Source organism: Rhizobium sp. KDH_Rht_773_N (assembly GCF_052946295.1).
In genome coordinates, this window is record NZ_CM129525.1 from 3,666,325 (window position 1) to 4,110,642 (window position 444,318).

The following is a 444,318-nucleotide window of genomic DNA, read 5'->3' on the forward strand; positions in this document are numbered from 1 at the left end:
TGACCCATATGCATATGGACCATGTCGGCGGGCTGCTGGTCGAAGGGGTGAAGCAACGCCTGCGCAAGGACCTGCGGATCCACGTCGCGGCCGCCGAGGTCAAGTTCTGGGAAGCGCCCGATTTCTCCCATGTTGCCATGCCGCCGGGCTTCCCGGATGCGCTTCGGGCTGCCGCCAAGCGCTTCCGCGCGGAATATGAGGGCCAACTGCGGACGTTCGACGAGGAGCACGAAGTGGCGCCGGGCGTCGTCGTCTCCCGCACCGGCGGGCATACGCCCGGCCATAGCGTGGTCCGCGTGGCCTCCGGCGGCGACAAGCTGATGTTTGCCGGCGACGCCATATTCGCCGTCGGGTTCGAGCATCCCGACTGGTTCAACGGTTTCGAGCACGACCCGGAAGAGGCGGCCCGCGTGCGCGTCCGGCTTCTGCGCGAACTGGCGGCGACGGGCGAACTGCTGGTGGCGACCCACCTGCCGTTTCCCTCCATCGGCCATGTGGCCGTCGACGGCGACGCCTTTCGCTGGGTGCCGATCTTCTGGGATTACTGACCGCTGTCGGGTCGCCGCAGCAGGCCGTCATGGCGGGGTGCGGCGCATATCCTTCTCGATCTGCGAGGTCCGGCAAATGCCGGGCCTCGTTCCGCTTCGGGCATCCGTTGCGGTTTCCTGCCGATGCCGCAGCTCAGGCCCAGCGCTCGCAGAAGGCCTCGATATCGCTGGACTGAAACTCGGCAAGCCGCTCCATGATGGTCTCGAACGGCCAGTCCCACCAGGCGATGGCGGCAAGTTTTTCCGCAACCTTGCGCGAAAAGCGCTCGCGGATGAATTTGGCGGGAACGCCGCCGACGATCGTATAGGGTTCGACATCCCTGGTGACGACGGCACCGGCCGCCAGAACCGCGCCGTCCCCGACCGTGACGCCGGGCAGCACGATGACGCCGTGGCCGATCCAGACATCGTTGCCGATGACGGCGCGGGCCGCCTTGCGCCCGGCGAAGAAGGCATGGTCGCGCACAGCGTCGGCCGAATAATATTCCGGGCAATAGGTGAAGCGGTGCATGGAGGGGCGGTCCATCGGGTGGTTGGGCGCGCCGATCCTGACTTCGGCGGCAATGGCGCAGAACCTGCCGACCGTCGCGTCGGCGAGAATGCAGCGCTGGCCGAGATAGGAATAATCCCCGAGGTCGACCGTGTGCAGGGCGGTATCTTGCAGGATCTCGCAGCATCTGCCGATGCTGGAATCGCGAATGCTCGCCGTCGGGTGGATGACGGTTTCGGCAATCTTGGGGCGGTTTGGCTGGGCGGTCTTATCCATGGGCAATCTCCGGATTCCGGCCTGCCTAGCCGGGGAGGATGAAGGATATGTGACGCCAAGGAGCGGCGAGGGGAAGGCGCATTTATCACAAAGGCTATCGCGGTCAGCGTGCGATTGCCGCTCCGCGCCAGAGATGGACTTGACGCCGGTGGAGCAGAGCCCCTAGCAACATCTCAAGAACGACAGCTGATTTCGAGGAAGATGGACAGGATCGTGGTTTGGATCGCACTCGGCGGTGGATTGCTGATCGCTTATCTGCTCGGCTCGATACCGACTGGCTATATTGCCGGAAAGACGCTTCGCGGCATCGACATCCGGGAACACGGGTCGAAATCCACTGGCGCGACGAATGTGTTGCGTACCCTTGGCAAGGGACCGGCACTTTGCGTTCTTGTTATCGATATCCTCAAAGGGGCGACGGCGATACTCTTGGCCTCCCGCTACTATTCCTGGGTGGTTTTACAGCCTGCTTTCGTGCCATCGCCGACCATTGACTCCCGGTACCTTGTGCCTTGGCTCGTCTGCCTCTCGGGGCTGGCGGTCTTGCTCGGGCATGGGCGTTCGGTATGGCTGAAATTCACCGGGGGGAAGTCAGCCGCCACAGGCCTTGGCGTCCTGCTGGCGATATCATTCCCTGTCGGACTAGGTGCGGCAGCGGTCTGGGCGTTGACACTTGCTGCTTTTCGTATCGTGTCCCTTAGCTCGATCCTTGCCGCGTTGGCGGCTGTTATCCTTGTCTTCGGCTTTGAGCATCCGACACCCTATCGATTGCTGGTCGTTGTCGGGGCGTTCTATGTGATCGTTCGTCACCGCGCGAACATTCAACGGCTGATCTCGGGCGTCGAGCCACGGTTGGGGCAGGGCAAAATGGACCGAAGCTGATTCTCCGGCAACGCAGCGATTATCCGCCGGTGGCCGGAAGCGATAATTCCTCACCGGGCGATCATGGTCGGTCCGGCGCCACTACGTGTTGCGCTGGCTCTCCGGATTCCGGCCTGCCTAGCCGGGGAGGATGAAGGATATGTGACGCGGACCTGATCGCCTGAGATTCGAGCGTCTCACCGGCTTTCGACACCCTTTGAAGCCAGCCAGTCGTGAAAGGCGGCCACTTCGGACCGGCGCAGGGCCTTGGCGGACGCGGCGGCGAAATAGGCCCATTTCACGGGCCAGCGGATCTCGGGCAGGAGATGGACGAGGCGGCCGCCTTCCAGTTCCTGCGCCACCAGCGCCTTTCTCACGAGGGCGATGCCGCGCGCGGCGATGGCGGCCTGGATGACGGCCGCGGTCGAGTTGATCTTCAGGCCGCCGTCTTCCGGCGGCTGGTTTGCCCCGGCGCGGGCGAGCCAGTCGCGCCATGCCGGGAAATCGCCGTCGGGGTGGGGCGTGCCGTCGTGGATCAGGGTCTGTTCGGAAATCCAGCCGGCCGTTGCCGGGCGATCCCGCGGCAGCAGCGACCTGTTGCAGACCGCGATGATTTCCTCGCCCATCAGGAAGGTGGATTTCACGCCCTTCCAGTTGCCGAGGCCGCAGCGGATGCCGATATCGGCCTCGCCCTGCGCGAGATCGATGATCCGGTCCGAGACGTCGAGCCGGACGTCGATATTGGGGTGGCGGGCGGCAAAATCGTCGAGACGGCCGAGCAGCCAGTTGGCAACCAGCGCCTGCGACGCGGTGACGACGACGACCGAGCGGGCCTTGCGGCCGCGCAGCTTGTTGAGGCCGGATTCCAGCAGATCGAGGCCCTGCGAAATATCCTCCAGCGCGTCGGAGGCTTCGTCGACCGGGGTCAGGCGTTCGGCGCCCGAGCGCGTCCGGCGAAAGAGCGGGTAGCCGACCCAGTCCTCCAGCGAGCGGACAAGCTGGCCGACGGCGGGCGGGGTGACGTCAAGCTCGCCTGCCGCGCCGACAAAGCTGCCGTGCCTGGCCGAAGCTTCGAGCGCCTGCAGGGATTTGAGCCTTGTGAGGTTCCTCATGCGCAACCCGTCTCCCGATCTTGCCCGACAAAGATTTTCTTTCTTTCCGGTATCGTCCGTTTGCCTCGCCCTTGCAACCGAAAACCTTCATCCGTGGTCTTCCGGAAAGAGGTGCGGCTATGACGTTTGACGGCAGGACAGCGCTGGTGACGGGCGGATCGAGCGGGATCGGCCTGGCGACGGCAAGGATGCTCAGGGACCAGGGCGCGCGGGTCGCGATCACGGGCCGGTCGGCGGAGCGGCTTGCGGCCGCCCGGCGCGAACTCGGCGAGGAGGTCCTGGCGATCCGCGCCGACGTATCGTCGCTCGCCGACCTGGCGAGGATGCGGGCCGCTCTCGAAGGCGCGTTTGCGCCGATCGACATCGTGTTTGCCAATGCCGGCGTGGCCTTGGGCACGCCGCTCGCCACCGCCGACGAGGCGACCTACAATGCGATCATGGACACGAATGTGAAAGGCGTGTTCTTCACCGTGCAGGCGGTGCTGCCGCTCATGCGCGACGGCGGTTCGATCATCCTCAACACGTCCTGGCTCAACCAGGTCGGCACGCCCGGACGCGCCATCCTGTCCGCCTCGAAGGCGGCCGTGCGATCCTTCGCGAGGACCATGTCGGCAGAGCTGCTCGACCGGAAGATCAGGGTCAATGCCGTCAGCCCCGGCTCGATCGAAACGCCGATCCACCGCGGGAGGGGCCAGACGGAGGAAGACTTCAGGGCCTATGCGGCGCGGGTCGGCAGCCAGGTGCCGGCCGGGCGCATGGGCCGGCCCGAGGAGGTGGCGGCCGCCGTGCTCTTCCTCGCAAGCGATGCTTCCGCCTACATGCTGGGCGCGGAAATCGTCATCGACGGCGGCAGATCGGAGCTGTGAGATGTTGATCAACGGAGACTTCAGCCGGCGTGCGCTTGTCCATGCCGAGCGCATCGACTGGATAGCGAGCCCCGCCAGGGGCGTGGACCGGCGCATGCTGTTTCGCATCGGCGCGGAGAAGGCGCGCGCCACATCGATCGTGCGTTATGCCGCCGGCAGCCGTTTTGCCCGTCACGAACATCCGGGCGGCGAGGAATTCCTGGTTCTCGACGGCACGTTCCAGGACGAGAGCGGCGACTTTCCGGCAGGAAGCTACGTGCGCAATCCTCCCGGAACCGGCCATGCGCCGGGCAGCGACGGCGGCTGCGTCATCTTTGTGAAACTGTGGCAGTTCAGGCAGGGCGACGGCGAGAGGATCGTAAGGCTTCCGGGAGAGGGAAGGTCTTGGCGCCTTCGCCCCGGCGCGGCGTCGTCGAAAGTGCTGTTCGACGCAGACGGCGAGCGCGTGCTGCTGGAGGACTGGCAGGCCGGCGGGACGGTCGAGGTGGAAAATCCCGACGGCCTCGAACTGCTGGTTCTGTCCGGCGATTTCACGGAGAGCGGCGATGTGCTCGACCGGTGGACGTGGCTGCGCCTGCCGGCCGGCCAACCGCTTCACGCGACGGCCGGAGAGGGCGGCGCCCGCGTCTGGATGAAGGCCGGCAGGCTGCTGCATGACGATGTCTGCCCGTTCGAGGGCGCGGCGGAGGCGGAGGAGAAATCCCGATGAAGTCCCATGAGGTTGTCGTCGTCGGTGCGGGGCTTGCGGGCCTCTACGCGGCAAGGGGCCTGCACGCTGCCGGCATCGACGTCCTCGTCATCGAGGCGCGCGAGCGCATCGGCGGGCGCATCCTGACGGCGGACGGCTCGGGACTGCCGAGCGAGGACGGTTTCGATCTCGGCCCGTCCTGGTACTGGCCGCAGGTGCAGCCGGCCATGGCCGAGCTGGTATCGGAAGCCGGTCTTGCCGCCTTTGCGCAAAACAGCGAGGGCGACGTCGTCTTCGAGCGGATGTCGCGGGAGAGGCCGCAACGATACCGGCCGACGGTGCAGGAGCAGCAATCCATGCGGATCTCGGGCGGGACGGCCGCCGGCCTGCGCGCCATCGCGCGCGAGCTGCCGCCGGAGCGGGTGCTGCTGGGGCGCGGGGCGACAGCGATGGAACTGACGGAGCGCGGCGTGCGGATCACCATCCGGGGCGGGGAGGCGGCGCAACAGGCGATCGAGGCCGGCCATGTCATCGCCGCCCTGCCGCCGCGACTGCTGGAGGCTTCCGTATCCTTCACGCCGGCGCAGGACAGCGCGACCGCGAAGCGCTGGCGGGATACGCCGACCTGGATGGCGCCGCACGCCAAGTTCTTCGCGATCTACGATCAGCCGTTCTGGCGGCGTGCCGGTCTTTCCGGGACCGCCCAGAGCATGGTCGGGCCGATGGTGGAAATCCACGATGCGACGACGGCTTCCGGCAAGGCGGCCCTGTTCGGCTTTCTCGGCGTGGCGGCGCAGCAGCGCGCCGAAATCGGCGAGGAGGCGTTGAAGGCCGCCTGCCTTGCGCAGCTCGAACGCTTGTTCGGCGCTGCGGCTCGACATGCGCGGGCGACTCTGCTCAAGGATTGGGCGGCCGATCCGCTGACCGCGACACGGCAGGACCTCGTGGCCGCCGGCCATCCCGTCGTCCGGGACGGGGCCTGGGTGACGGGGCCGTGGCGGCAGCGCCTTAGCCTCGCCGGCAGCGAAACGAGCGATTCCGAGCCCGGCTACCTGTCGGGTGCGGTGACGGCGGCCAGGCGGGCGATCGCCGACTATCTTTCGCAACAGGTCAGGACTTTCGAATGACAGCCGAATATTCCTTCCGCCAGCCGGTCCTCGACGACGCGGCGCGGTGCTTCGAGATCGAAACCTCCGCCTATGAAGGGGAGGAGGCCGCGACCCTGGACAAGATCAGGACCCGGATCGCGGAATATCCGCAGGGCTTCCTTCTGCTTGAGGCGGGCGGGAGGATCGCAGGCTTCATCAACAGCGGCTGCGCCCACGATGTCGTCATGTCGGACGAGGCGTTCAAGGAACTGGTCGGGCACGATCCGCAGGCCCTGAATGTCGTCATCATGTCGGTCGTGGTCGATCCGGCCGAACAGGGCAAGGGATATGCGAAACTGCTGATGAACCGCTTCGTCGCGCAGATGAAGGACATGGGCAAGGCGAGCATCCATCTCATGTGCAAGGGGCAGCACGTGCCGCTCTACGAGAAGATGGGCTATCGCTATATCAGGCCTTCCGCATCGGAACACGGCGGCATGGCCTGGCACGAGATGGTGATGGACCTCTAGCAGGCTGCCGCCGTAAGCGCGGCGTTCACCAGTTCCCGCATCGCCGGCAGCGGATGCCGCTCGGGAACACGCGCCTCCAGATCCACATACGAAAACAATGATCCCGTCCGATCGTCCCCACCGCGCATCCAAATCAATCCCTTCTCTTGCTGCCCGAAGGGAATCATGTCTTCAGGCCAAAAGCCGGGGGGGCAGCAGCCTGCTAGTGCAGTTTTAAACCTACGAGAAATATTGATGACAAGAATTCTTACAGCGATGGATGTGGCAGAGAAAGTTTATGGTGAATGGAAAGAGACATCCATACATTGAGAATTGATAGAGAGACTTGTGAACTCGCCATCGCGGATCTGGCACGAGGTCGCACGCTCAGCCCGGATTGCACGGCAGATAAAGTTTTGGATACGGTGCGAAGAGCGATCGCATCAGGCGGTGCCAATTTTTTGCGCTTGAGAGCATTGCCGACAGCGGCCGGCGGAGCAAAAGCGCCGGCCTAAGCCGTCTACGGGTATTGTCGGCATGTCTTCCGGAATTTTCGTATCGTGGATCCGTCCTCCCATTTAGTCCGTGCATTTCTCGTCGCAAATATCCGCCACTTAACTTCCAATCTGCCGGCTATTGACTTCCAAATAGCCGAATACGACAGTCCCGATCAGCGGAGATTCGGAGTGCTGAATGTTTGGTCGGTTTGTAGAGCGGCGGGCAGATGAGGCGCTGTCCGACACGCCCGTCGTTTTGATAATTGGACCACGCCGGGCAGGCAAAACAACGCTCGTCAAAAAGATGGGCACTTCGGAGCGCGCCTAGCCGCAGATACGGCTTACGACAGCGACGCCTTGCGCAGCTTCCTGATAATACGCGGCACGGAACCAGTCATTCCCAATAATCCAACCCGAAAGAGGATCCGACCGTTCGACCCGGTCGCCTACCGAAGACGGAATATCATCGAGCGGACATTCTGCCGTCTCAAGGACTGGAGGCGTGTCGCAACCCGATACGACAAGCTCATGATAAACTTCGCCGCAACGTGCTACATCGCAGCTATCGTCACATGGTGGATCAATTGAGTCTGGAGCCTAGAGCATTTGCGGCGAAAACGGGCGCACCTTCAATGCTCTAGCTTATTGTTTTTGCTGCAATTCCTGACGCAAAACCGGTTCCCGCTCTTGCCGGAATCGCTTCCGGGCCGCGCCGCGGCGCCGGCAGGGCCGCTCAGGCGACGAGGGCGGAGCTTCCGGCCTCGAAGACCGACTGGTCCTCCAGGATGTTGGCCGTCAGCATCGCCCCTTCCAGCGCGGCGAGAACCCTGATGGCGGCGGCCCGTTCCAGCCCGCCCTGCCGCAGCGTCTCGATGCCAAGCTCGAAGAACCGCTTCACCTCGGCCCTGATTTCCTCGGCAAGTTCGTGAGACGCGGCGGCCAGGGCGCCGCAGAGGCACATGCGCCCGTCGCGCTGCAGGGCCTCGCGAAAGACGCGGCGCCACGCCTCCACGACATCGGTCCCTTCTGCGACCTGCGCATTCACGGCCTCGACGAGACGGTCGGTGTAACGGCGCGCGACGGCGGCGGCGAGCTTTTCCTTGGCGGGGAAATGGTAGTGGACGGAGGATGCCTTCACGCCGACATCGGCGGCGACATCGCGAAAACTGAAGCCGTGATAGCCGGCGCCGCGAATTCGCTCTTCGGCGGCATCCAGGATTGCCGTGACGGTATCGGTCATGATCCTTCCTCTCTATCTAATGTTAGATAGGTCTTGCCATTTAAAAACGCAATCCCTATGTTCCCCCAATCTATCTAACGTTAGATAGACAAAAGGAGATCGAACATGCGTTTTGAAGGTAAGGTCGTTGCGGTGACAGGCGGAGGCTCCGGCATCGGAAAGGAAGCGGCAGCCCGCTTCGTCGCCGAGGGAGCGAAGGTCGCGATCAACGGGCGCGACCGGGCAAAGCTGGAGGCAGCGGCCAGGGAGATCGATCCGGGCGGCAGGAACGTCGTCGTCTCGGCCGGCGATATTGCCAGCCCGCAGACCGGGGCCGCTCTGGTCGAGGCGGCGGTGAAACATTTCGGCGGTCTGGATATTCTCGTCAACAATGCCGGGGTCTTCAACCCCAAGCCGTTCATCGAGCTGACGGAGGCCGATTACGACTGGTATCTGGATACGATCCTCAAGGGCAAGTTCTTCACCGCGCAGGCGGCAGCCAAGGCGATGAAGGACAAGGGCGGCGCAATCGTCCAGACCGGCTCGATGTGGGCGATCCAGGCAATCGGCGCGACGCCGTCGGCGGCCTATTCGGCGGCCAATGCGGGCGTCCATGCCATGGTCCGCAACCTGGCGATCGAACTTGCGCCGTACAATATCCGCATCAACGCGGTCGCGCCGGCCGTCGTCGAAACGCCCGTCTACAACACCTTCCTCTCCGACGAGCAGGTGCGGGACGTTCTCCCGACCTTCAACGCCTTCCACCCGCTCGGCCGCAACGGCCAGCCGCGCGATGTCGCCGAAGCGATCCTCTTCCTGGCATCCGAGCAGGCCTCGTGGATCACCGGCACGATCCTTCCCGTCGACGGCGGCGTGACCGCCGGCCGCCAGTAGGGGGCGGCATGAAAACCAAGCAGGACTGGAACGCCTGCCGCGACGCGCTGCTGGCGGGCTGAGGCGGACAGGCCGGCGGGACCACCGCGTCCCGCCGGCCGTTTTCGGGAGCGGCGCTCTGGAGGCGGGGCTTCGGGCCTGGAGCCGTCAGGCGCCCTGTGCGTTGGCGCCTGGCGCCATGCGATCGCCTCTCGTGCTCACCAGCACCAGCGGCACGGCGACCGCGTAAAGCGCGATCACCGAAAGCCAGATGCCGCCCGGCCAGTTTTCCCGCACCACGAAATAGAGCGAGGAGAAGCCGAGCGGAGCGATGACGGAGGCGAGGCTGATGGTGGAGGCGATGAGGCCCTGCAGCTCGCCCTGCCGGCCGGCTTCCACCTTTTTCGTGGCAAGCGCCTGGAAGGCGGGGTTGCCGATGCCGACAAGGGTGAAGACCGGCATGATGGCGAAGATCATCCAGCCCCGGCTCGCGAAGGCCATGACGAGGAGGGCGAGGCAGGCAGAAGCGATGCCTGTCAGCACCGACCAGCGCTCGCCGAGCAGGCGGGTGGCGGGGCCGGGCAGGAGGGCCTGGCAGAGGGTCTGGCAGATGCCGAAGGCGCCGAGCGACAGGCCGATCCGCAGGCCGTTCCAGCCGAACGTATCGAAGCCCCAGAGCGCCCAGCAGGTGCCGTAGGATTCGCCGGCGGCGCTGAAGACGAAATAGACGAGCACGACGGGCAGGAGCGCCTTCATCGAGACGAGCCGCTTGAAGGGGCCGAGCGGATTGAGGGCGGAAAGTTCGATCCTCCGGCGGGAGGGCGCGCGGGATTCGGGAAGGAGGAAGAGGGCGAGCAGCAGGTTGGCGCCGTTCAGCACGGCCGCGACGATGAAGGGCAGGCGCAGCCAGTGATCGCCAAGCAGGCCGCCGAGGACGGGGCCGACGATGAAGCCGGCGCCGAACATGGCGTTGAACAGGCCGAAGCGGCGGGCGCGCTGATCTTCCGGCGAAATATCGGTGATATAGGCCGAGGCGACCGACATGTTGGCGCTGGTGAGGCCGGCGACGGCGCGGCCGGCGAGCAGCAGCGGGAGGGAGGGCGCAAAGGCCATGATCGCATAATTGACGGCGGCACCGGCAAGCGAAAGCAGCAGGACCGGGCGCCGGCCGATACTGTCGCTCAGTGCCCCGAGCACGGGCGCGAAGACGAATTGCATGGCGGCATAGAGCGCCGTCATGATGCCGACGGCAAAGGCGATATCCGGCGTGCGCATCACCTCCTGGAGAAGGCGCGGCAGGATGGGAAAGATCAGCCCGATGCCGACGGCATCGAGGCAGATGGCGGTGAAGATGACGAGCAGGGGCTTGTTGACGGCGGGAGCCATTGGCTTCTCCTTAACTGGGAGGGGGCGGACGGGGCAAAGCCATCCCGTTCGCGGCCGGTGCGCAGGCAGCCCGGTTCCGCGATGGCGATGTCTGTTTTGATATCGGGTATTAATATGTACTGAGTACAGAAATAGGCGAGCGGGAGCCGCCTGTCAATATCGATGTACTCAGTACATGAATCCTGTTATTGAGAGCGCCATGTCGAAGCCGTCAGACGAAACAGCCGCGAAGCAAACATCCCTGCATGCCGCTCCTTCGGAAGCGGAAGGCCCGGATTCGGGGCTGCTCGACAGGCGCGCCCGCAAGCGCCTCGCCACACGGCGCGCCATTGCGCTTGCCGCCGACCGGCTGTTTTTCGAGCGGGGTTTCGAGAATGTGACGGTGGACGAAATCGCGACCGCCGCCGATGTCGGGCGCATGACGGTGTTCAACCATTTTCCGCGCAAGGAAGACATGTTCTTCGACCGCGACGAGGAGGCGCGCGAGAGGCTGCGCGCGGCGCTGCGGCAGCGCGATGCCGGGGTTTCGCCGATCGAGGCGCTGCGGCTGCTGGCCCATCGGCTGGCTGGCGAGCCGGCGCCTTACCTGCAGTTTTCGCCGGCGAGCCAGGGTTTCATCGAGACGGTGGAAAACAGCGAGACGCTGAAGGCGAGGGCACGCGCGATCCGCGACGAGATTGCCGGCGAACTGGCGGCGGCCCTTGCCGGAAGCGCCGGCCGGCCGGCGGACGATCCCCTTGCGAAACTTGCCGGCGCCATGCTGCTTGCCACCTGGAGCGTCGCCTTCATCGAGGCGCACCGGACTTTCCGGCAGGAGCGGGATGGCGAGAAGGCGAAGGCTGCCTTTCTCGCGCTTGTCGACCAGGGCAGCCTCGGCGTGGCGGCGGCGATGGCGGGCACGGCTTACGCGTGACGGTGCCGGAATCAAAAGGGCGCTCGACCCTTGCGGGGAGCGCCCTTTACCTGTGAACTCGAACGCGGCTCGACCAACGTCGATACCAAGCGCAAGTCCGTTTTCAGGTGAAGCCGGGATATGATGTGTGCCGGGCCGGATTGCAAGAGGCGGGGGCGGAGATTCTTCGATATTCTTGCATCCGTGCCCCGCGATCGGCGGTCGGGCTCAGGGCCAGAGGCTTTCGCGCAGCCAGCCGGGCTTTTCCCGCCTGTACAGGAGCCGGTGATGCAGCCGGTCTTCGGCGCCCTGCCAGAACTCCACCTCATGCGGCATGACGATGAAGAGCTGCCAGTTCGGCGCGACGAGATCGGGCTCGGCTTCGAGGCGCCGGGTCTGTGTGGCGATTGCCGCATGGAGGTCGGGGCGCGCGCAGAGCGGCTGGCTCTGCCGGCCGGCAAGGGCTGCGGCGCGTGCGGCCGGCGAGCGGGCGCGGAAATCGGCGGCGCGTTCCGGTTCGCCGGCCGGAAAGGCGATGCCGCGCAGGCGCACCTGCCGGCCGAGCGCGGCCCAGTAGAAGGTGAGCGCGACATAGGGATTGGCGGCGATCTGACTGCCCTTGGGGCCGTTGCCTGACGTTGCGAAATGCCAGCCCCTGGCATCGAGGTTCTTGAGGATGAGGACGCGGGCGTCGGGCGCGCCGTTTTCGTCGGTTGTCGAGAGCACCATGGCATGCGGCTCCCTGATGCCCGAGACGATCGCCTCGCGCAGCCAGGAGGAGAAGAGATCGCGCGGATCGTCGGGCGCGGCCTCCGCATCGAATGGCGGGTAGGGGCCGGCGAGCGAGGCCAGCGCGCGCAGTTCGTTCTTCATAAGGTCACTCCCGGATCGTGTGGGAACGGACGGGCGCGCGGGCGCGGCCCCGCCGGGGCCGGCCGCGTCACCCTGCCGTTGTTGCCTGATGGAAAATCATCGTCTCTGCGGGAGGATGAAACACGATCCCGGATAATGTGGAAACCGATATGATCGAACAGTCGATGTTCAGAAAACGCACATGGCTGGCGCATCAGCCGCAGCAGGCGGCGGCCGGGGCGCAGCAGGGGTCCGGCTCGCTCCGTTGCGTGAGCCACCGGTCGCGCGGCTTGCAGCTTGCCGGGCGGGGCGAAAGCTCGACATGGACGGCGCCGCCGCGCAGTATCGGCATGGAGGCGCAATAAAGCCGCATCGGCTGGATGCCGTCGCTGACTTCGAAGGTCAGCCTGGCGGTATCGTCGAGCCGCACATGCTCGGTGACCTTGCGGATAATGGCCGCGAACTTGCCGGCCGGCATATGGGTGCGATCGTCCTCTTCGATATCCCAAAGCTGAATGAAGATTTCGCTCCAGGCTTCCGGGTTGGCGCCGCAGTCCAGCGCCGAAAACTGCCCGGCCTTGACTTCGGTGACGTGATAGCCGGGCTTCACCGGCTGCGCGCCGTAATAGAATACCAGCGGCAAATCCCTGGCGCCTGAAAGGGCGCGCATCAGCTCGCCGAGGGCGATGTCCTGCTTCTGCATTTTTCCGTTGTCGATGGCGTTCATTTGCGCTAATCCTCGTTTCAATTATTCAAGGATTGTTGAAATATGGACGAACGTCAAGCCCTCGCGTCATTCGCAGCGCTGTCTCAGGAAACCCGCCTGCAGGTCATCCGAATGCTTGTTGTCGCCGGCCCTGACGGCATGGCCGCCGGCGCGATTGCCGAGAGGCTGGAGGTCTCGCCGTCGAACGTGTCCTTCCACCTGAAGGAACTGGATCGCGCCGGCCTTATCAGCCAGCAGCGCGAATCCCGCTCGATCATCTACACGGCCAATTACGATGCCTTGAGCGGCCTCGTGCGTTTCCTGATGGAAGACTGCTGCGCCGGCCATCCGGAAATCTGCGCGCCGGCCGTGGCGGTCGCGGCCTGCTGCGCGCCGGCCGGCGACAAGGTGCAATGATGGGCTTTCCCTTCTCGCGGCGCGTGGCCGCCGAAGCGCTTGGCACGGCCCTTCTGGTCGCGACCGTCGTCGGTTCCGGTATCATGGCCGACAGGCTGACGGGCGATACCGCGCTGGCGCTCCTCGCCAATGCGCTGGTGACGGGGGCCATGCTGGCGGTGCTGATTACGACGCTCGGGCCGATTTCCGGGGCGCATTTCAATCCCGTTGTCTCGCTGGTTTTTGCCGTCAGGCGCGAACTGGCCGGCTCCTCGCTTCCCGCTTACGTCGGCGCGCAGATAGCCGGCGGCATCGCCGGCACCGTGCTCGCGCATGGCATGTTTGCACTGCCCCTGCTGCAGGTTTCGGAAACGGTCAGGACGGGCGGGGCGCAATGGCTGTCGGAAGTCGCCGCAACATTCGGCCTCGTCTTCGTCGTCCTGACGGGCATCCGCTTCCGCGCCGATGCCGTGGCATGGCTGGCCGGCCTCTATATTGCCGGTGCCTACTGGTTTACCGCATCCACCTCATTCGCCAATCCGGCCGTCGCGATCGCCCGGTCGCTGACGAATACGTTTTCCGGCATCCGGCCGGCCGACCTGCCGGGTTTCATCGTCGCCGAACTGGCCGGCGCCCTGCTGGCGGCGATATTTGCCGGATGGCTGCTGATGGAAACCCGCGCTCCCCAAACCCTCACCGAGACGGAAACCGCCCCATGAACGTCACCATCTATCACAATCCCGCTTGCGGCACCTCGCGCAACGCGCTGGCGATGATCCGCAACGCCGGCATCGAGCCCGAGGTCGTCGAATACCTGAAGAACCCGCCGTCGCGCGAACAGCTGGTGAAGATGATCGCCGATGCCGGGCTGACGGTGCGCGGCGCGATCCGCGAAAAGGGCACGCCCTATGCTGAACTCGGCCTCGACAATCCCGATCTCTCCGACGAAGAGCTGCTGGAGGCGATGCTGAAGGACCCGATCCTGATCAACCGGCCGTTCGTCGTCACGCCGATGGGCACGCGCCTTGCGCGGCCTTCCGAACTCGTGCTCGACATCCTGCCGGATACGCATAAAGGCCCGTTCGCCAAGGAGGACGGCGAACAGGTTCTGGACAGCGACGGCAAGCGCCTTGTCTGAGCGCATTCCGCTTGCGGCCGTCGCCGCGCTCGGGCTCACCCAGATCATCGGCTACGGCACGCTCTATTACAGTTTCAGCATTCTCGCGCCGGCCATGGCGCGGGACCTGAACTGGCCGTCGGAATGGATATTCGGGGCGCTGTCGCTCGCCCTGCTGATCGGCGGCCTGGCCGCCCCGGCGATGGGAAAATGGATCGATCGTTTCGGCGCCGGCCGGGTGATGGCGGCGGGCTCGGCAATCGCATCGGCAGCGCTTGCCGCCTGCGCGCTCTCGTCGGGCAAGATCGCCTTCGTCGTCACCCTGATCGCCATCGAGGCGGCATCCAATCTGGTGCAATATGGCGCGGCCTTCGCCCTGCTGGTCCAGATCCGGCCGAAGGTGGCACAGCGCAGCATCACCTACCTGACGCTGATCGCCGGCTTTGCCTCCACCATCTTCTGGCCGATCACCACGGCGCTGCAGGCGCATATGCCGTGGCAATCCGTCTACCTCTGCTTTGCCGCCCTCAACCTCTGTGTCTGCCTGCCCATCCATGCATGGCTGGCCCTCAACGCCGGCAGGAGCCGAAAGGAGGCTTCCGGCGGCGCGGCCAGGCGTGTCGAGCCCGGCCTTGCGCCATCGATCCGCACGCCCGCCTTCGCGCTGATGGTCACAGGCTTTGCGCTGGAAAGCTTCGTCAACGCCGCGCTGCTGGTGCATATGGTGCCGGTACTGTCGGGACTCGGGCTCGGCGCAATGGCGGTGATGGTCGGCACGCTCTTCGGCCCCTCGCAGGTCTTGAGCCGCTTTGCCAACATGATTTTCGGCGGCGGCCTTTCGCAACTGACCCTGGCGCTCGTTTCGGCCGCGCTTCTGCCGTCCGCGCTGGTCATCCTGATTGCCACCGCGCCGGCAGTGCCGGGCGCCCTGGTCTTCGCGGTCGTGTTCGGTCTCGGCTCGGGCTTGAGCAGCATCGTGCAGGGGACCTTGCCGCTCGCGCTCTTCGGCAGCGAAGGCTACGGGAAACGGCAGGGGCAGATATTGGCGATCCGGCTTGTCGTCACATCGACGGCACCCTTTGTCCTGGCTTTCCTGATGGCTGGGATCGGCGTGCAATGGTCGCTGGCCGTCGCTGCGGGCGTGGGGGTCGCCGGCGCCCTTGCCTTCATCGCGATCGGCCGGCTGGCGCGCATGCCCGATCGGCCGCGTGGCGCCCTCGGCCGTGCCGAGACCTGACCGGCAGAGGCCTTCGGCATCAACGGCGGCCGGCGGCGGGCTGCCGCTTTCGTGAGCGGCGAAAGCCCGGTTTTGCCGCTATGTTTTGGCATGGGGCGCGATGGCCTGCTATTGTCGCCTGCCATGCGCCGACCGGCCATCCGGGCCGGCATCCGACCGACGGGACCATTGCATGACCGAACGGACCGCAACTGTTCCACCCGCGCGCCGATGGATCGGCTTTCTGGCCATGTGCCTCGGCATGTTCATGGCCATTCTCGACGTCCAGGTCGTGGCGACCTCGCTGCCGACCATCCAGTCGGCGCTCGATATCCATCCGGACCAGATGAGCTGGGTGCAGACCGCCTATCTGATCGCCGAGGTGGTGGCGATACCGCTGACGGGGTTCTTCACCCGGCTCTTGACGATGCGCTGGCTGTTTTCGGCCTCGCTGTCGCTGTTCGTGATCGCTTCGGCCGGCTGCGCGGCGAGCGATACGTTCGGCGAGCTGGTCTTCTTTCGGGTCGTGCAGGGTTTTTCCGGCGGCACGCTGATCCCTTCGGTGTTTTCGGCCGTCTTCATCCTGTTTGCCGACGAGCGGCAGGCGCTGGCGACGACGATTGCCGGCGTTCTTGCGGTTCTGGCGCCCACGATCGGGCCTGTCGTCGGCGGCTGGCTGACGGAGACCTATTCCTGGCACTGGCTGTTCCTGATCAACATCCTGCCGGGCATCGTGGCCGCGTTCGTCGCCATGCGCGCGCTGCCGCGCGAGGACCTCAACATGGCCGAGCTGCGGCATCTCGACGTCCTGTCGCTGATCCTGATGGCGGCGAGCCTTTCGGCGCTGGAACTCGGGCTGAAGGAGGCGCCGACGAGCGGCTGGACCTCGCTCTACGTTTCCGGCCTCATCGGCCTTTCGGTGGTTTCGGGATGGGTCTTTGCGTGGCGCACGCTCGGCAGGCGCATGCCGGTGGTCGAGCTCGGCAATTTCGGCGACCGGAATTTTCTGGCGGGCTCGGCCATGAGCTTCATTCTCGGCATCGGCCTGTTCGGCTCGGTCTATCTCATGCCGGTCTTTCTTGCCTTCGTGCGCGGGCATAACGCGCTCGAAATCGGCATGACGATGCTGGTGACGGGCATTGCCCAGCTCGTAACGGCGCCGATTGCGGTGGCGCTCGAAAAACGCATGGATGCGCGGCTGCTCTCCGCGCTCGGTTTTGCGCTCTTTGCCGTCGGCATCGGCATGAGCGCCTTTCAGGACCCGCAGACCGATTTCGACGCGATGTTCTGGCCGCAGGTCGTGCGCGGCGTCGCCATCATGTTCTGCCTGCTGCCGCCGACACGGCTCGCCCTCGGCACGCTGCCGCCGGAGCGCATTCCCGATGCCAGCGGCCTGTTCAACCTGATGCGCAATCTCGGCGGTGCCATCGGCATCGCGCTGATCGACACCATCGTCTACACCCGCTCAGGCCCGCTCGGCGACGGCATCTGGGACCGGCTGCAGGCGGGGGACGCGGATGTCGCGGCCTTCGTCGGCGCGCCGCTTGCGGCAATTGCCGGGCACAGGGGAGAGTTCGATGCCGACACGGCCTCCATGCTCGACCCGCTGGTGCAGACGGCCGCGACCGTTCAGGCGCTCAACGAGGCGTGGATGGTGGTCGCGGTCCTGACGGCCAGCGCGCTGCTGTGGGTGCCGTTCGCGCGGAAGGTGGCAGTGGCGGCCGGCTGACGTCAGCGCCGCCCGTCGTTTTGTTGTGACATGTCCGGTACGGCAAGCGTTGCCGTCTGGCCGGCAAGGTCGGCGCGCAGCCGGTTGAGCTGGTCGAGGCTTGCCGTGGTTTGTGCCGGCGCCAGCGTGCCGAGGCCGACGAGAAGGGTTTCGAGGAAGGCGAGCGTGGCGCTGTGCATGCTGAAGGCGTCGGCGCGGCCCCTGGGCACGGTGACGATGCGGGTGACGCGCGCCTCCAGCGCCTCGCGCAGGCTGTCGGTGACGAGCACGGTTTCGGCGCCGATGCCCCTGCAATGGTCGAGCAGAACCGAAAGCTCGGTATAGACGCGGCCATAGGCCATGATGACGACGAAGCTGGCCGATTTCAATTGCAGCAGGTCGTCGGCGAAGAGCAGGCCGGTTCTGGTCAGCGGCCGCGCGGCAAAGCCCAGCCTGCGCAGCTGGATGCAGAAATAATCCGCCATCGATGCGGAGGGGCCGATGCCGAAGACGGCGATCTCGCCGGCTCCGGCCAGCGCCTGCACGATGGCCCGGTAACTTTCGGCATCGATGCTGTCGCGAAGCGTGGCGATCGCTTCGGCCTGGGCGGCCAGCGTCTTTTCCAGTGCAAGCTCCAGGCTGCCGGCGTTTTCGGCTGCCGTGCGCGACATCCTGCCCGCCGGCGTCGGGCCGGCATCGAATTCCCCGGCAATCGCCTTGCGCAGGCCGTCCAGCCCGTCAAAGCCCAGCGCGCGGGCCGTGCGGATGATCGTGGCGTCGCTGGTGCCGGTCGACTGGGCGAGCTCGATTGCGGACTGAACGAGCACCTGATGCCGGTTGTCGGCGAAATAGCGGGCGACGCGATGTTCTGTGCGGCTGAGACCGGGGCTCTTTTCGGTCACGAGGTCGGCGAAGTGCGACGACATTTCACGGTTTCCTGTGTTGACTTGTTGTGTTTACTACACGATTAATCATTATGTTGTCATTACTACGGAGACACGAAATGGACGGCGTTACCTGGAATGTCGCCGCATCGGCCATCGGGGCGGCCTTCCTGGCTTCCGTCGTGGAAGTCGTCGAAGCCTTCACGATCATCCTGGCGGTCGGCACGCTGCGCGGCTGGCGCCCGGCTGCGGCCGGCACGGCGGCGGGCCTGGCGGTGCTTGCCCTTGTCGTCACCGTGCTCGGGCCGCTGCTCGACCGGGTGCCGCTGCATGCGCTGCAGCTCGTCATCGGCGTGCTGCTGCTGCTGTTCGGCCTCGGCTGGCTGCGCAAGGCGATCCTGCGCTCGGCGGGCGTCATTGCGCTGCATGACGAGATCGCCGCCTTCGCCAGGGAGCGCCTGAGCCTCGAAGAGGCGGCCCGGCGCCATGCGGCTTCGGCCAACTGGCTTGCCGGCATGGCGGCCTTCAAGGCGATGCTGCTGGAAGGGCTCGAAGTCATCTTCATCGTCATTGCCGTCGGTTCCGGCCGGGGGCTGGTGGGGGCGGCCTCCATCGGGGCGGCGGCCGCCTGCGTGCTCGTGCTGCTGATCGGCGCGGCCCTCCACAAGCCGCTTTCGCGCGTGCCCGAGAATATACTGAAATTCGCCGTGGCGATCATGCTTTCGAGCTTCGGCGTGTTCTGGACGGGCGAGGGGCTCGGCATCGACTGGGCCGGCGAAGACCTGATGCTCTTCGTCTTCGCCGCACTCTTCCTGCTCACCGGGCTTGCGATGGCGCAGATCCTCGCTGTCAGGCCGAAAGGGCGCACGCAATGACCGTCCTGTCGGATGTCCTGAAAGAACTGTTTGGCATGTTCGTTTCCGATGCGCGGCTGAGCGTGGCGGTGCTGGCGCTGGTCGGCCTTGTCGCGCTCTGGCTGAAGGCCGCGCCCGGCATCGATCCTCAGATACCCGGTGTTGCGCTGCTTCTGGGCTGCATCGCAATCATCGTCACCATCACCAGCCTGCATGCGAGGCGAATGAAATGAAGCGTTCGGCAGTGTTGACCGGGCTGAAACGAAGCGGCGCGGGCCTTGGCGTCGCGCTTCTGCTGGCCGGCGCCTTTCTCGGCTACCGGCAGCTTTCGGGCAATTTCCACCCGGTCGTCCCCGGCGTCGTCTACCGCTCGGCCCAGCCTTCGGCCGACCAGCTTACCGCCTATGTGCGCGAGCACGGCATCCGCTCGATCATCGACCTGCGCGGCGCGCCGAAACCGGGCTCGCCCCGCTACGAGGCCGAATATGTGACGGCGCAGAAGCTCGACGTCGTCCATTACGAATTCCGCATGTCGGCCAGTACCGAGCTCAACCAGCAGGAGGCGGCGCAGCTGATCGACCTGATGCGCCGCGCCGAAAAACCCGTGCTCATCCATTGCCAGGCCGGCGCCGACCGCAGCGGGCTTGCTTCGGCCCTCTATCTGGCGGCCATTGCCGACAAGGGCGAGGAGGCGGCGGAGAGGCAGATATCCTTCTGGTACGGCCATATTTCCCTGCCGGTCTCGGCCGCCTTTGCGATGGACCGGACATGGGAGAAGCTGGAGCCGTGGCTGGGTTTTCCCAATTCGTGACGGTCAGGGCGGCCAGCCGATCCCGCGGTGAATGCTAGTCGATCCCGCGGTCGACGTTAGTCGATCCGCCTCAGATCCCGCGCGAAACGCTGCCAGTTGCCGACATATTTCCTGGCGGATTCGGCGATCCCTGCGGCGGCCGCCTCGTCGAGCACGCGGATCGCCTTGGCGGGGGCGCCGACGATCAGGGAATTGTCGGGGAATTCCTTGCCTTCGGTGACGAGCGCATTGGCGCCGACGAGGCAATTGTTGCCGATCCTTGCGCCGTTGAGGATGGTGGCGCCCATGCCGACGAGCGAATTGTTGCCGATCGTGCAGCCGTGAATGATGGCGTGGTGGCCGATGGTGCAGTTTTCGCCGATCGTGGCGGGAAAGCCGGGGTCGGTGTGGACCATGACGCCTTCCTGCAGGTTGGTGGCCCTGCCGATGACAACAGGTTCGTTGTCGCCGCGCAGCACCGCGCCGAACCAGATGCCGACCTCTTCGGCAAGTTCGACACGGCCGATCACATGCGCGTCGGGGGCGATCCAGAAAGTGCCTGATGGCGGCAGTTTCGGCTGCAGGCCGCCGAGCGCATAGAGTGCCATTCTCGCCTCCTCAGACCACTTTCAGCGACAGCGTCGAAATGCCGTCCACGCCGCAGGAGATGCTGTCGCCTCTCGTAATGGCGGCGACGCCGGCCGGGGTGCCGGTCATGATGACATCGCCCGGCGCGAGCACGAAGAGTTTCGAAAGCTCCGCAATGATTTCCGGCACTTTCCAGATCATCTGGTTCAAGTCGCCATCCTGCTTCCTGACGCCATTGACCTCCAGCCAGACGCGGCCGGCGGCGGGGTGGCCGATGCGGCTCGCCGGAACGATGGGCGAGACGGGCGCGGAATGTTCGAAAGCCTTGGCGATTTCCCACGGGCGGCCGAGCTTCTTGGCTTCGGCCTGCAGGTCGCGGCGGGTGAAATCGATGCCGACGCCGTAGCCATAGATGCAGTCGAGCGCCTTTTCGGCGGCAATATCGGCGCCGCCGGCCTTCAGCGCCAGCACGCATTCGACCTCGAAATGCACGTCCGACGACAGCGGCGGATAGGGGAAATCCCGCCCGGAAAACAGGTTGTCGGCATTCTTCTGGAAGAAGAAGGGCGGCTCGCGGTTCGGGTCATGGCCCATTTCGATGGCGTGGTCGGCATAGTTGCGGCCGACGCAATAGACGCGGCGCACCGGAAAGGCCTCGGCGCTGCCTTCGACGGGCAGGAGAACGGGCTGCGGCAGCGGGATGACGGTGGCGGGAAGGGACATGGCGGGACTTCTTGGCTGATTGATCTGGCGAGTCTGGTTTCCATCCTAGACGCAAAAGGAGGCGGGGGGAAAGTGCGCCGTCCCTCCGTTCGGTACGATCGGGCGGCGAACCGCCGCGCGTCAAGGGGCGGCTTTGTCCTGCGCCAGGGCCGCGCGCATGAGGGCATAATAGGGCGCGAGTTCCGGGATGGCCTTCGGCAGGGCCTCGAAGGCCGGGTCGGAGATCGTCAGCCGGCCGGCATATCTGGCTTCCAGGAAGGCGTTGTGGTCCGGCAGGGCGGCGCGGTGCGAGCCGTAGAGCACGGTGAAGACGGGCGAGGGCACGGTGCGGCCCTTGACGATGATGCGGTCGAGTTCGACCACGGCGTAGCGCTCGGAGACGAGCCGGGCGGTCTCTTCGCCGAGGAGGAGGGCGACGCCGTAATTCTTCGAGGCGCCTTCGAGGCGGGAGGCGAGGTTGACGCTGTCGCCGAGGCAGGAATAGTCGAAGCGGCGGGTGGAGCCCATGTTGCCGACGATGCATTCGCCCGTGTTGATGCCGACACCCATTTTCAGGACATGCAGCGGCCGGCCCGAGGCGGCGGCCTCGCGCTCCAGCTCGCGGTTCAGCGTGCCGATCGCATCCTGCATGGCGATGGAGGCCTTGACCGCATGCAGCGCGTGATCGGGGTCGTCGAGCGGCGCGTTCCAGAAGGCCATGATGCAATCGCCCATATATTTGTCGATCGTGCCGCCGTGATCCATGACCACGTCGGAAAGCGGCGTCAGCAGCCGGTTGATGAGCGTCGTCAGCTGCTCGGGATCGTCCTTCATCGTTTCGGCGATGGTGGTGAAGCCGCGCACGTCCGAAAACAGGACCGTGAGCGTGCGCCGCTCGCCGCCGAGCTTCAGCTGCGAGGGATCGTTGGACAGGCGGCGCACGAGATCGGGCGAGATATATTGGGCGAAGGCGCGGGTAATCTGGCGCTTCTGGTGGCGCTCCTGGGCATAGTCGAAAGCCGCCTGGCCGAAGGCGACGGCGACGAAGGCGACCGTCGGCCCGAGCGGCGAGACGAAGACGTGGCTTGCGCGGATGCCGGCATAACTTGCCGCGGCAAAGGCGGCGACGGCCGCGGCAGTGGCGACCAGCGTGCGCCAGCTCGTGGCTTTCCAGACGGTGGCGGCGGCAAGGACGACGGCGACGAGGATCGAAAGCGCCACGGCAGGCAGGCCGGCTTCCGTAATGGCAAGGCCGTGGACGATATTGTCGTAGATGGTGGCCTGCACCTCCACGCCCGAGATCAGCTTGCCGGTATGGACGGTATAGGGCGTGGCATAGGCATCGACGCCGCCCTGATCGATCTCCGGCGCGTTCTGCAGGCTCAGGCCCACCAGCACGACGCGATCCTTGAACATGTCGGGCGGCAGGAAATTCTTCGGGTCGAGCGCCTGATAGTAGGAGACGGTGGGGTAGGAGCGGGCCGGGCCGAAGGACTGGATGAGGGCGCCTGCCAGCGGATGCTGCGGCTTGTGGCCGGCGGCGCGCGCCAGCTCCATGGCAAAACCGTCGTCATAGGCCGGGACGTTGCGGAAGATGCCGTCGCCGTTCAGCGTGATGGAGGCGATGCCGGTGCGCGCGCCGGCCTCGCTCATCTGCGGCAGCGGCGTGGTGCGCACCAGCTGGTCGGCCTGCGGCGTCTTGATCAGCGTTTCGTCGCCGGCAAGCACGATATCCGGGCCGACGGCGGCGGTGATCGCCTCGTCGTTTTCGGCCGTGGAAGGCTCGGCCATGATGATGTCGAGCGCGATCGCTTTGGCGCCGGCGGCGCGCAGCTGCTTGACCAGCTCGGCATGGAGGCTGCGCGGCCAGGGCCATTGCGCGTTGATATCGGCCAGCGCCGGCTCGTCGATCGCCACGATGATCGGCCCGCCCTCCGGCGGCGTGGGGTCGTCGACGGTGGAGAGGTAATCGAAGGTGCGCAGCTCCGTCAGCGTCCAGGCCGGCAGGCGCGAGAGGAAGGAAATGGTAATCAGCGTAACCAGCGCCAGCACGAGAAGGCGGATGCCGCGGCTGGAAAAGGGCCAGCCCGGCAGGCGCGGCCCTTCGCGGCGCGTATCGATGGCGCGCTCTGCCTGAAGCCGTTGCAGGGCGGCCGGGCGCGCCATCGTCAGAAACGGATCTTCAGGCTGCCCTTGAAGGCGCGGCCCCAGCCGGGCGTGCCGGTCAGAACTTCGAAATCTTCGTCGAGCAGATTGTAGGCGGCGGCTTCGAGGGCGATGCGCTTGTCGAAAGGTTCCCAGATGAGATGGGCGTCCAGGCTCCAGTAATCGTCGAGTTTCGTGCCGGCCAGGTCGCCGACGCGCTCGCCGATATAGTTTGCGGCGATGGTGGTCTTGACCTTCGCTTCGTTCACCCAGATCAGTGCGATCTGGCCGGAGTTTTGCGGAATGAAAGGCAGGTCGCCATGATAATCGAAGGCTGCCGGGTCCTTATTCTCGGAATCCATATAGGCGTATGTGGCCGAGAGGCCGAGGCCGTTGCCGAGCGCGACGTTGGTGGTGACGGCGGCGCGGTCGATGCTGCCTCGCTCGTAGGTCAGGCTGTCGATTCTTCCGAGGCCGGTGATCGGCAGACCGATCGAGAAATCATGCAATTCCTGATGCTGGTATTCAACCGACGTAAACAGACGCTCCGTCCATTCGGCGTCCCATTGCAGGGCAACCGTATCGGCGTAGCCTTCTGCACCGACCGAGAACTGGTTCGCCTGCAGGCCAAGAATGCCGACCGGCGCCAGCGACGGTACGCCCGTGTCGAGGCCTCCTCGCATGAAAGCGGCGCGCAGCCATTGGCCTTGCGCGGGTTCCCAGGCGAGGCCGAAACGCGGTTCAAGCCGGCTGACATCGGTACCGTCGCCTTCCAGTCGTGTGGCGAACAACGCATACTCGCCCTTCAGGTCAGGCGTGATCTCATGAAGGAGGTCGATATAGGCTCGGCCGATGTTGACGCGGCTGCTCTCGTCGTCCGGACCAATCGTCTCCTCGTCCACGAGCACGAGGCCCGGCACGAGGGGATCGAAATGAGTTATTGACTTGCCGCTGCTGTCGATCCATCCGCCTTCGATACCGTATCGCCAGGTCAGCGTGTCGTCGCCGATGCTATGGCTGACAGCGGCGATATAGGTCTTGTAAGCACTCTCCACGCTCATTTCCATGAACGGGACAAGATCTGGAGTCGAACCCGCAGGTGCGATGTCAAACGTATAATCGAAGAGGCTTTTCGCCTTGCCCTCGGAATAGAGGAGCGCGGTATTGAGCACGTTCCGATACCCGAAAGTGTGGCTCCAGCCGATGCCGCCAATCGTCGTCTCACCCTCATCATATCTGGTCTGGTAGAGGGGTAGATTCAACGTCGGTATTACAAGGCCGAGCGGCAGAAAGAATTCTTCATTCAGGCGGTCGGTGAATGCCGTGCTCTTCGTCAGACCATTGAGCGGCCCGTAGCTCTTGCCGTGATTGATGAAGCTGACGATACGGTCATCCGGCGTCAGCGTGGCCGTCAGGTAGGCATTGCCTGTGAGGAGTTTTTTGTCCAGCCCGAATCCGCCGAAGTCGCTGAAGTCGCCGTCGAGCGCCAGTTCCTCCCAGGTGAGGTTACCGTAGAAGCTGATCGGAATCGTGGAATTCGAATAGCCCTGGATTTCGGCCTCGCCGGTACGGCGCGTATGGCCGTCGACGCTGTTGATGCCGCCGCCGAGCGAGCCTTCGATGAAGGGCACGTCGAACAGCGTCGCAGCGCGCGAACGACCGGACAGCATGTGCGGCGAGAGCAACAGGCCCTGGATGAAGGACGAGTAGCTCGACGCATTGCCCCGGTTCTGGATGACGTTGTCATCGCTAAAGGTCGTCGCGTTGACGAAGGGGAAGATACTGCCTTTGATCGACTGGTCGATATAGCTGCTGCCTCTGAACGGATCGAAGACGGCATCGCCGTAGTAGCGGCCCCAGGCATCCAGCCCCTGCAGGCGGAAGGCGTTGTTCAGCGTCGAGCCGGCGCTCGCATTGGCGCCGAGTCCGCTGTAATCGCCTCCGCGGGCGCGCGAGCGGCGCAGGAATTCCTGCGCGTTGGCGATGGCGCCATCGGCATCGTAATCGTCGATCGCGACCGCAGTGCGGAAGGCAGAGATTTCGGGGGAGTTTTTGTCGAGCCGATCAGCATTATCGAGCGCCTGTTCTGAAGCTATGCGATCGCCTTTCTCGTAGTGAGCGGCCGCAAGCATCACCTGCGATCCCACATAGGCCGGATTGGCCGTGCTGGCGGCAAGCAGGTCTTCCAGCGCCTTGTCGCGCTCGCCGGTCTGCAGATAGTAGCGGCCGCGGGCGAGCAGTGCGATATTGAAGTCTGGTTCGAGGGCGAGGGCCGCATCGATCTCGCGCTTGGCTTCCTTCATGCGCGCCTGATCGAGATAGAGGATGGCGAGGTTGGCATGCGCTACCGGATCTTGCGGATCGAGCGCGATTGCCTTGAGGAAGGCCTCTTCCGCCTCGCCGTTGGCATCACGCGAGCTCTGCAGAATGCCGATCCAATTCAGCGCGCTCGATGCGCCGGGGGCAAGCTCGATGGTGCGGTTCAGGTCCGCAAGTGCGCCGTTGATATCACTTTCATAGGCTGCCTTGTATTCGGCGCGGGCTGAGAGCGCCATCGGATGATCCGGGTCGAGCGCCAGCGAGCGTTCTATCGCTTCCTTCATCTGCTCGCGGTCATCGATGAGCTGCGAGAAGGAGGCGCGGACAGCCGGCAGGGTCGGATCATCAGGGTAGCGCCGTTCCGCATTCCGGAGGACGTCGATCGCTGCGCGCGGGTTTTGCAGAAAGCCTGCCGTATAGGCCTGCATGAGCGCGCCATAAGGGCCGGTTGTGGTGGCCGGTGGCGATTCGACATGGGAGGGGTCGGCGAGCGAGCGGGCGAAATAGCCGCCATATTGGGCCATGTTGCGGCGCGTGGGGTCGAGATGCGGCAGCGCTTTCTGGAAGAGCCTGGCGGCGTCGCCGTAGCGCTTTTCGGAGCCGGCGATGGTGGCGTCGAGCAGATCGACGCGGGCCTGCTGGGCTGTTGTCAGTTTGCGGCCGCGAATATTCTGCAACGTTGCAGCTGCAGCCTGGCGGCCGTCGAAGGCGCTCTGCACTTCGGCAAGCGCCAGCCAATCTTCCGTTGTGCGGCGCTCCGGAGGCAGAGCCAGCAGGCGGCGGCGCTCCGCTGCCATGCGATCGGCCCGCAACGGCGAAGTCGGCACACTCAAGCCGTCACGCAGGTCCAGATAGAAGAGCATCTGCTCGCGGTCGTCAGGGTTGACGCTGATGAGCTTGTGCGGCGCCTGGCCGATGGTGGCCACGGCCCCTTCGCCCTGGTTGACATCGACGCTGCCCTGCGCGTTGGAGAGCGAGACGCGGCCTTCCAGCACGATCATCGAGGTCTTGGCGCCGTCGACCGTCATCGTCCAGTCCGTGCCGCGGATGGCGGCTGCGGCGGCGGGCGTTTCGACCGTCAGGCCCTGGCCGCCGCGCTGGGCGCGCGCCCAGATCGTGCCGGACTGCAGGTTGAGGACCGTGTCGCCGGTCGCGGACATCTTCTTGACCTGCAGGGCGGAGTTGCGGCCGAGGCGGATCTGCGTGTGGTCGGAAAAGAGGATGGCGAGCTGGCCGGTGGCGTTGGTGCGCAGCACGTCGCCATCCAGCAGGTCCTGGTTGAGATCGACGACGCGCCAGTTGCTGACATCGACGAAACGCACTTCCTCGCCAGTCTTGCGGGCAATGACGGAACCTGCAACCGGGGTCGGGCGCTGAACAGGCTCGGCTGCAACCGGTAGTGCAAGTATAAAAGATGTGAGCGCAAGAGATGTACTCGCGCACAGATAAGATTTAAGCCCCGACATTCCAGACACCCCCCGCATCTTTTTCCCCTTTGGCCAAGCGCAGTGTAAAAGTCAAGCTGGATGCACACGTGTTCTTGCTTTAAGGCCCAAGTGTAATATTGGGGAAACACTATTTCAGCAGGGGGTATTTTAGTGAGTGAATTCGAAAGTTATGCGGAACTGCCTTCCGCTTCTCCATCGAGCGAGGACATTGGCGCGGAGTATTTCGACCATATCAAGAAAATCAACGACGTATTCTACGACCAGATCAAGATATCGGACCAGAAGGCCGCCTATATCTTTACCTTCATGCTCGCCTTTCTTGTCAGCTCCAGCGAGGTGAGGGCGGTCTTCACCTTCACGCGCTACGCGCAGGGCACGCCGCAGGCCATTCTCTTTTCCGGGCTGCTGGCGGCAGCCTCGGTGTTTTCGATTCTTTCGGCCATTCTCGTTGTGCTGCCGCGCCGGCTCGACCGGTCCACATCCATGTTCTGGGGCGCGTGGCCGAAGCATCGCGAGACGTTTTTCGAGGCGGCCGTTCGCCGCGACGAGCGCTATCTCTTCGACCAATATGTGGAGAATGCCGATATTCTCTCGCTTATCGCGCGCAGCAAATACCGCTTCGTGACGATCGCCTTTCGCGGGCTGATGGTGACGGTCGTGGCTTATGTGCTGCTGCTCGTGGCGGCGTGAGGGGGCGGGACGCTGCCGCATGTGCGGTCAGCCCTTGGCGAAATCCGCCGCGGTGAGGGGAACGGGCCGGTAGCCGTTGACATCGGCAATGTCATACTGGCGGGCGAGTTCGGCTGCGACCAGGACCTGCCCGGATTTCGACATCAGCGCCGGATCGCGCCAGAGGCCGGCGATGACGTGGCCGATGAAGCGGGGCGATTCGGAATTGGAGAGGTCGAAATAGCCGGCATTCTGCATGACGGCTTCGGTGCGCACGAGGCCGGGATAGAGCGCGACGGCGGCGACATCGTGCGGGCGCAGGTCATGGGCGAAATCGGCGGCCATCTTGTCGGCGGCGGCCTTGGCCATGCCGTAGATCGCGTTGCCGTCGTAAAATTGCGCCGCCCAGAAGGAAATGTTGACGATCAGGCCGCGCCTTGCCGAAACCATTACCGGCGCCAGGGCGCGCGAGGTCAGGAAGGCCGCGCGCAGCGCCGTGCCCATCATGGCCTCCCAGCGCCAGACGGGCTGCTCCCAGAAGGGGCGGGGCCAGGTGAAATCGCCGTCCTCGACCATGTTTTCATAGCCGGGCCAGGCGTTGTTGACCAGGATGTCCAGCCTGTTGCCGGCCCTGACCGCTTCGGCGACGCGCGCGGTCTCGGCATCGTCGCTGTGGTCGCAGGGGTGGACGACAAGCCGGCCGGGCAGTGCTGCGGCCTCCTGCTCCAGCCCCTCCAGCGAGCCCCGGCTGGCGCCTTCCAGCCCGGCCTGCGCTTCCGAACGCGTCCTGCCGGTCACATGCACCGTGGCGCCCTCGGCAAGCAGGGCGAGCGCAATGCCGCGGCCGACACCGCGGCTTGCGCCTGTCACCAAAGCGACGACATCTTTCATGCTGGTTGCCTCCCCCCATAAAGGCCGCCCTGAGGCGCGGCCGGCGAGCCTGGCTTCAGGCCGCGGCAGGGAAAGTAGAGCGCCGCCTCCCGGTTGTGAAGGGCTGCGGGCGTTCGTCGTGGCGACGATCGGGCGGGCGAACCGCCATTGCCGCTCTCCCGGCCCGCTTCGTCAGAGGGCGAGAGCCATGGCGACGCGCCTTTCCGGGTCGAGGCCCTTGTCCGCCTCGGACGTGAGGATCGCCTGCAGGCGCGGGGCGCATTCCTGCCTTTCGAGGAGGCGGAAGCCGAGCGACGCATAGAAAGGCGCGTTGAAGGGGGCGAAACGATCCGTCGTCAGCGTCGCCTCGGCGAGCTTCCTGCGGCGGCCCTCGTCCAGCAGCGTCAGCATGAGGCGCCGGCCGAGGCCCTTTTTCTGCCAGCGCGGATGCACGTCCATCTCGCCGATATGGAGCGCGCCGTCTTCGACGCAGGCGCCGGCATAACCGACGGGGACGCCGGCCGCATCGCAGGCGGCGTAGAGGAGCGCGTGGTCGAGATAGCGTTGCAGCTCTTCATCCGTGCTGGCCGCCGGATCGCCGCTGACGGCGCCGGCGGCGCGCAGCGTTTCGAAGGAGGCGAGCTCTATGGCGCGCAGCGCGGCGAAATCGTTCCGGGTGGCGTGTCTGATCGGCATGTCTTGTCCAGTCTGATGTGGCGCATCGCCCCGGCGAAGGCAGCTTCCCTCCTCCCTTTCCGCAGCCCGGCCTTTCATTGCGAGGCAATCGCCCTAATTACAGCCTCATCGGTCCCGAAACACAACGGTGGAGGCCGCTTGGGAGATCATACGTGCTCTTGCCGCAACGGGAGGAACCACGATGTCCCTCATCAACCTGCTTTCGTTACAAGACGACGAAATCGATATCGCCACGACCGCCGTGCGCGACTGGTGTTCCACGCACAAGACCTCGATCGACAGCTTGCATGGACGCGCCGCCATGACGGAGGTCGTGCGCCTGATCATGGCCGGGGAACGGCAGCCCGCGCTTCTGGCCGATGCGCTCGCCCGCCACATGAGGCTGGAGCAATTCAAGCACCCCGGCGACTGAGCGCCGGCAGCCGGTCCGACATGCTGCTGGATTTGGCCGCGCAGGCAAGGATCGCTCAGGCGCTGACGGCCTGCGCGGCGCCGGAGAAATCGACGGCGGCGAAGGCTGCGGCGATCACGTCCGGGCCGGCATTCGGCTTTGCGGCGTCGGTGGAGAGGATCTGGCGGTAGCGGCGCGCGCCCGGCAGGCCGGTGAAGAGGCCGACCATGTGGCGGGCAATGTGCTGCAGGCGGCCGCCGGCGGCGATATGGCCGGCGGCATAGGCCATCATGCGGTCGCGCAGCCCGTTCCAGTCCGGCTCGGAGGCCGGGGCGCCGTAGAAGCGGTGATCGACCTCGGCCAGGATCGCCGCATTCTGATAGGCGGCGCGGCCGAGCATGACGCCATCGACATGGGCGAGGTGGGCCTCTGCCTCGTTCAGCGTCTGCACGCCGCCGTTGATGCCGATGAAGACATCGGGGAAGCGCGCCTTCATGCGGTAGACGATCTCGTAATCGAGCGGCGGGATCTCGCGGTTTTCCTTGGGGCTGAGGCCCTTCAGCCAGGCCTTGCGGGCGTGGATCCAGAGCGCGTCGGCGCCGGCATCGAGCACGCGGGTCATCAGCGCGGGCAGGGCCGTTTCCGGGTCCTGCTCGTCGACGCCGATGCGGCATTTGACGGTGACGGGAACGGTGGCGACCTTCTTCATGGCGGCCACGCAGTCCGCCACCGTGTCCGGCGTCAGCATCAGGCAGGCGCCGAAGGTGCCCGACTGGACGCGATCGGAGGGGCAGCCGACATTGAGGTTGATCTCGTCGTAACCGTAGGGTTGCGCAATGCGCACGGCCTCGGCAAGCTTGGCCGGATCGGAACCGCCGAGCTGCAGGGCGACGGGGTGTTCCTCGCCGTTAAAGGAGAGCAGGCGCTGGCGCGGGCCGTGGATGATGGCGTCGGCGACGACCATTTCCGTATAGAGCACGGCGTTGCGGCTGATCTGGCGGTGGAAATAGCGGCAATGGGTATCGGTCCAGTCGATCATCGGCGCGACCGCAAAGACCGGCGCCTTGAAATAGCGCTGGTCTGCCTCTGTCGCTGCCGTCTTTGCCGTGGTCATGATCTCAAATCTTCTTTCGTCCGGTCCCGTCGTCTCATGTCGTGGCCGAGGCCCGATCCTGCAAGGCCCGATCCTGCAAGGCCCGGCGGGACGAGGGCTTATACATGAGGCCCGGCGAGAAAGCGAGACGGGCGCGTGCGGGCGGCGGCTCCTGCCTGCCGGGGCGATCTCGCGCCCTTGACCGGCGGGCGGTTTTGCCCGATGGCAGCGGCGGACGATCCCGGCATTTTCCGGCCGGGCGCGAAGGAGTATCCGCTTCATGGCCGAGGACGGCGCAGGCATCAAGGCGTTGCTGGCAATGCCCCGGCGCGACAACAGCGCCTATCTGGAAACGCTGCGGCTGGTGAAGGATGCCTTCGCCGAAGCCGAGGCGGAATTCGACGGCAAGGTGATCGCCACGACGGACAGCGCCCGCGACGAGGCCGGCAATATCGTTATCATGACGGTGATCCGGCCGGCATAGAAGAAACGGCCGCCCGGACGATGCCGGAACCGAACCAAAATCCTCCTGCCGCGTTTCTGCCGCAAACAGGAGGATTTCGATGGACAAGCTGCTTCTGATCGCCACGCTGTGCGGCCTCATGTCTTTCGCCATGATCTGGCTGCAGACGAAAGAATAGTTTTATCGCGCCAGAGACTTGGCGCTTCCTCACTTCGCCGGCGGCAGCGCTCTTTTCGCGCCGGATCTCCCCACGTGCATTGCCCTGAAACGACCGCTCTTGACTTCGCCGAAAATGAGAACAAAATAAGAACAAATAAACGTTCTCATGTTCTGATGGAGAGTTCGATGGCAGCCAGCCCGAGTTATTCAGGAGCAGCAGACAAGGCCATGGCCTTTGCCGCGCAGCTGCGCGCAGACCGCGAGCGCCACGAGGCGCGCCGGCGGGAAGAACAGCGCCGTATCGAGGCGATGCGGCCGATCAACAAACATGTGCTGAAGGTGTTCGGCGGGCAGCAACTGGCGCTGAAGCTGGATAGCTGACGGGCCGACAGGGTCCCGGCAACTGCCGGGCGGGCGCAACCGGTTTGCCGCCCGGCACATGAGGGGCGGGGCGCGCGTTCCTCCGGTTTTTTTTTACCGTCTATCCTGACGGTCGTGGACAGCCTGAAAGTTCACACCTAGAGCAATTCCAGCAAAAGTGGGAACCGGTTTGCGTCCGGAATTGCGGGGAAAACAATAAGCTAGAGCATTGAAGGCGACTCCGTTTTCGCCGGAAATGCTCTAGAAGAATTGCAATCGTTCGGGGTGTATGCGTGAGAAAAAGCGTTTGGATTGCGACTGCTGTCGCGGTTGCCATATATTGGGGGTAGGTTTCGTGAAAAGATTATTGTCGCTGCTGGCTGCCGTCTCGTTTCTCGCATCCGGCGCAATCGCGCAGGATGCCGAGGAAGATACTCTGGATACGGTCATCCGGTTGACCGGACTGATGGACCCTTATCTGCAGGCCATCTATCAGGATCACAGGGATGTCGCACTGTACGTCCATGCGCAATCGTCGCGTCAGAAATCGCCCGAACAGAGGAAAACCATTGCGGCGGTCATCGCCACCTATGGCACTCCCGCCCTCACGCGCGCGGGCGACAGCGCCGTCATCGCCGTCATGAACGAGACGGCCGCGCTTGCCGAGATCGTGGCCGACAAATATCCCGAGGGTTGCGAGTATTTTTTCACCGGCAATATGCCTGATTGGTATTCCATTGTCGAAGTCCGCAACGGTCGCATGGATGACCGGCGTGCGAAAGCCAATGCCTATCACGACGGGAAATTGCGCAGCCCGGTGCCCTTGATGTCCGACGACGCCGCATACGCCCTCATGACGCAATATCTGGGGATAACGCCGGAGGACGTGCGAAAGGCGCTAGCAGCGCCCAATGGCGTGAGCGACGAAGACATGTGCTCGATCGCAAAGAAACTCTATAACGTCGGCGCTGTGCCGACGAATCTGCAGGGCGATTGGGGCAGGACATTGCTCTCGCTCGGTCCTGTTCCGGAGAGGCAAAGGCCTGCCGCGGCTGCGAAGGCCGCATCGGGCGCGGCCGCCCAGCAAGCGCAGGCCGACGGCTTCGAACAGGAGATGCGGATTCTCGCCGGCATCAATCCCTTTGTTCATGCGATCTTCATGGATCACGAGGATGAAGCGCGGCAGTTGTTTGCCTCAAGAGATCAGGTCGATCCGCGCCAACAGACGGCTGCGATCGTGGCGAAATACGGCAATGCCGCCTTGGCGCGGGCAAGCGATGCCGCGGCGATCGACGTCCAGATGAAGATGGCTGCGCTCGTCGAGGCTGTTGCGCGCTACTATCCGCAGGGCTGCAAGGATCTTGTCGCTATGCAGTCGCCGAAGGCACAGGCCATTCCGCAGGTCAAGGAGCGCGTGTGGCAATATCTGGAAAGCAAGCGCCTGGCCTATGAGGACGGGAAGGCGCGCGCGCCTCAGACCGTCAGGCTGGCCGCCGAGGACATCGTGCAGATCGCCACGCAGCGTCTGGGTGTGACCCAGGAGGAGATGCGCAAGGTTTCGAACCCCGCCCAGCTTAGCGATGAAGAGGCCTGCTCGATAACGATGAAGCTGAACAGGATCGATCTCATACCGGAGGCGCAGCGCGGCATGTGGGCGAGAGCCGCCATGGGGGGCAGTTGAGGCGGCCCGGGTTTTACGGGTTGTCTGCGCAGGCGGGCGCTGCAGGCTGTCAACGCGGCCGCGTGCCGGTCCTGCCGGCCGGATGCGGGCGTTCCACCGAAAGCCGAGAGGTTTTTACGGTCCCGTTCGGGTTGTCGTACTGCAAACGGGTGATGCGCGCCGCATAGGGATCGATAAGGATTTCCCCGCAATCGAAGATTGAGGGGGAGTTTATGCAGACATACGTGAATTCTATTGGGAAGACCGGACTGGCGGCCTGTGCCGCCATGCTGGTTTTTGTCGCCGGGGCTGCTGCGCAGGAGGGCAAGGAGGAGGTCGACATAGAGATCGACAAGATGTCGATCCCGATCCACACCAAGGATCCGGCGAGCGGAACGTGGCGAATTCCGACCATCCTGACATCGGGCACATGCAACGGAAACGGCACCAACGTTATCGTGCCGCAAAGCGCAAAGCCCGTGAACATCGTGATGTGCCGCATCACGAAGTCTCCGGGCGGAGAGACCCGGGAGTTCCTCGACCGGACCATTCCGGGCGGCGACGGCTTCTTCACCGTTGGCTGCTCGCGCGACGGGGCCAATATTTACGGCTACGAGGTTCACTGGTGGGATACGGATACCAACTATTTCCCGAAGATTACCGAGGGATCGACGGCCCTGACCTGGTCCTCGCACGTTCTGGAAAACGGCAACCAGTTCAAGGCGGTGATGGTCGAGGTCGCAAAGCCCAACGGGCAGATGGAGACCATCAGGATCGATCCGAAGGATGCCGAGCCGGTGCCGAAAAGCTGGTCGATCATGAAGGCCTGGTACAGCTACCCTTACGAGCCGACCATGTGCAATGACGGCAGGGGATGAGGCAAGACCTGCTCCCGCCTGAAGGGAGCAGGCATATTGCCGGAATGCGCGCAGCTTGCGCAGGATCGGCCGCTTTGGCGGAGCCTTGGCGGAAGGGCGCGAAACGAAGGCAGCCGCGACAGGCGAAGGCGCCCGGCTGCGACAGGACCGGATATCCGGTCGGTATTATCGCGCTTTCATTGTTGCGCGGAAACGATCCGGTACGCCTCGGCCCGCTGCTTCTGGCGCAGCGCCTTGACCGCCAGAATAACGGCCAGGGCAAGCCCGGCCAGCATCAGCCCGCCCAGCACCACCAGATTGGGCTGCGCCGGCAGAACCGCGCCCGTTCCCGCGCCGCCCGAGGCCGAGACCGCAATCGCCGCGCCGGCCTTGCGCAGCGTGCCGGCCGTCTTTTCCGCCTTGCCGGCCTCGTCCGCCAGCGCGGCCTTCACATCCGTTCCCGGCCGGGTGCGCAGCGCCATTGCCACGGCCTTGGCCTCGACCTTCGCCACGCGCGCCGACCAGCCCTTGCCGTAGGTCTTCCAGATCGCGAGGCTGCGCATGAAGCTCAGGCGTTTTGCACAAAGGGCCTTGATTTCCCCGACGCCGGCGGTTGCCGCCTTCGCGCGGGTGGCCGGGCCGAATTTGCCGTCGGCCGGGGTGCCGATCACGGTCTGGGCGTCGCGCAGCGCCCGGACGGGGCCGGAATTGACGGCGTAGTCGAAGACGGCGAGGTCGAAGCCCGAGGGCAGGGTGTCGCCGCCGGTTTCGTCCCAGTATCTGGCCTTGTAGATGGGCCTGACGTCGTCAAGCGTCAGGTTGGCGATGTCGAGTGCGGGGAAGGCGGCGGCGGAGATGCCGTATTTCGTGCCTTTCAGCGTGCCCTTGCCGACCTTGCCGCCGGTCCAGTTGCCGGGGTCGGTGCGCTCCAGCGAGAGGCCGCCTTCGGAGGCGAGCGTGATTGCGAGGCATTCGGGGAAATTGGCGCTGGTCATGCCGCGGTCCTTTGTCGATGGCGTGGCGGCCAGTTTTCGGCGGCAAAGGTTGCGGCCGTGGCATGGCGGGCCTGGGGGCAATCAGAACACGTCGGCATAGGTCGCGCCGGCAGCCGTGCTGTCCTTCAGCACCACGCCCTGGGCCACCATGCCCTCGGAAAAGCGCACCAGATGCACGTTGGGCATGGATTTCAGGCGCTGGGAGAAGGTGTTGACGGGCGGCAGGAAGCTTTCGCGGTAGCCCTGGTCGATCGCCCAGCGGCGGAAATCCTCGAAGAGTTTTGCGGTGCGCAGCCAGCCGCCGGCCGGCCTTTCCGGGGCGGGCTCGACGCGGATATCGAACCATTCGTTGACCGGGTCGAGCAGCAGCCAGGCGTTCAGCGCCTCCCTGGAGCTTTCGGGAATGGTGTAGCCGCCGTTGCGCTTCAGCCGCTGGGCGCCGGAAACGGCAAGGCCGAGCAGCAGTTCCAGCTCTTCTCTGGCAATGCGCTCGGCAATATCGGGGATGACCTCGTTTTCGGGAATGCTGCGGTTGAACTGGACGACGACGAGGCGGCGGCGCAGGCCCCGGTCTATGCCACCGTTGAAGCGCGGCAGGGTGTTGGTGGTGAAGCAGTGCAGCGCCCGCGGAACGAAGCTTTCGACATCCTTGTAGAGGCTGCGGCCCTCGATCGGGTTGCCGGTCACGGCCGCCTTGAACTCCTCTCCGGCAATGGCGCCGGCGCTCAGCTCGTCGGCGACGTTTGCCGCCTTGCCGGCGAGATTGATGATGCGCTTCTCGTCGCTGAAGAAGGCCGGCGCGATGGAGGAGACGGCGCCTTCCGGCAGCAGCGCGCGAAAGAGCGCGGCGATGGTGGATTTGCCGTTGCTGGCGCTTTCGCCGAGCAGGATGAAGGCCTTCGGCTGGCGCAGGCGCGTGGCAAGGCCGAAGGCGGCCGCGCCCAGCATTTCGGCCACGAGGTTGATCTTGTCCCTGGCGTCGGGATCGTCCTGGAAGGCGCCGTAGAGCAGCTTGCGCAGCAGCGAGCCCTCGGGCGGGCGGCTTTCGGTGTGCAGGTTGTATTCGGCCGATATGGTGAAGCGGAAGCGGTCGGCCGGGTCGTGCGGGCGGCAGATCACCCGGCCGAACTCGTCAAGCGTGATGGTGCAGTTCAGCGCGTTGACGCCGATGGCGGGATTGCTGAAGAAGCCGGCATCGGCAACACGCGTGCCGAGTTCGTTGACGATGCCGTCGATCATGTGGCGGCCGAGCTTCAGCGGCTTTTCCTTGGGGCCGATGCCGATCGCATCGAAGGCATGCACGGCAAGGCGGATCTTCTGCTCGGGAATGGGCCGCCAGGCGGAGGGGCCATAGGCCCAGAACTTGCCGTCGGCGCGCACGATCCGCCCGCCGCAGGCTTTCTCCAGATGTTCGTTGAAGATGCGCGCCAGCCAGACTTCGGAGCCGAAGGGCTGGTTCGGAAACCATTCCGGCATGAGGTCGATGCCGTCGGCGCCTGCCGGCGGCGCGTCCGGCGCGGGCGTTTCCTTCTGCGGCGGGGCCGGCGGCGGCGCGGCCGGGGCGGGGCCGTGGTCGCGCATGGTGGCGCGCATGAAGGCATCGAGCTGCGGGCGGGTCCAGCCGCAATCGACCGCATCGGCGCTGTCCCAGCCGCGGCGGGGCCGGCGGCCGGCCTGCCAGTCGGCATGGGTGAATTGCGCGAGATCGGAGGCGGCGCCCGCTTCCGCAAGGCCCGTCAGCCGCACATTAGCGCCGAGCGAGGCCAGGATGGCGGCGATCTCTTGCGCCGCCGAAAGGCCGGGCGGATCGAAATCCGGCCAGATCACCACGTCGCGGCCGGAGAGCGGCGACCAGTCCGTGTGCTTGACGCCCTGCGTGCCGCCGGCCCAGGAAAGCACCGTGCGGCGGCTTCTGGCCGCCAGCCGGTCGCGGCATTTTTCGCCCTCGACGACGATGACCTGCTGCGTCCTGCCGAGCGTTTCCAGCCCGTAGAGCGGGCGCGGCTTGGGAAAGGGGTAGCGGCACCAGGTCTCCTTGCCGTCGGGCAGCCGGGCATACATGACCATCGGCGTTTCCTTGGACCCGCCGGAGAGATCGTGGCGCAGCACATAGCCGGTCAGGGCGCCGTCGGCCTGCCGGTAGGGAAAGACCATGGAGGGCGAAAACGCGCCCCATTCGCTGCGGTCGCCCCGGCGCTTGGGATTGTAGAGGCGGATGCGGGCGCCGGCCTGGATCGGCTCCGGCGGCGGGGCCAGAAGCGTGATGCCCTCGTAGGGATCGCGGGCCTGGGGGGCGCGCGGGGCGATATTCGGCCGGTCGCCGCCGCCGCCGAGAAGGAGGATGGCTTCGGCAAGATCGACGCCCTTGATCTGGCAGACGAAATCCAGGACGTCGCCGCCGGCGCCGCAGCCGAAGCAATGGAAGCGCTCGATGCCGTCCTGCCCGGCGAAGATGGTGAACGAGGGTGTATCCTCGGTATGGAAGGGGCAGAGGGCGACATGTTCATGCCCGCTCTTCTGCAGCCGGCAGCCGAAACGTGCGGCTGTTTCCGGCAGCGACACATCGCGGCGAAGCCGTTCGACGTCTGAAGGCATGTTGCGGCTCTTGCAAGGAATGGTGTCGGGATCGCAGCATGGCCGGCGCGGACGGGGCGGCGGCCATGGGGGTCGCGCCTGCGGCGGCTAGCGCGCGGCGGAATCGGGAAACTTGCCTTCCAGCACCAGCCGGTAGCCGCGGCGGTAGCCGACATTGGCAATGCCGATGCCGGAGCCTTCCAGCTTCTGGCGCAGGTGGCAAAGGGCCACCTTGAAGGCGAGATACATCCTGTCCGGCGAGGGGCCGCCATCGGGATCGTCGATATACATGGCGGTGAAGATGCGCTCGGTGACGACGGGCAGGCCCTTGCCCTTCCAGACGGCGGTGAAGATGCGGCCCTCCATCGGCGTCAGGCCGTAGTGATCGATGACGATTTCGGGCTGGGGCGCGCTCACGGGCTGCTTGCAGCAGGGGCAGAGCAGCGGCTTGCTGACGGCGAGCGGGGCGGGCGCGGCTGCCGCGCCGGGGCGGGAGGTAATGGTCTGCATGTCAATCCTCGCTGGATCTGAAATTGCGGTGACGTTGCGAACTGGTTTGCCGGCGCGGCCGATGCCTATTGGCGGGCCGTCACCATGGCGCGGATGCGGTCTTCGAAAAGGGCAAGGCGGCGCAGCCGGTTGGAAAGCTGCAGGAGGTCGTCCAGGGTTTGGCCGTCGATGACGAGCATCGCCTCGCCGGCGGGCGCCCCGCCATGCATGACGCAGCGCCCGATCAGCGTGTCGAGCAGGTCCGATTGCGCCAGCATGGAGAGCGGCTCCCTACGCATCGTCGGCCTCCGGCAGCATGTCGGCGGGGGCGAGCGCGATGCCGCGGCGCCTTGCGGCCTGCAGCAGCGCCAGCTGGTCGCGGCCATTGATCAGGCCGCGCTCGTCTCTCAGCGCCCGGCAGATCCTGGAGCGGTGGCGCTTGAGCTCGGCCGCCAGCCCGGACGGCGTCAGCGCGAATCTGGCGGCGACTTTCTGCCAGGGCGTTTTGGCCTCAGCCATGCCGATCTTCCCCCGTGTCATGCTCTCTTGTCGTTGGTGTGGAGATTATGTTGTCGAAATCGCAACGTCAATCCAAAATAGGAAAAAATACCTATCTTTTCCCCGTCGCTGCCGGGAGGGGCGTTTTCCGGCGGAAGGGCGGGCTGCGTTGCAACTTCAGGAGATCAACCATGTCAAAGGTTGAGGCGAAAAAGCCCGGTGCGGTTGCTTGCGTCTCGTTGCGTTTTTTGCAACAAATAAGCAACGCCGCATATGCACGGACAGGGGATGGGGAAAGGCGATGGCTGAGATCGACGGCGACTGGTTTCACCGCCAGCTTGACGAGAGGGGGCAATCGCTGCGCGCGCTCGCCCGCCATCTCGGCAAGGATGCCTCCGCCGTTTCCCGCACCTTTTCGGGCCGGCGGCGCATGACGATGGAGGAGGCGGGTGCGATCGCCGCCTTCCTCGGCGTGGCCGTGACCGAGGTCATGCACCATGCGGGGATCGCCGGGCATGGCGGTGCGCCGGGCGAGGGCGCGGGGGCGACGATCCTGCTTTCGGCGACGATCGGCGAGGATGGCGCGCTTGGCGCGCTTTGCGCGCCGCAGCCGCTGCCGCAGCCGGTGCTCGACAGGGCGCGGCTGGCGCTTGCCGGCAGGTGCGAGCGCCCGATCGCCGCCGCCCAGGTGCGCGCTCGCGCCGGCGCGCTCAGCATGTGGGACGATACGGTGCTGCTCTTCGCACCCGCCGAAGGCATCGAGCCCGGCGCGATCGGCGCGCTGTCGATCTGCGGCCTCGCCGACGGCCGCCAGCTGCTTGCCAGGCTCGACCGCGCCCGCAAGACGGGCGAGGCGAGCCTGGTCTTGCCGGACGGCGCGATCAGGGATGTGGTGCTGGCGACGGCGGCGCCGGTGCTGCTGGTGTTGCCGTGAGGGTGGAGGGCGAACTATCGCCTTTGCATGCATCTTCCTGAGAAGATTAGTTTTGTGTTATGGCGTTTTCAACAACCTATGAGGCAATAAGACGATTTCGATTGCTCGCCTGGCATGCGAATGCAATCGGAAGAGAAGGATAGTGGAATGCCGACGGGAGGCCCTCGCCCTTATTTCAACCACCGCATTGATTTGTTGGAGGCCTTGTTTGAAAAGAGCCAATTAGATGCGGCAATCCTTGGCGCTTTGGAACGTGAACTGAAGCAGAGATCAACAGATCGAGCTGCCAAACTGCGTCTACGGGTTGCTGAAGCCCTGAAGACAATTTCTGCGCGGCAGCCGACTTCGGCCATGGCGGGGCATAGTGCTTCGCCAACCATGCCGACAATATCCAGCAATGCCAACCAAAGTGGTGGCGCCGCGCGGGCGCGTTCATCTGGCATTGCAGCAGCGTCGCGCCGGAATGGGCCGTTGTCGGAAAAGATAGAACTGGGCGAACTTCCCTCTGCGCGGCCCCCCAAGAGTACGAATGAGCCGCAGGCGATCCTTGCGGCATGGACGGCTCTTGAAGCGCTTTCGCCTCAAACCTATCGGCGTCCGGAGGACATGGCCGGGGGAGAGCGCAGACGCATCGCAGAACTTAAGATGTCACCGCTTCCTTGGGTGCGAGGTGAACGCTCAAAGCCGAATTATCAGCTCTACTATCAGATCATCCTCGGTGCCATCCCCATGGACAAGGCGACCGAAGAACTGGTCAAGGCGTTTGGTCAGGATGAGGAACTCGGTGCGCGGCTACGAGAAAAGGCTGCGATCGCAGCCATTCTCGTCGACCGCAAAGGTATACTCGTCGAGGAAAATGGCATCGCTGTCTCAAGTTTTGCCTGGGCGCTGCCGCTTGCCCTGAAGCTGAAACTATCGAGCCTTGGCGCCTGGCCCAGCATTGAACACAAGATCGTGGGAAAACTCGACGAGATGGTCCGCCGGCAGGACGACGACGGCGCACCTATCCCTCTCGACCTTGCAACCATCGACCGGACGTATCGCTGGCTGGTGGAACAGTTCGGTTTGTCCGACAACCTTGTTGAGCCGCCGTCTTTTGCGTTGCGTGTCTACCATCATATCAGAGCCAAAAATGCCCCCGAGGCTTCAATTCTGAATTCCTTTTTCCTCGGTGATCTGTCCCGTACTGGTTCTCTTATTAATAGCGGCTCCGCGCCTGATGGCGTGCGGCGCTATCTGGGCATGGAAAGGCCGAATGATGCGCCAGATCTGCTAACCAACAGACAGGCGCTGGAAAGGGCAGTTGCTCCTGCAATGATGCCGGCAGCGCGCTGGCCGAGCCCCGGCGGGCATCCGCTTGTCTTGTTGCAGCAAGCCGCCGTGAACCTCGCCCGAGCGGAGCTCGCCAAGGGGGAGGGCATGATTGCCGTCAACGGCCCTCCCGGCACAGGTAAGACAACGCTTCTTCGCGATATCGTCGCCGCCAATGTGCTTGATCGTGCCCTGGCAATGTCCGCCTTCGATGATCCCGAGGCTGCATTTTCTCCCTCGGGCGAGAAGGTGAAAGCCGGGGATAGCGGCTTCTTCCACCTCTACACTCTTGCTCCGAGCCTCAAGGGCTATGAGATGCTCGTAGCCTCAAGCAACAACAAGGCGGTCGAAAACGTCAGCAGTGAGTTGCCGGCGGCGAAAGCCGTGGGGCGGAGGGTCGAGGAATTGAGCTATTTCCGGTCGATCTCGGATGTCGTTCATGGGCCGCGGATGTTCGACGCCGATGACGACGACGATCGCGCCGATCCAGTCGAGACGTGGGGCCTGATTGCGGCAGTGCTTGGCAATGCGGGGAACCGATTCAATTTCCAGCAGTCGTTCTGGTGGCATAAGGAATACGGCTTCCGTCTCTATCTGAAGGCAGTGAAAGGCGATCCCGTGGTGCGCGAGGTTAAGCACCCCGAGACTGGGGAGGTCATAGAGCGACGCACGCCTGCCGTCATCCTGTCGGAAAAGCCGCCGACGCCGCAGGTTGTCAAAATCAGGTGGCGGAGCGCCAGAGACACTCTGCTGAGGCTGAAGCGCGAAATCGATGTGGAACTGAAGGCGCTGGAAGCTGTTCGCCAGCTCTGCTTGAAATTGACGGTGATGCGGGATGAGCTATTCGGGAAGGAGAGTGCGCTCAAGCAATCTTTCTCCCGCCTTGCCGCTGCCCAAGCAGATAAGTTCAAGCTCGAAACGCATCTGGCAGATATGCAAGCTACCAGGGACCAGTCTGAGCGAAACGTCTTTGATCATCTGACGTTGCGTCCCGGCTTTTTCTCTCGCCTTTTCCACACGCGGCGCTGGAAAGACTGGTCCGATGCACATGCACCCCTGATGCAGGCGGCATTGCAGGCGAGGGGCGCATTTTCGGCGGCCAAACAGGCGTTGGAGAAGGCAAACGCAACCTTCAGTGCGCTGACAGCCGATATTCGCCGGCTGGAAGGCGCGGTCGCTTCACTGCGGCAAAACGTTGACGAGGCATCGCGCAGCGTCGAGCAACACAGGGCGGAGCTTGGTGACCGTGTGGTCGATGCTACTTTCTTCGCTAAGGGACACGAGGCATCGAACCTTGCCGCCCCGTGGCTACCGGATAGCCTGCATCGCAAGCGCGAGGAGCTCTTCATTGCCGCTGTTGCCGTCCATCGCGCATTCATCGATGCAGCGGCGCAGAAGGTGCTCCATAATCTCAGCATTCTCATGGACATTTTTTCGGGCGGGCCGCCTCAGGATGACACGAAGCGCAAACTCCTGGGGGAACTCTGGCCGACCTTGTTCATGGTCGTTCCTGTCCTTTCGACGACCTTCGCATCGGTCGAGCGTATGCTAGGCGATATGCCCGCCGGCAGCATCGGCTGGTTGCTGATAGATGAGGCAGGGCAAGCGCCTCCGCAGGCGGCAATTGGTGCTGTGATGCGCGCGCGCCGCACGGTCGTTGTTGGCGATCCGCTTCAGATTCCGCCCGTTGTCACCCTACCGGAGCGCTTGAACGCGGAGATCTGCAGGTTCTTCAAAATCGACAAGCCACTTTGGGCAGCACCCGAAGCTTCAGTGCAAACGCTTGCCGACCGTGCCTCTGCATTTCAGGGTGTTTTCCGGTCCGATCAGGAGCCCCGCAAGGTCGGCATTCCATTGCTGGTTCATCGCCGTTGCCAAGAGCCGATGTTTGGGATCTCCAATCGAATTGCCTACGACGGGCAGATGGTTCATGCGCCCTCGGCCCGTAATCCCGGTACCGTCGGTGCGGCGATAGGCCCATCGGCCTGGTTCGATATTGACGGCGAAGCAGACTCCAAGTGGTGTCCTGCAGAAGGTGAATTTGTGGTGAGGCTACTGAAACAGATTGCTGAGGCTGGCGCAGCAGATCCGGACCTTTTCATCATTACGCCATTTCGTATCGTCGCTCAGGAATTGAGGCGTCGCCTCGAGCGTGAGACGGCACTGTTTGCTGCGCTGAAGATTGATATCCGAAAGTGGGCCGAAGATCGGATCGGCACCGTACACACGGTTCAGGGGCGGGAGGCTGAGAGTGTGATGCTTGTTCTCGGTGCTCCAAAAGCATCGCAAAATGGTGCCAGAGCTTGGGCTGCAGGCTCGCCGAACATTTTCAACGTCGCGGTTTCGCGCGCTAAGCAGAACCTATATGTGATCGGCTCTTACGGAGCTTGGTCGGGTGTCGGATGTGCGCGCGAGCTTGCCGAAATGGATCGGCGGAGGGTTTAGCCGCTGCCACTTTTTCTCACGATCTCGCTCTTCGGAGTTCCTGTATAGGCGCCAACGATTGCGGTCAGGCGGCAGCAGCAAACGACATCAGCGGATTCGTCTGTATTTCACAGCTATGTAATTTCAGCGCGACCATCGACGTCTGTCTCTGGCGCCGCGATGCGCTTGACCGGCCGCTCATGAACGTTCCGGTCCAAAATTTTCGCAGCTAATCCAGAAAACGCTAATCTGCGTATCAAGCGCCTGATATCATGGCCGGGCGCCGGTTGCGGATCGTCTTCGCGCCGGGGCGGCGGCGGTTTTGCGGGTGCGTGGAAGATTGCATGGATTTCGATACTGAGGGCTCGGGTCGGGCAAGGGCAGGCGGGGACGCCGGCGGTCATTACCGCGTTCTCTTCGATTCCATCGACGAGGGCGCCTGCATCATCGAGCGGCTGCCCTCGGGGCAGGACGGGCGGTGCGACTATCTCTATGTCGCCATGAACCGGGCCATGCAGGCGATGTTTTCCATCGCCGATCTCAGCGGCCGGACGATCCGCGAAGCCTTTCCGGACGTTGGGGAAGACTGGTTCGACATTTGCGACCGGGTGCTGGCGACAGGCGAGTCCGAACGGTTCCAGCGGGAATCGGCGGCGCGGGCCATGATGCTGGAAATGTTCGTCACCCGGCTTTCCGAGGAGCCGCCGCGCCTGCTCGCCGTCATGCAGAACATCACCACGCGCCGGCGCGCGGAAGAGGCGCTGCGGCGCAGCGAGGAGCGGATGCGGGCGCTGATCAACGCCAGTTCCGACGTGATCTTCCGCATGAGCCCGGACTGGCAGGAGATGCGCCGGCTCGACGGGCACGGGCATCCGGCCGACGAGGCGGGGCCGGCGGAGCGCTGGATGGAGGAATATATCTTTCCCGAGGACCGCCAGCAGGTGCGCATGGCGATTGCGCATGCCATCCGCGAGCGGCGGCCGCTGGAGCTGGAACATCGCGTGCGGCGCGGCGACGGCAAGGCGGGCTGGACCTTTACCCGCGCCGTTCCGATCTTCGATGCCGGCGGCACGATCGTCGAATGGTTCGGCATGGCCGCCGACGTGACCGAGCGGGCAAGCGCGCGCGAGCGCCAGAAGCTGCTCAACCACGAACTCGGCCACCGGCTGAAAAACGTTCTCAGCCTCGTGCAATCGATCGCCAACCAGACCTTCCGCCAGACCGGCAACCTTGCGGAAGCCGCCGAAATCTACAATGCCCGCCTCGTCTCGCTCGGCCGCGCCACCGACATATTGACGGAGACCGCCTGGGCGGATGCCGGCCTGCACAGCCTGGTGCAGGCGGGCCTCGTCTCCGTCGGCGATTTCAGCGAGCGCATCCGCATTTCCGGCCCCGATCTCGACCTTGCGCCGCAGCAGGCGCTGATGCTGACGCTGACGCTGCACGAGCTTGCGACCAACAGCCTGAAATACGGGGCGCTGAGCCGGCAGGCCGGCGTCGTGCGGCTCGGCTGGAGCGTGGAGCGCGAGGCCGGCCAGCGGCGGTTCGTGCTGGAATGGAAGGAGCGCGACGGGCCCGAGACCGGCGCGCCGGCGCGCGAAGGTTTCGGATCGCGCATGATCGGCAGGCTGCTGCCGGCGGCGTTTCAGGGCAGGGCGGAGATCAGCTACGGGGCGGAGGGCTTCGAGTTTCGGCTGGAGGCGCCGCTCGGCGAAGGGGTGAAGGTGCGGGAGTGAGCGGCGGCGGAGGCGGCAAATGTCCGCTTCGGCCGTCTCTTCTGGTTCAGGGCCGGATCTTCCGGCAGGAGAGGAAGCGCGCATGTGCGGACGGGTCTTCGTCAAAAGCGATTTTGAAACCTTGCTGCGGAACTTTTCGTTTGCGAGGCGGGCAGACAGCCTCAATCTCGGCAACCAGTTTCCCCGCTACAACGGCGCGCCGTCGCTGGATTATCCCGTCATCGTCAAGGAGGAGGACCGCGCCGGCAAGGTCGGCCCGGTCTTCGTCTCGGCCAGATGGGGCCTGATCCCCGGCTGGGCGAAGCCGCCGTTTCGCCCGATGGTCAACGCCCGCGCCGATACGCTGAGCAGCAAGGCCACCTTCCGCGCCGCCTACCGCTCGCGCCGCTGCCTCGTTCCGATCGACGGCTATTTCGAATGGAAGGGGCTGGACCCGGCGGGCAAGAACAAGCTGCCATACGCCATCGCCATGAAATCGCGCGAGCCTTTCGCGCTTGCCGGCATCTGGGAGATGTGGCGAAACCCCGAAACCGACGAGCGCATCCGCACCTTCGCGATCGTCACCTGCGAGGCCAACGCGATGATGGCGGAAATCCACGACCGCATGCCGGTCATCCTCAACCGCAAGGATTACGACAGGTGGCTCTCCGACGAGCCCGACCCGGCCGATCTGATGGTGCCCTATCCTTCGGAGGAAATGGTGATGTGGCCGGTGCGGCCGGGCAAATCGGGGGTGGGGAGCTACAAGAACAATTCGCCTGACATTCTCGACGAGGTCGATCCGGATGCGGAGCCGAGCTTGATCTAGGGGGGGGCGGGAGTGGATGCTTGCCCGGCGGCGCTTGGGGAATGATTTGCGAAAGAGAAGGCGCGGTGCACATTTGCGGAGGCCTACTCCAGCCTCAATGTCGATCTCGCATCGCAACAAGTGCTATGATGCCGCATGAGTTCGTACGAGCAGCCTGAAATACGGGGCGGAGCCGGCAGGCCGGCGTGGTGCGGCTCGGCTGGAGCGTGGAGCGCGAGGCCGGCCAGCGGCGGTTCGTGTTGGAATGGAAGGAACGCGGCGGGCCTGAGACCGGCGCGCCGGCGCGCGAAGGTTTCGGATCGCGCATGATCGGCAGGCTGCTGCCGGCGGCGTTTCAGGGCAGGGCGGAGATCAGCTACGGGGCGGAGGGCTTCGAGTTTCGGCTGGAGGCGCCGCTCGGCGAAGGGGTGAAGGTGCGGGAGTGAATGGCTGTCGATATGGAGCGACAAGCTTCGTGTGAGCCTGAGCGTTCAGACTGTGCATAAGTTCGCCTAAGCTTATCTGGCGAAATTGAGTGGTCGCCATTCTGAATGAGATGCTAAGATCGGGGCTGGACTCTAAATCTACGGACTGGTAAGGCCGTCGCAAATACCTTATTTGTTCACTCTTTGTTCTGATGAGTGTTCACCGCTATGGAGGTCTTGGATGCTTGTATATCGGCGTACAGACTTGTTTTCGTCACCGGCTCAAACGCTGGTCAATACGGTAAACTGCGTCGGGATCATGGGCAAAGGGATCGCGAAGGAATTCAAGAATCGCGAGCCTGAGATGTTCCGAGCCTACCAGAAGATATGCGACGAAAAGCTCTTGGAGCCCGGCAAATTGTGGCTTTGGCGGGGCAAGGACTATCTCACCCTGAATTTCCCGACAAAGATACATTGGCGAAATCCTTCTCGTATCGAGTGGATAGAGATGGGCCTGCAAAAGTTCGTAGCAACCTATCAGGCGGTCGGTATCAGAGAGATCTCGTTCCCGCGGCTTGGTTGCGGCAATGGCGGACTGGATTGGGCGGATGTCCGACCTCTCATGGAAAAGTATTTGTCCGAGCTTCCGATAGATATCTACATTCACGATTTTACCAAGGATATCGGATTGCCCGAACATCTTGAGCATGTCGCCGAGCAGATCAAATCCGGTAGACACAAGCCGCTATCTTTTGACGCGTTTTGGTTGGATCTCAATCGGGCAGTTGATCTTTCTGAAAACGTGCTGGTCGATATTGTGACGAGAAAGCCGATCCGTGCGCGCATCAAGGAAGACGGCCTCGAACTTGAGATCGACCACAATTCTTGGGTCCTTCAACGCGACGACCTGCGTGCGGTTTGGTTGACGCTACAGAAGGGTCTCCTCACGAAGGATAGGGTTGCCTCTATCGACGCCGAGGGGGGGATGCCGTTGCTGTCGCTGGTAAGTTTGCTCCCACAGGTGCGGCCTATCGAAATACTTCGCGCGGATGGAGATGAGGCCGAACTGGCTGTAGAACTTGCGCCTTCGAGTCGCGGAAGCGCGATAGTGCCGCCTCCATCTGCTCAGACCGAGATGTCATGGCACTAAGCGTCGGTTTCGCTCGCGCTCATATAATGGGCTGGCAGCAAACTTTATCGCTGCAATATTATCGATACAGGAGCAATTGGCCGCGGTATTTGTTTCATCATAGTCCGCTGCAAAATGCGGTGTCGATTTTGCGGTCCGGGCAATTGTGCTCGCGCAACGATCCGACCAACCCACATCCAATCGATGTTGCTGCGGCGGGCGTCATAGACGCTAGTCACGCTGCCCATGATTTTGTCAGGATTTACTTTCGCCCCTGCACACCGACGCAATACCATATCGAGGGGATAAGAAAACCCGGAGAGGGCCGATACGGCGATGCGTCACACGCTCCCGTGCTGGTCATGTTTGTCCTTGATGCAGAAGCTATTCTCACCCGCGCAGGCACGCAATTTAGCGATAGGAATATGCAAATACCCGGGACGGTGTACAACCCAACCGAAGCGCATTTTTCTACTATCCCGTTTGAAAAAGTTTATCACATAGGCGGTATTGGCGGCGATCATTCGATCGTCCAGCATCGATGCGCGGAAGTTCTTGCGGTGTCGCCGTTGCGGCTCGATGAAGCCTTGCAATGGGTATATTGCCGTTCTGAAGCGGAGCGGGAGCTGCTTCTCTTTGAACTACGCGGAGCGCCTGTAAATTGGGCTGACCGGATAAAGGTTTCGGATGACCTCAAGGTTTTTCAGAGAGAGTATACTTTTGTTGAAGAGGTCCGCCTCAGCTCCGACGGGGTGATATTCCAATTGAACCCGAGATTGGATGGCAGGAATGTCTCAATAGATCTTCGTATCACAGCGATGAATGGTAGAGTTGTCGCCTCTCTGGTCAATTCTGACTTCGCTCCCCGGCCCCCAACCGTTCTGCAATGGTGACCTTGCCCCCAAGTTTTATCCGGTTTTGAGTTCGCTCCAGCGGTTTTGGGTTGCTGTGTTTGGGGCGGTAGCGGCGGGTTGCGGTGCGGAGCCATTGCGGCTGCGCAGCACCGCATCACGTCGCGGGTTGATGGTCTGAGCGAACTCGGCAGGTGTCAGCCAGCCGAGGCCGGAATGCGGTCGATGATCGTTGTAATCGCTGCGCCAGTTTGAAAGCGCTGATCGAGCGTGCGTCAGTGACGAGAAGAGGGTCTCATTCAAGAGTTCATCTCGCAGCCGCCCATTGAAGCTTTCGATGAAGGCGTTCTGGATCGGCTTGCCGGGCGCGATATAGTGCCATTCCACCTTGGTCCGGTCCGTCCATTGCAGGATCGCGTTGCTGGTGAACTCGCTGCCATTGTCGCTGACGATCATCTTTGGCTTGCCACGCGCCTCGATGATCCGGTCAAGCTCACGGGCAACCCGCAGACCGGAAAGTGAGGTATCGGCGATGAGTGCCAGGCACTCCCTGGTGCAATCGTCCACGACCGTAAGCACTCGGAACCTGCGTCCGTCAGTGAGTTGATCCGAGACGAAGTCCAGCGACCAACGATCATTGAGGGCAAGCGGGATCAGCATCGGTGCGCGTGTGCCGATCGCTCGCTTGCGGCCACCGCGCTTGCGCACCGTCAGCTTCTCCTCCCGATAGAGCCGGAAGAGCCGCTTGTGGTTCACAAGGTGACCCTCGCGCCTGAGCAGCACATGAAGGCGTCGATATCCAAAGCGGCGGCGTTCATGCGCCAGCGCCTTCATCCGCTCGCGAAGGTCATAGTCATCGCTGCGCCTGGTTTCGTAACGGATCGTCATCCGGCAAAAGCCGATGGCTTTACACGCCCGCCGTTCGCTCATCTCGTGGTAACCCATCATATGCGCGACAGCTTTCCGCCTTGCTGCGGGCGTCACCACTTCTTTCCCAAAAGGTCTTTCAAAGCAGCATTGTCGAGCATCGCATCCGCCAGAAGCCGCTTCAGCTTTGTGTTCTCGTCCTCCAGCGTCTTCAGTCGCTTGGCTTCCGACACATCCATGCCGCCAAACTTGGCCTTCCATTTATAGATGCTGGCATCGCTGACTCCGTGCTTGCGGCAAAGCTCCGAGACCGGCGTGCCAGCCTCGTGCTCCTTCAGAATCCCGATGATCTGTTCGTCTGTGAAACGGTTGCGCTTCATTCCCTGGTCCTCTCAATGGGCCAGAGCTTACTTCAAAATGGATTATTTCAACGGGGCAAGGTCAATGGCGTCATCCGTGTGTCCTTACACCCGGGTTGTACCATGTTCAAATTTCTCTGGAGGGGCATTTGGCCTACAAGAATATATTAGAGTTGAACGATCCCTTGATGTGACGCTCGACATTTCGACAACCACCGTTGCATCCCCACCAATTGCCGATGCCACACCACCCATTCGCATGGATCTGTCCGACGACAATCCATGGCCGCAAACGCATGCGCCGGGCACGACACGCGCACCCGGCACAATCGTCTTGCGCCGGCGCCTCAGGCCGCAGGTGTCGCAACGGCCGGTGCTGCCGACAGTGCGGTGCGCAGCCTTGCTTCCTGCTCGGGCGAGAGCGAGGTGCGCAGGAGGGTGGCGTGTTCGCCCTTGAATTCGGCCAGCACCTTTTCCGGCTGCACCTTGCGGATCAGCAGGAAGAGGGCGGAGCTGTTGATGGGGATGGTGTCGGCGAGTTTCTGGATGAGGTCGTCGTCGATGCCGTAATCGGTCATCGAGCCGGCAAGCGCGCCCGAGCCGGCGCCGACGGCGCCGCCGACGACCATGCCGGCGAGCGGGTTGAGGAAGAGGAGGCCGACGAGCGAGCCCCAGATCGCCCCCGAGAGGCCGCCGCTTGCCGCGCCCGCCGCCGTCAGGTTGACGCTCTGCTTGAGGCGCACCTTGCCCTGCGCATCGCGCACGGCGATGACGGCGTCTTCGAGATCGACCAGATATTCCTTTTCGAGCTGGACCAGCCGGTTCAGCACGGCATCCGCCCTGTCGGCGGTATCGAAACCAAGCACTACGAGTTCTGACATCGCTTTCCCTCCAGTTGGATTTCTACAGAAGCGGCAGATAGGCGCCGGCGGCGCGCTGTCCATACGGCGGCCGTCGTTTGCCGGCGCCGCCAGCGCCGGCACCGCGATGGGAGGGCGATGAAGGAGCGCCTGCCGGTCATTGGTCATTGGCCAGTGGTCAGCGGTCAGTGGAACGGGCGCACCTCCACCGGCGCGCGGCAGGCCAGCGCGGCCTTGCGGCCCCAGGCGAGCGCTTCCTGCCTATCGGCGCATTCCAGCACCCAGAAACCGCCGATATGTTCCTTGGTTTCCAGATAGGGGCCGTCGGTGACGAGCAGCCCGCCGTCCGGCTGCCTGCGCACGGAGATTGCCTTGCCGACCGGCTGCAGGCCGCCGACGAAGATGCGGATTCCGGCGGCGACCATGTCGTCGTTCAGCGCGTCGATGGCGCGGTGCATCGCCTCGTCCTCCCGGCTGGCGTCGTAATCGTCGGCGTGGTGGATGGCGACCAGGTAATGCGGCATGGGTTCCTCCTGTTGCGAATGGCGGGCGGGCTTGCCTTCATTCTACAGACGAACGGGCCGGGTGGAATTCGACCGGGCGCACGATATTTTGGCTCCTGCCGGCGGATCGGCTATAGGGGCAGGTGCCGGCCTCAGTCCGGCTGCGGCGCCCTGGCGCGGCAAACCCCTTGCGGAGGTGCTTTCATGCCGCTTCTCGATGCGAACCTTGCCTTTCCCGTCACCCATCCGGACGGGCGGGTTTCGAAGACGACGATGTACCTGAAGAACGTCATCGACCATCCGCGCATGGAGATCGGCGACTACAGCTATTTCACCCATTACGGAAGGCTGGAGGACACGGCCGAGATCCTGGCGCCCTATCTCTGGCCGGAGAGCCGCGAAAAGCTCGTCATCGGCAAGTTCGTGCAGATCGCGCGCGGCGCCTATTTCATGACCAGTTCGGGCAACCACCCGATGGGCGGCATCACCACCTATCCGTTCCGCATCTTCAAGCCGGAAACCTTCGGCTACAAGGACCTGCCGGTGAAGGATACGGTGGTGGGGCACGATGTCTGGATCGGCCACGGCGCCGTCGTCATGCCGGGGGTGACGATCGGCGCCGGCGCCATCGTCGCGGCCGCCTCGGTCGTCACGCGCGACGTGCCGCCCTATGCGGTGGTCGGCGGAAACCCGGCCGGCATCATCCGCATGCGCTATCCGGTCGAGGTCATCGGCGAGATCCTGGCGCTTGCCTGGTGGGACTGGCCGATCGACAGGATCGAGGCCAATCTGGCGGCGCTGGAAAGCGGCGACCTGGCGGCGCTGAAACGGGCCTGAGCCGGGGGCGGGCGGCGGCGGCGCCCGGCGCCCTTCCAATTGGCCGGGATGGCGCTATCCTGCGGCGCAGCAGCCTATTGCAAATCCTTCGATATGATGAGATCAGGTCGAACCATGCTTATGTCCGACCGGGCGCCACCGGCCGAGAGTGGCCGCACCAGCAACCGTCCCCAGCCTCGGCGCGACAGCGGGACGCGCGCATGCTGATGCGCGATCCCTCCCGCCGGCGCCTTTTGCTTGCCGCCGCCGCCTGCCTTGCCGGTCTTGCCGTGACCTGGCTGACATCGTCGCCGCTCGGGCTGCTCGGCCCGGTGGCGGCCGCCTTTCTGTGGGCGCGCGGGCGGGCCGTCAGGCTGATCTGCGCCGTTCTGGCCGTGGCTTTCCTTGCCGCGCTGCTGGCGGCGCTCGATGCCGGCTGGCGCGAGCCTGCCCTTGCCTGGGCGGCGTTTTTTGCGCTGTCGCTGTCTGTCGGCCCGCTGGTTTCGATGGGCGCGCCCGACCGGGCCGAAGGCGACGCGGTGCGGGCGGCGAAAGCCGTGGAGCAGGTCACGGGCGTCGGCTGGGCCACGGATGCCGCCGGCGCCTTCCTTTACGTCACGCCCGACGTGCTGGCCTTTCTCGGGCTCACCCTTGCGGATTTCAACCGGCCGCTGGCGGACGGCGAATTCGGATGGAAGCGGGCCATCCATGCCGACGATTACGAGGGGGCGGCCGCGCTCTGGCGCCGCTGCCTGCAGACGGGCGAATATTACAGCATGGACAACCGCATGCTGCGGCAATCCGGCGGCTACGGCTGGACGCGAACCACCGGGCAGCCGCTGCGCGACGACAGCGGCGCGATCACCGGCTGGTACGGCACCGTCATCGATGTCGACAGCGGCAGGGACGGCGCCGTTGCGCCCGGCAGCGAATTCGCCTCCGGCCTGCCGCCGATGGCGGAGGTTCATCCGCACGACCGGGCGACGGTGGAGCAGGCGCGGGCGCGCGCCTTCTTCCACGGCATTCCCCAGGTCAGCAGCTACCGCAGGCTTCAGGCCGACGGCAGCTACCGCTGGGTGGAATTCCGCGTGGAGCCGCAATACGGGGCCAGCGTCGATATCGACCCGGCGGTGGCGCGGCAGGACGAGCGCTGGACGACGGCCAGTTCGCTTGGCGAGACCGGCGAGGCGGTGCGCACGGCGCTTGCCATCGAAAACCTCTATGGCGGCGCCTGGGCGATGGATGCGGCCGGCCAGTTCACCTACGCGACGCCGACGGCGCAGACCTCGATCGCCATGGTGCTGGAGGACCTGAACCTGCTTCTCGACGGCCGGCCCTTCGTCGAGGGCGGGCGGCAGGGCTGGCAGCGGGGCGTGCATCCCGACGACGCGGAGGAGGCCGGCGAGACGCTGCGCCATGCGCTGAGGACCGGCGAGCACTGGAATTTCGAATACCGGGTGCTGCGCGCCAACGGCGCCTATGTCTGGCACCGGGCGGCGGCGCGGCCGACGCGCGACGGGCAGGGGCGCATCACCGGCTGGTACGGCGTGACCGTCGATATCGACGCCTACAAGCGCACCGAGGCGGCGCTGCGCGAACGCGAGCGGCAGCTGCAGCAGATGATCGACACGGTGCCGGCGCTGATCTGGAGCACGACGGCCGAGGGGCGGCCGACCTATATCAACAAGCGCTTTACCGAGGTGACGGGCGCCGGGCTCGAAGACATGATCGCGCCCGACGGAACGCCCTCGCTCGGCGTCGTGCATCCGGATGACCGGCAAGCGGCCATCCGGGCGGCGCGCCATGCCTTTGCGACCGGGGAACCCTATTTCCAGCGATACCGGCAGATCCGCGCCGACGGCAGCTACCGCTGGACGGAAACGCGGGCCGAACCGCTGCGCGACGAGGCCGGCACGATCCTGCGGTGGTATGGCGTCAGTTCCGATGTCCACGATCTCGTCACCACGCAGGAGGCGCTGCGCGAGCGGGAGCGCTTCCTGCGCGAACTGGTGGAAACGCTGCCGGCGATGATCGATTGCGCCACGCCGGACGGCGAGCCGATCTTCCGCAGCCAGAGACTGCGGGATTTCCTGGGCTACGATCTCGAAGCGCTGGACGGGACGGGCAAATCCCGCCTTGCCGGCACGCTGGATGCCGGGGTCCACCCCGACGACCTTGCCGGCGTGAAGGAGAAATACGCCCATTCGCTGAAGACCGGCGAACCCTATGCCCGCCGCCATCGGCTGCGGCGTTACGACGGCGAATATCGCTGGGTGGAAACGCGCGCCGCGCCCATGCGCGACGAGCAGGGGGCGATCGTGCAATGGAACGTGGTCTGCCTCGACATAGACGGCGAGGTGCGGGTGCAGGAAAAGCTGCTTGCGGCGCAGGAAAGCCTTGCCCGCGCCAGCCAGGCGGCCAGCCTTGCCGAGCTTTCGGCCTCCATCGCCCACGAGGTCAACCAGCCGCTGTCTGCGGTGATGAGCTCTTCGGACGCCTGCCGGCGCTGGCTGATGACGGACCCGCCGAATATCGAGCGGGCGCAGAAGACGCTGGAGCGCATCATCGTCAGCGCCCATTCGGCCAGCGATGTCGTGACCCGCGTGCGCGCGCTGTTCAAGCAGGCCGAGGACAAGCGCGATTGCGTCACCCTTGGCCGCGTCGTCGCCGAGGCGCGCGACCTGCTGGCCGAAGAGGCGGCGCGGCACGGCCTGCGCATCGACCTCGCCGGCGAGGATATGGTGCTCGCCACGCCCTTCGACCGGGTGCAGATCCAGCAGGTCGTCATCAACCTCATGCGCAACGGCATGGACGCGATGGCCGACCTTGCCGGCGGCCGGCTGCTTGAGGTGCGCCAGAGCCGGGCAGACGGCATGGCGCGCGTCGAGGTCAGCGACCGGGGCGCCGGCATCGCATTTCCCGACAAGATCTTCGAGCCGTTCTTTTCCACCAAGGAACAGGGCATGGGCATGGGGCTTGCCATCTGCCGCTCGATCGTCGAGGCGCATGGGGGGCAGCTCTGGGCGGAGGCGAACGAGCCGCGCGGGGCGAGGTTTATCTTTACCCTGCCGGACGCGGCGGCCTGACCCTCTCGACCCGGTCGAGCGATCGTGGGGCGCATGCCGAGAGGTCCGGGACCGCCGAAGCGCCGGTCAGGTCGCTCGGCGGCCGGCGGCCCGCCCGGTGCGGCAGGGCATCGGCACGCGGTCTCGATATGCGCGGCGCCGTGTGTGGCGCCATGTGTGGCGCCATGGGTGGCGCAGGCGGGCCGGGCCTTACTTCTTCTTCTCGGCGGTCGCGGTGCCGGCCATTTTGACCTGCGCGCCGGGCGCGGGTGCGGCGGGCGCGGGCGTGCGGTCCTTCTTCGGCTTGCGGGCCTCCTTGTTGCTGCGCAATTGCCCCTTGGCCATGGTGTCCTCCTCGATGTCGTGACGCGAACGGGTCTATGCGGCGCGTCTTTCGCGCTGCGGCGAGGGCTTGCGGCCGGAAGCGGCCGCGCCCCTGAAACGGCGCCGACGCCACAAGCCTGCGCCCATTCCCGGCCCGGCGCAACGGATTTTCGCGGCCGCCGCCCCGGCAGGCAGCCAAACCCTGGTGATATTGCATCGATGGCGAAAGCCGGTAGTTTGCAGGCGGTTTTTCAAGGAAAGAAGACGATCGATGACGACAGCTGTTTTGACGACCTATGTTCTTGTCGTGCTCGGCCTGATGGTCATTCCGGGGCCGGCGACGCTGCTCGTGCTGGCGCGCTCGATCAGCGGCGGCCGGCAGGCCGGCATTGCGACCGGGCTCGGCATTGCGGCGGGCGACCTCATCCATTCCACCATGGCGACCTTCGGCCTTTCGGCCCTGCTTGCCACTTCGGCGCTCGCCTTCGAGATCGTCAAATATGTGGGCGTCGCCTATCTCGTCTATCTCGGCTACCGCGCCTTCGTGGAAAAGTCCGGCAATCTCGATGTCGGCGCGGCGGCGCCGCCAATCAGCCCGGCAAAGGCCTTCCGCCAGGGCGTGTTCACCGAAATCCTGAACCCGAAGACGGCGCTGTTTTTCCTCGCCTTCCTGCCGCAGTTCATCCATCCCGAAAGCGGGTCGGTGATCGGCCAGTTCGCGCTGCTCGGCGTCATCTTCGTGGCGCTCAGCATCTGCGTGACCTCGGCGCTTGCCTTCGGCGCCGGCTCGGTGCGCGGCTGGCTGGCGAAGAACCGGACGATCGGCCGCTGGCAGGGCAAGGTGGTCGGCTCGATCTATATGGCGCTCGGCGTGCGGCTGGCCTTCCAGCAGCAATAGGCCGGCCAGAATGTCTCTCGCCAGCCTGGCGATGTATGTGACGCCGCCGCCGCTCGGGCAGGCCACGCAGGAGCTGTGGTCCTTTCTGCGCGCGCATCTGGCAGATGCCGGGCTTGCCGGGCTGCCGGAGCGCCTCGATACGGGCATCGCGCATGACGAGGCCTGGCTGCGCCCGGACCTCATGCTGTCGCAGACCTGCGGATATCCCTATGTGAAGACCTTGCGGGGCAGGGTGCGGCTTGTGGCGACGCCGGTCTATTCGCATCCGGGCTGCGACGGGCCGCTGATGCGCAGCTTCGTCATCGTCAGCAGGGACAGCGGCGCGCGATCGCTGGCGGATCTGCGCGGCACCGTTGCCGCCATCAACAGTCCCGACAGCAATTCCGGCAGCAATCTCTTTCGGGCGGCGATCGCGCCGCTTGCCGAAAACGGCCGCTTCTTTGCCGGCGTTATCGAGACCGGCAGCCATGGGGCGAGCATCGATGCGGTTTCCGCGGGGCGGGCCGGCTGCGCGGCGATCGACTGTATCACCTTCGGCAATATCCGGCGTTTCGATCCGCAGCGGCTCGGCGGCGTGCGCGTCCTTGCCGAGACGGCCTGCGGGCCGGGCCTGCCCTTCATCACCGCGGCGGACGCATCCGACGAGCGGGTGGCGCTGCTGCGGCAGGCGCTTGCCGCCGCCATTGCCGCGCCGGCGCTCGCCGGGGCGCGCGACACGCTCGGCCTTGTCCGCTTCGACGTGCTTTCTGATGGTGATTACGAACCGCTCGCCAGGCTTGCGGAAGAGGCGATTGCCGGCGGCTACGGCGAATTCGGAGCCTGGACGTGAAGGCTCATTCCGTTTCACGTCTGGACATGGACGCTCCACGCGTTTAGGAAATGCCCCGCTAACCGGTCGCAGCCCACCCGGTTCAACAAAACAAGGGATCCTGACATGAAAGTACTTGTCGTCTGCTCCGGCGGACTCGACTCCGTTTCGCTCGCCTATGCCATGGCGGCGCAACACCGGCTCATCGGCCTCATTTCCTTCAATTACGGCCAGCGGCACGTCAAGGAGCTGGAATTTGCCGCGCTCTGCGCCCGCAGGCTGAACGTGCCGCACGATATCATCGACATTTCCGGCGTCGGCAAACACCTGACCGGCTCGGCGCTGACGGACGACATCCAGGTGCCGGACGGGCATTACGCCGAGGAGACGATGAAGGCGACGGTGGTGCCGAACCGCAACGCCATCATGCTGTCGATCGCCTTCGGGCTTGCCGCCGCGCGCCAGGCCGATGCCGTGGCGATTGCCGTGCATGGCGGCGACCATTTCATCTATCCCGACTGCCGGCCGGGCTTCATCGCGGCCTTCGGGACGATGCAGCGCCATGCGCTCGACGGTTATGCCGACGTGACGCTGCTTGCGCCCTATGTGAACGCGACCAAGGCCGACATCGTCGCCGACGGTTTTCGGCACCGGACGCCGTTCGGCGAGACCTGGTCCTGCTACAAGGGCGGCAGCGCCCATTGCGGGCGGTGCGGAACATGCGTCGAGCGCCGCGAGGCCTTCCATCTCGCCGGTGTCGCGGACCCGACCGTCTACGAGGACCCGGATTTCTGGGCGGCCGCCACGGCCGGCTTCAGGGACGGCGGCTTCAAGGCAGAGGAGGTGAAGTGATGTACCGCATCACCAAGGAATTCCACTTCTCCGCCTCCCACCAGCTTTCGCATCTTCCCGCGGGGCATCAGTGCGCGCGCCTGCACGGGCACAACTATATCGTCGTCGTCGAGCTTGCCGCGGCCGACCTCAACGCGGACGGGTTCGTGCGCGACTATCACGAGCTTGCGCCGCTCAAGCGCTATATCGACGACAATTTCGACCACCGGCACCTGAACGAGGCGCTCGGCCACGACAGGGTGACATCGGAATGGCTCGCCCGGCATTTCTACGACTGGTGCAAGCAGCGCCTGCCGGAAACGTCCGCCGTCAGGGTCAGCGAGACGCCGAAGACCTGGGCGGAGTACCGGCCGTGAGCGGCGCGCAGATGCGCGAGCAGAAGATCCGCGTCAGCGAGATCTTCGGGCCGACGATCCAGGGCGAGGGGCCGCTTTGCGGGCTTCCGACCGTCTTCGTGCGCACCGGCGGCTGCGACTATCGCTGTTCGTGGTGCGACACGCTGCATGCCGTCGACAGCGCCTATCGCGACGAATGGGCGCCGATGGGGGCGGACGAGATCTGGGCGAAGGTGGAGGCGCTGTCGGGGCGCCGTCCGCTGACGGTTTCGCTGTCCGGCGGCAACCCGGCCATCCAGCCGCTCGCGCCGCTGATCGGGCGGGGCAAGCGCGACGGCTACCGGTTTGCGCTGGAAACGCAGGGCTCCATCGCGCAGGACTGGTTCTCGGCGCTCGACCATCTCATCCTCAGCCCGAAACCGCCCTCCAGCGGCATGGGCTTCGATGAGGCGGCGTTGAGAGACTGCGTGAAGGCGGCCGGCGACGGCCCTGAAATCGCAATGAAAATCGTCATCTTCGACGAGGACGATTATGCCTTTGCGAAATCCGTCGCCCGGTCGTTCGAGACGCTGCCGGTCTTCCTGCAACCCGGCAACCATACGCCGCCGGTCAACGATGACGACAGGATCGATCTCGACGGCATCCTGAACCGCATGCGCTGGCTGGTCGACAGGGTCACGTCGGACCGCTGGTTCGGCGCCAGGGTGCTGCCGCAGCTGCATGTGCTCATGTGGGGAAACATGCGCGGGGTGTGAGGAGCGGGCTTGGACTGCCGGTGAAGCGGCCGCTCAACGGCATCATGCATTCGGAGGGTGGGCGCAGCCGATAGGCGAGCTTGGCGGCGTCTTTTGCCTTGGGTTTTTTGTGGGCGGGTTCTTTCGGGATGGGGCCGGAGGGGAGCGCCGTGGACAGGGAAACAGCCGCCAGAAACGGCGAGGAAGCCTACAGGCTGCTCGCGGCCGGCCGATACGAGCAGGCGCTGGCGATCTATCTCGAACTTGCGCAGAACGGCTACGGGCCGGTCTCCGCCCAGCTCGGCTATATCTAAGATTTTCCTTATAAGGGCTTGCCATGCCTTCGATACCACGTCAATTCGTCATTGCCCTTCTCCTTGACCTTAAATATGAGTATTATAATCAAGTTAAAATTTGCGTTGGTGGTTTCCTACCGATACGGTCACGCATCAATCGATTTCCGGGGGGCATAGGGTTTGGGTCGTTCGACATGTAAGAACGCGCTTGCATTCGCATCAAGCGCAAAATTTCTAATTTCGGGCCTACTCATATTACTTACACCTACCGCTTTTCACGCGGCGGAAGCTGAGTCCGCGCCGTTCAAGAAAACTGTTAAGCTGATTTCCGAACGAGCGATTTCCGATGATGTCTATCAGTTTCAGATGGACGGCTATGTTTTTCGCGTACCGGTCAGACATCTGGCGACGATTCTGGAAAATTCCGAAGCTGCCCCGGATGAGCTACAAAGCGGATTTTCATTCATCGCACTTTGGCCCGGACTGACGGCGAAAACGCGAGATAATAGACGGCAATTTTTGGAGCTTCCCTCAACGTCCAACCTCATAAGGGTGGCGATAAACCGTAACTGTACTGCTGTGACAGTGAGGCCCGCCCGACCAGAAAAGTGCTTGGCGAAAGGCACAATGGACCGTCTTTACAAGGGATACGGGCTTGACGCTGGCATTGGTTTTATCCCCGCTTCGGCAAGCGATGCACGCCAAGGATTTATCGCAGATATTCCCAGTATGACCTATGAAGGCTTTTCATTTCTTAAAAAATCATCATTCCTGCCGACTGAAGTCTACCGTCTTGTTTATCGCGGTCAGAACGATCTTGGCCAAACAGAATTCGCAACCTGCTCCCCACAAATCAAACCCTACGTGCATCGTTGCGTGATGCGGATCGCGTGGAAGGACCGCTTCTACCTGGAGGTCCATCTTCGAGGTGGTCTGCTGCCGGAATGGCCCGCAGTCAGGGCCGCGGTCCTCGGCAAGCTTGAAAGCTTCGTCATAGACGAAGGCACCCCGCCTCCGGGCGGCGTCGCAATCAGATATTTTCCTTAAAGTCTAAACATTGGGGGTCAGCGATGGCCGGGCAAGTTCTTTCCCAAGCCGATATTCTGCTGCATGTGCTCATGTGGGGAAACATGCGCGGGGTGTGAGGAGCGGGCCTGGCCTGCCAGCGAAGCGGCCGGCCACGAGCATCATGCATTCGGAGGGTGGGCGCAGCCGATAGGCGAGCTTGGCGGCGTCTTTTGCCTTGGGTATTTTGTGGGCGGGTTCTTTCGGGATGGGGCCGGAGGGGAGCGCCGTGGACAGGGAGACAGCCGCCAGAAACGGCGAGGAAGCCTACAGGCTGCTCGCGGCCGGCCGATACGAGCAGGCGCTGGCGATCTATCTCGAACTTGCGCAGAACGGCTACGGGCCGGTCTCCGCCCAGCTCGGCTATATCTACGATCACATGCGGCCGCGCGACGTGGAAAGGGCCAAGCACCACTATGCCGCCGCCGTGGAGCAGGGCGACGTCTACGCCATGTATGCGCTGGGCGGACTGACGGCGGCGGAGGGCAACCTGGCCGGCGCCGTCTTCTACTATGACCGGGCGATCCGGGCCGGCGATACGCAGTGCTACTATCCGCTCTACCTGGCCCTGAAGAAGCTCGGGGCGATCCGGGAGGCCAATGCGGCGCTTGATTCCGCGGCCGCGCACGGAAACCCGTTCGCGATCCGCAACCAGAGCCTGCGCCGGCTTTCCGGCAAGGAGGGGCTGGCCAACGTCTTTTACGGCGCGGCCCAATATATCCGCAACCTTCCGGCGCTGATGCGGGCTCAGCGGGAGACCTACCCGGAGCGCGGCCGGCGCGGGTGAGCGGAGGCGGGTGCGGGTATCCTGCGCGCGCCCTGGAATATGGGGCAAAGGCAAGCCCGAGATGACGGAAGGCGGGGCGGCGGCGCCCGGCTTGCCCTCAATGCCCGGTCAGCACCAGCGTCTGGACCGGCAGCAATATGGCCTGCATGCGCAGGATCATGGCGTGGACGACGCCGACCGTGTCGATGACGTGCAGGCCGATCGACCGGAACAGGCCGATATCGGGGTCGGCCAGCGCATCGTGGTTGTTGGTATAGGCGTTGGCGATGCAGCTGCTGCCGGGCGGCACGTCGTCCAGCCCGCCGGGGTAGAGGGGTTGCAGGAAGACCGTCAGCGTGCCGGGACTTGCGAGCTGCGCGACGTCGAGCAGCTGGTCGGTCGGGCGCAGCTGGCCGGCGGCGATCACGTCCTGCACCTCGGTGACGACGAGCGGGATGATGGTGAAGGGCTTGCCGACGCAGGTGGCCTCGGCCACCATGCCGGGCTTCATCACCTGCGCCTCGATCTGGCCGAAGCCGGCGATCAGCGTGCCGCGGCCGGCTTCGGCCGGAACCAGGATGCCGGCCGGGCGCAGCATGGTGTTCAGCACATCGCCCTTGCGCAGCGTGAACTGCTGGACGGTGCCGGAAACGCCGGCCCTGACCAGCGTCTTGTCGAGCTCGACCTGGGCGGCGGCAAGGGCCGCCTCGGCGCTCGCCTTCTGCGCCGGCAGGAGAATGTTGAGCTTGGTCTGCAGCGTTTCCTTGTTGGCATAGGCGGCGCTGACCATGCCGCGCTGGCTTTCGACCGTGTTGGTCAGCCGGTCGACCTCGCGGCGGGCCACCGCGTCGTTCTTCAGAAGCTGGGTCTTCATCTGCAATTCGTCGATCGAGACCTGCAGCGCGCCTTCCGCCTGCCGGATCTGGCCGTCGGCGCTGGCAAGCTCGCTCTCGGCCACCTTGGTCTGGGCCTCGACCTCGGCGATCTGCTTGCGCGCCACGTCGAGGGCCGCCTTCTGGGCGGAATCGTCGAGCCGGAAGAGCGGCGCGCCGGCCTCCACCTTCTGGTTGAGGCCGACATAGACCTCGTCCACGCGGCCGATGGTTTCCGGCAGGATGGTGACGGTGCGGAAGACGGCGGTCACGCTTTTCGTCGAGGGGTGGAAATAGAAGATCATCGTGATCAGCGAGATGGTGAGGATCAGGCAGGCCGAAATGCCCCAGCGCAGCTCGTACCACATGCTGTAGAGCGTGATTTCGCGGCCGATGCGCTTGTCCTGCACGTAGCGCCGGTAGAGATAATCGGGAAGGATGGTCAGCATCGAGCAGAGCATGAGTTCGAGCATGGTCAGATACCTTCCCCGCGCGGCCCGCTCTTGACGGCCGGCTGGACCGCCTGCGGGCCGGGATGCGACGCGGCCGGACGCGGCGGCTGCGGGTGGACGGCGGCCGCCGGCACCGGCGCGATCGGCGCGCCGGCGACCGGTGCATGAGTGACCGGCGCATGAGTGACCGGCGCATGGCTGGGCGGCGCATGAGTGGCCGGGGCATGAGTGGCCGACCTGTTGGCGGGTGGCGTATTGGCCGCCGGGATATGGGCTGCCGGGGCATGGGCCGCCGGAGGATGGGCGGCGGGCGTGCCTGCGGGCGGGGCGGCGATGTCAGGCTCGCCGGCCGTGGTGCCGGGGGCGGCTGCCGTGCCGGCGGGCTGGCCCGGCTCGGGGGCGCCGCTGGCAAGCCGGGCGACGGAGCGAGCGATCGAATAGAGCGGCGTGGCGAAATCGGGAATGCGCACGAGCGCCAGCAGCAGGCCGATGATCCAGTAGATATGGTTATGGGTGAAGAGCGAGATCAGCGCCAGCACGGCGACGATTTCCAGCTGCCCCTTGTTGGCCCGGTGGGCGATGCGCTCGGGAACGGCGTGGAGCTGGAAGTAGAAATTGCCGATGGCGAGAACGATGACCAGCAGCATCACGATGACGATGACGAACAGGATGTCGGTCTCGCCCGGCGCGGTGATGAAACCCGGCACATGGCTGGTCAGGGCGGCGTGAGTGGGCTGCGTCGCCGCCTCGTCGGCCGCCGCTGCCGCCCCCGCGGCAAGGGCCGCCGCACCGGCTACGCCCGCCGCCATCCACCGGCGGCTGCCCCGCCTCATCGTCCTGCCGTCCTGCCCCATGCCCGCGCTCCCCCGATGGCATTTTAGTCTGGGCTTAAGTTTATGCTCTTTATCTGCGGCACGATAGTAGGCAACGATACGTAAGGTAAACGCGGGGCGGGGCGCGCTTTGCGCGAGCGCAAGACCCGTCGGCAATATCGACGGGTCCTTTGGCGGCCTTGCCCGGGCTGACGGCGGCGGTGCCGTCAGTTCGACTTTCCGGCGTCGACTTCCTTATAGGCGGCGTCGAGGAAGCTGGTGTCGATCCACTTGCCGTAATCGACCGAACCCTTGAGCAGCTTGGCGTCTGCCATGAACTGCTCTTCGCTCTTCAGCGAATCCAGCGCTTCGGGCGTGATCTTCGGGTCCTGGTAGAAGACATTGTCCTTATAGGTTTCGCGCACCGATTTTTCGGAGGACTTGGTTTCGTCGACGAAGATCTTGATCGTCTCTTCCGGATGGGCATCGGCCCAGCGGGCGGTCTCGATATCGACCTTCAGCAGGCGCTTGACGAGATCGGGATATTTGCGGACGAACGCGCCATTGGCCGAGATGACGAAGGGGGCGGACCATTCCGGATGCGAGGAGGCATCGAGGATGACGCGGGCCTGGCCGGTCTCGACCAGCTTGGCGGCGACATCGCCGCTTTCGACGACGGCATCGACATCGCCGCGCACCAGCGCCGGGCCGGAGGCATCGAAGGCGAGGTTGAGCGATTCCACGTCATTGAGCGACAGGCCGACGGATTTCAGCGCCTTGGCGAAGGTGGAATGGCGCACCGTGCCGGCGAGATAGGCGACCTTCTTGCCCTTGAGATCGGCGAGCGACCTGATCGGGGAATCCGCCTTCACGATGATTGCCGAGCCGTTGGCCTTCACGAAGCTCGAAAGGCCGATCGCCTTGACGTCGGCGCCGGCGGCTGCAACGCGCAGGGCCGGGTTGTTGCCGGTATAGATGAACTCGACGGCGCCGGTCGCAAGCGCGGTCGTGGCTTCCGAGCCGCCATTCGTGAAGGCGATGAACTCCACCTTGATGCCGTCCTTTTCAAATTCCCTGGCGAGCGAGCCGCTGTGGCGTTCGAGGATGAATTTCAGGTGGCCCGGCGCCGTGCTGCCGATGCGGATGATTTCGGGCTTGTCTTCGGCCAGGGCTGGCGCGCAAAGCGCCGCGCTGGCGAGGGCGAGGGCCGCAAGGCCCGACAGGAGCGTGCGGCGCAGGAGGAATGGGTTGAGGCTTGTCATGTCGTGTTCCCTTCAGAAACGTGGAATTCAGGTGTGGGAGATTTCGGAACTGCCCTTCCAGGCGGTGGCCCAGCGCTCGAACCAGACGAGCAGGTAGTTCACGATGAGGCCGATCGCGGTCATGGTGACGATGCCGGCATACATGTCTGCCGTTTCCATCATCAGCTGCGATTGCTGGATCAGGAATCCGAGGCCGGATTTGGCGGCCAGCATTTCGGCGCCGATGACGGCGAAGATCGAGGATTTGACGGCAAGGCGCATGCCCGAGACGATCGACGGGATGCTTGCCGGCAGGATGACCTTGCGGAACATGTCGAGGTCCGACGTGCCCATGGAGCGGGCGGCCTTGAGCAGCAGCGGATCGACCGACTTGACGCCCGAGATCGTGTTGATGAGCAGGAAGAAGATCGAGGAATAGAAGCAGATGGCGATCTTCGAGGCCTCGCCGATGCCGAGCAGCAGGATGAAGACCGGCAGCAGGGCGAATTGCGAGGTGTTGCGCAGCGTCTGGACGAGCAGGTCGGAGACCTTTTCGAACAGCGTGTAGCGCCCCATGAGGAAACCGAGCGGCACGGCCACCACGACGGCGAGCAGGAAGCCGATGGCGGCGCGCTCGAGGCTGATGCCGATATTGGCCGACAGCGTGCCGTCGAGCAGCATCGCATACCAGGCTTCCAGCACTTCGCTGAGCGGCGGGAAGAAGATGCGGTTCAGCCAGCCGAGGCGCGGGGCGATTTCCCAGAGCGCCAGGAAGGCCGCTATCAGCGGCAGGCCATAGGTGAAGGCGCCGAATTCGAGGCGGCGTCTTGCGCGCGCGGGCCTTTCCTTGCGGGAAGCGAGGCTGGCGCCGAAGGCGGGTTTATCGGTAACATAGGCCATGGGCGGTCCTCCCTTCAGTGGGCATAGGCGGGCGAGAGCGCCCAGTCTTTCTGCGCCTTGTTCACTTCGTCGCGCAGCGCCTCCCAGACGCGGCCGCGATGGGCGTTGAACTCGGTGCTGGCTCTGATGTCGCCGTCGCGCGGGCGCGGCAGGTCGATCTCGATGATTTCCTTCACCGTGCCGGGGCGCGCCGTCATGACGACGATGCGGTCGGCGAGGTAGATCGCCTCGTCGATCGAGTGGGTGACGAAGACGACGGTCGTGTTGATCTTTTCCCAGATGCGCAGCAGCTCGGTCTGCAGGATCTCGCGGGTCTGGGCGTCGAGCGCTGCGAAGGGCTCGTCCATCAGCAGGACTTCCGGGTCGGTCGCGAGCGCGCGCGCAATCGCCACGCGCTGCTGCATGCCGCCGGAGAGCTGGTTGGGGAAACGATCCTCGAAGCCCGAGAGGCCGAAGAGGGAGAGGAAGTAGCGTGCCTTTTCGGTGCGCTCGCGCTTGGGCGTGCCGTGGACTTCAAGCGCATATTCGATATTGGCGAGCGCCGTGCGCCAGGGAAACAGCGCATATTGCTGGAAGACATAGCCGGTCTTCGGGTCCGGCCTGACGATGCGCTTGCCGTCGATGCTGACGGCGCCATCGGAGGCTTCGGTGAGCCCGCCGATAATGTCGAGCAGCACGGATTTGCCGCTGCCGCTCGGGCCGACCAGGGTGATGAACTCGCCCTTGCGGATGGAAAGATCGACGCCGTTCAAGACCGTGACGCGATCTGAGGGGCGCCCGTCGATCGTAACCGTCTGGCCGGGCTTCAGCTGGAAGGTCTTTCTGATATCGGTGACGGTGATGCGGTCCATGGGCTTCTCCAATTCAGACTTGCGCGACGCGGATGCGGTGGGTCGGATCGAATTGCGATCCGCCGGGCTTGCCGCGTTTCCAGCCGAGCGCGCGGGAATAGCTGCCGAAGAGATTGCGCTCTTCCACTTCCGCTTCGGTGATGGCGAGCGGGCCGTCGGCGCGCTCGGCGACATAGAGCGCGTCGGTCGGACAGTAGATCTCGCAGAGGAAGCAGGTCTGGCAGTCATCCTGGCGGGCAATGACCGGCACGCCGTCGGTCGCGTCGAAGACATTGGCGGGGCAGACCTTCACGCAGATATCGCATTCGACGCAGCGGCTTTCGGAGACGAGTTCGATCATGATGCGATCTCCCGGCGGGCTTCGGGCTGCGCCTCGACGACGATCTCGTCGACGCCGCGCAGGGCGATGGAATGGGCGAAGGCCGGGTCGCTGCCCTTGAAATCCGAGCGGCGGTGCATGCCGCGGCTTTCCTTGCGGGCGAGTGCCGCGGCCAGCGACCAGCGGCCGTGGGCGGCAATGGCGGCCGCCTCGCGCGCCTTCAGCCTGTCGAGGCCGGTGCCGGAGAGATGGCTTCTGACATCGGCCCAGAGGGCATCGAGCTTGTCCCGGCTTGCCTGCAGGCGGCTGCCCTCGCGAAAATAGTTCTTCTCCAGCGGCGTGACTTCGGCGCGCACGGTGTCGATGACGTCCTTCGGCGTCAGCGAGGATTTCGTCGTGCCGCCGGGGCGCAGGCCCGCCTGGCCGAGCGGGCTGGAATTGGCGCGGAAGGCCTTGTCGCCGCGGCGCTTGCTGTGGGCGGCCGCACCCTGGCCGGACCACCAGCCGCTGGCGATGGCCCAGGAGGAATTGGGTCCGCCACCGCCTGACGTGGCGCCCGCGAGCGGCTCGCGGCTTGCGGCATCGCCGGCGACATAGAGGCCGGGCACGTCGGTTCCGCAATCCGACGTGGCGATGCGGATGCCGCCGGTGCCGCGCACCGTGCCTTCGGCGCGGAAGGTGACGCGGAACATTTGGGCGAAAGGATCGACCGGCGTGCGGTCATAGGGCACGAAACAGTTCGGCTGGCCGCGGCGCAGCCAGTCCTGCAGGGCGGGCTCGGCCTGATCGAGCACGGCATAGACCGGGGCTTCGATCATGGCTCTGGCGATTTCCCTTTCGCGCTCGCCGATGCCGTTCCGCAGGTGGTTGCCGTCGCTGTCGAGGATCGGCGTGCCGTCCTCGCGAAAGAAGGAGGCCCAGCGGAAGGGCAGGCCCTTGTTGAGCGAGGAGCCGTAGGGGGCGAGCGTATATTTGCCGGTGAATTCCATGCCGGAGAGGCCGGCGCCGGCTTCCGCCGCCATCAGGTGGCCGTCGCCGGTCAGCGCCGCAGCACCCAGGATGCGTTCATGGAAGGCGCAGCCGCCCGTTGCCAGCACCACGGCGCCGGCCTCCACGCGCCAGTCGCGCTCGCGCTGGCGGTCGATGCCGGCAGCACCGGTGACGGCCTCGCCATCGAAATAAAGTTCGAGGGCAGGGTGGTGATCGAGAACGGTGACGCCGGCTTTCAGCACCCGGCGGCGCATGAAGGCCATGTAATCGGGGCCGCGCAGGTTGGCGATATAGAGCTTGCCATCCTCGTCATCGGGGAAGGGGTAGCCCCATTCGGCAAGCTTGACGAGGTTCTCATAGGCCTGGTCGACCGTGCGCAGCATCCAGCGCTGGTCGGCGAGATTGGCAGTGCGCTGCCAGCGGCGCTCGACGATCTGGGCGCGGTTTTCGCCCGGCGGCACCAGCCATGTGCCGGTGTTGGACGGGGCCGTCGCGCCGCTCGTGCCGAGATAACCCTTGTCGGCGAGGATGACGCGGGCGCCGTTCTGCGCCGCTGCGAGAGCCGCCCAGGCGCCGGCCGGCCCGCCGCCAAGGACGAGCACGTCCGTCTGCAGATGCAACGGGCCGCTGCCCGCCAGGTCCTTACGCTTCAGCGACATCGGAAAATCTCTAGGTGATGGTAAAAGAGCACGGCAGCAGGAGGGCTGCCGTGCCAAGTGATGCGAAATAGCGCGGCAGCCGAAGGGCTGCTGCGCGACCGCATCAGGCAGCGTTTGAGAACCAGGAGGGTTCGTTGCCTGCGGTCCACTTGATGTTGCAGCCGATCGACGGGGTCTGTTCCGGCGCGGGTTTCGCGCCGGCAAGCACGGCGTCAGCGGCAGCGCGCAGATCCCTGCCGGTGACAGGCTTGCCGTTGCCGGGGCGGGCATCGTCGAACTGGCCGTGATAGGCGAGCCTGCGGGCGCCATCGAAGAGGAAAAGGTCAGGCGTGCAGGCCGCGCCATAGGCCTTTGCGACGGACTGCGCCTCGTCCTTCAGATAGGGGAAAGTGTAGCCGATCGCCTCGGCTTCCTGGCCGACGGCCGCAAGGCTTTCTTCCGGATGCGCCTCGGCATCGTTGCTGTTGATGGCGATGACGCGCAGGCCCCTGGATTCATATTCGCGGGCGAAGGCGGCGAGTTCGGTGCGGATCAACTGCACGAAGGGGCACCGGTTGGAAATGAAGGCCACGAGCAGGGCCGGCGTGCCGTCGAAATCGGAGAGCTTGTGCAGCACGCCCTTCGCATCCGGCAGAATGAAATCCGCAGCACGGGTGCCGAGCTCGACGGGATTGGAACTGGTCTTGGGCATCATAACCTCCTGATGGCTTCAAATTATATAATCTATAAATTTTATGAAGTTTAAACCGGAGGATATTTGCTTCGGAGAGCCTTTGAGGAAATAGGTTTCTGCGAGGCGGGATGATTGTGGAAGATTTTTGAGCTGGAGGCGGAGTGGTGGGGGCAGGCGCGGGGCGAATGCAGAGGAGTCGGAATCTCCTCGGCTCAAGAATGAGGAACAGGCACAAGGGTTCTCTTCGTAAACGGTCGCAGACTTCTCTTTCAATCAGCCCGCCGACAGCATTACCGTCCGGCACCCTCCAGCCTGTGGCGCATCCAGATGTTCGGCTCCTCGTACAGCCCGATATCGGCTTCGCGGTCCGCCATCAGCGGCGCCAGCCCGCCTTCCACATGATACGGGCCGGAGACGGGAAAGCGCAGGCCGGTCCAGACGGTCCATTGTTCCAGCGACGCGCTGACGCGCATCGAACGCGGGGCGATCTTCACGATCCGGGCGCCGAGCTGCCAATGTTTGCGCATCCAGGGATCGAAGGGCGTGCCGTCCGGCGTGGTCCAGCCGACATAATCCGCAAAGGATGCCAGCGGATAGGCGGATTTCCTGGTGGGGCGCACGGGGGCGACGAGGGCATCAAGGCAGGCGTCTCGCGCGTGCTTCTTCATGTTTTCGATCAGGCGCTCGGCGAGATCCGAACCGCGCACCTTCGGTGTTACGACGACGGCGAGCGCGCAGAGGGCATTCGGCCTTTGCCCCGATGCGGCGCCTTCGACGCCGCGGGCGAGAACCGCATCCCATCCATCGTCGGGCAGGGTGGTTTCGTCATCGATATCGGGCCAGTGGAAGGGAACGCTGTTCGACGTGGCAAGGACGCGTTCGGCGCCATGCCCGTCCGGGCCGAGGATGAGGAACTGGTGGCGGCGCAGCGCGCCCGAAAACAGGCTGTCCCAGTGGCTGGCGATCGCCGCGTCGCCGCCGATGAACTTCGGCCAGACGGCCGCGCCCAGTTCGTCGAAAGCGGGGATGAGGTCCGGCCGCTCCTCGGCGCAGACAAGGGCGATCTCGTTGAAGGCTTCCTTCGTCATGGGCAAATATTCCCGAATCCATCGATGCGAACAGACGCAATCGGCCTCAAGAGAGTGTTGTGCGCAACCTTTTGTTCGATTGCCGAACGCAGGGTCCGCCCATGACTTATACGCCGCCCGGAGGCCGGGACAAATGGGCTGTGACCGTCATTTCGCCCGCAGACGGAACCGGTCTGGCGTAAGCGCCGGCATTTCGCTTCCGAACCGGCCTGGCTCCGTCGCGGTGACGATGGCAAGGCCGGCCGAAGGCTGGGCTACCCGCCATTCGACGGCAGCATCCACGAGAACCCGCAGGCTGCCGAGGCGCGAAGGGAATTTTCCGGCATTACGGGTATAATCGGTGTTGCGCTCCGACGCTGTCCCAATGCAATCGGTCGTTCCGGCGACAGTTTCGAGCAATATTGGATTTTGGATTGGTCAAACCTTGGAAGTGCGGAGCCTGCCTGCTCGCACGGCCTCTGCCAGGCGCTTTCTCATTTCCAGGAAGAAATCTTTGGGAACGTTTCCGTAGTCACAGCGAGAGGGATCGTTTGGCAATGGCCTGATACGGTCCGAAGGCCACTCAAATCGGTTGACCTCGCTCAGTCGAACGTAATTGATGTCCTCATCCAAACCCATTGCTTTGCAGACATCTTCGGGTATCTGCAACGATTGCTCTTCTTCCCCGATATCCGGGTACGAATGTGTAATCGGAACAACCGTGACCATACCTGTCTGACTTGAGGCCAGGACGATGGCACACGGGCGTTCTTTCTTGAAGCGGTCGTTGTGCCAGGTGTAATCGAACCGGATCACCAGACCCGGAGCAGGGTCCGGCAGTTTCACCTGGAGATCACGCCATATTCCGCGTTCTCAATCTCAGCGAGTAGCTCGTCATCGATCTCGCTTACATGAAGCACCTGCACCTCACGTCGCTTGAGACGGTTAAAATGTTCAAGCTCGTCTGCGCTGATGTAGGCGCCCACGACTCGGTTATGCGACGTGACTTCAATCACTCCGGCCTTATGCACCGCTTCGCGAATTCGTCCAAAGTGACGAGAGAAATCCGATGCGGGGATTCGAAGCACTCCCATAACCTATCTCCTTCATTGAAGCGCAAATTACGTATTTTACGTAAATTGTCAATGCGGAAGACCACACGACGGTTCCCAGGTTGCCGGATTTATGGAGCAGGGGCCATCGAACCGCAACAAGGCTTGGGGCAAGTGCTCCATAATGCCGGTATTCTTGGGGCGCGGCACGGCGAGCGATCAGGGCCGGCAGCTTGGCTGCCTTGCGCCGAAGGCGGGCGTTCTCGCATCTTTCGCAAGAGGTGTCAGGAGAGCGCCTGGCTCCGGCCGAAGGCGTTTCGCAAGGTCACCGGAGGAATTCGGCCCCCAACCCAGCGCTCTCCTGACGGGAGGATGATGGCAGGCAATGGTTGAGGCGGTGTCCTGCTATTCGCAACGCAATTCCGGACGCAAGACCGCTGCACACTTTTGCTGGAATTGCCTATCTTTTCAGCCGCCGCGCCAGCAGCGCGCCGGCATCGCCGATGACGATGGCGGGGATCAGGACCAGCGCCATGTCGTTGATGCGCGGCGGCACGTCGATGACGACGAGGGAAAGGCCGAACCAGGGATTGAGGATCTGCACCATGTAGATCGCCGCCCACCAGAGGCCGAAGGGGATGACGATGAGAAGGCGGCCGAGGCGGGTGGCGCTCCAGCGGTCGGCGGCTTCGGCAACAGCGATATCGCGGGCGGCCTCGATGCCCTTGATGGCCTCGTCGGCGGCGAGCCTCTCGCTGTCGGTCTCGGCGGCCAGTTTCGCCTGATAGGCCGAGAGCAGCGGGGCGGTGAATTTCTCGACGATGCCGCCGAGAAGAAGGTCGGCCAGCCACTTCATTTCGCCCATCCGCAGCGGTGGGCGAGATAGTACCAGCCTTCGGCGATGGCGGCGAGGAGGGCGCCCGCGGCGACCTGAAGCGCCATGGCGACATCGGGATCGCGCGCGATCATCTCGCCGAGATCGGGCGCGATCAGCCCGCGGGTGACGAGGATGGCGGCGAGGTAACGCAGGAGAATGCGGATGAAGACGAGGGTCATGTCTGCTGCCCGTGATGGTGATGGAGGGCGGCAGGATGGCCTCTGGATGGTTGGCGGGGTGTAGTCGGGACAAGTGCGGAACTGGCCGGCACATGCCACCAGTCTCCGTTTCGGCGCAAGTGCGCCATCGCGCAAGCTCATCGACGGTTCGGGCTTGGGAAGCGTGTCGCCGTTGGTGCCGCCTGGTGCCGCGCGCGAAGGAGATATGAGTGCCCTGAGTCCTGACCGCCTATTTCTTCCTCGCCCATGCTGTCGTTTGGGGTCGTGGCGGCGGTGGTGCCTTGGCCAGTTCCTCGACAAAGAGCGCAAGCGGCCGGATATTCTCGTTCTGGCTGGCCTCCTCAAGACATGACATGTACCTTTCGCGTCGATCGACAGGCACGACCGTCCACGGCAGTCCGGCTTCAGCCAGCAGCGCATTCATGAGAAAGCGACCGGAGCGTCCGTTTCCGTCCGGAAAGGGATGAATGTAGGTGAAGAGAAAAGGGGCGACGATAGCCTTGGCCCGTGGGTCGGGTTCATCCTCAATGCATTCGAACAGGGCGTCCATTGCATCCGCTATCGCATGTGGTGGCAGGGGCACATGGGAAGAACCTCGCAGATACACGTTGTGACTCCTGTACCCCGCGAGCTTGTGGGCCTCTGTGATGCCAGCCTGCACCGATGGTTGGAACATCGCTCTGAACCAGTCCTGATGACGACGAGACAGAAGAGGCCCCGATGTTTCTCCCTCAAGGATCGACCGGATATCCTTTCCCACCTCTTCGAACGCGAGGCGGTAGCCCTTGGCAGCCAAGGCGTTCCGGGCATCGGCATCTCCCGCATGTTCCTCGGGATTCCAGGCACCCGACTGAACCCTCTCAATCAGTTCCTCCGACACCTGATAGCCTTCGATCGAAAGCGAGTTTAGAGCATCCGCGACATATCGCTCTTCGATCTCCTCCATGTAGGCGTCGATATCGTTGAAACGCGTGCCTTCCATATCGATGCTATCCAGAGCATCCCGACTCATTTTCGCCCACAGGTTCTTGATGCGGGTGGCCGCAGGTGTCGCTGCTCTTCGTTCATCGAGCAGAGCGTGGCCACTGTCATCGAACGGGTCGTCTTCACGTACGAGATATCCGGCCGCGCTCATCGTCGACAGGATGTTATCGGCATCGCGGCTCCTTCCAAGATGGCGCAGGGCACCGGCTATCCTTCCGGCCATGGTGCTTCTTGCGCCGGAAAGGAGAACGCGAAGCAGCGATGCGGAACCGCGAATGGAACCAATGACGGCGATCATGTCGGTCGGTCTTGTGGTCCAGCTATTCTTTGCGCTGTTGATGATTGCCTCTTCCTTGGCGAGCACTCGGACGCCATTGTGAACGACGGATTGATCGACTTGCGGAACCCGCAACAAGAAAAGGGACGTGCCGCCCGGCATTGGAAGAACCTGATTGTTGGCTGCGGGACTGCGAACGACAATCTGAGGCACAACGGACCAGTTTTCGGCCCACAAAGTCACCGAGGTTTCCGGCGAGAAGCACCAGTCGCTTCCAAAGCGATCGTCCAGATAGCACCGTACGAATTCCCAGTAGACAGTGCTCCACTCGGAGTCGATCCGGCGCCTGTCGGAAGGTCGGGAATTAACTGCGAGCCAGCCGCGCATTATCTCTTCCACAAATCCCGCATTGGCGAGACGCTCGCGATGAACCCTGCTCAATCGGTCGCTCTTCAGAGCCGATCGAGTCCCTTGTTCGGTTGCCCCTCGAAGCTCCCGAAGCGATGAGGCAAGTCGCTCGTTTGGCGGGCGTCCTGACATTTAATAAATCCTGCAGATGCGACGACGGCACTAATCCAGTGCCTTGCTTCAACACTAATTAGGTGTATCTATATCGCACTAATTTGCTGCATTCGCAACGCACTAATCAGATGCTGGCGTCACGCAAGGCGCAATAACCGCGTACCGATTGAAGCTATGTTGCCGAAGACCGATCTCTTCCTGCTTTTTCGGCTGCGGGAGATCTGGTGGCACTTGCTACCTCATTGCGGACAGTTGCGCAGGCGGAATGGCGATTGGCTTTGCGGGGCGGCGCTTGAGGCCGTTGCCTTCGCGCTCGCGCGCGCCTTTCGATTGCGGGTGCCGCTCAAAGAAACCGCGCCAGCGCGCCGGAGGCGATCGCCTTGATCAGCAGGCCGGCCAGCGGCGTCAGCACGATGGCGATGACGGCCCAGAGGGCCTTGCCGATGCGGTTTGCGAGTTTTTCGACGCTGCCTTCGATGCGCACCAGGGCGGCGTTGATATGCGGCTGCTGGGCTTCCAGCGAAACGACGCGTTCCTTCAAGTCGCTGATCCTGCCGTGGAGTTTGTCGAGTTCGTTGCGGGTGGTTTCATCCATGATGCCGATCCTTTTCGGCATCATGGATAAGGCGGGGATGGTTGAGGGCGAAAATCACGCTCCTGCGATCTGCGCAAGGCCGGCGGCCACCTTGCGCGGGATCTCGCCTGCGGGGGATTGCGCCGTGAGGCCGCTGGCGGCGAGGATGGCGTCAATATGCTCCTCGCCGATGCCGAGATCGCCGCGCGGCGGGCGGACGGCCTTTGCCAGCGCGGCCGGCCCGCCGCCGGCGGGCGGGGTTTTCGCGTCGCGGATCGCGGGCAGGCAGGCCATGACGGAATAGGCGGTCTGCCGCGCCAGCCGCGCGGCGTCGCCATCGCCATCGCCGGTGCCGGTGCCGATTGCGGCGGCAAACACCGCGTCCACCATGGCGAGCGCCGTCAGATCCATGGCGAGCGAAGCGCCCTGCCGCGCGGCGCGCGCCGCATCCGCATTGCCGTCAGCGGCTGCGGCCTCGAATTTGCCGGCAAGGTGGGCGGTGAGCGCCTTGAAGAGCCGCAGGATTTCGCTTCTTTCGGCCCCTCGCGGGCGCAGGCCCGATGTCGCCTGCCGGATGCCGGCATCGGCATCGGCAATGGCGCGCGCCTGGTCGGCGCCGGGCTGGCGCTCGGCCTTGTCATAACAGGCGAGCCACAGGGGCATTTCGACGAGAAGGAATTGCAGCGTTTCGCCAAGCCAGAGCGCCGTCGTCTCCCATGCCGTGCCGCGATCGCCGGGAACGCTGCGCCGGCCGATTTCGGGCGAGCGGCCGGCGAGCCTTCCCGGAAGCTCGGGATCGAAGCCGTTGCGCAGCCCGGCCAGGAAATCGGCCCGGCCGGCGGCGGCGATCATGTCGGCGAGCGGATAGCGGCTGCAGAGCGTTGCGGCGAGTTCCTGCGCCAGGCCTGCCGCGACGGCGTTGTCTTTCGCCAGCCGGGCCGAGCGGCCGACGAGGCCGGCAGCCGTGAGCGCACCGGCGCCGATATCGTTCATCCAGCCGTTCAGGATGGAGCCTTCGAAGAGGCGACCGGCGCGCGCCATGGCGTCCTTCAGCTCCTCGTGCTCCAGCAGGCGCCGCGCATTGGCCAGCGGCTCGCAGAGTTCCAGGTCATGGATGAGATGGTTGACGTGGCGGTGCAGCACGGCAATGTCCGCCGCAAGCGGGCGGCCGGCGCGGGAGCGGCCGTGGCCGGCTGCCGTCGCGGATTTGACGCAGCGGCCGCGGAGCAGCGCCTGCGAAAGCTCCTCCGCCGTCTCGGCGCCGTCATAGGCCAGCGGATAAAAGCCGCCCTTCAGCGCCTTGCCGGCGATGGTGACGGGGGTCGGCGCCACCCATTGCGGCGTTATACCGGTGAGGCGCTTTTCGCGGGCGGCGATATCGGGCTCGAAGCTTGCCAGATAATCCCAGACGGATTGCGCGAAGGCGGCGTCGCGCGCATCGAGGAGGCCAAGCACGGCATCGAGCCCGGCCTCGTCGAATGCGCCTTCGATGCGGGCATCCGTCAGGCGGCGGCGGTTCACCTCGTTGCCGGTATTGAGCGCAACGGCGATGGCTTCCCATTTCGACAGGGACTGGCCGAGGGCCGGCAGGTAGCGGGGCTCGCCCATCTGGCGGCGCTCCTGCGGCGAATAGACATCGTAGAGCGCCTGCAGATCGGCGCCGGCCTTCTGCCTGCGCTGCGCCAGCCTTTCCGCGGCGGCCGCAAACGGCGCCTTGAACGCCTGCCAGGCGATGCCGGCGTCCATATCCGTGAGGGCGGCATCGGCCGCGCGGGCGCGGTGGAAGGGGCGCAGCGGCTCGTCGGTTGCCGGTTTGCGGCTTTTCAGGCCGCGCACCAGGCTGGAAACGGTCTCAGCGAGTTCGGCCTTGCGATCGGCATCGACGAGTTTTCCGGCGCGCCGGGCGGCATGCTGGATATTGCCAAGGGCGGCGGCGACGGCGCGCAGGCGTTCGAGCGTGATCTCCTTGTAGGACTGGCGGCCGGAGCCGATCAGCACGCTGTCGGGAATGGCGAGCTCGTTTTCCCGGCCCTCGTCCTTCATGGCCTGCATATAGTCTCTGAGCGCGACGCGCGGATCGCCCCGGCCTCGCGCCGCGTCTTTCCGCTCGCCGGCGAAGCCGTAGCGGTCGAGCAGGGCATCGACGGCGCCGGCATAATCGATGCGGCCGCCGTCGCGAAGGACGGCCTGCGCGAGCCTTTCGCGGGCGGGGCCGCCTGCGAGGCTTGCCGCCTCGGCCTCGATCTTTTCCACCTCGCCGGCGATTTCGAGGCTTTCGGCATAGATCGCGTGGTTGAGAAGCTGCCGGCGCCTGGCGGTGATCAGCTTGCCGATGCGCTCGTCTTCCCCGGCCCGCGGGGAAGTCTTTCCATCGCCGGTGCCGGGCTTGCGGCTTGCCCTTTCGCGCCACGCCGCATCCTCGGCCAGTTCCTCGCCAAGCCGCACGGCCTCCACGCCGGTGCGCCGGCCGGCGGCGAGGAAACGCGCGCCGTCCATGGCGTCGGCCACTTCCATGCCGGCGGTGGCCGAGCGCGCATAGGCCCTGGCTTCGGCCAGCGTCATGATTTCGCCGCTGCCGGCGACGTCTGCGATCGCCTGCAGTTCGGCCGCCAGCCATTCGGCCCGCCGGTCGTTATGCAGGGCGGCAATCGCCCGCTCTTCGGCCGAGCCGTCGATCAGCATGTCGCCGTGGCGCTCCAGCATCACGCGCTCGACTTCGAAGGCGATCGCATCGGCGCGGGCGGGCGCCAGCGTCATGGCCGCCACCAGCTCGTCGCCGGAGCCGAGGCCGAAGAGATCGGCGACGATATCGGGGTCCAGCCCGCCGCGATCGGCATGGAGCGGCTGCCTGCCGCGGGGCAGGGCATCGAGAATGCCGGCGCCGTAGCGCGTCTCCAGGGCTGCCCTGTCGAAGCGGATGTCGCCGGACGGGGCGGGTGTTTGCGCATCCAGCCAGCGCCCGTTCGCCATCCATTCGATGGCGCGGTAGAGGCCGGTGGCGTCGATTTGCTTTTCGACCTCGCGCCGCACGGCCGCCTTTTCCGCCTTGTAGTCCTCCTGTTCCTCGCGCCGCACCGGCTCCATCATCTGCCGCAGCAGGCGGGATTTGGCTTCTTGAGCGGCCAGTGCGCGCAGTTTCAGCAGGCGGTCGTAGCGCGGCTGGGCGAGACCGGCGGCCTCGGCGCTGGCAAAGACGGGCTCTTCGCCGCCGAGATCGGCCTGCGCCATGTCGATCGCGGTGTCGCAGGCCAGCAGGCGGAAGAAGATGGCGCCGACGTCGGGGGCGAGGGGGATATCGAGGGCGACGAGGCGGCGGTAGATCGAGGTCAGCCAGTCGCGGAACTGCTCGAAGACGCCACGCATCTGCGGCGAGGGCGCCGTGGCTTCGATGAGGTAGGTTTCGGCGGTGCTTGCAAAGAGGGATTGCATGGCGGCGTCGATGGCCGCGTCTTTGAGGGGATTGCCGGTGGAACCGTGGTCGAGGACGGCGAGCACGTCCTTTGCGGTGATCTTGATGTCGGATGCGGTACGGGTGGCATCGGCGGCGATGGCACGGGCGTTTTCGCGCCACCAGTTTTGAAGATGGGTGAAATCTTCGGTCACGATGGGGATGTCGTGTGCCGCCATATCCTGCATGGTTTGAAGGAAATAGCGGCTTGCTCCACGCAGCACGGCGGAGAAATCGGGCTTGCGGAAAATGTCGAGGATCGCCACGCCGTCGGCGCCGTTCGGAATGCGGGGTGCGGAATGCGGATTGCGATCCGAATGGGTAAAGAGAGCGCCGGTTGCGGTGGGAATATATGCTTGCGCTGCTTCGCCATCGGGTAAAGGCTGAGCGGACAGAACTTCGCTTGGGGATGAAACGTTGGTCAGATAGTTCAACGGGAAACCTCTCGGCAGATCGACTAGCGGTTAAGGGTTTGGCGGAGGCTTTTGATGCTCAGCCCGCTGGGGTCACGGTGCGTGTTTCCGGAGTTTGCAGGGCGTGCCATCGTCTTCTCGAGATAAGAGCCCGGCGCCCCCTCGCCGAGCCTTCGGTCGCCAGGGAATATCGGTTTGAAGTTGGAATCGCTGCGTTTTCCCGTCGGGGCGGGAGGGCGCACCGGCGCAGCCATGAGCGAGGCAAGGGCTGTCGAACTGTTCAAGGCGTCGGCGTCAAGGCGCATAGTGTCTTTGAAGTCCACATTCGCCTTGGAGCCGGTGGAAGGAGGACGGTCGTCGGCCATTGGGATTTTCAGGTCGCTGCCGGTATCTTTCGCCACCGGCGCGTCGTGCGTGCCGATTTTTCCGGACGGATCCTTGCCTGTCGCGTTGCTATGTTTTCCCATCGGGGCGGGAGGGCGCGCCGGCGCAGCCACGTGCGAGGCAAGGGCTTCGGAACTGTTCAAGGCGTCGGCGCCAAAGCGCATACTGTCCCTGAAGTCCACATCCGCCTTGGAGCCTGTGGAATGAGGCAGGTAGGCGGCCATTGGGATTTTCAGGTCGCTGCCGGTATCTTTCGCCACCTGCGCGTCGTGCGTGCCGATTTTTCCGGACGGATCCCTGCCTGTCGCGTTGCTATATTTCTCGACGGCTTCGTGCGACGCGTAGGCATGTTCGGCGGGAGTGTCCTTCAGCACGTTTGCGGTGAAATCTCGATGGCCTTCCGGGTCACGTGCGCGATATTTCGACGCCTCCACCGTCGCTGCGATGTCGTCGAGGTCCTGGCGGGCCTTGATGGCCGCTTCAGGCCGGGACATGGACAAGCGCAGGGAACCGCGGCCACGCGTGAGCATCCGCAAAGATACAGTGGCGGCATCCTGGATGATTTCCTTACCGATGCCGGCAATGCCGCCCGTCACAAAGGTGTCTGCAACTTTATCGAACGCCTCCTGCTTGGGGTCGATAAGATGATGCTCGATCAAATTCTGCGCGAAGAGCTGCGTCGCCTGTGCCGAACTTTCCTTGAAGCCTATGCCTGCCCATTTTTCGAGAGATGAATTCAGGTGAAGGCGCGTCAGCACCGGCGATGACAGCCGGTCAAAGGGGAATTTGTCGATGAATGCGGTCGGGGCATAGGTCCATGCCGCCAAGCTTTGATCAGATTCGCTGCGATTGGCTTTTCTCGCTGCAGCGGCGCCATCTCCAGCAGCGCGCAAGAATTCCACTCCGGTGCCAGCCCAACCTCCAACCGCTACGGTCGCCAGGACGCCGGGAAGAGCGGCGCCGACCATTTCACCCGTCAGACGACCCAAGCTATTCTCATAGCCGGGTGCGGCGGGGAAAAGATTTTCGCCGTAGTCTCCCACGCTTGCACCCGAGCTCTGGAGGAAGCGGGAGAAATTTTGGAATGTGGAATAGAACTCCGCCTTCGCCTGCTCAGGCGTCAGTGCCCCCGCTCGAACTTGCCGCAAGACTCGTCTCGAAAATGCCGCTTCGCTTTCCGGCAATTTGCCAAGTTCCGTGTCCAGCAGCGCATAGTCCCTGTCAGACAGGCCCGCAGCCTTGGAAATATTTTCAATGCGGGCCAGTTCCTGTTCCGATTTGGGTATTGCCATAAGCTGGCCTGCCCCCTCGATGATCCGGCCCGTTCCGGTAACGGCGGCGCTGGCGACGCCTTTGGGAACCTCCACGAGGTTCTGTCCGAATTCTTCGGTCCTTTTGACGGCCGGGCTGGACGAATGCGCCAGGTACTTGAAGACATCCTCCCGGGTAGCCGCATTTGTCCGCACGGCATCCAGATAGAATTTCGCGTTAAAAGAATCGAGCGCATCCTGGGAGAGGATTTTCTGCAAGAGAGCGTAGGCCTGCTCATCGGTCAATTTTGCCGCATCGGCGATTTCTTCGATGAGGGCATCTCTTGCCTTGGTTTCATCGCTGCGAGTGTCTTGAACGACTGCGGGAGCCTCACCTGTGGCTGGTGCGGCGGGGCTCGCTGGCGGAACGCCAGGCTGCGCTGCGAGCGGATCGGAAAGGGAGCCGTTCGAACCGGCCGGGTCGGCGGGCGGAGTTGCGGGTTGTGGGAGCGAGCCGGCATCCTCACCTGCCGGACCGGGAGGCTGAGTGCCTGGTGCAACGGGATTTGGGGCCGGCGCCTGCTGCGGCACGGCTCGGCCTGCGGGGCTCTCAGACAGGGGAGTTTCAGGATTTGCAGGTGGGCTGGCCTGCGTCCGTTCTGGCAGCTTTACATCCCCGAAAGCTTGGGGCACCTGACCGAACCGCTGTACCATCTCTTCGAAGGAACACAGGTTGTAGACATCATCCTTCGCCAGAAGGATGGCCATGGGGTTTTCGCCGTACCAGGTCGCCGTTTTCCTTGCGGTGGAGAGCAGCACCTTGTCACGCGTCTCGTCCATAAGACGTTGAAACATCGGGCGATACTCCTTCACCATCTGCAGGGTCGGGAGAGGATTTCCTGTTCTTTGCGCATACTCGCGCGCGAAATTAAGGTTATCCGCAACCTCGTCTGGATTTTCATCCGAGGATTGAATATAGCTGGCGGCAGCAGCGGCCTGCTGCCGTCGTTTCAGGTCGTCGTAAGGTTGCATGTTATCCATGTCTGTCTCCCGTTCGGCCGAGAGACAGGGGTAGGTGCGCAAGAGTTGTTTTATAAATCGGGGGAGGAATGCCGATGGCAGACGGGACGAATGTGCGCGGGGCGCCGGCCGGCGGTAAAGGTGGCACCGGAGCGGCAATCGCGATCCTGGCGGCGGTCGCGCTGGTCTGCGCTATGGCGCGCCGTATCGCTGCGGCAACGGCCTATCCGGCGGCGGAGGGAGGGCGCCTTGTCGGCGAGATAGTCGGCGGAGCCCTGCCGCCGTTCGTCGTGGGCCTGATCGTTTTCTTCATCGTTCGCCTGGTCCGGCGCAAAAACGGTGATCGCTTTGCCTGCGTGCTGTCCGGCCTGATCGTCGTGCTCGCGCTTGCGGGCCTTGGTTATGTGAGCGACCTCAACCATCTGAACGAATTTCAATAAGGACCTGATGCGCCATCGCGGCAGAAGCGGGACACGGCAGGGCGCGCGCTTGATGGGGGGAGCCGGTGACGTGCGGCGGGCAAGGCGCCTGCCGCTCCGTTGACGGAGTTCAGAAAGCCTCGCGGCTGTCGCTTCTCGGATCGCCGTCGATCTGGTGCGGCCGGTAGAGATCGCCGCGCGCGGTGCGGCGCCAGGGGCGGGCGAGATTGGCCGGGTCGGTTTCGATTTCGGCGAATGCTATCCCTGGCGAACCGTCATTCGGGCAACGGGCCGCCCATTGGCCCCTGGGACCGGCGATGCCGCAGGGCGTGACGACGCTTTGCGGCGCATGGGTGGCGTAGCTCACCCAGAATGTGTTGCTGGCCGCGAGCCCGAGTACCTCGGCAGCGAAGGGAGGTGCGGCCGAAGGGACTTCTCCCGATGTCGAAAACAGCACGCAATCCACGTCCAGCCGCTCATATTCGGTGAAGATCTCATGGTAATGCGACTCCATGCCGGCCGCGCAGCCGAAGCGCATGCCCTCCACCTCGAAGGTGACGGGAATCCTGCCCGGCGAATACAGGAAGGAAAATTTCGTGTGGGAGAGAAGGCGCTCGTCATAACGCGTCACCAGCTCGCCCCGGTCGGAGAGGATATAGAGGCTGTTATGCGGCCGGTGCGGCGGGGTGAGCCGATGAGGTGCGCCGAAGACCGTCCAGATTTTCAGCTCCCTTGCGCATGAGCGTATCGCATCCAGCTCTTCGCGAAGAACCTCCCATCGATAGCGGCTCCAATCGGCCGCGCCGATCTCGGCCGGGCCGGTTTCGGAGAGGATCCGCTTGTTGGGAAAGCAGATCGTGCCTTCGCAGAAGTGGATGAGGCGGGCACCGGCGTCGCGCGCCTGGCGCATAAGGCGGCGCATTTCCGCGCCGTTGGCGCGGAAGGCATCGGCATCGCGCGGGTCGAGGCATACCGTGGTCTGAGCGACGGCGAGCCGGAGCGACTTGCCGGCGGGCTCGCCCGCTTGCGGTTCGGGCCGGGGCTCGCGGATATGGCTGAGGGCCGAGGTGTAGGATTCGCCGGTCTTTGCGGCGCGGGCGCGCACCCGGCGCTTGAAGTTTCCGTTTCGGGTCATTGTCTGGCCTTTCCGTCACGGACGTCTGTTCCCCGGCAACCACGCCCGCACGATCGGACCTTGGTTGATGGACCCGAGACGGAAGTCCCTTTGCCTCCGCTTGAGAGACCCTGCCGGGGAGGATCGCTGGAGGTTGGGCGCAGGCCACGCCTGGACGTGAAGATGTCGATGCCGGCGTGATTCGTCAATCTGCGGGCGCGGCGGGTGGCCGCCGCGCCTGGCGCCTCACGTTGGGCGATGTTTCTTACGCTGCGGCAATGCCGTTGAGTTGCGCCATCGCATCGTCCGGCAGCTCGATATCGGCGACGGCGAGGTTTTCCCTGAGATGGCCGCGCGAGGATGTGCCGGGGATCAGCAGGATGTTCGGGGCGCGTTTCAGCAGCCAGGCGAGCGCGACCTGCAGCGGCGTGGCGCCCAGGCGGGCGGCGACATCCGAAAGCGTCGAGGATTGCAGCGGCGAGAAGCCGCCGAGCGGGAAGAAGGGCACATAGGCCGTGCCTTCCGCGGCGAGCTTGTCGATCAGCGCGTCGTCGCCGCGGTTGGCGAGGTTATACTGGTTCTGAACGCAGACGATCTGCGTGATCCTGCGGCCGTCGTCCACCTGTTTTGCCGTCGCGTTGGAGAGGCCGATATGTTTGACCAGGCCCTGCTGCTGCAGCTCGGCCAGAACCGTCAGCGGCGCTTCGAGCGCGCCTTCGGCCGGGCCGTGCACATCGAACATGGCGCGCAGGTTCACCACCTCGATCACGTCGAGGCCGAGGTTTTTCAGGTTGCTGTGGATGGCGGCGGTCAGCTCTTCCCTGGAAAAGGCCGGGTTCCAGGAGGCGTCGGCGCCGCGCAGAGCGCCGACCTTGGTGACGATCGTAAGATCGTCGGGATAGGGATGCAGCGCTTCCCTGATGATCTCGTTGGTCACGTAAGGGCCGTAGAAATCGCTGGTATCGATATGGTCGACGCCGCTTTCGACCGCTTCGCGCAGCACGGCGATCGCCTCGGCCCGATCGCGCGGCGGGCCGAAGACGCCCTTGCCGGCAAGCTGCATGGCGCCGTAGCCAAGGCGCTTGACCGTGCGGTCGCCGAGCCTGAATGTTCCCGATTTTTCGACAGTGGACATGAAATCTCTTCTCCGGTTGAGGGCAGGAGAGCAGATAGGCCGGTATCATTGCCGCGACAACGGGCTATAATGCGGACGGGCTGTCCTGATTTAAGGACAATGGCAGGGGCCGGAACATGAAGCAGGGTGTGCCTGATATCGGCGACGTCGCCGCCTTTCTCGCCGTCGCACGGGCCGGCGGTTTCCGCGAGGCGGAGCGGGCGGGGCATATGAGCTCGTCGGCGCTGAGCGAGGCGGTGCGCCGGCTGGAGGCGGAGCTTGGCGTCCGGCTGCTGAACCGGACGACGCGCAGCGTGGTGCCGACGGAGGCCGGGCGCGGGCTGCTGGAGCGGCTGGGGCCGGCCTTCGGCGAGATCGATGCGGCGCTCGACCATGCGAAGGATTTCCGTGACCGGCCGGCGGGCCGGCTGAAGCTCAACGTGCCGGTCAGCGCGGCCCGGCTGGTGCTGCCGGCCATCGTGCCGGCCTTTCTCAGGGCCTATCCGGAGATCCGGCTCGAGATCGTCACCGAGGAGAATTTCGTCGATATCCTGGCGGCCGGCTGCGATGCCGGCATCCGTTACGACGAGCGGCTGGAGCGGGACATGATCGCCGTGCCGATCGGCCCGCGCATCCAGCGTTACGCCGGGGGCGCTTCGCCCGCCTATCTGGCGCAACGCGGGCGGCCGCAGCATCCGCGCGACCTGCTGGGGCACGCCTGTATCCGCGGGCGTTTTGCCGGGCGCGCCATGCCTGTCTGGGAGTTCGAGCGCAACGGCGAGGTGGTGCGGGTCGATCCGCCGGGGCCGCTGATCGTCGAGAACGGCGGCGGCACGGATCTCGCCGTTGCGGCGGCCGTTGCCGGAACGGGCGTGGTCTTCACCTTCGAGGACTGGCTGAAACCCTATTTCGGCAGCGGCGCGCTGGAGCCGGTGCTGGAGGACTGGTGGGAGAGCTTTTCCGGCCCCTTCCTCTATTATCCCGGCCGTCGTCTGGTGCCGGCGCCGCTGCGCGCCTTCATCGATTTCATAAAGGCGATGCCGCGGCAGGCGTGAAAGGAGATCACCGGCCCGCAACGTGGTAGAGTGGGGCGGGCGATGCATTCGCCGCATCGCCATCACCATCATCAACACCATCGTCGTGACGATGGGAGGGGGAAGATCATGAGCGACGCAAGCAGCAAGGCCGGCAACGGCACAAGCGAGATGAAGCTGGAGATCATCGTCGTGCCCGTTTCGGATGTCGACCGGGCCAAGGCCTTCTATGGCGGGCTCGGCTGGCGCCTCGATGCGGACTATTCCTCGGGTGAAGACTATCGGGTGATCCAGTTCACCCCGCCGGGCTCGAACGCCTCCGTCATCTTCGGGAAAAACGTCACACCGGCGGCGCCGGGCTCCGCCCAGGGGCTCTATCTCATCGTCTCCGATATCGAGGCCGCCCGAAAGGAGCTGCGCGAGCGCGGCGTGGCGGTCAGCGAGGCCTTCCATCCCGAGGGAGACGTCTATGGCGGGCCGGACGTGCCCTATCTCTTCGGCCGGCGGCGCGTGAGCGGCCCCGATCCCGACCGCGGCAGCTACCGCTCCTTCGCCGCCTTCAGCGATCCGGACGGCAACGGCTGGCTCTTCCAGGAAATCACCGCCCGGCTGCCGGGGCGCATTACGTCGGACCTTGCCGCCTTCGCTACGGTGAAGGATCTGGCCGCGGGGCTGCGAAGGGCGGCTGCGGCGCATGGCGAACACGAGAAGCGCAATGGCGGAAAACACGACGAGAACTGGCCGGACTGGTATGCGGCCTATATGATGGCCGAGCAGACCGGCCGGCCGCTGCCGCAATGAGGTGACTGCCGGGCGGGACCGGCCGGTCCCGCCCGGCGTTACGGAGTCCGCCGTTATCAGGGCCGATCGTTACAGGGGGCGGAACTCGGCCGCCCATTTCCACAGGTCGTCCATCTGGTTCGGCGGAATGCCCATGGCGATTGCGAGCAGATCCATTCGCGGATCCTCGCGGGAATATTCCTGCGCCTCCTCGACCATGATGCGCACCGTTTCCCTCTCCCTGGCCGAGAGCCCGGCCATGCCGCCGATGACGGAGAGGACATCGGCCTTGAAGATCGGCGGCTCGAGCTCAAGCGCGGCGAGCCAGAGCTGCCATTTCCGGAGGATCGGGAAACGGTCTTCGAGGCCATGGGGATCGCGGAGGTATTTCGCGATGGCGGGTTCCTGGTCGTCGTGTGCGGTGAGATCCAGGTTGGGCTGATCGCGGGAGAATATTTCGAGGATCGTTCCGCCGCTGTCGTAGCGAACATACACAGTCGTCATGCAAATAACCTCTTGCAGGTGTAATCATGCCAGCCGCAAACAGAAAAGGAGGCTGAGCAGGCCGTGCTTGTCACAGCGACGAACCTCCAGAGCTGACCGTTGGCATTGCTTCGCGCCTTGCCTGCTGCGAGGCTCTGGTCGGGATAGTCGTTGCCCGAACGCGACCGGCACCGGATCTGGTGGGCGGCGCCGGTGGTGTAGCTGGCTGCTGCGGCGTCTGAGATGATCCCGATGCAGTCCTGGCTCGCGTTTGCTACAAAAGTATCAATCAGCACCCAGATGTCGACACTCAGTCCCACAGGGACATTGCCGGGTATGGCGAGGCCCTGGACGTTGCTGTTGGCGGTGAACCACGGATAGGTGTCGGTGTTGACTTCGTTGCCGGTTTGCCAGAATGGAACAATGTTTCCCGATGAGTTGGTGATGATGAGACCCACGCGGCTCCCGGACAAGCACTCCCATCCGATCGGTTTTACGACGCCTGCCTCTGATCCCGACAGCGACATGACGAAATCTGTAGAGCCATCCGATAGCTTCCTGATGGCATAGAGGAAGTAGGTTTTTGACGCCTGGACCGATCCTGTGTCGAGCAGCTGGGCAAGTGTTTTGGCCGTCGCAAGGCTGGTCTGATGCTTCTTCCCGCCAAACCAGCCAACGCCCGGGCCGATGGTCAGAGACGTGGCGCCGACATAAGCGGGGATGAACCCCGTAAAGAAATCCAGACCGGTAGCAACACAGACATATTTGACAATACCACCCGCCAGGACCTTCTTCAGCCCCCAGCCTGCGGCGCTGTCGGCAATGGCGAACTCGTCGCTGTCCACGATGTCGGTCTTTGCCGCGGCGCCGTGCAGCCAGCCGGCCAGGGTGTTGGTGATGTCGTTGTAGATCGCCAGCGTCTTGCGATACCAGTGAAAGGCGGAAAACAGGCCGTCCGAGCCGGGAATTTCGCTGTCTTCCGGGTTCGCCGCGTAGGCGGTCGCGAGGCTCGCGCCGGCGCCTGCGTCGGTTGCCGACTGGGCGGCTTCGGCGGCTTTCTGCTTGACGATCTGCGTCAGGCCGGCAACCTCGGGAATGTCGTCGGCAAGGCCTGCCACTGTCTCCAGATATTGCGAGACGGCGGCAACGGCTTCCAGCACCTCGCCCTTGTTGCTGAGCGCCAGCACGTCGGCGATGAGCTTGTCGATCGTGGCCGGATCGAAGGAGGGCGGAATGGTGACGGCGCGGGCGGCTCGTTCCTTGAGCTGCTGCAGCCGCATCACGACGAGGTCGAGCGCCTGCTCGACGGTCTCGGCATAATAGGCGCCCTGGTTTTCCAGGTCGGTCTCCTGGGTGAAGGGCACGTCCAGCAGCAGGGTTATCCTGGTGCCGGCGGCCGGGGCGGGGAGGATGATCGCGCTTCCGCCGCCATCGTTGCCGGTGCCGGTCACGGTGTAATCGGCGTCGAGCACCAGGATCGAATCCGTGCCCGACGCATCCGTCCGGATCACCTGCAGATGCTCGGGCGCGAGGATCTTGAACTTGTATTCGAAATGTGTGGTGACGCCGTCCCCGCTATAGGGGCCGGACCGGTTTATCTCGCTTGAAATGGTCATGGATCACGCCTCTGGTTTTGCCGACCATAGGCGCGGGAAGGTTGTCGGCATGACAGGGCCGGAAGATCAGCGCGACGAGCCCGCCATGTCCCCATGACGCGGCCGAAGGCAGCTTGCGGAGGAACAGGCGCCGGTGGTGCGGTCATGTCTCTGCCCCGTGACGTGGTCGAGCCGGCACAACGCTTCTGGATTGTATGCGGAACCTGTCATAAAACAGGGGGATGCAACATTTGCGGGCTGGAAAGATGTTCACGCGGCATTCCAAGTCAGGTTTGGTCAGGCCTCTTTCCTATCCGGCGCTGTTTTTCGCGCTGGTCGGCTTCTGCCTGTCGCTGACGCCGAGCCTCATGCCGCGCGCCTGGTTCGTGCAGGGCGCGCTTTCAGGCACCTGCGCGGCGGCCGGCTATGGCTGCGGCGTCTTGCTGCAATGGCTCCGGACCTATCTCGAGATCCCCCGGCTGCTGCCGGCGGCCGGGCGCATGGCGCGCTCCGCGGCACTGACGGGCGGTGCCGCGATCGCCGCGTATTTCGTCTGGCAATCGTCGTCGTGGCAGAATTCCGTGCGCGCATTGATGCAGCTTGCCCCGGTCACGACGGCAGAACCCTTGCTGCTGGTGCTGACGGCTGCGACCGTCTTCGTCCTGGTCGTCGCCATCGGCCGGTTGTTCGGGCTGATGGTGCTCGCCTTCTATGGCAAAAGCCGCCGGTTCATTCCGCGCCGGCTCGCAGCCGTTGCCGGAACCCTGCTGGCGGTCCTGGTCTTTTCGACCGTCGCCGATGGCCTGCTGTTCCATCTGGCGCTGCGCGTGGTCGATTCCTCGTTCCGCGAGGCCGATGCATTGATCGATGACGACACGTCCGTTCCCACCGATCCGGCCCGAACCGGAAGCGCCGCATCGCTGGTCAACTGGGACGAGCTTGGCCGGCAAGGCCGCCATTTCGTGACGTCAGGCCCGACCGCGGAAGAGATCGGCGCCTTCCTGCGGTCGTCCGCCCAGTCGCCGATCCGGGTCTATGTCGGCCTGAACAGCGCCGACGACGCCGAGGCCCGCGCAAGCCTGGCGCTGGCCGAACTCAAGCGTCAGGGCGCCTTCGGGCGCTCCAACCTCGTCGTGATCGTGCCGACGGGCACCGGCTGGGTCGATCCGGAGGCGACGGATACGCTGGAATATCTGCTGCATGGCGATGTGGCCGAAGTCGCGGTGCAATATTCCTATCTCGCCAGCTGGCTGTCGCTGATGGTCGAGCCGGAATACGGGGCCGATACGGCGCGCGCCTTGTTCAGGGAAATCTATGCCTATTGGCGCACGCTGCCGCGCGATCGTCGCCCCAGGCTCTATCTGCATGGGCTCAGCCTCGGGGCGCTGAATTCGCAGCTCTCCGTCAATCTCTACGATGTCTTCGCCGATCCCTTCCAGGGGGCGCTGTGGAGCGGGCCGCCTTTTGCCAGCGCCACCTGGGCCTATGTGACGGCAAACCGCAATCCCGGCTCGCCCGCCTGGCTGCCGCAATTCCGCGACGGCAGCATGATCCGCTTTGCCAACCAGCAGACCTCGGCCAACCGGCCCGACAGGCCCTGGAGCCCGGTGCGCATCGTCTTCCTGCAATATGCGAGCGACCCCATCACCTTCTTCGACTGGCGCGCGCTCTACCGCGAACCGGACTGGATGAAAGGGGAGAGAGGCCCCGACGTTTCGCCGGCCTTCCGCTGGTATCCCGTCGTCACTGCCTTGCAGCTCGGCTTCGACGCGATGATCGCCACGACCTCGCCGATGGGCTACGGCCATGTCTATGCGCCGCAACACTATATCGACGCATGGCTTGCGGTGACGGACCCGCCGGGGTGGACGGCGGAAGAGGTGGAGCGCCTGAAGGCTCGGTTCGAGAAGGCTTCGACAGGGAAGTGAGGCGTCGGCCGGGCGTTGGCGCGATGCCGGGCCGCCTGGTTTTCCCTGATGCGCCCTGTCAACGATCGAGCATGAAGAGCTCGTATTCCCTGGCGATTTCGTCCTGCGACGGCTTCCTGCCGTTTTTCTTCGTCAGGTCCGCCGCGATCGCCAGCCTGAGATCGCGCGGAATATCCTGATAGTCCACGGCGATATCGTAGCTCTCGTCGTCGGCAAGCCTGTTTGCCTGATAGAGGTAGCCGTGGGATTTTCCAGGATCCCAGCCGCCATAGACAGGGTTCGGCGAGGTGATGACGATCGGGAGCAGCAGACGATTGATCATTTTCTGAATGTCGCTCTGGCTCGGGTTCTGGCCGTTGTTCTTCTCCTTGAACGCATCCATCTGGTCGAGCAGCGTCGTGCGGAACAGGGCAACGCGGGTGGGCACGCTGCTGGCGGTCAAGAAGCCGGAATCGTCCTTGAAGAAACCAAGGGCTTCGAGCTGGGGTCTGGCGAGTTCGAAGGCGGTATTGATATCGAGGCCTTCGAGCCGGGCCTTGCGCAGATCCGTGAGCGCCGTCTGCCGCCAGCCGCTGGCCTTTTCCCAATCCTTGTCTGAGAGCCTGGAGCGGTACGGGAGGAGATCGATCTGCGCGAAGGCGGCCGGATCGGTGGCGAATTCGGTCTGCAGGTCGTAAAGCGTCTGGAGATCGGTCACGGGCTGGCCGTAGGCGCGGACTTTTTCCTTGTAGTCGCGCAGCGCAAGCAGGCCGGCGGGGCCGATGGCCTGCTGGATGTGGACGGGCAGCTTCGTCGGGTCGAAGGCCGGGTCCGCGATGACCTGGTTGTTGGCCCATTCCTGCACCTGCTGGCGCTGGGCGTCGATCGCCTTCTTCTGCGAGATCATGTAGCCGCTCAGCTGCTGCTCGGTGGCGGCGCGCAGTGCCGGGCTGGTGATGCCGTTCAGGCTCTCCTCGATCCTGCGCAAGCTTTCGGGATTGTAGTTCGGCAGGGTCGTCGTCTTCTCGTCGACGATGCCGGACGTGCGGAAGGCGACGACCTCGTTTGCGGGGCGGGCCGTCAGCGCCATGTCGCCCGCGCGCCTGGGGTCGGGCACGCGCACGAGGACGTTGCCGTCGGCATCGTAGCCGCCGAAGAGGCCGATCTGGCCCTTGTCGTTGCTGCTGCCGCTTCCGGCGCCTTTCCTTTGCTACGGGCCGAGGACGACGATGTCGCCGGGGCGGGGTGTCTGCGTCGGCAGGCCGAAATGGCGGAAGCTTGCGGCATCGGCGGTGAGGAGGGAGCCTGTCACATCGGCGAGCCAGGGTTGGAGCGAGGGGTCGACCGTGGTGCCGGCGGCATTTTTCACGAAGGCTGCCAGTGCCAGATCGTCCTTTGCCTTGCCGGGAAAGGCGAGCGCGGCGGCAACGGTGCGGAAATCCTCCGGGCCGCTCGGCTGGCGGGGTGGCGTGCGAGGGGCGGCCGGCATCTGCGGGCCTGCGGCTTGGGAGCCGGCAGCTTGGGGACCTGCCGTTCGGGGGGCGGCGGTTCGGTTGCCCGCGGTTTGCAGGGCTTCGGTCCTGCCCGCCGAAGGCTGCGCGCCAAGCGTGCGTACTGCCCCGGTTCGGCTGCCGCTGCCATCCGTTTGCGGGCCATTGCCTGCCGTGACGGCCGGTTGCCGCTCGCCTGTTCCGGCATCGACAGCCGCGGGCGAGGGGGCGCCGTTGGCATCAGGCGCGCCGGTATAGGTCGGCGGCAGGCCGGCGATGATGTCGGTGGCGTTCTGCCGGGCCTTCTCGTCGGTCACGGCGGTCTGCAGCGTTTTCAGGATATCGGTGCGGGCCGCCGGCAACAGGCCGGGGGCGGTTCTGGCATATTCCTCGGCCTTGATGGCGCTGTCTTCGGCCATCCGCAGTGCGACCTTTTTCTGCGTGTCGGAAATATATTGGGTGCGCTGCCGGTCGAGCTCTTGCGGGCTCCAGCCCTGCATGCGGCCCTGATGTTCGATGCCGGCGACGCCCTTGCCGATGGCGGCATCGACCCTGGCCGGATCGTTGTAGACGGCAACGGCATCATCGCTGGCCGACTGGATGCTCTTTTGGGACGTCTCGGCAAACCAGGCCTTGCGCTGATCGGCCTGGTGGCGGATCGTGACGTCCAGCAGGCTGTTCATGCTGGCGCGGCTGGTTTCCTCATAGGTGCGGGCGGCCCCCGGCGACAGGCCCTTGCCAAATTCGGCGCGCTTCTGCTCGGCCAGTTTTTCGAAGGCGGCGCGGCCTTCCACGGCGGCGCGGCCGGTCAGGGTCAGATAACCGCCCTTGCCATAGCTTGCCTCGCGCTTCCAGTCTTCGAATTTCGTCAGCGAATCCTTGGCGGCATTGGCATTGTCCAGCTGCTCCACCTGCACGATGGCCTCGCCGAGCGCGCCCATGCCGGTCGCGAGCCCCTGCATGCCCTTGCCGATGGCCGAGCCGAAAGCTTCGGCATCGGCCTTGACGGTAAAGCCCTCGCTATATTCCGGGCGAAGGGCGACATGCGCCTGGGTGTCCTGATAGGTCGGAACGGTCGGCATTCTTCACCTCACTTCTTTTTCACCGCAATTCCGGACGCAAGGCCGCGGCAGGCTTTCGCCGGAACTGCCTAGATGTAGCGCAGGCTTTTCGCCTGGGTGTAAACCTTGCCCGAGCCGCCGAGGATCGTGCCGAAGGCATCGAGATAACCGCCCTTGACGGCGGCGTCGGCGCGCATGCGGTCCAGTTTGGCGCTCGCCAGCTGGTTGGCGCCCTGCATCTTGTAGCCATAGGCTTCGCGATAGGCGTTGGTGCGCAGGTTGAGCGCATCGATCTCGCCCATCCTGGCGGTGTCGACGATCGTATCGAGCGGCGAGCCGAAGGAAAGGTCGATGCCGTTGGCGGCCATGGCCGCGCGCTGGCGGCCCTCCAGCTGCGCCGTCTGCAGGCGCTTCTGCTGCTCTTCCTGCTTGCCGCGCTCGATGGCGTCCTTTGCCTGCTTGTCGGCGATCTGCGCGTTCATTTCGGCGACCTGGGCGTTGTATTTGTTCGCCTCCGCCGTCGCTTTTGCCTGCTGCACCTGGCCGGCGGCGCCGAGAAGCGTCGAGCCCAGCGTCAGCGCAAGACCAAGATCACACATCTGTCTCTCCCAGTTTCAGGGGCTCGCCCATTTCGAACAGGCGGAAGGCATGGCCGTTGATCTGCACCGGCTCGAACAGGCGGAAACCCAGCCATTCGAGCCAGCGCAGCGACACGGCGTTGCGCGCATCCACGACGTTTCTGAGCAAGCGATAGCGGCCCAACAGTTGAGCCGGCCAATGTTTGGAGATCCGCAGGAAGCCGCGGAAATTCGTCTCCACCGCATCGGTGCCGAGCAGCCAGGGCGCGCCGATGCCGGTGAGGATATCGAGGTCGCCGACACCCCACATCACCTCCGGCCGCCCGTCGAAGAGGGCGGTCCATGCCTGGCAGGAGTGGCGGTAGGAGAAGGAGAGGGCCGAGAGCGGCGAGCGCCCGGAGGCGGCGAAAACTTCCTCGCGGTCGGCCGCCCGCATGCGTGCGGCAATCGCGCGGATATGGCCCGGCCGCGCCGCGACGACGGTGATTTCAGCGGCCAAGGGTGACATCCGGCATGATGGAAAGGATCGTCATCGGCAGCGGGTCGAACTGCTTGACCCACATGGCGCCGCTCGTGCCCCAGTCCCAGTAGGGGGTGACGGTCAGGTCGCCGGTATAAAGGCCGATCGCCTCGTCCCAGTTTTCGTTGCGGCGCTGCTTGTATTCCACCAGCGTGCCGCCGTCGCGGCTGCCGTCCTCCGGCCCGGTGAAGATGCCGCGGGTATTCTCCACGCGGAAGGTCACTTCGGAGACGGATTTCGAGCGGCCCTGCACGGTGCCGAGGCCCTGCACCTGGCCGACGTCGAGATCGAGCGTTTCGATCGCCGCCGTCACCGGCAGGCCGATATGGATCTTCGAGGCCGCGTTCTGCAGCCGCACGGCGCCGTCGGTCACGGTCAGGTTGCGCACGACATTGCCGTCGGCCAGCGCCACGAGCGTCTGGCCCTCGAGATGGGAAAGGCCCGATATGGTCGTGGCCGGCGGGCCGGCATAGGTCAGGCCGCAATCGACGAAAAAGGCGTCCCGCACGTCGTCGAAGGCGCGGCTGTGCAGCCGCTCGATATAGCGCCTCTGCTGGCCGCCGATCGTGCGGCGCACGATGAAATAGGGCACGTCCTCGCCATCCTCCTCGATGACGGTGACATCCTCGAAGACGGCGCCGGCGCCGCTTTCGTGCCGCGTCCAGGCCCAGACATCCTGTTCCTTCATGTAGGTCAGCGAAACCAGGGCGCCGTCGTCCAGCACCACCCAGACGACGGAATCGGGCGCCTGCGCATAGTCCCAGGCGGCGATCTCGCGGCCCTTGAAGAGGTGGCGGGCAAGGATGGTCAGGTCCTTTCCCACATAGCTGTCCTGCGTGTAGTCGTAGGAGAAATCGCGCACCACGCCGCCGAGCCGCTGGGCGAAGAGCACGGTATTGCCGACGACGATCGGCTGCACGCGGGCGGCCCCGCGATAGCCCTGGTTGTCGAGCTTGATGGCGGAAGGCGAGATCGCGTCGGCCGCCGAGCCGCCGGTGACGATCCATTCCGAGCCTGACGTGAGCAGCAGCAGGCCGCGCACGGAAATCATCGCGCGGATCTCGTTGACCTGCCTTGCGCGGATGCGGAAGGTCACGGCGTCGCTCGCCTTGGCGGGCGAGGAGACGCCGAAATTCTCGTAATTGGCGGATTGGCTGAGCCACACGGCCTGCGGGTCGTTGAGCGTGGCGGCAAAGGCCAGCCGCTGCTCGATGAAGGTCACGCAGCGCGGATAGTTGCCGGCGCCGCTGAACGGGTTGCGGCCGGCCTGCGGCGTGTCGGACAGGTCGGGCGTGATGTTCTCGTCGTCGAAAGTCAGGCCCGTCGTGCCGCCGACATAGCCGAAAATGCCGTTGTCGTCGCGGTAGACGATGTAGCGCGCAGCCCCCGCCACCGCCGCCCAGGCGATACGGTTGACGCCGCCCTGGAGGGCGAGGTCGTTGACCACGGAGCCGGCATTGGAGGGAAGGCTTTCCTCGCCGCTGTCGGCGACGGCGGAGACACGGTAGCGGTATGTGGTTGCCACATAGCCGGGCTTGGTGACGACGGGCGTGCCTGCCGGCGGGCCGATCAGCGGCTTGAACTCGACCGTCGTCAGCGTCCAGTTGTCGTCGGCCAGGCGCCCGAGTTTGCGCACGGGATGGTTGACGTGGCAGAGATAGAGCACATCGGCTTCCTGCACGAAAACCAGGTCCTGCACGTCCTCGGCGGCATAGGCGCTCGCCACTTCGTAAGGGGCGCCGCCGGAAAGAATGAGGCCGCCATCGCGGAAGATGCGGATATAGCGGTCGCCGAATTCGAGAATATAGGTCTGCTCGGTATTGAACTGGAAGCGGATCAGCCGCGCGCGCTTGGCGCTGTCCTTGATCTCGTGGACGAATTGCAGCCCGGCCCGGTTCGAAACGCCGCCATGGGGATGGACGAAGACGTTGAGCGCCGTGCGCAACCCGCTCTGGTATTTGGTGAGATCGACGCGGGCGCCGAGCGCCGGCGAAAGCTCGCCTGCGGTGAAGGAGGGCTGGTAGGCGCGAAAATCAGCCATGGGCGCGCACCGCGATCAGTTCGCTCACGAAATTCTCGCTCGTGTGCCTTGCCTGATTGGCCTCGGCCTGCTCGGCCGCCCGCTGGCTGTTTTGCGCAAGGGCCAATGCGTCGGCGCGGATCTTGGGGTCGCGCGTCAGCGGCATGGCAAGGCGCACGGACAGATGCCAGCAAAGAGATCGGTGCCTTTAACCTCCCAAAGCGCATCAATTTTACTGGATGCGTCAATCTCCTTGCTGAAGAATTCTCGTTTGAGCCGAAGGAAGGCCCGATCATACTCTCGCCAGGAATCGACGGGTAAAGCTACGCCGGCAAGTGTAAATAGGGGAGTTATTCCGGGCTTGAGAGGAATGGAATGGGGATCTGTGGTGCCGGTTTCATCGAGATAAAGTGCCCATGCGACCAAATTCAGTCCCCCAAAAAACAGACGGCCCTCCCGAAGAAGAGCCGCCTTGGTCGCTCACTTAGATCATCAGATCGAACGCCCCGTACGGGCGTTGAAGTGAGCACTTATTGGTTTAATATTCCCGCCTCGCACAGTCAACAGGATGTGCGAAAGTCATTGTAAGAATGAAATTAGCGGCGAATGGTTGCGCGAGGCTTAAAATAAGTCGAGCCAACAATGGGAATATATGGTGTTGCAAAACGCTCAATCAATATTTAATCATTTTCATTCCTCCGGGGAATATCGAGCCCCACCCACGGAGCCCCGACATTGGACAGACTCGCCGCCATGGAAACCTTCGTCCGCGTCGTCGAAACCGGCTCCTTCTCGGAAGCGGCCCGCCAGCTGCATGTCGGCCAGCCGGCGGTTTCCAAGACCGTCGCCCAGCTGGAATCCCATCTCGGCGTCCAGCTCCTGCTGCGCTCCACCCGCGGCCTGACCCCCACCGAAGCCGGCGAGAGCTATTACGAGCGGGCGCGGCGCGCCATCGAAGAGGCGGACGAGGCCGAACATGCCGCGCGCGGAGCCGGCGCCAGCCTGTCGGGGCGCTTGCGCGTCAGTGCGGCGCCGGCCTTTGCCAGCCTGCATGTCATCCCGCATCTCGGCCAGTTCCTTGAGCGCCATCCCGGCCTCGACATGGAGGTCGTGCTCGACGACGAGCGCATCGATCTGATCGAGGAAGGCATCGACGTCGCGCTCAGGATGGGCGATCTGCCGGATTCGGCGCTCACCGTGCGCAGGATCGGCCAGTCGCCGCGCATCGTGGTGGCCGCGCCCGCCTATCTCGCCCGCCACGGCGAACCGGCCCATCCCGGCGATCTTGCCGCCCACCAGGGCATCGTCTATGCCAAGGGTTTCGGCCGCGATGCCTGGCTCTTCCGCAAGGACGGCGCCGAGGCGCCCGTCACCATGCGGGGACGCCTGCGCGTCTCGGCGGCCGAGGGCGTGCGCTCGGCCGTGCTTGCGGGCATCGGCCTTGCGGTGGCTTCCGAATGGATGTTCGCGCCCGAGCTTGCCGACGGGCGGGTCAAACTGCTGCTTGCGGAGTGGAGCCTCGCGCCCCTCGATCTGTGGGCGGCCTTTCCGGCCGGGCGCGGCGTCAGCGCCAAGGCGCGCGCTTTCGTCGCCTTCGTCGAGGAAAAGCTTGGTTCTGCCGCCCATTCCTGACGGGAATAGGTCATAGTCGCGCCAGCTTCCTACTTCGCCCGCCCGGAAGCCCATAATTTCTGCCTCGTGTTCAACGGGCGCCGGCAAGAACCGGCGCGATGCAGAAGGAATGGAACCATGAGCAGGAAGCTGGAAAACAAGGTCGCCGTCATCACCGGCGGCAGCGCCGGCATCGGCTTCGGCGCGGCAAAACGCTTCGTCGAAGAGGGCGCCAAAGTGTTCATCACCGGCCGGCGACAGGGCGAACTGGACAGGGCGGTGGCCGAGATCGGCGGCGATATCGAGGCGATCCAGGCCGATGCCGCAAGCCTTGCGGATATCGACCGGGTCTATGAGATCGTGAAGGAAAAGGCCGGCCGCATCGACGTGCTCTTCGCCAATGCCGGCTTCTACGAGTTCGGCACGTTCGGCGAAATCACCGAGGAGCATTTCGACAAGACCTTCGACACCAATGTGCGCGGCCTGCTCTTTGCCGTGCAGAAGGCGCTGCCGCTGCTGTCGAAGGGGTCGTCGGTGATCCTGACGGGCTCGATCGCCTCGATCAAGGGCTTCCCGTCCTTCTCCGTCTACGATGCCACGAAGGCTGCGATCCGCTCGTTTGCGCGCGGCTGGATCGTCGATCTCAAGGGCCGCGACATCCGCATCAACGTGCTGAGCCCCGGCCATACGGAAACGCCCGGCCTTTCCACGCTTGCCGACCAGAACGTGCGCGACATGATGAAGGCAAACGTGCCGCTCGGCCGCATGGGCACGTCGGACGATCTCGCCAGGGCCGCGGTTTTCCTGGCCAGCGAGGACAGCAGCTACATTACCGGGATCGAACTCTTCGTGGACGGGGGCGTGGCGCAGTTTTGACGTGTCACCGACAGGAGACGGGCGCGCGGCGCCCGCCTTCCTTTCCGGCGGGAGGGTGCCCGGCGCAAACCCCGGCTGCCGGCACGGTTGCCGCGGGCAGGCGCAGCTGCTAGGTCACGCATCGGCGGCCGGCCGGCCCGGAAGGAGACAGCGTGAAGAAACCGATCTTTCTCGTACTCATGAGCCTCTGCATCCTGACGGCAATCGCCGGTCTTGCCATCAGCTCGGCGCGGCTGATCGGGCTGTTCTAGGGTTTGCCCACTCGGCGCAGTCTCTCCAGACAAGGTGTCGGCCGCTGTCACCAGCCAATAGAGCGCATGGGTATCCGGCAAAACGCCCGGCACGGATCAGTTTTTCATTTGCGGGGTTCGGAGGGAGTACCCTTGAGGGCCTGCTTTGCGATCGGCTTGGTCAGGTCCAGGCCCTTTTTAAGCGGAAGCTTGGCCGACTTCAGCGAGTTGGCGCCGCGCACTTCAAGGAAGCGGCCGCTCGTTGAATCGCGCACCACCCATTTGCCTGTCGGTTCCTGCTTCAGTTCCGCTTTCGTCATGAGAACCGTATAGCGGCAAATCGTTTTCGGCGCGAGCGCCGCCTCGGCCGCCGGTTTCGCCTCACAGCCGCCCGGCCAGCGCCAGATAGGCGGAGATCGTCAGCACCGAAAGCACGGTCGAGGCCAGCACGACGCGGCTCGTCAGGCTGGCCTCGCGGCCGTAGAATTCCGCCAGCATGAAGGGGCCGGTGCCGGTCGGCAGGGCGGCCAGCAGCACGGCGGTATGGGTGGCGGCGGGCGGCAGGTTCATGAGCGGGGCGGCGATGAGCCAGGTGACGACGGGCTGGGCGATCAGTTTCAGGCCGACGAGGATGCCGGCCGTGCCTGTCCGGGCGCTGTTCTCGCCGGCCCTGGAGCCGGCCAGGAACAGGCCGAGCGCGATCAGCGCGCAAGGGGAGGCGGCGGCGCCGAGCAGCTTCAGGAAGGCATGGACGGGGGCGGGCAGGGCCGCGCCCGAGACCATGACGAGAGCGCCGAGAAAGGGGGCGACGAGCAGCGGGTTTCTGGCCAGCGAACGGCCCGTCTTCAGCGCGATGTCGCGTCGTCGTGTTTGAGCCTGCAGCCCGCCCTCGATGAGGACGATGGCGACGGCAAAGAGCACGCAGACGGTCAGGATGGTGGAGATCAGGGTCGGGGCCATGCCGCTGTCGCCGACCAGTGACAGGACGAGCGGAAAGCCGATGAAGCCGGTATTGGCGTAGGACGCGTTCAGCCCGTCGATCGCCGCGTCGGCGAGGGGCCGGCCCCCGGACAGGCGCCAGGCCAGGGTGGCGGCGAAGATGACGGCGCAACCGGCCGTGAAGGCGACGATGAAGCCCGGCTGCCAGATGTCGGCCGGCCTGGCATTGGCCATGATATCGAAGAGCAGGGCGGGCAGGGCGAGGTAGACGACCAGCCGGTTGACCTCGCGCGTGGCATTTTCGCCGAGCGCGCCGGTCTTGCGGGCGGTCCAGCCGGCCAGGATAAGGGCAAAGATCGGCAGGACGATGGAAAGGTTGGTCAGCATGGGCAACTCGGGCGGGGCGTGCTTGGGGCGATCATTGCCTAGCGCCTGATATCGAGATAATCCAATATCATCTTGAACGTCGATTGATGCTTTTGAGGTATCGAATGGACACGCGCCATATGCGCTATTTCGTGGCGCTTGCCGAAACCCTGCATTTCGGCCATGCGGCGGCGCGCATGAACATGAGCCAGCCGCCCTTCAGCCGGCAGATCGCCGCGATCGAAAAGACGCTCGGCGTGCGCCTTGTGGAGCGCAATTCGCGCAACGTGGCGCTGACGCCGGCCGGCCAGCATTTCCTTGCCGATTGCCGCGCCGTGCTCGAAGGGTTCGACGCCGCCTGCCGCGACGTGCGCCTCGTCGCCGGCGGCATGAAGGGCGAGCTGAAGCTCGGTTTCATGATGCATGCCGCCCATAGCGTCATCCCGGCGCTGGTGCGGCTTTATTCCGAGGCGCGGCCGGATGTGCGGCTGATCCTGGAAGAGCGCATCCCGACCGATATAGAGGAGATGCTGGCCGAGGGCCGGCTGGATGCCGCCGTCACCTTCGGCGCCGGCCCGGCGCCGCATCTGCGCACGCAGCTGATTGCCCGCGACAGGCTGTGCCTGATCGTGCCGGCCGGCCACCGGCTGGCGGCCGGCGAACCGGCCGGGCCGCAATCGCTTGCCGGCGAAAGGCTGATCGCGGCCCCCGCGACGGTGGCGCCGACGCTGCGCACGGCCATTGCCACCTATTGCGCTTCCGGCGGCGTCATCCCGCATTTCGCCTTCGAGCCGCGCCTGCAGCACACGATCATCCGGCTGGTGCAGGAAGGGCTCGGCGTGGCGCTGATCCCGCAATCGCTCTGCGGCGATCTGGCGGAGGGGGTGGTGGCGCGGCTGCTCGTCGATGCGCCCGAATTCGATGTGGTTCTGTGCGCGCCGCGGGCGGGGCGGAACCCGGCGGTGCCGGAACTGTTTGCGGTGGCGGGCAGGGCCTGAGCGGCGGGCGAAGCGGAAAACGGCGGACGGCTGTCGGATCGTGCGCGCCCTGAACGTCCTTCGGCGGACGAGGCCGGATCTCGTCGAGCCGAACGACAGCCTGGAGATTGGAAACATGGCGCTCAAGCGAATGGACAATGTTGGAATCGTCGTCGAGGACCTCACGGCGGCGATCGATTTTTTTGGCGAACTCGGGCTTGCGCTCGAAGGGCGGGCGATGATCGAAGGCGAATGGGCCGGGCGCGTCACCGGCCTCGGCAACCAGCATGTCGAGATCGCCATGATGCGCACGCCTGACGGCCACAGCCGGCTGGAACTTTCCCGCTTCCTCGCGCCCGATGTCGTTGCCGATCACCGGAAGGCCCCGGTCAACGCCCTCGGCTACCTGCGCGTCATGTTCGCCGTCGACGATATCGACGAGACGCTCGAGAGGCTTTGCGCGCACGGCGCGGCGCTTGTGGGGGAGGTCGTGCAGTATCGGGATACGTATCGGCTCTGCTATATCCGCGGGCCGGAAGGCATTCTCATCGGCCTTGCGCAGGAACTCGGGTGAGGGCGTGCGTGCGGGGTTGATTGGGGGGCGTGGCTGTCTGACCCCATTGCAAGCTGTACCGTGTGGTACGCCCCTCTGTCCTGCCGGGTCCTTCGGCCCCCCACAAGGGGGGGAGATCGACTCGTGGCTTGACCTTCGCACCTCACTGACGTTGTGCAGTTTGCAAACGTTGATTGTTTGGGGAAGCCGGCGCCCCCAGCCAATCTCCCCACCTGTGGGGGAGATGTCCGGCAGGACAGAGGGGGGTACCCCACGGTACAACATTAGCGGCTTGGAGCGATATCCCACGACACAACCCCAACCCGGTCGTCTCAACGCCGCCGCGATCCCCCCTGCCGGCCCCGCGCTACCCTAATAGCCCCAGCCGGCGCCCTTCGGCGGCGGCCTGGCCTCTCGATCTGGCGTTCAGCTTTGCCAGGATCGCGGAAATATGGTGGTCCACCGTTTTGGCGGAGACGAAGAGCAGCGCGCCGATTTCGGCGTTCGAGCGGCCCTCGTCGATCAGGCGCAGCACGTCCATTTCGCGGATCGTCAGGCCGGCGGCGTTGGCCTGGGTGGTGGGGCGCGGGCCGCGGGCGGGGAGGCGGCCGCCGCGTTTGCGGATCGTCTCCTTCACATGGGCGATGACGGTCGTGGCGCCGAGCGCTTCCAGCGCGGCGAGCGCGCGGTAGAGCGCGTCGCTGTCGCCGTCGAGCAGGGCAAGGGCGGCATAGTAGGGGGCGCGGCGGCCGGTCCAGATATCGGCGGCCTCCTGCCAGCGGCCGCGGCGCATGGCGGCGACGGCGGCGTCGGCGTTTTCGCCGCCCTGCGCAAGGCCGGCCTCGCCCGTCATATGCGCCCAGAAGCCGAGCATCGAGCCGGCGGCGTCGTCGCGGCAGAGCGCGGCGGCCTGCCGCAGGGCGGCAAGCGCCTGCTCGCGGCCGGCAAGGCCGAGCCAGGCGCGTTCGGCGACAAGCGCCGCATGGGCGGCGAGGCGCGGGAATTCGAACGTGTTCTGAAGGAAGGCCGCCATTTCCTGCATGAGTTCGTCGGCGTTGCCGCCGCGCCGCGTTCGCAGCGTCGCCAGCGCCACGAGCGAGGGATAGCGGCAGAGCGCGGGCGAATTGCGGTTGTCGACCACGGCTTCGGCGGCGGCTTCGGCCTCGTCCCAGCGGCCGAGCTCGGTCAGCAGTTCGGCGAGCTCGCCGCGCATATAGTCGCGCCAGGTATCGAGGTCGTGCTCGATGCAATAGGCGATGCCGCGCGCCAGCACCGCTTCGGCGGCATCTGCCGCATGCAGGCGGATTTCCACCCAGGCGCGGTTGGTAAAGGCGCGGGCGGCATGTTCCTGGAAGCCGTGTTCGCGGGCGATTGCCAGCGCCCGGTCGAGCGTCTGGCGGGCGCGCTGCGGCTGGCGCCAGCAGATGGCGGTGCCGACATTGTTGAGCGCGTGGCAGAGCACTTCGGGCCTTGCGATATCCTGCCTCGCGACGAGCGCGATGGCGCGCTCGCCATGGCGCGTCGCGGTTTCGGCGTCGCCCGCCAGCATGGCAAGCTGCGAGAGGTTGGAATAGGCCATTGCCAGTTCGGCATGAGCCGGTTCAGAGGGGGCCGGTTCTGCGGGGCCAGGTTCGGCGGGGCCAGGTTCTGCGGGATTGGCCGCCTGTTCCAGGAGGTCCACGGCCTGGCGGCCGAAGGCATCGGCGCCCTTGCGGTCGCCGGCAAGGTAGCTCAGCCGCGACAGCCAGCGCATGTTGTCGCCGACATGCCTGATATCCCCGAGCGCCCGGTAGAGCGCAAGCGCGCTCGTCTGGGCGGCGATGGCGCGTTCCATCTGGCCGGTCAGGTGGCATTCGAAGGCATAACCCTCGTAGAGGCCGGCGCGCTCGGCATCGCAAAGGCTTGCGGCATGGGCGAGCGCCAGCTCGTAATGGCGCATGGCCTGCCGGTGGGCGCCGAGCCTTCCGGCCTCGGCCGCCGCCTTCGGCGCAAGCTCCAGGATCGCGGCCACGTCCTGCGCCTCGTGGGCATGGTGGACCATGCGCGCCATCGAGGCATCGCCGCTGCGGCGGAAATAGGCGAGCGCCTTTTCGTTCATCGCCCGGCGGCCGAGCGGCGGCAGCGATTGCTCGATCGCCTGCCGGGCGATCTCGTGGCGGAAGGCGAAGAGTTCGCCGGCCGGCACGAGAAGGCCGCTGGCCGCGCAGGCCTCCAGCGCCGGCCGCGCCGGCCTGCCGCAGATCGCCTCGATCAGCTCCGGCTCGAAGGCATCGGGCGAGGTGGAGGCGGCCCGCAGCGCCTGCCGCTCCGGCTCGGAAAGCGCATCGGCGCGCGCCAGCACCGCATCGCGGATGGTAGCCGGCAGGCGCCCGCCATCGGCTGCCGGCTGGCGGCCGCGGCCGGCGGCCTCGACAAGCTCGCTGACGAAATAGGCGTTGCCGCCGGTGGCCGAAAAGATCGCCTCGCCGTCGAGGCCGGCGCTTCCGGCAAGTTCCAGCACCGCCGCTTTCGACAGCGGCGGCACGTCGAGCCGCAGCCAGTGGGCCGGCGGGATATCGGCAAACAGCCGCCGCAGCCGCGTCTGGCCGGCCGTATCGTCGTTGCGCGCGGTCACGAGGAGGAGCAGGCAGGCGGAGCGGATGCGCCGGCCGATATAGCGGATCAGGTTCAGCGTGGCGTCGTCGGCCCAGTGAATATCCTCGATGAGGAGCAGCGTCGGCCGGCGCCCGGCGGTCAGAAGGTCGAGCATTTCGGAAAAGAGCGAAATCCAGTTGCGGCCGGAGGCCGGCGCGAGCGCCATCGCCCAGCGCGCCTCGCGCGCGATGTCGCGCCAGGGGCCGAGCGGCTCGGCCGTGCCGAAATTCTCGCAGGCGCCGGACAGGACCCGCGTATCGGCAGGCACGGCGCGGGCAAAGGCGGCCGCAAGCGAGGACTTGCCGGCGCCGGCTTCCCCTTCGAGAAGGACGAGGCGACCCTGGCCGTCGGCGGCTTCGCGCAGCAACGACTGCAGGTGATCGAGAGTGGGCTCGCGCTCGACTAGTCGCATGGCGGATTATTGCCAGCAACGGGAGCGGGTGGGAATAGGCGGTGCGTGAAAATCGCGGGCCCGGCGCCGATATTCCCGGCCGGCCCTGATTGCGGATTTGACGCGGTATCGCAGACAATCTATGGTGTTTGTATTACAAACGGAGAGAAAAACGATGTCGCAGCGTGGATTGTCTGATCCGATTACCATGCGGCTGCCGACGGATGTGCTGGCAGAGATCGAGCAGATCGCCGGAATCTGCAACCGGACGAGAAGCTGGGTGTTCGTGCGGGCCTTGAAATCATATCTGGCGGCGGAGGGCCGCGAGATCATCGAATTGGCCGAGGCCAGACGGGATATCGAAAACGGATTGGGGCAGGACCTTGATGCGGTCATCGACGACGTCGATGCGATCGTCAAGGGAGCGGCGCCGCGCAAAATCGGGACAGGCGGGGCGCAAAATGGGGAATAGTCCCGATGTGGCGGCCGGCGGCGGGGCATAGGCTCGTGTTCCGTCAATCAGGCGCAAACAGGAGGCCGCCATGCCGAAATATCTCATCGAACGCAACATTCCCGGCGCATCCAAGCTCACGGCCGAGCAGCTCAGGGAGATTTCCGCCACGTCCAACAAGGTCGTCGCCGGCCTCGACCGGCCGTATACCTGGATCACCAGCTATGTCGCCGGCGACAAGATCTATTGCGTGCACGAGGCCGACAGCGCCGAAACCGTCTACCGCCACGCCCGCGAGGGCGGCTTCCCGGCCGATCTCGTCAGCGAGATCGCCTCGGAAATCGGCCCGAAAACGGCGCGCATGTGAGCCGCCGCGCCCGGCCGCCTGCGAGGGGCAGCGCGCCGGCGCACACCCCGTTCCCTCTCCCGGTCGTCTACGGGGAGGGGATGGGGCCGCGAGCGCGGCCGGCGATCTTCACGCCGCGAGCGCTGCGACCATCCTGCGCAGCTCGGGCATCATCGGCGGATTGTCGGGCTCGACGATTTCGCGGCCGATATCCATGAGGATGGACTTGATCAGCGTCGTCTTCTTCAACGCGCTCTTCTTGACCAGTTCATCAAACTCCTCGCTCGTGCGGGAGGTGACTTTCATCGAAAGGCGCTTTGCCGGGGCATGCTTCCAGCTTTGCCACTTGGCCTTGTGGATTTCCGCATTCCTGCGCAGCCGCTTCACCAGCGCTTCGTCGTTCACCGACCGGTGCACAAAGTAGGCGATCAGCGATTTTCGAAGGGTCGAGCCGGCGGAAGGATCGATGCGATAGGCCGCAAGGTCCAGCATTTCCAGGAACGGGGCAGCCACAACCACCTCCAGCGACCTGGAGGCAATGTCGCGAGCGGTGCGGATCGCCGGGGTGGATTGCGGCGGAATGGCCACGACGGTGCCGCACTCGTCGCAGGTGGCGGCCATGATTTCCCGGGCCACGGCAATGCCGCTTTCGAACGGCACGTCGTGGTAGCCGAAAGTCGTCGTAACGACCTTCCGGCACGTTTCGCAGAGCGCCTTGCTCCTGTCTCCCGCATACCAGATTTTCATGCTCGCCTACCTTGACCGATGCACGCTGATGAAGATCGTGTCCGGATCAACAAAATAGAATTTTATGTACCATCCGTCCCGCTTGAGGATGTGGACTTCGACGCCCTTGAACGCATGGAAAGGCGGCTGGGTGAAAAAGATTCCAGGCCATGACTTTGGCTATACCGGAATGCGTTTTTAAAACTTTAATGAGAAGGATTTATCGCTGATCGCGCCAGGGATGCAGATGTGCGTGAGGGAAAATCATGGCAGATGCGCCGCTTGCGGCCTCATCCCCTCCGGAAAAACCGTGTGCCCGCGACGGGTAGGACCGATCCGCCGGGACTGGTTCCCGGCGGATCGCGCAGCCGCTATTGGGCTGTCACTGTCATCGGGGCGGGTTGTGACAGTGATTCACGGATCTCGTCGATCTTGCCGTCGGCCTCTCCGACGCCGAGGATGGTCCTGGCGCTCGCAAGCGCGGCGGGGCTGAGCTTGCCGGTGCGCGTTGCGGATGCCAGCGCTTCCTCCAGCGCGGCGTCGCCGAGCAGCGGGTCGTCGGCCGCCGGCTCCATGCCGTTGTCGATCTCGTATTGGGCATAGGCCATGGCATAGGCGGCGATCGCGCTCATGCGCGGATCGGACGTGTGCATATAGGCCTTGTAGCTGCGGTTGAGGGAGTTCAGGCCGGCAAGTTCGGAGGCCGCATTCTTCGCCTTGGCCCCGGTTGCGGATTTTTTGGCGGAGAGCGATTTCGCCTTCGCCTCGCCGGATTTGCCCTTGCCGGCGCTGCCGGATGTCGAGCCGTCGCGCAGCGACTTGCCGCCCTGGGCGCCGCCGCCCTGGCTGCCGTGGTTTTCGTGGCTGCCGCCATTTCCGCCACCATTGCCGCCACCGTTTCCGCCGCCGTTACCGCCGCCATTGCCGCCACCGTTGCCGCCGCCCTTGGCCATCGCGGCCGTGTCGAAGCCGGCAATGGCCAGCGGGCTCGACGCCAGGGCGATGGAAAGTGCTGCCATCGATGCCAGAGTTGCGATCCGCATCCGTTTTTCCTCCGCAAGAAAAGCTTCCTCGAACGTCCCGGCACCGCCTGCCGGGCAGGGCGGGGCCGGGACGAGGCGGATGTTAGGTGCGATTCGCGCCGCCTGCATCGGACCGAGGTCCGGCATGCGTCGGACCATGGTCCTAGAGAGCGGGGCATGGTTAACGGCTTCCGTCCGTTGACGAATTGCGGGCGGCATGCCCGGCGGCCGATCGGGAATCGGGTGGCTGCCGCCCGCCGGATCTCCTACCCATGCCCTATCGCAACAGGAGGTACGGATATGGAACTCGACGGCAAGGTTATCGTCATTTCAGGGGCAAGCAGCGGCATCGGGGCGGCGGCGGCGCGGCTGTTTGCGGCCGAGGGCGCAAGGTTGGTACTCGGCGCGCGGCGGGCGCAGATGCTCGATGCGCTGACGTCGGAGATCGGCGAGAGCGGCGGCACGGCCGTGTCCCTTGCCGGTGACGTGCGGGAGGAGGCCTATGCGCAGGCGCTGGTCGGCCGGGCGCTCGATGCCTATGGCCGGCTCGACGGCGCCTTCAACAATGCCGGCATCGTCGGCGAGATGGGCGCCCTGGCGCAGATGAGCCTTTCCAACTGGGAGGCGGTGATGTCCACCAACCTGACGAGCGCCTTCTTCGCGCTCAAGGCGCAATTGCCGGTCATGACGGCGCAGGGCGGCGGCTCGATCGTCTTCACCTCGTCCTTCGTGGGCTACAGCAATGGCGGCCTGCCGGGCATGGGGGCCTATGCCGCCTCCAAGGCGGGCCTGATCGGCCTCGTGCAATCGGCCGCCGCCGACCATGCGGCCGACGGTGTGCGGATCAACAGCCTGCTTCCGGGCGGCACGGTCACGCCGGCGGGCGGGCAGGACAATCCCGAATTCCTGCAATACATTTCCGGCCTGCATCCGATGAAGCGCATGGCGGCGGCCGGGGAGATCGCGCAGGCGGCGATGTTCCTGCTGTCGGACCGGGCAAGCTTCATGACCGGCAGCCCGATGATCGCCGATGGCGGCATGTCGGTGCGGCTGCTTTAGCGGCGGGGCGCGAACTTATCGCGCGACGGGGCGTTTCCACCCTGCCGCACATGCCGAGAGGAGGACGGCCATGACCACGATCAAGAGCCACGGATTCAGGACGAGGGCCGAGCTGGACGAGCATCTGGCCGATGCCGAGGATGCCGCCGCCGACGGGTTCGGCGCAGCCCCCGGCGAGGAGGCGTCAGCGGTGAGGGCGCGGGAGGAGCTGACGCTGGCGCGCCGGCAACTCGCCCTTCTCGGCCACCGGGTTTCGGCCCTGCGCGAGGAGGCGGATGCCGTCCTGTCCCGGCGCGGGCGGACGGACGAGGCCGGCGGGCAGAGGCCGCGCGGCTTGCTGGCGCTTGCCGGCGCGGTGACGCTTGCGCTGGCGGCGGGCGGCCTGCTGCGCTCGCTTGCGGTTGCGGGCAGGGCGGATGCCGCCCTTCGCTCCGGGCGGCGGTGAAGATGGCGAGTGCCGTCATGGTCGGTGACAGGCGAGGTTGAGACCGCAGCCCCTCATCCGACCCTTCGGGCCACCTGACCGGGGTTGAGCCACGGGTCTCAACCCGTCCTTCGGACCCCCCAGGGGAGAAGGGGAGTCCGGGGCACTCTTTGCGAGAGAATAAGACGTTCCGATTGGGACAGGACGTTGCGGCGACTCCCCTTCTCCCCCGGCGGGGAGAAGGTGGCCCGAAGGGTCGGATGAGGGGGCTCCGGGCGCCGACCCCTCCATTTCCTCACGCCAGGATGCGCTTTTAGCGGCGGCGGGCGCGAACTTATCGCGCGACGGGGCGTTTCCACCCTGCCGCACATGAGGATGGGTGATTGCCGGCATGGTCGGCAAGAGGCGAGGTTGAGCCCGGAGCCCCCTCATCCGCCCTTCGGGCACCTTCTCCCCGCCGGGGAGAAGGGGAGTGCGGGGCACTCTTTGCGAGAGAATAAGACGTTCCGATTGGGACAGGACGTTGCGGCGACTCCCCCTTCTCCCCTGGGGGAGAAGGTGCCCGAAGGGCGGATGAGGGGGCTGCGGGCGCCGACCTCTCCATTTCGGCACGCCAGGATGCGCTTCACGCCGCGCCCGATTGCTGACATAGTTGCAGGCAGACAGCCAACGATCGCGGATGTTGCGTCATGACCTCGCAGATACGTGAAAAAAGCAGCTTGCGCGCACCGACCGGGTCCGTCACGGGCCTGTGCTCCGCCTCCGCCACCATGTTTGCGGTGGGAATGGCCTTTCTGGGCTATTGGGGCGTGTATGAACAGGGCAGCTGGCGCGCCGTCGATTATCTTGTGATGGCCATCGCCATCGTCGGATTTGCCTCTCTCGGCTGCGTGCCCTGGATCGTGACGACACCCGTTTCGGAGGAAGAGGCGGACAAGGTTGCCGTTGCCCGGCGGGCGATGGCGCTGGGGACGGCGTTGATCTGGATGGCCGTCTGCATCACCGTATTCGCCTGAGCGGCGCTGCGCGAACCGGGGGCGAACCGGGGGCGAGCCGAGGGCGGGGCCGGGTGGCCCCGCACGCAGAGCAGGGATGTCACGCCTTGCCCGGGGCGCGTTCGAAGCGGCCGGCAAAAACCAGCGCCATTGCCGCGGCCGTCATGGCGGCGGCAAGCAGGAAGGTCGCGCGCATCCCGGCGGTGATCGCGGCCGCGTCGGCATGGGCGAAATCCTGCGTGCCGACGCCGGCGGCGAAGACGGCGCCCATCAGCGAGGCGCCGGCGATCAGCCCGATATTGCGCGACAGGCCGAGCAGGCCGGAGGCGAGGCCGCGCCGGTCCTTCGCCACGTCGGCAAGGGCGGCCGTGTTGTTGGCGGCCTGGAAGAGCTGGTAGCCGGGGGTGAGCACGGCAATGGCGGCGACATAGCCGGCAACGCCCGCAAACCCCGGCAGGACCGCCAGCAGGAAGGCGCCGGCCGCCAGCAGGGCAAGGCCGAGAGAGAGCACGCGGGCGGCCCCCCAGCCGTCGACCAGCCGGCCGGAGGGAACGCCCCCGAGGATGGAGATCACCGGGCCGACCGACATGACGAGGCCGACCCAGGCGGGTGTCAGCCCGAGCGCCAGGCCGAGATAGAAGGGGCCGACCACCAGCGTCGTCATCATCACGGCGGCAACCACGATATTGACGAGCAGGTTCGGCAGGAGGCGCCGTTCCAGCACGGCCAGCAGGCCGGCCCCGCGCCTTGCCCCTCTGGCGCCGTCGGCCGGCAGCGTGGCGAAGGCGAGCGCCAGCGCCGCAAGGGCAAGCGGCACCTGCACCCAGAAGATGCCGCGCCAGCCGGCAAGCGGGATCAGCGCGCCGCCGAGCGAGGGGCCGAGCGCCGTGCCGAGTGCGGAGACGGTGCCGAGCAGGCCCATGGCGCGGCCGATGCGCGCCTCGCCTGCGGTCTCGCGCATCAGCGCCATCGAGATCGTCATCAGGAAGGCCGCGCCCGCCCCTTGCGCGGCGCGCGCCGCCATCAGCAGCGTCAGGTCCGGGGCGATGGCCGAAAGCAGCGAGGCGACGGCAAAAAGGGCAAGGCCCGAAAGCTGCATGCGCTTCAGCCCGTAGAGATCGCCGAGCCGGCCGGCCAGCACGACGCAGACCGTGAGTGCGGCGAGATAGGCGACGACGACGCCCTGCACCCTGGCGAAAGGCGCGGAAAAATCCTCGGCCAGCCGGGGCAGGGCAATGTTGGCGATGCTGGTGCCGAGCGAGGCGAGCAGCATGGAAAGCGACAGCGTCAGCGTGGCGCCGCGCCTCCTTCCTGTCCCTGCCGGCCTATCTTCCATCTGTTCCATATGAATTTCCTCTTGCTTGAATTGGCTTGCGGGAGCAGGGTACGAATTCAAGCCGACTTGAGGTCAAGCATGAAATTTCTGGATATTGGAGAAGTCTCGGCGCGAAGCGGAATCAAGCCCTCGGCCCTGCGCTATTACGAGGAGATCGGGCTCATCGCCTCCGTCTTCCGCCACGGGCTGCGCCGGCAGTTCTCGCCGGACGTGCTCCTGCAGCTGAAGCTGATTACGATGGGCAAGACGGCCGGTTTTTCGCTGGAGGAAATTGCGGGCATGTTCGGCACGAACGGCGCCCCGGACCTGCCGCGCGCCGTGCTGCACCGCAAGGCCGACGAGATCGACCGCCAGATCCGCGAACTCAGCGCGCTCAGCGACACGCTGCGCCACGTCGCCGAATGCCCGGCCCCCTCGCATATGGAATGCCCGACCTTCCGCCGGCTGCTCGACGTGGCGGGCAAGCGGGCGGGCGCCGGCAAGGGCGCGCAGGCGGCCCGGCGCGGCGGCGGCGTGTAGCGGCGATCGCCCGCCGCACGGGCGAGGGGTATGGCGAGGAGGGCGGCAGGGCAGGCGCGCAAACGCGCGCCTGGCAAGCCGGGGAGTATCCGCTATCTGTCCAGCCGCCCGGTTGGGGAGACCCGGTCGAGCTGCAGGCCCTGAATGCTCTGCTGGTTCTGCCTGATGATCGATTGCGGAACCGGGGAGGGGCCTTTCTGTTCTGCCGGCCCCGTGGCCGGGCCTTGCCCCGGAACGATCGTTTCCAGTTGCCGGGGCGTTTTCACATCGACGATCACCACCTCGACCGGTTTTTCTTCCAGCCTCTGCGCGAAGGCGAAGTCCACTGTCTTGACGGTTTCCCTGTTGCGGGAAACCGCGCCGATCGCGGTCCATTTGCCATCCTCGAATTCGGACCCGATACCGAGTTTCGTCGTCACCTGCACGCGAACCGAGTAGCTGAACTTGTCGATCCGGCCGTAATTTTCGCCGTGGGAAATTCTTTCTACCCATTCGCTCAGCCTGAAATCCCTGGGCTCGACCCTTATGTTCTTGTAGCTGCCGACCCTTTCGCAGGCTTGCGATTTATCGTCGACGACCGGCACGCTATATTCCACCTTGCCGTTCCGGTAAGCCTCCCGCTCGCGTTTTGCGTTGGAGGCGTAGAGAAGCTTGGTAACGCCTGCCGGCGCCAGCCATGTCAGCGGATCGACGTGAGCGTTGTCTGTCTCGGTCGTATTCTGGGTGATGACGTAGGTTGCTCCCCACTTGCTGAAATCCAGCTTTGTTTTCTCTTTCGCCTGCTTGAAGGTCGTCAGGATTTCGCACTGAACGATATCCGCCAGCTGGATAATGCTTTGGGCATCGTCCCCGTCAGGCATGGCGGGCAATGTCGTGCATCCGGAGAGAAGCAAGACTGCCGCGCAGTATATATATCGATGTTTCATTTATTTCCCCCGCGCCCATAAGATGTAATCCGGCGAGCATAACGTGCATTTCTGTCGTTGCTACACGCGCAATGTTGCCGGACGAAATATTGCTGTGGACAGGATCTTTGACGTGCCGGCCCGCCGCACGGGCGAGGGGGGACCAAAAAAATTCCGCCGCGCTGTCGGATCGGCGAAGGCGGCTTCGTCTTTTCTGTATTGCAAAAGCCCAATCCGAAGGAGGATCGTCATGCCGAGCACAATCAGACTGCACCGCGTCCTGGCAACCACGCCGGACAAGGTCTACCGCGCCTTCCTGGAGGCCGATGCCGTGGCCAAATGGCTGCCGCCGAACGGCTTTGCCTGCACGGTTCACCATCTGGAGCCCGCCGTCGGCGGCACGCACCGGATGTCGTTCCGCAACTTCACGACCGGCCACAGCCATTCCTTCGGCGGCGAGTATCTGGAACTCGTGCCGGGCGAGAGGCTGCGTTACACCGACAGGTTCGACGACGCCAACCTGCCGGGCCAGATGGACGTGACCGTCACCCTGACCAGGGTTTCCGTCGGCACCGAAATCAATATCGTGCAGGCCGGCATTCCCGATCTCATCCCGCCGGAGGCCTGCTATCTCGGCTGGCAGGAATCGCTGCGCAACCTGGCGCGGCTGGTCGAGCCCGATATCCAGCAATGAGCGGCGGGCGGCGGGCGGCTCAGGCCACCCGCCCGGCCGCGCCGCTGCCGTCGAGGCAATCGCCGGCGGCCGTTCGTGAGCGGCGCCGGCAATATCCATATTTCCGTTCCGTGATATAATCGCCCTTCGCCCGGCAATATCGGCCGTGGGGTTGCGTGCGGAGGCTTGCGGGATGAGCGAAGTGGAGGGGCTTTTTGCGGCCCTGCGGCAGGCGGCCGACCCTGAGACGGCCGAGCGGATCGAACATGTCGTGCGGCACGGCGGCGACCGCGAGCTCAACCGCATCAACGCGCTCGCTTTTGCGGCCGCCCACCGTCTCGACGAGGAGAAGGTGATCGCCGCCTTCCTCCATGCCGCCCGCATCGGCGCCTTCGAGATGACCTGGAACGTGCTCTGCCCCGGCTGCGGCGGCGTGCTCGATACGGGCGCGACGCTGAAAATGGTCGACCGGGAGGCCTATCATTGCGCGCTCTGCGCGGCCGGCTACGAGCCGACGCTGGACGAGATGGTGGAGGTGACGTTCACCGTCAGCCCGCGCGTGCGCAGGATCGCCGCCCACGAGCCGGACCGGCTGCCGGCGCTCGAATATTACCGGCAGATCTTCTTTTCCTCCGGCGTCGACCTGCCCGACGACCTCGAGGAGCGGTTTTCGCGCATCCTGCTCGAAATGGTCGAGCTCGATCCCGGCGAGCGGGCCTTCGTTTCGCTGCAGCTGCCGCCGCAATTCGTCATCATCTTCGACGCGGTGACGCATTCGGCGCAGTTCATCGACGTGCAGGGCGAGCCGACGGGCGAGCGCCAGGCGCTGTCGATGGTCATCAGCCACGGCCATTCGCCGAACGAAACGCTGGTGCTGCGCCCCGGCTCGCTGCGGCTGACGCTGGAAAACCATACCGACCGGCGCGTGCTGCCCAACGTCTGCATCGCCGGCGACGAGCTGCACGACATTCTCGGCCACAGGCGGCCGTTCCTGACGGCCAAGCGGCTGCTCACCAACCAGAGTTTTCGCGATATCTACCGCACCGATACGCTGGACGTGGACCAGCGGCTGAAGATCACCAGCCTGACCTTCCTCTTCACCGACCTGCGCGGCTCGACGGCGCTTTACGAGCGCGTCGGCGACCTTGCCGCCTTCGACCTGGTGCGCACGCATTTCCGGGTGCTGAACGAGATCGTGGCCTCGGAAGCGGGCGCCGTGGTCAAGACCATCGGCGACGCCGTGATGGCGACCTTCCCGAGCCCGGACCGGGCGGTGGCGGCGGCGCTGCGGATGCGCGAGGCCATGCTGCGGCTGAACGCCGAACGCGGCAGCGAGGACCTGCTCTTGAAGATCGGCATCCACGAGGGGCCGTGCCTTGCCGTCAGCATGAACGACCGGCAGGACTATTTCGGCCAGACCGTCAACATCGCCTCGCGCGTGCAGGGCCTTGCCGAGCCGCAGGTGATCCTGACGACGGAAGCCGTCGTCGGCAACGAGCAGGTGTCCGACATGCTGCGGCAGGGCGGCATCAGCCAGGTCTCGCGCATGGAGGAGCTGCAGGGCATCAGCCGGGAAGTGCGGATTTTCGCGCTGTCGTGAGGCGGCCGGCAGCGGCTGGCGGTCAGCCGAAGCGCAGGTCGAGCCAGGAATGGGCGTTGTCGCCGTAGACGCTCTGGCTGGGCACGAGATCGGAACTCTCCTCGAAACAGCCGAGCGCGATCGCCACCAGCCCCGGCCGGAATTGCGGCTGCCAGTACACGGTCGAGCCGCAGGACGGGCAGAAATGGAAGGTCAGCTCCTTGCCGCTGTCGCCCGTTCTGACATAGGTGCTGGCCTCGCCCGAGACCGCGACATCGGACGCGGCGTAGAAGACGGCAACGCCGAAGGCGGAGCCGGTGCGGCGCTGGCACGACCGGCAATGGCAGGCCGATATTTTCAGCGGCGATCCGCCGGCCGTGGCCGACAGCCTGCCGCAGGAGCATCTCGCCAGGCGCTGCATCGTGTCCCTCCCGTGGAAAGCCTCGCCAATTCGCAAGGCAGGATAATCGACCGGGCGCGATCATGCCAAGGCCGGGCCGGTCCCTGCCGGGCCTGCCGTTTCAAGATCGTGCGCACGATCACGCGACGGATCGGATACGGGGATGCGGTGAAGCCAGGGGAGGAAATGCTGTTCCTGAACGCGTTCTACCGGGCGCAGCGCGAGCATCTGGAGAGTTTGAAACTGTTCGGCAAGCTGCGCGAGGACAAGTATCACGCGCATGCGAAGACAGAGGCGAAGAAGCTGGTTTGAGAGCGGAAGAGGCCGTTTGCCGGCCCTTCAAAGGATGATGTTTGTGGGGGGCTTCGGTTTGGATGCTCGAAAGCCCGCCAGACTGGGGGAAACCGATGACGAAAATCTGTGCCGCGCTGGTCCGGCTGGTGTTGCTTCTGACGCTGTTGCCGATGGCGACAGGACCTGCCGTTCCGGCCCATGCGCAAAGCGCCGATCGCGCGGCCGATTTGCGGCGCGCCCAGGCGGTGCGCCACTCCATCCAGCAACATTGGGTCGTGAACGCGGACCCCAAACTTGACGGTATGCGCGGAACAGCGAGTTTTGAGGTCGATACCGAAGGGCGCCTTGTCGGCAGGCCGGAGGTGAAGCTGACAGGCGGGACCGCAGCCCAGCGTGCTCTGGTCGCACGGAACGTGCAGGCGATCATTCAGAGAGCCTCGCCCTTTGCCGGGCCGTCTGGCATCACCTTTCCCGAGGTGACGAAGTTCAAGTTTTCTTTCCAATTCGATGGGGATGCCAACCGCAACATTTTGCGCAAAGGGAAGTGATCGCGCCTTGCTCTAGCTCTCTCCCGTAAGCTCCCAGATATCCACCTTCTCGGCGCGGCCCTTGACCTGCACCAGCCCGAGCGGGCGGAAGGCGAAGCGGTTTCCCACCGCCGCGCGGATGGCCGCGCTTGCGAGGATCGTGGTGCCGAACTGCTTGTTCAGCCCTTCCAGCCGGGAGGCGACGTTGATCGTGTCGCCCATGGCCGTATATTGCTGGCGCGAGATCGCGCCGAAGCTGCCGACGACGGCGGGGCCGGTGTGCAGGCCGAAGCGGGTGACGAGGGCGGGGCGGCCGGTGCGGCCGTTTTCCGCGTTCAGCGCGTCGACCGCCGCCTTCATGGCAAGCGCGCAGCGGCAGCCGTTTTCGGCGTGCCTCTCATCCTCCACCGGGGCGTTCCACATGACGAAGATGGAATCGCCGAGATATTGCACAACCGTGCCGCCGTGGCGCTCGGCAATCGTGTTGAGGATCTCGAAATAGGCCGAGAGCGTATCGACCACGTCTTCGGGCGAATTGCGTTCGGAGAATGTGGTGAAATCGCGGATATCGGTGAAAAGCGCCGTCACGTCGCGGCGCGAGGCCCTGACGATCGCGCGCCCTTCGGGATTGACGATGCGGCGCACCACTTCGCGCGGCACGTAGAGCGCGAACTGGCGGATGGCGTGGCGGCTGGCGGCAAGGGCGGTCGCCAGCGTGTTGATCTCGGTAATCAGGGAGTGCGAGACGGGCTTTTCGCTGACGTCGAGATCGCCGATCCTGCGCGCCTCGTCGGCCAGCCGGTAGAGGGAGCGGCTGACCCGGCGCGACAGGAGCACGGAGGCGGCCAGCCCCGCGGCCAGGAAGGCGGCGGCGATCAGGAGGTTGTGCAGCAGCAGCCGGTCGGCCTCCGCCACCAGGTCTTCCAGCGGCACGACGATGGCCGCCACGCTGTCGCCGAACAGGCCGGAGACGCCGACGGGGGCGACCTGCACCAGCTGGCGCTCGCCGTCGATTTCGACGCGCGCCACGCCGCCGTTTATAAAGGCCGGGTCGCGGCGCAGCCGTGCCACCGTTTCCAGGCTCGTGTCGAACCCGTCGGTGGTGGTATCGACCGCGACGGCGCCCGCCTCGGCGCTCTTGGCCCAGATGGCGAGCAGGCGCTGCATGGTGGCCGGGTCGGAATGCACGATCAGGTCGTCGTTGCCGTCGACGATATAGGCGCGCGCCCGCGGCGAGATCGCCCGCGCGTTGAGGAGCTGGCTGACGGTGAGCAGGTGGATGTTGAGGCCGACGACGACGGCGGCGTCCTCGCGCAGCGGCGCGGCGATGGTCAGCGTCGGCAGCTGCAGCGTCCCGGCAATATAGGGGCCGACGGAGAGCAGGCCGCCATGCTGCACGGTCTGCCGGTACCAGGGCCGCTCGCGCGGATCGAAGGAGGATTCGACGCTGCGCTCCTCGATCGGCGTAGCTGCGGCGTCGAGGAAACGCAGCGTCGAAACCGGGGCGGGGCCATGGCGGGCGGCGATGGTGCGGATGGCGAAGGCGGCGCCGTCGGGGGCGGCGAGGATGCGGCGCACGTCGCGGCGCTGCGTGTTGATGACCTGCAGGTAGGCGCCGTCGGGATAGCCGGTATAGATGCTGGTGGCGGCGGGCAGGTTGCGCAGCGCTTCCAGGAAGAATTCCAGCTTCGCGTCCATGTCCTGCGGCGGCGGGGAGGCGAGCTGCGGCAGGGTGGCGGCCAGCGTCACCGCCTCGGTGCCGCCCTGCAGCGTGTTGCGGTAGCCCTCGATCAGCCGCAGGCTCATCTCGCGCATCTGCAACATGCCGGCGCTGACGGCGGCCTCGCTGCCGCGGCTGAAGGCCAGCCAGATGATCGGCATGGAGGTGCACAGCAGCGACGCCACGACCAGAACGCCGAGATGCAGCCTTAGAGGTTTGGACCAGCGCACGACATTCCCCCCGAAATGCGGACATGTGCCAGCAGCGAGGCCAGCTAACCGCTTTTTGCCGGGTTAGACAAGCCGCCGATGGGAGTACGCCCTCCGGGCGGCACGCCTTTGCGCGCCCCAAAGGCGCCCCGCCGCCACGGCGAGCGGCCCGAACCGGCCTTTCCCGGCGCAAATGGCGGGCATCGGACTTTGGTCCGATGGAAGCGGGGGCGGGGTCTGTTACATTGATCGCCGCCGGGCGTCGAACCCCGGCACGAAAGGGGTGGCCGACCCTGATCCGGCACGCCCTTTTCATCTTTCTCCAAGGAAACCGCCGATACCCCTCGGCGGCTTCCTGGGCCTTCCCGCAAAGGCGCCGTCACGGCCCGGCAAGCGCGGCGGCAAGTCTGTGTCACACACTTTTCACGCGACTTTTGCCGCTATTCATGTTTATTTCACGCGCCTTACGCGTTCTGGCGGACTGAGCAGATATCAGGGCTCGCGATTGGTATTGTGTGGCGAGCCCTCATAGCTGACCTGAAATCCCGGCCCTCGCGGCCGCTGCCGCCCGCCCGCGTTCCGCACCCGCACCCCGGATGAAGATTGGACAGGGATAGACGCCGCCCGGCGCGGCGAAGCTGCCTGCGGCCTTGATGGCAGACGGACGGATGCGGATCGGGAAGCGGCGGCCGGCGGTGGCGGAGATCAGGCCGCAAGGAATTGAGGGGCTCCCACTCAATACTCGGCAAGCCCCCCGCATCGGTTTCGGTCCTGATAATCCTACTACCGCCGCATAGCTACTTTCGTCGCGTCGAGGCCGATTCGCAATTCATCCAAAAGGGTTAGGCACCAAACGGGCTACGCCTTAAGGCGGAAGGGGCGCGGCGGGGGGCGGGCGGCGCTGCGGCAGGCCCGGTCCGGATCGGCAAAGCGGCGGCGCGGCAGCCGTTGCGCAACGTAAATGCCGGCAGGCGTTTACGGTTGCGTACTTCCCCCGGCCGGGCGCCCGGCTATCGTATGGCCGGACCGGGCCAGGCCAGGCGGGTCAGGAGAAGGCAGGCCAGGGGAGGCAGGCCAAGGGAGAGGGGCCAAGGGAGACGGGCCAAGGGGGACGGGCCAAGGGAGAGGGGCCAAGGGGGAGGGGAATGAGCGGCATCGACCTATTCGCCTGGATCGTGCTGGTTGCCAGCACGGTCTTCGTCGTCGTCTTCATGGCGATGCTTCCCGGCATGATCGCCAGACGGCGCGACCATCCCTGGAAGGAGGCCGCCACCGTCGGCGGCTGGGTGACGCTCTTCCTCGGCTTTGCGCTCTGGCCGCTCGTTCTCATCTGGGCCTATGTCGATATTCCGCGCAGGCACGCGCCGGAGCGCGCGCCATGATCGTCGTCCTGCTCAACGTCTATCTCGCCATCCTCTTCCTGCTGGTGAAGCTGCATATCGTGCGCTTCAACCTGTTCTGGAAGATCTCGCCCGTCATCGTCTTCCTGCTGCTGCTCGTTGGCCTGTTCATTCCCATGGGCTGGGGCGCGCCGCAGGGCCAGGCGCTGGTGGTGCGCAATTCGGTGGCGATCGTGCCCAATGTCGCCGGCGAAGTGACCGAGGTGCCGGTCAAGGCCAATATGGCGCTGAAGGCCGGCGACATATTGTTCCGGATCGATCCGCAGCCCTATCAGGCCAGGCTCGATGCCCTGAAGGCGCAGCTCGGCCTCAACCGGCAGCGGCTGGAAGAGACCACGCGGCTGCAGGCGACGGGGGCGGGGCGCGCCTACGATGTCGAGCAGCGGCAGGCGGAGGTGGAGCAGCTGACGGCCGAGATCGCCGGCGCGCAATGGGATCTCGACAAGACGGTGGTGCGCGCGCCGGCCGACGGCTATGTCACCAATCTGGCGCTGCGGCCGGGCGCGCGCGTCGCCAGCCTGCCGCTTGCGCCGGTCATGGCCTTCATCGATACGTCGGATACGCTGGTTGGCGTGGAGATCGCCCAGATCAACGCCCGCTATGTCGAGCCCGGCCAGCCGGTGGAAATCACCTTCAAGTTCGCGCCGGGCCGCATCCTCACCGGCAAGGTGGAAACGCTCATCCAGGCCGTCGCCGCCGGCCAGGTGCAGACCTCGGGCAGCGCGGTCGCTCCGTCGACGATCCTGACGGCGCCGCTCGTCGTGCGCGTGCGCCTCGACGACCAGGCCTTTTCCGCCAGCCTGCCGGCAGGCGCCACCGGCACGGCGGCGATCTTCACCGGCCATATGAAAGCCCCCCACATCATCCGCCGGGTGGTGCTGCGGCAGGTGGCGATCATGAATTACGTCAATCCGCTGTGAGGGGGGCACTGCGAGGCGGGCCACCGTGAGGCGGGCCACTGCGCGGGCCGGCTTGCGGGGCGGGTGCGCCGAATGGCGGGGCCGGCGGCGGAAAGGCCGCCCGCCGCACGCGATAATTCTCCTGTGGTTGTTTCTCCCCATTACTCGCGCCAGGCGGGCGGCAATGCTAGAAATCGGCCGCTAACTGGGGTTACATCATGAAAAAATTCATTCTCGCCGCGGCCCTTGCCGCGGCCCTCGCGTCCTGCGCGAAACGGCCCGACGCCATCGTGCAGGCCGACATCCCGATGCAGGCCTATACCAATCTCAGCTGCCCGCAGCTGGCCCAGCTCCACACGACGGAAAAGAAGAAGCTCGACGATCTCTCGAAACAGCAGATCTCGGCGGCCAATGGGGACGCGTTCGGCGTGTTCCTGGTCGGCGTGCCGATCGGCAGCGTGGCCGGCGGGGACAAGGAGGGCGAGGTTGCCGTGTCGAAGGGCAAGGTTTCGGCGATGGAGAGTGCGGCGCTGTCGAAGGGGTGCAAGTTGTAGGTGAGGGGTGTGGGGATGCGGAGTGGGGTGGCGCCGGCGGAGTGTCGAGGCGGCAACCCTCTCCACCCTCATCTCTGTGCTTGTTGTAAAGCCCGGAAACATACCTGACAGATGTTCGGAGACATACCTGACAGTCAGTCCTGGCTTTTGAGGTTGATTTTTGCGACCTGCGTTGCGCCGAAGAAGACGCCGTAGAGACCGTCTTGCTGGAGCGGTCGGATGGCGAGGGGTTCGGATCTGAAGGCGTTGGGCACGCGCCAGAAGCGTCCCTTGAAGCTGACATAGCCCTTGGTCGCTCCGACGCGGCGCACGATGTCCGAGCTGTCATAGACCGGTTCGGGCAGGCGGTCGGGAAAGGGGCGCGGCGACGGCCTGTAGCGGCTGGCCGGCACGGCCATGTCGATGCCCTGATGGGGACGGCGATGGTTGTAGATGTCGCGCCAGCGGTCGAAGGCGCGCTGCGCCTGGGCGTGGCTGGCGAGGGCTGCAAAGTCGAAGACCTCGGCCTTGAGGCTGCGGTGGAAGCGCTCGTTCTTGCCGCGGCCCTGGGGATGGTAGGGCCTGGCATGGATGACGTCGATGCCGAGCTTGAGCAGCCAGATGCGCAACCGTGTCCATTGATTGGGCACGCCGGTGCCCCATGGCGGGCCGTTGTCGGTATAGATGGCCATCGGCAGGCCGTGGCGGCGCAGGATGGGCTCCAGCCGGGCGCGGACGGTCTGCATGCGCTCGTCGGCGCAGGCTTCGAGCCCGACGGCGAAGCGGGAATGGTCGTCGATGATGGTCAGGGGATGGCACCACAGGCCCGAGACGAGTTGCGTGCGCCCCTTGAAGTCCATCTGCCAGAGCAGATTGGGCGCCTCGCGTTCGAAACGGCCGAGCGCCGGCTGCCCGCCCCTCTGGGGCATGATGCGGTCGTGACGCACCAGGATGGCATGGACGGTGGAAGCAGATGGCGGCGCCGTTCCCAAATCCTGCAGCCGGCGGGCGATCTTGCGCGCGCCCCAGGCCGGATGTTCGTCACGGATGGCGAGCACCGCGCCCTCGAGACCGGCTGCGGTACGCCGTGGGCTCGCATGCGGCCGGCGCGATCGGTCCTCCACCGGCTCGCCCGCCTGCAGGCGCCGCAGCCAGACATAGCCCGTCTGCCGGCTGATGCCGAAACGCTGGCAAAGCTGAGAGACGTTCGCCCCTTCAAGCCCGGCCAGCCGACAGAATTCCAAACGCTCATCCACAACAGACCTCGACCGCCAAACCATCCAAACCTCCCGAGAAACCATCTCGGAAGTGTCAGGTATGTCTCCGAACATCTGTCAGGTATGTATCAAGGCCGTACACTTGTCACAGAGATCCAGCCACCGCGCGTCTGCGCGGTGAATGACTCAATTGTAGCGATGGAAATAGTCTACAGGCACGAGCAACCGTTGAGGAGTGCAAATCGCGCCTCCCTTTACAGCAGACCTTTGGCGCGCAAATCAGGGGCAAAGGTTGCAAGTGGCATGACGAGGGTCAGCGGCCTTTCTTGTAGCGGTTCGGCTCCGAAAGAAGCGTACCAGTTGGCGGCGCGTTCGCTCTTTGCGTCGATAATCAGGAGAATACCACCGCCTTCACCGGCGAGCCGCAGGCAACGCAAGGCTGCTGCGGCAAGGAGTTGTCCTCCCAATCCCTGCCCCGCCATGGCACGGTCTGTTGCCAGACGGGCAAGCTTGAAGCCCGGTACGTCATGGCGTGCCAGCCCTCTCGTCATTGGTGCGGGTACGGTCTCATGCGCTACAGACGAGGGCGCTATCGTGTAAAAACCAAGGATGCGGTTTGGTATTGCATTATCGACTGCACAGAAGGTCTTGGCTGCATTCTGCTCATGGCTCTGTCGTGCAAAGCGTTGCAGAAACTCGTTCATCTGCGCATCGCCACAATCAAAGGAAGCCCGATGATGAGATTTTTTGATCGGTTCCTCATGCCATTGCGGAATGCTCATAGAGTATCCGGCAGTGCTGCGATAGCAGCACGCAGCTTGGCATTCGGCTTGGGTGGGTTTTCCAGCAGATTGAGGATGCGCAGATAGTCCCGTTCCGATACCTTGACGACTTCGGCTTCGGCAATCACCGCCTCTGCTTCTCGTAGCGCGGATTGTGTCACGAAATTGGTTAGATCGGTATTGCGCAACATGGCTGCCCGCAACAGCTTGGCTTTCGCTGTCGCTGCAATACGCAGGCTCATGCGCTCGTTATCTTCGATTGCTGCTCTTGGCATGGAAGCCTCCATTCATACGACTTTAAGAGTATGGGAATTGAGGCTCCATGTCAATCTGTACGCTTTCAATGCGCACACGGCGGCATTCGCATTCGTGGAAACTAGAATTTTTACGAGGAGGCATTTAAGTCCCTGAACCGCCCCGAACACAGCAACCCAAAACCGCTGGAGCGAACTCAAAACCGGATAAAACTTGGGGGCAAGGTCAAACGGCCTGACGCCATCGTGCAGGCCGACATCCCGATGCAGGCCTAGGACCGATCGACATTCAAGCCATCCACATCATTGCGGCGGCGAGATGGACGAAGCCTTGGAAGTGAATGGTTCTGCGTTCGTAGCGCGTTGCGAAACGGCGAAAGTGCTTCATGCAGCCGAAGCAGCGCTCGATGCGGTTGCGGTTTATGTAGATCGCTTCATCATGGTCGATGATGATCTTTCGCGTTCGATTTGACGGGATGACCGCTTCGGCTCCCATGGTCGCGATGATCGCGCGCAAGGCGTTGCTGTCATAGGCTTTGTCGGCCAGAACGGCCTCGGCGGCTTGCCCATCCAGAAGTGCAGGTGCCTGTGTGATGTCGCCGACCTGGCCCGCCGTTATGATGAACCGCAGCGGTCGGCCCAACGCATCGGCCAGCATGTGAATCTTGGTGGTCAGTCCACCTCGGGAACGCCCCAGCGCCTGATCCTTGGCCCCCCTTTTCCGGAGGCCGCCTGCTGATGGGCACGAACGATCGTGCTGTCGATCATCAGGTATTGGTTGTTGCGATCGGCCGTCAGCGTCTCGAAGACACGCTCCCAGACACCGGCATGGCACCAGCGACTGAAGCGCTTGTGCACCGTCTTCCACTTGCCATAGCGCTCGGGCAAGTCACGCCAGTGCGCGCCTGAGCGCAACACCCAGAGGCAACCATTGATAAAAATACGGTTGTCCGCACCGGTTCGACCGGGATCACCAACCTTACCCGGAAGCAACGAGGCGATCTTCTCCCACTGTCCGTCGCTCAGTTCATACCGCTTCGCCGCCATCCACAGGTCTCCGTGATCATCACGGCAGCCTATGAATCACTCAGCAACTGATTTGGGAATCCTGAATGTCGATCGATCCTACACCAATCTCAGCTGCCCGCAGCTGGCCCAACTCCACACGACGGAAAAGAAGAAGCTCGACGATCTCTCGAAACAGCAGATCTCGGCAGCCAATGGAGACGCTTTCGGCGTGTTCCTGGTCGGCGTGCCGATCGGCAGCGTGGCCGGCGGGGACAAGGAGGGCGAGGTTGCCGTGTCGAAGGGGAAGGTTTCGGCGATGGAGAGTGCGGCGCTTTCGAAGGGGTGCAAGTTGTAGGTGAGGGTGTGGGGATGCGGAGTGGGGTGGCGCCGGCAAGAGCGGCGAGGCGGCCGCAACCCTCTCCACCCTCATCTCTGTGCTTGTTGTACGGCCTTGATACATACCTGACAGATGTTCGGAGACATACCTGACACTTCCGAGATGGTTTCTCGGGAGGTTTGGATGGTTTGGCGGTCGAGGTCTGTTGTGGATGAGCGTTTGGAATTCTGTCGGCTGGCCGGGCTTGAAGGGGCGAACGTCTCTCAGCTTTGCCAGCGTTTCGGCATCAGCCGGCAGACGGGCTATGTCTGGCTGCGGCGCCTGCAGGCGGGCGAGCCGGTGGAGGACCGATCGCGCCGGCCGCATGCGAGCCCACGGCGTACCGCAGCCGGTCTCGAGGGCGCGGTGCTCGCCATCCGTGACGAACATCCGGCCTGGGGCGCGCGCAAGATCGCCCGCCGGCTGCAGGATTTGGGAACGGCGCCGCCATCTGCTTCCACCGTCCATGCCATCCTGGTGCGTCACGACCGCATCATGCCCCAGAGGGGCGGGCAGCCGGCGCTCGGCCGTTTCGAACGCGAGGCGCCCAATCTGCTCTGGCAGATGGACTTCAAGGGGCGCACGCAACTCGTCTCGGGCCTGTGGTGCCATCCCCTGACCATCATCGACGACCATTCCCGCTTCGCCGTCGGGCTCGAAGCCTGCGCCGACGAGCGCATGCAGACCGTCCGCGCCCGGCTGGAGCCCATCCTGCGCCGCCACGGCCTGCCGATGGCCATCTATACCGACAACGGCCCGCCATGGGGCACCGGCGTGCCCAATCAATGGACACGGTTGCGCATCTGGCTGCTCAAGCTCGGCATCGACGTCATCCATGCCAGGCCCTACCATCCCCAGGGCCGCGGCAAGAACGAGCGCTTCCACCGCAGCCTCAAGGCCGAGGTCTTCGACTTTGCAGCCCTCGCCAGCCACGCCCAGGCGCAGCGCGCCTTCGACCGCTGGCGCGACATCTACAACCATCGCCGTCCCCATCAGGGCATCGACATGGCCGTGCCGGCCAGCCGCTACAGGCCGTCGCCGCGCCCCTTTCCCGACCGCCTGCCCGAACCGGTCTATGACAGCTCGGACATCGTGCGCCGCGTCGGAGCGACCAAGGGCTATGTCAGCTTCAAGGGACGCTTCTGGCGCGTGCCCAACGCCTTCAGATCCGAACCCCTCGCCATCCGACCGCTCCAGCAAGACGGTCTCTACGGCGTCTTCTTCGGCGCAACGCAGGTCGCAAAAATCAACCTCAAAAGCCAGGACTGACTGTCAGGTATGTCTCCGAACATCTGTCAGGTATGTTTCCGGGCTTTACACTTGTCACAGAGATCCAGCCACCGCGCGTCTGCGCGGTGAATGACTCAATTGCAGCGATGGAAATAGTCTACTCTGCCGAATGATTTGGGCAGTCTGGATTCTGGTGGCAAGCACGGGAATTGTCTGTGTGATCGATGCTTTACTATCGGAGAATCTGGGATCGAACTCTGAGATGGCCGTGAGGGTAGGAGGGCGATGCCGCAACCGCAGATGCGTCGCGATTTTTCGGCAATCATGGCTTGCGGTTGATGGGGAACTGGGCCGATAACGAGTGAATCAGCAATGCTTGTTTGATAGCGTACGAATCAACTGAATAAAGGCATAGCTCGAACCACCAATTCCTGATCATGTTCGACGTCACATCAGACGAAATCGCCCGACTTAACGACACAGACCTAAGGGAGCTCGTCGGACGTTTGTGCGAGGCTGAGCTTTCAAGTCGGGGCCTCTCGCCTGCGGCCGTAACGTGGGGTGGCAATCAGACTGCAGCTGATGGTGGCCTTGATGTTCGCGTGGCGTTAAATCCGAAAGCGGCCATTGACGGATTCGTTCCGCGCGCATCGACAGGCTTTCAAGTAAAGACGCCAGATATGCCGAGGGTAGCAATCCTAGACGAAATGCGTCCGGCCGGCACTATCCGACCGGTCATCCAAGAACTCGCAGACGAGGCTGGGGCCTACATTATCGTCAGCTCACATGGTTCCACGGCCGACGCCCCCCTTCGTAATCGGCGAAGCGCGATGCGCGAAGCATTGACTGGCGTTACCAATGCCGACAGGCTTGAAATCGACTTTTATGATCGCACGCGATTGGCGACTTGGGTAAGACGTCATCCTGGTCTCATAACATGGGTAAAGGAGCGTGTAGGGCGCTCCTTTACCGGTTGGCGACCTTATGGGCCCTGGAGCGGTGCCGCAGAAGGCCCCGACTCGGAATATTTGCTCGACGAAAAGCTCCGCCTTCATCTGGGCAATTATCGCGATTCCATTGCGCAGTCAGTGGCAGCTGCAATCGATGAGCTGCGTGACGAGCTTGCACAAGTTGGGAAGGTGGTTCGGCTTGTCGGTCTCTCAGGTGTGGGCAAGACCAGATTTGTTGAGGCGTTGTTTGACGCCCGGATCGGATCCCGTCCGTTGCCGCCTTCGCTTGCTGTTTACACCAACCTCAATGACAATCCAGATCCGCAGCCGACTAGCCTTGCATCGGATCTAATCGCGACCCGCACACGCGCGGTTCTTATTGTGGATAATTGTCCTCCAGATCTACATCGCCGGCTCTCAGAACTCTGCACCGCACCTACCAGTACGATCAGCGTGCTCACCGTCGAGTACGACGTGCGCGACGACCAACCCGAAGGAACCCAGGTCGTTACCCTCGACACATCGTCGCCCGACCTGATCGAGAAGCTGGTGGCGCGGCGCTACCCGTATCTTTCCCAAGTCGATGCGCGCACCATCGCCGAGGCCTCCGGCGGGAATGCAAGGATCGCAATTGCTCTCGCCAACACTGTCGAGCGATCAGAATCCATTGCCGGCCTTTCGGATGATGAGCTTTTCCAACGTCTGTTCCGTCAGCGACACGATCCTAACGACGCATTGTTGCATGCGGCACAGACTTGCTCACTCATTTATTCTTTCCAGGGAGAGGCGTTCACAGGGGAGGAGGCGGAATTGCCGCGCCTAGCGCTGCTCTCTGGTCAAACACCTCAGCAACTGTATCGCCATGTCGGTGAGTTGCTTCGCCGAGACCTCATCCAGCAGCGAGGCGTTTGGCGGGCAATACTGCCACACGCTATCGCAAACCGGCTGGCAGCGCGCGCTCTAGATGACATTCCGTATGATCTTATAAATGAGCAAATTGTGATCGGTGGGACAGAGCGCCTGGCTCGCTCTTTCTCACGACGACTATCGTTCCTGCATGACCATCCTAGATCGATCGCCATAGTTGAGCGATGGCTTGCACCCGGGGGACTCCTTGGAGATGTAACTGTTCTGAACGAGATCGGCCGTGCGATGTTTAAGAATATCGCTCCAGTCCTGCCTGAGGCGACACTCACGGCCTTGGAGCGGGCGGGCAGTCGCAATGCAGAGGAGGCAACGCGGGTGTGCCGGCAGCACCGGCATCTGTTGCGATCTTTGGCCTATGACCCCGTCCTGTTTGAACGGAGTTGCTTCCTACTCGTGCAGGCCGCCACGCAAAGCGCCCACGACCAGCATTCGAAAGAGGTTTCGGATACTTTTGTTTCTCTATTCACCATTCACCTTTCTGGAACACATGCGACCATCGAACAGCGGCTACGTGTGATCGAGGACCTTCTTCGCTCAGAGGAATCAACGCGGCGTTCACTTGGCTTGAGGGCATTGGACAACGTTTTAAGGACGACACATTTCGGCGCGGTTTATGGTTTCGAGTTTGGGGCACGTTCGCGCGACTACGGCTACTGGCCTCAGGGCGATGAGGACGTAGCCAACTGGTATAAAGCAGCGCTAACGCTAATCGATCGACTGGCGCTCGCCGAGGGCATACTCAAGCCAGATATGCGCCGTCTGCTGGCAAGGAATTTCCGCGGTTTGTGGGTCTCTGTACAAATACTTGATGAACTGGAAGATTTGTCTCTGAGGTTCGCAAAGGAGTGGTTCTGGCGTGATGGATGGCTGGCGTGCCGTCAAACGATCCGTTTCGACACAGCGCGGCTCTCCTTAGAAAGCGTTTCAAGGTTGAGCGCTTTGGAGGCGAAGCTGAGACCTTCAAACCTTCAGGAACGAGTCCATGCGATCGTACTAGGCGCCTGGTCCAGCGGGCTTGACCTTGACGATATGGAGCCCGATGACGGTACTGCGAGCCGATATGAGCGGCTTGAGACGATGGCCTACGAACTTGGCGTTGAAGTTGCCGATGACGATACGGTGTTGGCAGAGCTTTTACCCTCGCTGTTACGCGGTGGAATCAGAGTTGTATCATTCGGCCGAGGGCTTGCCGGCGCGTCGAAGGATCACCGCGCTACATGGGCAACACTGCTAGGACACCTTGGACGGCTTCCGTTGGAGCAGCAGAACGTCGAGCTACTCAGAGGATATCTTGCCGAACTTTGGCAACGGGGATGCGATCTGGTGCAGGAATTTCTTGATGCAGCGTTTGATCAGCCCGTCCTGCTCCCGTTCGTTCCAGAACTACATTTCGCTGTAGGTCTCGATGTGCGCGGCGTCGATCGCCTAAAGCGAGCGCTTAGTTCCGGTTATGCGCCAATTGGAAAGTATCGAGGTCTGGCGTACGGACGAGCGACGGACCAACTGCCGGGTAAGGACTTAAGAGATCTACTTCTTCTCATCATGCAACAACCTGGCGGTTTTGACGTTACATTAGAAATACTCTCCACGCATTTCCACTTAGAGAGATCAGAAAGGCAGAAATACGAACCGGAACTTATCCAGGCCGGTCAAGAGCTTCTGCGACAAGTTAAGTTCACGAAGGACAACCGAAGTGATGACTACCGATTAGCACTCATCGCACGAGGTTGCCTGACGGAACCGGAGGCTGGACCGATCGCGGCAGCCGTTGCTACCCGGTTGAGTAAAGCTGTCGCGGCCCATGAAGCTCACTCCTATGACAACGATGGTCTGCTTGGAGCGTTGCTCGGCGCCCAACCAATTGCAGTTTTGGACGCCCTGTTCGAAAGCAAATTGCATATGGGTGATGCTAGCTTAGGCGTCTTTGACTATCTTCATGATCATCGCACTAACCCCGCAGACGAAATTCCTTGTGCTGTGCTTATCGATTGGTGTGATCAAGACCCCAGCATCCGCTATCCAATTGCGGCCTCATTCGTAACATTCGCGTGCCAGATCGAGGGAGGCCAGGAATGGGACTTTTCTGAACACGCTAAGGCCCTCCTTGTTCACGCTCCCGACTTCAGAAGCGTATTGACGGTGTTTATCGAGCGGTTCCATCCGACGAGTTGGAGCGGATCATTGGCTGCGCGGATGGAGACGAATGCGCGCTTGTTGGATAAGTTAGACGGCATAATTTCGACCGAACATATGTCGTTTGTGATTGATGCAAGAGATCGGCTTGCGCAGGACATTGCCCAACAACGTGAATGGGAGACCAAACGGGACCGTGACCGAGACGAGCGGTTCGAATGAGTTAATCACCCTGCCACGCACACCTATCCCCACATCACAACCGCGCCACCCGCCTCAAATGCTCCGCCGTCGTCGTGCCAAACCCGAAAAACTCCAAATACGCCGGTATCTGCTCGAACAGCATATCCGTCCCCACCTGATACCGGCACCCTCTCTCCCGCGCGGCCGCCAGAAACGGCGTGATCTCCTCCTTCATCACCACTTCGCCCACGAAAGTTCCGGCCGAGAGCCTGTTCACGTCCACCGGCAGCGGGTCGTCCTTGCGCATGCCGAGCGGGGTGGCGTTGATGACGATGTCGAAGCCTTCGGGGTCGCTGGTGCCTGATGTGACCGGGGTGGCGGGGTACCAGGTGTTGAGGCGGGCCTTCAGGCCTTCCAACGCCGCCTTGTTGTCGTCGTGGAGGGCGAGGTGGGCGATTTCGGCGGCGGCGAGGGAGGCCGCTATGGCCGAGCCGACGCCGCCGGCGCCGATGATGAGGGCTCTGGCGCCTGTGATCTGCTGGCCCTTGCGCTTGAGGCCGCGCACGAAACCTTCGCCGTCGAACATGTCGCCGATCAACTTGCCGTCGGGGCCGAGCTTGATGGCGTTGCAGGAGCCGGCGACGCGGGCGTTGGTGGAGATCTCGTCCAGCAGGTGCATGGTCGGGATCTTGTGCGGCATGGTGACGAGGGCGCCGTGGATATTGGTCAGGCGGAAGAGCAGCCTGACGAAGGCGGGGTAATCTTCCGGCCGGCAGCCCATGGGCATGACGACGGCGTCGATGCCCTGTTCCTCGAAATAGGGGTTGTAGATCAGCGGCGCCTTGAAGCTTTCCGTCGGGTAGCCGAGATGGGCGATCAGCTTTGTGGTGCCGGAAATCATGATGCCTGACCTTTTAGGAAAATAGTCCTTCCCGTGCGGGCGGAAGCCTTGATCGCCTCGATCACCTCGAGCGTCGCCAGCCCCTCGCGGCCGCTGACGAGGGGGGCGGCGGTGCCTTCGACGACATCGCAGAAGTGCTGGAGCTGCAGGGTCAGCGGGTCGGCCGGCGTGACGGGCAGGCGCTCTCTTGTCAGTTTCTCGCGCCAGTCGGGGCGGGTCTCGTTGGTCCAGAGCGCAAGATCGGGGATGGTGAGCGCGCCTTGCGTGCCGCCGATCTGGTAGCAGAACTGGTCCTCGCGCGGGAAGGCGGGGTTTTCGCCCGAGGTCCGCTCCCAGCTCCAGGGCGAGGGCACGGCGTCGGATGCGCTCAGCGTAGCGAGCGCGCCGCCGGCAAAGCGCAGGAGCACGGTGGCGGTGTCTTCCACCGCATGGCCGCGCGCGGCATTGCTTTCCATCGCATGCACGCTTTCGACCTCGCCGATCAGATGGCGCAGGAGATCGACATCGTGGATGAGGTTGATGAAGATCGGCCCGGCGCCCGGTTCGCGCCGCCATGCCGCCTCGAAATAGTCCTCGGGCTTGGCGACCCAGAAGCTGGCATGCACGGCGCGGATGCGGCCGAGCCGGCCGCTTTCGACGAGGCGCCTGGCCGCGGCGATGATCGGGTTGTGGCGGCGGTGGTGGCCGGTGAGGATGGGCACGCCCGCCGATTCCGCCCTGGCGACGAGGGAGGCTGCGGCGGCCGCATCGTCGGCGATCGGCTTTTCGATGAGCATCGGCAGGCCGGCCGCCAGCGCCTCCAGCGCGTTTGCCACATGCAGCTGATTGGGCGTGGCAATGATGACGCCATCGGGGATGACGCCGCCCGCCAGCGCTTCGGCAAGGCTTGCAAACCAGGGCAGGCCGTTCCTTGCGGCTTCCTCGCGCGCGGCGGGCGAGGGGTCGATGACGGCGGCAAGCGCCGTGCGCGGCTCGGCCAGCACGCCTTCGATATGGCGCCTGCCGATCAGCCCGGCGCCCATGACCGCGATTGCGAGGGGGCGTTGTGACATGCAGCTTCTCCCTTTGAGGCGACCGGAGCATCGCCTTCAATGCTCCAGCTCATTGTTTTTTCCGCAATTCCGGACGCAAAACCGCTGCACACTTTTGCTGGAATTGCTCTAGTGGCGCAGGATCTCGCCGAGGAACTTGCGGGTGCGCTCGTGGCGGGGGTTGGTGAAGAATTCGGCCGGGGCCGCCTCTTCCACGATCGCCCCGCTTGCCATGAAGATCACCCGGTTGGCGACCTGGCGGGCAAAGCCCATTTCATGGGTCACGCAGATCATCGTCATGCCTTCCTCGGCCAGGCTGATCATCGTATCCAGCACTTCCTTGACCATTTCCGGATCGAGCGCCGAAGTCGGCTCGTCGAAGAGCATCACCTTGGGGCGCATGCAGAGCGCGCGCGCGATCGCCACGCGCTGCTGCTGGCCGCCGGAAAGCTGCACCGGATATTTCTCCGCCTGTTCGGAGATCTTGACGCGGGCCAGCAGGGTGCGGGCGCGCTCCTCGGCTTCGGCCTTGGTGACGCCCAGCGCCCGCATCGGCGCCAGCATGCAGTTCTGCAGCACGGTCAGGTGCGGGAAGAGGTTGAACTGCTGGAAGACCATGCCGACCTCGCGCCTGATGGCGTCGATCGCCCTGGCCTGGTTGCCGAGCAGGATGCCGCCGACGCGGATCTCGCCCTTCTCGTAGGTTTCCAGATGGTTGATGCAGCGGATCAGCGTCGATTTTCCGCTGCCGGAGGGGCCGCAGAGCACGATGCGCTCGCCCCGGCGCACGTCGATATTGATATCGTGCAGGGCCTGGAAGGCGCCGTACCATTTTTCCACATGGCGCATGGTGATCATGGTTTCGGAGGAGGGTGCGGGTGCGTTGCTCATGGTGTCTGGGTTCATGGTGTCTGGTCCAGTTCGTGAGGGCGCGGCGTCAGCGCGCGTGGGCCGCGTTGAAGCGGCGCTCCAGGCGGGCGCCGAGAATGGTCAGCGGGCAGCACATCAGGAAATAGAGGATGCCGACGATGCCGAAGACGGTGAGCGGCTGGAAGATCTGGTTGGAGATGATGTTGCCGGCCCGCGTCAGCTCCGTGAAGCCGACGATGGAGGCGAGCGACGTGCCCTTGATGAGCTGCACGAGGAAGCCGATCGTGGCCGGCAGCGAAATGCGGATCGCCTGCGGCAGGATCACGTCCTTCATGCGCGAGACATATTTGAGGCTGAGCGCCTTGGCCGCCTCCGTCTGGCCGCGCGGCACGGCCTCGATCGCGCCGCGCCAGATCTCGCCGAGATAGGCGCTGGCATGCAGCGTCAGGCCGATCGCCACCGCCTCCCAGGCATCGAGCTTGAAGCCGATCAGCGCCAGCCCGTAATAGGTGACGAAGAGCTGCATCAGAAGCGGCGTGCCCTGGAAGACGGCGATATAGGCGGCCATGACGCGCTCCATGAGCGGGTTGCCGCGGGTGCGCGCCAGCGCCACGGCAAGGCCGGCAACGCAGCCGCAGACGAAGCCGACGGCCGACAGGAGCACGGTCCATTTCAGGCCGATCAGAAGGAAGGTGAATTCTTCGCTGCCCATGGCGCCCTCACTTGACCGGATAGGTGAAATAACGGGCCGAGAAAAACGCGAAGAGGCGCATCATCAGCCAGGAAATGACGAGGTAGAAGACGGTGATGGTGAAATAGACCTCGAAGCTGCGGAAACTGTCGGATTCGATGCGCTGCGCCACCGAGGTCAGCTCATAGGCCGAGATGGCCGAGCAGATGCTGGTCGAGAGCGTCAGCAGCACGAACTGGCTGGTGAGCGACGGGTAGATCGCCCGCAGCGCCGGCTTCAGGATGATGAGGCGGAAGACCTGCACCTTGTGCAGGCCGAGTGCGAGGCCGGCTTCCATCTGGCCGCGCGGGATGGATTGCACGCCGCCGCGGATGATCTCGATCGCATAGGCGCCGCCATTGATGCCGAGCGCGATGATTGCCGTCGGCGTCGGGGCGAGCCGGATGCCGATCAGCGGCAAGGCGAAGAAGAGGAAGAAGATCTGCACCAGGAAGGGCGTGTTGCGGATGAGCTCGACGAAGCCGATCACCAGCCAGCGCAGCGCCTTGACATGCGAATCCCTCAGCGCCACGCCGCCGATGCCGATGACCACGGCAAGCGCCATGCCGCAGATGGCCAGCAGGAAGGTGCCGAGACAGCCGAGCAGCAGGCTCGGCATGCCGTCGATGACGGGGGTGAAATCCAGTTGGTAGTTCATGCTGTCCTTGCCGCTTTCGCCATATCCGCGTCCACCATTCCCGACATTGCCTCTATCGCCAGCTCGTAGCCGCGGGCGCCGAAGCCGATCAGGATGGCGGTGGCAACGCGCGAGACGAGCGATTTGTGATAGATTTCCTCGCGGGCATGGACGTTGGAAATATGCAGCTCGATCTTCGGCGCATCGAAGGTCTTGAGCGCATCGAGAAGGGCAATCGAGGTGAAGGTGTAGCCGGCGGGATTGATGATGATGCCGCAGGCTCGCCCGCGGGCCTGATGCACGCTTTCCACCAGCTCGCCCTCGAAATTCGTCTGGCGGAAATCGATCGCAAAGCCGAGGCTTTCAGCCTTTGCCGCGCATTTTTGCCGGATATCGGCAAGCGTGGTGGCGCCGTAAATATGCGGCTCGCGCTCGCCGAGCAGGTTGAGGTTCGGTCCGTTGAGGACGAAGATGGTTCTGGTCATGTCGCGCACCTCGAACGGGGCTGGGTCTCTGGCTCCGGTCGTCATCCTCGGGGCAGGCCCGAGGATGACGGCAGAGACGGCGTCAGCCGGCGGTGAACGGAATGCCGTCGAGGCTCTTCGGGAATTCCGGAACCGGCACCTTCATCCACTTGTCGTAGATCTTCTTCAGTTCGCCATTGGCCTTGATCTTGTCGATGAAGGCGTTGATCGAGGCGTTGAGCTCCTTTTCGCCGAGGCGGGTGCAGGCGCCGTTATAGAGCTTCTGGAATTCCAGCTTGTTTTCGAATTCGCCGGGGCGGGCCTTTTCGACGCGGTCCATGTAGAAGATGTTGCCGCCGAGCGCATCGACCTGGCCGGAAACCAGCGCCTGCACGCTTGCCGCATCGCCGTCGAAGCGGCGGATGGTGGCGGTCGGCGGGGCGTTTTTCGTCACCTGCGTATCCTGCGCGGCACCCTTGGCGACGGAGATGGTCAGGTTCGCCATGTCCTCGTTGGTCTTGATCGACTTGTTCTTGGGGCCGATCAGCACGATGGCATTGGCATTATAGGGCTGGCTGAACTGCACCGCCTTGGCGCGGTCGGGCAGCATGGCCATGGTGGCAAAGAGCACGTCGACGCGGCCGGACGTCAGCGCCGGGATGCGGTTGTTGACTTCGAGCGGCACGAATTCCACCTCGACGCCGAGTTCCTTGGCATAGGCCGCACCCATATCGGCATCGAAACCGTCCTGCTTGCCGGCGCTGGTGACGAAGCCCCATGGCGGGTTGTCGCCCTGGATGCCGACGATCAGCTTGCCGCGGGCCTTGATTTCTTCCGGGGTGACGGCGGCGGCCGGGTTTGCGAGACCGACCGCAGCCACGAGAGCGGCGGCACCCAGCAGGGTGCCACGCCGCGTCAGCAAAGACTTCAGCATTGCAATTCTCCTCCTTTTGCACGGCCGCCGGGCAAGGGCACGGGCGGCCCGACAGTCATCCTCTCCCGACTGTTCGCAACCATGTTTGCCAGAGGGGCGCTCATAAATCAACATAGTTTTTGAAAATCATATGAGACTTTTGATTTGATCAATTGAATTGAAATCCTCACGACATTCACCATAATGCCATCAGGAGATTGGCGCGCCGCGGCCAGCGCGGCCCGAAGGAGGAGGATTTGCTGACATGAAGACCTCGATTGCGACAGTGACGCTTTCAGGCGAATTGCCGGAAAAACTCGAAGCGATCGCGCGCGCCGGCTTCGACGGCGTGGAGATTTTCGAAAACGATTTCCTGGCCTTCGACGGCAGCCCCGCCGATGTCGGCCGCATGGCGCGCGATCTCGGCCTCACGATCACGCTGTTCCAGCCCTTCCGCGATTTCGAGGGCATGCCGGATGCCTTGCGCAGCCGCACCTTCGACCGGGCCGAGCGCAAGTTCGACATCATGCAGGAACTCGGCACCGACATGGTGCTCGTCTGCTCCAACGTTTCGCAGGCAGCCCTTGGCGGCATCGACCGGGCGGCGGCCGATTTCCGCGAGCTTGGCGAGCGGGCGGCCAGACGCGGGCTGAAGGTGGGCTACGAGGCGCTTGCCTGGGGCCGCTTCGTCAACGACCACCGCGATGCCTGGGAGATCGTGCGCCGCGCCGACCACGAGAATGTCGGGCTGATCCTCGACAGTTTCCATTCGCTGTCGCGCAAGATCGACATCAATTCCATCCGCTCGATCCCGAAGGAGAAGATCTTCATCGTGCAGCTGGCCGATGCGCCGCTGATCGACATGGACCTGCTCTACTGGTCCAGGCACTTCCGCAACATGCCGGGCGAGGGCGACCTGCCCGTCACCGCATTTACCGAGGCCGTGGCCTCCACCGGCTATGACGGCTTCTTCTCGCTGGAAATCTTCAACGACCAGTTCCGCGGCGGCTCGACACGCGAAATCGCCGCCGACGGCCACCGCTCGCTGATCTATCTGGCAGACCAGATCCGCCGCAAGGTGGACACGCCTGTCGGCATCGACATGCCGGAGCGAGCCGCCGTCAGGGGCGTCGGCTTCGTCGAATTCGCAACCGATGCGGAGGAGGCGGTGGAGCTTGTCGCCCTTCTGGAAGCGCTCGGCTTCCGCAAGGCGGCGGTGCACCGCTCCAAGAAGGTGACGCTGTTCCAGCAGGGCGCGATCCGCATCCTCGTCAATGTCGATCCGGCAGGTTTTGCCAATGCCGCCTATGCCGTGCACGGCACCTTCGCCTATGCGATGGCGCTCGTGGTCGACGATGCGGCGGAGGCCTATGCGCGGGCGCTGGCGCTCGATGCCGAAGCCTTCGCCCAGCCGGTGGCGGCGGGCGAGCTGCAGCTGCCGGCGATCCGGGGCGTGGGCGGCGGGCTGATCTACCTCATCGACGAAAAGAGCCCGCTCGGCCGTTTCTCGGAGATCGATTTCGAGCCTGTCGCGGAGGAGGGCATCGCAGGCGATGCAAAGCACGCCGGCGATGCAGAGCACGCCGGCGATACCGGCCTCCTGCAGGTCGATCATATCGCCCAGACGGTGGCCTATGACGAGATGCTGACCTGGCTGCTTTTCTACACCTCGATCTTCGACACCCGCAAAACCCCCATGGTCGACATTATCGACCCGGCGGGCGTGGTGCGCAGCCAGGTGATCGAAAACGAGGCGGGCACGCTGCGCATCACCATGAACGGCGCTGAAAACCGCCGCACGCTCGCCGGCCATTTCATCGCCGAAAAATTCGGCTCCGGCATCCAGCACCTGGCATTCTCGACCAAGGATATCTTTGCCACTGCCGAAGCCTTGCGCGCCAGGGGCTTCAAGGCCCTGCCGATCTCGCCGAACTATTACGACGACGTGGAGGCCCGCTTCGGGCTGGAACCGGCGCTGACGGAGCGGCTGAAGGCGGAAAACATCCTCTACGACCGGGATGGCGAGGGGGAATATTTCCAGCTCTACAGCGGCACCTATGGAGAGGGTTTCTTCTTCGAGGTGGTGGAGCGGCGCAGCTATCGCGGCTACGGGGCGCCGAACGCGATCTTCCGGATTGCGGCGCTGAAGAAGCAGATGCGGCCGGAGGGGATTCCGCGGGATGCGGGGTGAGGCAAACCCAATCGTCAGCCGCTCACCCGATCCGCCCGCTCTTCAGCACATGCGCCACCCCGCTCTGCACATGCCGCACGATCACCGCGCGCGCGCCCTCGACATCGCGTTTCAGCGCCAGCTCGAACAGCAGCTTGTGATCGTCCACCACGGCCTGGCCGCGAAAGCTCCGCGCCAGCATGTGGTACCTCAGAAACCGGTCGAAGACCGAGGACAACGTCGCCATCAGCGTCGCCGAATTGCAGGCCGAGACGATCGCCTGATGAAATTCCCAGTCGTAGCGCACCCAGTCGACCGTCCGTGACGCATCGCCGGAGAGCAGCTTGCGCTCGGCGGCGGCCAGCTTGTGGTGGGCGGCGACGATGCGGCCTTCCCATTCCAGGTTTCCGGCGGCAAAGGAAAGCCCGATCGCGTGGGTTTCGAGCACGGTGCGCAGATCGGCAAGCTCTTCCAGCTCCTTCACCGAGGCCGGGCTCACCTCGAAGCCGCGCTGGCCCTCGGCAAGCACCAGGTTTTCCATGGCAAGGCGGCTCAGGATCTCGCGCAGAGAGGAGACGCTGATCGAATAATGTTCGCGCGCCTGCTCGAGCTTGATGCGGGCGCCCGGCGCCAGCGCGCCGGAAATGATGTCCTGCCGGACGCGCCGGAAGACGACGTCGCTGATCGTTTCGGAGGCTTCGCCGGCCGTCTTCGGCATCTGTTTTTCGCTCGGCATCAGGTTGCGTCCCGCTTCATCTCTGGGCGGGCAGGGCGGCGAGCAGCCCGCGGCCGAGCGCATGTTCGACACCGGCCTGGATATGGCGCTGCAGGATTTGCTTGGCGGTCGCGCTGTCGCGCCGCAGCGCCGCCTCCAGAAGCTGCCGGTGCTCCTCTTCGGCCACGCTGCCGCGATAGGAAAGCGCCACCATCTGATAGCGCAGGTATTTGTCGAAGACGGAAGAATGCGTTTCCATCAGAAGCCGCGAGCCGCAGGCGGCAATCAGCGCCTGATGGAATTCCCAGTCATAACGCTTCCAGTCCTCGGCCTGGCTGGTATCGCCGGATGCCATCACCTTTTCCATGCGCGCCAGCTTGTAATGGGCCGAAACGAGCTGCGCCTCCCATTCCACATCCCCCTGTTCGAAGGATTGTTCCAGCGCATGTTCCTCCAGGAGCAGCCGCAGGCCGGCAATCTCGCGCAGGTCGGCCACCGAAACCGGCGCCACCTCGAAACCGCGCTGGCCCTCGGCCACGACAAGCCCTTCCGAGGTCAGCCGGTTGAGGATCTCGCGCAGCGTGCTGACGCTGGTGCCATAGGCGCCTTTGAGATTTTCCAGCTTCAGCTTCTGCCCCGGCGCAAGCCGCCCGAAGAGGATATCCGCCCGGATCTGCCGGTAGCCGCTCTCGGCTACGGTCTCCTCGATATCTTCCTGCCGCATGCTTGTCTCCGAGATTTTCCGTTTTCTCCTATATAGCGGGAGAACTCGGGCAGGTTCAACGGAAAACGGAAATTGCGGTCAAGGGGGCGGCGGGGGCGGGCTTGCCGCAGGGCGGCCGCGTGAGGCGGATCGGCCTTTTAGCGCGGCGTTTACGTCAGGCAAGGTCTCTGAGGTAAAGTGTCCCGAAACATTACGGAGGCTTGACTATTATCATAACCGTGGTTCCATTGTGCGGCGCAGCATAGGAGCAACAATGGAACTCTCGTCAAAACTCGTGAAATCCGTTGCCTACGACCCGTCGACAGGGGTCCTCGACATCGAGATTCGCCTGAAGGGCCACCGCCGCTATTTCAACGTGCCGCCGGTCGTTTACCAGAACCTGATTAGCGCCACGTCGCCCGGCTGGTACTACACCCGCCATATCCGCGACGCCTTCCCCCGCTCGGCCGACAGGGCCGAAGGCCATCTCGGCGCGCTCAAATCGATTCTCGGCCGGCGCGGCCAGTTTTCCTGATTGGTTGAAGATGGCCGGGTCGGGGGCAGGCCGTCGAAACGGCCGAATTTCACGCTATCGGCGTAACCGGCCAGCGTGAAATCCTTGCTTCGAGGGGGGCTCGGACCGGGCCTGCGGGATCCGACAAAGGACGATCGGATCAGCCGAGTAGCGTCGCTTTCTCAGATTGGGGCAGGCGGGGCACGATCCAGTGGTCGATGTAGCCGGGCTGCGGGTGGATGCCTTCGGGGCTGACTGCCCAGTAGATTGCAGCATTGGCCTGGAAGACAGTTACGGCGTTCAGCGTGAAGCCGGTACTATAGGTACCGTCGCCATTGTCGGTCACTGCATTGATGATGCGGGTAGCATATGTCGCGGGCTGATATTCAACCACAATGACATCGCCGACCCTCGGAACGAAGCCGCCAATTACACCCGAACTCAGGACGCTCCCGCCGTCGCCCGGCGTATAGGACAGCATCGTGCCGATCTGGCCGATGTCGGTGGCCGCGCGGAACTTATCCGGATTTGTCGGATAGTCCGTCCAGGCGCGGTCGATATCGATGTAACCGTCATGGCCGAAGCCGGTATTGCTGCGGATATCATCGTTGATGCTGTTGCGGCCGGTAACCCATACGGCGGCGTTGACGGCGATTCCGGCCGCGGTCGCAAAGGCCGTACTGGAGCTGTTCTGCGGCGGCACGGTGCACTGGATCACCCGCATGTCGCTTCCGAGCCGCGCCTTGATGCGCGAGATCAGGCCCGTCATGCGGGATTTCCAGGTTGCGGTCGTCGTGTTGGCGTCGTTCGTGCCCATCTGGTTGAGCACGACCGTGAACGGGTATTTGCCGCCGTTGAAGGCCTTGATGTCGTCGAGGATGTCCCAGCGCAGGAAGGCGCTGGTCGTCAGTTCCCGCGCCGACTGGGCCGAGGGGCAACCGATGATCATATGGGGAATGCGGCCGAGATCGCCATCGGCATCGAGCCATTTGCTTTCCCAGCCGAGATTGCCCCTGGCATCGGCAGAGGCGGAGACTTCCTGGCGTCCGTAACCGATACTGTCGGCGGTGCCGAGGACCACGGGCCGGCCGTCCCATTCGCCCTTGGCGAGCATCATGTCCGGCCCGTAGCAGATCTGCTGCGAATTCGTCTGGTTGCCCGGCGCGACGGTGTAGAACACGTCGAGCGAGGGCGTGACGGGCGCGTCGGCTGCGATCAGGGCTTCCAGTGCCGTCGGGTCGGCGGCGGCCCAGAATTTCTCGCCGCGATGTTTCTGGATGCGGTAAGGGCCGACGAAGTTCTGGCCGGCATTGACGTGCCAGCGGGTGACGACGACGAAATCCGCTTCGGCATCGAGATCGGGCGCGGTCGGGAAATCGCACCATGCGCCCTTTGCGCCGGAGGCGATCGTCACGCCGGGGCTGCCGGCGAAGGTGCCGGGATAGGCCACGCCGCCGATGACGAGATCGACGCCGTCGATCACCACGTCGTTTCCGGGCAGGATCGTTTCCTGCGGGCCGAAGCCCTCGTTGAGCGCAAAGCCGGAGAAGTGAAAGCGGAAGCCGCGCGTCACATAGGAGGCGTTTCCGAATTTCAGCTTGCTTGCGAAATAGTTGAGGCCGCTTGCGGCGGGCATGAGAAAGCCCGAGGGCATGCGGGTGCGGGAGGCGAAGAACATGTAGCGGTTGGGCTCGACGCCGCCCCCGCCACTGTTCGGCATGTTTGTGGATGTCCCGAGGGACAAGCCGAGAGAAAGGCCAAGCATGGTGAATGCTCTCCTTGTTAGACGCTGTAGTGAAAGGGACGGCGAACTGCCCACGATCCGCGGGGATCAGGCGAGGATGACGGACGGCGACTGGCCGATCCGGGCGCCGAAATAGCGCGTTTCGCCGGCATGAACCAGCCAGCCGGTGGTGGCGGTCACGGGCGTGCGGAAATCGACGCGGATTGCCGCATCCGTGGCGGTCACGGTCCAGAACTGCTCGTCGCTGACGGCTTCGACCGGCACGGCAAGGGCGGTTGCGCTCGCATCCGCATTGTGGTGGCCCTCGATGTCGGCCAGCGAAATCGGCAGGCTTGCGCCCGAGATTGCGTTCGTGCCGCTGCGGCTCAGATAGATGTCAAACTTGCTCATGGATTTTTTCCCTTCGAGTTTGCACCACGACCGGTGCATGTCGCGAAGTTGGAGCCCGAAAGGTTGAAAGCTAAACCGGGCCTTCGCATGGCCGGACGGGAATATTTCGAAATCGGCCGCCCAAAAGTTTTGACCTTGCGTTGCATTGCGGATTCAAGCCAATCTGGATTGCTCGGATGGGGGATGACTTGGCCCATAGTTTCAGATCCGGCCTGCTGGCCGCAAGCCTCATGATTGCCTGCGCGGGCCTTGCCGCGGCGGACGAGATGCCGGCGTCGTGGAAGAAATCCATGACCGGCGATCCGGCAAGGAACCATTATGTCGCCGAGGCCCTGAAACCGCTTGCGAACCCGGATGCCCAGACATTGCGCGTGGTGAAGCTTGCCGATACGCTCGCCAGGCTCTGCAGCGGGGCGGCGCTCGACAAGAAGGCGCTCTATGCCTTCATGACCGAGGCGCGTTTTGCCGAGATCAAGGGCAAGGCCTATAACGAGGCCGCCTTCCTTGCCGACAGCAGCTTCCGCTATTTCGACTACCGGGCGCTCGCGCATCTGTGCGCCGGCAGCGCCACGCTCTTCGGGCCGCAGGGCCGGCTTGCGCCGGGTGTGCTCAAGCCCGGCAAGGGCCGGCCGACGGCGAGCTACGATCCGGACAATCCGCTCGTCCCGCTGCCGCCGCTGGCGCGCAAATCCTGAGCGCGGCGGGGAAGCGGATCGATCCCTTGCGCGCCGCAGCAAATTTCGTCAGCATCCGGCGATGCCGACTCTCAAGCAGCTTTCCATAGCCCTCGGTCTTCTGACCAGCGACCACGCTCCCGTGCCTGATCAGGACGGCTGGGTGAACTATGTCTGGCGCGTGCAGGCGGCCCGGCAATGCCTTGCCGTCAAGGACGGATATTGCGAGCTGGTCGAGGACAAGTGGGACTGGAAGCGGCCGCAATATTACAGTTTCGCCTTCCGCGCGGACCCGGCCAGCAATTCCGTCACCTCGCGCATCACGCTCAAGAACGAAGACCCCGAAGACGACGACCAGGTCTGCGTCGTCGCAAGCTATCTCAACGCGGCGGGGCAGGAGGTGGGCATTTTCTACGCCAACTGGCGCGCGCTGCCCGGCCGCTCCTATACGCGCGAGGCGCCGATCTGGCTGAGCACGGACGTGCGCGAGATCGAAACCGTGGCGATCGGCACCAAACAATGCGACGTGAAGGCCAAACCGGACGCGGAGAATTTCTACCGGATCAGGCTGGCGCTGAACCAGCACTAAGGACCGAAGGCAGCCGTCGTTTCCGCCATCTATCGAAAGTCGCCGCCGGGTCGATGTGGCGTAACCAGATCGCCGGGACTGCCGAGCCGGCCGCCTTTCCTGACGCCGATCGTTCCCGTCGGGCGAGGGTCGGCCTGTTCGTTATGGGGCGACGCCATGACGAAGAAAACGAGCGCGAGCGCGGCGGCAAGAAATGGCGGCCCGGCGAAGATGATCAGAAGGTAGTGCAGCGGTTTCATCGCGTATCGTATGCAGGTGAGCTTCTCACCTGGGCAGCGCTTTCTCCAATCGGTTGCAGTGGGCGGATTCGAGTGGGCTTTCCTGCTGCCCGCTCTCGCTTGCCGCTGCCGTGCTGCGAATCCGGCAGAAGGCGAAGCTGGTCCTTCCCGGCCTTGGTAATCGGGATTGCCGGCAAAAGATATAACAGATGTCACATGCCGGTTGCAAACCGGCGAGGGGAACCGGTTGCGCTCGCGTAGATTGACGGACCGTCGTGGCGACGTTTTCCTTGCGCCTGCTGCGGAAGCGCAGAAGCCCGGTTGGGCCTGCAACCTCATTTTACACACGTAAAAATTCGCGGATTGCGGGCGCGACCAACCTAAAGGATAGTCGCGGTGCCTACAAATGTTCTCCCCGGATTGGGGGCCTCGCGCGAGCGGGGCCTTTTTTCCGTTCGGGCGGCAGGCGCGGCAGTCCGCCCTCCCGCGCCCGCACGCCGCCCCGTCACCCCACCAGCCTCTCCTTATCCGCCTGCGCCAGTCGCGGCACGATCCAGCGGTCGATGTAGCCGGGTTGCGGGTGGACGCCTTCGGGGCTGATGGCCCAGTAGGTGCGGGCGTTGGGCTGGAAGGCGGTGTTGTAGGTGTTGGCGAAGGTGACGGAGGAGGTGCCGTCGCCGTTGTCGCTGGCGTCGATCACCACGCGGTCGGCGTAGAGGCCCGGCTGGTATTCGACGAGAAGCGTGTCGCCCACCTTCGGGTGGAAGTCGGCGGTGGCGGTCGGGTGGGTGGTCGTGCCGTCGCCGGGGGTGACGGAGAGGAGGGTGCCGATCTGGCCGAGATCGGTGGCGGCGCGGAATTTGTCGGGGTTGTCGGGATAATCGGTCCAGGCGCGGTCGACATCGAGGCAGCCGTCGTGGCCGAAGCCGGCGTTGGCGCGGATATCGTCGTTGATGCTGGCGCGGCCCGTCGTCCAGACCGGTGCGCTGACGGTGATGGCGGCGGCGGTGGAATAGGCGGCGGTGGTGCCGTTCTGCGGCGGCACGGTGCACTGGATCACCCTCATGTCGCTGCCGAGGCGGGCCTTGATGCGGGCGATCAGGCCGGTGAGGCGCAATTTCCAGGTGGCGGTCGTGGTGTTGGCGTCGTTGGTGCCCATCTGGTTGACGACGACGGTGAAAGGGTAGCGGCCGGCGTTGAAATCCCTGATCTCGTCGAGGATATCCCAGCGCATCAGCGCGCTTGCGGCCAGTTCGCGGGCGGACTGGGCCGAGGGGCAGCCGATGAAGAGATGCGGGATGCGGCCGGGGCCGCCCTCGGCATCCAGCCATTTGCTGAGCCAGCCGAGATTGCCCCTGGCATCGGCGGAGGCCGAGACTTCCTGGCGGCCGTAGCCGACGCTGTCGCCGACGCCGAGCACGACGGGCCGGCCGTCCCAGCCGCCCTTGGCGAGCATGATGTCCGGCCCGTAGCAGATGAGCTGGCTGTTCGTCTGGTTGCCGGGGGCGACGGCGTAGAAGGCGTCGAGGGCGGCCGTGGTCGGGGCGTCGGCGGCGATGAGGGCGGCCAGCGCCGGCGCATCGGCCGCCGCCCAGTATTTTTCGCCGCGATGCTTCTGGATGCGGGCGGGGCCGATGAATTTCTGGCCGACGGCGGCAATGTGCCAGCGGGTGACGACGTGGAAATCCTCCAGCGGCCCGATCTCGCCCGCAAAGGCCGGGAAGTCGCAATAGACGCCCCTGGAGCCCGAGGCGATCGTTGCGCCGGGCGCGCCGGCAAAATCGGCCGGATAGGCGGTGCCGCGCACGATCAGCTCCACGCCGTCGATCATGACGTCGTTGCCGGGCAGGATCGTTTCCTGCGGGCCGAAACCTTCGTTCAGCGCAAAGCCGGAAAAGTGGAAACGCGGCGCTCTCGTCCTGTAGGGCGCGTTGCCGAAGGTGAGCCGGCTTGCGAAATGGGTAAGGCCGATGCCGGTCGTATCGACCGCATAGCCGGAGGGCAGGCGCCCGCCGCGCGAGGCGAAGAGCATGTAGCGGTCGGGATCGACAGGCTCGCCGCCGGCGCTCCTGACGGGGATGACGGGCGCATTGGCATAGAGGCTGCGCCCGTCGGTGATGCGCACGGCGCCGAGCACCGGCAGGCCGTTATGGATCGTCGTGCCATCGCTGACGATCTCGATGCCGAGCACGGGCCGGTTGTCGGCAAAGAGCGTGGCCTCGCCCGCCTCGCGGATGCCGATGACGGGGCGGTTGTTGAACATCAGCGTGCCGTCGGCAACGATGACGACGCCCTGCACGGGCTGCATGTTGTAGAGTTTCGCCATCGGCGCTCTTCCTCGCGGAACGGAAAAAAGAGAGCGGCCGAAGCCGCCCGAAAGTGCCTGCCGGCCGGTCTCGGTCAGCCGCCAGGCGGGGAGGAGGTCAGAAGCTCGGGCGCCAGCCAGTCCGGGGCAGGGCCGCCAAGGGCTTCCTGCACGCCGTTGCCGGCGCCCGCCGCGGGCTCGGTGGGTCTTCCCGGCTCCGCGGCTCTGGCGGGCGCCTTGCGCTCGGCCGGCTGCGGCGGCACCTTCTCGCCGGCCTTTGCCAGCCGCACCCATTTCGGGCGGCGCTTCTCGTCGCGCCAGACGCTGTCGGGAAGCGTGAAACGCTCGCCGGGGTCGCGCCTGGCGCCGCCGTAATAGCCGGACAGGGTGGCGACGACATCAACCATGCGAGGGCACGCCCGCGGTGAAGCCGGCGGTGATCCTGCCGGTCGTCGGCGCCGTGCCGGTCACGGTGTAGAGCAGGCGCAGATAGGCCTCGTCCGTGCCGTGCGGAATATGGCTCGGCGGGATGATCCTGCCGGCCTTGAGATCGGCGAGGCCGAGCGTGGTGGTCAGTACGGCCTTCGGCGAGGCGAAGGCCTCGTTGTCGTCGGTCTGGATGGTGACGGCAAGCGAGGTGAGGTTGTTGAAGCCTTCCACCACCTGGATGAGGAAGGGGATCGGCTCGCCCTTGCCGATATCGCGGGTGATGCCGGCCCTGACCGGGCCGAGATGGATGACATTGGTGCTGGGGCCGGTCGCGGTGATCGCCTGGGCGTCCGAAAGCAGCGTCTGCCGGTCGAAGATCATGGTGGATACCTTTCCGTGGGGGGACTGCCCGCCGCTCGTCACGGCGGGCCGGTTCAAAGAGGGCCGCCCGCCGCTTGGGGCGGCGGGGCTGGATGAAGCCGATCAGGCGAGCGCCGGAACGGCGGCTTCGGTGTTGAGGATGGCGTCCGTCTCGCGGATCGGGATGCCGCGATAGAACTTCACTTCCTGTCCCTCGACGAACTGCGTGGTCAGGTGCACGGTGTTCTGCCGGTCGGATGTCAGCGCGCGGTCGGAAGACTGCACGTCGAGCACTTCCAGCACATCCTTGTTCATGTAGATGGCGATGCGGCTGGCCTTGGCGTTCAGCCGGCGCGACTGCAGGCGGTAGTAGGCCTTGCGCATCAGCGACCAGAGATCGACGTTGCCGGCCATCATGTCGGACACGTCGATATTGGCGACGCGGGCGTTGTAGCGCCAGTCCTTCACGGCAGCCCCGATATGCCAGGTATAGAGCGTTTCCTTGGCATAGTAGGGGTCGCCATTGGCATCCAGCACGCGCTGCTCGCCCTTGTCGTCGATCTTCACACCCGCCTTGGTGCCCTTGGGGTAGAGAAGGTGGGTGGCGTGGTCGCCCCAGGTGACGAACCAGATCGAGGTATTGTCGGCCCCGGTGCCGCCGCCGTTGACCACCTGGTTGGCGATGTTCGGCTGGGCCGGGTTCGGCAGGTTGGGGTTATAGGCTAAGTAGCGGGCCGAAAGGCCCTTGAACTTCTCCGGCGTCGTCGCCGTGTCGTGGTAGAAGAGGCCCGACGCCATTTCCTGGCTGAGCGACTCGATGAAGGGCATGGTGTCGACCAGGCGGGCCTTGGCCTTGTCCGGGGCGAGATCGAGCAGGCGCATGTCGATTTCGGAGCGGGCATGCACGAAGCCGGTCGTGTCGTCCACCTGCTGCATCGTCGCCTTCGACTGCTTGATGCCCTGGTAGAGCCGGCCCCAGGAAACGGAGGGCAGGCCGGTGCGCACCATATGGCGGTGCACGGCATCCATGTTGCATTCGACGGCCATCGCGTCGTCGAGGATCGGGTTCTGCTGGGAAAGAAGCTCGATGACGGCGCCTTCGGCCGAGCCTTTGAATGCGTCAACGAGGTTGGGGTAGTAGCTGCCAATGGTGGCCATGTCTTATCAGCCCTTCGGTGCGTCTTTGGGAAACATCAGGTGCGCGGTTTCGGCCTTCCTGCCGTTTCCGCCCGCGCCGCCGTTCGGTGGGTTGTCCTCCTGGATCATCGATCCGACCTTTGCGAAAATTCTGATCATCTCGGGGTGGTTGCCGCCGCCGCTGGAATTGAGGTAGTCGCGCAGCGCCGGCGTGCCGAGCCGGGAGAGCGCGCGCTGGGCGGCACCCACGGTGCCCGCCCATCTGGCGCCGCCGATCTCGCGGTCGCGGCGGGCCTCGTCGGCCCAGCCCTGCACGCGGCCGGCCCAGGCTTCGGAAGCCGCTCTTCCACGCTTGCCCTGGATCTCGATGAAACGGTCGGCCAGCTGCTGCGCCTGCCGGTTGGTGAGGCCGAGCGCGTGGAATTCCGGGCCGAGCGCGTCGACCAGCTCCTGGTCCACCGCGATGCCTTCGGGCATGGTGAGCTGGTAGCGGCCGTCATCCGGCACGCGGTCGGCAATATCGCCGGAAGTCTCGTCGCCGCCGGTATCGGCGGTGGTGCCGCGCTCCTCGGCGAGGCTGTCACCGTCCGGTGACGCGGCATCCTCGGGGAAGAGAACGGTCTCGGGGGCCGCATCCTCGCCATTGCTGCCGCCGCTGCCGGCGCCCTCGGCGCTCATCGCCATCTGCGGCCTGCCGATCCTAAACGTCGCTGTCATAATCCTCGCCTTCCTCGTCTGCGGCGCGGCTTGCCGCCGCTGCCCTGTCGTTTGCCTTCAGATCCGCGATTGCCAGCAGCAGGCGCGGATAGAGCGTCGGGTCGATGCGGTCGAGCTCGGCGATCAGCCGCCGGCCGACGCCCTGCCTGCCCAGCGTGTAATGCGTGGCGTTCACGAGTTCGCCGGCGTAGGCCTCCCCGTAGATCGCGCACTGTTCCAGCAGCCAGAAGAGCACGCGCTTGCCGGATGCGGTGGAAAAGACCTCGCGGAAGGCCGCGGTGATTTCGTCCTGCCCGATGCTGTGCGGGATGGACGGTTGATCCTTAAACTGCTCCATCAGGCGAGCCCCAGCTGGCGCAGAAGCGCTGCCCCGTTCGGGTTCTCGTTGGCCTCGGCCAGCACCTGTGCGGCCTTGGCGTCCTGGTTGAGGGCGGGCGCCACCTGCTGCGCCATCTGCGCGGTCTCAGCCGCCTGCATCTGCTGGGCGCGCTGGGCGCGGATATCCTCCACCCGGTCGTCGGCGAGGATCATCGAGGGCGGCGCGCCGATCGCGTCGAAATAGAGGTCGATCGCCTCGTCGACATCGAGCTTGTCGAGCGCTTCGGGCTTGACCGCCGAGACCTGGCCCATGAAGGCGACGCCGCGTTCGATGGCGCCGGTCGCCACCGCCTGCTGCGCCTGGGCGAGCGTGGAGATATATTCCACCTTCAGCTCCGTGCCCTGCAGCTCCGGCGGGGGCGGGGGCAGCTCGTCGCGGGCGGCCAGAATATCGAAGGTGCGGTCGATGGTCGGCCCCAGCTGGTCGCCGAAGACGTTTTCCAGGACGGGGCCGAGCTGCAGCAGCTGCTCTTCCTTGCGCTGCGTCAGCTCGAACTGGTTGCGCGGCTGCACGCCGTCCATATTGGTGATGGCGAAGAAGAGATCGGCAAAGAAGGTCTTCTCGATGCGGTTCTGCACTTCCCTGATGTCTTCGCGCAGCTCCATCAGGCTGAGGTTCACCTCCATCGCCGGGCGGAAACCCTTGCCGGTCGGATCGTCCACATAGTTCACCGCGCCCGGCAGCAGCGAGGCCGGGCTGTTCTGCATGGAGGTCGGCGCGTTCATCGGCGGGCGCACCTTCTTGTCGATGCCTTCGAGCTTGCGCATCTGCTCCAGCTGCAGCATGCGGATATCGCCGAGCGCCTTCTGGCCGGGCGAGAGCGCATAGTGGTCGTCCTCGGAAAGCTCCCAGGCGGGCGCGATGATCGGGTTGGAATCGAAGCCGCTTTCCTCCAAGAGTTCGGAGCCGGTCTCGTCGATCCAGTAGTTGGAAAGGAAGGGCTTGTTGCGCTTGTCGATCCTGTCGGGATCGCGGTCGTGGCGCGGCTCGATGGCGTGGTAGACATCGAAACATTCGCCGTATTTCGACGTGTCGTAGAGGCTTCTGACGCGCTCCGGCACGTTGTCGTAGCCGAAGCGCTCGACGATGCGCTGCACCGACCAGCGGAAGGTGCGGTAGAGCGTGGTGGCCTTGCCCTTGTGATCCCTGGCGATCCAGAAGCGGCCGTGCACCAGCTGCTGCACGCGGATGACCGTCTCCTCGTCTTCCACGAGGATGGCCACCGACTGGCCGAACTGGCCGAGATCGCCATAGCCGATATGGAAGGCGCGGTAGAGATTGGAGGCGGCGAAGACCTCGCGCATCTTGTCCTGCACGGCGGCGAGATAGACCTTGACCGAATCCCGCTTCTTCAGGTCGGGATCGAAGGTGGTGAGGCGAAACCACGGGCGGGCCGGCGAGGTCAGGCCCGAATGCATGCCCGATTTCAGCGTCTCGTAGGCATGGGTGCCGGTGCTGTCGATGATCCTGTCGCGCGAGCGCGGCCCCTCGCGGCCGGAATGGAGCCTCAGCCGCGTCGGCTCGATATGCTCGGCCAGCGCCCGCCACTCCGCCTCCCAGGGCTGGCGCACCTCTTTCAGTTCGGCAAGCCGGCGGCGGTGATAGGCAATCTGCGTCTCGTTATCGCGTCGATGGTTTTCCATGGCACGCCTCACTGACCGAGCAGCGTCTTCTTGAGCGCATTGCCCGACAGCGCCGGCGATTGCGTATCGGCAAGAACGGGCGCGCCGGAGGGCGAGGTGAGGATGGTGGACGGCGCGCCCTTGATGCGGTCGGAAGCGCGGCGCGCGGCCGACGATTGCGCGGCGGCATAATCGGGCGTCTTCTGCTGCGCATATTCGGGCGGTGCCTGCGGCGGCTCGGCTTTCGGCGGGGAGGAGAACATGCACATGGGGCGTCATCCGATCGTCAGGGTTGGACCGTCGGCCGGCAGGCGGATGGCCCGCGGCCGGTTCGGCATCGATGGGAGACAGGCTTGCGGGGGAAAGGTTGTGGGGGTGACATGGGGGCGTTCGCCGAGGGGGCGGGTGTGGCCCGGCTCTGTGCCGGCGTGGGCTTCGGTGGTGTTTGACACCGTTGCGCGCTGCGGCTTGCCGCACCCCCTCTGTCCTGCCGGACATCTCCCCCACAGGTGGGGAGATTGGCTGGGGGCGCCGGTTTCCCCAAGCAATCAGCGTTGCAAACTGCGCAACGCTAGAGAGGGGCGAAGGTCCAGCCACGAGTCGATCTCCCCCCTTGTGGGGGGTCCGAAGGACGGGTCGAGACCCGTGGCTCGACCCCGGTAGTGCGGCAGGACAGAGGGGGGTGCTCCACGCCGCAACGCCCAATATTATCAAATATTTAGAGAAGCCAACCCGACACCTGCCCGACACCCGCCGGCGCCCCACTCACCCGAAGCGCAAGCGCCCGGCTACCGCCCGACCGCAATCCGCCCCTTCATGTTCGGATGAAACCGGCAGAGATACTCCACCACCCCATCCGCATTCACCACCGCCGAGCCCGACGCTCCCGCCGGGATCACCACGTCGAAATTCCCCTTCGCGGTCGCGGTATGGTCCATCACGTCCCGGTTGCGCCAGAGGATCGTGTCGCCCGGCCGCGCCGTCACCGTCGCCGGCCGGAATTCCAGCCTGTCGATGGTGATCTCGATCGTGGCGGCGCCGGCGGCGGTGGCGCAGAACAGGAGGGCGGCGGCGGCCGCCAGTGCCGGAAGCGCGCTCATTTCAGCGTCGCGGCAACGTGTTCGGCATGCTGCTGGTGGCCCTCGAAGAGCTTCAGGCCGGTTTCCAGCAGGGCCTTCAGGTCCGGGTTCTGCGCGGCCGGGATCAGCGCCGTCTTCAGGGCCGCGTTGACCGTCTTGTGATAGGCGACCTCGTTGTCGATATAGGCCTTGTCGAATGCGGCGCCCTTCAGCCCGGCAAGCTTCTGCCGCTCCCTTTCGGCATTGGCGGCAAGCTGCCTGCTGGTATCGTTATCCTCCGGCGTCACGTTCAGCTTCTTGACGAGATCGAGCGCCTGTTTGTTGACGGCCTCGTGGTCGCGGATCATATCCCTGGCGAAGGCGGCGACCTCCTTGTTGCCGGCCTTTTCGACCGCCTGCCTGGCCGCCTCGATATCGACGACGCCGGCCGTATAGGCGATATGGGCGATCTGCGGATCGGTGGGGGCGGCGCCGGCGGCAAGGGCTGCCGGGGCCACCGAAAGCGCCAGGACGGCAAGCGTCGGGGCGGCGAGCGCGGCGATAAGGTGTCTGTGCATCTTTGTCCTCCTTCCGGCGAACGGGCGCCGGTCGATTGTTGCTACGTGCCATTGGATGCCGGCGGCGGGCGGGCGTTCCCGAAAAGATTTTTCCGCGATGGCGGGAACTTTCGGCGCGCCCGCGCATCCAATGCGCAAAGAGAGAGGGAGGAGCCATGGCGCGGCAGGCGGAAACAGGGCTGGCGGAACGCAGCGACGGGGAACTGGTGGCGCTGGCGCTGGCGCGCGAGGCGGGCGCCTTCCGCGCCATCATGCGGCGCTACAACCAGCGGCTCTTCCGCATCGCGCGCGGCATCGTGCGCGACGACGCGCTGGCCGAGGACGCGCTGCAGGAGGCCTATCTGAAGGCCTTCCGCCACCTTGGCGATTTTGCCGGCGCAAGCGCCTTTTCCACCTGGCTGACGCGCATCGTCATGAACGAGGCGCTGGGGCGGCTGCGCCAGGCGGCGCGCCGGCCGGAAGTGTCGTTCGAGGGGCTGCCGGGCGAACGCCGCATCCTCGATTTTCCCACCGGTTCGCCCATCGACAATCCCGAGACCACCATGGCGCAGCGACAGATCCTGAAACTCGTGGAAGAGGCGACCGACAGCCTGCCGGAAGAATTCCGCCTGGTCTTCATCGCCCGCGCGATCGAGGGGATGAGCGTGGAGGAAACCGCCGAGCTGCTGTCCCTCAAGCCCGAAACCGTCCGCAGCCGCCTGCACCGCGCCCGCGCCCTGCTGCGCCGCCGGCTGGACGCCATGATCGGCCCGCTGGCGCTCGACGCCTTCCCCTTTGCCGGCTGGAGATGCGAGCGGCTGACGGAGCGGGTGATGCGCCAGCTGACGGAGCGGTGAGGGGACGGGGTTCGACAGGGCCGCCCCGGCCGGAAAGACCCTTGAAAAACAGCGCCGCGATGGGGCAAGCTTCGAGCGTGAAGGGTGCCTTCCAGCACGGCGACGGTTTCAGGGATCATGCAGGCTGTTTTGACAAAGCGATTTGCCGACTTGAATTTTTACCCTCAAAGGGTAATCTAGGCATGGAAAAACGGAAGGCTCACTATGATCTCGCCGCGATCATCGTCGTCGTGAGGGAAAAGAGGGCGGCGGCTTTCACCAAAAGCGCCATCGACGGCGGAAGGGCCATGGGGTTGACCACATCGGAGATGATCGACGTGGTATGTGCGCTCAAGGGCCGCCATCTCTACAAGTCGATGACGACCTACCGCGACGGCAGCGTCTGGCAGGATGTCTATCATGCCGATACGCCGGCCGGAAAAGCCTATGTCAAGCTGACGCTGAGGGAAGACGGCGCCCCCGTCATCCAGTTCAAGGAGTTGTAACGATGGCCAGGATCTGCGTCTGCTGCGATGCCGGGGCGGACATGACGCCGTTCTTCAACGAAACGCATCAGGTGAGCTATCGCGGCCTGGTGGCGGATGTCGAGGGCCTGTCCGGCTTTCGCTGCGGTACCTGCGGCGAGATCGAATACGATCAGGCAAGCGCCGAGCGCTATGCGCAGGCCAGCGACGCGCTGGTGCTGCAGGACAGGCGCGCCGTCGGCGAGGATCTGCGCCGCATTCGCAAGAAGTTGCGGCTGAACCAGGCGGAAGCCTCCGCGCTGACCGGCGGCGGACACAATGCCTTCTCGCGTTACGAAACCGGAAAGGTCAGCCCGCCGCCTGCCGTCGTCAATCTGTTCCGCATGCTCGAGCGGCATCCGGACGATATCAAGGCGCTGAGGCGGGCCTGACGGCCGTTCGCCCGCTCCGGCGCATCACCGCAGCCCGCATCGCGCTCAACCCGCCGCTTCGGCCCGTCTTGCCCTGACAACGGCGGCGATGAAGACGCGGGAGAGGCCGTGATAGAGCGGCTCGCGCGAGAGGATGCGGGAGGTGATGTAGCCGAGCATGGCCACCGCCATGATGGGGATGACGGCCTGGTGGTCGCCGGTCATTTCGAGGATGATGACGAAGGCGGTCATCGGCGCCTGCACGACGCCGGAGAAATAGCCGGTCATGCCGAGGATGGCGGCGAGCGCGATGCCCGTTCCCATCAGCGAGCCGACCGTGCTGCCGAAGCCGGCGCCGACGGCAAGCGAGGGGGCGAAGATGCCGCCCGGAATGCCCGACAGCATGGAAAGGAAGCTCGCCGCCAGCTTGCCGGCGAAGAAGAGAAGCGGCAGCGCGTGGCCCTCGACGGCGCCGCGCGCCTGATCGTAGCCGGTGCCGAAGGTCGCGCCGCCGAAGGCGATGCCGATGGCGGCGACCGCCAGGCCGCAGATCCCGGCCAGCGCCACCATGCGGGGGAGCGGCTGCGGCTGCGCCCAGCGGCGGATGCGCTGGCCGAAATGCAGGGCCAGACCGCTGAAGGCGGCGCCGAGCGCGCCGCCGCCGATGCCGCAGACGAGCACCAGGCCCCAGTCCTTCAGCCCGGCGGGCGAGACGGAGGCCTCGCCGAAATAATTGTAGCTGCCGGCAAGGCCGAGCGCGGCAAGGCCGGAGAGGATGACGGCAGTCAGCACCAGGCCGTTGGCGCGCGATTCGTAGGTGCGGCTCATTTCCTCGATGGCGAAGACGATGCCGGCAAGCGGCGTGTTGAAGGCGGCGGCGATGCCGGCGGCCGAGCCGGCGAGGATGAGGCCGCGCGCCTGCGCCATGCCGCTGAAGCGCGCCACCGCCAGCATGATGGAGGCGCCGACCTGCACCGTCGGCCCTTCGCGGCCGATCGAGGCGCCGCAGAACAGGCCGAGCACGGTCAGCGCGATCTTGCCGGCGGCGATGCGCAGCGACAGCAGCCGCGAGCGGTCCTCGGCCTCGCGCAGGTGGCGGGCGGCGATCGCCTGGGGAATGCCGCTGCCCTGCGAATTTGGAAACAGCCGGGCGGCGAGGAAGGCCGAGGCCATGAAGCCGAGCGGGCAGAGCGCCAGCGGCAGCAGAAACGCCCATTGGCCCGATGCCGTCAGCCCCGCAAAACCCTTCTGCGCGAGATCGGCCAGCCGCGCGAAACCGACGCTGACAAGCCCGATCGCCAGCGCCCCGCACCAGAAGACCAGCCGCGGCCGCCAGAGCGAAAACGATCCCCAGATGACGCGGGAGCGGCGAAGCAGCCTGGAATTGCGGTAGGGAAGCGGCATGAGGGACTCGGGATAAGCTGTCGGGGGAGTCCGGTATAGACGCAAATGGCCGCCGATAGCAGCATCTGATCGGGGCGGCGGTGTGTTTCGGTTTGCGGGGCGCTGCCCGGTCATTTGCCCTTCGTCGGCTTGTTGTCGTACTCCACCAGCAGCGGCGGGTCCCTGAACGGGTCGAGACACGGCACGCGGAAGCTGGCGAAGTCGGTCAGATTGCGCGTGACGACGATAAGCCCGTGCGTTTTCGCGACTGCGGCTATGCCCGCGTCCATCACGTGCTTGTCCCTCGCGCCGACAAAAGACGCCCATTGCTTCGTCGCTGCCGCATCAAGGCTCAGAATGCGATCAGGGCCGAAGCTGTCTTCGAATGCGGCAATTGCATCCAGCTTTGCCTGCGCTTTCTCAGGATCCTTTTTCAACTGCGCTTCAGCGCCCTTCCGTTTCTCGAAGAGGGTAAGAACGCATATTGCCAGCGCGCTGTCGTCGACGGACCTTTTCCACTTGATGACGTTCTTGTGGGTATCCATGAAGCGAATGACAGACTCGTCCATCAGGTATTTAAGCACGGGACGGCCTTGTCTCAGTCATCGTCGAAGACACCGCTCCTGATCAGATCGGAAATTCCGCGTTTCAGGGATTTCGAAGGATAGGGCCGCCCCTTTTTCGGGTATGCCCGCGCAAAACCGATCGCATGCTCGACCTGGCTGCGCTTCAGCGAGGGGAAATCCTCCAGAATCTCCTCGATGGAAGCCGCCGGATACAGGGCCGCCACCTGATAGGTAGGAACATCGGTTCCCTTGATGAACGGTTCCTCTCCCTTCATCTTCATTGCCCCCCTGATCGTTTCGAGCAGCCTCAATCTCTTCCTGAGCTTCGCGTCGCTCTTTCGAAGGTCCACGGCAATCGCGCCGACCCGCGCCGTCGTGGCCGTTTGCGGCAGCCTTGACAGTTCCTCGTAGAGTCGGCGTTTGCCTGCACCGGAGAGCGCTTCACCAATTTCGCGGTCCATGGTCAAAAAGCGCAACTCGGCTTTTCCGAGAAGGCGCTTGGCCCGCGGCCCGGTTTTAACCACCGTGGATTTCACGACCTTCTTGTCGACTGCGTTTTGAATGTCCGCAGGAGAGCGATCCACCAGAAAACTCGCTTCGGTAACCGTAAACTCCATGTCTCTCATGTCGATAGTCCTAATTCAACTCCGTCTGGAGATGAATTAATATAGGTGTCGGGGGCTGCCGGGGTCAAGCTGCCATCGCGAACATCGGCGAACTTGAGGTCCGCTGTCGGAGCGGCCAGGACACGATCGTGACGCCGGCGCACCGAAAAGGCCCTTGAATGACATTGCCGCAATCCGCCTCTGAGCCGCCCGCTCAGGCGCCCTCGTCGGGAATGTTCAGCACCTCGCCGCAGGCCTTGCAGTGCACGGCGTCGGCATCGTGGCGCTGCAGGCCGCAGCGGTGGCAGGCGAAGGTGACCTTGTGCGGCCGCACCACCGCCTGGGCCAGCCGCACGAAGAGCGAGATGCCGACGATCATGGTGACGACCGAGGTCAGCTTGCCGAGCGTGCCGGGCAGGGTGATGTCGCCGAAACCGGTGGTCGTCACCGTGGCGACGGTGAAATAGAGCGCGTCGACGAAGCCTTCGCCGCCCGGCTGGTTATAGAAGAAGGAGGTGTAGACGAAGCCGGTGACGAGGAAGAGGAAGACCACGAAATTGATGACGGCGCGCACCACGTCGATGCGGTCCGCGCAGCCGAGCCGGCGCAGCGCCACCCTCAGCAGCGGGCTGTGGCCGATCGCCCAGAGCCGCATGACGCGCAGGAAGGCGAAGTTGAAGAGCGCGAAGGGAAAGAGAAGGGTGGCCAGCACGACGAAATCGATCCATGTCATCGGCCGCAGGATCCATGCGCGCAGCGAGGGCGCGGCAAGGGCGCGCGCCCCCATTTCGGCGGCGATCCACAGCGCGATCGCATAATCGACGACGAGATAGGTGGGGGCGGCGCGGAAATAGGGGCCGAGCACGAAGAAGGCGAGAATGGCGATATCGACGAGGGTGAAGAGGCACTGCAGGGCAAGCGCCCTTCGGCCTTCGCCCCGCTCTATGCGCTGGAGCGCCCGCCGCAGGCCGGCCGCCTGCCTTTTGTCATCGAAGAGATGATCCATGCAGGCGAGATAGATCGCCCGCCGCCGGCATCAATGGCCCCGGCCGCCGCCCGCCGCGGCGGCGGCCTTTCCGCTCCTCGTCATTCCTGCAACGGCGGCAGCCTGCCCCTTATGGATGCCGAAGGACCCGGCAGGGCAGAGGGCTGCCCCATGCCGCAGCACCTGATGGTATCGGACACCCCCGACAGCTTCCCCCTAGGCCGCCACCTCCGCCCCGCGTCCGGCCGCCGCAATGCGCCGTGCGGCGATCTCCGAGACCACCAGCGCGGCCGCCACCAGCGCGGCGGCGATCGTGCCCAGGCGTTGGCCGCCGAAAAGCTCGATGCCGGCGGCGCCGATCAGCCCGGCGGCGGTCGTGCCGAGGAACACGGCGGAATTGTTGAGCCCGAGCACGATCGGGGCGATCTGCGGGGCGATGCCGACGATGCGGTGCTGCTGCGGCACGGAGCTGCCCCAGCCGCAGGCGCCCCAGAAGAGCACGGCGGGGATGGCGAGCGCCAGCGTGGCGCCGGTGAAAGGCAGGAGGATGAAATCGGCGAGCACGACGGCAAGCATCGCCACCAGCACCCGGCGCGAGCCGATACGGTCGATCAGCCGGCCGGAGAAGAGGTTGGCGACGGTGCCGGCCGCGCCCCAGAGCACCAGCAGGCCGGCCAGCACGGCCGGGTCGCCGCCGATCGCGCCTTCGAAGACGACGGCGAAATAGGTGTAGACGGTGAAGGCGGCGGAGAAGAACAGGAACGTGGTCAGCAGCGTCAGGCCGATCCTGATATCGGCAAGCGGCGCCAGCCGCCGCGCGAGCGAAACCGGCGGCGGCATGGGGATATCGGCCAGGAAGGCCAGCACGCCGAGGCCGGAGAGCGCGGCAAGGGCGGCGACGAAGACCATCGTCCAGTGCCAGTCGCCGAATCCGCCGATCAGCGTGCCGATCGGCGCGCCGAGCGCGGTCGAGACCGCAAGGCCGGCGGTGACGACGGAAAGCGCATGGCCGCGCCTTTCGGCCGGCACGAGCGAGGCGGCCGAGCCGGTGGCCGTGGGCGAGAACATGGCCGCTCCGAGCCCCGCAAGCGCGCGGCTGGCAAGGGCTGCGGTAAAGCCGGGCGCAAGCGCGGTGGCGAGATTGGCGACGACGAAGACCGCAAGGCCCGCCAGCAGCAGCCGCTTGCGCGGCACATGGGCGGCAAGGGCGGCGATGACGGGGGCAAGCACGGCGAGCGTGACGGCATAAACGGTCGTCATCTGGCCGGCGGCACCGATGCCCGACATTGAAATTGCGGGCAATCTGCGGCAGCACGCCGGCGACGACGAAACTGTCGGTGCCGAGCGCGAACATGCCGAGCGCGAGAACGAGAAGGCGGCGGTCCATGGGAGGGTTCCGTTTGGTTGGGTGACGGGCGCTGCCGGGTTTTTGGGGCGGAGCGGCCTGGCTGGTCGGGTGATGGATTTGTCGGGGTGATGGGGCGGGCTGCGGGGGGCGGCCGGTCTCTTTGGCAAGTGCCTGATGCCGTTGTGCGTTGTGCCGTGGGGCATCGCGACAAGGGGCGGGCTGCCGCGCGCGTTGTGCCGTGTGGCACCCCCCTCTGTCCTGCCGGGTCCTTCGGACCCCCCACAAGGGGGGGAGATCGGCCAGAGGCGGGACCTTCGCACCTCATTAACGTTGCGCAGTTTGCAACGCTCGTTGTTTGGGGAAACCCGTGCCCCCAGCCAATCTCCCTCCTTGTGGGGGGCGAAGGACCCGGCAGGACAGAGGAGGGTGCCCCACGCCGCAGCGAACAATGGTATCAAGGCGCCTGTTCGAACGCCGACCCCGGCAAGGCAGAAGGGGGCCTCCCGTCCCCTCACTTGCCCTGGATCAGCAGCCCCAGCGGCGTCAGCGGGGTCAGCGCCATCAGTTCGTAGCTCATCAGCCCGGCGGCCACGAGCGGCAGGGTGGCGAGCGAGGCGCGGGCGGCTTCCACCGATTCGGCGTTCATCAGGAAGATCGGGCCGGCGCCCTCGCGGAACCAGAACTGCTCCACTTCGCCGCTCAGGTAATGTTTCAGCGTCGCCGGCACTTCCTGCGGCAGGTGTTCCTTCAGCTGCTCGGGCGTCAGCGGGGCTTTGGCGGTGGCGATGGCCATGATTTTCATCGGTGATCTCCTTCGGATCGGGTTGGAATGGGCGATGCGCAGAGATCTAGCCGCCGGGCGGGGAAAGCGGTATTGTCGGAAATGACAATAACAGGGTCATTTACGCCATGCGGCTCACCATGCTTGCGCTCGACGGATTGTGGGATACGGGGCTCACCGTCATGCTGGACGTGTTTTCGGCGGCCAACGGGCTTGCGGCGCGCGAATTCGGCGGCACGCCGCATTTCGACGTGACGGTGGCCGGCGTGCGCCGCAGGGTGCGCTCCGCCCAGGGGCTGACGGTGCCGGTGGCGCCGATCGCGCCGGAACCGAAGCCCGACTGGGTGGTGGTGCCGGCGCTCGGCGTCGTGGCGCCGCAGGAGGTGGTGGCGGCACTGTCGCGGCCGGACGTGGCCGGCGCGGTCGGCCATATCCGCCGCTGGCACGGCGAGGGCGTGAAGATCGCCGCTTCCTGCAAGGGCACGTTCCTGGTGGCCGAGGCCGGGCTGCTCGACGGCCGCGAGGCGACGACGACATGGATGCTCGCCCCGCTCTTCCGCCAGCGCTATCCGCAGGTGCTGGTGGACGAGACGCGCATGCTGGTGCCGAGCGATATCGGCGTGACGGCGGGCGCGGCGATGGGCCATCTCGACCTCGCGCTCTGGCTGGTGCGGCAGGCAAGCCCGGAGCTTGCCGGCCTCGTCTCGCGCTATCTGCTGGCCGACCTGCGTTCGCTGCAGGCGCTCTATATCGTGCCGAACCATCTCGCCCAGGCCGGTCCGCTGATGCTGCGCTTCGAGCGCTGGGCGCGCGAGCACCTGAGCGAAGGCTTTTCGCTGCAGCAGGCGGCCGATGCGCTGGCGACCAGCCCACGCACGCTGCAGCGGCGCTGCAACGCCGTGCTCGGCAAATCGCCGCTCGCCTATTTCCAGGACCTGCGGGTCGAACACGCCCAGACGCTGCTGCACGGCAGCGGACTCGATCTCGACGCGATCGCCGCCGAAGTCGGCTATGTGGACGGGGCGACGCTGCGCACGCTGCTGCGCCAGCGGCTGGGGCGCGGCGTGCGCGACCTGCGGGCGGATCTGCGGTAGCTGCGGTTTGCGGGGCGGGGCAGCCCTCTGTCTTGCTGGGTCCTTCGGTATCTACAGGGGCGGGCCGCCGTTGCTGTTGTGCCGTGTGGCACCCCCCTCTGTCCTGCCGGGTCCTTCGGCCCCCCCCCCACAAGGGGGGAGATTGGCTGGGGGCGCCGGTTTCCCCAAACAATGAGCGTTGCGATCTGCTCGACGTTCATGAGATGCGAAGGCCCCGCCTCTGGCCGATCTCCCCCCTTGTGGGGGGTCCGAAGGACCCGGCAGGACAGAGGGGGTACCACACGCCGCAGCGAACAATGGTATCAAGACGTCCGTGGAGGCACCCCAAGCCGCAGCGCATTCAAGACATCTGCCGGAGACGCCGAACCCCGGCCCGCCCTTGCAAAATTGCGCGGCTGCACACAGTTGATGTGTTCGACGAAACGGGCGGGAGCAGAATGCGGCATATCAGATCCTGGCTAAACCAGTATGAGCCGATGACGCTCATCACCTTTGCCTGCCTTGCCGGCGGCCTCTTCCTGCTGCAGCGGCTGACGAGCGAGGTGCTGGAGGGCGAGACGCTGGGTTTTGACCGGACGGTGCTGCTGTCGCTGCGCCAGCCGGGCGATCTTTCCCGGCCGATCGGGCCGGCATGGCTGACCCATGCGGTGGGCGACATTACCAGCCTCGGCGGCGTCACCGTGCTGGCGCTGCTCACCCTGCTTGCCACCGCCTACCTGCTGCTCGACCGCAAGGCCGGCATCGCCGTCTTCCTGTTCCTCTCGGTGCTCACCGGCTGGCTGGCGAGCACGGGGCTGAAGATCCTGGTGGCGCGGGCGAGGCCGGATGTCGTGCCGCATCTCGTCGATGTCGGCGATCTCAGCTTTCCGAGCGGCCATGCGATGGTCTCCGCCGTCACCTATCTCACCCTCGGGGCGCTTCTGGCGCGCACGCAGCGCCGGCGCGCCACCCGCATCTTCGTCATGGCGGCGGGCATTTTGCTCGCCGTCATCATCGGCCTCAGCCGCATCTATCTCGGCGTGCATTACCCGACCGACGTGCTGGCCGGCTGGGTGGCCGGCGCGCTCTGGGCGCTCGGCTGCTGGCTGGTTTCCAAGCGTTTCATTGCGCGCGCGGCAGGCGAGGACGGCGGCATGCAAGGCCCGCCGGGCTAGCGCAATTTCGGCAAAACCGGTTCCCGCCCTTGCCGGGATCGCTAGCGCCGCCTTTCGCGCAGCGCAGCCATGACCAGCGGTGCGGCGGCGCCGGCAAGGGGGCCGAAGGGCAGGCGTTGCAGCGCCCGGCCGGCCAGGAAGGCGGCGGCCATGGCGCCGGCGAGTTTCGCCCAGGGGTAGGCGCCGAGCTGCGCATGGGCGCTGGCATCGGCCCAGCGCAGGTTCTCCGTCACCACGCTGCCGGCGCGATGGCGGATGATCTGCAGACGGGCGCTGAGGTTCTCGATCTCGGCCCGCACCTCGGCGATCTGGCGCTGCAGCTCCTCGCGCGCCGCGCCCTCGATCGGCGCATCCAGATAGGCCTCGTAATCCGCCTCGCTGGCAAAACCCTCGGCATTGGCCCGATGGTCCGGCCTTTCCCCGCCGGGGGCGGCGGCCGCGGCGTTCCTGCCCGTGCTGTCTGCCATCTGCATCTCCTTTCGCTGATGCTGCTGAAACGTGCGAGCGGCAAAAAGGATGCATGGCGGATCGCTTCGGGGCGGGCCTCGTCTCTTGACGAAAACCGCAGGATGTGTATCGCTTGTTTCTGCGCGCAATGGGGGTGGGTGATGGGGAGCGATTATCACCGGAAGGCGAATATCCGCACGCAGACGATCCGGGTGGCGGTCGACCAGAACCGGTCGCGCGAGCTTTGGGGCCGGGGCGCCTTCGGCGGCCTGCCGGCGGCACTTGCCTATGTGGGCGCGCTTGGCGCGGGTGAGCAGGGCACGCAATTCACCACCACCGTGCCGCACGCGAAAAACGGCGATCCGGTCTGGGCCTACTGGTACCTGCCGGAGGACGGCGGAGACGCGCGCGTGAAGCGCCGGGTCGTGGGCAACAAGGATTACGCCTGCGTTGAAATCCAGCCCAGGCTTAACCGCTACCGTTGTAAATAGGGGCGAACTGGCCTAAATATGCAGCATGGATATGAAGCTTAGACATTCTCATATCGCTGTCCGTGCCGGGCTGGACGAGCTTGCGCGCAACGTCGGGGCCGACATTCTTTCCGGCGAGGACGATTTCGGCCGCTACCACTATTTCGACGTGGCGATCGCCCATCACGGCGTCGACAACCACGTCATGCGCTTTGCCGCCCATGACGGCGACCGCATGGTCCATCTGCTGGCGGAACGCATCCAGGAGGTCGACGACCTGGCGCTGGCGCTTTGCGCCGTCGGCATGACAGGCAGCGAGGCCCTGTCCATCTCCACCGACCAGGACGGCCGCCCGGTGCGCAGCGCCGGCGAGATTTCCGAACATATCGGCGCGCTCTCGCGCTTTGCGGCTGCCGGCGCGCTGGAAATCATGAGCGGCGGCGTGGGCGCCGAGGGGCAGGAGACGACGACGATCGCGCTCAACCAGTAGCGGCCCGGCCGGCTTTTGGCGCCGGTATCGCGCCGCCGCCGGACGACCGGCCCCGTGGTTTTGCCCGAGGCCGATCCGCCGCCTCGTCAGTCCAGAAGGTCGGCCGGCACCTTGCCGCCGTTTTCCGAAAGCTTCTTCATCAGCGCCTTGTGGAGGAACATGTTCATTTTGGCGCTGTCGCCGGTATCGCCGGTATAGCCGAGTTCGGCGGCGAGTTCCTTGCGCTCGGCAAGGCTCGCATCCATGCCGAGCGCCTTCATGAGATCGACGATCGAATGGCGCCAGTCGAGCTTCTGGCCGGATTTCTTCACCGCCGCGTTGAGGATCTGCTCGATATCGGCTTTGCTGGTCGGGCTGGGGCTGGCGGGGCTGGCGCCGGCCGGGCCGGCCGGGCTGGCGCTCGCCGGGGCGGCGGCCGGCTTGGCCGCGGCCGTTGGCTGGGCGGGAGACGATGCGGGCGCGCCGGCCTGCGGGGCGGCGGCTGCGGGCTCCGGCACGGGTGCGGCCTGCGCCTTGCCGAAAATCGCGTTCTTGATGCGGTCGAAGACGCCCATGGAAAAATCCTCCTCTTGCGGTTGCGAAGGGCGAGGCGCCCGCTGCCGCGGACGCCGCCACGGGAAGAACTAGGGCCGGCATGCCGGCCGGCCAGTCGGGCGGCCGATAAAAGGCCGCGTCCGGCCTCAGGCGCGCGCCAGAACCTCGTCCAGCCAGTTGAAGATCCTGAGATCGCGCAGCCCGTAGGCGCCGGGCTCGCAATGCAGGTCGGCCCCGTCCGAGGCCGCGAAGGCGGCCATCGTCTTCGGCCCGGTCAGCATCGCGTAGAGCTTTTGCGATTGGCCCGGCCAGAAGGCCTCGTTGGCGGGCTCCGTAATCAGCATCGGGCAGGCGATGCGGCCGGCCACGTCGTCCAGCCGGTAATCCATCGTCGCCTTGAAGACGTCGAAATAGGAGCCGGCGCCATAGGGGCGCATGCGGAAGGCGAGCGCGTTCTTCACCGCCGGCGGCAGCGCCTTTTCCATGAAGGTGTCGAATTCCTGCTTGCGGCCGGCCTGCAGCAGGGCCAGCATCGGCGGCGTCAGGCCGGCGGTCCAGGAGGCGGAAACGTCGGTCACGCCGGGATCGGCAATGGCCGCGGCGATGCGTTTTTCGAAGGCGACGGCGCGCGGCACCCAGTAGCCGCCCTGGCTGATGCCCTGAATGGCGATCCTTGCGGGATCGACGCCTGGCCGCGCCAGCGCGAAATCGACGACCGGGGTGACGACATGCTCGAAATCCGGGCGGAAGGCCATGCCCTGTTTCCAAAGCGCGTAGCCCTGGCCCGGCCCGTCGAAGGTCAGGCAATCGTAGCCGCGGGCGGTGGCGCCGGCCGCGCCCATCGTCCACATGTCCAGCGCCGAGCCGTCGCTGCCGTTGACGAGGATCAGCAGCGGGCGATGTTCCGCGCTGCTTTTGCCGCGGAAATAAAAGCCGCGCAGCGTGGTGTTCTCATAGGCAATGGCGACCTCTTCGATCGGCGGATCGAAGAGGGCGAGCGATTTCAGCCAGCAGGCGTCCATCATCTCCCAGGCGGCGGCGGCCCTGGTCGGGTCGCCGGTGCCGTCGGCGAAATAGATGGCGCTGTCGTAATAGTTCTGCGCCCAGAGCAGGGCCTGGCGGGCGCTCTCCCTGTGGCCGCCGGAAAGCGAATCCTCCGCGATCGTGCGGGCCTCGTCGCCGGCCGCCACCAGCGCGCCATAGGCGCTGTCATAGTTGCCGTCCTCGATCTGCCGCGAGAGATAGAGAACCTTGCCGGGATTGCCGCCCTGATGGTAGGCGCGCCCGAGGCTGGTCAGAAGCACATATTCGAAAGCGGAATTCCTGAAGAAATAGCTCGCCTGATGCGCCGCCATCGGCGTCGTCGGCAGGTTCTGCGCTGCCGGGGCCGGCTGCTGGCCGGGAACTTCGCTTGCCTGCGCAGTCGTTCTGGCGCCAAGACCTGCGGCAACCATGCCGAGGCCGAACTGTTTTCTTGTCAGGTTCATCGCTCTCTCCCGCGGATACTTGCCCTCTCGAACGGTATGGAAGGGTTTTACTTTAGCATTGTTGCGGGAAAGCGTCAGGTATTGTGCAAAGACGTGCGAAACGCTTCCCGGCGGCGATGTGTTTTGCATCCTGCGCCCGCAGGCGCTATGAGCGGCGCATGACCCTGCCGACCGACCTCGATTGCCAGACCTGCGGCGCATGCTGCGCCTATTCCAGCGACTGGCCGCGATTTTCCACCGAGCCGGACGCCGATCTCGACCTCCTGCCGCCGCAATACGTCGCGCCGGACCGCTCCGGCATGCGCTGCGAGGGCAACCGCTGCTCGGCCCTGTCGGGCACGATCGGCAAGGCGGCGTCCTGCCTGGTCTACGGGCTCAGGCCGGATGTCTGCCGCACCTGCATGCCGGGCGACCCGGAATGCCTGATGGCCCGGGCGGCCTTTGGCCTGGGGTGAGGGGGTGACGCGGCGGGGGCTGGCGGTGGTGTTTGACACCATCGTTCGCCGCGGCGTGGGCTCTCGCCGGCGGTGCCACACCCACCCGACCATGACACCCGTCACGAAAACTCGTTGGCCCGCGGCCCGGCCAGCGTCACGCGCCAGGTCGATCTCGCCTGGAAATCCTGCGTCGCCAGAAACGTATAGGGCGTCGCCCGCCAGTTCTTCACCGCGTCGTTGAGGTTGTCGAGCACGTAATCGCCCTCGTCGAGGCGGGCGATGAGGACGACGTGGTTTTCGTCGCGAGGGCCGATCACCACCGAGAGCGCCAGGCGGTCGGCCGGAAAGCCGGCGTCGATCAGGTCCTTCATCTTCTGCAGCGCGTAATCCTCGCAATCGCCGCGGCCGCCGAGGGGCAGGGTCCAGGCGTCGCCGCTGCCGGAGCGGTCCTGCGAGGCGCGCACGCTGAGGTTCACGGCGCGGGTGATCCTGCGCAGGAGCGGCATGGCGGCCTGACCGGCCGGCCCGCGGGCCGCCACCTTGTGGCAGAGCCAGCGGTAGCTGGCGCAGGCGGAGGCAAAGCCGACCGGCGCGCCGATGCTTCTGCCGGCGGGCAGGGCCTGTCCGGCAAGTGCCTGAAATTGCGCGGGAAAGAACACAAGGGAAACAAGGCAAACAAGCCACCGCATGAATCACCCCTTCTATTGTTCGCCGGCAAGGTAACATAGTTTATACTAAAACTTTAATAAAATTTATTACTTGCGTAATTAACTATAGATTAAGGTGCTGTGCCAATATCCACAGTTTATTCTTGGAATTAACTTTTCGCTAATATAAGAATTCTCCCCGTTAACGGTTTGTTAACTTTGGGAGAGAGTAGATGATTCGCAAAGCAGCGAAGTATAGCGTCGCCGTTGCTTACCTTCTGGCAAGCAGCAGCCTGACGATGGCAGCGCCCGCAGTTGTCGACTGCGCCACGGCAGCGCCGGGTTCGATCGAGGCCAGGCTGTGCCTGCCGACAAAATCCATCCGCACCGACGACGACAGCCGCACGCTCAACAACGACAGCAGCGGCAACCGTTTCGGCACGCGTTCGGGCAACCGTTCCGGCTCCGGCGAGCAGGCCTCGAACGGGTCCTCTTCCGGCGACCAGGGCAACGGCGGCGACAATGGCGGCGGCTCCGGCCCCGGCGGCGATGACGGCGGCGAGGGCGACGGCGACGGCGATCACGGCAACGGCCACGGCCATCACGGCGGCCGGGACCATGGCCACCATGGCCGGGACCGCGACCATCACGACCGGGATCGTCACGACCGGGATCGTCATGACCGGGATCGCGACCATCATGACCGGGATCGTCATGACCGGGATCGCGACCATCATGACCGGGATCGTCATGACCGGGATCGCGACCGTCACGACAAGGATCGTCATGACCGGGATCGCGACCGTCACGACAAGGATCGCCACGACCGGGATCGCGACCGTCATGACAAGGATCGCCACGACCGGGATCGCGACCGTCAGGACAAGGATCGCCACGACCGGGATCGCGACCGCCCTGACAAGGATCGTCACGACCGGGATCGCGACCGTCAGGACCGCGACCGTCAAGACAGGGATCGCGACAGCCACGACAAGGACCGGCACGACAAGGACCGCGACGGGCGCAATCCCCGCTGATCCGGCATCCTGAACCGGAGGAGGGGTTTTAGGGGCGGGCCCCTTTTCCGGCAGCGGTTTTGCAAATGCGGCCCGGCATCTGCCTGGCGCATTCCCTTTCCCCCCTCGTTCCTGTGCCCGCGGGCTGGCGCTAAGGACGTCACAGGAATGCAGGCGCCGCCCTGTGCGGTGATGGCTCCTCTGTACTGCGTGGAGCCATCGCGCCCGAAGGCGGCGCCTGATCTTCGTGGCATAACCCGGGCTGGGGCCGGGAACACGCAGATGAGGGGGGAGAGGGGCAATTGTGAGGGGCCGGCATCCGGGCTGGGGAGGGGGATGCCGGTTCGGGGGGGCAAAAAGGGGGTGCCGCAAGGCGCCCCTTTTTTGCTGCGGCGGCGGTTCCTGCGGGCCGCGCCGTCGCTGCGTCGGGGAGGTGGCGCAGCGACAGCGGCAGGCGGCGGCAGCCGGCGGGACGTCACTCGCGGTCGCCGTTGCGCAGGAATTGCCACTCGATGCCGGTCACGCGCGCCGGCCGCACGATATGCGGGCGGGCCTGCAGCAGGCGCAGCGTCGGCACCAGGGTGCGCGGATCGGCGACCTCCGCCGGCACGGGCCTGCCCATATCCTTGAAATGCGCCTCGATTTCCTCGCGAAGATCCCGGATGTCGAACCGGTCCACGCCCGCGTTGAACCAGTCCACCAGAACGACGTCGCAGACGATATCGAGGCTGTTCGGGTCGTCGGCATCCAGCAATGGCGACATTGGCGGACCTTGCGCAGGCGGCGTGTCCCTGCGTCCCCAAAGGCCGGCGGTTGCGGCGCGGTTGCGCCCGGCGGCCGGCAGAATATGGGGGCTCGCCACCCAGCACCAAGACGAGCCCCAGCCCCGGTGCTTGTCTCATCTCATTCCTCCACCGCGACAGGCAGATTAGACGCCCGCGCCGCCGGCGCAGCAATTCGACCAGTCGGGCTAGTCCGGCCGCGCGGGGTGCCTGCGGCCTGCTTTCGCGGGCTTTTCCGCGCCGGCGGGGCGGCAAACAATCCTGTGGATAAAGTCGGCGCGGCTCCGTTGTGATTAACCTGCCGCGCCCGCCGGCCCGGGCCTCCACCCGCGACACCGCCCATTGTCCATATTGACGCTAATCGGCTGTAACCTAAAAGGGAACGAACCCGAAACACCCTTCAAGGAGGAGCAAAATAATGAAGCGTATCGAGATGGAGGTGAGCGGCGGCTGCCAGTGCGGCGCCGTGCGTTACCGTGCCAGCGCCATGCTCGACAATTCGCATCTGTGCCATTGCCGCATGTGCCAGAAGGCCTCGGGCAACCTCTTTGCCGCGCTGGTGGCCGCGCCCGACGACGCGCTCACCTGGACACGCGGCAAGCCCGGCGTCTGGAAAAGCTCGGAGCTCGTCGAGCGCGGCTTCTGCGGCAATTGCGGCACGCCGCTGTTTTTCCACCACCTGGAAAACGGCCGCACCAACCTGATGATCGGCTCGCTCGACGACCCCAGCGCCTTTCCGCCGCTTGCCAATACCTGCACGGAAAACATGGTCGCCTGGTTCGACACGATCACCGCCATCGAAAACACCGGCCCGACCGAGAACAACGGCGCCGACTGGGCGGCGGCAATCAGGCAGAGCAACAACCAGCACCCGGACCACGACACGGTTTCGTGGTCGGCGAGGGGGCGGGAGGGGTGATGGGGCGGCGGCGCGGCCGCTCCCTGCGGCTGTCGCTGTGCCGTACGGCAGCTAGCCAAGGGGCCTTGCTGGCCAGCCGGGCAGGAGCGTGATGCCGAAGCGCGGGGCGGCGGCTTTCAGGCGCTCGATATCGTCGGGCGTCGGCGGGCCGGCGGTTTCTCCCTGGCGCAATTGGCGGCCGGCGGCGGCCAGAAAGTGCTCGAAAACATCAGGCGAGCCGATCAGGATGTAGCGGGCGGGCCGCTCGTCGGGGTTGGTGAGCTGGTGGGGGATGCCGCGCGGCAGGAAGAGGCTTTCGCCCGGCGAGAGCGTGCGGGGCTCGCCGTTCAGGATCGCGGTCAGCTGGCCCTCGAGCACATAGACCGTCTCGTCGTCGCCGGCATGGACGTGGACCGGCGTTGCGGTGCGGCCGGGGCTGGCATTCTCGAACAGGCAGAAGAGGCCGCCCGTCTGCCGGCCGGATACCAGCCGCGTCATGGCGACGCCGGCAAGGGTGAATCGTTTCGCCTCGGGTTCAGTCATGCTTGCCTCCGGGCTGCCGAAGAACTCGCCGCATGGGGCACAATACCCCTGCCCAACCCCTGCGCACAAGGGTGAGGGGGCACGGGCGCAGCCGGCTCGCTGCGGCTGCTGCTGTGCTGCGGGGTACCCCCTCTGGCCTGCCGGCCATCTCCCCCACAAGGGGGGAGATCGACTCGTGGCAGGACCTTCGCACCTCACGAACGTTGCGCCGTTTGCAAACGCTGATTGTTTGGGGAAACCGGCGCCCCCAGCCAATCTCCCCACCTGTGGGGGAGATGCCCGGCAGGGCAGAGGGGGTACCCCACGGTACAGCATCAGCGGTCTGGAGCGATATCCCACGGCACAACATCAGCCCCCCACCTACCCATACACATCATAATCCACCGCCGCCGTCGCCCCGGTTCCCGGCCGGTGGCGCAGTTTCCTTGCCACCGGTTGCGCGAAGGTGAGCGCCAGCGCGTCGCCCTCGTTGGGCGAGGGCAGGCCGCGGTCCTTCATGTCTTCCTTGCTTTCCAGCTGGATCCGGCCGTCGAGCCGCGCCACGGTTTCCGGCCCGACGAGGTCCTGGTAGAGCGCCTCGTTTGCGGGGTCGATGGCGCCGCCGGCCTTCAGCCAGCGTTTCATCTGGCCCCAGATATAGGCGCGCATGTTGCAATAGCCGGGGTCCGGCACTTTCGTGGAGCCGAACCAGATGAGCTGCCAGGAGCGGCCCATCACCGTGCCGGCGCTGACGATGCCGGTGCCGTAGCCGGCGTCGACGAAGACGGCGTCGGCCTCGTATTCGTCCTCCAGCCGGGCGATGAGGTTGGCGATCTCGATATCGTTGTCGTTGCGGGCAATCGTCGCCAGCCGCTTCGAATAGAGCCCCTGGCGCAGCATCACGACCGTCGGGTCGTCGCCCGTCCAGGCGGGATCGACCCCCAGGATCACCGGGGCGAAGGCATATTGCTCGGGCCGCAGATGCACGCGGCGGGCGGCGTCGGCATCGTCGGCGGAGATGAACTGCAGGGCCGACTGGCTGGGAAACTGGCCGCGCACGCGCACCTTGACGATATCGCTGTCCTCGCCGTGGTCGTCCACCAGGCGCTGCAGGAAGGCCTTGTTGGTGCCCGGCACCGTGCGGCTGTCGATCTGGCGGCCCGTCCAGCGGTGGCGGAAGCGGCGGAAACATTCGCGGAAGCGGCCGCTGTTTCTCGTCGGGTTGCCGAAGACGATCCAGATGATGACGGTATCCTCGTCGGTCAGCGCGCCCTCGGCCACTTCCCACACCTTGTCGTGGATCTTCGAGGCCTCGTCGAAGAGCAGCAGGATGATGCGGCCCTTGTTGTGCAGGCCGGCGAAGGCTTCCGTATTGTGCTCGCTCCAGGCGATGAAATCCTGCCGCCAGCTTTCGCCGCGCGCGGGATCGCGCGCCTTGATCGACATGGCCTGCAGGTCGAACCAGTGGGCGGTGAGGGAGAGGCGAAACCATTTGCCGATCTCGGGCGCCGTCTTGGTGCGCAGCTGGCCCTCGGTATTGGCTGTCGTGACGATCCTGCAATCGGCAAAACAGGACATGGCCCAGTTGGACAGCATGCCCATCTCGGCCGATTTGCCGATGCCGTGGCCGGAGGCGACCGCGATCTGCAGCGGCTGGTAGCGGGTGGCGGGGTCTGCCAGATGCGCGCCGATCAGTTCGTTGATCTCGTCCTGCCAGGGGCGCGGGCCGTCATAGCCGGCAAGCTCGCCCACGCCCCAGTCCCAGGCAAGCCGGCTCCAGCGCTTCGGGCTGAAACGGCAGGCGGCGGCAAGCTCGATGAGTGCGTCGTTCGGATCGGCGGGGGAGGAGGGCTCGCTCATGCCGGCCCGGCCCCGCCGTCCGCGCCATCCTCGCCGTCCGCGCCGTGCTCGCCGCCGGCGCGGCTGCGCCGCTGCGCCCGCTCCAGCCGCTCGGCCAGCGCCGTCAGCCCCTTGTGCTCGACGATCTCCTTGAAGGCGTTGATGCGGATATGCTTGCCGATCAGCTCCAGCCGGCGCAGCCGCTCGGCGAACTTGACCTTCTTCACATGGCCGATCTCGCGCCGCTCCCGGCCGGTGCCTTCGTAAAGGGCGGAGATTTCGAGATCCGTCACCAGCCCCTGCCGCCAGATGGCCGGCCATTGCCGGATCGGCAGCAGGTCGCCCGCTTCGTCATAGAGATCGGCAATGTCGGCCTCGGCCTCGGCGGCAAGGCGCGTCAGCAGCCAGTCGGCATCGACCTTCATGGGCTCGCCTTCCTCGGGGCCGGCCCGATCTTCTTCCACAAGGCGCTGCCGCCGCGCCGTCCCTTCGCTCATGCGCCGATACTCCCGTTTCGGCCGGACGGTAGCCGGGCAAGGGTTGGCGCGGCGAAGGGGCAGTTGTGATTTTTCGGGCGGGAACCTTTTTGCGGCCTGCCGCGTTTCGTGCCTCAGCCGCCTGGCGTGCCGTGCGGCGGGGGAGGGAAAGAGGGAAGGTTCAGCCGCAGTCACCGCAAGTATATCGCCACGGAACAGACCCGTTTTGCGTAAATCCGGATTTTAACCAGCCAATTTAACCGAATTGAAAACTATTCGTTGCCCAAGGCGGCGGATCTGCCAGGAATTTATGAGAATAGAGGAGCCCGCTGATGCTGGAAAAACTCAAGTCTGTTATCGGGATCGCCGAAAAGACACGCCGGGACCGGGAAATCAGCAGGATCGGCTATAGCGAGGAGCCGCGGCGGCTGGTCGTGGAATTTTCCGACGGCAGCAAGCACACCCATCTCGGCGTCATCGAGGGCCATATTGTCGGCCTGCGCATCGCCGAGGACAAGCTCGGCTTCTACGAATCCCAGATCGAGCCCCTGAACCGCCCGCTGGAAGCCGAAGGCGCAGGCCGGCAATGAGCCCGCAGGGCGGCGGCCAGGGAGGAGGAGACGGCGGCGCCGGAACCGGCCGCCCCGCTCCGCCGCAAGCCGCGCCTTCACCGGCACCTTCGCCCGCGCCGCAAGCCGGCGCCGCGCCCGCACCGCAAGCGGCGCCGCCGCCGCCCGCGCAGGCCGCCGCCCGCCCGCGCATGGTGCGCATGGAGCTGGCCTCGCGGCTCATCCGGGAAATCGCCTACGATCCCGTCAGCCGCATCCTCGTGGTCGAGCACCGCCTGAAGGGCCGCCGCCGCTATTTCGACGTGCCGCCGGCCGTCGTCATCAACCTCGTTTCCGCGCCGTCGCCCGGCTGGTACTACACCCAGCACATCCGCGACGCCTTCCGCCGCGAGCCCGCCGAGGCGCCGCGCAGCGCCTTCTCCTTCCCCTGGTTCCGCCCCCGCGGCCACCGCCACTGAGCCCGCAAGGGCCGGGTGCTGCCATCATGCAGGCAAAACGGGGCCAAGTGCTTGATTCTGAATAAGTGACGCTGGAAGGGCAAAAAACTTTTATATTTTTTTTCGTTTTTCTGCGCTTTCGCCCTGTTTGAATTTCTTTATGCGTATTTTTGAGGCTTTGTGGATCACTTATTCAGAATCAATGACTTAGCCCGATTTTTGGCCGTTTTTGCTACACTAAACGAAATTCTTATTCAGGATCAAAGGGCTATAAGGGGTTTGAGGGGTGTTTTCGTGGGGTTCTGCGACTTGCGACCCCTCAAATGCTGGGGGTGGCGGCGTTTTTTGGTGTTCGCAGGGATTGAGCGCTGCCCCACGGTACAACATCAGCGGCCTGGAGCGATATCCCACGGCACAGCATCGGCGGCACGCAGGCGCCATAGCCATCAACCGACCCGACGCGGGAAGACCGGCCTGGCGCCGCCGCCCGGAAAATCTCCCCGCAACACTGTCCCATTCCCATGCAGGCCAAGTTGCAAACAGGCGAATCTCCCCCTCAAGGTGGCCGGAATCGCCCCTTCGCCAAGATAAAATCTACCGCTAAGCCTCACCCCAATTGACGGTATCATCAGGGGTAGCAGAGCCAATGCCGTCGCGATAAGATAAAGCCGATCCGCCGGCGGGCTTCGACTTGGAACTTGTTGCAGGCCCAACGTATTGTTCAGGCGTTGTTCTATCGATCGAGGGATAAACATGTCTCCAGAGTCCGCCCGCCTCACATCCGAGGCAATTACGCTGTCGGCGGCCGCCGTCCTCAATTCGCTGATCGCCACGCTCGGCAACAAGGGACTGCTTTCGCCCGAGGAGGAGCGGGAAGTCTATCGCGCCGCCCTCGAAATGATCGAGGAGGCCTCCGGCGACGACGTGGACGGGACCTACGAGCTGGCGCGCGAGCTGATCGAGCTGCGGATGTCCGATATCTAGGGCATGTCCGGCGAGGACCGGATCGCCTGACATGCCCCGGTTTTTGCTTCGGCGCAATTCCGGACGCAAAACCGCTTCACACTTTTGCTGGAATTGCTTTGCCGCCCATCGGTCTCTCCTCCGACAAACCGATTGCGAAATGAAAGCGGTTGGCCTATCCTGCGGCCGATTGCAAAATGCAATCGCTACCGCGCCGAGGAGGAAGAGGCATGGCAAGGCTCGTGTTTGGAATGAACCAGTCGCTCGACGGTTATGTCGATCATGATGCGTTCGGGCCGAGCCCGGCGCTGTTTGCCCATTTCATCGAAAGCGTGCGCGGCCTTGCGGGCAGCGTCTACGGCCGGCGCCTCTACGAGATCATGCGCTACTGGGACGAGGACCGGCCGGAATGGGGCGCGGCCGAACGCGATTTCGCCGAGGCCTGGCGGGCCCAGCCGAAATGGGTCGTCTCGCGCACACTCACATCGGTCGGCCCCAACGCCAGCCTCATCGGCGAAGGGGTCGAGGCGGCGATAGGCGGGCTGAAAGAGCGGCTGGACGGCGAGATCGGCCTTGGCGGGCCGGTGCTGGCCGCAAGCCTTGCCGGGCGCGGGCTGATCGATGCCTACCGGATCTACCTGCATCCGGTCGTGCTCGGCCGCGGCAGGCCCTTCTTCGCCGGGCCGCTGCCGCCGCTCAGGCTGGTGGCGAACGAGGCGATCGACGCGGGCGTGGTCCGGCTGACCTATGTGCCGGGGTGAGTTTTCTTGCGGGCGGGCGGAAAGCTTTGCGCGCGAAAAGGTTCGGAGTCGGGTCGCGACTCCGGCATTGACGAAGTAAGCGGAATTCCTTACTTTTGGGACCGATTGAAGAGACTCCGAAGGAGGGTCGGATGCCCGCCCTGTTGAAAAAGATCAGCACGATCACCGAGAAAGGCCAGGTGACGATTCCCAAACCGGTGCGCGAGGCGCTCGGTCTCGGTTACGGCGGACGGGTTGCGTTCTATGTCGACGAGAACAGGCATGTCTCCATCGAAAAGGTGTTGGACGAGGCCGACGACGACCCGGTGATCGACAGCTTCCTGGGTTTCCTCGCCGACGATATGCAGCGGCATCCGGACCGTATCCGCGAGTTTCCGCAGGCTTTGGTCGAGCGGATGGTTGAACTGACCAAGGGCATGCATGTCGATCCGGACGAGCCCATCCTCGGCGATGTGAATATCTGACCCATGCCCGTCGTCAACGGCTGGACTGTACGTGCTCACCCGCTTCTGCTCGACCAGCTGGAAAGGCTCACTGCGGCGGTCGATGCGCTGAAGCTCAAGGACCCCGAGCGCTACCAGCAGAGCGCCAACGCCAAACTGCTGGCCGCACTCTTGGAACTGATGTTTGAAAAGATCCCCCGGGACCCGGCTTCGACAGCCTATGTTCAGGGCAAGACGCTCGGAACCGATCGGCGCCATTGGTTTCGAGCGAAATTCGGCGCGGCGCGATTTCGTCTTTTCTTCCGCTACAGCAGTCGGGCCAAGGTGATTATTTTCGCCTGGGTGAACGACGAAAACAGTTTGAGAACCTACGGATCGAAGTCGGATGCATATGCAACGTTCAAGCATATGCTCGACGGCGGCAACCCTCCGGACGATTGGGAGACGCTGTTGAAGGCCGCATCGGACGACAAGGCCGAAAAGCGCCTGAACAGCGCCCACGCATCAGTCGCGAAACATCGGGATTGAATATGCCCGTTTCATGCGAGCGCCACGATGACCGATCTGGCGGCACAGCCCGAAACGAGGCGAACTGTCCGAAAATATACCGCACCGGCTGTATTTCCCCCGCCCGGCGCTAAGCTTTCGTTGAAATCTTTCCTCTAAGTTGCCGCCCGATACAGGCTCCTTCCAGCCGTGGTTGCGTTTCATGCGGCAGGCGAAAGGGGCAGGGGATGGTTTGCGGAGGGAATATGAAGAGTTTTGGCGAGGTGCTGGCAGACTATCGGGGGCTTGGTCCGGGTTTCGATTTCCTGCGCCTTGCGCTGGCGCTGACCATCGTTTTCTACCACGTCATCACGGCCGACGGCTTCTGGGCGGCGGGCACCGGCCCTGTTCTGTGGTTTTTCGAATATAGCCTTGTGCCGATGTTTTTCGCGCTCAGCGGCTTTCTCATCACCGCCAGCGCCCAGCGCCTCAGCCTGCAGGACTTCCTGCTCAACCGCGGGCTGCGCATCCTTCCGGCGCTCGCCGTCGATATTCTCATCTGCGCCTTCATCATCGGCCCGGCCGTCACCAGCCTGCCGCTTGCCGATTATTTCACCGATCCGGGCTTCTTTGCCTATATGCTCAATATCGTCGGCCGGATACAGCTGACGCTTCCCGGCGTCTTCACCGGAAACCCGACCGTGCAGGTCAACGGCGCGCTCTGGACGATCCCCTGGGAAATCAACTGCTACATCATCATGTCGGCTATGATCGTTACCGGCGCCGTGCGCCGCTCGGGCATCAGCCTGCTTCTGCTTGCGGCCTTCTTCGTGACCGGCCTTGCGGTGGAGCAGGTCCTGCCCATCGACGCCGCGGATGGCCTGCCGGACGACACGCGGCTGCAGACGCTGTTCGTCAGCCGCGGCGCCCAGCTGATCACCGCCTTCCTGTGCGGCGTCGTCGCCTATCAGCAGCGCGGGCGGATCCCCATGAGCCGGGGGCTTTTGTGCATCTGCATCGCCATTGCGCTCGCCGCCATGGTCCTGCTCGACACGCGGGCGACCGCAAGCGTCGGCAACCGGCTGGTGCTGATCCCGGCCCTTACCTACATCACCATTTATGCCGGCCTGTCGCGCCTGCCGCTGCCGAGGATTTTCCGCGGCGGGGATTATTCCTACGGCGTCTATCTCTACCACATGCCGTTCATCCAGCTGGCGATTTACCTGGCGCCGTCGGTCTTCGTCGGCAGCGTTGCCGGCGTCGTGCTTCTGACGCTGGTGACGGATATCGCGGTGCTCGGCGTGGCCGCACTTTCCTGGCACTTCATCGAAAAGCCGGTTCTGGCGCTGCGCCGCTACGCGCTGACGGGCAGGGCGGTCGTTCCGGCCGAGGGCCGGGCGGGGGAAGCGCCGGCGGCCCTCGAAGGGGCTGGCCGGTAAAGGGGTGCAACGGGGAGCACAAGCGGGAGGCAGCGGCCGCCGGTCGCCCCGGCAGCCCGGTTTCGCCGCCGGCCATCACCCGCGCCCGGACAGGCCGGTCCGCTGACGGCCGAGCCGGCGCGCCTGCCTACCAGCGCGAGGCTTCCTCCGCGGTCGGCAGGCGGCCCTGCGGGGTCAGCTTGTCGACGGCGGTCGGCAGCACGGCCTTGAGGCGGGAGAGCAGCTCGTCTTTCGACAGGCCGGTCTGCTGGGCGAGTTCGTCCAGCGTATCGGCGCCGAGCGCGTCGGCGAGCTGCGGTTCGGCAAGGTCCTTGTTGGGGCCGGTCTGGACCCAGGAATCGGCGACATCGCCCTTGCCGGCCCTGGCAAAGCTGTCGATCAGCTCGCCCAGCCCGCCGGAAACGCCCCTGCCGCTGCTGCCCGAGCCGAAGATTCCGCCGAGCAGATCGCCAAGCCCGCCGGCGCCGGCCGTTGCCGCGCCTGCCGGATCGGGGCTTGCGCCGCCGCCCGGCCGCACGGAAGGATCGCCCGGCGTCGGGCCGGCGATCTTGCCCAGCATTTCGCTCAGCCGATCCCGGTTCTGCCAGCCGGCCAGCGCCAGCATAGCCAGCAGCGCGGTCATGTTACGCGACACCATTGCATCCTCCTGTCGTTCGTGGAAATCCCGCGCCCGCCCGCCCGACCCGCCCGCCCGAAATGACGAAAGGCGGCGGCGCTCGGGCGGCGGCCTTCACCTCCTGAAAGCCGCAGCCGGGCAGTCTGGTGAGGTAGGGCAGGCCGCGCCGTCTTCAAGGCGGCAGCGCAGGCCGGGCGTGCGCCGATGCCGCGCCGGCCGGAGCACGGCCGCCGGCCGCCGATGCGCCCGGTGGCGGCCCGTGAAGCGCGCGCGCCCGAAGGTGCCGCGGCTGGTTTTATTTTGCACAACCGCTAATATAGGCGGGATCGGATTTTTCTCGCGCGGGCAGGCGTTGCGGCCGGCGCCCCAGGGAAGCGCGATCGATCGGGCCGAGCGGGAGGGCGACATGGGATTGCTTGCCGGAAAACGGGTGCTTGCCGCGGCGGGCGCGCTGGCGCTCTGTCTTCTTGCCGGCCATGCCCAGGCGGCCTCCTGCGGCACGAGTGCGGCCGGGTTCGAAGCGTGGAAGGCGGAGTTTGCCGGGACGGCAAGGGCCGCCGGCGTGCGCGCCAGGGGGCTTGCCGCCCTTGCCGGGGCAGATTACGCCGCAGGCACGATCCGGGCCGACCGCGCGCTCAACCGGGCTTTCGGCGGCTCGGTGGAGGATTTCATGCGCCGGCGCGGCGCAGCCTCGATCATTTCCAGGGGCCGCTCGCTCAAGGCGGCGAACGCCGCGCTCTTTGCCGGCATCGAGCGCAGCTACGGCGTGCCGGCCGGGGTGCTGCTCGCCATCTGGGGCATGGAGACCGGCTTCGGCGCCGCGATGGGCAGCCAGAACACCGTCTCGGCCATCCTCACGCTCGCCTACGACTGCCGCCGCCCGCAATTCTTCGCCCCCCATGCCATCGCCGCGCTGCGGCTGGTGGATATGGGCGCGCTCAGCCCCGGCTCGGTCGGCGCCATGCACGGCGAGATCGGCCAGACCGGCTTCCTGCCCGCAAACGTGCTGGCCTACGGCGTCGGCAACCGCAACATGCGCGACAAGACGGTGGCCCTGATCTCGACGGCCAATTTCCTGCGCGCCCACGGCTGGCAACCCGGCGCCGGCTACCAGGCCAACATCCCCGCCATCGCCGGCTGGAACGCCGCCGGCGTCTACCAGCAGGCGATCGTGCGCATCGGCGAGGCGATTGACGGGGGGTAGGCGGGGCGGGCCACACGGCACAGCCGATGACGCCGGCGCTAAAACTTATCAGCAGGCATTTTTTATCTGAGCGGGGCATATGGCGGGGTTCCGCATCTCGGATGAAACGCCGTCGCCCGCCATCGATCGAGCTTCGCCGTCCGGTCTATATCGGCTGCGAGGGCGCCTCGGAAGTCGGCTATGCCGGTTTCCTGCAAGACTTGATCCGCGACGCCAATTCGACCCACTAAATCTTGCCACGGGTATCGGGTCTATCTCCGCCCTGTCGCGCGCAACAAATGTCGCTTGTCCGCTGTTGGCCCGTTTTGGGTCGTTGGCTTGCTGTCGATAAACTACGGCTCCGCGCTTGTCCAAAATGACAATCTTCTTGTAACGTCTCAGTCAAGTACGAGGCCAATCCACATAAAGCCAAAGAACGTCTAATGAGTGCGCGCCTATCGACAGCCATCAGAATCGGAAACGCCGCCAGGGCCGTACTTATAAAAACGCGGAGCTTTCCAGGTCGGGAGTTCGGAGAGCATGGAGACTTGAGCGAAAGCAACCACGTCGGCGTTGAACCCATGCTTTTGGCGCTCGCGATGGAACTGGCACTCAAAGCGTGGTTCGTTTTCGACCACGACGATCCGAAAGTTATCAAGTCGCATGACCTTGTTAAGCTGTTTGATGGCCTAAAGCTGGAAAGCCAAGAGAAGCTCGACGCGGAGTTCAAAAGGTCTGTCATCCCGTATCATCCCAACTTTTTCCATATCGACTACAGCATCCGTCACCTTCTGCATCAGCACAAAGACGCGTTCATCGATTGGCGCTATCTTCATGAGGCAAAACGATCGATGATGTTTGATCAGAGCGCATTCGAGGCAACGCTCGAAATGGTTCTATGTGAGTTCGAGAAGAGATATCGCATTGAGCCGGCAGTGCGGTCTCGGCTATCCTGAACGCATATCCGTCCATCCCCCCCGAACGCACCGTGCTTTCCCCACCCGCCCTCACGTCTCCGGCAGGCCGGCCTTTCGGAAGCCGTCCACGAAATGGTCGCGGACGGAGGCGTCGCGCAGCGGCTGGGAGCTTAGCCAGTGGGCGATGGTGAAATGAGGGTGGGCGATGAGGAACAGTTCTGCTTCCCGCCGGGCTTCCTCGCCCTGGCCGAGCTGGGCCAGCGCGGCGGCCAGGAATTTGCGGGAGTTGGTGCGATAGGTCTCTTCCCTGCGCAGGGTGGCTTTGGCGGCCTCGTAGTCGCGCGCGGCATATTGCGCCTGCCCGAGATGGCAGAGATACCAGCAGGCCGGATAGGGGTTGAGCCGCAGGGCCTTTTCGATCTGCGCCAGCCCGTCGGCAATCCTGCCGCCCAGCACGGATATGTCCGACATGGCGGCCCAGGTGTCGGCGTGGTTGGGGTCCAGTTCCAGGGCCTCGGCGAAGGCGGCCTCCGATTCCTCCCACCGCCGCTCGTAGGCCAGAATGGTTCCCAGAACGTAGCGGCAGCCGGCATCGTTGGGGTCGAGCTCGACCGCCCTGCGGGCCGACGCCAGCGCCGTCAGGCGGTTGGGGTCTTCCGGCTCGCCGAAATGCGTCCAGGCCAGCCAGCGGTTATAGGCGAGCAGGCCGAGCGCCTCGGCATAGGAGGGCTCCAGCTGAACCGCGCGCTGGAGCAGCATATAGGCCTCGCGCTCGCTTTGCGGCGACAGTTCCGTCAGCTGGCGGGCGCGCACGCACAGGTCGTAGGCCTCGAAATTCTTCGGCCGATTGCGCTGCGCCGGGACGGTGAGCCGGCCGACGAGGGCTTCGACGATCTTGGCGTTCACCTCGTCCTGCAGGCCGAAGACGTCTTCCACCGTCCTGTCGAACCGCTCGGCCCACAAGTGCCGGCCGCCAAGCGCGTCCACCAGCTGGGCATTGATGCGCACGCGGCCCATCGCGCGCCTGGCGCTTCCTTCCAGGATGTAGCGCACGCCGAGTTCCTGGGCGACCTGCCTGACATCGACCGCCTTGCCCCTGTAGCCGTAAACGGAATTGCGGGCGATGACGAAGAGGCCGGCGGTGCGGGACAGGTCGGTGATGAGGTCGTCGGTCAGGCCGTCGACGAAAGGCGCGTCGGCCTCGTCCCCGCTCATGTTGGTGAAGGGCAGGACGGCGATCGAGGGGCATTCGGGCAGCGGCAACGTGCCCTCCAGCGCATCCGGCCAATGCCAGACATGGACCGGGCGCTTGAGGTTCTTCAGGTAGCGCTCGCCGGCATCGAAGAAGCGCTCGCCGATCTTGCCGACGATCTCGCCGTGAACGCTGGCCGAAATGCAGATGCCGCCCGGCGCGGCCTGTCTTTCGAGGCGTGCGGCGACATTGACCCCGTCGCCGAGCACGTCCGAACCCTCGTCGATGACATCGCCGAGATTGACGCCGACGCGCAGGAGCAGGCGCCGGTCTTCGGGAGAATCGACGGCGGCGATCGCCCGCTGCATTTCCAGGGCCGCCGCCACCGCTTCCACCGCGCTGCCGAATTCGATCAGGAAGCCGTCGCCCATGACCTTGAAGATGCGCCCCTTGTGGCGCCTCACGGCCGGCTCGATCGTGCCGGCGCGCAACTGCCGGAGGTTTTCCAGCGTCGCGACCTCGTCCGCCTCCATCAGGCGCGAATAGCCCACCACATCGGCAACGACGATGGCGGCAAGGCGGCGCTGGAGAGATGGATCCGTCATTTCAGGACAAGCCTAACGACCGAATTAGCAGGTTATTGTTCAACCGCCGGTGAGTCAACACGCGGCAGGGGGCGGCACCCGGTTCGCGGCGCCGATGACACGCGGCGATTGACGGGGGGGCGGTTGGGCGAGGGGGCCTTACGGGGTCGGGTAGACAGGTCTGCGCCCGGAGCCCCCTCATCCGCCTGCCGGCACCTTCTCCCCGCCGGGGAGAAGGGGGAGTGGCGCGCTGTCCTGCTCCATCGAGGCGCCCGGTTTGTCGTGAAGGGTGCGGCGGTCTCCTCCTTCGCCCCAGCGGGGAGAAGGTGGCCCGAAGGGTCGGATGAGGGGGCCACACGGCACAGCGGAAGACGCATGGCCTATTGATTGGCGGCGCGGCGGAGAAACGGCGACGCCTGCGCCCGGAGCTCCCTTGTATCTGCACATTGATGATTTTGTGCGAAAGAAGCGACTGAGCCTCTTGCCGGGTGGCCACCCGGCAAGAGGCGTGGCGTCGTCGCCCGTTCCCCCTGCGGTTACAACCGTGGATGAGCCAGGGATCGTCGCCATCGTCACGTACGACCGAACAGTCGCTTGGTTCCAACCGCACGCACAAGGCAGGTTACCGTAAACAGCATCATATGTGGAGTGGATGTTTCGAAGGACTGGCTGGATGTGTTCATCCGCCCGTTGGGTATTTCGCAGCGTTTCAGCAACGATGCGGCCGGTATTGGCGCGCTTTACAGGATTGCGATCGGGCGCAACATGGCGGCTAGAGCATTTCCGGCGAAAACGGAGTCGCCTTCAATGCTCTAGCTTATTGTTTTCCCCGCAATTCCGGACGCAAAACCGGTTCCCACTTTTGCTGGAATTGCTCTAGCGGATGTTCGTTCTGATCCAGCTCGGCCAGTCGATCAATCCGTGGTCCGAAATGACCTTCATGGCATCAGGCGGCAGACGATCACAAAACAGGATAAGGTTCATGCAGTCCCATCGAGCACTTGGGACAATCAGCCCATCGAACTCAAGGAAGTGTGCCGCTTCGGCGATGTCCTGCGATCGCGGATATTCATCGCTTACGCGGTCGTACGAAAGCTGCCCATAGCGGGACGAATCCAGCCCGAGTGCCCTCAGAGCCTCCAAGTCGATAAGCTGAAGCGCGCGGTTGACCGTGACTTCGAGCTCATGCACGGCATATTCCACTTTCGAGGGAAAAACCGGTTGACCGCGTCCGAGATGAAAGAACATCTCAGCGATCGCGCCGTCTCGTTTCTGAGAGGTGTATAGCACGTCGAAAGTTCCATCATCCCATCTGCCGCCCGCGCGTGCACAATCGACGGGCGATCTTCCCTTCCTCACGACACGCCACACCGTGCCTTCGAAACGGACGGGCGTGAGCGCTTCGATCGCGTCGATCAACGCATTGTCCCGGCTTCTGCGCGCGTGAACCATGCTTTACAGGAAGACCTCGTTATCGAGGCGGTCAATGACCTTCAGTACTTCGATCGCACGGTCCTGATGTATAAGGTCAATCGCCCGTTCGCCGTTTAGTTGCGGATGACGGGCATAAAACCAGATCCGAATCTCTTCCGCCGAATAATAATCCGTCAGGCGGGTCACGACATAATGCAAATCGGAAAGAATAAGCTCGTTACGTGGCTGAGGCTTTATATCGCCGGCACGCCAGCGCGAGACGGTCGCTTTCGACACGTCCATGATATTGGCGATATCGGTCCCTTTTAGACCGCCTGCATCGCTAATCTCGTTGAGAAATCTTGGAACTGCTCCCTGCATGGTACTTATCGCATCTGCTGCATGTTATGAATGTTCCATATCGGTTTCACGAAACAAAAATATGAAACCGAATTGATAATGTCAATGAAAATGTTCCAGCTATGTTCGCGCCGCAGCCTGTCGAAAGGAACTTTTAACGGCCGAAATAGGGACAAGCGGGCAAAGGGTACCTGCTGTGGCGCCCTCGCGATTGTCAGCAACAGCGACCGCAGCGTTGAGAGCAATTCCATCCACATGCAGGTGCGGGGGCCGCACGGCACAGCCGAAGACGCGAGGGCCTATTGATTGGCGGCGCGGCAGAGAGACAGGGGCGGCGACGCCTGCGCCCGGAGCCCCCTCATCCGCCTGCCGGCACCTGACCGGGGTTGAGCCACGGGTCTCAACCCGTCCTTCGGACCCCCGCAGGGGAGAAGGGGAGTGCGGCGCTGTCCTGCTCCATCGAGGCGTCCAGTTTGTCGTGAAGGGTGCGGCAGGCTCCCCCCTTCGCCCCAGCGGGGAGAAGGTGGCCCGAAGGGTCGGATGAGGGGGCCACACGGCACAACAGAAGACGCACGGCCTATGCCGTCCAGCGGAAACGGCGTGGCAGAGAGACAGCAGCGGCGACGCCTGCGCCCGGAGCCCCCTCATCCGCCTGCCGGCACCTGACCGGGGTTGAGCCACGGGTCTCAACCCGTCCTTCGGACCCCCGCCGGGGAGAAGGGGAGTGTCGCGACGTCCTGCTCCATCGAGGCGCTTGGTGCATCGCAAAGGATGAGGCGGTCTCCCCCTTCTCCCTTGGGGGAGAAGGTGGCCCGAAGGGTCGGATGAGGGGGCCACACGGCACAGCCGCCGCCGCCGCCACCCACACCCCCATCACTCCGCCAAAAGCACCCGCGCGCTTTCCTCGTCCGTCACCAGCGCGGTCGCCAGGCCTGCCCGCAATGTGGCGCTGAGGATGGCGTGTTTGTGGGGGCCGCCGGAGGCGATGATGCGGCAGGGGATGCGGCGGTAGTCGGAAAGGTCGGGGGCGAGGACCTGGGCGTTGAGGGGGTGGGCGACGGGGTGGCCTTGCGTGTCGACGTAGCGGCCGAGGAGGTCGCCGACGGCGCCGACGGCGATGAGGTCGGATATGTCGGTGGCGGCCGGCAGGCCGTAGCGCACCTGCAGCGACTGGCGGGTGACGTCGCCGACGCTCAAGAAGGATATGTCCACTTCGCAGGTCTGGCGGAAGATGCGCTCGAAGACCGATTGCGAGATGATCGCCTCGCGCGATTGCGGGCTCTCGGCATAGATCGGGGCGGCGAAATAGTGGCATTGCGCCTTCAGCACCTGCGCGAAGGCGCGCACGATCTCGAACGTGTTGATCTCCGAGCCGCGCGTCAGCCCGCCCATCATCGAGCGCACCTCGATCTCGGGCGCGCTTGCAGGCGTCATGTGGATGACGGTTTCGCGCAGCGTCGCGCCCCAGCCGACGCCGATGGAGCGCGGCTTGCGGGCGGCGATCAGCCGGTCGAGATAGGCGGCCGCACCGCGCCCCAGCGCCTGGTGCAGAAGCTGCGGATCGGCGGGCGTGGGCACGACGATTGCCGCCTCCAGGCCGAAACGCTCCTGCAGGCGCGATTCCAGCGCCATGCCGGGGCCGGGCGGCGAGGCGAAGCTTACCCTGACGATGCCTTCCTCCAGGGCTGCGGCCAGATATTCGTTCACCCGGCGGCGGGTGAGGTTCATGCGCTCGGCGATCTGCGCCTGCGTCAGCCCCTCCACATGGTAGAGCCATGCCGCCCGGATTTTCAGTTCATGCGCTTCCATTCCGTCCCCATCCCAAAGCGGCTTCCACAGGTTGCCGTTACAAATGTCACACTGGTGTAGCATATGTAACGTAATGCCGTCGGCATGACGATAGAACTTCTCATCTTCGATTGCGACGGCGTATTGATCGACAGCGAGCCGGTGGCCAGCGGCACGCTGGCGCAGGCGCTGCAGCGCGCCGGCGTGCCCCTGAGCCAGAGCGAGGTCCACCGCCGCTTCACCGGCCTTTCGGGGCAGGAGGCGCGCGGCCTCTGCCGGGCCGAACTCGGCCTTGCCGATCCCGAGCCCGTCTTTGCCGAGGCGAAGGGCGCGCTCTTTGCGGAATTTTCCCGCTCGCTGCGGCCGATGGCCGGCATGGAAGAGCTGGTGCGCAATGTCAGGCAGCGCAAATGCGTGGCCTCCAACAGCGACATGGACAGGCTGCGCCGCAGCCTCGGCCTGCTCGACCTCTGGGCCGATTTCGCCCCGCATATCTACAGCGCCGACATGGTGGAAAGGCCAAAGCCCGCGCCCGACCTCTTCCTGCTCTGCGCCGGCAGGCTCGGCGTCGAGCCGCGCCGCTGCCTCGTCATCGACGACAGCGCGCTCGGCATTGCCGGCGCGGTTGCCGCCGGCATGGCGGCGATCGGCTTCGTCGACCCGGCCGATCCGCGCAGCGGCCGGCACGAGGCGCTGATGGCGGCGGGCGCGCTGCGCACGGTTACGGGGGCAGGGGAACTGGCGATTGCGCTGGAAGCGCTGCCGGGCCTCCCGCCGCCGGCAAGCAGGCCGGCGGTTGCCGCCGGCTGATCTTTTGGCGCGCGGGGGGCAGCCCACGCGCGCCGCAACGGCTCTTCGCGGCCTCCGCGGCGGGCACCTTTATTGAAAAATTCATGAAGCCGTCAATCCGGCGACATCTGCCTGATTTTAACAACGAGGGCCGCGAGCCGGGGGGCTTGGCGGTCAAGACAAAAGGAGTTTCCGATGATTTCGATCAATCGACGCGGCGCGCTCGGCCTTCTCGGCGCCACCGCCGGCACGCTCGCCCTGCCGCGCCTCGGCTTCAGCCAGGGCAAGCGCCCGTCCGTCACCATCGCGGTGCAGAAGATCACCAACAACAATTCGCTCGACGTCTATCACGAGCAGTCCAATGTCGGCGAGCGCATCTTCTATCCCAACCTCTGGGAAGGCCTGATCCTGCGCGACTGGATGGGCAACCAGGGCCCGGTTCCGGGCCTCGCCACGGAATGGAAGCGCATCGACGAGAAGACGCTGGAGCTGAAGCTGCGCCAGGGCGTGAAATTCCACAACGGCGACGAGCTGACCGCCGAGGACGTGGCCTTCTCCTTCTCCAAAGAGCGCGTGTTCGGCAATACGGAGCCGGTCGGCGGCAAGACCATTTTCGAGGCCGATCACAAGCCGGCCACCGCCAAGGAACTGCCGGCCACCGTGCCCGGCGTCGGCCGCCGCCTGTGGCCGGCGCTTGCCGGCATCGAGATCGTCGACAAGTACACGGTGCGCCTGCACAACACCACGCCCGACGTGACGCTGGAAGGCCGCCTCTATTCCGGCGGCAGCCAGATCGCCAACCGCCGCGCCTGGGACGAGGCCGCAAGCTTCACCGAATGGTCGCGCAAGCCGATCACGACCGGCCCCTACATGGTCGGGGAATACAAGCCGGACGTTTCGCTGACGCTCGTCGCCTTCGACGACTATTGGGGCGGCCGCCCGCCGCTGGAGCAGATCCGCTTCGTCGAAGTCCCGGAAGTCGCCTCGCGCGTCAACGGCCTGCTTTCGGGCGAATATGATTTCGCCTGCGACCTGCCGCCGGACCAGATTGCCGCCGTGCAGGCCGCACCCGGCTACGAAGTGCAGAACTCGACGATCTGGAACCACCGCGTTTCCGTCTTCAACACGCAGAACCAGATCCTCGCCGACCCGCTGGTGCGCCGCGCCATGACGCATGCGATCGACCGCCAGGCGATCGTCGATGCGCTCTGGGCCGGCAAGACGGTCATTCCGGCCGGCCTGCAGTTCGAATCCTACCGCAACAGCGACATGTTCATCGAAGGCTGGGCGCCGCCGGCCTATGATCCGGCGCTTGCCAGGGACCTGTTGAAACAGGCCAATTACAAGGGCGACGCCATCCCCTACCGCCTGCTCAACAACTACTACACGAACCAGACGGCCAACGGCCAGATCATGGTCGAGATGTGGAAGCAGGTCGGCCTCAACGTCGAGATCGAGATGAAGGAAAACTGGGCGCAGATCCACGATCCGCAGGGCGTCAAGGGCGTGCGCGACTGGTCGGCCGGCAATTCGATCAACGATCCGATCACGCCGATGGTCGTGCAGTTCGGCCCGAACGGCGAAGTGCAGCAGAAGAAGGACTGGACGAATGCCGAGATGAACAAGCTCGCCGTCGTCATGGAAACCTCCACCGACCGGGCGCAGCGCAAGAAGGCCTTCGCCCGCATGCTGGAAATCGCCGAGCGCGAAGACCCGGTCTACCAGGTCCTGCACCAGAACGCCGTCTTCACCGGCATGAAATCGTCGCTGAAGTGGAAGGCCGCACCCGCCTTCGCCATGGACTTCCGCGCCAGCAACTGGTCGATCTGACCGGTCCTTCACTGCGGTCTCCGGCGGCCGGGCGCCGCCGGGGACCCTTCTTTTCGATGAAGCAAGAGCGGGGATGAAAGATGGGCACGACCGGCTCCAATCTCGTGGAACTGCGGGGCCTGACGGTCGCCTTCGACGGCGTGCAGGTTCTCCACGGCATCGATCTCGATGTCGGGCGCGGCGAGGCGCTTGGCCTTGTCGGCGAATCCGGCTGCGGCAAGTCGGTCACGTGGCTGGCCGCCCTCGGCCTGCTGCCGGGCAAGGCCAGCGTTTCCGGCTCCGTCACGATCGAGGGCCGCGAACTTGTCGGCGGATCGCGCAGCGTGCTGGAAAGCGTGCGCGGCAGCCGCATCGCCATGATCTTCCAGGACCCGTCGAGTTCGCTCAACCCGGTGCTGCGCATCGGAAGGCAGATTGCCGAGGCGCTCGGCGTGCATCGCGGCCTCACCGGCGAGGCGGCGAGGGCCGAGGCGCTGCGGCTGATCGACATGGTGGGCATTCCCGATGCGCGCCGCCGCTTCGATCTCTACCCGCACGAATTTTCCGGCGGCCAGTGCCAGCGCCTGATGATCGCCATGGCGCTTGCCGGCCAGCCCGATCTCCTGATCGCCGACGAGCCGACGACGGCGCTCGACGCGACGATCCAGGCGCAGATCCTCGACCTGCTCATCCGCCTTCGCGCCGAAACCGGCATGGCGACCGTGTTCATCAGCCACGATCTCGGCGCCGTCAGCCAGGTCTGCGAGCGCGTCTGCGTCATGTATGCCGGGCGCATCGTGGAGGAGGGGCGCGTCGGCGAGCTGTTTTCCGAGCCGCGCCACCCCTATACGCGCGGCCTGTTCGACGCCATTCCGCGCCTCGACGGCGGCCGCGAGCGGCTGATCCCCATTCCCGGCACCGTTCCCAACCCGAAGGAGCTGCCGGCGGGCTGTTCGTTTTCGCCGCGCTGTCCGCGCGCGGTGGAGGCCTGCCGCAGCGAGCGCCCGCCGCTCGTTTCGCTGGATGGCGGCCGCAGGCTTGCCTGCACGCGGCCGGTGCCTTCCGCCGCTGCCGCCGAGGCGCGGTCGCCGCGTATCGCCGAGGGCCTGCTGCAATGACGCCGCTCATCGAAGCCGATAATCTCGTCCGCGTCTACCAGATGCGCCGCGGCCTGTTCGGCCGGCCGAGCCCGGTGCGCGCCGTCGACGGCGTCTCGCTCTCGGTCATGCCGGGCGAAACGCTCGGCATCGTCGGCGAATCCGGCTCCGGCAAATCGACGCTCGGGCGCATGCTGCTCGGCATCGACGCGGCGCAGGAAGGCACGGTGCGCTTCCAGGGCCAGCCGATGCCGGCGCTCCACAGCCCGGAATGGCGGGCCTTGCGGGCAAGGATGCAGCTCGTCTTCCAGGACCCGCTCGCAGCCCTCGACCGGCGCGTGACGATTGCCAGGCAGATCGCCGAGCCGCTCGAGATCCACAGGCTGATGCCGCGACAGCACCAGGGCGACCGCGTGGCGGAGCTGATGCGGGCCGTGGGGCTCAGGCCCGACCAGGCCGGCCGCTATCCGCACGAGCTTTCCGGCGGCCAGCGCCAGCGCGCGGTGATCGCCCGCGCGCTCGCCTCGCGGCCGAAGCTTCTCGTCTGCGACGAGCCGGTGTCGGCGCTCGACGTCTCCATCCAGGCGCAGGTCGTCAACATGATGCGCGACCTGCAGGAAAAGAACGGCATCGCCATGGTCTTCATCAGCCACGACCTGAAAGTGGTGCGCAACATCGCCGACCGGGTGGCGGTCATGTATCTCGGCCGCATCGTCGAGGAGGCGTCCTCCGACGTCATCTTCCGCGCGCCGCAGCATCCCTATACGAAGGCGCTGGTTTCCAGCGTGCCGGTTCCCGGCAAGCCGCTTGAAGGCCGCGTCATCCTGCAGGGCGAGCCGCCGAACCCGGCAAGCCGGCCGTCCGGCTGCGCCTTCCATCCGCGCTGCCCGATGGCGCGCGACATCTGCCGTTCCGTCGTGCCGGAACTGCTCGCGGCGGGCGAGGGGCGCACCGCCGCCTGCCATGTCGTGGCGGGCGAGACCGCGCCGGTCGCGGCATAGGGGAGGTTTTGATGATCCGTTTCGTTCTCGTGCGCCTGTTCCGCGCGATCCTCACCATCATGGCGGTCGTCACCTTCGCCTTCGTCGTGCTGCGCATGTCGGGCGATCCGGCCATGGTCATGCTCGGGCCTGACGTGCCGAAGGAGGCGGTCGATGCCTTCCGCAAGGCATGGGGCCTCGACCAGCCGCTATGGGTCCAGTATCTCGCCTATCTGAAGTCGATCTTTACCGGCGATTTCGGCGTGTCGATGCGCGACAAGGCTTCCGCCATCCGGCTGGTGCTGGAGCGCGTGCCGGCGACGCTGCAGCTCACCGTGCCGGCGCTCGTGCTCAAGCTCGTCTTCGGCATTCCGGCCGGCGTCTATGCGGCGCTGCACCGGCAGAGCGTTTCCGACCGCGGCGTCATCCTGCTGGCGGTGCTGGGCTTTACCATTCCCTCCTTCGTCATGGGGCTGCTGCTGGTGCTGGTCTTCTCGGTCATCCTCGGCTGGCTGCCTTCGGGCGGGCAGGATACGTGGATACACGGCATCCTGCCGACGCTGACGCTCAGCATCGGCGGCATCGGCATTCTCGCCCGCTTTTCGCGCAGCGCCATGATCGAGGTGATGGGCCAGCCCTATATCCGCACCGCCTCGGCCAAGGGGCTGACATGGCGCGACGTGGTGTGGAACCACGCGCTGCCGAATGCGGCGGTGCCGATCGTCACCATCGTCGGCTTCATGGTCGGCTCGCTGATCGCGGGCGCGGTCGTGGTGGAATCGATCTTTTCCTGGCCGGGCATCGGCCGCCTGCTGGTGGTCTCCGTCACCAATCGCGACCTTGCGGTCGTGCAATGCATCCTGCTCATCATCGCCGCCGTCATGGTCGTGTCGAACCTCGCCGTCGACCTGCTCTACGGCTGGCTCGACCCGCGCCTTCGCTCGCACGCGGCCGGACATTGAGGAGAAAGCCGATGGTTCCTGTCGATCTCGCCGCCGCGCCGGCCTCGCGAAAGCCGAACCGCCTCGTTTCCTTCCTGCGCCGCAACCTGCCGGCCTCGGTGGCCTTCGGCATCCTCTGGCTGGCGGCCATGGTGCTGACGGCCGTGCTCGCCGATCAGATCCGCCCGTTCAACATCACGGCCATGGACCTGACCAGCCGGCTTTCGGCGCCGGGCGGGCTCAAGCATCTGCTCGGCACCGACGAGCTCGGCCGCGACGTGCTTTCGCGCCTCATCCAGTCGATCCGCGTTTCGCTCGTCATCGCCTTCGGCGCGACGATCATCTCGGCCGTTTTCGGCACGCTGCTCGGCTTCCTGGCGGCGCGCCTGCGCGGTTTCGTCGAGCATCTGGTGCTGATGCTGGCCGATTTCCAGGCGGCCTTGCCCTTCCTCATCATGTCGCTTGCGGTGCTCGCCTTCTTCGGCTCCTCCATGCCGCTGCTCGTCTGCCTCATGGGCTTCTACGGCTGGGAGCGCTATGCGCGCATCGCCCGCGGCCTTGCGATTGCCGCCGGCGCGCAGGGTTATGCGGCGGCGGTGGTGCAGCTCGGGGCAAAACCCTCGCGCGTCTATCTCCACCATATCCTGCCGAACGTCGCCTCGACGCTGATCGTGTCGATGACGCTGACCTTCCCCGAAATCATCCTGATGGAAAGCGGGCTCTCCTTCCTCGGCCTCGGCGTGCAGCCGCCGGAAACCAGCCTCGGCAACATGGTCGGCTTCGGGCGCGAATATCTCACGCGCGCGCCCTGGATCATGCTGGCGCCCGCCGCCGTCATCATGCTGACGACGCTGTCCATCTCGCTCGTCGGCGACTGGCTGCGCGACAAGCTCGACCCGACGATCCGCTAATTTTCAAGTAGTCCGAAGGATATTCCATGACGCTGATTACCGGCCATCGCGGCGCCCGCAACCTCTGGCCCGAAAACTCGCTCACCGGCTTCCGCAACGCCGTCACGCTCGGCGTTGATGCCATCGAATTCGACGTTCACCTGACGCGGGCGGGCGAACTCGTCGTCATCCACGACGCCACGCTGGAGCGCACCGCCGAGGCGTCCGGCCCGGTGCAGGAGCTGTCGGCCGAGGCCCGCAAGGCGACGCTGCTGAAGGGCACGGGCGAGGGCATCCCGACGCTTGGCGAGGTGCTTGAAGTGCTTGCCCCGCACGCCGGCATCGACCTGCATGTCGAAATCAAGATCGACGAGACCGGCCGGCCCTATCCCGGCATCGCCGCCCGCGTCGCCGCCGAGCTTGCCCGCTTCGGCGTCGGCGAGCGCTCCTATCTGACCTCCTTCGATACGTCGGTGCTGGAGGATTGCCGCCTTCACGCGCCTGCCGTCTCGCGCCTCGTCTCCGTCAACGCCGCCTGGGCCGAAAAACAGGGCGGCCTCGGCGCCTTCATCGAGCGCGTGGACGGGCTGGTGGAAATCGTCGCCATCCATCACGCACTGATGGAGGCCGAATGGGACCTCATCCGCACCCGCCTGCCGCTCGACCGCCTCTGCGTGTGGACCCTCAACGACGAACCCGCCATCCGCCACTGGCTGAACCGCGGCATCGGCAGCCTGACCTCGGACAGCCCGGATCTGGCGCTGAGGCTGCGGGCAGATGTTGCGGGGTGAGCAGGGCTCGCCTGCGCCCGCAGCCCCCTCATCCGCCCTTCGGGCACCTTCTCCCCGCTGGGGCGAAGGGGGAGACTGTCGCAGCCTTCACGACAAACCGGGCGCCTCGATGGAGCAGGACGTCGCGACACTCCCCTTCTCCCCAGCGGGGAGAAGGTGCCGGCAGGCGGATGAGGGGGCCGCACGGCACAACAGAAGACGCACGGCCTCGTGAGCGGGGCAAGAGCTCGCCCCTCGCACCGCTGACGAAGAGAAGAGGAGGTGCGGCCATGTCCTGCTCCGTCATCCCGCACGCCGCCGGCATCCTCCTATCGGCGTAGGCCAGCACCACCCGCGTACCCCCTTATTGCTGTCGTCCGTACTCGCGCGAAAGCTGCCAGAATGCGTGGTTGAAACGCTGCTTCACGGGTCGGTTGAGGGGCAGAGGGGGGACGCCGCTTATGCGGAGAATTCGCGTTAGTAACGTCGAGTATCTGAGTAGCTTGGGTGGAACGCTGAATATCTGTCGGGCGCCGGCGGCCTGGAGCGCGGTGCTGGGCAGTGCGACGGTCGTGTCTTCAGACGCGTCGCCCGGCCTTGCCCGGCAGGGCGGGGCATTTTCCTTCACGGCGGGGGCTTCCGCCGGCTCCTTGTCTCTTGGCGGTGACATGATGGCGCCGGGCGCGCTTGCGGTGCCGGGCGGGGCGCAGGCGGCTTCCGTTTCGCCGGCGCCGGCGGGCGATGCTGGCGGGCGCGGGGCGTCGGGGAAGACGGCCTCGGCGGCGGCGGTGTTCGAGGCGCCGTCCGAAGCCGGCTCACAATCGGCCGCGCCGGTGCGCGCGGTCCTGGCGCCCGATCCGTCCGAGGAGGCGGCGAGCCTGCCGGCTGCACCGGCCCTTTCGGCTGTCGCCAGCGAGAGCGGGGCTGCGGGCGGCAAGACGGCCACGCCGGTCGATCCCGCCGCCGGTTCCGGCGCGGCGTCGGTGCGGCTGCAATCCTCCATCGCCTCGTTTTCGCTGCAGGCCAGCACGCCGCAGGCGGGCGAGCAGACTTCCGCCGAGGCGGCGGCGAGCCCGGCTGCGCTTGCCGCGCCGGCAGCGGCAGCGGCTGCCGCCACGCCCAACAAGATCGCGCTCGAAAACATGAAGACGGGCAACCCGATCAGCGAATGGGGCATCGAGGGCGACGGCAACGGCACGATCCAGGGTTTTGCCACCGAGATCAGCACCAATATCGGCGGCACGGTCGATTTCAAGATCGCCACCGACAGCACCAGCTACCGCATCGATATCTACCGCATGGGCTATTACGGCGGCATGGGCGCGCGCAAGGTGGATTCCATCGAGCAGCGGCTGACGACGGCGCAGGTGCAGCCGCACCCGATCGTCGACATGTCGCTCGGCCTCATCGATTGCGGCAACTGGTCGGTTTCGGCCGGCTGGGAGATCCCGGAGGAGGCCGTTTCCGGCGTCTATTTCGCCAAGCTGGTGCGCGAGGACGGCACGGAGGATGCGAGCATCATCCCCTTCGTGGTGCGCGACGACGCCTCGACCAGCGATATCGTCTTCCAGACCTCGGACACGACCTGGCAGGCCTACAACGCCTGGGGCGGCGCCAGCCTCTATTACGGCGAGGTGCCCGTCGATCCCGCCGACATGATCGGCTACCTGCCGCCCAATTGCAGCTGCGGGCTGACCGCCATCGGCCGCGCCTCGGCCGTCAGCTACAACCGGCCGATCATCACCAATACGAGCCCGATCGGCGGCACGCACGACTATATATTCGGCGTCGAATCCGCCGCCATTTCCTGGCTGGAGCAGAACGGCTACGAGGTTTCCTACATTTCCGGCGTGGACGCCACGCGCAACGGCGCGCTGCTGCTCAACCACGATGCCTATCTCTCCGTCGGCCATGACGAATACTGGTCGGCCGAGCAGCGCGAGAATGTGGAAGCGGCGCGCGATGCCGGCGTCAACCTCGCCTTCTGGAGCGGCAACGAGTGCTACTGGAAAGTGCGCTGGGAAAGCAGCATCGACGGCAGCGGCCAGGCCTACCGCACCATGGTCTGCTACAAGGAGACCTGGGGCACGAGCACCGATCCCAGCGATACCGGCACCGGCACCTGGCGCGACCCGCGTTATGCCGATCCGGGGCAGGAGCCGGAAAATTCGCTGACCGGCACGCTGTTTACCGTGGACAGCTACCGCCAGGATACGATCTCCATTCCCTACGACTATTCGAACCTGCGCTTCTGGCGCAATACCGAAGTGTCGGAGCTCAACGAGGGCGAGACCTACGAGCTGGTGCAGAACCTGCTCGGCTACGAATGGGACAGCGATGTCGAAAACGGCTTCCGGCCGGCCGGCCTCGTCAACCTGTCGCTGTCGTCGGTCGCCGTCAGCACCTATCTGCGCGACTACGGCTCGACGGTGGGCGAGGCGGTGGCGACCCACAGCCTGACCATGTACCGGGCGGCCAGCGGCGCGCTGGTCTTCGGCGCCGGCACCGTCTTCTGGTCCTGGGGCCTCAGCGACAACCACCAGGGGCCGTCCACGCCGACCGACCGCAACGTGCAGCAGGCGATGGTCAACATGTTCGCCGACATGGGCATCCAGCCGACCACGCTGGACGCGAGCCTGATTCTGGCCACCCAATCGACCGACACGGCAAAGCCGACCTCGACGATCACCTCGCCGATCATCGGCGCCTCCTTCCTCGAAGGCCAGCATGTGACCATCACCGGCACGGCGCAGGATACGGGCGGCGGCATCATTGCCGGCGTCGAGGTTTCCACCGATGGCGGCCAGCACTGGTTCAAGGCCACCGGCCGCGAGAGCTGGACCTATAATTGGGTGGTGCAGGCAAGCGGCACCTATACGATCATGTCGCGCGCCGTGGACGACAGCGTCAACATGGAGGCGCCCTCGGCCGGCCGGCAGGTCACGGTCAGCCTGCCGTCCACGCAGGGCCTGTGGACGCTTGCCGAAAAGCCGGAAACGGAAGTGGCGATCGACCGCGACCCGGTGGAACTCGGCCTGCGCTTCCAGGCGACGACGGGCGGCTTCGTGCAGGGCATCCGCTTCTACAAGGGCTTCTACAATGTGGGCGAGCATGTCGTCAGCCTGTGGAGCGGCGACGGCACGCTTCTGGCGACGGGCGTCTCGGCGGGCGAGTCGCTCTCCGGCTGGCAGACGGTGATGTTCTCCTCGCCGATCCAGATCGCCGCCGGCGTCACCTATGTCGCCTCCTATCACAGCAACGGCTATTATTCCGTCACCGACGATTATTTCGGCTCCACCTATGCCAGCGGCGCGCTGAAGGCGGTGGATGGCGGCGGCGTCTATGCCTATGGCAGCACCAGCACCTTCCCCGGCCAGAGCCCCGGCGGCACCAACTACTGGGTGGACGTGGTCTTCGACGCCGGCGCCAACACGGTGCCGGTGGCCGGCGACGACAGCGGCCTGACGATCTCGCGCAACGGCACGCTGACGATTTCCATCGCCTCGCTGCTGGCCAACGATACGGATGCCAACGGCGACGCGCTGACGATCAGCGCCGTCGGCAACGCGCTGAACGGCACGGTGACGCTGAACAGCCAGGCCGGCACCATCACGTTCACGCCCGCTGCCGATTATGCCGGGCCGGCGAGCTTTTCCTATACGCTCTCGGACGGGCGCGGCGGCACGGACCAGGCCAGCGTCAGCCTTACCGTCGATCCGGGGCCGGCCGGCCAGTCGCTGTTTGCCGCAAACGAGGGGCCGACGGGGCCAAGCGTGCAGGAAAATTCGCCGCTGGAGCTCGGCATGCGCTTCGTCGCCTCGGCGGGCGGCACGATCACCGGCATCCGCTTCTACAAGGCCGAGGGCGATACGGGGCCGCATACGGGCTCGATCTGGAGCGCCGACGGCACGCTGCTTGCGACGGTCAGCTTCATTGCCGAGTCGGCTTCCGGCTGGCAGACCGCCGCCTTTTCCAGCCCGCTGCAGATCTCGGCCGGCGTCACCTATGTCGCCTCCTACCACACGACCGGGACCTATGTGGCGACCTCGGGCTATTTCAACACGGCCCATACGAACGGCGCGCTGACCGGCCTTGCCGGGGCGAACGGCGTCTATGGCTACGGCGCGGGCACGACCTTCCCGACGGCGAGCTACCAGTCCTCCAACTATTGGGTCGACGTCGTCTTCAACCAGTCGACGGCCAATACCGCGCCGGTCGCGGCCAACGACAACGGCTACACGACCTATTCCGACACGGCGCTGTCGCTTGCCGCCGCCAGCCTGCTTGCCAACGACCATGACGCGGACGGCGACCCGCTCGCCATCACGGGTGCGAGCGGCGGGGTGAACGGCACGGTGACCTTCAACAGCCAGACGAATACGGTGATCTTCACGCCGAATGCCGGTTATACCGGGGTGGCAAGCTTCACCTATACGATCTCGGACGGGCATGGCGGCACCGCCTCGGCCACCGTCAGCCTCACGGTCAACGCGCAGCCGGGCGGGGGCGAGACGACGAGCCTGTTTACCGGCGCCGACATGTCGGGCGTCACAGCCGCCAACGACAGCAATTCGGTCGAGCTCGGCGTCAAGTTCATCGCCTCGGCCGACGGGCGCATTACCGGGCTTACCTATTACCGCAGCGCGCAGGATACCGGCACGCATGTCGGCTCGCTGTGGACGGCGAGCGGCCAGCTTCTGGCGCAGGCGACCTTCATCAACGAGACGGCGAGCGGCTGGCAGACGGTTTCCTTCGCGCAGCCGGTCAACGTCACGGCGGGTGTCACCTATGTCGCGAGCTACCATTCCAACGGCTTTTATGCGGCAAGCGCCAACTATTTCACCACCGACCATACGAGCGGCGCGCTGACGGCGCCGGCAAGCACGATCAGCGGCGGCAACGGCGTCTATGCCTACGGCACCGGCAGCCTGTTTCCCAACGAAAGCTACAATGCCAGCAATTACTGGGTGGACGTGCTCTACCAGCAGGGCGCGCAGAACGCGGTTCCCGTTGCCGCCAACGACAGCGGCTATACGACGCAAACCGGCACGCCGCTTGCCCTCCAGGCCGCAGCGCTTCTTGCCAACGATACGGACGGCGACGGCGATACGCTGACGATCACCGGCGTCAGCGGCGCGGTCAACGGCTCGGTCGCCTGGAACGCGCAGACCCAGACCGTGACCTTCACGCCCAATGCCGGCTATTCGGGACCGGCCGGTTTCAGCTACCAGATCTCGGACGGCAAGGGCGGCACGGCGACGGGGCAGGTGGCGCTCACCGTCAACGAGCCGGCGGCGGGGGCGGAGCAGAACCTCTTTGCCGCCGGCGACACGCCTTCGCTCGTCTCGGTCAACGACAACCAGCCGGTCAATCTCGGCATGCGGTTCCAGGCCGATGCGGCAGGCTGGATCACCGCCATCCGCTTCTACAAGGGGGCCGACAATACCGGCCCGCACAGCGGCTACCTGTGGACGGCGTCGGGCACGCTGCTTGCCAGCGTCACCTTCGACAACGAGACGGCCTCCGGCTGGCAGACGGCCCAGCTCAGCCAGCAGGTCGCGGTCGAGGCGGACACGACCTATGTCGTTTCCTACTCCACATCAGGCAACTATTCGGCAACCGGCAACTATTTCGGCAGCGAGGTGACGAACGGGGATCTGCGGGGGCTCGCCGGCAATAACGGCGTTTATGCCTATGGCGCGGCGGGGCTGTTCCCGACCGCCAGTTACAACAACACCAACTATTATGTGGACGTAGCATTCAGGCCGCAGCTCGCGGCGTAACGCCGGCGAGGATGGAAGACCAAGCATCGGGTATAGCGTGATGATATCGATGACGGGTGCGGATAACAGACTGCCGGTAACGGTTCTCGCCGGGTTTCTCGGCGCCGGGAAGACGACTGTCCTCAATCATGTGCTGAGTAATCGGGAAGGTCGCCGGGTTGCCGTCATCGTCAACGATATGAGCGAGGTCAACATCGATGCGGACCTCGTGCGCGAAGGGGGTGCAGACCTTTCGCGCACGGACGAGACCCTGGTGGAGCTGACCAACGGGTGCATCTGTTGCACGCTGCGGGACGATCTGCTGGGCGAAGTGCGCCGGCTCGCCGCCGCCGGCCGCTTCGATTACCTGCTGATCGAGGGCACCGGCATTGCCGAGCCGCTGCCGGTGGCGGCCACCTTCTCCTTCCGCGACGAGAGCGGGGCGGCGCTTTGCGACGTGGCGCGGCTCGACACGATGGTCTGCGTCGTCGACGCGATCAACCTGCTCGCCGATTACCGCAGCGCCGAGTTCCTGGCCGATCGCGGCGAGCGGCGCGACGGCGACGACGAGCGCCGGCTGGTGGAACTGCTGGTCGAGCAGATCGAATTTTCAGATGTCGTCATCGTCAACAAGGCGGGCGACGTGGCCCCGGCAACGCTTGCCGAAGTGCGCCAGGTCGTGGCGGCGCTGAACCCGGACGCGCGCGTCGTGGAGGCCGTGTTCGGCCAGGTGCCGCTCGATGCGATCCTCGATACCGGCCTGTTCAGCGAGGCGAGGGCCGCCCGCCACCCGCTCTGGCACAAGGAGCTTTACGGCTGGGGCGAGCATGTGCCGGAGACCGAGGAATACGGCATTTCCAGCTTCGTCTACCGCGCCCGCCGCCCCTTCGACCCGGCGCGGCTCTGCGCCCTGCTGGACGAGCCTTTGAAGGGCGTCATCCGCGCCAAGGGGCATTTCTGGCTGGCGACGCGGCCGGACGAGATCGGCCTGCTGTCGATTGCCGGCACGCAATGCCGCATCGGCACGCGCGGCTTCTGGTGGGCCTCGGTGGCGCGCGCCTACTGGCCGCGCCATCCGCAATTCCTCCAGATGATCGAAAAACACTGGGACCAGGCCTGGGGCGACCGCCGCCAGGAGCTGGTCTTCATCGGCTCGGGCTTCGACGAAGAGGCGATCCGCGCCGCGCTCGACGACTGCCTGGCTGGGGAGGAGACGGGTTTCGAGCCGGAGATAGCCATCGGCCTTCGCGACCCGTTTCCGGCCTGGCGACACGATATTCATGCATCGGACCGAAAAGTGTGAAGCGGTTTTCGGATAATCCGATGCATCGACAAAAGACAACATCGCACCATCGGAAGGCGTGAGGCCGTTTCCGGACAGATCAACCAGAGGAGGACATGATGAGCAGCGAACTTTACGCCGACGGGATCGGCGAAATCACCATTACCGGCACGATCGTGCGCATCGACCTGATGTCGCTTTCGGCGACCGAGCGCGATGCCAACAACAACCCGAAGCCGGTCTTCCGCCAGCGCATCGTCATGCCGGTGGATGCTTTCGCCAATGCCGTCGATCTCATGCAGAAGGCGCTCGGCGGGCTGGTGGAGGCAGGCGCGGTGCGCCGCATCGGCGACATGTCGGCGGCCGCCGCCGCCGATATCCAGGCGCACGCCCCGGCGTCCAACGCCTCGCCGAACTTCAACTGAGCGGCAGGGCCGGGACCCGCCGGAAGGCCCCGGCCGCATGAGAACAAGCCTCGGTCTCGTATTGTTTCGGGTGGGCCATGAGTGGATTTCTGCATACGAACCTGCATTGTCTTGCGCTCGTCGCGCGCCACCACGGCGTCGATCTTTCTCCTGAGCGGCTGCAGCACGATTATGCCGTCGGCAACGATCCCGTCGCCGTGCGCCAGCTTTTGCGCATGGCCAAGGATGCCGGCCTGCGGGCAAGGCACCTGACGCTCGACTGGGCGGGCCTGCTGCGGCTCGGCGAGGCCTTTCCGGCGCTGGCCGAACTTTCCAACGGCAACTGGGTGGTGATCGCCGGCGCCGTCGGCGAGGGCGAGGCGGCGCGCATCCGCGTGCTCGATCCGCTGGCCTCGCGCGCCGAAGTGCTGATGCTGAGCGAGGAGCAGTTCGCCAGGGCCTGGCGCGGATCGCTGGTGCTTCTGAAGCGCAATTACCGCATGTCGGACGAGGACCGGCCCTTCGGCTTCAGCTGGTTCGTGCCGGAGATCATCAGGCAGCGCAGCTTCTTCCGCGACGTGGCGCTCGCCGCCTTCGTGCTCTACGGGCTGGGGCTGACGACGCCGATCTTCTTCCAGCTCGTCATCGACAAGGTGCTGGTCCACCAGAGCTACGCGACGCTGACGGTGCTGACGGTCGGCATTGCGATCGCGCTCGTCTTCGACGCCACGTTCAGCTTCCTGCGCCGCTACCTGCTGCTCTATGCGACGAACAGGATCGACATCCGGGTGGCGACCCGCACTTTCGGCCATCTGCTGAACCTGCCGATCGCGCTGTTCGAGCAGGCTTCGGCCGGCGTTCTCGTCAAGCATATGCAGCAGACCGGGCGCATCCGCGAATTCCTGACCGGGCGGCTGTTCCTGACGCTGCTCGACGGCGTCTCGCTCTTCGTCTTCGTGCCGATCCTGCTGCTCTACAGCGTCAAGCTGACGCTGGTCGTGCTGGGTTTCGCGGGTCTCGTCGGGCTCGTCGTCATGCTGCTCGTCGGCCCGTTCCAGCGGCGGCTGAAGGCGCTCTACCAGGCCGAGGGCGACCGGCAGGCGCTGCTGGTGGAAACCGTGCACGGCATGCGCACCGTCAAGTCGCTGGCGCTGGAGCCGCGCCAGCGCAAGGTGTGGGACGATTATTCGGCCCAGTCGATCTCCGTGCGCTTCCGCGTCGACAAGATTTCCACCATCGCCCAGTCGCTGACGGGGCTTCTGGAAAAGCTGATGAGTGTGGCGATCATCGGGCTCGGCGCGCTCGACGTGTTTTCCGGCGCCATGACGATCGGCGCGCTCGTCGCCTTCAACATGCTGGCCGGGCGCGTTTCCGGGCCGCTGGTGCAGATCGTCACCATGGTTCACGAATATCAGGAGGTGGCGCTTTCCGTGCGCATGCTCGGCGAGATCATGAACCAGCGGCCGGAACAGGCCGGGCGCGGGCGCGGGGTCAGGCCGCATCTGCACGGGCGCATCGAGTTCGACCGCGTCACCTTCCGCTATGCGCCCGATACCGCGCCGGCGCTCGACAACGTCTCCTTCGCCATTCCGGCCGGCAGCGTCTTCGGCGTGGTCGGCAAGAGCGGCTCGGGCAAGACCACGATCACCCGGCTCATCCAGGGGCTCTACCAGAGCCAGGAGGGGCTGGTGCGCATGGACGGCTACGACAGCCGCGAGATCGACCTCGTGCATCTGAGAACCAGCATCGGCGTCGTGCTGCAGGACAATTTCCTGTTCCGCGGCTCGGTGCGCGACAATATCGCCGCCGCAAGGCCCGATGCCAGTATCGAGGAGATCATGGAGGTTGCGCGCATCGCCGGCGCGGAAGAATTCATCGAGCGCCTGCCGCGCGGCTTCGACACGATGCTGGAGGAAAACGCCGCCAACCTTTCCGGCGGGCAGAAGCAGCGGCTGGCGATCGCGCGGGCGCTGATCACCGACCCGAAGCTGCTGATCTTCGACGAGGCGACCAGCGCGCTCGACCCGGACAGCGAGGCGATCATCCGCGACAACCTTTCCCGGATCGCGGCCGGGCGCACCGTCATCATCGTCTCGCACCGGCTTTCGACGCTGGTCGATGCCGATGCCATTCTCGTCATCGAGCGCGGCAAGGTCGCCGATATCGGCCGGCACGACCAGCTGGTGTCGCGCTGCATGACCTACCGCCACCTCTGGGCGCAACAGATGAGGCAGGTCGCATGAGCGCCGGGGCCGGAAAAGCGCAAGACAACATGCCGGTGCCGTCAGGCGGGGGCCACGAGAGCAGCGGGAAGGCCAGCGGCGGGAAGGGCCGGGACAGGGGCGAGGGCAGGCAGCTTGCCGCCCGCCTGCCGCTGCCGCCGGCCATTGCCGAATTCCAGTCCGACGCGGTGGAGCTGGAGGAGCGGGCGCCGCCGCGGGTGGCGCGCATGACGCTCTATTGCGTGACCGCACTTCTTGCCGCCGCCATCACCTGGGCCTCGGTCTCCTCCATCGACGAGGTGGTGATTGCGCCCGGCAAGCTCGTCACCACCCAGCCGACCATCGTCGTGCAGCCGCTGGAAACCTCGATCATCCGCACGATCGACGTCAAGGCCGGCGAGATCGTCCATGCCGGCCAGACGCTGGCGACGCTGGACGCCACGTTCAGCCAGGCCGATGTCGGCCAGCTGAAGGCGAAGTTTTCCGCGCTCGACGCGCAGGTCAGGCGCCTGGAGGCGGAGCTGACCGGCGAGGACTATGCGAAGATCGCCGGCAGCACGCCGGACGAGCAGCTGCAGGTGCAGCTCTTCGGCCAGCGGCGGGCCTTCTACATGGCGCAGATGCAGAATTTCGAGCAGCAGATCGCCGGCCAGTCCTCCGTGCTTGCGGCCAACCGCAATCAGGAGGCGGTGCTGAACGACCGGCGCGAAAACCTCTCGCAGATCGAGGCGACGCGCAAGAAGCTCTACGACAAGCAGAGCGGCTCGCTGCTCACCATGCTCGGCTCGCGCGACGCGCGCCTCGACGTGGAGGCCGACATTACCGCCGTGCGCGGCAAGGCCGACGAGGCGGCGCACGCCTATGCCAAGCTGCGCGCCGACCGGCAGGCCTTCGTCGAGGATTTCCGCCGCGCGGCGATGGAACAGCTGGTCGACCTGCGCAGCCAGCGCGACATGGCCGGCGAGGAACTGAAGAAGATGGAGCTGCGCCGCACCATGGTGGCGCTGACGGCCCCGGCCGACGCCGTCGTGCTCGATCTCGCCCAGCGCTCGGTCGGCTCCGTCGTGCGCGAGGCCGAGCCGGTCGTCACCCTGGTGCCGATCAACGTGCCGCTGGAGGCCGAAGTGTCGATCAACACGCGCGACATCGGCCGGGTGGCGGTCGGCAAGGACGCCCGCATCAAGCTCGACGCCTATCCTTTCCAGAAATACGGCACGGCCTCGGGCGAGGTGCGCACGATCAGCCAGGACACGTTCCTGACCGGCCAGCAGGACCCGAACGCCCCCCCGTCCCAACCGGCCGCCGCCCCCTTCTTCAAGGCCCGAATCCTGCTCGCCGACACAAGGCTCAACGCCTCCGACATGCCCGTGCGCCTGCTGCCCGGCATGACCGTCACCACCGAAATCAAGGTCGGCAACCGCACGGTGATCTCCTACTTCCTCTATCCGCTGCTGCGCGGACTGGACGACGCAATCCGGGAGCCGAATTGAGGGGGCGGGCGAGGCGCGTGGGCGCCCAGCCAGCCCGCGACGGCACTGCCGGGAGGCCCGCCCGACAGCGCCTCGCCCGGCCCCCGCAGCCGTTCTGCCCCGAGGCCCACCCCAACCACCTCATCCCTGTGACAAGTGTAAAGCCCGGAAACATACCTGACAGATGTTCGGAGACATACCTGACAGTCAGTCCTGGCTTTTGAGGTTGATTTTTGCGACCTGCGTTGCGCCGAAGAAGACGCCGTAGAGACCGTCTTGCTGGAGCGGTCGGATGGCGAGGGGTTCGGATCTGAAGGCGTTGGGCACGCGCCAGAAGCGTCCCTTGAAGCTGACATAGCCCTTGGTCGCTCCGACGCGGCGCACGATGTCCGAGCTGTCATAGACCGGTTCGGGCAGGCGGTCGGGAAAGGGGCGCGGCGACGGCCTGTAGCGGCTGGCCGGCACGGCCATGTCGATGCCCTGATGGGGACGGCGATGGTTGTAGATGTCGCGCCAGCGGTCGAAGGCGCGCTGCGCCTGGGCGTGGCTGGCGAGGGCTGCAAAGTCGAAGACCTCGGCCTTGAGGCTGCGGTGGAAGCGCTCGTTCTTGCCGCGGCCCTGGGGATGGTAGGGCCTGGCATGGATGACGTCGATGCCGAGCTTGAGCAGCCAGATGCGCAACCGTGTCCATTGATTGGGCACGCCGGTGCCCCATGGCGGGCCGTTGTCGGTATAGATGGCCATCGGCAGGCCGTGGCGGCGCAGGATGGGCTCCAGCCGGGCGCGGACGGTCTGCATGCGCTCGTCGGCGCAGGCTTCGAGCCCGACGGCGAAGCGGGAATGGTCGTCGATGATGGTCAGGGGATGGCACCACAGGCCCGAGACGAGTTGCGTGCGCCCCTTGAAGTCCATCTGCCAGAGCAGATTGGGCGCCTCGCGTTCGAAACGGCCGAGCGCCGGCTGCCCGCCCCTCTGGGGCATGATGCGGTCGTGACGCACCAGGATGGCATGGACGGTGGAAGCAGATGGCGGCGCCGTTCCCAAATCCTGCAGCCGGCGGGCGATCTTGCGCGCGCCCCAGGCCGGATGTTCGTCACGGATGGCGAGCACCGCGCCCTCGAGACCGGCTGCGGTACGCCGTGGGCTCGCATGCGGCCGGCGCGATCGGTCCTCCACCGGCTCGCCCGCCTGCAGGCGCCGCAGCCAGACATAGCCCGTCTGCCGGCTGATGCCGAAACGCTGGCAAAGCTGAGAGACGTTCGCCCCTTCAAGCCCGGCCAGCCGACAGAATTCCAAACGCTCATCCACAACAGACCTCGACCGCCAAACCATCCAAACCTCCCGAGAAACCATCTCGGAAGTGTCAGGTATGTCTCCGAACATCTGTCAGGTATGTATCAAGGCCGTACAACAAGCACAGGGATGAGGGTGGCCAGGGAAGCGTCGCCACCCAAAGCCGGCGTCGGGCGGGGGCGACGGGGCCTTCTTGCGCAATCCGCCCCATCCCCCGTTGGCAAAGCACCCCGCAAGCGGCTAGGCTCACCCCACCCACCTTCGGCCGCCGCTTCCCCTGCGCGGCCGCACCCGTCACGAGGATACAATCATGAGCAATATCGAAGCCGTTGCCGAGGAGGCCAAGGGATGGCGCCGGCATATTCACCAGAACCCGGAACTGCTGTTCGACCTGCCGGAGACGGCTGCCTTCGTTGCCGGCAAGCTTGCCGAATTCGGCTGCGAGAAGGTCACGACCGGGCTTGCGAAGAGCGGCGTCGTCGCCGTCATCGAGGGCACGAGGGGGCCCGGCAAGACGATCGCGCTGCGCTGCGACATGGATGCGCTGCCGATGTCGGAGGAGACCAATCTTCCCTATGCCTCCCGCAATGCCAACCGCATGCATGCCTGCGGCCATGACGGGCACACGGCCATGCTGCTGGCGACCGCCAGGTGCCTGATGGAAAACCGCGATTTTTCCGGCCGGGTGGTGCTGGTCTTCCAGCCGGCGGAGGAGGGCGGCGGCGGGGCGCGGGTGATGATCGAGGAAGGTCTGCTCGAAACCTTCGGCATCGACGAGGTCTACGGCATGCATAACGAGCCGGGGCTGGAGATCGGTTCTTTCGCCACCCGCGCCGGCCCGTTCATGGCCGGTGCCGACCGCTTCGTCATCACCATCAACGGCAAGGGCGGGCACGCGGCCTCGCCGAACATGACGCGCGATCCCGTTCTCGTCGGCGCCCATATGGTGACGGCGCTGCAATCGATCGCCTCGCGCTTTACCGATCCCTTCGATCCGGTCGTCGTCTCCGTCACCTTCAGCGAAGCCGGCAACGACAGGGCGCTGAACGTCATCCCGGCTTCGGCCCGCCTCGGCGGCACGATCCGCACCATGCAGGCCAAGACGCGCAAGGCCGTGGAGCAGCGCTTCCGCGAGATCGTGCAGGGCACGGCGAAGCTCTTCGAAACGGAGGCCGAGATCGACTGGCGGCCGGGTTATCCCGTCACCGTCAACGAGCCCGGCCGGACTGCGGCCGTGGTTGCGGCCGCCGCGCGCGTGGCGGGCGAGAGCAGGGTGGATGCGGCCTACGAACAGTCGATGGGGGCGGAGGATTTCTCCTACATGCTGGAAAAGCGGCCGGGCGCGATGATCCTGATCGGCAACGGCGACAGCGCCTACCTGCACCACCCGGCCTATGATTTCGACGACAGGGCGATCGCGCATGGCGTGCGCTACTGGCTGTCGCTGGTCGGGCAGGAGCTTGGCGGCCGGTAGGGGCCGGCGCCGGTCTGCGAGGGGTCTTGCCGCCAATCTGCGGCAGGGCCCCCGGCATCGGCCGCAGATATCGGGCATAAGCGAAAGCCGGCCTTGCCCCGAATCCCCGTTTGCGTTTTCGTGGCCGCATTTCAGCAGGACGGTTTGCACCCATGTTTTTCTTCGCCAAGATTTTCTGGCTCGTTTCCCAGCCGGTGACGGTCCTCTTCCTCCTGATGGCGCTCAGCGTCCTGCTGATGCTGCTTTCCTTCCGGCGGCTTGCCGTCGCTGTCGGGCTGGTATCGCTGGTGCTGGTATTCCTGACCTTCTACACCACGGCCGGCGCGCTCGTCGTGCAGGAGCTGGAAGACCGGTTTCCGCGGCCGGCGCCGCCGGCCGATGTCGCCTGCGTGATCGTGCTCGGCGGCGGCATCCCGACCCAGGTGGACGGGGCGCGCGGCGGCTACGATCTCGACGACGGCGGCGACCGCTATATCGAGACGGTGCGGCTTGCCGGCCTCTATCCCGGCGCCAAGATCATCATGTCCGGCGGCGACGGCAGCCTCGAAGGCGTTTCCATGAAGGAGGCGGATATCATCCGCCGCATGTTCGACGATTTCCATATCGATCCGGCCCGGGTCGAATATGACGCGCTCTCGCGCGATACCTATGAAAATGCCGTCAATGTGCGGGCGATCCTGCAGCGGCTGAACCTCGGCCATTGCCTGCTGGTGACCTCCGGCTTCCATATGCCGCGGGCGGTGGCGATCTTCCGCAATCTCGGCATGGAGGTGACGCCCTGGGTCGCCGATTACCGCACGACGGGCAAGGAGGGCCTGAAAGTGACGGTCGCCTATCCGCTCATCAATGCCGGGCTGCTCAGCACCGGCCTGCGCGAATGGATCGGCATCGTCGCCTATTATGTCGCCGGCCGCGTTTCCACGCTCTATCCGCAGTGACGGGGCCGCAGTGACGGGGCCGCACGGGTGGCGCAGCCCTGAAAAAGCCGGCGCATCCCGGAAAAAGTTGTGGCGCCGTCGGTGGCGCACTTTTGTTCGAATTGAAACATAGCTATATGTTTGCGCGGGGACGGCAGGGGCGCAGCGCCAGGGAACGCGTTTGAAAATATTGATCATCAGCCGCAAGGCGGAGGACGTCCGGCGGGAGTTCCAGATCCGGCAGCTGGCCGGACTCGGCCTGCCTTTCACCTTTCTCGACGCGGTCGAAGCCGCCGGGCTTTCGGCGGAGGAATGCCAGAGGGCGGCGAGCAACTGGCCGAGCCCGACCCGGCGGCAGGACATTGCCTGCTACCTTTCCCACCGCAAGGCCTGGCAGGCCGTGGTCGAACACGGCCAAAAACTGCTCATCCTCGAAGACGACGCGGTGCTCTCCGACGATATCGCCGCCGTCCTTGCCGCGATCGAGGCCCGCGCGGACAGCTGGAACAGCGTCTACGACCTCGAATTCGCCCCGCGCCGCCATATCCTCAAGCGCAGCCGCGCCTGGCAGGACGCGGCCGGCCGCTTCGGCGCCACCCGCGTCTACCAGAACCGGGTGGGGCTGGCGGGCTACGTCATCGGCCCGGCGGCGGCGGCGCGCATGCTGGCCGAGACCACGGACTATTCGCTGATCGACGCGCATTTCTGGCACCGCTCCTGGCTCGCCGCCTACCAGATCGAACCGGCCCCGGTCATCCAGCAGCGGTTTCTGGAGGACGAGGCCGAGAGCGCCGATTTCCTGCGCCCGGAAAAGGACCTGGTCTTCCTGCCGCTCAACAGGGCGCGCAAGCTGGCGCGGCGGCTGGAACTGGAAAGCATCAAGGCCCGCAACCTGCTCGCCGGCCTGTTCTTCGGGAAGAAACGGGACGTGCTCGTGGACCGCTCCCGCTTCAACGCCGCCGTGATGAAATCGGCGCAGGTGGGGCTGCTGCTGCCGCTGGTGGTCGGCTAGGGGCGCGGAGGGCGCGAGCCTGTTGACAAGGTGCGGCAGCCGTATTCGCTTGCGCCTTTCCGATGTCGACGAGCGAGTTCCCGCGTGACGCTTGAAGTTTCCGTTAATATTGAAGCTGCGTTGCAGAGCGAAGTCTCGGCACTTCTGTCGCAGTCGGATGCCGTCGCCGCAGCACTCTATCCCGGTGAATACCGCCGGCCGATTACCGCGCAGTCGCTCGCGGGACCGGGCACGCATGTCCTCATCGCGCGTCTCGCCGGAAGCGCGGTCGGGCTTTGCGTGCTGTTTGAGCGAGGTGACGGCACCACGGAACTCAAACGCATGATCGTGGATGCCGGTGCGCGGGGTGCGGGTATCGGCATGGCGCTGCTCCGGCGAGCGGAAGCTCAGGCCCTGGCGCTCGGAGCGCGGGCCATGCTGCTTGAGGTCGGAACACGGAACACGCAACACAGAAGCACAGCAGCTGTATCGTCGCGGCGGGTACGAGCCGTGTGAGCCTTTTGCGCCCTATAGTGCGACACCCATAAGCCTGTTCATGAGGCGGGTACTGGCAGAGGTCGCATCGGGAGACAGTGCTGCCGCGCCGACCCGCCGTTGACACCCGCCCGCATATCCCGTATCTCGCAGTGCATGCCAGTCCTCTGGCCGTAAGCGTTCGACGTCAACCAACGCACTTAACGATCCTTGCCGGTCGGAGTGCGTTTTTTTGTGCCCGTCGGACGAGGAACAGCCTGGAGGTTTTCATGGCTTTCCGTCTTACCGCCGATCGCGAGCAGGGCAGGCTCTACCTGCTGACCGCGATCCTCTTCGTTTCCTATCTCTGCGTCGCGATTGCGCTGCCCGTCGTGCCCGTGCATGTGACCGGCACGCTCGGGCTCTCCAACGGCTGGGCCGGGCTTGGCGTCGGCATTGCCTTTCTTGCCACCATTCTCACCCGCGGTTATGCCGGCGGGCTTGCCGACAGCAGGGGGGCGGCGGTGGCCGTGCGGCGCGGCCTGCTCTTCTATGCGGCGGGTGCCGCCGTGTCGCTCGGCTGTGGCCTCGTCGTGCGCGCGCCGGCTGCGGCGTTTGCCACCCTGCTGGCCGGGCGGCTGCTGATCGGGCTCGGCGAAAGCCTGGTTGCCGTCGGCGTCATTGCCTGGGGCATCGGCCTTGTCGGGCCGCAGCGCTCGGGCCGGGTGCTGGCGCTGGTGGGGGCGGCGATTTACGGGGCGCTCGGCCTAGGCGGGCCGCTTGGCCTTCTCCTGCTCGATCGTCTCGGCTTTGCCGGCACGATGGCCGTCAGCGCCGTGCTGCCGCTCCTCGGGCTTGTCGCGATCCGCGGCGTGCCGGCGACTGCGGCCCATCCAGGCAGGGAGCGGCCGCCGCTTGCCGCCGTCCTCGGCCGCATCTGGGTGCACGGGCTGATCGTCTGCCTGCAGGGCATGGGCTTTGCCGCGATCGGCTCCTTCTTCACCCTCTATTTCCGCGATCTCGGCTGGGACCATGCCGGCCTCGGGCTGAGCGCCTTCGGCACCGGCTTCGTGCTGGTGCGCCTCATCTTCGGCCACCTGCCGGACCGATACGGCGGGCTTTCGGTCGCCGTCGTGTCGCTGGCGGTCGAGGCGGCCGGCCAGCTGCTGATCTGGAGCGCGGCCGATCCGGCCGTGGCGCTGGTCGGCGCCTTCATGACCGGCCTCGGCTGCTCGATGATCTTCCCGGCCATGGGCCGCGAGGTCGTGCATCTCGTGGCGCCGCACCTGCGCGGCACCGCACTCGGCGGCTTCTCGGCCTTTCAGGACCTGGCCTACGGGCTGACGGGGCCGCTCGCCGGCGTGCTGGCGGACCGGGCCGGATATGGCAGCGTGTTTCTGGTCGGCGGGGGCAGCGCGCTCTGCGGCTTCGTCGTCGCGGTGATGCTGCGGCGAGGCAGGGCGGTCGCCGCTTAGCCTCATGCGAGCCAATACACGGGAAATTCGCCATCAGGACTCCATGCAGCCGGCCGGTTCCGCGGCCGATGTGCGACAAGGCAATTGTCGCCACCGCCAGCCTTGCCCCGTTGCCGCCGCGCCCCATCTCCTGTTGACCGCAACCGGAAAGGCCTCCATGCCGACACAGATCCTCTTCATCCAGGGCGCCGGCGAAACCACGCATGACGCGTGGGACAACAAGCTCGTCGACAGCCTCGCGCGCGAGCTCGGCCCGGCCTATGCGATCCGCTACCCGGCGATGCCGGACGAGGGCGATCCGCATTACGGGGCCTGGAAAGCCGCCGTCACCGCCGAGTTCCGGAGCCTCGAAGACGGCGCGATCCTGATCGGCCATTCCTTCGGGGGCACCGTGCTTGTCCACACGCTGGCCGAGGACTGGCCGGCCTTCGAGCCCGGCGCCGTCATCCTGATTGCGCCGCCCTATATCGGCGCGGGCGGCTGGGAGAGCGGGGAGATCGCCGGGCGCGAGGATTTTTCCGAAGGCCTGCCGGAAGGGCTGCCGGTGCTCATCTATCACGGCAGCGAGGACGATACCGTGCCCTTTGCCCATATCGAGCTTTACGCCAGGGCGATCCCGGATGCGGTCGTCTGCTCGCTGCCGGGGCGCGACCACCAGCTCGACAACGATCTGGCCGATATCGCCAAGGATATTCGCGCGCTGCAGGCCTGAGCCCGCCATTCCACGCCTCAACCATCGGCATCGCATCCTCCCGCATCGCTGAAACCGTTGCAGGAGGTGCCGCATGATATCGGGAGAGTTCGAAACAAGGAGCGAGGAGCAGGCCGCCCGCCGGCGCGATGCCGGCCGCACGCTTGCGCCGCTGGCCGGCCTCATGGCTGCCGCCGGCTTCGTCCTCCTGCTGGCCGGCCGCCACGAGGGCGAGCTTGTCCGCGCCGCGCGCATCGAGCAGGAGGTCGCCGGCCGATGAATGCCCTTGCGCTCCGCTTCGATTTCGACGAACTCACCATCCCCGTGCTCGGGCGCAACGACAACGGCCTGCTTCTCTACGGCTTTGCCGAGCTTTCGGGCGACCGGGAAGGGTTCAGCGTCGAGACCGTGCATCTTGCCGAGGGCACCGTGCTGCGCCGGGCCGGCAACCGCGAATGCGGCCGCCCGGCAGCCTTTGCCGACGAGCTCTTCCGCCGCATCGCCGCCGTCATCGAAAACGACAGGACGGTGCTCGGCCGCCACGCGGCGATGGAATGGGCCGAACTGGTGGAGCGCCACGGCGAGCCCGCCTGAGCGCGGCCTCGGGCTCGGCAGTCGGCAGGAAGCCGGAGATTTGCGGCTTCCGGTGCCCGTCAAGCCGTTGAAAATCCGCCTTTCGCGTGGATCGTGATCGAGGATAGGAATAATTTCCTTGATTGTTGCCGGCCTGGGCAGGTACAACCCTCAGACGGCAGCGACGGTGTAACAGGAGAGTTTGCATGCATGCCCGCCCGCTCGAAACGAGCGACAATCCCCTTCTCCAGACGCGCCTCGGCAGCGAGCCATCCGGGCAGGGCGGGGAGCCGGCGGCGCCCGCCGGGGACGATGCGCTGCTTGTGGCGCTCGGCGGCAAGCTGCATGCGGCGGCGGGGGTGGCGGAGCGGCGGCTGAAGGCCTTGCCCGATTATGGCGCCATCGCGCAGGAGGCCGCCGCCATCGAGGCGATCCTGCAGCCGGGAGAGGCGATCGCCGACCGGATGCTGTGTCTGCGGCCGGTGACATCGGCGGGCCATGCGGCGCTGCTGCGCGCCGAACTCTGGAAGCGCGGGGAATATATCGGAACCTATCTCGGTCCCGGTTGAGCGCAGTCTTCCAAGCCCGCCCGAACGTCCCGGCGCAAAGAAAAACGGCGCCCCTTGCGGAGCGCCGTCGCCTGCCTGAAGCAGTAAAGCCAGATCAGAAAGCCTGGATGTTGACGGCCTTCGGACCCTTGCCCATGCGATCCGGCTCGGTGTCGAAGGAAACCTGCTGGCCTTCGCGCAGCGACTGGATGCCGGAAGCCTGGAGAGCGGAGATGTGGACGAAAACGTCCTTGGCGCCGCCTTCCGGCGTGATGAAACCAAAACCCTTGTCCTGGTTGAAGAATTTTACGGTGCCCTTGGTGGCCATGGGGATAGTCCTTTTTCCCATTTTTCAGTTTGACCGCACCCCCGGCGGAGGGGAGGCGGACGGCTTTAGCTTTCGCGTGTCGGCCCGAAAGCCGGACGCGAAGGGTCAGTCGAGACGTCACGTACGGGGAAAGAACATCTACGCGCGAGGGCGTCACCCACGCTGCCTTGCACGGAATTGGCGCTCCGACACGACATTACCACTTCAGTCCAGTCACCGGCATGCGAAATGCCCGAGTGTGTCAGTTGGTGCCAGCATTTCGGGCAAAAAGCAAGCGGCAATATTGTGGCATGGCTTTTTGCGTCGCGGGAAATGATGACGATTCAAATGGTTGGCGGAGCGTTAGCCAGGCCTGATGAACATGTGTCATTGCGGGATGGAGGGCGCGGATGCAACTTTTCGGCGACCGCGCGCCACCTGCGGCTGAGCCGATTTCGCGCGGCTTGTGAAAAACCCGTCGCGTTAACCCTTCACCTGTGGGAAAATCCGGCCGTTCCACAATTTCGTCCCGAGCGGCCGCAATTATGGCAGGGTGTTTCGGGGCTTGATGCGGCGCGAGCCAGCCGGTAGGTCTCGGAGGGACGAAGCAGTGAATGAAGGAAGTGCCGGCGTGATCGATCCCTATGCCATGCTTGGACTGGAGCGCGACGCCAGCGGCGAGGCGATCAGGCTTGCCTGGCGCAAGGCGGCCAAGGGCGCGCACCCGGATGCCGGCGGCGATGTCGACAATTTCAACCGCCTGCAGATCGCCTACGAACTGCTGCAGGATCCGGTGCGCCGGCGCGTCTACGACGATACGGGCTACGATCCGCAGCTGGCCGACCCCAAGGATCTCGAGGGCGTGCTGATGCTGGAATCGCTGGTCAACGAGGTGATCCTCGACGAGCGCGAGCCCGGCAGCTTCGATCCCGTCGCCGCCATGCGCCGCAAGCTCTCCGACGATATCGTCAAGAGCCGCTTCCACATCCTGGAGCTGGAACGCCACCGCGCCCGCGTGCGCAAGCACATAGACCGCCTCGGCCGGCGGCCGGAGACCGACGTGCTCGGCTCCATGATGCGCGCCCGCAGCGAAGCCATCGCCGACGCCATCCGCAAGACGGAAAAGCAGATCGAGACGATCGAGCATACCTATTCGATGCTGGAGGGATATTCCTACGAGGTGGAGATCCCGGAGCCGCTGGAAGAGATCGGCCAGGCGGAGCCGCAGCGCGGGGAGGCGGCGGAATAGGGGGCAAGGACTGGGGGCGCCAGCCTGGGCGGCCCTGCACCCGTCCAGCCGGCCATTTCTCGCTGCCCCTTGCCAGGCGTCTTGGTGGGCGCGCGCATCGCCGTTATGCTCTCCGAACGGGAGAAGACACGATGCGGGATGATCCTATCGATCGGAGGTTGGCGGCGGTCCTGGCGGCCGACGTCGTCGGCTATTCCCGCATGATGGCGGCCGACGAGGCGGCGACGCTTGGCGCCCTGAAGCGCCACCGGCAAACCGTCCTGGAGCCGGCGATCGCGCGCCACAAGGGCCGCCTCGTCAAGCTGATGGGCGACGGGGCGCTGGCGTGCTTCGACAGCGCGGTCGATGCGGTCGAATGCGCGCTTTTTCTGCAGATGTCTGCGGCCGGTGACAGGCCGGCGCCGGAGGCCGGCAGGCCGCAGATCGTGCTGCGGATCGGCATCAATATCGGCGATATCAGGTTCGATGGCGGCGACATCTACGGCGACGGGGTCAATATCGCCGCGCGCCTGGAGGCGCTGGCGGCACCCGGCGGCATCTGCATCAGCGCCATCGTCAGGGAAAGCATCGTGGGGCGCGTCGATGCCGCCTTCGAAGACGGCGGCGCGGCGCAACTGAAGAACATCGACCGGCCGATCCATATCTGGACATGGCGACCGGCCGGGGCGGTGGCGGCCCGGCCGGCCGCGCCGCTGAAGGGCATCGAGAACATGTGGCCGTCGCTTGCCGTTCTGCCCTTCCAGAATATCGGCGGCGATATCGAACAGGAATATTTCGCCGACGGCGTGGTGGAGGATATCATCACGGCGCTCAGCCGCTTCCGCTCCTTTGCCGTCATCGCCCGCAATTCTTCCTTCGTCTACAAGGGGCGGTCGGCCGATGTGCGCGCGGTGGCGCGCGAACTTGGCGTCCGCTACGTGCTGGAAGGCAGTATAAGACGGGCGGCGGCGCGGCTCAGGATCACCGCGCAGCTGGTGGACGGCGTCAGCGGCGCGCATCTGTGGGCCGAACATTACGACGGCTCGGCGCAGGAGGTCTTCGATTTTCAGGACCGCATCACCGAAAGCGTCGTGTCGATCGTCGAGCCGCATATCAAGAGCGCGGAAGTGGCCCGCTCGCGCCGGGAGCGGCCGGAAAGCCTCGAGGCCTACGATCTCTACCTGCAGGCGATGGGCAGCTTCTATTCCAGCGAGCCGGGGCGCAACGCAGCCGGATTTGCGCTGATCGAGAAGGCGGTGGCGCTGGAGCCCGCCAACGCGCTCTATCTCTCTTGCGGCGTCATGCTGCTGATGCAGCGCGTCACACTCGGATGGAAGCGGCAAGGGGCGGCCGCCGAGCGGGCGCAATGCGCCGATTACATCGAGCGCGCGCTTTCCAACGGCCGCGGCGACGCGGCCGTCGCCGGCATCTGCGGCAACACGCTGATCCAGACATTCCGGGAGTACGATCGCGGTTTCGAGCTCACGCGCCAGGCTGTCACCCTCAATCCCAACAATCTGGACGTGCTGAATTTCGCCGGCGTCGCAAGCCTGCTGTGCGACAGCCTCGACGACGCCGTCAGCTATTTCCTGCGGGCCGAGCGGCTGAGCCCGAACGGGCTCGGCGCGCACTGGAACCTGACGGGTCTTGCCCATGTGGAGCTTGCGCGCGGCAACCCGCGGCAGGCGCTCACCTGGGCCACCAAGTCGATGGCCGCCAATGCCGTCTACGGCCCGTGTTTCTGGATGCTGATCGCCGCCAACGCCCAGCTCGGCCGCCTGGAGGAGGCGCGACGGCACCTCGCGGGCCTGCTGGCGATCTCCCCCGGCGTCACCGTTTCGGCCATCCGGGCGGGGCAGGCGGCGAGGTTTCCCGAGCGGATCGAACCGATTCTGCAGGGCCTCAGGATGGCCGGCATGGCGGAGGCGTGAGGCTGCGCCGGGTGCTGCGGCCAAGAAAAAGCCCGGTGGGGTTTTCCGGGCTTGAGGCACTTGGCGGGCACGGCGCTCCCTTGCACCGCGCCTCTTTTGACGGCCATTCCCCTCTGGCCGTTTTGAAACGGCACCGCCGACGGCGGCTCAGGGTTGAAATGGCGCTCGCGCGGCGATTGAAAAGAGGCAAGGCGCCGGCCGGGCGATCACATTTGCGACACAGGACGGCGCGGCGCGATCGCGGCCCGGTGAAGCAAGGGGCGAGGCCCGCCTGACGGCTGTCGCGCGCCGGCGGGCGGCCGCGCCGGCGGGCGGCCGAAGAGGCAGGCTCACAACGCCATCAGATGCCAGGAAATATCCTCCCATTGCGGGTTGTTCTCCTCGATGAGATTGAGCTTCCACTGCCGCGGCCATTTCTTGATCGTCTTCTCACGGACGATCGCCGCCGTCAGCAGGTCGTGCTCCTCGAACCAGACGAGGGTCTTTACGCCATAGCGGGAGGTGAAGCCGGGTGTCAGCTCGTTCTGATGCTCGAAGAGGCGGCCGGGCAGGTCACGGGTGACGCCGGTATAGAGCGTGCCGTTTCTTTTCGACGCGAGGATGTAGACATAACCCTTCATGGTTGAAGAATGGCCCGCAGGCGTGCGGTATTTCAAGAAAATTCTTGGGGCTGCGGACGCGTCGGGTGGATTCCTCACAACAGCTCGTGCAGTCTCCCTGCCGCGCAGGCGCCTCAGTGGGGCGAGGCCCACCCCAACCACCCCATTCCTGTGCCTCACCATCCCTCGCAACCGTTCCGCCGGAAGGCCTACCCCAACCACCTCATCCCTGTGCCTCACCCATCCCCCGCAACCGCTCTGCCGGAAGGCCCACCCCGACAGTGCCTCACCCCATCCCTCGCAACCGTTCTGCCCGGAGGCCCACCCCAACCTCCCTCACCAAGTCAGTTAAAGCCTATGCCGGCATTTTTTCGGTTTTCGGCTTGAGAGCGTCCCTGACGCGGGCGTTTGCGATGGTGATGATCTTTCGCATGAGGGCGGTGAGGGCGAGCCGTTTTGGTTTTCCGGCCTTGACCATGGCTTTGTAGGCCGTGGCGAGCGGTCCGTCTCCGCGGCAGGCTGTGAGGGCTGCGGTGAAGAGCGCGGGGCGGATCGTGCGTCGGCCGCCGAAGGTGGCGCGGTGCCAGCTGACCTTGCCGCTGTCTTTGGGATGGGGTGCGACGCCGGCAAGGCTTGCGACCTGGCGGCGATTGAGGCTGCCGAGTTCGGGCATGAGGGCCAGCAGCATCGGCATGAGGACGGGGCCGATGCCGGGGACCGAGCGCAGTGCTTTGGCGCGCAATGTCAGATCGTGATCCTGGGTGATCAGGCTGTCGATCTCGGCATTGAGGGCGGCGATATGGCGGTTGAGCTCATCGAGATGGGCATTGATATCGTCGGCGAGGAAGCTGCCGCGCGGGGCCTTGAGGCGATTTTGCTCCTGGACGCGCATGGCGACGAGATCGAGCCGGCGGGCGACGAGCAGCGTAAGTCTTTGCCGGATCGGGTCTTTGGGTTGCCATTGTGGCAGCGCCTCGGCACGGTCCTGTCCGTAGCGGGCCAGCCATCGGGCATCGATCGGATCGGTCTTGGCGCGTTTGCCGAAGGATTGGATATAGGCCTTGACCTTGGCGGGATCGGCGCGATGGGCTGGAATGGACAGTTCCAGGAGCACGCCGAGCACGGTGTCCTCGTGGCCGCCGGTTGCTTCGCACACGGCAAGCGTGGCGCTGGCCTGATAGGGCTGCAGGGCCGCCCGCAGCGCGTCGGGATCGTTGGCAATGGTGATGCTGCGATGGGTGCGGCTATCGAAGAGGGCAACGGTATCGCACGAGACGTCCAGACCGAGGATGGACTGGATTTTGGCCGGTTCTGTCATCATAATCGGGCTCCATGCTTCGAATTGTCTGCGGGCGTGTCCGACGGATAGCCCAGTCAAGTCATCAAGCGATGCGAAGCTGGAGCGATGAGGTCCCTTCATGAGGTCGGTTGTCAAAACCAATTCCTGTACGGGCGCCTGACCGCGCGAACCCCGGGATGGCCGTCCCGGGGTTCAAAACCAGCTTCTCCGATAGTAAAGCATGGATCGCACAGACAATTCCTGTGCCTGTCACAGGAATCCAGCCACCGCGCGTCCGCGCGGTGAATGACTCCCATATGCCGCAATGAAACGAGTCTCTCCTGCCCAAGGACTTGGGCAGGCTGGATCCCTGTGACAGGCACAGGAATGAGCGACTATCTGATGTGTCAAGTTGCATATTGGAATTCCTTTCGCGCATCTCGTGCTTTTGCGTTGAGAATGACGAGGAGCTTTCTGGCGAGCGCGATGCGAATGACCATTTTCGCTTTGCCTGCGGCTTGCAACCGTTGCTGGAAGGCGCCCAGATGCGGATCGTATCTGGCAGCAATGGCGGCGATCAGGAAGAGGATGCCACGTGGCCCCTTGCGACCGCCGCGCACCGGCCGTGGTCCGCTTTTCTTGCCGCTGTCGTTGGCAATCGGCGCAAGGCCAGCCAACTTGACGATAGCCTTGTTGGAGATATGACCGATCTCCGGCAGCTCGGCCATCAGCCGGGCAACCGTGCGCGAGGCAACACCCTTGATGGAGCGAAAGGCCTTGTCGAGGCCGGCCCAGAGCGGATCGTCGTCGATCATCGAGGCGATCTCGCCTTCCAGCCTGCGGCTCTGACGCACCAGAAGCGCGATCACCTCGTTGAGGCTTTCAACGGCCTGTGCATCGCGGGCAACGCTTCTGCGCTGCTTCTGGATGATCAGGTCGCCGGTGACCTGGGACAGCCGCGCCACCAAGGCCTGCAGCCGCATCTGCGTCGGCTTCGGCGGTGGCGAGGCACGCAGCGGCCTGGCCTCGGCATAATGGGCAATCACCGCCGCATCGATCTGGTCGGTCTTTTCCAGAAAGCCCATGGCCTCGGCAAAGCGGCGCACATTGCGCGCATTGGCAAGCGCGCAGGCGACCCCCATCTCCCACAACAACAGAAAGGCCGGCCGCTCGTAACCGCCAGAGGCTTCCATGGCCACAAGCTCGACAGCCTCGGCAAGGCACAGAGCGCCAAGCGCGCCAATACCGGCCGCATCGTTGCTGAAACGCTGCGAAATACCCAACGGGCGGATGAACACATCCAGCCACTCCTTCGAAACATCCACTCCACATATGATGCTGTTCACGGTAACCTGCCTTGTGCGTGCGGTTGGAACCAAGCGACTGTTCGGTCGTACGTGACGATGGCGACGATCCCTGGCTCATCCACGGTTGTAGCCGGAGGGAGAACGGGCGACGCCGCCACGCCTCTTGCCGGGTGGCCACCCGGCAAGAGGCTCAGTCGCTTCCTTCGCACAAAATCATCAATGTGCAGATACAAGGGTGGGGAGGGGGCGTCGCCGCCCAAAGCAGGCGTCGGGCATGGCGGCAAGGGACCTTGTGCGGCCTCCACCACCCGACGCGGCACTCTCACCGCCAGCCAGCCCCCGCCACCGCCTCGCTCCCATCGCGATATTTCGGGAGCGACTTGGCACGTCGCAAATGGTAGAGCTCTCTGCCAGAGCCCATCAAGCGCGGAAAGGACCGGCTGGCCATGGCGACTGCACTCCTCATCGTCGATATGCAGATGCTCATGCAGGAGCGGCTGGATGCCGGGCGCGAGCATGTGAACGGGCAGGCGGGGGAGAATATCGCCGCGCTTGCCGCCGCCTTCCGTGCCGCGCGCCGGCCGGTCATCCATGTCCGCCATGCGGAGGCCGATCCGGCGTCGGCCATGCACAGGGATGCGCCGGGCTGCCGGCCGATGCCCTGCGCGGAGGCGCGCGACAACGAGCCCGTCTTCGTCAAGTCCACCTCGTCGGCCTTCGCCTCCACCGAGCTTGAGGGCTATCTGCACGAGGTCGGCATCACCCATCTCTATGTTGCCGGGGCGGTCGCCGGTTTCTGCGTCAACACCACCGTGCGCGCCGGCTCCGATCTCGGCTTCAGGATGAGCGTCGTCCGGGATGCCGTGCTCGGCTTCGACCTGCCGGACGCCAATCTTTCCGCCCGCACCATTTTCGACGTGACGATGGCGCATCTGGAATCCGATTTCGCCGAGATCGTCGAGACGCGGCAGGTCATGGCGATGCAGCCGGCGGCCTAAAACAGTTCCGGCGAACGCGGGAGCCGGTTTGGCCGGAGCATTGAAGGCGAACCCGTTTTCGCCGGAAATGCCCTAATTGCCTTTCTCGGCCACGAGCGCGACGATCGGCCCGTAGCCGCCGTGCCAGGAGGTGTCGTTGCGGCCAAGGGCGGGATCGTAGAGACCGGTGCCGTTTCCGCCGTCGAGGAAGAGGGCATCTTTGCAGTTCAGCCCGTCGCGGAAGAAGCCGGCGAAATCGTGGAAATTCACCTGCGCCTCGCTGATGGCGAAGTAGAGCGTGCCGTCGGCGGCAAGCCCGACGCCGTTGCGGCGCGTGCGGTCGGCCGAGCCGGGGATGAAGATCGGGTTGATGCGGTTTTCGACGACCAGCATCGGGCCGGACTGGGTGGCAAGGCGCGGCTTCGGCCGGCGCTTCAGGAATTCCGGCGTGGGCAGGATATGGGCGCCGGCGGCATCGAGATAGAGGATGCCGTTCGGCTGCTTGAAGAAGTTCGGCAGCGGGCCGGAAAGCTTCGGCGGCGCCTGCGTATTGACCGGCACCAGCGCGCGGCCGTCCTCCACGTAAAGCCCCATCGGCGAGAAATCCTCGCGGTACATGCCGGCATTCATGGCAAAGACGAGCGCCTTGCCGCCGGCGGCGAGATCATCGGCAAGGCCCGAAAACCGCCGATAGGGCCGGCCCGCCGCATCCTTCCAGAAAAGCCGCAGCTCGGCTCCGGCGGGATCGACGGCGCAGACGATATAGGCGGCACCCGCAAAGCTCTGCCGCTGGCAGGCGGGCGACGGGGCATCCGTGGCACCGGCGGCAGGCGCGCCGGCAAGAAAGAGGGCAAGGGCAATCAGGCGGCGGAACATGGCGTCTCCCCGGTGGCGTGCCCGTTTCCTCGCCCGCAAAGATGGCGGGAGGAAGGAGGCGGGGTATTTCTGGTGTGTCGGTGGATTGCGGGTGGAGGAAGGTTGGCGTTGTGCCGTGGGGTGTCCCCCTCTGTCCTGCCGGACATCTCCCCCACAGGTGGGGAGATTGGCTGGGGGCGCCGGTTTCCCCAAACAATGACCGTTTCAAACTGCGCAACGTTAGAGATGGCGAAGGTCAAGCCACGAGTCGATCTCCCTCCTTGTGGGGGGTCCGAAGGACGGGTCGAGACCGGTGGCTCGCCCCCGGCAGCCCGACAGGACAGAGAGGGGTGCCCCACGGCACAACAGACAATGGAACCGAACACCCGCGCGCGACAACCTCACCCCCGAACTTCCCCAGGATCACCCAGCTCACCTAACGTAAATCCCCTTGAATCGCCTCGCTTTTTGCCGAAAATCGCCAAAACATCACCCGATTGGGGGTGGCGGCTGGCTGGCCAGGCGCTAAAGTGAAGCCGGCCTTGTGGAGCTGGGCCAACTTGACGCGACTTGGAGGCCGTCTCTCCCGACGTGCCTCTTTTTTTGCGCGGATCGACGCGGAAGGCAGGTCAGCGCGCCTCGACGCCCAGCAGGTCGAATTCGTCGATGAGGCCGACCACTTTCTCGCCGTCGAACGTCTCGGCGCCGATGATGCTCTGGCCGTCGTAATTTTCCGCCTGCAGGACGATGACATATTTGTCCTCCTGCCGGAAATAGGCATATTGCGGGATCTCGATATCGAGCGGCTTGCCGTAGCCCTGGCCGTTCTCGCCGGCGGCAAAGACCGCCGTGCCGTTGTCGACATCCTCCGGGGCGGCACCGCGGCCGGTCAGGAAGCCCGAGCGCGGCAGCTCCGGCCAGCGGGCGGCGCCGCTGAAGAGCAGGGCGGCGCTGAGCGCGATCGCAAGCGCCCGCACGGTCTTCAACTCACTTGCCTTTGCCATGGTCCGCTCCTGCCGGGAAAGAGGGCGAGGAACCTGAATCCGCCTCGCATCCGCAAGCCACAGAAAGCGCCGCCGGAAGGCAAGGGCAAGACGGCGCAACCGCACTGCACAATTTTATTCGCGACGGCGCATATAGGAGGGTGGCCCATCCGGTAGCCGGATACCGGCGGCGGAGAGGGGCGGGCGGACCGGGCGATCGTTGCGAGCAGTTGCGGCGGCAAGAGCGCTGCACACTTTTGCTGGAATTGCGCTTTTCCCGCCGCAATTCCGAACGCAAAACCGCTGCACACTTTTGCTGGAATTGCGCTTTCCTGCCGCAATTCCGGACGCAAAACCGCTACGCACTTTTGCTGGAATTGCGCTTTTCCCACCGCAATTCCGAACGCAAAACCGCTGCACACTTTTGCTGGACTTGCGCTTCCTGCCGCAATTCCGGACGCAAAACCGCTACGCACTTTTGCTGGAATTGCTCAGGTATCCGCCTCGCGGGTCATCTCCACCATGGTCGGGCGGAAGCCCATGGCGGCGAAGAGGTTGCGGGCGGCCTCGTTGCGGTGGGCGGTGGAGAGAACGAAACGTTCGCAGCCCATGGATTTCAGCCCGGCCATCGCCGCCTCCATCAGCAGCCGGCCGACGCCCCGGCGGCGGCTGGCGGGATCGACGAAGAGATCGTGGATCAGGCCCGCCGGCCCGCGCAGCGACATATAGTCGAAGCCTTCGGATGCGGCATAGGCATAACCGAGGAGCCGCCCCTGCGCTTCGGCCACGAGCACGATGACATCGGGCTGGGCGAGCTGGCTTTTCAGGAAATGGCCGTAACGCTGCGGCGTCGTCTTGCCCGGCTCGATGAAGCGCTTGGCGTCAAGCTCGTGGTGGAGCGCCACCAGCAGGGCGCCGAAACCGCCGAGAATTTCCATGTCGCCCGGCGCGGCGGGGCGGATCGTGACAGCATGTTCAACCGGCTTTGTCGGCATGGCGGTTCCCGTTGGGTTTGCGGCTGGATATGTTCCTACATGGTGGCGGGCTGCGTGGCTATATGGACGTATGGCGGTGGCGGCCGGCCGGAGGGGCGGGGCGACACCGGGCGCATCCCCAGCGATCGGCGGAAAATAAATAATCGACGGAAAACCAGATATTTACAGAAAAAACCTGCACCCGATTCGAAGTTTTTTCCTTCCTGTCGGTTGCCAAATCTAAAATTGTGCGTATATTGCGCCCATCGACCATTGCTTGTGACGTCGTTTCGGAGCCATTTCGCTCTCGTCAGATTTCCTTCCAAATAATCGACCCAAGCCCGCAGGGTATCGCGGGAAATCCAACGGTTGCTTTGAAAGGAGATCGTTATGAATACAGGTACAGTCAAGTGGTTCAACGCTACCAAGGGTTTCGGCTTCATTCAGCCCGATAACGGCGACACGGACGTTTTCGTCCATATTTCCGCCGTCGAGCGCGCAGGCATGCGCTCGCTGTCCGACGGACAGAAGATCAGCTACGACATCGTCCAGGACCGTCGCTCGGGCAAGAACTCGGCCGACAACCTGCGCACCGCCTAAGAATTTGTCACGGCTTCGCGCGACCACGGATGTACTGGCGCGCGCAGACGCTGACGCAGGCCCGGCCTGAAAAGGCGAGGGCCCGGGAAGGTCGGGAGCAGTCCCGGCCTTTTATTTTTCATTCCATGAGGGTAAAACGACATGGCATATCGTCGTTACCGGCCGGGCGACACGGTCGTGCTCAAGCACGGCGTGCTCGGCAGCACCCAGCCCTCGGGTTCGGGCCATATTCTCTCCGTCCTGCCTGCCGCGCAGGGCTTCGTGCATTATCGCGTCCGGTTCCATAACGAGAATTTCGAGCGCAGCATCCGCCAGGACGATATCGACGTCCAGGCATCGCCTTCGCCGCCCAAGCTTGCGCAGGCGGCGCCCGAAAAGCCGAAATCGAGCTGGATCAATGCCAATTCGATCCGCATCAGAAAATGACAGCAATCGCTGATTAAGGAGACAACTTGCAGGTACTCGTCCGAGACAACAATGTCGATCAGGCTCTGCGCGTGCTCAAGAAGAAGCTGCAGCGCGAAGGCGTGTTCCGCGAAATGAAGGAACGCAGCGCCTACGAGAAGCCCTCGGAAAAGCGCGCCCGCGAAAAGAGCGAGGCCATCCGCCGCGCCCGCAAGCTCGCCCGCAAGCAGGCGCAGCGCGAGGGCCTGGTGCCGGCGCCGAAGAAGAAGGTCGGCCGTGGCCGCTGAGGCTTCGCGCCCCTGCGGACCCGAAGGCAAGGAGAAGGCATGACCGAGCCGAAGGACACGTTCTTCAAGCCCGAGAAACTTTCGCCGCAGGCGAGGGCCGAGCAGACGACCTCCGTCGCCCGCGACATCCTCGAAAGCGAGGCCGCCGCCCGGCAGAAGAAGACGGAAAAGCTGCGTGCGCTAAGGCTTGCCCAGCCCGCCCCCGAGACGCCCGCGAAGAAGAGCAGGGCGGCGAAGAAGACCTAGGGGCTTTCGGGCCTTGCCTTGTCACGGTTTGATATGAAGGAAGGCGGCGCTCCGGTTCGGGGCGCCGCCTTTTCCTTTGCCGCGGTGGACGGTTCTTCGCCGTTCGGCGCTTGCTGGATGCGCGGGGCGCGGCCTGATATGACCGAGCCCGCGCGGTCGGCATGATGTGCGAGACCCGGCATGACGTGTGAGACGGGGAGTTTTTCGTGAGGCGCGCCCAGCGGCTGTTTCAGATCATCCAGATCCTTCGCACCGGGCGCGGGCCGGTGACCGCCGAACGGCTGGCCGCCGAGGTGGAGACGTCCAGGCGCACGATCTACCGCGACCTTGCGGCGCTGATGGCGGAGCGGGTTCCGATCCGCGGCGAGGCCGGGGTCGGCTACGTTCTCGACGACGGGTTCGACCTGCCGCCGCTCATGCTCACGGCCGATGAGGTCGAGGCCCTGGTGCTCGGCGTGCATTGGGTTGCCGGCCACGGCGACCCGCAGCTGGCGAAGGCCGCCGTGGCGCTGCGGTCGAAGATCGTGGCCGCCGTCCCCGAGCCCCTGAAGAAGATCATCGAACAGCCGGCGGTGCAGGCGAGCTCGGTGGAGGTGCCCTTTGCCGAAGGCGCGGATCTGGCGGTGCTGCGAAAGGCGATCCATGCCGGCCGCAAGATCAGCATCGGCTATGTCGATGCGCAGGGAGCCGCCACGCGCCGCACGGTGTGGCCGTTCCTGATCGGCTATTTCGAGGGCATAAGGCTGCTGGCGGCCTGGTGCGAATCTCGCGACGATTTCCGCAATTTCCGGACGGACCGGATCACCCGCATAGAGGTTCTGGACGAGCACTTCGCCGTGGCCCCGCCCGTTCTCCTGGCGCGGTGGAGGGCAACGCTCGACAGGAGCGGGCCGCAGCAGGGCGGCGGGCCGGACCCCCGGCAGGGACAGGGGTAGCGCGACGGCAGCCGGAACCGGCGGCGCTCGCCGTTCTTGCGATCCGGCCTGCGCATCATGCTGACAGAACGCTGGCAACAGGCCCGTGATATCGCTGCCTCTGCCACTCCAACAGCAAAGGTAGAGCAAGATGCTGGCCAGAAGACCGGAAGACGTAGACGCCCTGTTTTTCGACGCCATGAACCGCGCCGATCTGGAAACATGCGTGGCCCTGCATGAACCGGACGCCCGGTGGTACATGGATGCGGGCAGGACCGCCCGCGGGCGGGCGGAAATAGGGGAGGCGCTGAAGCAGTTCCTGGCGTTCAGGCCGAGGTTCAGCTTCAGGGTGAAAGCGCTGCCCGACGAAGAGGGCGCCACCGCGATGCTGGTTTCCGATTGGGAAATGGCCGGCACCGACGCCGACGGCAAACCGGTCAGAATGGCGGCCAGAAGCACCGAAGTCGTGCGCCGCCAGGCCGACGGCACATGGCTCTACGCAATCGTCTTCGGAGGCAGCGACTGATCCGGCGCCGCCTCTGTCTTGCCGGGTCCTTCGGACGCCCCCACAAGGGGGGAGATCGGCCAGAGGCGGGACCTTCGCACCTCAGCGCAGAGCGGGGTACCACACGGCACAACGCCACCGGCACCCCACCCTTGCCGGCTTCCGAACGTCCGCCACGCCTCAATCCTAGTTCCGCACCTCGAAGATCATGTTGAACGGCGTCTCGCTTGCCCTGCGGAAGTGGTGGTAGCCGGCGTCCAGGGCCACCTTGCGCAGTTTCATCTCGCCGGCCTGGGCGCCGAGGCCGAGGCCGACTTCCTGGGCCATGGAGGCGGGGGTGCAGATCATTGTCGAGGCGCCGTAATAGACGCGGCCGACGGGGTTGAGGTTGTCTTTCAGGCCGTCATGGGCGAAGGGCTCGACGATCATCCAGGTGCCGTCCTTGGCCATGGTTTCGCGGATGTGGCGGCCGGCGCCGACGGGGTCGCCCATGTCGTGCAGGCAGTCGAACATGGCGACGAGATCGTAGTTGCCGGCCGGGAATTCCTTGGCCGAGGCCTTGCTGAAGGTCACGCGGTCGGCAACGCCCGCCTCCTTGGCGGCCCGCCTGGCGCGCTCGATCGAGGGGGCGTGGTAATCGAAGCCGTGGAAATGCGAGTTCGGGAAGGCCTTGGCCATCAGGATGGTCGAGGCGCCGTGGCCGCAGCCGACATCGGCCACCTCGGCCCCGCGCTCGAGCTTTTCCTTGACGCCCTTCAGCGCCGGAATCCATTCGGTGACGAGGTGGCTGTTGTAACCCGGCCGGAAGAAGCGCTCGGTGCCGCGGAAGAGGCATTTGCTGTGCTCGTGCCAGCCAAGGCCGCGCCCGGTCTTGAAGGCTTCCTCCACCTTGGGCTCGTCCATCCACATGGATTGCACGATCTCGAAGGCGCCGCCGAAGAAGGCGGGGCTCTCCTCGTTGGCGAAGACCAGCGCCTGTTCCGGCGTCATGGCGAATTTGTTGGAGGCCTCGTGATAGGTGATGTAATCGGCCGCCGCCATGGCCGCCAGCCATTCGCGCAGGTTGCGCTCGGTCAGGCCGGTGGTTTCGGCAAGCTCCATCGAGGAGCGCGGCCGCCCGTCGATCATCGCCCGGAACAGGCCGAGATGGTCGCCGAGCACGACGAGAACGCCCGACACGCCGGCGCCGAGATCGCCCACGAGGCGGGCGACGAGCGCATCGACTTTCTCCATGTCAGGCTGCTGCATATCGGTTTTCTGCTTATCGCTTTTGCGCATGGCATCCTCCTCAAGATGCGCCGGCCCCAGCCCGGCAGATCGACCATCCGCGGAGTCTAGGCGGGGCAGGCGGGCCGTCAATGCTGCATTCGGGTGATGGGGGCGGGTGATGGAGGCGGGTGATAGGAGCGGGTGGCGGGTGCTGCGACAGGCCCCGGCGCCGGCGGCGAAATCGGGTGCCACGCCCTGCTTTCCGCGCTATAATGGGCGGGGGCGATGCAGAGAGAGGTGAAGCCATGAAGAGGCTCGCAATCATTGCCCTGTCGCTGGCAACGACGCTGACCACGACGCTGGCCACGACGCTGACGGGCGCACCGCCGGCTGCGGCCTTTCCCGTCATGACCGCCCCCGATATCGGCGGGCAGCAGGCCGAGCCGGTGCGCTATCGCGGCGGCTATCACGGCGGCTATTATCGCCACCATGGCGGCGACGGCTGGGGCTGGGCGCTCGGCGGCCTGGCGACCGGCGTCATTATCGGCGGATTGCTGTCGCAGCCCCGGTATTACGGCTCCGGCTATTACGATCGGGGCTATTACGGCTCGGCCTATTACGGCCCGCGTTATTACGCGCCGCGCACCTATGCGCCGCGCTCCTATCGGCCGGCCTATTATGGCGGCAATGCGCATGTGCGCTGGTGTTTTGCGCGCTACCGCTCCTACAGGGCCTATGACAACACGTTCCAGCCCTATTACGGCCGGCGGCAGGCCTGCCTCTCGCCCTATTATTGACGGCGCAGCAATTCCAGCAAAAGTGTGCAGCGGTTTTGCGTCCGGAATTGCGAAGAAACAAGCAATTCCAGCAAAAGTGTGCAGCGGTTTTGCGTCCGGAATTGCGGAAAAACAAGCAGATGGAGCACGTTCGCGTTTCGAGGAAAACAACCTGCGCTATGGAAGCTCGATTTCGCCGTCGATCACATGGCTGAGGCCGGTGCCTTCAGCCGTCAGCGTCATGCGGACTTTCAGCGTCTTGCCGCCGACCTGGCCGCCGATCCGGCCGTCGCGCACGGTCTCCTCGATCTTGCGCTGCGAGGTCACGCCGACTTCCTTCAGGAATTTGCGGATGGACATGTTGAAGGCGTCTTCGCTCATGGTGGAATCCCCTCTATCCGGCAGCGATTGTAAGCGAAGGCGCGCGGCGAGGAAAGCCGGATCGCGGCGCGGCCCTTGCCCTGTCGCCCGATCCGGCAATGCGGCTCAATGCGGCGGGGCGCCGCGCGACCAGTGGCCGGGCGCGGGCCCGAGGAAATGGGGGATCGCCCGCAGGTCGATCGTGTTGGGCTTGCGGCCCGGCTGGCAGGAAAACAGGATGGTCATCGGGCGCCGGTAATGCCGGGTGAGGGCTGCCGCCGCCTCCTTTTCGAAACACAGCCGCTCCTGCGGGCTGTCCGTCACATTGCGCCGTTGGTAGATCACAGCGTCCTCCCCAAGATTGCGATCCGGCCGATCATCATGCACGCAAACGCGCCGGCCCGATACGGACCAAGGTCCGGGGGTGCCTGCCGCCGCAAGCGGAAAATGCGCCGGGGCGCGGCGAAAATGGAACTTTTGCCGGCGAAAGAAGTTCGCCTGACGGCGCCCCGGTTCTCCGGCCGGAGCGGGGGCCAAAGGGAAACAGGAGCCAAAGGGAAACAGGAGCAGGAGAACGGGACGATGAAAGCTTTCCTCTTTGCCGGGTTTGCCGTGCTGCTCGCCTCCGGCGCGCTGGCGCAGGCGGGCGCGGGCGGCGATGCCGGCGGCGCGCCGAAAACGGCGGATTTCGTGGCGCAGGCGGCCTCGGCCGACATGTTCGAGATCGAGGCCGGCAAGCTTGCCGCCCGCCGCGCCGACGCGCCGGCCAGGGCCTTTGCCGAGGAGATGGTGAAGGACCACCGCAAGACGACGCAGGAGCTGAAGGCGCTGGTTGCCGGCGGCAAGGTGGAGGCGCGCATCCCGCAGGCCATGACGGCGGCGCAGCAGGCCGCGCTCGCCGCACTCAAGGGCCTGCAGGGCGAGGATTTCACCCGGCAATATCTTGCCGGCCAGGCGCAGGCGCACGAACAGGCGGTCGATCTCTTCGCGCGCTACGGCGAGGGCGGCGACAATGCCGCGCTGAAGGCCTGGGCCAGCAAGACGCTGCCCGACCTGGAAGAGCATCTGCGCATGGCCCGGAACCTCGCGAAGTAAAAACCGGGCCGGCCGGGCAAAGCGAAAGCTTGCACCTTGACCTTGCCCGCTTCGCCCTTAGTTGAGATTCTAATAAACAAGGGGGGGGGAGGCGAGGCCATGACTGGACAATCGGTTCACGCGTTCGAAATATTCGAGGACGTGGCCGCCGATGCCGGTATCTATACATGGGATATCGTGCGCGACCTCGTCTTTGCCGACAGCGCGATTGCCGAGCTTTTCGGCCTCGATCCCGCCGCCACCGTGCGCGGCCTGCCGCTCGAAACCTATCTGAGGCGCGTCCACCCGGACGACCAGCCTGAGCTCGCAAGGAAGATTTCCGAAGTGCTGGTGGCCGATATCGCCCAGCAGGATACGTACCGCGTGCGGGGCCGGGACGGGCGATACCGGCTGGTCGCCGCCTTCGGCCGCGCCTTTCGCGACCATAGCGGCTCGCCCGTGCTCTATTCCGGCATCATCGTGCCGGCGGCCGAGCGCGAGGACGGGCAGGAGGGGCAGCGCTCGCATTGAGCCGGCAGGAGCCGGCCGCACCGGCTTGAAGGCATATGTCACGTTTCCAAGGCAATTCCGGGAGGATGTTGTGGCCGAGGTCGGGGGTTCCGTCGAGGCATTCAGGAAAAGGCGCAGGCGGGAGCTGTTGACCTTCGCCGTGCTTGCCTTCGGCATATGGCCGGTGCTGGCCGTCGGCGTGGTCGGCGGTTACGGCTTCCTGGTGTGGATGTACCAGATCGTCTACGGCCCGCCCGGACCGCACGAGATCAATCCTGCCCCTCCCGGCTCGTCGGAGTGAGGGCCGGCCATGACCTTTCCCGCCCGCAGCCGACGCGATTTCCTGACCGGCAGGCCGCCTGAGGGCGCCTTGCGGATCCTGCCTCCGGGCGCAAGCGAAAGCTCGATCCGCAACTGCACGGGCTGCGGCGCCTGCGCCGAGGCCTGCCCGACGCAGGTCATCGTAATCCGCTCGGGCGTTGCCGTGGTGGATTTCGGGCAGGGGGAATGCATCTTCTGCGGCCGCTGCGCCGAGCGCTGTCCCGAGCCCGTCTTTGCCGCCGGTGCGGCACGCGGCTTTGCCCATCATGCGGTGGTGGGCGAGGGCTGCCTTGCCTTCAACCGTGTCGATTGCCAGGCCTGCCGCGACAGTTGCCCGGCCGGGGCGATCCGCTTCCGGCCGCGGCCGGGCGGGCCGTTCGTTCCCGAACTCGATGCCGATGCCTGCACGGGCTGCGGCGCCTGTATCGGGCTCTGTCCCGCCGCCGCCATCACCATGACGGCCCGCCGGGGGGAGGCCGCCCATGCCTGACGGCTGCCACCACATCTCCAGCGCCGTCGTGCTCACGCGGCCGGAACTGACCGGCGAGATCGCCGCGCGCCTTGCCGGACTTGCCGGCGTCGAGGTGCATGCGACGGCGCGGGGCAAGATCGTCGTGGTGATCGAGGGGCCGCATTCCGCCGCGCTCGGCGAAAGGCTGATCGGCATTTCGGGCATGGACGGGGTGCTGGCCGCCCACATGGTTTTCGAACAGGCACTGGACATGGAGGAGACAGGCGATGACGGGCGAACTGACGCGGCGTGACCTCCTGAAGGCGCAGGCGGCGGCGATTGCGGCGGCGGCCGCCGGCATTGCGCCGCCTGCGGCTGCGCAATCGGTGCCGGGCGGTGTTGCGGCGCTGGAAATCAAATGGTCCAAGGCGCCGTGCCGTTTCTGCGGCACCGGCTGCGGCGTCATGGTGGGCGTCAAGGAAAACCAGGTCGTCGCCACGCATGGCGACATGGAGGCGGAGGTCAACCGCGGCCTCAACTGCGTCAAGGGCTATTTCCTTTCCAAGATCATGTACGGCAAGGACCGGCTGACGAGCCCGCTGTTGCGCAAGCGCGACGGCGCCTACGCCAAGGACGGCGAATTCGAGCCCGTCACCTGGGAAGAGGCCTTCGACGTGATGGCGGCCGAGGCCAAGCGGGTGCTGAAGGACAGGGGGCCGACGGCGCTCGGCATGTTCGGCTCCGGCCAGTGGACGATCTTCGAAGGCTATGCGGCAACGAAGCTGATGCGGGCGGGCTTCCGCTCCAACAATCTCGATCCCAACGCCCGCCATTGCATGGCCTCGGCGGCGGTGGCCTTCATGCGCACCTTCGGCATGGACGAGCCGATGGGCTGCTACGACGATTTCGAAAATGCCGACGCCTTCGTGCTCTGGGGCTCGAACATGGCCGAGATGCACCCGATTCTCTGGACGCGGGTGGCCGACCGGCGGCTCGGCCACGAGCATGTGAAGGTGGCCGTGCTTTCCACCTTCACGCATCGCAGCATGGACCTTGCCGATATTCCGCTGATCTTCAAGCCGGGAACCGACCTTGCGATCCTGAACTATATCGCCAACCACATTATCCGGACCGGCCGCGTCAACCAGGATTTCGTCGACAGGCACACGAAATTCATGAAAGGGGCGACCGATATCGGCTACGGCCTGCGCCCGGACAACCCGCTGGAGATGAAGGCCACGGGGGCTGCCGATGCCGGCCGCATGGACGCGATCGATTTCGAGGCCTTCAGGCAGCTCGTCTCCGACTATACGCTGGAAAGGACGGTCGAGCTTTCGGGCGTGGACAGCGCCTTCCTGGAGCAGCTTGCCGAACTCTATGCCGATCCCAAGGTCAGGGTCATGTCGCTCTGGACCATGGGTTTCAACCAGCATGTGCGCGGCGTGTGGGCCAACCAGATGGTCTATAACCTGCACCTGCTCACCGGCAAGATTTCCGAGCCCGGCAACAGCCCGTTCTCGCTGACGGGGCAGCCGTCGGCCTGCGGCACGGCCCGCGAGGTCGGAACCTTCGCCCACCGCCTGCCGGCCGACATGGTCGTCACCAACCCGGAGCACCGCAAACATGCCGAGGAGATCTGGAACCTGCCGGCCGGGCTGCTGCCGGACAAGCCCGGCTATCACGCCGTCGAGCAGGACCGGATGCTGCATGACGGCAAGCTGAATTTCTACTGGGTGCAGGTCAACAACAATGTGCAGGCCGCGCCGAACACCAGCAACGAGACCTACAGGGGATACCGCAACCCGGACAATTTCGTCGTCGTTTCCGATGTCTATCCGACCGTCACCGCCATGAGCGCCGACCTGATCCTGCCGGCCGCCATGTGGGTGGAGAAGGAGGGCGCCTACGGCAATGCCGAGCGGCGCACGCATGTCTGGCACCAGCTGGTCAATGCGCCGGGCGAGGCGCGCTCGGACCTCTGGCAGATGGTGGAATTCTCCAAGCGCTTCACCACCGAGGAGGTCTGGCCGGCCGAGATCCTGGACAAGAACCCGCAATACAGGGGAAAGACGCTCTACCAGGTGCTCTACCAGAACGGCAAGGTGGACGAATTCCCGCTCTCGCAGGTGACGGGCGAATACGAGAACCGGGAGGCCAAAGCCTTCGGCTTCTACATCCAGAAGGGGCTGTTCGAGGAATATGCCGAATTCGGGCGCGGCCACGGCCACGATCTGGCGCCCTACGACACGTACCATCAGGTGCGCGGCCTGCGCTGGCCGGTCGTGGACGGCAAGGAGACGCGCTGGCGCTACCGCGAGGGCTACGACCCCTATGTCAAGGCGGGCGAGGGGCTGAAATTCTACGGGCAGAAGGACGGCCGCGCCGTCATCCTGGCCGTGCCCTACGAGCCGCCGGCCGAATCGCCCGACGCGGAGTTCGATTTCTGGCTGGTGACGGGCCGGGTGCTGGAACATTGGCATTCCGGCTCGATGACGATGCGCGTGCCCGAGCTTTACCGCGCCTTTCCCGGCGCGCGATGTTTCATGAACGGGGACGACGCCCGCCGGATGGGCATCAACCAGGGCGCGGCCGTGAAGATCCGCTCGCGGCGCGGCGAGATCATCAGCCGCGTGGACATTCGCGGGCGCAACCGCATGCCGCACGGCGTGATCTTCGTGCCCTGGTTCGACGCCAGCCAGCTGATCAACAAGGTGACGCTCGACGCCACCGATCCCATCTCCAAGCAGACGGATTTCAAGAAATGCGCAGTCAAGATCCTTCCCGCCGCCTGACCGCGGGGCGCGCCGTCGCCGGGCGGGCTCGGGCGCTTGCGGCCGTCGCCCTGCTGGTCCTTGCCGGCACCGTCACGCTGGCCCAGACCGTGGCGCCGCTTTCTGGCAACGACGACCCGATGGCAAACACGGATGTGAAGCCGGTTCCCAAATGGGTGACCGACGACGTAAGAAAGATGCGCAACTATCCCGACCAGCCGCCCGTCATCCCGCATTCGATCGAGGGCTACCAGCTGACGGTCAATGCCAACCGCTGCCTTTCCTGCCACCGGCGCGAGCTGACGGAAGGTTCCGGCGCGCCGATGATCAGCGTCACGCATTTCATGAACCGCGAAGGGCAGATGCTGGCCGACGTTTCGCCCCGGCGCTATTTCTGCACCGCCTGCCATGTGCCGCAGGCCGATACGAGGCCGCTGGTGCCGAACACGTTCAAGGACATGAGCGAGCTCGGCTTCAGGCCTGCGGGCAGCGAGCAATGATTGCCCGGCTGAAGGCGATGGCGCTGTGGTGCTGGCGGCTCGTGCGCTCGCCGGCGGCGACCCTCGGGCTCGGCTTCCTCACGCTCGGCGGCTTCATCGGCGGCGTCATGTTCTGGGGCGCGTTCAACACGGCGCTGGAAGTGACCAATACCGAGGCCTTCTGCACCGGCTGCCACGAGATGCGCGCCAATGTCTACGAGGAGCTGAGCCGCACCGTGCATTTCTCCAACCGCTCCGGCGTGCGCGCCACCTGCCCGGATTGCCACGTGCCGCACCAGTGGACCGACAAGATCGCCCGCAAGATGCAGGCCTCCAAGGAAGTCTGGGGCAAGATATTCGGCACGATCAACACGCGCGAGAAATTCCTCGACAGGCGGCTGGAACTGGCCGAGCACGAATGGGCGCGGCTGAAGGCCAATGACAGCCTGGAATGCCGCAACTGCCACTCGATGGGCGCGATGGACCTGACGAAACAGACCGAACGCGCCGCCGAAATCCACACCCGCTACCTGCTGCCCGGCAAGGCGACCTGCATCGACTGCCACAAGGGCATCGCCCACGAACTGCCCAACATGGAAGGCATCGATCCCGGCTGGAAAGTGCCGGCCGAACTGATGGGCAAAAGCGCCGGCCGCGACCGGTACGACCGCGACTGGCACGCCCGCGATTGGCACGCCCGCGCCATGCTCGCCGCCTATCTGGGGGCGGCGGCGGAGGACTGAGGGCGGGCCGTTTTGCCGGGGGGATTGGCGCTGGTGGGAATGTTTTCCTTGGTGGCGCCTGCCGCCGCGCCCGCATTGCGGCTTTGACGGCAACCGGCCTTGCGCGGTATAGAGGGCTGCCGGAGATCGCCTGCCGGTTTCGTCCCGTCGTTGCCATTCGCGCGCGCCCCGAGAGTTCAGATGAGCGTTGAAGCCGTGCCCGGTGCGGACGGGCAGCCGCTATTGTTCGATACGGCCGCCTTCGGTTCGCCGCAGCAGGGTTTTGCGCGCCTGTGCGAGCTGATCGCCGATATTTGCGACGCCACGATCCTCGGCGAGGCGGAGGCTTTCCGGGTGGTGGCGAGCAACCTTCATCTCGGCAGCGCGCTGCTGCTCGAAAGCCGGTCGAGCGCGCTGCGCTACAACCGCACGGCGGAGCATATCGCGCGCGGCCTCGACCATTTCCAGCTCGTCATGTATCTCGGCGGCGGGGCGGAATTCGTCGTCGGCGAGCGCAGCTTCCTGCAGCGGGCCGGCGATGTCAGCCTGATCAACATGAGCAAGCCGCACCTGACGCGGGAAATTCCGGGCGACGACGGCGCGACGGAGGTCATGAGCTTCATGCTGCCGCGCCCGCTTCTGGCGCCGCTCTTTGCCGCGATCGACACGCAGCCGGCCATCGTCATCGCCAGGCGCGAGAGCGCCTTCGGGGCGCTGATCGGCGAGCATATGCTGGCGCTGCGCCGGGTGGCGCGGCAGCTCACGCAGGCCGAGCGGCAGGCGGCGGCGCAATCGCTGGCGCAGCTTGCCGCCGGCGGCATGGACCAGCGCAGCGAGAGCGCCGGCCCGGTGGCCAGCCCCTCGCAGGAGGCGCTGCTTGCCGCCATCAAGCGCCATATCGAGGACAATCTCGGCACGGCGACGCTGGATGTCGCGAGCCTCAGCCGGCGGTTTGCGCTGTCGCGCGCCAGCCTCTACCGCCTGTTTGCGCCGCAGAGCCCGGCAAGCTACATCCAGCAGCGGCGCCTGCACCGCGCCTTCGCCATCCTCGTTTCGCCGGCCTTCCGCCCCTGGCGGGTCATCGACGTCGCCATCGAATGCCAGTTCAGCTCGGACGCCACCTTCATCCGCGCCTTCCGCCGCGAGTTCGGCATCACGCCCGGCGAAGCGCGCGAGCGGGCGCTGCGCGTCACCAACCTGCCGCCCGACGACCGCGCGCCGGCGCCGCACCCGGATGCCGAATCGGCGCGCTGGGTGGCGGAACTGACCGGCGCCATCCCGCAGCTGCCGGCGCTGCGGGCCGAGCGGCGGGCGTGAGACGGGCAGCGCCGGGCGGACGAAGGCGGGCGGGGATACGCCGGGCAAATCCTGCCGGGACGCTGGGCAAAGACGATGACATGATCTGCTGCTAGCGTCGCACCCTTTCCAACCGAGGGAGACTGGCATGACGAGAATGAAGGGTGGCGTGTCGGGGCTGGCGCTTCTGGCGCTTGTGGCGGGCCTTGGGCCGGCGCTGGCGGAAGACAAGGCGGGCATCGCCTATCGCTGCGACGACGGCAAGGATCTGACGGCAAGTTTCGTGACCGCCAGCAACGAGGTGCTGATTACCACCGGGGGGCAGAGTTTCCGCCTGCCGCAGGGCATGTCCGGCTCCGGCGCGCGTTATACCGACGGGACGGTGGTGTTCTGGATCAAGGGCGACGACGCGCAGCTGGAGGCGCCGGGCCGCTCCACCAGCTGCCACGTGCAATAGCGGCAAACAGAAAGGCGCCCTTGCGGGGGCGCCTTCCGATCGCGATCTTCCGGCTGCCCGTCAGTTGGCGACAGCCATGCCGGCCTGCACCTCGACGATCGCCTGGTTGACCAGGTCGATCGCGTTCAGCCGGTGGCCGCCCTTGTTGGTGGCGCCCTTCTGCAGCGAGGATTTCGCCGCCAGCAGCGAATTCAGGGCCGACTGCATATAGGGCTGGTTGGCCGCCCACTGGGCCTCGGAACGGCTCGGCTGGAACAGGATCACGGCGCTTGCCGCAAAAGCCATTCCCAGGCAGAAGGCGACAGCCGTACGCCGCGCCGGCAAAGACACAAATTTCATCAACGACTCCATCAAATTCGGGTTTCGTGGTTGGAGATCAACCACTTACGGCTGGCACCATACGTCTGCGCCGGTGAAGGGCAATGGCGTGCGGGCGCATTTTGGGGGCAGGGCGCGAAATAGATACGCTGAGTATGCCCCGGTGAGACGGCGGGCAAACCGGGGGCGGGCGAGGGCCCCGCGCGGAACCCTTTCGGCCGCCGGCTGCGGGCAGGATCACGGGCGGGGGAAAGAGGAGCGAGGCGGCACCTCACCCAGCCCTCGCAACCGTTCTGCCCGGAGGCTCCCGTGCCTCACCCATCCCCCGCAACCGTCCTGCCCGGAGGCCCACCCCAACCTCCCTCATTCCTGTGCCTGTCACAGGAATCCAGCCACCGCGCGTCCGCGCGGTGAATGACTCCCATATGCCGCAAGCAAATGAGTCTCTCCTGCCCAAGGACTTGGGCAGGCTGGATCCCTGTGACAGGCACAGGGATGAGGGTGGGGAGGGAAGCGTCGCTGCCCAAAGCAGGCGTCGGGCATGGCGGCAAGGGGCCTTCCGCAGCCTCCACCACCCGACACGGCCCTTTCAGCGCCACCCAGCAGTGCCTCACCCAGCCCTCGCAGCCGTTCCGCCGGGAGGCCCACCCCAACGGTGCCCCACCCAGCCCCGCAACCGTCCTGCCGGAAGGCCCACCCCAACCACCCCAACAGTGCCTCACCCATCCCCCGCCACCGTCCTGCCCGGAGGCCCGCCCCAACCTCCCTTGTATCTGCACATTGATGATTTTGTGCGAAAGAAGCGACTGAGCCTCTTGCCGGGTGGCCACCCGGCAAGAGGCGTGGCGGCGTCGCCCGTTCTCCCTCCGGCTACAACCGTGGATGAGCCAGGGATCGTCGCCATCGTCACGTACGACCGAACAGTCGCTTGGTTCCAACCGCACGCACAAGGCAGGTTACCGTGAACAGCATCATATGTGGAGTGGATGTTTCGAAGGACTGGCTGGATGTCTTCATCCGCCCGTTGGGTATTTCCCAGCGTTTCAGCAACGATGCGGCCGGTATTGGCGCGCTTGGCGCTCTGTGCCTTGCCGAGGCTGTCGAGCTTGTGGCCATGGAAGCCTCTGGCGGTTACGAGCGGCCGGCCTTTCTGTTGTTGTGGGAGATGGGGGTCGCCTGCGCGCTTGCCAATGCGCGCAATGTGCGCCGCTTTGCCGAGGCCATGGGCTTTCTGGAAAAGACCGATCAGATCGACGCGGCGGTGATTGCCCATTATGCCGAGGCCAAGCCGCTGCGTGCCTCGCCACCGCCAAAACCGGCACAGATGCGGCTGCAGGCCTTGGTGGCGCGGCTGTCCCAGGTCACCGGCGACCTGATCATCCAGAAGCAGCGCAGAAGCGTTGCCCGCGATGCACAGGCCGTTGAAAGCCTCAACGAGGTGATCGCGCTTCTGGTGCGTCAGAGCCGCAGGCTGGAAGGCGAGATCGCCTCGATGATCGACGACGATCCGCTCTGGGCCGGCCTCGACAAGGCCTTTCGCTCCATCAAGGGTGTTGCCTCGCGCACCGTAGCCCGGCTGATGGCCGAGCTGCCGGAGATCGGTCATATCTCCAACAAGGCTATCGTCAAGCTGGCTGGCCTTGCGCCGATTGCCAACGACAGCGGCAAGAAAAGCGGGCCACGGCCGGTGCGCGGCGGGCGCAAGGGACCGCGCGACATCCTCTTCCTGGTCGCCGCCATCGCGGCCAAATACGATCCGCATCTGGGCGCCTTCCAGCAACGGTTGCAGGCTGCAGGCAAACCGAAAATGGTCGTTCGCATTGCACTCGCCAGAAAGCTCCTCGTCATTCTCAATGCAAAAGCTCGAGATGCGCGAAAGGAATTCCAATATGCAACTTGACACATCAGATAGTCGCTCATTCCTGTGCCCGTCACAGGAATCCAGCCACCGCGCGTCCGCGCGGTGAATGACTCCCATATGCCGCAAGCAAACGAGTCTCTCCTGCCCAAGGACTTGGGCAGGCTGGATCCCTGTGACAAGTGTACGGCCTTGATACATACCTGACAGATGTTCGGAGACATACCTGACACTTCCGAGATGGTTTCTCGGGAGGTTTGGATGGTTTGGCGGTCGAGGTCTGTTGTGGATGAGCGTTTGGAATTCTGTCGGCTGGCCGGGCTTGAAGGGGCGAACGTCTCTCAGCTTTGCCAGCGTTTCGGCATCAGCCGGCAGACGGGCTATGTCTGGCTGCGGCGCCTGCAGGCGGGCGAGCCGGTGGAGGACCGATCGCGCCGGCCGCATGCGAGCCCACGGCGTACCGCAGCCGGTCTCGAGGGCGCGGTGCTCGCCATCCGTGACGAACATCCGGCCTGGGGCGCGCGCAAGATCGCCCGCCGGCTGCAGGATTTGGGAACGGCGCCGCCATCTGCTTCCACCGTCCATGCCATCCTGGTGCGTCACGACCGCATCATGCCCCAGAGGGGCGGGCAGCCGGCGCTCGGCCGTTTCGAACGCGAGGCGCCCAATCTGCTCTGGCAGATGGACTTCAAGGGGCGCACGCAACTCGTCTCGGGCCTGTGGTGCCATCCCCTGACCATCATCGACGACCATTCCCGCTTCGCCGTCGGGCTCGAAGCCTGCGCCGACGAGCGCATGCAGACCGTCCGCGCCCGGCTGGAGCCCATCCTGCGCCGCCACGGCCTGCCGATGGCCATCTATACCGACAACGGCCCGCCATGGGGCACCGGCGTGCCCAATCAATGGACACGGTTGCGCATCTGGCTGCTCAAGCTCGGCATCGACGTCATCCATGCCAGGCCCTACCATCCCCAGGGCCGCGGCAAGAACGAGCGCTTCCACCGCAGCCTCAAGGCCGAGGTCTTCGACTTTGCAGCCCTCGCCAGCCACGCCCAGGCGCAGCGCGCCTTCGACCGCTGGCGCGACATCTACAACCATCGCCGTCCCCATCAGGGCATCGACATGGCCGTGCCGGCCAGCCGCTACAGGCCGTCGCCGCGCCCCTTTCCCGACCGCCTGCCCGAACCGGTCTATGACAGCTCGGACATCGTGCGCCGCGTCGGAGCGACCAAGGGCTATGTCAGCTTCAAGGGACGCTTCTGGCGCGTGCCCAACGCCTTCAGATCCGAACCCCTCGCCATCCGACCGCTCCAGCAAGACGGTCTCTACGGCGTCTTCTTCGGCGCAACGCAGGTCGCAAAAATCAACCTCAAAAGCCAGGACTGACTGTCAGGTATGTCTCCGAACATCTGTCAGGTATGTTTCCGGGCTTTACAACAAGCACAGGGATGAGGGTGGGGAGGGGGCGTCGCTGCCCAAAGCCGGCGTCGGGCATGGCGGCAAGGGGCCTTCCGCAGCCTCCACCACCCGACACGGCCCTTCCACCGCCACCCCAACAGTGCCTCACGCAGCCCCCGCAGCAGCTCCGCCCGCGGCCCACCCCAACAGCGCCGCACCCAGTCCTCGCAGCCCCCGCCACCGGACACGGCCCTCTCACCGCCACCCCAACAGCACCTCACCCATCCCCCGCAACCGTTCTGCCCGGAGGCCCACCCCAACCTCCCTCACCAAGTCAGTTAAAGCCTATGCCGGCATTTTTTCGGTTTTCGGCTTGAGAGCGTCCCTGACGCGGGCGTTTGCGATGGTGATGATCTTTCGCATGAGGGCGGCGAGGGCGAGCCGTTTTGGTTTTCCGGCCTTGACCATGGTTTTGTAGGCCGTGGCGAGCGGTCCGTCTCCGCGGCAGGCGGTGAGGGCTGCGGTGAAGAGCGCGGGGCGGATCGTGCGCCGCCGAAGGTGGCGCGGTGCCAGCTGACCTTGCCGCTGTCTTTGGGATGGGGTGCGACGCCGGCAAGGCTTGCGACCTGGCGGCGATTGAGGCTGCCGAGTTCGGGCATGAGGGCCAGCAGCATCGGCATGAGGACGGGGCCGATGCCGGGGACCGAGCGCAGTGCTTTGGCGCGCAATGTGAGATCGTGATCCTGGGTGATCAGGCTGTCGATCTCGGCATTGAGGGCGGCGATATGGCGGTTGAGCTCATCGAGATGGGCATTGATATCGTCGGCGAGGAAGCTGCCGCGCGGGGCCTTGAGTCGATTTTGCTCCTGGACGCGCATGGCGACGAGATCGAGCCGGCGGGCGACGAGCAGCGTAAGTCTTTGCCGGATCGGGTCTTTGGGTTGCCATTGCGGCAGCGCCTCGGCACGGTCCTGTCCGTAGCGGGCCAGCCATCGGGCATCGATCGGGTCGGTCTTGGCGCGTTTGCCGAAGGATTGGATATAGGCCTTGACCTTGGCGGGATCGGCGCGGTGGGCTGGAATGGACAGTTCCAGGAGCACGCCGAGCACGGTGTCCTCGTGGCCGCCGGTTGCTTCGCACACGGCAAGCGTGGCGCTGGCCTGATAGGGCTGCAGGGCCGCCCGCAGCGCGTCGGGATCGTTGGCAATGGTGATGCTGCGATGGGTGCGGCTATCGAAGAGGGCAACGGTATCGCACGAGACGTCCAGACCGAGGATGGACTGGATTTTGGCCGGTTCTGTCATCATAATCGGGCTCCATGCTTCGAATTGTCTGCGGGCGTGTCCGACGGATAGCCCAGTCAAGTCATCAAGCGATGCGAAGCTGGAGCGATGAGGTCCCTTCATGAGGTCGGTTGTCAAAACCAATTCCTGTACGGGCGCCTGACCGCGCGAACCCCGGGATGGCCGTCCCGGGGTTCATAACCAGCTTCTCCGATAGTAAAGCATGGATCGCACAGACAATTCCTGTGCCTGTCACAGGAATCCAGCCACCGCGCGTCCGCGCGGTGAATGACTCTCTCAATCAGCAGGCAAACGAGTCTCTCCTGCCCAAGGACTTGGGCAGGCTGGATCCCTGTGACAGGCACAGGGATGAGGGTGGGGAGGGGAGCTCTCGCCCGGTCATGCGCCGTGGTAGCGCCTGAAGAAATTCCAGACTTCGGCCGCCGTCTCGATATCGTTGCTGCATCCGCCGAAACGCGGCCCGTCGGCGGGAGCGGGCGGGGCAAGGCGTGGCCAGCAGTGGCCGCCGTTTTCGATGCGGTAGAGCTGCACGCCGGTATCGGGCCGGCATCCGGACCATTGGACGAGGCTGGCGCGGGTCAGGTCGTGCGGGTTCAGGTGCGGCAGCGGCGTGGCGCTCTGGCCGGTGCAGCCGTCGGCGCGGCGCCAGTATTCCGTCGTTTCGGGAACGGACAGCAGCCGTCCGAAGGAGCGGATATAGCCGTCGTAGCGCTGCACCTCGTCGCTCGTGCCGTTCACCATCATGACCGGCAGGGGGCGGGCGGGGTTGCAGGCCTCGGCCTGGGCTTCGTTCATGGCGCTTGCGACCGGCGCGATCGCCGCGATCCTGTCGGGCAGGGCGCAGGCGAGCGTATAGGTCATCAGCGCGCCGTAGGAGAAGCCGGTGGCGTAGATCCTTGTGCCGTCGGCGATACCGCGGCTGACGAGATCGTCGATCATGGTGCGGAAGAACCCGATATCGTCCACCGGCTCGCCGTTGACGGCGGGGCGCTTCGACTTGAGGTTCCAGGCGCCGTCGATCGCTTCGGGATAGAGCGTGGCGAAATTCTCGCGGTCGGCGACGGCGTCGAAGCCGCTGTTCTTCTGGAAACTGGCGGCCTTGTCGTCGGAGCCGTACATGACGATGACGAGCGGTGCGGCGTGCCCCGCCGCAGCCTGCGGCACATGCAGGATCGCGGTGCGGTCCACGCCCTGCCACCTGTAGGACAGGGTTTCATCGGCATGAGCGGCGGCGGCGCCGAGGAGGAAGAGGAAGGCGGCAAGCGGCAGGCGAAGCACAATGCGGCACATGAAACCATCCCGCTTTCCGGCGAAGAGACCGCGACGGAAGATAGGCCATTGCGCGGCGCAGGCAACGGCCGCGGGCCGGCAGGGGCAAGGGCTTATTGTCGCTGCGGCCGTGATGCGCGGGCCTCGCCCGCCGTCCGCCCGCGAGCTGCGGCCCGCTACAGGCGGGAGGCGAAGTCTTTCAGCAGCGCCAGGCCCTGCGGCCAGTCGCCGAGCCCGCTCTGGCCGTTGATGTGGCCGGCCGCGCCGATCACCTTCACCTCGCTTCCCCATTGCCCGGCCCGCCTCTCGGCATGGGTCAGCGAGCCGTAGGGATCGTCGGTGCTGGCGACGATCAGCGAGGGAAAACGAAAGCGCTTGTCGGGCACGTCGGCGAAACCTGCCGCCTGCGGGGGAAAGGCCGCGGAGGCCGGGTCCGGCACGGCGACCAGCATCGCGCCCCTCACCGGCAGGTCCGAGACCTCCTGCCAATGGGCGACGAGCAGGCAGGCGAGGCTGTGGGCCACGAGGAGGGGCGGCGTTTCTGCCGCGCGCACGGCCTCATCGAGGGCCGCGATCCAGTCGGGCAGGTCGGGCTCGTCCCAGTTTGCCGGCGCGAAGCGGCGGATGGCGGGATCGGCGCTTTTCCAGCGGCTTTGCCAATGGAATTCGCCGGAATTGCCGATGCCGGGCAGGTGGATGATGTCGGTCATGAAGGGCCTCTCGTGGTCGATGCGCGAGGATGGCCGTTTACGGCGGCGGGATAAATTGGCATTCATCGGAAAAACTCAGCCCAAACCGATGGATTCAAGGCCGATGGCGAAAAATTCCGATCCCCGTTTCGAGCTTGACCCGACCGACATTGCCATGATCGAGATCCTGCAGGGTGACGGGCGCATCAGCGTGTCCGAACTCGGAAGGCGGGTCGGCCTCTCCCAGCCGGCGGCGTCCGAGCGGCTGAAGCGGCTTGAGGAGCGCGGCATCGTCAGCGGCTACAGGGCCGTCATCGATCCCGCTTCGGTCGGGCTCGGCATGATGGCGATCATCCGCCTGCGCACCACGCACGAACATATCAAGACCTGCCTCAAGCAGTTTTCGGAGATGCCGGAGGTCATCGAGGTTCTCCGGCTGACGGGGGAAGACTGTTTCCACCTGAAGGTCATCGTGCCGTCGCCGGCGGCGCTGGAAGGCATCGTCGATGCGGTTGCGCGCTACGGCTCGGTCAATACCGCGATCGTCCTGCGCAGCGAGCCGCCCAAGCGCATCGGGCGCGAACTCATGAAGGGGTGAGGGCAGAGGGCGTGCGCGCCCCGAAGGGCACGCACGGCATCGAGGCTTAGCGGAAACCGCCGCTGGCGACGAGCTTTTCGCCGGTCAGCCAGCCGGCATCGTCGGAGGCGAGGAAGGCTGCGACGGTGGCGATATCGTTCGGCTGGCCAATGCGGGCGAGCGGGGTCTGGGCGACCGCGTTATGCTCGAAATCGGAACCGATCACGCCGGCGCTATGGGTGCCTTCGGTCTCGACAATGCCGGGCAGGATGGCGTTGACGCGGATCTTGCGCGGGCCGAGCTCCTTGGCAAGCACGCTGGTAATGGCGTCCACGGCGCCCTTCGTGCCGGTATAGACGGCGGAGGCGGGCGGGGCGAGGCTTGTCGCCACGGAGGAAATGTTGATGACGCTGCCGCCTTCGCCGATATGCTTGACGGCGGCCTGGGTGGTCAGCAGCAGGCCGAGCACGTTCACGCCGAACTGGCGGTGATAGTGTTCCTCGGTGATCTCCTCGATCGCGGCGAATTCGTAGACGCCGGAATTGTTGACCAGCACGTCGAGGCGGCCGAATTCCCGGATTGCCGCGTCGATCAGCGCTTGCGCCTGTTCGGCCTTCGAAACGTCGCCCTGCACCGCGACGGCCTTGCCGCCGGCGGCCGCGATCGCCGCGACGACGGCATCCGCGCCCGCCTTGCTCGATGCGTAATTGACCACCACTTTCGCGCCTTCGGCGGCCAGCGCCCTGGCAATGGCGGCGCCGATCCCCTTGGAGGCGCCGGTGACGACGGCGACTTTTCCAGCAAGCTTGGACATATCAGTTCCTTTCGATCCGGAGGGCCGCCGGGAGTGGCGGCCTTGTTCCGTAGTTCAGAAATTCGGAACTGTTGATCGTAATATCAAGTGGCCCTATATAAAATTCATGAGACCGCTTTTTCATCCAGCCATCGAGGACCTGAAGCCGGAGGCGATCCTCTATGCGCTCTCCGATCCCGAGCGCGTGGCGATCTTCGCGCAGATCGCCGGCGCCGGCTCCAGCGGCACCTGCAGCGCGCTTTCCAATCTCGGCGGGCGCGTCATCCCCAAATCCTCGCTGTCGCAGCATATGAAGGTTCTGCGCGAGGCCGGCCTCATCCGTGGCGAGCGCCACGGCATTGAAATGCGCAACCATTCGCGCTGCGCGGAGGTGGAAGAACGCTTCCCCGGCCTCGTCGCCGCGATCCTGCGCGCCTACGGACGGCCGACGGACGTGGCCGGCGTGGACTGACCGGCCGCGGCGGTCACGGGCGGCGCTCTCCTGCGGGCTTGCGGATGGAATCCCAGAGGGCGGCGGGCGAAAAATCGTAGCCCAGGCGTATCCAGCGCATCAAGTCGAACGGCTGAGCGCTGTGGCTTCGTCCAGCATGTCGATCTCGCCGGAGGCGTGTTCCGGCCCGCCGAAGCGATGCTCGGCGGCAAGGTCGGCACTCGCCTTCTCAAGGCGCAGCCTTGCCGCCGCCGCCATCATTTCGCGGCCCAGCCGGACGATCGTTTCCTGGTTGTTTTCCGGCGAAGCGACCTTTTTCAGCTTCGTGGCGGTCTTGCCATCGACATTTGCCGAAATCGTGGACGCCATCGCGAACTCCTATAGGAATAGCTCGTTCCTGTATAATCCCGATGGCGGCGCTTCACAACGGGCGCGCGCCGGCGGCGGGTGCCGCCGGTTTCGTGTCGCGTTAGCTGCCCGGCGGCTCGAACAGTTCGATCGGGTTGCCGGCGGGGTCCTCGACCAGCACCTGTTTGCCGCCGATGCCGGCCACGATGTCGTTGCGGAAGCGGGCGCCCGATTTTTTCAGGCGCGCGACTTCCGCCTCGATATTGCCGACCTCGATCTGGATGCGGTTCCAGCCGCCGGGCGCGGGCCTTCGCCCGTCGGGCATGGGCTGGGAAGCGCCGCCGGGGCCGGTCGTGGCGTTGACCAGCAGGCGCAGGTCGCCCCGCGTCAGCATGGCGAAGCTCGGGGCCGGGTGCATGGCAAGCGAAAAGCCGAGCGATTGCGTATAGAAGGCAATTGCCGCATCGACGTCGTCGACGATGTAGCGAACGCTGACAGTCGCCATGGTCATTCCTCCTCTAGACAAGGTTGAGGACCGTGGCGGCGAAAGCCAGAAGCGCGACCACGATCCAGGGCGGGGCTTTCCAGACGGCAAGCAGCAGGAAGCCCGCAAGCGCCAGCGCGAAATCGGCCGGCGCCAGAACGGCGCTGGTCCAGACCGGGCTGTAGAGGGCCGCCCCGAGAATGCCGACCACGGCGGCATTGGCGCCGCGCATGGCGGCCTGCGCGGCCGGCTGGCGGCGGAAACCGTCCCAGAAGGGCAGGGCGCCGAGCAGCAGCAGGAAACCCGGCAGGAAGACCGCGACAAGGCAGATGGCTGCACCCGCAATGCCGTTCGGCGCCGGCCCCATGACGGCGCCGAGATAGGCCGCGAAGGTGAAGAGCGGGCCGGGAACGGCCTGGGCGGCGCCGTAGCCGGCGAGAAACGTGTCGTTCGTCATCCAGCCGGGGCCGACCACCTCGCTCTGCAGCAGCGGCAGCACGACATGGCCGCCGCCGAAGACCAGCGCGCCCGAGCGGTAGAAGGCATCGAACAGCGACAGGCCCTGCAGGTCGGCGGCCGAGGCGAGAACGGGCAGCGCCAAGAGCAGGCCGAAAAAGGCGGCAAGGCAGGCAAGGCCGAAGGACCGCGACACCCGGAAGGAGAGATGCGCCTCGCCCGTCACCGACCCGTTGCGGCAGAGCGCCAGGCCGGCGAGCGCGCCGGCCGCAATCGCCGCGAGCTGGCCGATCGCGCCGGCGCAGAAGGTGACGACGAAGACGGCGGCAAGCGCGATTGCCGCGCGCTCACGGTCGGGCGTCAGGCTTTTCGCCATGCCCCAGACCGCCTGCGCCACGACGGCGACGGCGACGATCTTCAGCCCGTGCAGCAGGCCGGCGCCGGCAGGCCCTTCGAGGCCGGTGGCCGCAAGCGCGAAGACCACGAGCAGGAAGGCCGACGGCAGCGTGAAGGCGGCCCAGGCGGCCAGCGCCCCGAGCGGGCCGGCGCGCAGCAGGCCGAGCGAAAAGCCGACCTGGCTGGAGGCCGGGCCGGGCAGGAACTGGCAGAGCGCCACGAGATCGCCGTAACCGGCCTCGTCGATCCATTTGCGGCGGACGACCAGCTCGTCGCGGAAATAGCCGAGATGGGCGATCGGCCCGCCGAAGGAGGTGAGCCCGAGCTTCAGGAAGGCAAGGAAGACCTCGCCCGCCGTGCCCTGCCGCGGCCCGGCCGCCTCCTCACCCATTGTCTGTGCCGACGACTTCACGAAACAGCTCCCTTGCCCTTTCCCTGGCCATTTTCAGGGCCGCCACGCCATAGGGCGTGGCATTGTAGATACGCCGATGCGTGCGCCCGACGCGCTCGGTGCGCGAGGTGAGATACCCCTTCTTCTCCATCGCGTGCAGCATGGGATAGAGCGTGCCGGCGGAGACCTTGTAGCCGTGATGCGCCAGCTCCTCGATCATCCATAACCCATGCAGATCGCCCTCGGCCGCATGATGCAGGACGTGCAGGCGGATGAAGCCGGAGAGAAGGTCCTGATGTTCCATACGGCATGGTAGCACGGGCGCTCTCGAAAAGCGATATCGGGATTCGAGATTGTGGGGTGGGGCGGGAGATCCCATTGTGCGCTGCGGCTTGGGGTACGCCCCTCTGTCCTGCCGGGTCCTTCGGGCCCCCCCACAGGTGGGAGATTGGCTGGGGGCGCCGGTTTCCCCAAACAATCAGCGTTTGCAAACTGCACAACGTTAGAGATGGGCGAAGGTCGCGCCTCTGGCCGATCTCCCCCCTTGTGGGGGAGATGTCCGGCAGGACAGAGGGGGGTGCCATACGGCACAACGCTCAATCGTTCGGACCCAAAGAAAAGCACCTCACAGCAGCGGCAGCGTCTGCGCGATGGTCCAGTAGGCGCCGGCGGTGCCGACCAGATAGGCGGGCAGCAGGCCGGCGGTTCGGGTGAGCGGCAGTTGCGCGGCGCGGGCGGCGTGGGCGAGCGCGTAACACAGGACGACGAAGGCGAGCTGGCCGGCTTCGACGCCGAGGTTGAAGAAGAGCAGCGCGAAGGGAATGTCGCCTTGCGGCAGGCCCGTCGCCGCAAGGCCGCTGGCAAAGCCGCAGCCGTGCAGCAGGCCGAAGCCGAAGGCGATGGCCCAGGGGTAGCGGGTGCCGAGCGTGACCTGCCCGCGCCGCGCATGGACGATCTCCACGCCGAGAAACAGGATGGACATGGCGATGGCGGCTTCGAGCGGGCCGGCGGGCACATGGATGAGGCCGAGCGTGGCGGCCGCCAGCGTCAGGCTGTGGGCGGCCGTGAAGGCGGTGATGGTGAGGGCGACCCGCTTCCAGCCGCGCACCAGGAGAAGCAGGCCGAGCACGAAGAGCAGGTGGTCGATGCCGCCGATAATGTGTTCGACACCGGTCAGGAAATAGGTCAGCGCCCGCCGCGCGAGCAAGGGCGAGGCGGCGACCTCGAAGCCCGGCCGCGTCGGCGTCAGCCGCTCGACCTGCGACAGGCCGGAGGAATGCTCGACGCGGGCGAGCACGTCCGTCACCGTCGCCGCCAGCCCGTCGATGCTGATGCGCCTGCCGGCAAGGCCGCCGGGGATCTCGATAACGCGCCGCTCCAGCTGCGCGCCGGCCTCGAAGGTCACCTGCGGCGGGCTCACGTCGCGGGCCTCTTCGGGCAGGCGCAGATCGAGGCCCAGCCGATAGTTCTCGTCGAGCGCCGGCACCTTGAAGAGCAGCGCGTAGCGCTCGGCCGAGAGCGGCCTGATCTCCAGATAGGCGGGGCGCACCTCATGGGCGGCCGCCGGCGGGGCGGCAAGCGCGAGGGCAAGGATGAAGGGAAGGGCGAGGGCGAGCCGCAGCCATGTCATGGGCGTGGCCCCGCCGCACCGGGCGGCGCCTCTTCCACCACCACCTCGTAGCGGGCGCGCAGCGTGCGGTAGAACTGTTCCAGTTTCTCGACGCGCCGGGCGCTCGCCCAATCCCGCGCGACGATGTCGCGGACCTCGGCAAGCGGGCGCTGGCCGCCTTCGGAGCGCTGCCGCACAAAGACGAAATGCAGGCCGAAGGGCGACACGAAGGGACCCTGCCAGGCGCCGGCCGGCACGGAAAAGACCGTGTCGGCGAAACGCTCGCCGAAATCGGTGGCGACGGCGCGCCGGTCGCGGCCCTCGAAATCGGCGCCGAGCAGAAAGCCGTCGCCGAGGGCGGCCGGATCGGCGCCCGGCCGGGCAAGCGCCAGCGCCACGGTCCTGGCATCGGCGTCGAGACTGGCTTGGCGCCTGGCGCTCAGGAAGACCTGGCGGAAGGAGACGGTCGGCTCGATGCGGAAATTGCGCGGGTGGGCGGCGAGATAGGCTTCAAGCTCCGCATCCGTCGGCTCGGCCGCCGCCACGTCCTCGGCGTAGAATTCCATCTTCTGGCGGATGCGGCGGCGGATGACGATATCGTCGGCATCGATGCCGAGCGCCATGCCCTCGCGATAATAGACCTCGTCGCGGATATGGTCCTCTACGAGGCCGCGCAATTCGTCCGGCGTCGGCTGCCGCTGCCAGACCGTGGCGAAGGAGCGGGCGAGATTGTCGATCCGGGCCGCGGTGACGACGATCCTTTCGGGCGTCGCCTCCGGCGTCTTTCCCGGCAGGGCGGTCAGCCAGAAGAGGATCGCGCCGAGGGCCATGAACTGCAGCAGGGGCTCGCGCAACAGGCGGATCACGGGGCGGGCTCCGTCAGGTCAGGGCGAATACCAGATCGGCGAGGTGAAGGCGCGTTCCTGCGTCACCATCGGCACGTTGGCGTCGATCTTGACGCCGTAGCGCTTGGCGTCATAGGCGGTCCAGCGCGGCGTGGGTATTTCCAGCACGCGGGCGTAATAGACGGCGCCGAGCGCCGGGTCGAATTCCGGGTCGGTCCAGACGGCGGCGAGTTCCGGGTCGCCGATCGTGTTCGTCCAGGTGGCGTTTGCGACATCGACCGTGCTTCCGACCGGCGGCACCTTGCCGTCGCTGCCGGGCTTGCGGCGGTCGGCATCGCCCCAGACCGCGTCGAAGATCTTCTCCTGCGTCTTGCCGTCCTTGTCCACCCAGCCCTTGATGATCTGGATACGGTCGAGATTGCCGCCGAGCGGGTCCTTGAGCGCGGCCATGAGGAAGGTCGGCGCCTTGCCGGCGGGGGCGCCCTTGAGATCGCCGCCCATCGGCACGCCCTTGGCATAGCCGGTCTCGGCCGGCGTCCTGCTGGTCGCATCGGCGGGCACGAAATCGAAACCGCCGAAGAAGCGCACGATCATGCGCGGGCCGCTGGTGGAATAGGTCTCCTTGCGCTTCATGGCGTCCCACAGGGCCTCGCGGGTGTTTTCGCTCGCCCAGACGCCGGTATAGCCGGCCGCCGTCACCTCCCAGCCCTTGACGACGCGGTCGCCGAATTTCATGGCGTCCTCGCTCCAGCGCTCGGGCCGCGGCTCGCAGCTGACGAACTTGCAGAAATAATTGTCCTCCTCCATCGCCGTCAGCCCGGTATGGGCATCGCTGCCGGAGGCAAAGCCGTATTTGAACGGGTTGGAGCCGATTTCCTGCTCGATCTTCAGCCCGTTCTTCAGCGCCTCGCGCGCATATTCGTACTGGATCATGCCCGGCTGCTTGGGCACGAGGTTGAGGTTGCCGCGGTCCCACAGCTCGTAGCCGGCGGTGAATTCGTCGGTGGGCGAAAGCGAGGGGTGGGATTCGCTCTGGCCCTTGGTCTGGATCAGCTCGAACAGCACTTCCCAGCGCCGCCGCTCGTCGGCCCATTCCCTGGTCAGCGGCCCGCCGGTGAAGGTCGTCAGCTCGAACATGCGGCCGTTGGAAAGGTTGCCGTTATGCGGGATGGCGAGCAGCGAGCCGCCGGTCTTCTGCTCCCAGTTGGCCATCCACCGCCACAGGTCCTCCGGGTTCTCGCTCTCAAAGGTCGTGTAGGGGATCATCTGGGCGGCCTTGTCGCTGCCGTCGCGGTAGATCACGTTGCGGTGCAGGTTGTTGCCGCCGCCGGCGTTGGAGGTCCATTCATAGGCGATGAAGGCGGTGAAACGGCCGGGATCGTTGTATTTCTCCATGATCTGGTTGTTCTTCTGCCAGACCGAATTGGCGAATTTCGGGTCCATGATGGCGGGCGGCAGCTGCTTGTTGGACTGCGCCTTGATGAGCTCCATCGTGGCGGCGGCGGCCGCATCCGGGCTCTGCTGCATCATGTCGTGCCAGCGCTTGAGCACCGGGTCGGCCATCAGCTGCGGATTGCCGCCCTTCAGCTCCGAAATCACGCCCATGCCGTCGGAATGGTCGGTGACGGCGATCCAGTCGAGCGGCCGGCTGAGGCGCACGGGCTGGCCGGTATTGGAGGTCACCTCCTCGCCGCGGGCAAAGCGCACCGCATCTTCCGGCGTCAGCGTGGCGCCGGACATGCCGGCATCCACCGACCAGGCGGTGTGCAGGTGCTGGTCGCCGAAGAAGACGCGTGTGGGAAAATTGCGCCCCGCATAGGGCGAATAACCCGGCTTTTTGTAGAATTTGGCGACTGTCGCAGGATCGATCTCGCCGGCGTCCATCAGCGATTCCTGCGCCGGGGCGGAGGTTGCGACGAGAATGGTCAAAAGAGACGCGGCACTGACAAACGTTCTGAACATCGGCACTTCCCCCTCCCGTGGAACGAGTGCAATGCAGGCATGTCTGTGAAGTCCGGTTGCAGTGTAATACGTCCGCCGGCGTGCGTCCACTGCGGGCGGGAATCCGCTCTGAAAGGGTGGCTCCGGCAGAGGCTGGGCCGCGCGACACGCCCTCCGCCGAAGCGAGGGGCGCCGTGCGCCGAAGTCTCACGCCCCGCGCGCCAGCCCGTGTTCCACCAGCCGGTCGATCACTTCGCCATAGGCCACGCCGCTTGCCGCCATCGCCTTGGAATACATGCTGATATCGGTGAAGCCCGGAATGGTGTTCACCTCGTTGACGACGAAGCGCATGTCGTCCATCAGGAAGAAATCGACGCGGGCCATGCCGTCGCAGCCGAGCGCCCGGAAGGCGCGGGCGGCCATGTCGCGGATTTTCGCCTCGACCTCGGCGGGCAGCTCGGCCGGCACTTTCAGGGCCGCGCCGTTCTCGTCGAGATATTTGGCGGTGTAGCTGTAGAAGCCGTGGCTTTCGGCGGGCGCGATCTCGCCGGGGCGGGAGACGAAGAGGCCGCCCTTGGCGTCTTCCAGCACGCTGCATTCGATCTCGCGCCCGGCGATGAATTCCTCGGCGATGAGCTTGCGGTCGTGGCTGAAGGCCTCTTCGAGCGCCGGGGCGAATTCCTGGCTGCCGGAAACCTTGCGCACGCCGACGGAGGAGCCCTGGCGGGCGGGCTTGATGAAGAGCGGCAGGCCGAGCGCGGCTTCGAGCGCATCCAGCGCCGGCGGCGCCTCCTCGTGCAGCGTCAGCGAGCGGGCCACCGGCAGGCCGGCGGCCTTCAGCAGCTGCTTGGCGATATCCTTGTCGAGCGCGGCGGCCGAGCCGAGGATGCCGCAGCCGGCGAGCGGCACGCGCGCCACCTGGCAAAGGCCCTGCACGGCGCCGTCCTCTCCATGCAGCCCGTGCAGCACCGGAAAGACGATATCGACCCTGCCGGCCTCGGCCGCCTTGCCATCGGGCGCGATTGCCAGCAGGCGCCCATGCCCGCCGGGCACGAGGCAAAGCTCGGTGCCGCTTTCCGGCCGCGCGAGCGCGCCGTCGGCAAAACGGCTCTGCAGCCAGCGGCCGTCGCGGGTGACGAAGACGGGCAGGGCGTCATAGCGTTGCGGGTCGAGCGCGCCCATCACATTGGTCGCCGACAGGATGGAGACATCGTGTTCGCTGGAACGGCCGCCGAAGAGCACGGCGATGCGCAGCCGGGAAGGGGAAGAGGTCATGAATGTCTCCTTGAAAAGCGATTCCAGCAAAACTACGGCATTGTGCGGCAAATGCCACAAGCCGGCCGGGCATGAGCCGCCGGCGCCGATGCGGGCGGGAGTTTGCCTCCTGACCCTGGCAGGCGCTGCCCCTCAACATTGCATGTGGCATGAAGAGCATTCCCTTCAGGCCGGGGAGGCGCTGCCACCGCGAACACATTGGAAGAGCACGGACCCGACAAAGGTACCGTGCTTTTTGTCTGCCTTGCCGGCGGTGATTGCGTTCGTTGCGGTGAGGTGGCGGCCATCCCGGCTGCCGGCCCGCCGGTCGCGCTACCACTTCATGCGGAAGCCGGCGGTGGCGGCGAGGGCGTAGCTGTCGGCGAAGGTCTTCAGCGAGGAGCGGGCCGCCACTTCGCCGTAGAGCGAGTAGCGCTCGTCCTCCCAGCTGTAGGAGCCGCCGAGCGTCAGCCCGGCCCAGAGCGGATCGTTGCCGGTTTCGAAACCGGTGCCGGCGACATCGACGGCCGTGCCGTCCAGGAACTCGCCGTAGAGATTGGCGATGCCGTAGAGCTTGACGCGCGCCTTCCGGCGGTCGGCGCGCTCGACGTTGTCCTCGCGCTCCAGCGCGGCGCCGAGCCGGCCGAGCAGGCTGTCGCCGTCGGAGAGCGAGACGGGCGCGCCGAAACGGTCGTCGAAATCGCCGAAGCGGACGGAGGAATAGACGAGCTGGGCCTGCGGCGTCAGCGACCACGGGCCGGCGGCGGCAAAGCGCCGGCCGGCCTCCAGGCTCAGCGCATAGCCGAAGCCGTTGTTGCCGCTTTCGAGGGCGCCGTCGACGAGATCGGACGAGAGGTCGCTGTCATAGGATGTGATCTGGCCCTGGGCGTCGAGATAGGTGCCGTCCTCGCCGTACCATGTCAGCGTCGCACCTATGCCGTAGCCTGTCGAGTCGATCTTGCCGTCGCCGTAAAGCGAGCCGACATTGCCGGAAACGGTGCCGTAGCGCAGGGTCAGGCCGCCGATCAGCCGGCCGTTGCCGTCCTGGTAGAGCTCGCCGTCGAGGCCCGCTTCCAGGCGGAAGAGATCGTAGTCGTAATCGCTGCCGCTGGTGCTTTCTTGCGGCTTTATGCCGGCATGCACGCCCTCGCTGCGCAGCCAGACATTGTCGGGGCCCTCCTTGCCCGGCGCATCGGCGTCGTCCAGGCGGTAGCGGTCGCCGACCCGCTGCTGCAGCGTCGAAAGCCCGTTCAGCGCCAGCAGCAGCTGCGGATAGGTTTCGTAAAGCGGGACGCCGGCCTGATAGAGCGGCCCGGTGGCGCCGGGGAAGGCGAGATCGGAGCGCAGGTACCAGTCGCCGTCGGCCGGGGTGGCAAGGCCGTTCTTGTAGAGCCGGTAGGCATAGGCGCCGCCGACCACGGCCTGGTCGCCCTGGAAGACATAGTCGCCGAGCAGGGAGAACTGCCCGGCCGATGTGCCGCCGACATCGACGATCTTGATGCCCTCGACGGTCTGCGCCCCGCCGCCGCCGAGATTGACGACCTTGATGCCGGTCGTGCCCGCCGTGTTGCCGGTGACGACGAGGCGGTCGCTCGGCGAGGCATCGCCGCCAAGCTCGCTTTCGATCAGCAGCGTGCCGCCGTTGCCGGTATAGTTGCCCGAGACGGTCAGCGTGCCGATGGAATTGCCGGGGGCGACGGTGCCGGAATTGCTCACGTCGCCGAAGATCGTGCCGCTGCCGCCGAGCGTGGCGAAATTGGTGATGTTGCCGATGACGCTGGAAGCGGCGCTGTGGTCGCCGACCAGGAGCGTGCCGTCATAGATCGTCCAGTCCGTGGTCGCGGTGGCGACGCCGGTCAGAAGCCAGGTGCTGCTGCCGGTCTTCTCGAAAATGTCGAAATCGCGGTATTGCTGCGCCGCGCCGATTGCCGAAATGTCGAAACTGTCGCTGCCGGTGCCGCCGAGGCGCAGCACGTCCGTGGTCGGCGTGGCGCCGGCGACGACATTGCCCTCGATCACCGAGCCCGGCCGCAGTTCGAGGGTGAGCGTGCCCGTCGTTGCCGCCGCCGCCCGGCCGATCGCGTCGGTCTGGCCGGCGCCGGCGCGGATCGTGCCGCTGTTGACGATGTCGAGGTTCAGCGTGCCGTTGCTGGCCGCGATGCCGGCGCCGCCGGTTCCGCCCTCGATCAGGCCGTTGTTGACGATGTGCGTATCGGCAAAGCGCACCAGGGCGCCGGAGCTGCTGATGGAGCCGGCAGTGCCCGCGCCGCCGCGGATCGTGCCGTAGTTGACGAGCGTGCTGGCGTTGATCGGCCCGTTGAAGACGACGCCGCTGCCGCCCGTCGCCCCCTGGCCGCCCTCGATGAGGCCGTAATTGGTCAGCACGGAATTGCGCGTGATATCCGCGCCCGCGCCGCCGGCGCCCGCGCCGCCGCCTGCACCGCCGCGGATCGTGGCGTTGTTGACGAAGGTCGTCGATACCATGCGCGCGCCGATGCCGCCCGCGCCGCCGCCGGCACCGCCTGTGCCGCCCGTCAGCGTCGCGTTGTTGATGACGGAGGAGCGGTTGACGGTCGAGCGCGTATAGACCGCGATGCCGCCGGCGGTCGCGCCCGCTCCGTCGCCGCCGGTAAAGCTGCCTTCGAGCGTGATCGGGTTGCCGCCGGTATTGTCCAGCGTCAGGGCGGCGATCGCCGCGCCGCTGAGGCCGTTCAGCGTGAAGCCGCGGGTGTCGATCGTCATCGGCCTGGCCGGCGTCGGCAGCAGCGAGGCCGTCACCGTGAAGCTCGCCGTCAGCACGATGGTGGCGCTGGCGTCGCCGTCGGCATTGGCCGCGGTGATGGCGGCGGCCAGCGCCGTCTCGTTGCCGACGAGATATTCCCTGGCCGAAGCCGGCGAGGCGAGCGCCACCGGCAGCGCCAGCGCGGCAAGGCTGACGCCGGCGCGAAGAGCCCGTTTTTTGAGAATTCGCGCAGAGAGAATGCTGGAACCCATTCCCGACCTCATAAAGTTATCTCTAATATAAATTCGCCTTCAGGCTGTGTTTTTGCCGTGACTCGGCCACTCGCGCAAGCGATCGGCCGGCCGCAAATCAGGCCGAAATGCGCTGAACGGGAGGGAGTGTTGCCGGGCGGCAACAGGCGTTTCAAATGTGACCGTTTTGTAAATCAATATGTTAGTCGTTTGCTAACGCTTTCCGGCATCGCCTGCTCCGGCCGGTTCGGCAGGCCGCCATGCGGCTGTTGCCGCTCGCGTTAAGCGTGTTTTTTGCAAGCGGCGGCGTGCGGCCGGGCTTCGAACCTGAAGCGGAGGGGGAAAGCAATAGCCGATGCGGAAACCGCCGGCGCCGGGGCGCGATGCCGGGCGGCATCGCTCCTGGTTCCCGGCCGTCGCGTCGATATCACCAGGCCGATGACCGCCGGCCGGCTCTCTTCGTCGTCACCAGATAGTGGACCGCAATGGCCGGCAGCGCGACGACGGCGGCCCAGTGGGCGAAAAACGGCGTCACGGATGCGGTGAAATCCCAGAAATCGAGGCTGTAGCCGAAGGTGAGCCTGGTCCACACGCCGAGCACGGCAAAGCTGCGGACGCCGCAGGCCGCGAGCGCGATCACCGCAATCCGCGCGCCGATGACGACGGCAGGGCGCTCCAGCGGCATCGCTAGCCGGTTCTGCGCGAGGTTCAGGACGCGCTGCCAGTGGAGGCCGATATGGCTGCCGACCGCGATCATCGCCCAATAGGCCGAAAACCAGTGAACCTCGCGCGCCGTCACGCTATCGGGCAAGGCGAGCAGGGCGAAAAGCGACTGCGAGATGGCGATGCTCGTCACCAGCAGGACGGCCATGTTGAGGATGAGGGCGAGATGCATCGCAACGACGAGCGTGCGCTTCAGGCCGTAGGGACCTCTGAAGAGGTTTCGGAACCAGCTCCTGTTGACGGCGACGTGCCAGCCCAGCAGCACGAAGAGTGCGAGCCCGGTTATCTCGTGGGCGAGGTTGCCGAGCCACCAGTAGGCAAGGCCCAGCAGCAGCGACGCGGCCATCGCCGCCGGCAGGAGCAGGCGCCTGCGCAGGACCGATGCGCCGGACCGGCCCCGCGTCATTGCGTCGTCCCGTCAAAGGCCATGGCGTCGGCATGGGTGAACATGAATTGCCGCTCCTGCTGCGAGCGGTGGCAGGAATAGCAGCGGGCCGTGTCTTCGTCGGCCTTCACCGTGCCGTCGGGCCAGAACCATTGGTACTGCCAGTCGTCCATGCCGTCGCCGGTCTTCTCTGAGACGAGATAGCGGTGCAGGACGTCGCTCTGGTAATCGACGAGCACGACATGCGTTCCCGTCGGCACCGGCCGGCCGGCCCTGATGGCGGCCAGCGCCTCGTTGCTTGTCAGCATGTGCTCGCGGGTCACGCCGCGGCGCACGGTCGTGTAGTGGACGAGCCGGTCAAGCGGAGGAAAGGTCACGGCGTTCGCTTCGGCAAGCGCCGGGGAAGGCGAGGATGCGAGGTAGCCGCCGCCCAGGACGAGGAGGCCGGCAATTGCGGCAGATCCCAGCTTCCAGAATAGTGTGTTCATGCTTGCGAATCCTCTTGCGGAAAGTCGTTGCGACGCTGCGAAGCGCAATGGCGGTCGTCGAAGCGGTGGCCCGTGACCGCGCCGATCAGCGAGAGAGCCAGCCAGTCGACCAGAGCTTCCACTCCCCCCGAACATGCGCGCAACCACGCAGGCCCGGATGTCAGCGCCTGCCGTCGATCGCTCATCGCCATTCTCCCGTTGCGTGGCGGCCGGACCTGCGGAGAGCCCTGACGGAAGGGTTCTCCGTTCGATCGGGGCCATGGCCGGCCGATGGTTCAGGCGAGGTGGCGATCGAAGAAGCCGGCGAGCCTGTCGAAGGGGATCAGGTCCACGCGGTCGTAAAGGTCCACATGGCCGGCACCCTTGACCCAGACGAGTTCCTTCGGCTCGGCAGCGCGCCTGTAGGCGTCTTCGCTGAATTCCCTCGAATGCGCCTGGTCGCCCGAGACGAACAGCATGGGGCGCGGGGAGATCGTCTCGATGTCGTTGAACGGGTAGAAGTTCGCGAACTTGACGACGCTGGTCAGCGTCGGCTTGGTGGTCGTTTCCCTGGTTGCGCCGGCCGGGGTGAATTCGCCGCGCGCGGTGCGGTAGAAATCGTAGAATTCGCGCTGCACCGGATCGGTGTCGGCGGTGAGTTCCAGTGTCGTTCCGCCGACATACTGGATGGCGCCGCCGTCGAATTCCTTCCAGCGCTGCTCTGCGGCGGCCGCGATGATCTGCTTGCGCTGCTCGACGCTCTGCGACTTGTTGAGCGCGTCGCGGAAGGCCGCGCCCATGTCGTACATGCTGACGGTCGCCACGGCCTTGATGCGCGGATCGATCTTGGCGGCGCTGATGATGAAGCTGCCGCTGCCGCAGATGCCGATGCCGCCGATGCGCTGGCGGTCGACGTAGCTCTGGCTGCCGAGGAAATCGACGCCGGCGCTGAAGGCCTCGGCGTAGATGTCGGGAGAGACGAGGTTGCGCGCCTGGCCTTCGCTTTCGCCCCAGAAGGGAAGGTCGATCGACATGGCGACAAAGCCCTGCTCCGCCATCTTCGTGGCGTAGAGGTTGGCGCTCTGCTCCTTTACGGCGCCCATCGGGTGGCCGACGACGATGGCCGGGTGCCTTGCCGCGCGGTCGAGGTCGTTCGGCAGGAAGAGGTTGCCGGCGACGTTCATCCGGTAGAGCGATCTGAAGGTGACTTTCTGCAGCGTGACCTTGTCGCTGGTGTAGAAATTGGCAGCGCCGTTGGACATGTCCTGAGCCTTTGCGTTTGTGGTGTCGAAGATGGAAGCCGCCCCGAATGCGACGACGCCGGCCCCGGTCATTTTCAGCAGCTGGCGCCGGTCGATGCCCGCAGTCCGGGCCGTGGCGGAAATCGTGGTGTCGATAGGGTCTTTCTTTTCGGTCATCTGCGGTCTCCTGGAGGGGAAGTTGCAATTCGCCGCGCGCGGCGGGTGGGCGCATCTCTCAGGCGGGAGCGATGCGAAGCGGGTAGTCGCCGCGTATCAGAAGCGGCTCGAAACCGTCGTCGAAGCGGCCGAGGCGGATCAGGCCCTTCGAATAGCGATAGCTGGCGTAATAGAAGACGAGATTGCCCCAGGGGGCGTAGTAGGCGATGTCGCCCGGACGTTCGCCGCCGAACGGTTCGTCGCGGATTTCGGTCAGCCTGCGCGGCAGGTAGGCGATCTTCTCGTTGGTCGAATAGTCGCCGATGGCGAGGTCGAGCGGCAGCATCCGCAAGAGTTCGCGCGCCGCCGGCGTGTCGTGGAGGGTTGCCGTCATCGAGTGCCGGTCGAATGTCATCCTGAATTTCATCGCGGACGGCTCCTGTCTCGTTGCCCGTGCAAGCGGCATGGAAGGGAAGGCCGCGGCCAGCGCGGCGCCGATGAGATGGCGGCGGCCGATCATCGCGCGGTCCTCGCCTGATGCCATGCGGCTGCAGCCAGGAGGGACGAGCCCGCCAGAAGCACGGCGGCGAGCGCAAAGGTCGCCCGCCAGCCGGCATGGTCGAAAAGCGTGCCGCCCAGTGAGGCGCCGGCGGTGATGGCGAGCTGGATGACGGCAACCTGCAGGCCGCCGCCGGCCTCCGCGTCGTCAGCCATCGTCCGGGCGAGCCACGTGCCCCAGCCGACAGGTGCTGCCGTGCCGAACAGGCCCCAGCCGATGAGGAGGATTGCGGTGATTGCCGTCGAGAAGCCGAAGACGACAAGGCCAATCGCGATGGCGGCCATGACCAGTGGAATGGCGGCGAGAATGGCGAACAGCCGGGCGTGGAGGAGATGGCTGATACAGTATGTTCCGGCGACCCCGGCAAGGCCCATCAGCAGAAGCAGCAGGGAGAGCACCGGGATCGAGACATGCGTCACCGTTTCCAGGAACGGGCGCAGATAGGTGAAGAGCGCGAACTGGCCCGCAAACAGGAACAGGATGGATGCCATGCCGGTTGCGACCGGCGGGCGCATGAGCAGCCGCAAGACGTTTGACGGCTTTTGCCCGTGCGCCTGCGTTCTCTCCGGCGGCAGCGCGGGAAGGTTCGCCCACTGCCAGACGAGGGAAAGGACGGCCAGCGGCACAACGGCGAAGAAGGCGCCGCGCCAGCCGATATAGCTTCCGAGCCAGCTTCCGAGCGGGGCGGAGACCGTCGCGGCGATGGCGTTGCCGGCGTTCAGCATCGCAAGGCCCCTCGGTACGGACGAGGCGGGAACGAGGCGCATGACGATGGCTGTCGACATCGACCAGAAGCCGCCGATGGCGACACCCAGCAATGCGCGTCCGGCCATGAGCGTCAGGTAATCGGGCGCGAAGGTGACGACGGTGCCGGAAACGACGAGCATCGCCGAGAAGGAGGCGAGCACGAGGCGGCGGTCGATGCCGCGGGTCAGGTTCGCGACGAAGAGGCTGGTCAGGACGGCGAAGACACCCGATATCGAGATCGCCTGGCCGGCGCGCCCCTCGGTGACGCCGAGATCGCCTGCAATGGGCGAGAGCAGGCTGACCGGCATGAATTCCGATGCGATGAGCACGGCCACGCAAAGAGCCATCGCCAGCACCGCGCCCCATGCGGCGGGAGCGGGGGCGGAACTGGCCGGGATATGGGGCCGAACGAGTGTTTGCTGATCCATGCCCGCAAACATAATCCGGAGCGACTGCGAAGATTAGCACTTGCAATTCGCTTGGACTTATCGATTTCTGACATTAATCGACGAATGCAGAGGGCATGCGGAATGAAGCGGGAAGACCTGAACGACATGCTCTGGTTCCTGGTCGTGGCCGAGGAGCGAAGCTTCACCAAAGCGGCGGCGAAGCTCGGAACGTCGCAATCGACGATCAGCCACACGATCAAGAAACTCGAAGCGCGCATGGGGCTGCGGCTTCTGACGCGCACCACGCGCAGCGTCTCGCCGACGGAGGCGGGCGAAAGGCTCATCCGCTCGCTCGCGCCGCGCATCGAGGAGCTGGAGTCGGAGATCGACCAGCTGATGGAGATCAGGGACAAGCCCTCGGGCACCGTCAGGATCACCCTGTCGGACCACGCGCTCGCGAGCGTCGTCTGGCCGAAGCTGCGCCCCCTGCTGAGCAGGTATCCGGATATCAAGGTCGAGCTGAACAGCGACAACGGTTTCCGCAATATCGTGGAAGAGAAGTTCGATGCGGGTGTCCGCCTCGGCGAGAGCCTCGACAAGGACATGGTTGCCGTTCGCATCGGACCCGACTGGCGTCTCGTCGCCGTTGCCTCCCCGGATTACCTGGCCAAGCGTCCGGCCCCGCAGGTGCCGCAGGACCTTGTCGGCCATGATTGCATCAATCACCGGCAGGCGCGGTCGGGCGGGTTGTATGCATGGGAATTCGAGAAGGATGGACGCGAGCTGCGCGTGCGGGTGGACGGACAGCTGATCTTCAACACCTCCTACGCGATGATCGACGCAGCGGTGCGCGGATACGGCATCGCCTATGTTCCGGAAGACCTGGTCGCCGCGGACATTGCCGCGGGGCGGCTCGTCCGCATCCTCGACGACTGGTCGCCCTTCTTCCCCGGCTACTACATCTACTATCCCAGCCGCCGGCAGAATTCGCCCGCCTTCCGGCTCGTCATCGAGGCGCTGCGGCAATCCTAGCCGTCTTGCGGCGTAAAGGCCCTCCGGCCGGAAACAGCGCGGCCCGCGGAAAAGGCGCCGCAATCAGCCCCGCCTTGTGCCGGGGCGCGATGCCTGGCAGCGCCCGGCTACCGGCCGAGGCTTTCCTCCGGCGCGCGCAGCGGCACGAGCGAGAGCAGGGCGAGCGCGGTGAGTGCGGCGCCGGCGATCGCCAGCGGCCAGAGGCCGATGGAGATGAGGGGGGCGACGGCGGTGGTTCCGAGGGCGGCCGTGCCGAGGATGGCGGCCACGACGATTGCGGCGGCGCGGGAATGGTCGCCGCGGGCGGCCGATATGGCGCGGTGGAAGCCGACAGGGCCGCGGATGCCGAAGCCGAAATTGACGAGCGCCCAGAGCGGCACGAGCACGGACAGGCTGCTTGCGCCGGCAAGCGCATAGGCTGAGATCGCCGCGAAGGCGCAGGGCATGATTGCCGTGCCGGCGCGGATGGTGCGCAGCGTGCCGAACCTGGCCGCCGCCCAGGCGGAGGAATTGGCCGAGACGATGTAGACGGCAATGCCGCTGACCTGCAGGATGACGAAAGCCTCGATGCCCCGGTCGAGCGGGCCGGTCAGCACGGCCGGCAGGCCGAAGACGAAGACCAGCAGGCCGCCGAGCGACAGGGCCTGGCTGAGCGCATAGCTCACGAATTCGCGGTTTTTCAGGATGGCGAGATAGCTGTGATGCTCTTCCGTCTCCTGCCGGCGCGGGAAACGGTCCCGCTGCCAGAAGACGGCGGCGGCGATCAGCGCCGAAAAGACGGCGAGCAGCACGAAGGAAATCTCCCAGCCGCCGATCTCCAGCAGGTAGGCGCCGGCGATCGGGGCGAGCGCCGGCGCCAGCGATTCGATGGAGCCGAGCCGGCCCATGGCGGCGGCCGCCCTGTCCTGCGGGAAGAGGCCGTGGATGAAACCGGGGGCGAAGACGGCCGGGCCGGAGCCGAAGGCGCCTTGGGCGAAACGCAGGGCGATCAGCCATTCGATCGAGGGGGATTCGGCGGCGGCGAGCGAGGCCAGCCCGAAGAGGGCGAGCGACCAGATAAGCAGCTTGCGCGGATCGAAGCGCGCGCCGAGTTCGCCGAAGGTCAGGAGCCCGGCCAGCGTGCCGAAGGCATAGGCGGCAAGCACCAGCTGCGCGGTCTCCGCGCTGCCGCCGAGCTGGGCCGGCAGGCTGGGTACGGCCGGCAGCACGAGATCGGTCCCGGCAATGCCGAGAACGGTGCCGGCGGCGATGAGGAAGAACAGGGCTGACGGTCTTGCGGGCGCGCTCATCGGCCCTGGCTATCAGAGTCGCGGCCTGCGACCAATCGCCCCGCGCCGATGGCTGCCATTCAAAGATTTGATCCTTGCGGCGCCGGACAGGCGGCGCGGCGCGTGGGACGCGCGCGCGCCGCCGCGGGGTTCAGTGCGCCGCGGGCGCCAGATAGCGGCGCAGGTTGTCGTTGATCTGCTCGATCGCCGCTTCGGTGGAAGGCACGTTGCGGATCGCGTTCAGGAGCACGAAATCGTGGATCGTGCCGTTGTAGCGGGCAGCCGCCACGCTGACGCCGGCCTCCTTCAGCTTGCGCGCATAGGCCTCGCCCTCGTCGCGCAGCGGGTCGTTCTCGGCGGTGATGACGAGGGCCGGCGGCAGGCCCTTCAGCTGGTCGAGGCTGGCGCGCAGCGGCGAGACATAGGGGTTGTCGCGGGTCTTCGCGTCGGGCGCGTAGAGATCCCAGCCGTATTTCATGAAGGCGCGGGCGAGGAAGCGCTGCTCGCCATAGTCATGGTAGGAGCCGGTATCGACGCTGGCATCCGTCGCGGGAATGAGAAGGGCCTGGAAGCTGATCTTCGGGCCGTTGCGGTCCTTGGCCATCAGCGCCAGCGCCGCCGCCATGTTGCCGCCGACCGAATTGCCGGCCACCGCGATGCGGCTGCCGTCGGCGCCGAATTCGCCGGCATGGGCCGCCACCCATTTCAGCGCGGCGTAGGACTGGTCGAGCTGGGTCGGGAAACGCGCCTCGGGAAGCGAGGTATATTCGACGAAGACGCCGACCTGGCCGGAGCCGACCACGAGATCGCGCAGCAGGCGCTTGTGGTTGTCGAAATTGCCGACGATCCATACGCCGCCATGGATGAAGAGCAGCACGCCGGGTTTGCCGGTCACATGCTCGGGCTTCATGATGTAGAGCTTCACGCTCTGGCCGTCCTGGGTGATGGTCTGCTCGGTCGTGGTGACGCCGGACGTATCGACCGGCGTCATGTTCTGAAGCCCGGTCAGGATCTCCTGGGGCTTGGGCTGCGGCAGCTCCCAGAACGGGCTCGGGTCCTTGTTGATCTCGTTCAGGAAGGCGCGGACCTGGGGGTCTATGCGCGGGTCGGTGGCGGCGTCGGGGGCTGCCTGGGCGGGCTGAATCATGAGGGTTGCTCCGAGGCTGAGGGTTGCGAGTAGGGGCAAGAGTTTCACGGTCGTTTTCTCCGGGAAGGTTGCACGCAGCCCCATTGGTAGCGCCGGGCGCGGTGCCGCCGCTTCTGTCAAATGACCAGTCGGATGACAGGTTGATCTATTACCCTTCGGGTGTCGCGGCGTCCGCCAGGATGGGGCGCAGGGCGGCGCGGGAGGTGACGCCGGTCTTGGCGAAGATGCGGTGCAGGTGGTAGCCGACCGTGCGGTGCGAGAGGTAGAGCCTTGCGCCGATTTCCTTGTTGGAGAGCCCTTCGGCGGCAAGCTCTGCGATATGCAGCTCCTGCGGCGTCAGGCTCTCCCAGACATATTCGGTCCGCCGGCGGCTCGTCTCGCCGGAAGCGCGCAGCTCCTCGCGGGCGCGCTCGCTCCAGGGCAGGGCGCTCAGCGCGTCGAAAATGTCGCGCGCCTCGCGCAGCGGCGCGCGCGCGTCGGCGGGCCGGCGCTGGCGGCGCAGCCAGGCGCCGTAGGCAAGCAGGATGCGCCCGCGCAGGAAGGGCCATCTGCGCGCCGGCGGGCCAAGGCCCTCGCGGTAGAAGCGCTCGGCATCGGCGGGGGCGGCCAGCAGCGCCCTGCCGTAGCACAGCATGGTCGCGACCCAAGGCACCGGCGCGGGGCCGGCAATATCGGCCATCTGCCCGATCACCGCCTGCGCCTCTTCGGCATGGCCGGAAATGACGGCGGCCTCGACGAAATCGGCAAGGCCGAAGAACTGGATGCCGGTATTGAAGGCGGGGTCGGCCGGCGCAAAAAGCCGGCGCAGGTGCTCGTAGGCTTCCCAGTGGCGGCCGGCGCCGATGGCGGCGATGCCGCGCGCCGTCTGCAGCATGGCGAGAAGGAAGCTCGCGCCGACGGAAACGACCAGCCGCTCGGCCTGCGCGGCATAGGCCTGCGACTGGTCGAGATTGCCCATCATGCCGGAAAGCCGCGCCTTGACGATCGTGGCGGCGGCCACCCACAGCGTGCCGCCCGTATCCTCGGCGAAGCGGACGGATTCTTCGGCCTCCCGCATCGCGCCCGTCCAGTCGCCCACCTCCATTTCCGCCCAGGCCTGGGCAAAGAGCACGCGGGCGAGATCGCCGAGCCGGCCCTGGTCGCGCAGGGCGGCGGCCGAACGGGCAAGGAAGCTGACGCCGAGATCGAAGGCGCCGACGACATTGGCCGTGCTGCCGAGAATGCGGGCGGCGACCGGATTGCCGCCGCCGGTGCCGGCAAGCTGGCGCAGCCGGGCGGCCGTTTCGCCGCCGAGCCGCAGCGGCTCGACATAGGCGGATATGGCGATCAGGCAGGGATCGGTCTCGGGCAGGGCGAGGCTGCCGGCCGCCGTCAGGACGCTGTTGCGCACCGCCGCGTCGGCATTGCTCCACCAGCAGCGCTGGGCCGCGCGCCAGAGCAGGTTGCCTGCCAGGTCGGTCGCGCCGGCGGCGCTCGCCGTGGCGGCAAGGCCGACAAGGCTCGGGATCCTGGCGGGGTCGCTGACCATCGGCGGCTGGCCCATCTCGCGGCACCAGCCGATGCGCGCCGAAGCGACGGGATCGGGCTCGCCGATATCGGCCTGGCGCAGCAGGCGCTCCAGAAGGTCCGGCTGGCCGAGATCGGCGGCAAGCTCGGCGGCGCGCAGGAAACGGTCGCTCCTCGCCTTCGGCGTGCCGCTGAGCGCCGCCGCCTTTTCGAGCACCTCGATCGCCATGGCGACGGCGCCCTTGCGCAGCGCGCGGCCGGCCATCGCGTCATATTCGCCGGCCAGTTCTTCGTCCGGCCCGATCGTCGCCGCCGCGCGATGCCACAGATGCCGGTCGAGTTCGGCCTCGACGATCACGGCAAGGGCGGCATGGATGCGCTGGCGCGTCGCCAGGTCCGCCGCCTGATGCATGGCCGAGCGCACCAGCGGGTGGCGGAAGCGCAGCTCGCTTTCGTCCACGTCGATCAGCCTGGCGGCAACGGCGGGTGCCAGTGCGCCGACATCGGCGGCGGCACCGATCAGCGCCCGGCCGGCGCGCAGGATCTCGTGCAGCGAGGTCGTGTCGTTTTCGGCGGCCACGAAAAGCAGCATGCGCGTTGCGGCGGGAAGATCGGCAAGGCGGGCGGAGAAGGCGCGCTCCAGCCGGTCGGTCAGCGGCAGCCATGTCGTATCGCGGATGTCGGCCGCCCGCCTGTCGCGCGGCAGTTCCATGAGGGCAAGCGGATTGCCGGCGGCCTCCTTCAGGAAGCGGCCGCGCAGCTCGGCCGAAAGGCCGGGCGCATGGGTATCCAGCAGGCGGCCGGCATCGGCTTCGCCGAGGCCGGAGAGCCGGAGCCGCAGGTTGGCCGCGTCGTCGAACAGGCGCTCGAAGCCGTCGCGCATGCCGACGAAGAGCAGCACGGGGTCGGAGGTGAGCCGGCGCGAGATGAAGGCCAGCACTTCGTAGGTCGCCTCGTCCAGCCACTGGGCGTCGTCGGCAATGAGGAGGATCGGCTTTTGCGCGGCACTTTCCGTCAGCAGCGAGAGGGCCGCGAGCGCCACCAGGAATATGTCGGGCGCGGCCGCGCCCTCATGCAGGCCGAAGGCCGAAAGCAGGGCCGAGCGCTGGCGGGGCACCAGATTGGCCGCCTCCTGCATCAGCGGGCGCAGCGCCTGTTCCAGCGCGGCGAAGGGCAGGTGCACCTCGGCCAGGACGCCGGTCATGCTCAGCACCGTCAGGTCGCGCCCCCTGGCCCGGCGCCGTGCCTCGTCGAGAAGTGCGGATTTTCCGATGCCCGGTTCGCCGCTGATGACGAGCGTCGAGCCGCCGTGATCGATCCGGGCGATCAGGCTGGCGATCAGTTCCACGTCGCGGTCGCGGCCCTGCAGCAGCGCGGGCAGGGGTGCGCCCTTGCCGCGCCTGCGCCGTGGCTGCCCCGTCCTGTCCGCCTGCCTTGCCATGTCTTCCCCGCCGCTCGCCCGGTCCAAGCCTGCCACCGGCGGGCGTGTCCGTAAAGCGGATTGCGCCGCCCGTCTCCCGCTGCCGCCGGGCCGAGGGCAAATGCGGCCGAAACGGCAGGACGGTCGCAAATCTGTCATGCGGGCTGGTTAGAAGCGGCTCCCGCGGCCGATTCCGCCGCCGCGCCACTCCTTTTCGGGAACGAGACCCATGCAGAACAATCCGGCAGTGATCATCGAGGGCGCCAGCGTGGTGTTCGGCGAGCGCCTGGAAATTGCCTCCGTGCGCATCGAGGACGGCCGGATCAGCGGCATCGACGTCGCGCGCGACGGGGCAGACGTCGTCGACGGACGCGGCCATCTGCTCGGCCCCGCTTTCGTGGATATTCACGGCGACGCTTTCGAGCGGCAGGTCATGCCGCGCCCCGGCACCATGCTGCCGGTGGCCGCGGCCCTGCTGGAGACCGACCGCCAGCTTGCCGCCAACGGTATTGCGACCGCCTATCACGCGCTGACGCTGAGCTGGGAGCCGGGGCTGCGCTCGGTCGAAACCGGCTATGCGATCGTGCGCGCGCTCGATGCGCTGGCGCCGCGGCTGACGGTGGACAACCGCGTGCAGCTGCGCTGGGAGACCTTCTGCTTCGAGGCGATCGATCTCATCCGCGAGGCGCTGGCCGGCCCGCGCCTGCCGTCCGTCGCCTTCAACGACCACACCTCGATGGTGATGCTGCATCCCTCGACGCCGCTGCAGGAGCGGCCCTTCGATCTCGACCCGGCCTTCCCGACGGTCGATCCGGAAACGCCGGCCTTCGCCGAGAAGATGGCCGAGCGCGCCAAGCGGGCAAAGATCCCGGTGGCCGACATGGTGGCGCTGGTGCGCGACATGTGGGCGCGCCGCCCGGACGTGCCCGATGCGATCGAGCAGGTGGCGGCGCTTGGAAAGGCTGCCGGCGCGCCGATGCTCTCGCATGACGACAGCCAGATCGAAACGCGCGATTTCTTCCGCGCCCGCGGCGCGCGCATCTCGGAATTCCCGATGAACCGGCGCGTGGCGCGGGCCGCCCGCGACGCCGGCGATTTCATCGTCTTCGGCGCGCCCAACGCCACGCGCGGCGGCAGCCATCTCGCCTCGATCGGCGCGGCCGACATGATCCGCGAAGGCCTCTGCGACATTCTCGCCTCGGATTATTATTACCCCGCCATGCTGCTCGGCCTCGCAAGGCTGAAGGCCGACGGCGTGGCGCCGCTGCACGCGCTCTGGCCGCTCGTCTCCGCCAACCCGGCCCGCGCCAGCGGCCTTTTCGACCGCGGCGCGATCGAGCCCGGCAAGCGGGCCGATCTCGTGCTGGTCGAATGGCCCGAAGGTTCCGCACCCGCCGTGCGCCGCACCTGGGTCGGCGGCCGCGAAGCCTACCGCGCCGCGCCCACGGGCGAGCCGGCGTTCGCCTGACGCGCCAATGGCGAGGCGGCATCGTCGCCTCGCCGTGGTGCGAGCCGGATCAAGCCGCCCTGGCGGCCACGGGAAGGCGGAAAGGGGCGCCGAGGCGGTTGAAGGCGTTCATCGCCGCTATGGCGATCGTCAGATCGACGAGGTCCTTCGGGCCGAAGGCGGCGGCCGCCGCCGCATAGGCCGCATCGGAGGCGTGCGTTTCGCTGAGCCGCGTCACTTCCTCGGCCCAGGCAAGGGCGGCGCGCTCCCGGTCGGAGAACAGATGCGGGACTTCGTCCCATACCGGCACCAGGGCGATCCTGTCGACCGACATGGTCTTGCGCAGGTCGCGGCCGTGGGTGTCGATGCAATGGGCGCAGCCGTTGATCTGGGATACCCGGAGGAAGACGAGGTGGATCAGTTCTTCGGGCAGGCCCGTGTTCCTCGTTACGTAGTGATGCACGCCAAGCAATGCCTTTGCGCCATCAGGCGCGATTTCATACCAGTTCAGGCGGGCCATATGTTTGCCTTTCGTAAAGGATGGGTCATGACGTTTCGTCGCCGGCGCCTGGCGCCGTCGGCAATTTGTGGCGACCGGCCGCAGACACGGTCGGCAGGTCGGGGGCGCCCGGCGGCGCAGCCTATGTGGAAGCTTTCGTCGCCTGCGCGGCGGCGCATTCGCGCTCCAGCAGCACCCGTTTTCGTTCCAGCCCCCAGGTGTAGCCGAAGAACGTGCCGTCGCTCTTGACGACGCGGTGGCAGGGAATGGCGACCGCCAGGGGATTGGAGGCGCAGGCGCTGGCGACCGCATTGACCGCCCGCGGGTGTCCGACCCGCCTTGCGATCTCGTCGTAGGAGACCGTGCTGCCGGCAGGCACCGATTGCAGCGCCTGCCATACGCGCCTCTGGAAGACGGTTCCGCGAATGTCGAGCGGCAGATCGTTCGAAAGGTTCGGCGCTTCGACCAGGCCGACGACCTGGGCGACCGTGCGCTCGTAATCGGCATCGCCGCCGACTAGGGTGGCTTTCGGAAAACGATCCTGCAGGTCGCGCAGCAGCGCCTCCGGGTCGTCGCCGATGAGGATGGCGGCTATGCCTTTCAGGCTGGAGGCGATGACGATTGCCCCGAGCGAGGTCTGCCCGACGGCGAAAAGCAGCGTTTCCTGCGCTCCGCCATCCTTGAAATGGCGCGGCGTCATGCCGAGGGACTTGTTGGTGACGGCGTAGAACCGGCCGCTCGAACCATAGCCCGCGTCGTAGAAGGCCTCGGTCACGGGGCGTCCGCGCACCAGATTTTCCCGCACGTCCGCCGCCCGCTTCTGCTCCCGGTACGCGCGCGGCGTCAGGCCGGTATATTTGCGGAAAAGCCGGTGAAAATGGCCTTCGCTCACGCCGACAGCATGGGCGAGCGCCGATATCGAGGCGGGACTGTCGGCTTCCTCGATCAGCCGGCATGCCTCGGCGATGATCTCGCCGTTTCGCTGCTCGAAATTTCCTTCGTTCGGCCGGCAGCGGCGGCAGGGGCGAAATCCGGCCCGCTCGGCCTCCTCGGCGGATCGGAAAAGGCGCAGGTTCTCCGCGCGGGGCACGCGGGAGCCGCAGCTATTGCGGCAGTAGATGCCGGTGGTGACGACGCCGCGCCACGGGCCTTCGATGCAGGGATTCGTGCCCTGTGCCATCAGGGCCGGTCCCGGCGCTGCGATCCGAACGGATTGTCGATCAGATAACGCCACAAGCCGTCGTCCCCCCGTCGCGCGATATCCGTTGCCGTTGCCACCATGTTGACCTCAGTACCATCGCGGGCGGTGCCGATATAGGACCAGTCGAGAATGAGAAGGGCCGTATCGGCCGCGACGAACAGGTGGCGTTGCGTGATCGACATTTGCAGGCCGAGTGAGAAATATTTCTCAAGTTCCGCTCCGATGGCCTCGCGGCCTTTGTGCTCGTGGCCCGCCGCATCGATAATCATGGCCTGCGGGTGGTAGAAGCCGAGCATCGTTTCGACGTCAAGGGAGTTGAGGTGGGCAAGCAAGGCCGGGACGATCGCCTCCGGTGTGGCCGCCAGCGCATAGTTCTGGTTCATGTCGTCTATCCTGTCTCATGTCGCCCGCCATCTGCGGGCAGGCCATGGATGGCACGGACGCCAGGACCGGAAACTCCGTTTTCTGATTTCAGATTCTCCTTTTGGCTCATGTCGGCGCATGGCGCTTCTGCGCCATGGCCGGGTTGCGCGAGGCGCAGGGCCGCTATCGGCCCGCCGCCCGCATCAGGAGGCCGCCCCGCGCGCCAGGGCCGCCGATTGCTGCAGCGTGATGGCGTGGCTGATCGGGTCGGCGTGGCGGTGGGCAAGGCGCCACTGGCCCTGCTCGCGCCGGTAGACGAGGGTGACGCGCAGCGCCCAGTCCTGCGCCGGCAGGCCGCCGACTTCCACATTGGCGCGCTCGATGACGGCAAGCGCCACCATGTCCGTGCCGGCATAGGCGGCGACGAGTTCCTGTTTCAGCACGCCGTTCCGGAAGAAGGTCTTCATGCCCTCCCAGGTCTTTTCGGTAAAACCCGCCTCGTGCGAGGGCGTGCCGCCGAAGGGCGACATGAGGGTGAAATCCTGCGTGCGCGGCACCAGCGCCCGGTAGGCATCGACTTCGCCGCGCAGCAGCGCGCCGTTGGCCTCTTCGGAAAGGCGGGCCAGCCGCTCGGCCGGGGGCATGTCGGTGGGGGGCATGTCGGCGGCGGGCATGTCGGCGCTGGCCTCGCGCAGGCCGGCGGCAAGGGAGGCAAGGCCGGTCGCGCCGGCGGCAAGAAGGGTTCGTCTGGACGGTGACATCAGGTGTTCCTCTGCTTGGGCGGGCCGCGCGAAAATTCCCGCACCTGCGGCCCCGCGTGTCTGGTTTTCGTGTCTGGCTTTCGTGTCCGGTCGCGGAGGCGCGGCGCTGCGGCCGGGCTGCTTTCGGAATGCCAGTTTCCACCTGCTGAATCCAATGATATGATTTCAGCGATATGCTGAATGAAATTGATCTTTCCCGCGCCGATCTCAACCTGCTCGTGCTGTTCGAAGCGGTCATCGAGGAGGGCCATGTCGGGCGCGCCGCCGACCGGCTGAACATTTCGCCCTCCGCCGTCAGCCACGGGCTGCAGCGTCTGAGGCGCATGCTCAACGATCCGCTCTTCGTGCGCACGCCGAAGGGCGTGGTGGCGACGGCGCGGGCGCTGGAGCTTGCGCCGCCGGTGGCCGATATCCTTGCCAGGGTGCGCAGCGTGGTGGCGACGGCCGAGCCTTTCGATCCGGCCGGCTCCAGCCGCCGCTTCACGCTCGGCGCCCCCGACGGCGTTTCGGCCGTCTTCCTGTCGCCGCTGCTTGCGCTCATGGCAAAGGCTGCGCCGCGGGTCGCCATCAGCATCCGCCAGCTGCTGCCGGAACAGGGCGAGAGCGCGCCGGCGCGGGCCTGGCGCGGCGCCTTTGCCGAGCTGGAATCGCGCGCCATGGACATTGCCGTCATGCCGGCCGACGACATTCCGGCGCGCTTCCATTGCGTCACGCTCTACGAGGAGGATTTCGTCATCGCCATGCGCGCCGGCCACCCCTTTGCCGAGGCGCCGACGCTGGAGCGCTATGTCGGCATGCGGCACCTCGTCGTGTCGCTCGCCGGCGATCCGCACGGTTTCGTCGATACCGCGCTCGAACAGCATGGCCTGCGCCGGCGCATGGCGCTGACGGTGCCGAATTTCATGTTCGCGCTCGCCATTGCCGGCGAGAGCGACATGCTGGTCGCCGTGCCCCGCCGCTTCGCCGCCCTCTACGCCACCCGCTTCGGCCTCGTGACCGCGGACGCGCCGCTTGCCCTGCCACGCTTCCGCCTGAACGCCGTCGCCCCGCACGCCGCGATGATGGATGCCGGGCTCGGATGGCTGTTTGGGATGTTGGTTGAGGCTTGTGGTGGGGGGAGTGAGTAGTGGGTAGTGAGTAGTGAGTAGTGAGTAGGGAATAGCGAGTGGCGAATAGCGAATAGGGAATGGGGAATGGGTTTCAGCGGGTCATGGACGGCTCTGCGGATTCCCTTTCTCCCCTGGGGGCCGAAGGACGGGTTGAGACCCGCGCAACCTCGGTCAGGCGCCCGACGCGCGGAGCGGAGCCACACGCTCAACCTTGCCCGTTTTCACCCGAAGCCCACCCCAACCTCGGTCAGACGCCCGACGGGCGGAGAGGGCCACACGCTCAACCTTGCCCGTTTTCACCCAAAGCCCACCCCAACCTCCCTCATTCCTGTGCCTGTCACAGGAATCCAGCCACCGCGCGTCCGCGCGGTGAATGACTCCCATATGCAGCAGGCAAATGAGTCTCTCCTGCCCAAGGACTTGGGCAGGCTGGATCCCTGTGACAGGCACAGGGATGAGGTGGGGAGGGGAGCGTCGCTGCCCAAAGCAGGCGTCGGGCATGGCGACAAGGGGGTTTTCCGCAGCCTCCACCACCCGACACGGCCCTTCCACCGCCACCCCAACGGTGCCTCACCCAGTCCGCGCAACCGTTCTGGCGGAAGGCTCACCCCAACCACCCCATTCCCGTGCCTCACCCGTCCCTCCCAACCGTCCTGCCCGGAGGCCCGCCCCAACCAACTCATTCTTGTGCCTGTCACAGCAATGAGGGGAGGATGCGTTGGTGGCCTTGCCCGTCAGCCGGCGCGGTGGCGCAGGTGCAGCACGTCGGCGCTGACCAGCGAGCGGCGTGCTACGTCGATCACCGTGCGCGTCAGGGCCGCCAGCCGGTCGGCGGCGAGGCGGCTGATTTGCCAGTAGAGGACGATGTCGAGCGGCGTGGCGGGGATGAGTTCGACGAGGCGGCCGGCGGCGATGTGGTCGCGGGTGAGCTGGATCGGGTTCATGCCCCAGCCCATGCCGAGCAGGGCGGCGTCGAGGAAGCCCTGGGTGGCGGGCAGCCAGTGGGTCGGGACGTTGATCTCGGTTGCGAGCGTGCGGCGGATCCATTCCGCCTGCAGCCGGTCCTTCTGGTTGAAGGTCAGCGAGGGGGCGCGGGCGAGCGCTTCCTTCGTCACGCCGTCGGGGAAATGGCGGCGGACGAATTCCGGGCTGGCGGTGGCGTGGTAGCGCAGCGCGCCGAGCGAATAGCGGCGGCAGCCGGCGACCGGCTTTTCCATGCTGGTGACGGCGGCGATGACGCGGCCGCGCTCCAGCCATTCGGCCGTGTGGTCCTGGTCGTCGACGGAAATGTTGAGCAGGTAGTTCGAGCTTTTCGAAAAATCCGCCATCGCCTCCAGGAACCAGGTGCCGAGGCTGTCGGCGCTGGTGGCGATCTGCAGGGTGACGCGCTCTTGAGGACTGTCGCGGTCGCTGAGGGCCGGCAGGTGCTCCAGCAGCTCGCTTTCCAATATGCCGACATTTTCCATGTGGCGGCAGAGCCAGTCGCCCTTTTCCGTCGCCGTGCAGGGCGTTGCGCGCACCACGAGGGCGGCGCCGACGCGCTCTTCCAGCTGGCGGATGCGCTGGGAGACGGCCGAGGGCGTGACATTGAGCAGGGCTGCGGCCTTTTCGAAACTTCCGGTCTGGACCACGGCATGCAGGACGCGAAGGGCGGGATAGTCGATCAAGTTAAGCTGCGCTTCATTAACGTAAGGATGATTAATTAGCCTAATGTCAGCCATCCGTCTAGGGAGTGCGTGAGCAAAGAGACGGAAAGCCCTGATATCATGGACCTTACGACCTATTTCACCGGCATGACCGCCGGGCTGAGCCTGATCGTGGCGATCGGCGCGCAGAACGCCTTCATCCTGCGCCAGGGGCTGCGCAGGCAATATGTGTTTTCCGTCTGCCTGGCCTGCGCCCTGTCGGATGCGGTCCTGATCGTGCTCGGCGTCACCAGCCTGGCGCAGGTGGTCGCCCTCATGCCCTTTCTCGATCCGGTCATGCGGTACGGCGGGGCGGCCTTCCTGCTCTGGTACGGGGCAAGAAGCCTGTTTTCGGCGGTGCGCTCCGCCGGCGCGCTGGACGTGGCCGGCGGGGCGGGCGCGGGCTTCGGCCGCACCATGGCCATGTGCCTGGCGCTCACTTGGCTCAACCCGCATGTCTATCTCGACACCGTCATCCTGCTCGGCTCGATCTCGACGCGTTTTGCCGGCCATCAGGCGGCCTTTGCGGCGGGGGCTGCGACCGGCTCCTTCCTGTTCTTCTTCACGCTCGGATATGGCGCGGCCTGGCTGCGGCCGATCTTCGCCCGGCCGGCCGCCTGGCGCATCCTCGAAACCGTCATCGCCTTCGTCATGTGGCTGATCGCGTTCCGGCTCCTCAAGGGGATGTGACGGCCGCGGGCGGGCGAAGCCTGCGCCGCAAGGCCCGCCCGCCGCCGATGCCCGGCCTCAGTTCACGGCCTTCTTCGGCGGCGCGAACTCGGTCTCGATGAGGATGGTCACGTCGTCGCTCAGCACCGGCAGATAAATGCCGAGGCCCCAGTCGCTGCGCCTGATCGTCGCCGTTGCGGAAAAGCCGAGCTTCGGGGCCTTTTCCATCGGGTGCTCGGCCATCGAGCCGTTGAAGGTGACGTCGAGCACGGCCGGATGCGTCTGGCCGCGGAAGGTGAGGTCGCCCGTCACCTTGCCGGTCTTCGGGCCGGTAACGGCAATCGCGGTGGAGACGAAGCGGATCGGCTGGCCGGCCAGGAAATCGCCGCCCTTGCCGATCTTGCCGTCGAAATCCTCGACTTCGGGGAGGGGGAAATCGGTGCGCACGGAGGCGGGATCGATCGTGGCTGTCAGCGTCGAGGCCGCCGGATTTTCGGCGTTCCAGGCCAGTTCGGCGGCAATGCCGGTGAAGCGCGCCGTATAGTTCGACAGGCCGAAATGGCCGATCTTCCAGGTCAGGCTCGTATGGGCGGGATCGGAGACATAGGCGCCCGAAGGGGCGGGTGCCGGCTGTTGCGCGAAGGCGGGCATTGCGGCCAGCGCTGCGAGCGCAAGAAGGCGCAGAAGGTTCATGGCGGCGGTTCCTTTTCGTGAGGTTTGCTGTGGGAGGGGCTTCAGACGGCGGCCTGAAGCGGGTCGAGGGCCAGGAGATTGCGGATCGCCAGTTCCTCGGCGGTGAAATCGGGCGAGGTGATGGCGCCGAATTCGGCCGCCTGCGCCTCGACCCTGGCGGCGGCATCGGCCAGCGCGTGCGGTCCCTGCAGGCGGAAGGAGGCGGGCGACAGCGGCCCGAAGAGCAGGGCGCGCTTCAGCTGCGGCCAGCGGGCGAGATCGGGCTCGACGCCGGCGTGGCGGGCAAAGACGAGGGCCGCGGCATGCATCGGCAGGCTGACCGGGCCGGAGCGCGTGGCGCGGCTGCGGCTGACGCCGGCAAGCATCGCCTCGCGCGGCGGCAGCGCCGCCGGCTCGCGAAGGCAGAGCGCCGCCCAGCGGGCCTGCAGCTCCAGAACCGGGAAGGCCGGGCCGACGAGATCGAAGAGGCCGAGGAAGGCAAGGCCCGGCAGATCCGGATGGAACGTGTGGTCGAAGAGATCGACGCCATAGGCATCGAGGCCGATTGCGCCGGCAAGCTCCTCGCAAAGCCAGGGCATGGACATGCGGTAGCCGGTGCCGAAGAGGATGGCGTCGGCCCGCACGCTGCTGCCGTCGCGCAGATGCACGGTCTGCCCCTCGATGCGTTCCATCCACGGCCTGACCTCGATGCGGCCTTCGGCAACGGCCGGCAGGAAGCCCTGCGACTGCGAAATGCCGGCGGCAAAGGCATTGCCCGAAGGCTCCGGCGCGCCGAACTGGCCGGGAGAGCCCGCCAGCTGGCGGATCTTCATCGTCAGCCCTTCGGCCAGCATTTCCGGCGGCAGCACGCGTTCCATCAGTGCGGCGGCGCGGTTGAACATCACATGGTCGGTCGGCACGCCGGCAATCAGCTTGGGCAGGACGTAGCGCTGTCTCCGGTTGGTGACGACGACCCTGGCCGCTCCGCCCTGGGCGATATCGGTGGCGATTTCGAGCGCGCTGACCGAGCAGCCGGCAACGACCACGCTGCGGCCGCGATAGCGTTCGGCGCCGGCATATTGGGCGGTGTGGGCCGCACCGAGCGAGCCGGTGAAACCCTCAAGCCCGGCGATGTCGGGAACGTCGGGCAGGGCCTGCCGGCCGGTCGCGACGACGACGCGGGAGAAGGCCTCGACGCGGCTGCCGGCATCGCTGCCGGAGCGGACGAGCCAGCCGGCGCCGGCGCGCTCCAGCCGCTCCACCCGCGTCTTCAGCCTCAGATGCGGCATCAGGCCGGAGGAAAGGGCGTAGCGTTCCAGATAGTCCAGCATCTCTTCCTGCCGCAGGTAGGTGTGGCTGCCGGGGGCATGGTCGAGATCGGAAAAGGCGGTCATGACGCGGCTGGTATTGGTGCGCATGCCGGGCCAGGTGGCGCTGGTTGCCGCCGCCGGGTTCCACTGGCCGCCGAGGCGGGCGGAGGCTTCGAAGATGACGGGTTCCAGGCCGGCGGCGATCAGCCAGCGGCCGGCGGCGAGGCCGGCCGGCCCGGCGCCGATCACGGCGACCCTGTTGTCGGGCATGGTGAGGATGGATGTGTCGGACATGAGATGGCTTGCTCCGTTTGCGGTGCGGGCCCTCTAGCGAATTTGCCGGCCGCCGTTTCCTAAAAGCTCACTAAGCCGGTTGGCGAAAATCCTAAAACCTGCCTAAGTGGAGCGGGCAGCGCATTTTGAGGAAGGGCATGTTTCAGGAGGATATTGCGGCTTTCATGGAGAGCCCGGTGATGCAGATCATCGGCACGGCGAGCGCGGCCGGCCGGCCGGAAATTGCCCGCGGCGCCGGCGCCTGGACATGCCGCGAGCGCCAGACCGTCTCGATCGTCGTTTCCGAGTGGCAATGGCCGCAGACGATCGCCAATCTCAGGCAGAACGGCAAGGCGGCGGCCACCTTCACCCGCCCGTCCGACTATGTTTCCTACCAGGTCAAGGGGCGGGCGGAGCTGCGGCCGGCCACGGGCGAGGAGATGGAGCGTTCCGACCGCTATATCGTCGATGTCGTCTCCACCCAGATGAAGCTCGGCCTGCTGCCGGAGCTCATCATGCCCGTCCTCGGCAACCGGCAGGCCGTGGTCGTCACGCTGCATGCGGCGGCGATCTTCGTGCAGACGCCGGGCGCGCAGGCCGGCAGCCGCATCTGGAGTGCCGCGCCATGAGTCTCAAGCTCTCCGATCTCTCGGCCTGTTTCGAAGGCGTCATTCCCTCGATCATCTCGACCGCCGATGCCGAGGGCCTGCCGAACATTTCCTATCTCTCGCATGTGGCGATGGTGGACGACCGGCATGTGGCGCTGTCGAACCAGTTCTTCGCCAAGACGGCCGCCAATATCCGGCTCAACCCGCATGCCGCCGTGCTGCTGGTCGATGCGCGCAACGCCGCGCAGTTCCGGCTCGAAGTGGTCTTCGCCTATTCGGTGGACGAGGGGCCGCTCTTCGATCATCTGTCGCTGCAGCTCGATGCCAGCAGCGCCCAGGTCGGCATGGCCGGCATCATGAAGCTGCGCAATCTCGACGTTTTCCGCGTGATACGCATCGACGCGATCCCCTCGCAGGTCGCGACGGCGGAGCCGGACGAGCCGGAGCGCGACAGGATCGCCGCCGCGGCGGCCATCGTCGAGGCGATCGGCGCGCAGACGGATGCCGACGGCATCGTCGACGCGACGCTTGCCGGCATCCGCGACCATCTGGGCTTCGGCCAGAGCCTGCTGTTGCAGCTTTACGAGGAGCGCAGCCAGCTCGTCACCATCGGCAGCCTCGGCTACGAACATTCGGGCATCGGCTCGGACGTGCCGGTCGGAGAGGGCGTCATCGGCGCTGCGGCCGGCGGCGGGCGGCTGGTCAAGGTCAGCGACATGAGCCGCATCCGCCGCTTCGGCGCGGCCGTGCGCGATTCGGCCGCCGACGAGGACCGCACCCGCTCCATCCCGCTGCCGGGCATGCCCGACGCGATGAGCCAGATCGCCGTGCCGATGATTGCCGCCGGCGCGCTGCGCGGCGTGCTCTTCGTCGAGAGCCGGAAACGGCTGGCCTTTTCGGGAGAGGACGAGGCGGCGCTTTCGATCGTGGCGCGGCAGGCGGCGACGTCGCTGGCGCTCAGCGAGGTCCTGTCGCTCGACAGCGAGCCGGCAAGGACGGCGGCAAGCGAGGCTCCGCCTCCCGAACGCTCCATCCATGTGGTGCATCACCGCTTCGACGACAGCATCTTCATCGACGGCGAATATGTCATCAAGGGCGTGGCCGGCCGGCTGCTCGCCTCGATGCTGGAGAAACATCTGGAAAGCGGCCGGCTGGAATTCACCAACCGCGAAATCCGCCTCGACGCGACGCTGAAACTGCCCGACTTCAAGGACAATCTCGAAACCCGCCTGCTGCTTCTGCGTCGCCGGCTGGACGAAAAGGCGCTGCCGGTGCGCCTGCAGCGGCTCGGCCGCGGGCGGATCGCGCTTGCGCTCGACGGCCGGCTGCGGCTGGAGGGGCGCACGGACCAGAAGGGCTAGGGCAGGCCCGCCGCCGGGCCGGGCCGGTTTTTCCGCGGCGCAGGCCGGCCCGATCGCGCCCGCATGAAACCTTTCGGCCCCTTGGCCGTTTTCGCGCTCATGACCGACGCAAAAATTCCTTCCACATCGGTCGGCGGCGCCGAGGCAGATGGTGCCGATGTATCGCCCCCGGCGCAGGCGCCGGCCGTCGAGGCCGGGCCGCCGCCCGACATGATCGAACCCGATCCGGGCCTGACTCCGGAAGAGGCGGAGCGGGCGCGCAAGAAATATCTGCTGAAACGGTTCTGGATCAGCGCGCGCGGCTTCTGGGGGCGCGGCGGGGACGGGTTCGCCTGGCCCTTCACGGTCGGGCTGGTGGCGATGATCTGCATGAATGTCGGCTTCCAGTACGGCATCAACAGGTGGAACCGCGCCATATTCGACGCCATCGAGCGGCATGACGCGGCCACCGTCTATTATCTCGGCGCCGTCTTCCTGCCGCTCGTGGCCGGCAGCGTCGTGCTCGTCACCAGCCAGGTCTATGTGCGCATGATGATCCAGCGGCGCTGGCGCAAGTGGCTGGCGCGCGGCCTCATCGCCCGCTGGCTGGCGAACGGGCGCTATTACCAGCTGAACCTGATCGGCGGCGACCACAAGAACCCGGAGGCGCGCATTTCCGAAGACCTGCGCATCGCCACCGAATCGCCCGTCGATTTCACCGCCGGCGTCATTTCGGCCTTCCTGTCGGCCTCCACCTTCATCGTCGTTCTCTGGGCGATCGGCGGGGCGCTCACCCTGCCGGTCGGCGGCACGCGCATCACCGTTCCCGGCTTCCTCGTCGTCACCGCCGTGCTCTACGCCGCCATCACCTCGACCACCATCGCCGTCATCGGCCGGCGGTTCGTCGCGGTCTCCGAGGTCAAGAACCAGACGGAGGCGGAGTTTCGCTATACGCTGACGCATGTGCGCGAAAACGGCGAGAGCATCGCCCTTCTCGGCGGCGAGGAGGAGGAGCGCAACGATCTCGACCGCACCTTTTCCAACGTGCTCGGCCAGTGGGCGCAGCTTGCCCGGCAATATATGCGCACGACCTTCGTCTCGCACGGGTCGATGCTGGTTGCGCCGGTCGTGCCGGTGCTGCTCTGCGCGCCGAAATTCCTCGAAGGCAGCATGACGCTCGGCGAGGTGATGCAGGCGGCATCCGCCTTCGCCATCGTGCAGACCGCCTTCGGCTGGCTGGTCGACAACTATCCGCGCCTTGCCGACTGGAACGCCTGCGCGCGCCGCGTCGCCTCGCTGATGATGTCGCTCGACGGGCTGGAGCGGGCCGAAAAGAGCGATGCGCTGGGGCGCATCCAGCGCGGCGAAACGCAGGGCGAGGCGGTGCTTGCGCTGAACGACCTTGCCGTATCGCTGGACGACGGCACCGCCGTGGTGACGGAAACGCAGGTGGAAATCGAGCCCGGCGAGCGGGTGTTGGTCTCGGGCGAATCCGGCTCGGGCAAGAGCACGCTGGTGCGCGCCATTGCCGGCCTCTGGCCCTGGGGCCACGGCAGCGTCGATTTCCACCCCGGAAGGCGCCTGTTCATGCTGCCGCAGCGGCCCTACATTCCCTCCGGCACGCTGCGCCGGGCCGTCGCCTATCCCAAGGCCGCCGACGGCTGGCCACTCGCAGAGATCAGCGCCGCACTCGAGACGGTCGGGCTTGGCTATCTCAACGAGAAGCTGGAGGAGGAGGCGCCGTGGGACCAGATCCTGTCGGGCGGCGAAAAGCAGCGCCTCGCCTTCGCCCGCCTGCTGCTGCACGATCCCGATATCATCGTGCTCGACGAGGCCACCTCCGCGCTTGACGAGAAGAGCCAGGACCGGATGATGGACATGCTGATCCGCGAATTGCCGAAAGTCACCATCGTCAGCGTCGCCCACCGGGCCGAACTCGAAGTCTTCCACAGCCGCAAGATCACGCTGGAGCGGCGCGAGGGCGGCGCCAGGCTGGTCAGCGACATAGACCTCGTGCCGCGCAGCAGGAAACGCAACGTGCTGTCGCGCCTGCTGGTCAACCGGGGCAAGGCGGCTCGGGCGTCCGCCGCCGCCGGGCGGCCGGCCGGCGAAAGCTGAGCCTGCGCGTGCCCCCCGCGTTTTCCGGCCGCGCAGGGAAAGATTGCAATCCGTTGAATAGAAATTATTATTAACTGATAATAATAAAGCATTCACCGATTTACTCTATAAAAAGGAATAGACGAAAGAGGGAGGGGCCTCTGTTTATTGTTTCGGTATTGGATGAGGGTGAAGAGAGAAACTTCGTCGCCGTCGGTTTACACATCAGCGGCGGCGAGCTTTTCATCGATGTCGGCGGCGTCGAACACCAGTTCCGGCTCGCCGACCTGATCGACATTCTCTCGGTGGACCGTCGCCGCCCGCAGAGGAGCGAAGGGCGCCGGCGCACCCTTGCGCTGTGCCATTGAGCCGCCGCTAGAGCGCTTCCGGCGAAAACGGAATCGGCGGAAGCGCTCTATCCTATTGTTTTTTCGTAATTCCGGACGGAAAACCGGTTCCCACTTTTCCTGGAATTGCTCTCTTTCAGCGGCAAGAAGAGGTCGGCGACCGTTTCGTGCTCCGCCACCTCGGGAAAGAAGGTCAGCCGCCGGCAATAGAGCGGGAAGTCGCGCGCTTCCTCGCCGGCGCGCCCGACCGTTCCTGCGGTTTCTCACGCGGCGGCGCATGTCGCCAAAAATCCCTGTTGACCGATGTCAAAGACCGCCCCCGGCCGGATCGCTACCGTGGCGATGTCCATCACGGAGGGCAGCCATCATGGCCATTGCGACAGTTCTGAGCATCCTCAAAAGCAGCAGCTACGAGCGGGATCTGGAAGGCGCGGCGGGGTTCTGCGCCACCCACGGGGCGCATCTGACCGCGCTTGTCGTCTCCATCGGCGCGGCGCCGTCATTCGGGCAATATGACGTCGTCTCCACCAGCTGGCTGGACGAGAGGCGCAGGGAGATCGACGAACTCGCCGCGGCGGCGGAGAAGATCAAGGCGGCGCTGTCCGGCCGCGACCTTTCGTTCGAGGTTCAGGATCTCTACACCGAATTCGCATGGGCCGACGAGGATATCGCCGAGCGCGCCCTCTATGCCGATATCGTGCTTCTGGGAGGCGAGGCGGCAGACGACGCGGACTTCCGCAGGCGGATCTTCGACGGCGCGCTTTTCCAGGCGCCGACGCCGGTGCTGATCAATCGCGGCGGGCATGCCTTCGCCGCGCCGCCGAAGGCCGTGGTGCTGGCCTGGGATTCCAGCAACGAGGCGGCGCGGGCCGCCCGCCAGTCGCTCGATCTTCTGGAAAGGGCCGGGCTCGTGCATGTGACCATGGTCGATCCGGTCGCGCGCATGGGCGTGAACGGCGAAGAGCCGGGCGCCGACATTGCGGCCTTTCTCGCGCGCCACGGGGTCAAGGTGCAGGTCGACCGCCTTTCGAGCGAAGGAAAGAGCGCCGACGCGATCATCGCCAGACATGCGGTGGACACCGGCGCAGAGCTGATCGTCATGGGCGCCTACAACCACCCGAGATGGCAGCAGAGCCTGTTCGGCGGCGTCACCCGAAGGATGGTCGAGGATTGCCGGCTGCCGCTGCTGCTCGCGCATTGAGAGCCGGCAGATATGGGCGCGCTTAGGCCTTGAGCCTTTCAAGCTGCGGGCCGACGATTGCCGCAAACAGGCCGGGATTGCCGAGCGCGCGGGCGGACAGCATGGCGCCGTGGACGCAGGCCATCAGCATGTCGGCTTCCTCCTCGGGCGTTTTGTCCAGCCGCAAGAGTCTGGCGTCCGCACCGGCCTTCAGCACCGATGCCAGCCAGGCCGCCAGATTCTCGAAATGGGCCTGCACGAGCAGGGCCACGGGGGCGGGCAGCATCTGCATTTCGCCGGCCAGCATGGCGCAGACGCAGAAGGGCTGCGAGGCGTCGAGGATGCATTTTTCCCAATAGGCCAGATAGGCCCGCAGCTGGCCGGCGGGGTCCGGCACATGCGCGCCGATCGCCTTCAGGCCGGCGCGGGCGCGCTGCGTGTAGCGCTCGACAAGGACCTGCATCAGCTCGGCCTTGGTGGGGAAATGGTGGTGGATGCTCGCCTTGCGGATGCCGACCGCCTCGGAAATGTCGGCATAGCTGAAGCCGTTGTAGCCGCCCGCGATGACGAGGGACTGGGCGATGTCGAGGATCTTTTCCGAAGTCGTCTGTTCCATGCCGCCTGCCTATCTTCGGGTAGGAAGGCTGTCAAGTTCGGCGCGCTCACGCGCTTGTGTTGCGGCTGCGGGCAGGGCGGGCCGCGGGCGGGTTGACTCGGCGATTTGATCTACCTACTAGTAGGGAGGCAAAAGGCAAACAAGGAGCCCGTCATGCAGAACCAACCTTCCGCCCCGTCCAGCTGGTTGCGGTCCTATTATTTCGTCCGCGCGGTCTTTTCGGTCGGCTGGGTGGCCGCCGCCGTCGTCTTTTCCGGCCAGCCGGCGCTGGTCTCGGCGCTGCTCGTCCTCTATCCCGCCTGGGATGCGGCGGCCAATCTCGTGGACGCGCGCGCCAATGGCGGGCTGAAGGCCAATCCCGCCCAGGCGTTCAACGTCGCCGTCAGCACGATCACCACGCTTGCGGTCGCGGTTGCCGTCGCCAACAGCACCCATGCCGTGCTCGGCGTCTTCGGCCTGTGGGCCATCCTGTCCGGCCTGCTGCAGCTTTCCGCCGCCGTGCGGCGCTGGCGCAGCTACGGCGCCCAATGGGTCATGGTGCTCAGCGGCGCCCAATCCACACTCGCCGGCGGCTTCATGATCAGCCGGGCGCTGGGCACGGCAGTGCCCGGCATTCTCGACATTGCGCCTTATGCGGGCTTCGGCGCGTTCTATTTCCTGCTGTCGGCCGTATGGATGACGGTTGCCGCCTACCGGAAGGTGGGGGCTTGAGGGGGAGAGGGGGTTTCTGGTAAGTATTTGATAGCATTGAGCGTTGTACAGCGTGGCGCCCCCCTCTGTCCTGCCGGGTCCTTCGGACCCCCCACAAGGGGGAGATCGGTCAGAGGCGGGACCTTCGCCCATCTCTAACGTTGTGCAGTTTGCAAACGCTGATTGTTTGGGGAAACCGGCGCCCCTAGCCAATCTCCCTCCTTGTGGGGGGTCCGAAGGACCCGGCAGGACAGAGGGGGGTACCCCACGGCACAACGCCTGACGAGTTCCCACACCCCAGCGCTATCCATCCCCCCGCTCGCCGACCGGCAACGAAAAGCGAAACACCGCGCCGCCGTCGCCGGCATTGGCGGCGGTGATTTCGCCGCCGTGGTGGAGGATGATCGACCGGCAGATGGAAAGGCCGACGCCGACGCCGTCTTCCTTGGTCGTGTAGAAGCAGTCGAAAATGCGGGCGAGGTCGGCCGCGGCGATGCCGTCGCCGCTGTCGCGGATGGAAAATTCCAGCCGCCCCTTGGCCTCGCCGGTGGCGATCTCGATGCGGGGCGGGCGCCTGCCGCTGCTGACGGCGGCCTCGACGGCATTGACCAGCAGGTTGACGACGACCTGCTGCATCTGCACGCGGTCGCCGCGGAAGGCCGGCAGGCCCGGCCGGCAGTCGGTGGAGAGCGTGACTGCGTGCATGTCCGTCTCGTGGCGCAGGAAGGCGAGCGCCTCGCCCACGATCTCGTTGAGATCGAGCGGGACCGGCGTGTTCGTGCGGCCGCTCGCCATGGCGCGCACGCGCCTGACGATCTCGCTCGCCCGCCTGGCGCTGGCGGCCATGCGCGCCGCCAGTTCGCCGAGCTTGGCCAGGTTCGGCTCGTCGCGCGCCAGGTGCCGCATGGTCGTTTCGCAATCGGTGACGATGGCCGCCAGCGGCTGGTTCACCTCATGGGCGATCGAGGTGGCGAAGCGGCCGAGCGTGGCAAGCCGCGCCGTATGCAGCGGGTCGGGCGCGTGGTCGCCCGCAAGTTCGCTCGCCGGTCGCCGGCCGGTGACGTCCTCAAGCACGACGAGCAGGGGTTCGCACCCGTCCTGAGAGGGGAAGGCGGGCGCGGGCAGGGCGACCGAGAGCTTGACCTCCAGCGTGGCGCCGCGGAAATTGCGCATCTTCATCTGCTCGCTGAAGAGTTTCGCTCCCTCCGACCAGGCGCGCAGCAGCCGCTGCAGGGTCTGGGGCGAGGCGGCAAACAGGTAGCTCGCCGGCCCCGTCAGGTCGGCGGGCGCGGAGGCCTGCAGCAGCGAGACGGCCGGCTCGTTGGCATCGGCGACGAAGAGGCCGGCCTTGGAAATGCCGCCCTGCCACATGCCGTTGGCAAACAGGCTTTCGGCATGGCCCCTGGCCTTCATCGCGGAAAAGAGCGCCCACAGGCCGGTGGCGTCGAACTGCAGCACCGGGACCGGGAGCGAATGGATGAGGGCGCCGTGGCGGGATTGCCCGCGCGGGCGGGCGGGCGGCGGCCCGGCCTCGGCGCCGCCCCGGAAGACGACGATCGGCGCCTGCGCGGCAGAGGCTTCTCTGCGCCCCGCCTCGCTCCATCGGGCAGGGAGGCTCCTTGCTGTCGGCGTGTCGGCCATGTGCTCTTCCTGGTATGCGGCGCCAATCGGTTCGGGGCCGCGCCCGCGGCCCGCCTTTTCCAGCCCGAATGTTTCAGGAGGGGCAACGCTCTGCCTGCGGCATGCCTGCCCGTTGCGGGCGCACCCCGTCATCGGGCACGCGTCCGCCTCCGGCCGCCACTGGCGGCGCCATATCCGTCATGATAGTAGCCATCGGGCCGAATAGAGTGAACCGAGGTTAAAGCGAGGGGAAGGGCGGCACAATGCCCGCTTGCGGCAACAGGGTGTTGCGTCCAGTGGAACGCGGATGATCGATCTGGACGATATCAGGAGTTTCGTGGCGGTGGTCGAAAGCGGCGGCTTCAACCGCGCGGCCCAGAGCCTCGGCGTGTCGAAATCGATCGTCAGCCGGCGCATCGCGCGCATGGAGAGCGATCTCGGCGCGCAGCTCATCAACCGCAGCACGCGCGGCATCAGCGCCACGGAAGCCGGGCTCGAATTCAAGGCGCGCTGCGGGCGCATCCTGGCCGAGCTGGACGACGCGCGCGACGCGGTCGCCACCTATGCCGGCGGCGATGTCACCGGGCGGCTGCGGCTTGCCGCCCCGCTCGCCTTCGGCCAGCGTTATCTCGGGCCGATCCTGACCGAGCTTGCCGGCCGCCATCCGCGCCTCGAACTCGACGTGTCCTTTTCCGACCGGGCGGTCGATCTCATCAACGAACATTACGACGCGGCCATCCGCCTGTTCGAGCTGCGCGACCCCTCGCTGATTGCGCGGCGCATCGCGCCGGTGCGCCCCTTCATCGTCGCCAGCCCCGATTACATCGCCCGCCACGGCCGGCCGGAGCGGCCGGAAGACCTGCTCTCGCACGATTGCATCATCTATTCCGGCCGCAGCACGCCGGAATGGCGCTTCCGCGCCGGCGAGCGCATGGTGTCGATCCGCCCGAGCGGGCGGCTTTCGACCGACAATGCCGAAGTGCATCTGAGCTGGGTTCTGGCCGGCCTCGGCGTCACCGAACTGCCCTCCTTCATCGTCGCCGACGAGATCCGCCGCGGCACGCTGGTGCCGCTGCTGGTCGATTATTATCTCGACGAGGGCGCAATCTACGTGGTGCGCCCGCCGGGGCCGCATGTGCCGGCCAAGGTGCGGGCGCTGATCGAGATCATGCTGGAGCGGCTGGGCGGCGAAGCCGGGGCCGCCTATCCGAGCATCCAGCCGGCCGGGGAATAGGGGCGGGGCGGCAGGGCCGTTTGATGCCGTCGTGGGGTACCACACGGCAAAACGCCAGCGGCAAGCCGCCAACCCGCGCCGGGGCCCCACGCGCACCCCGAACCGCCGCGCTCACACCGCCTGAACGTTGCGCACCACGCCCGTCCTGTCGATCGTGCAGGCGAATTTGCGGCCGGAGGCGTCGAGGTCGACGGTGAAGCCGCCGGCTTCGACCGGGCGGGAGCTGGTGGGCAGGATCTTTGCGCGGTCGAGGCCGGCCTGTTTGGCGACAGCATCGGCGCAGAGCAGCTGCAGGTCGGCCGGCGCGGTCTCGACCGCCGTGCGCGACATCTGGTCGGGCGGCGGGGAGGACGACTGGCAGGCGGCGAGTGCGGCGGCGACGGCGCCAAGACATGCGGCCAGGAGCGGCCGGCTCTCAAAGGACATGCGCATTCTGTTTCCCCCGTTTCGGATTGAAGCCGCCGGCCGCGCCCGCTCAGACGCCCTCCGCTCAAACGCCCTTGTAGAGGGCGGCGCCCTGCATCAGGACGATGACCTTGGCGCCCACCTTGATGCGCGAATGCAGGTCGATAATGTCGTCATTGTTCATGCGGATGCAGCCGGAGGAGACGTCGAGGCCGATGGTCCAGGATTCCGGCGTGCCGTGGATGCGGTAGATCGTGTCGGCATCGCCGGCATAGAGATAGAGCGCGCGGGCGCCGAGCGGGTTGTCGGGGCCGCCCGGCTGGCCGGCCGCCCATTTGGCGGCGTTCGGGTCGCGGGCCACCATTTCGGCGGGCGGGGTCCAGGTCGGCCATTCGGCGGTGCGGCCGACGCGCACGATGCCGGCCCAGCCGAAACCTTCGCGGCCGACCCCGATGCCGTAGCGGATCGCCTGGCCGCCGGGCTGGACGAGATAGAGGAAATGCTGGTTGCCGTCGATGATGATCGTGCCCGGCTCCTCGGCGGTGCGGAAGGTCACGACCTGCCGGCGGAAGGCATCCGGCACCTGCTTGTTGCGGGCGTAATATTTGCGCGCCGTGTTCTTGTCGTAATCGACCCACTGGCGCGTCTTCGGATCGTAGATCTGCGTGCCGGCGGCCAGGGCAAGATGGGAGGCAAGGCCGAGGGCGAGGGCGGCGAGCGCGGCTTTCTGCAATGTCAGGCTCATGGCTTTGCCCACCCTTTTATGCGGGCGGCATGATCGGCCACCCATTTTTCCGCGTAGTCGGCCGGCGGCGTGCGCTCCACCTGCAGCGCATAGGTCATCAGCGTCACTTCCTGCGGCGTCAGGTCTATCCTGTCGAGGAAGGCGGCGACGTCGGAATGGCGGGCGCCGAAGGCGGCGGACCAGGCGATCTGGAAGCTCGACGGCGGCCAGGCGACATCGGCCTTCGAATGGGCGATCCATTGCGGATCGCTGCCGGGGGCGATCTTCCAGTGCGCCGCGTCATAGGCCGGCTCCTGCAGGCGCGTTACCTTGTGCAGCTCGAAGACGTTGTGCGGCGCATAGCAGGCAAAGACCATCGGCCGGCCGGTGGCGACAGCCGCATCGACGGCGGCCATGCCGACATCCTCTTCCGCCTCCACCAGCGCCAGGTTGCCGGCATAACCGTAGCTCATGGCGCGGACGCGCTCGATGCCGGCCGAGGTCCAGGTGGCGGCGCCGATCCAGAGTTCGCCGCGGCCGTCGCCGTCGGTGTCGAGCAGCGCGCCCTTCTTCGGGTCGGAAAGGTCCTTGACGCTCCTGATATCGGCCTTTTCCGCATCCTCGGTGGCGCAGAGGCCCTGCCAGGCGGCGACGGCGCGTTTGGCCAGCACCACCGCCTTCCTGCCGTCGACATATTTTTCGATCGCCGCGTCGAGGTTCGGCCGCCAGACTTCGGGGTGAATGTCGATCTCGCCGCTTTCGAGCCCGGCAAAGGCGCTAAGCTCGCCCATCGGGCGCAGCTCAGCCTTCAGCCCGAAGGTCCTTGCGATCGCGACCTTGAGGATATTGGCCGTCGCCTGGCCGGAAGGCCAGTTCGGCACGGCGATGACGAGGTCGTCGGCGGCCTCGGCGCGCCGGGCGCCCGATGCGACGGGGCCCGATGCGACGAGAATGGCGGCGGCGGCGATCATGGCTCCCGCACGAAGGCGCCGCCGGCCCGGATTTTCGCTTTGGCGATGTCTCACAGAAACCCCTCCGCTTCCGCTTCTCGGCTTGGGGGGAGTCCTAACCAATCGCGCATATGGCGGGGAAGTACGTTACCGTAAACGCCGGCGTAAATTCGTGGGGCAAGGGGCGGGCTGCGATCACTCCGGACGCGCCGCCGTCCTGCCGCGCGCGAGCGTAATCAAGCCCGGCAGCGCGGTGCCGAGAACGATCAGCGCCACGCCCGCGGCCGTGCGCGCCCCGAACGGACTGTCGAAAATCACCGCTGCCGCCACGGCGCCGGTGGCGGGGCCGACGGAGGAGAGGAGGCCGAGCTGCAGCACCGGCATTTTCGACAGCGCGAAATTATAGGCGAAGTAACCGCCGGCCGTTGCCACCAGCCCGATATAGGCGAGGGAGGGCCAGTGCCGCGCGGCATCCGCGAGCCCCATGCCGAAGCCGGTGACGAGAGCTGCGGCCCAGGCGACGGCGGCCGCGCCCGAAACCTGCATGGTCGCCACGACCGTCCACGGCACGGCGGAGCGTGTGTGCAGCGCCCGGCCGGCGAGCTGGCCGCAGGCGGCAAGGCCGAGCGCCGAGAGCGCGGTGAGATAACCGCCGGCCGAATTCTGCCCGCCGGCCTGCCGCTCGGACATGACGAGCAGCAGGCCGGCAAAACCCACGCCCATACCGAAAAAGGTGGTGGCCTTCAGCGGCTCGCCCAGAAAGAGCCTTGCGGCGAGGCCGACGACGGCGGGCATGAAGGCGCTGAGCAGGATGAGGGTGACGCCATCGAGACTGCGGCTTGCCGCCGTGAACGCGATCATGAAGATGCCGGGATGGAGAATGCCGATCGCGAAGGGTTTCCACCTTTCGGCGGGCGCGACCGGCCGGCGCTGCAGGAAAAGCGAGACGGCCCACAGCGCCGCCGCACCCGTCGTCATCTGCACGGCGATGATTTCCGCCGGGCCGAACCAGGCCGTCAGGTATTTCTGGATGGCGAAGCCGACAGGGCCGGCGCTGAAGCAATAGATCGCCGCCAGCGCCGCGGCCGGCGATTGCGCGCGTGTTTCGATCGAGGCCATGACAATGTTCCAATTGATGTTATCATGTAACTATACGGGTTGCGTCATTCACGCAACATTAAAAGTTACATAATTGAAGGAATGGCATCGATGAAGCGAAACAGCCGGTTTTCCCTGGCGCTGCACACGCTGGCGCATCTGGCGGCGCTGACGCCGCCGCGCCCGCTGACCTCGGGCGAGATCGGCGAACACAGCGGCACCAACCCGGTCGTCGTGCGCCGCACGCTGGGGCTTCTGAGGGAAAGCGGCCTCGTCTCCTCCGAAAAGGGCCATTCCGGCGGCTGGCTGCTGGCGCGCGCGCCGGACGCGATCACGCTTGCCGATGTCTATGCCGCACTCGGCGAGCGCTTCCTGCGCATGGAGATCGAGGGCGAGGAAAACCCGCCGGGCTGCGCCATCGAGCGGGCGCTGCTCGGCAGCGTGGAGGCGGCGCTCGACGATGCCGAGGCGCTCCTGGTGGCGCGGCTGGCGCGAACGAGCCTTGCGGATATCATGGCGCGCATCCCCAAGCCGGCGGCGGTCGACTGGTAGTTGCCGGGGATATGCCGGCGGGGGCTCCACGCACCGCGGCCCACCGGCACTCCGCCCCGCCTGTCACCCCCGCGTCACCACCACCTGGCCGATATCGAGCACGAAGATCGACGGGGCGGAGAGCAGGCTGCGGCCGGTCTCGTCGCGGCGCACGACGCGGCGGTGGGTGGGGAAGAGGAAATCGTCGAAGAAGCGGTGGTCGTAGGTATAGTGCGAGGCGGCACCGCCGCCGCTGACCTCGGGGGCGTAGTCGTTGCGTACGAGATGGCCCTGGCTGTTGAAATAGAAGGTCTGCACCGGGCAGTGCACATGCAGGCCGGCGGGGAAGGTGGCCTTCAGCACGCGCCAGGTCTCGCCATGTTCCTCGTGCGGGGCAAGCTCCTCGCAGGTGACGCCGTTTTCGGCGAGCAGGAAGGGCATGGTCAGGTAGTTGTTGAGCGCATAGCCGACGAAATAGAGGAATTGTTCCGGGCTCCAGGGCGTGAAGACCTCGTAGCCCGCGAAGGACTGGCGCGGTTCGGCAAGGCCGGAGACCGGCACGCCGGCATCGGTCTCTATCGTCACGCGGCCGTCGGCAAAGAGGCCGCGGCGGCCGGGCGCCGGGTAGGGGGTGATCAGCGTGCGCCGGCGGCGCGTGTCGATGCGGACCTGCACGTCCTTGAGGCCGCCGCCGCGCTTGATCGCCGCCTCGCCGCGCATCGTCAGGCGCAGATCGACACAGGCGACCTTGCGCCATTCGTCGAGCCCGCCATGCGCCTCGAATACCAGATCGAGAAGATCGCCCATTCGTTCGTCCTTTCAGTGTGTCGCGCCGGGCCGGATGCCGGCCGCGATGGGGCAGCGGCGGCGGCCCCGCTCGGCCGCCACCGGGTTCGTTGCCGTGATTTTCGGGAAGGCGCGGCTCAGCCGCCGATATTCATCGCCGCTTCCAGCTGGTGGCCGTCGGTGGCGAAGAGGTGGCCGATCTGCTTTGCCAGCGGATCGGGGAAAATATAGGTGTCGCCCTTTTCGAGGCCGAGCACGATGTTTTCGGCCGCCTCTTCCGGCGTGACCTTGGCCAGCGGCACGGCGGCGGCAAGATCGGTATCGACCGGGCCGGGATAGATGCCGATGACGGAAACGCCCTTCGGCGCGAGTGTCGCGCGCAGCGATTGCGTCAGCGATTGCAGGGCCGCCTTGGAGGCCGAATAGCCGGAGATCGGCGCGGTGGCGGCAAGGCCGACAATGCTGACGACATTGGCGATCGTGCCCGAGCCGCGGCCGAGGAAGGCCGGCAGGAAGGCGCGGATGACGGCAAGCGTGCCGTAGAAATTGGTGTTCATGTCGGCCTCGACCATGGCGTCGGTGCTGGTGATCCAGTCGCCCCAGGCCATGGTGCCGGCATTGTTGACGAGCAGGTCGACATCGCCGGCCGCCTCGGCCGCCCTGCGCACGGAGGCGGCATCGGTGACATCGAGCTGCAGCGGCACGACGCGGGCGTCGCCGAAATCCGGCAGCGCGGCGGGATTGCGCGCCGCCGCGTAGATTCTGGCGATATCGGTCTTGAGCAGCCGGCGCACGGTGGCGGCGCCGATGCCCTTGTTGGCGCCCGATACCAGGACGACTTTCTTCGATAGGGACATGATGACCTCGACAGGTTGGCGATGGAGGTAAACCGGATCGTTTACCGCGGGCGGAGATGTAAACCGAACCGTTTACTTGGTCAACCGGCTTTGCTATTGGAAAAGCGGTCAGCAGTGGGGGAGCCCGGATGAGGCACGAGAATCTGGACATCGACGGCAAGAAGCGCGAAATCGTCGAATGGGCGTTCGACCGCTTCTACGAGGGCGGCTTCCACGCCACCGCCATCGACGCGGCCATGGCCGGCAGCGGCATTTCCAAGCGCACGATCTACAAATATTTCTCCTCCAAGGAGGAGCTGATCGAGGCCGTGCTGGTGCTTTACGGCGCCTTCATCGTGCAGGAACTGTTCGACCCGGTCTCCAGCATTTCCGACCCGAGGCAACAGATCGCCGCCTTTTTCGACACCGGCCACGGCCAGGACAGGCGCATCCTGACGCGCGGCTGCCTCGGCCTGAAGGCGGCGCAGGAATATGCCGGCAAACACGAACGCATCGTCGCCCTCGGCCGCCACGCCGCCTCGCGGGCGGAAGCCAGGTTCACCGAGCTTTGCGGCAAGGCCGGCCTTGCGCAGCCGGAGGCTTTGGGAAAGCAGCTCAACGTGATCTTCCAGGGCGCGCTGCTGCTCTCCCACGCCACCGGCGACACGACCGCCTTCGCCTCGGCAAAGACGGTTGCCGCGGCCCTGCTGGAACGGGCAGCCGCGGGCGGGACGAAGGCTAGCGGCTGAGGCTTCTCCAAGCGATTCCTGTGGTCGTGACGGGAATCCAGCCACCGCGTGTCCACGCGGCGGAAGACTCCTCACCTCACGGCAACCCCATCGAATGCCGTGCGCAGAAAGCCCGGTGGCAAGCGGCAAATATCCCGCTATGCTCGCCCAATCCCGAAGCAGGAGCAAAGCCCGCGTGCCGCATATCTACATCGTCACCGATTGCGAATTCGACGGCCCCGTTCCGGGCCGGCATTCCATGCTCTCCTTCGCCTGCGTCGCCCTGTCGGAGGCCGGCAAGGCGCTTGGCGAGTTCGAGGCCGTGCTGGCGCCGCTGGAGGGGGCGGGGCGCGATCCTGTGACCATGGCCTTCTGGCAGGCGCATCCTCAGGCGCTTGCGGCGGCGAGCGAGAACCCGCAGCCGGCGGCCGATGTCATGGCCCGCTTCGTTTCCTGGGTTTCGTCCTTCGGCGCCGAGCCGATCTTCGCCGCCCATCCCGTGGCGCTCGACGCGCCCTGGATCGACCATTACCTGAAGCGCTTCACCGGCCGGCCGCTGTTCGAGGGGCCGTGGATCGGCGACCGGCTGTTCCGCCATCCGCCGCTCTGCATCCTCTCGCTGGTGGCGGGCGCGACGGGGCGCAAGCCGTGGGAATGCGACATCCGGCATTATCCCGCCGAATGGCTGGGCAACGTGGAGCACACGCACCGCGCCATCGACGATGCGCGCGGCTATGCCAACCTGCTGCATTTCTTCCTGACCCGGCGCGAGGGCGGCGGCTACCGGCCGCTTCTGTCGTAATCTCGGCCGAGACTAGAGCATTTCCGGCGAAAACGGAGTCGCCTTCAATGCTCTAGCTTATTGTTTTCCCCGCGATTCCGGACGCAAAACCGGTTCCCACTTTTGCTGGAATTGCTCTAGGCGAGCCGGATCAGCCCGGCCGCCGTCGGCGCAAAACCGCAGGCGGCGTAAAAGCCCTGAAGATGCGGCTCGAAATCCACATGCAGCCACTCGGCCCCGCGCGCCCGCGCCACCCGCACCGCCTCGCTCACCAGCGCGGCGGCGATGCCCCGCCGGCGCAGATCGGGATGCACGCAGGTATCGAGCAGGAAGGCATGGATGCCGCCGTCCCAGGCGACATTGACGAAGCCGATCAGCCGCCCCTCGTCATAGGCGCCGAGATGGGCAAGGCTGCGCGGCAGGATGCGGGCGAAATCCGGCGGCCGCGCGCCCTGCCAGGCGGCGGCCCAGAGGGCGGCCAGGTCTTCGGGCGAGGGGAAGGGGTCGATGCGGATGTCTGGCATTGGCTTTAATCCGGTCCGGTCGGTCGTTTCTGTCCATGCGGGCGGCGGAAAGGGCCGTTGCGCGCACCGCAAAGCTTGCTCCGGCGCGCCGCCTCAGCCGGGGCGAGGCCCAAAGGCCGTCATGATCCTGCCGCAGCGTTTCGCGAGGAGAAGCTGCGGCAAGGCCGGGGCGATCGGCTCAGGCCCGCGCGGGCGCCGGGTTGCGGCCCGCGCCCGTCACCGCCGCGCCGGCGGGAGCCTGCGCCTGCCTTCGCTCAGTAGCATATTTCATCGCGGATCGTATGCCCGTCGGGCGCGGCGACCCACTGCCACTGGCAGCGGTCGTAATCGTCGTTGCTGCCGAAGAAGACGGGGCCGCGATCCCTGAACCGCCCGTCGAAACGGTCGTGGCGGAAGAACGCCCCGCCGCGATATTCCTCCCCGGCGAAACGGCCCATTCCCATCCGACCCGCATGTTCGCCCGCCTCGTGGCTGCCGCCCCCATGCCCCCCGCCGCCGTGACCGCCGCCGCCATGCGCCAGCGCGGGCGTTACCGTTGCGAGGGAGCCAAGTGCAAGGGTCAGGGAGACAAGACCCGTTGCTGCGATCTTACGAAGCGTAGACATAGTCGTTTTCCTATCAAGCGGCTCTGTGTAGCCGCCATCAGGATATGTTCATCGAATCTGGTGAATGCCCGCCACAATTCAGGGGGGCGGGGTCACTTCTTGTCACGGATTCTCACCGTGGTTGTAGTGGGTGTGATTGCGGGGGGGAATCGTGTCCTCGCATCGTCGGTCGTATAGGCCGCCATGTCGCCGCTCCAGTGTGGTCGTGTACCCGCGGGGGTGGGGCAGGGACGGTGGGTGACGGGTGTGTGGGTTTAGTTGGTGTCTGGGTACTGCGACAGATCTACGCCCAAGAGGCGCCGAGCCGACGTCAAATTTCACCAAACGTTCACCTCTCTCGAAATTACCACCGGGTTTCAAAGCTGCTGTTCTACCAGTGATCTCTTTTTTATGTTGAGAGACACCGGCCCGTTTATCGAGCTCTGATTGAGGAATCCCTTGTCTGCCAAGGCCTTCAACGAAGCCTCAAACGTCAGAACCGTTTGGCAATAGTGATTCTTTAACGTGTTAGGGGATATTTCCTTCTTTCCCCAGTATTTCTTTCTTGTCATTACAGCAAGAATTTGACGTGCGCCGACATCAAGCTCCATTCTTTCCGAGAATCCAATAATCGATTGATCAAGATTCTCGAGTATATCTTCAAAAGAATCAATTCCAAAGTAATGACTATGCGTTTGTTTGACGGTAGCGATATCGGATGATCCAATTAGTACAACTTCGAACTTCCGATCTTCTGTATATTGCTTCTCATACTTGATGTAGGTTTCGACTGCGGTTGCTGGATCGCGCCCAACGACGTCCCAAGTGACAAAGTTTCCGCTCGACCAATCGAAAACCAATATCCAGTTATTCAGCCCGTTTGGATTTTTCGCTTCTATCTCAATCAGTGTTTTGATGATGTCGTCGTTCACATAACCCGCCAAGACGTTACCTCGGTCGGAATTTTTTATTATTTTTTCCGCGACTTCTCTTAAAGCATTAAGGCTCAATTTCTGTCGAACGCTAGGAAGACGTCCAGCCTCCATCTCGAAAAATATGTCCGAGAGTTCCTTGAAATAGTTTATGACATTGGTATCACCTTCCTGCTCTTTGAGCAGGTAACCGTATATTACGGAAGTCCGTTCAATGCTTTCCGCCCAATAATGTTGAATTTTACTCCTAATCTGTAACTCAAGATTAAGTTTCCCGCTTTCTATTATCAGATGTACAGCCCTATATCCGGTTACATCCCGTCCTTTTTCGCGGTAATCTGTCTTCTTCTTTAAATGCAAACTCTTTTGCTTTTGTATTTTTTGTTCTAGGAATATCAGTAGATTATCGACGTCGGTGTTCTTATCAACGATTATTCTCAGTCCCCCAATATCTTGAAGCTGCGTCAAGCGAACGCTAAATCTGTTCAACTTCTGAGAATCTGGGGCTTCCGTTTCAATCTCTGTGCAATGTAGTAACGTCCACCGTATTCGGTGAGCATCTTCTGTATATCTAGTGTGAGCTCCGATAGGGGGGCGAGATGCCGTTTTCGAAAGTCATCGAAGGCATACTCCAATTCAATAGACTCTTCAGTAATTTCGGTCAGCGGCTTCGAGAGAACAGACCCGGCTTTATCAATTTTCGCTTTAGAATACATCATCAGGTTAAATTGCCATAGATTCGCGGCATTGCAACTCCTAGTTAATGGGAATCTGTCATCCGGCGACAGTTACGCGCCGGTCTACGGTTTCAGTCTTGGCACTGACTCTATATCGGCAGCGCTTACCCCGGCTGTAATGATGTTTTGACAATAGCGATTGTGCGATCAGCGAATCTGACTATTTTGAGTTGATTAAACCCAACGGAATTGATATGCGCCAGATAACCGACCTCGAATTTTCGCTAATTGAAAGTAAAGTAAAAAGATCTGCCGATAAAATTGGACTTGATGATCGTTCGACTGGTTTCCTTTATCTGATATTGGACACACTTTTTCCAAGGTCTGGTGAGGATATATCCTCGCTTATCACTGACGGTGGGAGAGATAGGGGAGTCGATGCGGTATATATTCAAGAATCTGGTAACGTCGCACATATCAGCATTGTTCAAAGCAAATATGCTTCTACTATTAAAAGCGCTGGCAGAAATTTTCCGGGGAATGAAATCGATAAGCTAATCTCATTTATACGGGACTTAGTAGATAGAGTTGCTGGACTGCCCGAGTCTGTAAATCCGCTTTTGCGGGGAAAGATCTTCGATATATGGCGCCTGATTGATCAAGGGAATATGATATACATACATATCTTCCTTGTCTCAAATGCATTGCCGCTCGCAGCGCATGAGCGGACAAGACTGGATGCCTTTTGTTCGCAATACGAATTTATTTCTGTAGAAGAATTGTCCTATCAGAGCGTCATAAGCTTAATATCTAGCGATGGGCGAACTAAAGAAAACGGTATACTTGATACTGTTGATGTACAAAAGTATGAAAGAGCAGATTGCGACATTCGAGGATTAGTCGCAAATGTAGATGCCAGATCTTACATCGAGATGATCTCGAATGAAGGTGGCGCCATAAAGCGACATCTCTTCGATGAGAATATTCGTGGTTTTCTGGGTTTGGACGGCGGATATAACCGTCAGATTCATCAGAGTGCCCTTTCGGAAGAAAATCATCTTTTCTGGTACCTGAACAATGGTATTACGATTATCGCAAAGGAGTTCACTCATCAGAAGGTGAGGGGATCCAAGATCCACCTGACTGACTTTCAGATTGTCAACGGAGCTCAAACTTCTTACTCCCTTTTGGAGGCTTACAAGAGGGATCCGGACAAAGTCGGAGAAGTAGTGCTGCTGGTGAAGATCTTTGCATCAAGCCGACCTGATATCTCCGAGCAGATTGCAATAGCAACAAATAGTCAAGCCCGTATTGCACCACGTGATCTCAAGGCCAATGATGCAATTCAAAAGAAGATCGGCGCAGTTTTTGAAGATAACGGCTTGCTATATGAGCGGAAAAAGAACCAATTTGAAATTGGCGATGAAAGAGATCGTATCGATTCATTAAAATTGGGCCAAGCAATTTTGGCATATCGCCTTCATGCCCCGCATTTGGCAAAGACGGCGTCCGACGAGATTTTTGGATCTATGTATAATCTAATTTTTTCTGAGAAGCTGGACGGTGATTATCTTGTAAAACTCGCAAGATTGTATCTTTTCGTTAATTCTGTACGCGAAGCGGATCTTACTCTTCTGCGTAAGCAAGAAAATTTTGATAACAATAATGAGTTTATAGCCTACACTCAGTGGTATATAATGTATTGCATATCATTGATGATGGGGGGTGACGGTCTATTCCTTCCCGCCGAGCATCAATTTGACGATTATTGCGAGCGCGCTAAAGTTGTAGTTTCAAGTATTGCGGAGAAATATAAGTCTCAATCCTTTTATAGAGTATTCAGATCGGGAAAGACGAAAGAGCTCATCATGGATGAACTTGGAATTGGCCAGCTTAGATTTAGCTTTTAATCGTATCCTTACCTCGGCAATAGCCGATTAGCCGGACGTGTTGAGCGTTTTTTCAATTTTCACCGCCCCGGCCGCCCCGTCTTCCCCTTCGTCCGCCCCTTGCGCCGCTGCTCGCCGGGGTCCTCATAGCTCCCGACACCCGTTTTCCCCCTCACCAGCGGGCGCACATCATCATGCCCCGGCTGGCCGTCCAGCAGCGGCGAGAAGCGCTTCGTGCCCTTGGCGGCGTCCGGCTTTTCTGGCACGTGGCCCGTCACCGGCTTTTCGGTGCGGCCCACGGTCATCTCGTCCAGCGTGTTGCGGCGGAAGAGGGTCTTGCCGTCGGCGGGGACCGGGCGGGCGTTGCGGCCGCCCATTTCGTCGAGTTCCGGCTTGGCGAAGTAGGAGGGTGTGGCCCCCTCATCCGCCCTGCGGGCACCTTCTCCCCGCTGGGGAGAAGGGGAGCCGCCGCGGCTCTTGGCTTCCATCGACCTCGCTTCCTCCCGCGCCAGCGGGTCGTCCATGGCGGCGAGTTCGACGGCCTTGAGGCGTTTGATTTCGTCGCGCAGGCGGGCGGCCTTTTCGAAGTCGAGGTCGGCGGCGGCGTCGCGCATGGATTTTTCCAGCGCGTTGAGATGGGCCTGCAGGTTGTTGCCCACGAGGTTGCCGCCATCGGCAAAACCCTTGCCGGAAGCGCCTGAGATGTCGGCGCGCACATGGTCGCGCTCGTAGACCGAGTCGAGGATATCGGAGATCTTGGCCTTGACGCTTTCGGGCGTGATGCCGTGCTCCTGGTTATAGGCCATCTGCTTTTCGCGGCGCCGGGCCGTCTCGTCCATGGCGCGCTGCATGGAGCCGGTGATCGTGTCGGCATAGAGGATGACCTTGCCGTCGACGTTGCGCGCGGCGCGGCCGATCGTCTGGATCAGCGAGGTTTCCGAGCGCAGGAAGCCTTCCTTGTCGGCATCGAGAATGGCGACGAAGCCGCATTCGGGAATATCCAGGCCCTCGCGCAAGAGGTTGATGCCGACGAGCACGTCGAAAGCGCCGAGGCGCAGGTCGCGGATGATCTCGATGCGCTCCAGCGTGTCGATATCCGAGTGCATGTAGCGCACGCGCACGCCCTGTTCGTGCAGGTATTCGGTCAGGTCCTCGGCCATGCGCTTGGTCAGCACGGTGCAGAGCGTGCGATAGCCTTTTGCGGCCGTCTCGCGGATTTCGCCGAGCACGTCGTCCACCTGGCTGCGGGCGGAGCGCACTTCCACGGGCGGATCGATAAGGCCGGTCGGGCGGATGACCTGTTCGGCGAAGACGCCGCCGGCCTGTTCCATTTCCCAGCTGCCGGGCGTGGCCGACACGGCGATCGTATCCGGGCGCATCGCGTCCCATTCCTCGAAGCGCAGCGGGCGGTTGTCCATGCAGGAGGGCAGGCGGAAGCCGTATTCGGCCAGCGTCGCCTTGCGCCGGAAGTCGCCGCGATACATGCCGCCGATCTGCGGAATGGTGACATGGCTTTCGTCGATGAAGACGATGGCATTGTCGGGCACATATTCGAACAGCGTCGGCGGCGGGTCGCCGGGGTCGCGGCCGGTGAGATAGCGCGAATAGTTCTCGATGCCCTGGCAGGAGCCGGTGGCCTCCAGCATTTCCAGGTCGTAGCGGGTGCGCTGCTCCAGGCGCTGGGCCTCCAGCAGGCGGCCGGCCTTTTCCAGCTCCACGAGGCGGCCCTTCAGCTCTTCGCGGATGGATTTGATCGCCGCGTTCAGCGTCGGGCGCGGCGTCACATAGTGCGAATTGGCGTAGATCTTCACCGATTTCAGGTCGCCGGTCTTGGCGCCGGTCAGCGGGTCGAATTCGGTGATGGCGTCGATCTCGTCGCCGAACATGCTGATGCGCCAGGCCGCGTCTTCCAGGTGGGCCGGGAAAATCTCGATCGTGTCACCGCGCACGCGGAAGGAGCCGCGGGTGAAATCCATGTCGCGGCGCTTGTATTGCTGGGCCACGAGATCGGCCAGCAGCTGGCGCTGGTCCAGCCGGTCGCCGACATTCATCTGGAAGGTCATGGCCGTATAGGTTTCGACCGAGCCGATACCGTAGATGCAGGAAACGGAGGCGACGATGATGCAATCGTCGCGTTCGAGCAGCGAGCGCGTGGCCGAATGGCGCATGCGGTCGATCTGCTCGTTGATGGAGCTTTCCTTCTCGATATAGGTGTCGGAGCGCGGCACATAGGCTTCCGGCTGGTAATAATCGTAGTAGGAAACGAAATATTCTACCGCATTGTCGGGGAAGAAATTCTTGAATTCGGAATAGAGCTGGGCGGCCAGCGTCTTGTTCGGCGCGAGGATGAGGGCCGGGCGCTGGGTTTCCTCGATCACCTTGGCCATGGTGAAGGTCTTGCCCGAGCCGGTGACGCCGAGCAGGACCTGGCTGCGCTCGCCGCTCTGCAGCCCGTCCACGAGATCGCGGATCGCCGTCGGCTGGTCGCCGGCGGGCTTGTATTCCGAGGCCATGCGGATGGTGATGCCGCCTTCGGATTTATCCGGCCGGGCAGGGCGGTGCGGCGTCCAGATCTTGCCGTTCTTGTGCAGCGGGTTGCCGCTCTCGATCAGCTTCGACAGCGCCTCGACCGTGGCGGTGACGCCGCCGGGCGAGATCTTGTCGGCATCCTCCAGCGAAATATCGAGGCCGGCCACGGGGTTGAGGCCGGCGGCGGCACGCGTCTTCGGGTCGGTGGAACCGCCGATGGAGACGCCGCGCGCCGTCTTGCTCACCGTCGCCTTCCTGTTCACGCTCACGGCCGTACCGCCCTTCGGGCTGGCCTCCGTGGCGGGCGCCGGACGACCGGCGGCCGCCTGGCCGCTACGCTTCGCCCCTGCAACCTGCTCGGCGTGTTTGCGCGCCTCGTTCTCCACCTTCTTGCGATGCTTGCCCGCCCTGGAGGCGATTTCGCGCTGGCTTTCGATGCCGGCGGCCTCGGCATCGGCCTCGAGCTGCCTCACCCAATCGGCCACCGAGCCGGAAAGGGGAGCGGAGTCTTCTGCCGGGACTCGCTTATCCTTCTCGTTCCACTCGAAGGGCGTCCCGGTAAAAGACGATTGGGGGGCTTCCTCGAAACCGGTCGAGGCGGGGGATTTCTTCGGAGATCTTGCCATGCGCGGAATATGGCGGGAGTCATGCCGAAATGGAAGGGGGAAAGAGTACAAAAGGGAAACGAATGAATCGTTCGGATTTTGGAATAGTGAGGGTGGGCGGGCGGTTTTGTATTGTGAGGCGAGGCTGCGCGACGGAGCCCCCTCACTCTGGGCACGAGCGCCGACCCTAGCTCCCTCATTTCTGTGCTTGTCACAGAAATCCAGCAGCCGCGTGTCCACGCGGCGGAAGAATCTTGCTGCCTATCGGCTTTTGAAAAATGCTCCATGCCGGGCACGTTTCTGAGGAGTCTTCCCGGCTTGCAGACGCAAGCCGGCTGGATCTCTGTGACAAGCACAGAGATGAGGGAGGTCGAGGGACTGCCAGCAGCCGCGTGTCCACGCGGCGGAAGAATCCTGCGGCCCACCGGCTTTTGAAAAATGCTCCATGCCGGGCACGTTTCTAGGGAGTCTTCCCGGCTTGCAGACGCAAGCCGGCTGGATCTCTGTGACAGGCACAGAGATGGAGGTCGAGGGACTGCCAGCAGCCGCGTGTCCACGCGGCGGAAGAATCCTGCGGCCCACCGGCTTTTGAAAAATGCTCCATGCCGGGCACGTTTCTAGGGAGTCTTCCCGGCTTGCAGACGCAAGCCGACTGGATCTCTGTGACAGGCACAGAGATGAGGGAGGTCGAGGGACTGCCAGCAGGCGCGTGTCCGCGCGGCGGAAGAATCTTGCGGCCCACCGGCTTTTGAAAAATGCTCCATGCCGGGCACGTTTTTAGGGAGCCTTCCCGGCTTGCAGACGCAAGCCGGCTGGATCTCTGTGACAGGCACAGAGATGAGGAAGGTCGAGGGACTGCCGGCAGGCGCGTGTCCACGCGGCGGAAGAATCCTGCGGCCCACCGGCTCTTGAAAAATGCTCCATGCCGGGCACGTTTTAGGGAGTCTTCCCGGCTTGCAGACGCAAGCCGGCTGGATCTCTGTGACAGGCACAGAGATGAGGGGTGGGGAGGAGGCGTCGGGCGCAAGTAATCGGCGTTTCGGCTTGCGACACTGTCCATCGGAGACAGCCTGCCATGTCTGATCTCCTCAATCGGAAATCCATATCTCGCGATCCCGCCAAGTGCGTGTTAACACGGACCGAACACGAGCAGAGGTAACGGAGGCAGGATGTCCAGCGGGATCATGGACCGCATCGATCTTCCCGATGGCGGGGGAAGCATCCTGCTCTGCGACTACATGCCAGAGGAGGTGAAGGACGGCCGGAACCTCATGCGTGTCAATGCTGGCGGGGATATCGTCTGGAAGGCCTCCCTGCCGTCCGGTTCGGCCTTCCCGGACTGCTTCGTCGCCGTCAGGCTTGAAGGCGGAAAACTCGTCGCCAATACGTTTAGTGGCTATCTCGTGGCCGTCGATATCGAGGATGGTCGCGCTGCGGTGCTCGCCTTTACAAAATGAGAACGGGCTGAAGCAACCGATCTTGATTTTATATCTTTAAATATATATTTCTGAGGCAATAGATGACATACCGGGTGCAGTTCCATCCCGATTTCGTTCCTGAGTGGAAAGAGCTCGACATGGGATTGAAGGAACTGGTCGGCGAGGTGCTGGACCATCTGGAAGATGACGGTCCGTTTCTGGGGCGCCCGGAGGTCGATACGCTCTCGGGTTCGGCGCATGCGAATATGAAAGAGATCAGGGTCCGGTTTGCAAGACAGGTCTGGCGATTTGCTTTCGCCTTCGATCCGGCGCAGAGCGCCATCATTCTTTGCGGTGGCGACAAGCAAGGCATGAATGAAGCCCTGTTCTACAAGCAGCTGATCAACAAGGCCGATGCGCGTTTTGCGGCGTGGTTGAAGGGAAAGAAGGATGACTGACTGGAAGACGTTACGCGGGGAGCTTCCCGAGGATGTTCGCGCGCGTCTCGATGCGAAACGTCACGAACGGCGTCTGGGCAAGGCGCTGGCGGAAGTGCGCAAGGCGATGCAGGCAACGCAGCAGGAGGTTGCCGCCGGCGCCGGCATGACGCAGAACACCGTTTCGAAGATCGAAAGCGCTGACGACGTCCTTCTGTCATCGATCGTGCGCTACATGCATTCTATCGGGGGCGGCGTCGAGCTTGTCCTGAAAACGCCCGATGGCAAGGTCAGGCGCGTTGATTTCGATCCCGAGATCTATGTGAAGCAGACGGCATAGAGCCCAAGCTTCCCACCCCGTCACGCCGCCCGCTGATCCGCCGGCCCCTCGGCCCGCGCCAGGTTCAGCGCGCTGTTGATCAGCCCGATATGGCTGAAGGCCTGCGGGAAGTTGCCCAGCATGCGCCCCTCGGCCGGATCGTATTCCTCCGCCAGCAGGCCGACATCGTTGCAGATCGCCAGCAGCCGCTCGAAAAGCTTGAGCGCATCCTCGCGCCGGCCGATCATGTTCAGCGCGTCCACCAGCCAGAAGCTGCAGGCGAGGAAGGCGCCTTCGCCGGGCGGCAGGCCGTCGTCCACCTCCTGCGTTTCGTAGCGCAGCAGCAGGCCGTCGCGCAGCAGCTTGCGCTCCACCATTTCCACGGTCGCGACATAGCGCGGGTCGTCGGGCGCGATGAAGCCGACCATGCCGAGATGCAGCAGGCTGGCATCCATCGCTTTCGAGCCATAGGCCTGGGTGAAGCAGCCGAGCTCGGCATTGAAGGCCTTTTCGCAGACTTCGGCATGGATGCGGTCGGCGAGGGCGCGCCAGCGGGCGGCGGCGTGGGCTTCGCCGTCGGCCTCGGCGATCTGGACGGCGCGGTCGAAGGCCACCCAGGCCATGACCTTGGAATAGGTGAAATGCTGGCGCCGGCCGCGCACCTCCCATATGCCCTCGTCCGGCTCCAGCCAGGCTTTTTCCAGAAAGGGCAGGATGGCCTTCGCCAGTTCGCGCTCGCGCGGATGCGGCGGCAGGCCGCCCTTGCGGGCCTGCAGCATGGCGTCGGCCACCTCACCATAGACATCGAGCTGCACCTGCTCGGCCGCCGCATTGCCGATGCGCACCGGCGCGGAACCCTCGTAGCCTTTCAGCCAGGGCACCTGCCATTCCAGAAGGTTGCGCTCGCCGGCCACGCCATACATGATCTGCATCTGGGCCGGCGCCCCGGCGACGGCGCGCAGCAGCCAGCGGCGCCAGGCGGTGGCCTCATCGTAATAGCCGAGCTTCATCAGGGCGAGCAGGGTCAGCGTCGCGTCGCGCAGCCAGCAATAGCGATAGTCCCAGTTGCGCGGCCCGCCGATCTTTTCCGGCAGGGAGGTCGTGGCTGCCGCGACGATGCCGCCTGTCGGCATGTAGGTCAGCGCCTTCAGCGTGATGAGCGAGCGTTTCACCTGCTGCGTCCAGCGGCCCACCCTGGGGCATTTCGCGGCGAAGGAGAGCCAGAATTCCTCCGTATCCGGCAGGGCATATTCCACCTGCCGCGGCGCCGGCGGCGGCAGGTGCGAGGGCGACCATGTGAGCGTGAAGATCTGCTGCTCGCCGGCCGCGACCGTAAAGGCGCCGACCGTGCTCGGCCCGCGGCCTTGCAGCGGCACGGCGCAATTGAGCACCAGCCGGTCCGGCCCGGCAATGGCGGCGATGCCGCCGTCCTCGCCACGCGTGACCCAGGGAACGGTGCGGCCGTAATCGAAGCGCAGGTTCAGCTCCATCGCGAAGGCGACGCTGCCGCTCTTGCCCTCGACGATGCGCATCAGGTCGCTGGCGCCGTCGCGCAGCGGCATGAAATCGGTGAGAACGGCGGTTCCCGTCTCCGTGCGGAACTCGGTTTCGAGAATGAGCGTGTCGTCGCGGTAGCGGCGCGTGGCGCCGTATCGGCCCGCCGGCGCAAGCGACCAGAAGCCGTTCTCCCCGGTGCCGAGCAGGGAGGCGAAACAGGCGGGAGAATCGAAGCGCGGAAAACACAGCCAGTCGATCGAGCCGCTTTTCGACACGAGCGCCGCCGTTTCGCAATCGCCGATGAGCGCGTAATCCTCAATGAGTGCCGTCACCATAGCCTCCTTCAGATGTTGCCGGAAGGTTAGGTAGGGCTCGTGCGCGGAGGTCAACCGTGTGCGCGGGGTTCGGGGGCGCCGGGCGCGGTCGGTTTGCGATCGGCCGGGGCGGGGGGCGTTTCGGCTGGTGGACGCGGGCCGGGGGGATTCCTGTGACGGGCACGGCAATGAGGGGAGGATGTGCTGGAGCGTGTTGCTCAACCTCGTCAGGTGGAATGAGGGGAGGATGCGCTGGCTGTCCGTGGCTCACCCCGTCAGGCGCCCGACGCGCGGAGCGGAGCCACACGCTCAACCTTGCCCGTTTTCACCCCGAAGCCCACCCCAACCTCCCTTGTATCTGCACATTGATGATTTTGTGCGAAGGAAGCGACTGAGCCTCTTGCCGGGTGGCCACCCGGCAAGAGGCGTGGCGGCGTCGCCCGTTCTCCCTCCGGCTACAACCGTGGATGAGCCAGGGATCGTCGCCATCGTCACGTACGACCGAACAGTCGCTTGGTTCCAACCGCACGCACAAGGCAGGTTACCGTGAACAGCATCATATGTGGAGTGGATGTTTCGAAGGAGTGGCTGGATGTGTTCATCCGCCCGTTGGGTATTTCGCAGCGTTTCAGCAACGATGCGGCCGGTATTGGCGCGCTTGGCGCTCTGTGCCTTGCCGAGGCTGTCGAGCTTGTGGCCATGGAAGCCTCTGGCGGTTACGAGCGGCCGGCCTTTCTGTTGTTGTGGGAGATGGGGGTCGCCTGCGCGCTTGCCAATGCGCGCAATGTGCGCCGCTTTGCCGAGGCCATGGGCTTTCTGGAAAAGACCGACCAGATCGATGCGGCGGTGATTGCCCATTATGCCGAGGCCAGGCCGCTGCGTGCCTCGCCACCGCCGAAGCCGACGCAGATGCGGCTGCAGGCCTTGGTGGCGCGGCTGTCCCAGGTCACCGGCGACCTGATCATCCAGAAGCAGCGCAGAAGCGTTGCCCGCGATGCACAGGCCGTTGAAAGCCTCAACGAGGTGATCGCGCTTCTGGTGCGTCAGAGCCGCAGGCTGGAAGGCGAGATCGCCTCGATGATCGACGACGATCCGCTCTGGGCCGGCCTCGACAAGGCCTTTCGCTCCATCAAGGGTGTTGCCTCGCGCACGGTTGCCCGGCTGATGGCCGAGCTGCCGGAGATCGGTCATATCTCCAACAAGGCTATCGTCAAGTTGGCTGGCCTTGCGCCGATTGCCAACGACAGCGGCAAGAAAAGCGGACCACGGCCGGTGCGCGGCGGTCGCAAGGGGCCACGTGGCATCCTCTTCCTGATCGCCGCCATTGCTGCCAGATACGATCCGCATCTGGGCGCCTTCCAGCAACGGTTGCAAGCCGCAGGCAAAGCGAAAATGGTCATTCGCATCGCGCTCGCCAGAAAGCTCCTCGTCATTCTCAACGCAAAAGCACGAGATGCGCGAAAGGAATTCCAATATGCAACTTGACACATCAGATAGTCGCTCATTCCTGTGCCTGTCACAGGAATCCAGCCACCGCGCGTCCGCGCGGTGAATGACTCTCTCAATCAGCAAGCAAACGAGTCTCTCCTGCCCAAGGACTTGGGCAGGCTGGATCCCTGTGACAGGCACAGGGATGAGGGTGGGGAGGGAAGCGTCGCCGCCCAAAGCAGGCGTCGGTCATGGCGGCAAGGGGCCTTCCGCGGCCTCCACCATCCGACACGGTCCTTTCAGCGCCACCCAGCAGTGCCTCACCGAGCCGTCGCAACCGTCCTGCCGCGCGGCCCACCCCAACCACCTCATTCCCGTGCCTCACCCATCCCTCGCAACGTCCTGCCCGGAGGCCCACCCCAACCTCCCTCATTCCTGTGCCTGTCACAGGAATCCAGCCACCGCGCGTCCGCGCGGTGAATGACTCTCTCAATCAGCAGGCAAACGAGTCTCTCCTGCCCAAGGACTTGGGCAGGCTGGATCCCTGTGATGGTCCCCGGAACAAGCCCGAGGACAGGGATGAGGGTGGGGAGGGGAGCGTCGCTGCCCAAAGCAGGCGTCGGGCATGGCGGCAAGGGGCCTTCCGCAGCCTCCACCACCCGGCACGGCCCTTCCACCGCCACCCCAACAGCACCTCATCCATCCCTCCCAACCGTGCTGCCCGGAGCCCGCCCCACAGGCGGAGGGCGTAACTGCAGGGCACCCGGATACGCCCGCCCTGCAGTTATGCGATGCCGCCGGCTGGCGACATCACCGGACATGCCTGCGCCGCCCTGGCATGTCCGCAGCTTATAGAAGCAGCCGCTCCAGGCTGCCCTGGTCCTTCACCCCGTGCTGGTAGAAATGCAGGATCTGGATGGCCAGTTCCTCCCGTTCGCCGTCGGTGGCGATATGCCGTGCCGTGCAGATATGCTCGTAAACGCGCTGGCAAAGGGCGACGTCCTCTTCCTGCATCGGCGTCTGGCCCGCCGACATCTTCTCTCTGATCATCGCTATTCCCTCACACGTCCCCTCCGGGGAGGTTCTAGGGCACGGATTGCGTTCTTCAACCGGCGTTTGCCCATGTCGCCGTGCCGCCCCCGTCCGCCTGCGGGATTTTTTCCATGCCCGTTCGCGATGTTACGCATGTAATAGAAACAGGCCGGCGCTTGCGCTATGGAAGGAGAAGGGCCGCCCGCTTAGGAGTTCAGGCAACCCTTCTCCACTGGTTTTGCAGCATCCAGCGTGGAGCATTGTAGGCCGGAATGACGCGTTCGCAATTTCACTTTTTAAATCGCGGCGTATTATTTCAGGCATTGCTTAATAAATGCCCGGCGGTACTTTGCGGCCGGGCATTTGCATAAATTTCGTACAGTAAAAACGGGTGTTTGAGCGGATTTATAACTGCCCGCACCGCGGCCGCCCGCGGGCCTGCGCTTTGCGGCCGGGCCTGCCGTAAGGGGAAGCGAAGCTTACGCGGCGTCAGCTACTCCGATTGGGCGAAGGCGGAGCCGCGATCGGCGCCCGCCGGCTGCTTCCGCTTTTTCCGGCGCAAGCTTATCATCGGCGTGCGGGGTCCGATGCGGTTTGCAACCCGGGGGAAGACGGAGAGGCCCGGCAGCGGAGGCGACCATGATTTTCCGGCAGCTTTTCGACAGTGTTTCCGGCACCTATACCTATCTCATCGCTTCAAGGCGCGGCGGCGAGGCGCTGATTATCGATCCCGTGCTGGAAAAGGTGGAGCGCTACATGCAGCTCGTGCGCGAGCTGGACCTGAAGCTGGTCAAGGCCGTCGACACGCATCTGCATGCCGACCACATTACCGGGCTCGGCGCGCTGCGCGACCAGACCCATTGCATCACCGTGATGGGCGAGCAGACCAAGGCCGATGTCGTTGCCATGCGCGTTGCCGAAGGCGACCGCGTCACCATCGAGGGGCTGAGCCTCGACGTGCTCTATACGCCCGGCCATACGGACGATTCCTATTCCTACCTGATGGGCGACCGCATCTTCACCGGCGACACGCTGCTCATTCGCGGCACCGGCCGCACCGATTTCCAGAACGGCGATCCGCGCGCCCAGTACGACTCGATCTTCAACAAGCTCTTGCGCCTGCCCGAGGAAACGCTGCTCTTCCCCGCCCACGACTACAAGGGCGACACGGTCTCCACCATCGGCGAGGAAAAACGCTTCAACCCGCGCCTGCAGGTGAAATCGATCGACGAATATGTCGAGCTGATGAACAACCTGCACCTGCCCAACCCCAAGATGATGGACGTCGCCGTGCCCGCCAATATCCATATCGGGCTGCACCAGGAGGAGATTGCGCGAAAAGGCTGGGCGGTGAGCGCGAAGGAGGCGCTGGCGCTGCGGGGAAGGAGCGATGTTGTCATAGTGGACCTGCGCGAGAGGAGCGAGCGGGAGCGGCACGGGGTCATCCCCGGCTCGCTGCATGCGCCCTATGCGGACCTGCAGGAGAACCTCTCAGCCGGCGGGATGCTGCATGAGCTGGCGGTGGCGACGGGGAAAAGGGTGGTGTTTTACTGTGCGTTCGGGGAGAGGTCGGCGATGGCGGTGCAGGCGGCGCAGGATGCCGGGGTGGGGAGCGCGTGCCATATTGAGGGTGGGATTGATGCGTGGAAGAAGGCTGGAGGGGTGGTGGGGGAGTGAGGGGAGGCAGGTTAAGGCTGCTTCAAGGGGCTGCGAGCCAATTAATTAGCTGAAAACGATAACAGGCGCGAGGTCCGATGTCGTCAAATTTTTCTTGATTTTGTTGTACTATTATCAGTCTCGTTGGACCTCCACTCAAGCAGTGCAAAGGCGTTGGTTGCGTTTTTGTTTTCTCCACGATGTTACCTTTCACGCCGGTATTTTTCGCGATTTCTCCGAGATTTGGATGATTTAGACGACTTTCTTTCCGTGGAGGAGTTTTCTTCATCACCCCACGTGCCGTGAGTCACGAGCTGCGCCAGTCGCGTTTTCGCTCTAGTCATTGGCTCATTCGCATACGGCAAATCAGAGATAATCCGAAAATAGCGGCGGGCTGCCTCAGTTGCCGAATTTTGTTGGCGATGCTTGACGAGTGCGCCTACATGTTTCTCGGCAAGAGTGACAATTGGGTAGTAGTCAGCGTCGCTAACTTGGCTTGAGTGCAATTTCTCAAGCGTGGCAGATGCGTTACCTAAGAGGCGCACGGTCTCAGCATCATATTCGGGGCGGCGGGCAGCCACTCTAAGCTGCAGGTCGGCCAAGGCGTGTACGGCATAAGTATTCTCAGGAAAAGCCGCAATCGATTTTTCCAGAATGGGCAGCGCACTTTCAAGCTCACCGAACATAGCGAGATATTGGCCATACTGAAGCCAAAAGTGACCGTCTAACTGAAAATCGACTTCGAAAGTCTGGTAGATTTTGAGGCCCTCCGCAACCTCGTTGCGACGACGAGATATTTCCCCTAGGAAATTATGATTCAAGATGAATTTAAACAAAATGCCATCGAGACGGCTGGTATTTTTGACGATAGGTAGGTTGTACTTTGTATAAGACTGGAGAACCTCTACCGCAGCCATAATAAGCTGACCAAAGTCGGCAACGTTTTCGATGATATGGCGGACATAGATCTCATGCCGAGCGACGTACCTATCGGATTGGTTGACCGATATGATACCTTCAAGATGCTTCAGAGCCCCCTCAAAAGAAAGGGTCTGTCTTATCCGCTGGTAAGCTTCCCGCGCCGCTCCCTTCGCAATGCCGGTGCGAGCAATAGTTGCTAGCCCGACGATGAGGAATAGTTTTCGGCAGTCTTCATGCGGAAGATTTTCATACTCTTCGGTGATGACTTTTGTGAATCTTTCGGAAGCCGTTGCTTCCTTGAGGGCAATTAGCAATTGGTCATCGGACTCGGCTAGCTTTTCCAGTCGCTTTTGAGGCGTCAATTTTCTAAACGCCGGAGCCGGTACGTATTGGAGTAGCCGATCCACCAAGCCCTGATGATCAGCGCGGACGAAACGCTGAAACTCAAATGAGGTAGAGAAATCACCAATCCGACGTTCGATATGCTGCCGCCATTCATTTGTTCGGGCGCTACTGATCAGGGTAAGATTGCCATGCGGGATTGAAAGAACATCCTCTTCGATGCTGTCGCTGAAGATAAAAGCATCGCCTATGTAAACGACGGCGTGGTCATCTTTGTGTAATCTATGAACTAGATCCAATGAGGCTTTCAACGATTTGACGTCGCCCCTAAGCTCATAGATTGGCGGCGCCTCATGCTCTTGCATAAATTTGATGAGTGCTTGAAGCAGCGCGGTCGTCTTCCCGCTGCCGGACTGCCCGTAAACTAGAAACATCCGGTCGTGGGCGGTGATTGCTGCGGTCAGTGCTCGATACAAGTGGTCGGTCTGTGAAAGCCAGAGAGGGACAGTTGTTGCAGCTATCTTCCAAGTTGGCGGTTGGCCTTCCAGGAAAGACCGAGCGGCCTGCGAGAGCGCCAACCCTTGCAAACTGTCGGCTTTGCTTTTCGTATCGGACCAACTGTGAAGCAATATCGTTTGCGCGGTATCGACCTCGGCGCGAGTGGGAGTGATCCGGGTGGCAAGGTCTACCGCGAATGAGTTTGTCGTTTTGCTAACGTCGAGGGGCGTTAACTGTGGACCGATTGTCCTGCGTAGCCAGTCAACGAAGTCCGCAAGTGTCGCTTTTATAACTATGATATTTTTTGCGGAAAAGCCGGCAAGTTGGAGGGGTGTAAACTCGTCAGGCGTTATTAGGAATGCCGCACCAAGACGGGAATCAGCGGAAGGTCGCGCCCTGTCCAGTTCCGCGGACAAAATGGGCTCTTCCATGCGGCTTCCAATGAAAATTGGCACATGCGCAGCATAGTCGGATGCCGCTTGTCGATACCAGTCGTGGCGATTTTCATTGAGTCGGGCGTTGTATTCTTTAGGTGAAAAAATGAAGCCATGCTCAGGTTTAACGGCTTCACCGTGCAGGTGGACTACTTGAACATTCTCAACGCCCTCATAAGCGGAAACTTTGTCCGAAAGTCCGTTAATATATCTGCGAATTTGTACGCCGCTTTTGGTGCTTTCAATGGCGTCATCGACATTCCAAGAGTAAACACGCTTCCAAGTGTACTGGAAAAGTGCGGACAGTTCCTCGGAGGGACGCAAAAGGCTGTATTCTTGGCGAATAAGGTTATGGAATTGGTCAATGCTTACTCTGCTACCTATTACGGCTTCCAGTACTTCAGGGAGTTTTTCGCCCGAGTATGGTAATCCCGCCATTTCAGTAAGGGTTTTCGCTAGCGCTCCGCCGAGCTTCACCGGCTCGTTTTTGACGTTCTTAGATGTAGCAGAAGTTCCCGCGCCTAAAAGAAGGACGGCTTGGCCGTCTTTAATCGCCTTTTGCAGCAGTCTCGAGTCATTGTCTTGAATCTCAAACATCGGCCCCTCCAACTCTTGGTTGAGTATCATCAATAGGGCACGGTTTGCAACGTGAGTTCTTGCTAGGTGCGCTCTTTTAGAAAAACGACAAACAATCCGGGGTGGTGGCTTATATAGATGCGAAGCTGCAAGCCCTCTCAGGAGTATAGGGCGATGCGGCCCCATTCATCTTCGAAATCGACAACCCATGCCCCATAAATCCACCCCCGAAGCCCTGAGCCAGCGCATCCACGCCCGCCTTTTGGCCACCAGCCACGGCCCGGCATGGAGCACCATTTCCGTCCACCTTCTCTCCCACCAACCGCTCGAAACCAATCTCCTCATACCCGCCGTTGCCGAGCCGCTTGTGGTCTGGATCGTCTCCGGCTCGGCTCGCGTCGAGGAGCGCGATATCGGCGGGGAGTGGATGGCGGTGGAGGTTTCGGCGGGGGATTTTTATCTGACGCAGAGTGAGACGCCCTATGAGCTGAGGTGGGAGACGAGTGCGGGTGAGGCGCTTTGTGTCATGCATCTCTATCTTGGGCTGCCGATCTACCAGCGGGCGGTAGCGGAGGTCTTGGGCGGCGAGGGCGGGGAGCGGTTTCGGCTGGCGGATGTATCCGGTGAACGGGACGAGGCGATTTCGGGGTTGATGGGGATGGTCCTAAAAGAGCTGACGGAGGCGGCCGAGCCGAGCGAAATGGTCGTGCAGGGCCTTGCGCAGGCGCTCGCCGTGCATCTGGTGCGGCACTACGGCAAGCGCGATGGCGCGGTGCCCGCCCGGCGCGGGGCGCTGCCGGCCTTCAAGCTGCAGAAGGTGGTGCGGATGATGGAGGCGGGGCTTGATCAGGCCTTCAGTCTCGAAAGCCTCGCGGCTGCGGCCGAGCTCAGCGCCTTTCATTTTTCCCGCGTCTTCAAGCAATCGACCGGCTCTTCGCCATCGGATTATTTCATCCAGCTCAAGATGGCCGAGGCGCGGCGGCTGTTGCGCGAAACGGATGAAAGCATCATCCAGATCGCGCTCGATCTCGGCTATTCCAGCCCCAGCCATTTCGCGCAGGTGTTCCGCCGGCAGGTTGGTGTCAGCCCGCGCGATTATCGCGGCTAGGCCATTGCGGGCGCGAGGCGCTGCCCGGTGTTGCCGGACTGGCTCTCGTTCACAGCAAATCCCCGACAGTTTCAGCAAGCGGCCGAGCGAAGGCGCGCGGCGATCTTTCTAGCCTGTTCCCGTCGAAACCAGCCGTCCCAAGGGCGGCAGATAAGGGAATGAAACCATGTCAATCCAGGGAAAGACGGCTCTCATCACCGGCGCATCAAGCGGCATCGGCGCTGCGACCGCGCTGAAGCTTGCGAAGAATGGCGTCAAGGTCGGGCTTGCGGCGCGGCGCGCAGACCGGCTGGCAGCGCTGGTTGCCGAGATCGAGCGGGATGGCGGGCAGGCGGTTGCGCTCGAAATGGATGTCGTCGATAGCGCCTCGGTGGCGTCAGGCGTCGCCAAGCTCGCTGCGGCCTTCGGCACGATCGATATCCTCTTCAACAATGCCGGCCTGATGCCGCTTTCGGATGTCGATGCGCTGAAAGTGGAGGAATGGCACCGGATGGTGGACGTCAATATCAAGGGCGTGCTCCACACCACCGCCGCCGTGCTGCCGCACATGATTGCCGCGAAATCCGGCCATATCGTCAACACCTCCTCGATTGCCGGCCGCAAGGTCTTTGCGGGCCTGACGGTCTATTGCGCGACCAAGCACGCCATTACCGCGCTGTCTGATGGCATGCGCATCGAACTCGGCAAAAAGCACAATATCCGCGTCACCTGCGTACAGCCGGGTGCTGTCGAGACCGAGCTTCTCGAGCAGATCTCGGACCCGGCCGTGCGCCGGCAGATGGAGGAGCTGAAGACGCAGATGGAGTTTCTGAAGGCGGGGGATATTGCCGATACGGTGCTGTTTGCGCTGCAATCGCCGTCGCACATGGATATTGCCGAAGTATTCGTGATGCCGACGCAGCAGGCTTGGTGAGCTTTGCCAAGCTAAGGCAGGCGGCGCCGGGCCTTTGCTCGATGGGGCCAGGGAACAGGGATTGGAGATAGCCGAGCCGCGGTTGATCGAGATTGCTCTTCGGACGATGGAAGAGTGGGAATCCGGTTCGCCTGTTCTGGCCTATCCGCAATAGGCATTCGCAAGCGAGGGGACGGGCAGGGCATGCGATGCTTTGCGCGCTCAGCCCGCCCGCAGAACCCGTGCCTCCACCGGCTGCCCGATGCCCTTCAGCGAAAGCATGCGCGGCTCGCTTCCGGCCACCAGCGCCGGCGCCTGGCGGGCTGCCTCGGCCGAGACCACGATCTCGCCCGCCGCTGCCTGCGATTCCAGCCTTGCGGCCTGGTTGACGACGCCGCCGATGGCGGTGAAATCGCTGTGGAAGCTTGAGAATTCGCCGATCTGCACGTCGCCCGTATGGATGCCGACGCCGATGCCGAGCGGCTGGCCGGGGTCGATTTCGGCAAGCGCTTCGCCGCAGAAGCGCTGGATATCCCTGCCGGCCTGGATGGCGGCGGCGGCATGGTCCTGGCGCCTGATCGGAAAGTTGAAGATCGCCATCAGGCCGTCGCCCATCTGCTTGTTGACGATGCCGTCATTGGCCCAGATCGCCTCGGCCGCGCGGGTCTGGAAGAGGCTGACGATGCGGCCGAGTTCGGCGGCGTCCGTGCGCTCGGAAAGGCCGGTATAATCGCGGATATCGGCAAAGAGGATGGTGGCGCCGGAGGTGATGTGGCGCTTTTTCTTCACATATTGGAAGGAGCGCTCGCAGATCGTGCAGATATCCGGGTTCATCTTGCTCCGGGTGATGCCGAAGGCGCGCAGCGGCAGCGAAAGCGGGCCGCCGATCGGGATCGGCATATGCATCTGGTCCCAGCAGCCGCGGCAGATGCCGGCGCTGCCGGGCCTTGCCTGATGCCTTGCGCTCGCCGCTGTCGTCATGGCCGTGATGCCCCGTTGCAGGCAGAGCTTCCGCCAGTCCGGGCCGTTTGGCAACGGCGTTTACGCCTTCCGTACGGTAACGTACTTCCGGCCGGGCGAACGATCTGTCTTGCTGTCTCCCTCAAGTCGCATCTTCGGGTGCCGGCCGGACGGCCGCAAGAGGCGAGGGAGGAACCGCCATGAGCGAAGACGGCAGGGACGAAATCATCAACGACGGCAGGGAGGAGACAGGCGCGGTGCGCCGGCGCGACATCCTGCTCGGCGGCAGTTCGCTGGCGCTTGCGGCACTTGCCGTTTCGGCGAGCGCGCCGGCGGCGAGCGCGCAACAGGCCGCGACGGGTGCGGCCGGCGGCAAGCCGAATATCCTCGTCATCATGGGCGACGATATCGGCTGGTTCAACCCGAGCATCTACCATCGCGGCATGATGGGCTACAAGACGCCCAATATCGACCGCATCGGCGCGGAGGGCGCGCTGTTTACCGACTGGTACGGCGAGCAGAGCTGCACGGCGGGCCGCGCCGCCTTCATCACCGGCCAGTCGCCGATCCGCACCGGGCTCACCAAGGTCGGCCTGCCCGGCGCCGATGTCGGGCTGCGGCCGGAAGACCCGACGGTTGCCGAATTCATGAAATCGCTCGGCTACAATACGGGCCAGTTCGGCAAGAACCATCTGGGCGACAAGGACGAGTTCCTGCCCACCAACCACGGCTTCGACGAGTTCTTCGGCAATCTCTACCACCTCAATGCGGAGGAGGAGCCGGAAAATCCCGACTACCCGAAGGACCCCGCCTTCCGCAAACGCTTCGGCCCGCGCGGGGTCATCCATTCCTTCGCCGACGGCCGCATCGAGGATACCGGCGCGCTGACGAGAAAGCGCATGGAAACCGTGGACCAGGAATTCTGCGATGCGGCCATGAATTTCATCGAGCGGCAGAGCAACAGCGGCAAGCCCTGGTTCTGCTATTTCAATTCCACCCGCATGCATGTCTGGACGCATCTGAAAGCGGCGTCCCAGGGCGTGACGGGCAAGGGGCTCTATCCCGACGGAATGGTGGAGCATGACGGCACCGTCGGACAATTGCTGAAGAAACTCGACGATCTCGGCCTGGCGCAAGACACGATCGTGGTCTACACGACCGACAACGGCGCGGAGGCGATGACCTGGCCGGATGGCGGCAACACGCCGTTCCGGGGCGAAAAGGCCACGAATTGGGAGGGCGGCTACCGCGTGCCGACCTTGATCCGCTGGCCGGGCGTCATAAAACCCGGCACGGTCTACAACGAGATGTTCTCCCACTACGACCTGATCCCGACTTTCTGCGCCGCGGCAGGCGAGGCCGATATCGTCGGCAAGGTGAAGGCCGGTTACAATGCCGGTGCGAAAACGTTCAAGGTCCACCTGGACGGCTACAACCTCATGCCATTTCTGAGAGGCGAGGTGAACGACGCCCCCCGGCGCGAATTCCTCTACTGGAACGACGACGGCGAGCTGGTGGCGATACGCCTGCAGGACTGGAAGATGGTCTTCAAGGAGCAGGACCACACCGGCATCGGCGTATGGAGCGGCGAATTCACCAACCTTCGGCTGCCGAAGCTGTTCAATCTCCGCGCGGACCCGTTCGAACGCGGCGACGAGTCCATTCAATATGACATGTGGATGGCAGAGCGCGCATTCGTGCAGGTCCCCGCTCAGGCCTTTGCCGCAAGGTGGCTCGAAAGCTTCGATGAGTTTCCGATCCGGCAGAAGCCTGCCAGCTTCAATCTCGACCGGGTGATGCAGCAGCTGTCCGAGCCCGGCGGCAGGTAGCAGCTTGCCGCGGCCTGAACGCCGCCCGGCAGGACGTTTTTCGCATCCGTCCCGTGCCGCCGCCGTTCGGCGGCACCCTTGACGGCCGGCCGGAGGACGCCACTTCAACCGTCACGCATGACGGGGTTTTTCTTGCACCGGTTCGACCACTATCTGCTCTTCATTCTGCTGTCGCTCGGCGGCGGGCTGCTCGTCGGCCTCATCAACCTGCCGGACGAATGGTACCAGTCGCTCGCCAAGCCCTGGTTCACGCCGCCCGAGCGGCTGTTCGGCCCGGTCTGGACGGTGCTCTACATCCTCGTCGGCATTGCCGGGGCGCGCAGCTATGCGCGCAGCCCGCGCTCGCCCGTCATGACCGCATGGATCGCCCAGCTTGTGCTGAACTTCGCCTGGTCGCCGGCCTTTTTCGGCCTGCGCTCGCCCGGCCTGGGGCTGATGGTCATCATCCCGCTGCTGCTCACCATCCTTGCCTTCATCGGCCTGTCGTGGAAACGCGACCGGCTCTCGTCGGCGCTGTTCGTGCCCTACGGCCTGTGGGTCGCCTATGCCGCGGCGCTGAACGGCGCCATCGTCTTCATGAACTAAAGCAATTCCAGCAAAAGTGGGAACCGGTTTTGCGTCCGGAATTGCGTGGAGGCAAAGAGCAATTCCAGCAAAAGTGTGAAGCGGTTTTGCGTCCGGAATTGCGTGGAGGCAAAAGCAATTCCAGCAAAAGTGTGAAGCGGTTTTGCGTCCGGAATTGCGTGGAGGCAAAGAGCAATTCCAGCAACAGTGCGCAATTATGCGGGAACCGCCATCAGACAGAAGATGGTCGTCCATGCGGCGGAGCTTCCGCGTGACCGGATCGTCATCGTTGGATCGCAGATCTGCGATCCGGCTCTTCATCTCTGGGCTAGGCTCTTTCAGGCGTCGACGAGTTCAACCTTTAGCCTTTTTCCCACCGAACGGGCAGCCCGGTCGAGTGTTTCAAGTGAAACGGCCACATTGCGAGGGTCGAGCACTCTTTTCACCTGAGTTCGGCTCGTGCCCATTTTGGCGGCCATTTCCGACTGGGTGATCGATTGTGCCTTCCGGGCTTCTTCGATCTGCCATGTCAAAACCCGCTTGATCGCCTCACCATAGACCTCTTCCTTTTCGCCGAGCTCTGCGAGGAAGTCTTCAAGCGTGCCGCCAACGGAAGAATTCAGGTCACTCATTTGTTTTTCCTCTTCTGCGACTTCTTTCGGCGTTTCGACCGTTCCTGATGCTCTTTCCAGCGTTTGATTGCCAGTTTGATCGCTTCCTGTTGACCATCCTTGCCTTCTTCGCCGTGAAGCAAGAGCATGATGCCATCATCGATTCCGAAATAGGTTCTGGCTTCAACCGTATTGCCCTTGATGCTGGATCGGACTTCCCGGACGCCATCACAGATAGGCCTGCAGGTCGGCATACCGACCGGCCAGCCGAACTCAACGGTTGCGATGTCGGCTCCAACTGTGCGGCGATCGTCCTTGTCGAGCGACAGAAGCCAGTCCTTAACCGGTTCAGCGCCTTCCTCGGTCACGAAGAACCTCGCTGTGATGCGCTTCATCGGAACTCCTTGTACCGTATAAGGTACAAATCGGCAAGTTAATTATCCGGGTGTCGTGCGATTGCAAACATGCGCGCGATACCATCTTGAGTTGTCGATATGAGATTCTGCCGCGAAATTCCATAGCCTGCGCCAGTCCGGTCTGCAGCGCGACCTGCTTTGCGCAGTCCGCCGTCGAAACCGGAGCCTCGCCGGCAAATGCTCCAGCCAGCGAAAGCTTGCGGCGCCGGTCGGGCGGTCCTAAACTCGGGCCAGACATTGTCCCGTTCGAAGGGAGAGACTGCGATGCCGTCGAGTTTCAATGTCGGAAGTGCCGAGGGTTACGAGCAGCTGATGGGGCGCTGGAGCAGGAGGCTCGCGCCCGGTTTCATCGATTTTGCCGGGCTCGGCGATGGCGAAAGCGTTCTCGACGTCGGCTGCGGCACGGGAAGCCTGACCTTCGCGCTCGCCGGGCATGCCGGCCTGAAGGCGATTTCGGCCATCGATTTTTCGCCTGTCTTCGTGGAGGCGGCAAGCCGGCGCAACCGGGACCCGCGCGTCACGATCCGGCAGGCGGATGCCTGCGCGCTGCCCTTTGCGGATGCAAGCTTCGACCGGGCGCTCTGCCTGCTCGTGCTGCATTTCGTGCCGGAGGCCGGCAAGGCGGTGGCCGAGATGGCCCGCGTCGTGCGTCCGGGCGGCACGGTTGCCGCCGCCGTCTGGGACCATTACGGCGGCATGTCCTGCATGCGCATGACGTGGGATACGGTTGCCATGATCGACGCCAATGCGCAGGCCATGCGCCACCGCTACTCGTTCCAGCCGATGATGCGGCCGGGGGAAATGAAGGCGAGCTTTGCCGCCGGCGGCCTTGCCGATGTCGAGGAGACGTCGCTGACGATCCGCATGGATTACAGTTCCTTTGCCGATTACTGGGACCCGATCGCGGCCGGCGAAGGCCCGCTCGGCAAATATGTGGCGGCGCTCGATGCGCCGATGCGCGCGAAGGTCGATGCCGCCGTCAGGCAGGCCTACGAGGCCGGCGAGCCGGACGGGCCGCGATCCTTCGCCTCCGTCGCCTGGGCCTGCCGGGGCAGGGTGCCGGGGTGAGGCGGGGCGGAGCCTTCGCGCCGGTTTACCGCGGCCGCCTGACGGCCCGCACCTTGCCGCTGCCGCCGCCGCCGGCGTAGAAGAGGTCGCCGCCATCGGCTTCCAGCCCGGAAACGCCGGTGCCCTCGGGCATGTCCAGCCGTTCCAGCACCTCGCCGGTTGCCGGGTCGATGCGCCTGATGTCGCTCCTGTCGTCCTGCCAGGTGGCGTGCCAGAGTTCGCCGTCCACCCAGGTGACGCCGGTGACATGGCGCCTGGAATGGATGGTGCGCAGGATCGCGCCCGTTTCCGGGTCGATCTCGTGGATGCAGTTTTCGCGGTACTGGCCGACCCAGAGGCTGCCCTCGCACCAGGCCATGCCGGAATCGGCACCCTTGCCGGGGGCCGGGATGGTGGCGAGCACGGCGCCGGTTTCAGGGTCGATCTTGCGGATCTTGTCTTCGGCGATCTGGAAGATGTAGCGCCCGTCGAAGGCGGTGCCGGCATGGGCGGCGATATCGATGGCGGCAAGTTCCGCTCCGCTTGCCGGGTCGAGCGCCCGCAGGCTCTCGCCGGCGGCAAACCAGACCCTGCTGCCGTCATAGGTGACGCCGCCGATATTGCGCGCGCCCTCGAACGGGCCGTATTCCCGCACGATTTCTGCCTGCGATGTCTTCATCTGCTCCATCCTCCGTTGGCCAGACGATGTTAGTCGCTCGGCAGCGGGCCGGGGAGTAACAATGTTGTCGGGAAGCCGACGACCGGCGGCATCATCCAGCGGCGCGCGCGGCCGTTGCCGACAAACTGCACCTTGCCGGCTGCCGCCAGCGCATCGAGCGCCCGCTGCACTGTGCGCGGGCTGAGGCTGAGGGCGATCGCCAGCGCCGTGCTGGACCAGGATTCGCCGTCGGCAAGAAGCGCCAGCAGCGCCGCATGGTCCTCCTCCACCGGCGGGGCGAGCACGACGACGGCGCGCCCGCCATGCGCCAGCAGGGCAAAACCGTGGCTCGTCGCCTTCACCTCGGCAAGACCGGCAAGGGCGGCACGCAGCCGGCCGATCTCGACGCGCAGCCGCGCCCGGTGGGATTCGTCGGCATGGCGGGCGCGGAAGGCGCGGGCAAGCAGGGCCGAGCGCGAGATATCGGAGGGTGCCGCTTCGCCAAGCGCGCGGGCCAGCGCAAAGAGCACCGGCCGGCTGGCGAGCGGCACGATGGCGCCGCCGGCGCGCACGACGTTGCGGCAGGCGTCGACGACCAGCGTGCCGGAGGCAAGCAGCGCCTCGACCTCCTGCAGCTGCAGGAGGCGCTGCGTGCCGCCCTCGAGCAGCCGGGCGGCGGGCGCGTCCAGAACCCTTGCCGCTTCGCCGACCTCCACGGCAAGCGCCGGAATGCCGGCTTTCGCCGCCGCCTCGGCGGCCCTTGCCAGCGCGGCGCGGGCCGGGCCGGTGCGCAGCCGGCGGATCGCCACACCGGCAAGGGCCAGCTCGTGGCCGGCGCGGGCGGCCGGCGGCAGCGGCGAGGGGTCGAGATCGGCAAGCAGCCTTTCGGCCGCATCCAGATGGCCGATCAGCAGCAGGCGGCGGATCTGCAGGGTGCGGGCATGGGCGGCGTTGACGCGGTCGCCGCGCCGCTCGAGCGTCAGGCGGGCCGCCTCCAGCGCCTTTTCCGGCCAGGTGAGATCGCGCGAGACCAGCGCGATCTCGGCCTGCGCCACGACGCAGCGCGCACGCGCCACCGCCTCGCGCGGGCCGAAGGCAAGGGCCGCGCCCTTGAGCAGCGCCTTGGCGCGGGCGAGATCGCCGAGCTGGGCCATGGCGATGCCGCGCAGCGCCAGCGCCGGCGGGTCGTTGCGCAGCGCCACGCGCTTCATGGCGCCCAGCGCATCGCCGACGGCAAGCGCCTGCGCGGCGGCTGTTATCAGCGAGTCCATCGGAATCCCGTCACACTTGTAACTCCCACCGCTTGGCCTTCCAGACCTAGTTTATTCCCCATCGGCAGGCAACGGCCCGCCGTCTGACAGGTTTCGATGCCAATGAGGAGAAGAGCGATGACGATGCACAAGACCGGAACACGGGCGGAATGGCTGCAGGCGCGGCTGGCGCTGCTCGAGCACGAAAAGGAACTGACGCGCCGCAGCGACGAGATCGCCGAATTGCGCCGGGAGCTGCCCTGGGTGAAGATCGAGAAGGATTACCGGCTGGAGACGGAAGCCGGCATCGTGCCGCTCGCCGCCCTCTTCAAGGGCCGCTCGCAGCTCATCGTCTACCATTTCATGTTCGGGCCGGATTATACGGCCGGCTGCCCCTCCTGCTCGTCGATCGCCGACGGTTTCAACGGCGTCGCCGTGCATCTGGAAAACCACGACGTCGCCTTCAGCGCCGTCTCCCGCGCCCCGCTCGCCAGGCTTCTGGAGTTCAAGCGCCGCATGGGCTGGAGCTTCGACTGGGCCTCGTCCGGCGGCAGCGATTTCAACCACGATTTCAATGTCTGGTTCACGCCGGAGGAACAGCGGGGCGGCGGCATCGACTATAATTACCGCCGCGAGCCGCCGATGCTCGACGCCCAGGCCGGCAGGACGGTGCAGCAATGGGAGCTGCGCGGCAGCGAAGGGCCGGTCGCCGAGATCGCCTCCATGACCGGCACCGACATCGCCACCTATACCCGCGACCGCCCCGGCCTCAGCGCCTTTATCATGCAGGGCGGCGAAATCTACCACACCTATTCCTCCTATGCCCGCGGGCTCGACGGCGTGTGGGGCATGTACCAGTGGCTCGACCGCGCGCCGCTCGGCCGCAACGAGACGGGTGTCTGGTGGCGCCACCACGACCGCTACGAGGCCGCCTGATGCGCCCCTCGGCCTCCACATCCACACTTGGGGCCGGCCGTTGCGCCGGCTCCCGCCTGACGGCGGGCCTTGCGCGCGGGCTCTCGCTCGCGGCGGCACCGACCTTCGCCCTCATGGCAGCGCTTTCGGCAGGAGAGCCGGCAGCCGGCATGATCTGTTCCGGCATGCCGATGCACGGGCCGGCCGGCATGAGCGGCATGGCGGCGATGTACCTGCTGATGAGCCTGTTCCATGCCGGGCCGTGGCTGCGGTGGATCGGCGGCGAGGGCGGCTTTCGGGCTTCGTAGGGTGGCCGCCTCCGACCGGCAGCCCGGAAGGACGGAGGGTGTACCGTGCCCGCGTGGCCGAACCGGCGCCGGGCTGTTCGCTCAGGGGGATCGGGTGTATCCTTTCCGGTCGCGGGTCCGGCGGAGGAACCGAAGATGCGTGTGTTCCCGGCAAGCGTGTTCATCTGTCTGAGTGTTCTTGCAACGGCCCAGGGCGGCCCGCTCCACGATGCGGCCGGCAAGGGCGACCTGGCGGCGATTGCGGCCGCCCTCGACGCAGGGGCCGATATCGAGCAGCAGGACAAGGGCGCCACGCCGCTGTTTCTGGCTGTTCGCGGCGACCATCCGCAGGCGGCGGAACTGCTGATCGCGCGCGGTGCGAACGTGAATGGCGAGTCGGCGATCGGCCTGCCCCTGACCGCTGCCGTCCTGAAAGGTTCTCCCGAACTCATCCGGATACTGTTGGCGCATGGCGCCGATCCCAATGCGGCGGCGCGAGGCGAGCGCATGCTGCACTTCGCGGTCGCGGGCGGCTGTCTGGACTGCGTGAAGGCCCTTGTCGAGGCTGGCGCCGACGTCAATGCCATATGGGTGCGCGGTGATCCCGCCCGCCTGCCGAGCATTATCACCGCCTATCATCTGGCAAGGCGCGACGGCCGCGCCGAAATCGCCGGCTACCTTCTGGCTCACGGCGTCGTCATACAGAAACCCGAGCCCATTTCCGCGAAACTGGCAAACGGGGACCCGGCGAAGGGCGCGGTATTCTTCGCCTCCAATTGCGCCAGTTGCCATGCCAGGCGCCCGCAGGACATATCCCGCAATGGGCCGAACCTGTGGAACGTCGTGGGACGGGACAAGGCCTCGACAGAGTTCGCGCGCTATTCCAGAACCCTGTCGGAATGGGAGGGGACATGGACCTACGAGGACCTCAACATCTTCATCGCCGGGCCGTCGCTGACGACGCCGGGCGTGAACATGGAGGTGCGCGGCGCGCCCGATGAAGCCGATCGCATAGACGTCATCGCCTATCTGAGAACCCTCAGCGACAACCCGGTTCCGCTGCCCTGACCGCGCCTATCGCAAGGCAGTCGATGTTGGGGCGGTGGGGTCTGGGCCGTAGTTCTATCGACGTTTCGCTCGAGGCCAGTGTCGGAACATGGTCCAGACAGCATCATCGTCTGCCCCAGGGTCCGCACGGTTCCCTCTTTAAGTACTTGGTAAACCAAGCCTTTCATGCCGACCGATTTAAGACAAGCGCCCATCGATGCCGGGTTGCGGGGATATTCCCCGCTATTGTAACGACGATAGGCGTATGATGTTTAATCGTGACGCAGCGGTCGGGCTATTTGCCATCCATAGAAGGCGAGCGGATCAGGATTGGTGAGTGTGTATGTTCTCTAGATGCATCGTCTTTGCCATCTTCGTTCTTGTATCTCATTCCTACGCCGTTGCAGCGGTGCAGGAAGTTTCCCCAGTCGAATCTCCTCTTAACCCGAGCGCTCCTTGGGCGATCGAATGGAATATGCCCGACCGGAAAGATGAGACTACGCCAAAGACGCTCATAGTTTGTTCGGAGCATTCGGATGAACAGGTTGGGCAGTATAGGTCGCTGATCGAAAAAGCCATCGTGCTGCAAGGCTATACGGTCCTGGATGGGAATAAGCCGAACGAACTGAAGAAAGCCGAAAACAGCATTGGTTACATTGTCTTTATCGACAAGAATACCAGCGGCAAGGGGCTCGGCGACTGCATAGAAAATTATCCCGAGCTCAAGCCGATCGTTGCCGATTTCATGCAGACGGCTGATGCACAAAAAAATATGCAGATATTGATTCAGGCCGGAGTTCTACCGGCAGGAACGCCTCCATCGCAATGTATGTCGAGATTTTACTACCCAACGAAAGATTATGATCCGACGAGAGAACCTCATCAACGGTGGGTTGCTCATGTCGGCATAGCCTATTCCTCTGACTTAAGCTGTCTTGAACACTTTCAGCTTGGCACCTTTGGAATTCATGCACGTTCCTGCCAGTCAGCAGGGATCTGCCACTGACGAAGGTCCTCGCCATTTTGGCATGAGGGAAGTTGGGTTGCCGGCCTCCGCCTCACGCAGTTCCCATACTGCGCAGTTGCCTCAGTGGGGCGAGGCCGCCACCCCACCCAACCTCATCCCTGTCCTCGGGCTTGTTCCGGGGACCATCACAGGGATCCAGCAGCCGCGTGTCCACGCGGCGGAAGACTCTTGTTCTCGCGGCAAGCTCCCAGTGTTGGCGAATACGCGGGAGAGCAGCCGGCGTTCCTCTCTCCTGGCATGAGGCGAGCGGTCTGTTCTTCAGGAGTCTCTTCGGCTTGCAGACGCAAGCCGGCTGGATCCCTGTGACAGGCACAGGGATGAGGTGGGTGAGGGAAGCGTCGCTGCCCAAAGCCGGCGTCGGGCAGGTGTCGGGGATGGCGGCAAGGGCCTTCCGCAGCCTCTTCCACCCGGCACGGCCCTTTCACCGCCACCCCAACAGCGCCTCACCCATCCCTCGCAACCGCTCTGCCGCGAGGCCCACCCCAACCACCTCATCCCTGTGCCTGTCACAGGGATCCAGCAGCCGCGTGTCCACGCGGCGGAAGACTCTTGTTCTCGCAGCAAGCTTGCAGTGCTGGCGAATACGCGGGAGAGCAGCCGGCTTCCTTTCTCCTGGCATGAGGCGAGCGGTCTGTTCTTCAGGAGTTTCTTCGGCTTGCAGACGCAAGCCGGCTGGATCCCTGTGATGGTCCCCGGAACAAGTCCGAGGACAGGGATGAGGTGGGTGAGGGAAGCCGCTCGGCCAACCAACGCTCCCATACCGGGCAAAGGCCTTGCGGGGGAAAGTCGGTGGCACTCTCCTTGCCTCGTGCCTGCACGAAGGATGTCACTGAAATGGCGGAAAGGTAGGCTGGCGATCCGCTGTCTAGCGCGTCCATACTGCGCAGTTGCCTCAGTGGGGCGAGGCCGCCACCCAATCCTCCTCATCCCTGTGCCTGTCACAGGGATCCAGCAGCCGCGTGTCCACGCGGCGGAAGACTCTTGTTCTCGCGGCAAGCTCCCAGTGTTGGCGAATACGCGGGAGAGCAGCCGGCTTCCTCTCTCCTGGCACAAGGCGAGCGGTCTGTTCTTCAGGAGTCTCTTCGGCTTGCGGACGCAAGCCGGCTGGATCCCTGTGACAGGCACAGGGATGAGGTGGGTGAGGAAAGCGTCGCTGCCCAAAGCCGGCGTCAGGCAGGCGTCGGGGATGGCGGCAAGGGGCCTTCCGCAGCCTCCTCCACCCGACGCGGCCCTTTCAGCGCTAACCCACCAGCGCCTCACCCATCCCTCGCAACCGCTCTGCCGCGAGGCCCACCCCACTAAGACAACTGCGCGGCAGGGAAGCTGCATGAGGCAGAGGCCGGCGGCGGAGGCTGGCGGCCTTTCCCTGCGGCTGCGGGCGCGGCGGCATGGTCGATCGCGGTCCGGTTTCTTGCCCCGGCCGGTTTTTTCTTTCTTAAGATCATTGCCCTAGCTTGCGTGGCTGCGCCGGTTCCGTGCCACGTCCCGCCGCGAGGATACATGGATAGTAATTTCGCCTTCCTGCTGCCGGTCATGATGCTGATTTTCGGCTGCACCTTTCTGATCGTCGGCCGCTTCGGGTCGCGGGAGGCGACGTTGTGGGGGCCGGGTTATCTGGTCGCGGCGGCGGCCTTTTCCGTGCCGCTGGTCGACGGCCTGCTTGGCGAGCGCAGGGCCTCGCTGCTTGCCGATGCGCTCTTCCTCATTTCCTTCGTCTTTTATGGCGGCGCGCTGCTTGCCCGTTTCGGGCAGCCGTCGCGGCTGGCGCTGCGTCTGGGTTTTGCCGGGGCGGTCTACGCCGGCATCCTTTATGCGGTGCTGGTGCGCGGAAGCATTCCGGCGGAATTCCTGCTCGACGATTTCGGCTGCGCGGCGCTGCTTGCCTTTGCGATCGTCTCCAGCCTGAAACATATGCGCCACGCGGCCGACAGGGTGCTCGTCGCCGTCTCCGGCCTCGTGGTGGCCGATACGGTGGTCCGCAACATCGTCTTCGTCTTCGTCGTGCCCTCCTATGGCGGGCACGAGGATTTCATCGCGTCGCAATATGCCTTCGCCATGCAGGCCTCGGCATCGGTGCTGGCGCTGGTCTTTGCGCTGTCTGCGCTGGCGGCCGCCACGTTCGACACGATCGTTGCCCATCGCGACGCGGCCGAGCGCGATCCGCTGACCGGCATGCTCAACCGCCGCGGCTTCGACCGTCTGGCCGGGGAGCGCAAGGGGGCGGAAGGCGCCGTCATCATCTGCGACATCGACAATTTCAAATGGGTGAACGACACGTTCGGCCATGGCCCCGGCGACGAGATGATCCGCGCCTTTGCCGGGATACTGGAGGCGCGGCTGCCGGAGGGCGGCCTTGCGGCGCGTTTCGGCGGCGAGGAATTCGTGGTCTTCCTGCCTTCCACGCCGCTGGTGGCCGCCGCCGATTTCGCCAACCGGGTGCGGCTGGCCTTTGCGGCGGTCGAGCGCAAGCCGGCCGGCGGAATCACGGCAAGCTTCGGCGTGGCCGGCGCGAGTGCCGCCGACCATTCCCTCTACGAGCAGATCGCGCGCGCCGACAGGGCGCTCTATGCGGCCAAGGAGGGCGGGCGCAACAAGGTGATGGTGGAGGGCGAGCCGCCGCAGGACATGTCCGGCCCGCGTCTTTATCGCTCATCCCAATAATGCGGCCGGCAGGGCAATATGGGCCTGGAGACTTGATTGCCCGCAAGGCGCGGGTAAAAGGCTCGTGTTTCACCCGTTCGCAATTCATCCGCAGGATCAGCCCACAGGATCGACCATGCCCTTTTCGCTCAATCCGGCCGCCTTCTGGCCGGTGATCATGCTCTTTGCCTCCAATATCTTCATGACCTTCGCCTGGTACGGCCACCTGAAGCACAAGGGCAGCGCGATCTTCATCGCCATCGTTGCCAGCTGGGGCATCGCCTTCTTCGAATATTGCCTGGCGGTGCCGGCCAACCGCATCGGCTCCACGGTCTATTCGACGGCGCAGCTGAAGACGATGCAGGAAGTCATCACGCTCATCGTCTTTTCCGGTTTCTCGATCTTCTGGCTGGGCGAGAACCTGACCTGGAACCATGCGATCGGTTTTGCGCTGATCGCGGTTGGGGCGTCCTTCATCTTCCGGACATAGTCTCCAACGATTTCAACAGATTACAAATCGTCCATGTCGGGAAATCGCCGCATTTCCTACACCGTGGCGTCGCAATTGGCTGAGACCCTGTCACTATCCGGTGATGAAGAGGTGAACGGTCATGAGCCTGTCTTTTCCGACGATGGCGGCGATCCGCTTCGGCTACGGGCTGCGGCCGGGCGAGGCGCTGGCGCAGACGAAGGATGAGCTGATTGCGCAGGTCGGCCGCGGCGCGGCTGCCGTGCCGGGTTTTCCCGTGGGCGGCGTTGCGGCGCGGCAGGCGGAAATCCTCGACCTGCAGGACCGGCTGAAACAGATCCGGCAGGCCGGCGGCGACGATCTCGCGCGCCGGCAGCAGCGGCGCGCCCTGCAGCGGCGCGCGCAGCTTCTGTTCCAGATGGATGCCAATGCGCGGCTGATGCAGGCGGTGCTTTCGCCCGACGGGTTCAACGAGCGGCTGGCGACGTTCTGGACCAACCATTTTTCCACCAGCGCCGCCAAGAGCGTGCCAATGCGGCTGATCGTGCCGCTCTATGAGGCCGAGGCGATCCGGCCCTTCATGGGCGGAAAGTTCGCGACGCTGCTGCGCGCCGCCACCGCGCATCCGGCCATGCTCATCTATCTCGATCAGGCGCAATCGCTGGGGCCGGATTCCAAGGGCGGCATGCGGCGCAACAAGGGGCTGAACGAAAATCTCGGCCGCGAGCTTCTGGAACTGCACACGCTGGGCGCGGGCAGCGGCTATACGCAGGCCGACGTGCGCGCGGCAGCGATGGTGCTGACCGGGCTGACGGTCGACCAGCAGCAGATGCAGACGGCCTTCCGGCCGCAGATTTCCGAACCCGGCGAACATCGGGTCCTCGGCGTCGGCTATGGCGGGGCGAAACGCACACGCGGCGATTATCTCGCCATGCTCGACGATCTCGCCGTGCATCCCAAGACGGCCGGGCATATCAGCCGCAAGCTCGCGGTGCATTTCGTCTCCGACCAGCCGCCGCAGGAGATGGTCGCGGCCATGAGCGAGGCCTGGATGAAGACGGATGGCGACCTGACCGCCGTCTACCGCGCCATGCTCGACCATCCCGCCGCCTGGGCGAACGAGGGCGCCAAGGCGCGCCAGCCTTTCGACTATATCGTCAGCGGGCTTCGGGCACTGGATAGCGGCGCCGGCGCCGGCGACGTCGCGGTCTTCATGCAGGCCTACCGGCAGGAGGATGCCGACGGCGACGACATGGCCGCCATGGCGCAGAAGAAGGATGCGGGCGCCGGCCAGCAGGCCATGCAGGCGCCGCCGGGCCCGGAGGATGAGGCGCGCATCAAGCGGCGCAAGGCCTTCCGGACGGCGCGCGCGCTCGGGCAGGGCGCGCTGCGGCGCATGGGCCAGCCGACATGGCTGCCGCCGAGCCCGGCCGGCTTCGAGGAGAGTTTCTCCGCCTGGATCACCGCCAGCCAGCTTTCCGAGCGGCTTGCCTGGGCGCGGCGCGCCAGCGCCCAGTTCGGCAGGGATGCCGATCCGCGGCAATTCCTGAAGGCCACGCTTGCCGATGCCGCCCGCGACGAGACGATCCGCGTCGTCTCGCAGGCGCCGAGCCGGACGAGCGGGCTGACGCTGGTGCTCGCTTCCCCCGAATTCAACCGCCGATAAGGATCTCCGTCATGACAGGCTTTACGCTTTCGCGCCGCGGTTTCCTCGCCTCCGCCTGCTGTCTTGCCGCCGCTCCCGTCCTTACGCCCGTCACCTTCGCGGCGATGCCCGGCGACAACCGTTTCGTGACGATCGTGCTGCGCGGGGCGATGGACGGGCTCGATCTCGTGCAGCCCTATGGCGATGCCGGCTTTGCGGCGCTGCGGCCCACGCTCGCGCTCACGCCCGACAGGGGGCTTCTCGATCTCGACGGCCACTTCGGGCTCAATCCGGCGGCGGCCGGCCTGATGCCGCTGTGGAAGGCGAGGGAGCTTGCCTTCGTGCATGCCGTTTCCACGCCCTACCGCGACCAGCGCAGCCATTTCGACGGGCAGGACATGCTGGAATCGGGCGGCGAGCATGTGGCCGAGGAAAAGACCGGCTGGCTCAACCGGGCGCTTGCCGTCATGCCGCGCCCGGCTGCGCGGAAGGCGATCGACGTCAACACGTCCACCGAGCTGATCCTGACCGGGCCGAACAATGTCGATGTCTGGGCATCGGATTCCAATCTCGGGCCGGCCAAGGACGAGATGCAGTTCCTGATGCGGCTCTATGCCGGCGATCCGGCCTTCGCGAAGGCGATGGACGAGGCGATGCGGGCCGACAGTGCGGCAATGCTGTCGGAACCTTCCGGGGAGCGCGGCGAGAAGATCGGCGACGTGGCCGCTCTCGCCGGCAACATGCTGAAGGGCGATTACCGCATCGCCAGCTTCTCCATCACCGGCTGGGATACGCATGTCGGCCAGCTCGGCCAGTTCAGGCGGCCGGTGCAGGACCTGGAGCGGGCGATCACGACGCTGAAGGCGACGATGGGGCCGGATGTCTGGTCGAAGACGGTGGTGCTTGCCATGACGGAATTCGGCCGCACGGTGCGCGAGAACGGCTCCGGCGGGACGGATCACGGCACCGGCGGCTGCGCGGTGCTGGCCGGCGGGGCTATCGACGGCGGGCGCATTCTCGGCAAATGGCCGGGGCTTGGCGACGGGGCGCTGCTGGATGACCGCGACCTGATGCCGACGGCCGACGTGCGCGAGCTTGCGGCGGCGATGCTCTACCGGCAGTTCGATGTGTCGGCCGAGGACCTGACGGGGAAGATTTTTCCGGGGCTGAGTTTCGACAGCGGCTCGCAGTTCTTGCGGGGGTGATGGGTGCTTTTGGGATGACGCTGTGGTCTTGGCCCCCTCATCCGACCCTTCAGGCCCCCTGACCGGGGTTGAGCCACGGGTTTCAACCCGTCCTTCGGACCCCCGCTGGGGAGAAGAGGGATGCCGCGACGTTTCCGTTTTCTCAAAGGAGTCGTGTGCCACGTCCCCTCTACCCAGCGGGGAGAGGGTTAGGGTGAGGGGGCCGTTGGGACGCGGTGAGCTATCCCCGACCTCCGTCATTCCTGTGCCTGTCACAGGAATCCAGCCACCGCGCGTCCGCGCGGTGAATGACTCCCATATGCCGCAAGCAAATGAGTCTCTCCTGCCCAAGGACTTGGGCAGGCTGGATCCCTGTGACAAGCACAGGGATGAGGTGGGGAGGGGAGCGTCGCTGCCCAAAGCAGGCGTCGGGCATGGCGGCAAAGACCGCCGCAGCCTCCGCCACCCGACACGGCCCTTTCAGCGCCACCCAACGGCGCCTCACCCAGCCCTCGCAACCGTCCTGCCGGAAGGCTCACCCCAACAGTGCCTCGCCCAGCCCTCGCAGCAGCCCCGCCCGCGGCCCACCCCAACCACCTCATTCCCGTGCCCCACCCAGCCCTCGCAACCGTCCTGCCCGGAGGCCCACCCCAACCTCCCTTGTATCTGCACATTGATGATTTTGTGCGAAAGAAGCGACTGAGCCTCTTGCCGGGTGGCCACCCGGCAAGAGGCGTGGCGGCGTCGCCCGTTCTCCCTCCGGCTACAACCGTGGATGAGCCAGGGATCGTCGCCATCGTCACGTACGACCGAACAGTCGCTTGGTTCCAACCGCACGCACAAGGCAGGTTACCGTGAACAGCATCATATGTGGAGTGGATGTTTCGAAGGAGTGGCTGGATGTCTTCATCCGCCCGTTGGGTGTTTCCCAGCGTTTCAGCAACGATGCGTCCGGTATCGGTGCGCTTGGCGCGCTCTGCCTTGCCGAGGCGGTCGAGCTCGTCGCCATGGAAGCCTCCGGCGGCTACGAGCGGCCGGCCTTTCTGTTGTTGTGGGAGATGGGGGTCGCCTGTGCGCTTGCCAATGCACGCAATGTGCGCCGCTTTGCCGAAGCCATGGGCTTTCTGGAAAAGACCGATCAGATCGATGCGGCGGTGATTGCCCATTATGCCGAGGCCAGGCCGCTGCGTGCCTCGCCACCGCCGAAGCCGGCGCAGATGCGGCTGCAGGCCTTGGTGGCGCGGCTGTCCCAGGTCACCGGCGACCTGATCATCCAGAAGCAGCGCAGAAGCGTTGCCCGCGATGCACAGGCCGTTGAAAGCCTCAACGAGGTGATCGCGCTTCTGGTGCGTCAGAGCCGCAGGCTGGAAGGCGAGATCGCCTCGATGATCGACGACGATCCGCTCTGGGCCGGCCTCGACAAGGCCTTTCGCTCCATCAAGGGTGTTGCCTCGCGCACCGTAGCCCGGCTGATGGCCGAGCTGCCGGAGATCGGTCATATCTCCAACAAGGCTATCGTCAAGTTGGCTGGCCTTGCGCCGATTGCCAACGACAGCGGCAAGAAAAGCGGACCACGGCCGGTGCGCGGCGGTCGCAAGGGGCCACGTGGCATCCTCTTCCTGATCGCCGCCATTGCTGCCAGATACGATCCGCATCTGGGCGCCTTCCAGCAACGGTTGCAAGCCGCAGGCAAACCGAAAATGGTCGTTCGCATTGCACTCGCCAGAAAGCTCCTCGTCATTCTCAACGCAAAAGCACGAGATGCGCGAAGGGAATTCGCACATGCAACTTGACACACCAGATAGTCGCTCATTCCTGTGCCTGTCACAGGAATCCAGCCACCGCGCGTCTGCGCGGTGAATGACTCCCATATGCAGCAAGCAAACGAGTCTCTCCTGCCCAAGGACTTGGGCAGGCTGGATCCCTGTGACAAGCACAGGGATGAGGGTGGGGAGGGGGCGTCGCCGCCCAAAGCCGGTGTCGGGCATGGCGGCAAAGGTCATGCCCATAGCCATCGCCCGCAAAATCCTCGTCACAGCCAACGCTTTGCTCAGGGACAAGACCATGCTCAACCCCACCTGAGAATACAGTTGCCAGCCAGCTTGCGTCTGCAGGCTGAAAGGACTCCCTCATCGGGATCGCCTGTAGTCGGCTTATTGGCGCTGCGTTCAAGGAAGAGTCTCGCGCCGCGTGGACACGCGGCTGCTGGATTCCTGTGACAGGCACAGGAGGGAGATTGGGGTGGCTCGTTCGCCCTCAAAAGGAGCGCACGGTGGAAGGGAGCGGCGTGCCAACCCTCTCAAATCACATCAAAAAGGCCTGTCCAGTCAGGCCTCGTCCTCCACCCCGCCATTGACCTGCAGGCTGTTCAGCACAGACAGAATGCCCTGCCAGCTCTGATAACCCGAGGTCGGGTCGGCGGCGCGGCCCTGGGATTCGATTTCGTCCATCGCGTTGCTGGCAATGCCGATGAAGTCCTGCGAGGTGCTGTCATAGGCGGAGCTTTCGGCTTCGGAAAGCGGCAGCAGCGTGCCGTCGGCGGCGATCTTGCCGAAGGGGCGGCCGGAAAGCTGCAGCTGCAGGACCTGGGCAAGGTCGAGCTCGCCGGAATCGTAGAGGTCGGTGGAAAGATCGCGCATTTCGGCCGGCGTCATGTGGCTGAAATCGTAGGAGCCGCCTTCTTCGTCACCCGACGTATCCTCGCCGACCGGCTGGTCGAAATCGTCGAGGCTTGCGGCAAAGGCCGAGCCGGCGGCGGCGCTCTTCTTCTGGGTCGAGAAGGCGGAGTAGCTCGGAGTGCTTCCATCGATGCGCATTGTTGGTCTCCTGATCGGGATCATCCTGATGGGCCGGACAATGCTTGGCTGTACTTGCGCGAAGCTGGTCGATGGGGCGAGTTTTTCTTTTTGTGCGCGAAAGAAGGCCCCTCTCTCTTGTGGGGGGCGGTTTTCTTCCTTCAGATCAGATCGTAGAGCCTGAAAATCCACGAGATCTGATAGAGCAGCCCGACGCTCACGAAGACGGCATGAAAGCGCCGGTTCGCCGTCCAGGCCGCCACGATGCTGAGCGCGATGAATACGGCGTTGCGCACCGGATATTCCCAGCCGAGTGCGGCCAGATAGGCCTTGCCCTTCAGGAGCGTGTCGAGAAAATCCACCACATAGGTCACGGCCAGCATGCCGAAGAACCATCGGCGCCGGGAGATGAAATATTCCTCGTAGCCGCCGTAATCCTCCAGCGTCGTCGGGAAGATCAGCACGCAGAGGAAGAAGAACAGGCAGCAGAAGCTGATGAGGAAGAGATAGACGCCGAAGGAAATGACGGCGAGCGACTGCAGGCGATATTCCCACCACCAGAAATGGATGATGAAGAGGAACATCGAGGCGACCCAGCCGAGATGCACCCAGTAGACGCGGTTCTTGCCCGGAGACTGGACGATACCGCCGAGGCCGGTGAGCAGGCGGGCGAGCGACAGGCCGATCACCATCGACATCACGGTGCGGATGTAGACGTAGACTTCCGGTGTCGCGGCCGTCTGCAGCATCGCCTCACTCCTGCGGGACGACCTTGGGCCTGCCGTCCTCGTCCAGCGCCACCATGATGAAGGTGCCGGCCGTGACCTTTTCCTGCTGGTTATAGCGCGAACGGTGCGCCCAGGCCTCGACGCGCAGCGTGATCGAGGTGCGGCCGACGCGTTCGATATCGGTATAGACCGACAGCGTATCGCCGATCTTGACCGGCAGTTCGAAGGCCATTTCCTTGACCGCGGCAGTCACCACGCGGCCCCTGGCGCGCTCGGCGGCGCGGATGCCGCTGGCAAGGTCCATCTGCGCCATGACCCAGCCGCCGAAAATATCGCCGGCCGGATTGGCGTCTCCGGGCATGGCGAGCGTGCGCAGGGTGAGTTCGCCCGTGGGCTTGGCGGCATCGGTCATCAGGGCTCTCCGTTTGGCCGGTGATTCATCTGGAATCACCCTAATGCAAAGGCCAGCCGCTGGGAAAGGGCGCAAAAACACCGGTTTGCGCCCCGCGGCGGCGAAAATCGCCGCCTGCCTCAAAAAAATCTCAAGCGTTAAAATCCGGTTTTAATTCAATTGCTTGATCTTGCCGCGAAGGCCGTCGGGAGTGCCTTACGCAGCGTTATTTCATTGTATTCTAATAAAGTTTTACGGTCCGGTAAGCGGCTCACATCAGTATCTGATCATTGTCAGATATAAGAATCGCCGGGAACCCCATGCGCAACATCAGGATTTCAACCCGCCTTTACGGCCTCGTCGCCTTTACGCTTGCCGTGCTGGCCGCGACGATGATCTTCTTCCTCAACTATTCCTATTCCGAGCTGGAGGCCGAGCGCAAAGCCGGTCTCGCGCAGATGGACGCCACCGCGCTTGCCATCTTCGACAAATATTACAAGCTCGAACAGGCGGGCACGATGACCCGCGAGCAGGCGCAGGCGGCGGCCAAGGATGTGATCGCCTCCATGCGCTACGGCAACGGCACCGGCTATTTCTGGATCAACGACATGAAGCCGGTCATGGTGATGCATCCGATCAAGCCGGAAATGAACGGCACGGATCTCAGCCAGAACAAGGACCCGAAGGGCAAGTTCCTCTTCGTCGAATTCGTCAATACGGTGAAGGCGAGCGGGCAGGGCTTCGTCGATTATTACTGGCCGAAGCCCGGCGCCGACCAGCCGGTGCTGAAATATTCGCATGTGGCGGGTTTTGCGCCCTGGGGCTGGATCGTCGGCACCGGCGTCTATGCGGATGACCTTGCCGCGCTCTATTACCAGAACGCCATGTGGACGGCCGTGGTGGGCCTTGCCGGCGCGCTCGCCACGCTTGCCATCGCCTATGCGATCGTGCGCAGCGTGACCGGGCCGGTCGCCCGCCTCAAGGCGGCGATGAACGCGATTGCCGATGAAAATGCGAGCGTGGACATCACCGATGCCGATCGTCGCGACGAGATCGGCCAGATGGCGAAATCGCTGATCGTGCTGCGCGATTCGGTTGCCGAGCGGGCAGAGCTGCGGGTGCGCGAGGACGAGCGCCAGCGGGAGATCGAAAGCGAGCGGCGCGGCAACGAGGCGAGCCTGCGCTCGTCCTCGGAGCGCCAGACGGCAGCCATGCAGGCGCTCGGCGCAGGGCTGGAGCGGCTGGCGGCCGGCGATCTCACCGTTTCGATCGGCGATCTCGGCCAGGATTACGCCAAGCTGCGCGGCGATTTCAACGCGGCGGTCGATGCGCTGAACGGCGTCATCCATGCGATCGCCGAATCGAGCCATGTCGTCGACGACAGCGCCCGCGACATCAGCGAGGCGACCGGCAACCTTTCCAAGCGCACGGAGCAGCAGGCCGCGGCACTCGAAGAGACGGCAGCCGCGCTCGACGAAATCACCGCCACCGTGCGCACCGCTTCCGAGCGGGCCAACGAGGCGCGCGCCATGGTGGCGGAAACGAAGACGAGCGCCGGCAAGTCCGGCGAGATCGTGCGCAACGCCGTCTCGGCCATGAGCCGCATCGAGGATTCCTCGAGCCGCATCAGCCAGATCATCGGCGTCATCGACGAGATCGCCTTCCAGACCAACCTCCTGGCGCTGAACGCCGGGGTGGAGGCCGCGCGCGCGGGCGAGGCCGGCCGCGGCTTTGCCGTCGTCGCGCAGGAAGTGCGCGAGCTGGCGCAGCGCTCGGCCAATGCCGCCAAGGAGATCAAGGCGCTGATTTCGAGCTCGGCCGCCGAAGTCGAAGGCGGCGTGGCGCTGGTGCGCTCCACCGGCGACGCGCTGGTCGAGATCGAGGCACTGGTCAACCGCGTCAACGCCCATGTGGATTCGATTGCGACCGCCGCCCGCGAACAGGCAACCGGGCTGCACGAGATCAACACCTCCGTCAACCACATGGACCAGATGACCCAGCAGAACGCCGCAATGGTCGAGGAAACCACGGCGGCCAGCCAGACGCTGGCGCAGGAGAGCCGGCAGCTGCGCTCGCTCCTGTCGAAGTTCCAGTTGCGCGGGCAGGCTGCGCGGATCAGCCGGGCCGCCTGAGGCGGGAAGCATTTCAGGATGCGACGGGCCACGGCAGGGCATGCCGTGGCTCTTTTTTCTTTTTGCTCTCGGTGGTTTCGGGGCTAACCATAGGTCTCGTGCTTCGCCCCTCGAGGAGCGGCCGGCCTCGGAGGTCCAGCCCGCTAACATCGCCTCCCGAAGGTGCTCACATACCTCTTTGGCGCGAGGAGGCGGCCCCGATCCGCCATTCTCCACACGTAAAGCTTTCATTCACCGTTTTTACTTAAATTTGAATCGAGGTTTTCAGATCACAGGCTGCCCAGAATAAGAACGGAAAGCGGAAGCGATAAGTATGGCGTTTGTCTCCCTTCTCCGGCGTGCCGCCCTGCCAGCCCTGCTTTCCGCGGCATTGACCACCTGTTCGATCAGCGACGGGCTGGTGCCGCCTGAAAATATCGACCGCGGCACGCGGGTCAGCTCCATTTCGCCGCGCCAGCCGGTGCGCATGGCGCCGGCCCAGAACCAGCCCTATCCCGCCGCCAATGCGCCCGTCGGCAATATGCAGGGGCAGGCCGACTATCTCGATACGCCGAACCTTGCCGGCACGGGCCGGGACATGCGCGCGCCGGCCGCCGGTGCCGGCCAGCCGGGGCAGCGCCTGCCGATGATCGACAGCGACGAGGCGCTTGCGCAGGGACAGTATCAGGGGCAGGGCCAGCAGGTCGCTTCGAACGGCAACTGGGGCGGCGTGAAGCCGCTCGCCATTCCGCCCGGTGGCGTCAACATGGATGAGGAGCTTGGCGCCGGGGCGGGCAACGATCCCGTCGTCGGGCTGGCTGAGGACGAGCAGCAGCAGATTGCCGAGGTCAATGCGAGCGAGCCCGTGGTCGACGGCATCGGCACGGACAATCCGACCCAGCTCAACCAGCGCACGATGCCGCAGCCGGTTGCCGCCGGCCAGATCGGCCGCGCGCCGATGCGCGCCGCCGGCAGCCGCGCCCAGACCTGGAGCGACGGCAGCCCGGTCGTGGCGCCGGCCCGCGTTCCGCAAGAGGACGAGCCGCAGGAAGTCGCCATGCTGCGGCCCGGCAATCCGATGATGAGCCAGCCGGCCCCCGTCGATCCCGGCGTCATGCCGGCTTCCGAGCTTGCCTGCCGGCGCGAATTGAAGCGCCTGGGCGTGATCTTCGAGGATCGCCCGCCGATTTCCAACGGGCCGTCCTGCCAGGTGCCTTATCCCGTCTCGCTGAAGGGCCTTTCGGGCAATATCGGCGTCAAGCCGGCGGTGGTCCTCAACTGCCAGGTGACGCTCGCCTTCGCCAAATGGGTGAAGAACGAACTCGCCCCTTCGGCCCGCTTCCGCTACTGGACCGGCATCAAGACCATCGAGCCGCTCGGCGGCTATTCCTGCCGGCGCATGAACAACAGCCTGCAGCGCTACAATCCGATCTCCGCACATGCCAAGGGCAACGCCATCGATGTCGGCAAGTTCGTGCTGAAGGACGGCCACGAGATCGACGTGCGCAAGAAGGGCCTGTTCTCCTTCCGCGAAGGGCGGCTATTGAAGGCGGTGCGGACCGACAGCTGCAACTATTTCACCACGGTACTTGGCCCTGGCTACAATCCCGAGCACTGGAACCATTTCCACTTCGACCTGATGTCGCGCAAGAGCGGAAGGGTCGTGTGCAAGTAGGCGGACATCACGGGAAGGTCTGCGTCACCTCGATCACGCCGACGATGGCGGCGTTGAAGCGGTCCATTTCCTCGGCGGGTATCCAGTATTCGAGATGTGCCCGGCCGCCGGCTTCCTGCACCGCGTAAGCGTCGAGATAGTCCTTGCGCACCTCGAATTTCGTAACGAATCCAGCGCCGCTGCGCGGCACGTTCCAGTCGCGGGCGATCTTGACAGCGTAGTCTTGCGAAAGCACGGGATAGAAGATCGGCTGGTCGGGCAGGCGCGGCGGAAATCCACGCATGCCGAGATCGCGGATGAGCGCAAGTTCTTCGGGGCCGACGGGGCGCCAGAGGGTGATGGTTTCGATCGTGCCGCTCATGTCCTGTCCTCGTTTGTCGCCCCTCCGGCCAAGGTTCTTGCCGGCGACGCTGCGGTGTCGCAGATCGCATTTTCGAGGGTCGAGATCAATACGGTGCCGGGATCTCTGACCGACTGCATGGCCTGTGCATTTTCGTAAGAGCCGCTCGTGTCGTGGCCGATGCCGGACCGCGGCAGGGCTGACGGCGCGGGCGCCGGCGGGCCGCAATCGCGGTGCCGTTGACTTGCTCCCGCGAAGGACTAGATTTTGAAAGATCGCAACCGCCGTTCGCGCAAATGTCGCGGAGGCGGGCGTGGCTGGGCAACCTTGAGGAGGATGGGGTTTGCCGTGGTTTACCGTCTCGTTCTGCTGATCGGTGCGTGCCTGATTGCCCTCTGTCCCGGCGCCGCAGCGGCGCAGGAGGGCGATGCGACGGCCGGTGCCGTGGTTTTCAAGAAATGCGCGACCTGCCATGTCGTCGATTCCGATACGAACAAGGTCGGCCCGTCGCTGAACAAGCTGTTCGGCCGGCAGGCCGGCACGCATCCCGATTTCGCCTATTCGAACGGAATGAAGGCGGCCGGCGAGGGCGGCCTCGTCTGGGACGAGGCGACGCTGCGCGATTACCTGCACAATCCGAAAGCGAAGGTGAAGGGCACCAAGATGGCCTTTGTCGGCGTCAAGGACGATCAGGAGATCACCAATCTCATCGCCTATCTCAAGCAATATTCGCAGTAGGGGCATACTCCGAACGGTCGGTCGGCGGCCGGCCGGCACATGCCTAAATTGCCGTAATTGTCGATATTTTCCATCTGTGCGATAATAATTTCGGACTTTTTGCGGAATGCGGTTTCACGGTCAACCTGCTCGGGGAGGGGCGGAAATGGCTGTTGTGCTGATCCTTGTCCTGATTGTCGTCGGCTCCGTGCTGTTTCATGTGCTGAGCCCGTGGTGGTGGACGCCGATCGCGTCCAACTGGAACTATATCGACAGCACGCTCGTCATCACCTTCTGGATCACCGGCATCGTCTTCGTGGCGGTGGTCTCCTTCATGGCCTATTGCGTCTACCGCTTCCGCCACAGGCCGGGCAACCGGGCGCATTACGAGCCGGAGAACCGCCGGCTGGAAGTGCTGCTCGCCTCGGGAACGGCGGTCGGCGTCGCCGCCATGCTGGCGCCCGGCCTGGTCGTCTGGAACCAGTTCATCACCGTGCCGGCCGATGCCGCCGCGGTGGAGGTCGTCAGCCAGCAATGGCTGTGGAGCTTCCGCCTGCCGGGCGCCGACGGCAAGCTCGGCCGCGCCGCCACGCGCGACGTGACGCCCGAAAACCCGCTCGGCCTCGACAGGAACGACGCCAGCGGCCTCGACGACATCATCGTCGAGGGCGGCGAGCTGCACCTGCCGGTCGGCAAGCCGGTGCATGTTCTGCTGCGCTCGGTCGATGTGCTCCACGATTTCTACGTGCCGGAATTCCGCGCCAAGATGGACATGATCCCCGGCATGGTCACCTATTTCTGGCTGACGCCGACGCGTACCGGCACGTTCGAGATCCTCTGCGCCGAGCTTTGCGGCGTCGGCCATCCGCAGATGCGCGGCACCGTGGTCGTCGACGAGGACGCCGACTACCGGACCTGGCTCGGAGAGCAGCAGACGTTCACACAGCTCACCGCATCGTCGGGAGAGCCGCCGCCGGCAAACTGAACAGGCAAGCACCGCGCGGCATCGGGAAGGAAAGGGAAGAGAGATATGGTCGAGATTCCATCCGGCAGCATCCCCTCCGCCGAAGTCGAGGATGTCGAGCTTTATCACCCGAAAAGCTGGTGGACCAGATATGTGTTCAGCCAGGATGCCAAGGTCATCGCCGTGCAATATGCGCTGACCGCCATCGCGATCGGCATGGTGGCGCTGGTGCTTTCCTGGCTGATGCGGCTGCAGCTTGCCTTTCCCGGCTATTTCGCCTTCATCGATGCCGACCACTATTACCAGTTCATCACCATGCACGGCATGATCATGGTGATCTATCTGCTGACGGCGCTCTTCCTCGGCGGTTTCGGCAATTACCTCATTCCGCTGATGGTCGGCGCGCGCGACATGGTCTTTCCCTATGCCAACATGCTGAGCTACTGGATCTACCTGCTTGCGGTGCTGATCCTGGTCGCGGGCTTTTTCGCCCCCGGCGGCCCGACAGGGGCGGGCTGGACGCTCTATCCGCCGCAGGCCGTCCTGTCCGGCACGCCCGGCGGCAAGGACTGGGGCATCCTCTTGATGCTGGTTTCGCTCATCGTCTTCATCATCGGCTTCACCATGGGCGGGCTGAACTATGTCGTGACCGTGCTGCAGGGGCGCACGCGCGGCATGACGCTGATGCGCATGCCGCTCACCGTCTGGGGCATCTTCACCGCCACGGTGATGGCGCTTCTGGCCTTTCCGGCGCTCTTCGTCGCCTGCGTCATGATGCTGTTCGACCGCCTGCTCGGCACCAGCTTCTTCATGCCGGCGATCGTGGAAATGGGCGAGCAGCTGCAGCATGGCGGCGGCAGCCCGATCCTGTTCCAGCACCTGTTCTGGTTCTTCGGCCATCCGGAGGTCTATATCGTGGCGCTGCCCGCCTTCGGCATCGTCTCGGACCTCATCAGCACGCATGCGCGCAAGAACATCTTCGGCTACCGCATGATGGTCTGGGCGATCGTCATCATCGGGGCGCTCAGCTTCGTCGTCTGGGCGCACCACATGTATGTCAGCGGCATGAACCCGGCCTTCGGCTTCTTCTTCGCCACCACGACGCTCATCATCGCGGTTCCCACCGCCATCAAGGTCTATAACTGGGTGCTGACGCTGTGGCGCGGCGATATCCACCTGACGCTGCCGATGCTCTTTGCGCTCGCCTTCATAGTCACCTTCGTCAACGGCGGGCTGACGGGCCTGTTCCTCGGCAATGTCGTCGTCGACGTGCCGCTGTCGGACACGATGTTCGTCGTGGCGCATTTCCACATGGTCATGGGGGTCGCGCCGATCCTCGTCATCTTCGGGGCGATCTGTCACTGGTATCCGAAGGTGACGGGGCGCATGCTGAACGAGACGCTCGGCCAGATCCATTTCTGGATCACCTTCCTCGGCACCTACGCGATCTTCTTTCCGATGCATTATCTCGGCCTGCTCGGCGTGCCGCGGCGCTATTACGAGCTTGGGGAGACGGCCTTCGTGCCGGCTTCGGCCCATACGCTGAACGTCTTCATCACCGTCATGGCGCTCATCGTCGGGGCGGCGCAGGTCCTCTTCCTGTTCAACCTCTTCTGGAGCCTGTTGCGGGGCCGGGAGGCCGGCGGCAATCCGTGGCGGGCGACGACGCTCGAATGGCAGACGCCGCAGACGCCGCCCGCGCACGGCAACTGGGGCAAGGACCTGCCCGTCGTCTACCGCTGGGCCTACGACTATAGCGTGCCCGGCGCGGCGGAGGATTTCATCCCGCAGACGGTGCCGGCTGCCGGCGGCGTCACCCGCGAGGTTCCGGCATGAACGTCACGCTGATCTTCCTTGCCGCAATCGGCGCCATCATCGTCTGGTGGCTCTCCGGGCAGCGGCTGACCTCGAAACCGTGGCTGGAAACCGGCTCTCTGCAGCTGCCGGCCCATGACGATGCCGGCCGCCACCGGCAGCCGGTGCCGGCGGTCAAGATCGGCCTTTTCGTGTTTCTCGGCGTCGTCGGCGCGCTCTTCAGCCTTGGCGTCAGCGCCTATTTCATGCGCATGGGCTCGGCGGACTGGTGGGGAATGCCGGTTCCGCGCCTGCTCTGGGTCAATACGGCCGCCCTTGCGCTCAGCAGCGCGGCGCTGCAATGGGCGCGGCACGAGGCGCGCAACGGGCGCATGGAAAGCCTGCGGCCGGCGCTGGTGACGGCGCTTGCGCTTGCCGCCTTCTTCCTCGCCGGCCAGCTGCAGGCCTGGCGGGAGCTTGTGGCGGCCGGTTACGTGCTTGCCGACAATCCCGCCAACAGCTTCTTCTACATGCTGACCGGCCTGCACGGGCTGCATATTCTCGGCGGACTCGGCGTGCTCGCGCATACGACGGTGCGGTCGTTTTCGCCGGACGCGCCGTCGGAAAGGCTGCGGCTCAGCGTCGAGCTGTCGGCCATCTATTCGCATTTCATGCTCGCCGTCTGGCTGCTGCTCTTTGCGCTCTTTGCCGGCTGGGCCAACGATTTCGTCGATCTCTGCCGCACATTGCTGAACTAGGGGGTTACGGATGGCACAGACTGTCGGGACACATGGGGAAGCAAGCGTCAGGCCGGCCGGCCTGCGCGGCGTCGCGGCCGATTTCAGCTCCGACCAGCGCGCCTTCAAGACCGCCTCCTGGGGCAAGGCGATGATGTGGATCTTCCTGCTCAGCGACACGTTCGTCTTCGGCTGTTTCCTCATCGCCTACATGACCGCGCGCATGTCGACCCCGGTCGCCTGGCCGAACCCGAGCGAGGTCTTCGCCCTGCATATAGGCGGGCAGGATGTTCCGCTGATCCTGATCGCCATCATGACCTTCGTGCTGATCTCCAGCAGCGGCACGATGGCGATGGCGGTCAATTTCGGCTATCGCCGCGAGCGCGGCCGGACGGCCGTGCTGATGCTGCTGACGGCGCTGCTCGGCGCCACCTTCGTCGGCATGCAGGCCTTCGAATGGACGAAGCTGATTACCGAAGGCGTGCGCCCCTGGGAAAACCCCTGGGGGGCGGCGCAGTTCGGTTCGACCTTCTTCATGATAACCGGCTTTCACGGCACCCATGTCACGATCGGCGTCATCTTCCTCCTCATCATCGCCCGCAAGGTCTGGCGCGGCGATTTCGACGTGGAGCGGCGCGGCTTCTTCACCAGCCGGAAGGGCCGCTACGAGGCCGTCGAGATCATGGGCCTCTACTGGCATTTCGTGGACCTGGTCTGGGTCTTCATCTTCGCCTTCTTCTATCTGTGGTGAGGTCGTCATGAGCGAGACAACGGCACATGCGCAAAGCCCGGCGGTCCGGGCGGCGGAACACGGGCAGCAGCACCCGATCCGGCTCTATCTTCTCGTCTGGGGCCTGCTCTTCGTGCTCAGCGCCTTTTCCTACATGGTCGATTATCTCGGCATCCAGGGCTATCTCAGATGGACGCTGATCCTGCTGTTCATGATGCTGAAGGCGGGGCTGATCGTCGCCGTCTTCATGCACATGGCCTGGGAGAGGCTGGCCCTGGTCTACGCCATCCTGCTGCCGCCGCTGCTGGTGCTGGTCTTCGTGGCGCTGATGGTATCGGAAGCCGATTATACGATCCTCACCCGGCTCGCCTTTTTCGGGGGCGGGGTGTAACGGCCACGGGCGGCAACGCCATCGGAAAAACAGGGGGACTAAGCGCATTGGTTTTTCCTTTCGAGGCGCTTGCGGGGGTGCCGGCAGGCCCCGAACCGGGCCATGCCCGCGCGCTGCGGGGAAAATTTTTGCGTCCTGAATTTTGTGTGGAACTCTCTGCCGCGTCGCGCGTTTGGCAGCATCTTTACGGAGCGATCGGGAGGAGATCATGCAACCGAAGATCGGAACGGATGCGCCTGCGGACCGCTGGATCGGTGCTGTGGAGCTTGCGATCGTGCAGAAGGCCTTCGACAGGCTCTGCGCAGAGCGCGGCATTTCACGCGACTGCACCGAGGCGCGCGAACTCGCTCGGGTGACAATCGACCTTTACCGGCAGGGTGCCGACAGCGAATACAAGCTGCATACCATGCTGTCGGGATCCGATTTCAAGACACCGGCCCTGTGAGGGGCGCATGAGCAATATCGTAACATTCCCACGCCGGAACCTCCGGCCGCAGCGGCCGTCCTATGTCGGCTCGGCAAGGCAGGTGGAGGGGCGCATCGCCATTCTGGAAACGATCGCGAAGATCACCGTTCGCGACAGCGCCTTCACGCCCTACGAGCAGGCGGCCCTTCTGGCGAAGCTGAGGACCGCGATCCGCGCCGAATGCGTGGCGCACAAGCTGTCGCCGGACGAGCAGTTCGAAACGATGCGTTATGCCGAACGGCTTCTCCACGATATTCTCGACAGCCTCGACGACTGAAACCGCCGCCTTCACGCCTTCCTGTCCGGCGCGCTCGGGCTCGTCGATGCGCCGGCAGCTTTGAGGCGCCCTTCAAGCCGGCTAAGGATAAAAAGAAAGCCGGCCCAGGGCCGGCTTAGACGAACACGGCTGAACAGGGGTACTGGCCGGTTCCTGGCATTTCGTGACTGACAATCAATTTCACTACAATGCCGAGGCCAGCAGAAAGGGCGTAACGAGATCGCCGAAAGGGCGGCTCCGCAAAGGGGTGGGCGGCGGGCGGGAGCCGGTGCTGTCCTCGCGTGTTTTTATGCGGGACGAACATCACCGATTGATGACATCGGCGGCCTGCCGGCAACTTTCTTTTTGCCGGCCGCATTATCCTGTGGACGGGGCTGCCCGCCGGTTTTGCGGCCCGGTAGGCCGATGGCGTGAATGCTGTGTTCAGCCCCTTCGGGATGTCAAACTTTCACAAAACGGCTATATAGCGGGCCAAATTCGATCCGATATCCGCAAAGAGCCCCATGGCACCGATCATTTCCGTCCAGAATCTCACGAAAACCTATGCCAATGGCTTTGCGGCGCTGAAGGGCATCAACCTTCAGATCGAGCGCGGCGAAATCCTGGCGCTGCTCGGGCCGAACGGGGCGGGCAAGACCACGCTGATCTCGATCATCTGCGGCATCGCCAATCCGAGCGGCGGCACCGTCACCGTCGACGGCCACGATGTGGTGAAGGATTTCCGCGCCACGCGCACGATGATCGGCCTCGTGCCGCAGGAACTGACCACCGACCAGTTCGAGACGGTGTGGAACACGGTGAGCTTTTCGCGCGGGCTGCACGGCAGGAAGGCGGACCCGGCCCATATCGAAAAGGTGCTGCGCGACCTGTCGCTGTGGGACAAGAAGGACAATATGCTGCGCCAGCTTTCGGGCGGCATGAAGCGGCGCGTGCTGATCGCCAAGGCGCTGTCGCACGAGCCCTCGATCCTCTTCCTCGACGAGCCGACGGCGGGCGTGGACGTGGCGCTGCGCAAGGACATGTGGCAGGTGGTCGAGCGGCTGCGCGCCTCCGGCGTCACCATCATCCTGACGACGCATTATATCGAAGAGGCCGAGGAGATCGCCGACCGCGTCGGCGTCATCAACGGCGGCGAGCTGCTGCTCGTCGAAGACAAGCAGGCGCTGATGGCCAAGCTCGGCCGCAAGCAGCTGATCCTCGAACTCAACGATCCGCTGGAGAGCCTGCCCGACTGTTTTGCCGGCAACGGCCTGTCGATCGAGGCCGAGGGCAACCGGCTCGTCTACGAATTCGACACGCGCAACGAGCACGAAAGCGTGGCCTCGCTGCTGACGCGGCTTGGCGAAAACAACATCAATTTCCGGGATCTTTCGACGCGCCAGAGCTCGCTCGAAGACATATTCGTATCGCTGGTGGGAGCGGCAAAATGAATTTCGAGGCGATCAAGTCGATCTATTTCTTCGAGATGGCCCGCACGCGGCGCACGCTGCTGCAGAGCGTCATTTCGCCCGTCATTTCCACCTCGCTCTATTTCATCGTCTTCGGGGCGGCCATCGGCACGCGCATCCAGCAGGTGGAGGGCGTTTCCTACGGCGCCTTCATCACGCCCGGCCTCATCATGCTGACGCTGCTCGGCCAGTGCATCGGCAACGGCTCCTTCGGCATCTATTTTCCGAAATTCACCGGCACGATCTACGAGATCCTGTCGGCGCCCGTCGCCATGACGGAGATCCTGATCGGCTATGTGGGGGCGGCCGCCACCAAGGGCCTTATCATCGGCACGATGATCCTCATCACCGCCAACCTCTTCGTGGACGTGCGCATCGAGCACCCGTTCATGATGGTGCTGTTCTTCCTTCTGACCGCCGTCAGCTTCAGCCTGTTCGGCTTCATGATCGGCATCTGGGCGACGAATTTCGAGCAGCTGAACCTCATCCCCATGCTGGTGGTGCCGCCGCTCACCTTCCTCGGCGGCAGCTTCTATTCCATCAACATGCTGCCGCCCTTCTGGCAGGCGGTCAGCCATTTCAACCCGGTTCTCTACCTCGTCAGCGGCTTCCGCTGGAGTTTTTACGGGATTGCGGATGTGAACCCGCTGGTCAGCCTGGGCATGATCGCGCTGTTCCTGCTGATCTGCCTGACCACGCTCGGCTGGATCTTCAAGACGGGCTACAGGCTGCGCAACTGACGGGGCGGCAGCGCGCCCCACAGCCTACTGCGCGACCGGCTGCGGCTTCGGGAACGTCCAGCTTCCATCCAGGATCGGCTGGCGCGGGCGGTAGAGGCGCACGGTATAGTTCCAGCCCTCCACGATGGGCAGGCAATTGGCGATCTTGCCGTCGCAGCCGCCGAACTGCACCTTGACCGTGCCGTCGGCCTCCCTGGCGGCGGTGATGTTGTTCAGCGTATAGGCGTCGAGCTTGTTCTTCTCGTAATAACCCTGAGCATTATAAACGCTGACCGACCAGAAGCCGTCGACGGGGACATCCTTGACCGTGAGCCGGTAGACCGTCTCGCCGTCGTTCTTCGGCGGCGTCTCGTTCAGGTAGATTGCGTCCTTCTCGGGATTGCCGCCCCAGCCGACCGCGGTGCCGATCAGGTGGCGGATCGGATCGACCGCGTCCCTGGTGCCGAAGGCGCCCCGGAAATCGGGAATGGTCGCGCCCAGCACGATCAGCGCGTCACGGATCTCCTTCTGGCTCGCCTGGTCCCAGTCCGGCGCTTCGAATTTTCCGGCGTCTGCCGGGCTGATCGTCATGGCGTCCTGAAGGCTGTGAACCTGCCTGAGATCTTCGGGATTGCCGGGATCGACGAGGGTGCGGATCGCAACGAAGATGTAGCGCGTGCCTGCCGCCGCCCGGTCGTAGGTATAACTGCCCGCATCATATTTGACGTCGCCGACGACGTAATGGTCTTCGTTGATGACCTGCATCGAGCGGAAACGCTTGCCGGCATCGGGCAGGGTGACGGTGACCGGTCCGGCATCGAGGTCGATGACGGCGGAGGAGTAGAGCGTATCGCGATTGGTCCGGATGACCGGCTGCTGATCGATGTCAACAGGCTCGCGGTGATGATGGAAGCTGCCGGTCTTGCCGCCGGAATCCTTCACCGCGCTGCCGAAATAGAGGTCGGATTCGGCGCGGGCGAAATTGTCGACGGTAACGGGCATGGCCGTCTGCGCCCCGGCCGGCGCGGCGAGCGCGAGCGCCAGCGTGGCGATGGCGGCGTGGCGGGCAATGCCGGCAGGCATTGTGGCGGATGCAGGCTTGGACCCTCTCATGGCTCTTCCCCCTCGCGCGGCTTTGCGGGGAGGAGCCTTTCACAAGCCTTCATCCGGGAGAAGTACGTTACCGTAAACGCCGATGTAAATGAGGCAGCAGCAAGGGCTGCGGCTCAGGCCTTGCTTTTGCGCGCCTGCTTGCCCTGCCGCGGGCGGAAATCGACGAGCAGGGATTTCAGTTCGAGTTCGCGCACGCGCCGGGCCGCCTCGTCGGGGCTTACCCAATCGAGCCGGCGCTGGCCGGTTTCGCGGAACCGGTCCTGCGTATGCTCGACCTCGATCTGGAAAATATCGACGATGCAGGGCGCGACGTCGCCATTGTCCAGCTCCTTCAGATAGGTGTAGCGGCCGACCGGCTGTTTGCTCACCGCCCCGCGCACGCCGCCTTCCTCCCAGGCCTCGATGGCGGCGGCCTCGTGCGGCTTCTTCTTTTTCATCGGCCAGCCCTTGGGAATGATCCAGCGGCCGCTGTCGCGGGTGGTGACGACGAGGATTTCGATCTCCGAATGATCGGTCCTTGGCCCGCCGTTCCTGTAGCGGAAGCAGAGCGCGCCGTATTGCTGGCGAAAGGCGCCGGAAAAAAGCTGCTGCGGTCGCTCCGCAAGCTGTTTCAACAGGGGCCTTGCCGGCCCAGCGTCGGATTTTGTGCCTTTTTTGCTGGATTTCATGACGCCGAGCATTGCCAATTTTTACATTTTGGATCAATTCCCTGCGACGATTTATGACACATTTATGACAGTCTTTGATGACCGTCGTCCGCAAGGGAAGGATCGCCCGGAATGATGAGCGTGTTTCGCAAGATGATGCCGCGGGAAGACCGCTTCTACGAGATGTTCTGCAGGCATGCGAAAACCGTGGTGACGGCGGCCGAGGCGATGGAGAAACTTCTGAAGGGCGAGGCGGTCGAGGAGAATTGCGACCGTATCGTGGCGCTGGAGGAGGAGGCCGACCAGATTACCCGCGAAGTGCTGCAGGCGATCCGCCGCAGCTTCATCACCCCCTTCGACCGCGGCGACATCAAGGATCTGATCCAGTCCATGGACGATGCGATCGACATGATGCACAAGACGGTCAAGATCATCCGCCTGTTCGAGCAGTCGCGTTTCGATCCGCTGATGCAGGAAATGGGGGGCGAGATCGTCAAGGCCGCGGGCCTCATGCAGCAGGCGATCGGGCTGCTCGACAAGCTGGGCGCCAATGCCTCCCGGCTCTCGGCGATCGCCGAGGAGATCACGCGGGTCGAAGGCCGGTCCGACGAGCTGCATGACGAGGGGCTGAAGGACCTCTATCGCCGGCATGGCGCCAGCGGCAATGCCATGGCCTATATGATCGGCAGCGAACTCTACAGCAACCTGGAGAAGATCGTCGACCGGTTCGAGGATGTGGCGAACGAAATCAGCGGCGTCGTCATCGAGAACGTCTGATGGAAGCCACTCTCTCCCTTCCGCTGCTGATCGGGCTGATCGGCGTGGCGCTGTTCTTCGATTTCCTCAACGGGCTGCACGACGCGGCGAATTCGATTGCGACGATCGTTTCGACGCGGGTGCTGCGGCCGCAATATGCCGTCGCCTGGGCGGCGTTCTTCAATTTCATCGCCTTCCTGTTCTTTGGCCTGCATGTGGCCGAAACGCTCGGCACCGGCATCATCGATCCGGCGATCGTCTCGCCGCAGGTCATTTTCGCGGCGCTCATGGGGGCGATCGTCTGGAACATCGTCACCTGGCTGTTCGGCATTCCCTCGTCGTCGTCGCATGCGCTGGTCGGCGGGCTGGTCGGGGCGGGGCTGGCGAAGGTCGGCGTCAGTTCCATCGTCTGGAGCGGCCTGCTGAAGACGGTCGGCGCGATCGTCCTGTCGCCGGCGATCGGCTTCCTGCTGGCGCTGTTCTTCGTGCTCGTCGTCTCCTGGATGTTCGTGCGCCAGACGCCCTTTGCGGTCGACAGCACCTTCCGCGTCATGCAGTTCGTCTCGGCCTCGCTCTATTCGCTCGGCCATGGCGGCAACGATGCGCAGAAGACCATGGGCATCATCGCCGTTCTTCTCTTCAGCCAGGGGCAGCTCGGCCCGAGCTTCCATGTGCCGCTCTGGGTCGTCATTTCCTGCCAGTCGGCAATGGCGCTCGGCACGCTCTTCGGCGGCTGGCGCATCGTTCACACGATGGGCTCGAAGATCACCCGGCTGAACCCGATGCAGGGCTTCTGCGCCGAGACCGGCGGGGCGCTGACGCTCTTTGCGGCGACATGGCTCGGCATTCCGGTATCGACGACCCACACGATCACCGGCGCGATCATCGGCGTCGGCGCCGCGCGGCGGCTTTCGGCCGTGCGCTGGGGTGTCGCCGGCAATATCGTCATCGCCTGGGTCGTCACCATGCCGGCGGCCGCCGCCATCGCCGCCGCCTGCTACGGGATTGCCGGCCTGTTCCAGTAGGGACCTACGGCCTGCCGCGATAGCGCAGCGCATCGACGAGGATGGAGAAGGCGGCCGAGGGCTGGCGGCGGCTCGGGTAATAGAGGTGGTAGCCGGAAAACCACGGGCACCAGTCCTCCATCACGCGGACGAGCGCGCCGGATTCGAGTTCGGCCTCGGCCATGTCCTCCATGACGAAGCCGAGGCCGAAGCCGGCGACGGCGGCGCGCACGATCATGCCGGTATTGTTGAAGGCGAGCTGGCCGTCCACGCGCACGCGCAGCTCGCGGCCGTCCTTTTCCAGCTCCCAGGCGTAGAAGCCGCCGCCGCTCAGCTGCCTGAGATTGATGCATTGGTGGGCCGCAAGGTCCTGCGGGCTTTTCGGCACGGGATGGCGGGCGAAATAGTCGGGCGAACCGACAATCGCCATTCTCAGGTCGGGGCCGATCCTGACGGCGACCATGTCCTTGGCGAGCGCTTCACCGAGCCGCACCCCGGCATCGAAACGTTCCGCGACAATGTCGGTGAAGCTGGAATCGAGCCCGAGTTCGACATGGATATCGGGATAGTCGTGCAGCAGGTTCTTCATGACCGGCCACAGGATGGTGGTGGCCGCATGTTCGGCGGTCGTGATGCGGATGGTCCCGGCGGGGCGCTCGCGCAATTCGCCGAGCGAGGCCAGTTCGGCGCCGATACTGTCGAGCGCCGGCCGCAGCGTCGCAATCAGCCGGTCGCCGGCTTCGGTCGGGGCGACGTTGCGGGTCGTGCGCGTCAGCAGCCGCACGCCGAGGCGGGTTTCCAGGCGCCGGATCGTGTGGCTGAGCGCCGATTGCGAAGTGCCGAGCCGGGCGGCGGCACGGGTGAAGTTCTGCTCGTCGGCCACGGCCAGGAAGGCATGGAGATCGGCCAGTTCCTCGCGCTTCATTCATGAATGCCTTTAATGGATGGGCTGCCGGTTCCTAGTTTCCGCTCATGAACCCGCCCGGTCAAGACCGCCGCCTTGCGGCAACGAGCGAGAGGCTTGCAAAGCTGCCGATGCCGGCAAGGGCCGTGACCAGCGCGAGCGGGCGCGGCGTGCCGTCGGCCAGCGCGCTGACGGCTGCCGAGCCGGCGATGCCGCTGCCATAGTGCAGCGCGCCGACGAGGGCGGAGACGGCGCCGGCGCGGGCGGGAAAATCCTGCAGCGCGCCGCCGATGGAATTGGCGACGATCAGGCCCGACCAGAAGACGAAGAGAAAGAGCAGGGCGGCAAGCGCCCAGAGGCCGCCCCAGCCGGTCATGCCGGCGGCAAGGGTGGCAAGGCCGGAGATCATGGCGCCCGACGTGCCGATTTTCAGCATGGTCGTCGTGCCGAGCCGGGCGACGAGGCGCGAGTTCAGCATGTTGGTCGCCATGATGCCAACAATGCCGAGCGCGAAGATGATGCCGTAGAGTTCTGGGGCGACGCGGTAATAGTCGATATAGGCGAAGGGCGTGCCGGCAATATAGGCGTAGATGCCGGCATAGAAGAAGCCGCCGGCCGCGGCAAAGCCGAGAAGCCGCCGGTTGCGGATCAGGCTGGCGTAGCCGGCGAGCGCCGACATGATCGGCGCGCGGTTGCGCCGCTCTTCGGCAAGGGTCTCGGGAATGGTGAAGAGGGCCGCGAGCGTGGCGAGGCCGACAGCGACCAGCACCCAGAAGATCGTGCGCCAGCCGGAGAGCGCCAGGATCTGGCCGCCGACGATCGGCCCGAGCAGCGGCGCGATCGCCATGACGGTCATCAGGGTCGAGAGCATCTGGGCGGCGCGGCTTCCTTCATAGAGATCGCGCACCATGGCGCGCGCCAGCACCACGCCGGCGCAGGCGCCGACCGCCTGCACGACGCGCCAGCAGATCATTTCGCCGGCCGAGTTCGAGATCGCGCAGCCGGCCGAGCCGATGACGAAGAAGAACAGGCCGACGGCAACGGGAAGCCGGCGGCCATACCTGTCGCCGAGCGGACCCCAGAAGAGCTGGCCGAGGCTGAAGCCGATGAGGAAGCCCGACACCGTAAGCTCGATCGAGCCGGTATCGGCGCCGAGATCGCGGCCCATCGCCGGCATGGCGGGAAGGTAGAGGTCGGTGGAGATCGAGGCGAAGCCCATGAGGGCGCTCAGCACCGCAAGCACGCGCAGGCGGGGCGGCGTCGCGGCGGGCGGGGTCGCAGTGGGCGGGGACGGGGCAATCGTTTCCGCGCGGTCGTCGGCGGAGCCTGCAAGTTCATGGGCCATGCGTCTTCTTTCGGCAAGCGGGTCGAGGCCGGGGTGTTCCGGCCCCGGCCTGCCTTGCTGGGAGGGCGGGCCTCAGAGGCCGGTCATCTTCATCAGCCGCTCGGGATAGCGGTCGCCCTCGACCTGGATCTTTGCGGCGGCCGCTTCCAGATCGGCCAGTTCGCCGGCCGTCAGGCTGAGATCGGCAGCGCCGAGGTTTTCCTCCAGCCGGTGCAGCTTGGTGGTGCCGGGGATCGGCACGATCCAGGGCTTTTGCGCCAGCAGCCAGGCAAGGGCGACCTGGGCCGGCGTTGCCTTCTTGGCTTGCCCGACCTGGGTGATGAGATCGACCAGCGCCTGGTTCTTCTCCATCGCATCGGGCGTGAAGCGCGGCAGGTTCTTGCGGAAATCATTGTCGGCGAGCTTGCTGTCCTTGCTCATCGCGCCGGTGAGGAAACCCTTGCCGAGCGGGCTGTATGGCACGAGGCCGATGCCGAGTTCCTCGCAGGCGGCAAGGATGCCGTTCGTTTCCGGGCCGCGCGTCCAGAGCGAATATTCGTTCTGCAGCGCCGTGACCGGCTGCACCGCATGGGCGCGGCGCACGGTGGCGGCACCCGGTTCCGACATGCCGAAATGCCTGACCTTGCCGGCGGCAATCAGATCCTTGACCGCACCGGCGACATCCTCGATCGGAACCTCGGGATCGACGCGGTGCTGGTAGAAGAGATCGATCGCCTCGATGCCGAGCCGCTTCAGCGAGGCATCGGCGACGCGCCTGATATTGTCGGGGCGGCTGTCGAGGCCGGCCTGCTTGCCGTCTTCGAAGCGGAAGCCGAACTTGGTGGCGATGACGACCTGATCGCGCACGGGGCGCAGCGCCTCGCCGACGATCTCCTCGTTGGTGAAGGGGCCGTAGACCTCCGCCGTGTCGAAGAAGGTCACGCCGCGCTCGACGGCGTCGCGGATCAGCCTGACGCTGTCGCCGGTCGCCAGCGAATGGCCGTAGGAGAAGTTGAGGCCCATGCAGCCGAACCCGAGGGCCGAGACTTCCAGGCCCCGGCCGAGAATGCGCTTTTTCATGATCTTGCCTTTCCGTTGGATGACCGGAAGATAGACCAGCCGGCCGGCTTCGATTAGCCCGCGCAATCGGCATGTAGTCATGAACGGGATTCATGACCGCATGCCGAACAGCCCATCTAATCCGATCAATGGAGGGGTGGTAGATTCGATCCTGACCACCGTGCGGACCCGCTTCAGGGACGCGCGGACCGATCAGAAAAGGACATAGCCATGCTGGCAACAATCATGCGCGCCCCCGGCGACGTGCGCTGCGAGGAAGTCGCCGAGCCGACGATCCAGAAGCCGACCGACGCGATCATCAAGCTCTCGGCATCCTGCATCTGCGGATCGGACCTCTGGCCCTATCGCGGCCTCAACGAGGTGAACGAGCCGAGGGCGATGGGCCACGAATATTGCGGCATCGTCGTGGAGGTCGGCAGCGCGGTGAAGACGGTCAGGCCCGGCCAGTTCGTCGTCGGCTCCTTCTGCCTGTCCGACAATACCTGCCCGCATTGCCGGTTCGGTTTCCAGTCGTCCTGCGAGCAGCGCGAATTCATGAGCGGGGCGCAGGCGCCCTTTGCCCGCGTGCCGCTGGCCGACGGCACGCTGGTTGCGACCTCGGCGCTTCCCTCCGACGACCTGATCCCGAGCCTGCTTGCCGTTTCCGACGTGCTCGGAACCGGCTGGTATGCGGCGGACGCGGCGGGCGTGCAGGAGGGCTCGACCGCCGTCGTCGTGGGCGACGGCGCCGTCGGGCTGATGGGCGTGCTTGCCGCAAGGCAGATGGGTGCGGCGCGCATCATCGCCATGAGCCGCCACAAGAGCCGCCAGGACCTGGCGCTGGAATTCGGCGCGACCGACATCGTTTCCGAACGCGGTGCGGAAGGGGTGGCGCGGATCCGGGAACTGACCGGCGGCGTCGGCGCCGACAGCGTTCTGGAATGCGTCGGCACGCAGGAATCGATGGGGCAGGCGGTCGATTGCGCCCGTCCGGGCGGCAAGATCGGCTTCGTCGGCGTGCCGCACGGCGTCACGCTCGACGGCCAGCAGCTGTTCTTCCAGCAGAAGAGCCTGCTCGGCGGGCCGGCGCCGGTGCGCCGCTATCTGCCCTATCTGATGGATCTCGTCCTCGACCGCACCATCAACCCCGGCAAGGTCTTCGACCTGCAGATCCCGCTTGAGGATGTGGCCGAAGGCTACAGGGCGATGGACGAGCGCCGCGCCATCAAGGCCCTGCTCAGGGTCTGAGAAAAGCCGGCAGGAGATTTCAGATGGTGACGAAATTCGAAAGGGCGGGACGCGCGCGCGTCGCGCCAGATGTCGTGCATGAGGTCGCGCCCGGCCTCGGCCATTTCACCGACGACGTCCTGTTCGGCGAGGTGTGGCTGCGGCCGCAGCTTGCGCCGCGCGACCGCAGCCTGGTCACGGTGGCGGTTCTTGTCGCGACCGGCAAGGTGGCGCAGATCGGCTCGCATGTGCGCCGCGCGCTCGACAACGGCGTCGAGCCGGCCGAACTCGGCGAAGTCTTCACCCATCTCGCTTTCTATGCGGGATGGCCGAACGCCATGTCGGCGGTGGCCGAGACCCGCGCGGTCTTCCAAGAGCGCCGCATCGGTCCGGTCCCCGGCAGCGACCGGGCGCCGATAGACCTGCCGCCGGAGGGCGAAGCGGCACGGGCGGCGCGGGTGGCCGCGACGGTCGCGCCGACGGCTCCGGCGCTGGCGGACCTTACCGACCGCGTATTGTTTGGCGACCTCTGGAGACGGCCGGACCTGTCTGCGCGCGACCGCAGCCTGATAACGGTGGCCGCGCTGATTGCGATCGGCCAGCCGGAACAGCTTCCCTTCCATGCCGGCAGGGCGATGGATAACGGGCTGACGCAGGAGGAGGCCTCGGAAATGCTCGCCCATATCGCCTTCTACGCCGGCTGGCCGCGGGCCATGTCGGCGGTCCCGGTGATCGGGCGTGTCTTTGCGGCACGAGCGGCCGGGGCCTGAAACAGGCGGCTCTTCGGGCCGGCCGGTCCGCGCTACCTCAATTTTCAGGGGTCTCTATTTTCCATCGGATGTTGCGCCCTAATCTCCCTGCAAGAAGAAGGAGAGAGCAGGCAGACCATGCATATGATTGCGCATTCATCCGAACGGGACGAGACCAGATCCGCAAGTGCCGCAGGCCGCAGGATCGACAGGAGCGGCGCCATCTGCTGCCGGGTGGAAAGGGGCGGCGCGCTGACCGTGCTGCTGATCGCAAGCCGCGAGACCGGCCGCTGGACAATCCCGACAGGCATTCCCGGCAGGCGGGAAAAGCCCTATCGCTGCGCCCAGCGCCAGGCGCTGCAGGAAGTGGGCGTCAGCGGCAAGGTCCGCAAGAAGCCGCTCGCCCACTATGCCGATCTCAGCGATCCCGGAAATCCGCTCAGGGTTTCACTCCATCTGCTGCGGCTGAAGAGCGAGGCCGGTCACTGCGCCGAATATGCCCAGAGGCAGAAGATCTGGATCTCTCCGGCGCAGGCGGCGCTGCTGGTCGAGGAGCCGGAACTGCGGGCGCTCTTTCTCTCGTTCGATGCCGACAATCCGCTGACATCGCAGGACAGGCTGAAACCGCGCCGCCTCCACGGCCGGCATCCCGCCCATGACGCGCCGGTCTCCCTTGCTTCGTCGGCGGCCTCGCCCTGACGATCTAGACATAACGTTCGTCTATCAGCATTCCTGTGAATCAGATGTTCTCTGCTTGTTCATGTTGCGACATATGATAGGTTGCAGTGTCATGAACCAGTTGAAAACTATTTCCCCCGCCGAAACGTTCGCGTTCGATTTCGTGCAGCTCGGAAGAACGTTTCACGAGCTCTCAAAATACGCGAGCGAAGATGACAGCATCGATGTCGGCCACGCCTTCCACGTCGGTGATCGCCTTTCCTGGGGTGATCTCGTCAACGAATATCGTCTGGTCATCCTTGCCGAGGCCGGGTCTGGCAAGACCGCAGAGATACGAAGCATCGCTCAAACGCTTCGAAGCGAAGGCAAACGCGCATTCTTTTTACGCCTAGAGAACATTCCCCGCGACTTCGAATTCGCGTTCGAAGTGGGAACTTATCCTGAATTTTGCGCGTGGTTGGACGGCAATGAAGAAGGCTGGCTTCTCCTTGATTCCGTGGACGAAGCGCGTCTTCGCAATCCTCGCGACTTCGAGCTTGCGATCACCAAGCTCGGGGCGCTTATTGGAACGGCTAAGGATCGCGCTCACATCATAATCACAGGACGCACAACGGCTTGGCGACCCAAGACGGATCTCATGCACTGCCTTGCTCATCTGCCATATGCGGCGCCGGTCACTGTGCAGGAGACACAAGAGAAACAAGGAGAAGCCGAATCCGACGACTTTGAAGACACGATACAGACCGAGACGCGTGACAAAGGCAGTGACGGCGCTCCCGGTTTCAAGATCGTCACGCTTAGCGACCTCGACGCAGAGCAGATTGCTCTTTTTATTGCGGCTCGCGGCGTTACCAACACCAAAGCTTTTCTCGATGCCGTGGAAAGAGCCGATGCGTGGTCCTTTACCACGCGTCCGCAAGACCTCGAAGACCTAACGGCCTTCTGGCTCGCCAACGAGCGGATTGGCAGTCGGCTGGAGATCATGCGCAACAGCATTGAACGCCGCCTTAGCGAACGTGACCAAGGGCGGGCCGAAGTGCGTCCCCTTGCAATGGAGCGAGCGCGGGAGGGCGCGATGCTGCTCGCTGCCGCCACGACGCTTTCGAAAGACCCGGCAATTCGAGTGCCGGATGGGGCGGATAATACGAAGGGGATTCCCGTCAAATCCGTGCTTCCCGATTGGGACGAAGCGCAACAGGCGGCTCTCCTTGCTCGTCCAATCTTCGATGAAGCAATTTATGGCGCGGTGAGGTTTCACCATCGGTCGGTTCGCGAGTATCTCGCCGCCGAATGGTTCGCAAAATTGCTCGCCCGCGAAACCTCGCGGCGGTCAATAGAGGCGATGTTTTTCCGTGAGCAATACGGCACTTTAGTCGTAACTCCCACCTTGCGCCCGATTTTGCCGTGGCTTGCCCTGCTTGACGACAAGATCAGAGAGCGCATCAAGCAGATTGCTCCCGAAATTGCTCTGGAAGGTGGCGATCCGAGCCAACTTCCCATCGCGGATCGCCGGCAAATCCTTCGTGACGTATGCGCTCAAGTTGCCGCCGGGACGTCGAGCCGATCGATCCATGATTACGCGGCGGTCCAGCGCTTCGCAAATGAGGATCTCACGGACGACATTCGAGCGCTCATTCGATCGCACGCGAGCAATGATGATCTGTCGTCCTTCCTCTTGCGCATGGTCTGGTTGGGTCAGTTGAAGGGCGCGCTTCCGGAGGTATTGGAGATCGCTCTTTCGAGCGGCGCGGAAGAATATAGCCGCAAGAACGCATTTCGAGCGCTCAAGGCTATTGCGTCCGAGGCCGATCAGAGAAGAGTCCGCGATACGTTTGTTTCGGAGGAAAATGAACTTAGTCGAACCCTGTTGGCAGAGCTTGTCGAAGACCTCCCCCCGGGTCTTGAAAACTTGGAGTGGTTCTTGCGCGCCATTGCCAGGAGCCAGCCGAAGGAACGTTATGGCGTAGACGGCTTGGGCGAACAGCTGAAAAGTTTCGTCCAGCGTGCCCCTCTCGATGTGGTTCATGCGTTCGCCGTCGGCCTTCTTCCAATGCTGAGCCAGCCGCCCGTGATCGAGCGCCGGTTCAACGATGTTTCGCAACGCTTTGAGTGGCTTTTGCCCTCGGCCGCAAAAGCCGTTGAGCGGCTGATCTCGGCGCGTCATCCAAGGGCGTTTGAGCCTGCCTGCTTCACGATCATGCGCATGATCTCAGGTGCTCGCGCTTATCAGAGCGATGAAATTTCGGATGAGAAAACCAACTTTGCCGAGCTTGTTTCGTCCTGGCCGGAACTCAACCGGGCTTTCTTCTGGTTCGAAGTGCAACGGACACGGGAAGGGACAGTGCAGAAGGGCGAGCGCCTGACAGATTTTTGGCGCGCCTCCATTTTCGGGACGTTTTGGGCTTTTGGCGAATCCGATTTCGACTATGTGAGCGGCGAGATCGCAAACCAGAGTGAACAGGACAACAAGCTTGTCGCGCTCTCGTTGGCTTTCGACCTGTACCGCCGTTTCAGCCGTCCTCGTGACTGGCGAGAGAAGCTCAAGAGGCTCGTGGCAGGCAACGATGAACTCGTGGCGCGGCTCGGTACGTTTTTGAAGCCGCCTGCCCAACCTGAACCTCGTGGTTGGAAGGCCCAGGAGCGCAAGTGGAAGAAGCAGAGGGAAGCTCATAAAGCCAAACAGGCTCAATACCACGAGGGATGGAAGGACTATCTTGAGAAGGAGTTGGAATCTCTATCCGCGTCCCAGAAAGCCAAGCCGGGAGAGATTCTTAACGCTTCGCATTACCTGTTTGACTGCTGCCGCGACGACCGGCACTTCGGCAGAAAATGGACCGAGTACAATTGGCAAAAGCTGATCCCAAAGTTTGGCGAGCCGATCGCTCGTTTTTATCGCGACTCCGCAGTTGAATTTTGGCGGCATTATACACCGACGCTGCAATCCGAGGGCGCGCCCAGCAATCAGACCTCTCACGACACGATCTTTGGTCTTGTGGGCCTTGATATAGAGTTTCACGAAACGCCCGGATGGCCCTCAGGGCTGAGCCCCTCCGAGGTCGAACTGGCGTGCCGCTATGCCTCATTTGAGCTCAACGGGTTCCCGACTTGGTTTCCAAAGCTGTTTGAAACCGACCCAGCTACGGTGACGGCGTTCTTGCTGGGAGAGATCAGGTATGAACTTTCCAGCGAGAAAGCCGATATCGACGGAAACTACATACTCAATGATGTCAGCTGGTCGGGCCAGTGGTGCTGGGAGCAACTCGCCCCTCAGCTCTACAGCCTTCTGCAAACGGCCGAGCCCATCAATCTCAACAATCTCGGTAAGCTTCTGAAGATCCTGCAGGGCTCGTCCGTCTCAGACACCGATCTTGGCGCACTCGCCGCAACAAAATGCGCCGCTCTCGGCGATTCCACGAATGCCGCATTTTGGTTTGCCGTGTGGACAGGTGTGGCACCGCAAGACGCCATTCCCGCGCTATCCGCTCGGCTTGATGCGATCACTGACACCGAAAAGCGTATCGAATTCGCGATGAACTATGTCACGCATTTGTTCAGCGGGCGTAGGGGCGAGGATGGTGCGGCCCGAGACGCCTTCCACGCGCCTTCGTATTTGAAATCCCTCTATTTGCTGATCAGTCAGCATGTCCGGCGGGAGGATGATATCGAGCGGGCGGGCACTGGTGTGTACTCGCCCGGTCTCAGGGACAACGCACAGGATGCGCGTAACAACCTCGTGGAAGCCCTTCTGAAGACACCGGGAAAGGAGACATTTCTGGCAATCCACGAGATCGCCGAAGCATTCCCCGAGCGTCCTTGGCTCGCGCGCCTCGCAAAGGAGAGAGCCGAAAGGGACGCTGATCTTGATGCGATCCCTCCTGCGGGGGTGCGAGAACTTAATGACAAACTGGAGAGAACCCCGACCAATCATCGGGAACTGGCGGAGCTTGCTGTGCTTCGGCTCAGCGACCTGAAAGACGAGCTTGAGAACGGGGATAGCAGCATCGCTGCGATCTTGCGAACGGTTCAGCTCGAAACCGACATGCGAAAATACATCGGAAAGGAACTTCGCGATAAAGCGTTTGGCCGTTATGCGATCCCGCAGGAAGAGGAACTCGCCGACGCCAAGAAGCCTGATCTCCGCTTTCATGGAATGGGTTTTGATGCTCCGGTGCCGGGCGAGCTAAAGCTTGCCGACAAATGGAGCGGGCCAGACCTTTTTGAGCGGCTCGAAAATCAACTCTGCGGCGACTATCTTCGAGACAACAGATCAAACCGGGGCATTTTTGTCTTGGTTCAAAGGGGCGAGAAAACCAACTGGGATCTTCCCGGCGGACTTGGCCGCGTAGACTTCGATGGTTTGGTCGCGGCGCTTCAACAGAAATGGGTTGAACTATCACCGCGCTATCCGGGCATCGACGACATCACTGTGATCGGAATCGATCTAACCAAACGTGACAAGAAGGACGCTCATTCCCACACTTGAATAGTCTGCATCTCACGTAGCCAGATTGACCACGGTGTCCGGCTTCACGCCGTAGATCATTTCAAAGTGCTGATTAGCAAAGCCTTTTATATCCTCATGGCTGCCGTTCTGGCTGAGCCATCGGTAGTTATAGGTGAACGGGCCGGGGCGCCTGATCCATTGATCCGTCATATCGTAGGTAAGATTGATCGCGTAAAAGCTCTCGAATACCTGCTGAACTAGCGATTCATCGCGGCCTGAGACGAGCCGTGGAAGAATCCCGTCGTCATCCTCCTTATCCATGAAGAGCGCGCCGTGCCGGTCAAACAGTTCCGCCGACTGTTCCGATATCCTCGACAGCCACGAGGAGATTTTGACGTGCCTACATCTCACAATGGAAGTCGGTACGACGTTCTCCTTTAATTTGGACGCGGCAGCTCCGGCTCTTAGTATTCCATTCGATGATCCAGAAACCGGTGTTTTCATTCAGCGTCTCCAGATCGGACCCGTCTCGGTTTACTATTGTGCCTATGTCGATATGACTTTTCGCCGGGCAGAGGGTGAGGCGGCGTTTCTGGAGGGCGTGGTAACCAAATCTGGCGTTGTCGAGCCAGCCGACGGAATGAGTATCGATACTTTTGCAAGCACTTGCGCGGCCGAGGTCGGCGCAAAATGTCGAATTATGCTTCCATCGTGATAAATATCACCGGCTCGTTTAGAGCGGATCTGGCGGCCTTTTTTCAGAAAGGTGCATGGTTCGCCTTGTCAACGACGATGATGTTTTGCTGGTGTCAGGTATGATTTTATCATACTTTATAAGCAACCGAGGAAAGTTTACGACCATGCGAAATGCCGAAAAGGTGACCATTACCCTGACCGCCGATATGTTGCAGAGTATTCGCGATACGGTCGAGGCTGGGGAATTCGCGACGACAAGCGAAGCGATGCGCGATGCGGTGCGCGTCTGGCAGCGTCAGCGCCTTGAAGACGCCGAGCGGCTTAATGCCATGCGCGCGCGCATTCGACGTTCTTTGGATGATCCACGCCCAAGCTTGTCGGCAGACGAGGCGGACGCGGAAATGGACCGTTTCATGAAAGGTCAGGAAAAAGCATCCCGCAATGCGGCGCGCTAGGGTCATCTACCGGCCCGAGGCGCTTAACGACCTTCGCCAGATCTACATCCTCATTGCCGACATGAGTCAAAGCCATGTCACGGCCAACCGCTTTGTGAAGCGCATCATGGCGAGGTGCCGCAAGATCGGCGATGCGCCGAATGGCGGCCGTCCTCGGGACGATCTTTCGCCCGGCTTGCGAACCGTGCCGTTTGAGCGCTCCGCTGTGATTGCCTATCACGTCACCGACGCCGTCGAGATCGTCAACGTGTTTTACGGCGGCCGGGACTATGATGCCCTGTTCCGCGAAGGCGACGACGTGGATGAGCAGGAATCCTGAGAATTTCCCGTCACGTCCAGTTGGCGCGCGCAGCGCGCTCGCGGCATGACAAATAACAACACACCGCCCAGGGCCAGGGCGATTCCGGCCTGACTTTTACCCGGCGAAGCGACCCAGATGATGATGCCGATCGGGCAGAGGACCACGCCGATCTGGTAGGTGTAGGCGATGATGGGTGTGAGGACCGTACATGGGCCGCCGCGTCGATCCTGCCCATGAAGACCCGCGGCGGCACTCCAGGACCGCGGCTTTGTTCTGGATCACCCGGCATCCGGGGCGGTGGCGAGATAGCCGATGACGGCGCGGCGGACGCGCTCCGTCAGCCCCTGTCTGTCCTCCTCGCCATGCTCGCCGGCGGCATCGATCATGCCCTTGACGATCGCCACCACGTCATGCGCGGCAAGATCGGTATCGGGCTGCCGCGGCAGGTCGGGGCGAAGGAGCGTGGCGCGGGTGAGTTCGAAAAAGCGCTGCTTGACCCGCTCTGTCTCGGGGTCGAGCGGCAGGCGCGCCTCCTCGTAATCCAGCAGGCGGGCAAGGGCAGGGCGCTCAAGCTGGTGGTGGACGCAGGGCGCGATCAGGGCCGAAAGCGCGGCTTGCCCGGTCGGCTGCTCGGCGGCCTTTTCCGCGTCACCGATGAGTGACACGGCCTGCCGCTGGATCAGGGCGCCGATCAGCGCGTCCTTGCGCGGGAAATACTGGTAGAGCGAGCCGACGCTGACGCCGGCCCTTTCCGCCACCGCATTGGTGGAAAAGCCCTCATGACCGCGCTCTTCCAGAATGCGAGCCGCAGCCTCGACGATGGCCGAGACGGTTGCGAGCGAACGGGCCTGTCGCGGCGCTTTTCTGGGCGTTGAGCGGCTCTTGTGGGGGCTGTCGGGCATGGGCCTCAAATGCGAGTGGCGAAAAAGCGAGTTATCGCTCACATTATCGCCGTCAGATCGAGCGCACAAGCGGTCGGGCAGCACGGCAAGCCGGTTCTTGCGGCGTGTCACCGGGCGGTGATGCGGATGCGCCTTGCTGCGCCTGCGACCGCTTCTGCCGGAACGGAAGGGAAAAACGACATGACCAGGGACATGAAGACCGCCATCGTGACCGGCGCCTCCAGGGGCATCGGCGCAGCCATTGCCAGGCGGCTTGCGGCCGACGGCTTCCGGACAATCGTCAACTATGCCGCGGATGCCGCCGCCGCGGGCGCGGTGGTGGCCGCCATCGCCGCCGAGGGCGGCCATGCGCTCGCCCTCCGCGCCGACGTCTCGGATGCCGGGGCGGTGGCGGACCTTTTCGCGCGCGGCGAGGCGGAGTTCGGCACGGTGGACGTGCTCGTCAACAATGCCGGCGTCACCGCTTTCGGGCCGCTCGCAGAGGTCCGCGACGAGGACTACAACCGGCTGGTCGCCGTGAACCTGACCGGCACGTTCAACGGCATGCGCGAGGGCGCAAGGCGCATGGCCGAAGGCGGGCGCATCGTCAACCTGTCGACCAGCATCATCGGCCATTATTCGCCGGGCAACGCCGTCTACACGGCCACGAAGGCGGCGGTGGAGGCGATGACCCACATCCTCGCCAAGGAACTCGGCCCGCGCGGCATCACCGTCAACGCGGTCGCTCCCGGCCCGGTCGCGACCGAACTGCTGCTCGCCGGCCGCCCGCCGGAGGTGATCGAGCGCCTGACCAGCGAAATCCCGCTCGGCCGCCTCGGCCAGCCGGAGGATATCGCCCGGATCGTCGCGTTTCTGGCGAGCGGCGAAAGCGGTTGGGTCAACGGGCAGGTGATCCGCGCAAACGGCGGGCGGAACTGACGGGAGGTTGCGACAGACACGCGCCCGCCGGCGGCCGCTTGACACGAAAAACGGCGGCGCGCATAAAAACGCTATGGGGTTGCGATCACCCCACGAGGCGACATGCCGAAGAATCGCGTCCATGAAACCGAACAACGGAGGGACGCGTCATGCCGTCATTTCTCGAAATATCGTCAGACAAGCTTGCCCGCATGGTCGGCACGCCCAATGCGCCCGTCATCGTCGATGTGCGCAGCGAAGAGGATTTCGCCCGCGATCCGCGGCTTGTGCCGGGCTCGATCCGCAGATCCCACAGCGATGTAACGGAATGGGCCGGCGGTCTTGCCGGCCCGGTGGTGGTCGTCTGCCAGGCGGGCGGAAAGCTTAGCCACGGGGTCGCCGCCCATATCCGTCATGCCGGCACGGCCGCGGAAGTGCTGGAAGGCGGCTTCGAGGCTTGGACGGGCGCCGGCGGCGCGGCCGTGCCCGCCGGCAGGCTGCCGCCACGCGACGGGCAGGGGCGGACGGTCTGGGTCACGCGGGCGCGCCCGAAGATCGACCGCATTGCCTGCCCCTGGCTCATCCGGCGCTTCGTCGATCCGCAGGCCGTCTTTCTCTTCGTGCCGACATCGGACGTCTCCCCGGTTGCCGAGCGCTTCGGCGCGGTGCCGTTCGATGTCGAGGACGTGTTCTGGAGCCATCGTGGCGAGTTCTGCACCTTCGACGTGATGGTCGAGGAATTCGGTCTTGCTTCGGAGCCGCTGTCGAGGCTTGCGACGATCGTCCGCGGCGCCGATACCGCCCGCCCGGAGCTTGCGCCCGAGGTGGCGGGCCTGCTTGCCGCCTCGCTCGGCCTGTCGCGCATGTTCGTCGACGATCTCAGGCAGCTCGATGCCGGCATGCTGCTCTACGATGCCTTCTATCGCTGGTGCCGCGACGCCACGGACGAGACGCACAACTGGCCCTCGCCGAAAAAGGGAGGCTGACATGACCAGCGCCGTCAGCCCCGCGACGCCCGCCGCCGGCGCGTCGCCGAACCCGCATGGCGTCACCTTCGGCGAGGCCTTTCGCGTCTGGCTGCGGGTCGCGGCCCTCAGCTTCGGCGGGCCGGCCGGGCAGATCGCCGTCATGCACCGCATCGTCGTCGACGAGAGGAAGTGGATCGGCGAGCAGCGTTTCCTGCACGCGCTGAACTATTGCATGCTGCTTCCGGGACCGGAGGCGCAGCAGCTTGCCATCTATATCGGCTGGCTGATGCACCGGACCGCCGGCGGCCTGGTGGCCGGCATCCTGTTCGTGCTTCCGGGCTTTCTGTCCATCCTGGCGCTCAGCTACCTCTACGTGAGCCTCGGCAGCGTCGATGCCGTCGAGGGGCTGTTCTTCGGGCTGAAGGCGGCCGTCCTTGCCGTCGTCGTCCAGGCTGTCGTCAGGGTCGGCGGCCGCGCATTGAGGAACAGGGCGATGATTGCAATCGCTGCGGCCGCTTTCCTGGCGATCTTCGTCCTGCACGTGCCTTTTCCCGTCATCATCCTGGCCGCCGCCGTCATCGGGTTCGTCGGGTCGATGTCGGGCTCGCGCCTGTTTCAGGGCGGTGGCGGGCACAAGGCGGGCGGCGGCGCGGTCCTGGCCGACGCCGAGGCGCTGCTCGGCGAAGAGATACCGCCGCATGCGCGGCCGAACCTTGGCTGGTCGCTGCGGATATCGGCGGTTTTCGTGGCGCTCTGGCTGCTGCCGCTGCTGCTGCTTTATCTCTTCCTCGGCCCCGGAGATATCTTCACGCAGATCGGCGTGTTCTTCAGCAAGATGGCTCTGGTGACGTTCGGCGGCGCCTTCTCTAATCGGCGGGGTAACGTCAAGCACATTCCCGCCGATCCCAAGCCGACGGGACGCATCGTCCGCAGTCGGCCCTAAGCGGTCGTGACACGCCTGAAATGATTGCAAGACTGCTGGGACCGAGTTCGGCGGACGGAGTGGAGATGCCCCGCCCGCCTTGGTTGGCTCAGGCCGCCTTGGCCGACACCGGGAGACGGAAAGGGGCACCCAGACGATTGAAAGCGTTCATCGCTGCGATTGTGATCGTCAGATCGACCAGGTCCTTCGGCTCGAAGGCCGAGGCTGCTGCGGCATACGCTTCATCGGATGCGTGCGTTTCGCTGACCCGGGTCACTTCTTCGGCCCAAGCCAAGGCTGCGCGTTGCTGGTCGGTAAACAGATGGGGCACTTCGTCCCAGACCGATACCAGAGCGACCTTGTCGACCGACATGGTCTTGCGAAGATCGCGACCATGCATGTCGATGCAGTGGGCGCAGCCATTGATCTGGGAGACCCGGAGGAAGACGAGGTGGATTAGCTCCTCGGGCAGATTAGTGTTCTTCGTGACGTAGTGGTGGACACCGAACAGCGCCTTTGCGCCCTCGGGAGCTACTTCGTACCAGTTCAGACGGGCCATGGATGGTTCCTTTCCTGTTTCTCATGGTTGCAGTTCTCCCGTCGCCGGCACAGCGCGCCGTCGGCAGGAATTTCCGAATTCTCCGTGGTGTCGTCAGCGTGGAGAGCGGCGTCCTTCTCTCAGCGCCGTGACGCGCGCCGTCTCCCGTGCCGATGTCCGGTCGCGGAACCAGTCCGCGACAAGGTTTTCGAATTCTTCCGGTCTTCCGCCCTGCGCAAGATCGGCAAGGCTCGTCTTGTCGAGTTCAGAACGCATGCGCCGTTCAGCGCGCAGCATGACCGCATGAATGCGACAGACACCATCCACCGACCATGGTGGCGGCGTTCCGCCAAACAGAACACAGCCTCGACGGACCTCCTTGCAATCAAACAGTTTTCGATCGCCCTCGATGGCGTCCACGACCTCAAGCACAGAGATATTCGCTGGCGGCTTGGCCAGTTCGTAGCCGCCGCTGATCCCATCGCTCGATGAGACGATCCCGGCCTTTTCCAGCTTCGGCATGATCTTCGCCAGCATGGCGGTGGGAACGCCCTGCATCTCTGCGAGGTCTCGGCTGCTCGCGCGCTTCGGATGCTCGGAGATGAGCCACAGCAGGGTGTGAAGCCCGTATTCGACCGAGACCCCGAACAGACTCACGCCTTTGCGTCGATCAGGCATCCCGCTATTGGCCGGGTGTTGATCGCCTTCGGCGTCAACTTGCCCCTCATCATTCGACATAACGCCACCTCATCAAGTCCGCATTAGACTTAACGCAACCTAACTCTATCCGCGTTAAAGAGTCAACGGCGAAATTGTCAAACGGTCCCAAGCAGAGTTCGACTGATGAGCCGAATGCAATCGAGAGAAACTCCGGTTTCTGATCTCAGATTCGCGTTGCCCGAAGTCTGCTGTTGGCGCAGAGCAGCCGAAATCGCTGCTCGGCAAACGCCGGCCGGTCATACCTGTACACCACATAGCGTTTGACGTTCGCGGCCCGCGCTTCTCTCCGGGATCGGCACAAAGCCCTCCCATGATGGGGTTCCGTAGATAATGCGGTCCAATCTATGCTGCATCCTGATGAAAATTCATCGGAATAAACGCCGCCACGAACTCGCATCACCGTCGTCCGCGAAGGACGCCTTCCGCTGCTACGCGGAACTCTGAATTGGCTTCAAGATATTTTCTCGGTCCCTCAGCTAGGCTGCCACCGACGTAGGGGGCTCTATTTTCGTCCAGCGAAACTCTGAACCATCCACCCACATTCGATGCATGACGACCGCGAGACGACGAGCCAATGCCACCTTCGCTTTCTTGCTGCCATGTCGCTTCGCGACATTCATGGCCCAAGCCTTCAGCCAGCACCATTTCACTACGCGGGTCATCATTGATTGGGCGGCTTCATAAAGAAGCCGTCGCATCATGGCATCGCCGCGAAGTGAGACATGCCCAACCCGGCTCACCTCGCCCGATTGGTTGAGTACAGGCGTCAAGCCAAGTACCGCTCCCACCGAACGTGAATGCCGGAAGCGCGTCGGGATGTCGACAGTCGCGACGTAGGCGAGCGAGACGACAGCGCCGACCCCAGGCACAGTCATCAAGCGCCTGCAAACGTCGTCATTTTTTGCCTCGCTGCGAACCCGCTTCTCGAGTTTGGCAAGACCCTCTCGCAATTTGCGCCGGCCGTCGAGCAGAGGCTGCATGATCTCTACCAGTTCAGCATCATTTTCTACGAGTTCCAGAATCCTCCGCTCGAAGGTGCCGCCAGAGGTCTGGCCGACCTTCAGTCCAAAATTGCGCAGAAGGCCGCGCATCTCGTTCTCAAGATCGATCGCCTTTTCCTGCAGCAAAGAGCGTGCTGTCAGCAACGCGCGGCGCTTTTGACTCCCAAGCGTCTTCACATGCACATCCTTGAACAAGCCGACGCGCATCATATTGGCGATGCCCCTCGCGTCGTTCCGGTCACTTTTGTTTTGCTGGAGTGCTTCAAGAAAGGCTTTGGTATGGCGAGTCTCGATGCAGACGACCGGGAAGCCTGCTTTAGCCAATCCGTCGAATAACCATTGCGATAATGGACCGGCCTCCAAACCGATCCTGTCCAGGTTTAGCGCCGGATCGTTCAAAATAGCGACGAGGTCATCCGGGTGTGACGCGACCTTTCGTTCTCGGCAGAGTTTCCCGTTCTCATCGACAATGCAAACACTCGTCTCCTTGATGGAGACATCGAGACCGACATAATGTTTCATGGATGCGCTCCTCTCTCTGATGATAAAATGTGGCTGCGTCATACTGACCGCGTTTTATCATCAGCCACCGTCCGATGCTTCCCGTTCTCCGATCGGCCAGCTTGAGGCACAGAGCCGATTAGCCCATCTATGCTGTGCTCGCCTATGTCGCGCAGGAGGCCGTCCAGCATTTCGGATGGCTGAAACCCACCGACATGCTCGACGGTCTGGGCATGGCGGAAACGACGCCCGGCCCGCTGATCATGGTTCTGCAGTTCGTCGGTTTCATGGGCGCCTATCGCGATCCCGGCAGCCTGAACCCGCTGACGGCGGCGACATGCGCGGCCGTGCTGACGACCTGGGTGACGTTCGTTCCGTGTTTCCTCTGGATCTTCCTCGGCGCGCCCTTCATCGAGAGACTGCGCGGCAATGCGGCGCTGGCGGGCGCAATGTCGGCCATCACGGCGGCGGTGGTCGGCGTCATCCTCAACCTTGCGATCTGGTTCGGCCTGCACTTCCTGTTCCGCAGCGCCGAGGTTCGAAAGATCGGCCCCTTGTCGATCGAGCTGCCCGTCTGGACCTCGCTGTCGCTTCCGTCGCTGCTGCTCAGCCTTGCGGCCGCGATCGCGATCTTCCGCTTCAGGCTGGCGGTCATTCCCGTGCTCGTGGGCTGCGCGGTCGCCGGCATGGCCTGGCCGGCGTGAGAGCCGCGTCACCGGAAGATCCGGCGGCGCCGCAGGTTTCGGGGCGAAGCGGCAGAAACATGTCGAACCAGTTTCCGTCGCTGCCCCATCGGACATGGCCCGTCGTTTCGAGTGCTTCGGGCAGGGCCTTCGTGTATAAGGAAGCGGCCTCGCCGGGCATGCAGGCGGCAAGCGGCAGCGTGAGCGCGGCAAGCACGGCCGGCCGCAATCTCGGGGGCTTTTTGGCTTTGGTCATGGATGGAGCGCGGCCTGCCTGAAAACTGTGCCGGACAATCGCACAGGCGCCGTTCGGCGGCAACGACCGGGCCGACAGGCGACAGGGAGACTTGCCGATGCCGTCAGAGACATCCGTGATCGAATGGCTGCTCGCCTCCGATCCCGCCATCCGCTGGCAGGTGCTGCGCGATCTCCTCGACGCGCCGGAGCCGGTCTGGGCCGCCGAGCGGCAGAAGGTCGAGACGGAAGGATGGGGCGCGCGGCTGCTCTCCTTTCAGGATGCGGACGGGCAGTGGGCGGGCGGTTCTTTCCTGCCCGCCGGCTTCACGCGCGAGGAGTGGCAGGCGAGCGGCCAGCCCTGGACGGCGACGAATTTCTCGCTGACGCAGCTGCGCGAATTCGGCCTCGATCCGCGCTCGCAACCGGCAAGGCGGACCGTCGCGCTCATCGGCGCCAATTGCCGCTGGGACGAGGGCGGCCAGCCCTTCTGGCAAGGCGAGGTGGAGGAATGCATCAACGGCCGCACGGTCGCCGACGGCGCCTATTTCGGCGTCGATGTCTCGCCCATCGTGGAACGATTGCTCGGCGAGCGTCAGGCCGACGGCGGCTGGAACTGCGAGCGGGCGAACGGCTCGCTGCGCTCCTCCTTCCATACGACGATCAACGTGCTGGAAGGGCTGCTGGAATACGAGCGGGCGACCGGCGGCACGGCGCAATCGCGCGCGGCGCGGCGCTCCGGCGAGGATTACCTGCTGGCGCGGCACCTGATTCGGCGGCTGAGTACCGGCGCCCCGGTCGACGAAACATTCCTGCAGTTCCTGCATCCGAACCGCTGGCGCTTCGACGTGCTGCGCGGGCTCGACTATTTCCGCGCTTCGGCGATGCTTTCGGGCGCGGAACCCGATCCGCGGCTTGGAGAGGCAATCGAATACCTCTGCTCGCGGCAGCGGGAGGACGGACGCTGGCCGCTCGACTGGCGCCTGTCGGGCCGCAGCTGGTTCGTCATGGATGACGGCGAGGGCGAGCCCTCGCGCTGGGTGACGCTGCGGGCGCTGCGTGTGCTGAAATGGTGGCGCGCCCGGCCGGCTGCCGCAGGCTAATGCCGTCCGCGAGGCCGCCTTGCGTTGATATGCGTCAATGCCGCCGCCCGGTCGCGGCGGCAGTCTGGCCTCGTCGTAAAACGCAATGGGGGCGTATATGGACGAGGCGATCAGGAAGAGGATTCTGGCGATACTGGACGGGCAGCGGCTCATGAGCGTGGCGACGCTGCGGCCGGACGGCTGGCCGCAGGCGACGACGGTCGGCTACGTCAATGACGGGCTGACGCTCTATTTTCTCTGCAGCCCCGACAGCCAGAAGGCCGCAAATATCGCGCGCGACAACAGGGTGTCGCTGACGATCAACCCGGATGCCGACCAGCTGATGCAGATCACCGGCCTGTCGATGGCGGCCTTCGCGCGGAAAGTGGAAGATCCCGACGAGGCCGACCGGGTGCTGCGCATGATGCCGGCAAAATACCCGGCGCAGCGGGATCTTGCGGTCTCCATGCCGACGCGCGACCAGATCAGCATCTTCCGCGTCGTGCCGAAGCTGATTTCGGTGCTCGATTATTCCAGGGGATTCGGCCACGCCGATCTCGTCACGCCCTGACCATGGCGGCCTTGCCGATATCGGCGAGCGTCACCCTGGCGAATTCCCGCTCCAGGGCCTGTTCCGCGGTTTGAAAGGCCAGTTGCAGGCTGGCATTGGCGGCGCGCTCCACCGGGCAGGACGGGTGATCGTTGGAGAGCGGCGCGTCGAGCAGCGTTTCGCCCTGCAGGGCGCGCTGCACGTCGAGAATGGTGATCTCTTCGAGCGGCTTCGTCAGCGACCAGCCGCCGCCGCGCCCGCCCTCGGATTCGACGATGCCGTGCTGGCGCAGCGAAGCCATGGTGCGGCGCACGACGACGGGATTGGTGTTGAGCATCTGGGCGATGCGCTCCGATGTCTCCCGGCCGCCGAGCAGGCCCATATGGACGAGGACATGGATCATCCGCGCCAGTCTTCCGTCTTGCCGCATCCGTGCCTCCCGATAAAGCGTAACAAATGATGTTACGGTGTATTGACTTCCGCTTGCTGTGGTGCAAGTTTCTGTAACGCAAAAAGATACGGAATTAAAGATTCCATTTCGCGGCCGCCGGTTCTTCCGGCCGCCCGCATCGTTTCAGGAGGCCAGGATGCAGCACCGCACGATCGAAACCGCAACGCTGAGGATGCGCATCCTCGAAGCCGGCGAGGGGCCGCTGGTGCTGCTCTGCCACGGATTTCCCGAGACCTCGCATGCCTGGCGCCATCAGGTTCGGGCGCTGGCGGCGGCCGGCTTTCATGCCGTGGCGCCCGATATGCGCGGTTACGGCGGCACGGAAAGCCCCGAGGCGGCCGGCGCCTATACGCTTTTCGATCTCGTGGCCGACATGGTGGCGCTTGTCGATGCGCTCGGTGCGGAAAAGGCCGTTATCGCCGGCAGCGACTGGGGCGCGACGGTTGCCTGGCAGGCGGCGCTGATGCGTCCGGACAGGTTCGGCGGCGTCGTCGCCCTGGGCGTGCCGATGATGGGCCAGCCGCCGGTGCCGCCGACCACCATCTTTCCGGCGACCCCGGACCAGCTTTTCTATCTGCTTTATTTCCAGCAGCCGGGCGCGGCCGAAGCCGAATTCGAGCGCGACGCCGAGGTCACGCTGCGCAGGATCTATCACGCCGCAAGCGGCGAGGCGGGGCCGCGCCTGCCGGGAGACGGAACGCCGAACCCGTTCGCCATGGTGTCGCGCGCATCCGGCCTGCTTGCCGGCCTGCCGGAGGGCGGGACGCTTGCGGGCTGGCTGCCCCAGGCCGATCTCTATGTCTTTGTCGAAGCCTTCCGGGCATCCGGCTTCGGCGGCGGGCTGAACTACTATCGCAATCTCGACCGGAACTGGGAATTGCAGAAGGCGCTTGCGGGGCTGAAGGTCGCCATTCCCGCGCTCTTCATGGCCGGCGAACGCGATACCGGCCTTGCCATGCCCGGAATGCGGGAGATCATCGATGCCATGCCGGGGCTTGTGAGCGATCTCAGGGCAGTACGCTTCGTGCCCGGCGCGGGCCACTGGCTGGCGCAGGAGCGGCCGGAAATCGTCAGCGCCGCGATCGTCGATTTCCTCAGCGGCCTCTGACGGGCTTAGTGGCCGCCTTCCAGCATCCGCTCCAGCGTGGCGATCAATTCCCGGCTGCCGTTGCGGTCGTCGGCGATCGTCTGGAAGAGGCCGGCCATGCCCTTGAAGATCAGGGCGGCGGGATCGTCCGCGCCCAGGAATTCGGCGATCTCCTCCATTTCCGCCACCCAGCGATAGGCCTTGGGAAACATGTCGGGAACGGAATGGCCGAGCCGCTTTACGAGTTCGGCCTGGCTTTCAGCCAGTTCCACCTTCAGGGCCTCGCTGGCATCGTTGCGGGCGGCGGCCAGCAGCATGGCGGAGGAGAGGCCGACAATGCCCTTGTTGATGCCGGCGTAACATATTTTCAGCGCCGAGGCGGCGCCGACAGGGCCTTTGACCGGGCGGATCTTCAGGCCGAAGCGGGAGAGCAGCTCCGGCTCGCCGGCCAGATCGCCGCTGAGGCAGACGACCGGGCCGGCCTTGCCCGGAACAGGCGGGCCGCCGATGATCGAGCCGTCGAGCACCTTGGCGCCTGTCGGCGCAAGGCCGGCGGCGAGCCTTTCCATGGTTTTCGGGCTGACGGCGTTGAGATCGATAAAGGCCGGCTTGCCTTTGCCGGCGCGCAGCACCGGGGCGACGCGTTCGGCCACGGCCAGCGCCTCGGCCGGCGGCACGATGGAAAGGACGATATCGGCCTCGCCGAAGGCCGGAAGCGGGACGGCTTCAAGCCCGGCGGCGCGGGCGCGCTCCAGCGTGGCGCTGCTGCGCCCTTCGAGAAAGGTGACGACCCTGGCTCCGGACTCGACGAGGCGGCGGCCGACGGCGCTGCCCATGGCGCCGGCGCCGAACAATGCGATCGTGGTGGACATTGGCGGATGGACCTCTTTGGCGGGGGATGCGGGAAGACTAGGGCGGGAAGGCGGATGCCGCAAGGCGGATGCGGCCTTCAGGCCTGCATTTCGAGCGCGGCAAGATCGTCGGGCGCACCGGCGGCCCTGGCGGCATCTCGGCAGGCCTTGGGCGATGCGCCGGTCATGCGCTTGAACGCGTTGCTGAAAGCGCTCTCCGAACTGTAGCCGAGCGATCGGGCGATCACGGCGACGGGCGTCGTCTCCTGCGTCAGCGCTCGTTCGGCAAGGCGCATGCGCCATTGCGAAAGATAGGTCAGCGGCGCCACGCCGGATACGGTGCGGAAGTGGAAGGCGAAGGTGGTGCGCGACATGGCGCAGGCGCCGGCAAGCTCCTCCAGATGCCAGGAGCGCGCGGGATCGCCATGCATCAGCCGCAGTGCCGGCGAAAGCCTGGGGTCGCAGAGCGCCCGCAGCCAGCTGGCGGGCATGAGGCCGTTCGTCTTCAGATGCGCGCGCAGCACCTGGATGAAGAGAAGCTGGGCCAGCTGCGCGCAGGCGAGCTGCGCGCCCGGCTCGCCGCTCGCCTGCTCAAGCACCAGCCGATCGAGAAGCCAGCGGAAGTTGCCGGCCTGCTGCGAGGCGGCCCGAATGTGGATCCACGGCGGCAGGACATCCGCCAGCAGGCGGCCACTGACCGGATCGAGCAGCACATGGCCGCCGATATGGGCGAAATCGGCACCGTCACCGAGCTGCGCCGTCGAGCGGCCGGCGCCGGAAAAGATGCTCATCGCGTCGACGGCGGCAAGGTCAGGCGCGCTCGACAGGACAAAGGCGCGCCGCGCCGCCAGCAGCCCGATATCTCCGGTTTCGAACCTCACCGGCCCCGGCTCGCCGTCGATGGCGGCCCAGCAGCTGCCTTTCACCACGGCGAAGAACTTGATCGTCTTCGGCACGGGAAAGCGGATCGCCCAATCGCCTCCCGCCGTGAAGCCGCCGGTCAGGAGCGTTTCGGCCTTTGTGAATTTCAGGATGTCGGAAAAGGGATCGGCGTTCATTCTCGTACTATCGCGCAACTCATCCGCACTCTCAAGCATTCATAATCCGGATTGGCCGCCTTACGTTTGCCCCTGCCGCCAGACCGGCGGTTACGTTCAGAGAGAAGCGGGATGACATTGAAGAGACGCAAACTTGGCAGCCAGGGGCTGGAGGTCGGGGCGATCGGCCTCGGCTGCATGGGCATGAGCCAGTCCTACGGGCCGGCCGACGAGGCCGAATCGATCGCGACGCTGCACCGGGCCATCGAACTCGGCTGCGATTTCTTCGACACGGCGGAAAATTACGGGCCGTTCAGGAACGAGGCGCTGCTCGGCAAGGCCTTCAGGGACCGGCGCGACAAGGTCGTCATCGCCACCAAATTCGGCTCGCGCTTCGATGGCGACAGGATCGTCGGCGCCGACAGCCGGCCGGAGACTATCGTCCGCGTGGTCGAAGGCTGCCTGACGCGGCTGCAGACCGACCATATCGATCTCCTGTACCAGCACCGGCTGGACAGGAGCGTGCCGATCGAGGACGTGGCCGGCACGGTTGGCGATCTCGTCAGGGCGGGCAAGGTGCGCTTCTTCGGCCTCTCGGAGATCGGCATCGCCAATCTGCGCCGCGCCCATGCGGTGCATCCGGTGACGGCGGTGCAGAGCGAATATTCGCTGTGGGAGCGCAATCTGGAGCCGGAGATCATTCCGGTCATGCGCGAGATGGGGGTGGGCCTCGTGCCCTTCTGCCCGCTGGGGCGCGGATTTCTTGCCGGCGACGTGAAGCGTGCGGAAGACTATCCGGAGGGCGATACGCGGCGCATCGATCCGCGTTATCAGGGGGCGAATTACGATGCCAACAAGCGGGCGGCGCGGATCGTCTTCGATATGGCTGCGGAAAAGGGTGTCCAGCCGGGGCAGGTGGCGCTCGCCTGGCTGCTGCACAAGGGCGAGGATATCGTGCCGATCCCCGGCACCAAGCGGCGGACCTATCTGGAGGAGAATATCGCGGCTGCTTCCGTCCGGCTGGATGACGGGGAGATGCGGCGGCTGGACGAGGCGCTGGTGACGGGGACGATTTCGGGGAACCGCTATGCCGACTGGATCATGGCGACGATCGATCGGTGATTGCCCAGGCTGGGCCTGGCGCGTGTTTGCCCGTCTGAGCCCTCCCGCCAAGGGCGCCGGATACACACGAGCGCCCCTCCAACCTCCCTTGTATCTGCACATTGATGATTTTGTGCGAAGGAAGCGACTGAGCCTCTTGCCGGGTGGCCACCCGGCAAGAGGCGTGGCGGCGTCGCCCGTTCTCCCTCCGGCTACAACCGTGGATGAGCCAGGGATCGTCGCCATCGTCACGTACGACCGAACAGTCGCTTGGTTCCAACCGCACGCACAAGGCAGGTTACCGTGAACAGCATCATATGTGGAGTGGATGTTTCGAAGGAGTGGCTGGATGTGTTCATCCGCCCGTTGGGTATTTCGCAGCGTTTCAGCAACGATGCGGCCGGTATTGGCGCGCTTGGCGCTCTGTGCCTTGCCGAGGCTGTCGAGCTTGTGGCCATGGAAGCCTCTGGCGGTTACGAGCGGCCGGCCTTTCTGTTGTTGTGGGAGATGGGGGTCGCCTGCGCGCTTGCCAATGCGCGCAATGTGCGCCGCTTTGCCGAGGCCATGGGCTTTCTGGAAAAGACCGACCAGATCGATGCGGCGGTGATTGCCCATTATGCCGAGGCCAGGCCGCTGCGTGCCTCGCCACCGCCGAAGCCGGCGCAGATGCGGCTGCAGGCCTTGGTGGCGCGGCTGTCCCAGGTCACCGGCGACCTGATCATCCAGAAGCAGCGCAGAAGCGTTGCCCGCGATGCACAGGCCGTTGAAAGCCTCAACGAGGTGATCGCGCTTCTGGTGCGTCAGAGCCGCAGGCTGGAAGGCGAGATCGCCTCGATGATCGACGACGATCCGCTCTGGGCCGGCCTCGACAAGGCCTTTCGCTCCATCAAGGGTGTTGCCTCGCGCACGGTTGCCCGGCTGATGGCCGAGCTGCCGGAGATCGGTCATATCTCCAACAAGGCTATCGTCAAGTTGGCTGGCCTTGCGCCGATTGCCAACGACAGCGGCAAGAAAAGCGGACCACGGCCGGTGCGCGGCGGTCGCAAGGGGCCACGTGGCATCCTCTTCCTGATCGCCGCCATTGCTGCCAGATACGATCCGCATCTGGGCGCCTTCCAGCAACGGTTGCAAGCCGCAGGCAAAGCGAAAATGGTCATTCGCATCGCGCTCGCCAGAAAGCTCCTCGTCATTCTCAATGCAAAAGCTCGAGATGCGCGAAGGGAATTCGCACATGCAACTTGACACACCAGATAGTCGCTCATTCCTGTGCCTGTCACAGGAATCCAGCCTGCTCAAGTCCTTGAGCAGGAAAGACTTTTTTGATTCCTTCTCGTGGGAGAGTCATTCACCGCGCGGACGCGCGGTGGCTGGATTCCTGTGACAAGCACAGGAATTGTCTGTGCGATCCATGCTTTACTATCGGAGAAGCTGGTTTTGAACCCCGGGACGGCCATCCCGGGGTTCGCGCGGTCAGGCGCCCGTACAGGAATTGGTTTTGACAACCGACCTCATGAAGGGACCTCATCGCTCCAGCTTCGCATCGCTTGATGACTTGACTGGGCTATCCGTCGGACACGCCCGCAGACAATTCGAAGCATGGAGCCCGATTATGATGACAGAACCGGCCAAAATCCAGTCCATCCTCGGTCTGGACGTCTCGTGCGATACCGTTGCCCTCTTCGATAGCCGCACCCATCGCAGCATCACCATTGCCAACGATCCCGACGCGCTGCGGGCGGCCCTGCAGCCCTATCAGGCCAGCGCCACGCTTGCCGTGTGCGAAGCAACCGGCGGCCACGAGGACACCGTGCTCGGCGTACTCCTGGAACTGTCCATTCCAGCCCATCGCGCCGATCCCGCCAAGGTCAAGGCCTATATCCAATCCTTCGGCAAACGCGCCAAGACCGATCCGATCGATGCCCGATGGCTGGCCCGCTACGGACAGGACCGTGCCGAGGCGCTGCCACAATGGCAACCCAAAGACCCGATCCGGCAAAGACTTACGCTGCTCGTCGCCCGCCGGCTCGATCTCGTCGCCATGCGCGTCCAGGAGCAAAATCGCCTCAAGGCCCCGCGCGGCAGCTTCCTCGCCGACGATATCAATGCCCATCTCGATGAGCTCAACCGCCATATCGCCGCCCTCAATGCCGAGATCGACAGCCTGATCACCCAGGATCACGATCTGACATTGCGCGCCAAAGCACTGCGCTCGGTCCCCGGCATCGGCCCCGTCCTCATGCCGATGCTGCTGGCCCTCATGCCCGAACTCGGCAGCCTCAATCGTCGCCAGGTCGCAAGCCTTGCCGGCGTCGCACCCCATCCCAAAGACAGCGGCAAGGTCAGCTGGCACCGCGCCACCTTCGGCGGCCGACGCACGATCCGCCCCGCGCTCTTCACCGCAGCCCTCACCGCCTGCCGCGGAGACGGACCGCTCGCCACGGCCTACAAAACCATGGTCAAGGCCGGAAAACCAAAACGGCTCGCCCTCACCGCCCTCATGCGAAAGATCATCACCATCGCAAATGCCCGCGTCAGGGACGCTCTCAAGCCGAAAACCGAAAAAATGCCGGCATAGGCTTTAACTGACTTGGTGAGGGGCGGGGAGGCCACAGCAATGAGGGACGGGGGGTGGCGACCGGCCAAAACAGCCTAGTCCCGCATCCTGAGTTCGTCCGTCTGCATCTGCAGCGAGCCCAGCGTTTCCAGGAAGCTCATGCCGAGCAGGCTCTGGTCCAGCCGGCCGTCTTCCGCCACGCTCGCGGCCACGTTGCTGCGCACGATCGGGCCGATCGCCACCTGATCCAGCGTGACGGGGGCAGCGCGGGCGCGGCCGTTGGCGGTCATCACGCTCATGGAATAGGTGAGCTGCTTCGGGTCTATGCCGATGCGCAGCGCGTCGGCGTGGGAGAGCGCCACCATGCTGGCGCCGGTATCGACGAGCATGGGCACCGACTGGCCGTTGACGGAGACTTCCGCCTCGAAATGGCCGTTCAGCATCTTGTGGACGATGACTTCCTGCCCGCCTTCGCTCGTGGTGACGATCACCGCGCGGCCGGGCACAAGGCCGGCAAGCAGCCGGTTGCCGACGGCCATCGCGTCGTAGCGGTAGAGATAGGCGGTGGCGAGCGCCAGGATGATGACCAGCCAGATCAGGAACTGGCGCATCGTCTCGCCGATATTGCGGCGGCTGCCCCAGATGCCGGCGGCCAGCATCAGGGCGATCGGCAGCAGGTAGACGAAGCGGCCGAAATCGTCGCTCGCAAGGCCCATGATGCGGCTCTGGTCGCTGTTGAAAAGCAGGACGGCAAGGCCGATGAGGATGACGGCAAGAAGCAGGACGAGGCGCATCAGCCGGCCGCCTCCAGCGTCTTTGCCTGTTCGGGAGCAGGCGCGGCGAGGCGCGCGGGCAGGCTTGCCATGATGTGTTTGCGCTCTTCATCCGAAAAGCGCATCCAGCCGGCGATTTCTTCCGTTGTGCGGCCGCATCCGGTGCAGAGACCGGTCAGGGGATCCAGAAAGCATACGCGGATGCAGGGTGTTCGCATGGGCGATATATCGGGATTTCAGAGAGCCATGGCAAGGGCGCAGAAACCCGCGACCTCGCAAATCTGCTGGTTGGCGCCGAGCGTGTCGCCGGTGTGGCCGGCAAGCCTGCGGCGGATGAACCAGGTGAAGAAAAGCGTCGAGAAACCGGTGGCAAGCAGGGCCGAGACGAAAGGCAGCAGGCCGAGCGCCGGCCAGACGAGAATGGCGGTGATGAAGCCTGCCGCAACAAGGGCGACCTGCATCGTCACTTCCGCCGGCCTTCCGGCCGAAGCCGCAAGCCCGTCCGGCTTTGCGGCGGGCAGGCGCTGCCAGTGCCAGGCGATCGCGCCGCGGCTCAGCGCCGCGACGGCCGGAATGGCAAGGGCGGCGGCAAAGGGCGAGGCTTCGCGGGCGATGGCGGCGAGCGCCGAAGCCCTCAGCGCGAAGGACAGGATGAGGGCGATCGCGCCGTAGCTGCCGATGCGGCTGTCTTTCATGATGAGGAGGCTCTGCTCGCGCGTCTTGCCGCCGCCGATGCCGTCGGCGGTGTCGGCGAGCCCGTCCTCGTGCAGCGCCCCGGTCAGGATCGTCTGGACCGCGAGCGCCACGAGCGCCGCCATCAGCCGGTCGGCGCGCAGGGCAAGCATGACGAAGAAGACGAGCGCGGGCAGGGCGCCGATGGCAAGACCGGCCAGCGGAAAGACGCGCACCAGCCGGCCGAGCTTGCCGTCATAACCGGCAAAGAGCCAGGGCGGCATGGGAATGCGGCTGAGAAAGGCCACGGCGCGCGCCGCATCGACGACGATGTCTTTTATCACTGTCTGCGATCCCCCGTCTCTCCGGCGGCCCGTTCGTCTTCCTGCGGCTTTTGGCGTTGCTTGCTTTTTGACATTGTTCGCCGTGGCCGGTCGCTTTAAGAGAGTCGCCACGCAAGGAACCCGATTTGCCGGGAAAAGACAAGAAGACAAGGAAAGCCATTCAGATGAGCGTTTCAGGCCTGCCGTTCGACGATTTTCGCGCCCTTCTCCGCGACCTGCCGGGACCGGACGCCCGCGCGCTGGTGGCGGCCCGCGAACGCGACGCGCAGCTGACCAAGCCGCCGGGCGCGCTGGGGCGGCTCGAGGAAATCGCCTTCTGGCTTGCCGCCTGGAGCGGCCGCGCGCCCGCCGTCAACCGGCCGCTGGTGGCGATCTTCGCCGGCAACCATGGCGTCGTGCGCCAGGGTATTACGCCTTTCCCGCCGGAAGTGACGCAGCAGATGGTGGAGAATTTCGCAGCCGGCGGGGCGGCGATCAACCAGATCTGCGTTGCCAACGATCTCGGCCTCAAGGTCTTCGATCTGGCGCTCGACTATCCGACCGGCGACATCACCCAGGAGCCGGCGCTCTCCGAGCGCGATTGCGCCGCCACCATGGCCTTCGGCATGGAGGCGATCGCCGGCGGCACGGACCTGCTCTGCATCGGCGAAATGGGCATCGGCAACACGACGATCGCGGCCGCCATCAACTACGCGCTTTACGGCGGCACCGCGCGCGACTGGGTCGGCCCCGGCACGGGTTCGGAGGGCGAGATGCTGGAGCGCAAGATCGATGCGGTCGAGCGCGCCGTCGCGCTGCACAGCGACCATCTGAACGACCCGCTCGAAATCATGCGCCGGCTCGGCGGCCGCGAGATCGCGGCCATGGCGGGCGCCATTCTCGCCGCCCGCATGGAGCGCATCCCCGTCCTGATCGACGGTTATACGGCAACGGCGGCCGGCGCGATTCTCAGGGCCGTCAATCCGTCGGCGCTCGACCATTGCCTGATCGGCCATGTCTCGGCCGAACCGGGGCATCTGCGCTCCATCGAACAGCTCGGCAAGACGCCGCTTCTGGCGCTCGGCATGCGGCTCGGCGAAGGCACGGGTGCTGCCCTTGCCGCCGGCATCGTCAAGGCGGCGGCGGCCTGCCATTCCGGCATGGCGACCTTCGCCCAGGCCGGCGTTTCGGGAAAACATTGATCCGGCGACCGATGCGGCAACCGGCGAGCGGCCTGCGCCTTGCTTGCGCGCAGGCCGGGGAAACGGTATCTGCGTAGTCGCTTATAAATCAAAGCCGGCGGCAAGACCGGCCCGGAGGAGGCGAGGCGCCCTTGACGAAACCTGCCGTGACCAAGGAAACGGGATTTCGCCATTTCGTGGCGGCAGCCAGCTATTCCTGGGCGGGCTTTCTGCGGGTCGTCAGGGAATCGGCCTTCCGGCAGGAACTCGGCTTCTTCGCGGCGGCGCTGGCCGTGCTCTTCCTCATCGGCGCGGACGCCACCGAATTCGTCGTCACGACGGTGCTTTTCCTCGGGCTCTTTTCCATCGAGGCGATGAATACGGCGGTCGAGGAAGTGATCGACCGGATCTCGCCGGAGATTTCCATCGTCGGCAAACATGCCAAGGATCTCGGCTCCTTTGCCGTCAGCTGCATGATCGCCGCCTGCTGCCTCTATCTCGGCTTCGTCATCTGCAGGCATCTCTTCTTCTAAAAACGCCTAGGCGAAGCTCTTGCGCTTCTTGGCGACGGGCTGGGCTTCTTCCACCGCCGGGATGGTCTGCAGCACGCGCTTGGCGGGCAGGATGGCGATGACTTCGGTGCCTTCGCGCAGCTTGGATTTCAGGATGAACTGGCCGTCATGCTTGGCAAGGATCGCCTGCACGATCGGCAGGCCGAGGCCGGTGCCCTGTTCGGCGCTCTTGATGGCGATCGAGCCCTGGCCGAAGGCCGAGAGTACGACCGGGATTTCCTCCTCGGGAATGCCGGGGCCGTTGTCGCGGATGGAGATGTACTGGCCTCCGCCGGCCGTCCACCCAACCTTGACGTTTATTTCTCCACCCTGGGGTGTGAATTTCACGGCATTGGAAAGAAGATTGAGAACGACCTGGCGCATGGACTTTTCATCGGCCCAGATCGCCGGAAGCTGGCGCTCTACCTGATCGGTAATGGAGATGTTCTTGGCGCGCGCGCGCAGCTGCACCATTCCGATGCAGTCTTCGGTAATGTCGAGCAGCGAGATCGCCTCTTCGCTGAGCTCGTAGCGGCCGGCCTCGATACGCGAGAGATCGAGGATTTCGTTGATGAGATCGAGAAGGTGCTGGCCGGAGCGATGGATGTCGTCGGCATATTCCTTGTAGGTCGGGTTGGCGAGCGGCCCCATGACCTCCGCCGACATGACTTCGGAGAAGCCGAGAATCGCGTTCAGCGGCGTGCGCAGCTCGTGCGACATGGAGGCGAGGAAGCGCGACTTGGCGAGGTTCGCCTCCTCGGCGCGGCGGCGGGCTTCGTCCGACATGGATTTGGCCACTTCCAGCTCGGCGATCAGGTCGTCCTTTTCCGACTGGAAGGAGAGGATTTTCAGGCTGGACTGGAAGAGCCGGTCGCTGATGTAATTGAAGAAGACGACCGTGGTGGTGAAGACGCCGGCCAGCGAAAGCTCCAGGATATCGCGCGACAGGCCGCTCTTTGCGGCAAGCGCCACGACGGCGGGCGCAAAGCCGACGATCACGGCGGGCGTCAGCATGAAATTCGACATGGTCGTGACCGACAGGGCGATCAGCAGCGTGGCGCCCTTATAGAGCGTGAAGCTCGAAGGTTCGCAGGCCGAACAGCCCTGCAGGGCAAAAATCGCCCAGCAGCAGCCGATCAGGAACTGGCCGGCCAGCAGAAGATTGCGCCAGCGGCGCACGGTTTCGGCGGCGATTTCCTGCTTGCGGGCGTGGCGCGCCAGAAGAATGTTGACGGCGTGGCAGGTGAGCGTCAGCAGCGCCCAGAAAAACAGGCTCGCATCCTCGATGAAATAGGTACCGAGGGCCGCCACGATGATGACGAAGAGCGGCATGATCGCCGCGCCCTGCAGCACGGCGGCGACATACATCTGCAGCATGTCGCGATCGAAGGCGGAGCTGGAGGCGTGGCCCGACTGCAGGCGTTCGCGCGTCTGCCGCACGGCCTTGGAAACCGCCTTGTTGCGGTGGCCGCGCGATTTGTCGACAATGATCTTGTCGGTTGATGTGCTGACGCCGGTACTCATGTGCACGTTGAAACTTGTCCTGCAGATGAATAAGAGCTTAACCGGAAATTCTTAAGAAGATGTTTGCCATCTTTGCCAAGGGTTTGTTTTGCAAGGAGGCAAAAGCGTGGCACGGCTTCTTGTGTTGACCCGGGACGGTGCAACCGCGCTGGCTTTTCTTGTTCTCGTTGCATTAATTGCGGAAAAGCTCGGCGACAGGCCCGATATTCGGCATCAGGGCGCCTTCCGCGCCGCCGACGGCGACAGCCTGGTTCTCGACGGCCAGCGCCTGCGGCTCAAGGGCATAGACGCGCCGGAACTGTCGCAGACCTGCGAGCGCCAGGGGCAGGAATGGGCCTGCGGCCGGCAGGCGCGACGGGCGCTGCAGGAACTGGTTTCGCAGCCCGGCACGCAATGCGGCGGAAGCGAGCGCGACCGTTACGACCGGCTGCTCGTCACCTGCCACAATGATGCCGGCAATATTAACGCGCGCATGGTGGCCTCCGGCATGGCGGTTTCCTATGGCGGCTACGTGCGCGAGGAAGAGCAGGCGAGGGCGGGCAGGCTCGGGCTCTGGGCCGGCCGTTTCGACATGCCGCGCGACGTCAGGGACGAGGCCCGGCACGGAAAGTCCGGCTTGCCGCGGCCGATCGGCGGATGGACGGGATGGCAATGAAGGCGGTATCGGGCGAGGACGGGCTGGACGGGCTGCGGGCCGAGATATCGGCCTGCCGGATCTGTCGCGATGCGCCGCTGCGCGGCATCGCGGACCGGCTGCCACACGAGCCGCGCCCGGTTGCCGTGCTCTCCTCGCGCGCCCGGGTGCTGATCGCCGGCCAGGCGCCGGGGCTTCGCGTGCACGAAAGCGGCCTGCCGTTCGACGACGCTTCCGGCGACCGGCTGCGGCAGTGGCTGGATGTGGACCGGCCGACCTTCTACGACCGGGACCGATTCGCGATCGTGCCGATGGGATTCTGCTTTCCGGGCTACGATGCCAAGGGCAGCGACCTGCCGCCGCGGCGCGAGTGCGCGCCGGCCTGGCGGGAGCGGGCAATCTCGGCCATGCCGCAGATCGAGCTGGTGCTGGCTGTCGGCTCCTATGCGCAGGCCTGGCACATGGGCGCGTCACGACGCGAAAACATGACGGAGACGGTGCGGAACTGGCGCGACGGTCTCGCCAAACAGGGCAGACCTGCCGTTCTGCCGCTGCCGCATCCGAGCTGGCGCAATACGGGCTGGATCAGGCGCAACGGCTGGTTCGAGGAAGAACTGCTTCCGGAGCTGCGCCGGCGAATCAAAATGCTTGCCTTCTGAAACAAAATTCTTTTCGTCGGCCGGAATCGCGCTATACAAAGAAAATAATTCGAAAGGGACTTATTTTCGCATGGATCGCCTCGACCGAAAGATACTGCGCCTGCTTCAGGAAGATTCGACGCTCGCCGTTGCCGACCTTGCCAAGAAGGTCGGGCTTTCGACGACGCCCTGCTGGCGGCGCATCCAGAAGATGGAAGAAGACGGCGTCATCAAGCGCCGCGTGGCCATCCTCGATCCGGAAAAGGTCAACACCAAGGTCACGGTTTTCGTGTCGATCCGCACCGCGACCCATTCCATCGAGTGGCTGCGCCGATTCTCCGAAGTCGTGGCGGAATTCCCCGAGGTGGTCGAATTCTACCGCATGAGCGGCGACGTGGACTATCTGCTGCGCGTCGTCGTGCCCGACATCGCCGCCTATGACGCCTTCTACAAGCGCATGATCGCCAAGATCGAGATTCGCGACGTCTCCTCGGCCTTCGCCATGGAGCAGATCAAATATTCGACGCAGCTGCCGCTCGACTACATGATTCTCGAAAACGCCAAGTCCAACGAGGACTGAGCGGGCAGGGCCTGCGGCAAGGCATTTAACGGTTGCAAACGGGCGCGAGCGAATCGCGCCCGTTTGCGTAAGGAGAAGTTCATCCGTGATTTCTCGGAGTGCGGCGCGCCGCAGCTGCCACTTGACGGCGGCGCGAAACCTTTCCAAATTGTAATCTTCCTGTCATGGAACTGTGCGAAGCCACGCACGTCATGAACAGGCCCCGACGTTGGGAGGCACGGGGGCCGATTCGTGCGGGTGGTCCGGGGGATCTGGAACACTTTTGTAATGTCCGTGCAGCGCAATATCGCGCCTTGCACGAATTTTTCTGAGCCTTTGGCAAAACGTTTAAGCGATGCCAGAGCGCGAGTCTTTGGTTGTTTCTACAACACAAAGTAGGCCCCAAATCGATTTATGGTCGCTTTCTGCACCATTAGGTTCGATTTCAGGACACCATGTCCTAATCTCCTATCTTTATATGATGCTTAGCCGGCGCTAATGTCCGGCTGCTTCGCGAGATCGTTCGAGCTTTCTGCTCCGGTTTCGCGGCGCTTTGGGAGGATCGTTTCAGCCGCCTGCGATAGCCACTGGCTACCGCGGCGGCATTCGTGCGTTAATCATCCAACTCCTTGAAATTGTTGTATAAAAACCACGCCCCATGCAGAAAGCATGTGCATGCCGTGCGATGGCGCCGTTCACGAATTGATACAATTTGATGTCTGTGGGATGAACGTTCGGCGGTTCGATCGATCCGCACGCCGTGAGGCTGTTCAAACGGGTCGGCTTTGGATCTTCGGAAACAGAGTAAAGCCCCGATCGACAAAGGAGTGGAATTCTACAATGAACATCAAGATGGTATTGCTTGCGTCGGCAGCAGCATTTGCTGCATCGACCCCGGTACTCGCAGCAGACGCAATCGTTGCTGCAGAGCCGGAGCCGGTTGAGTACGTTCGCGTCTGCGACGCTTACGGCACCGGCTACTTCTACATCCCGGGCACGGAAACCTGCCTGAAGATCGAAGGCTACATCCGTTTCCAGGTTGACGTTGGTCCGGGCGAAAGCGGCGACGCCGACTGGAATGCCAAGACCCGCGGTCAGGTTCAGTTCACCGCCAAGAGCGACACCGAATACGGCCCGCTCACCGGCGTAATCGTTCTCCAGGCCAATGCCGACAACGCAACGGACCAGGAAACGATCCTCGACTCGGCTTACCTCGACGTCGCAGGCTTCCGCGCTGGTCTCTTCTACTCCTGGTGGGACGATGGTCTCTCCGGCGAAACGGACGACATCGGCTCCGTCGTAACGCTGCATAACTCCATCCGTTATCAGTACGAAACCGGTTCCTTCTACGCTGGCCTCAGCGTCGACGAACTGGAAGACGGCGTCTTCAAGGCTGACGAAGATCCGAACAACGTCGGCGTTGCCTTCGGCATCGGCGGCACGGCTGGCGCCTTCAGCTACCAGGTCACCGGCGGCTACGACTTCGACAACGAAGACGGCGCTATCCGCGCTATGGGTACGGCTGAACTCGGCCCGGGCACGCTCGGCCTCGCAGCTGTTTACTCCAGCGGCCCGAACTCCTACTACTCGTCGGCTGAATGGGCAGTTGCTGCCGAATACGCCATCAAGGCAACTGACAAGCTGAAGATCACTCCGGCTGTTCAGTACTACGGCAACTACTTCGGCGGCTCCAAGGCTGTTCCGGATGACTTCGACGGTCTCGGCGATGCCTGGAAGGTCGGTCTGACGGTTGACTACCAGATCGTTGACAACTTCTACGCCAAGGCTTCCGTCCAGTACCTGGATCCGGAAGATGGCGACGACGTCACGACCGGTTACTTCCGTCTGCAGCGCTCGTTCTAATCTGAGCGACGGAACCCCCGGCCTCGTGCCGGGGGTCTCCTAACCCCACGAGTTTCTGATCAGAATGACCTCCGATCAGTAACGAGGGACTGGTCCGGTTTTCCCTGCTGGGCCAGTCCTTTGCAGTTGAAAGCCGGTGGGAAGCCAGAAGCGCCGCCACGCTTGCCGGTTTCGTTTCGTCGGTCGGTTTTCCCGACGTCGAGCAGATTTAGAAATTATCAGCCTATTCGTTGCTTCTGATCGATCGCGCCCCGTTTTATCGCGCGACATACACGTTTTCATTGTGCGAATGCATCCGGCAAGCCAACCGTTCGGATAGGTTTACCCTGCGCGAAACGATGCCAATAATGTGACTGTAACGTGACAGGTCGCCGCTATAAGCATTTCAGAGGCTGGCAATCATTACTACTCTCGGGTAGGTTTCCTTAATGGACGATCTTAACGACTACTTCTATTTTGCCGCCGTCGTCTCCAGCGGTGGATTCGCTTCCGCAAGCCGAACCCTGAAAATACCGAGGTCCAAGCTGAGCAGGCGCGTCAGCCGGCTGGAGGATTGCCTTGGAGCAAGGCTGATCGAGCGGTCCACGCGCCATTTCCGGGTGACGGAGATCGGCCAGGCCTTCTACGAGCAGTGCCAGACGATCCTGCGGGAGGCCGATCGCGCCAAGTCGATCGTCACGGAGGCGCAGTCCGATCCGCAGGGCATCGTGCGCATGGGCTGCCCGCTCGGCCTTATCGATATTTCGCTCGGCGCCGTGCTGCCGGAATTCCTGGAGCGCTATCCCAAGATCAAGCTGCAGATCATCGGCTCGGACCGGCGCACGGATCTCATCAACGAGCGCATCGACGTCGAGGTGCGCGCGGCAAGCGAGCCGGAAACGCAGACCAGCCTGACGATGCGCAAGCTCGACCGGGCGCGGCGCATCCTCGTCGCCAGCCCGTCGCTGATCGAGCGCATGGGCGCGCTCGATTGCGTCGACGATCTCGGCAATGCGCCGACCCTCGCCATGACCACCTGGATGTCCTTCCATACCTGGGAACTGGTGGGGCCGGACGGCGAGAAGAAGGTGGTGCGCCACCAGCCGCGGCTCACCTGCCGCAGCATGACGGCGATCCTGGATGCGGCGCGCGCCGGCGTGGGCTACGGGCTCATCCTCGAAAACGCCTGCGCGCAGGATCTCCAGTCCGGCCGGCTGGTGCGCGTGCTGCCGGAATGGCAGACGGTGGAGAGCCAGTTCTATCTCGTCTTCACCACGACCAAGGGCATGCCGCCGGCGGTGCGGGCGCTGATCGATTTCCTCGTCGAGAAATCCAAGCAGAACCAGATCGTCACGACCGGGGCCGCGATCGCCGCCCAGTAGGGCCGGTTGCGCGGAGCCGGGCGAGCAGCTTTTCGCTGGTCAGCTCCTTAACGGCATCCTTGCCGATCCAGCGGGCGGTCCTGTCGGCGCCCGCGGCAAGGCGTTCGGCAAGGGCAAGGGCAGGGCGATGGCAGGTGGCGTTGCGCTTGCCGATGTTGCGCAGCGCCCAGTTGACGGCCTTGCGCACGAAGTTTCGGCCGTCGGTGGCGTGGGCTTCGATCAGCGGCAGATAGGCGAGCAGGCTTTCGTCCGGGTCCTGCTTGCGGTGCACGGCCGCCCCGGCGATCATGGCAAAGGCGGTGCGCCTGACAAATTCCCGCTCGTCTGCGGCAAAGTCCGCAATCAGCGCGTCGAGGCCGGCCTCGACGAAGAGGTCGGCGGCGCAATCGACAATTTCCCAGGAGTTGAAGCCGGCGGCCAGTTCACGCGCCTCGGCCGCCGTCAGCTCTTTCGGCTCGAACGTATAGAGCGCCAGCATGCGCGCCTCGCGGATGCCGCTTGCCCAGAGCGCCCTTGCCCTGGCCTGGTCCTTGCCGGCCAGCCGGGCGATCTTCTGCAGGTCGGGATTGGAAATGCCGATGGCGCCTTCGGTGGCGATGCCGAAACGCGCCATGCCGGCAATATTGTCTTCAGAGCGCAGCGTGCGCAGATGCGCAATCAGGTCCGCCGCGCTCGAGGAGGGGCCGATCATTTCTCAAGTCGCGCAAGCAGCGAGGACGTGTCCCACCGGTTGCCGCCGAGTGCCTGAACGTCGCCGTAGAACTGATCGACCAGGGCCGTCAGCGGCAGTCTCGCGCCGTTGCGCTGCGCTTCGGCGAGCACGATGCCGAGATCCTTGCGCATCCAGTCGACGGCAAAGCCGAAATCATATTTGCCCTGGTTCATGGTCTTGTGGCGGTTTTCCATCTGCCAGGAGCCGGCAGCGCCCTTGGAGATGACGTCGACAACCTTTTCGATGTCGAGGCCGGCGCGCTTGCCGAAATGCACGGCTTCGGCAAGGCCCTCGACGATGCCGGCGATGCAGATCTGGTTCATCATCTTGGTGAGCTGGCCGGAACCGGCAGGTCCCATCAGGCCGACCATGCGGGCATAGGCGTCGATGACGGGGCGGGCCTTTTCGAACACGGCTTCGTCACCGCCGCACATGACCGTCAGCACGCCGTTTTCGGCGCCCGCCTGACCGCCGGAAACGGGAGCGTCGATGAAATCCACGCCCTTGGCCCTGGCGGCGGCATAAAGCTCGCGGGCGACTTCGGCGCTCGCCGTCGTATTGTCGATCAGCACCGAACCCGGCTTCATGGTCTTCAGCACGCCGTCCTCGCCGGTCGTGACCTGCCTCAGATCGTCGTCATTGCCGACGCAGACGAAGACGAAATCGCAGCCGTCGGCGGCCTGCGCCGGGGTGGGGGCCGCCTTGCCGGCGAATTTTTCCGCCCAGGCGGCGGCCTTTGCGGCCGTGCGATTGTAGACGGTGACATCGTGGCCGCCCTTTGTCTTCAAATGTCCCGCCATCGGGAAACCCATGACGCCGAGACCGATGAAAGCGACTTTCGCCATATGCTGTCCTCCATAACCGCTTGCAAACAGGGTCAGAGGATTAGCCGAAACGGGAGGCGGCGGAAAGCCACGAAGGCGGGCCGGACGGCCGCGCCTGGAACAAAATTTCTCCGGGCCGGACAAAACGGGGTCGGGAAAGTTTCAGATCTCGCTGATATGATAAAATTAGTTGTCGATCTAGTTTATAGACTAAATCATCATCAGCCCCATCGAAACGGAGCGGCCGGCGCGGCAGCAGCGCCTGGCAGCAGGAAAGGGGACAGAGATGATTACACGTCGACAGACACTGGGGCTCTTGGCAGCCGGCGCCGCCACCGTGGCTCTGCCGTCCGTCAGGCCGGCGCGGGCGGCGGCGACGGAATTGCGCATCGGCTGGCAGAAGAACGGCGTGCTGGCGCTTGCCAAGCGTCGCGGGGCGCTGGAAAAGCGGCTTGCCGACCAGGGCCTTACGGTGAGCTGGTCGGAATTCACGTCAGGACCGCCGCTGCTGGAAGCGCTTGGCGCCGGCGCGCTGGATTTCGGCGCCACGGGCGACGTGCCGCCGCTCTTTGCGCAGGCGGCGGGCGGGGCGCTCTATTATGTCGGCATCTATCGCGGCAGCCCGGCGGGCTCGGCCATCCTCGTGCGCAAGGATTCGCCGATCAGGACGCTGGAAGACCTGAAGGGCAGGAAGCTCGCCTTCAAGCGCGGCTCCAGCGCCCATAACGTAACGGTAAAGGTCTTGCGCAAGGCGGGTCTGACGCTGGATGACGTGCAGCCGCTCGACCTTGCGCCGCCGGATGCGGCCGCCGCCTTCAAGAACGGCAGCATCGATGCGTGGTCGATCTGGGATCCCTATCTCGCCATCGCGGAGGCCGATCCCGAAACGCGCATCCTGACGACGGCGGAAGGCATCGTCGATTCCTACAGCTATTTCCTCGCCAACAAGGATTTCACCGACGAGAACGGCACGGTCATCGTCAACGTGCTGGACGAGCTCGCCAAGGTCGGCCGCTCGGCGCAGGACAATCTCGACGAGACGGTCAAGGAGCTTTCGGAAATCACCGGCGTTCCGGCCGACGTGACGCGGGTGACGCTGACGCGCCCCGGTGCCGATCTCGGCAGCGTCTCGACGGTGACGGATGCGGCGGCCAGCTATCAGCAGGCGCTTGCCGACGAATTCTACAATCTCGGCATCGTGCCGAAGAAGCTTGCGACGGGCGATATCGTCTGGCGCCCAAAGGCGAGCTGACTGCGTCAGCCGCCGGGCGACCTGACCATGCCAGGCGCCGGGCGACCAGACTGGGTCAGGCGCTGGGCGACCAGACTGGGTCAGGCGCTGGGCGAACTGGCCGGCGCCGTCGTTTGCTCTGGTGCTGGGGCAGGGCCTGGGGACCGCGGCATGGGAACGTGCCCATGCCGCGGGTCCCGGCAAAATTATTCTCCAGACCGAGCCGGAATAGAAAATTGATATTGTCGATATAATTAGTCGTCTATGTCACGATATCGGCAGGCTCCAAGGCAGCTGATTTCAGATATCCATAAGAAGGAATGCGTCCATGACCGCTTCATCCGACCCGATCAATTTCCTCTGGTTCATCCCGACATCGGGAGACGGCACCTATCTCGGTTCCACCGATCTCAACCGCGCCCCGGAAATCGGCTATCTCTCGCAGATCGCCCAGGCCGTGGACCGTCTCGGCTATTCCGGCGTGCTGCTGCCGACGGGTGTGGCCTGCGAGGAATCCTTCGTCATGGCTTCGGCGCTGGCCGCCAGGACCGAGAGGCTGCAGTTCCTGGTGGCGATCCGCCCCGGCACGGCATCTCCGGCCTATTATGCCCGCCTTGCCACGACGCTGGACCGCATTTCCAACGGTCGCCTGCTGCTCAACATCGTCGTCGGCGGCAGCCCGGCCGAGCTTGCCGGCGACGGCATCCACCTGGAGCATGACGAGCGCTACGCCCATGCCGACGAGTTCTTCCATGTCTTCGAGGAACTGCTGGAAAAGGGTGTGGCGAGCTACGACGGCAAATATATCAAGGCGACCGAGGCCCGCCTCGGCTTTCCCTCGGTGCAGACGCCGCGCCCGCCGCTCTATTTCGGCGGCTCCTCGGATGCCGGCATCGATTTTGCCGTCGGCCGCGTCGACAAATACCTGACCTGGGGCGAACCGCCGGCGCAGGTTGCCGAAAAGGTGCAGAAGGTGCGCGCGGCCGCCGCCGCCAAGGGCCGCGAGGTCTCCTTCGGCATCCGCCTGCATTTCATCGTGCGCGAAACGGACGAGGAGGCGTGGGACGCCGCCGACCGCCTGATCCGTCATCTCGACGACGACACGATTCGCGAGGCGCAGGAGCGTTTCGTCAAGGAATCCGACTCCGTCGGCCAGAAGCGCATGGCCGCCCTTCACGGCGGCCGCCGCGACAAGCTGGAAGTGTCGCCGAACCTCTGGGCCGGTATCGGCCTGGTGCGCGCCGGCGCGGGCACCGCGCTCGTCGGCTCGCCGAAAACGGTTGCCGCGCGCCTGCGCGAATATCAGGAGATCGGCATCGATACGGTGATCGGCTCCGGCTATCCGCATCTGGAAGAGGCCTATCGCGTCGCCGAACTGCTCTTCCCGGAACTCGGCATTACGCGGGACGAACAGCGGCTCAGCTTCAACAACGAGTTCGGCCGCAAGAAGGTTTTTGCCGGCGGCAGCCATGGCGGCAACCTGAAGGTCGTTTCCGGCTCCTGATCGGGGCCGGTTTCCAACGCGATTCCGGCCGGACACCGCACCGTCTTTCCGGAATTGCCCTGAAGCCAAGCGCGAGGAAATATCCATGTCGACATTCGATACGCCGCTCGCACGGGCCGGCGCCGCCACCGGCAAGACGCGGGCAGACGGGGGCAGGGCAGGTTTGCGGCTGCCGCTGCCCGGCCGCGACAGGCTCTTGCCCTATCTGGTGCCGATTGCGATCGTCGCGCTCTGGCAGATCGGCTCGTCGCTCGGCTGGATTTCCTCGCGCATCATGCCGTCGCCGGCCGATGTCGCGGCCGCCTTCTGGACGACGACCGTTTCGGGGCAGCTGCCTGAAGACGTGCTGGTCAGCGCCGCGCGCGCCTTTGCCGGCCTCATCGTCGGCGGCTCCCTCGGCTTCCTGCTCGGCATCGCCAATGGCGTGTCGAAGCTGTCGGAGCAGCTGACGGACACGACCCTGCAGATGTTGCGCACCATTCCGCATCTGGCGATGGTCCCGCTCGTCATCCTCTGGTTCGGCATCGGCGAGGAATCGAAACTGTTCCTTACCTCGCTCGGCGTGCTCTTTCCCGTCTATCTCAACACCTATCACGGCGTGCGCAACGTCGACCGCGACCTGGTCGAGATGGGCAGGGTCTACGGCATGAGCGGCTGGACCTTGTTCCGCAAGGTCATCTTTCCCGGCGCGCTGCCGTCGATCTTCGTCGGCCTGCGCTATGCGCTGGGGATCATGTGGCTGACGCTGATCGTGTCGGAATCGATCGCCGCATCCTCCGGCATCGGCCATATGGCCAACAATGCCCGCGAATTCATGATGACCGATGTCGTGGTGCTGGCGCTCGTCATCTATGCGGTGCTCGGCAAGCTTGCCGATGTCGTCGCCCGTGCGCTCGAGCGGCAGACGCTCAAGTGGAACCCGGCTTACGCCAAATAGGAGCCGATGCCATGACCGTCGTCACGCATGAACGTTTCCATCCGGCCGATACGGCCGAATATGGCGAGCATCGGCCGGCCGCCGCCGCAACCGGGGCTGCGGCCATCACGCTCTCCGGCCTCGAAAAGAGCTTCGGCGCCAACCGGGTGCTGCGCGGCATCAACCTGCATATTCCGGCCGGCCAGTTCGTTGCCGTCATCGGCAAGAGCGGCTGCGGCAAGAGCACGCTGCTGCGCATCCTGATGGGCCTCGACGAGCCGACGGGCGGCGATCTGCGCTTCGAGGGTGCCGATGGCTCCGAGACCGGCGCCAATGCCCGCATCGTCTTCCAGGAGCCGCGGCTTCTGCCCTGGCTCAGCGTCGCCGACAATGTCGCCGTCGGCCTCGGCGAGGGCATCGAGAAGAGGCGGGCGCGGGAAGAGGCGAAAGCCGTGCTTGCCGAGGTGCAGCTTGCCGAAAAGGCCGGCGAATGGCCCTCGCGCCTTTCCGGCGGCCAGCGCCAGCGCGTGGCGCTTGCCCGCGCGCTCGTCAGCAGGCCCGGCATCCTGGCGCTGGACGAACCGCTCGGCGCGCTCGACGCCCTGACCCGCATCAGCATGCAGCAATTGCTGAACCGCGTGTGGCGCGAACTCGGCTGCACGACGGTGCTCGTCACGCATGACGTCAGCGAGGCCGTGCATCTTGCCGACCGGGTGATCGTGCTGGAGGAGGGCCGCATCGCGCTCGATCTCGCCATTCCCTTTCCGCATCCCCGCCGCCACGGCAATCCCGATCTGGCGGTGCTGGAAGGGCGGCTGCTGTCCGCCATCCTCGGCGGCGATGGCGGACACTAGAGCGTTTCCGGCGAAAACGGAGTCGCCTTCAATGCTCCAGCGTATTGTTTTTGCCGCAATTCCTGACGCAAAACCGGTTCCCGCTTTTGCTGGAACTGCTTCAGGCTGCGAGTGCCTGTTTCTGCGCGCGACGCTGCGCCGGCGCAGGGAGGTCCTCAGCCGTTGTAGCGCGCCGTCACCAGATGGCCGGGGCTTGGCTGGCCTTCCTGCATGCGCACGTTGATCTCCATGATTTCCAGCAGTTCGAAACCGGTGGCGGCAAGGCGCTCGCGGATATAGGCCTCGCTGTGGATGAAGCGCTGGTGCGGGCCGACTATGTAGGGGCGGCCTTCCGCCAGCTTTTCCGGCAGGGTTTCGGAGGAGAAGATGAAAATGCCGCCGGGATTCATGTTTTCGGCGGCGCCGAAGAACAGCGGCTCCAGCGCGCCGAGATAGGGCAGCACGTCGGTCGCGGTGATGAGGTCGAAGGGATCTTCCTCGTTGTCGTCAAGGAAATCCTCGACCTCGGCGACGAAGAGCGTCTCGTAGACTTCCTTCTCGTCGGCGATGACGACCATGTTTTCGGAAATATCGATGCCGACCATCTCGTCGCAGAGGTCGTTCAGCGCGCTGCCGGTCAGGCCGGTGCCGCAGCCGAGATCGAGCATGCGCTTGAAGGGGCCGAGCTTCAGGTCCTGCAGGCGCTGGCGCACGAGCATCGGCACGTGGTAGCCGAGCTGCTCCACCAGCACGTCCTCGAAGACCTCGGCATGCTGGTCGAAGAGGGTTTCGACATAGGCGTCCGGCGCACGGACGGGCGTTTCGCCGCGCCCCATGGAGGCGATGCGGACGGCCGCGCCGCCGTGATCGTCGGGATCGATTGCCAGGACTTCCTGGTAGGCTTCGACGGCCGCGTCGATATCGCCGGCCTTTTCAAGCGCAAGAGCGCGGTTATAGGCTTCCGCGAGAGCCTCTTCGTCGATCTTCTTTTTGTTCATGCGGGCGTTGTAGAGCCCGCAGCTTACCATCGCAACCGCAATTTCAGTGCAATATGAATTCGCCCTTAAGGGAGCGCCACTCCGTTGCCGAAATGAGCCTGCGGTGGGTATAGCGCACCGAATGCAGCGGCCCGTCCAGTTTTTCCTGCCAGAACTTCAGGAAACTGCGCATTTCCGGAAAGTCCGGGGCGAGGTCGTAGTCCTGCCAGATATAGGTCTGGAGAAAGGCCGGGTGATCCGGCATGCGGTAAAGGATCTGGGCCGTCGTCAGGCCGTAACCCTTGAGTTGCTTTTCCATGTCCTTGTGCATTTGTCTCGCTTCTTCTCGTTCCCACTCCGCGCTTGTCAGCGCCACGTGATATGAGATCACGCGGTGGTTAACCGAAGCTTGACAGATTGCAGGCAAAAGATCTATTTGTTTTTGATTTCAATGACTTGACAGCAGCCGCAGGAGAGTGCTGCCAAATCTCCTCAGCGCTTCAGATGGCGCGTCAGGCGGCGCTCGATCCAGTTCCAGAGGTGGCGCAGCGCTTCCACGATGGCGAGGTAGAAGATCGCCGCCCACAGATAAGTCTGGTAGTCGAAGGTGCGCGAGAAGGCGTAGCGCGTCTCGCCCATCAGGTCGAGGACGGTGATGATGGCAACGACGGCCGAGCCCTTGATGAGCAGGATGATCTCGTTGCCATAGGGGCGCAGCGCCACGATCAGGGCCTGCGGCAGCACGATCTTCCAGAAGGCGATGTTCTTGTGGATGCCGAGGGCGGCTGCGGCTTCATGCTGGCCGTAGGGCACGCTCTGGATTGCGCCGCGCAGGATTTCGGCCTGATAGGCGGCGGTGTTGATGGTCATGGCAAAGACGCCGCAATACCAGGCATCGCGGAAGAACCACCAGATGCCGACGGTTTCCAGCTGCGGGCGGAACACGCCGAGACCGTAATAGACCAGGAAGAGCTGGGCCAGCAGCGGCGTGCCGCGGAAGAAATAGATATAGGCGTAGGCGAGCCAGTTCAGCAGCCGGTTCTTCGACAGGCGCGCCATGGCGAGCGGCAGCGACAGAACGGCGCCGAAGATGACGGAGAGGAAGACGATGCTCAGCGTCACCCACAATCCGTGCAGGTAGCGCGGCCCGTAGCGGGTGAACTTCTCCGGATCCCAGCCGGCAATGACGGTGTAGACCAGAAGGGCTGCGAGCAGCGCCCAGAAGGCGACGAGAATATAGCCGCCGACGCGCGCTCCGGTAACGGGCCTTGCGACCGCGCGGGGCGCCGGCTGCGGCGGGATCAATGTTTCGGCGTAGCTCATCGGCGGACCTCCGAGCGCTTGGCCCAGCGGTCGATATAGACGAGCAGGAAGGAGGAGAGGATGGCGAGCACCAGATAGAGACAGCAGGCAATGCCGTAAAAGAAGAAGGGTTCCTTGGTCACGCGCACGGCCACGCTCGTCTGGCGCAGGATATCGGCAAGGCTGATGATCGAAACGTAGGACGTGTCCTTCAGCAGCACCATCCAGAGATTCGTCAGGCCCGGCAGCGCAATGCGGATCAGTTGCGGCAGGATGATGAGGCGCAGCGTGCGGCCGCGATGCAGGCCGAGCGCGTCTCCCGCCTCGTACTGCCCCTTGGGAATGGCCCGGAAGGCCGACAGCAGCACTTCCGAGCAATAGGCGGAAAAGACCACCGAAAGCGCGATCACGCCGGCCAGGAAGGCGTTGATTTCAACCGGCGGGCCGTCATAGCCGGCGAGATCCAGCAGGTACTGGATGAGGATCTGCATGCCGTAATAGATGATGAACAGCGTCAGAAGCTCGGGCAGGCCGCGGAAGATCGTGGTGTAGATGCCGGCTGCCAGCCGCAGCGATTTTTCCTCCGACTGCTGGCCGAGCGCCACGAGGAAGCCGATGACGAGGCCGATCGGCAGGGTGACGAGCGCCACCGAAACCGTGACCTGCAGGCCGAGCGCGATCTCGTCGCCCCAGCCGGCATCGCCGCAGGAAAGGATCGTCGAAGGTGCCAGCCAGGTGAAGATGCCGACGGGTCCGCAGAGCGGGTCGAAAATGTGCACAAGTGCGCTCCAGAAGGAGCCGAGCGCGGAAAACAATCCGCCCATGCCAGAAGTCCCCTCACGGCTTTTGCCGTTTTGATCTTGCCACCTTTGTCAAACAAAAATGGCGGAAGAGCAAGCCTTCCGCCATTTCCTTCATCGGCCAGATAGCGAATTTATCATTCGCCGTAAACGTCGAAATCGAAGTACTTTTCCTGGATCTTCTTGTATTCGCCGCTGGCGCGGATCGCGGCGATCGCCGTGTTGAGCTTTTCCTTCAGCGGATCGCCCTTGCGGATGGCGATGCCTGCGCCTTCGCCGTTGATTTCCTTGTCGACCGGCAGGGTCGTCAGGATCTTGCAGCAGGAGCCGGCGTCGGACTTGACCCATTCGGAGAGAACGACGACGTCGTCGATGACGGCATCGACACGGCCGCTGGAAACGTCGAGCTTGTATTCGTCAGCCGTCGGGTAGAGCTTCAGCTCGGTATCGGCGAGGTGCTTCTCGGCGTAGTTGGCGTGCGTCGTGGACGTCTGCGCGCCGATCACCTTGCCCTTGAGGCCGGCAACGTCGGTGATCTTGGAATCCTTCGGCACGGCGATTGCCGGCGGGGTGTTGTAGTATTTGTTGGAGAAGTCGACGAGCTTCAGGCGCTCGGGCGTGATCGACATGGAGGAGACGATCATGTCGAACTTCTTGGCGTTGAGCGCCGGGATGATGCCGTCCCAGTCGGTCGATACGAAGGAGCATTCGGCCTTCATCTCGGCGCAGAGTGCCTTGGCGATATCGATGTCGAAGCCCTGAATGGTGCCACTGGCGTCGACGAATTCGAACGGCGGGTAGGTCGAGTCCGTGCCGATCACGTATTTTTCGCCGTCGGCAAGGGCCGATCCGGCAAACAGGGACATTGCCGCGAGCGAGGCTGCAGCAAGGAGCTTGGTGGAAATGCGCATGAGGATCCTCTCTGTTGGTGTCGCCGGGTCTTTTTGTTGTTCGCCGGCGGCCGCACACTTCGACGGTGCCACCACCGTCTTGCGGCGATAATCAAACCTTTTTTCGCAAAATTGCAACAGGAATCCCCGCGCAGTTGTGCGTCGCAACCGGCCGCATAGATGAACAGGGGCCGTCCGGCATGTTCAGCTAAGGTTAATCCCGTTCTTCCTAGCGTCAGGAACAAATCCGCATTTTAGCGATTTGTGCTTCGTTTGGTGCACAAAAAGCCGTGATTGCCGGGCAGTCAGCCCCGGCTGAAATCAGAAAAAGGACGAGGAAATCCCTTATGGGCATGAAATCAAGACTGTTTGCCGGTGCGGCCTTTCCGCTGCTTTCCCTCTCTTTCGTGGTCTCGCCGGCAGGCGCATACGCCGCAGCCGGCGTGGCTGCGCAAGGTGTTGTCCGCCCGGTCGTCGAAGGCAGCTATGAGGTTGCGCAGGATGCGCCTTCGGAAGAGGAGCTTCTGAAAAAGAAGAAGCAGGCGCAGGAGCAACAGCAGCAGGAGGCGCCCGCCGAAAAGCCAAGGAAGCGCGAGGCGCCGGCCGAGGCCGCCCAGGAACCGGCGGAAAAGCCGAGGCGCCAGCGCGCGCCGGAGCCGCAGGCCGCACCCGAAGCCCAGGCCCCGGCTGCCGAAGAGCCCGCCCGCCCGCGCCGCCAGCGCGAGGCCCAGCCCGAACAGGCCGCACCCGAGCAGCAGGCACCGGCGGCCGAAGAGCCGCAGCGGCCGCGCCGTCAGCGCGAGGCCCAGCCCGAGCAGCAGGCCGAGCAGCCGCAGGCCGAACAGCCCCAGGCGGAACAGCCGAAGCGCCAGCGCGACCGCAAGCAGAATGCCGGGCAGGCCGCCCCCGAGGCGCAGCAGCCGGCAGCCGAGGCGCCCGCCGCCGGCGAAGCGGACCAGCCCGCCGAAAAGCCGCGCCAGCGCCAGAAGCCCGCAACGGCCGAGCAGGGTACGGAACAGCCGGCCGAGCAGCAGGGCGGCAAGCGCCCGGCCGGCGGCAAACGGCCCGCCGCAGCCGAGCAGCAGGCCGCCCCTTCCGACGCGGCGCCCGCGCCGGCTGAGAAGCCCGTAACGGCCGAACAGCCCGCCGAGGAAAAACCCGTTCCGGCGGAAAAGCCGGCAACGGCCGAAAAGCCTGCCGCCGGCGAACAGCCTGCCACGGGTGAGGCCGCACAGCCGGCAACCGGCCAGCAGCCCGAACAGCCCGCCGCCGCCGCGCCCCAGCCCGGCGAACAGCCGGCCGCCGGTGCCCCGCAGCAGGCCGAGCAGGCAATTCCGGCGCCGGAAAAGGTCACGCCGCAGGAGCTGGAGCGCCGCAAGGAGATTGCCCAGGACCCGGCCAAGAGCAGCGAGACCATCGTTCTGCCGGTCGAAAACGGCGCTGCCGTTCTCGACAGCGACAAGGATGCCGACCGCAGCCAGGGACGGCAGGGCCGTCGCGACCGCGACCGCCAGCGCGCCGACAGCCAGGATTTCAAGCTGCCGACCTCCGATGCCGAGGCGCAATCGCTGAGCCGCGGCCAGCAGCGCGCGCCGGTGCGCATCGAGGCCGTCACCCGCGAAGAGGGCCGCCGCATGGACCGCCGGCCGCAATTCGCCCGGCCTGATGGCGCAGACTACGGCGAGCGCACCGACGACAGCCGCGTCATCATCCAGTTCGGCGGCCGCACGGTCGTGCGCAGCGACGACGACCGCCGCTTCCTGCGCGACGGCGAGCGGCCAGTCTACGAGGAGCTTGCGGGCGATCGCTACCGCGAGACGATCATGCGCCCCGAGGGCTATCGCATCGTGACGATCCGCAACCGCTACGGCGACATCATCCAGCGCTCGCGCGTCGATGCGCGCGGTCGCGAAACGGTGCTCTACTACGCGCCCGAGCTCTACGAGGATCCCGACCGCGACTATTTCGAGGATCCGGGCGCCGACCTGCCGCCGATGCGCCTGCGCGTACCGCTGAACGACTATATCATCGACACCAGCACCGATCCGGACCGTGACTATTACGAGTTCCTGAGCGAGCCGCCCGTCGAGCCGGTGGAACGCGTCTATTCGCTGAACGAGGTGAAATATTCCGCCCGTATCCGCGACAAGGTGCGCCGTATCGATCTCGATACCGTGACCTTTGCCACCGGCAGCGCCGAAATCCCGATGAGCCAGGCGCGCACGCTGCGCAAGGTGGCGGACGCGATCAACGAAGTGCTCGACAAGGATGCGAGCGAGACCTTCCTGATCGAGGGCCATACGGATGCCGTCGGCTCCGACCAGAGCAACCTGATCCTGTCCGACCAGCGCGCCGAATCGGTCGCCAACGTGCTGACCGACGTCTACGGCATCCCGCCCGAGAACCTTGCGACGCAGGGTTACGGCGAGCGCTACCTGAAGGTGAACACGGACGGACCGAACCAGGAGAACCGGCGCGTAACCATCCGTCGCGTGACGCCGCTGGTGCGGCCGGTGGCGCAGAGGTAATCTGCCGGCGATGCCGAATGGGGAGGGCGGGGCTGCGAGGCCTCGCCCTTATCATTTTGCGGCGTCGACGGTGCTGCGTCTTCGCGATCCGCCCAGAGGTTCGCTGCTGGTATCGCTCACCCCTTCATCCGTCCTGCCGGACATCTTCTCCCCGCCGGGGAGACGGGGGAGCAAGCCCGACCGTGCGCGCCACGAAATCGGCAATGCCGAGCGTATCGTTGAGATCGAACACGGCGAGCCCGCCGGCATCCTCCACCGCATGATCGGCCGCAATCGCCACGATATGCGGATCGTCGGGCGCGAGCGGCTGGCGATTGGCCGCCTCGAGCCGCCGCGCCTCGATCTTCGGGATCGGCTCGCGCTTGTAGCCCTCGATCAGAACGAGGTCGCAGGGGGCCAGCCGCGCCAGTATATCCTCGAAGCTCGGCTCCGGCGCGCCGCGCAGCTCGTGCATGATGGCGTAACGCGTGCCGGAGACGATCGTCACCTCATGGGCGCCGGCCTGGCGGTGGCGGTAGCTGTCGGCGCCGACCTTGTCGATGTCGAAATCGTGGTGGGCGTGCTTGATCGTGGAGATGCGGTAGCCGCGGCGGGTGAATTCCTCGACGAGGCGCACCGCGAGCCCCGTCTTGCCGGAATTCTTCCAGCCGGCAATGCCGAAGATCTTCTGTGCCATCGCCCGTCTCCTTCACGCGCCAAGCGCCGCCAGCCAGCGTTCGGCCTCCATTAAATCATCAGGCGTGTTGATGTTGAAGAAGGGATCGAGAAGGCTGGCGCGGGTGGGATGCAGCGGGAAGGCGACTTCCGTTACGTCATGACGCAGGAGGAAGTCGCGCACCCGGCGCTTGTCGTCGATGCCCATCCATTCTTCCAGATCGGCGGCGAGCGCCGTCGGCCAGAGGCCGAAGACCGGATGGCTGCGGCCCTCGGAGGCGGCGATGGCGATCTGTTGGGGATGGCTTAGCGCGCCTGCAAGCCGGCTGACGAGATCGGCCGGGAAGAAGGGGCAATCGACGGAGACCGTGACGACATGGGTGGCGGGCAGGGCGGCGCCATAGGCCATGGCGGCATGGATTCCGGCCATCGGCCCCGCCTTGCCGGCAATGCGGTCGGAAACGACGGGCAGGCGGTGGCCGTCCGCCCTGTCGGCATTGACGGCAACCGAGACCGCCTGCGGCGAAAGGCGGGAGAGTGCGTGATCGAGCAGGCTGCGGCCGCCCAGCATCACGCCCGCCTTGTCGCGGCCCATGCGCGAGGAACGCCCGCCGGCGAGCACGACGCCCGGAATGGTCGACTGGTCGAGCCTGAAATCCGTCATGGCCATATCCTCAATCTCACACGGGCGAGCGCGGCGCCGATTCCTGGGCGACCGGCGGCACGTGGCGCTTGGCCTCACGATAGAACGTATAGAGGCCGGAGGCGATGACGACGGCGGCGCCGGCCAGCGTCCAGACATCCGGCACTTCGGCAAAAAAGAAGAAGCCGAGCAGGGCCGAGAAGATCAGGCTCGTATAGCGGAAGGGCGCGACGAAGGAGATTTCGCCGGTGCGCATGGCAAGGATGACCGACTGGTAGCCGACCAGCACGAGCACGGAGGCCAGCAGCAGGTGCGTCAGCGAGGTGGCGCTGACCGGCTGCCAGCCGCCGAGGAAGGGGATCATCAGCGCGCCGAAGATGCCGACCGAGATCGCCGTCACCGTGGTAATCATCAGCGAGGGAATGTCCTTGGCTATGCTGCGGGTGGCAAGGTCGCGCCCGGCGGTGGAGGCCACGCTCGCGACGCAGAGCAGGGCGGCGGCGGTAAAGCCTTCCGGGCCGGGACGGATGATGATCATCACGCCGATCAGGCCGACGAGGATCGCCATCCAGCGCCGCCAGCCGACCGGCTCCTTGAAGAACAGCGCGGCGCCAAAGGTGACGACCAGCGGCAGCGACTGCAGGATCGCCGAGGCATTGGCGATCGGCATCATGCCGAGCGCGGTAATGTAGGTGACCGCCGCGATGATCTCGCAGGCGATGCGCAGCGCGATCACGGGCTTGAGCATGACGCGCCAGGGGCGCAAGGCGCCCAGTTTCCAGGCGATCAGATAGACGAGGATGCTGGTGAACAGGCCGCGCAGGAACATGATCTCGCCGGCATTCATATAGGAGATGACCGATTTGGAGAGCGCGTCGCTCGAAGAAAAGCCCGCCATCGCCATGCTCATATAGATGGCGCCCTGGGTATTGCGTGATCGCGGCATGCTGGAGATTCCCTTACCTTGCAGGCTCTTTTAGAAGGGAAAGGCGGCCAGGGGTATCGGAGGAATGCCACACTTGCGATAATTCGATGCTGCAGCGCAGCACAACCTGCCGTAAGGGCAGGCGGATCTCCGTGCAGTTGCGGCAAATATTAGAAATATAAGGATAATTCCCAGATTTTCCGGTAGCGGATTAAGGTTGTATCAACCGATTCGGCGAAAGATGGCGCCACTCTCCATGATGGAGGGAGCCGCCGAACCATCCGGAATGATTGCGGAATGGACGGTACCATCGTTTCAAGGCGCCGCTCCCCATGCACTTCATCGACCGACTTTTGCAAAGCCGTCGTATCGTTACCAAGGTCCTGCTGTTCGTCATCCCGCTCGTCGTGCTGATCGCCGGCGTCGGCATCCTCGGCTATCACACGGCCAATATTCTCAACGGCCATATGACGGTGACGCGCGCCACGATCGAGAACATTTCCGATTTCGAAAACCTGCAGGCCGCGCTTCAGGAATTCGTCTCCGACCCCACGGATGCGAGCAAGGCCGATTTCGGCAAGGCGATCGACGCGCAGGAAAGCGGCGTGGTCCGCCTGAACGGCCTGCTGAAGACCGACGACCAGCGCGGCCAGCTTACCGAAGTCAGCGGCCTTGCCGCCGCCATGCGCAGGCAGCAGGAGACATTGTGGGGGCTGCGCCAGAGCGAGGACGCCAGTGTCGCCGCCATCAACAAGACGGTGCAGGCGATCTCGGCCGCCGCCGACGAAGCGGGCGGGCAGGCAGCCACCGTGCGCAAGGATTTCACCGACAAGGAAGCCTTCGCCAAGGCGCTGCTTTACGATACCGCCGCCTTCAAGTCGCTGACCGATATCATGGGCGCCATGCGCGTCGATATCCAGATGGGCTTCACGCCGGAAGAGCAGGTGGAAGCGGCCCAGCAGCATATTGCCGAGATCCTGAAACAGCTTGAAGTCGCCAGGAGCATGGTGTCCAAGGACGGCCTGCCGCTGATCGAGCAGCTTGCCAATACGGCAGACAAGCTCGACGCGCTGCTGAAGGGCAACGGCACGCCGGACGAGAAAGCCTCCGGCATGGCGCCGCTGCTCACCGGCTTCGTCAATACCGAAGGGCAGATGACGCTGCAGTCGGCCAAGAACAGCGATACGGCGTCGGCCCGCTTCGTCAGCCTCGACAAGAGCATTGCCGAACAGCGCGAGCTGCTGATTTCGGTCGATCAGGTGCGCGATATCGCCGACCGCCTGCAGGTGCATGTCAGCCAGATGCTGAGCGCGCGCGTTGCCGCCTCGCGGGAGGTCGTGCTTGCCGACATCAAGGCGCTCACCGAAACCGCCGGCCGGATTTCCACGCTCGGCGCCAGGGATAGCGTGCTGAAGGCCTTCTCCGACAAGGTTGGCCCGGCCGCCGCATCGCTGACGTCAGGCTCGGCCGACATGCTGAAAGCGGCTGCCGACTGGAAGGCGGCGCGCCAGCAGTCCTCCGAAATCCTGTCCGGCGCCATGGCCTCGCTTCGCCAGTTCGTCAGCGAGGCGCAGGAGCTTGGCAAGGAAGACAGCGAGCGTTCGGCCAAAGTCTCCGTCTTTGCCATGATCCTCGGCACGCTGCTTGCGATCATCGGCGGGCTGATGCTGGTCGAGACGCTGCGCGGCCCGCTGAAACGCGTCTCCGAGGTCATGACGCGGCTTGCGAACGGCGATCTCGAAGTCGCCATCGAAGGCCGCAACCGCGGCGACGAGATCGGCGACATGGTGCGCTCCGTCGCCGTCTTCCGCGATGCGGCGGTCGAAAACGTCCGCCTTGAGAGGGAGGCCGAAACTGCGCGCGCGCTTTCCGCCGACGAGGCCAGCCGCCGCGCCGCCGAGCGCGCCCGGATCGAGGCCGAGCAGAAACAGGCGCTGAATGCGCTGTCCGACGTGCTGCAGCAGCTTGCCGAAGGCAATCTGGAAATCGGCATGCGCCGCGATCTCGCCGCCGATTTCGTCGATATGGCCGATACCTACAATCACGCCGTCGAAGCGCTGCGCCAGACATTGGCCGACGTGCGCGGCGCCACCGTCGAGATCAAGGGCGGCACCGGCAATCTCGCGTCCTCCGCCGACGATCTTGCCCGCCGCACGGAACAGCAGGCGGCGGCGCTGGAGGAAAGCTCTCGGGCGCTCAGGCACCTGAGCGACGTCGTCCGCTCCACCGCCGAGCGCGCCAGGCAGACGGCGCAATCCGTCGACGAGACGCAGCTTTTCGCCACCCGCTCCGGCGAGGTCGTCGCCAGGGCTGTCGACGCGATGGGCGAGATCAACCGCTCCTCCGAGAAGATCGCCACGATCATCGGCGTCATCGACGAGATCGCCTTCCAGACCAACCTGCTGGCGCTCAACGCCGGCGTGGAAGCGGCGCGGGCCGGCGAGGCCGGTCGCGGCTTTGCGGTCGTGGCGCAGGAAGTGCGCGAACTGGCGCAGCGCTGCGCCAAGGCGGCCCGCGAGATCAAGGAACTGATCTCGGCAAGCTCCGGCCAGGTGCAGAGCGGCGTGCAGCTCGTCGAGGAGACCGGCCGGGCGCTTTCCGAAATCATCGCCCATGTCGGCGGCGTCCAGCGCCTTGTCGCCGAGATCTCGGCCGCCACCGGCGAACAGTCGACCGGCATCCACGAGGTCAGCAAGGCGGTGCATGACGTCGAGCTGATCACGCAGCAGAACGCGGCGATGGTGGAAGAGAACAATGCCGAAATCCAGGGCCTGCGCCAGCGCGTCGACATGCTTTCCGACAAGGTCAACCGCTTCCGCACCGGCGACGAGGGCGAGGCGCATGGCTATGGCCGCGGCGGGGAGCGCTGGGCGGGGCGGGCGGCGTAAGCCGCATTGCCGGGAATGGGATGCCGGAGCCCGCGCTTTCCGCAGCGCGGGTTTTTCTTTTGAACCATTAGCCGGTCCGGTCGTTTTCCAACCATGTCCAACGAAGGAGAAAGCGTGATGGATTGGAACCGTGTTGAAGGCAACTGGAAGCAGATGAAGGGCAAGGTCCGCGAACAGTGGGGCAAGCTCACCGACGACGACCTCGACCAGATTGCCGGCCGCCGCGAACAGCTGGAAGGCAAGTTGCAGGAGCGCTACGGCATCGCCAGGGACCGCGCCCGCCGCGATATCGACGACTGGTACGACAGCCAGACCTGGCACTGACAACGATCCGGCATCGGACTGAATTCCACTCACCTGGCCTCGCTTTTGCGGGGCCTTTTTTGTCGGGTGGAGTTCCGGCCCTTGCACGATCCGTTAGACATATTCCGCTAATAGCTGACATATCGATCACGGAATTCGCACCGGGGTAACATCGTGAAGCTATTTCAGCCATCCATCGCTCCACTCGCAGCATTCGCCCTGCTCGCCAGTTCGACGCTGGCTTTCGGGCAGGGCTGGCAGACCGACAAGCAGGGCACGTCCACCTGGCACGTTGCGCCGCGCGTCGGACAGTGCAATGTCAGCAAGGCGCAGAACAAGGCGATCCGCGCCGGCATCTACCAGAGCGAGATCGTCTATCGCGACGAAAACGTGCTGACCTTCCAGGGACAGACGCTGAATGGGGATCGCAAGGAGATCACCTTCGGCAACGAGGCGAGCTGCCCGGAGATCGGGGCTCAGGATATTCCGTAAACGGCGGCGGGATTTGGGCGACAGGGCAGTGCCCGCGGCCCCCTCATCCGGCCCTTCGGGCCACCTGCTCCCCGCCGGGGAGAAGGGGTGGTGCGGCGACGTTCTACTCCATCGAGGCGCCCGGTTTGTCGTAAAGGCTGCGGCAGTCCCCCCCTTCGCCCCAGCGGGGAGAAGGGGCGGTGCTGCATCGTTCATATCCCCATCGAAGCGTCCTGCCTGGTAAAAGACCGCGCCACGGATTTCCCCTTCTCCCCGGCGGGGAGAAGGTGCCCGAAGGGCGGATGAGGGGGCTCCGGGCTCAACATCTCCTTGTTCGATTTCGAGAGTGTAGAGACGTGCCGGCCCTTCGCATGGCTCAGGGCGTTCGGTCTTGCAATCGATTCACTGGATCGATTGCTCCCGCTTCGCAGCACCGTCACTCACCCACCCGTAACGCTCATGTGTCGTGCTACCGCCGGCCGCTTGTGGGTACGGTCGATGATGAAATCGTGGCCCTTGGGCTTGCGGGTGATGGCCTCGTCGATGGCCGCGTGGAGCAGGCCGTCGTCTTCGGTGGCGCGCAGTGCGGCGCGCAGGTCGGCGGCGTCGTTCTGGCCGAGGCACATGTAGAGCGTGCCGGTGCAGGTCAGCCGCACGCGGTTGCAGCTCTCGCAGAAATTATGGGTGAGCGGGGTGATGAAGCCCAGGCGGCCGCCGGTCTCGGCGACGGTCACATAGCGGGCAGGGCCGCCGGTCTGGTAGTCGGTATCGGCAAGCGTGAACTGCTTTTCGAGATCGGCGCGCAATTTCGACAGCGGCAGATACTGGTCGGTGCGGTCTTCCTCGATCTCGCCCATCGGCATGGTTTCGATGACGGTCAGGTCCATGCCGCGGCCATGGGCGAAACGCAGCATGGCGGGCATCTCGGCCTCGTTGAAATCCTTCAGCGCCACCGCGTTGAGCTTGATCTTCAGCCCCGCCTTCTGGGCGGCGTCAATGCCTTCCATGACCTTTGCGAAATCGCCCCAGCGGGTGATCCTGCGGAATTTCTCCGGATCGAGCGTATCGAGCGAGACATTGATGCGGCGCACGCCGCAATCGTAAAGTTCCTCGGCATGGCGGGCGAGCTGCGAGCCGTTGGTGGTCACGGTCAGCTCGTCGAGGCCGGAGCCGATCTGGCGGCCGAGCTGGCGCACGAGATACATGATGTTCTTGCGCACCAGCGGCTCGCCGCCGGTCAGCCTGATCTTGCGCACGCCCTTGGCGATGAAGGCGGAACAGAGCCGGTCGAGCTCTTCCAGCGTCAGCAGATCCTTCTTCGGCAGGAAGGTCATGTTTTCCGCCATGCAATAGGTGCAGCGGAAATCGCAGCGGTCGGTGACGGACACGCGCAGATAGGTAACAGCCCGCCCGAAGGGGTCGATCATGGGGGATGCGTCCGCCACCAGCGGCGCGGCATTGCCTATCGTTCCAACTCTCGTGTTCACGTTCGTCTCCGCACTCGCCTGAATGTGGGCATATGCTATTGTCGCGTCAAGGGAAACAGCTTTCCGAGAGACGGCAAATTGCGCTTGCGCCGGAAAAGATCAGCGCCTACTCCTCGCATCAGAAGAGGACATTGACATGAGCGATATCTGGCCGACCGAACTCAGGGTCTCCAAGGACCGCCAGAGGCTGGTGGTAAGCTTCAACGACGGGCAGAGCTTCGACCTTTCGGCCGAGCTTCTGCGGGTGCTTTCGCCCTCGGCCGAAGTGCAGGGGCACGGGCCGGGGCAGAAGGTCACGGTACCGGGCAAGCGCAACGTCGCCATCGTCTCGATGATTCCGACCGGCAATTACGCGGTGCGCATCGGCTTCGACGACATGCACGATACCGGCATCTATACCTGGACCTACCTGCGCGAACTCGGCGAGCGCGGCTTCGAGCTGTTCTCGGCTTACGAGGAGGAGCTCAAGGAAAAGGGAATGAGCCGCGACGTGGCGGAGCGGCCGCGGTAACGATCAGCAAAGGGCGAGGGGGCACATGACACAGGCGCAAAACGGGAGCTGGCTGCGGGCAAAGGGGCATGCCGGCAGCAAGGTGACGTTCCTCGAACTGTTTTTCGATCTCGTTTTCGTCTTTTCCGTTTCCCAGCTCTCGCACGCGCTGTTTGCCCATTACACGCCGCTCGGCGCCATCGAGGCGGCGCTGATGATGTTTGCCGTCTGGTGGGTCTGGATCTTCACCGCCTGGGCAACGAACTGGCTGGACCCGGAGCGCATGCCGGTGCGCTCCATGCTGATCGTGCTGATGCTGCTCGGCCTCGTCCTGTCGGCCGCCATTCCCGAGGCCTTCGGCGAGAAGGGCCTGCTGTTTGCAACAGCCTACGTGCTGATGCAGGTCGGCCGCTCGGCCTTCACCAGCTATGCGATGCGGCCGGTCGGCCGGTCGAGCTATATCAATTTCGTGCGCATCACCATCTACTTCGCCTTCTCCGGCCTGTTCTGGATCGCCGGCGGATTTCTGGAGCACGAGGCGCGGCTGATCTGCTGGGCGGTGGCGCTCGCGGTCGAATATTGCGGGCCGGCGCTCGCCTTTGCCGTGCCCGGCCTCGGCCGCTCCCGGACGGAGGAATGGGACGTTTCCGGCGCCCATATGGCGGAGCGCTGCGCGCTCTTCATCATCATCTGCCTCGGCGAGGCGATCCTGGTGTCCGGCCGCACCTTTTCCGAAATGGAATTTTCCCCGCTGACCGGCGTGGTCTTCGCGATCGGCTTCATCGGCACGGTCGCCATGTGGTGGCTCTATTTCCGCTTCGGCCACCAGCGCGCCGCCCACCGCATCGAGCATGAGGATACGCCGGGCAGCCTGGCGCGGCTGGCCTTCACCTATGCGCATCTGCCCGTTCTCGCCGGCATCATCGTGCATGCCGTGGCGGTGGAATTCATGTTCGAGCATCCGCACGAGACCGGCAACCTTGCCATTGCCGCCTCGGTTCTCGGCGGCTCCGGCCTGTTCCTGATCGGCAATCTCTGGTTCAAGGGCGCCACCAGCGGCCGCCTGCCGCTCTCCCATCTCGCCGGCATCGTCTTCCTGCTGCTCTCGGCCTTCGCCGCGCCCTTCCTGCAGGTCTATGTGATGGGCATCCTGGCGACGCTGGTGCTGATCGTCGTGGCGGCCTGGGAATACAAGTCGCTGACGCGGGCGCCGGCCGGGCCGACGCTGCACTGAGGATGCGGCTGCTCTTCTAGGGAAGGGGTGCTTCGAAAAATGGCAGTTTCATACCGTGTTCTTTTAGAACCGATTTGTAGTGGTCGAGATAAAGCTGAAGCTTGTTGCGAAGGTCATCCAGTTCCTCGTAACCTGGCGCTCCCGGTCCAACTTCGCTACACGCCAGATTGGCTTGCTTGTAGAGGATATAGAGAGTGTCCCCCTGCAGCAGCACGCCCGGAAATGCCCGCGCTGGGTGTCGGAGCACGGCAGCATTGGTCAGGTCCGAGTAAATTTCGACGTTTTCTTCTCGCAAAAGCCACCTATGGAAAGATTGTCAGTTGTAAAACACAGACACCTAAGAGCGATAACGCGTTAATGACGTGAAAACTACCGCGTCCGCCGATGTCGAAGGTCGCTAGTCCTCGTCCTTCAGATCCTGCAGCAGCACGCCGATGATGCGCTCCATCGAATCGGCGGTCGCCATGCATTGTTCGATCGGCTCGGCCGACAGGACGCGGTCGATGAGGCCGGTCTGGATGGCCATGGCCTGTTCGGTGATCCTGCGGCCCTCCGGGGTCAGGTGCAGGCGCAGCACGCGCCTGTCGCGCTCGTCGTCGCGGCGGACAATCAGGCCGCGCTTTTCCATCTGCGGCAGGAGCATGCTCATGTTGGAGCGGCCGACCAGCAGCTTCCTTGCCAGTTCCTGCTGCGAAATGCCCTCGAAGCGGTAGAGATTGACGAGGATATCGAGATGCGGCGGCTTGATATCGAGGTCGGATAGCGAGCGCGCCAGCGACTGCTGCATGAGCTGGCAGGCGCGAGCCACCGCGATCCAGCTGCGAAACCGCGGATGATCCCAGGGCAGGGATTGATTTTTGTTCATCGTTGTACTTTATTGTTCAGTGTTGAACATTATTGGAATCCCATCATGGCAAAATTTGCGCTTGAGGTCACGCGCCTCGCCTTTTCGCTCATGCAGGCCGTTTCGCCGCGTCTGGCCGGCGAGGCCGCCTTCCGCCTGTTCTGCCGAACCCCGCCTGCAAGGCCCAAGGGCGAGAAAGCCAGGGCGGCCCATGCCGCCGGTCTTGCCAGGCTTGCCGGCGCCGAGCGTTTCCTGCTGCCGGTCGATGGCCGGCGCGCCCATGCCTACCGGCTGAACGGCGGGGCGCGCGGGCGGCGCAAGCGTTACCTCGTCACGCATGGCTGGGGTTCCGGCATGGCCTATATGGCCGATCTGGTGACGATGCTGGCCGAGAGCGGCGCGGAGGTGATCGCACTCGATTTTCCGGGCCACGGGCGGGCCGGCGGGCGCTTCCTGCATATGGCGCTGGCGGTGAAGGCGATTGCGGCGGCGCAAGAGCGCTTCGGCCGTTTCGACGCCGTCGTCGGCCATTCCTTCGGCGGCGCGGCGCTGATGGTATCGTCCCTCGCCATCCTGCCCGGCGTGACGCCGGTTTCGGCCGAGCGTCTGGTGCTGATCGGCTCACCCAGCGAAATGCAGTGGCTGTTTACCGATTTCGGCCGGATGCTGCGGCTGAAGCCGGCCGCGCAGGCAGCCCTCGAAGACGTCGTCCAGCGCATCACCGGGCGCAGGCTTGAGGATTTCGACGCGGGCGGCGGGGCCGGCAGCATCGACAGGCCGGTGCTGGTCATTCATGCCGAGGACGACAAGGAAGTGGGTGCGGCCCATGCGCGCCGCTACGCGGCCTCGGGCGCGCATGTGCGGCTTTCCTGGGCAAACGGCTTCGGCCACCGGCGCATCATGTCGGCAAGGCCGGTGCTTGACGAAGTCGCGGCCTTTCTCGCCGAAGATACGATCAGGAAAGATGCCGAAATCATTCCGATTTTCGAGCTTCCGGCACGGCGCGCGTCGGTGTAGCGTCCGCCCGGCCGCCGACCGGGCGGCCGGTAGCGGGGCGACATACGGATGAAGATCATCAGCACGATCGAAGAGCTCAACGAAATCTACGGCGCGGGCCTGTCGCAGGCGGCCGTCGACAAGGTGACGAAGGCGCTGACGCCGCTCTACCGCGGCATGATCGAAATCTCGCCCTTCATGGCGCTCGCAACCGTCGGCCCGGAAGGGCTCGACTGCTCGCCGCGCGGCGATCTCGGCGGCGTGGTGCGCATCATCGACGATACGACCCTGCATCTTCCCGACTGGCGCGGCAACAACCGCGTCGATTCGCTCTCCAATATCGTGCGCGACCCGCGCCTGTCGCTGATGTTCCTGATCCCCGGTTCCAATACGGTCATGCGCATCAACGGGCGCGGGGTGGTCTCGAACGACGAGGCGCTGCTTGCAAGCTTCGAGATGGACGGCAAACACCCGCGCACGGTCATCGTCATCAGCATCGTCGAGGTCTATTTCCAGTGCGCGCGGGCAGTGATGCGGGCGGAACTGTGGAACGCGGAGCATTTCGTCGATCCGGCCAGGCTGCCGACGCCGGGGCAGATGCTGAAGGATGCGGTGGGCGATTTCGACCACGAGACCTATGACCGGGAATGGCCTGTCAGGGCTGCCAGGACGATGTGGTGAGGTGAGGGTTTCTTCTTCCCTCATCGCTATGACAGGCACGGAAAAGGGGAGGATGAGGGGGCCACAAGGAACGACCTCGCCGTTAAATTTTTCGGCAATGTGGACCGGTCAGTAAAACGTCGATTTGAACGGAACGATCGCCGCCCCCATAGCGGCTGCATCGCCCGATATCTCCGAAATCACCAGCTTGGGATGCGGGCGCGCGACACCGTAGCGCGGGCGGCCGAAAAGCTCCGTGCGCTCGGCCATCATCTGCGCCATTGCCGGCGGCACCTGGCCGCCGAAGACGATCGCCTGCGGGTCGTAGATTGCCCAGATGGCGTTGACGAGCCGGTTATAGGCCGGGGTGATCTCCTCGATCCATTCCACCACGCCCGGCCATTTCGGATCGAAATGCTTGCGCAGATAGGGGATGGACGGCACATCGACATTGTGGCGCCGCAACCGCTCGAGCAGAAACTGCAGGGCAGGGCGGCGCACGAGCTCCTCGTCGTCGTACATCTGCGAAAATTCGCCCGCATTGCCATTGCCGCCGGGCAATAATTCGCCATCGCTGATCAGGCCGCCGCCGAAGCCGTAGTTGAAGCTCAGATAAGCGAAATGCCGGATGAAGCGGCCTGCGCCGAACATGGCCTCGGCGACGGCGCCGGCGCTGCCGCCGTTGAGCACCCAGACGGGTTTGCCGAAGAGGTCGGTCAGCAGCGGTCCGAGTTCGATCAGCGACCATTCGTGCAGCGGGATGGACGCATTGTATTTCGTGCCGGAGACGTGAAAGCCGGCAATGCCGAAGCCGATGCCGAAAAGGGTTTCCTCGTCGAGACCGTTCAGCTGCTGCTGTTCGCCAATGCGTTCGCGCACACGGTCGAGCGCCTGGGCCATGCTCAGTTCCCGCAGCGAGACGCTGCTTTCGCCAAGCACGTTGCCAGCGAGGTCCACAAGGCAGATATCGACCACGTCGGAATTGACGGAAATGCCGACAGAATAGGCGTGCAGGCCGTTGAGCCGCAGCATGGGGCTTGGCTGGCCGCGGCCAAGGCCGGGTTTCGGCGACCCCAGAGAAACGATGCCGCGCTCGACGAGCTGGTCGATGATGCGATGGACCGATTGCTGCGTGAGGTCGGTATGGTTGGTGATCTCGGATCGCGACAGGCCGGGATGGCGCCAGAGCAATTTCAGCAGGCTGCGCTCGTTGGGAGAGACGACCACTTCCTCACCCTGACGCAGAAAACGCGACGCGATCAGCGGTTCCGGAAAATAAGCCATGACACACCTCGAATATACTACAAAAGTGTAACACTGAAACCAGTGGCGGTCGTCGGCACGTGCATACCGGGCTTTGCATGAACGATCAAGCCGGATGGCGTCATGTATTTGTTACACATAAAGTGTATTAAGCCGACGTTCACGATCCGGGCACCGGTCCGGCGGGTCTCCTATTTCAGGTGAGGGAAAAATGAAGATTTCCATTCTGGTGGCTGCCGCCGCCATGCTGACGGCTGCGTGTACATCTGCGCGGGCCGCCAATTTCGAATTCTGGTACGGCAATACGGGAAGCGTCGAAAAGGCGATCCTGGCGCAGTGCGATGCTTTCAACGCGGCGCAGTCGAAAGACCATGTGAGCTGCGTCGGGCAGGGCAGCTATGAAGTCTCGATGCAGAAGGCGATTGCCGCCTACCGTTCCAACAAGCATCCGGTGCTGATCCAGTTCTTCGATGCCGGCACGCTCGACCTGCTTCTCTCCGACGCCGTCGTCCCGGTTCAGGACGTGCTGCCCGATGTCGACTGGAACAATTACATCAGGGGCGCGCGCTCCTATTACGAAACGTCTGGCGGCAAGCTCTATTCGCAGCCCTACAACGCCTCGACGCTGCTCTTCTACGTCAACAGGACCGAGCTCGAAAAAGCCGGCGTCACCGAGATGCCGAAGACCTGGGAAGACATTGTCGAGGCTGCCCGCAGGCTGAAGGCATCCGGCCACGAATGCCCCTATGTGACCAATGGCGAGCCCTGGTCGATGTTCGAGCAGTTCTCCGCCCGGCACGGCCTGCCGATCGCTTCCGAGCATAACGGCTATGACGGTCTCGATGCCGAATATGTCTTCAACACCACGTTCTTTGCCAAACACCTGCAGAACCTCATCGACTGGCGCAAGGAAGGCCTCGTCAGGATCGCCAGCGACACCAAGGCCGGCAACTACACCGCCGCCTTCAATTCCGGCGAGTGCGCGATGATGGAAAATTCCTCCGGCTCCTACACGGACTCGTCCAAGGCCTTTGCCGGCAAGTACGAGCTCTCCGTCGGCCTGACGCCGATGTACAAGGGCTACGAGCGCCACAACACGTTCGTCGGCGGCGCCTCCATCTACATCATGAAGGGCCACGACCAGGCCGAGATCGACGGCGCCAAGGCCTTCCTCGATTTCCTGCGCAAGCCCGAACAGCAGATGTTCATGACCGCCTCCACCGGCTACGTGCCCGTCACCAACGACGTGCTCGACGCCATCGCCAAGAGCCCCGACGCCGGCACCACGAAATATGCGACGGCAGGCGTCGGCATCGAATCCATGAACGAGCCGGGCACGCCCGATACCCGCGGCATCCGCCTCGGCTTCTACGTGCAGTTCCGCTCGATCTTCATGGAAGAAACGCAGAAGGCATTTGCCGGCACGCAGACCGCGCAGGCGGCGCTCGATAGCGCCAAGAAGCGTGGCGACGAGCTGCTGCGCCGCTTCGAGCAGACCTACAAGACGGCAAAGCTGCCCTGATCCATCTCCGGTGCGGCGCTCCCCCGTCGCCGCACCGGCTTTTCTCGAAATGGACATGCGTGATGTCGTCGGAATCCTCGCTTTTCAGCCATCGCTGGCTGCCGCTTCTGCTGGCCGCTCCCTTGCTGCTGTTGATCGTCATCTTCTTCTATGCGCCGGTCGTGCAGGCCTTCTACTGGTCCTTCTTCCTGGAGCGGCCGTTCGGCGGCGGGTCGGAATTCGTCGGCTGGGACAATTTCCGCCGGGTCCTCTCCGATCCGGAATTCTGGGACGCCGGCTGGCTGACGGTGGTCTTCATGGTCTTCGCCTCGTCGCTCGCCGTTCTCCTGCCGCTGATCCTGGCGGTCGCCGCAGACCGGAAAATCCGTCTCTCCTACGCGGCGCGCAACGTGCTGGTCTGGCCGAAAGGCGTGGCGGGCGCCTCGATCGGTGTCGTCTTCGCCTTCATCTTCAATCCGTTCGTCGGCATCCTGGCGCCGATCAACCATTTCTTTCCGGGCGCCTGGGCGCCGGGTCTCGATGGTACGGATGCCTTCATCACGCTGATCGTCGCCCATGTCTGGGGCGGCATTCCCTTCAATTTCGTCATCCTGCTCGCCGGCCTGCAATCCATCCCGCGCACCATGTTTCAGGCGGCTGCGATGGATGGGGCAGGGCCGTGGCGGCGCATCTTCGACGTGCAGCTGCCGCTCATCATGCCGCAGCTTTTCCTGACGCTGGTGCTGGAATTCACCGAAAGCGTCACCTCGGCCTTCGCGCTGATCGACACGATCACCAAGGGCGGGCCGGGCGGGGCCACCAACCTGCTCGTCTACAAGATCTATACGGACGGCTTCAGCGGTTACGATCTCTCCGGCGCCTCCACCCAGACGGCCATCCTGATGGTCTTCGTCGTCATCCTCACTGCAGCGCAGTTCCTGCTTCTCGGCCGCAGCGTCAGTTACGAACGGTAGGGGCCAGCCATGATCGAAAATGCCCGCTCGCTCAATTTCGCCGCCAGCGCCATCCTGGCCGTCGGCATCGTCTTCATTCTCGGGCCGCTCTACCTGACGCTCGCCAATGCCTCGCAGTCCTACGAGTTCCTGCTGCGCAACGGGCTCGCCTGGTATCCGGGCGACCAGTTCATCGCCAACGTGATGCGGGTCTTTGGCGAAACGCGCATTCCGGTCCAGATGCTGAACAGCATGCTGGTGGCCCTTTACGATGCCTTCTTCACCTGCGCGCTGTCCTTCCTCACCGCCTATGCGCTCGTCTATTTCCGCATCCGCTGGGCGGGCGTGGCCTTTGCGGCGGTTCTGGCGACGATCATGCTGCCGATCGATATTCGCGTCATCACCACCTATCAGGTGGCGGCCAACATCTTTTCGCCGCTGAACGGGCTGCTGGATCTGACCGGCGCCAATGCGCTGATCGAGGCCGTATCCGGCGCGCCTGTTCATCTGGAACTCAGCGTGCTCGATACGCATTTCGGCCTTGTGGCGCCGCTCGTCGCGCATGGAACCGGCACGTTCCTGTTTCGCCAGTTTTTCCGCACATTGCCCTCCGATCTTTTCAAGGCGGCGCGCATGGACGGGGCAGGGCCGATCCGCTTCCTCTTCCATATCCTGCTGCCGATCTCGCGCAGCTCCTTTGCCGCCCTGTTCGTGCTGACCTTCCTCGGCGGCTGGACGCAATATCTCTGGCCGCTGGTTGCCGCCTCCAAGCCCGACATGACCACCGCCGTCGTCGGCCTGGCGCGGCTGGCGCCTGACATGGAAGGCGAGATCCCCGATTTTCCGATGATCATGGCCGGTGTCGTGGTCGTCTCGGTCATCCCCCTTGCGATGATCGCGCTGCTGCAGCGCTACCTCGTGCAGGGCCTTGTTCTTTCGGAGAAATGACGTGAACGCCATCGATACAGCCATCCGCACCGCGGCCACCACCATCACGCTGTCGGGCGTCACCAAGGCCTATGACGCCAAATCGACCGTCATTGCGCCGCTCGATGTCGAGCTGCGCGCCGGCGAGTTCACCGTCGTTCTGGGACCGTCCGGTTGCGGCAAGTCCACGCTGCTGCAGATGATCGCCGGGCTCGAGGCCGTCAGCGGCGGCAAGATCCTGTTCGGCGCGCGCGAAGTGCAGGGCCTGGAGCCGAAGCAGCGCGGCTGCGCCATGGTTTTCCAGAATTACGCGCTCTATCCGCATATGACCGTGTTCGACAACATGGCCTACAGCCTGCGTGTCGCCGGCCTGCCCAGGGCCGAGCGCAGGCAGCGCGTCGGCGCCGTTGCCGACATGCTCGGCCTTTCGGCCTATCTCGATCGCAAGCCGGGGCAGCTTTCCGGCGGCCAGCGCCAGCGCGTGGCGATCGGTCGGGCGATCGTGCGCGAGCCCGGCATCCTGCTCTTCGACGAGCCGCTTTCCAATCTCGACGCGCAGCTGCGCCACGACATGCGCGTCGAACTTGCCGACCTGCACCGGCGCATCGGCGCGACCACGGTTTTCGTTACCCATGACCAGGTCGAGGCAATGACGCTTGCCGATCGGATACTCATTCTCAACAAGGGCAGCGTCGAGCAGTTCGATACGCCAAAGGCGATCTACCATCGCCCGGCCTCGGTCTTCGTCGCGAAGTTCATCGGCGCACCACCGATGAATATCCTGCCGGTCACGGGCGACGGTTCGGTCCTGCGTCTGGCAGACGGGCAGGCGATTGCAGAATACCGCAAGCCGGGCAATTTCCAGCTCGGTATCCGCCCGGAGGACATCACCCTCGGCGCCGATGGCGCGCTCAAGGGACGGCTCAGGCATATCGAGGATCTCGGCTCGCATACGGTTCTGTCAGCCGATCTATCCGCCACCTCCATCCGCATCGCGACCCCCTTCGGCGCCGATATCGATCCCGCCGCGGACCTTTCCTTCCGCTTGCCGCGATCCCGCCTGCACCTGTTCGACGGCGAGACGGGGCGCGCCATCGCGGATGCATTCACCGACCATTGAAAGACCTTCCCATGAATTACACGGACTATGTGCGGGACCCCAAGCGGGACTGCGCGGTCGTGGCGCATCGCGGCATATGGCGCGACGCCCCCCGAAAACAGCCTGCCTGCCATCGAAGCGGCGATCCGCGCCGGCTGCGACGTGGTCGAAATCGACGTGCGCCGCAGCGCCGACGGCGGCCTCTTCCTGCTGCACGACAAGACGCTGCAACGCATGGCCGGCATCGACGCTGCGCCGGAGCAACTGACTTCCGGGTATTTATCCGGGCTCACGCTGAAAAACCGCGACGGCGGCGAAGGCAATGGGATGAGCGGCGAGAGGCTGCCGAGCCTGCGGGAGATTTTCGATCTCACCCGCAATCGCATCTTCCTGCATCTCGACGTCAAGGACCGGACGATCATTCCCGATGTCATCGCCTGCGCTCGCGACATGGGCGTCGCCGACGAGGTGGATTTCTGGGGCAACCTTCGCACAGCCGAGGATCTGGCCTGGGTGCGCGAAACGGTGATCCCGCATGGCGTGCTGTTCATGGCCAAGTCACGGATCGGCGCTCCTCATGCAGAGGCCGAGCTGGATCTCCTGTTCCGGCTCGCGCCGCCCGTCTGCGAAGTCTGCTTCGACCGGATCGACGATATTTCGGCACTGCATGCGCGCGCTCGCGAAACAGGCATGGCGCTCTGGGCCAATACGCTCGATCCCGTGGCCTTTGCCGGCTTCACCGATAGCGCCGCCCTGCAGGATCCCGACGCCATCTGGGGCCGGCTCATCGGGGCCGGCATTTCCCTCATCCAGACCGACGAGCCGGTCGCACTGAAATCATACCTCGCCAGCCGCCGTGGCTGACACATCAAGGAAAGACCATGAGCTACAAAGACTTCATCGCCGACCCGAACCGTTCCTGCGCCATCGTCGCCCATCGCGGCGCCTGGCATGGCGCGCCGGAAAACAGCCTGGCCTCGATCGAAAAGGCCATCGCCGTCGGTGCCGATATCGCCGAGATCGATGTGCGCAAGAGCGCGGATGGCGAGCTTTTCCTGATGCATGACGATACGCTCCTGCGCATGGCCGGCATCGACCGTGACGCGGAAAGCTTCACGATGGCCGAACTGCAGGCGATCGCGCTGCGCGAGGACAATGGCGGCGAGCACCGCGCGTTGACCGATCAGCGCATCCCGACGCTGAAGCAGGCGTTCGAGACCATTCGTGGCCGCATCTTCGCCGATCTCGATCTCAAGGATCGCGGGCTGTTTTCGGAGGTCGCGGCCTGCGCCCGCGAGATGGGTGTGGCATCCTGCGTCGATCTGAAGACGGTGGTGGCGAGCCGCCAGGATATCGACTGGGTGCGCGCCCAGAATATCGAGGGCGTGCCCTTCATGGCGATGGCCCATTTCAAGGCCGGCGATGTCGCCGAAAAGCTTGCGCTGCTCTCGCAAATCAGGCCCTTCATGTGCGAATTGCGCTTCGACCGTCTGGATACGATCGCGGAGAACCGGCAACTGTTCCGGGATGCCGATATGGCGATCTGGTTCAACACGCTGGATATGGCCGCAAGCGGCGAATGGACCGATCCGCGCGCGCTTGCCGAACCGGACGCCGTCTGGGGCCGGCTGATGGATGCCGGCGTCAGCACCATCCAGACCGACGAGCCGGCCGCGCTCAAGCGTTATATCGAAGCCCGCAAGGCATCGCTGCAGCCGGCTGGAGCCCGCGTGGCGGGCTGATCGGCCCCGCGAATTCGCAGGCCACCGCCAGCGCGGCCGGTGGCCCGCTTCCGGCAGGTCACTTCAGCGGGACAACGAGCGGCGAACCCTTGGTGACGATATAGGTCGCCAGTTCCGAGGCCCTGCCGTCGCCGACATTCCTGGCCGAATGGGCGACGCCGGCGGGGATGAACAGGGACTGGCCGGCCTTGAGCGTTACCGGCTTGCGGCCGTCGAGTTCATATTCCAGCGTGCCTTCGATGACATAGGCGATTTCTTCGCCGGGGTGGCGGTGTTTCGGCGCAAAGGCGCCGGGCGCGAGATCGACGCGCACCTGCGCCGCCTCGTGGCCGGGCACGTCGATATCGCCTTTCACGAGATCGGTGCGGCTTATCGGTTCCTCGCCATTGGCCGCGGTCAGCTGCATTGCGCCGGCCACGACAAGCGCGCCGGCTGCCAGGGTCATGATCGTCCTCATCTGTCTATCCTCCGTCAGATTGCCTGAAACCCGTGATCGGGCGACGGGCCTATCTGAGCAGGGCAATGAATGCGGAATGTTTCCGTGGAAGGGGCTTTTTGTATCGGCGTGTATCCGAAGGCGCTGCCGTCAGCGCCGCGCCTGCAGCGCCTCAAGATGCCGGGCCAGCGTCGTCCTGCCCCAATGGCGGCGGTCGGGCGTTTCGGCCCGGCCATCGATGGTGACTTCGGTCATTTTCGCATGGCAACGGGCGGCCGCCCACGAGAAACCGAGGCCGAGATAATAGTCCTCGAATTTCTCGCGCGGTATGGTCTCGGCCGTGACGGGACGGCCGAGGAGCAAGGAGAACGCCTCGGCGACATCGGCGAAGGAATAGCGCTCCGGAGCTTCGACATAGTCGATGCCGATATCGTCGATCGGGCTTTTCAGGCGCGCGGCAGCGATCTCTCCGAGATCGCGCGGCGAAACCATCGGTATCTTCATGTCGGCGGGGAAGGGCGTGACCAGGCGCCCGGTCTTGCCGGCGGGTTCCAGCAGCATGTCGAGATTGGTGAAGTAATAGGCGCCCCTGTTGATGGCGGCCGGAATGCCGCTTGCCTTCACCTCGCGCTCGAAGTCGTAAAGCACCGAGAGATCGCCGATGCCGGCGCCGTCAAGCGCGCCGTAGATCGAGGCCACGACGAGTTTTTCGAGGCCGGAACCGTCGAGCGCTGCGGCGATGCTCCTGGCGGTCTTCAGTTCCTCGGCGTTCGTATCACGCCTGATATCGGCCGGCGGGTTCAGGAGGAAGGCGCGGCGCCCTTTCTGCAGGACGGAGCGGAGCCGCTCGGTATCGGCCACATCGGCAATGACGGGTTCAACGCCCTCGCGCTCGATGGCGGCAGCTTTTTCCGCACTGTGGACGACGGCGATCACCGTGTCGCCCGACGCCCGCAATGCGTCGATGACGGCAGAGCCGATGTGTCCGGACGCGCCGAGGATGACATACATGGGTGCAATCTCGCAGACGGTCGCACCTATAACGGCGCTGCCCGGTTCGAGGTTCCGCATGTCTTGCAGGGGTGCGGCCGAATGCCGGCAAGCGGTGCGGCAATCCGCCGGTCAGGCGCGCCAGAAGGGCCGGTGGCTCTGTTCGTAGGCGGCTTCGCGGCTCATGCCGAAATCCCGCAGCGTCTCGTCGGGCAGCGTGTCCAGTTCGCGGGCAAAAAGGCGGCGCTCGGTCCAGCGTTCGCGCCACAGCCGCAGGGTGTCGGCCACATGCATGATGAAATTTCCTTTCTTTGTCTGCAAAACTCACCTATCGTTAACGAATAGCCAAAGGGGAATTTCGGTCGCTTTGCTGATTTGCAACGGTTTTATGGCAGTTTCTGAGATCGGAAAAGCGCGTTATCTTGACCTTATACGTTAGAAAAACTCACATATTGGACGATCATGGCCCGCAACCTGCCGCCGCTCTCCTATCTCAAGGCCTTCGAGGCCACCGCACGTCTCGGCTCGGTGACACGGGCGGCAGACGAGCTGGGGCGCACGCATGGCGCCGTTTCCAAGCAGCTGCAGCTCCTGCAGGAGCAGCTCGGCATTCCCGTCTTCGAAAAATCGGGAACGGGGCTTCGCCTGAACGAGGACGGGGCGGCCTTCTTCGCCACGGTCTCGCGCGCTTTCGACCTGCTGGAGGAGCGCTATCAGGAGCTGAAGGCGAGCCGGAACGAGGCGAGCGTGCATATTGCCTGCAGCGCCACGTTCGCCATGGTCTGGCTCGTGCCGCGGCTGGCGGAATTCTACAGCCTCCATCCCGATATCCGCGTGCAGCTTTCCATGTCGTCGAGCGCGCGCGACGGCGGCACGAACCGGGCGAGGGACGGGGTGGATTTCACGCTGAGCTGGGACCGGCTGGCGCGGCCACTGGTGAAGGGCGAATTCGTGCCGCTCGCCTCCGTTTCCTTCGGCCTTGTATCGGCGCCGGATTATCCCTTCCGCGCCGAGGGCGCCGAGATCAGCTTCCCGACGCGCATTTCGCCCGACGATATGAGCGCGCAATGGACGAGCTGGCAGGCGGCGACCGGCCACCGGGTCTCGGCGCAATCGGAGCTTTATTTCCCGCATATGCATCTGTGCGTCAGCGCCGCGGCAACCGGGCTCGGCGTGGCGCTGGTGGAGCGGCGTTTTGCGCTGAACGAGCTGAAGAGCGGCAAGCTGGTGGAACGGTCCCCGTTCCTGAAATACGAGGACGGTTTCGTGGCGATGATGAAACCGGGCCGGACGCTTTCGCCGGCGGCCAGCCATTTCCTCGACTGGCTGCGCAGCGCCTTCGTGCGGGAAGCGGCCTGACAGGGCAGCCTCGCGCGAATGTTTCCTGTTTGTTCTTTTTCTGCCGCTGGGTTACAGTGCAGATGCGCGGCATTGGATTCGCGCCAGGCGAGATTGCCGTGAAGGCTGTATTATTTTCGATTTTCCTGCTTGCCGCCGGCAATGCCTCGGCGTCTTGCGAACTGGTTTCCCGCCCGTGCTCGACAGACAGTTCGGGCAATACCTACACGACGCAGCAGAACCTCGGCGGCGGCTACAATACCTATCGCAACGGGATATTGCATTCGCAGACGAGCCAGCAGCTGGATGGCCGCTATCGGGAAACCTATTCCGGCGGCGGCTACCGGATCTATGACCGCAATCCCTATCGCAGCAATTCGCAGGGCCGGCGCGACCCGTGAGGCGAGGCCGGCTTGCCAACCGGGCGGCCCGAAGGCTCAGATGATCGCCTCGATGAGAAACGGCCCGCGGCGCTTCAGCGCGCTGTCGAAGAGATCGGCAAACTGCTCGCAGCTATGGGCGCCGGCGGCATCGACGCCCATGCCCCTGGCGACGGCGACCCAGTCCCAGGCCGGGTGGTCGAGATCCATCATCCGCCTTGCGTTCTCGCCGATGCCGTCGACGCCGACATTGCGCATCTCGGCGTGAAGCACGGCATAGGCGCGATTGGCGAAGATGACCGTCACCACGTCGAGATTTTCGCGCGCCTGCGTCCACAGGCCCTGCACCGTATACATGCCGCTGCCGTCGGCCTGCAGGTTGATGACCTTGCGGCCGGGACAGGCGACGGCGGCACCCGTCGCAAGCGGAATGCCGCAGCCGATCGAGCCGCCCGTGTTCATCAGGTAATCGTGCGGCGCGGCACCGGCCGAGAGCTCGAAGAAGCGACGGGCGGAGGTGACACCCTCGTCGCAGACGATGGCGTCGTCAGGGAGCCTGGCGGCCACCATCACGGCGATCGCGTCCTCGGTCAGGTGCCCGAAGGGAACGATATCGTCGGCAAGGGCCGAGGGCCGCGCCGGAGGCAGCGACTGGCGGGCGCCGAGTTCGTCCCTCAGCGCCTCCAGCGCGCCTTTCAGGTCCTCGCCATGCCCGGCAAGGGTCAGAACCTTGCAGCCCTTGCGCACCAGCCGGCCGGGCTTGCCCGGATAGGCAAAGAAGGCCACCGGCTCGGGCGCGCCCGCCAGGACGAGCACGTCGATATCGGCAAGCAGTTCCAGGGCGGCGTCGATCGGGTAGGGAATGCGGGTCAGGGCGACGCGGCCGCGGCCGCGCTCGACCCTCGGCAGCTGCATCTCGCAGAAAAGGCGCACATCCCTGGAGGCGGCAATTGCGCCGGCGATCTCGAGACAGTCGGCGCGGGCGGCCGCACCGCTGACGAGAATGCCGACCTCGCCGGGCGTTTCCCTGATGGCGGCGGCAACCTCGCGCACGCTATCCATGTTGGCGGCATGAGGTGCCGGCCGGGACAGCCGGATCGGCCGCTCCGCTTCGACATGGCCCCAGGCGGCATCCGCCGGCAGGATGAGCGTTGCGACACCGGGCGGTGACAGGCAGGCGCGGTAGGCGGCCTCCGTCGCGCCGACGATCTCTTCCGGGCTGCGGATGCGGTGCACCCAGTTGGACATCGCGCCGGCCAGGCTGTCGATATCGGATGTCAGCGGCGCATCGAGGGGCAGATGGTAGGAGGCGTGATCGCCGACGACGTTGATGACGGGAACCCGCGCCCGCCGCGCATTGTGGAGATTGGCAAGGCCGTTCGCCAGGCCCGGCCCGGTGTGCAGCAGCGTTGCCGCCGGGTGATCGGTCATGCGCGCATAACCGTCGGCCGCCCCCGTCACCACGCCCTCGGAAAGGCCGAGCACGCAGCGCATCTCGGGCTTGCGGTCGAGGGCGGCCACAAAATGCATTTCCGACGTTCCGGGATTGGCAAAACACACCCTGACATCGTTTGCCAGAAGCGTGTCACACAGGCTGTCCGCACCATTCATGGCAGTTCCTCCCGCTGGCAGCAGCCTTGCACGGGAAGCGCATAAGCACAACCTTGAATAAAGGGGCGGCGCGCTTTCGTGACAGGGCGGCAGGGCGCCATTATACTACCGCCATCGCAGCCACGGCAGCCATTGGGGGAGTTGGCGATGAGCATGCTGTTCAGGAACGCGTTGCATGAGGATTTCGGCAGCTGGCCGATTGCCTATATTCCCTATGGCGGGGCGGATTTCGGGGAGATCCGGGCGGTGGCGGAAGCCGTCGGCGACGGCGATGACGCCGCCTTCCACGCGGCCTGGATTGCGGCCGGCGACCGGCTGAAGGGCGAAGCGGAAGCAGCGCTTTCCAGGGGCCACAAGGGCAGCGCGCGCGAGCTTTACCTGCGGGCGAGCGTCTTTTATGCCACGTCCTACCATCCGCTCTACGGCGCGCCCGTCGATGCCCGCCTGCTTTCGGCCTTCCGCAAGCAGACGGATGCGCTGGAGAAGGGGCTTGCGCTCTCGGCGCCGGCCATCGAACCGCTTGCCATCGCGCTCGGCGAGACGGCGATGCCCGGATATTTCATTCCGGCGCAGGGCCTCGAACATGAGGTGCGGCCGCTCGTCATCTTCAACAACGGCTATGACTGCACCGTCACCGATACCTATTTCGCCTCCGCCGTCGCCGCCTCGCGGCGCGGCTATCACAGCCTGCTCTTCGACGGTCCCGGCCAGGGCGCCATGCTCTACGAGCACAATGTGCCGCTGCGGCCGGATTGGGACGTGGTGATCCGGGCGGTGGTGGATTTTGCCGTCAACTATCCGCTCGTCGATCCCGATCGCATCGCGCTCAGCGGCTGGAGCCTCGGCGGCCTGCTGGCGCCGCGCGGGGCGGCGGGCGAGCCGCGCATCGCCGCGCTGATTGCCGATCCCGGCACCTGGAGCATTGCCGACGGCTTTCGCAGGATCGTCATCCAGAAATTCGGCCTGCCGGCGGAAGCGGCGGCCGATCTCGGCGCGCTCGACCAGGAGGTCATCGATGGGATGGATGCCTTCGTGCGCGCCAGTCCGGTGCTGAACTGGAAGATCGTGCAGCGCGGGTTCTGGGTGCACGGGGTAGGCGATCTCCGGTCCTACCTCGCTTCGGCCGAGCTTTTCACCATGCGGGGACATGCCGAGCGCATTCGCTGCCCGACGCTGATTACCCAGGCGGAAAACGACATTCTCTCCAGCGATGCCGCGCTCTACATGGATGCGCTGCGCTGCCCGAAAACCTTGCTGCGCTTTACCGCCACGGAGGGCGCCGACGGCCATTGCGAGATGAAGAACCGGTCGCTGCTCAACAGGCGGGTGCTGGACTGGCTCGACGAGCAGTTCGGGCCGTGAGCGCGCGGCTTCGATCGGCTGCGGACGCCGCACGCGCCTGATCCCATCGCCTTGTTTTGGCCCCGCTCGCCGGTCACCAGGCAGGTCCCGGACGACGGGCGATTCCTTCCAAACAACAAGGGTTTGAAAATGATCAGGATTACGACGATTGCCGCAGCCGCGACGCTGGCATCGGCCCCGCTTGCGGCCGCCTCCAGCGACGGCGCGTGGAATGCGCTTTTCGCCAAGGTGAACGGCACCTGCATCGGCCAGTCGGGCATGGATACGCCGGAGGCGAGCGCGCCTGTCGTCTTCGACGATGCGACGGGCAAGGTGGCGGTGCTGCTGCGCGGCGCGATGGGCAAGGGCAAGAGCCGGGTCAGGAACGTCAACCTGATCTGCCTCTACGACAAGAAGACCGGCAAGGTATCGATCGAGGAATATCGCTGGCTCGGCCGCTGACGCGCGGCGATCCTGCCTCCGCCGGCCGGCCCTAGAAGGAGGGGCCGTGCGGCATCAGCCGGATGGCGATTGCGCCGGCCAGAAGGAGGACGAGCACGCCTGCGGCCAGCAGGCTTGCCAGGAACTGCCGGTGGGTTTTTCTGCTTCCGGCGCTGCCGGCAATGATTTCGCGTTCACGCGCCAGATAGGTTACGCCGTTGCGGCCGAACATGGTTTCTTCCTCAAGGTCAAAATCGGGATCGCCGGGGACTCTGCCCGACAAGCCCGTAGGAAATCGATAGGGCTGCGGGGCGGGAAATATAAGAACCGCATAGGCGCCGGGGCGCCGCCGCAGGGAGCCGGTCAGGCCCGGCAGCGATCGATCGCGGCGCCGAAGACCAGGGCGACGATATCCATCATGGCATCGGGATTGGCCGGGCGCCGGTCCGGATCGAAGGCGACGCCGATGACGGCGCTCCGGGTGCCGAAGGTCGAAACCGGCCAGAAATCGAAGCGCGATTGGTCATAGGGATAGATGCCGCCGGCGACGGCGAGGCGCAAATCCCATGCGGATCTTGCCGCCTCGATCTCGATTGCCGAAAGCCGTTCTGCGCCTTGCACCCGAGGTTCGCCCTCCGCCTCTGCCGCGAAGACGACGACGGCGGGCGACTGGAAGAAGCCGGTGACGGCGGCAAGCGTCAGTTTGGTGGCGTCCTCGCTCGAGCGGCTTGCCGCCATGCGTCCGGCATAGGTCTTCAGCGCGGCCTGCATCCGGCGGCTTCGCTCCAGATCGATGCCCTTGCGACGTCCCCAGGCGGTGATGGCGCTGATGATGCAGGCGACGACGAAGAGCAGGACGATCGCCCAGATATTGGCGGTATCGGCAACGGCCAGCGAAAGGCGCGGCTCGGTGAAGAAGAAATTATAGGCAAGCGCCCCGAGCACGGCCGAAAACAGCGCCGGCCCGAGGCCGAAGAGGACGCTGCCGGCGACGACCGGCAGGACATAGATGAGCGACAGGTTGGGAATGGCCTCGTAACGGTCGAAACCGGCGGCAATGGCCGTCGCCATCGCCGTCATGACGAGGCAGGCGAGGTAGCGCACGAGCGGCGGCACCTGCGAGACGTCGAGGCCGTCTTCGATGTTGAACTCGGCAACCGCCGCTTCGGCCTGCGGGGCAGGCATGGTCTTGTCAGGAGACATGGTCTGATCCTCCTGACAGGAAATTGGCTAGGTTCGCATTTGAATTCCATGCGGAAAGAGGCGGTCTTTTATAAGGGCCGCATAAAGGCGGATGCCGGATATGGCCCGGTCTTTACGCGATGCTTATGCCGCTGCCCGTCTCCTCCAATCGAAAACATATGCCCCTGGCGATAGGCTCACTGTCTGCGGATGCGTCGTGCGCCCGCAATGTGCATGATCGAAAGGAAAAGGCGATGTACGGTCGTTGGTGGGCCTATTACCTGCAGGCGCGCATGCGCCATGTGAGCCAGTCTCACCCGTCCTCCGGCGTGCGGCACAGGAGCGAGGCCGCCTTCGATCACGCGGACGACCTCTGGATATTCCTGCGGCTGGCGCTCGTTCTCGCCGTCTTCCTTGCCGGCCTTGCCTGCATCCTGTGGGTGGCGGGCTGATGCGGACGGCCGGGCCGGTCGAGCTGGACGCGATATCCAGGGCAACCGTCGGGCGTTTCGTCTGGAAGTGCTATATCGCCTTCGCCATCGCCCTTTTTGCACGGTCGAGCGTGCTTGAGACGGTCTCGGAATGCCTCATCCTCTATGCCGCGCTGATGGTCATGGTCGCGTCCTTCACGCGGCAGCGCTACCTTGCCGGAAGCTTCAACCATTGGAGCGAAGCGCTCTGGCTCGCCTTCGTCGCGGCCGGCCTGCATCTGCTGCAATAGCCGGCCTGCCGACGCCTTTCAGCTGCGTGTTTCGCCGGTCTGCGCCCGCGGCCCGAAATAGGGCTGGCGTTCCGTCTCGCTCGCCTTCAGCTGGCGGCGCAGGCGCAAGAGGTCCTTGCGGGCGACGAGGCCGCGCAGTTGCCCGTTTTCGGGATCGACGATCGGGATGCGGCCGGCATCGGTCGCCAGCATCAGGTCGGCGACATAACCGACCGTATCGTCGGGATGGGCCGATGGCAGCGAGGCGTCGGAGACGAAATCGCCGAGCATCTGGTCGGCAAGCGTGCCGTCGGCCTGCCAGCGCAGCGCGTCGCCGCGCGAGACCAGCCCCTTGACGACACCCCGGCTGTCGACGACCGGATAGATGCGGTGGGTCTTGGGCGTGGCGACGAAGAAATGGATCGCTTCGCCGACCGTCATATGGGCCGGGAACGTATCGACCTCCCTGATCATGATGTCGCGGGCGCGGGAGAATTCGAAGGGGTCGATGCCGTATTCGCGGGTGATGTGCTGGCCGCGGCGGGCGATCTTTTCCGTCAGGATGGAGCGGCGCAGCAGGAGAACCGTGACCGCGTAGGCCGAGACGGTCGCCGCCAGCAGCGGCAGAAGCGAGGAGACGTCGCCGGTCAGCTCGACGGCGAAGAAGGTGCCGGTCAGCGGCGCGCGCATCGTGCCGCCCATCATGGCGGCCATGCCGAGCAGCGCCCAGAAGCCGGGATCGCCGGGAAGGAACAGGCCGACCAGCCAGCCGAGCGCGCCGCCGAAGATCAGGAGCGGCGCCAGCACGCCGCCCGACGTGCCCGATGAGAGCGCGACCAGCCAGATCGCCGCCTTGACCAGCAGGATCGTCAGCACTGCCGCGGGCAGGATGGAGCTGTTCAGCAGCCCGTCGATGATATCGTAGCCGACGCCCAGCGCGCGCGGCTCGATCAGGCCGCCGAGGCCGATGAAGAGGCCGCCGAGCGCCGGGCACCACATCCAGTGGACCGGCAGGGCTTCGAAGAGATCCTCGACCTTGTAGAGCAGCGTGGTGAGAATGCCGGATTGCAGGCCGGCGACGATGCCCATCGCCGCGCAGAGCAGAATGCCCCACCAGGGCAGGTCCATGTGGAACTGCTTCGGGAAGAGCGGGCCGGCCTGAAACAGGAAGGGGCGCCAGCAGATCGACACGCAGGCGGCGACGGCCACCGGAATGAAGCTGCGCGGCTTCCATTCGAACAGGAGCAGTTCGACGGCGAGCATGACGGCGGCGATCGGCGAGCCGAAGATCGCCGTCATGCCGGCGGCGGCACCGGCCACCAGCAGCGTCTTGCGCTCGGCCGAGCTCAGGTGGAAACACTGGGCAAAGAGCGAACCGATCGCGCCGCCCGTCATGATGATCGGGCCTTCGGCGCCGAAGGGGCCGCCGGTGCCGATCGAGATCGCCGAGGAGAGCGGCTTGAGGACCGCGACTTTCGGCGACATGCGGCTGCCGCCGATCAGGATCGCCTCGATCGCCTCGGGAATGCCGTGGCCGCGGATCTTTTCGGAGCCGTAGCGGGCCATCAGGCCGATGACGAGGCCGCCGATAACGGGAACGAGCACCATCCAGGCGGAGCGCGGCGCCTGGGCGAGCGACACGGCGGCGATGCTGAAGCGGTGAAACCAGACGAGGTTCGTCACCAGCGAGATGAGGCTGACCAGGACCCAGGCGGCCAGGGCGCCGCCGGTGCCGACGATCAGCGCCATGCCGACGAGGGCGAGGACGCGCTTGTCCGTGGTGAAATCCCCGGCCTCGCGCCGGGAGAGGCCGCCCATGAAATCATGGGGGCGATGAGCGTTTTTATGGGCAGGCATCGAGGGTCCTGTTGACGGCTTCGTTTCCGTCGCAAATATATCGTAGTACGATATAAATCAACAGCCAAAATCGGGAGCTGGAACCATGCCAGACAATGACCGCACCCTGTCGGACATCGAATATGAGGCGCTTGCCAATCTGCGATACAGGATCCGCAAGTTCCGGGAGTTCAGCGGCAAGGCGGCCGAAAGGCTCGGCCTGACGCGCCAGCAGCACCAGGCGCTGCTGGCGATCAAGGGGCTTGGCGCCGGCGGGCGCATGAGCCTGCCTGACCTTGCCGACAAGCTCTTCCTGACGGCGGCCGAAACCGCCGGTCTGGCGGCCTCGCTGCAGGCGGCCGGGCACGTCACCATCGAGGCGAAACAGAAGCGGCGGCCGGCCGTCGTGTTGACAGGGCAGGCGGAAGAGCTATTGCGTCGTCTGACATCGGCCCATCTCTACGAGATCCGCGAGATGGCGCCGGAACTGATGCAGGCGCTGCGCATGCTGCAGGATCACCGGCAGATGGAAGTGGCCGCATGGATGCAATGAGAGCAGGAGACGCAGGGTGAGACAGCCGAAAGCCGATCTGACGGATGCCGATTACGAGGCGCTCTCCAACCTGCGCTACACGCTGCGCCGCTTCATGGATTTCAGCGCGTCGGCGGCCCAGGAAGAGGGCCTGCCGGCGCAGCAGCACCAGGCGCTGCTCGCCATCCGCGGCCATCGCGGCGAGGATGCTATGACGGTCGGCCTTTTGGCCGAGCGGCTGGTGATCGCCCCGCATTCGGCCACCGAACTGGTCGGCCGGCTGGTGGCCGCCGGCTATGTCTCCCGCCATACAGACCCGGCCGACAAGCGGCGGCAGACGCTGGAACTGACCAAAAAGGCCGACGACGTGCTGCGGCGGCTGACGGCCATTCACCTGACCGAAATCCGGGACATGGCGCCGCGGCTCATCCATATGCTGCAGAGCCTGCAGAAGGGCGGCGAATCCGGGGGCGACGGCTGGCCGCGCTGAAGGGCGCGCGAGGCCCGTTTACGTGCGCCGTTTACCGTAACGTACTTACGCAGCCTCCAAAATAGGCGAAGGGTTTTCCGGGGTTTCATCTCAAGGGAGATCTTCGATGGAAAACGTCGAAATTCGAAAGCAGGATGACCACACCGTATCCGTCAGCCGCCGCAGCCTTCTTCTCGGCGGTTCGTCGCTGGCGCTGACGGCGCTCGCAGTTTCATCGGCAGGCGAACAGGCCGCCGCCCAGACCCAGCAGGCCGCGCCGGCGCAGGGCGGCGGCGCGCCGAACATTCTCGTCATCTTCGGAGACGATATCGGCATACCGCAGATCAGCGCCTATACGATGGGGCTGATGGGCTACCGCACGCCGAATATCGACCGTATCGCCAGGGAAGGGGCGATCTTTACCGATTCCTACGGCCAGAACAGCTGCACGGCCGGGCGCGCCTCCTTCATCCTCGGGCAGGAGCCGTTCCGCACCGGCCTTCTGACGATCGGCATGCCGGGCGATCCGCACGGCATTCAGGACTGGATGCCGACCATTGCCGACGTGCTGAAGACCAGGGGCTATGCGACCGGCCAGTTCGGCAAGAACCATCTCGGCGACCAGGACCAGCACCTGCCGACCAAACACGGCTTCGACGAATTCTTCGGCAATCTCTACCATCTCAATGCCGAGGAGGAGCCGGAAGGCTATTTCTATCCGAAGGACCCGGCCTTCCGCCGGCAATACGGCCCGCGCGGCGTCATCAAGGCGACGGCCGGCGGCAAGATCGAGGATACGGGGGCGCTCAACACGAAGCGCATGGAAACGGTGGACGAGGAATTCCTGGCCGCCGCCAAGGATTTCATCGGACGGCAGGCGAGGGACCGGAAGCCCTTCTTCTGCTGGTTCAACGCGACGCGCATGCATGTCTTCACGCATCTCAAGCCGGAGTCGCTCGGCAAGACCGGCAAGGGCATCCATGCCGACGGCATGGTGGAGCATGACGGCCATGTCGGCCAGCTGCTCGACCAGCTCGACCAGCTCGGCATCGCCGACAACACGATCGTTCTCTACACGACCGACAACGGCGCCGAACTGGCGCTCTGGCCCGACGGCGCCATGACCCCGTTCCACGGCGAGAAGGGCACGACATGGGAGGGCGGTTTCCGCATTCCGATGATGGTGCGCTGGCCGGGTGTCGTCAAACCCGGAACGGAGATCAACGATATCGTCACGCTGATGGACTGGATGCCGACTTTCGCCAGTGCGGCCGGCATGAGCGATCTCAAGGAACAGATGAAAACGGGCTTCCAGGCCGGCGCGAAGACCTTCAAGGTGCATCTCGACGGCTACGACCTGCTGCCGATGCTGAAGGGCGACACCGATAGCGGACCGCGCGATTCCGTCTATTATTTCGACCAGGGCGGCAATCTCAACGCCATCCGGTGGAACGACTGGAAGCTCAGCTTCGCGATCAACAGCGAGGGCAATATCGCCACGGCCACGCGCGAAGTGCCGGCCTGGGCCAATATCGCCAACCTGCGCATGGACCCCTACGAACGCGGCATGCATGAGGGCGGCGGCGCAATCGAATTCCTCGCGCGCAACATCTGGCTGCTCGTGCCGATCCAGGGAAAGATCAAGGTGTTCTTCGCGGACTTCGACCAGTTCCCCTATCAGGAGGGCAACTCGCTGAATGCGGCCGGCATCAATTACGGCCTGCTGCGCCAGCAGGCAGCCCTGAAACGGCTGAACGAACTGGAACGGCTGGCGCCGCAATAGGCCCAGCCGAGACCGCCGCGGGGGCGCAATCGCAGGAGCCAGCCGATGCGGTCATCCGTGTTGCAATCAGGGGCCGATGCCGGGGAGGCCGCGATGAGCCCGTTTCCGAGGGTGCTGCTTGTGCTCGCGCTTGCTGCCGTCCTGCCTGCGACGGCGGCGGCGCAGGACGCGGGCGCTCCGCGTTTCGTCGAAAGGCATGTGATCGATCTCGGCGCGATGAAGGAGCGGCGCATCGTGCGCGTGCTCGTGCCCTACAGTAAGACGATCTATTTCGTCGACAAGGGGCGCCAGTACGGCACGGCGGTGCAGTTCGGGCTGGAGTTGGAAAAGGTTCTCAACAGGGACCGCAAGAAGCAGATCGACCACATCCATATCGTCTTCGTGCCGATGCCGCGCGACCGGCTGCTGGGCGCGCTGAGCGAGGGCTATGGCGATATCGTCATGGCGAACCTGACGATCACCGAGGAGCGGCTGAAACAGGTGGATTTCACCGATCCGCTCTATGCCGACGCCGAGGAAGTGCTGGTCGCGTCCGCGAACGCTGCGCCGACAGCCAGCCTCGACGCCCTCTCGGGCCAGCATGTCGCCGTGCGCGCCTCCAGCAGCTATCACGAGCATCTTGTGGCCAAGAACAGGGAGCTTGCGGCCGCCGGCAAGGCGGAAATCGTCATCGACCTCATGGAGGAAAGCCTGGAGGACGAGGACCTGATGGAAATGGTCAATGCCGAGCTTCTGCCCTTTACCATCGTCGATGCCTACAAGGCGGATATCTGGACGCATGTCTTTGCCGACATGAAGGTGCGCCACGATATCGTGCTGTCGTCGCAGGGGAAGATCGCCTGGGCAATCCGCAAGGACAGCCCGCAGCTGAAGGCCGAACTCAACGCTTTCGTCGCCAGCCACAAGGTCGGCACGACCTTCGGCAATATCCTCAGAAACACTTTCTACAGGCAGGACAAGATCGTCAGGCACGCCTATTCGCCCGACGATGTCGCCCGCTTCCGCACGCTCGTGGAGATCTTCCGCAAATATGGCGGCAGCTATTCCTTCGATTACCTGATGCTGATGGCGCAGGGCTATCAGGAATCGCAGCTCGACCAGTCCCGGCGCTCGCCGCGCGGGGCCGTCGGCATCATGCAGATGCTGCCTTCGACGGCCAGGGACAAGGTGATCGGCATCAGCGGCATCGACAGGGACCCGGACCGCAACGTCGAGGCCGGGGCCAAATATCTGCGCCATCTCATCGATACCTATATCGCCGACGAGGGCCTCAGCCCCAGGGACCGGCAGCTTTTTGCCTTTGCCGCGTACAATGCCGGGCCGGGCAACCTGCGCAAGTTCCGCGACAGAGCAGGGACGATGGGGCTCGATCCCAATGTCTGGTTCGGCAATGTGGAGAATGCCGCCTCCGAAATCGTCGGGCGGGAGACGGTGCAGTATGTCAGCAATATCTACAAATATTACGTGGCCTATTCGCTGCTGGTCGCGCGCATGGGAGAAAGGACGGATGCCGGCGGGGCGGGGCAGAAATAGGCTTTCGGTACTGTCACCACTCGGAGACAACCGTCCGGCCCGTGTCCGCTCACGGCCTCTTCGTGAAGACGCCGAGATTGTAGAGCTGCACCCGCCGGTTATTGGCGGCCTCCGATTTCGTGCCCTCGATCGGGAAATATTCGCCGACGCCGACGGCGTAGAGGCGGGTGGGATCGACGGCGAAGGTGGTCGAGAGGATCTCCTTGATCGCTTCGGCCCGCTGCTGGCTGAGATCGAGATTGTGCTCGTCGCTGCCGGTCGAACTCGTATGGCCGACGACCAGGAACTTGTAGGCCCAGAGGTTCGGATGGTGCAGGGCATCGGCGATCATGCCGAGCGTGCGGTAGGATTCCGGCTCGATGGCGACGGAATCGTTGGCAAAGTCGATCTCGACGACCATCTGCGGCAGGCGCGCGACCTTGCTCCAGTTCGGCAGGCCGGACATCTGCTTGCCCGCGCCGTTCATCGCCTCCTGCCGCAAAAGCTCGACATCGACGATCGGGGCCGCGCCGCGAAGCCTGCCGAGGCCGTTGATCAGGCGCTGTTCGGAGATCTGCTGCGCGAGCGCGACGGCAGGGACGAGCAGGGCGGCGGCAAAGCCGGCAAGCGCTGTCTTTCGCATTCTCATCACATCACCTCCAGCCCGCATCCGATATCGTCTGGTTGCATCGGGCGCTGACGTATTTTGCCGTCTTGATCAGGCAGGCGAGAATGTAGCCGTCGCCGACGACGCCGTTGCAGCGGCGCGCCATGTCGCCGGCGCAGACCTTGCCGTAGGACGCCTGCGCCTGTTCCCGCTTCTGGATGGATGCCGAAACGCTTGCGAGCGTGGAGGTGCAGGCCGGCGAAACCTTGGCGGCATTCTGCGCCAGACAATCGGCAATCCTGTTGTTGCCGAGGTTCAGCCCCTTGCAGAGCTTCCGGATATCGGCGCCGCAATCCTTTGCCAGCACGGTGATCGCATCGGCGTAGCTGATCGTGTCGGCCCTGGCGGCGCCTGTCCAGGCGATGGCGGCAATGGCCGCAGCACCCGCCAGTCTGCATCCTGTCCGCATTCCAAAACCCTCCCGCTGCGGCTGCCTGAACGGCGCCCGCCTGGGGTCTATTGAATGCAGATCGGCCGGGCCCGGATAAGTACGTTACCGTAAATCGGCGCGTAAACGGCCAGGAGGCGCGGCGCCGCATCCCGCCGCCGCGCGGAACTGAAAACGGAAAGGGTCGGAAGCCCGCCGGCGGTCAGGCGCTCGCGCGCCGATAGAGGGCGAGCGAGCCGGCAAGGGTCAGCAGGGCGCCGCCGCAGATACGGTCGAGCCAGAGCGCGCCGGATTTGCGCAGCAGCCGGACAGCCTGCGAACCGAGCAGGGCATAACCGAACATGACCATGAAATCGATGCCGGCAAAGACGAGGGCGAGCACGGCATATTGCTGCACCTGCGGGCCGGCCGGGTCGATGAACTGCGGCAGGAAGGCCGAGAAGAAGAGATAGCCCTTGGGATTGGTGACGGCGACGAGAAAGCTCTTCAGGAAGATCGCCGCCGGCGAAGCGGATGCGCCGCCATTTTCGGAGCGCAGCGAGACATCCAGCGTTCCCTTCGAGCGCAGCAGCATCACGCCGAGAAAGGCGAGGTAGCAGACGCCGACCCATTTGACGACCGTGAACCAGAATTCCGAAGCGGCCAGCAGCGCGCCGAGCCCCAGTGCCACCGCGCCGATCAGCACGAAATCGGACATGACGGCGCCGGCCATGCCGGATACCGCCCGGCGTACCCCGAATTTCGAGCCGTTGGTGAGTGCCAGAAGCACCGTCGGGCCGGGCGTTGCGATGCCGATGAATGCCACAAGCGCGAATGCAAGAACCGTCATTTCAGTCATATCGTCCTCCTCGGTTGCCACAAGCTATGACATCGGCCGGGCCTTTGCGGAAGAGGCGAGGCTGCCCCGACGCTCTGTTTGCGATTGTCGGCACGCCGCAGGGCGTTTAGGTCGTGGACTCATAAATTCGCATCCACAGCCTAGCCGAGGCGAGAGCGACGGCAGCAAGGAAGTTGGTGGCGAGCTTGTCGTAGCGGGTGGCAACCCTCCTGAAGTGTTTGAGTTTGCAGAAGAAGCGTTCGACGAGATTGCGCTGTCGGTAGAGGCTTGGATCGACTGATCTCTGGACCCTGCGGTCGCGCTGGGTTGGGATGTGGGCCTCGCCGCCGCGTTGTCGAACCAGGTCGACTAGGTGCTGCCAGTCGTAGCCACGATCGGCGATGACGACAGACGCTGAAGGAAGCCTTTCGAGCAGGCCGGGCGCGGCGGCCTTGTCAGAAGCCTGCCCTTGCGTCAGCGCGAGCCGAACCGGCAAGCCCCGTTCGTCGACCACGACATGAATCTTGCTGGTCAGTCCTCCACGAGACCGGCCGATGGCGTGATCCGGACCCCCTTTTTACCACCGGCGGCGTGCTGGTGGGCGCGGACGATGGAGGAATCGATCAATTGCATCGACTGGGGCGAAGCGGCTGCAAGCGCCTCGAAGACCCGCAGCCACACGCCCGCCTTGGCCCACCGATTGTAGCGATTGTAGGCCGTCGTGTAAGGGCCGTAGCGCTCCGGAAGATCGCGCCACGGCGAGCCGGTTCGCAAGATGTAGAAGATCGCGTTCAGAACGCGCCGATCATCCGCCCGCGCCACGCCACGGGGCTTGTTGGGAAGAAGCGGCGCAATCAGCGCCCATTCCCGATCAGTGAGGTCGAATCGTGCCATGCAAACTCCTCCTTCGGAGTTTGAATCATGAACGACCCTCAAAGGGAATCCCGTTTATGAGTACAGTCCCTAGAGCCGCAGGCTGTCGTCCAGCCAGATGCGGAAGCCGCCGCGGAAGGCGTTGTCGTTGTTGCCGCGCCGGCAGTTCGGGGGCAGTTCCTTGAGCCGGTCGACATTGCCGCCGCCGATGACGATGTAATCCGGCAGCAGCGCGGCGCTCAGGCGGCCAGCGACGTCGAAGACCGATTTGCGCCATCTGCCCTTGCCGCGATCTTCGAGGCCGCGTTCGCCGACATAATCCTCGAACGTCTTCTTCCTGTAGGGCATGTGGGCCAGTTCGAGCGGCATGCAGACATTCTCGGCGATCATGGCCGAGCCGAGCCCGGTGCCGAGGCCGAGGAAGAGCATGCGGCCGGATTCGTAGCTGCCGATCGCCTGCATGAGCGCGTCGTTGACCATGCGCACCGGCTTGCCGAGGGCCGCCTCGAAATCGTAGCCCTTCCAGCCGGGGCCGAGGTTGAACGGATCGGCGGCCGGGCGGTGGGCGGCAACCGGGCCGGGATAACCCATGGCAACCACGTCATAGTGCCAGTCGGCCGTCAGTTCGCTGAGGGCGGCGACCATCCTTGCCGCCGTCATCCCGCGCCCGGAGACGACCGCGCGCCGCTCGCTGCCGCTGCTGAGTTCCGCCTTCACATGCGAACCGCCGATATCGACGGCAAGCACGATGCGGCCAGCCTTGGCCGCCTCCGCCTTCGGCTTTGCCTGCCCGCGTGTCCGCTTCGCTTCCGGTGCCTCCGTGATATCAGCCATATCAGACGCTCCTCTCCGGGCCATGCCCCGATCTTCCCCGCGCCACTCTATCGGGCGCAAGATAGAAGCCGGCTGTCAAGCCCGGTATATTGCAGATTGCTTAATTTCATCCCAGGATAGCGCATTCCGGAGGAGACCCTTCAAGCGGAGGAACAGCACTTGGCCTTCCCGACATTGCCACCCGGCTCCGTCGAGCCACCGGGCGCGCCCGGCATCGAGCCCCGCTGGACCTCGAGCGACAAGAGCGCGGTGGGCACTTCCGTCAGTTCGGCAAGCTCGGTCTGGTTCACCGCAAGCCACGGCATCCTCAACGAAATCTACGCGCCGCGGCTCGACATGGCCTGCGTGCGCGATTTCGGTTTCATCGTCACCGCCGAGGGCTATTTTGCCGAGGAGAAGCGCGATGCCGATCACCGCGTGCAGGCGATCGAGGACGGCATTCCGGCCTTCCGCCTCGTCAATACCGCCCGCGACGGCCGCTATCGCATCACCAAGACGGTCTTTTCCGATCCCGAGCGCGAGGTGGTGCTGCAGGATATCCGCTTCGAGGCCCTGGCGGGCCGCCTCTCCGACTACCGGCTGCATGCGCTGGTGGCGCCGCATCTCGTCAATGGCGGCAGCGACAACACCGGCTGGTACGCCGATTTCAAGGGCCGGCCGATGCTCTTTGCCGAAGGCTCCGGGCGGGCGCTCGCCGTTGCCGCCTCGGTGCCCTGGCTGGCGCGCTCGGCCGGTTATGTCGGCTTTTCCGACGGCTGGCAGACATTGTCGCGCGGCGAGGGGCTGAAGGAGGAATATTGCTGCGCCAGGTCCGGCAACGTCGCCCTGTCGGGGACATTGGACATCCAGTCGCAACAGGGGCGCGCGCTGGTCGCCATCGGCTTCGGCACGCAGCCGGAGGAGGCGGCGCTGCGCACGCTGCTCAGCCTGGAACAGGGCGCGGAGCCGGCGCTGAAACACTATCGCGCCGGCTGGCGGGAATGGCAGTCCGGCCTGCTTGCGCTCGACGAACCGCATGATCCCGGCAAGCTGAACCGCTACCGCGTCAGCACCGGCGTGCTTGCCACCCATCGCGACGACGCTTCCGGCGCCATCATCGCCAGCCTGTCCATCCCCTGGGGTTTCAGCAAGAGCGACGACGATCTCGGCGGCTACCATCTGGTCTGGACGCGCGATCTCGTGGAGACGGCGGGCGGCCTGCTTGCGGCCGGGGCGGTGGCCGATGCCCGTTCCGTGCTCGATTATCTCGCCGTCATCCAGGAAGGCGACGGCCATTGGGTGCAGAATGCCTGGCTGGACGGCAGGCCCTACTGGTACGGCATCCAGATGGACGAGACGGCCTTTCCGATCCTGCTCTACGACATGCTGCTGCGCTCGGGCGCGATCGACGGGTCCGAGCGGGGGCGCTACCTGCCGATGATCGAGGCGGCGGCGGGCTATATCGTGAAAAACGGACCCGCCACGCAGGAGGACCGCTGGGAGGAGGATGCCGGCTATTCGCCCTTCACGCTCGCCGTCGAGATCGCCGGCCTGCTTGCGGCTGCCGATGCGGTGGAAGCGGCGGGGAGGCTGGATGCGGCGCATTATCTGCGCGAGGTGGCCGACGGCTGGAACGAGCGGATCGAGGAATGGACCTATGCCACCGATACCGAGCTGTCGCGGCGGCTCGGTATCGAAGGCTATTATGTGCGCATCGCCTCGGCCACCGACGGCGGCCTGTCACTGCGGCGTGACTTCATCCCGATCCGCAACCGCGACGACGGCGACGCCGTCCTGGAGGCTGACCTGCTCATCAGCCCGGATGCGCTGGCGCTGGTGCGTTTCGGGCTCAGGGCCGCCGACGATCCGCGCATAGTCGGCACGGTCGCGGCGATCGATGCGCAACTGCGCCGCGACCTTGCGGCCGGTCCCTACTGGTACCGCTACAACAATGACGGCTATGGCGAGCGCATCGACGGCGCGCCCTTCGCCGGCAGCGGCATCGGCAGGCTGTGGCCGCTCCTGACCGGCGAGCGCGCCCATTACGAACTCGCCGCCGGGCGGGCGGACGAGGCGCGGCGCCTGCTTGCGGCGCTGGAAGCCTCGGCCAGCGAAGGCGGGCTGCTGCCCGAACAGATCTGGGACAGCGAAGACGTGCCGCAGCGCGAGCTTTTCCTCGGCCGTCCCTCGGGCAGCGCCATGCCGCTCGTCTGGGCACATGCCGAACATATCAAGCTGCTGCGCTCGCTGCGCGACGGCGTTGTCTTCGACATGCCGCCCCAGACCTTCGCGCGTTACATCGCGGCAAAACCGGCGCCGGCGCCGTTCTGCTGGCGGCCGGCGGCGCGGCGGAACCGGATGCCGGCCGGCCGGCGCCTGCGCATCGAGCTGCCGTCGCCCGCGCTGGTGCGCTGGTCCGCCGACCATTGGGCCACGGCCGCCGACAGCCCGTGCCGCGATACCGGCTTCGGCATGCATGTCCTCGACCTGCCGACGCAGGCGCTCGGCCCCGGCACGATCGATTTTACGATCTTCTGGACGGAGACCGGGCGCTGGGAGGGCGCGGATTTCCGGATCGAGGTAATCTGACGCGGGCTTTTCCGCGCAGTTTGCATGCGGCCTCCGGCATGTTATCGGCTGTATCGGAAGGTGACGCATACCGGGAGGTCGACACATGTTCGTTTCAAGCACGCTGATCCCGTTTTTCCTGGCGCTTCTCGCCCTGCAGCTCTCACCGGGTCCCGACATGCTGCTGGTGATCGGGCGCGGCATAGGGCAGGGCCGGCGCGTGGCCTTTCTGACGGCCGTCGGCGGCACGCTTGCGGCAGGGCTCGTCCAGCTTCCGCTTCTGGCGCTCGGCATCGCATCGATCATCCAGACCTCGCCGCTCGCCTTTGCCGTTCTTCGCTGGGCAGGGGCTGCCTATCTCATCTGGCTCGGCCTGAAGCTGCTGCTGAAATCGCGCGGAAGGCTCGATCCGGCCGTCGAGCGCGTTCCCGTCTCCGGCTGGACGGCGCTGCGCGAGGGCATGGTCAGCAACCTGACCAACCCGAAGGTGCTGGTTTTCATGCTGGCCTTCCTTCCGCAATTCGTCGATCCGCACAATGGCTGGCCCGTCGCCGCCCAGCTGCTGATCCTTGGAGGGATGCAGAAACTCTCCGGCTTCGTCGTGCTGACGCTCGTGGCGCTCGGGGCCGGCGGGCTCGGCGACTGGATCTCCCGCCGCCCGCATCTGCTCGTCTGGCAGAAGCGCTTTACCGCGCTCGTCATGCTCGGCCTCGGCCTGCGCCTGGCGCTGACGGGCGACGCGCGCGCGGTCCGGGCCTGATGCGGCAGATTCGGGACGATCGACGGAAGGCCCGTCTCGGGAGATCGGGCCTGCGGATCAGGCCTGCGGCCTGATTACGACTTGTAGATCAGCCAGCTTTTGGTGAATTCCTTCTGCATGCCGTCCTCGTAGACGACGGTGCAGTTGCGGCCGGCATTCTTGGCGCTGTAGAGGGCGATATCGCTCTTGGAATAGAGCTCGCCGGCATCGTCGGCATTGGACGCCATGCAGATGCCGATGGAGACCGTCACCGGGCCGTAATTGACGCGGGTGCGCGAGTTCTTGAAGGGGGTCGATTCCAGCGTGCGGCGGATGCGCTCGGCAATCGCCGTTACTTCCTCCAGCGTATTGCCGTCGATGATGAGGGCAAATTCCTCGCCGCCGGTGCGGGCGACGAAGACGTCGCGGCGCACGTTGGTGCGGATGACGGAGGCGACCGTCGCCAGGACCTTGTCGCCGACCGGATGGCCGTAGGTATCGTTGATCTTCTTGAAATTGTCGATGTCGGCAAGAACCAGGGCCGTAACCGGGCGCAGCGACGGGTTGTTGAAGATGGCGGCCAGCCGGTCGTCGAAGGCGCGGCGGTTGGAAAGGCGCGTCAGCGAGTCCGTATTGGCGATGCGCTTGTATTCGTCCAGTTCCTTGCGGACCTGATCCATCTCCTGCGAGCGCTGGACCATGTCCTCGACGGTCTTTTCGCCGTGGGTGATCGTATCGCCGGTTGCCTGGGTGAGCAGGTCGATGGCGCTTTCGATCAGTTCCGCGCTGCTCGTGCTCTTGGAGCTGATGCGCTTGCAGGTCTCGTTGAGCAGCCGGTTATAGCTTTCGAGCGAGGTCTGCTCCTGGCGCAGCACGCGCAACAGGCCTTCCAGCTCGCTGGCAATGCGGCTGTGGGCGTCGTCGAAAATCTTGGCAGGGGCCGTGTGGGCGCAGTGCTGGGCGCCGAGCGCGTCAAGCTCGGCCTGCGTGGCCTGGCTGCCGAGCGCGGCAAGGTCGCGGGTCAGCGCCGGGTTCGAGCCGATATAGGCCTCGTAGAAGAGTTCGTAATTGCGCGGAATTGGCGCAACGCCCATGGAGCGCATGGCATAGGTGATCTGACCTGCCACATCGGGAACCTGCACCTTGGGCGCAACGGCCGTATTCATTCCGGCAACTCCTCATCCAATTCTTAAGCAATCTTCTATTTGTTATCTTAGATTTCTTGGGAAATGATTAAAGCGACATATACCAAAGATTACATACGATAAGTTTGATCGTCGCGAATACTACGATCAGCCCTATGATTTTTCTCGGATATTTGTAAGCTCCACTGTGGCGGACACACCTCTTATGCGCGAGGTGCGTCAAAAAAGTTCAGTCATTTTGTCTTTTCAGGGATTGTTTTTATTTTGTTGACGGTTGGTCTTCGTTCCCCGATCTACTGGCCGCAGGTGCGCAATACCAGATTCTGTCCCATGAAACCTGAATTGCGAGGACCGGGCCACGGTCCTCTTGAGGCATGAGATCATGGAATCGTCTCGCCACACGTCGCCTGCCATTCTCGCGCTTGCCATCGTCGCCGGCGCTGCCTTCCTGCTGCAGCAGAGCGGCTTTTTCAACGGCATCTTCAACACCGACATCCTCGCCAGCGTGAAGGCGGAGGATGTGCTTGGTGCCGGCGATATCGCCGCCAGGGAAAATCCCCTGACGACGGCGAATATAGATCAGTCGCAGACGGCCTCGGTGCGGTAGAGCAATCGCCCGTCAGCCCAGATTCAGCTCCTGAAAGAAGTCATTCCCCTTGTCATCAATCACGATGAAGGCCGGGAAATCCTCGACCTCGATCTTCCAGACGGCTTCCATGCCGAGTTCCGGATATTCCAGCACCTCGACCTTGCGGATGCAATCCTGCGCAAGCCGCGCGGCCGGGCCGCCGATGGAGCCGAGATAGAAGCCCTTGTGCGTCTTGCAGGCCTCGCGCACGGCGCGCGAGCGGTTGCCCTTGGCAAGCATGACCATCGAGCCGCCGAAGGACTGGAACTGGTCGACATAGGAATCCATGCGCCCTGCCGTCGTCGGGCCGAAGGAGCCGGAAGCGTAGCCCGCGGGCGTCTTGGCCGGGCCGGCATAATAGACCGGGTGGTTCTTCATATAGTCGGGCATGCCTTCGCCCTTTTCCAGCCGCTCGCGGATCTTGGCATGGGCCAGGTCGCGCGCGACGATGATCGTGCCCGTCAGCGACAGGCGCGTCTTGACCGGGTGCCTGGAAAGCTCGGCAAGGATATCGGCCATCGGCTGGTTGAGATCGATACGCACCATGGATTCGGAAAGCCTGGCCTCGTCGATCTCGGGCATGTATTTCGACGGATCGGTCTCCAGCTGCTCGATGAAGATGCCGTCGCGGGTGATCTTGCCCTTGGCCTGCCGGTCGGCGGAACAGGAGACACCGAGGCCGATCGGCAGCGAGGCGCCGTGGCGGGGCAGGCGGATGACGCGCACGTCATGACAGAAATACTTGCCGCCGAACTGGGCGCCGACGCCGAGGTTCTGCGTCAGCTTGTGGATTTCCTTTTCCATCTCGATATCGCGGAAGGCGTGACCGCTCTCCGAACCTTCGCTCGGCAGTTCGTCGAGATAGCGCGTGGAGGCGAGCTTGACGGTCTTCAGGTTCATCTCGGCCGAGGTGCCGCCGATGACGACAGCCAGATGGTAGGGGGGACAGGCTGCCGTACCCAAGGTCAGGATCTTCTCCTTGAGGAAGTCCAGCATGCGGTCATGCGTCAAAAGCGAGGGCGTGCCCTGATAGAGAAAGGTCTTGTTGGCCGAGCCGCCGCCCTTGGCGACGAAGAGGAAGTCGTAGCTATCGGTGCCTTCCTCATAGATGTCGATCTGCGCCGGCAGGTTGTTCCTGGTGTTCTTTTCCTCGAACATCCTGATGGGGGCGAGCTGCGAATAGCGCAGGTTCTTCTTCTCATAGGCATCGAGCACGCCCTTCGAAAGGGCAGCCGTATCGCCGCCTTCCGTCCAGACGCGACGACCCTTCTTGCCCATGATGATCGCCGTGCCCGTATCCTGGCACATGGGCAACACGCCGCCGGCGGCGATATTGGCGTTTTTCAGGAGGTCGTAGGCGACGAAACGGTCGTTGTCGGTGGCTTCGGGATCGTCGAGGATCGCGGCGAGCTGCTTCAGGTGGCCGGGACGCAGGAGGTGGTTGATATCGGAAAAGGCTGTTTCGGCGAGCAGGCGGATGCCCTCGGGATCGACCGTCAGGATCTCCTGGCCCTTGAACGTATCGACAGAGACGTAGTCGCTGCTGATCTTGCGGTAGGGGGTGGTGTCGGCGCCAAGGGGAAAGAGATCGTCAGCCATCGAAGTGACCTTTCTAGGTGGGATAGTTTGGAACCGGTCTAAATGTGGTGCCGTGCAAAAGCAATTGCCGAGCGTGGGGGATTGTTGACAAAAGTGACGCGGCGTATCTAACAAAGTTTGTTAGAAATTGTTGGTTGTGGTATGAGGTTGGGAATGAAGACCGATATGCGCACTCTTACAGTATCGTTGACACCCCAGCAGTCGGCGCGAATGAAGGCCGCCATCGAGAAGGGCGGTTATGCTTCGAACAGCGAAATTGTGCGCGATGCACTTCGTTTGTGGGAGCAGCGCGAAGATATCCGTGCGCTGGAGTTGGAACAGCTCAAGCGAGCTTACAGCGACGGCAAAGCCAGCGGCGGCGGAGAGGATGTCGATCCCGCGACCTTTCTGAAGGGACTGAAGGCGGAACGCTCCACTCGTGGCTAGTTACAAGCTTACGCCTCGTGCCCAGCAGGATCTTCGTGACATCTGGTTCAATATTGCCGCCGAAAACGAACCCGCGGCTGACAATTTGCTGAACAGGCTTTTCGAGAAGTTCCAATTGGTGGCACTTCACCCGGAGATGGGACCGGCACGCCCGGAAATTGCGGCAACCGTCCGCCTGATTATCGAAGGCAGATATATCGCCATCTATGAGCCGGCGCCTTACGGCATACTGATTATCGCCATCGTGCATGGAATGCGCGATCCGTCGCAGTGGCTGAGCTAGAGCACAAAAAAGGCCGAAAACTCCGGCCTTTTCATCATCGCGTTGGCATCCACTCACTTCGGGCTGATCATCGTCTCCGGACGCACGATCGCGTCATATTCTTCCGACGTCACCAGCCCGCTCGCCAGCGCCTCTTCCTTCAGCGTCGTGCCGTTCTTGTGCGCCGTCTTGGCGATCTTTGCCGCCGCGTCGTAACCGATCTTCGGGGCGAGTGCCGTCACCAGCATCAGCGAGCGTTCGAGGCCGGCCTTGATATTGTCCTCGCGGGCCTCGATGCCGACGACGCAATTGTCGGTGAAGGAGACGGCGGCGTCGCCGAGCAGCTGGACCGACTGCAGGAAGTTGTAGGCCATCATCGGATTGTAGACGTTGAGCTCGAAATGGCCCTGGCTGTCGGCGAAGGTCAGCGCCGCGTGGTTGCCGAAGACATGGATGCAGACCTGCGTCAGCGCCTCGCACTGGGTGGGGTTCACCTTGCCGGGCATGATGGAGGAGCCGGGCTCGTTTTCCGGCAGCGCCAGTTCGCCGAGGCCGGCGCGCGGGCCGGAGCCGAGCAGGCGGATGTCGTTGGCGATCTTGAAGAGGGCAGCGGCGGCCGCGTTGATCGCGCCGTGCGCGAAGACCATTGAATCATGCGAGGCAAGCGCTTCGAACTTGTTCGGCGCGGTCACGAAGGGCATGCGGGTGATCGCGGCGATTTCCTCGGCGACCTTTTCGGCAAAACCGACCGGCGCATTGAGGCCCGTGCCGACGGCGGTGCCGCCCTGGGCGAGTTCGCAAAGGCCGGGCAGGGTCATCTCGATGCGCCTGATGGCCGAGCCCACCTGCGCGGCGTAACCCGAGAATTCCTGGCCGAGCGTCAGCGGCGTCGCATCCTGCGTATGGGTGCGGCCGATCTTGATGATGTGGCTGAATTCCGTGACCTTCATGTCGAGCGCGGCATGAAGATGCTTCAGGGACGGCAGCAGGTGATGGGCGATCTGTTCGGCGCAGGCGATGTGCATGGCCGTCGGATAGGTGTCGTTCGACGACTGGCTCATATTAACGTGATCGTTCGGATGCACCGGCTTTTTGGAACCCATGACGCCGCCAAGCATTTCTATGGCGCGATTGGAAATCACTTCGTTGGCGTTCATGTTGGATTGCGTGCCGGAACCGGTCTGCCAGACGACCAGCGGGAAATGGTCGTTCAGCTTGCCGTCGATCACTTCCTGGGCCGCATCCACGATGGATTTGCCGATGGTGGAATCGAGCTGGCCGAGCGCCATGTTGGCACGCGCGGCCGCCTGCTTGACGATGCCGAGCGCACGCACGATCGAGAGCGGCTGCTTTTCCCAGCCGATCTTGAAATTGCCGAGAGAACGCTGCGCCTGGGCGCCCCAGTAGCGGTCGCTGGCAACTTCGATCGGGCCAAATGTGTCGGTTTCGGTGCG

Annotated in this window: 441 protein-coding genes and 17 pseudogenes (2 of these 458 cut by a window edge); 240 read left to right on the plus strand and 218 right to left on the minus strand. The window is 64.9% G+C overall.

The genetic code is table 11. The features are described from left to right. Positions 1-548 carry the 3' portion of an MBL fold metallo-hydrolase gene (locus ACU8HS_RS18140; RefSeq protein WP_112571479.1) on the plus strand. The gene continues 397 nt to the left of window position 1, outside the view, so 548 of the gene's 945 nt are visible here — the last part of the coding sequence; its start codon lies beyond the left edge, outside the window; the stop codon is at positions 546-548. Between the two features lie 133 nt (positions 549-681). On the opposite strand, the gene ACU8HS_RS18145 is transcribed toward ACU8HS_RS18140, so the two are convergent. Further along, positions 682-1,314, minus strand: coding sequence for a DapH/DapD/GlmU-related protein (locus tag ACU8HS_RS18145; RefSeq protein WP_112757848.1), 633 nt, complete (start codon positions 1,312-1,314; stop codon positions 682-684). A gap of 201 nt (positions 1,315-1,515) precedes the next feature. On the opposite strand from ACU8HS_RS18145, the gene plsY reads away from it, so the two are divergent. Continuing rightward, the gene (gene plsY, locus ACU8HS_RS18150; RefSeq protein ID WP_447014842.1) at positions 1,516-2,196 is read left to right on the plus strand and encodes a glycerol-3-phosphate 1-O-acyltransferase PlsY; all 681 of its coding nucleotides are present in this window, start codon (positions 1,516-1,518) and stop codon (positions 2,194-2,196) included. A 176-nt stretch (positions 2,197-2,372) separates the two neighbouring features. On the opposite strand, the gene ACU8HS_RS18155 is transcribed toward plsY, so the two are convergent. Further along, on the minus strand, positions 2,373-3,287 hold the full coding sequence (locus ACU8HS_RS18155; protein ID WP_113498589.1) for a LysR substrate-binding domain-containing protein: 915 nt from the start codon (positions 3,285-3,287) through the stop codon (positions 2,373-2,375). A gap of 119 nt (positions 3,288-3,406) precedes the next feature. Between ACU8HS_RS18155 and ACU8HS_RS18160 the strand changes: the two genes are divergently transcribed. The 4 genes from ACU8HS_RS18160 to ACU8HS_RS18175 are packed head-to-tail and all read left to right on the plus strand — an operon-like array spanning position 3,407 to position 6,459. After that, complete coding sequence (locus tag ACU8HS_RS18160) at positions 3,407-4,153, plus strand: SDR family oxidoreductase (RefSeq protein WP_447014843.1); 747 nt, start codon at positions 3,407-3,409, stop codon at positions 4,151-4,153. 1 nt (position 4,154) lies between these two features. Next, on the plus strand, positions 4,155-4,862 hold the full coding sequence (locus ACU8HS_RS18165; RefSeq protein WP_447014844.1) for a cupin domain-containing protein: 708 nt from the start codon (positions 4,155-4,157) through the stop codon (positions 4,860-4,862). Continuing rightward, positions 4,859-5,968 (plus strand): flavin monoamine oxidase family protein, encoded by a 1,110-nt coding sequence (locus ACU8HS_RS18170; RefSeq protein ID WP_447014845.1) that lies wholly within the window; start codon positions 4,859-4,861, stop codon positions 5,966-5,968. The genes ACU8HS_RS18165 and ACU8HS_RS18170 overlap by 4 nt, the downstream gene beginning before the upstream one ends. After that, positions 5,965-6,459 carry a GNAT family N-acetyltransferase gene (locus tag ACU8HS_RS18175; protein WP_112571491.1) on the plus strand — a complete coding sequence of 165 codons (495 nt, stop codon included), beginning with the start codon at positions 5,965-5,967 and terminating at the stop codon, positions 6,457-6,459. Before ACU8HS_RS18170 ends, ACU8HS_RS18175 begins: the two co-directional genes overlap by 4 nt. A gap of 8 nt (positions 6,460-6,467) precedes the next feature. On the opposite strand, the pseudogene ACU8HS_RS18180 reads toward ACU8HS_RS18175, so the two are convergent. Beyond that, positions 6,468-6,587: pseudogene (locus ACU8HS_RS18180) on the minus strand (IS5/IS1182 family transposase); the annotation flags it as partial. Positions 6,588-7,131: 544 nt separating this feature from the next. Between ACU8HS_RS18180 and ACU8HS_RS18185 the strand changes: the two are divergent. Both ACU8HS_RS18185 and ACU8HS_RS18190 read left to right on the plus strand, forming a co-directional pair. Next, positions 7,132-7,257, plus strand: a pseudogene (locus ACU8HS_RS18185) (ATP-binding protein); the annotation flags it as partial. A 35-nt stretch (positions 7,258-7,292) separates the two neighbouring features. Beyond that, positions 7,293-7,523: a transposase gene (locus ACU8HS_RS18190; protein ID WP_447014846.1), complete on the plus strand. Its 231-nt coding sequence runs from the start codon at positions 7,293-7,295 to the stop codon at positions 7,521-7,523. 145 nt (positions 7,524-7,668) lie between these two features. Here the strand turns inward: ACU8HS_RS18190 and ACU8HS_RS18195 are convergent, their stop codons facing one another. Then, entirely contained in the window at positions 7,669-8,175 is a 507-nt protein-coding gene (locus ACU8HS_RS18195) for a TetR/AcrR family transcriptional regulator (protein WP_447014847.1), read from the minus strand. 105 nt (positions 8,176-8,280) lie between these two features. Between ACU8HS_RS18195 and ACU8HS_RS18200 the strand changes: the two genes are divergently transcribed. Beyond that, positions 8,281-9,048 carry an SDR family NAD(P)-dependent oxidoreductase gene (locus tag ACU8HS_RS18200; RefSeq protein WP_112759438.1) on the plus strand — a complete coding sequence of 256 codons (768 nt, stop codon included), beginning with the start codon at positions 8,281-8,283 and terminating at the stop codon, positions 9,046-9,048. Positions 9,049-9,195: 147 nt separating this feature from the next. On the opposite strand, the gene ACU8HS_RS18205 is transcribed toward ACU8HS_RS18200, so the two are convergent. Beyond that, positions 9,196-10,413, minus strand: coding sequence for a TCR/Tet family MFS transporter (locus tag ACU8HS_RS18205; RefSeq protein ID WP_447014848.1), 1,218 nt, complete (start codon positions 10,411-10,413; stop codon positions 9,196-9,198). Between the two features lie 199 nt (positions 10,414-10,612). Between ACU8HS_RS18205 and ACU8HS_RS18210 the strand changes: the two genes are divergently transcribed. Next, complete coding sequence (locus ACU8HS_RS18210) at positions 10,613-11,326, plus strand: TetR/AcrR family transcriptional regulator (protein ID WP_447014849.1); 714 nt, start codon at positions 10,613-10,615, stop codon at positions 11,324-11,326. Positions 11,327-11,533: 207 nt separating this feature from the next. Here the strand turns inward: ACU8HS_RS18210 and ACU8HS_RS18215 are convergent, their stop codons facing one another. Beyond that, positions 11,534-12,178 (minus strand): pyridoxine/pyridoxamine 5'-phosphate oxidase, encoded by a 645-nt coding sequence (locus tag ACU8HS_RS18215; RefSeq protein ID WP_447014850.1) that lies wholly within the window; start codon positions 12,176-12,178, stop codon positions 11,534-11,536. A 193-nt stretch (positions 12,179-12,371) separates the two neighbouring features. After that, on the minus strand, positions 12,372-12,884 hold the full coding sequence (locus tag ACU8HS_RS18220; protein WP_447014851.1) for a DUF6428 family protein: 513 nt from the start codon (positions 12,882-12,884) through the stop codon (positions 12,372-12,374). Between the two features lie 42 nt (positions 12,885-12,926). Between ACU8HS_RS18220 and ACU8HS_RS18225 the strand changes: the two genes are divergently transcribed. From ACU8HS_RS18225 to ACU8HS_RS18245, 5 genes are all read left to right on the plus strand, one after another. Next, on the plus strand, positions 12,927-13,280 hold the full coding sequence (locus tag ACU8HS_RS18225; RefSeq protein ID WP_112571503.1) for a metalloregulator ArsR/SmtB family transcription factor: 354 nt from the start codon (positions 12,927-12,929) through the stop codon (positions 13,278-13,280). After that, on the plus strand, positions 13,280-13,978 hold the full coding sequence (locus ACU8HS_RS18230) for an aquaporin (protein WP_447015921.1): 699 nt from the start codon (positions 13,280-13,282) through the stop codon (positions 13,976-13,978). Before ACU8HS_RS18225 ends, ACU8HS_RS18230 begins: the two co-directional genes overlap by 1 nt. After that, complete coding sequence (arsC, locus tag ACU8HS_RS18235) at positions 13,975-14,397, plus strand: arsenate reductase (glutaredoxin) (RefSeq protein WP_447014852.1); 423 nt, start codon at positions 13,975-13,977, stop codon at positions 14,395-14,397. The genes ACU8HS_RS18230 and arsC overlap by 4 nt, the downstream gene beginning before the upstream one ends. Continuing rightward, positions 14,390-15,613, plus strand: coding sequence for an arsenite efflux MFS transporter ArsK (gene arsK / locus ACU8HS_RS18240; protein ID WP_447014853.1), 1,224 nt, complete (start codon positions 14,390-14,392; stop codon positions 15,611-15,613). Before arsC ends, arsK begins: the two co-directional genes overlap by 8 nt. A 172-nt stretch (positions 15,614-15,785) precedes the next feature. After that, on the plus strand, positions 15,786-17,321 hold the full coding sequence (locus tag ACU8HS_RS18245) for a DHA2 family efflux MFS transporter permease subunit (protein WP_447014854.1): 1,536 nt from the start codon (positions 15,786-15,788) through the stop codon (positions 17,319-17,321). A gap of 2 nt (positions 17,322-17,323) precedes the next feature. Here the strand turns inward: ACU8HS_RS18245 and ACU8HS_RS18250 are convergent, their stop codons facing one another. Then, positions 17,324-18,226 carry a MurR/RpiR family transcriptional regulator gene (locus ACU8HS_RS18250; RefSeq protein ID WP_447014855.1) on the minus strand — a complete coding sequence of 301 codons (903 nt, stop codon included), beginning with the start codon at positions 18,224-18,226 and terminating at the stop codon, positions 17,324-17,326. A gap of 77 nt (positions 18,227-18,303) precedes the next feature. Between ACU8HS_RS18250 and ACU8HS_RS18255 the strand changes: the two genes are divergently transcribed. Genes ACU8HS_RS18255 through ACU8HS_RS18265 form a run of 3 tightly spaced genes read left to right on the plus strand, consistent with a single transcriptional unit; the run spans position 18,304 to position 19,849 of the window. Beyond that, complete coding sequence (locus ACU8HS_RS18255; RefSeq protein WP_113498616.1) at positions 18,304-19,059, plus strand: TMEM165/GDT1 family protein; 756 nt, start codon at positions 18,304-18,306, stop codon at positions 19,057-19,059. Then, positions 19,056-19,271, plus strand: a complete 216-nt coding sequence (locus ACU8HS_RS18260) for a hypothetical protein (RefSeq protein WP_112757831.1) — start codon at positions 19,056-19,058, stop codon at positions 19,269-19,271. The genes ACU8HS_RS18255 and ACU8HS_RS18260 overlap by 4 nt, the downstream gene beginning before the upstream one ends. After that, the gene (locus ACU8HS_RS18265; protein WP_447014856.1) at positions 19,268-19,849 is read left to right on the plus strand and encodes a tyrosine-protein phosphatase; all 582 of its coding nucleotides are present in this window, start codon (positions 19,268-19,270) and stop codon (positions 19,847-19,849) included. Before ACU8HS_RS18260 ends, ACU8HS_RS18265 begins: the two co-directional genes overlap by 4 nt. Positions 19,850-19,905: 56 nt before the next feature. Here the strand turns inward: ACU8HS_RS18265 and ACU8HS_RS18270 are convergent, their stop codons facing one another. The 4 genes from ACU8HS_RS18270 to ACU8HS_RS18285 all read right to left on the minus strand — a co-directional run bounded on the left by ACU8HS_RS18270 (position 19,906) and on the right by ACU8HS_RS18285 (position 27,048). Further along, a complete protein-coding gene (locus ACU8HS_RS18270; protein WP_112571521.1) occupies positions 19,906-20,436 on the minus strand; it encodes a gamma carbonic anhydrase family protein in 531 nt (176 codons plus the stop codon). A 10-nt stretch (positions 20,437-20,446) separates the two neighbouring features. Next, the gene (locus ACU8HS_RS18275) at positions 20,447-21,139 is read right to left on the minus strand and encodes a fumarylacetoacetate hydrolase family protein (protein ID WP_112571523.1); all 693 of its coding nucleotides are present in this window, start codon (positions 21,137-21,139) and stop codon (positions 20,447-20,449) included. A 120-nt stretch (positions 21,140-21,259) separates the two neighbouring features. Continuing rightward, positions 21,260-23,284, minus strand: coding sequence for a CHASE2 domain-containing protein (locus ACU8HS_RS18280; RefSeq protein ID WP_447014857.1), 2,025 nt, complete (start codon positions 23,282-23,284; stop codon positions 21,260-21,262). A 2-nt stretch (positions 23,285-23,286) separates the two neighbouring features. Next, positions 23,287-27,048: a FecR domain-containing protein gene (locus tag ACU8HS_RS18285; RefSeq protein WP_447014858.1), complete on the minus strand. Its 3,762-nt coding sequence runs from the start codon at positions 27,046-27,048 to the stop codon at positions 23,287-23,289. Between the two features lie 132 nt (positions 27,049-27,180). Here ACU8HS_RS18285 and ACU8HS_RS18290 point away from each other — a divergent pair, with 132 nt between their 5' ends. After that, entirely contained in the window at positions 27,181-27,720 is a 540-nt protein-coding gene (locus ACU8HS_RS18290) for a Pycsar system effector family protein (RefSeq protein WP_447014859.1), read from the plus strand. Positions 27,721-27,747: 27 nt separating this feature from the next. On the opposite strand, the gene ACU8HS_RS18295 is transcribed toward ACU8HS_RS18290, so the two are convergent. Both ACU8HS_RS18295 and ACU8HS_RS18300 read right to left on the minus strand, forming a co-directional pair. Further along, positions 27,748-28,590: an SDR family NAD(P)-dependent oxidoreductase gene (locus ACU8HS_RS18295; RefSeq protein WP_112757826.1), complete on the minus strand. Its 843-nt coding sequence runs from the start codon at positions 28,588-28,590 to the stop codon at positions 27,748-27,750. Positions 28,591-28,761: 171 nt separating this feature from the next. Continuing rightward, complete coding sequence (locus ACU8HS_RS18300; RefSeq protein WP_447014860.1) at positions 28,762-29,265, minus strand: GNAT family N-acetyltransferase; 504 nt, start codon at positions 29,263-29,265, stop codon at positions 28,762-28,764. A 181-nt stretch (positions 29,266-29,446) separates the two neighbouring features. Here ACU8HS_RS18300 and ACU8HS_RS18305 point away from each other — a divergent pair, with 181 nt between their 5' ends. Further along, positions 29,447-29,677: a hypothetical protein gene (locus ACU8HS_RS18305; protein ID WP_112571533.1), complete on the plus strand. Its 231-nt coding sequence runs from the start codon at positions 29,447-29,449 to the stop codon at positions 29,675-29,677. 55 nt (positions 29,678-29,732) lie between these two features. On the opposite strand, the gene dusA is transcribed toward ACU8HS_RS18305, so the two are convergent. Continuing rightward, positions 29,733-30,770, minus strand: a complete 1,038-nt coding sequence (gene dusA, locus ACU8HS_RS18310) for a tRNA dihydrouridine(20/20a) synthase DusA (protein ID WP_112571535.1) — start codon at positions 30,768-30,770, stop codon at positions 29,733-29,735. Positions 30,771-31,029: 259 nt separating this feature from the next. Here dusA and ACU8HS_RS18315 point away from each other — a divergent pair, with 259 nt between their 5' ends. From ACU8HS_RS18315 to ACU8HS_RS18330, 4 genes are all read left to right on the plus strand, one after another. Next, positions 31,030-31,233: a hypothetical protein gene (locus ACU8HS_RS18315; RefSeq protein WP_112571537.1), complete on the plus strand. Its 204-nt coding sequence runs from the start codon at positions 31,030-31,032 to the stop codon at positions 31,231-31,233. A gap of 324 nt (positions 31,234-31,557) precedes the next feature. Beyond that, entirely contained in the window at positions 31,558-31,752 is a 195-nt protein-coding gene (locus ACU8HS_RS18320) for a hypothetical protein (protein WP_112706271.1), read from the plus strand. Positions 31,753-32,020: 268 nt separating this feature from the next. Beyond that, the gene (locus tag ACU8HS_RS18325; protein WP_447014861.1) at positions 32,021-33,412 is read left to right on the plus strand and encodes a hypothetical protein; all 1,392 of its coding nucleotides are present in this window, start codon (positions 32,021-32,023) and stop codon (positions 33,410-33,412) included. A 224-nt stretch (positions 33,413-33,636) separates the two neighbouring features. Further along, the gene (locus ACU8HS_RS18330) at positions 33,637-34,269 is read left to right on the plus strand and encodes a hypothetical protein (protein WP_162758031.1); all 633 of its coding nucleotides are present in this window, start codon (positions 33,637-33,639) and stop codon (positions 34,267-34,269) included. 176 nt (positions 34,270-34,445) lie between these two features. Here the strand turns inward: ACU8HS_RS18330 and ACU8HS_RS18335 are convergent, their stop codons facing one another. The 5 genes from ACU8HS_RS18335 to ACU8HS_RS18355 all read right to left on the minus strand — a co-directional run bounded on the left by ACU8HS_RS18335 (position 34,446) and on the right by ACU8HS_RS18355 (position 38,825). Further along, entirely contained in the window at positions 34,446-35,243 is a 798-nt protein-coding gene (locus tag ACU8HS_RS18335; RefSeq protein ID WP_447014862.1) for a glycoside hydrolase family 108 protein, read from the minus strand. An 81-nt stretch (positions 35,244-35,324) separates the two neighbouring features. Then, entirely contained in the window at positions 35,325-37,838 is a 2,514-nt protein-coding gene (locus tag ACU8HS_RS18340) for a CHC2 zinc finger domain-containing protein (RefSeq protein WP_447014863.1), read from the minus strand. A gap of 87 nt (positions 37,839-37,925) precedes the next feature. Then, entirely contained in the window at positions 37,926-38,327 is a 402-nt protein-coding gene (locus ACU8HS_RS18345; protein WP_113413677.1) for a helix-turn-helix domain-containing protein, read from the minus strand. 65 nt (positions 38,328-38,392) lie between these two features. Continuing rightward, a complete protein-coding gene (locus ACU8HS_RS18350; protein ID WP_112566713.1) occupies positions 38,393-38,605 on the minus strand; it encodes a hypothetical protein in 213 nt (70 codons plus the stop codon). Further along, a complete protein-coding gene (locus ACU8HS_RS18355) occupies positions 38,598-38,825 on the minus strand; it encodes a hypothetical protein (protein ID WP_112566710.1) in 228 nt (75 codons plus the stop codon). Before ACU8HS_RS18355 ends, ACU8HS_RS18350 begins: the two co-directional genes overlap by 8 nt. A 280-nt stretch (positions 38,826-39,105) precedes the next feature. On the opposite strand from ACU8HS_RS18355, the gene ACU8HS_RS18360 reads away from it, so the two are divergent. The 7 genes from ACU8HS_RS18360 to ACU8HS_RS18390 all read left to right on the plus strand — a co-directional run bounded on the left by ACU8HS_RS18360 (position 39,106) and on the right by ACU8HS_RS18390 (position 48,443). Further along, positions 39,106-39,738 (plus strand): helix-turn-helix domain-containing protein, encoded by a 633-nt coding sequence (locus ACU8HS_RS18360; RefSeq protein WP_447014864.1) that lies wholly within the window; start codon positions 39,106-39,108, stop codon positions 39,736-39,738. A gap of 120 nt (positions 39,739-39,858) precedes the next feature. Then, positions 39,859-43,494, plus strand: a complete 3,636-nt coding sequence (locus ACU8HS_RS18365; RefSeq protein WP_447014865.1) for a DEAD/DEAH box helicase — start codon at positions 39,859-39,861, stop codon at positions 43,492-43,494. Positions 43,495-43,817: 323 nt separating this feature from the next. After that, positions 43,818-45,209 carry an HWE histidine kinase domain-containing protein gene (locus ACU8HS_RS18370; RefSeq protein WP_447014866.1) on the plus strand — a complete coding sequence of 464 codons (1,392 nt, stop codon included), beginning with the start codon at positions 43,818-43,820 and terminating at the stop codon, positions 45,207-45,209. 82 nt (positions 45,210-45,291) lie between these two features. After that, positions 45,292-46,017: an SOS response-associated peptidase gene (locus tag ACU8HS_RS18375; RefSeq protein ID WP_112566698.1), complete on the plus strand. Its 726-nt coding sequence runs from the start codon at positions 45,292-45,294 to the stop codon at positions 46,015-46,017. 185 nt (positions 46,018-46,202) lie between these two features. Continuing rightward, positions 46,203-46,442 carry a hypothetical protein gene (locus ACU8HS_RS18380; protein ID WP_377314102.1) on the plus strand — a complete coding sequence of 80 codons (240 nt, stop codon included), beginning with the start codon at positions 46,203-46,205 and terminating at the stop codon, positions 46,440-46,442. A gap of 220 nt (positions 46,443-46,662) precedes the next feature. After that, complete coding sequence (locus ACU8HS_RS18385) at positions 46,663-47,571, plus strand: macro domain-containing protein (protein ID WP_447014867.1); 909 nt, start codon at positions 46,663-46,665, stop codon at positions 47,569-47,571. After that, positions 47,562-48,443 carry a DarT ssDNA thymidine ADP-ribosyltransferase family protein gene (locus tag ACU8HS_RS18390; protein ID WP_447014868.1) on the plus strand — a complete coding sequence of 294 codons (882 nt, stop codon included), beginning with the start codon at positions 47,562-47,564 and terminating at the stop codon, positions 48,441-48,443. Before ACU8HS_RS18385 ends, ACU8HS_RS18390 begins: the two co-directional genes overlap by 10 nt. Before the next feature lie 15 nt (positions 48,444-48,458). On the opposite strand, the gene ACU8HS_RS18395 is transcribed toward ACU8HS_RS18390, so the two are convergent. From ACU8HS_RS18395 to ACU8HS_RS18405, 3 genes are all read right to left on the minus strand, one after another. Beyond that, positions 48,459-49,648 (minus strand): IS3 family transposase gene (locus ACU8HS_RS18395; RefSeq protein WP_447014869.1). Its coding sequence is split into 2 segments (ribosomal slippage): positions 48,459-49,399 and positions 49,399-49,648, totalling 1,191 coding nucleotides; the frame shifts between segments, so codons are not numbered across the junction. Positions 49,649-49,974: 326 nt separating this feature from the next. Next, on the minus strand, positions 49,975-50,508 hold the full coding sequence (locus tag ACU8HS_RS18400) for a DUF1269 domain-containing protein (RefSeq protein WP_112706258.1): 534 nt from the start codon (positions 50,506-50,508) through the stop codon (positions 49,975-49,977). 164 nt (positions 50,509-50,672) lie between these two features. Next, positions 50,673-51,011: a YciI family protein gene (locus ACU8HS_RS18405; RefSeq protein ID WP_447014870.1), complete on the minus strand. Its 339-nt coding sequence runs from the start codon at positions 51,009-51,011 to the stop codon at positions 50,673-50,675. A 183-nt stretch (positions 51,012-51,194) separates the two neighbouring features. On the opposite strand from ACU8HS_RS18405, the gene ACU8HS_RS18410 reads away from it, so the two are divergent. Both ACU8HS_RS18410 and ACU8HS_RS18415 read left to right on the plus strand, forming a co-directional pair. Beyond that, positions 51,195-51,827: a CatB-related O-acetyltransferase gene (locus tag ACU8HS_RS18410; RefSeq protein ID WP_447014871.1), complete on the plus strand. Its 633-nt coding sequence runs from the start codon at positions 51,195-51,197 to the stop codon at positions 51,825-51,827. 200 nt (positions 51,828-52,027) lie between these two features. After that, positions 52,028-54,892, plus strand: coding sequence for a PAS domain-containing protein (locus tag ACU8HS_RS18415; RefSeq protein ID WP_447014872.1), 2,865 nt, complete (start codon positions 52,028-52,030; stop codon positions 54,890-54,892). Positions 54,893-55,081: 189 nt separating this feature from the next. On the opposite strand, the gene ACU8HS_RS18420 is transcribed toward ACU8HS_RS18415, so the two are convergent. Then, the gene (locus tag ACU8HS_RS18420) at positions 55,082-55,216 is read right to left on the minus strand and encodes a hypothetical protein (protein ID WP_447014873.1); all 135 of its coding nucleotides are present in this window, start codon (positions 55,214-55,216) and stop codon (positions 55,082-55,084) included. 250 nt (positions 55,217-55,466) lie between these two features. On the opposite strand from ACU8HS_RS18420, the gene ACU8HS_RS18425 reads away from it, so the two are divergent. The 8 genes from ACU8HS_RS18425 (at position 55,467) to ACU8HS_RS18460 (ending at position 60,970) form a co-directional block, all read left to right on the plus strand. Beyond that, positions 55,467-56,093: a LysE family translocator gene (locus ACU8HS_RS18425; protein ID WP_447014874.1), complete on the plus strand. Its 627-nt coding sequence runs from the start codon at positions 55,467-55,469 to the stop codon at positions 56,091-56,093. A 10-nt stretch (positions 56,094-56,103) separates the two neighbouring features. Continuing rightward, positions 56,104-56,922, plus strand: coding sequence for a phosphate/phosphite/phosphonate ABC transporter substrate-binding protein (locus ACU8HS_RS18430; protein WP_447014875.1), 819 nt, complete (start codon positions 56,104-56,106; stop codon positions 56,920-56,922). A gap of 105 nt (positions 56,923-57,027) precedes the next feature. Then, positions 57,028-57,753: a 7-cyano-7-deazaguanine synthase QueC gene (queC, locus tag ACU8HS_RS18435; protein ID WP_112706253.1), complete on the plus strand. Its 726-nt coding sequence runs from the start codon at positions 57,028-57,030 to the stop codon at positions 57,751-57,753. After that, positions 57,753-58,109: a 6-carboxytetrahydropterin synthase QueD gene (gene queD / locus ACU8HS_RS18440; protein WP_112566677.1), complete on the plus strand. Its 357-nt coding sequence runs from the start codon at positions 57,753-57,755 to the stop codon at positions 58,107-58,109. The genes queC and queD overlap by 1 nt, the downstream gene beginning before the upstream one ends. A gap of 11 nt (positions 58,110-58,120) precedes the next feature. After that, the gene (gene queE, locus ACU8HS_RS18445) at positions 58,121-58,843 is read left to right on the plus strand and encodes a 7-carboxy-7-deazaguanine synthase QueE (protein WP_447015922.1); all 723 of its coding nucleotides are present in this window, start codon (positions 58,121-58,123) and stop codon (positions 58,841-58,843) included. Positions 58,844-58,992: 149 nt separating this feature from the next. Beyond that, a complete protein-coding gene (locus ACU8HS_RS18450; RefSeq protein ID WP_162719051.1) occupies positions 58,993-59,136 on the plus strand; it encodes a hypothetical protein in 144 nt (47 codons plus the stop codon). A 162-nt stretch (positions 59,137-59,298) separates the two neighbouring features. Then, positions 59,299-60,165, plus strand: a complete 867-nt coding sequence (locus ACU8HS_RS18455) for a hypothetical protein (RefSeq protein WP_447014876.1) — start codon at positions 59,299-59,301, stop codon at positions 60,163-60,165. Positions 60,166-60,412: 247 nt separating this feature from the next. Continuing rightward, positions 60,413-60,970 (plus strand): hypothetical protein, encoded by a 558-nt coding sequence (locus ACU8HS_RS18460; protein ID WP_447014877.1) that lies wholly within the window; start codon positions 60,413-60,415, stop codon positions 60,968-60,970. Between the two features lie 97 nt (positions 60,971-61,067). Here ACU8HS_RS18460 and ACU8HS_RS18465 read toward each other — a convergent pair whose 3' ends face one another. From ACU8HS_RS18465 to ACU8HS_RS18545, 17 genes and pseudogenes are all read right to left on the minus strand, one after another. Further along, on the minus strand, positions 61,068-62,294 hold the full coding sequence (locus ACU8HS_RS18465; RefSeq protein WP_113414288.1) for an HlyD family secretion protein: 1,227 nt from the start codon (positions 62,292-62,294) through the stop codon (positions 61,068-61,070). A 266-nt stretch (positions 62,295-62,560) separates the two neighbouring features. Further along, positions 62,561-62,920 (minus strand): annotated as a pseudogene (locus ACU8HS_RS18470) (hypothetical protein); the annotation flags it as partial. A gap of 392 nt (positions 62,921-63,312) precedes the next feature. Beyond that, on the minus strand, positions 63,313-64,347 hold the full coding sequence (locus ACU8HS_RS18475; RefSeq protein ID WP_112566656.1) for an aliphatic sulfonate ABC transporter substrate-binding protein: 1,035 nt from the start codon (positions 64,345-64,347) through the stop codon (positions 63,313-63,315). A gap of 27 nt (positions 64,348-64,374) precedes the next feature. Next, positions 64,375-65,226 carry an ABC transporter permease gene (locus tag ACU8HS_RS18480; protein WP_447014878.1) on the minus strand — a complete coding sequence of 284 codons (852 nt, stop codon included), beginning with the start codon at positions 65,224-65,226 and terminating at the stop codon, positions 64,375-64,377. A 14-nt stretch (positions 65,227-65,240) separates the two neighbouring features. After that, entirely contained in the window at positions 65,241-66,077 is an 837-nt protein-coding gene (locus tag ACU8HS_RS18485) for an ABC transporter ATP-binding protein (RefSeq protein ID WP_447014879.1), read from the minus strand. A 13-nt stretch (positions 66,078-66,090) separates the two neighbouring features. Beyond that, positions 66,091-66,417: a 4Fe-4S binding protein gene (locus ACU8HS_RS18490; RefSeq protein ID WP_377314131.1), complete on the minus strand. Its 327-nt coding sequence runs from the start codon at positions 66,415-66,417 to the stop codon at positions 66,091-66,093. After that, on the minus strand, positions 66,414-68,045 hold the full coding sequence (locus ACU8HS_RS18495) for an FAD-dependent oxidoreductase (RefSeq protein WP_447014880.1): 1,632 nt from the start codon (positions 68,043-68,045) through the stop codon (positions 66,414-66,416). Before ACU8HS_RS18495 ends, ACU8HS_RS18490 begins: the two co-directional genes overlap by 4 nt. A 103-nt stretch (positions 68,046-68,148) precedes the next feature. Further along, the gene (locus ACU8HS_RS18500) at positions 68,149-68,736 is read right to left on the minus strand and encodes a thioredoxin family protein (protein WP_447015923.1); all 588 of its coding nucleotides are present in this window, start codon (positions 68,734-68,736) and stop codon (positions 68,149-68,151) included. A 272-nt stretch (positions 68,737-69,008) separates the two neighbouring features. Continuing rightward, the gene (locus tag ACU8HS_RS18505) at positions 69,009-69,806 is read right to left on the minus strand and encodes a hypothetical protein (protein WP_447014881.1); all 798 of its coding nucleotides are present in this window, start codon (positions 69,804-69,806) and stop codon (positions 69,009-69,011) included. A 417-nt stretch (positions 69,807-70,223) separates the two neighbouring features. Continuing rightward, positions 70,224-70,631, minus strand: coding sequence for a hypothetical protein (locus ACU8HS_RS18510; RefSeq protein ID WP_447014882.1), 408 nt, complete (start codon positions 70,629-70,631; stop codon positions 70,224-70,226). After that, positions 70,628-70,879, minus strand: a complete 252-nt coding sequence (locus tag ACU8HS_RS18515; RefSeq protein ID WP_447014883.1) for a type II toxin-antitoxin system prevent-host-death family antitoxin — start codon at positions 70,877-70,879, stop codon at positions 70,628-70,630. The genes ACU8HS_RS18510 and ACU8HS_RS18515 overlap by 4 nt, the downstream gene beginning before the upstream one ends. A 418-nt stretch (positions 70,880-71,297) precedes the next feature. Beyond that, positions 71,298-71,693, minus strand: coding sequence for a hypothetical protein (locus ACU8HS_RS18520; RefSeq protein ID WP_447014884.1), 396 nt, complete (start codon positions 71,691-71,693; stop codon positions 71,298-71,300). Beyond that, entirely contained in the window at positions 71,690-71,893 is a 204-nt protein-coding gene (locus ACU8HS_RS18525) for a Pam3-gp28 family putative phage holin (protein WP_447014885.1), read from the minus strand. The genes ACU8HS_RS18520 and ACU8HS_RS18525 overlap by 4 nt, the downstream gene beginning before the upstream one ends. 229 nt (positions 71,894-72,122) lie before the next feature. Next, a complete protein-coding gene (locus ACU8HS_RS18530) occupies positions 72,123-73,595 on the minus strand; it encodes a Fic family protein (protein WP_447014886.1) in 1,473 nt (490 codons plus the stop codon). Positions 73,596-74,019: 424 nt separating this feature from the next. Then, complete coding sequence (locus ACU8HS_RS18535; RefSeq protein ID WP_112566724.1) at positions 74,020-74,271, minus strand: hypothetical protein; 252 nt, start codon at positions 74,269-74,271, stop codon at positions 74,020-74,022. 54 nt (positions 74,272-74,325) lie between these two features. Next, complete coding sequence (locus ACU8HS_RS18540; protein WP_447014887.1) at positions 74,326-78,132, minus strand: hypothetical protein; 3,807 nt, start codon at positions 78,130-78,132, stop codon at positions 74,326-74,328. A gap of 23 nt (positions 78,133-78,155) precedes the next feature. Next, a complete protein-coding gene (locus ACU8HS_RS18545; RefSeq protein WP_447014888.1) occupies positions 78,156-80,786 on the minus strand; it encodes a hypothetical protein in 2,631 nt (876 codons plus the stop codon). A 74-nt stretch (positions 80,787-80,860) separates the two neighbouring features. On the opposite strand from ACU8HS_RS18545, the gene ACU8HS_RS18550 reads away from it, so the two are divergent. Further along, the gene (locus ACU8HS_RS18550; RefSeq protein WP_447014889.1) at positions 80,861-81,205 is read left to right on the plus strand and encodes a hypothetical protein; all 345 of its coding nucleotides are present in this window, start codon (positions 80,861-80,863) and stop codon (positions 81,203-81,205) included. Positions 81,206-81,314: 109 nt separating this feature from the next. On the opposite strand, the gene ACU8HS_RS18555 is transcribed toward ACU8HS_RS18550, so the two are convergent. Further along, positions 81,315-82,319, minus strand: a complete 1,005-nt coding sequence (locus ACU8HS_RS18555) for a carbon-nitrogen hydrolase family protein (RefSeq protein ID WP_447014890.1) — start codon at positions 82,317-82,319, stop codon at positions 81,315-81,317. A gap of 244 nt (positions 82,320-82,563) precedes the next feature. Next, on the minus strand, positions 82,564-83,433 hold the full coding sequence (locus tag ACU8HS_RS18560; protein WP_112566618.1) for an aldo/keto reductase family oxidoreductase: 870 nt from the start codon (positions 83,431-83,433) through the stop codon (positions 82,564-82,566). Between the two features lie 116 nt (positions 83,434-83,549). Here ACU8HS_RS18560 and ACU8HS_RS18565 point away from each other — a divergent pair, with 116 nt between their 5' ends. Further along, positions 83,550-84,467, plus strand: a complete 918-nt coding sequence (locus ACU8HS_RS18565; RefSeq protein ID WP_447014891.1) for a LysR family transcriptional regulator — start codon at positions 83,550-83,552, stop codon at positions 84,465-84,467. Positions 84,468-84,575: 108 nt separating this feature from the next. Beyond that, positions 84,576-85,247: a VOC family protein gene (locus ACU8HS_RS18570; protein WP_113500910.1), complete on the plus strand. Its 672-nt coding sequence runs from the start codon at positions 84,576-84,578 to the stop codon at positions 85,245-85,247. 69 nt (positions 85,248-85,316) lie between these two features. Here ACU8HS_RS18570 and ACU8HS_RS18575 read toward each other — a convergent pair whose 3' ends face one another. Both ACU8HS_RS18575 and ACU8HS_RS18580 read right to left on the minus strand, forming a co-directional pair. Then, positions 85,317-85,730 carry a hypothetical protein gene (locus tag ACU8HS_RS18575; RefSeq protein ID WP_112566609.1) on the minus strand — a complete coding sequence of 138 codons (414 nt, stop codon included), beginning with the start codon at positions 85,728-85,730 and terminating at the stop codon, positions 85,317-85,319. Further along, positions 85,727-87,325 carry a hypothetical protein gene (locus ACU8HS_RS18580; RefSeq protein ID WP_447014892.1) on the minus strand — a complete coding sequence of 533 codons (1,599 nt, stop codon included), beginning with the start codon at positions 87,323-87,325 and terminating at the stop codon, positions 85,727-85,729. The genes ACU8HS_RS18575 and ACU8HS_RS18580 overlap by 4 nt, the downstream gene beginning before the upstream one ends. 221 nt (positions 87,326-87,546) lie before the next feature. Here ACU8HS_RS18580 and ACU8HS_RS18585 point away from each other — a divergent pair, with 221 nt between their 5' ends. Then, the gene (locus ACU8HS_RS18585) at positions 87,547-89,232 is read left to right on the plus strand and encodes an alpha/beta hydrolase (RefSeq protein WP_447014893.1); all 1,686 of its coding nucleotides are present in this window, start codon (positions 87,547-87,549) and stop codon (positions 89,230-89,232) included. Between the two features lie 58 nt (positions 89,233-89,290). Here ACU8HS_RS18585 and ACU8HS_RS18590 read toward each other — a convergent pair whose 3' ends face one another. The 6 genes from ACU8HS_RS18590 to ACU8HS_RS18615 all read right to left on the minus strand — a co-directional run bounded on the left by ACU8HS_RS18590 (position 89,291) and on the right by ACU8HS_RS18615 (position 95,058). Continuing rightward, positions 89,291-90,334: a hypothetical protein gene (locus tag ACU8HS_RS18590; protein ID WP_447014894.1), complete on the minus strand. Its 1,044-nt coding sequence runs from the start codon at positions 90,332-90,334 to the stop codon at positions 89,291-89,293. Between the two features lie 87 nt (positions 90,335-90,421). Continuing rightward, a complete protein-coding gene (locus tag ACU8HS_RS18595; RefSeq protein ID WP_447014895.1) occupies positions 90,422-91,783 on the minus strand; it encodes a hypothetical protein in 1,362 nt (453 codons plus the stop codon). A 68-nt stretch (positions 91,784-91,851) separates the two neighbouring features. Next, positions 91,852-92,361 carry a virion core protein, T7 gp14 family gene (locus tag ACU8HS_RS18600; RefSeq protein WP_447014896.1) on the minus strand — a complete coding sequence of 170 codons (510 nt, stop codon included), beginning with the start codon at positions 92,359-92,361 and terminating at the stop codon, positions 91,852-91,854. Next, entirely contained in the window at positions 92,354-92,848 is a 495-nt protein-coding gene (locus ACU8HS_RS18605) for a hypothetical protein (RefSeq protein WP_112566594.1), read from the minus strand. The genes ACU8HS_RS18600 and ACU8HS_RS18605 overlap by 8 nt, the downstream gene beginning before the upstream one ends. Beyond that, entirely contained in the window at positions 92,829-94,901 is a 2,073-nt protein-coding gene (locus ACU8HS_RS18610; RefSeq protein ID WP_447014897.1) for a hypothetical protein, read from the minus strand. The genes ACU8HS_RS18605 and ACU8HS_RS18610 overlap by 20 nt, the downstream gene beginning before the upstream one ends. Further along, complete coding sequence (locus tag ACU8HS_RS18615) at positions 94,894-95,058, minus strand: hypothetical protein (protein ID WP_447014898.1); 165 nt, start codon at positions 95,056-95,058, stop codon at positions 94,894-94,896. The genes ACU8HS_RS18610 and ACU8HS_RS18615 overlap by 8 nt, the downstream gene beginning before the upstream one ends. Positions 95,059-95,615: 557 nt before the next feature. On the opposite strand from ACU8HS_RS18615, the gene ACU8HS_RS18620 reads away from it, so the two are divergent. Further along, positions 95,616-96,512, plus strand: coding sequence for a LysR family transcriptional regulator (locus tag ACU8HS_RS18620; protein WP_447014899.1), 897 nt, complete (start codon positions 95,616-95,618; stop codon positions 96,510-96,512). A 117-nt stretch (positions 96,513-96,629) separates the two neighbouring features. After that, positions 96,630-97,367, plus strand: coding sequence for an SDR family NAD(P)-dependent oxidoreductase (locus ACU8HS_RS18625; protein ID WP_447014900.1), 738 nt, complete (start codon positions 96,630-96,632; stop codon positions 97,365-97,367). 355 nt (positions 97,368-97,722) lie between these two features. Here the strand turns inward: ACU8HS_RS18625 and ACU8HS_RS18630 are convergent, their stop codons facing one another. Further along, positions 97,723-97,917: a hypothetical protein gene (locus ACU8HS_RS18630; protein WP_162702984.1), complete on the minus strand. Its 195-nt coding sequence runs from the start codon at positions 97,915-97,917 to the stop codon at positions 97,723-97,725. 61 nt (positions 97,918-97,978) lie between these two features. Beyond that, positions 97,979-98,923, minus strand: coding sequence for an AEC family transporter (locus ACU8HS_RS18635; RefSeq protein ID WP_447014901.1), 945 nt, complete (start codon positions 98,921-98,923; stop codon positions 97,979-97,981). A 104-nt stretch (positions 98,924-99,027) separates the two neighbouring features. Between ACU8HS_RS18635 and ACU8HS_RS18640 the strand changes: the two genes are divergently transcribed. Both ACU8HS_RS18640 and ACU8HS_RS18645 read left to right on the plus strand, forming a co-directional pair. Continuing rightward, positions 99,028-99,900, plus strand: a complete 873-nt coding sequence (locus tag ACU8HS_RS18640; protein ID WP_447014902.1) for a LysR family transcriptional regulator — start codon at positions 99,028-99,030, stop codon at positions 99,898-99,900. A 115-nt stretch (positions 99,901-100,015) separates the two neighbouring features. Next, positions 100,016-100,453, plus strand: coding sequence for a VOC family protein (locus ACU8HS_RS18645; RefSeq protein ID WP_113501027.1), 438 nt, complete (start codon positions 100,016-100,018; stop codon positions 100,451-100,453). A 346-nt stretch (positions 100,454-100,799) separates the two neighbouring features. On the opposite strand, the gene ACU8HS_RS18650 is transcribed toward ACU8HS_RS18645, so the two are convergent. Then, positions 100,800-103,478: an AAA family ATPase gene (locus ACU8HS_RS18650; RefSeq protein WP_447014903.1), complete on the minus strand. Its 2,679-nt coding sequence runs from the start codon at positions 103,476-103,478 to the stop codon at positions 100,800-100,802. A 154-nt stretch (positions 103,479-103,632) separates the two neighbouring features. Here ACU8HS_RS18650 and ACU8HS_RS18655 point away from each other — a divergent pair, with 154 nt between their 5' ends. Together ACU8HS_RS18655 and ACU8HS_RS18660 are read left to right on the plus strand one after the other, a co-directional pair. Beyond that, positions 103,633-103,929 carry a CopG family transcriptional regulator gene (locus ACU8HS_RS18655; protein WP_112758543.1) on the plus strand — a complete coding sequence of 99 codons (297 nt, stop codon included), beginning with the start codon at positions 103,633-103,635 and terminating at the stop codon, positions 103,927-103,929. Between the two features lie 70 nt (positions 103,930-103,999). Continuing rightward, positions 104,000-104,275 carry a DUF4242 domain-containing protein gene (locus tag ACU8HS_RS18660; protein WP_112758545.1) on the plus strand — a complete coding sequence of 92 codons (276 nt, stop codon included), beginning with the start codon at positions 104,000-104,002 and terminating at the stop codon, positions 104,273-104,275. Positions 104,276-104,383: 108 nt separating this feature from the next. On the opposite strand, the gene ACU8HS_RS18665 is transcribed toward ACU8HS_RS18660, so the two are convergent. Further along, positions 104,384-105,001, minus strand: coding sequence for a hypothetical protein (locus ACU8HS_RS18665; protein WP_112758547.1), 618 nt, complete (start codon positions 104,999-105,001; stop codon positions 104,384-104,386). Positions 105,002-105,351: 350 nt separating this feature from the next. Next, a complete protein-coding gene (locus ACU8HS_RS18670) occupies positions 105,352-106,023 on the minus strand; it encodes a hypothetical protein (RefSeq protein WP_447014904.1) in 672 nt (223 codons plus the stop codon). A 279-nt stretch (positions 106,024-106,302) separates the two neighbouring features. On the opposite strand from ACU8HS_RS18670, the gene ACU8HS_RS18675 reads away from it, so the two are divergent. The 4 genes and pseudogenes from ACU8HS_RS18675 (at position 106,303) to ACU8HS_RS18690 (ending at position 108,501) form a co-directional block, all read left to right on the plus strand. After that, a complete protein-coding gene (locus ACU8HS_RS18675) occupies positions 106,303-107,061 on the plus strand; it encodes an SDR family oxidoreductase (RefSeq protein ID WP_112705994.1) in 759 nt (252 codons plus the stop codon). Between the two features lie 70 nt (positions 107,062-107,131). Then, positions 107,132-107,506 carry a hypothetical protein gene (locus tag ACU8HS_RS18680; protein ID WP_112758549.1) on the plus strand — a complete coding sequence of 125 codons (375 nt, stop codon included), beginning with the start codon at positions 107,132-107,134 and terminating at the stop codon, positions 107,504-107,506. A gap of 362 nt (positions 107,507-107,868) precedes the next feature. Continuing rightward, positions 107,869-108,078 (plus strand): annotated as a pseudogene (locus tag ACU8HS_RS18685) (hypothetical protein); the annotation flags it as partial. 96 nt (positions 108,079-108,174) lie between these two features. Further along, positions 108,175-108,501, plus strand: a complete 327-nt coding sequence (locus tag ACU8HS_RS18690; RefSeq protein ID WP_112573487.1) for a hypothetical protein — start codon at positions 108,175-108,177, stop codon at positions 108,499-108,501. A 79-nt stretch (positions 108,502-108,580) separates the two neighbouring features. Here the strand turns inward: ACU8HS_RS18690 and ACU8HS_RS18695 are convergent, their stop codons facing one another. Then, complete coding sequence (locus tag ACU8HS_RS18695; protein ID WP_162702992.1) at positions 108,581-109,825, minus strand: MFS transporter; 1,245 nt, start codon at positions 109,823-109,825, stop codon at positions 108,581-108,583. 69 nt (positions 109,826-109,894) lie between these two features. Between ACU8HS_RS18695 and ACU8HS_RS18700 the strand changes: the two genes are divergently transcribed. Further along, a complete protein-coding gene (locus ACU8HS_RS18700) occupies positions 109,895-110,335 on the plus strand; it encodes a helix-turn-helix domain-containing protein (RefSeq protein WP_112758862.1) in 441 nt (146 codons plus the stop codon). Positions 110,336-110,427: 92 nt separating this feature from the next. Here ACU8HS_RS18700 and ACU8HS_RS18705 read toward each other — a convergent pair whose 3' ends face one another. Beyond that, on the minus strand, positions 110,428-111,195 hold the full coding sequence (locus ACU8HS_RS18705; protein WP_447014905.1) for a hypothetical protein: 768 nt from the start codon (positions 111,193-111,195) through the stop codon (positions 110,428-110,430). A gap of 295 nt (positions 111,196-111,490) precedes the next feature. Between ACU8HS_RS18705 and ACU8HS_RS18710 the strand changes: the two genes are divergently transcribed. After that, positions 111,491-111,934 (plus strand): SRPBCC family protein, encoded by a 444-nt coding sequence (locus ACU8HS_RS18710; protein WP_112758622.1) that lies wholly within the window; start codon positions 111,491-111,493, stop codon positions 111,932-111,934. Positions 111,935-112,106: 172 nt separating this feature from the next. Continuing rightward, on the plus strand, positions 112,107-113,513 hold the full coding sequence (locus ACU8HS_RS18715; protein WP_112705969.1) for an adenylate/guanylate cyclase domain-containing protein: 1,407 nt from the start codon (positions 112,107-112,109) through the stop codon (positions 113,511-113,513). Between the two features lie 22 nt (positions 113,514-113,535). Here the strand turns inward: ACU8HS_RS18715 and ACU8HS_RS18720 are convergent, their stop codons facing one another. Continuing rightward, positions 113,536-113,913, minus strand: coding sequence for a GFA family protein (locus ACU8HS_RS18720; RefSeq protein WP_112573497.1), 378 nt, complete (start codon positions 113,911-113,913; stop codon positions 113,536-113,538). 102 nt (positions 113,914-114,015) lie between these two features. On the opposite strand from ACU8HS_RS18720, the pseudogene ACU8HS_RS18725 reads away from it, so the two are divergent. Further along, positions 114,016-114,204: pseudogene (locus ACU8HS_RS18725) on the plus strand (RDD family protein); the annotation flags it as partial. Positions 114,205-114,299: 95 nt separating this feature from the next. Beyond that, positions 114,300-114,734, plus strand: a complete 435-nt coding sequence (locus tag ACU8HS_RS18730) for a hypothetical protein (RefSeq protein ID WP_113500972.1) — start codon at positions 114,300-114,302, stop codon at positions 114,732-114,734. Positions 114,735-114,746: 12 nt separating this feature from the next. Here ACU8HS_RS18730 and ACU8HS_RS18735 read toward each other — a convergent pair whose 3' ends face one another. Then, complete coding sequence (locus ACU8HS_RS18735; protein ID WP_447014906.1) at positions 114,747-116,663, minus strand: adenylate/guanylate cyclase domain-containing protein; 1,917 nt, start codon at positions 116,661-116,663, stop codon at positions 114,747-114,749. 1,124 nt (positions 116,664-117,787) lie between these two features. On the opposite strand from ACU8HS_RS18735, the gene ACU8HS_RS18740 reads away from it, so the two are divergent. The 3 genes from ACU8HS_RS18740 to ACU8HS_RS18750 all read left to right on the plus strand — a co-directional run bounded on the left by ACU8HS_RS18740 (position 117,788) and on the right by ACU8HS_RS18750 (position 119,495). After that, positions 117,788-118,024, plus strand: a complete 237-nt coding sequence (locus tag ACU8HS_RS18740) for a DUF3302 domain-containing protein (protein WP_447014907.1) — start codon at positions 117,788-117,790, stop codon at positions 118,022-118,024. Continuing rightward, positions 118,021-118,962 carry an HlyD family secretion protein gene (locus tag ACU8HS_RS18745; protein WP_447014908.1) on the plus strand — a complete coding sequence of 314 codons (942 nt, stop codon included), beginning with the start codon at positions 118,021-118,023 and terminating at the stop codon, positions 118,960-118,962. Before ACU8HS_RS18740 ends, ACU8HS_RS18745 begins: the two co-directional genes overlap by 4 nt. A gap of 197 nt (positions 118,963-119,159) precedes the next feature. Continuing rightward, positions 119,160-119,495: a hypothetical protein gene (locus ACU8HS_RS18750; RefSeq protein ID WP_112566539.1), complete on the plus strand. Its 336-nt coding sequence runs from the start codon at positions 119,160-119,162 to the stop codon at positions 119,493-119,495. A 90-nt stretch (positions 119,496-119,585) separates the two neighbouring features. Here ACU8HS_RS18750 and ACU8HS_RS18755 read toward each other — a convergent pair. The 4 genes and pseudogenes from ACU8HS_RS18755 to ACU8HS_RS18770 form a co-directional block, all read right to left on the minus strand. Then, positions 119,586-120,754: pseudogene (locus tag ACU8HS_RS18755) on the minus strand (IS481 family transposase); the annotation flags it as partial. A gap of 191 nt (positions 120,755-120,945) precedes the next feature. Continuing rightward, a complete protein-coding gene (locus tag ACU8HS_RS18760; protein ID WP_447014909.1) occupies positions 120,946-121,473 on the minus strand; it encodes a GNAT family N-acetyltransferase in 528 nt (175 codons plus the stop codon). Next, positions 121,470-121,748 (minus strand): type II toxin -antitoxin system TacA 1-like antitoxin, encoded by a 279-nt coding sequence (locus ACU8HS_RS18765; protein WP_112566565.1) that lies wholly within the window; start codon positions 121,746-121,748, stop codon positions 121,470-121,472. Before ACU8HS_RS18765 ends, ACU8HS_RS18760 begins: the two co-directional genes overlap by 4 nt. 268 nt (positions 121,749-122,016) lie before the next feature. Next, a protein-coding gene (locus ACU8HS_RS18770) for an IS5 family transposase (RefSeq protein WP_112757072.1) occupies positions 122,017-122,774 on the minus strand; the annotation gives its coding sequence in 2 pieces (ribosomal slippage) (positions 122,017-122,432 and positions 122,432-122,774; 759 coding nt in all). A gap of 76 nt (positions 122,775-122,850) precedes the next feature. Here ACU8HS_RS18770 and ACU8HS_RS18775 point away from each other — a divergent pair. The 3 genes and pseudogenes from ACU8HS_RS18775 to ACU8HS_RS18785 all read left to right on the plus strand — a co-directional run. Beyond that, positions 122,851-123,090 (plus strand): annotated as a pseudogene (locus ACU8HS_RS18775) (hypothetical protein); the annotation flags it as partial. A gap of 165 nt (positions 123,091-123,255) precedes the next feature. Continuing rightward, positions 123,256-124,424, plus strand: a pseudogene (locus ACU8HS_RS18780) (IS481 family transposase); the annotation flags it as partial. Positions 124,425-125,171: 747 nt separating this feature from the next. Further along, positions 125,172-128,573, plus strand: coding sequence for a hypothetical protein (locus ACU8HS_RS18785; protein ID WP_447014910.1), 3,402 nt, complete (start codon positions 125,172-125,174; stop codon positions 128,571-128,573). A 34-nt stretch (positions 128,574-128,607) separates the two neighbouring features. Here ACU8HS_RS18785 and ACU8HS_RS18790 read toward each other — a convergent pair whose 3' ends face one another. From ACU8HS_RS18790 to ACU8HS_RS18820, 7 genes are all read right to left on the minus strand, one after another. Then, on the minus strand, positions 128,608-129,435 hold the full coding sequence (locus ACU8HS_RS18790) for a shikimate dehydrogenase family protein (protein WP_447014911.1): 828 nt from the start codon (positions 129,433-129,435) through the stop codon (positions 128,608-128,610). Continuing rightward, positions 129,432-130,487 (minus strand): Gfo/Idh/MocA family protein, encoded by a 1,056-nt coding sequence (locus tag ACU8HS_RS18795; protein ID WP_447014912.1) that lies wholly within the window; start codon positions 130,485-130,487, stop codon positions 129,432-129,434. The genes ACU8HS_RS18790 and ACU8HS_RS18795 overlap by 4 nt, the downstream gene beginning before the upstream one ends. Positions 130,488-130,595: 108 nt before the next feature. Continuing rightward, positions 130,596-131,324 (minus strand): amino acid ABC transporter ATP-binding protein, encoded by a 729-nt coding sequence (locus tag ACU8HS_RS18800; RefSeq protein WP_113414628.1) that lies wholly within the window; start codon positions 131,322-131,324, stop codon positions 130,596-130,598. Positions 131,325-131,403: 79 nt separating this feature from the next. Next, complete coding sequence (locus ACU8HS_RS18805) at positions 131,404-132,048, minus strand: amino acid ABC transporter permease (protein ID WP_447014913.1); 645 nt, start codon at positions 132,046-132,048, stop codon at positions 131,404-131,406. 7 nt (positions 132,049-132,055) lie between these two features. Then, positions 132,056-132,724, minus strand: a complete 669-nt coding sequence (locus tag ACU8HS_RS18810; protein WP_112566512.1) for an amino acid ABC transporter permease — start codon at positions 132,722-132,724, stop codon at positions 132,056-132,058. After that, positions 132,721-133,188, minus strand: a complete 468-nt coding sequence (aroQ, locus tag ACU8HS_RS18815) for a type II 3-dehydroquinate dehydratase (RefSeq protein ID WP_447014914.1) — start codon at positions 133,186-133,188, stop codon at positions 132,721-132,723. Before aroQ ends, ACU8HS_RS18810 begins: the two co-directional genes overlap by 4 nt. An 82-nt stretch (positions 133,189-133,270) precedes the next feature. Further along, positions 133,271-134,101 (minus strand): transporter substrate-binding domain-containing protein, encoded by an 831-nt coding sequence (locus ACU8HS_RS18820; RefSeq protein ID WP_447014915.1) that lies wholly within the window; start codon positions 134,099-134,101, stop codon positions 133,271-133,273. Positions 134,102-134,345: 244 nt separating this feature from the next. Between ACU8HS_RS18820 and ACU8HS_RS18825 the strand changes: the two genes are divergently transcribed. Then, positions 134,346-136,271: a bifunctional sugar phosphate isomerase/epimerase/4-hydroxyphenylpyruvate dioxygenase family protein gene (locus ACU8HS_RS18825; protein WP_447014916.1), complete on the plus strand. Its 1,926-nt coding sequence runs from the start codon at positions 134,346-134,348 to the stop codon at positions 136,269-136,271. A gap of 22 nt (positions 136,272-136,293) precedes the next feature. On the opposite strand, the gene ACU8HS_RS18830 is transcribed toward ACU8HS_RS18825, so the two are convergent. After that, the gene (locus tag ACU8HS_RS18830) at positions 136,294-136,986 is read right to left on the minus strand and encodes a GntR family transcriptional regulator (protein ID WP_112566563.1); all 693 of its coding nucleotides are present in this window, start codon (positions 136,984-136,986) and stop codon (positions 136,294-136,296) included. 16 nt (positions 136,987-137,002) lie between these two features. Next, complete coding sequence (locus ACU8HS_RS18835; protein ID WP_112705983.1) at positions 137,003-137,689, minus strand: GntR family transcriptional regulator; 687 nt, start codon at positions 137,687-137,689, stop codon at positions 137,003-137,005. 253 nt (positions 137,690-137,942) lie between these two features. Between ACU8HS_RS18835 and ACU8HS_RS18840 the strand changes: the two genes are divergently transcribed. Further along, complete coding sequence (locus tag ACU8HS_RS18840) at positions 137,943-138,203, plus strand: KTSC domain-containing protein (RefSeq protein ID WP_447014917.1); 261 nt, start codon at positions 137,943-137,945, stop codon at positions 138,201-138,203. 139 nt (positions 138,204-138,342) lie between these two features. Here ACU8HS_RS18840 and ACU8HS_RS18845 read toward each other — a convergent pair whose 3' ends face one another. Then, positions 138,343-139,902 (minus strand): hypothetical protein, encoded by a 1,560-nt coding sequence (locus ACU8HS_RS18845; protein WP_447014918.1) that lies wholly within the window; start codon positions 139,900-139,902, stop codon positions 138,343-138,345. A 111-nt stretch (positions 139,903-140,013) separates the two neighbouring features. Continuing rightward, complete coding sequence (locus tag ACU8HS_RS18850; RefSeq protein ID WP_112758879.1) at positions 140,014-140,316, minus strand: hypothetical protein; 303 nt, start codon at positions 140,314-140,316, stop codon at positions 140,014-140,016. Positions 140,317-140,504: 188 nt separating this feature from the next. Between ACU8HS_RS18850 and ACU8HS_RS18855 the strand changes: the two genes are divergently transcribed. Further along, positions 140,505-141,011 (plus strand): hypothetical protein, encoded by a 507-nt coding sequence (locus tag ACU8HS_RS18855; RefSeq protein ID WP_447014919.1) that lies wholly within the window; start codon positions 140,505-140,507, stop codon positions 141,009-141,011. A gap of 61 nt (positions 141,012-141,072) precedes the next feature. Continuing rightward, positions 141,073-141,579: a hypothetical protein gene (locus ACU8HS_RS18860; protein ID WP_447014920.1), complete on the plus strand. Its 507-nt coding sequence runs from the start codon at positions 141,073-141,075 to the stop codon at positions 141,577-141,579. A gap of 29 nt (positions 141,580-141,608) precedes the next feature. Here the strand turns inward: ACU8HS_RS18860 and ACU8HS_RS18865 are convergent, their stop codons facing one another. From ACU8HS_RS18865 to ACU8HS_RS18915, 11 genes are all read right to left on the minus strand, one after another. After that, positions 141,609-141,818, minus strand: a complete 210-nt coding sequence (locus tag ACU8HS_RS18865; protein ID WP_112566488.1) for a hypothetical protein — start codon at positions 141,816-141,818, stop codon at positions 141,609-141,611. 484 nt (positions 141,819-142,302) lie between these two features. Continuing rightward, positions 142,303-144,123 carry a hypothetical protein gene (locus ACU8HS_RS18870; protein WP_447014921.1) on the minus strand — a complete coding sequence of 607 codons (1,821 nt, stop codon included), beginning with the start codon at positions 144,121-144,123 and terminating at the stop codon, positions 142,303-142,305. A 74-nt stretch (positions 144,124-144,197) separates the two neighbouring features. Beyond that, positions 144,198-144,509 (minus strand): hypothetical protein, encoded by a 312-nt coding sequence (locus tag ACU8HS_RS18875; RefSeq protein WP_447014922.1) that lies wholly within the window; start codon positions 144,507-144,509, stop codon positions 144,198-144,200. Then, positions 144,502-144,912, minus strand: a complete 411-nt coding sequence (locus ACU8HS_RS18880; RefSeq protein ID WP_112566482.1) for a Bbp16 family capsid cement protein — start codon at positions 144,910-144,912, stop codon at positions 144,502-144,504. The genes ACU8HS_RS18875 and ACU8HS_RS18880 overlap by 8 nt, the downstream gene beginning before the upstream one ends. A 102-nt stretch (positions 144,913-145,014) precedes the next feature. Beyond that, positions 145,015-146,049 (minus strand): major capsid protein, encoded by a 1,035-nt coding sequence (locus ACU8HS_RS18885; RefSeq protein ID WP_112754144.1) that lies wholly within the window; start codon positions 146,047-146,049, stop codon positions 145,015-145,017. A gap of 6 nt (positions 146,050-146,055) precedes the next feature. Further along, the gene (locus ACU8HS_RS18890; protein ID WP_447014923.1) at positions 146,056-146,745 is read right to left on the minus strand and encodes a hypothetical protein; all 690 of its coding nucleotides are present in this window, start codon (positions 146,743-146,745) and stop codon (positions 146,056-146,058) included. Further along, complete coding sequence (locus ACU8HS_RS18895; RefSeq protein ID WP_112566476.1) at positions 146,729-147,082, minus strand: hypothetical protein; 354 nt, start codon at positions 147,080-147,082, stop codon at positions 146,729-146,731. Before ACU8HS_RS18895 ends, ACU8HS_RS18890 begins: the two co-directional genes overlap by 17 nt. After that, a complete protein-coding gene (locus tag ACU8HS_RS18900) occupies positions 147,082-148,767 on the minus strand; it encodes a portal protein (protein ID WP_447014924.1) in 1,686 nt (561 codons plus the stop codon). The genes ACU8HS_RS18895 and ACU8HS_RS18900 overlap by 1 nt, the downstream gene beginning before the upstream one ends. 8 nt (positions 148,768-148,775) lie before the next feature. Further along, positions 148,776-149,015: a hypothetical protein gene (locus ACU8HS_RS18905; RefSeq protein WP_112566470.1), complete on the minus strand. Its 240-nt coding sequence runs from the start codon at positions 149,013-149,015 to the stop codon at positions 148,776-148,778. A gap of 519 nt (positions 149,016-149,534) precedes the next feature. After that, positions 149,535-149,846 (minus strand): cupredoxin domain-containing protein, encoded by a 312-nt coding sequence (locus ACU8HS_RS18910; protein WP_112706483.1) that lies wholly within the window; start codon positions 149,844-149,846, stop codon positions 149,535-149,537. Continuing rightward, complete coding sequence (locus ACU8HS_RS18915) at positions 149,843-150,382, minus strand: DUF4142 domain-containing protein (protein ID WP_447014925.1); 540 nt, start codon at positions 150,380-150,382, stop codon at positions 149,843-149,845. Before ACU8HS_RS18915 ends, ACU8HS_RS18910 begins: the two co-directional genes overlap by 4 nt. A 155-nt stretch (positions 150,383-150,537) precedes the next feature. Here ACU8HS_RS18915 and ACU8HS_RS18920 point away from each other — a divergent pair, with 155 nt between their 5' ends. The 3 genes from ACU8HS_RS18920 to ACU8HS_RS18930 all read left to right on the plus strand — a co-directional run bounded on the left by ACU8HS_RS18920 (position 150,538) and on the right by ACU8HS_RS18930 (position 152,113). Beyond that, on the plus strand, positions 150,538-151,218 hold the full coding sequence (locus tag ACU8HS_RS18920) for an RNA polymerase sigma factor (RefSeq protein WP_112706485.1): 681 nt from the start codon (positions 150,538-150,540) through the stop codon (positions 151,216-151,218). A gap of 182 nt (positions 151,219-151,400) precedes the next feature. After that, positions 151,401-151,703: a type II toxin-antitoxin system MqsR family toxin gene (locus ACU8HS_RS18925; RefSeq protein WP_112758328.1), complete on the plus strand. Its 303-nt coding sequence runs from the start codon at positions 151,401-151,403 to the stop codon at positions 151,701-151,703. 2 nt (positions 151,704-151,705) lie between these two features. Beyond that, entirely contained in the window at positions 151,706-152,113 is a 408-nt protein-coding gene (locus tag ACU8HS_RS18930) for a type II toxin-antitoxin system MqsA family antitoxin (RefSeq protein WP_113414626.1), read from the plus strand. A gap of 45 nt (positions 152,114-152,158) precedes the next feature. On the opposite strand, the gene ACU8HS_RS18935 is transcribed toward ACU8HS_RS18930, so the two are convergent. From ACU8HS_RS18935 to ACU8HS_RS18955, 5 genes are all read right to left on the minus strand, one after another. Next, positions 152,159-153,496, minus strand: coding sequence for a chloride channel protein (locus tag ACU8HS_RS18935; RefSeq protein WP_112566449.1), 1,338 nt, complete (start codon positions 153,494-153,496; stop codon positions 152,159-152,161). Positions 153,497-153,606: 110 nt separating this feature from the next. Continuing rightward, positions 153,607-154,044: a PIN domain-containing protein gene (locus ACU8HS_RS18940; protein ID WP_447014926.1), complete on the minus strand. Its 438-nt coding sequence runs from the start codon at positions 154,042-154,044 to the stop codon at positions 153,607-153,609. Between the two features lie 29 nt (positions 154,045-154,073). Next, positions 154,074-154,667 carry a DUF433 domain-containing protein gene (locus ACU8HS_RS18945; RefSeq protein WP_447014927.1) on the minus strand — a complete coding sequence of 198 codons (594 nt, stop codon included), beginning with the start codon at positions 154,665-154,667 and terminating at the stop codon, positions 154,074-154,076. A gap of 193 nt (positions 154,668-154,860) precedes the next feature. After that, positions 154,861-155,652 (minus strand): potassium channel family protein, encoded by a 792-nt coding sequence (locus tag ACU8HS_RS18950; RefSeq protein ID WP_447014928.1) that lies wholly within the window; start codon positions 155,650-155,652, stop codon positions 154,861-154,863. A 195-nt stretch (positions 155,653-155,847) separates the two neighbouring features. Further along, positions 155,848-156,918: an MFS transporter gene (locus ACU8HS_RS18955; RefSeq protein WP_447014929.1), complete on the minus strand. Its 1,071-nt coding sequence runs from the start codon at positions 156,916-156,918 to the stop codon at positions 155,848-155,850. On the opposite strand from ACU8HS_RS18955, the gene ACU8HS_RS18960 reads away from it, so the two are divergent. Further along, on the plus strand, positions 156,908-157,108 hold the full coding sequence (locus ACU8HS_RS18960) for a hypothetical protein (RefSeq protein WP_447014930.1): 201 nt from the start codon (positions 156,908-156,910) through the stop codon (positions 157,106-157,108). The two genes, ACU8HS_RS18955 and ACU8HS_RS18960, sit on opposite strands and share 11 nt — an antisense overlap. Positions 157,109-157,490: 382 nt before the next feature. Here ACU8HS_RS18960 and ACU8HS_RS18965 read toward each other — a convergent pair whose 3' ends face one another. After that, the gene (locus ACU8HS_RS18965; RefSeq protein ID WP_112706332.1) at positions 157,491-157,781 is read right to left on the minus strand and encodes a hypothetical protein; all 291 of its coding nucleotides are present in this window, start codon (positions 157,779-157,781) and stop codon (positions 157,491-157,493) included. A 107-nt stretch (positions 157,782-157,888) separates the two neighbouring features. On the opposite strand from ACU8HS_RS18965, the gene ACU8HS_RS18970 reads away from it, so the two are divergent. Beyond that, entirely contained in the window at positions 157,889-158,854 is a 966-nt protein-coding gene (locus ACU8HS_RS18970) for a GlxA family transcriptional regulator (protein WP_447014931.1), read from the plus strand. 437 nt (positions 158,855-159,291) lie between these two features. Beyond that, on the plus strand, positions 159,292-160,008 hold the full coding sequence (locus ACU8HS_RS18975) for a phosphatase PAP2 family protein (RefSeq protein WP_447014932.1): 717 nt from the start codon (positions 159,292-159,294) through the stop codon (positions 160,006-160,008). Between the two features lie 41 nt (positions 160,009-160,049). Here ACU8HS_RS18975 and ACU8HS_RS18980 read toward each other — a convergent pair whose 3' ends face one another. Then, entirely contained in the window at positions 160,050-160,475 is a 426-nt protein-coding gene (locus ACU8HS_RS18980) for a hypothetical protein (RefSeq protein ID WP_447014933.1), read from the minus strand. 18 nt (positions 160,476-160,493) lie between these two features. Here ACU8HS_RS18980 and ACU8HS_RS18985 point away from each other — a divergent pair, with 18 nt between their 5' ends. Further along, positions 160,494-160,946, plus strand: coding sequence for a hypothetical protein (locus tag ACU8HS_RS18985; protein ID WP_447014934.1), 453 nt, complete (start codon positions 160,494-160,496; stop codon positions 160,944-160,946). A 31-nt stretch (positions 160,947-160,977) separates the two neighbouring features. After that, positions 160,978-161,415, plus strand: a complete 438-nt coding sequence (locus ACU8HS_RS18990) for a hypothetical protein (RefSeq protein WP_447014935.1) — start codon at positions 160,978-160,980, stop codon at positions 161,413-161,415. 86 nt (positions 161,416-161,501) lie between these two features. Here the strand turns inward: ACU8HS_RS18990 and ACU8HS_RS18995 are convergent, their stop codons facing one another. Next, on the minus strand, positions 161,502-161,969 hold the full coding sequence (locus ACU8HS_RS18995; protein ID WP_447014936.1) for a DUF3597 domain-containing protein: 468 nt from the start codon (positions 161,967-161,969) through the stop codon (positions 161,502-161,504). A gap of 126 nt (positions 161,970-162,095) precedes the next feature. Next, positions 162,096-163,436, minus strand: a complete 1,341-nt coding sequence (locus ACU8HS_RS19000) for an alpha/beta hydrolase family protein (RefSeq protein WP_447014937.1) — start codon at positions 163,434-163,436, stop codon at positions 162,096-162,098. 158 nt (positions 163,437-163,594) lie between these two features. On the opposite strand from ACU8HS_RS19000, the gene ACU8HS_RS19005 reads away from it, so the two are divergent. Next, positions 163,595-163,891: a YkgJ family cysteine cluster protein gene (locus tag ACU8HS_RS19005; RefSeq protein ID WP_447014938.1), complete on the plus strand. Its 297-nt coding sequence runs from the start codon at positions 163,595-163,597 to the stop codon at positions 163,889-163,891. A 101-nt stretch (positions 163,892-163,992) separates the two neighbouring features. Here ACU8HS_RS19005 and ACU8HS_RS19010 read toward each other — a convergent pair whose 3' ends face one another. Next, the gene (locus ACU8HS_RS19010; protein ID WP_112573574.1) at positions 163,993-164,562 is read right to left on the minus strand and encodes a transglutaminase-like cysteine peptidase; all 570 of its coding nucleotides are present in this window, start codon (positions 164,560-164,562) and stop codon (positions 163,993-163,995) included. A gap of 191 nt (positions 164,563-164,753) precedes the next feature. On the opposite strand from ACU8HS_RS19010, the gene ACU8HS_RS19015 reads away from it, so the two are divergent. Further along, entirely contained in the window at positions 164,754-165,557 is an 804-nt protein-coding gene (locus ACU8HS_RS19015; RefSeq protein ID WP_447014939.1) for a hypothetical protein, read from the plus strand. A 454-nt stretch (positions 165,558-166,011) separates the two neighbouring features. Here the strand turns inward: ACU8HS_RS19015 and ACU8HS_RS19020 are convergent, their stop codons facing one another. Continuing rightward, a complete protein-coding gene (locus ACU8HS_RS19020) occupies positions 166,012-166,299 on the minus strand; it encodes a hypothetical protein (protein WP_112704996.1) in 288 nt (95 codons plus the stop codon). 437 nt (positions 166,300-166,736) lie between these two features. Here ACU8HS_RS19020 and ACU8HS_RS19025 point away from each other — a divergent pair, with 437 nt between their 5' ends. Next, positions 166,737-167,237 carry a GFA family protein gene (locus ACU8HS_RS19025; protein ID WP_447014940.1) on the plus strand — a complete coding sequence of 167 codons (501 nt, stop codon included), beginning with the start codon at positions 166,737-166,739 and terminating at the stop codon, positions 167,235-167,237. A 51-nt stretch (positions 167,238-167,288) separates the two neighbouring features. Here the strand turns inward: ACU8HS_RS19025 and ACU8HS_RS19030 are convergent, their stop codons facing one another. The 3 genes from ACU8HS_RS19030 to ACU8HS_RS19040 all read right to left on the minus strand — a co-directional run bounded on the left by ACU8HS_RS19030 (position 167,289) and on the right by ACU8HS_RS19040 (position 170,074). Continuing rightward, positions 167,289-167,759 (minus strand): cupin domain-containing protein, encoded by a 471-nt coding sequence (locus tag ACU8HS_RS19030; RefSeq protein WP_447014941.1) that lies wholly within the window; start codon positions 167,757-167,759, stop codon positions 167,289-167,291. Positions 167,760-168,119: 360 nt separating this feature from the next. Then, entirely contained in the window at positions 168,120-169,598 is a 1,479-nt protein-coding gene (locus ACU8HS_RS19035) for a terminase (RefSeq protein ID WP_447014942.1), read from the minus strand. Next, positions 169,595-170,074 (minus strand): terminase small subunit, encoded by a 480-nt coding sequence (locus ACU8HS_RS19040; protein ID WP_447014943.1) that lies wholly within the window; start codon positions 170,072-170,074, stop codon positions 169,595-169,597. The genes ACU8HS_RS19035 and ACU8HS_RS19040 overlap by 4 nt, the downstream gene beginning before the upstream one ends. A gap of 311 nt (positions 170,075-170,385) precedes the next feature. On the opposite strand from ACU8HS_RS19040, the gene ACU8HS_RS19045 reads away from it, so the two are divergent. The 7 genes from ACU8HS_RS19045 to ACU8HS_RS19075 all read left to right on the plus strand — a co-directional run bounded on the left by ACU8HS_RS19045 (position 170,386) and on the right by ACU8HS_RS19075 (position 175,151). Continuing rightward, entirely contained in the window at positions 170,386-170,643 is a 258-nt protein-coding gene (locus ACU8HS_RS19045) for a KTSC domain-containing protein (protein WP_447014944.1), read from the plus strand. Beyond that, positions 170,640-171,080, plus strand: coding sequence for a KTSC domain-containing protein (locus ACU8HS_RS19050; protein ID WP_447014945.1), 441 nt, complete (start codon positions 170,640-170,642; stop codon positions 171,078-171,080). Before ACU8HS_RS19045 ends, ACU8HS_RS19050 begins: the two co-directional genes overlap by 4 nt. A 732-nt stretch (positions 171,081-171,812) precedes the next feature. Further along, positions 171,813-172,043 (plus strand): hypothetical protein, encoded by a 231-nt coding sequence (locus ACU8HS_RS19055; protein ID WP_112572787.1) that lies wholly within the window; start codon positions 171,813-171,815, stop codon positions 172,041-172,043. Between the two features lie 209 nt (positions 172,044-172,252). Continuing rightward, positions 172,253-172,783, plus strand: a complete 531-nt coding sequence (locus ACU8HS_RS19060; protein WP_113414651.1) for a dihydrofolate reductase family protein — start codon at positions 172,253-172,255, stop codon at positions 172,781-172,783. 131 nt (positions 172,784-172,914) lie between these two features. Beyond that, positions 172,915-173,247 (plus strand): type II toxin-antitoxin system PrlF family antitoxin, encoded by a 333-nt coding sequence (locus ACU8HS_RS19065; RefSeq protein ID WP_447014946.1) that lies wholly within the window; start codon positions 172,915-172,917, stop codon positions 173,245-173,247. Positions 173,248-173,250: 3 nt separating this feature from the next. After that, positions 173,251-173,754, plus strand: a complete 504-nt coding sequence (locus ACU8HS_RS19070) for a type II toxin-antitoxin system YhaV family toxin (protein ID WP_377311798.1) — start codon at positions 173,251-173,253, stop codon at positions 173,752-173,754. A gap of 224 nt (positions 173,755-173,978) precedes the next feature. Further along, on the plus strand, positions 173,979-175,151 hold the full coding sequence (locus tag ACU8HS_RS19075; RefSeq protein WP_447014947.1) for an acyltransferase family protein: 1,173 nt from the start codon (positions 173,979-173,981) through the stop codon (positions 175,149-175,151). Positions 175,152-175,278: 127 nt separating this feature from the next. On the opposite strand, the gene ACU8HS_RS19080 is transcribed toward ACU8HS_RS19075, so the two are convergent. Beyond that, entirely contained in the window at positions 175,279-175,788 is a 510-nt protein-coding gene (locus tag ACU8HS_RS19080) for a YidB family protein (protein ID WP_447014948.1), read from the minus strand. A gap of 385 nt (positions 175,789-176,173) precedes the next feature. Here ACU8HS_RS19080 and ACU8HS_RS19085 point away from each other — a divergent pair, with 385 nt between their 5' ends. From ACU8HS_RS19085 to ACU8HS_RS19095, 3 genes are all read left to right on the plus strand, one after another. Beyond that, positions 176,174-176,971 carry a lytic murein transglycosylase gene (locus ACU8HS_RS19085; RefSeq protein WP_112759487.1) on the plus strand — a complete coding sequence of 266 codons (798 nt, stop codon included), beginning with the start codon at positions 176,174-176,176 and terminating at the stop codon, positions 176,969-176,971. Positions 176,972-177,072: 101 nt separating this feature from the next. Then, complete coding sequence (locus ACU8HS_RS19090; RefSeq protein WP_447014949.1) at positions 177,073-177,201, plus strand: hypothetical protein; 129 nt, start codon at positions 177,073-177,075, stop codon at positions 177,199-177,201. A gap of 297 nt (positions 177,202-177,498) precedes the next feature. After that, positions 177,499-177,906 carry a hypothetical protein gene (locus ACU8HS_RS19095; protein ID WP_447014950.1) on the plus strand — a complete coding sequence of 136 codons (408 nt, stop codon included), beginning with the start codon at positions 177,499-177,501 and terminating at the stop codon, positions 177,904-177,906. A 51-nt stretch (positions 177,907-177,957) separates the two neighbouring features. Here ACU8HS_RS19095 and ACU8HS_RS19100 read toward each other — a convergent pair whose 3' ends face one another. The 5 genes and pseudogenes from ACU8HS_RS19100 to ACU8HS_RS19120 all read right to left on the minus strand — a co-directional run bounded on the left by ACU8HS_RS19100 (position 177,958) and on the right by ACU8HS_RS19120 (position 183,225). Next, the gene (locus ACU8HS_RS19100; RefSeq protein WP_112705899.1) at positions 177,958-179,664 is read right to left on the minus strand and encodes an adenylate/guanylate cyclase domain-containing protein; all 1,707 of its coding nucleotides are present in this window, start codon (positions 179,662-179,664) and stop codon (positions 177,958-177,960) included. A gap of 855 nt (positions 179,665-180,519) precedes the next feature. After that, a complete protein-coding gene (locus ACU8HS_RS19105) occupies positions 180,520-181,062 on the minus strand; it encodes an RES family NAD+ phosphorylase (RefSeq protein WP_447014951.1) in 543 nt (180 codons plus the stop codon). A 36-nt stretch (positions 181,063-181,098) separates the two neighbouring features. Next, a complete protein-coding gene (locus ACU8HS_RS19110; RefSeq protein WP_447014952.1) occupies positions 181,099-181,437 on the minus strand; it encodes a hypothetical protein in 339 nt (112 codons plus the stop codon). Between the two features lie 321 nt (positions 181,438-181,758). Beyond that, positions 181,759-181,981, minus strand: a pseudogene (locus ACU8HS_RS19115) (hypothetical protein); the annotation flags it as partial. A gap of 308 nt (positions 181,982-182,289) precedes the next feature. Beyond that, positions 182,290-183,225, minus strand: coding sequence for a sugar-binding transcriptional regulator (locus tag ACU8HS_RS19120; protein ID WP_113499568.1), 936 nt, complete (start codon positions 183,223-183,225; stop codon positions 182,290-182,292). A gap of 84 nt (positions 183,226-183,309) precedes the next feature. Here ACU8HS_RS19120 and ACU8HS_RS19125 point away from each other — a divergent pair, with 84 nt between their 5' ends. From ACU8HS_RS19125 to ACU8HS_RS19180, 12 genes are all read left to right on the plus strand, one after another. After that, a complete protein-coding gene (locus ACU8HS_RS19125; RefSeq protein ID WP_113414764.1) occupies positions 183,310-184,014 on the plus strand; it encodes an HAD-IA family hydrolase in 705 nt (234 codons plus the stop codon). Positions 184,015-184,188: 174 nt separating this feature from the next. Then, complete coding sequence (locus ACU8HS_RS19130; protein WP_447014953.1) at positions 184,189-185,823, plus strand: ABC transporter substrate-binding protein; 1,635 nt, start codon at positions 184,189-184,191, stop codon at positions 185,821-185,823. Positions 185,824-185,903: 80 nt separating this feature from the next. Then, positions 185,904-186,920, plus strand: a complete 1,017-nt coding sequence (locus tag ACU8HS_RS19135; protein WP_447014954.1) for an ABC transporter ATP-binding protein — start codon at positions 185,904-185,906, stop codon at positions 186,918-186,920. Further along, on the plus strand, positions 186,917-187,900 hold the full coding sequence (locus ACU8HS_RS19140) for an ABC transporter ATP-binding protein (RefSeq protein ID WP_112758934.1): 984 nt from the start codon (positions 186,917-186,919) through the stop codon (positions 187,898-187,900). Before ACU8HS_RS19135 ends, ACU8HS_RS19140 begins: the two co-directional genes overlap by 4 nt. An 11-nt stretch (positions 187,901-187,911) precedes the next feature. Beyond that, a complete protein-coding gene (locus tag ACU8HS_RS19145) occupies positions 187,912-188,841 on the plus strand; it encodes an ABC transporter permease (RefSeq protein WP_112706441.1) in 930 nt (309 codons plus the stop codon). Between the two features lie 11 nt (positions 188,842-188,852). Further along, positions 188,853-189,731 (plus strand): ABC transporter permease, encoded by an 879-nt coding sequence (locus ACU8HS_RS19150; protein ID WP_447014955.1) that lies wholly within the window; start codon positions 188,853-188,855, stop codon positions 189,729-189,731. Positions 189,732-189,757: 26 nt separating this feature from the next. Next, the gene (locus ACU8HS_RS19155; protein WP_447014956.1) at positions 189,758-190,501 is read left to right on the plus strand and encodes a glycerophosphodiester phosphodiesterase family protein; all 744 of its coding nucleotides are present in this window, start codon (positions 189,758-189,760) and stop codon (positions 190,499-190,501) included. A 440-nt stretch (positions 190,502-190,941) separates the two neighbouring features. Further along, entirely contained in the window at positions 190,942-196,263 is a 5,322-nt protein-coding gene (locus tag ACU8HS_RS19160) for a DUF4082 domain-containing protein (RefSeq protein ID WP_447014957.1), read from the plus strand. Positions 196,264-196,312: 49 nt separating this feature from the next. Beyond that, positions 196,313-197,545 carry a GTP-binding protein gene (locus ACU8HS_RS19165; protein WP_447015924.1) on the plus strand — a complete coding sequence of 411 codons (1,233 nt, stop codon included), beginning with the start codon at positions 196,313-196,315 and terminating at the stop codon, positions 197,543-197,545. Positions 197,546-197,643: 98 nt separating this feature from the next. Further along, a complete protein-coding gene (locus ACU8HS_RS19170) occupies positions 197,644-197,949 on the plus strand; it encodes a hypothetical protein (RefSeq protein ID WP_112569499.1) in 306 nt (101 codons plus the stop codon). 77 nt (positions 197,950-198,026) lie between these two features. Then, positions 198,027-200,171, plus strand: coding sequence for a peptidase domain-containing ABC transporter (locus tag ACU8HS_RS19175; protein ID WP_112758928.1), 2,145 nt, complete (start codon positions 198,027-198,029; stop codon positions 200,169-200,171). After that, complete coding sequence (locus ACU8HS_RS19180; RefSeq protein ID WP_447014958.1) at positions 200,168-201,640, plus strand: HlyD family type I secretion periplasmic adaptor subunit; 1,473 nt, start codon at positions 200,168-200,170, stop codon at positions 201,638-201,640. The genes ACU8HS_RS19175 and ACU8HS_RS19180 overlap by 4 nt, the downstream gene beginning before the upstream one ends. A 142-nt stretch (positions 201,641-201,782) precedes the next feature. Here ACU8HS_RS19180 and ACU8HS_RS19185 read toward each other — a convergent pair. Then, positions 201,783-202,951: pseudogene (locus ACU8HS_RS19185) on the minus strand (IS481 family transposase); the annotation flags it as partial. 271 nt (positions 202,952-203,222) lie between these two features. Between ACU8HS_RS19185 and ACU8HS_RS19190 the strand changes: the two are divergent. The 9 genes from ACU8HS_RS19190 to ACU8HS_RS19230 all read left to right on the plus strand — a co-directional run bounded on the left by ACU8HS_RS19190 (position 203,223) and on the right by ACU8HS_RS19230 (position 210,076). After that, the gene (locus ACU8HS_RS19190) at positions 203,223-204,386 is read left to right on the plus strand and encodes a M20 aminoacylase family protein (RefSeq protein WP_113414798.1); all 1,164 of its coding nucleotides are present in this window, start codon (positions 203,223-203,225) and stop codon (positions 204,384-204,386) included. Positions 204,387-204,538: 152 nt separating this feature from the next. Further along, on the plus strand, positions 204,539-205,324 hold the full coding sequence (locus ACU8HS_RS19195; RefSeq protein ID WP_112573148.1) for a YdcF family protein: 786 nt from the start codon (positions 204,539-204,541) through the stop codon (positions 205,322-205,324). 160 nt (positions 205,325-205,484) lie between these two features. After that, positions 205,485-206,315 (plus strand): glycosyltransferase family 25 protein, encoded by an 831-nt coding sequence (locus ACU8HS_RS19200; RefSeq protein WP_112573146.1) that lies wholly within the window; start codon positions 205,485-205,487, stop codon positions 206,313-206,315. An 84-nt stretch (positions 206,316-206,399) separates the two neighbouring features. After that, entirely contained in the window at positions 206,400-206,810 is a 411-nt protein-coding gene (locus ACU8HS_RS19205) for a GNAT family N-acetyltransferase (RefSeq protein WP_447014959.1), read from the plus strand. 248 nt (positions 206,811-207,058) lie between these two features. After that, entirely contained in the window at positions 207,059-208,243 is a 1,185-nt protein-coding gene (locus ACU8HS_RS19210) for an arabinose transporter (RefSeq protein WP_447014960.1), read from the plus strand. A gap of 157 nt (positions 208,244-208,400) precedes the next feature. Then, positions 208,401-208,955 carry an alpha/beta fold hydrolase gene (locus ACU8HS_RS19215; protein WP_447014961.1) on the plus strand — a complete coding sequence of 185 codons (555 nt, stop codon included), beginning with the start codon at positions 208,401-208,403 and terminating at the stop codon, positions 208,953-208,955. Positions 208,956-209,028: 73 nt separating this feature from the next. Next, positions 209,029-209,214 carry a hypothetical protein gene (locus ACU8HS_RS19220; RefSeq protein ID WP_447014962.1) on the plus strand — a complete coding sequence of 62 codons (186 nt, stop codon included), beginning with the start codon at positions 209,029-209,031 and terminating at the stop codon, positions 209,212-209,214. Next, positions 209,211-209,528 carry a hypothetical protein gene (locus tag ACU8HS_RS19225; RefSeq protein WP_112704980.1) on the plus strand — a complete coding sequence of 106 codons (318 nt, stop codon included), beginning with the start codon at positions 209,211-209,213 and terminating at the stop codon, positions 209,526-209,528. Before ACU8HS_RS19220 ends, ACU8HS_RS19225 begins: the two co-directional genes overlap by 4 nt. A 185-nt stretch (positions 209,529-209,713) precedes the next feature. Then, complete coding sequence (locus ACU8HS_RS19230; RefSeq protein WP_112756179.1) at positions 209,714-210,076, plus strand: hypothetical protein; 363 nt, start codon at positions 209,714-209,716, stop codon at positions 210,074-210,076. A gap of 94 nt (positions 210,077-210,170) precedes the next feature. On the opposite strand, the gene ACU8HS_RS19235 is transcribed toward ACU8HS_RS19230, so the two are convergent. Then, positions 210,171-210,383: a cold-shock protein gene (locus tag ACU8HS_RS19235; RefSeq protein WP_007818490.1), complete on the minus strand. Its 213-nt coding sequence runs from the start codon at positions 210,381-210,383 to the stop codon at positions 210,171-210,173. 628 nt (positions 210,384-211,011) lie between these two features. Here ACU8HS_RS19235 and ACU8HS_RS19240 point away from each other — a divergent pair. Together ACU8HS_RS19240 and ACU8HS_RS19245 are read left to right on the plus strand one after the other, a co-directional pair. Continuing rightward, positions 211,012-211,611, plus strand: a complete 600-nt coding sequence (locus ACU8HS_RS19240; RefSeq protein ID WP_112573152.1) for a J domain-containing protein — start codon at positions 211,012-211,014, stop codon at positions 211,609-211,611. Positions 211,612-211,742: 131 nt separating this feature from the next. Beyond that, positions 211,743-213,521: an adenylate/guanylate cyclase domain-containing protein gene (locus tag ACU8HS_RS19245; protein ID WP_447014963.1), complete on the plus strand. Its 1,779-nt coding sequence runs from the start codon at positions 211,743-211,745 to the stop codon at positions 213,519-213,521. 329 nt (positions 213,522-213,850) lie between these two features. Here the strand turns inward: ACU8HS_RS19245 and ACU8HS_RS19250 are convergent, their stop codons facing one another. From ACU8HS_RS19250 to ACU8HS_RS19260, 3 genes are all read right to left on the minus strand, one after another. Continuing rightward, entirely contained in the window at positions 213,851-214,141 is a 291-nt protein-coding gene (locus ACU8HS_RS19250; protein WP_112573130.1) for a GIY-YIG nuclease family protein, read from the minus strand. A 334-nt stretch (positions 214,142-214,475) separates the two neighbouring features. Next, positions 214,476-215,441 (minus strand): IS110 family transposase, encoded by a 966-nt coding sequence (locus ACU8HS_RS19255; RefSeq protein WP_113414770.1) that lies wholly within the window; start codon positions 215,439-215,441, stop codon positions 214,476-214,478. Positions 215,442-215,806: 365 nt separating this feature from the next. Next, entirely contained in the window at positions 215,807-216,745 is a 939-nt protein-coding gene (locus tag ACU8HS_RS19260) for an IS110 family transposase (RefSeq protein ID WP_447014964.1), read from the minus strand. 407 nt (positions 216,746-217,152) lie between these two features. Between ACU8HS_RS19260 and ACU8HS_RS19265 the strand changes: the two genes are divergently transcribed. Beyond that, complete coding sequence (locus ACU8HS_RS19265) at positions 217,153-217,704, plus strand: isochorismatase family protein (RefSeq protein ID WP_112756193.1); 552 nt, start codon at positions 217,153-217,155, stop codon at positions 217,702-217,704. A gap of 72 nt (positions 217,705-217,776) precedes the next feature. On the opposite strand, the gene ACU8HS_RS19270 is transcribed toward ACU8HS_RS19265, so the two are convergent. The 3 genes from ACU8HS_RS19270 to ACU8HS_RS19280 form a co-directional block, all read right to left on the minus strand. Then, positions 217,777-218,559 (minus strand): phosphodiester glycosidase family protein, encoded by a 783-nt coding sequence (locus tag ACU8HS_RS19270; protein WP_447014965.1) that lies wholly within the window; start codon positions 218,557-218,559, stop codon positions 217,777-217,779. Between the two features lie 608 nt (positions 218,560-219,167). Next, complete coding sequence (locus tag ACU8HS_RS19275) at positions 219,168-219,542, minus strand: hypothetical protein (protein WP_112706472.1); 375 nt, start codon at positions 219,540-219,542, stop codon at positions 219,168-219,170. Positions 219,543-220,012: 470 nt separating this feature from the next. Next, a complete protein-coding gene (locus tag ACU8HS_RS19280; RefSeq protein ID WP_447014966.1) occupies positions 220,013-220,516 on the minus strand; it encodes an N-acetyltransferase family protein in 504 nt (167 codons plus the stop codon). Positions 220,517-220,885: 369 nt separating this feature from the next. On the opposite strand from ACU8HS_RS19280, the gene ACU8HS_RS19285 reads away from it, so the two are divergent. The 6 genes from ACU8HS_RS19285 (at position 220,886) to ACU8HS_RS19310 (ending at position 223,473) form a co-directional block, all read left to right on the plus strand. After that, complete coding sequence (locus ACU8HS_RS19285; protein WP_112573109.1) at positions 220,886-221,095, plus strand: cold-shock protein; 210 nt, start codon at positions 220,886-220,888, stop codon at positions 221,093-221,095. A gap of 141 nt (positions 221,096-221,236) precedes the next feature. Further along, complete coding sequence (locus ACU8HS_RS19290) at positions 221,237-221,521, plus strand: cold-shock protein (protein ID WP_112573106.1); 285 nt, start codon at positions 221,237-221,239, stop codon at positions 221,519-221,521. Between the two features lie 26 nt (positions 221,522-221,547). After that, positions 221,548-221,787, plus strand: coding sequence for a 30S ribosomal protein S21 (rpsU, locus tag ACU8HS_RS19295; RefSeq protein WP_112573104.1), 240 nt, complete (start codon positions 221,548-221,550; stop codon positions 221,785-221,787). Positions 221,788-221,826: 39 nt separating this feature from the next. Continuing rightward, the gene (locus tag ACU8HS_RS19300; RefSeq protein ID WP_112706470.1) at positions 221,827-222,033 is read left to right on the plus strand and encodes a hypothetical protein; all 207 of its coding nucleotides are present in this window, start codon (positions 221,827-221,829) and stop codon (positions 222,031-222,033) included. Positions 222,034-222,239: 206 nt separating this feature from the next. Further along, positions 222,240-222,968, plus strand: coding sequence for a helix-turn-helix transcriptional regulator (locus tag ACU8HS_RS19305; protein ID WP_447014967.1), 729 nt, complete (start codon positions 222,240-222,242; stop codon positions 222,966-222,968). A gap of 130 nt (positions 222,969-223,098) precedes the next feature. Continuing rightward, a complete protein-coding gene (locus tag ACU8HS_RS19310) occupies positions 223,099-223,473 on the plus strand; it encodes a YybH family protein (protein ID WP_112573098.1) in 375 nt (124 codons plus the stop codon). Between the two features lie 165 nt (positions 223,474-223,638). On the opposite strand, the gene ACU8HS_RS19315 is transcribed toward ACU8HS_RS19310, so the two are convergent. Beyond that, positions 223,639-224,700 carry a class I SAM-dependent methyltransferase gene (locus ACU8HS_RS19315; RefSeq protein ID WP_112573689.1) on the minus strand — a complete coding sequence of 354 codons (1,062 nt, stop codon included), beginning with the start codon at positions 224,698-224,700 and terminating at the stop codon, positions 223,639-223,641. A 266-nt stretch (positions 224,701-224,966) separates the two neighbouring features. On the opposite strand from ACU8HS_RS19315, the gene ACU8HS_RS19320 reads away from it, so the two are divergent. Beyond that, positions 224,967-225,458, plus strand: a complete 492-nt coding sequence (locus tag ACU8HS_RS19320; RefSeq protein ID WP_447014968.1) for a BA14K family protein — start codon at positions 224,967-224,969, stop codon at positions 225,456-225,458. A 156-nt stretch (positions 225,459-225,614) separates the two neighbouring features. On the opposite strand, the gene ACU8HS_RS19325 is transcribed toward ACU8HS_RS19320, so the two are convergent. Both ACU8HS_RS19325 and ACU8HS_RS19330 read right to left on the minus strand, forming a co-directional pair. Beyond that, positions 225,615-225,818: a DUF6494 family protein gene (locus ACU8HS_RS19325; protein ID WP_447014969.1), complete on the minus strand. Its 204-nt coding sequence runs from the start codon at positions 225,816-225,818 to the stop codon at positions 225,615-225,617. A gap of 105 nt (positions 225,819-225,923) precedes the next feature. Continuing rightward, complete coding sequence (locus ACU8HS_RS19330) at positions 225,924-226,142, minus strand: hypothetical protein (RefSeq protein WP_112573325.1); 219 nt, start codon at positions 226,140-226,142, stop codon at positions 225,924-225,926. Between the two features lie 237 nt (positions 226,143-226,379). Between ACU8HS_RS19330 and ACU8HS_RS19335 the strand changes: the two genes are divergently transcribed. The 10 genes from ACU8HS_RS19335 to ACU8HS_RS19380 all read left to right on the plus strand — a co-directional run bounded on the left by ACU8HS_RS19335 (position 226,380) and on the right by ACU8HS_RS19380 (position 233,878). After that, a complete protein-coding gene (locus ACU8HS_RS19335; RefSeq protein WP_447014970.1) occupies positions 226,380-226,892 on the plus strand; it encodes a DUF4142 domain-containing protein in 513 nt (170 codons plus the stop codon). 99 nt (positions 226,893-226,991) lie between these two features. Beyond that, positions 226,992-227,402, plus strand: coding sequence for a PAS domain-containing protein (locus ACU8HS_RS19340; RefSeq protein WP_447014971.1), 411 nt, complete (start codon positions 226,992-226,994; stop codon positions 227,400-227,402). Between the two features lie 70 nt (positions 227,403-227,472). Then, entirely contained in the window at positions 227,473-227,682 is a 210-nt protein-coding gene (gene napE / locus ACU8HS_RS19345; RefSeq protein ID WP_112573329.1) for a periplasmic nitrate reductase, NapE protein, read from the plus strand. A 9-nt stretch (positions 227,683-227,691) separates the two neighbouring features. Further along, entirely contained in the window at positions 227,692-228,192 is a 501-nt protein-coding gene (locus ACU8HS_RS19350) for a ferredoxin-type protein NapF (protein WP_447014972.1), read from the plus strand. Then, positions 228,185-228,466: a chaperone NapD gene (locus ACU8HS_RS19355; protein ID WP_447014973.1), complete on the plus strand. Its 282-nt coding sequence runs from the start codon at positions 228,185-228,187 to the stop codon at positions 228,464-228,466. The genes ACU8HS_RS19350 and ACU8HS_RS19355 overlap by 8 nt, the downstream gene beginning before the upstream one ends. Next, the gene (gene napA / locus ACU8HS_RS19360) at positions 228,441-230,945 is read left to right on the plus strand and encodes a periplasmic nitrate reductase subunit alpha (RefSeq protein ID WP_447014974.1); all 2,505 of its coding nucleotides are present in this window, start codon (positions 228,441-228,443) and stop codon (positions 230,943-230,945) included. Before ACU8HS_RS19355 ends, napA begins: the two co-directional genes overlap by 26 nt. Further along, positions 230,915-231,424: a nitrate reductase cytochrome c-type subunit gene (locus ACU8HS_RS19365; RefSeq protein WP_447014975.1), complete on the plus strand. Its 510-nt coding sequence runs from the start codon at positions 230,915-230,917 to the stop codon at positions 231,422-231,424. The genes napA and ACU8HS_RS19365 overlap by 31 nt, the downstream gene beginning before the upstream one ends. Further along, a complete protein-coding gene (locus ACU8HS_RS19370) occupies positions 231,421-232,146 on the plus strand; it encodes a NapC/NirT family cytochrome c (protein WP_447014976.1) in 726 nt (241 codons plus the stop codon). The genes ACU8HS_RS19365 and ACU8HS_RS19370 overlap by 4 nt, the downstream gene beginning before the upstream one ends. A gap of 180 nt (positions 232,147-232,326) precedes the next feature. Then, entirely contained in the window at positions 232,327-233,442 is a 1,116-nt protein-coding gene (locus ACU8HS_RS19375) for a helix-turn-helix domain-containing protein (RefSeq protein WP_447014977.1), read from the plus strand. Between the two features lie 127 nt (positions 233,443-233,569). Further along, on the plus strand, positions 233,570-233,878 hold the full coding sequence (locus ACU8HS_RS19380; protein ID WP_447014978.1) for an MliC family protein: 309 nt from the start codon (positions 233,570-233,572) through the stop codon (positions 233,876-233,878). Between the two features lie 60 nt (positions 233,879-233,938). On the opposite strand, the gene ACU8HS_RS19385 is transcribed toward ACU8HS_RS19380, so the two are convergent. Further along, positions 233,939-234,217, minus strand: a complete 279-nt coding sequence (locus ACU8HS_RS19385; RefSeq protein ID WP_113414492.1) for a hypothetical protein — start codon at positions 234,215-234,217, stop codon at positions 233,939-233,941. Positions 234,218-235,157: 940 nt separating this feature from the next. Here ACU8HS_RS19385 and ACU8HS_RS19390 point away from each other — a divergent pair. Then, entirely contained in the window at positions 235,158-236,096 is a 939-nt protein-coding gene (locus ACU8HS_RS19390) for an IS110 family transposase (protein WP_447014979.1), read from the plus strand. 219 nt (positions 236,097-236,315) lie between these two features. After that, positions 236,316-237,484 (plus strand): annotated as a pseudogene (locus ACU8HS_RS19395) (IS481 family transposase); the annotation flags it as partial. A 313-nt stretch (positions 237,485-237,797) separates the two neighbouring features. Here ACU8HS_RS19395 and ACU8HS_RS19400 read toward each other — a convergent pair. The 3 genes and pseudogenes from ACU8HS_RS19400 to ACU8HS_RS19410 all read right to left on the minus strand — a co-directional run bounded on the left by ACU8HS_RS19400 (position 237,798) and on the right by ACU8HS_RS19410 (position 240,735). After that, a pseudogene (locus ACU8HS_RS19400) lies at positions 237,798-238,759 on the minus strand (IS110 family transposase). Between the two features lie 375 nt (positions 238,760-239,134). Continuing rightward, a complete protein-coding gene (locus tag ACU8HS_RS19405) occupies positions 239,135-240,046 on the minus strand; it encodes an alpha/beta hydrolase family esterase (RefSeq protein ID WP_447014980.1) in 912 nt (303 codons plus the stop codon). Between the two features lie 155 nt (positions 240,047-240,201). Next, a complete protein-coding gene (locus tag ACU8HS_RS19410; protein WP_447014981.1) occupies positions 240,202-240,735 on the minus strand; it encodes an RBBP9/YdeN family alpha/beta hydrolase in 534 nt (177 codons plus the stop codon). A 103-nt stretch (positions 240,736-240,838) separates the two neighbouring features. Between ACU8HS_RS19410 and ACU8HS_RS19415 the strand changes: the two genes are divergently transcribed. Further along, positions 240,839-241,312 carry an Lrp/AsnC family transcriptional regulator gene (locus ACU8HS_RS19415; protein WP_447014982.1) on the plus strand — a complete coding sequence of 158 codons (474 nt, stop codon included), beginning with the start codon at positions 240,839-240,841 and terminating at the stop codon, positions 241,310-241,312. 46 nt (positions 241,313-241,358) lie between these two features. Here ACU8HS_RS19415 and ACU8HS_RS19420 read toward each other — a convergent pair whose 3' ends face one another. Beyond that, positions 241,359-242,105, minus strand: coding sequence for a glucose 1-dehydrogenase (locus ACU8HS_RS19420; RefSeq protein ID WP_112759597.1), 747 nt, complete (start codon positions 242,103-242,105; stop codon positions 241,359-241,361). Positions 242,106-242,211: 106 nt separating this feature from the next. Between ACU8HS_RS19420 and ACU8HS_RS19425 the strand changes: the two genes are divergently transcribed. After that, a complete protein-coding gene (locus tag ACU8HS_RS19425) occupies positions 242,212-242,556 on the plus strand; it encodes a winged helix-turn-helix domain-containing protein (protein WP_112571574.1) in 345 nt (114 codons plus the stop codon). A gap of 99 nt (positions 242,557-242,655) precedes the next feature. Here the strand turns inward: ACU8HS_RS19425 and ACU8HS_RS19430 are convergent, their stop codons facing one another. From ACU8HS_RS19430 to ACU8HS_RS19500, 15 genes are all read right to left on the minus strand, one after another. Then, positions 242,656-242,904, minus strand: a complete 249-nt coding sequence (locus tag ACU8HS_RS19430; protein ID WP_112759596.1) for a hypothetical protein — start codon at positions 242,902-242,904, stop codon at positions 242,656-242,658. A 100-nt stretch (positions 242,905-243,004) separates the two neighbouring features. Then, a complete protein-coding gene (locus ACU8HS_RS19435) occupies positions 243,005-243,388 on the minus strand; it encodes a VOC family protein (protein WP_112759595.1) in 384 nt (127 codons plus the stop codon). A gap of 13 nt (positions 243,389-243,401) precedes the next feature. Then, complete coding sequence (chrA, locus tag ACU8HS_RS19440) at positions 243,402-244,610, minus strand: chromate efflux transporter (protein WP_112759594.1); 1,209 nt, start codon at positions 244,608-244,610, stop codon at positions 243,402-243,404. Continuing rightward, the gene (locus ACU8HS_RS19445) at positions 244,603-244,914 is read right to left on the minus strand and encodes a PadR family transcriptional regulator (protein ID WP_112571582.1); all 312 of its coding nucleotides are present in this window, start codon (positions 244,912-244,914) and stop codon (positions 244,603-244,605) included. Before ACU8HS_RS19445 ends, chrA begins: the two co-directional genes overlap by 8 nt. Positions 244,915-245,235: 321 nt before the next feature. After that, the gene (locus tag ACU8HS_RS19450; protein WP_447014983.1) at positions 245,236-246,240 is read right to left on the minus strand and encodes a HupE/UreJ family protein; all 1,005 of its coding nucleotides are present in this window, start codon (positions 246,238-246,240) and stop codon (positions 245,236-245,238) included. Then, complete coding sequence (locus ACU8HS_RS19455) at positions 246,237-247,085, minus strand: peptidylprolyl isomerase (RefSeq protein ID WP_447014984.1); 849 nt, start codon at positions 247,083-247,085, stop codon at positions 246,237-246,239. The genes ACU8HS_RS19450 and ACU8HS_RS19455 overlap by 4 nt, the downstream gene beginning before the upstream one ends. A gap of 18 nt (positions 247,086-247,103) precedes the next feature. Further along, on the minus strand, positions 247,104-249,026 hold the full coding sequence (locus tag ACU8HS_RS19460; RefSeq protein WP_447014985.1) for a DUF3604 domain-containing protein: 1,923 nt from the start codon (positions 249,024-249,026) through the stop codon (positions 247,104-247,106). Positions 249,027-249,212: 186 nt separating this feature from the next. Continuing rightward, on the minus strand, positions 249,213-250,280 hold the full coding sequence (locus ACU8HS_RS19465) for a D-alanine--D-alanine ligase family protein (RefSeq protein ID WP_447014986.1): 1,068 nt from the start codon (positions 250,278-250,280) through the stop codon (positions 249,213-249,215). Positions 250,281-250,592: 312 nt separating this feature from the next. Continuing rightward, entirely contained in the window at positions 250,593-253,253 is a 2,661-nt protein-coding gene (locus ACU8HS_RS19470) for an autotransporter family protein (protein WP_447014987.1), read from the minus strand. Between the two features lie 406 nt (positions 253,254-253,659). Further along, on the minus strand, positions 253,660-254,361 hold the full coding sequence (locus ACU8HS_RS19475) for a DUF4405 domain-containing protein (protein WP_447014988.1): 702 nt from the start codon (positions 254,359-254,361) through the stop codon (positions 253,660-253,662). Next, the gene (locus ACU8HS_RS19480) at positions 254,358-254,828 is read right to left on the minus strand and encodes a cytochrome P460 family protein (RefSeq protein ID WP_112705182.1); all 471 of its coding nucleotides are present in this window, start codon (positions 254,826-254,828) and stop codon (positions 254,358-254,360) included. The genes ACU8HS_RS19475 and ACU8HS_RS19480 overlap by 4 nt, the downstream gene beginning before the upstream one ends. Beyond that, a complete protein-coding gene (locus ACU8HS_RS19485) occupies positions 254,825-255,013 on the minus strand; it encodes a hypothetical protein (RefSeq protein ID WP_447014989.1) in 189 nt (62 codons plus the stop codon). Before ACU8HS_RS19485 ends, ACU8HS_RS19480 begins: the two co-directional genes overlap by 4 nt. Before the next feature lie 90 nt (positions 255,014-255,103). After that, positions 255,104-256,225 carry an alpha/beta hydrolase gene (locus ACU8HS_RS19490; RefSeq protein WP_447014990.1) on the minus strand — a complete coding sequence of 374 codons (1,122 nt, stop codon included), beginning with the start codon at positions 256,223-256,225 and terminating at the stop codon, positions 255,104-255,106. A gap of 58 nt (positions 256,226-256,283) precedes the next feature. Then, on the minus strand, positions 256,284-256,748 hold the full coding sequence (locus ACU8HS_RS19495; protein ID WP_447014991.1) for a cyclophilin-like fold protein: 465 nt from the start codon (positions 256,746-256,748) through the stop codon (positions 256,284-256,286). Beyond that, positions 256,721-257,938, minus strand: a complete 1,218-nt coding sequence (locus ACU8HS_RS19500; protein WP_447014992.1) for an MFS transporter — start codon at positions 257,936-257,938, stop codon at positions 256,721-256,723. The genes ACU8HS_RS19495 and ACU8HS_RS19500 overlap by 28 nt, the downstream gene beginning before the upstream one ends. A gap of 102 nt (positions 257,939-258,040) precedes the next feature. Here ACU8HS_RS19500 and ACU8HS_RS19505 point away from each other — a divergent pair, with 102 nt between their 5' ends. After that, positions 258,041-258,931, plus strand: a complete 891-nt coding sequence (locus ACU8HS_RS19505; protein WP_112705184.1) for a LysR family transcriptional regulator — start codon at positions 258,041-258,043, stop codon at positions 258,929-258,931. 107 nt (positions 258,932-259,038) lie between these two features. On the opposite strand, the gene ACU8HS_RS19510 is transcribed toward ACU8HS_RS19505, so the two are convergent. The 3 genes from ACU8HS_RS19510 to ACU8HS_RS19520 all read right to left on the minus strand — a co-directional run bounded on the left by ACU8HS_RS19510 (position 259,039) and on the right by ACU8HS_RS19520 (position 264,293). Next, positions 259,039-260,220 (minus strand): MFS transporter, encoded by a 1,182-nt coding sequence (locus ACU8HS_RS19510; RefSeq protein ID WP_447014993.1) that lies wholly within the window; start codon positions 260,218-260,220, stop codon positions 259,039-259,041. A 130-nt stretch (positions 260,221-260,350) separates the two neighbouring features. After that, positions 260,351-261,346, minus strand: coding sequence for an alpha/beta hydrolase (locus ACU8HS_RS19515; protein ID WP_447014994.1), 996 nt, complete (start codon positions 261,344-261,346; stop codon positions 260,351-260,353). Between the two features lie 148 nt (positions 261,347-261,494). Further along, complete coding sequence (locus tag ACU8HS_RS19520) at positions 261,495-264,293, minus strand: ATP-binding protein (RefSeq protein WP_447014995.1); 2,799 nt, start codon at positions 264,291-264,293, stop codon at positions 261,495-261,497. Between the two features lie 208 nt (positions 264,294-264,501). Here ACU8HS_RS19520 and ACU8HS_RS19525 point away from each other — a divergent pair, with 208 nt between their 5' ends. After that, entirely contained in the window at positions 264,502-265,740 is a 1,239-nt protein-coding gene (locus tag ACU8HS_RS19525) for an alpha-D-ribose 1-methylphosphonate 5-triphosphate diphosphatase (protein ID WP_447014996.1), read from the plus strand. 49 nt (positions 265,741-265,789) lie between these two features. Here ACU8HS_RS19525 and ACU8HS_RS19530 read toward each other — a convergent pair whose 3' ends face one another. From ACU8HS_RS19530 to ACU8HS_RS19545, 4 genes are all read right to left on the minus strand, one after another. After that, entirely contained in the window at positions 265,790-266,239 is a 450-nt protein-coding gene (locus ACU8HS_RS19530; RefSeq protein ID WP_112758658.1) for a carboxymuconolactone decarboxylase family protein, read from the minus strand. 121 nt (positions 266,240-266,360) lie between these two features. Beyond that, complete coding sequence (gene ada / locus ACU8HS_RS19535; protein WP_447014997.1) at positions 266,361-267,398, minus strand: bifunctional DNA-binding transcriptional regulator/O6-methylguanine-DNA methyltransferase Ada; 1,038 nt, start codon at positions 267,396-267,398, stop codon at positions 266,361-266,363. After that, on the minus strand, positions 267,398-267,802 hold the full coding sequence (locus tag ACU8HS_RS19540; RefSeq protein ID WP_112705192.1) for a nuclear transport factor 2 family protein: 405 nt from the start codon (positions 267,800-267,802) through the stop codon (positions 267,398-267,400). Before ACU8HS_RS19540 ends, ada begins: the two co-directional genes overlap by 1 nt. A 183-nt stretch (positions 267,803-267,985) precedes the next feature. Continuing rightward, positions 267,986-268,543 (minus strand): nuclear transport factor 2 family protein, encoded by a 558-nt coding sequence (locus ACU8HS_RS19545; RefSeq protein ID WP_447014998.1) that lies wholly within the window; start codon positions 268,541-268,543, stop codon positions 267,986-267,988. 173 nt (positions 268,544-268,716) lie between these two features. Here ACU8HS_RS19545 and ACU8HS_RS19550 point away from each other — a divergent pair, with 173 nt between their 5' ends. Then, entirely contained in the window at positions 268,717-269,670 is a 954-nt protein-coding gene (locus tag ACU8HS_RS19550) for a LysR family transcriptional regulator (RefSeq protein WP_447014999.1), read from the plus strand. 716 nt (positions 269,671-270,386) lie between these two features. On the opposite strand, the gene ACU8HS_RS19555 is transcribed toward ACU8HS_RS19550, so the two are convergent. Then, positions 270,387-271,319: a LysR family transcriptional regulator ArgP gene (locus tag ACU8HS_RS19555; RefSeq protein ID WP_112758666.1), complete on the minus strand. Its 933-nt coding sequence runs from the start codon at positions 271,317-271,319 to the stop codon at positions 270,387-270,389. A 99-nt stretch (positions 271,320-271,418) separates the two neighbouring features. Here ACU8HS_RS19555 and ACU8HS_RS19560 point away from each other — a divergent pair, with 99 nt between their 5' ends. After that, positions 271,419-272,027, plus strand: a complete 609-nt coding sequence (locus ACU8HS_RS19560; protein ID WP_447015925.1) for a LysE/ArgO family amino acid transporter — start codon at positions 271,419-271,421, stop codon at positions 272,025-272,027. 57 nt (positions 272,028-272,084) lie between these two features. On the opposite strand, the gene ACU8HS_RS19565 is transcribed toward ACU8HS_RS19560, so the two are convergent. Next, entirely contained in the window at positions 272,085-272,699 is a 615-nt protein-coding gene (locus ACU8HS_RS19565) for a YceI family protein (protein ID WP_447015000.1), read from the minus strand. A gap of 41 nt (positions 272,700-272,740) precedes the next feature. After that, positions 272,741-274,282, minus strand: coding sequence for a flavin-containing monooxygenase (locus ACU8HS_RS19570; protein ID WP_447015001.1), 1,542 nt, complete (start codon positions 274,280-274,282; stop codon positions 272,741-272,743). Positions 274,283-274,419: 137 nt separating this feature from the next. On the opposite strand from ACU8HS_RS19570, the gene ACU8HS_RS19575 reads away from it, so the two are divergent. From ACU8HS_RS19575 to ACU8HS_RS19585, 3 genes are all read left to right on the plus strand, one after another. After that, on the plus strand, positions 274,420-274,890 hold the full coding sequence (locus tag ACU8HS_RS19575) for a pyridoxamine 5'-phosphate oxidase family protein (RefSeq protein WP_112573605.1): 471 nt from the start codon (positions 274,420-274,422) through the stop codon (positions 274,888-274,890). Beyond that, positions 274,887-276,230, plus strand: coding sequence for a GAF domain-containing protein (locus ACU8HS_RS19580; protein WP_112705384.1), 1,344 nt, complete (start codon positions 274,887-274,889; stop codon positions 276,228-276,230). The genes ACU8HS_RS19575 and ACU8HS_RS19580 overlap by 4 nt, the downstream gene beginning before the upstream one ends. 99 nt (positions 276,231-276,329) lie before the next feature. Beyond that, complete coding sequence (locus tag ACU8HS_RS19585; RefSeq protein ID WP_447015002.1) at positions 276,330-278,327, plus strand: ABC transporter ATP-binding protein/permease; 1,998 nt, start codon at positions 276,330-276,332, stop codon at positions 278,325-278,327. 197 nt (positions 278,328-278,524) lie between these two features. On the opposite strand, the gene ACU8HS_RS19590 is transcribed toward ACU8HS_RS19585, so the two are convergent. After that, the gene (locus ACU8HS_RS19590; protein WP_162713006.1) at positions 278,525-278,671 is read right to left on the minus strand and encodes a hypothetical protein; all 147 of its coding nucleotides are present in this window, start codon (positions 278,669-278,671) and stop codon (positions 278,525-278,527) included. Positions 278,672-279,020: 349 nt separating this feature from the next. Between ACU8HS_RS19590 and ACU8HS_RS19595 the strand changes: the two genes are divergently transcribed. Next, entirely contained in the window at positions 279,021-279,854 is an 834-nt protein-coding gene (locus ACU8HS_RS19595; protein ID WP_447015003.1) for a universal stress protein, read from the plus strand. A gap of 22 nt (positions 279,855-279,876) precedes the next feature. Here ACU8HS_RS19595 and ACU8HS_RS19600 read toward each other — a convergent pair whose 3' ends face one another. Continuing rightward, positions 279,877-280,449 (minus strand): TetR/AcrR family transcriptional regulator, encoded by a 573-nt coding sequence (locus ACU8HS_RS19600; RefSeq protein WP_447015004.1) that lies wholly within the window; start codon positions 280,447-280,449, stop codon positions 279,877-279,879. 153 nt (positions 280,450-280,602) lie between these two features. Between ACU8HS_RS19600 and ACU8HS_RS19605 the strand changes: the two genes are divergently transcribed. Continuing rightward, positions 280,603-281,160, plus strand: coding sequence for a DUF308 domain-containing protein (locus ACU8HS_RS19605; RefSeq protein WP_112573614.1), 558 nt, complete (start codon positions 280,603-280,605; stop codon positions 281,158-281,160). A gap of 282 nt (positions 281,161-281,442) precedes the next feature. On the opposite strand, the gene ACU8HS_RS19610 is transcribed toward ACU8HS_RS19605, so the two are convergent. Next, on the minus strand, positions 281,443-282,780 hold the full coding sequence (locus ACU8HS_RS19610) for a sensor histidine kinase (RefSeq protein WP_447015005.1): 1,338 nt from the start codon (positions 282,778-282,780) through the stop codon (positions 281,443-281,445). Positions 282,781-283,066: 286 nt separating this feature from the next. Here ACU8HS_RS19610 and ACU8HS_RS19615 point away from each other — a divergent pair, with 286 nt between their 5' ends. Further along, a complete protein-coding gene (locus tag ACU8HS_RS19615) occupies positions 283,067-283,993 on the plus strand; it encodes a LysR family transcriptional regulator (protein ID WP_113500351.1) in 927 nt (308 codons plus the stop codon). A 111-nt stretch (positions 283,994-284,104) separates the two neighbouring features. On the opposite strand, the gene ACU8HS_RS19620 is transcribed toward ACU8HS_RS19615, so the two are convergent. The 4 genes from ACU8HS_RS19620 to ACU8HS_RS19635 all read right to left on the minus strand — a co-directional run bounded on the left by ACU8HS_RS19620 (position 284,105) and on the right by ACU8HS_RS19635 (position 287,191). Next, positions 284,105-284,425 (minus strand): hypothetical protein, encoded by a 321-nt coding sequence (locus ACU8HS_RS19620; RefSeq protein ID WP_112573590.1) that lies wholly within the window; start codon positions 284,423-284,425, stop codon positions 284,105-284,107. Positions 284,426-284,483: 58 nt separating this feature from the next. Then, positions 284,484-285,143, minus strand: a complete 660-nt coding sequence (locus tag ACU8HS_RS19625; RefSeq protein WP_112573588.1) for a L,D-transpeptidase — start codon at positions 285,141-285,143, stop codon at positions 284,484-284,486. Beyond that, complete coding sequence (locus ACU8HS_RS19630; RefSeq protein WP_447015926.1) at positions 285,140-286,093, minus strand: ABC transporter substrate-binding protein; 954 nt, start codon at positions 286,091-286,093, stop codon at positions 285,140-285,142. Before ACU8HS_RS19630 ends, ACU8HS_RS19625 begins: the two co-directional genes overlap by 4 nt. A 174-nt stretch (positions 286,094-286,267) precedes the next feature. Further along, entirely contained in the window at positions 286,268-287,191 is a 924-nt protein-coding gene (locus ACU8HS_RS19635) for a DMT family transporter (RefSeq protein ID WP_447015006.1), read from the minus strand. A 90-nt stretch (positions 287,192-287,281) separates the two neighbouring features. On the opposite strand from ACU8HS_RS19635, the gene ACU8HS_RS19640 reads away from it, so the two are divergent. Beyond that, a complete protein-coding gene (locus tag ACU8HS_RS19640; RefSeq protein ID WP_112573596.1) occupies positions 287,282-287,722 on the plus strand; it encodes an Rrf2 family transcriptional regulator in 441 nt (146 codons plus the stop codon). A 63-nt stretch (positions 287,723-287,785) separates the two neighbouring features. Here ACU8HS_RS19640 and ACU8HS_RS19645 read toward each other — a convergent pair whose 3' ends face one another. Further along, positions 287,786-288,508 carry a hypothetical protein gene (locus ACU8HS_RS19645; RefSeq protein ID WP_447015007.1) on the minus strand — a complete coding sequence of 241 codons (723 nt, stop codon included), beginning with the start codon at positions 288,506-288,508 and terminating at the stop codon, positions 287,786-287,788. Between the two features lie 116 nt (positions 288,509-288,624). Further along, on the minus strand, positions 288,625-289,344 hold the full coding sequence (locus ACU8HS_RS19650) for an SDR family oxidoreductase (RefSeq protein WP_113501033.1): 720 nt from the start codon (positions 289,342-289,344) through the stop codon (positions 288,625-288,627). A gap of 128 nt (positions 289,345-289,472) precedes the next feature. Between ACU8HS_RS19650 and ACU8HS_RS19655 the strand changes: the two genes are divergently transcribed. After that, a complete protein-coding gene (locus ACU8HS_RS19655) occupies positions 289,473-290,072 on the plus strand; it encodes a TetR/AcrR family transcriptional regulator (protein ID WP_447015008.1) in 600 nt (199 codons plus the stop codon). Positions 290,073-290,247: 175 nt separating this feature from the next. After that, a complete protein-coding gene (locus tag ACU8HS_RS19660; protein WP_113414610.1) occupies positions 290,248-290,853 on the plus strand; it encodes an exonuclease domain-containing protein in 606 nt (201 codons plus the stop codon). A 116-nt stretch (positions 290,854-290,969) separates the two neighbouring features. On the opposite strand, the gene ACU8HS_RS19665 is transcribed toward ACU8HS_RS19660, so the two are convergent. From ACU8HS_RS19665 to ACU8HS_RS19675, 3 genes are all read right to left on the minus strand, one after another. Further along, positions 290,970-291,356 (minus strand): GNAT family N-acetyltransferase, encoded by a 387-nt coding sequence (locus ACU8HS_RS19665; RefSeq protein WP_447015009.1) that lies wholly within the window; start codon positions 291,354-291,356, stop codon positions 290,970-290,972. Between the two features lie 254 nt (positions 291,357-291,610). Further along, complete coding sequence (locus ACU8HS_RS19670; protein ID WP_447015010.1) at positions 291,611-291,961, minus strand: hypothetical protein; 351 nt, start codon at positions 291,959-291,961, stop codon at positions 291,611-291,613. A 356-nt stretch (positions 291,962-292,317) separates the two neighbouring features. Then, positions 292,318-293,340 (minus strand): RelA/SpoT domain-containing protein, encoded by a 1,023-nt coding sequence (locus ACU8HS_RS19675; protein WP_447015011.1) that lies wholly within the window; start codon positions 293,338-293,340, stop codon positions 292,318-292,320. Positions 293,341-293,803: 463 nt separating this feature from the next. Between ACU8HS_RS19675 and ACU8HS_RS19680 the strand changes: the two genes are divergently transcribed. Then, positions 293,804-295,459 carry an AIPR family protein gene (locus tag ACU8HS_RS19680; RefSeq protein WP_447015012.1) on the plus strand — a complete coding sequence of 552 codons (1,656 nt, stop codon included), beginning with the start codon at positions 293,804-293,806 and terminating at the stop codon, positions 295,457-295,459. 59 nt (positions 295,460-295,518) lie between these two features. Here ACU8HS_RS19680 and uvrB read toward each other — a convergent pair whose 3' ends face one another. Continuing rightward, entirely contained in the window at positions 295,519-298,593 is a 3,075-nt protein-coding gene (uvrB, locus tag ACU8HS_RS19685; RefSeq protein WP_447015013.1) for an excinuclease ABC subunit UvrB, read from the minus strand. Between the two features lie 1,148 nt (positions 298,594-299,741). Here uvrB and ACU8HS_RS19690 point away from each other — a divergent pair. The 3 genes from ACU8HS_RS19690 (at position 299,742) to ACU8HS_RS19700 (ending at position 300,767) form a co-directional block, all read left to right on the plus strand. Next, entirely contained in the window at positions 299,742-300,029 is a 288-nt protein-coding gene (locus ACU8HS_RS19690) for a hypothetical protein (protein ID WP_447015014.1), read from the plus strand. Positions 300,030-300,103: 74 nt separating this feature from the next. Further along, entirely contained in the window at positions 300,104-300,448 is a 345-nt protein-coding gene (locus ACU8HS_RS19695) for a type II toxin-antitoxin system RelE/ParE family toxin (RefSeq protein WP_447015015.1), read from the plus strand. After that, positions 300,441-300,767, plus strand: coding sequence for a helix-turn-helix domain-containing protein (locus ACU8HS_RS19700; RefSeq protein WP_112573307.1), 327 nt, complete (start codon positions 300,441-300,443; stop codon positions 300,765-300,767). The genes ACU8HS_RS19695 and ACU8HS_RS19700 overlap by 8 nt, the downstream gene beginning before the upstream one ends. Before the next feature lie 20 nt (positions 300,768-300,787). Here ACU8HS_RS19700 and ACU8HS_RS19705 read toward each other — a convergent pair whose 3' ends face one another. Beyond that, the gene (locus ACU8HS_RS19705) at positions 300,788-302,575 is read right to left on the minus strand and encodes a glycoside hydrolase family 15 protein (RefSeq protein ID WP_447015016.1); all 1,788 of its coding nucleotides are present in this window, start codon (positions 302,573-302,575) and stop codon (positions 300,788-300,790) included. A 528-nt stretch (positions 302,576-303,103) separates the two neighbouring features. On the opposite strand from ACU8HS_RS19705, the gene ACU8HS_RS19710 reads away from it, so the two are divergent. After that, the gene (locus tag ACU8HS_RS19710; RefSeq protein WP_447014964.1) at positions 303,104-304,042 is read left to right on the plus strand and encodes an IS110 family transposase; all 939 of its coding nucleotides are present in this window, start codon (positions 303,104-303,106) and stop codon (positions 304,040-304,042) included. A 792-nt stretch (positions 304,043-304,834) separates the two neighbouring features. Here the strand turns inward: ACU8HS_RS19710 and ACU8HS_RS19715 are convergent. Then, complete coding sequence (locus ACU8HS_RS19715) at positions 304,835-305,035, minus strand: hypothetical protein (RefSeq protein ID WP_112564178.1); 201 nt, start codon at positions 305,033-305,035, stop codon at positions 304,835-304,837. 621 nt (positions 305,036-305,656) lie between these two features. Here ACU8HS_RS19715 and ACU8HS_RS19720 point away from each other — a divergent pair. After that, positions 305,657-306,694: an MBL fold metallo-hydrolase gene (locus tag ACU8HS_RS19720; protein WP_447015017.1), complete on the plus strand. Its 1,038-nt coding sequence runs from the start codon at positions 305,657-305,659 to the stop codon at positions 306,692-306,694. 182 nt (positions 306,695-306,876) lie between these two features. Here the strand turns inward: ACU8HS_RS19720 and ACU8HS_RS19725 are convergent, their stop codons facing one another. Then, the gene (locus ACU8HS_RS19725; RefSeq protein ID WP_447015018.1) at positions 306,877-309,465 is read right to left on the minus strand and encodes a P-loop NTPase; all 2,589 of its coding nucleotides are present in this window, start codon (positions 309,463-309,465) and stop codon (positions 306,877-306,879) included. A 187-nt stretch (positions 309,466-309,652) separates the two neighbouring features. On the opposite strand from ACU8HS_RS19725, the gene ACU8HS_RS19730 reads away from it, so the two are divergent. Beyond that, positions 309,653-310,552, plus strand: coding sequence for a helix-turn-helix transcriptional regulator (locus tag ACU8HS_RS19730; RefSeq protein ID WP_447015019.1), 900 nt, complete (start codon positions 309,653-309,655; stop codon positions 310,550-310,552). Between the two features lie 166 nt (positions 310,553-310,718). Next, entirely contained in the window at positions 310,719-311,465 is a 747-nt protein-coding gene (locus tag ACU8HS_RS19735; protein ID WP_112759107.1) for an SDR family oxidoreductase, read from the plus strand. A 201-nt stretch (positions 311,466-311,666) separates the two neighbouring features. Here the strand turns inward: ACU8HS_RS19735 and ACU8HS_RS19740 are convergent, their stop codons facing one another. Next, positions 311,667-312,425, minus strand: coding sequence for an adenylate/guanylate cyclase domain-containing protein (locus ACU8HS_RS19740; RefSeq protein WP_447015020.1), 759 nt, complete (start codon positions 312,423-312,425; stop codon positions 311,667-311,669). A 179-nt stretch (positions 312,426-312,604) separates the two neighbouring features. On the opposite strand from ACU8HS_RS19740, the gene ACU8HS_RS19745 reads away from it, so the two are divergent. Then, positions 312,605-314,233, plus strand: coding sequence for an arylsulfatase (locus ACU8HS_RS19745; protein ID WP_447015021.1), 1,629 nt, complete (start codon positions 312,605-312,607; stop codon positions 314,231-314,233). A 132-nt stretch (positions 314,234-314,365) separates the two neighbouring features. Beyond that, on the plus strand, positions 314,366-314,818 hold the full coding sequence (locus ACU8HS_RS19750; RefSeq protein ID WP_447015022.1) for a TspO/MBR family protein: 453 nt from the start codon (positions 314,366-314,368) through the stop codon (positions 314,816-314,818). A gap of 317 nt (positions 314,819-315,135) precedes the next feature. On the opposite strand, the gene ACU8HS_RS19755 is transcribed toward ACU8HS_RS19750, so the two are convergent. Beyond that, complete coding sequence (locus ACU8HS_RS19755; RefSeq protein ID WP_112564166.1) at positions 315,136-315,429, minus strand: helix-turn-helix domain-containing protein; 294 nt, start codon at positions 315,427-315,429, stop codon at positions 315,136-315,138. Further along, entirely contained in the window at positions 315,426-315,803 is a 378-nt protein-coding gene (locus tag ACU8HS_RS19760) for a type II toxin-antitoxin system RelE/ParE family toxin (RefSeq protein WP_447015023.1), read from the minus strand. The genes ACU8HS_RS19755 and ACU8HS_RS19760 overlap by 4 nt, the downstream gene beginning before the upstream one ends. A gap of 285 nt (positions 315,804-316,088) precedes the next feature. Here ACU8HS_RS19760 and ACU8HS_RS19765 point away from each other — a divergent pair, with 285 nt between their 5' ends. Then, a complete protein-coding gene (locus ACU8HS_RS19765; protein WP_447015024.1) occupies positions 316,089-316,892 on the plus strand; it encodes a class I SAM-dependent methyltransferase in 804 nt (267 codons plus the stop codon). A 25-nt stretch (positions 316,893-316,917) separates the two neighbouring features. Here ACU8HS_RS19765 and ACU8HS_RS19770 read toward each other — a convergent pair whose 3' ends face one another. Together ACU8HS_RS19770 and ACU8HS_RS19775 are read right to left on the minus strand one after the other, a co-directional pair. After that, the gene (locus ACU8HS_RS19770) at positions 316,918-317,550 is read right to left on the minus strand and encodes a Vgb family protein (RefSeq protein WP_377311646.1); all 633 of its coding nucleotides are present in this window, start codon (positions 317,548-317,550) and stop codon (positions 316,918-316,920) included. 29 nt (positions 317,551-317,579) lie between these two features. After that, positions 317,580-318,800 (minus strand): helix-turn-helix domain-containing protein, encoded by a 1,221-nt coding sequence (locus tag ACU8HS_RS19775; protein WP_447015025.1) that lies wholly within the window; start codon positions 318,798-318,800, stop codon positions 317,580-317,582. 117 nt (positions 318,801-318,917) lie between these two features. On the opposite strand from ACU8HS_RS19775, the gene ACU8HS_RS19780 reads away from it, so the two are divergent. From ACU8HS_RS19780 to ACU8HS_RS19820, 9 genes are all read left to right on the plus strand, one after another. Beyond that, entirely contained in the window at positions 318,918-319,715 is a 798-nt protein-coding gene (locus ACU8HS_RS19780) for a DUF899 domain-containing protein (protein WP_447015026.1), read from the plus strand. Continuing rightward, the gene (locus ACU8HS_RS19785) at positions 319,715-320,002 is read left to right on the plus strand and encodes a hypothetical protein (RefSeq protein WP_447015027.1); all 288 of its coding nucleotides are present in this window, start codon (positions 319,715-319,717) and stop codon (positions 320,000-320,002) included. The genes ACU8HS_RS19780 and ACU8HS_RS19785 overlap by 1 nt, the downstream gene beginning before the upstream one ends. 135 nt (positions 320,003-320,137) lie before the next feature. Continuing rightward, the gene (locus ACU8HS_RS19790; protein WP_447015028.1) at positions 320,138-321,049 is read left to right on the plus strand and encodes an ankyrin repeat domain-containing protein; all 912 of its coding nucleotides are present in this window, start codon (positions 320,138-320,140) and stop codon (positions 321,047-321,049) included. A 322-nt stretch (positions 321,050-321,371) separates the two neighbouring features. Then, on the plus strand, positions 321,372-322,034 hold the full coding sequence (locus ACU8HS_RS19795; protein WP_447015927.1) for a hypothetical protein: 663 nt from the start codon (positions 321,372-321,374) through the stop codon (positions 322,032-322,034). 1,521 nt (positions 322,035-323,555) lie between these two features. Next, positions 323,556-324,716, plus strand: a complete 1,161-nt coding sequence (locus tag ACU8HS_RS19800; RefSeq protein WP_447015029.1) for a GGDEF domain-containing protein — start codon at positions 323,556-323,558, stop codon at positions 324,714-324,716. A gap of 115 nt (positions 324,717-324,831) precedes the next feature. Then, positions 324,832-325,185: a DMT family protein gene (locus tag ACU8HS_RS19805; protein ID WP_447015030.1), complete on the plus strand. Its 354-nt coding sequence runs from the start codon at positions 324,832-324,834 to the stop codon at positions 325,183-325,185. A gap of 121 nt (positions 325,186-325,306) precedes the next feature. Then, positions 325,307-326,830: a DUF1800 domain-containing protein gene (locus ACU8HS_RS19810; protein WP_447015031.1), complete on the plus strand. Its 1,524-nt coding sequence runs from the start codon at positions 325,307-325,309 to the stop codon at positions 326,828-326,830. A gap of 11 nt (positions 326,831-326,841) precedes the next feature. Further along, the gene (locus tag ACU8HS_RS19815; protein ID WP_447015032.1) at positions 326,842-328,014 is read left to right on the plus strand and encodes a DUF1501 domain-containing protein; all 1,173 of its coding nucleotides are present in this window, start codon (positions 326,842-326,844) and stop codon (positions 328,012-328,014) included. An 833-nt stretch (positions 328,015-328,847) separates the two neighbouring features. After that, a complete protein-coding gene (locus tag ACU8HS_RS19820; protein ID WP_113414813.1) occupies positions 328,848-329,786 on the plus strand; it encodes an IS110 family transposase in 939 nt (312 codons plus the stop codon). 534 nt (positions 329,787-330,320) lie between these two features. Here ACU8HS_RS19820 and ACU8HS_RS19825 read toward each other — a convergent pair. The 3 genes from ACU8HS_RS19825 to ACU8HS_RS19835 form a co-directional block, all read right to left on the minus strand. Next, the gene (locus ACU8HS_RS19825; RefSeq protein ID WP_112753421.1) at positions 330,321-330,809 is read right to left on the minus strand and encodes a hypothetical protein; all 489 of its coding nucleotides are present in this window, start codon (positions 330,807-330,809) and stop codon (positions 330,321-330,323) included. Positions 330,810-330,949: 140 nt separating this feature from the next. Continuing rightward, positions 330,950-331,537 carry a hypothetical protein gene (locus ACU8HS_RS19830; protein ID WP_447015033.1) on the minus strand — a complete coding sequence of 196 codons (588 nt, stop codon included), beginning with the start codon at positions 331,535-331,537 and terminating at the stop codon, positions 330,950-330,952. A gap of 4 nt (positions 331,538-331,541) precedes the next feature. Beyond that, complete coding sequence (locus ACU8HS_RS19835; RefSeq protein WP_112573011.1) at positions 331,542-331,928, minus strand: acyl-CoA thioesterase; 387 nt, start codon at positions 331,926-331,928, stop codon at positions 331,542-331,544. A 299-nt stretch (positions 331,929-332,227) separates the two neighbouring features. Between ACU8HS_RS19835 and ACU8HS_RS19840 the strand changes: the two genes are divergently transcribed. Both ACU8HS_RS19840 and ACU8HS_RS19845 read left to right on the plus strand, forming a co-directional pair. After that, positions 332,228-334,039 (plus strand): methyl-accepting chemotaxis protein, encoded by a 1,812-nt coding sequence (locus ACU8HS_RS19840; protein WP_112573012.1) that lies wholly within the window; start codon positions 332,228-332,230, stop codon positions 334,037-334,039. A gap of 313 nt (positions 334,040-334,352) precedes the next feature. Next, on the plus strand, positions 334,353-335,693 hold the full coding sequence (locus tag ACU8HS_RS19845; RefSeq protein WP_447015034.1) for an extensin-like domain-containing protein: 1,341 nt from the start codon (positions 334,353-334,355) through the stop codon (positions 335,691-335,693). A gap of 7 nt (positions 335,694-335,700) precedes the next feature. Here the strand turns inward: ACU8HS_RS19845 and ACU8HS_RS19850 are convergent, their stop codons facing one another. After that, the gene (locus tag ACU8HS_RS19850) at positions 335,701-336,054 is read right to left on the minus strand and encodes an ADP-ribosylation/crystallin J1 (protein ID WP_447015035.1); all 354 of its coding nucleotides are present in this window, start codon (positions 336,052-336,054) and stop codon (positions 335,701-335,703) included. Between the two features lie 327 nt (positions 336,055-336,381). Between ACU8HS_RS19850 and ACU8HS_RS19855 the strand changes: the two genes are divergently transcribed. The 10 genes from ACU8HS_RS19855 (at position 336,382) to ACU8HS_RS19900 (ending at position 344,297) form a co-directional block, all read left to right on the plus strand. Next, complete coding sequence (locus ACU8HS_RS19855) at positions 336,382-336,771, plus strand: c-type cytochrome (protein WP_377311985.1); 390 nt, start codon at positions 336,382-336,384, stop codon at positions 336,769-336,771. A 145-nt stretch (positions 336,772-336,916) separates the two neighbouring features. Further along, positions 336,917-337,735 carry a cytochrome c oxidase subunit II gene (locus ACU8HS_RS19860; protein ID WP_112573020.1) on the plus strand — a complete coding sequence of 273 codons (819 nt, stop codon included), beginning with the start codon at positions 336,917-336,919 and terminating at the stop codon, positions 337,733-337,735. 45 nt (positions 337,736-337,780) lie between these two features. Beyond that, on the plus strand, positions 337,781-339,550 hold the full coding sequence (gene ctaD, locus ACU8HS_RS19865) for a cytochrome c oxidase subunit I (RefSeq protein WP_447015036.1): 1,770 nt from the start codon (positions 337,781-337,783) through the stop codon (positions 339,548-339,550). After that, entirely contained in the window at positions 339,547-340,266 is a 720-nt protein-coding gene (locus ACU8HS_RS19870; protein ID WP_447015037.1) for a cytochrome c oxidase subunit 3, read from the plus strand. Before ctaD ends, ACU8HS_RS19870 begins: the two co-directional genes overlap by 4 nt. A gap of 10 nt (positions 340,267-340,276) precedes the next feature. After that, on the plus strand, positions 340,277-340,996 hold the full coding sequence (locus ACU8HS_RS19875) for a heme-copper oxidase subunit III family protein (protein WP_112573027.1): 720 nt from the start codon (positions 340,277-340,279) through the stop codon (positions 340,994-340,996). A 7-nt stretch (positions 340,997-341,003) separates the two neighbouring features. Further along, positions 341,004-341,366, plus strand: a complete 363-nt coding sequence (locus ACU8HS_RS19880; protein ID WP_112573029.1) for a cytochrome C oxidase subunit IV family protein — start codon at positions 341,004-341,006, stop codon at positions 341,364-341,366. Positions 341,367-341,574: 208 nt separating this feature from the next. Next, positions 341,575-341,811, plus strand: coding sequence for a hypothetical protein (locus ACU8HS_RS19885; protein WP_112573031.1), 237 nt, complete (start codon positions 341,575-341,577; stop codon positions 341,809-341,811). A gap of 7 nt (positions 341,812-341,818) precedes the next feature. Next, on the plus strand, positions 341,819-342,109 hold the full coding sequence (locus ACU8HS_RS19890; protein WP_112573033.1) for a hypothetical protein: 291 nt from the start codon (positions 341,819-341,821) through the stop codon (positions 342,107-342,109). Between the two features lie 503 nt (positions 342,110-342,612). Next, the gene (locus ACU8HS_RS19895) at positions 342,613-343,539 is read left to right on the plus strand and encodes an ABC transporter ATP-binding protein (protein WP_447015038.1); all 927 of its coding nucleotides are present in this window, start codon (positions 342,613-342,615) and stop codon (positions 343,537-343,539) included. Continuing rightward, the gene (locus ACU8HS_RS19900) at positions 343,536-344,297 is read left to right on the plus strand and encodes an ABC transporter permease (RefSeq protein WP_447015039.1); all 762 of its coding nucleotides are present in this window, start codon (positions 343,536-343,538) and stop codon (positions 344,295-344,297) included. The genes ACU8HS_RS19895 and ACU8HS_RS19900 overlap by 4 nt, the downstream gene beginning before the upstream one ends. A 24-nt stretch (positions 344,298-344,321) precedes the next feature. Here ACU8HS_RS19900 and ACU8HS_RS19905 read toward each other — a convergent pair whose 3' ends face one another. After that, positions 344,322-345,389 carry a DUF1254 domain-containing protein gene (locus ACU8HS_RS19905; protein WP_447015040.1) on the minus strand — a complete coding sequence of 356 codons (1,068 nt, stop codon included), beginning with the start codon at positions 345,387-345,389 and terminating at the stop codon, positions 344,322-344,324. 113 nt (positions 345,390-345,502) lie between these two features. Beyond that, positions 345,503-346,057 carry an NUDIX hydrolase gene (locus ACU8HS_RS19910; protein ID WP_112759133.1) on the minus strand — a complete coding sequence of 185 codons (555 nt, stop codon included), beginning with the start codon at positions 346,055-346,057 and terminating at the stop codon, positions 345,503-345,505. A gap of 111 nt (positions 346,058-346,168) precedes the next feature. On the opposite strand from ACU8HS_RS19910, the gene ACU8HS_RS19915 reads away from it, so the two are divergent. Together ACU8HS_RS19915 and ACU8HS_RS19920 are read left to right on the plus strand one after the other, a co-directional pair. Continuing rightward, positions 346,169-346,813 carry a DUF47 domain-containing protein gene (locus ACU8HS_RS19915; protein ID WP_113414073.1) on the plus strand — a complete coding sequence of 215 codons (645 nt, stop codon included), beginning with the start codon at positions 346,169-346,171 and terminating at the stop codon, positions 346,811-346,813. Beyond that, the gene (locus ACU8HS_RS19920) at positions 346,813-347,817 is read left to right on the plus strand and encodes an inorganic phosphate transporter (RefSeq protein WP_112573043.1); all 1,005 of its coding nucleotides are present in this window, start codon (positions 346,813-346,815) and stop codon (positions 347,815-347,817) included. Before ACU8HS_RS19915 ends, ACU8HS_RS19920 begins: the two co-directional genes overlap by 1 nt. Positions 347,818-347,821: 4 nt before the next feature. Here ACU8HS_RS19920 and ACU8HS_RS19925 read toward each other — a convergent pair whose 3' ends face one another. The 3 genes from ACU8HS_RS19925 to ACU8HS_RS19935 all read right to left on the minus strand — a co-directional run bounded on the left by ACU8HS_RS19925 (position 347,822) and on the right by ACU8HS_RS19935 (position 351,104). Continuing rightward, positions 347,822-348,721, minus strand: a complete 900-nt coding sequence (locus ACU8HS_RS19925) for a LysR family transcriptional regulator (RefSeq protein WP_112573045.1) — start codon at positions 348,719-348,721, stop codon at positions 347,822-347,824. 61 nt (positions 348,722-348,782) lie between these two features. After that, a complete protein-coding gene (locus tag ACU8HS_RS19930) occupies positions 348,783-350,045 on the minus strand; it encodes a multidrug effflux MFS transporter (RefSeq protein ID WP_447015041.1) in 1,263 nt (420 codons plus the stop codon). A gap of 72 nt (positions 350,046-350,117) precedes the next feature. Then, positions 350,118-351,104 carry an aldo/keto reductase gene (locus ACU8HS_RS19935; RefSeq protein ID WP_447015042.1) on the minus strand — a complete coding sequence of 329 codons (987 nt, stop codon included), beginning with the start codon at positions 351,102-351,104 and terminating at the stop codon, positions 350,118-350,120. A 210-nt stretch (positions 351,105-351,314) separates the two neighbouring features. On the opposite strand from ACU8HS_RS19935, the gene ACU8HS_RS19940 reads away from it, so the two are divergent. The 4 genes and pseudogenes from ACU8HS_RS19940 (at position 351,315) to ACU8HS_RS19955 (ending at position 358,220) form a co-directional block, all read left to right on the plus strand. Then, complete coding sequence (locus ACU8HS_RS19940; RefSeq protein WP_447015043.1) at positions 351,315-352,331, plus strand: zinc-dependent alcohol dehydrogenase family protein; 1,017 nt, start codon at positions 351,315-351,317, stop codon at positions 352,329-352,331. Between the two features lie 50 nt (positions 352,332-352,381). Beyond that, positions 352,382-353,071: pseudogene (locus ACU8HS_RS19945) on the plus strand (carboxymuconolactone decarboxylase family protein); the annotation flags it as partial. 126 nt (positions 353,072-353,197) lie between these two features. Then, positions 353,198-353,758 (plus strand): NUDIX hydrolase, encoded by a 561-nt coding sequence (locus ACU8HS_RS19950; RefSeq protein WP_447015044.1) that lies wholly within the window; start codon positions 353,198-353,200, stop codon positions 353,756-353,758. Positions 353,759-353,849: 91 nt separating this feature from the next. Next, the gene (locus ACU8HS_RS19955; protein ID WP_447015045.1) at positions 353,850-358,220 is read left to right on the plus strand and encodes an NACHT domain-containing protein; all 4,371 of its coding nucleotides are present in this window, start codon (positions 353,850-353,852) and stop codon (positions 358,218-358,220) included. 12 nt (positions 358,221-358,232) lie between these two features. On the opposite strand, the gene ACU8HS_RS19960 is transcribed toward ACU8HS_RS19955, so the two are convergent. Continuing rightward, positions 358,233-358,685, minus strand: coding sequence for a hypothetical protein (locus tag ACU8HS_RS19960; RefSeq protein WP_447015046.1), 453 nt, complete (start codon positions 358,683-358,685; stop codon positions 358,233-358,235). Between the two features lie 356 nt (positions 358,686-359,041). Between ACU8HS_RS19960 and ACU8HS_RS19965 the strand changes: the two genes are divergently transcribed. Continuing rightward, positions 359,042-359,332, plus strand: coding sequence for a ribbon-helix-helix domain-containing protein (locus ACU8HS_RS19965; RefSeq protein ID WP_112573063.1), 291 nt, complete (start codon positions 359,042-359,044; stop codon positions 359,330-359,332). Continuing rightward, positions 359,319-359,651, plus strand: coding sequence for a type II toxin-antitoxin system RelE/ParE family toxin (locus ACU8HS_RS19970; RefSeq protein WP_112706456.1), 333 nt, complete (start codon positions 359,319-359,321; stop codon positions 359,649-359,651). Before ACU8HS_RS19965 ends, ACU8HS_RS19970 begins: the two co-directional genes overlap by 14 nt. Positions 359,652-359,911: 260 nt before the next feature. Here the strand turns inward: ACU8HS_RS19970 and ACU8HS_RS19975 are convergent, their stop codons facing one another. Beyond that, positions 359,912-360,535: a TetR/AcrR family transcriptional regulator gene (locus ACU8HS_RS19975; protein ID WP_447015047.1), complete on the minus strand. Its 624-nt coding sequence runs from the start codon at positions 360,533-360,535 to the stop codon at positions 359,912-359,914. A gap of 180 nt (positions 360,536-360,715) precedes the next feature. Here ACU8HS_RS19975 and ACU8HS_RS19980 point away from each other — a divergent pair, with 180 nt between their 5' ends. From ACU8HS_RS19980 to ACU8HS_RS19990, 3 genes and pseudogenes are all read left to right on the plus strand, one after another. Beyond that, complete coding sequence (locus tag ACU8HS_RS19980) at positions 360,716-361,453, plus strand: SDR family oxidoreductase (RefSeq protein WP_447015048.1); 738 nt, start codon at positions 360,716-360,718, stop codon at positions 361,451-361,453. Between the two features lie 149 nt (positions 361,454-361,602). After that, positions 361,603-362,418: a chromate resistance protein ChrB domain-containing protein gene (locus ACU8HS_RS19985; protein ID WP_447015049.1), complete on the plus strand. Its 816-nt coding sequence runs from the start codon at positions 361,603-361,605 to the stop codon at positions 362,416-362,418. Position 362,419: 1 nt separating this feature from the next. Beyond that, a pseudogene (locus tag ACU8HS_RS19990) lies at positions 362,420-363,268 on the plus strand (chromate transporter); the annotation flags it as partial. 163 nt (positions 363,269-363,431) lie between these two features. Here ACU8HS_RS19990 and ACU8HS_RS19995 read toward each other — a convergent pair. The 3 genes from ACU8HS_RS19995 to ACU8HS_RS20005 form a co-directional block, all read right to left on the minus strand. Beyond that, positions 363,432-363,881, minus strand: coding sequence for a carboxymuconolactone decarboxylase family protein (locus tag ACU8HS_RS19995; RefSeq protein ID WP_018858524.1), 450 nt, complete (start codon positions 363,879-363,881; stop codon positions 363,432-363,434). 93 nt (positions 363,882-363,974) lie between these two features. Further along, positions 363,975-364,598: an RrF2 family transcriptional regulator gene (locus ACU8HS_RS20000; protein ID WP_018858523.1), complete on the minus strand. Its 624-nt coding sequence runs from the start codon at positions 364,596-364,598 to the stop codon at positions 363,975-363,977. Between the two features lie 458 nt (positions 364,599-365,056). After that, on the minus strand, positions 365,057-366,103 hold the full coding sequence (locus tag ACU8HS_RS20005; RefSeq protein ID WP_018858522.1) for an IS110 family transposase: 1,047 nt from the start codon (positions 366,101-366,103) through the stop codon (positions 365,057-365,059). Positions 366,104-366,231: 128 nt separating this feature from the next. On the opposite strand from ACU8HS_RS20005, the pseudogene ACU8HS_RS20010 reads away from it, so the two are divergent. From ACU8HS_RS20010 to ACU8HS_RS20020, 3 genes and pseudogenes are all read left to right on the plus strand, one after another. After that, a pseudogene (locus ACU8HS_RS20010) lies at positions 366,232-366,786 on the plus strand (chromate transporter); the annotation flags it as partial. Positions 366,787-367,118: 332 nt separating this feature from the next. After that, positions 367,119-368,102 (plus strand): squalene cyclase, encoded by a 984-nt coding sequence (locus tag ACU8HS_RS20015; protein ID WP_447015050.1) that lies wholly within the window; start codon positions 367,119-367,121, stop codon positions 368,100-368,102. Between the two features lie 97 nt (positions 368,103-368,199). Next, positions 368,200-368,652 (plus strand): pyridoxamine 5'-phosphate oxidase family protein, encoded by a 453-nt coding sequence (locus ACU8HS_RS20020; RefSeq protein ID WP_447015051.1) that lies wholly within the window; start codon positions 368,200-368,202, stop codon positions 368,650-368,652. On the opposite strand, the gene ACU8HS_RS20025 is transcribed toward ACU8HS_RS20020, so the two are convergent. Continuing rightward, on the minus strand, positions 368,642-369,061 hold the full coding sequence (locus ACU8HS_RS20025) for an Rrf2 family transcriptional regulator (protein ID WP_112706449.1): 420 nt from the start codon (positions 369,059-369,061) through the stop codon (positions 368,642-368,644). The two genes, ACU8HS_RS20020 and ACU8HS_RS20025, sit on opposite strands and share 11 nt — an antisense overlap. A gap of 157 nt (positions 369,062-369,218) precedes the next feature. Between ACU8HS_RS20025 and ACU8HS_RS20030 the strand changes: the two genes are divergently transcribed. Beyond that, positions 369,219-370,190 (plus strand): alpha/beta fold hydrolase, encoded by a 972-nt coding sequence (locus ACU8HS_RS20030; protein WP_447015052.1) that lies wholly within the window; start codon positions 369,219-369,221, stop codon positions 370,188-370,190. A gap of 5 nt (positions 370,191-370,195) precedes the next feature. Here the strand turns inward: ACU8HS_RS20030 and ACU8HS_RS20035 are convergent, their stop codons facing one another. Beyond that, positions 370,196-371,041, minus strand: coding sequence for a DUF1932 domain-containing protein (locus ACU8HS_RS20035; RefSeq protein ID WP_447015053.1), 846 nt, complete (start codon positions 371,039-371,041; stop codon positions 370,196-370,198). Between the two features lie 77 nt (positions 371,042-371,118). Beyond that, positions 371,119-372,078, minus strand: coding sequence for an AraC family transcriptional regulator (locus ACU8HS_RS20040; protein ID WP_447015054.1), 960 nt, complete (start codon positions 372,076-372,078; stop codon positions 371,119-371,121). A gap of 111 nt (positions 372,079-372,189) precedes the next feature. Here ACU8HS_RS20040 and ACU8HS_RS20045 point away from each other — a divergent pair, with 111 nt between their 5' ends. The 3 genes from ACU8HS_RS20045 (at position 372,190) to ACU8HS_RS20055 (ending at position 375,733) form a co-directional block, all read left to right on the plus strand. Then, on the plus strand, positions 372,190-373,179 hold the full coding sequence (locus tag ACU8HS_RS20045; RefSeq protein WP_447015055.1) for an aldo/keto reductase: 990 nt from the start codon (positions 372,190-372,192) through the stop codon (positions 373,177-373,179). Between the two features lie 282 nt (positions 373,180-373,461). After that, positions 373,462-374,400 (plus strand): IS110 family transposase, encoded by a 939-nt coding sequence (locus ACU8HS_RS20050; protein WP_447015056.1) that lies wholly within the window; start codon positions 373,462-373,464, stop codon positions 374,398-374,400. 367 nt (positions 374,401-374,767) lie between these two features. After that, a complete protein-coding gene (locus tag ACU8HS_RS20055; protein WP_112706310.1) occupies positions 374,768-375,733 on the plus strand; it encodes an IS110 family transposase in 966 nt (321 codons plus the stop codon). Between the two features lie 74 nt (positions 375,734-375,807). Here the strand turns inward: ACU8HS_RS20055 and ACU8HS_RS20060 are convergent, their stop codons facing one another. The 3 genes and pseudogenes from ACU8HS_RS20060 to ACU8HS_RS20070 form a co-directional block, all read right to left on the minus strand. Further along, positions 375,808-376,506 carry a TIGR02281 family clan AA aspartic protease gene (locus ACU8HS_RS20060; protein ID WP_447015057.1) on the minus strand — a complete coding sequence of 233 codons (699 nt, stop codon included), beginning with the start codon at positions 376,504-376,506 and terminating at the stop codon, positions 375,808-375,810. 110 nt (positions 376,507-376,616) lie between these two features. Next, positions 376,617-376,703 (minus strand): annotated as a pseudogene (locus ACU8HS_RS20065) (DUF1289 domain-containing protein); the annotation flags it as partial. Between the two features lie 18 nt (positions 376,704-376,721). Continuing rightward, on the minus strand, positions 376,722-377,441 hold the full coding sequence (locus ACU8HS_RS20070; protein ID WP_447015928.1) for an adenosylcobinamide-GDP ribazoletransferase: 720 nt from the start codon (positions 377,439-377,441) through the stop codon (positions 376,722-376,724). 224 nt (positions 377,442-377,665) lie between these two features. Here ACU8HS_RS20070 and cobT point away from each other — a divergent pair, with 224 nt between their 5' ends. Together cobT and ACU8HS_RS20080 are read left to right on the plus strand one after the other, a co-directional pair. Next, on the plus strand, positions 377,666-378,682 hold the full coding sequence (gene cobT / locus ACU8HS_RS20075; protein ID WP_112706306.1) for a nicotinate-nucleotide--dimethylbenzimidazole phosphoribosyltransferase: 1,017 nt from the start codon (positions 377,666-377,668) through the stop codon (positions 378,680-378,682). 131 nt (positions 378,683-378,813) lie between these two features. Then, positions 378,814-379,194: a diacylglycerol kinase gene (locus ACU8HS_RS20080; RefSeq protein WP_447015058.1), complete on the plus strand. Its 381-nt coding sequence runs from the start codon at positions 378,814-378,816 to the stop codon at positions 379,192-379,194. A 6-nt stretch (positions 379,195-379,200) separates the two neighbouring features. Here the strand turns inward: ACU8HS_RS20080 and ACU8HS_RS20085 are convergent, their stop codons facing one another. Next, positions 379,201-380,736, minus strand: coding sequence for a sensor histidine kinase (locus tag ACU8HS_RS20085; RefSeq protein ID WP_112755006.1), 1,536 nt, complete (start codon positions 380,734-380,736; stop codon positions 379,201-379,203). Positions 380,737-380,842: 106 nt separating this feature from the next. Here ACU8HS_RS20085 and ACU8HS_RS20090 point away from each other — a divergent pair, with 106 nt between their 5' ends. The 5 genes from ACU8HS_RS20090 to ACU8HS_RS20110 all read left to right on the plus strand — a co-directional run bounded on the left by ACU8HS_RS20090 (position 380,843) and on the right by ACU8HS_RS20110 (position 385,791). After that, positions 380,843-381,391, plus strand: coding sequence for a thermonuclease family protein (locus ACU8HS_RS20090; RefSeq protein ID WP_447015059.1), 549 nt, complete (start codon positions 380,843-380,845; stop codon positions 381,389-381,391). After that, positions 381,388-382,029, plus strand: coding sequence for a uracil-DNA glycosylase family protein (locus ACU8HS_RS20095; protein ID WP_447015929.1), 642 nt, complete (start codon positions 381,388-381,390; stop codon positions 382,027-382,029). Before ACU8HS_RS20090 ends, ACU8HS_RS20095 begins: the two co-directional genes overlap by 4 nt. 70 nt (positions 382,030-382,099) lie before the next feature. Then, on the plus strand, positions 382,100-382,588 hold the full coding sequence (locus ACU8HS_RS20100) for an Lrp/AsnC family transcriptional regulator (RefSeq protein WP_004678404.1): 489 nt from the start codon (positions 382,100-382,102) through the stop codon (positions 382,586-382,588). 819 nt (positions 382,589-383,407) lie between these two features. Further along, positions 383,408-384,430, plus strand: a complete 1,023-nt coding sequence (locus ACU8HS_RS20105; protein ID WP_377311694.1) for a porin — start codon at positions 383,408-383,410, stop codon at positions 384,428-384,430. A 428-nt stretch (positions 384,431-384,858) separates the two neighbouring features. After that, a complete protein-coding gene (locus ACU8HS_RS20110) occupies positions 384,859-385,791 on the plus strand; it encodes a LysR substrate-binding domain-containing protein (RefSeq protein WP_112573649.1) in 933 nt (310 codons plus the stop codon). On the opposite strand, the gene ACU8HS_RS20115 is transcribed toward ACU8HS_RS20110, so the two are convergent. Both ACU8HS_RS20115 and ACU8HS_RS20120 read right to left on the minus strand, forming a co-directional pair. Beyond that, positions 385,760-386,482 (minus strand): DNA alkylation repair protein, encoded by a 723-nt coding sequence (locus tag ACU8HS_RS20115; protein ID WP_447015060.1) that lies wholly within the window; start codon positions 386,480-386,482, stop codon positions 385,760-385,762. The genes ACU8HS_RS20110 and ACU8HS_RS20115 overlap by 32 nt on opposite strands. Further along, entirely contained in the window at positions 386,479-387,348 is an 870-nt protein-coding gene (locus ACU8HS_RS20120; protein ID WP_447015061.1) for an NAD(P)-dependent oxidoreductase, read from the minus strand. The genes ACU8HS_RS20115 and ACU8HS_RS20120 overlap by 4 nt, the downstream gene beginning before the upstream one ends. A gap of 265 nt (positions 387,349-387,613) precedes the next feature. Here ACU8HS_RS20120 and ACU8HS_RS20125 point away from each other — a divergent pair, with 265 nt between their 5' ends. The 4 genes from ACU8HS_RS20125 (at position 387,614) to ACU8HS_RS20140 (ending at position 391,832) form a co-directional block, all read left to right on the plus strand. Next, positions 387,614-388,579 (plus strand): aliphatic sulfonate ABC transporter substrate-binding protein, encoded by a 966-nt coding sequence (locus ACU8HS_RS20125; RefSeq protein WP_447015062.1) that lies wholly within the window; start codon positions 387,614-387,616, stop codon positions 388,577-388,579. Between the two features lie 307 nt (positions 388,580-388,886). Further along, positions 388,887-390,062 carry an FMNH2-dependent alkanesulfonate monooxygenase gene (gene ssuD / locus ACU8HS_RS20130; protein ID WP_112573642.1) on the plus strand — a complete coding sequence of 392 codons (1,176 nt, stop codon included), beginning with the start codon at positions 388,887-388,889 and terminating at the stop codon, positions 390,060-390,062. A gap of 85 nt (positions 390,063-390,147) precedes the next feature. Continuing rightward, a complete protein-coding gene (gene ssuC / locus ACU8HS_RS20135; protein ID WP_447015063.1) occupies positions 390,148-390,999 on the plus strand; it encodes an aliphatic sulfonate ABC transporter permease SsuC in 852 nt (283 codons plus the stop codon). Between the two features lie 11 nt (positions 391,000-391,010). Next, positions 391,011-391,832 (plus strand): ABC transporter ATP-binding protein, encoded by an 822-nt coding sequence (locus ACU8HS_RS20140; protein ID WP_447015064.1) that lies wholly within the window; start codon positions 391,011-391,013, stop codon positions 391,830-391,832. Positions 391,833-391,987: 155 nt separating this feature from the next. On the opposite strand, the gene ACU8HS_RS20145 is transcribed toward ACU8HS_RS20140, so the two are convergent. The 5 genes from ACU8HS_RS20145 to ACU8HS_RS20165 form a co-directional block, all read right to left on the minus strand. Then, positions 391,988-392,809: a methyltransferase gene (locus ACU8HS_RS20145; protein WP_447015065.1), complete on the minus strand. Its 822-nt coding sequence runs from the start codon at positions 392,807-392,809 to the stop codon at positions 391,988-391,990. Positions 392,810-392,852: 43 nt separating this feature from the next. After that, entirely contained in the window at positions 392,853-393,119 is a 267-nt protein-coding gene (locus tag ACU8HS_RS20150; protein ID WP_112573636.1) for an usg protein, read from the minus strand. A 161-nt stretch (positions 393,120-393,280) separates the two neighbouring features. Then, complete coding sequence (locus ACU8HS_RS20155) at positions 393,281-394,111, minus strand: ABC transporter permease (protein WP_447015066.1); 831 nt, start codon at positions 394,109-394,111, stop codon at positions 393,281-393,283. Beyond that, positions 394,108-394,914 (minus strand): ABC transporter permease, encoded by an 807-nt coding sequence (locus tag ACU8HS_RS20160; RefSeq protein ID WP_112573632.1) that lies wholly within the window; start codon positions 394,912-394,914, stop codon positions 394,108-394,110. The genes ACU8HS_RS20155 and ACU8HS_RS20160 overlap by 4 nt, the downstream gene beginning before the upstream one ends. A 113-nt stretch (positions 394,915-395,027) precedes the next feature. Continuing rightward, complete coding sequence (locus tag ACU8HS_RS20165) at positions 395,028-395,801, minus strand: transporter substrate-binding domain-containing protein (protein ID WP_112573630.1); 774 nt, start codon at positions 395,799-395,801, stop codon at positions 395,028-395,030. 326 nt (positions 395,802-396,127) lie between these two features. On the opposite strand from ACU8HS_RS20165, the gene ACU8HS_RS20170 reads away from it, so the two are divergent. Continuing rightward, positions 396,128-398,308, plus strand: a complete 2,181-nt coding sequence (locus ACU8HS_RS20170; protein WP_447015067.1) for an OmpA family protein — start codon at positions 396,128-396,130, stop codon at positions 398,306-398,308. Between the two features lie 124 nt (positions 398,309-398,432). Here the strand turns inward: ACU8HS_RS20170 and mobB are convergent, their stop codons facing one another. The 3 genes from mobB to ACU8HS_RS20185 are packed head-to-tail and all read right to left on the minus strand — an operon-like array spanning position 398,433 to position 400,551. Continuing rightward, the gene (gene mobB, locus ACU8HS_RS20175) at positions 398,433-398,984 is read right to left on the minus strand and encodes a molybdopterin-guanine dinucleotide biosynthesis protein B (RefSeq protein ID WP_447015068.1); all 552 of its coding nucleotides are present in this window, start codon (positions 398,982-398,984) and stop codon (positions 398,433-398,435) included. Positions 398,985-398,996: 12 nt separating this feature from the next. After that, positions 398,997-399,626, minus strand: coding sequence for a molybdenum cofactor guanylyltransferase MobA (gene mobA / locus ACU8HS_RS20180; protein ID WP_447015069.1), 630 nt, complete (start codon positions 399,624-399,626; stop codon positions 398,997-398,999). 16 nt (positions 399,627-399,642) lie between these two features. Then, positions 399,643-400,551 carry a DMT family transporter gene (locus ACU8HS_RS20185; RefSeq protein WP_112759289.1) on the minus strand — a complete coding sequence of 303 codons (909 nt, stop codon included), beginning with the start codon at positions 400,549-400,551 and terminating at the stop codon, positions 399,643-399,645. A 311-nt stretch (positions 400,552-400,862) separates the two neighbouring features. Here ACU8HS_RS20185 and ACU8HS_RS20190 point away from each other — a divergent pair, with 311 nt between their 5' ends. From ACU8HS_RS20190 to ACU8HS_RS20205, 4 genes and pseudogenes are all read left to right on the plus strand, one after another. Beyond that, positions 400,863-403,418, plus strand: coding sequence for a methyl-accepting chemotaxis protein (locus tag ACU8HS_RS20190; RefSeq protein ID WP_447015070.1), 2,556 nt, complete (start codon positions 400,863-400,865; stop codon positions 403,416-403,418). 117 nt (positions 403,419-403,535) lie between these two features. After that, the gene (locus tag ACU8HS_RS20195; RefSeq protein WP_112569455.1) at positions 403,536-403,742 is read left to right on the plus strand and encodes a CsbD family protein; all 207 of its coding nucleotides are present in this window, start codon (positions 403,536-403,538) and stop codon (positions 403,740-403,742) included. 153 nt (positions 403,743-403,895) lie between these two features. Next, on the plus strand, positions 403,896-404,213 hold the full coding sequence (locus ACU8HS_RS20200; RefSeq protein WP_112705210.1) for a hypothetical protein: 318 nt from the start codon (positions 403,896-403,898) through the stop codon (positions 404,211-404,213). 28 nt (positions 404,214-404,241) lie between these two features. After that, positions 404,242-404,517 (plus strand): annotated as a pseudogene (locus ACU8HS_RS20205) (hypothetical protein); the annotation flags it as partial. A gap of 115 nt (positions 404,518-404,632) precedes the next feature. Here ACU8HS_RS20205 and moaA read toward each other — a convergent pair. Further along, positions 404,633-405,679: a GTP 3',8-cyclase MoaA gene (gene moaA / locus ACU8HS_RS20210; protein WP_112705211.1), complete on the minus strand. Its 1,047-nt coding sequence runs from the start codon at positions 405,677-405,679 to the stop codon at positions 404,633-404,635. 136 nt (positions 405,680-405,815) lie between these two features. On the opposite strand from moaA, the gene ACU8HS_RS20215 reads away from it, so the two are divergent. Continuing rightward, positions 405,816-406,190, plus strand: a complete 375-nt coding sequence (locus ACU8HS_RS20215; protein WP_112569449.1) for a gamma-butyrobetaine hydroxylase-like domain-containing protein — start codon at positions 405,816-405,818, stop codon at positions 406,188-406,190. 25 nt (positions 406,191-406,215) lie between these two features. Then, positions 406,216-407,403 carry a low temperature requirement protein A gene (locus ACU8HS_RS20220; protein WP_447015071.1) on the plus strand — a complete coding sequence of 396 codons (1,188 nt, stop codon included), beginning with the start codon at positions 406,216-406,218 and terminating at the stop codon, positions 407,401-407,403. Positions 407,404-407,419: 16 nt separating this feature from the next. On the opposite strand, the gene ACU8HS_RS20225 is transcribed toward ACU8HS_RS20220, so the two are convergent. Together ACU8HS_RS20225 and ACU8HS_RS20230 are read right to left on the minus strand one after the other, a co-directional pair. Continuing rightward, complete coding sequence (locus ACU8HS_RS20225; RefSeq protein WP_447015930.1) at positions 407,420-407,650, minus strand: DUF6959 family protein; 231 nt, start codon at positions 407,648-407,650, stop codon at positions 407,420-407,422. A 150-nt stretch (positions 407,651-407,800) separates the two neighbouring features. Continuing rightward, the gene (locus ACU8HS_RS20230) at positions 407,801-408,268 is read right to left on the minus strand and encodes a MarR family winged helix-turn-helix transcriptional regulator (protein ID WP_447015072.1); all 468 of its coding nucleotides are present in this window, start codon (positions 408,266-408,268) and stop codon (positions 407,801-407,803) included. Positions 408,269-408,313: 45 nt separating this feature from the next. On the opposite strand from ACU8HS_RS20230, the gene ACU8HS_RS20235 reads away from it, so the two are divergent. Together ACU8HS_RS20235 and ACU8HS_RS20240 are read left to right on the plus strand one after the other, a co-directional pair. Continuing rightward, entirely contained in the window at positions 408,314-409,264 is a 951-nt protein-coding gene (locus ACU8HS_RS20235) for an alpha/beta hydrolase (protein ID WP_447015073.1), read from the plus strand. Between the two features lie 48 nt (positions 409,265-409,312). Continuing rightward, complete coding sequence (locus ACU8HS_RS20240; RefSeq protein WP_447015074.1) at positions 409,313-409,924, plus strand: pyridoxamine 5'-phosphate oxidase family protein; 612 nt, start codon at positions 409,313-409,315, stop codon at positions 409,922-409,924. 108 nt (positions 409,925-410,032) lie between these two features. On the opposite strand, the gene ACU8HS_RS20245 is transcribed toward ACU8HS_RS20240, so the two are convergent. Further along, on the minus strand, positions 410,033-411,187 hold the full coding sequence (locus tag ACU8HS_RS20245; protein WP_113414717.1) for an ROK family transcriptional regulator: 1,155 nt from the start codon (positions 411,185-411,187) through the stop codon (positions 410,033-410,035). A 190-nt stretch (positions 411,188-411,377) separates the two neighbouring features. Here ACU8HS_RS20245 and ACU8HS_RS20250 point away from each other — a divergent pair, with 190 nt between their 5' ends. The 6 genes from ACU8HS_RS20250 to ACU8HS_RS20275 all read left to right on the plus strand — a co-directional run bounded on the left by ACU8HS_RS20250 (position 411,378) and on the right by ACU8HS_RS20275 (position 417,388). After that, entirely contained in the window at positions 411,378-412,688 is a 1,311-nt protein-coding gene (locus tag ACU8HS_RS20250; protein ID WP_447015075.1) for an extracellular solute-binding protein, read from the plus strand. A 62-nt stretch (positions 412,689-412,750) separates the two neighbouring features. Then, positions 412,751-413,641: a carbohydrate ABC transporter permease gene (locus tag ACU8HS_RS20255; protein ID WP_113414719.1), complete on the plus strand. Its 891-nt coding sequence runs from the start codon at positions 412,751-412,753 to the stop codon at positions 413,639-413,641. A 9-nt stretch (positions 413,642-413,650) separates the two neighbouring features. Continuing rightward, positions 413,651-414,568 carry a carbohydrate ABC transporter permease gene (locus ACU8HS_RS20260; protein WP_447015076.1) on the plus strand — a complete coding sequence of 306 codons (918 nt, stop codon included), beginning with the start codon at positions 413,651-413,653 and terminating at the stop codon, positions 414,566-414,568. A gap of 1 nt (position 414,569) precedes the next feature. Beyond that, complete coding sequence (locus ACU8HS_RS20265; RefSeq protein ID WP_447015077.1) at positions 414,570-415,667, plus strand: ABC transporter ATP-binding protein; 1,098 nt, start codon at positions 414,570-414,572, stop codon at positions 415,665-415,667. Between the two features lie 27 nt (positions 415,668-415,694). After that, a complete protein-coding gene (locus ACU8HS_RS20270) occupies positions 415,695-416,510 on the plus strand; it encodes a glycerophosphodiester phosphodiesterase family protein (RefSeq protein WP_447015078.1) in 816 nt (271 codons plus the stop codon). A gap of 17 nt (positions 416,511-416,527) precedes the next feature. Next, positions 416,528-417,388, plus strand: coding sequence for a glycerophosphodiester phosphodiesterase family protein (locus ACU8HS_RS20275; protein WP_113414723.1), 861 nt, complete (start codon positions 416,528-416,530; stop codon positions 417,386-417,388). A gap of 58 nt (positions 417,389-417,446) precedes the next feature. Here the strand turns inward: ACU8HS_RS20275 and ACU8HS_RS20280 are convergent, their stop codons facing one another. The 3 genes from ACU8HS_RS20280 to ACU8HS_RS20290 form a co-directional block, all read right to left on the minus strand. Further along, positions 417,447-417,845 (minus strand): cupin domain-containing protein, encoded by a 399-nt coding sequence (locus ACU8HS_RS20280; protein ID WP_447015079.1) that lies wholly within the window; start codon positions 417,843-417,845, stop codon positions 417,447-417,449. Between the two features lie 129 nt (positions 417,846-417,974). Beyond that, the gene (locus ACU8HS_RS20285; protein ID WP_447015080.1) at positions 417,975-418,835 is read right to left on the minus strand and encodes an NmrA family NAD(P)-binding protein; all 861 of its coding nucleotides are present in this window, start codon (positions 418,833-418,835) and stop codon (positions 417,975-417,977) included. Between the two features lie 111 nt (positions 418,836-418,946). Beyond that, positions 418,947-419,108, minus strand: coding sequence for a DUF1127 domain-containing protein (locus ACU8HS_RS20290; protein ID WP_112569435.1), 162 nt, complete (start codon positions 419,106-419,108; stop codon positions 418,947-418,949). A gap of 168 nt (positions 419,109-419,276) precedes the next feature. Between ACU8HS_RS20290 and ACU8HS_RS20295 the strand changes: the two genes are divergently transcribed. Continuing rightward, positions 419,277-420,173 (plus strand): LysR substrate-binding domain-containing protein, encoded by an 897-nt coding sequence (locus tag ACU8HS_RS20295; protein WP_113414726.1) that lies wholly within the window; start codon positions 419,277-419,279, stop codon positions 420,171-420,173. Between the two features lie 98 nt (positions 420,174-420,271). Next, positions 420,272-420,553: a hypothetical protein gene (locus ACU8HS_RS20300; protein WP_112755038.1), complete on the plus strand. Its 282-nt coding sequence runs from the start codon at positions 420,272-420,274 to the stop codon at positions 420,551-420,553. Positions 420,554-420,589: 36 nt separating this feature from the next. Here the strand turns inward: ACU8HS_RS20300 and ACU8HS_RS20305 are convergent, their stop codons facing one another. Further along, positions 420,590-422,143: an acetolactate synthase large subunit gene (locus tag ACU8HS_RS20305; protein WP_112569428.1), complete on the minus strand. Its 1,554-nt coding sequence runs from the start codon at positions 422,141-422,143 to the stop codon at positions 420,590-420,592. A 147-nt stretch (positions 422,144-422,290) separates the two neighbouring features. Between ACU8HS_RS20305 and ACU8HS_RS20310 the strand changes: the two genes are divergently transcribed. Together ACU8HS_RS20310 and ACU8HS_RS20315 are read left to right on the plus strand one after the other, a co-directional pair. Further along, complete coding sequence (locus ACU8HS_RS20310; RefSeq protein WP_113414728.1) at positions 422,291-423,505, plus strand: alpha/beta fold hydrolase; 1,215 nt, start codon at positions 422,291-422,293, stop codon at positions 423,503-423,505. Positions 423,506-423,634: 129 nt separating this feature from the next. After that, on the plus strand, positions 423,635-423,946 hold the full coding sequence (locus ACU8HS_RS20315; protein ID WP_112759299.1) for a hypothetical protein: 312 nt from the start codon (positions 423,635-423,637) through the stop codon (positions 423,944-423,946). A gap of 31 nt (positions 423,947-423,977) precedes the next feature. Here ACU8HS_RS20315 and ACU8HS_RS20320 read toward each other — a convergent pair whose 3' ends face one another. After that, the gene (locus tag ACU8HS_RS20320; protein ID WP_113414729.1) at positions 423,978-424,157 is read right to left on the minus strand and encodes a hypothetical protein; all 180 of its coding nucleotides are present in this window, start codon (positions 424,155-424,157) and stop codon (positions 423,978-423,980) included. Between the two features lie 131 nt (positions 424,158-424,288). Next, positions 424,289-425,128 carry a DUF4118 domain-containing protein gene (locus tag ACU8HS_RS20325; protein WP_113414730.1) on the minus strand — a complete coding sequence of 280 codons (840 nt, stop codon included), beginning with the start codon at positions 425,126-425,128 and terminating at the stop codon, positions 424,289-424,291. Between the two features lie 233 nt (positions 425,129-425,361). Between ACU8HS_RS20325 and ACU8HS_RS20330 the strand changes: the two genes are divergently transcribed. Next, positions 425,362-425,559, plus strand: coding sequence for a hypothetical protein (locus ACU8HS_RS20330; RefSeq protein ID WP_113414731.1), 198 nt, complete (start codon positions 425,362-425,364; stop codon positions 425,557-425,559). Further along, positions 425,559-425,828, plus strand: a complete 270-nt coding sequence (locus ACU8HS_RS20335) for a hypothetical protein (RefSeq protein ID WP_112569416.1) — start codon at positions 425,559-425,561, stop codon at positions 425,826-425,828. The genes ACU8HS_RS20330 and ACU8HS_RS20335 overlap by 1 nt, the downstream gene beginning before the upstream one ends. Positions 425,829-425,846: 18 nt before the next feature. Here ACU8HS_RS20335 and ACU8HS_RS20340 read toward each other — a convergent pair whose 3' ends face one another. Then, positions 425,847-427,664, minus strand: a complete 1,818-nt coding sequence (locus ACU8HS_RS20340) for a chloride channel protein (protein ID WP_113414732.1) — start codon at positions 427,662-427,664, stop codon at positions 425,847-425,849. An 85-nt stretch (positions 427,665-427,749) separates the two neighbouring features. Between ACU8HS_RS20340 and ACU8HS_RS20345 the strand changes: the two genes are divergently transcribed. The 4 genes from ACU8HS_RS20345 to ACU8HS_RS20360 all read left to right on the plus strand — a co-directional run bounded on the left by ACU8HS_RS20345 (position 427,750) and on the right by ACU8HS_RS20360 (position 431,960). Beyond that, positions 427,750-428,196, plus strand: a complete 447-nt coding sequence (locus ACU8HS_RS20345) for a MarR family transcriptional regulator (protein WP_112705225.1) — start codon at positions 427,750-427,752, stop codon at positions 428,194-428,196. Between the two features lie 94 nt (positions 428,197-428,290). Continuing rightward, complete coding sequence (locus tag ACU8HS_RS20350; RefSeq protein WP_447015931.1) at positions 428,291-428,665, plus strand: MarR family winged helix-turn-helix transcriptional regulator; 375 nt, start codon at positions 428,291-428,293, stop codon at positions 428,663-428,665. Between the two features lie 106 nt (positions 428,666-428,771). Continuing rightward, positions 428,772-430,427: an arylsulfatase gene (locus tag ACU8HS_RS20355; RefSeq protein WP_447015081.1), complete on the plus strand. Its 1,656-nt coding sequence runs from the start codon at positions 428,772-428,774 to the stop codon at positions 430,425-430,427. A 93-nt stretch (positions 430,428-430,520) separates the two neighbouring features. After that, the gene (locus tag ACU8HS_RS20360; RefSeq protein WP_447015082.1) at positions 430,521-431,960 is read left to right on the plus strand and encodes a transglycosylase SLT domain-containing protein; all 1,440 of its coding nucleotides are present in this window, start codon (positions 430,521-430,523) and stop codon (positions 431,958-431,960) included. Positions 431,961-432,009: 49 nt separating this feature from the next. Here the strand turns inward: ACU8HS_RS20360 and ACU8HS_RS20365 are convergent, their stop codons facing one another. The 5 genes from ACU8HS_RS20365 to ACU8HS_RS20385 all read right to left on the minus strand — a co-directional run bounded on the left by ACU8HS_RS20365 (position 432,010) and on the right by ACU8HS_RS20385 (position 435,518). Further along, on the minus strand, positions 432,010-432,588 hold the full coding sequence (locus ACU8HS_RS20365) for an OmpA family protein (RefSeq protein ID WP_447015083.1): 579 nt from the start codon (positions 432,586-432,588) through the stop codon (positions 432,010-432,012). Positions 432,589-432,592: 4 nt separating this feature from the next. After that, positions 432,593-433,015, minus strand: a complete 423-nt coding sequence (locus tag ACU8HS_RS20370) for a hypothetical protein (protein WP_447015084.1) — start codon at positions 433,013-433,015, stop codon at positions 432,593-432,595. Between the two features lie 181 nt (positions 433,016-433,196). Then, positions 433,197-433,832 (minus strand): LysE family translocator, encoded by a 636-nt coding sequence (locus ACU8HS_RS20375; RefSeq protein WP_112569405.1) that lies wholly within the window; start codon positions 433,830-433,832, stop codon positions 433,197-433,199. Between the two features lie 106 nt (positions 433,833-433,938). Then, positions 433,939-434,705, minus strand: a protein-coding gene (locus tag ACU8HS_RS20380; RefSeq protein ID WP_447014811.1) for an IS5 family transposase whose coding sequence is annotated in 2 segments (ribosomal slippage) — positions 433,939-434,381 and positions 434,381-434,705 — 768 coding nt in all. Because the reading frame shifts where the segments join, the coding sequence is not laid out codon by codon here. A 69-nt stretch (positions 434,706-434,774) separates the two neighbouring features. After that, entirely contained in the window at positions 434,775-435,518 is a 744-nt protein-coding gene (locus ACU8HS_RS20385) for an ROK family protein (RefSeq protein WP_447015085.1), read from the minus strand. Positions 435,519-435,677: 159 nt separating this feature from the next. On the opposite strand from ACU8HS_RS20385, the gene ACU8HS_RS20390 reads away from it, so the two are divergent. Together ACU8HS_RS20390 and ACU8HS_RS20395 are read left to right on the plus strand one after the other, a co-directional pair. Further along, positions 435,678-438,086 (plus strand): glucan 1,4-alpha-glucosidase, encoded by a 2,409-nt coding sequence (locus ACU8HS_RS20390; protein WP_447015086.1) that lies wholly within the window; start codon positions 435,678-435,680, stop codon positions 438,084-438,086. Positions 438,087-438,171: 85 nt separating this feature from the next. Beyond that, positions 438,172-438,825, plus strand: a complete 654-nt coding sequence (locus tag ACU8HS_RS20395) for a LysE family translocator (protein ID WP_112755061.1) — start codon at positions 438,172-438,174, stop codon at positions 438,823-438,825. A 74-nt stretch (positions 438,826-438,899) separates the two neighbouring features. Here the strand turns inward: ACU8HS_RS20395 and ACU8HS_RS20400 are convergent, their stop codons facing one another. Further along, positions 438,900-439,970: a GGDEF domain-containing protein gene (locus ACU8HS_RS20400; protein ID WP_112569399.1), complete on the minus strand. Its 1,071-nt coding sequence runs from the start codon at positions 439,968-439,970 to the stop codon at positions 438,900-438,902. 361 nt (positions 439,971-440,331) lie between these two features. On the opposite strand from ACU8HS_RS20400, the gene ACU8HS_RS20405 reads away from it, so the two are divergent. Continuing rightward, positions 440,332-440,556: a hypothetical protein gene (locus ACU8HS_RS20405; RefSeq protein WP_447015087.1), complete on the plus strand. Its 225-nt coding sequence runs from the start codon at positions 440,332-440,334 to the stop codon at positions 440,554-440,556. A gap of 12 nt (positions 440,557-440,568) precedes the next feature. On the opposite strand, the gene ACU8HS_RS20410 is transcribed toward ACU8HS_RS20405, so the two are convergent. After that, positions 440,569-442,176 (minus strand): fumarate hydratase, encoded by a 1,608-nt coding sequence (locus ACU8HS_RS20410; protein ID WP_112705231.1) that lies wholly within the window; start codon positions 442,174-442,176, stop codon positions 440,569-440,571. A gap of 165 nt (positions 442,177-442,341) precedes the next feature. Between ACU8HS_RS20410 and ACU8HS_RS20415 the strand changes: the two genes are divergently transcribed. Both ACU8HS_RS20415 and ACU8HS_RS20420 read left to right on the plus strand, forming a co-directional pair. Further along, entirely contained in the window at positions 442,342-442,602 is a 261-nt protein-coding gene (locus ACU8HS_RS20415) for a ribbon-helix-helix domain-containing protein (protein ID WP_377311851.1), read from the plus strand. Beyond that, on the plus strand, positions 442,595-442,885 hold the full coding sequence (locus ACU8HS_RS20420; protein ID WP_112569391.1) for a type II toxin-antitoxin system RelE/ParE family toxin: 291 nt from the start codon (positions 442,595-442,597) through the stop codon (positions 442,883-442,885). The genes ACU8HS_RS20415 and ACU8HS_RS20420 overlap by 8 nt, the downstream gene beginning before the upstream one ends. A gap of 53 nt (positions 442,886-442,938) precedes the next feature. Here ACU8HS_RS20420 and fumC read toward each other — a convergent pair whose 3' ends face one another. Beyond that, on the minus strand, positions 442,939-444,318 hold the 3' portion of the coding sequence (gene fumC, locus ACU8HS_RS20425; RefSeq protein WP_377311843.1) for a class II fumarate hydratase. It continues 12 nt past the right edge of the window; the window shows 1,380 of its 1,392 coding nt (coding positions 13-1,392); its start codon lies off the right edge, out of view; its stop codon occupies positions 442,939-442,941.

Coding starts and splice junctions, on each gene's coding strand:
- ACU8HS_RS18145 (WP_112757848.1), bottom strand. CDS start 1,314: ATGGATAAGACCGCCCAGCCAAACCGCCCCAAGATTGCCGAAACCGTC.
- plsY (WP_447014842.1), top strand. CDS start 1,516: ATGGACAGGATCGTGGTTTGGATCGCACTCGGCGGTGGATTGCTGATC.
- ACU8HS_RS18155 (WP_113498589.1), bottom strand. CDS start 3,287: ATGAGGAACCTCACAAGGCTCAAATCCCTGCAGGCGCTCGAAGCTTCG.
- ACU8HS_RS18160 (WP_447014843.1), top strand. CDS start 3,407: ATGACGTTTGACGGCAGGACAGCGCTGGTGACGGGCGGATCGAGCGGG.
- ACU8HS_RS18165 (WP_447014844.1), top strand. CDS start 4,155: ATGTTGATCAACGGAGACTTCAGCCGGCGTGCGCTTGTCCATGCCGAG.
- ACU8HS_RS18170 (WP_447014845.1), top strand. CDS start 4,859: ATGAAGTCCCATGAGGTTGTCGTCGTCGGTGCGGGGCTTGCGGGCCTC.
- ACU8HS_RS18175 (WP_112571491.1), top strand. CDS start 5,965: ATGACAGCCGAATATTCCTTCCGCCAGCCGGTCCTCGACGACGCGGCG.
- ACU8HS_RS18195 (WP_447014847.1), bottom strand. CDS start 8,175: ATGACCGATACCGTCACGGCAATCCTGGATGCCGCCGAAGAGCGAATT.
- ACU8HS_RS18200 (WP_112759438.1), top strand. CDS start 8,281: ATGCGTTTTGAAGGTAAGGTCGTTGCGGTGACAGGCGGAGGCTCCGGC.
- ACU8HS_RS18205 (WP_447014848.1), bottom strand. CDS start 10,413: ATGGCTCCCGCCGTCAACAAGCCCCTGCTCGTCATCTTCACCGCCATC.
- ACU8HS_RS18210 (WP_447014849.1), top strand. CDS start 10,613: ATGTCGAAGCCGTCAGACGAAACAGCCGCGAAGCAAACATCCCTGCAT.
- ACU8HS_RS18215 (WP_447014850.1), bottom strand. CDS start 12,178: ATGAAGAACGAACTGCGCGCGCTGGCCTCGCTCGCCGGCCCCTACCCG.
- ACU8HS_RS18220 (WP_447014851.1), bottom strand. CDS start 12,884: ATGAACGCCATCGACAACGGAAAAATGCAGAAGCAGGACATCGCCCTC.
- ACU8HS_RS18225 (WP_112571503.1), top strand. CDS start 12,927: ATGGACGAACGTCAAGCCCTCGCGTCATTCGCAGCGCTGTCTCAGGAA.
- ACU8HS_RS18230 (WP_447015921.1), top strand. CDS start 13,280: ATGGGCTTTCCCTTCTCGCGGCGCGTGGCCGCCGAAGCGCTTGGCACG.
- arsC (WP_447014852.1), top strand. CDS start 13,975: ATGAACGTCACCATCTATCACAATCCCGCTTGCGGCACCTCGCGCAAC.
- ACU8HS_RS18245 (WP_447014854.1), top strand. CDS start 15,786: ATGACCGAACGGACCGCAACTGTTCCACCCGCGCGCCGATGGATCGGC.
- ACU8HS_RS18250 (WP_447014855.1), bottom strand. CDS start 18,226: ATGTCGTCGCACTTCGCCGACCTCGTGACCGAAAAGAGCCCCGGTCTC.
- ACU8HS_RS18255 (WP_113498616.1), top strand. CDS start 18,304: ATGGACGGCGTTACCTGGAATGTCGCCGCATCGGCCATCGGGGCGGCC.
- ACU8HS_RS18260 (WP_112757831.1), top strand. CDS start 19,056: ATGACCGTCCTGTCGGATGTCCTGAAAGAACTGTTTGGCATGTTCGTT.
- ACU8HS_RS18265 (WP_447014856.1), top strand. CDS start 19,268: ATGAAGCGTTCGGCAGTGTTGACCGGGCTGAAACGAAGCGGCGCGGGC.
- ACU8HS_RS18270 (WP_112571521.1), bottom strand. CDS start 20,436: ATGGCACTCTATGCGCTCGGCGGCCTGCAGCCGAAACTGCCGCCATCA.
- ACU8HS_RS18275 (WP_112571523.1), bottom strand. CDS start 21,139: ATGTCCCTTCCCGCCACCGTCATCCCGCTGCCGCAGCCCGTTCTCCTG.
- ACU8HS_RS18280 (WP_447014857.1), bottom strand. CDS start 23,284: ATGGCGCGCCCGGCCGCCCTGCAACGGCTTCAGGCAGAGCGCGCCATC.
- ACU8HS_RS18285 (WP_447014858.1), bottom strand. CDS start 27,048: ATGTCGGGGCTTAAATCTTATCTGTGCGCGAGTACATCTCTTGCGCTC.
- ACU8HS_RS18295 (WP_112757826.1), bottom strand. CDS start 28,590: ATGAAAGATGTCGTCGCTTTGGTGACAGGCGCAAGCCGCGGTGTCGGC.
- ACU8HS_RS18300 (WP_447014860.1), bottom strand. CDS start 29,265: ATGCCGATCAGACACGCCACCCGGAACGATTTCGCCGCGCTGCGCGCC.
- ACU8HS_RS18305 (WP_112571533.1), top strand. CDS start 29,447: ATGTCCCTCATCAACCTGCTTTCGTTACAAGACGACGAAATCGATATC.
- dusA (WP_112571535.1), bottom strand. CDS start 30,770: ATGACCACGGCAAAGACGGCAGCGACAGAGGCAGACCAGCGCTATTTC.
- ACU8HS_RS18315 (WP_112571537.1), top strand. CDS start 31,030: ATGGCCGAGGACGGCGCAGGCATCAAGGCGTTGCTGGCAATGCCCCGG.
- ACU8HS_RS18320 (WP_112706271.1), top strand. CDS start 31,558: ATGGCAGCCAGCCCGAGTTATTCAGGAGCAGCAGACAAGGCCATGGCC.
- ACU8HS_RS18325 (WP_447014861.1), top strand. CDS start 32,021: ATGCGTGAGAAAAAGCGTTTGGATTGCGACTGCTGTCGCGGTTGCCAT.
- ACU8HS_RS18335 (WP_447014862.1), bottom strand. CDS start 35,243: ATGACCAGCGCCAATTTCCCCGAATGCCTCGCAATCACGCTCGCCTCC.
- ACU8HS_RS18340 (WP_447014863.1), bottom strand. CDS start 37,838: ATGCCTTCAGACGTCGAACGGCTTCGCCGCGATGTGTCGCTGCCGGAA.
- ACU8HS_RS18345 (WP_113413677.1), bottom strand. CDS start 38,327: ATGCAGACCATTACCTCCCGCCCCGGCGCGGCAGCCGCGCCCGCCCCG.
- ACU8HS_RS18350 (WP_112566713.1), bottom strand. CDS start 38,605: ATGCGTAGGGAGCCGCTCTCCATGCTGGCGCAATCGGACCTGCTCGAC.
- ACU8HS_RS18355 (WP_112566710.1), bottom strand. CDS start 38,825: ATGGCTGAGGCCAAAACGCCCTGGCAGAAAGTCGCCGCCAGATTCGCG.
- ACU8HS_RS18360 (WP_447014864.1), top strand. CDS start 39,106: ATGGCTGAGATCGACGGCGACTGGTTTCACCGCCAGCTTGACGAGAGG.
- ACU8HS_RS18365 (WP_447014865.1), top strand. CDS start 39,859: ATGCAATCGGAAGAGAAGGATAGTGGAATGCCGACGGGAGGCCCTCGC.
- ACU8HS_RS18370 (WP_447014866.1), top strand. CDS start 43,818: ATGGATTTCGATACTGAGGGCTCGGGTCGGGCAAGGGCAGGCGGGGAC.
- ACU8HS_RS18375 (WP_112566698.1), top strand. CDS start 45,292: ATGTGCGGACGGGTCTTCGTCAAAAGCGATTTTGAAACCTTGCTGCGG.
- ACU8HS_RS18385 (WP_447014867.1), top strand. CDS start 46,663: ATGCTTGTATATCGGCGTACAGACTTGTTTTCGTCACCGGCTCAAACG.
- ACU8HS_RS18390 (WP_447014868.1), top strand. CDS start 47,562: ATGGCACTAAGCGTCGGTTTCGCTCGCGCTCATATAATGGGCTGGCAG.
- ACU8HS_RS18400 (WP_112706258.1), bottom strand. CDS start 50,508: ATGTCAGAACTCGTAGTGCTTGGTTTCGATACCGCCGACAGGGCGGAT.
- ACU8HS_RS18405 (WP_447014870.1), bottom strand. CDS start 51,011: ATGCCGCATTACCTGGTCGCCATCCACCACGCCGACGATTACGACGCC.
- ACU8HS_RS18410 (WP_447014871.1), top strand. CDS start 51,195: ATGCCGCTTCTCGATGCGAACCTTGCCTTTCCCGTCACCCATCCGGAC.
- ACU8HS_RS18415 (WP_447014872.1), top strand. CDS start 52,028: ATGCTGATGCGCGATCCCTCCCGCCGGCGCCTTTTGCTTGCCGCCGCC.
- ACU8HS_RS18420 (WP_447014873.1), bottom strand. CDS start 55,216: ATGGCCAAGGGGCAATTGCGCAGCAACAAGGAGGCCCGCAAGCCGAAG.
- ACU8HS_RS18425 (WP_447014874.1), top strand. CDS start 55,467: ATGACGACAGCTGTTTTGACGACCTATGTTCTTGTCGTGCTCGGCCTG.
- ACU8HS_RS18430 (WP_447014875.1), top strand. CDS start 56,104: ATGTCTCTCGCCAGCCTGGCGATGTATGTGACGCCGCCGCCGCTCGGG.
- queC (WP_112706253.1), top strand. CDS start 57,028: ATGAAAGTACTTGTCGTCTGCTCCGGCGGACTCGACTCCGTTTCGCTC.
- queD (WP_112566677.1), top strand. CDS start 57,753: ATGTACCGCATCACCAAGGAATTCCACTTCTCCGCCTCCCACCAGCTT.
- queE (WP_447015922.1), top strand. CDS start 58,121: ATGCGCGAGCAGAAGATCCGCGTCAGCGAGATCTTCGGGCCGACGATC.
- ACU8HS_RS18465 (WP_113414288.1), bottom strand. CDS start 62,294: ATGCTCGAACTCATGCTCTGCTCGATGCTGACCATCCTTCCCGATTAT.
- ACU8HS_RS18475 (WP_112566656.1), bottom strand. CDS start 64,347: ATGACAAGCCTCAACCCATTCCTCCTGCGCCGCACGCTCCTGTCGGGC.
- ACU8HS_RS18480 (WP_447014878.1), bottom strand. CDS start 65,226: ATGGCCTATGTTACCGATAAACCCGCCTTCGGCGCCAGCCTCGCTTCC.
- ACU8HS_RS18485 (WP_447014879.1), bottom strand. CDS start 66,077: ATGGACCGCATCACCGTCACCGATATCAGAAAGACCTTCCAGCTGAAG.
- ACU8HS_RS18490 (WP_377314131.1), bottom strand. CDS start 66,417: ATGATCGAACTCGTCTCCGAAAGCCGCTGCGTCGAATGCGATATCTGC.
- ACU8HS_RS18495 (WP_447014880.1), bottom strand. CDS start 68,045: ATGTCGCTGAAGCGTAAGGACCTGGCGGGCAGCGGCCCGTTGCATCTG.
- ACU8HS_RS18500 (WP_447015923.1), bottom strand. CDS start 68,736: ATGCCCAAGACCAGTTCCAATCCCGTCGAGCTCGGCACCCGTGCTGCG.
- ACU8HS_RS18505 (WP_447014881.1), bottom strand. CDS start 69,806: ATGACGAAGGAAGCCTTCAACGAGATCGCCCTTGTCTGCGCCGAGGAG.
- ACU8HS_RS18515 (WP_447014883.1), bottom strand. CDS start 70,879: ATGGGAGTGCTTCGAATCCCCGCATCGGATTTCTCTCGTCACTTTGGA.
- ACU8HS_RS18520 (WP_447014884.1), bottom strand. CDS start 71,693: ATGAAGTGGCTGGCCGACCTTCTTCTCGGCGGCATCGTCGAGAAATTC.
- ACU8HS_RS18525 (WP_447014885.1), bottom strand. CDS start 71,893: ATGACCCTCGTCTTCATCCGCATTCTCCTGCGTTACCTCGCCGCCATC.
- ACU8HS_RS18535 (WP_112566724.1), bottom strand. CDS start 74,271: ATGGATGAAACCACCCGCAACGAACTCGACAAACTCCACGGCAGGATC.
- ACU8HS_RS18545 (WP_447014888.1), bottom strand. CDS start 80,786: ATGGATAACATGCAACCTTACGACGACCTGAAACGACGGCAGCAGGCC.
- ACU8HS_RS18550 (WP_447014889.1), top strand. CDS start 80,861: ATGGCAGACGGGACGAATGTGCGCGGGGCGCCGGCCGGCGGTAAAGGT.
- ACU8HS_RS18555 (WP_447014890.1), bottom strand. CDS start 82,319: ATGACCCGAAACGGAAACTTCAAGCGCCGGGTGCGCGCCCGCGCCGCA.
- ACU8HS_RS18560 (WP_112566618.1), bottom strand. CDS start 83,433: ATGTCCACTGTCGAAAAATCGGGAACATTCAGGCTCGGCGACCGCACG.
- ACU8HS_RS18565 (WP_447014891.1), top strand. CDS start 83,550: ATGAAGCAGGGTGTGCCTGATATCGGCGACGTCGCCGCCTTTCTCGCC.
- ACU8HS_RS18570 (WP_113500910.1), top strand. CDS start 84,576: ATGAGCGACGCAAGCAGCAAGGCCGGCAACGGCACAAGCGAGATGAAG.
- ACU8HS_RS18575 (WP_112566609.1), bottom strand. CDS start 85,730: ATGACGACTGTGTATGTTCGCTACGACAGCGGCGGAACGATCCTCGAA.
- ACU8HS_RS18580 (WP_447014892.1), bottom strand. CDS start 87,325: ATGACCATTTCAAGCGAGATAAACCGGTCCGGCCCCTATAGCGGGGAC.
- ACU8HS_RS18585 (WP_447014893.1), top strand. CDS start 87,547: ATGCAACATTTGCGGGCTGGAAAGATGTTCACGCGGCATTCCAAGTCA.
- ACU8HS_RS18595 (WP_447014895.1), bottom strand. CDS start 91,783: ATGCCGACCGTTCCGACCTATCAGGACACCCAGGCGCATGTCGCCCTT.
- ACU8HS_RS18600 (WP_447014896.1), bottom strand. CDS start 92,361: ATGTGTGATCTTGGTCTTGCGCTGACGCTGGGCTCGACGCTTCTCGGC.
- ACU8HS_RS18605 (WP_112566594.1), bottom strand. CDS start 92,848: ATGTCACCCTTGGCCGCTGAAATCACCGTCGTCGCGGCGCGGCCGGGC.
- ACU8HS_RS18610 (WP_447014897.1), bottom strand. CDS start 94,901: ATGGCTGATTTTCGCGCCTACCAGCCCTCCTTCACCGCAGGCGAGCTT.
- ACU8HS_RS18625 (WP_447014900.1), top strand. CDS start 96,630: ATGAGCAGGAAGCTGGAAAACAAGGTCGCCGTCATCACCGGCGGCAGC.
- ACU8HS_RS18630 (WP_162702984.1), bottom strand. CDS start 97,917: ATGACGAAAGCGGAACTGAAGCAGGAACCGACAGGCAAATGGGTGGTG.
- ACU8HS_RS18635 (WP_447014901.1), bottom strand. CDS start 98,923: ATGCTGACCAACCTTTCCATCGTCCTGCCGATCTTTGCCCTTATCCTG.
- ACU8HS_RS18640 (WP_447014902.1), top strand. CDS start 99,028: ATGGACACGCGCCATATGCGCTATTTCGTGGCGCTTGCCGAAACCCTG.
- ACU8HS_RS18645 (WP_113501027.1), top strand. CDS start 100,016: ATGGCGCTCAAGCGAATGGACAATGTTGGAATCGTCGTCGAGGACCTC.
- ACU8HS_RS18650 (WP_447014903.1), bottom strand. CDS start 103,478: ATGCGACTAGTCGAGCGCGAGCCCACTCTCGATCACCTGCAGTCGTTG.
- ACU8HS_RS18655 (WP_112758543.1), top strand. CDS start 103,633: ATGTCGCAGCGTGGATTGTCTGATCCGATTACCATGCGGCTGCCGACG.
- ACU8HS_RS18660 (WP_112758545.1), top strand. CDS start 104,000: ATGCCGAAATATCTCATCGAACGCAACATTCCCGGCGCATCCAAGCTC.
- ACU8HS_RS18665 (WP_112758547.1), bottom strand. CDS start 105,001: ATGAAAATCTGGTATGCGGGAGACAGGAGCAAGGCGCTCTGCGAAACG.
- ACU8HS_RS18670 (WP_447014904.1), bottom strand. CDS start 106,023: ATGCGGATCGCAACTCTGGCATCGATGGCAGCACTTTCCATCGCCCTG.
- ACU8HS_RS18675 (WP_112705994.1), top strand. CDS start 106,303: ATGGAACTCGACGGCAAGGTTATCGTCATTTCAGGGGCAAGCAGCGGC.
- ACU8HS_RS18680 (WP_112758549.1), top strand. CDS start 107,132: ATGACCACGATCAAGAGCCACGGATTCAGGACGAGGGCCGAGCTGGAC.
- ACU8HS_RS18690 (WP_112573487.1), top strand. CDS start 108,175: ATGACCTCGCAGATACGTGAAAAAAGCAGCTTGCGCGCACCGACCGGG.
- ACU8HS_RS18695 (WP_162702992.1), bottom strand. CDS start 109,825: ATGGAACAGATGGAAGATAGGCCGGCAGGGACAGGAAGGAGGCGCGGC.
- ACU8HS_RS18700 (WP_112758862.1), top strand. CDS start 109,895: ATGAAATTTCTGGATATTGGAGAAGTCTCGGCGCGAAGCGGAATCAAG.
- ACU8HS_RS18705 (WP_447014905.1), bottom strand. CDS start 111,195: ATGCCTGACGGGGACGATGCCCAAAGCATTATCCAGCTGGCGGATATC.
- ACU8HS_RS18710 (WP_112758622.1), top strand. CDS start 111,491: ATGCCGAGCACAATCAGACTGCACCGCGTCCTGGCAACCACGCCGGAC.
- ACU8HS_RS18715 (WP_112705969.1), top strand. CDS start 112,107: ATGAGCGAAGTGGAGGGGCTTTTTGCGGCCCTGCGGCAGGCGGCCGAC.
- ACU8HS_RS18720 (WP_112573497.1), bottom strand. CDS start 113,913: ATGCAGCGCCTGGCGAGATGCTCCTGCGGCAGGCTGTCGGCCACGGCC.
- ACU8HS_RS18730 (WP_113500972.1), top strand. CDS start 114,300: ATGACGAAAATCTGTGCCGCGCTGGTCCGGCTGGTGTTGCTTCTGACG.
- ACU8HS_RS18740 (WP_447014907.1), top strand. CDS start 117,788: ATGAGCGGCATCGACCTATTCGCCTGGATCGTGCTGGTTGCCAGCACG.
- ACU8HS_RS18745 (WP_447014908.1), top strand. CDS start 118,021: ATGATCGTCGTCCTGCTCAACGTCTATCTCGCCATCCTCTTCCTGCTG.
- ACU8HS_RS18750 (WP_112566539.1), top strand. CDS start 119,160: ATGAAAAAATTCATTCTCGCCGCGGCCCTTGCCGCGGCCCTCGCGTCC.
- ACU8HS_RS18760 (WP_447014909.1), bottom strand. CDS start 121,473: ATGAGCATTCCGCAATGGCATGAGGAACCGATCAAAAAATCTCATCAT.
- ACU8HS_RS18765 (WP_112566565.1), bottom strand. CDS start 121,748: ATGCCAAGAGCAGCAATCGAAGATAACGAGCGCATGAGCCTGCGTATT.
- ACU8HS_RS18785 (WP_447014910.1), top strand. CDS start 125,172: ATGCGCGAAGCATTGACTGGCGTTACCAATGCCGACAGGCTTGAAATC.
- ACU8HS_RS18790 (WP_447014911.1), bottom strand. CDS start 129,435: ATGATTTCCGGCACCACAAAGCTGATCGCCCATCTCGGCTACCCGACG.
- ACU8HS_RS18795 (WP_447014912.1), bottom strand. CDS start 130,487: ATGTCACAACGCCCCCTCGCAATCGCGGTCATGGGCGCCGGGCTGATC.
- ACU8HS_RS18800 (WP_113414628.1), bottom strand. CDS start 131,324: ATGATCACCATGCGCCATGTGGAAAAATGGTACGGCGCCTTCCAGGCC.
- ACU8HS_RS18805 (WP_447014913.1), bottom strand. CDS start 132,048: ATGGGCAGCGAAGAATTCACCTTCCTTCTGATCGGCCTGAAATGGACC.
- ACU8HS_RS18810 (WP_112566512.1), bottom strand. CDS start 132,724: ATGAACTACCAACTGGATTTCACCCCCGTCATCGACGGCATGCCGAGC.
- aroQ (WP_447014914.1), bottom strand. CDS start 133,188: ATGACCAGAACCATCTTCGTCCTCAACGGACCGAACCTCAACCTGCTC.
- ACU8HS_RS18820 (WP_447014915.1), bottom strand. CDS start 134,101: ATGCTGAAGTCTTTGCTGACGCGGCGTGGCACCCTGCTGGGTGCCGCC.
- ACU8HS_RS18825 (WP_447014916.1), top strand. CDS start 134,346: ATGAAGACCTCGATTGCGACAGTGACGCTTTCAGGCGAATTGCCGGAA.
- ACU8HS_RS18830 (WP_112566563.1), bottom strand. CDS start 136,986: ATGCCGAGCGAAAAACAGATGCCGAAGACGGCCGGCGAAGCCTCCGAA.
- ACU8HS_RS18835 (WP_112705983.1), bottom strand. CDS start 137,689: ATGCGGCAGGAAGATATCGAGGAGACCGTAGCCGAGAGCGGCTACCGG.
- ACU8HS_RS18840 (WP_447014917.1), top strand. CDS start 137,943: ATGGAACTCTCGTCAAAACTCGTGAAATCCGTTGCCTACGACCCGTCG.
- ACU8HS_RS18845 (WP_447014918.1), bottom strand. CDS start 139,902: ATGCCGAACAGTGGCGGGGGCGGCGTCGAGCCCAACCGCTACATGTTC.
- ACU8HS_RS18850 (WP_112758879.1), bottom strand. CDS start 140,316: ATGAGCAAGTTTGACATCTATCTGAGCCGCAGCGGCACGAACGCAATC.
- ACU8HS_RS18860 (WP_447014920.1), top strand. CDS start 141,073: ATGCCGACTCTCAAGCAGCTTTCCATAGCCCTCGGTCTTCTGACCAGC.
- ACU8HS_RS18865 (WP_112566488.1), bottom strand. CDS start 141,818: ATGAAACCGCTGCACTACCTTCTGATCATCTTCGCCGGGCCGCCATTT.
- ACU8HS_RS18870 (WP_447014921.1), bottom strand. CDS start 144,123: ATGGCGAAACTCTACAACATGCAGCCCGTGCAGGGCGTCGTCATCGTT.
- ACU8HS_RS18875 (WP_447014922.1), bottom strand. CDS start 144,509: ATGGTTGATGTCGTCGCCACCCTGTCCGGCTATTACGGCGGCGCCAGG.
- ACU8HS_RS18880 (WP_112566482.1), bottom strand. CDS start 144,912: ATGATCTTCGACCGGCAGACGCTGCTTTCGGACGCCCAGGCGATCACC.
- ACU8HS_RS18885 (WP_112754144.1), bottom strand. CDS start 146,049: ATGGCCACCATTGGCAGCTACTACCCCAACCTCGTTGACGCATTCAAA.
- ACU8HS_RS18890 (WP_447014923.1), bottom strand. CDS start 146,745: ATGACAGCGACGTTTAGGATCGGCAGGCCGCAGATGGCGATGAGCGCC.
- ACU8HS_RS18895 (WP_112566476.1), bottom strand. CDS start 147,082: ATGGAGCAGTTTAAGGATCAACCGTCCATCCCGCACAGCATCGGGCAG.
- ACU8HS_RS18900 (WP_447014924.1), bottom strand. CDS start 148,767: ATGGAAAACCATCGACGCGATAACGAGACGCAGATTGCCTATCACCGC.
- ACU8HS_RS18905 (WP_112566470.1), bottom strand. CDS start 149,015: ATGTGCATGTTCTCCTCCCCGCCGAAAGCCGAGCCGCCGCAGGCACCG.
- ACU8HS_RS18910 (WP_112706483.1), bottom strand. CDS start 149,846: ATGAGCGCGCTTCCGGCACTGGCGGCCGCCGCCGCCCTCCTGTTCTGC.
- ACU8HS_RS18915 (WP_447014925.1), bottom strand. CDS start 150,382: ATGCACAGACACCTTATCGCCGCGCTCGCCGCCCCGACGCTTGCCGTC.
- ACU8HS_RS18920 (WP_112706485.1), top strand. CDS start 150,538: ATGGCGCGGCAGGCGGAAACAGGGCTGGCGGAACGCAGCGACGGGGAA.
- ACU8HS_RS18925 (WP_112758328.1), top strand. CDS start 151,401: ATGGAAAAACGGAAGGCTCACTATGATCTCGCCGCGATCATCGTCGTC.
- ACU8HS_RS18930 (WP_113414626.1), top strand. CDS start 151,706: ATGGCCAGGATCTGCGTCTGCTGCGATGCCGGGGCGGACATGACGCCG.
- ACU8HS_RS18935 (WP_112566449.1), bottom strand. CDS start 153,496: ATGCCGCTTCCCTACCGCAATTCCAGGCTGCTTCGCCGCTCCCGCGTC.
- ACU8HS_RS18940 (WP_447014926.1), bottom strand. CDS start 154,044: ATGGACGAGTCTGTCATTCGCTTCATGGATACCCACAAGAACGTCATC.
- ACU8HS_RS18945 (WP_447014927.1), bottom strand. CDS start 154,667: ATGAGAGACATGGAGTTTACGGTTACCGAAGCGAGTTTTCTGGTGGAT.
- ACU8HS_RS18950 (WP_447014928.1), bottom strand. CDS start 155,652: ATGGATCATCTCTTCGATGACAAAAGGCAGGCGGCCGGCCTGCGGCGG.
- ACU8HS_RS18960 (WP_447014930.1), top strand. CDS start 156,908: ATGCCCGACATTGAAATTGCGGGCAATCTGCGGCAGCACGCCGGCGAC.
- ACU8HS_RS18955 (WP_447014929.1), bottom strand. CDS start 156,918: ATGTCGGGCATCGGTGCCGCCGGCCAGATGACGACCGTTTATGCCGTC.
- ACU8HS_RS18965 (WP_112706332.1), bottom strand. CDS start 157,781: ATGAAAATCATGGCCATCGCCACCGCCAAAGCCCCGCTGACGCCCGAG.
- ACU8HS_RS18970 (WP_447014931.1), top strand. CDS start 157,889: ATGCGGCTCACCATGCTTGCGCTCGACGGATTGTGGGATACGGGGCTC.
- ACU8HS_RS18975 (WP_447014932.1), top strand. CDS start 159,292: ATGCGGCATATCAGATCCTGGCTAAACCAGTATGAGCCGATGACGCTC.
- ACU8HS_RS18980 (WP_447014933.1), bottom strand. CDS start 160,475: ATGGCAGACAGCACGGGCAGGAACGCCGCGGCCGCCGCCCCCGGCGGG.
- ACU8HS_RS18985 (WP_447014934.1), top strand. CDS start 160,494: ATGCTGCTGAAACGTGCGAGCGGCAAAAAGGATGCATGGCGGATCGCT.
- ACU8HS_RS18990 (WP_447014935.1), top strand. CDS start 160,978: ATGAAGCTTAGACATTCTCATATCGCTGTCCGTGCCGGGCTGGACGAG.
- ACU8HS_RS18995 (WP_447014936.1), bottom strand. CDS start 161,969: ATGGGCGTCTTCGACCGCATCAAGAACGCGATTTTCGGCAAGGCGCAG.
- ACU8HS_RS19000 (WP_447014937.1), bottom strand. CDS start 163,436: ATGAACCTGACAAGAAAACAGTTCGGCCTCGGCATGGTTGCCGCAGGT.
- ACU8HS_RS19005 (WP_447014938.1), top strand. CDS start 163,595: ATGACCCTGCCGACCGACCTCGATTGCCAGACCTGCGGCGCATGCTGC.
- ACU8HS_RS19010 (WP_112573574.1), bottom strand. CDS start 164,562: ATGCGGTGGCTTGTTTGCCTTGTTTCCCTTGTGTTCTTTCCCGCGCAA.
- ACU8HS_RS19015 (WP_447014939.1), top strand. CDS start 164,754: ATGATTCGCAAAGCAGCGAAGTATAGCGTCGCCGTTGCTTACCTTCTG.
- ACU8HS_RS19020 (WP_112704996.1), bottom strand. CDS start 166,299: ATGTCGCCATTGCTGGATGCCGACGACCCGAACAGCCTCGATATCGTC.
- ACU8HS_RS19025 (WP_447014940.1), top strand. CDS start 166,737: ATGAAGCGTATCGAGATGGAGGTGAGCGGCGGCTGCCAGTGCGGCGCC.
- ACU8HS_RS19030 (WP_447014941.1), bottom strand. CDS start 167,759: ATGACTGAACCCGAGGCGAAACGATTCACCCTTGCCGGCGTCGCCATG.
- ACU8HS_RS19035 (WP_447014942.1), bottom strand. CDS start 169,598: ATGAGCGAGCCCTCCTCCCCCGCCGATCCGAACGACGCACTCATCGAG.
- ACU8HS_RS19040 (WP_447014943.1), bottom strand. CDS start 170,074: ATGAGCGAAGGGACGGCGCGGCGGCAGCGCCTTGTGGAAGAAGATCGG.
- ACU8HS_RS19045 (WP_447014944.1), top strand. CDS start 170,386: ATGCTGGAAAAACTCAAGTCTGTTATCGGGATCGCCGAAAAGACACGC.
- ACU8HS_RS19050 (WP_447014945.1), top strand. CDS start 170,640: ATGAGCCCGCAGGGCGGCGGCCAGGGAGGAGGAGACGGCGGCGCCGGA.
- ACU8HS_RS19055 (WP_112572787.1), top strand. CDS start 171,813: ATGTCTCCAGAGTCCGCCCGCCTCACATCCGAGGCAATTACGCTGTCG.
- ACU8HS_RS19060 (WP_113414651.1), top strand. CDS start 172,253: ATGGCAAGGCTCGTGTTTGGAATGAACCAGTCGCTCGACGGTTATGTC.
- ACU8HS_RS19065 (WP_447014946.1), top strand. CDS start 172,915: ATGCCCGCCCTGTTGAAAAAGATCAGCACGATCACCGAGAAAGGCCAG.
- ACU8HS_RS19070 (WP_377311798.1), top strand. CDS start 173,251: ATGCCCGTCGTCAACGGCTGGACTGTACGTGCTCACCCGCTTCTGCTC.
- ACU8HS_RS19075 (WP_447014947.1), top strand. CDS start 173,979: ATGAAGAGTTTTGGCGAGGTGCTGGCAGACTATCGGGGGCTTGGTCCG.
- ACU8HS_RS19080 (WP_447014948.1), bottom strand. CDS start 175,788: ATGGTGTCGCGTAACATGACCGCGCTGCTGGCTATGCTGGCGCTGGCC.
- ACU8HS_RS19085 (WP_112759487.1), top strand. CDS start 176,174: ATGGGATTGCTTGCCGGAAAACGGGTGCTTGCCGCGGCGGGCGCGCTG.
- ACU8HS_RS19090 (WP_447014949.1), top strand. CDS start 177,073: ATGAAACGCCGTCGCCCGCCATCGATCGAGCTTCGCCGTCCGGTCTAT.
- ACU8HS_RS19100 (WP_112705899.1), bottom strand. CDS start 179,664: ATGACGGATCCATCTCTCCAGCGCCGCCTTGCCGCCATCGTCGTTGCC.
- ACU8HS_RS19110 (WP_447014952.1), bottom strand. CDS start 181,437: ATGCAGGGAGCAGTTCCAAGATTTCTCAACGAGATTAGCGATGCAGGC.
- ACU8HS_RS19120 (WP_113499568.1), bottom strand. CDS start 183,225: ATGGAAGCGCATGAACTGAAAATCCGGGCGGCATGGCTCTACCATGTG.
- ACU8HS_RS19125 (WP_113414764.1), top strand. CDS start 183,310: ATGACGATAGAACTTCTCATCTTCGATTGCGACGGCGTATTGATCGAC.
- ACU8HS_RS19130 (WP_447014953.1), top strand. CDS start 184,189: ATGATTTCGATCAATCGACGCGGCGCGCTCGGCCTTCTCGGCGCCACC.
- ACU8HS_RS19135 (WP_447014954.1), top strand. CDS start 185,904: ATGGGCACGACCGGCTCCAATCTCGTGGAACTGCGGGGCCTGACGGTC.
- ACU8HS_RS19140 (WP_112758934.1), top strand. CDS start 186,917: ATGACGCCGCTCATCGAAGCCGATAATCTCGTCCGCGTCTACCAGATG.
- ACU8HS_RS19145 (WP_112706441.1), top strand. CDS start 187,912: ATGATCCGTTTCGTTCTCGTGCGCCTGTTCCGCGCGATCCTCACCATC.
- ACU8HS_RS19150 (WP_447014955.1), top strand. CDS start 188,853: ATGGTTCCTGTCGATCTCGCCGCCGCGCCGGCCTCGCGAAAGCCGAAC.
- ACU8HS_RS19155 (WP_447014956.1), top strand. CDS start 189,758: ATGACGCTGATTACCGGCCATCGCGGCGCCCGCAACCTCTGGCCCGAA.
- ACU8HS_RS19160 (WP_447014957.1), top strand. CDS start 190,942: ATGCGGAGAATTCGCGTTAGTAACGTCGAGTATCTGAGTAGCTTGGGT.
- ACU8HS_RS19165 (WP_447015924.1), top strand. CDS start 196,313: ATGACGGGTGCGGATAACAGACTGCCGGTAACGGTTCTCGCCGGGTTT.
- ACU8HS_RS19170 (WP_112569499.1), top strand. CDS start 197,644: ATGAGCAGCGAACTTTACGCCGACGGGATCGGCGAAATCACCATTACC.
- ACU8HS_RS19175 (WP_112758928.1), top strand. CDS start 198,027: ATGAGTGGATTTCTGCATACGAACCTGCATTGTCTTGCGCTCGTCGCG.
- ACU8HS_RS19180 (WP_447014958.1), top strand. CDS start 200,168: ATGAGCGCCGGGGCCGGAAAAGCGCAAGACAACATGCCGGTGCCGTCA.
- ACU8HS_RS19190 (WP_113414798.1), top strand. CDS start 203,223: ATGAGCAATATCGAAGCCGTTGCCGAGGAGGCCAAGGGATGGCGCCGG.
- ACU8HS_RS19195 (WP_112573148.1), top strand. CDS start 204,539: ATGTTTTTCTTCGCCAAGATTTTCTGGCTCGTTTCCCAGCCGGTGACG.
- ACU8HS_RS19210 (WP_447014960.1), top strand. CDS start 207,059: ATGGCTTTCCGTCTTACCGCCGATCGCGAGCAGGGCAGGCTCTACCTG.
- ACU8HS_RS19215 (WP_447014961.1), top strand. CDS start 208,401: ATGCCGACACAGATCCTCTTCATCCAGGGCGCCGGCGAAACCACGCAT.
- ACU8HS_RS19220 (WP_447014962.1), top strand. CDS start 209,029: ATGATATCGGGAGAGTTCGAAACAAGGAGCGAGGAGCAGGCCGCCCGC.
- ACU8HS_RS19225 (WP_112704980.1), top strand. CDS start 209,211: ATGAATGCCCTTGCGCTCCGCTTCGATTTCGACGAACTCACCATCCCC.
- ACU8HS_RS19230 (WP_112756179.1), top strand. CDS start 209,714: ATGCATGCCCGCCCGCTCGAAACGAGCGACAATCCCCTTCTCCAGACG.
- ACU8HS_RS19235 (WP_007818490.1), bottom strand. CDS start 210,383: ATGGCCACCAAGGGCACCGTAAAATTCTTCAACCAGGACAAGGGTTTT.
- ACU8HS_RS19240 (WP_112573152.1), top strand. CDS start 211,012: ATGCTTGGACTGGAGCGCGACGCCAGCGGCGAGGCGATCAGGCTTGCC.
- ACU8HS_RS19245 (WP_447014963.1), top strand. CDS start 211,743: ATGCGGGATGATCCTATCGATCGGAGGTTGGCGGCGGTCCTGGCGGCC.
- ACU8HS_RS19250 (WP_112573130.1), bottom strand. CDS start 214,141: ATGAAGGGTTATGTCTACATCCTCGCGTCGAAAAGAAACGGCACGCTC.
- ACU8HS_RS19255 (WP_113414770.1), bottom strand. CDS start 215,441: ATGATGACAGAACCGGCCAAAATCCAGTCCATCCTCGGTCTGGACGTC.
- ACU8HS_RS19265 (WP_112756193.1), top strand. CDS start 217,153: ATGGCGACTGCACTCCTCATCGTCGATATGCAGATGCTCATGCAGGAG.
- ACU8HS_RS19270 (WP_447014965.1), bottom strand. CDS start 218,559: ATGTTCCGCCGCCTGATTGCCCTTGCCCTCTTTCTTGCCGGCGCGCCT.
- ACU8HS_RS19275 (WP_112706472.1), bottom strand. CDS start 219,542: ATGGCAAAGGCAAGTGAGTTGAAGACCGTGCGGGCGCTTGCGATCGCG.
- ACU8HS_RS19280 (WP_447014966.1), bottom strand. CDS start 220,516: ATGCCGACAAAGCCGGTTGAACATGCTGTCACGATCCGCCCCGCCGCG.
- ACU8HS_RS19285 (WP_112573109.1), top strand. CDS start 220,886: ATGAATACAGGTACAGTCAAGTGGTTCAACGCTACCAAGGGTTTCGGC.
- ACU8HS_RS19290 (WP_112573106.1), top strand. CDS start 221,237: ATGGCATATCGTCGTTACCGGCCGGGCGACACGGTCGTGCTCAAGCAC.
- ACU8HS_RS19300 (WP_112706470.1), top strand. CDS start 221,827: ATGACCGAGCCGAAGGACACGTTCTTCAAGCCCGAGAAACTTTCGCCG.
- ACU8HS_RS19310 (WP_112573098.1), top strand. CDS start 223,099: ATGCTGGCCAGAAGACCGGAAGACGTAGACGCCCTGTTTTTCGACGCC.
- ACU8HS_RS19315 (WP_112573689.1), bottom strand. CDS start 224,700: ATGCAGCAGCCTGACATGGAGAAAGTCGATGCGCTCGTCGCCCGCCTC.
- ACU8HS_RS19320 (WP_447014968.1), top strand. CDS start 224,967: ATGAAGAGGCTCGCAATCATTGCCCTGTCGCTGGCAACGACGCTGACC.
- ACU8HS_RS19325 (WP_447014969.1), bottom strand. CDS start 225,818: ATGAGCGAAGACGCCTTCAACATGTCCATCCGCAAATTCCTGAAGGAA.
- ACU8HS_RS19335 (WP_447014970.1), top strand. CDS start 226,380: ATGAAAGCTTTCCTCTTTGCCGGGTTTGCCGTGCTGCTCGCCTCCGGC.
- ACU8HS_RS19340 (WP_447014971.1), top strand. CDS start 226,992: ATGACTGGACAATCGGTTCACGCGTTCGAAATATTCGAGGACGTGGCC.
- ACU8HS_RS19350 (WP_447014972.1), top strand. CDS start 227,692: ATGACCTTTCCCGCCCGCAGCCGACGCGATTTCCTGACCGGCAGGCCG.
- ACU8HS_RS19355 (WP_447014973.1), top strand. CDS start 228,185: ATGCCTGACGGCTGCCACCACATCTCCAGCGCCGTCGTGCTCACGCGG.
- napA (WP_447014974.1), top strand. CDS start 228,441: ATGACGGGCGAACTGACGCGGCGTGACCTCCTGAAGGCGCAGGCGGCG.
- ACU8HS_RS19365 (WP_447014975.1), top strand. CDS start 230,915: ATGCGCAGTCAAGATCCTTCCCGCCGCCTGACCGCGGGGCGCGCCGTC.
- ACU8HS_RS19370 (WP_447014976.1), top strand. CDS start 231,421: ATGATTGCCCGGCTGAAGGCGATGGCGCTGTGGTGCTGGCGGCTCGTG.
- ACU8HS_RS19375 (WP_447014977.1), top strand. CDS start 232,327: ATGAGCGTTGAAGCCGTGCCCGGTGCGGACGGGCAGCCGCTATTGTTC.
- ACU8HS_RS19380 (WP_447014978.1), top strand. CDS start 233,570: ATGACGAGAATGAAGGGTGGCGTGTCGGGGCTGGCGCTTCTGGCGCTT.
- ACU8HS_RS19385 (WP_113414492.1), bottom strand. CDS start 234,217: ATGAAATTTGTGTCTTTGCCGGCGCGGCGTACGGCTGTCGCCTTCTGC.
- ACU8HS_RS19405 (WP_447014980.1), bottom strand. CDS start 240,046: ATGTGCCGCATTGTGCTTCGCCTGCCGCTTGCCGCCTTCCTCTTCCTC.
- ACU8HS_RS19410 (WP_447014981.1), bottom strand. CDS start 240,735: ATGACCGACATCATCCACCTGCCCGGCATCGGCAATTCCGGCGAATTC.
- ACU8HS_RS19415 (WP_447014982.1), top strand. CDS start 240,839: ATGGCGAAAAATTCCGATCCCCGTTTCGAGCTTGACCCGACCGACATT.
- ACU8HS_RS19420 (WP_112759597.1), bottom strand. CDS start 242,105: ATGTCCAAGCTTGCTGGAAAAGTCGCCGTCGTCACCGGCGCCTCCAAG.
- ACU8HS_RS19425 (WP_112571574.1), top strand. CDS start 242,212: ATGAGACCGCTTTTTCATCCAGCCATCGAGGACCTGAAGCCGGAGGCG.
- ACU8HS_RS19430 (WP_112759596.1), bottom strand. CDS start 242,904: ATGGCGTCCACGATTTCGGCAAATGTCGATGGCAAGACCGCCACGAAG.
- ACU8HS_RS19435 (WP_112759595.1), bottom strand. CDS start 243,388: ATGGCGACTGTCAGCGTTCGCTACATCGTCGACGACGTCGATGCGGCA.
- chrA (WP_112759594.1), bottom strand. CDS start 244,610: ATGGGTGAGGAGGCGGCCGGGCCGCGGCAGGGCACGGCGGGCGAGGTC.
- ACU8HS_RS19445 (WP_112571582.1), bottom strand. CDS start 244,914: ATGGAACATCAGGACCTTCTCTCCGGCTTCATCCGCCTGCACGTCCTG.
- ACU8HS_RS19450 (WP_447014983.1), bottom strand. CDS start 246,240: ATGACATGGCTGCGGCTCGCCCTCGCCCTTCCCTTCATCCTTGCCCTC.
- ACU8HS_RS19460 (WP_447014985.1), bottom strand. CDS start 249,026: ATGTTCAGAACGTTTGTCAGTGCCGCGTCTCTTTTGACCATTCTCGTC.
- ACU8HS_RS19465 (WP_447014986.1), bottom strand. CDS start 250,280: ATGACCTCTTCCCCTTCCCGGCTGCGCATCGCCGTGCTCTTCGGCGGC.
- ACU8HS_RS19470 (WP_447014987.1), bottom strand. CDS start 253,253: ATGGGTTCCAGCATTCTCTCTGCGCGAATTCTCAAAAAACGGGCTCTT.
- ACU8HS_RS19475 (WP_447014988.1), bottom strand. CDS start 254,361: ATGACGCGGGGCCGGTCCGGCGCATCGGTCCTGCGCAGGCGCCTGCTC.
- ACU8HS_RS19480 (WP_112705182.1), bottom strand. CDS start 254,828: ATGAACACACTATTCTGGAAGCTGGGATCTGCCGCAATTGCCGGCCTC.
- ACU8HS_RS19485 (WP_447014989.1), bottom strand. CDS start 255,013: ATGAGCGATCGACGGCAGGCGCTGACATCCGGGCCTGCGTGGTTGCGC.
- ACU8HS_RS19490 (WP_447014990.1), bottom strand. CDS start 256,225: ATGACCGAAAAGAAAGACCCTATCGACACCACGATTTCCGCCACGGCC.
- ACU8HS_RS19495 (WP_447014991.1), bottom strand. CDS start 256,748: ATGGCATCAGGCGAGGACCGCGCGATGATCGGCCGCCGCCATCTCATC.
- ACU8HS_RS19500 (WP_447014992.1), bottom strand. CDS start 257,938: ATGGATCAGCAAACACTCGTTCGGCCCCATATCCCGGCCAGTTCCGCC.
- ACU8HS_RS19505 (WP_112705184.1), top strand. CDS start 258,041: ATGAAGCGGGAAGACCTGAACGACATGCTCTGGTTCCTGGTCGTGGCC.
- ACU8HS_RS19510 (WP_447014993.1), bottom strand. CDS start 260,220: ATGAGCGCGCCCGCAAGACCGTCAGCCCTGTTCTTCCTCATCGCCGCC.
- ACU8HS_RS19515 (WP_447014994.1), bottom strand. CDS start 261,346: ATGATTCAGCCCGCCCAGGCAGCCCCCGACGCCGCCACCGACCCGCGC.
- ACU8HS_RS19520 (WP_447014995.1), bottom strand. CDS start 264,293: ATGGCAAGGCAGGCGGACAGGACGGGGCAGCCACGGCGCAGGCGCGGC.
- ACU8HS_RS19525 (WP_447014996.1), top strand. CDS start 264,502: ATGCAGAACAATCCGGCAGTGATCATCGAGGGCGCCAGCGTGGTGTTC.
- ACU8HS_RS19530 (WP_112758658.1), bottom strand. CDS start 266,239: ATGGCCCGCCTGAACTGGTATGAAATCGCGCCTGATGGCGCAAAGGCA.
- ada (WP_447014997.1), bottom strand. CDS start 267,398: ATGGCACAGGGCACGAATCCCTGCATCGAAGGCCCGTGGCGCGGCGTC.
- ACU8HS_RS19540 (WP_112705192.1), bottom strand. CDS start 267,802: ATGAACCAGAACTATGCGCTGGCGGCCACACCGGAGGCGATCGTCCCG.
- ACU8HS_RS19545 (WP_447014998.1), bottom strand. CDS start 268,543: ATGTCACCGTCCAGACGAACCCTTCTTGCCGCCGGCGCGACCGGCCTT.
- ACU8HS_RS19550 (WP_447014999.1), top strand. CDS start 268,717: ATGCTGAATGAAATTGATCTTTCCCGCGCCGATCTCAACCTGCTCGTG.
- ACU8HS_RS19560 (WP_447015925.1), top strand. CDS start 271,419: ATGGACCTTACGACCTATTTCACCGGCATGACCGCCGGGCTGAGCCTG.
- ACU8HS_RS19565 (WP_447015000.1), bottom strand. CDS start 272,699: ATGAACCTTCTGCGCCTTCTTGCGCTCGCAGCGCTGGCCGCAATGCCC.
- ACU8HS_RS19570 (WP_447015001.1), bottom strand. CDS start 274,282: ATGTCCGACACATCCATCCTCACCATGCCCGACAACAGGGTCGCCGTG.
- ACU8HS_RS19575 (WP_112573605.1), top strand. CDS start 274,420: ATGTTTCAGGAGGATATTGCGGCTTTCATGGAGAGCCCGGTGATGCAG.
- ACU8HS_RS19580 (WP_112705384.1), top strand. CDS start 274,887: ATGAGTCTCAAGCTCTCCGATCTCTCGGCCTGTTTCGAAGGCGTCATT.
- ACU8HS_RS19585 (WP_447015002.1), top strand. CDS start 276,330: ATGACCGACGCAAAAATTCCTTCCACATCGGTCGGCGGCGCCGAGGCA.
- ACU8HS_RS19590 (WP_162713006.1), bottom strand. CDS start 278,671: ATGGCACAGCGCAAGGGTGCGCCGGCGCCCTTCGCTCCTCTGCGGGCG.
- ACU8HS_RS19595 (WP_447015003.1), top strand. CDS start 279,021: ATGGCCATTGCGACAGTTCTGAGCATCCTCAAAAGCAGCAGCTACGAG.
- ACU8HS_RS19600 (WP_447015004.1), bottom strand. CDS start 280,449: ATGGAACAGACGACTTCGGAAAAGATCCTCGACATCGCCCAGTCCCTC.
- ACU8HS_RS19605 (WP_112573614.1), top strand. CDS start 280,603: ATGCAGAACCAACCTTCCGCCCCGTCCAGCTGGTTGCGGTCCTATTAT.
- ACU8HS_RS19610 (WP_447015005.1), bottom strand. CDS start 282,780: ATGGCCGACACGCCGACAGCAAGGAGCCTCCCTGCCCGATGGAGCGAG.
- ACU8HS_RS19615 (WP_113500351.1), top strand. CDS start 283,067: ATGATCGATCTGGACGATATCAGGAGTTTCGTGGCGGTGGTCGAAAGC.
- ACU8HS_RS19620 (WP_112573590.1), bottom strand. CDS start 284,425: ATGCGCATGTCCTTTGAGAGCCGGCCGCTCCTGGCCGCATGTCTTGGC.
- ACU8HS_RS19625 (WP_112573588.1), bottom strand. CDS start 285,143: ATGAGCCTGACATTGCAGAAAGCCGCGCTCGCCGCCCTCGCCCTCGGC.
- ACU8HS_RS19630 (WP_447015926.1), bottom strand. CDS start 286,093: ATGATCGCCGCCGCCGCCATTCTCGTCGCATCGGGCCCCGTCGCATCG.
- ACU8HS_RS19635 (WP_447015006.1), bottom strand. CDS start 287,191: ATGGCCTCGATCGAAACACGCGCGCAATCGCCGGCCGCGGCGCTGGCG.
- ACU8HS_RS19640 (WP_112573596.1), top strand. CDS start 287,282: ATGAAGCGAAACAGCCGGTTTTCCCTGGCGCTGCACACGCTGGCGCAT.
- ACU8HS_RS19645 (WP_447015007.1), bottom strand. CDS start 288,508: ATGGGCGATCTTCTCGATCTGGTATTCGAGGCGCATGGCGGGCTCGAC.
- ACU8HS_RS19650 (WP_113501033.1), bottom strand. CDS start 289,344: ATGTCCCTATCGAAGAAAGTCGTCCTGGTATCGGGCGCCAACAAGGGC.
- ACU8HS_RS19655 (WP_447015008.1), top strand. CDS start 289,473: ATGAGGCACGAGAATCTGGACATCGACGGCAAGAAGCGCGAAATCGTC.
- ACU8HS_RS19665 (WP_447015009.1), bottom strand. CDS start 291,356: ATGCCAGACATCCGCATCGACCCCTTCCCCTCGCCCGAAGACCTGGCC.
- ACU8HS_RS19670 (WP_447015010.1), bottom strand. CDS start 291,961: ATGTCTACGCTTCGTAAGATCGCAGCAACGGGTCTTGTCTCCCTGACC.
- ACU8HS_RS19680 (WP_447015012.1), top strand. CDS start 293,804: ATGCGCCAGATAACCGACCTCGAATTTTCGCTAATTGAAAGTAAAGTA.
- uvrB (WP_447015013.1), bottom strand. CDS start 298,593: ATGGCAAGATCTCCGAAGAAATCCCCCGCCTCGACCGGTTTCGAGGAA.
- ACU8HS_RS19690 (WP_447015014.1), top strand. CDS start 299,742: ATGTCCAGCGGGATCATGGACCGCATCGATCTTCCCGATGGCGGGGGA.
- ACU8HS_RS19700 (WP_112573307.1), top strand. CDS start 300,441: ATGACTGACTGGAAGACGTTACGCGGGGAGCTTCCCGAGGATGTTCGC.
- ACU8HS_RS19715 (WP_112564178.1), bottom strand. CDS start 305,035: ATGATCAGAGAGAAGATGTCGGCGGGCCAGACGCCGATGCAGGAAGAG.
- ACU8HS_RS19720 (WP_447015017.1), top strand. CDS start 305,657: ATGATTTTCCGGCAGCTTTTCGACAGTGTTTCCGGCACCTATACCTAT.
- ACU8HS_RS19725 (WP_447015018.1), bottom strand. CDS start 309,465: ATGTTTGAGATTCAAGACAATGACTCGAGACTGCTGCAAAAGGCGATT.
- ACU8HS_RS19730 (WP_447015019.1), top strand. CDS start 309,653: ATGCCCCATAAATCCACCCCCGAAGCCCTGAGCCAGCGCATCCACGCC.
- ACU8HS_RS19735 (WP_112759107.1), top strand. CDS start 310,719: ATGTCAATCCAGGGAAAGACGGCTCTCATCACCGGCGCATCAAGCGGC.
- ACU8HS_RS19740 (WP_447015020.1), bottom strand. CDS start 312,425: ATGACGACAGCGGCGAGCGCAAGGCATCAGGCAAGGCCCGGCAGCGCC.
- ACU8HS_RS19745 (WP_447015021.1), top strand. CDS start 312,605: ATGAGCGAAGACGGCAGGGACGAAATCATCAACGACGGCAGGGAGGAG.
- ACU8HS_RS19755 (WP_112564166.1), bottom strand. CDS start 315,429: ATGAGTGACCTGAATTCTTCCGTTGGCGGCACGCTTGAAGACTTCCTC.
- ACU8HS_RS19760 (WP_447015023.1), bottom strand. CDS start 315,803: ATGAAGCGCATCACAGCGAGGTTCTTCGTGACCGAGGAAGGCGCTGAA.
- ACU8HS_RS19765 (WP_447015024.1), top strand. CDS start 316,089: ATGCCGTCGAGTTTCAATGTCGGAAGTGCCGAGGGTTACGAGCAGCTG.
- ACU8HS_RS19770 (WP_377311646.1), bottom strand. CDS start 317,550: ATGAAGACATCGCAGGCAGAAATCGTGCGGGAATACGGCCCGTTCGAG.
- ACU8HS_RS19775 (WP_447015025.1), bottom strand. CDS start 318,800: ATGGACTCGCTGATAACAGCCGCCGCGCAGGCGCTTGCCGTCGGCGAT.
- ACU8HS_RS19780 (WP_447015026.1), top strand. CDS start 318,918: ATGACGATGCACAAGACCGGAACACGGGCGGAATGGCTGCAGGCGCGG.
- ACU8HS_RS19785 (WP_447015027.1), top strand. CDS start 319,715: ATGCGCCCCTCGGCCTCCACATCCACACTTGGGGCCGGCCGTTGCGCC.
- ACU8HS_RS19790 (WP_447015028.1), top strand. CDS start 320,138: ATGCGTGTGTTCCCGGCAAGCGTGTTCATCTGTCTGAGTGTTCTTGCA.
- ACU8HS_RS19795 (WP_447015927.1), top strand. CDS start 321,372: ATGTTCTCTAGATGCATCGTCTTTGCCATCTTCGTTCTTGTATCTCAT.
- ACU8HS_RS19800 (WP_447015029.1), top strand. CDS start 323,556: ATGGATAGTAATTTCGCCTTCCTGCTGCCGGTCATGATGCTGATTTTC.
- ACU8HS_RS19805 (WP_447015030.1), top strand. CDS start 324,832: ATGCCCTTTTCGCTCAATCCGGCCGCCTTCTGGCCGGTGATCATGCTC.
- ACU8HS_RS19810 (WP_447015031.1), top strand. CDS start 325,307: ATGAGCCTGTCTTTTCCGACGATGGCGGCGATCCGCTTCGGCTACGGG.
- ACU8HS_RS19815 (WP_447015032.1), top strand. CDS start 326,842: ATGACAGGCTTTACGCTTTCGCGCCGCGGTTTCCTCGCCTCCGCCTGC.
- ACU8HS_RS19825 (WP_112753421.1), bottom strand. CDS start 330,809: ATGCGCATCGATGGAAGCACTCCGAGCTACTCCGCCTTCTCGACCCAG.
- ACU8HS_RS19830 (WP_447015033.1), bottom strand. CDS start 331,537: ATGCTGCAGACGGCCGCGACACCGGAAGTCTACGTCTACATCCGCACC.
- ACU8HS_RS19835 (WP_112573011.1), bottom strand. CDS start 331,928: ATGACCGATGCCGCCAAGCCCACGGGCGAACTCACCCTGCGCACGCTC.
- ACU8HS_RS19840 (WP_112573012.1), top strand. CDS start 332,228: ATGCGCAACATCAGGATTTCAACCCGCCTTTACGGCCTCGTCGCCTTT.
- ACU8HS_RS19845 (WP_447015034.1), top strand. CDS start 334,353: ATGGCGTTTGTCTCCCTTCTCCGGCGTGCCGCCCTGCCAGCCCTGCTT.
- ACU8HS_RS19850 (WP_447015035.1), bottom strand. CDS start 336,054: ATGAGCGGCACGATCGAAACCATCACCCTCTGGCGCCCCGTCGGCCCC.
- ACU8HS_RS19860 (WP_112573020.1), top strand. CDS start 336,917: ATGGCTGTTGTGCTGATCCTTGTCCTGATTGTCGTCGGCTCCGTGCTG.
- ctaD (WP_447015036.1), top strand. CDS start 337,781: ATGGTCGAGATTCCATCCGGCAGCATCCCCTCCGCCGAAGTCGAGGAT.
- ACU8HS_RS19870 (WP_447015037.1), top strand. CDS start 339,547: ATGAACGTCACGCTGATCTTCCTTGCCGCAATCGGCGCCATCATCGTC.
- ACU8HS_RS19875 (WP_112573027.1), top strand. CDS start 340,277: ATGGCACAGACTGTCGGGACACATGGGGAAGCAAGCGTCAGGCCGGCC.
- ACU8HS_RS19880 (WP_112573029.1), top strand. CDS start 341,004: ATGAGCGAGACAACGGCACATGCGCAAAGCCCGGCGGTCCGGGCGGCG.
- ACU8HS_RS19885 (WP_112573031.1), top strand. CDS start 341,575: ATGCAACCGAAGATCGGAACGGATGCGCCTGCGGACCGCTGGATCGGT.
- ACU8HS_RS19890 (WP_112573033.1), top strand. CDS start 341,819: ATGAGCAATATCGTAACATTCCCACGCCGGAACCTCCGGCCGCAGCGG.
- ACU8HS_RS19895 (WP_447015038.1), top strand. CDS start 342,613: ATGGCACCGATCATTTCCGTCCAGAATCTCACGAAAACCTATGCCAAT.
- ACU8HS_RS19900 (WP_447015039.1), top strand. CDS start 343,536: ATGAATTTCGAGGCGATCAAGTCGATCTATTTCTTCGAGATGGCCCGC.
- ACU8HS_RS19905 (WP_447015040.1), bottom strand. CDS start 345,389: ATGAGAGGGTCCAAGCCTGCATCCGCCACAATGCCTGCCGGCATTGCC.
- ACU8HS_RS19910 (WP_112759133.1), bottom strand. CDS start 346,057: ATGAAATCCAGCAAAAAAGGCACAAAATCCGACGCTGGGCCGGCAAGG.
- ACU8HS_RS19915 (WP_113414073.1), top strand. CDS start 346,169: ATGATGAGCGTGTTTCGCAAGATGATGCCGCGGGAAGACCGCTTCTAC.
- ACU8HS_RS19920 (WP_112573043.1), top strand. CDS start 346,813: ATGGAAGCCACTCTCTCCCTTCCGCTGCTGATCGGGCTGATCGGCGTG.
- ACU8HS_RS19925 (WP_112573045.1), bottom strand. CDS start 348,721: ATGAAGCGCGAGGAACTGGCCGATCTCCATGCCTTCCTGGCCGTGGCC.
- ACU8HS_RS19930 (WP_447015041.1), bottom strand. CDS start 350,045: ATGGCCCATGAACTTGCAGGCTCCGCCGACGACCGCGCGGAAACGATT.
- ACU8HS_RS19935 (WP_447015042.1), bottom strand. CDS start 351,104: ATGAAAAAGCGCATTCTCGGCCGGGGCCTGGAAGTCTCGGCCCTCGGG.
- ACU8HS_RS19940 (WP_447015043.1), top strand. CDS start 351,315: ATGCTGGCAACAATCATGCGCGCCCCCGGCGACGTGCGCTGCGAGGAA.
- ACU8HS_RS19950 (WP_447015044.1), top strand. CDS start 353,198: ATGCATATGATTGCGCATTCATCCGAACGGGACGAGACCAGATCCGCA.
- ACU8HS_RS19955 (WP_447015045.1), top strand. CDS start 353,850: ATGAACCAGTTGAAAACTATTTCCCCCGCCGAAACGTTCGCGTTCGAT.
- ACU8HS_RS19960 (WP_447015046.1), bottom strand. CDS start 358,685: ATGAAAACACCGGTTTCTGGATCATCGAATGGAATACTAAGAGCCGGA.
- ACU8HS_RS19965 (WP_112573063.1), top strand. CDS start 359,042: ATGCGAAATGCCGAAAAGGTGACCATTACCCTGACCGCCGATATGTTG.
- ACU8HS_RS19970 (WP_112706456.1), top strand. CDS start 359,319: ATGCGGCGCGCTAGGGTCATCTACCGGCCCGAGGCGCTTAACGACCTT.
- ACU8HS_RS19975 (WP_447015047.1), bottom strand. CDS start 360,535: ATGCCCGACAGCCCCCACAAGAGCCGCTCAACGCCCAGAAAAGCGCCG.
- ACU8HS_RS19980 (WP_447015048.1), top strand. CDS start 360,716: ATGACCAGGGACATGAAGACCGCCATCGTGACCGGCGCCTCCAGGGGC.
- ACU8HS_RS19985 (WP_447015049.1), top strand. CDS start 361,603: ATGCCGTCATTTCTCGAAATATCGTCAGACAAGCTTGCCCGCATGGTC.
- ACU8HS_RS19995 (WP_018858524.1), bottom strand. CDS start 363,881: ATGGCCCGTCTGAACTGGTACGAAGTAGCTCCCGAGGGCGCAAAGGCG.
- ACU8HS_RS20000 (WP_018858523.1), bottom strand. CDS start 364,598: ATGTCGAATGATGAGGGGCAAGTTGACGCCGAAGGCGATCAACACCCG.
- ACU8HS_RS20005 (WP_018858522.1), bottom strand. CDS start 366,103: ATGAAACATTATGTCGGTCTCGATGTCTCCATCAAGGAGACGAGTGTT.
- ACU8HS_RS20015 (WP_447015050.1), top strand. CDS start 367,119: ATGCCGTCAGAGACATCCGTGATCGAATGGCTGCTCGCCTCCGATCCC.
- ACU8HS_RS20020 (WP_447015051.1), top strand. CDS start 368,200: ATGGACGAGGCGATCAGGAAGAGGATTCTGGCGATACTGGACGGGCAG.
- ACU8HS_RS20025 (WP_112706449.1), bottom strand. CDS start 369,061: ATGCGGCAAGACGGAAGACTGGCGCGGATGATCCATGTCCTCGTCCAT.
- ACU8HS_RS20030 (WP_447015052.1), top strand. CDS start 369,219: ATGCAGCACCGCACGATCGAAACCGCAACGCTGAGGATGCGCATCCTC.
- ACU8HS_RS20035 (WP_447015053.1), bottom strand. CDS start 371,041: ATGTCCACCACGATCGCATTGTTCGGCGCCGGCGCCATGGGCAGCGCC.
- ACU8HS_RS20040 (WP_447015054.1), bottom strand. CDS start 372,078: ATGAACGCCGATCCCTTTTCCGACATCCTGAAATTCACAAAGGCCGAA.
- ACU8HS_RS20045 (WP_447015055.1), top strand. CDS start 372,190: ATGACATTGAAGAGACGCAAACTTGGCAGCCAGGGGCTGGAGGTCGGG.
- ACU8HS_RS20055 (WP_112706310.1), top strand. CDS start 374,768: ATGATGACAGAACCGGCCAAAATCCAGTCCATCCTCGGTCTGGACGTC.
- ACU8HS_RS20060 (WP_447015057.1), bottom strand. CDS start 376,506: ATGCGCCTCGTCCTGCTTCTTGCCGTCATCCTCATCGGCCTTGCCGTC.
- ACU8HS_RS20070 (WP_447015928.1), bottom strand. CDS start 377,441: ATGCCGCCCTGGCTCTTTGCCGGTTATGACGGCAAGCTCGGCCGGCTG.
- cobT (WP_112706306.1), top strand. CDS start 377,666: ATGAGCGTTTCAGGCCTGCCGTTCGACGATTTTCGCGCCCTTCTCCGC.
- ACU8HS_RS20085 (WP_112755006.1), bottom strand. CDS start 380,736: ATGAGTACCGGCGTCAGCACATCAACCGACAAGATCATTGTCGACAAA.
- ACU8HS_RS20095 (WP_447015929.1), top strand. CDS start 381,388: ATGAAGGCGGTATCGGGCGAGGACGGGCTGGACGGGCTGCGGGCCGAG.
- ACU8HS_RS20100 (WP_004678404.1), top strand. CDS start 382,100: ATGGATCGCCTCGACCGAAAGATACTGCGCCTGCTTCAGGAAGATTCG.
- ACU8HS_RS20105 (WP_377311694.1), top strand. CDS start 383,408: ATGAACATCAAGATGGTATTGCTTGCGTCGGCAGCAGCATTTGCTGCA.
- ACU8HS_RS20110 (WP_112573649.1), top strand. CDS start 384,859: ATGGACGATCTTAACGACTACTTCTATTTTGCCGCCGTCGTCTCCAGC.
- ACU8HS_RS20115 (WP_447015060.1), bottom strand. CDS start 386,482: ATGATCGGCCCCTCCTCGAGCGCGGCGGACCTGATTGCGCATCTGCGC.
- ACU8HS_RS20120 (WP_447015061.1), bottom strand. CDS start 387,348: ATGGCGAAAGTCGCTTTCATCGGTCTCGGCGTCATGGGTTTCCCGATG.
- ACU8HS_RS20125 (WP_447015062.1), top strand. CDS start 387,614: ATGATTACACGTCGACAGACACTGGGGCTCTTGGCAGCCGGCGCCGCC.
- ssuD (WP_112573642.1), top strand. CDS start 388,887: ATGACCGCTTCATCCGACCCGATCAATTTCCTCTGGTTCATCCCGACA.
- ssuC (WP_447015063.1), top strand. CDS start 390,148: ATGTCGACATTCGATACGCCGCTCGCACGGGCCGGCGCCGCCACCGGC.
- ACU8HS_RS20140 (WP_447015064.1), top strand. CDS start 391,011: ATGACCGTCGTCACGCATGAACGTTTCCATCCGGCCGATACGGCCGAA.
- ACU8HS_RS20145 (WP_447015065.1), bottom strand. CDS start 392,809: ATGAACAAAAAGAAGATCGACGAAGAGGCTCTCGCGGAAGCCTATAAC.
- ACU8HS_RS20150 (WP_112573636.1), bottom strand. CDS start 393,119: ATGCACAAGGACATGGAAAAGCAACTCAAGGGTTACGGCCTGACGACG.
- ACU8HS_RS20155 (WP_447015066.1), bottom strand. CDS start 394,111: ATGAGCTACGCCGAAACATTGATCCCGCCGCAGCCGGCGCCCCGCGCG.
- ACU8HS_RS20160 (WP_112573632.1), bottom strand. CDS start 394,914: ATGGGCGGATTGTTTTCCGCGCTCGGCTCCTTCTGGAGCGCACTTGTG.
- ACU8HS_RS20165 (WP_112573630.1), bottom strand. CDS start 395,801: ATGCGCATTTCCACCAAGCTCCTTGCTGCAGCCTCGCTCGCGGCAATG.
- ACU8HS_RS20170 (WP_447015067.1), top strand. CDS start 396,128: ATGGGCATGAAATCAAGACTGTTTGCCGGTGCGGCCTTTCCGCTGCTT.
- mobB (WP_447015068.1), bottom strand. CDS start 398,984: ATGGCACAGAAGATCTTCGGCATTGCCGGCTGGAAGAATTCCGGCAAG.
- mobA (WP_447015069.1), bottom strand. CDS start 399,626: ATGACGGATTTCAGGCTCGACCAGTCGACCATTCCGGGCGTCGTGCTC.
- ACU8HS_RS20185 (WP_112759289.1), bottom strand. CDS start 400,551: ATGCCGCGATCACGCAATACCCAGGGCGCCATCTATATGAGCATGGCG.
- ACU8HS_RS20190 (WP_447015070.1), top strand. CDS start 400,863: ATGCACTTCATCGACCGACTTTTGCAAAGCCGTCGTATCGTTACCAAG.
- ACU8HS_RS20195 (WP_112569455.1), top strand. CDS start 403,536: ATGGATTGGAACCGTGTTGAAGGCAACTGGAAGCAGATGAAGGGCAAG.
- ACU8HS_RS20215 (WP_112569449.1), top strand. CDS start 405,816: ATGAGCGATATCTGGCCGACCGAACTCAGGGTCTCCAAGGACCGCCAG.
- ACU8HS_RS20220 (WP_447015071.1), top strand. CDS start 406,216: ATGACACAGGCGCAAAACGGGAGCTGGCTGCGGGCAAAGGGGCATGCC.
- ACU8HS_RS20230 (WP_447015072.1), bottom strand. CDS start 408,268: ATGAACAAAAATCAATCCCTGCCCTGGGATCATCCGCGGTTTCGCAGC.
- ACU8HS_RS20235 (WP_447015073.1), top strand. CDS start 408,314: ATGGCAAAATTTGCGCTTGAGGTCACGCGCCTCGCCTTTTCGCTCATG.
- ACU8HS_RS20240 (WP_447015074.1), top strand. CDS start 409,313: ATGAAGATCATCAGCACGATCGAAGAGCTCAACGAAATCTACGGCGCG.
- ACU8HS_RS20245 (WP_113414717.1), bottom strand. CDS start 411,187: ATGGCTTATTTTCCGGAACCGCTGATCGCGTCGCGTTTTCTGCGTCAG.
- ACU8HS_RS20250 (WP_447015075.1), top strand. CDS start 411,378: ATGAAGATTTCCATTCTGGTGGCTGCCGCCGCCATGCTGACGGCTGCG.
- ACU8HS_RS20255 (WP_113414719.1), top strand. CDS start 412,751: ATGTCGTCGGAATCCTCGCTTTTCAGCCATCGCTGGCTGCCGCTTCTG.
- ACU8HS_RS20260 (WP_447015076.1), top strand. CDS start 413,651: ATGATCGAAAATGCCCGCTCGCTCAATTTCGCCGCCAGCGCCATCCTG.
- ACU8HS_RS20270 (WP_447015078.1), top strand. CDS start 415,695: ATGTGCGGGACCCCAAGCGGGACTGCGCGGTCGTGGCGCATCGCGGCA.
- ACU8HS_RS20275 (WP_113414723.1), top strand. CDS start 416,528: ATGAGCTACAAAGACTTCATCGCCGACCCGAACCGTTCCTGCGCCATC.
- ACU8HS_RS20280 (WP_447015079.1), bottom strand. CDS start 417,845: ATGAGGACGATCATGACCCTGGCAGCCGGCGCGCTTGTCGTGGCCGGC.
- ACU8HS_RS20285 (WP_447015080.1), bottom strand. CDS start 418,835: ATGTATGTCATCCTCGGCGCGTCCGGACACATCGGCTCTGCCGTCATC.
- ACU8HS_RS20290 (WP_112569435.1), bottom strand. CDS start 419,108: ATGCATGTGGCCGACACCCTGCGGCTGTGGCGCGAACGCTGGACCGAG.
- ACU8HS_RS20295 (WP_113414726.1), top strand. CDS start 419,277: ATGGCCCGCAACCTGCCGCCGCTCTCCTATCTCAAGGCCTTCGAGGCC.
- ACU8HS_RS20305 (WP_112569428.1), bottom strand. CDS start 422,143: ATGAATGGTGCGGACAGCCTGTGTGACACGCTTCTGGCAAACGATGTC.
- ACU8HS_RS20310 (WP_113414728.1), top strand. CDS start 422,291: ATGAGCATGCTGTTCAGGAACGCGTTGCATGAGGATTTCGGCAGCTGG.
- ACU8HS_RS20315 (WP_112759299.1), top strand. CDS start 423,635: ATGATCAGGATTACGACGATTGCCGCAGCCGCGACGCTGGCATCGGCC.
- ACU8HS_RS20320 (WP_113414729.1), bottom strand. CDS start 424,157: ATGTTCGGCCGCAACGGCGTAACCTATCTGGCGCGTGAACGCGAAATC.
- ACU8HS_RS20325 (WP_113414730.1), bottom strand. CDS start 425,128: ATGTCTCCTGACAAGACCATGCCTGCCCCGCAGGCCGAAGCGGCGGTT.
- ACU8HS_RS20330 (WP_113414731.1), top strand. CDS start 425,362: ATGTACGGTCGTTGGTGGGCCTATTACCTGCAGGCGCGCATGCGCCAT.
- ACU8HS_RS20335 (WP_112569416.1), top strand. CDS start 425,559: ATGCGGACGGCCGGGCCGGTCGAGCTGGACGCGATATCCAGGGCAACC.
- ACU8HS_RS20340 (WP_113414732.1), bottom strand. CDS start 427,664: ATGCCTGCCCATAAAAACGCTCATCGCCCCCATGATTTCATGGGCGGC.
- ACU8HS_RS20345 (WP_112705225.1), top strand. CDS start 427,750: ATGCCAGACAATGACCGCACCCTGTCGGACATCGAATATGAGGCGCTT.
- ACU8HS_RS20350 (WP_447015931.1), top strand. CDS start 428,291: ATGGATTTCAGCGCGTCGGCGGCCCAGGAAGAGGGCCTGCCGGCGCAG.
- ACU8HS_RS20355 (WP_447015081.1), top strand. CDS start 428,772: ATGGAAAACGTCGAAATTCGAAAGCAGGATGACCACACCGTATCCGTC.
- ACU8HS_RS20360 (WP_447015082.1), top strand. CDS start 430,521: ATGAGCCCGTTTCCGAGGGTGCTGCTTGTGCTCGCGCTTGCTGCCGTC.
- ACU8HS_RS20365 (WP_447015083.1), bottom strand. CDS start 432,588: ATGAGAATGCGAAAGACAGCGCTTGCCGGCTTTGCCGCCGCCCTGCTC.
- ACU8HS_RS20370 (WP_447015084.1), bottom strand. CDS start 433,015: ATGCGGACAGGATGCAGACTGGCGGGTGCTGCGGCCATTGCCGCCATC.
- ACU8HS_RS20375 (WP_112569405.1), bottom strand. CDS start 433,832: ATGACTGAAATGACGGTTCTTGCATTCGCGCTTGTGGCATTCATCGGC.
- ACU8HS_RS20385 (WP_447015085.1), bottom strand. CDS start 435,518: ATGGCTGATATCACGGAGGCACCGGAAGCGAAGCGGACACGCGGGCAG.
- ACU8HS_RS20395 (WP_112755061.1), top strand. CDS start 438,172: ATGTTCGTTTCAAGCACGCTGATCCCGTTTTTCCTGGCGCTTCTCGCC.
- ACU8HS_RS20400 (WP_112569399.1), bottom strand. CDS start 439,970: ATGAATACGGCCGTTGCGCCCAAGGTGCAGGTTCCCGATGTGGCAGGT.
- ACU8HS_RS20405 (WP_447015087.1), top strand. CDS start 440,332: ATGGAATCGTCTCGCCACACGTCGCCTGCCATTCTCGCGCTTGCCATC.
- ACU8HS_RS20410 (WP_112705231.1), bottom strand. CDS start 442,176: ATGGCTGACGATCTCTTTCCCCTTGGCGCCGACACCACCCCCTACCGC.
- ACU8HS_RS20415 (WP_377311851.1), top strand. CDS start 442,342: ATGCGCACTCTTACAGTATCGTTGACACCCCAGCAGTCGGCGCGAATG.